At 37.5% G+C, this 461373-nt stretch carries 379 protein-coding genes, 5 tRNA genes and 3 pseudogenes (1 of these 387 only partly in view); 207 read left to right on the top strand and 180 right to left on the bottom strand.

Translation table 11 applies throughout. The annotated features are described in order from the left end of the window. The 7 genes and pseudogenes from rhaT to DU508_RS12300 form a co-directional block, all read right to left on the bottom strand. Window positions 1–131: the beginning of an L-rhamnose/proton symporter RhaT gene (rhaT, locus tag DU508_RS12325; RefSeq protein ID WP_115403106.1), read on the bottom strand. 964 nt of this gene lie to the left of the window's left edge; 131 of the gene's 1095 nt are visible here — the first part of the coding sequence; the start codon lies at window positions 129–131; its stop codon lies off the left edge, out of view. 70 nt (window positions 132–201) lie between these two features. After that, the gene (locus tag DU508_RS12320; protein WP_115403105.1) at window positions 202–3231 is read right to left on the bottom strand and encodes a glycosyl hydrolase; all 3030 of its coding nucleotides are present in this window, start codon (window positions 3229–3231) and stop codon (window positions 202–204) included. Window positions 3232–3257: 26 nt separating this feature from the next. Then, complete coding sequence (locus DU508_RS24105) at window positions 3258–3617, bottom strand: alpha-L-rhamnosidase C-terminal domain-containing protein (RefSeq protein WP_262511025.1); 360 nt, start codon at window positions 3615–3617, stop codon at window positions 3258–3260. Continuing rightward, a pseudogene (locus DU508_RS24100) lies at window positions 3615–5990 on the bottom strand (family 78 glycoside hydrolase catalytic domain); the annotation flags it as partial. The pseudogene DU508_RS24100 and the gene DU508_RS24105, both read right to left, overlap by 3 nt. A gap of 473 nt (window positions 5991–6463) precedes the next feature. Next, complete coding sequence (locus DU508_RS12310) at window positions 6464–6931, bottom strand: pyrophosphohydrolase domain-containing protein (protein WP_115403104.1); 468 nt, start codon at window positions 6929–6931, stop codon at window positions 6464–6466. 114 nt (window positions 6932–7045) lie between these two features. Continuing rightward, window positions 7046–7765, bottom strand: coding sequence for a LytR/AlgR family response regulator transcription factor (locus DU508_RS12305; RefSeq protein ID WP_115403103.1), 720 nt, complete (start codon window positions 7763–7765; stop codon window positions 7046–7048). A gap of 45 nt (window positions 7766–7810) precedes the next feature. Further along, complete coding sequence (locus tag DU508_RS12300) at window positions 7811–8821, bottom strand: sensor histidine kinase (RefSeq protein WP_115403102.1); 1011 nt, start codon at window positions 8819–8821, stop codon at window positions 7811–7813. Window positions 8822–9027: 206 nt separating this feature from the next. Between DU508_RS12300 and DU508_RS12295 the strand changes: the two genes are divergently transcribed. After that, window positions 9028–11439 (top strand): outer membrane beta-barrel family protein, encoded by a 2412-nt coding sequence (locus DU508_RS12295; RefSeq protein ID WP_115403101.1) that lies wholly within the window; start codon window positions 9028–9030, stop codon window positions 11437–11439. Window positions 11440–11988: 549 nt separating this feature from the next. Here the strand turns inward: DU508_RS12295 and DU508_RS12290 are convergent. Beyond that, window positions 11989–12471, bottom strand: coding sequence for a GNAT family N-acetyltransferase (locus tag DU508_RS12290; protein ID WP_115403100.1), 483 nt, complete (start codon window positions 12469–12471; stop codon window positions 11989–11991). Between the two features lie 98 nt (window positions 12472–12569). Between DU508_RS12290 and DU508_RS12285 the strand changes: the two genes are divergently transcribed. Both DU508_RS12285 and DU508_RS12280 read left to right on the top strand, forming a co-directional pair. Further along, on the top strand, window positions 12570–12974 hold the full coding sequence (locus tag DU508_RS12285; RefSeq protein WP_115403099.1) for a prolipoprotein diacylglyceryl transferase: 405 nt from the start codon (window positions 12570–12572) through the stop codon (window positions 12972–12974). Window positions 12975–13038: 64 nt separating this feature from the next. Then, window positions 13039–13641, top strand: coding sequence for a hypothetical protein (locus DU508_RS12280; RefSeq protein WP_115403345.1), 603 nt, complete (start codon window positions 13039–13041; stop codon window positions 13639–13641). Between the two features lie 182 nt (window positions 13642–13823). Here DU508_RS12280 and DU508_RS12275 read toward each other — a convergent pair whose 3' ends face one another. Next, a complete protein-coding gene (locus DU508_RS12275; protein WP_115403098.1) occupies window positions 13824–15413 on the bottom strand; it encodes a S41 family peptidase in 1590 nt (529 codons plus the stop codon). Window positions 15414–15920: 507 nt separating this feature from the next. On the opposite strand from DU508_RS12275, the gene DU508_RS12270 reads away from it, so the two are divergent. Further along, window positions 15921–16367, top strand: coding sequence for an SRPBCC family protein (locus tag DU508_RS12270; protein WP_115403097.1), 447 nt, complete (start codon window positions 15921–15923; stop codon window positions 16365–16367). A gap of 133 nt (window positions 16368–16500) precedes the next feature. Here DU508_RS12270 and DU508_RS12265 read toward each other — a convergent pair whose 3' ends face one another. The 3 genes from DU508_RS12265 to DU508_RS12255 all read right to left on the bottom strand — a co-directional run bounded on the left by DU508_RS12265 (window position 16501) and on the right by DU508_RS12255 (window position 18860). After that, complete coding sequence (locus tag DU508_RS12265) at window positions 16501–17235, bottom strand: LytR/AlgR family response regulator transcription factor (protein ID WP_115403344.1); 735 nt, start codon at window positions 17233–17235, stop codon at window positions 16501–16503. Further along, the gene (locus tag DU508_RS24095) at window positions 17213–18373 is read right to left on the bottom strand and encodes a sensor histidine kinase (RefSeq protein WP_233509503.1); all 1161 of its coding nucleotides are present in this window, start codon (window positions 18371–18373) and stop codon (window positions 17213–17215) included. Before DU508_RS24095 ends, DU508_RS12265 begins: the two co-directional genes overlap by 23 nt. A gap of 414 nt (window positions 18374–18787) precedes the next feature. After that, window positions 18788–18860: transfer RNA gene (locus DU508_RS12255), tRNA-Phe, on the bottom strand. A gap of 501 nt (window positions 18861–19361) precedes the next feature. Here DU508_RS12255 and DU508_RS12250 point away from each other — a divergent pair. The 12 genes from DU508_RS12250 (at window position 19362) to DU508_RS12195 (ending at window position 34946) form a co-directional block, all read left to right on the top strand. Then, entirely contained in the window at window positions 19362–20147 is a 786-nt protein-coding gene (locus DU508_RS12250) for an alpha/beta hydrolase (protein ID WP_115403096.1), read from the top strand. 127 nt (window positions 20148–20274) lie between these two features. Next, window positions 20275–20958 carry a hydrolase gene (locus DU508_RS12245; RefSeq protein WP_115403095.1) on the top strand — a complete coding sequence of 228 codons (684 nt, stop codon included), beginning with the start codon at window positions 20275–20277 and terminating at the stop codon, window positions 20956–20958. A gap of 94 nt (window positions 20959–21052) precedes the next feature. Next, complete coding sequence (locus DU508_RS12240) at window positions 21053–22864, top strand: amidohydrolase (RefSeq protein WP_115403094.1); 1812 nt, start codon at window positions 21053–21055, stop codon at window positions 22862–22864. 3 nt (window positions 22865–22867) lie between these two features. Continuing rightward, complete coding sequence (locus DU508_RS12235; protein ID WP_115403093.1) at window positions 22868–23299, top strand: DoxX family protein; 432 nt, start codon at window positions 22868–22870, stop codon at window positions 23297–23299. Window positions 23300–23304: 5 nt separating this feature from the next. Next, on the top strand, window positions 23305–24675 hold the full coding sequence (locus tag DU508_RS12230; protein ID WP_115403092.1) for an alginate export family protein: 1371 nt from the start codon (window positions 23305–23307) through the stop codon (window positions 24673–24675). 40 nt (window positions 24676–24715) lie between these two features. Further along, window positions 24716–25795: an alpha/beta hydrolase gene (locus DU508_RS12225; protein ID WP_115403091.1), complete on the top strand. Its 1080-nt coding sequence runs from the start codon at window positions 24716–24718 to the stop codon at window positions 25793–25795. 109 nt (window positions 25796–25904) lie between these two features. Further along, window positions 25905–27302 (top strand): TolC family protein, encoded by a 1398-nt coding sequence (locus DU508_RS12220; RefSeq protein WP_115403090.1) that lies wholly within the window; start codon window positions 25905–25907, stop codon window positions 27300–27302. 2 nt (window positions 27303–27304) lie between these two features. Continuing rightward, window positions 27305–28270 carry an HlyD family secretion protein gene (locus DU508_RS12215; protein WP_115403089.1) on the top strand — a complete coding sequence of 322 codons (966 nt, stop codon included), beginning with the start codon at window positions 27305–27307 and terminating at the stop codon, window positions 28268–28270. A 10-nt stretch (window positions 28271–28280) separates the two neighbouring features. Further along, a complete protein-coding gene (locus DU508_RS12210) occupies window positions 28281–29471 on the top strand; it encodes an ABC transporter permease (protein WP_115403088.1) in 1191 nt (396 codons plus the stop codon). A gap of 9 nt (window positions 29472–29480) precedes the next feature. Further along, window positions 29481–30590, top strand: a complete 1110-nt coding sequence (locus DU508_RS12205) for an ABC transporter permease (protein ID WP_115403087.1) — start codon at window positions 29481–29483, stop codon at window positions 30588–30590. 168 nt (window positions 30591–30758) lie between these two features. Next, window positions 30759–32981, top strand: coding sequence for a histidine kinase dimerization/phosphoacceptor domain -containing protein (locus tag DU508_RS12200; RefSeq protein ID WP_158542164.1), 2223 nt, complete (start codon window positions 30759–30761; stop codon window positions 32979–32981). Between the two features lie 12 nt (window positions 32982–32993). Continuing rightward, window positions 32994–34946, top strand: coding sequence for a sigma 54-interacting response regulator (locus tag DU508_RS12195; RefSeq protein WP_115403085.1), 1953 nt, complete (start codon window positions 32994–32996; stop codon window positions 34944–34946). Between the two features lie 90 nt (window positions 34947–35036). Here DU508_RS12195 and DU508_RS12190 read toward each other — a convergent pair whose 3' ends face one another. From DU508_RS12190 to DU508_RS12175, 4 genes are all read right to left on the bottom strand, one after another. Beyond that, window positions 35037–36044, bottom strand: a complete 1008-nt coding sequence (locus DU508_RS12190) for a catalase family protein (RefSeq protein ID WP_115403084.1) — start codon at window positions 36042–36044, stop codon at window positions 35037–35039. A gap of 18 nt (window positions 36045–36062) precedes the next feature. Beyond that, the gene (locus tag DU508_RS12185) at window positions 36063–36830 is read right to left on the bottom strand and encodes an SDR family NAD(P)-dependent oxidoreductase (protein WP_115403083.1); all 768 of its coding nucleotides are present in this window, start codon (window positions 36828–36830) and stop codon (window positions 36063–36065) included. 170 nt (window positions 36831–37000) lie between these two features. Then, on the bottom strand, window positions 37001–37660 hold the full coding sequence (locus DU508_RS12180) for a hydrolase (RefSeq protein ID WP_115403082.1): 660 nt from the start codon (window positions 37658–37660) through the stop codon (window positions 37001–37003). A gap of 495 nt (window positions 37661–38155) precedes the next feature. Then, window positions 38156–38228: transfer RNA gene (locus tag DU508_RS12175), tRNA-Phe, on the bottom strand. A 229-nt stretch (window positions 38229–38457) separates the two neighbouring features. Here DU508_RS12175 and DU508_RS12170 point away from each other — a divergent pair. After that, a complete protein-coding gene (locus DU508_RS12170; RefSeq protein ID WP_115403081.1) occupies window positions 38458–39753 on the top strand; it encodes a (Fe-S)-binding protein in 1296 nt (431 codons plus the stop codon). Window positions 39754–39837: 84 nt separating this feature from the next. Then, window positions 39838–40626 carry a (Fe-S)-binding protein gene (locus tag DU508_RS12165; RefSeq protein ID WP_115403080.1) on the top strand — a complete coding sequence of 263 codons (789 nt, stop codon included), beginning with the start codon at window positions 39838–39840 and terminating at the stop codon, window positions 40624–40626. Between the two features lie 76 nt (window positions 40627–40702). Here the strand turns inward: DU508_RS12165 and DU508_RS12160 are convergent, their stop codons facing one another. Beyond that, window positions 40703–41179 carry a hypothetical protein gene (locus DU508_RS12160; RefSeq protein ID WP_115403079.1) on the bottom strand — a complete coding sequence of 159 codons (477 nt, stop codon included), beginning with the start codon at window positions 41177–41179 and terminating at the stop codon, window positions 40703–40705. Window positions 41180–41229: 50 nt separating this feature from the next. On the opposite strand from DU508_RS12160, the gene DU508_RS12155 reads away from it, so the two are divergent. Both DU508_RS12155 and DU508_RS12150 read left to right on the top strand, forming a co-directional pair. Beyond that, a complete protein-coding gene (locus tag DU508_RS12155; RefSeq protein WP_115403078.1) occupies window positions 41230–41709 on the top strand; it encodes an ABC transporter ATPase in 480 nt (159 codons plus the stop codon). Between the two features lie 527 nt (window positions 41710–42236). Next, a complete protein-coding gene (locus tag DU508_RS12150) occupies window positions 42237–44654 on the top strand; it encodes an AsmA family protein (protein ID WP_158542163.1) in 2418 nt (805 codons plus the stop codon). A 192-nt stretch (window positions 44655–44846) separates the two neighbouring features. Here DU508_RS12150 and DU508_RS12145 read toward each other — a convergent pair whose 3' ends face one another. Together DU508_RS12145 and mtgA are read right to left on the bottom strand one after the other, a co-directional pair. Further along, the gene (locus DU508_RS12145) at window positions 44847–45620 is read right to left on the bottom strand and encodes a carbonic anhydrase family protein (protein WP_115403076.1); all 774 of its coding nucleotides are present in this window, start codon (window positions 45618–45620) and stop codon (window positions 44847–44849) included. A gap of 261 nt (window positions 45621–45881) precedes the next feature. Then, window positions 45882–46604 carry a monofunctional biosynthetic peptidoglycan transglycosylase gene (gene mtgA / locus DU508_RS12140; RefSeq protein ID WP_115403075.1) on the bottom strand — a complete coding sequence of 241 codons (723 nt, stop codon included), beginning with the start codon at window positions 46602–46604 and terminating at the stop codon, window positions 45882–45884. 64 nt (window positions 46605–46668) lie between these two features. Here mtgA and DU508_RS12135 point away from each other — a divergent pair, with 64 nt between their 5' ends. Both DU508_RS12135 and DU508_RS12130 read left to right on the top strand, forming a co-directional pair. Next, window positions 46669–47373 (top strand): hypothetical protein, encoded by a 705-nt coding sequence (locus tag DU508_RS12135; RefSeq protein WP_147273627.1) that lies wholly within the window; start codon window positions 46669–46671, stop codon window positions 47371–47373. A gap of 62 nt (window positions 47374–47435) precedes the next feature. Beyond that, window positions 47436–48140 carry an SDR family oxidoreductase gene (locus DU508_RS12130; protein WP_115403073.1) on the top strand — a complete coding sequence of 235 codons (705 nt, stop codon included), beginning with the start codon at window positions 47436–47438 and terminating at the stop codon, window positions 48138–48140. A gap of 62 nt (window positions 48141–48202) precedes the next feature. On the opposite strand, the gene rplI is transcribed toward DU508_RS12130, so the two are convergent. The 4 genes from rplI to DU508_RS12110 all read right to left on the bottom strand — a co-directional run bounded on the left by rplI (window position 48203) and on the right by DU508_RS12110 (window position 50092). Continuing rightward, on the bottom strand, window positions 48203–48646 hold the full coding sequence (rplI, locus tag DU508_RS12125; RefSeq protein WP_115403072.1) for a 50S ribosomal protein L9: 444 nt from the start codon (window positions 48644–48646) through the stop codon (window positions 48203–48205). Between the two features lie 13 nt (window positions 48647–48659). After that, entirely contained in the window at window positions 48660–48923 is a 264-nt protein-coding gene (rpsR, locus tag DU508_RS12120; protein WP_010599582.1) for a 30S ribosomal protein S18, read from the bottom strand. Then, a complete protein-coding gene (gene rpsF / locus DU508_RS12115; protein ID WP_115403071.1) occupies window positions 48923–49279 on the bottom strand; it encodes a 30S ribosomal protein S6 in 357 nt (118 codons plus the stop codon). Before rpsF ends, rpsR begins: the two co-directional genes overlap by 1 nt. 219 nt (window positions 49280–49498) lie before the next feature. Beyond that, window positions 49499–50092, bottom strand: a complete 594-nt coding sequence (locus DU508_RS12110; protein ID WP_115403070.1) for a hypothetical protein — start codon at window positions 50090–50092, stop codon at window positions 49499–49501. Between the two features lie 176 nt (window positions 50093–50268). Between DU508_RS12110 and DU508_RS12105 the strand changes: the two genes are divergently transcribed. Continuing rightward, complete coding sequence (locus DU508_RS12105) at window positions 50269–51141, top strand: AraC family transcriptional regulator (RefSeq protein ID WP_115403069.1); 873 nt, start codon at window positions 50269–50271, stop codon at window positions 51139–51141. A 106-nt stretch (window positions 51142–51247) separates the two neighbouring features. Next, on the top strand, window positions 51248–53083 hold the full coding sequence (locus tag DU508_RS12100) for a DNA polymerase III subunit gamma/tau (protein ID WP_115403068.1): 1836 nt from the start codon (window positions 51248–51250) through the stop codon (window positions 53081–53083). Between the two features lie 80 nt (window positions 53084–53163). Here the strand turns inward: DU508_RS12100 and DU508_RS12095 are convergent, their stop codons facing one another. Both DU508_RS12095 and DU508_RS12090 read right to left on the bottom strand, forming a co-directional pair. Further along, complete coding sequence (locus DU508_RS12095; protein ID WP_115403067.1) at window positions 53164–53571, bottom strand: hypothetical protein; 408 nt, start codon at window positions 53569–53571, stop codon at window positions 53164–53166. 319 nt (window positions 53572–53890) lie between these two features. After that, complete coding sequence (locus DU508_RS12090; protein ID WP_115403066.1) at window positions 53891–56110, bottom strand: NADP-dependent isocitrate dehydrogenase; 2220 nt, start codon at window positions 56108–56110, stop codon at window positions 53891–53893. A gap of 287 nt (window positions 56111–56397) precedes the next feature. On the opposite strand from DU508_RS12090, the gene DU508_RS12085 reads away from it, so the two are divergent. Both DU508_RS12085 and DU508_RS12080 read left to right on the top strand, forming a co-directional pair. After that, window positions 56398–57717: a PQQ-dependent sugar dehydrogenase gene (locus tag DU508_RS12085; RefSeq protein WP_115403065.1), complete on the top strand. Its 1320-nt coding sequence runs from the start codon at window positions 56398–56400 to the stop codon at window positions 57715–57717. Window positions 57718–57791: 74 nt separating this feature from the next. Then, window positions 57792–59843 carry a TonB-dependent receptor gene (locus tag DU508_RS12080; RefSeq protein ID WP_115403064.1) on the top strand — a complete coding sequence of 684 codons (2052 nt, stop codon included), beginning with the start codon at window positions 57792–57794 and terminating at the stop codon, window positions 59841–59843. Window positions 59844–59900: 57 nt separating this feature from the next. Here DU508_RS12080 and DU508_RS12075 read toward each other — a convergent pair whose 3' ends face one another. Next, a complete protein-coding gene (locus tag DU508_RS12075; protein WP_115403063.1) occupies window positions 59901–60245 on the bottom strand; it encodes a single-stranded DNA-binding protein in 345 nt (114 codons plus the stop codon). A 237-nt stretch (window positions 60246–60482) separates the two neighbouring features. Here DU508_RS12075 and DU508_RS12070 point away from each other — a divergent pair, with 237 nt between their 5' ends. The 3 genes from DU508_RS12070 to tnpA all read left to right on the top strand — a co-directional run bounded on the left by DU508_RS12070 (window position 60483) and on the right by tnpA (window position 62696). Continuing rightward, on the top strand, window positions 60483–60848 hold the full coding sequence (locus tag DU508_RS12070; RefSeq protein ID WP_115403062.1) for a hypothetical protein: 366 nt from the start codon (window positions 60483–60485) through the stop codon (window positions 60846–60848). Window positions 60849–61093: 245 nt separating this feature from the next. Then, window positions 61094–61558, top strand: coding sequence for a glycosyl-4,4'-diaponeurosporenoate acyltransferase CrtO family protein (locus DU508_RS12065; RefSeq protein WP_115403061.1), 465 nt, complete (start codon window positions 61094–61096; stop codon window positions 61556–61558). A gap of 685 nt (window positions 61559–62243) precedes the next feature. Continuing rightward, window positions 62244–62696, top strand: coding sequence for an IS200/IS605 family transposase (gene tnpA / locus DU508_RS12060; RefSeq protein ID WP_115403060.1), 453 nt, complete (start codon window positions 62244–62246; stop codon window positions 62694–62696). A gap of 1811 nt (window positions 62697–64507) precedes the next feature. Here tnpA and DU508_RS12045 read toward each other — a convergent pair. From DU508_RS12045 to DU508_RS12035, 3 genes are read right to left on the bottom strand one after another with little or no spacing between them, the layout of a single operon-like run. Further along, entirely contained in the window at window positions 64508–65374 is an 867-nt protein-coding gene (locus tag DU508_RS12045; protein WP_115403057.1) for an alpha/beta fold hydrolase, read from the bottom strand. Window positions 65375–65378: 4 nt separating this feature from the next. Then, window positions 65379–65876 carry an SRPBCC family protein gene (locus tag DU508_RS12040; RefSeq protein ID WP_115403056.1) on the bottom strand — a complete coding sequence of 166 codons (498 nt, stop codon included), beginning with the start codon at window positions 65874–65876 and terminating at the stop codon, window positions 65379–65381. After that, window positions 65873–66193: an ArsR/SmtB family transcription factor gene (locus tag DU508_RS12035; protein WP_115403055.1), complete on the bottom strand. Its 321-nt coding sequence runs from the start codon at window positions 66191–66193 to the stop codon at window positions 65873–65875. Before DU508_RS12035 ends, DU508_RS12040 begins: the two co-directional genes overlap by 4 nt. A 302-nt stretch (window positions 66194–66495) precedes the next feature. Here DU508_RS12035 and DU508_RS12030 point away from each other — a divergent pair, with 302 nt between their 5' ends. The 11 genes from DU508_RS12030 (at window position 66496) to DU508_RS11985 (ending at window position 74177) form a co-directional block, all read left to right on the top strand. Further along, window positions 66496–67299: an SDR family oxidoreductase gene (locus DU508_RS12030; protein ID WP_115403054.1), complete on the top strand. Its 804-nt coding sequence runs from the start codon at window positions 66496–66498 to the stop codon at window positions 67297–67299. Between the two features lie 71 nt (window positions 67300–67370). Continuing rightward, the gene (locus DU508_RS12025; protein ID WP_115403053.1) at window positions 67371–68282 is read left to right on the top strand and encodes a helix-turn-helix domain-containing protein; all 912 of its coding nucleotides are present in this window, start codon (window positions 67371–67373) and stop codon (window positions 68280–68282) included. Window positions 68283–68313: 31 nt separating this feature from the next. Next, window positions 68314–68724 carry a DUF6597 domain-containing transcriptional factor gene (locus tag DU508_RS24090; protein ID WP_233509502.1) on the top strand — a complete coding sequence of 137 codons (411 nt, stop codon included), beginning with the start codon at window positions 68314–68316 and terminating at the stop codon, window positions 68722–68724. Further along, window positions 68709–69071: a helix-turn-helix domain-containing protein gene (locus DU508_RS24085; protein ID WP_233509501.1), complete on the top strand. Its 363-nt coding sequence runs from the start codon at window positions 68709–68711 to the stop codon at window positions 69069–69071. Before DU508_RS24090 ends, DU508_RS24085 begins: the two co-directional genes overlap by 16 nt. Before the next feature lie 30 nt (window positions 69072–69101). Continuing rightward, window positions 69102–70355, top strand: a complete 1254-nt coding sequence (locus DU508_RS12015; protein WP_115403052.1) for an FAD-dependent oxidoreductase — start codon at window positions 69102–69104, stop codon at window positions 70353–70355. 133 nt (window positions 70356–70488) lie between these two features. Then, window positions 70489–71484, top strand: coding sequence for an SDR family NAD(P)-dependent oxidoreductase (locus tag DU508_RS12010; RefSeq protein ID WP_115403051.1), 996 nt, complete (start codon window positions 70489–70491; stop codon window positions 71482–71484). Window positions 71485–71766: 282 nt separating this feature from the next. Further along, entirely contained in the window at window positions 71767–72120 is a 354-nt protein-coding gene (locus DU508_RS12005; RefSeq protein ID WP_115403050.1) for a DoxX family protein, read from the top strand. Between the two features lie 167 nt (window positions 72121–72287). Beyond that, the gene (locus tag DU508_RS12000; RefSeq protein WP_115403049.1) at window positions 72288–72878 is read left to right on the top strand and encodes a TetR/AcrR family transcriptional regulator; all 591 of its coding nucleotides are present in this window, start codon (window positions 72288–72290) and stop codon (window positions 72876–72878) included. A 74-nt stretch (window positions 72879–72952) separates the two neighbouring features. After that, window positions 72953–73390, top strand: coding sequence for a DUF6010 family protein (locus DU508_RS11995; RefSeq protein ID WP_115403048.1), 438 nt, complete (start codon window positions 72953–72955; stop codon window positions 73388–73390). 2 nt (window positions 73391–73392) lie between these two features. Further along, entirely contained in the window at window positions 73393–73857 is a 465-nt protein-coding gene (locus tag DU508_RS11990; protein ID WP_115403047.1) for a hypothetical protein, read from the top strand. Window positions 73858–73859: 2 nt separating this feature from the next. After that, window positions 73860–74177, top strand: coding sequence for a DUF3817 domain-containing protein (locus DU508_RS11985; protein ID WP_115403046.1), 318 nt, complete (start codon window positions 73860–73862; stop codon window positions 74175–74177). A 153-nt stretch (window positions 74178–74330) separates the two neighbouring features. On the opposite strand, the gene DU508_RS11980 is transcribed toward DU508_RS11985, so the two are convergent. Next, window positions 74331–75020: an ArsR/SmtB family transcription factor gene (locus tag DU508_RS11980; protein ID WP_115403045.1), complete on the bottom strand. Its 690-nt coding sequence runs from the start codon at window positions 75018–75020 to the stop codon at window positions 74331–74333. 68 nt (window positions 75021–75088) lie between these two features. Here DU508_RS11980 and DU508_RS11975 point away from each other — a divergent pair, with 68 nt between their 5' ends. From DU508_RS11975 to DU508_RS11900, 17 genes and pseudogenes are all read left to right on the top strand, one after another. After that, window positions 75089–75484 carry an amino acid-binding ACT domain-containing protein gene (locus DU508_RS11975; protein WP_115403044.1) on the top strand — a complete coding sequence of 132 codons (396 nt, stop codon included), beginning with the start codon at window positions 75089–75091 and terminating at the stop codon, window positions 75482–75484. 18 nt (window positions 75485–75502) lie between these two features. Continuing rightward, window positions 75503–75976 (top strand): OsmC family protein, encoded by a 474-nt coding sequence (locus DU508_RS11970; RefSeq protein WP_115403043.1) that lies wholly within the window; start codon window positions 75503–75505, stop codon window positions 75974–75976. Window positions 75977–76275: 299 nt separating this feature from the next. Beyond that, a complete protein-coding gene (locus DU508_RS11965) occupies window positions 76276–76833 on the top strand; it encodes a DUF6886 family protein (protein WP_115403042.1) in 558 nt (185 codons plus the stop codon). A 397-nt stretch (window positions 76834–77230) separates the two neighbouring features. Continuing rightward, the gene (locus tag DU508_RS11960; RefSeq protein WP_115403041.1) at window positions 77231–78337 is read left to right on the top strand and encodes a Fic family protein; all 1107 of its coding nucleotides are present in this window, start codon (window positions 77231–77233) and stop codon (window positions 78335–78337) included. Between the two features lie 56 nt (window positions 78338–78393). Continuing rightward, complete coding sequence (locus DU508_RS11955) at window positions 78394–79080, top strand: class I SAM-dependent methyltransferase (RefSeq protein WP_158542162.1); 687 nt, start codon at window positions 78394–78396, stop codon at window positions 79078–79080. Between the two features lie 273 nt (window positions 79081–79353). After that, window positions 79354–80097, top strand: a complete 744-nt coding sequence (locus tag DU508_RS11950) for an ankyrin repeat domain-containing protein (protein ID WP_115403342.1) — start codon at window positions 79354–79356, stop codon at window positions 80095–80097. 273 nt (window positions 80098–80370) lie between these two features. Further along, window positions 80371–81411 (top strand): NAD(P)-dependent alcohol dehydrogenase, encoded by a 1041-nt coding sequence (locus tag DU508_RS11945; RefSeq protein ID WP_115403341.1) that lies wholly within the window; start codon window positions 80371–80373, stop codon window positions 81409–81411. A gap of 56 nt (window positions 81412–81467) precedes the next feature. Next, complete coding sequence (locus DU508_RS11940; RefSeq protein ID WP_115403039.1) at window positions 81468–82385, top strand: helix-turn-helix domain-containing protein; 918 nt, start codon at window positions 81468–81470, stop codon at window positions 82383–82385. Between the two features lie 319 nt (window positions 82386–82704). Next, a complete protein-coding gene (locus DU508_RS11935) occupies window positions 82705–83478 on the top strand; it encodes an isocitrate lyase/PEP mutase family protein (RefSeq protein ID WP_115403038.1) in 774 nt (257 codons plus the stop codon). Next, a pseudogene (locus DU508_RS24080) lies at window positions 83469–83617 on the top strand (Ada metal-binding domain-containing protein); the annotation flags it as partial. The gene DU508_RS11935 and the pseudogene DU508_RS24080, both read left to right, overlap by 10 nt. A gap of 129 nt (window positions 83618–83746) precedes the next feature. After that, a complete protein-coding gene (locus DU508_RS11930; protein WP_233509547.1) occupies window positions 83747–84541 on the top strand; it encodes a methylated-DNA--[protein]-cysteine S-methyltransferase in 795 nt (264 codons plus the stop codon). A gap of 145 nt (window positions 84542–84686) precedes the next feature. Continuing rightward, on the top strand, window positions 84687–85496 hold the full coding sequence (locus DU508_RS11925; protein ID WP_115403037.1) for a helix-turn-helix domain-containing protein: 810 nt from the start codon (window positions 84687–84689) through the stop codon (window positions 85494–85496). Between the two features lie 126 nt (window positions 85497–85622). Then, a complete protein-coding gene (locus DU508_RS11920; protein WP_115403036.1) occupies window positions 85623–86189 on the top strand; it encodes a DUF4256 domain-containing protein in 567 nt (188 codons plus the stop codon). A gap of 162 nt (window positions 86190–86351) precedes the next feature. Further along, window positions 86352–86729, top strand: a complete 378-nt coding sequence (locus DU508_RS11915) for an iron chaperone (protein WP_115403035.1) — start codon at window positions 86352–86354, stop codon at window positions 86727–86729. An 80-nt stretch (window positions 86730–86809) separates the two neighbouring features. After that, window positions 86810–87667, top strand: a complete 858-nt coding sequence (locus DU508_RS11910) for a bifunctional helix-turn-helix domain-containing protein/methylated-DNA--[protein]-cysteine S-methyltransferase (protein WP_115403034.1) — start codon at window positions 86810–86812, stop codon at window positions 87665–87667. A gap of 44 nt (window positions 87668–87711) precedes the next feature. Continuing rightward, window positions 87712–87960, top strand: coding sequence for an Ada metal-binding domain-containing protein (locus DU508_RS11905; protein WP_115403033.1), 249 nt, complete (start codon window positions 87712–87714; stop codon window positions 87958–87960). Next, entirely contained in the window at window positions 87936–88544 is a 609-nt protein-coding gene (locus tag DU508_RS11900) for an alpha-ketoglutarate-dependent dioxygenase AlkB family protein (protein WP_115403032.1), read from the top strand. Before DU508_RS11905 ends, DU508_RS11900 begins: the two co-directional genes overlap by 25 nt. A 27-nt stretch (window positions 88545–88571) precedes the next feature. Here DU508_RS11900 and DU508_RS11895 read toward each other — a convergent pair whose 3' ends face one another. Beyond that, entirely contained in the window at window positions 88572–89363 is a 792-nt protein-coding gene (locus DU508_RS11895) for a hypothetical protein (RefSeq protein WP_115403031.1), read from the bottom strand. A gap of 286 nt (window positions 89364–89649) precedes the next feature. On the opposite strand from DU508_RS11895, the gene DU508_RS11890 reads away from it, so the two are divergent. From DU508_RS11890 to DU508_RS11880, 3 genes are all read left to right on the top strand, one after another. Next, a complete protein-coding gene (locus tag DU508_RS11890) occupies window positions 89650–90042 on the top strand; it encodes a response regulator transcription factor (protein ID WP_115403340.1) in 393 nt (130 codons plus the stop codon). A gap of 240 nt (window positions 90043–90282) precedes the next feature. Further along, window positions 90283–90825 carry a DUF4199 domain-containing protein gene (locus DU508_RS11885; protein WP_115403030.1) on the top strand — a complete coding sequence of 181 codons (543 nt, stop codon included), beginning with the start codon at window positions 90283–90285 and terminating at the stop codon, window positions 90823–90825. An 896-nt stretch (window positions 90826–91721) separates the two neighbouring features. After that, window positions 91722–92249 carry a DinB family protein gene (locus DU508_RS11880; RefSeq protein WP_115403029.1) on the top strand — a complete coding sequence of 176 codons (528 nt, stop codon included), beginning with the start codon at window positions 91722–91724 and terminating at the stop codon, window positions 92247–92249. 197 nt (window positions 92250–92446) lie between these two features. Here the strand turns inward: DU508_RS11880 and DU508_RS11875 are convergent, their stop codons facing one another. From DU508_RS11875 to DU508_RS11855, 4 genes are all read right to left on the bottom strand, one after another. Continuing rightward, window positions 92447–92959 (bottom strand): hypothetical protein, encoded by a 513-nt coding sequence (locus DU508_RS11875; RefSeq protein ID WP_147273626.1) that lies wholly within the window; start codon window positions 92957–92959, stop codon window positions 92447–92449. Between the two features lie 371 nt (window positions 92960–93330). Next, the gene (locus DU508_RS11865) at window positions 93331–93633 is read right to left on the bottom strand and encodes a hypothetical protein (protein ID WP_147273625.1); all 303 of its coding nucleotides are present in this window, start codon (window positions 93631–93633) and stop codon (window positions 93331–93333) included. A 34-nt stretch (window positions 93634–93667) separates the two neighbouring features. Next, window positions 93668–94192 carry a hypothetical protein gene (locus DU508_RS11860; RefSeq protein ID WP_115403025.1) on the bottom strand — a complete coding sequence of 175 codons (525 nt, stop codon included), beginning with the start codon at window positions 94190–94192 and terminating at the stop codon, window positions 93668–93670. A gap of 318 nt (window positions 94193–94510) precedes the next feature. Beyond that, the gene (locus DU508_RS11855; RefSeq protein WP_115403024.1) at window positions 94511–94870 is read right to left on the bottom strand and encodes a hypothetical protein; all 360 of its coding nucleotides are present in this window, start codon (window positions 94868–94870) and stop codon (window positions 94511–94513) included. A gap of 299 nt (window positions 94871–95169) precedes the next feature. Here DU508_RS11855 and DU508_RS11850 point away from each other — a divergent pair, with 299 nt between their 5' ends. Continuing rightward, window positions 95170–95568 carry an META domain-containing protein gene (locus tag DU508_RS11850; protein WP_147273624.1) on the top strand — a complete coding sequence of 133 codons (399 nt, stop codon included), beginning with the start codon at window positions 95170–95172 and terminating at the stop codon, window positions 95566–95568. A 73-nt stretch (window positions 95569–95641) separates the two neighbouring features. Next, window positions 95642–96568, top strand: coding sequence for a YihY/virulence factor BrkB family protein (locus tag DU508_RS11845; RefSeq protein ID WP_115403022.1), 927 nt, complete (start codon window positions 95642–95644; stop codon window positions 96566–96568). 103 nt (window positions 96569–96671) lie between these two features. Here DU508_RS11845 and DU508_RS11840 read toward each other — a convergent pair whose 3' ends face one another. Beyond that, on the bottom strand, window positions 96672–97262 hold the full coding sequence (locus tag DU508_RS11840; protein WP_115403021.1) for a porin family protein: 591 nt from the start codon (window positions 97260–97262) through the stop codon (window positions 96672–96674). Between the two features lie 22 nt (window positions 97263–97284). Beyond that, on the bottom strand, window positions 97285–97581 hold the full coding sequence (locus DU508_RS11835; RefSeq protein ID WP_115403020.1) for a hypothetical protein: 297 nt from the start codon (window positions 97579–97581) through the stop codon (window positions 97285–97287). Between the two features lie 263 nt (window positions 97582–97844). Here DU508_RS11835 and DU508_RS11830 point away from each other — a divergent pair, with 263 nt between their 5' ends. Beyond that, window positions 97845–98996 carry a tetratricopeptide repeat protein gene (locus DU508_RS11830; protein WP_115403019.1) on the top strand — a complete coding sequence of 384 codons (1152 nt, stop codon included), beginning with the start codon at window positions 97845–97847 and terminating at the stop codon, window positions 98994–98996. On the opposite strand, the gene DU508_RS11825 is transcribed toward DU508_RS11830, so the two are convergent. The 5 genes from DU508_RS11825 to DU508_RS11805 all read right to left on the bottom strand — a co-directional run bounded on the left by DU508_RS11825 (window position 98989) and on the right by DU508_RS11805 (window position 105588). Continuing rightward, window positions 98989–99450, bottom strand: coding sequence for a DUF4268 domain-containing protein (locus DU508_RS11825; RefSeq protein ID WP_115403018.1), 462 nt, complete (start codon window positions 99448–99450; stop codon window positions 98989–98991). The genes DU508_RS11830 and DU508_RS11825 overlap by 8 nt on opposite strands. A gap of 62 nt (window positions 99451–99512) precedes the next feature. Beyond that, window positions 99513–102164: a glycoside hydrolase family 78 protein gene (locus tag DU508_RS11820; protein WP_115403017.1), complete on the bottom strand. Its 2652-nt coding sequence runs from the start codon at window positions 102162–102164 to the stop codon at window positions 99513–99515. Window positions 102165–102375: 211 nt separating this feature from the next. Continuing rightward, a complete protein-coding gene (locus DU508_RS11815) occupies window positions 102376–102963 on the bottom strand; it encodes a riboflavin synthase (RefSeq protein WP_115403016.1) in 588 nt (195 codons plus the stop codon). Between the two features lie 60 nt (window positions 102964–103023). Then, window positions 103024–104538: an acetyl-CoA carboxylase biotin carboxylase subunit gene (gene accC / locus DU508_RS11810; protein ID WP_115403015.1), complete on the bottom strand. Its 1515-nt coding sequence runs from the start codon at window positions 104536–104538 to the stop codon at window positions 103024–103026. A gap of 27 nt (window positions 104539–104565) precedes the next feature. Continuing rightward, entirely contained in the window at window positions 104566–105588 is a 1023-nt protein-coding gene (locus DU508_RS11805) for a threonine aldolase family protein (protein WP_115403014.1), read from the bottom strand. Window positions 105589–105806: 218 nt separating this feature from the next. On the opposite strand from DU508_RS11805, the gene DU508_RS11800 reads away from it, so the two are divergent. Continuing rightward, window positions 105807–106667 (top strand): N-acetylglucosamine kinase, encoded by an 861-nt coding sequence (locus DU508_RS11800; protein WP_115403013.1) that lies wholly within the window; start codon window positions 105807–105809, stop codon window positions 106665–106667. A gap of 173 nt (window positions 106668–106840) precedes the next feature. Here DU508_RS11800 and DU508_RS11795 read toward each other — a convergent pair whose 3' ends face one another. Then, the gene (locus tag DU508_RS11795; protein WP_056851726.1) at window positions 106841–107530 is read right to left on the bottom strand and encodes an NUDIX hydrolase; all 690 of its coding nucleotides are present in this window, start codon (window positions 107528–107530) and stop codon (window positions 106841–106843) included. A 109-nt stretch (window positions 107531–107639) separates the two neighbouring features. Here DU508_RS11795 and pfkA point away from each other — a divergent pair, with 109 nt between their 5' ends. From pfkA to DU508_RS11775, 4 genes are all read left to right on the top strand, one after another. Then, a complete protein-coding gene (gene pfkA, locus DU508_RS11790; RefSeq protein WP_115403012.1) occupies window positions 107640–108626 on the top strand; it encodes a 6-phosphofructokinase in 987 nt (328 codons plus the stop codon). A 1-nt stretch (window position 108627) separates the two neighbouring features. Continuing rightward, on the top strand, window positions 108628–109470 hold the full coding sequence (locus DU508_RS11785; RefSeq protein WP_115403011.1) for a hypothetical protein: 843 nt from the start codon (window positions 108628–108630) through the stop codon (window positions 109468–109470). Window positions 109471–109477: 7 nt separating this feature from the next. Then, window positions 109478–110479, top strand: a complete 1002-nt coding sequence (gap, locus tag DU508_RS11780) for a type I glyceraldehyde-3-phosphate dehydrogenase (protein WP_115403010.1) — start codon at window positions 109478–109480, stop codon at window positions 110477–110479. A gap of 846 nt (window positions 110480–111325) precedes the next feature. Continuing rightward, the gene (locus tag DU508_RS11775) at window positions 111326–112015 is read left to right on the top strand and encodes a DUF2490 domain-containing protein (RefSeq protein WP_115403009.1); all 690 of its coding nucleotides are present in this window, start codon (window positions 111326–111328) and stop codon (window positions 112013–112015) included. Window positions 112016–112440: 425 nt separating this feature from the next. Here the strand turns inward: DU508_RS11775 and DU508_RS11770 are convergent, their stop codons facing one another. Together DU508_RS11770 and DU508_RS11765 are read right to left on the bottom strand one after the other, a co-directional pair. Continuing rightward, complete coding sequence (locus DU508_RS11770) at window positions 112441–113061, bottom strand: Crp/Fnr family transcriptional regulator (RefSeq protein WP_147273623.1); 621 nt, start codon at window positions 113059–113061, stop codon at window positions 112441–112443. 82 nt (window positions 113062–113143) lie between these two features. Continuing rightward, window positions 113144–113461 (bottom strand): hypothetical protein, encoded by a 318-nt coding sequence (locus tag DU508_RS11765; RefSeq protein WP_115403007.1) that lies wholly within the window; start codon window positions 113459–113461, stop codon window positions 113144–113146. 475 nt (window positions 113462–113936) lie between these two features. Between DU508_RS11765 and DU508_RS24320 the strand changes: the two genes are divergently transcribed. Beyond that, window positions 113937–114296: a DUF6660 family protein gene (locus tag DU508_RS24320; RefSeq protein ID WP_394341372.1), complete on the top strand. Its 360-nt coding sequence runs from the start codon at window positions 113937–113939 to the stop codon at window positions 114294–114296. A 63-nt stretch (window positions 114297–114359) separates the two neighbouring features. Then, on the top strand, window positions 114360–116549 hold the full coding sequence (locus tag DU508_RS11755) for a TonB-dependent receptor (RefSeq protein WP_115403005.1): 2190 nt from the start codon (window positions 114360–114362) through the stop codon (window positions 116547–116549). Window positions 116550–116893: 344 nt separating this feature from the next. Here the strand turns inward: DU508_RS11755 and glgB are convergent, their stop codons facing one another. The 3 genes from glgB to DU508_RS11740 all read right to left on the bottom strand — a co-directional run bounded on the left by glgB (window position 116894) and on the right by DU508_RS11740 (window position 124466). Beyond that, window positions 116894–118855, bottom strand: coding sequence for a 1,4-alpha-glucan branching protein GlgB (glgB, locus tag DU508_RS11750; RefSeq protein ID WP_199562699.1), 1962 nt, complete (start codon window positions 118853–118855; stop codon window positions 116894–116896). Between the two features lie 61 nt (window positions 118856–118916). Further along, on the bottom strand, window positions 118917–121379 hold the full coding sequence (locus DU508_RS11745; RefSeq protein WP_115403003.1) for a glycoside hydrolase family 31 protein: 2463 nt from the start codon (window positions 121377–121379) through the stop codon (window positions 118917–118919). A gap of 159 nt (window positions 121380–121538) precedes the next feature. Beyond that, window positions 121539–124466, bottom strand: a complete 2928-nt coding sequence (locus tag DU508_RS11740; protein ID WP_115403002.1) for a TonB-dependent receptor — start codon at window positions 124464–124466, stop codon at window positions 121539–121541. A 195-nt stretch (window positions 124467–124661) separates the two neighbouring features. Here DU508_RS11740 and DU508_RS11735 point away from each other — a divergent pair, with 195 nt between their 5' ends. The 3 genes from DU508_RS11735 to DU508_RS11725 are packed head-to-tail and all read left to right on the top strand — an operon-like array spanning window position 124662 to window position 128460. Beyond that, on the top strand, window positions 124662–127091 hold the full coding sequence (locus DU508_RS11735) for a penicillin acylase family protein (RefSeq protein WP_115403001.1): 2430 nt from the start codon (window positions 124662–124664) through the stop codon (window positions 127089–127091). Window positions 127092–127097: 6 nt separating this feature from the next. Then, window positions 127098–127457: a hypothetical protein gene (locus DU508_RS11730; RefSeq protein WP_115403000.1), complete on the top strand. Its 360-nt coding sequence runs from the start codon at window positions 127098–127100 to the stop codon at window positions 127455–127457. A gap of 19 nt (window positions 127458–127476) precedes the next feature. Further along, complete coding sequence (locus DU508_RS11725) at window positions 127477–128460, top strand: LuxE/PaaK family acyltransferase (RefSeq protein ID WP_115402999.1); 984 nt, start codon at window positions 127477–127479, stop codon at window positions 128458–128460. 1 nt (window position 128461) lies between these two features. Here the strand turns inward: DU508_RS11725 and DU508_RS11720 are convergent, their stop codons facing one another. The 4 genes from DU508_RS11720 to DU508_RS11705 all read right to left on the bottom strand — a co-directional run bounded on the left by DU508_RS11720 (window position 128462) and on the right by DU508_RS11705 (window position 132140). Further along, on the bottom strand, window positions 128462–128914 hold the full coding sequence (locus DU508_RS11720) for an RES family NAD+ phosphorylase (protein ID WP_115402998.1): 453 nt from the start codon (window positions 128912–128914) through the stop codon (window positions 128462–128464). Beyond that, window positions 128915–129388 (bottom strand): type II RES/Xre toxin-antitoxin system antitoxin, encoded by a 474-nt coding sequence (gene parS, locus DU508_RS11715; protein WP_115402997.1) that lies wholly within the window; start codon window positions 129386–129388, stop codon window positions 128915–128917. 111 nt (window positions 129389–129499) lie between these two features. After that, entirely contained in the window at window positions 129500–130786 is a 1287-nt protein-coding gene (gene tyrS / locus DU508_RS11710) for a tyrosine--tRNA ligase (RefSeq protein ID WP_115402996.1), read from the bottom strand. A gap of 61 nt (window positions 130787–130847) precedes the next feature. Further along, complete coding sequence (locus DU508_RS11705; protein WP_115402995.1) at window positions 130848–132140, bottom strand: patatin-like phospholipase family protein; 1293 nt, start codon at window positions 132138–132140, stop codon at window positions 130848–130850. A 120-nt stretch (window positions 132141–132260) separates the two neighbouring features. On the opposite strand from DU508_RS11705, the gene DU508_RS11700 reads away from it, so the two are divergent. From DU508_RS11700 to DU508_RS11665, 7 genes are all read left to right on the top strand, one after another. After that, complete coding sequence (locus tag DU508_RS11700) at window positions 132261–132935, top strand: ACP phosphodiesterase (protein WP_115403339.1); 675 nt, start codon at window positions 132261–132263, stop codon at window positions 132933–132935. Between the two features lie 438 nt (window positions 132936–133373). Then, complete coding sequence (locus DU508_RS11690; protein WP_115402993.1) at window positions 133374–134285, top strand: NAD(P)H-binding protein; 912 nt, start codon at window positions 133374–133376, stop codon at window positions 134283–134285. An 11-nt stretch (window positions 134286–134296) separates the two neighbouring features. Next, entirely contained in the window at window positions 134297–135085 is a 789-nt protein-coding gene (locus DU508_RS11685; protein ID WP_115402992.1) for an SDR family oxidoreductase, read from the top strand. A 21-nt stretch (window positions 135086–135106) separates the two neighbouring features. After that, window positions 135107–136009: a helix-turn-helix domain-containing protein gene (locus DU508_RS11680; RefSeq protein ID WP_115402991.1), complete on the top strand. Its 903-nt coding sequence runs from the start codon at window positions 135107–135109 to the stop codon at window positions 136007–136009. Between the two features lie 298 nt (window positions 136010–136307). Next, window positions 136308–138323, top strand: coding sequence for an NAD-dependent DNA ligase LigA (gene ligA, locus DU508_RS11675; protein ID WP_115402990.1), 2016 nt, complete (start codon window positions 136308–136310; stop codon window positions 138321–138323). A 124-nt stretch (window positions 138324–138447) separates the two neighbouring features. Then, on the top strand, window positions 138448–139335 hold the full coding sequence (dapA, locus tag DU508_RS11670; protein ID WP_115402989.1) for a 4-hydroxy-tetrahydrodipicolinate synthase: 888 nt from the start codon (window positions 138448–138450) through the stop codon (window positions 139333–139335). 170 nt (window positions 139336–139505) lie between these two features. Next, the gene (locus tag DU508_RS11665; protein ID WP_115402988.1) at window positions 139506–140165 is read left to right on the top strand and encodes a hypothetical protein; all 660 of its coding nucleotides are present in this window, start codon (window positions 139506–139508) and stop codon (window positions 140163–140165) included. 569 nt (window positions 140166–140734) lie between these two features. Here DU508_RS11665 and DU508_RS11660 read toward each other — a convergent pair. The 23 genes from DU508_RS11660 to DU508_RS11550 all read right to left on the bottom strand — a co-directional run bounded on the left by DU508_RS11660 (window position 140735) and on the right by DU508_RS11550 (window position 167778). Beyond that, a complete protein-coding gene (locus DU508_RS11660; RefSeq protein WP_090982499.1) occupies window positions 140735–140911 on the bottom strand; it encodes a histone H1 in 177 nt (58 codons plus the stop codon). Window positions 140912–141171: 260 nt separating this feature from the next. After that, window positions 141172–142413, bottom strand: a complete 1242-nt coding sequence (locus tag DU508_RS11655; protein ID WP_115402987.1) for an aminotransferase class I/II-fold pyridoxal phosphate-dependent enzyme — start codon at window positions 142411–142413, stop codon at window positions 141172–141174. A 166-nt stretch (window positions 142414–142579) separates the two neighbouring features. Then, complete coding sequence (ftsZ, locus tag DU508_RS11650; RefSeq protein ID WP_115403338.1) at window positions 142580–144205, bottom strand: cell division protein FtsZ; 1626 nt, start codon at window positions 144203–144205, stop codon at window positions 142580–142582. A gap of 131 nt (window positions 144206–144336) precedes the next feature. Beyond that, window positions 144337–145695, bottom strand: coding sequence for a cell division protein FtsA (ftsA, locus tag DU508_RS11645; RefSeq protein WP_115402986.1), 1359 nt, complete (start codon window positions 145693–145695; stop codon window positions 144337–144339). 5 nt (window positions 145696–145700) lie between these two features. Next, window positions 145701–146882, bottom strand: coding sequence for a cell division protein FtsQ (locus DU508_RS11640; protein ID WP_115402985.1), 1182 nt, complete (start codon window positions 146880–146882; stop codon window positions 145701–145703). After that, the gene (gene murC / locus DU508_RS11635) at window positions 146875–148230 is read right to left on the bottom strand and encodes a UDP-N-acetylmuramate--L-alanine ligase (RefSeq protein WP_115402984.1); all 1356 of its coding nucleotides are present in this window, start codon (window positions 148228–148230) and stop codon (window positions 146875–146877) included. Before murC ends, DU508_RS11640 begins: the two co-directional genes overlap by 8 nt. A 134-nt stretch (window positions 148231–148364) precedes the next feature. Further along, window positions 148365–149471, bottom strand: a complete 1107-nt coding sequence (murG, locus tag DU508_RS11630) for an undecaprenyldiphospho-muramoylpentapeptide beta-N-acetylglucosaminyltransferase (protein ID WP_115402983.1) — start codon at window positions 149469–149471, stop codon at window positions 148365–148367. Window positions 149472–149553: 82 nt separating this feature from the next. Further along, a complete protein-coding gene (locus DU508_RS11625; RefSeq protein WP_115402982.1) occupies window positions 149554–149967 on the bottom strand; it encodes a GxxExxY protein in 414 nt (137 codons plus the stop codon). Window positions 149968–150010: 43 nt separating this feature from the next. After that, window positions 150011–151204: an FtsW/RodA/SpoVE family cell cycle protein gene (locus DU508_RS11620; protein ID WP_199562698.1), complete on the bottom strand. Its 1194-nt coding sequence runs from the start codon at window positions 151202–151204 to the stop codon at window positions 150011–150013. 16 nt (window positions 151205–151220) lie between these two features. After that, on the bottom strand, window positions 151221–152612 hold the full coding sequence (gene murD / locus DU508_RS11615; RefSeq protein ID WP_394341371.1) for a UDP-N-acetylmuramoyl-L-alanine--D-glutamate ligase: 1392 nt from the start codon (window positions 152610–152612) through the stop codon (window positions 151221–151223). Between the two features lie 185 nt (window positions 152613–152797). Continuing rightward, window positions 152798–154045 carry a phospho-N-acetylmuramoyl-pentapeptide-transferase gene (gene mraY / locus DU508_RS11610; protein ID WP_115402980.1) on the bottom strand — a complete coding sequence of 416 codons (1248 nt, stop codon included), beginning with the start codon at window positions 154043–154045 and terminating at the stop codon, window positions 152798–152800. Next, window positions 154045–155502, bottom strand: coding sequence for a UDP-N-acetylmuramoyl-L-alanyl-D-glutamate--2,6-diaminopimelate ligase (locus DU508_RS11605; RefSeq protein ID WP_115402979.1), 1458 nt, complete (start codon window positions 155500–155502; stop codon window positions 154045–154047). Before DU508_RS11605 ends, mraY begins: the two co-directional genes overlap by 1 nt. 88 nt (window positions 155503–155590) lie before the next feature. Then, window positions 155591–157693, bottom strand: coding sequence for a penicillin-binding protein (locus DU508_RS11600; RefSeq protein WP_115402978.1), 2103 nt, complete (start codon window positions 157691–157693; stop codon window positions 155591–155593). Further along, a complete protein-coding gene (locus DU508_RS11595; RefSeq protein WP_115402977.1) occupies window positions 157683–158105 on the bottom strand; it encodes an FtsL-like putative cell division protein in 423 nt (140 codons plus the stop codon). Before DU508_RS11595 ends, DU508_RS11600 begins: the two co-directional genes overlap by 11 nt. Then, window positions 158102–159007, bottom strand: a complete 906-nt coding sequence (gene rsmH / locus DU508_RS11590) for a 16S rRNA (cytosine(1402)-N(4))-methyltransferase RsmH (protein ID WP_115402976.1) — start codon at window positions 159005–159007, stop codon at window positions 158102–158104. Before rsmH ends, DU508_RS11595 begins: the two co-directional genes overlap by 4 nt. After that, window positions 158997–159464, bottom strand: coding sequence for a division/cell wall cluster transcriptional repressor MraZ (gene mraZ, locus DU508_RS11585; RefSeq protein WP_115402975.1), 468 nt, complete (start codon window positions 159462–159464; stop codon window positions 158997–158999). The genes rsmH and mraZ overlap by 11 nt, the downstream gene beginning before the upstream one ends. A 260-nt stretch (window positions 159465–159724) precedes the next feature. Further along, window positions 159725–160762: a Fic family protein gene (locus DU508_RS11580; RefSeq protein ID WP_115402974.1), complete on the bottom strand. Its 1038-nt coding sequence runs from the start codon at window positions 160760–160762 to the stop codon at window positions 159725–159727. A 156-nt stretch (window positions 160763–160918) separates the two neighbouring features. Further along, a complete protein-coding gene (locus DU508_RS11575) occupies window positions 160919–162112 on the bottom strand; it encodes a phosphoglycerate kinase (RefSeq protein ID WP_115402973.1) in 1194 nt (397 codons plus the stop codon). Between the two features lie 6 nt (window positions 162113–162118). Continuing rightward, the gene (locus DU508_RS11570; protein ID WP_115402972.1) at window positions 162119–162550 is read right to left on the bottom strand and encodes a GNAT family N-acetyltransferase; all 432 of its coding nucleotides are present in this window, start codon (window positions 162548–162550) and stop codon (window positions 162119–162121) included. A gap of 403 nt (window positions 162551–162953) precedes the next feature. Continuing rightward, on the bottom strand, window positions 162954–163958 hold the full coding sequence (gene gap, locus DU508_RS11565) for a type I glyceraldehyde-3-phosphate dehydrogenase (RefSeq protein ID WP_199562697.1): 1005 nt from the start codon (window positions 163956–163958) through the stop codon (window positions 162954–162956). An 85-nt stretch (window positions 163959–164043) separates the two neighbouring features. Then, complete coding sequence (locus DU508_RS11560; RefSeq protein WP_233509499.1) at window positions 164044–165120, bottom strand: MraY family glycosyltransferase; 1077 nt, start codon at window positions 165118–165120, stop codon at window positions 164044–164046. A 1439-nt stretch (window positions 165121–166559) separates the two neighbouring features. Continuing rightward, window positions 166560–167300: a glycosyltransferase family 2 protein gene (locus tag DU508_RS11555; protein ID WP_115402970.1), complete on the bottom strand. Its 741-nt coding sequence runs from the start codon at window positions 167298–167300 to the stop codon at window positions 166560–166562. Between the two features lies 1 nt (window position 167301). Continuing rightward, a complete protein-coding gene (locus DU508_RS11550) occupies window positions 167302–167778 on the bottom strand; it encodes a hypothetical protein (protein WP_115402969.1) in 477 nt (158 codons plus the stop codon). Window positions 167779–168428: 650 nt separating this feature from the next. On the opposite strand from DU508_RS11550, the gene DU508_RS11545 reads away from it, so the two are divergent. Further along, window positions 168429–169157 (top strand): hypothetical protein, encoded by a 729-nt coding sequence (locus DU508_RS11545; protein WP_115402968.1) that lies wholly within the window; start codon window positions 168429–168431, stop codon window positions 169155–169157. 311 nt (window positions 169158–169468) lie between these two features. Here DU508_RS11545 and DU508_RS11540 read toward each other — a convergent pair whose 3' ends face one another. The 3 genes from DU508_RS11540 to DU508_RS23725 all read right to left on the bottom strand — a co-directional run bounded on the left by DU508_RS11540 (window position 169469) and on the right by DU508_RS23725 (window position 172239). Next, window positions 169469–169966 carry a hypothetical protein gene (locus DU508_RS11540; protein ID WP_115402967.1) on the bottom strand — a complete coding sequence of 166 codons (498 nt, stop codon included), beginning with the start codon at window positions 169964–169966 and terminating at the stop codon, window positions 169469–169471. An 804-nt stretch (window positions 169967–170770) separates the two neighbouring features. Beyond that, window positions 170771–171184, bottom strand: coding sequence for a hypothetical protein (locus tag DU508_RS11535; RefSeq protein WP_115402966.1), 414 nt, complete (start codon window positions 171182–171184; stop codon window positions 170771–170773). Between the two features lie 626 nt (window positions 171185–171810). After that, complete coding sequence (locus DU508_RS23725) at window positions 171811–172239, bottom strand: hypothetical protein (RefSeq protein ID WP_147273622.1); 429 nt, start codon at window positions 172237–172239, stop codon at window positions 171811–171813. 534 nt (window positions 172240–172773) lie between these two features. Here DU508_RS23725 and DU508_RS11530 point away from each other — a divergent pair. The 32 genes from DU508_RS11530 (at window position 172774) to DU508_RS11365 (ending at window position 213608) form a co-directional block, all read left to right on the top strand. Beyond that, window positions 172774–173598 carry a polysaccharide biosynthesis/export family protein gene (locus tag DU508_RS11530; protein WP_115402965.1) on the top strand — a complete coding sequence of 275 codons (825 nt, stop codon included), beginning with the start codon at window positions 172774–172776 and terminating at the stop codon, window positions 173596–173598. Window positions 173599–174603: 1005 nt separating this feature from the next. Beyond that, window positions 174604–177003 carry a GumC family protein gene (locus tag DU508_RS11520; RefSeq protein ID WP_158542161.1) on the top strand — a complete coding sequence of 800 codons (2400 nt, stop codon included), beginning with the start codon at window positions 174604–174606 and terminating at the stop codon, window positions 177001–177003. A gap of 1459 nt (window positions 177004–178462) precedes the next feature. Further along, window positions 178463–178966: a UpxY family transcription antiterminator gene (locus tag DU508_RS11515; protein WP_115402962.1), complete on the top strand. Its 504-nt coding sequence runs from the start codon at window positions 178463–178465 to the stop codon at window positions 178964–178966. Between the two features lie 1520 nt (window positions 178967–180486). Then, complete coding sequence (gene asnB / locus DU508_RS11510; protein ID WP_115402961.1) at window positions 180487–182289, top strand: asparagine synthase (glutamine-hydrolyzing); 1803 nt, start codon at window positions 180487–180489, stop codon at window positions 182287–182289. Window positions 182290–182388: 99 nt separating this feature from the next. Next, entirely contained in the window at window positions 182389–183513 is a 1125-nt protein-coding gene (locus DU508_RS11505; RefSeq protein WP_115402960.1) for a glycosyltransferase family 4 protein, read from the top strand. Further along, window positions 183506–184366, top strand: coding sequence for an ABC transporter permease (locus DU508_RS11500; protein ID WP_115402959.1), 861 nt, complete (start codon window positions 183506–183508; stop codon window positions 184364–184366). Before DU508_RS11505 ends, DU508_RS11500 begins: the two co-directional genes overlap by 8 nt. Window positions 184367–184481: 115 nt before the next feature. Beyond that, the gene (locus DU508_RS11495) at window positions 184482–184841 is read left to right on the top strand and encodes a four helix bundle protein (RefSeq protein WP_115402958.1); all 360 of its coding nucleotides are present in this window, start codon (window positions 184482–184484) and stop codon (window positions 184839–184841) included. A 324-nt stretch (window positions 184842–185165) separates the two neighbouring features. Continuing rightward, on the top strand, window positions 185166–186428 hold the full coding sequence (locus DU508_RS11490; protein WP_115402957.1) for an ABC transporter ATP-binding protein: 1263 nt from the start codon (window positions 185166–185168) through the stop codon (window positions 186426–186428). Continuing rightward, window positions 186425–187162 (top strand): DUF268 domain-containing protein, encoded by a 738-nt coding sequence (locus DU508_RS11485; RefSeq protein WP_115402956.1) that lies wholly within the window; start codon window positions 186425–186427, stop codon window positions 187160–187162. Before DU508_RS11490 ends, DU508_RS11485 begins: the two co-directional genes overlap by 4 nt. Beyond that, entirely contained in the window at window positions 187162–188019 is an 858-nt protein-coding gene (locus DU508_RS11480; protein ID WP_147273621.1) for an alpha-1,2-fucosyltransferase, read from the top strand. Before DU508_RS11485 ends, DU508_RS11480 begins: the two co-directional genes overlap by 1 nt. After that, a complete protein-coding gene (locus tag DU508_RS11475) occupies window positions 188004–189002 on the top strand; it encodes a glycosyltransferase (protein ID WP_115402954.1) in 999 nt (332 codons plus the stop codon). The genes DU508_RS11480 and DU508_RS11475 overlap by 16 nt, the downstream gene beginning before the upstream one ends. Next, the gene (locus tag DU508_RS11470) at window positions 188999–190135 is read left to right on the top strand and encodes a glycosyltransferase (protein ID WP_115402953.1); all 1137 of its coding nucleotides are present in this window, start codon (window positions 188999–189001) and stop codon (window positions 190133–190135) included. The genes DU508_RS11475 and DU508_RS11470 overlap by 4 nt, the downstream gene beginning before the upstream one ends. After that, a complete protein-coding gene (locus DU508_RS11465; RefSeq protein ID WP_115402952.1) occupies window positions 190128–191141 on the top strand; it encodes a glycosyltransferase family A protein in 1014 nt (337 codons plus the stop codon). The genes DU508_RS11470 and DU508_RS11465 overlap by 8 nt, the downstream gene beginning before the upstream one ends. After that, window positions 191116–192300, top strand: a complete 1185-nt coding sequence (locus DU508_RS11460; protein ID WP_115402951.1) for a glycosyltransferase — start codon at window positions 191116–191118, stop codon at window positions 192298–192300. Before DU508_RS11465 ends, DU508_RS11460 begins: the two co-directional genes overlap by 26 nt. Then, window positions 192290–193351, top strand: a complete 1062-nt coding sequence (locus tag DU508_RS11455) for an acyltransferase family protein (protein ID WP_115402950.1) — start codon at window positions 192290–192292, stop codon at window positions 193349–193351. Before DU508_RS11460 ends, DU508_RS11455 begins: the two co-directional genes overlap by 11 nt. Beyond that, on the top strand, window positions 193341–195476 hold the full coding sequence (locus tag DU508_RS11450; RefSeq protein ID WP_115402949.1) for an NAD-dependent epimerase/dehydratase family protein: 2136 nt from the start codon (window positions 193341–193343) through the stop codon (window positions 195474–195476). The genes DU508_RS11455 and DU508_RS11450 overlap by 11 nt, the downstream gene beginning before the upstream one ends. After that, window positions 195469–196401: a glycosyltransferase family 2 protein gene (locus DU508_RS11445; protein WP_115402948.1), complete on the top strand. Its 933-nt coding sequence runs from the start codon at window positions 195469–195471 to the stop codon at window positions 196399–196401. The genes DU508_RS11450 and DU508_RS11445 overlap by 8 nt, the downstream gene beginning before the upstream one ends. Then, entirely contained in the window at window positions 196398–197555 is a 1158-nt protein-coding gene (locus DU508_RS11440) for a glycosyltransferase (protein ID WP_115402947.1), read from the top strand. Before DU508_RS11445 ends, DU508_RS11440 begins: the two co-directional genes overlap by 4 nt. Window positions 197556–197590: 35 nt before the next feature. Then, the gene (locus DU508_RS11435; protein ID WP_147273620.1) at window positions 197591–198331 is read left to right on the top strand and encodes a hypothetical protein; all 741 of its coding nucleotides are present in this window, start codon (window positions 197591–197593) and stop codon (window positions 198329–198331) included. 247 nt (window positions 198332–198578) lie between these two features. Next, window positions 198579–199517, top strand: coding sequence for a DUF6625 family protein (locus tag DU508_RS11430; protein WP_115402945.1), 939 nt, complete (start codon window positions 198579–198581; stop codon window positions 199515–199517). 123 nt (window positions 199518–199640) lie between these two features. Continuing rightward, complete coding sequence (locus DU508_RS11425; protein WP_115402944.1) at window positions 199641–200852, top strand: glycosyltransferase family protein; 1212 nt, start codon at window positions 199641–199643, stop codon at window positions 200850–200852. Further along, on the top strand, window positions 200801–202120 hold the full coding sequence (locus DU508_RS11420; RefSeq protein ID WP_147273619.1) for a glycosyltransferase family 4 protein: 1320 nt from the start codon (window positions 200801–200803) through the stop codon (window positions 202118–202120). The genes DU508_RS11425 and DU508_RS11420 overlap by 52 nt, the downstream gene beginning before the upstream one ends. Beyond that, a complete protein-coding gene (locus DU508_RS11415) occupies window positions 202113–203387 on the top strand; it encodes a glycosyltransferase (RefSeq protein ID WP_115402942.1) in 1275 nt (424 codons plus the stop codon). Before DU508_RS11420 ends, DU508_RS11415 begins: the two co-directional genes overlap by 8 nt. Next, complete coding sequence (locus DU508_RS11410; RefSeq protein WP_115402941.1) at window positions 203384–204271, top strand: FkbM family methyltransferase; 888 nt, start codon at window positions 203384–203386, stop codon at window positions 204269–204271. The genes DU508_RS11415 and DU508_RS11410 overlap by 4 nt, the downstream gene beginning before the upstream one ends. Then, entirely contained in the window at window positions 204272–205447 is a 1176-nt protein-coding gene (locus DU508_RS11405; protein ID WP_115402940.1) for a glycosyltransferase family 4 protein, read from the top strand. It abuts the gene before it with no gap. After that, window positions 205434–206849 (top strand): exosortase Y-associated Wzy-like protein, encoded by a 1416-nt coding sequence (locus DU508_RS11400; protein WP_115402939.1) that lies wholly within the window; start codon window positions 205434–205436, stop codon window positions 206847–206849. The genes DU508_RS11405 and DU508_RS11400 overlap by 14 nt, the downstream gene beginning before the upstream one ends. A gap of 79 nt (window positions 206850–206928) precedes the next feature. Beyond that, on the top strand, window positions 206929–208233 hold the full coding sequence (locus DU508_RS11395; RefSeq protein ID WP_115402938.1) for an XrtY-associated glycosyltransferase XYAG1: 1305 nt from the start codon (window positions 206929–206931) through the stop codon (window positions 208231–208233). Between the two features lie 887 nt (window positions 208234–209120). After that, window positions 209121–209456 (top strand): glycosyltransferase, encoded by a 336-nt coding sequence (locus tag DU508_RS11390; protein WP_115402937.1) that lies wholly within the window; start codon window positions 209121–209123, stop codon window positions 209454–209456. Between the two features lie 31 nt (window positions 209457–209487). Beyond that, complete coding sequence (locus DU508_RS11385) at window positions 209488–210342, top strand: glycosyltransferase family 2 protein (protein ID WP_115402936.1); 855 nt, start codon at window positions 209488–209490, stop codon at window positions 210340–210342. Between the two features lie 110 nt (window positions 210343–210452). Continuing rightward, window positions 210453–211034: an exosortase Y gene (gene xrtY / locus DU508_RS11380; protein ID WP_115402935.1), complete on the top strand. Its 582-nt coding sequence runs from the start codon at window positions 210453–210455 to the stop codon at window positions 211032–211034. Window positions 211035–211082: 48 nt separating this feature from the next. Then, on the top strand, window positions 211083–211631 hold the full coding sequence (locus DU508_RS11375) for a WcaF family extracellular polysaccharide biosynthesis acetyltransferase (RefSeq protein ID WP_115402934.1): 549 nt from the start codon (window positions 211083–211085) through the stop codon (window positions 211629–211631). Window positions 211632–212324: 693 nt separating this feature from the next. Beyond that, on the top strand, window positions 212325–213608 hold the full coding sequence (locus DU508_RS11365; protein WP_115402932.1) for a glycoside hydrolase family 2 TIM barrel-domain containing protein: 1284 nt from the start codon (window positions 212325–212327) through the stop codon (window positions 213606–213608). A gap of 507 nt (window positions 213609–214115) precedes the next feature. Here DU508_RS11365 and katG read toward each other — a convergent pair. Then, window positions 214116–216401 (bottom strand): catalase/peroxidase HPI, encoded by a 2286-nt coding sequence (katG, locus tag DU508_RS11360; RefSeq protein WP_115402931.1) that lies wholly within the window; start codon window positions 216399–216401, stop codon window positions 214116–214118. Window positions 216402–216624: 223 nt separating this feature from the next. Between katG and DU508_RS11355 the strand changes: the two genes are divergently transcribed. Beyond that, window positions 216625–217059, top strand: coding sequence for a DoxX family membrane protein (locus DU508_RS11355; RefSeq protein ID WP_115402930.1), 435 nt, complete (start codon window positions 216625–216627; stop codon window positions 217057–217059). A 163-nt stretch (window positions 217060–217222) separates the two neighbouring features. Next, window positions 217223–217310, top strand: a tRNA-Ser gene (locus DU508_RS11350). Window positions 217311–217811: 501 nt separating this feature from the next. Here DU508_RS11350 and DU508_RS11345 read toward each other — a convergent pair. After that, on the bottom strand, window positions 217812–218846 hold the full coding sequence (locus DU508_RS11345) for a hypothetical protein (RefSeq protein WP_115402929.1): 1035 nt from the start codon (window positions 218844–218846) through the stop codon (window positions 217812–217814). A gap of 1489 nt (window positions 218847–220335) precedes the next feature. Here DU508_RS11345 and DU508_RS11335 point away from each other — a divergent pair. Then, complete coding sequence (locus DU508_RS11335) at window positions 220336–220887, top strand: dihydrofolate reductase family protein (protein WP_115403335.1); 552 nt, start codon at window positions 220336–220338, stop codon at window positions 220885–220887. 187 nt (window positions 220888–221074) lie between these two features. Here DU508_RS11335 and DU508_RS11330 read toward each other — a convergent pair whose 3' ends face one another. Both DU508_RS11330 and DU508_RS11325 read right to left on the bottom strand, forming a co-directional pair. Continuing rightward, window positions 221075–222106, bottom strand: coding sequence for a hypothetical protein (locus DU508_RS11330; protein WP_147273618.1), 1032 nt, complete (start codon window positions 222104–222106; stop codon window positions 221075–221077). Between the two features lie 20 nt (window positions 222107–222126). Then, the gene (locus DU508_RS11325) at window positions 222127–222576 is read right to left on the bottom strand and encodes a nuclear transport factor 2 family protein (RefSeq protein WP_147273617.1); all 450 of its coding nucleotides are present in this window, start codon (window positions 222574–222576) and stop codon (window positions 222127–222129) included. Window positions 222577–223004: 428 nt separating this feature from the next. Between DU508_RS11325 and DU508_RS11320 the strand changes: the two genes are divergently transcribed. The 7 genes from DU508_RS11320 (at window position 223005) to DU508_RS11290 (ending at window position 231489) form a co-directional block, all read left to right on the top strand. Then, window positions 223005–223694, top strand: coding sequence for a TolC family protein (locus tag DU508_RS11320; RefSeq protein WP_115402926.1), 690 nt, complete (start codon window positions 223005–223007; stop codon window positions 223692–223694). A gap of 6 nt (window positions 223695–223700) precedes the next feature. Next, complete coding sequence (locus tag DU508_RS11315) at window positions 223701–225851, top strand: exopolysaccharide transport family protein (RefSeq protein WP_115402925.1); 2151 nt, start codon at window positions 223701–223703, stop codon at window positions 225849–225851. A gap of 15 nt (window positions 225852–225866) precedes the next feature. Next, window positions 225867–227324, top strand: a complete 1458-nt coding sequence (locus DU508_RS11310; protein WP_115402924.1) for an O-antigen ligase family protein — start codon at window positions 225867–225869, stop codon at window positions 227322–227324. After that, a complete protein-coding gene (locus DU508_RS11305) occupies window positions 227308–228510 on the top strand; it encodes a glycosyltransferase (protein WP_115402923.1) in 1203 nt (400 codons plus the stop codon). The genes DU508_RS11310 and DU508_RS11305 overlap by 17 nt, the downstream gene beginning before the upstream one ends. 96 nt (window positions 228511–228606) lie before the next feature. Continuing rightward, entirely contained in the window at window positions 228607–229116 is a 510-nt protein-coding gene (locus tag DU508_RS11300; RefSeq protein WP_115402922.1) for an acyltransferase family protein, read from the top strand. Window positions 229117–229121: 5 nt separating this feature from the next. Further along, window positions 229122–230324, top strand: coding sequence for a glycosyltransferase (locus DU508_RS11295; protein WP_115402921.1), 1203 nt, complete (start codon window positions 229122–229124; stop codon window positions 230322–230324). 250 nt (window positions 230325–230574) lie between these two features. Beyond that, on the top strand, window positions 230575–231489 hold the full coding sequence (locus DU508_RS11290; RefSeq protein ID WP_115403334.1) for a glycosyltransferase family 2 protein: 915 nt from the start codon (window positions 230575–230577) through the stop codon (window positions 231487–231489). A 2-nt stretch (window positions 231490–231491) separates the two neighbouring features. On the opposite strand, the gene DU508_RS11285 is transcribed toward DU508_RS11290, so the two are convergent. Further along, window positions 231492–232241 carry a glycosyltransferase family 2 protein gene (locus tag DU508_RS11285; RefSeq protein WP_158542160.1) on the bottom strand — a complete coding sequence of 250 codons (750 nt, stop codon included), beginning with the start codon at window positions 232239–232241 and terminating at the stop codon, window positions 231492–231494. 112 nt (window positions 232242–232353) lie between these two features. On the opposite strand from DU508_RS11285, the gene DU508_RS11280 reads away from it, so the two are divergent. After that, entirely contained in the window at window positions 232354–233880 is a 1527-nt protein-coding gene (locus DU508_RS11280; protein WP_115402919.1) for a lipopolysaccharide biosynthesis protein, read from the top strand. Further along, window positions 233877–234608 carry a glycosyltransferase family 32 protein gene (locus DU508_RS11275; RefSeq protein ID WP_115402918.1) on the top strand — a complete coding sequence of 244 codons (732 nt, stop codon included), beginning with the start codon at window positions 233877–233879 and terminating at the stop codon, window positions 234606–234608. The genes DU508_RS11280 and DU508_RS11275 overlap by 4 nt, the downstream gene beginning before the upstream one ends. A 25-nt stretch (window positions 234609–234633) precedes the next feature. On the opposite strand, the gene DU508_RS11270 is transcribed toward DU508_RS11275, so the two are convergent. After that, a complete protein-coding gene (locus tag DU508_RS11270; RefSeq protein WP_115402917.1) occupies window positions 234634–236925 on the bottom strand; it encodes an ATP-binding protein in 2292 nt (763 codons plus the stop codon). A gap of 622 nt (window positions 236926–237547) precedes the next feature. Here DU508_RS11270 and DU508_RS11265 point away from each other — a divergent pair. From DU508_RS11265 to DU508_RS11255, 3 genes are all read left to right on the top strand, one after another. Then, window positions 237548–237952: a response regulator transcription factor gene (locus tag DU508_RS11265; protein WP_115402916.1), complete on the top strand. Its 405-nt coding sequence runs from the start codon at window positions 237548–237550 to the stop codon at window positions 237950–237952. After that, window positions 237952–239154 (top strand): sugar transferase, encoded by a 1203-nt coding sequence (locus DU508_RS24250; protein WP_199562696.1) that lies wholly within the window; start codon window positions 237952–237954, stop codon window positions 239152–239154. Before DU508_RS11265 ends, DU508_RS24250 begins: the two co-directional genes overlap by 1 nt. Window positions 239155–239434: 280 nt before the next feature. Then, window positions 239435–243778: a PAS domain S-box protein gene (locus DU508_RS11255; protein ID WP_115402915.1), complete on the top strand. Its 4344-nt coding sequence runs from the start codon at window positions 239435–239437 to the stop codon at window positions 243776–243778. A gap of 79 nt (window positions 243779–243857) precedes the next feature. Here the strand turns inward: DU508_RS11255 and DU508_RS11250 are convergent, their stop codons facing one another. Continuing rightward, complete coding sequence (locus DU508_RS11250; protein WP_115402914.1) at window positions 243858–244652, bottom strand: SDR family oxidoreductase; 795 nt, start codon at window positions 244650–244652, stop codon at window positions 243858–243860. 83 nt (window positions 244653–244735) lie between these two features. Here DU508_RS11250 and DU508_RS11245 point away from each other — a divergent pair, with 83 nt between their 5' ends. The 3 genes from DU508_RS11245 (at window position 244736) to DU508_RS11235 (ending at window position 247144) form a co-directional block, all read left to right on the top strand. Further along, window positions 244736–245089 (top strand): winged helix-turn-helix transcriptional regulator, encoded by a 354-nt coding sequence (locus DU508_RS11245; protein ID WP_115402913.1) that lies wholly within the window; start codon window positions 244736–244738, stop codon window positions 245087–245089. A 225-nt stretch (window positions 245090–245314) separates the two neighbouring features. Next, complete coding sequence (locus DU508_RS11240; RefSeq protein ID WP_233509498.1) at window positions 245315–246211, top strand: SDR family oxidoreductase; 897 nt, start codon at window positions 245315–245317, stop codon at window positions 246209–246211. Window positions 246212–246223: 12 nt separating this feature from the next. Further along, entirely contained in the window at window positions 246224–247144 is a 921-nt protein-coding gene (locus DU508_RS11235) for a helix-turn-helix domain-containing protein (protein ID WP_115402912.1), read from the top strand. Window positions 247145–247439: 295 nt separating this feature from the next. Here the strand turns inward: DU508_RS11235 and DU508_RS11230 are convergent, their stop codons facing one another. The 6 genes from DU508_RS11230 to DU508_RS23820 form a co-directional block, all read right to left on the bottom strand. Beyond that, on the bottom strand, window positions 247440–247724 hold the full coding sequence (locus tag DU508_RS11230) for a putative HlyD family type I secretion protein (RefSeq protein ID WP_115402911.1): 285 nt from the start codon (window positions 247722–247724) through the stop codon (window positions 247440–247442). Window positions 247725–247861: 137 nt separating this feature from the next. Continuing rightward, complete coding sequence (locus DU508_RS11225) at window positions 247862–248626, bottom strand: hypothetical protein (protein ID WP_147273616.1); 765 nt, start codon at window positions 248624–248626, stop codon at window positions 247862–247864. Between the two features lie 388 nt (window positions 248627–249014). Next, window positions 249015–250268 (bottom strand): TlpA family protein disulfide reductase, encoded by a 1254-nt coding sequence (locus DU508_RS11220; RefSeq protein ID WP_158542159.1) that lies wholly within the window; start codon window positions 250266–250268, stop codon window positions 249015–249017. A 154-nt stretch (window positions 250269–250422) separates the two neighbouring features. Beyond that, window positions 250423–250677: a hypothetical protein gene (locus tag DU508_RS11215; protein WP_115402908.1), complete on the bottom strand. Its 255-nt coding sequence runs from the start codon at window positions 250675–250677 to the stop codon at window positions 250423–250425. A gap of 139 nt (window positions 250678–250816) precedes the next feature. Continuing rightward, window positions 250817–251992, bottom strand: a complete 1176-nt coding sequence (locus DU508_RS11210; protein WP_115402907.1) for a TlpA family protein disulfide reductase — start codon at window positions 251990–251992, stop codon at window positions 250817–250819. A gap of 107 nt (window positions 251993–252099) precedes the next feature. Further along, window positions 252100–252249, bottom strand: coding sequence for a hypothetical protein (locus DU508_RS23820; RefSeq protein WP_158542158.1), 150 nt, complete (start codon window positions 252247–252249; stop codon window positions 252100–252102). A 513-nt stretch (window positions 252250–252762) separates the two neighbouring features. Here DU508_RS23820 and DU508_RS11200 point away from each other — a divergent pair. The 4 genes from DU508_RS11200 (at window position 252763) to DU508_RS11185 (ending at window position 258562) form a co-directional block, all read left to right on the top strand. Then, window positions 252763–253479 carry a LytR/AlgR family response regulator transcription factor gene (locus DU508_RS11200; RefSeq protein ID WP_115402905.1) on the top strand — a complete coding sequence of 239 codons (717 nt, stop codon included), beginning with the start codon at window positions 252763–252765 and terminating at the stop codon, window positions 253477–253479. Window positions 253480–253719: 240 nt separating this feature from the next. Further along, window positions 253720–254823 (top strand): sensor histidine kinase, encoded by a 1104-nt coding sequence (locus tag DU508_RS11195; protein WP_115402904.1) that lies wholly within the window; start codon window positions 253720–253722, stop codon window positions 254821–254823. Between the two features lie 150 nt (window positions 254824–254973). After that, the gene (locus DU508_RS11190) at window positions 254974–257376 is read left to right on the top strand and encodes a TonB-dependent receptor (RefSeq protein ID WP_115402903.1); all 2403 of its coding nucleotides are present in this window, start codon (window positions 254974–254976) and stop codon (window positions 257374–257376) included. A 184-nt stretch (window positions 257377–257560) separates the two neighbouring features. Then, complete coding sequence (locus DU508_RS11185) at window positions 257561–258562, top strand: FAD:protein FMN transferase (RefSeq protein ID WP_199562695.1); 1002 nt, start codon at window positions 257561–257563, stop codon at window positions 258560–258562. Window positions 258563–259809: 1247 nt separating this feature from the next. On the opposite strand, the gene DU508_RS11180 is transcribed toward DU508_RS11185, so the two are convergent. From DU508_RS11180 to DU508_RS11160, 5 genes are all read right to left on the bottom strand, one after another. Further along, window positions 259810–261999: a PepSY domain-containing protein gene (locus DU508_RS11180; RefSeq protein WP_115402901.1), complete on the bottom strand. Its 2190-nt coding sequence runs from the start codon at window positions 261997–261999 to the stop codon at window positions 259810–259812. A 192-nt stretch (window positions 262000–262191) separates the two neighbouring features. Beyond that, the gene (locus DU508_RS11175; protein ID WP_115402900.1) at window positions 262192–262677 is read right to left on the bottom strand and encodes a DUF2271 domain-containing protein; all 486 of its coding nucleotides are present in this window, start codon (window positions 262675–262677) and stop codon (window positions 262192–262194) included. A gap of 4 nt (window positions 262678–262681) precedes the next feature. Then, window positions 262682–264154 (bottom strand): ankyrin repeat domain-containing protein, encoded by a 1473-nt coding sequence (locus tag DU508_RS11170; RefSeq protein ID WP_115402899.1) that lies wholly within the window; start codon window positions 264152–264154, stop codon window positions 262682–262684. A gap of 186 nt (window positions 264155–264340) precedes the next feature. Then, window positions 264341–265855 carry a SusD/RagB family nutrient-binding outer membrane lipoprotein gene (locus tag DU508_RS11165; protein ID WP_115402898.1) on the bottom strand — a complete coding sequence of 505 codons (1515 nt, stop codon included), beginning with the start codon at window positions 265853–265855 and terminating at the stop codon, window positions 264341–264343. A gap of 11 nt (window positions 265856–265866) precedes the next feature. Further along, window positions 265867–268893 (bottom strand): SusC/RagA family TonB-linked outer membrane protein, encoded by a 3027-nt coding sequence (locus tag DU508_RS11160; RefSeq protein WP_115402897.1) that lies wholly within the window; start codon window positions 268891–268893, stop codon window positions 265867–265869. Window positions 268894–269012: 119 nt separating this feature from the next. Here DU508_RS11160 and DU508_RS11155 point away from each other — a divergent pair, with 119 nt between their 5' ends. Next, window positions 269013–269963, top strand: coding sequence for a helix-turn-helix domain-containing protein (locus DU508_RS11155; protein ID WP_115402896.1), 951 nt, complete (start codon window positions 269013–269015; stop codon window positions 269961–269963). Between the two features lie 262 nt (window positions 269964–270225). Here DU508_RS11155 and DU508_RS11145 read toward each other — a convergent pair whose 3' ends face one another. Then, on the bottom strand, window positions 270226–270924 hold the full coding sequence (locus DU508_RS11145; protein WP_233509496.1) for an arylesterase: 699 nt from the start codon (window positions 270922–270924) through the stop codon (window positions 270226–270228). Between the two features lie 83 nt (window positions 270925–271007). Here DU508_RS11145 and DU508_RS11140 point away from each other — a divergent pair, with 83 nt between their 5' ends. After that, on the top strand, window positions 271008–271697 hold the full coding sequence (locus DU508_RS11140; RefSeq protein ID WP_115402895.1) for an ABC transporter ATP-binding protein: 690 nt from the start codon (window positions 271008–271010) through the stop codon (window positions 271695–271697). Then, window positions 271690–274224, top strand: coding sequence for an ABC transporter permease (locus DU508_RS11135; protein ID WP_115403329.1), 2535 nt, complete (start codon window positions 271690–271692; stop codon window positions 274222–274224). Before DU508_RS11140 ends, DU508_RS11135 begins: the two co-directional genes overlap by 8 nt. Before the next feature lie 1447 nt (window positions 274225–275671). Here DU508_RS11135 and surE read toward each other — a convergent pair. After that, a complete protein-coding gene (surE, locus tag DU508_RS11130) occupies window positions 275672–276412 on the bottom strand; it encodes a 5'/3'-nucleotidase SurE (protein WP_115402894.1) in 741 nt (246 codons plus the stop codon). A gap of 67 nt (window positions 276413–276479) precedes the next feature. On the opposite strand from surE, the gene DU508_RS11125 reads away from it, so the two are divergent. The 5 genes from DU508_RS11125 to DU508_RS11105 are packed head-to-tail and all read left to right on the top strand — an operon-like array spanning window position 276480 to window position 280110. Further along, window positions 276480–277400, top strand: a complete 921-nt coding sequence (locus DU508_RS11125; protein ID WP_115402893.1) for a diacylglycerol/lipid kinase family protein — start codon at window positions 276480–276482, stop codon at window positions 277398–277400. Window positions 277401–277446: 46 nt separating this feature from the next. Continuing rightward, window positions 277447–277953, top strand: coding sequence for a DUF6922 domain-containing protein (locus DU508_RS11120; protein ID WP_115402892.1), 507 nt, complete (start codon window positions 277447–277449; stop codon window positions 277951–277953). After that, the gene (locus DU508_RS11115; protein WP_115402891.1) at window positions 277953–278597 is read left to right on the top strand and encodes a nucleotidyl transferase AbiEii/AbiGii toxin family protein; all 645 of its coding nucleotides are present in this window, start codon (window positions 277953–277955) and stop codon (window positions 278595–278597) included. The genes DU508_RS11120 and DU508_RS11115 overlap by 1 nt, the downstream gene beginning before the upstream one ends. After that, a complete protein-coding gene (locus DU508_RS11110) occupies window positions 278587–278793 on the top strand; it encodes a hypothetical protein (RefSeq protein WP_233509495.1) in 207 nt (68 codons plus the stop codon). Before DU508_RS11115 ends, DU508_RS11110 begins: the two co-directional genes overlap by 11 nt. Window positions 278794–278820: 27 nt before the next feature. Then, window positions 278821–280110 (top strand): gluconate:H+ symporter, encoded by a 1290-nt coding sequence (locus DU508_RS11105; RefSeq protein WP_115402890.1) that lies wholly within the window; start codon window positions 278821–278823, stop codon window positions 280108–280110. An 83-nt stretch (window positions 280111–280193) separates the two neighbouring features. Here the strand turns inward: DU508_RS11105 and DU508_RS11100 are convergent, their stop codons facing one another. From DU508_RS11100 to DU508_RS11090, 3 genes are all read right to left on the bottom strand, one after another. Next, complete coding sequence (locus DU508_RS11100) at window positions 280194–282641, bottom strand: TonB-dependent receptor (RefSeq protein ID WP_115402889.1); 2448 nt, start codon at window positions 282639–282641, stop codon at window positions 280194–280196. 23 nt (window positions 282642–282664) lie between these two features. After that, a complete protein-coding gene (locus tag DU508_RS11095; RefSeq protein ID WP_115402888.1) occupies window positions 282665–284587 on the bottom strand; it encodes a M56 family metallopeptidase in 1923 nt (640 codons plus the stop codon). A gap of 113 nt (window positions 284588–284700) precedes the next feature. Beyond that, window positions 284701–285096 carry a BlaI/MecI/CopY family transcriptional regulator gene (locus tag DU508_RS11090; RefSeq protein ID WP_115402887.1) on the bottom strand — a complete coding sequence of 132 codons (396 nt, stop codon included), beginning with the start codon at window positions 285094–285096 and terminating at the stop codon, window positions 284701–284703. A gap of 517 nt (window positions 285097–285613) precedes the next feature. On the opposite strand from DU508_RS11090, the gene DU508_RS23815 reads away from it, so the two are divergent. Both DU508_RS23815 and DU508_RS11085 read left to right on the top strand, forming a co-directional pair. Then, window positions 285614–285775: a hypothetical protein gene (locus tag DU508_RS23815; protein WP_158542157.1), complete on the top strand. Its 162-nt coding sequence runs from the start codon at window positions 285614–285616 to the stop codon at window positions 285773–285775. Window positions 285776–285862: 87 nt separating this feature from the next. Further along, complete coding sequence (locus tag DU508_RS11085; protein WP_115402886.1) at window positions 285863–287272, top strand: tetratricopeptide repeat protein; 1410 nt, start codon at window positions 285863–285865, stop codon at window positions 287270–287272. Here the strand turns inward: DU508_RS11085 and DU508_RS11080 are convergent, their stop codons facing one another. After that, on the bottom strand, window positions 287273–288115 hold the full coding sequence (locus DU508_RS11080; protein ID WP_115402885.1) for an NAD(P)-dependent oxidoreductase: 843 nt from the start codon (window positions 288113–288115) through the stop codon (window positions 287273–287275). A gap of 176 nt (window positions 288116–288291) precedes the next feature. Between DU508_RS11080 and DU508_RS11075 the strand changes: the two genes are divergently transcribed. Then, a complete protein-coding gene (locus tag DU508_RS11075; protein ID WP_199562694.1) occupies window positions 288292–289389 on the top strand; it encodes a DNA alkylation repair protein in 1098 nt (365 codons plus the stop codon). On the opposite strand, the gene DU508_RS11070 is transcribed toward DU508_RS11075, so the two are convergent. The 3 genes from DU508_RS11070 to DU508_RS11060 form a co-directional block, all read right to left on the bottom strand. Then, on the bottom strand, window positions 289386–289841 hold the full coding sequence (locus DU508_RS11070; protein ID WP_115402883.1) for an NUDIX domain-containing protein: 456 nt from the start codon (window positions 289839–289841) through the stop codon (window positions 289386–289388). The two genes, DU508_RS11075 and DU508_RS11070, sit on opposite strands and share 4 nt — an antisense overlap. 75 nt (window positions 289842–289916) lie before the next feature. Beyond that, a complete protein-coding gene (locus tag DU508_RS11065) occupies window positions 289917–290108 on the bottom strand; it encodes a hypothetical protein (RefSeq protein ID WP_115402882.1) in 192 nt (63 codons plus the stop codon). 214 nt (window positions 290109–290322) lie between these two features. Continuing rightward, on the bottom strand, window positions 290323–291480 hold the full coding sequence (locus DU508_RS11060; RefSeq protein ID WP_115402881.1) for a zinc-dependent alcohol dehydrogenase: 1158 nt from the start codon (window positions 291478–291480) through the stop codon (window positions 290323–290325). Window positions 291481–291641: 161 nt separating this feature from the next. Here DU508_RS11060 and DU508_RS11055 point away from each other — a divergent pair, with 161 nt between their 5' ends. The 3 genes from DU508_RS11055 (at window position 291642) to DU508_RS11045 (ending at window position 294914) form a co-directional block, all read left to right on the top strand. Then, window positions 291642–291944, top strand: coding sequence for a hypothetical protein (locus DU508_RS11055; RefSeq protein WP_147273615.1), 303 nt, complete (start codon window positions 291642–291644; stop codon window positions 291942–291944). 576 nt (window positions 291945–292520) lie between these two features. Then, window positions 292521–294068: an FAD-dependent oxidoreductase gene (locus tag DU508_RS11050; protein WP_115402879.1), complete on the top strand. Its 1548-nt coding sequence runs from the start codon at window positions 292521–292523 to the stop codon at window positions 294066–294068. A gap of 45 nt (window positions 294069–294113) precedes the next feature. After that, on the top strand, window positions 294114–294914 hold the full coding sequence (locus tag DU508_RS11045; protein ID WP_115402878.1) for an SDR family NAD(P)-dependent oxidoreductase: 801 nt from the start codon (window positions 294114–294116) through the stop codon (window positions 294912–294914). Window positions 294915–295455: 541 nt separating this feature from the next. Here DU508_RS11045 and DU508_RS11040 read toward each other — a convergent pair. The 9 genes from DU508_RS11040 to DU508_RS23720 all read right to left on the bottom strand — a co-directional run bounded on the left by DU508_RS11040 (window position 295456) and on the right by DU508_RS23720 (window position 317470). Then, window positions 295456–297426, bottom strand: a complete 1971-nt coding sequence (locus DU508_RS11040; RefSeq protein WP_115403327.1) for an OmpA family protein — start codon at window positions 297424–297426, stop codon at window positions 295456–295458. A gap of 36 nt (window positions 297427–297462) precedes the next feature. Next, a complete protein-coding gene (locus tag DU508_RS11035) occupies window positions 297463–298431 on the bottom strand; it encodes a PorP/SprF family type IX secretion system membrane protein (protein WP_115402877.1) in 969 nt (322 codons plus the stop codon). 203 nt (window positions 298432–298634) lie between these two features. After that, window positions 298635–299927: a gliding motility-associated C-terminal domain-containing protein gene (locus DU508_RS11030; RefSeq protein ID WP_115402876.1), complete on the bottom strand. Its 1293-nt coding sequence runs from the start codon at window positions 299925–299927 to the stop codon at window positions 298635–298637. Between the two features lie 344 nt (window positions 299928–300271). After that, complete coding sequence (locus DU508_RS11025; protein ID WP_115402875.1) at window positions 300272–301204, bottom strand: hypothetical protein; 933 nt, start codon at window positions 301202–301204, stop codon at window positions 300272–300274. After that, window positions 301194–302045 carry a complement C1q domain-containing protein gene (locus DU508_RS11020; RefSeq protein WP_115402874.1) on the bottom strand — a complete coding sequence of 284 codons (852 nt, stop codon included), beginning with the start codon at window positions 302043–302045 and terminating at the stop codon, window positions 301194–301196. The genes DU508_RS11025 and DU508_RS11020 overlap by 11 nt, the downstream gene beginning before the upstream one ends. Window positions 302046–302056: 11 nt before the next feature. Beyond that, the gene (locus tag DU508_RS11015) at window positions 302057–302953 is read right to left on the bottom strand and encodes a hypothetical protein (protein WP_115402873.1); all 897 of its coding nucleotides are present in this window, start codon (window positions 302951–302953) and stop codon (window positions 302057–302059) included. 39 nt (window positions 302954–302992) lie between these two features. Then, entirely contained in the window at window positions 302993–307159 is a 4167-nt protein-coding gene (locus DU508_RS11010) for a hypothetical protein (protein ID WP_115402872.1), read from the bottom strand. Window positions 307160–307621: 462 nt separating this feature from the next. Beyond that, on the bottom strand, window positions 307622–307915 hold the full coding sequence (locus DU508_RS11005) for a GIY-YIG nuclease family protein (protein WP_115402871.1): 294 nt from the start codon (window positions 307913–307915) through the stop codon (window positions 307622–307624). Between the two features lie 864 nt (window positions 307916–308779). Next, window positions 308780–317470 carry a hypothetical protein gene (locus tag DU508_RS23720; protein ID WP_147273614.1) on the bottom strand — a complete coding sequence of 2897 codons (8691 nt, stop codon included), beginning with the start codon at window positions 317468–317470 and terminating at the stop codon, window positions 308780–308782. A gap of 548 nt (window positions 317471–318018) precedes the next feature. On the opposite strand from DU508_RS23720, the gene DU508_RS10985 reads away from it, so the two are divergent. Further along, the gene (locus DU508_RS10985) at window positions 318019–318417 is read left to right on the top strand and encodes a response regulator (protein ID WP_158542156.1); all 399 of its coding nucleotides are present in this window, start codon (window positions 318019–318021) and stop codon (window positions 318415–318417) included. A gap of 781 nt (window positions 318418–319198) precedes the next feature. Here the strand turns inward: DU508_RS10985 and DU508_RS10980 are convergent. The 10 genes from DU508_RS10980 to DU508_RS10920 form a co-directional block, all read right to left on the bottom strand. Next, window positions 319199–319390, bottom strand: a complete 192-nt coding sequence (locus DU508_RS10980) for a hypothetical protein (RefSeq protein ID WP_115402869.1) — start codon at window positions 319388–319390, stop codon at window positions 319199–319201. Window positions 319391–319482: 92 nt separating this feature from the next. Next, complete coding sequence (locus DU508_RS10975) at window positions 319483–321567, bottom strand: glycoside hydrolase domain-containing protein (protein ID WP_115402868.1); 2085 nt, start codon at window positions 321565–321567, stop codon at window positions 319483–319485. Between the two features lie 1477 nt (window positions 321568–323044). Beyond that, complete coding sequence (locus DU508_RS10970) at window positions 323045–323563, bottom strand: DUF2911 domain-containing protein (RefSeq protein ID WP_115402867.1); 519 nt, start codon at window positions 323561–323563, stop codon at window positions 323045–323047. 31 nt (window positions 323564–323594) lie between these two features. Then, a complete protein-coding gene (locus tag DU508_RS10965) occupies window positions 323595–325286 on the bottom strand; it encodes a sodium:solute symporter (protein WP_115402866.1) in 1692 nt (563 codons plus the stop codon). A gap of 223 nt (window positions 325287–325509) precedes the next feature. Next, window positions 325510–325839, bottom strand: coding sequence for a putative toxin-antitoxin system toxin component, PIN family (locus DU508_RS10960; RefSeq protein WP_115402865.1), 330 nt, complete (start codon window positions 325837–325839; stop codon window positions 325510–325512). 278 nt (window positions 325840–326117) lie between these two features. Then, window positions 326118–328586 (bottom strand): PIG-L family deacetylase, encoded by a 2469-nt coding sequence (locus DU508_RS10950; RefSeq protein ID WP_115402863.1) that lies wholly within the window; start codon window positions 328584–328586, stop codon window positions 326118–326120. Between the two features lie 1263 nt (window positions 328587–329849). Continuing rightward, the gene (locus tag DU508_RS10935) at window positions 329850–330326 is read right to left on the bottom strand and encodes an acyl-CoA thioesterase (protein ID WP_115402860.1); all 477 of its coding nucleotides are present in this window, start codon (window positions 330324–330326) and stop codon (window positions 329850–329852) included. A gap of 1141 nt (window positions 330327–331467) precedes the next feature. Further along, on the bottom strand, window positions 331468–333600 hold the full coding sequence (locus DU508_RS10930) for a glycoside hydrolase family 97 protein (protein ID WP_115402859.1): 2133 nt from the start codon (window positions 333598–333600) through the stop codon (window positions 331468–331470). Between the two features lie 265 nt (window positions 333601–333865). After that, a complete protein-coding gene (locus tag DU508_RS10925; RefSeq protein ID WP_115402858.1) occupies window positions 333866–335119 on the bottom strand; it encodes a DUF2130 domain-containing protein in 1254 nt (417 codons plus the stop codon). An 84-nt stretch (window positions 335120–335203) separates the two neighbouring features. Then, window positions 335204–335584, bottom strand: coding sequence for an OsmC family protein (locus DU508_RS10920; protein WP_115402857.1), 381 nt, complete (start codon window positions 335582–335584; stop codon window positions 335204–335206). Between the two features lie 114 nt (window positions 335585–335698). Between DU508_RS10920 and DU508_RS10915 the strand changes: the two genes are divergently transcribed. The 4 genes from DU508_RS10915 to DU508_RS10900 all read left to right on the top strand — a co-directional run bounded on the left by DU508_RS10915 (window position 335699) and on the right by DU508_RS10900 (window position 337783). Beyond that, on the top strand, window positions 335699–336064 hold the full coding sequence (locus tag DU508_RS10915) for a YtxH domain-containing protein (protein WP_115402856.1): 366 nt from the start codon (window positions 335699–335701) through the stop codon (window positions 336062–336064). Between the two features lie 52 nt (window positions 336065–336116). Continuing rightward, window positions 336117–336869 carry a YdcF family protein gene (locus DU508_RS10910; protein WP_115402855.1) on the top strand — a complete coding sequence of 251 codons (753 nt, stop codon included), beginning with the start codon at window positions 336117–336119 and terminating at the stop codon, window positions 336867–336869. Window positions 336870–337043: 174 nt separating this feature from the next. Continuing rightward, window positions 337044–337346, top strand: a complete 303-nt coding sequence (locus tag DU508_RS10905; protein WP_115402854.1) for a type II toxin-antitoxin system HigB family toxin — start codon at window positions 337044–337046, stop codon at window positions 337344–337346. A 71-nt stretch (window positions 337347–337417) separates the two neighbouring features. Next, the gene (locus DU508_RS10900; protein ID WP_115403326.1) at window positions 337418–337783 is read left to right on the top strand and encodes a helix-turn-helix domain-containing protein; all 366 of its coding nucleotides are present in this window, start codon (window positions 337418–337420) and stop codon (window positions 337781–337783) included. Window positions 337784–337818: 35 nt separating this feature from the next. Here the strand turns inward: DU508_RS10900 and obgE are convergent, their stop codons facing one another. The 5 genes from obgE to DU508_RS10875 all read right to left on the bottom strand — a co-directional run bounded on the left by obgE (window position 337819) and on the right by DU508_RS10875 (window position 341550). After that, entirely contained in the window at window positions 337819–338814 is a 996-nt protein-coding gene (obgE, locus tag DU508_RS10895) for a GTPase ObgE (protein WP_115402853.1), read from the bottom strand. A gap of 74 nt (window positions 338815–338888) precedes the next feature. Beyond that, a complete protein-coding gene (locus DU508_RS10890; RefSeq protein WP_115402852.1) occupies window positions 338889–339458 on the bottom strand; it encodes an adenylate kinase in 570 nt (189 codons plus the stop codon). 363 nt (window positions 339459–339821) lie between these two features. Then, window positions 339822–339895 (bottom strand) — tRNA-Arg (locus DU508_RS10885). Between the two features lie 98 nt (window positions 339896–339993). Then, on the bottom strand, window positions 339994–340458 hold the full coding sequence (locus tag DU508_RS10880) for a redoxin domain-containing protein (protein ID WP_115402851.1): 465 nt from the start codon (window positions 340456–340458) through the stop codon (window positions 339994–339996). A 183-nt stretch (window positions 340459–340641) separates the two neighbouring features. Continuing rightward, a complete protein-coding gene (locus tag DU508_RS10875) occupies window positions 340642–341550 on the bottom strand; it encodes an SDR family oxidoreductase (protein ID WP_115402850.1) in 909 nt (302 codons plus the stop codon). 161 nt (window positions 341551–341711) lie between these two features. Between DU508_RS10875 and atpD the strand changes: the two genes are divergently transcribed. The 18 genes from atpD to DU508_RS10780 all read left to right on the top strand — a co-directional run bounded on the left by atpD (window position 341712) and on the right by DU508_RS10780 (window position 363014). After that, window positions 341712–343214, top strand: coding sequence for a F0F1 ATP synthase subunit beta (gene atpD, locus DU508_RS10870; RefSeq protein WP_115402849.1), 1503 nt, complete (start codon window positions 341712–341714; stop codon window positions 343212–343214). Between the two features lie 87 nt (window positions 343215–343301). After that, window positions 343302–343547, top strand: a complete 246-nt coding sequence (gene atpC / locus DU508_RS10865) for an ATP synthase F1 subunit epsilon (RefSeq protein WP_115402848.1) — start codon at window positions 343302–343304, stop codon at window positions 343545–343547. A gap of 1008 nt (window positions 343548–344555) precedes the next feature. Continuing rightward, complete coding sequence (gene ilvE, locus DU508_RS10855; RefSeq protein WP_115402846.1) at window positions 344556–345446, top strand: branched-chain-amino-acid transaminase; 891 nt, start codon at window positions 344556–344558, stop codon at window positions 345444–345446. Between the two features lie 99 nt (window positions 345447–345545). Next, a complete protein-coding gene (gene ilvD / locus DU508_RS10850) occupies window positions 345546–347228 on the top strand; it encodes a dihydroxy-acid dehydratase (protein WP_115402845.1) in 1683 nt (560 codons plus the stop codon). A 171-nt stretch (window positions 347229–347399) separates the two neighbouring features. Beyond that, the gene (locus tag DU508_RS10845) at window positions 347400–347969 is read left to right on the top strand and encodes an ORF6N domain-containing protein (protein ID WP_115402844.1); all 570 of its coding nucleotides are present in this window, start codon (window positions 347400–347402) and stop codon (window positions 347967–347969) included. A gap of 21 nt (window positions 347970–347990) precedes the next feature. Next, window positions 347991–349742, top strand: a complete 1752-nt coding sequence (gene ilvB, locus DU508_RS10840; RefSeq protein ID WP_115402843.1) for a biosynthetic-type acetolactate synthase large subunit — start codon at window positions 347991–347993, stop codon at window positions 349740–349742. A gap of 53 nt (window positions 349743–349795) precedes the next feature. After that, window positions 349796–350434, top strand: coding sequence for an acetolactate synthase small subunit (gene ilvN / locus DU508_RS10835; protein ID WP_115402842.1), 639 nt, complete (start codon window positions 349796–349798; stop codon window positions 350432–350434). Between the two features lie 101 nt (window positions 350435–350535). Continuing rightward, window positions 350536–351006, top strand: coding sequence for a DinB family protein (locus DU508_RS10830; protein WP_233509494.1), 471 nt, complete (start codon window positions 350536–350538; stop codon window positions 351004–351006). Window positions 351007–351347: 341 nt separating this feature from the next. After that, window positions 351348–352829, top strand: coding sequence for a ketol-acid reductoisomerase (ilvC, locus tag DU508_RS10825; RefSeq protein WP_115402840.1), 1482 nt, complete (start codon window positions 351348–351350; stop codon window positions 352827–352829). An 88-nt stretch (window positions 352830–352917) separates the two neighbouring features. Beyond that, window positions 352918–354330, top strand: coding sequence for a 3-isopropylmalate dehydratase large subunit (leuC, locus tag DU508_RS10820; RefSeq protein ID WP_115402839.1), 1413 nt, complete (start codon window positions 352918–352920; stop codon window positions 354328–354330). Between the two features lie 697 nt (window positions 354331–355027). Further along, window positions 355028–355474: an antibiotic biosynthesis monooxygenase family protein gene (locus DU508_RS10815; protein ID WP_115402838.1), complete on the top strand. Its 447-nt coding sequence runs from the start codon at window positions 355028–355030 to the stop codon at window positions 355472–355474. Between the two features lie 13 nt (window positions 355475–355487). Beyond that, complete coding sequence (locus DU508_RS10810) at window positions 355488–356252, top strand: class I SAM-dependent methyltransferase (RefSeq protein WP_115402837.1); 765 nt, start codon at window positions 355488–355490, stop codon at window positions 356250–356252. A gap of 69 nt (window positions 356253–356321) precedes the next feature. After that, window positions 356322–356903, top strand: a complete 582-nt coding sequence (leuD, locus tag DU508_RS10805) for a 3-isopropylmalate dehydratase small subunit (protein WP_115402836.1) — start codon at window positions 356322–356324, stop codon at window positions 356901–356903. A gap of 239 nt (window positions 356904–357142) precedes the next feature. Continuing rightward, window positions 357143–358645 (top strand): ATP-binding cassette domain-containing protein, encoded by a 1503-nt coding sequence (locus DU508_RS10800; RefSeq protein WP_115402835.1) that lies wholly within the window; start codon window positions 357143–357145, stop codon window positions 358643–358645. A gap of 44 nt (window positions 358646–358689) precedes the next feature. Next, entirely contained in the window at window positions 358690–359781 is a 1092-nt protein-coding gene (gene leuB, locus DU508_RS10795) for a 3-isopropylmalate dehydrogenase (protein ID WP_115402834.1), read from the top strand. Between the two features lie 11 nt (window positions 359782–359792). Further along, window positions 359793–360953, top strand: coding sequence for a 2-isopropylmalate synthase (locus DU508_RS10790; protein ID WP_115402833.1), 1161 nt, complete (start codon window positions 359793–359795; stop codon window positions 360951–360953). Between the two features lie 318 nt (window positions 360954–361271). Beyond that, on the top strand, window positions 361272–362522 hold the full coding sequence (ilvA, locus tag DU508_RS10785; protein ID WP_115402832.1) for a threonine ammonia-lyase IlvA: 1251 nt from the start codon (window positions 361272–361274) through the stop codon (window positions 362520–362522). Window positions 362523–362666: 144 nt separating this feature from the next. Continuing rightward, window positions 362667–363014 (top strand): cupin domain-containing protein, encoded by a 348-nt coding sequence (locus DU508_RS10780; RefSeq protein WP_115402831.1) that lies wholly within the window; start codon window positions 362667–362669, stop codon window positions 363012–363014. 309 nt (window positions 363015–363323) lie between these two features. Here the strand turns inward: DU508_RS10780 and DU508_RS10775 are convergent, their stop codons facing one another. After that, window positions 363324–363884, bottom strand: coding sequence for a DUF4230 domain-containing protein (locus tag DU508_RS10775; RefSeq protein WP_115402830.1), 561 nt, complete (start codon window positions 363882–363884; stop codon window positions 363324–363326). Window positions 363885–364019: 135 nt separating this feature from the next. Between DU508_RS10775 and DU508_RS10770 the strand changes: the two genes are divergently transcribed. Continuing rightward, window positions 364020–364424, top strand: a complete 405-nt coding sequence (locus DU508_RS10770) for a hypothetical protein (RefSeq protein WP_115402829.1) — start codon at window positions 364020–364022, stop codon at window positions 364422–364424. Between the two features lie 59 nt (window positions 364425–364483). Here DU508_RS10770 and DU508_RS10765 read toward each other — a convergent pair whose 3' ends face one another. From DU508_RS10765 to hemA, 17 genes are all read right to left on the bottom strand, one after another. Further along, window positions 364484–365692, bottom strand: coding sequence for an ATP-binding protein (locus tag DU508_RS10765; RefSeq protein WP_115402828.1), 1209 nt, complete (start codon window positions 365690–365692; stop codon window positions 364484–364486). Between the two features lie 92 nt (window positions 365693–365784). Next, window positions 365785–366777, bottom strand: coding sequence for an ABC transporter ATP-binding protein (locus DU508_RS10760; protein WP_115402827.1), 993 nt, complete (start codon window positions 366775–366777; stop codon window positions 365785–365787). A 185-nt stretch (window positions 366778–366962) separates the two neighbouring features. Next, entirely contained in the window at window positions 366963–367772 is an 810-nt protein-coding gene (locus tag DU508_RS10755) for an outer membrane beta-barrel protein (RefSeq protein ID WP_115403325.1), read from the bottom strand. 94 nt (window positions 367773–367866) lie between these two features. Next, window positions 367867–368604: a hypothetical protein gene (locus tag DU508_RS10750; protein ID WP_115402826.1), complete on the bottom strand. Its 738-nt coding sequence runs from the start codon at window positions 368602–368604 to the stop codon at window positions 367867–367869. After that, complete coding sequence (locus DU508_RS10745) at window positions 368585–369154, bottom strand: RNA polymerase sigma factor (protein WP_115402825.1); 570 nt, start codon at window positions 369152–369154, stop codon at window positions 368585–368587. The genes DU508_RS10750 and DU508_RS10745 overlap by 20 nt, the downstream gene beginning before the upstream one ends. A 1309-nt stretch (window positions 369155–370463) precedes the next feature. After that, window positions 370464–371621 (bottom strand): hypothetical protein, encoded by a 1158-nt coding sequence (locus tag DU508_RS10740; protein WP_115402824.1) that lies wholly within the window; start codon window positions 371619–371621, stop codon window positions 370464–370466. Window positions 371622–371786: 165 nt separating this feature from the next. After that, window positions 371787–372341 carry a CopD family protein gene (locus tag DU508_RS10735; protein WP_115402823.1) on the bottom strand — a complete coding sequence of 185 codons (555 nt, stop codon included), beginning with the start codon at window positions 372339–372341 and terminating at the stop codon, window positions 371787–371789. Then, a complete protein-coding gene (locus DU508_RS10730; protein ID WP_115402822.1) occupies window positions 372338–373081 on the bottom strand; it encodes a hypothetical protein in 744 nt (247 codons plus the stop codon). The genes DU508_RS10735 and DU508_RS10730 overlap by 4 nt, the downstream gene beginning before the upstream one ends. A gap of 2 nt (window positions 373082–373083) precedes the next feature. Continuing rightward, window positions 373084–373317, bottom strand: a complete 234-nt coding sequence (locus DU508_RS10725; RefSeq protein ID WP_115402821.1) for a hypothetical protein — start codon at window positions 373315–373317, stop codon at window positions 373084–373086. 85 nt (window positions 373318–373402) lie between these two features. After that, window positions 373403–374428 carry a uroporphyrinogen decarboxylase gene (hemE, locus tag DU508_RS10720; protein WP_115402820.1) on the bottom strand — a complete coding sequence of 342 codons (1026 nt, stop codon included), beginning with the start codon at window positions 374426–374428 and terminating at the stop codon, window positions 373403–373405. Between the two features lie 220 nt (window positions 374429–374648). After that, complete coding sequence (locus DU508_RS10715; RefSeq protein WP_115402819.1) at window positions 374649–375164, bottom strand: hypothetical protein; 516 nt, start codon at window positions 375162–375164, stop codon at window positions 374649–374651. Then, window positions 375164–375868 (bottom strand): response regulator transcription factor, encoded by a 705-nt coding sequence (locus DU508_RS10710; RefSeq protein WP_025146905.1) that lies wholly within the window; start codon window positions 375866–375868, stop codon window positions 375164–375166. Before DU508_RS10710 ends, DU508_RS10715 begins: the two co-directional genes overlap by 1 nt. An 8-nt stretch (window positions 375869–375876) precedes the next feature. Then, on the bottom strand, window positions 375877–376743 hold the full coding sequence (locus DU508_RS10705; protein ID WP_115402818.1) for a sensor histidine kinase: 867 nt from the start codon (window positions 376741–376743) through the stop codon (window positions 375877–375879). Window positions 376744–377099: 356 nt separating this feature from the next. Then, window positions 377100–378470 (bottom strand): glutamate-1-semialdehyde 2,1-aminomutase, encoded by a 1371-nt coding sequence (gene hemL, locus DU508_RS10700; protein ID WP_199562693.1) that lies wholly within the window; start codon window positions 378468–378470, stop codon window positions 377100–377102. Window positions 378471–378632: 162 nt separating this feature from the next. After that, window positions 378633–379601 (bottom strand): porphobilinogen synthase, encoded by a 969-nt coding sequence (gene hemB / locus DU508_RS10695; RefSeq protein WP_115402817.1) that lies wholly within the window; start codon window positions 379599–379601, stop codon window positions 378633–378635. Window positions 379602–379846: 245 nt separating this feature from the next. Continuing rightward, window positions 379847–381427: a hydroxymethylbilane synthase gene (gene hemC / locus DU508_RS10690; protein ID WP_199562692.1), complete on the bottom strand. Its 1581-nt coding sequence runs from the start codon at window positions 381425–381427 to the stop codon at window positions 379847–379849. A gap of 533 nt (window positions 381428–381960) precedes the next feature. Then, window positions 381961–383187 carry a glutamyl-tRNA reductase gene (gene hemA, locus DU508_RS10685; RefSeq protein ID WP_115402816.1) on the bottom strand — a complete coding sequence of 409 codons (1227 nt, stop codon included), beginning with the start codon at window positions 383185–383187 and terminating at the stop codon, window positions 381961–381963. A 104-nt stretch (window positions 383188–383291) separates the two neighbouring features. Between hemA and DU508_RS10680 the strand changes: the two genes are divergently transcribed. Beyond that, complete coding sequence (locus DU508_RS10680; protein ID WP_115402815.1) at window positions 383292–383687, top strand: DoxX family protein; 396 nt, start codon at window positions 383292–383294, stop codon at window positions 383685–383687. A 105-nt stretch (window positions 383688–383792) separates the two neighbouring features. Continuing rightward, window positions 383793–384620, top strand: a complete 828-nt coding sequence (locus DU508_RS10675) for an alpha/beta hydrolase family protein (protein ID WP_115402814.1) — start codon at window positions 383793–383795, stop codon at window positions 384618–384620. A 216-nt stretch (window positions 384621–384836) separates the two neighbouring features. Here DU508_RS10675 and DU508_RS24200 read toward each other — a convergent pair whose 3' ends face one another. From DU508_RS24200 to ispG, 3 genes are all read right to left on the bottom strand, one after another. Beyond that, window positions 384837–385124 (bottom strand): mechanosensitive ion channel, encoded by a 288-nt coding sequence (locus DU508_RS24200; RefSeq protein ID WP_115402813.1) that lies wholly within the window; start codon window positions 385122–385124, stop codon window positions 384837–384839. Window positions 385125–385201: 77 nt separating this feature from the next. Beyond that, on the bottom strand, window positions 385202–386110 hold the full coding sequence (locus DU508_RS24195; protein WP_115402812.1) for a mechanosensitive ion channel family protein: 909 nt from the start codon (window positions 386108–386110) through the stop codon (window positions 385202–385204). A 140-nt stretch (window positions 386111–386250) separates the two neighbouring features. After that, window positions 386251–388272 (bottom strand): (E)-4-hydroxy-3-methylbut-2-enyl-diphosphate synthase, encoded by a 2022-nt coding sequence (gene ispG, locus DU508_RS10660; RefSeq protein ID WP_115402811.1) that lies wholly within the window; start codon window positions 388270–388272, stop codon window positions 386251–386253. A gap of 156 nt (window positions 388273–388428) precedes the next feature. On the opposite strand from ispG, the gene DU508_RS10655 reads away from it, so the two are divergent. Continuing rightward, on the top strand, window positions 388429–389625 hold the full coding sequence (locus DU508_RS10655; RefSeq protein ID WP_115402810.1) for an ATP-binding protein: 1197 nt from the start codon (window positions 388429–388431) through the stop codon (window positions 389623–389625). Between the two features lie 25 nt (window positions 389626–389650). Here the strand turns inward: DU508_RS10655 and DU508_RS10650 are convergent, their stop codons facing one another. From DU508_RS10650 to DU508_RS10635, 4 genes are all read right to left on the bottom strand, one after another. Then, a complete protein-coding gene (locus tag DU508_RS10650) occupies window positions 389651–390259 on the bottom strand; it encodes an RDD family protein (RefSeq protein ID WP_115402809.1) in 609 nt (202 codons plus the stop codon). A gap of 129 nt (window positions 390260–390388) precedes the next feature. Next, on the bottom strand, window positions 390389–391360 hold the full coding sequence (locus DU508_RS10645; RefSeq protein ID WP_115402808.1) for a LiaF transmembrane domain-containing protein: 972 nt from the start codon (window positions 391358–391360) through the stop codon (window positions 390389–390391). A 4-nt stretch (window positions 391361–391364) separates the two neighbouring features. Continuing rightward, window positions 391365–392045 (bottom strand): PspC domain-containing protein, encoded by a 681-nt coding sequence (locus DU508_RS10640; protein ID WP_158542155.1) that lies wholly within the window; start codon window positions 392043–392045, stop codon window positions 391365–391367. 19 nt (window positions 392046–392064) lie between these two features. Then, complete coding sequence (locus tag DU508_RS10635; protein WP_115402806.1) at window positions 392065–392754, bottom strand: SDR family oxidoreductase; 690 nt, start codon at window positions 392752–392754, stop codon at window positions 392065–392067. Between the two features lie 145 nt (window positions 392755–392899). Here DU508_RS10635 and DU508_RS10630 point away from each other — a divergent pair, with 145 nt between their 5' ends. The 6 genes from DU508_RS10630 to msrA all read left to right on the top strand — a co-directional run bounded on the left by DU508_RS10630 (window position 392900) and on the right by msrA (window position 398847). Further along, complete coding sequence (locus DU508_RS10630) at window positions 392900–393634, top strand: MlaE family ABC transporter permease (protein WP_115402805.1); 735 nt, start codon at window positions 392900–392902, stop codon at window positions 393632–393634. Next, the gene (locus DU508_RS10625; protein WP_115402804.1) at window positions 393634–394386 is read left to right on the top strand and encodes an ABC transporter ATP-binding protein; all 753 of its coding nucleotides are present in this window, start codon (window positions 393634–393636) and stop codon (window positions 394384–394386) included. The genes DU508_RS10630 and DU508_RS10625 overlap by 1 nt, the downstream gene beginning before the upstream one ends. A gap of 307 nt (window positions 394387–394693) precedes the next feature. Further along, window positions 394694–395575 carry a class I SAM-dependent methyltransferase gene (locus DU508_RS10620; RefSeq protein WP_115402803.1) on the top strand — a complete coding sequence of 294 codons (882 nt, stop codon included), beginning with the start codon at window positions 394694–394696 and terminating at the stop codon, window positions 395573–395575. A gap of 101 nt (window positions 395576–395676) precedes the next feature. Next, a complete protein-coding gene (locus DU508_RS10615; protein WP_115402802.1) occupies window positions 395677–396726 on the top strand; it encodes a hypothetical protein in 1050 nt (349 codons plus the stop codon). A 65-nt stretch (window positions 396727–396791) separates the two neighbouring features. Further along, entirely contained in the window at window positions 396792–398207 is a 1416-nt protein-coding gene (locus tag DU508_RS10610; RefSeq protein WP_115402801.1) for a hypothetical protein, read from the top strand. Between the two features lie 97 nt (window positions 398208–398304). Next, window positions 398305–398847, top strand: coding sequence for a peptide-methionine (S)-S-oxide reductase MsrA (msrA, locus tag DU508_RS10605; RefSeq protein ID WP_115402800.1), 543 nt, complete (start codon window positions 398305–398307; stop codon window positions 398845–398847). Here the strand turns inward: msrA and DU508_RS10600 are convergent, their stop codons facing one another. The 7 genes from DU508_RS10600 to DU508_RS10565 all read right to left on the bottom strand — a co-directional run bounded on the left by DU508_RS10600 (window position 398848) and on the right by DU508_RS10565 (window position 406728). Then, on the bottom strand, window positions 398848–399936 hold the full coding sequence (locus DU508_RS10600; protein ID WP_115402799.1) for an acyl-CoA dehydrogenase family protein: 1089 nt from the start codon (window positions 399934–399936) through the stop codon (window positions 398848–398850). It lies immediately after the preceding gene. A 48-nt stretch (window positions 399937–399984) separates the two neighbouring features. Next, window positions 399985–400605 carry a nicotinamide riboside transporter PnuC gene (gene pnuC / locus DU508_RS10595; protein WP_115402798.1) on the bottom strand — a complete coding sequence of 207 codons (621 nt, stop codon included), beginning with the start codon at window positions 400603–400605 and terminating at the stop codon, window positions 399985–399987. A gap of 601 nt (window positions 400606–401206) precedes the next feature. After that, entirely contained in the window at window positions 401207–401980 is a 774-nt protein-coding gene (locus DU508_RS10585) for an SDR family NAD(P)-dependent oxidoreductase (RefSeq protein WP_115403322.1), read from the bottom strand. Window positions 401981–402046: 66 nt separating this feature from the next. After that, the gene (locus DU508_RS10580; RefSeq protein ID WP_158542154.1) at window positions 402047–402622 is read right to left on the bottom strand and encodes a TetR/AcrR family transcriptional regulator; all 576 of its coding nucleotides are present in this window, start codon (window positions 402620–402622) and stop codon (window positions 402047–402049) included. Window positions 402623–402662: 40 nt separating this feature from the next. After that, window positions 402663–402947 (bottom strand): RteC domain-containing protein, encoded by a 285-nt coding sequence (locus DU508_RS24065; protein ID WP_317047847.1) that lies wholly within the window; start codon window positions 402945–402947, stop codon window positions 402663–402665. Between the two features lie 230 nt (window positions 402948–403177). Continuing rightward, window positions 403178–406057: a DNA gyrase/topoisomerase IV subunit A gene (locus DU508_RS10570; RefSeq protein ID WP_115402795.1), complete on the bottom strand. Its 2880-nt coding sequence runs from the start codon at window positions 406055–406057 to the stop codon at window positions 403178–403180. A gap of 176 nt (window positions 406058–406233) precedes the next feature. Beyond that, window positions 406234–406728: a cytidine deaminase gene (locus DU508_RS10565; protein WP_115402794.1), complete on the bottom strand. Its 495-nt coding sequence runs from the start codon at window positions 406726–406728 to the stop codon at window positions 406234–406236. A 108-nt stretch (window positions 406729–406836) separates the two neighbouring features. Between DU508_RS10565 and DU508_RS10560 the strand changes: the two genes are divergently transcribed. The 3 genes from DU508_RS10560 to DU508_RS10550 are packed head-to-tail and all read left to right on the top strand — an operon-like array spanning window position 406837 to window position 415176. Next, window positions 406837–411870: a translocation/assembly module TamB domain-containing protein gene (locus DU508_RS10560; RefSeq protein WP_233509492.1), complete on the top strand. Its 5034-nt coding sequence runs from the start codon at window positions 406837–406839 to the stop codon at window positions 411868–411870. Beyond that, window positions 411854–414145 carry a translocation and assembly module lipoprotein TamL gene (gene tamL, locus DU508_RS10555; protein WP_115402793.1) on the top strand — a complete coding sequence of 764 codons (2292 nt, stop codon included), beginning with the start codon at window positions 411854–411856 and terminating at the stop codon, window positions 414143–414145. Before DU508_RS10560 ends, tamL begins: the two co-directional genes overlap by 17 nt. A gap of 8 nt (window positions 414146–414153) precedes the next feature. Next, window positions 414154–415176, top strand: coding sequence for a YihY/virulence factor BrkB family protein (locus DU508_RS10550; RefSeq protein WP_115402792.1), 1023 nt, complete (start codon window positions 414154–414156; stop codon window positions 415174–415176). Between the two features lie 306 nt (window positions 415177–415482). Here the strand turns inward: DU508_RS10550 and DU508_RS10545 are convergent, their stop codons facing one another. Then, on the bottom strand, window positions 415483–417351 hold the full coding sequence (locus DU508_RS10545; RefSeq protein ID WP_115402791.1) for a DNA topoisomerase IV subunit B: 1869 nt from the start codon (window positions 417349–417351) through the stop codon (window positions 415483–415485). Window positions 417352–417695: 344 nt separating this feature from the next. Between DU508_RS10545 and DU508_RS10540 the strand changes: the two genes are divergently transcribed. The 3 genes from DU508_RS10540 to DU508_RS10530 all read left to right on the top strand — a co-directional run bounded on the left by DU508_RS10540 (window position 417696) and on the right by DU508_RS10530 (window position 421330). Continuing rightward, window positions 417696–419036, top strand: coding sequence for an APC family permease (locus DU508_RS10540; RefSeq protein ID WP_115402790.1), 1341 nt, complete (start codon window positions 417696–417698; stop codon window positions 419034–419036). 129 nt (window positions 419037–419165) lie between these two features. Next, entirely contained in the window at window positions 419166–419786 is a 621-nt protein-coding gene (locus DU508_RS10535; protein WP_115402789.1) for a hypothetical protein, read from the top strand. 248 nt (window positions 419787–420034) lie between these two features. Further along, the gene (locus tag DU508_RS10530) at window positions 420035–421330 is read left to right on the top strand and encodes a DEAD/DEAH box helicase (RefSeq protein ID WP_115402788.1); all 1296 of its coding nucleotides are present in this window, start codon (window positions 420035–420037) and stop codon (window positions 421328–421330) included. A gap of 212 nt (window positions 421331–421542) precedes the next feature. On the opposite strand, the gene leuS is transcribed toward DU508_RS10530, so the two are convergent. Together leuS and DU508_RS10520 are read right to left on the bottom strand one after the other, a co-directional pair. Next, window positions 421543–424371, bottom strand: coding sequence for a leucine--tRNA ligase (gene leuS / locus DU508_RS10525; RefSeq protein WP_115402787.1), 2829 nt, complete (start codon window positions 424369–424371; stop codon window positions 421543–421545). Window positions 424372–424535: 164 nt separating this feature from the next. Further along, a complete protein-coding gene (locus DU508_RS10520) occupies window positions 424536–424958 on the bottom strand; it encodes a hypothetical protein (protein ID WP_147273613.1) in 423 nt (140 codons plus the stop codon). Window positions 424959–425145: 187 nt separating this feature from the next. Here DU508_RS10520 and DU508_RS10515 point away from each other — a divergent pair, with 187 nt between their 5' ends. From DU508_RS10515 to DU508_RS24055, 12 genes and pseudogenes are all read left to right on the top strand, one after another. After that, complete coding sequence (locus tag DU508_RS10515) at window positions 425146–426024, top strand: cell division protein FtsX (protein WP_115402785.1); 879 nt, start codon at window positions 425146–425148, stop codon at window positions 426022–426024. Beyond that, the gene (locus DU508_RS10510) at window positions 426024–426251 is read left to right on the top strand and encodes a DUF3098 domain-containing protein (protein WP_115402784.1); all 228 of its coding nucleotides are present in this window, start codon (window positions 426024–426026) and stop codon (window positions 426249–426251) included. Before DU508_RS10515 ends, DU508_RS10510 begins: the two co-directional genes overlap by 1 nt. 38 nt (window positions 426252–426289) lie before the next feature. Then, window positions 426290–426493 carry a type II toxin-antitoxin system VapB family antitoxin gene (gene vapB, locus DU508_RS10505; protein WP_115402783.1) on the top strand — a complete coding sequence of 68 codons (204 nt, stop codon included), beginning with the start codon at window positions 426290–426292 and terminating at the stop codon, window positions 426491–426493. Continuing rightward, window positions 426493–426879, top strand: a complete 387-nt coding sequence (locus DU508_RS10500) for a type II toxin-antitoxin system VapC family toxin (RefSeq protein WP_115402782.1) — start codon at window positions 426493–426495, stop codon at window positions 426877–426879. Before vapB ends, DU508_RS10500 begins: the two co-directional genes overlap by 1 nt. Window positions 426880–426894: 15 nt before the next feature. Continuing rightward, window positions 426895–427689, top strand: coding sequence for an undecaprenyl-diphosphate phosphatase (locus tag DU508_RS10495; RefSeq protein WP_115402781.1), 795 nt, complete (start codon window positions 426895–426897; stop codon window positions 427687–427689). 27 nt (window positions 427690–427716) lie between these two features. Further along, a complete protein-coding gene (gene truB / locus DU508_RS10490) occupies window positions 427717–428445 on the top strand; it encodes a tRNA pseudouridine(55) synthase TruB (protein ID WP_115402780.1) in 729 nt (242 codons plus the stop codon). Then, on the top strand, window positions 428442–429302 hold the full coding sequence (locus DU508_RS10485; RefSeq protein WP_115402779.1) for a YitT family protein: 861 nt from the start codon (window positions 428442–428444) through the stop codon (window positions 429300–429302). The genes truB and DU508_RS10485 overlap by 4 nt, the downstream gene beginning before the upstream one ends. 12 nt (window positions 429303–429314) lie before the next feature. Beyond that, window positions 429315–430343 (top strand): bifunctional riboflavin kinase/FAD synthetase, encoded by a 1029-nt coding sequence (locus tag DU508_RS10480; protein WP_115402778.1) that lies wholly within the window; start codon window positions 429315–429317, stop codon window positions 430341–430343. A 496-nt stretch (window positions 430344–430839) separates the two neighbouring features. Beyond that, window positions 430840–433053 (top strand): cation:proton antiporter domain-containing protein, encoded by a 2214-nt coding sequence (locus DU508_RS10470; protein ID WP_115402776.1) that lies wholly within the window; start codon window positions 430840–430842, stop codon window positions 433051–433053. 172 nt (window positions 433054–433225) lie between these two features. Next, complete coding sequence (locus DU508_RS10465) at window positions 433226–434263, top strand: DUF2157 domain-containing protein (RefSeq protein ID WP_115402775.1); 1038 nt, start codon at window positions 433226–433228, stop codon at window positions 434261–434263. A 47-nt stretch (window positions 434264–434310) separates the two neighbouring features. Next, on the top strand, window positions 434311–434712 hold the full coding sequence (locus DU508_RS24060) for a DUF1016 N-terminal domain-containing protein (protein WP_233509491.1): 402 nt from the start codon (window positions 434311–434313) through the stop codon (window positions 434710–434712). Further along, window positions 434709–435325: pseudogene (locus DU508_RS24055) on the top strand (PDDEXK nuclease domain-containing protein). Before DU508_RS24060 ends, DU508_RS24055 begins: the two are co-directional and overlap by 4 nt. Before the next feature lie 1027 nt (window positions 435326–436352). On the opposite strand, the gene DU508_RS10455 reads toward DU508_RS24055, so the two are convergent. Both DU508_RS10455 and uvrA read right to left on the bottom strand, forming a co-directional pair. Then, window positions 436353–437006, bottom strand: coding sequence for a LysE family transporter (locus tag DU508_RS10455; protein WP_115402774.1), 654 nt, complete (start codon window positions 437004–437006; stop codon window positions 436353–436355). An 8-nt stretch (window positions 437007–437014) separates the two neighbouring features. Beyond that, window positions 437015–439828, bottom strand: coding sequence for an excinuclease ABC subunit UvrA (gene uvrA / locus DU508_RS10450; RefSeq protein ID WP_115402773.1), 2814 nt, complete (start codon window positions 439826–439828; stop codon window positions 437015–437017). A gap of 261 nt (window positions 439829–440089) precedes the next feature. Here uvrA and DU508_RS10445 point away from each other — a divergent pair, with 261 nt between their 5' ends. The 5 genes from DU508_RS10445 to recA all read left to right on the top strand — a co-directional run bounded on the left by DU508_RS10445 (window position 440090) and on the right by recA (window position 444585). Then, the gene (locus tag DU508_RS10445; protein ID WP_115402772.1) at window positions 440090–440674 is read left to right on the top strand and encodes an RNA polymerase sigma factor; all 585 of its coding nucleotides are present in this window, start codon (window positions 440090–440092) and stop codon (window positions 440672–440674) included. Window positions 440675–440762: 88 nt separating this feature from the next. Continuing rightward, on the top strand, window positions 440763–440957 hold the full coding sequence (locus DU508_RS10440; protein ID WP_115402771.1) for a hypothetical protein: 195 nt from the start codon (window positions 440763–440765) through the stop codon (window positions 440955–440957). Between the two features lie 182 nt (window positions 440958–441139). Beyond that, on the top strand, window positions 441140–442327 hold the full coding sequence (locus DU508_RS10435; RefSeq protein WP_115402770.1) for an MFS transporter: 1188 nt from the start codon (window positions 441140–441142) through the stop codon (window positions 442325–442327). Between the two features lie 444 nt (window positions 442328–442771). Continuing rightward, a complete protein-coding gene (gene nth, locus DU508_RS10430; RefSeq protein ID WP_115402769.1) occupies window positions 442772–443437 on the top strand; it encodes an endonuclease III in 666 nt (221 codons plus the stop codon). A gap of 134 nt (window positions 443438–443571) precedes the next feature. After that, a complete protein-coding gene (gene recA / locus DU508_RS10425) occupies window positions 443572–444585 on the top strand; it encodes a recombinase RecA (protein WP_115402768.1) in 1014 nt (337 codons plus the stop codon). A gap of 78 nt (window positions 444586–444663) precedes the next feature. Here the strand turns inward: recA and DU508_RS10420 are convergent, their stop codons facing one another. Together DU508_RS10420 and tsaD are read right to left on the bottom strand one after the other, a co-directional pair. After that, window positions 444664–444861 carry a hypothetical protein gene (locus tag DU508_RS10420; protein WP_115402767.1) on the bottom strand — a complete coding sequence of 66 codons (198 nt, stop codon included), beginning with the start codon at window positions 444859–444861 and terminating at the stop codon, window positions 444664–444666. A gap of 285 nt (window positions 444862–445146) precedes the next feature. Further along, window positions 445147–446148: a tRNA (adenosine(37)-N6)-threonylcarbamoyltransferase complex transferase subunit TsaD gene (gene tsaD, locus DU508_RS10415; RefSeq protein ID WP_115402766.1), complete on the bottom strand. Its 1002-nt coding sequence runs from the start codon at window positions 446146–446148 to the stop codon at window positions 445147–445149. A 117-nt stretch (window positions 446149–446265) separates the two neighbouring features. On the opposite strand from tsaD, the gene DU508_RS10410 reads away from it, so the two are divergent. After that, window positions 446266–450660, top strand: coding sequence for a translocation/assembly module TamB domain-containing protein (locus DU508_RS10410; protein ID WP_233509488.1), 4395 nt, complete (start codon window positions 446266–446268; stop codon window positions 450658–450660). A 238-nt stretch (window positions 450661–450898) separates the two neighbouring features. Here the strand turns inward: DU508_RS10410 and DU508_RS10405 are convergent, their stop codons facing one another. The 3 genes from DU508_RS10405 to DU508_RS10395 form a co-directional block, all read right to left on the bottom strand. Next, on the bottom strand, window positions 450899–452110 hold the full coding sequence (locus tag DU508_RS10405; protein WP_115402764.1) for a bifunctional 3,4-dihydroxy-2-butanone-4-phosphate synthase/GTP cyclohydrolase II: 1212 nt from the start codon (window positions 452108–452110) through the stop codon (window positions 450899–450901). Window positions 452111–452250: 140 nt separating this feature from the next. After that, a complete protein-coding gene (locus tag DU508_RS10400; protein ID WP_115402763.1) occupies window positions 452251–453675 on the bottom strand; it encodes an LptF/LptG family permease in 1425 nt (474 codons plus the stop codon). Window positions 453676–453704: 29 nt separating this feature from the next. Continuing rightward, a complete protein-coding gene (locus DU508_RS10395; protein WP_115402762.1) occupies window positions 453705–454085 on the bottom strand; it encodes an START-like domain-containing protein in 381 nt (126 codons plus the stop codon). A gap of 135 nt (window positions 454086–454220) precedes the next feature. Between DU508_RS10395 and DU508_RS10390 the strand changes: the two genes are divergently transcribed. Next, window positions 454221–454294: transfer RNA gene (locus DU508_RS10390), tRNA-Met, on the top strand. Here DU508_RS10390 and DU508_RS24315 read toward each other — a convergent pair. The 9 genes from DU508_RS24315 to DU508_RS10340 form a co-directional block, all read right to left on the bottom strand. Continuing rightward, complete coding sequence (locus tag DU508_RS24315; RefSeq protein WP_394341373.1) at window positions 454254–455867, bottom strand: recombinase family protein; 1614 nt, start codon at window positions 455865–455867, stop codon at window positions 454254–454256. The two genes, DU508_RS10390 and DU508_RS24315, sit on opposite strands and share 41 nt — an antisense overlap. 52 nt (window positions 455868–455919) lie before the next feature. Then, window positions 455920–456102 carry a hypothetical protein gene (locus DU508_RS10380; RefSeq protein WP_147273612.1) on the bottom strand — a complete coding sequence of 61 codons (183 nt, stop codon included), beginning with the start codon at window positions 456100–456102 and terminating at the stop codon, window positions 455920–455922. A gap of 184 nt (window positions 456103–456286) precedes the next feature. Then, entirely contained in the window at window positions 456287–456961 is a 675-nt protein-coding gene (locus tag DU508_RS10375; protein WP_056095002.1) for a hypothetical protein, read from the bottom strand. Further along, window positions 456958–457782, bottom strand: a complete 825-nt coding sequence (locus DU508_RS10370; RefSeq protein ID WP_056095006.1) for a DNA adenine methylase — start codon at window positions 457780–457782, stop codon at window positions 456958–456960. The genes DU508_RS10375 and DU508_RS10370 overlap by 4 nt, the downstream gene beginning before the upstream one ends. Before the next feature lie 5 nt (window positions 457783–457787). Next, entirely contained in the window at window positions 457788–457988 is a 201-nt protein-coding gene (locus DU508_RS10365; protein ID WP_056095008.1) for a hypothetical protein, read from the bottom strand. A gap of 23 nt (window positions 457989–458011) precedes the next feature. After that, complete coding sequence (locus DU508_RS10360) at window positions 458012–458875, bottom strand: hypothetical protein (RefSeq protein ID WP_056095011.1); 864 nt, start codon at window positions 458873–458875, stop codon at window positions 458012–458014. Between the two features lie 20 nt (window positions 458876–458895). Beyond that, entirely contained in the window at window positions 458896–459213 is a 318-nt protein-coding gene (locus DU508_RS10355; RefSeq protein ID WP_056095014.1) for a hypothetical protein, read from the bottom strand. A gap of 463 nt (window positions 459214–459676) precedes the next feature. After that, a complete protein-coding gene (locus DU508_RS10345) occupies window positions 459677–460477 on the bottom strand; it encodes a DUF4099 domain-containing protein (protein WP_056095020.1) in 801 nt (266 codons plus the stop codon). Between the two features lie 9 nt (window positions 460478–460486). Beyond that, entirely contained in the window at window positions 460487–461260 is a 774-nt protein-coding gene (locus DU508_RS10340; protein ID WP_262511024.1) for a zincin-like metallopeptidase domain-containing protein, read from the bottom strand. Window positions 461261–461373 lie beyond the last annotated feature (113 nt).

Here is a 461373-nt window from a genome sequence, read left to right as displayed (position 1 = left end):
CAGGAGAAAATACCGCCAACTATCCAGTAGCTTTCCCAGGCCCAGCCTTTTACCTTTTTGTATGGAATATAAAAACTACCTGACGCGAACCCGCCGATAAAGTGAAAAATAACGCCTAAAAATGCCTGCATGCTCTGATTTTAATATTTGGTTGGTCTAAAATAGAAAATGCTTAAGGCTTAACTGTTATGAACTGTTATGTTAGTCGCTTAAAATTTGCACGGGTCCCAGTAAACCTGAAGGCAGCAATGGATCTGTTTTTTTAAACACGATATTGGTATTGGTTAAGCGCTGCTCTTTAGGTAGCGCTGCATCGCCGATAAGCCTGTTGGGCCACTGATTGATCACTTCGATTTCCAAAATATTCTCTCCGGATTTTAAATAATCACCGATTTTTACCCGCCAGGGACTTGTCCATATTGTACCTAAATTTTTACCGTTTAAACTGACTGATGCGATGTTTTTTACTATGCCTAAATCAAGAAAAACTGTTTTTCCGGTAGTTGGCCAATCATTCACAAATGTTTTATGATAGACTGCTTTTCCTGAATAAAATCTGATTCCATCTTCCGCATGTTTGCTCCAATCTGTAAGCTCATTGAACATGACAACCTTTGGCCCTCCCCATTTTGGATCGAAATTCACTTCCCATTCACCATTTAACTCTTTTTTATTTGATAAGGTTGGAAACAAGGGTTTGCGGACGACAGTTTTAACAGATTGGCTTTGAGGAAAAATAATGAAATAAGATTGAAACTTCGCGAACTGAAGGTCAATTGAAACCCGGTTCCCGATTTTGTTAAAAGGGACTTCCCTGATCATTTCGCCGGTTACGGCATCCCAAAGTTGTGGCTGTTTATTTACGCTGAAAGTACAGGTTGAACTGACCTCAAGATCCAATCGATTTGTGATAAAATAGATATCTTCATTAGCGGTTTTTCTGTGAATAAAATCGATGAAATTATTTTCTCCGGTATATTCGAAGTCTGGCAATACTTTATCATTCAAAAGCACATTCCGAACGGTTTCGCCATAAAAAACCCGTCCGGCCCCATAATGATTTAGTTTGATCGATTTGCCGTTAACTTTACCCCAAATGGCATCAGCTTTGCTTTTTACAAGTTGATCGCTTGCCGGATAATTGGTTAAACCTGGTGTTTTTGTTGGTTTGATACCGATAACCGTTGCTCCGGCTTTAATCAACTGCTCAAGTTTTAAAATCACTTTTTCAGGCATTCTCTTATCATCAGGAAGAACAAGTACACGATAACACATTCCATCGGGAAGCATGATCAATTTATCCTTTACCGATAGGCGGGTTAATAAAACCTCTTCATTGCAAACATCATAATCATAGCCTTTTCCTAAACCTGGTGGTACATGTTTTGGCAACACGATATTTGGAGCAGCATCTCCGTTATAAAAAAGCACATCAGCAACAAATTTTCCCGCTCTCAATAAATACTGACAACGCGAAATGTAAGTTAAAAAGGCTGATGATTTTTCCCACCAGGTTACATTTGGATTAAAATGGGTGCCAGCACCATATTCATAACCCGGCAAACCATCTTCTGGTCTTGAGGCGGTAGTGGTATGAATAACCACCCGATTGATTCCTTCGCAAAAAGCCCGGTCAAGTGCCTGTTTTAAATTATCGGGGGCATCTTTCCAATGCCTGAATGAGGTAAAAGCTTCGGCAGATGCAGTTGAACGCCCGTAAATATGCGAAGCCGAAGCAACCATTTTCGTAACCTTGTTTTGTCCGTATTCCAACCTTGAAACCCCATAAGGCTGATCATCATCTAAATTACCTGGTTCATCGTGCTTTGGTCCTAACCAGAACTCGCCCATTGGATTATCGCTTCTGCCCAGGTTTTTCAAAGCATCCATACACATGGTTCCGGAGCGACTTGGACCTGCGGATTCATTTTGAACTTTTAAACCATTTTCATGGCACAATTCTGCAAACCGTTTATAATGACCATTGGCCATGCAGTCGGCAACAGTTTTTCTATAATCATGTAAAAACCGATCAGAAATTTCGGCGCTGCCAATAATGAAACCAGCAAGAACAGGGAAATAAGGCTCCGGATCATATCCACAAAAAGCCTTAAATTTTTCTATAATTTTTGGCGTCCAGTTTGGGAAACCATCTTCAAAACTATCATCGCAAAAATATTTTAAGGCTTTTGAATTTGCTTTAGCAGCTTCGTCAAGTAATACCTTCCCCAAATTTTCAAATTGAATTTCAACGCCCTGATGATCGAGCCAATCAATTGACAAACCATCTGCTTCTGGCTGTGCAATCATGAGCCGTGAGCCCGTCATTCTATGACCAGTGCGCACAATTGTCCAGTCTCCAGCCGGAACTTCCCAAACCAAAGTTCCATCGGCTTGAATTTTATTGGCGAGATTGATCACGGTTTTAACAGCGATTGGTTTGTCATTCGGTTGATTTTCCCAGGGGAACAAGGTTGGCCCCATCACATCATTTGCTTTCGCAAAATTGCTGGCATCTTTTCGGTTTGTTTTGGCCGAAAAAACAGCTTGTCTTGCACCAGATATTTTTGCAGCATTGCCATTTGGATTTAAAATGGCCACTATCGATGTATCTTTATAATCAAGTTCATCTAATGGTAAATCAATATAATCTTTATAACCTGGAGGATTGAAAACATGATCGTACCCATCTCTACCTCCTGGTAAAGGCAGTTTTCCGGAGAAAGTTTGTGGTCCTTTTAAATTTAATGTGGATTGAAGAAACCACCTTCCCGAATTTTCAGGTTTGATCCACGGACCACCCATACACCAGCCTGAGCTTAAGTTAACGCCAACCTCGATGCCCAATCTATCTGCCTCTTTTAAAGCATGGCGACAAAGTGCTTTCCATTCTTTTGATAAAAATTTTTCGCCTTGCGGATACGGAACTCCACCTAAACCACCCGCAGAATTAACCAGCAACACATTTCCTATTCCTTTATCCCTGAATTCTTCCAGATCTCTGGTAATGCCTTCTTTATTGATCAATCCATTAAACCACCACCAATAACCCCCTGCCCGGGTTTCGTTTGGGGGAGAAAGAAATGCACTTTCAAGCAAACTTAAAGTGGCGGCAGAATCATCAGGATCATAATTCAATAACTGAGCAGCCCTACCTGAATTAAGAACAGCAATATTTACGGCTATTAAACTGCTTAACTGAATAAATTTACGTCTGTTGATTGCGTTCATCTGGGATGTGAGCTAATTAAATCTGCTTATTTTGTTAAAGTATATTCGAAATGATATTTTCCGGAGCCAACTTCAAAAACCTTATTTTTGGAATTTTCGGGGCGTTTTTTAAGATAAGTCAATTGGTCTGTATCTTTACCGCTTTCAGTAATTTTGGCATTTGCTGAAGATGGCAATATCACAATCGCCGTGGTATTGGGTGGAACGGTCACATCTAAAATAAACTTACCGCTTTCGATTTTCCAACCGGATTGAACTTGGCCATACAAACTTTCAAACTTTGCCGAAGCTTGTGTGAAATTTCCTCCTGGTTGCGGCGCAATAACCATTTTTTTATAACCGGGATTCTCAATATCGCTTCTTATTCCGGCTACGGTTTTATACATCCAATCGCCAATGGCACCATAAGCATAATGATTAAATGAATTCATGGAAGTAGCCTGAAAACTTCCATCGGGTTTAATACCGTCCCAACGTTCCCAAATAGTAGTTGCTCCTTTTTTAACGGGATAAAGCCATGATGGATAAGTATCCTGAAGCAGTAATTTGTAAGCCACATCATTGTAGCCAAAACGGGTTAATACATGGCATAAATAAGGGGTACCTAAAAAACCTGTGGTTAAGTGATTTTTGTATGATGCAACATTTTCTGCAAGTCTTGCCGCAGCCTGAGTTCTTAAATCTTCAGGCAACATATCGAAATTAAGCGCCAATACATAGGCCGTTTGTGAACTCGAAACCAATCGGCCGGAAGGTGTTACATATTCACGCATAAAAGCATTTTTGATATCTTTCAGTAATGCCTGATATGCTTTTGCCTCTTCATCTTTTCACCGTGCTTTGGCAGCATCGATTACATTTTGAGTGGAGGCTGCGTAAAAAATCTGAGCAATCAAAAACTTATCAGTCAGTGCGGCTTTTCCATCGCGATCATCGGCCATGGTATAAAAAAGCCAATCGCCATAATGCGGGCCGCTGTTCCATAAATTATCCTTGCTAATACTTTTGATATAACCCACCCAGGCTTTCATACTGTTGTATTGCCTTGCCAGTAGATCCTTATCGCCATAAGCCTGATAATAATTGTAGGGGATAATGGTGGCTACGTCTCCCCAACCGGCAGAACCTGCGTTTGTTTTACTTCTGCAATCAGGAATAACCACCGGAACATTTCCATTTTCATGCTGATCTACCGATAAATCGAGAAGCCATTTGGAAAAAAATCCCGCTACATCCATATTAAAGGCTGCAGTATTAAAAAACACCTGAGCATCGCCGGTCCAGCCTAAGCGCTCATCTCTTTGAGGGCAATCTGTCGGAACATCCAGAAAATTTCCTTTTTGCCCCCATTGAATATTGCTTTGCAACTGGTTTACCAAAGCGTTTGAAGAACTAAACTCACCGGTAGGTTTCATATCAGAATAAATCGCTATGGCTGTGAGGTTGCGCTGATCTAAAGGTCTTTTATAGCCACTGATTTTTACATACCTGAAACCCTGAAAAGTAAAATGCGGCTCAACAACATCTTCTTTAGCGCCGGTTAAAACATATTTATTTTCTTGTTTAGCTGCACGAAGATTATCGGTATAAAAATTTCCCTGCTGATCAAGTACCTCTGCGTGGTTTACTGTAATGGTATCTCCTTTTGCACCATGTAAGCTCAATTTTACCCAGCCAACCAGATTCTGACCAAAATCGGCCACTGTTTCTCCTTTTGGGGTTTTGAACACTTTTATCGGGGCAATGTTTTCATGTTTAGTAACTGCAGGACCCACCGGGGCAACCAGATTATCTTTATTATAACCCGCAACTTTAACGGCTTTCCAGGAAGCGGATTTCAAATCAGTGGAAGCTTTGACCAATTGTGCATCGAAGGTTTCACCGTTATAGATATCGGATTTTTTGATTGGTCCATCAAATGAGACTTTCCATGTACCATCAGAATTGATCATTGCAACCGAGCCATCAGTGTAAGTCGCTTCCAGTTGATAAAGCAGCCCAACTTCCTTTCCATAGGTATTTCTTTTGTTGTTAAATTCTAAATTTCCCCTATACCAGCCATCGCCCACCGTTACAAAAGTTTCATTGTTTCCTGTTTTTAAAAGTGGCGTAACATCATAAGTTTGATATTGCAGCCGCTTGTGATAGCTGGTCCATCCTGGTGTGAAATATTGATCGCCCACACGCTTTCCGTTAAGCATGGCTTCGTATAAACCATGTGAGGTAATGTAAAGCCTTGCCGATTTTATGGTTTTAGTCAATTCAAACTGCCTGGCAAATATGGGTGCAGGGCAAACTTTCCCATCAGTTGTTGTGGCACTTTCAATCCAGACAGCAGCCCAATTTGAAGGATTAAGCATTCCTGTTTCGAAAAACTGAACAGCGCTCCATGCTGATGTGTTTTTATTTTTGTCAGTTACCTTAACTTGCCAGAAATACCTTTGTTTGGCCATTAATTTTGGTCCGCGATAAATCACATGCACTGATTGATCACTTTCTACCTTACCTGTATTCCAGATTAGGTTTTTACCACTGATCAGATCATTTTCGGTATGTGCTACCCGAATTTCATAACTCTTCTGCATCGTTTGCTTAACATCCGAATTAATTTTCCAACCAAACCGGATAGAAGAGGTATCTATCCCGATAGGATTTGACTTATAATTTAAAGTTAAGCCCGACAAGTTGATGTTTTGGGCAAAGGCAAAAATTGCAACAAATTGAAATAAGAAAAACAGGGCGTTCTTTTTCTGGCTCATAAAACGTATTCCGTTAAAAAAATCTTTAATTAAACATTAAAAACTAACATTGCACAAGGCTTTCGCCTGATAAAAATGATAGTTTGACATATTTGGTTAACTAAAGGTAACACACTGGCTGATAAAATCTGTCATGTAGTGTCATGTATCTGAAATTTTATACAATGTTATAAAACAAAATTAAACTCAATATTAAATAAAATTAAAGATATTGATTTATGTTCGGTAAAAGTTTGAATGATCACAACACTAAGTAGGTCAGCTAACTTTCATTTAGTGCTGATGTAGTCACATCAACTGCATATGTAAGTAAGCGATGTTGAGCATGTAAATGCTAAATTATATCAAAAAGCAATTTTGAATGCCAGATTGGATTGCTTTAGATACTTTAAAAGAAAGAAGATTCTTAAGAAAACGCTGCTGAGATCCTATAATCGAAACGATACAGCATCTCAGCAATATGATATGGCTGATTATACCAAATGAGATTTTAAATCAGCAGGAGAATAATTGATTGATTTTAAGGTTTTGTCATCCGCTTTTCTGAAAACTAAAAACAGCTCATCAACCTCTTTATAATATGATTCAGTTTGGTCTTTATCGAAGTAATATTTGATGGTTAATTCTGCTTCCTCAACCGTTTTACAAGCTTTGCTCATGTTTGAACGATGAACCTCATCAAATAAAGTTTTGAACTTTCCACCCAAACCAAACTCATGAATGGCACCTGCCAAAACATACTGTAAATCGCAAAGTGCATCTGCTACTTCCACCAGGTCGTCATTTTCAACCGCTTCCTGTAACTCTTTTAGTTCTTCTGCCAGGAGTGCAATTCTAAGGTTTGCCCTTTGTTTTGAAGGTATAACAGGAGATTCTAAAATTGGATGTTTGAATGTGGTGTGAAACTCAGCAACCTGGTTTAGTGAATTGGTTTCTTGCATGATTTTGTTTGATTATTATTACCCGCAAACTTAAAAAAATCGAATTAAATTATCATGAGAATTTATAAACACTAATAAAACTGTAATTATTCAGTCATCAATTTAACAGTTAATTTATTTTCTGTCTCGCACCACTTTGAAAAATTCCTCTTTATAAGTTTCGCCAATCGGGATCGATTGATCGTTGATGTAAACGGTGTTGCCATCAATCATTTTAATTTTTTCTAACGAAATGATGTACGATTTATGGATGCGATAAAATGGTGGCTTTGGCAAGTCCACTTCAAGTTCACGCAATGCCTGATAAGTGATGATTCTTTGTGATGAAGTATAAACTGAAACATAGTTTTTCAATCCTTCAATGTAAAGAATATCATCATAATTAACCTTAATAAATTTGTTTTTTGTATCGCCTTTAATAAAAATAAAATCATTGCCTGTCGCAACCACTGGGCTATTAACCACTTCATATTGTGCCGGAGAAATGACTTGTTGTGCTTTAATCGCCGCCTTGTAAAAGCGTTCATAAGAAATGGGTTTAAGCAAATAATCCACCACATCTAAATCAAAACCCTCTAAAGCATATTCCGGATAAGCAGTGGTTAAAATAACCTTGCATTTTCCCCCAACAATTTTCAAAAACTGAATGCCGGTTAATTCCGGCATCTGAATATCCAAAAAAACAAGGTCTACTTTTCCTTCCTGCACTATATTTAATGCCTCAAATGCATTTGTTGTAGTACCCACCAGTTCAAGAAATGGTGTTTTATTTATAAATGTGGCAATAATATCTGATGCGTAGGACTCATCATCAACGGCTAAACAGCGGATCATAACTTGTGATTAATAGTTTCAATTAAAATAAAGAAATTTTTCTGGCTAATTAATATTCAAAACCAGGGTTGTTTTATAAGTATTGCCATTGTTTGAGATCAATAATTCATGCTGATCAGGATAAATCAAATCCAATCTCCTGTGAATGTTCACTAAACCCACACCGCTTGCGTGGTCTTTTTGCGCACGACTGATTTTATTGCTCACTTCAAAGCTCAGGCGATTTCCAACTACTCTCAATTTAATTCTGATAGGATATTTTTCATCATTTATCACACCATGTTTGAAAGCATTTTCAACAAATGGAATCAAAACCAGGGCCGCTATTTTTTGCTCTGCCACACCTTCTGTAGTAAAATCAACATAAAAATGAGGTTCAAAACGCATTTTAAAAAGTTCGATATAACTTTGCAAATATTCAACCTCTTTCGATAGAATTACTTTTCCGTCAGGACTTTCATTCAAAGTGTACCGCATCAGATCGGATAACTTTAAAACGGCATTAGCCAACTGATCGGAAACCGGAATAGCCAGTGAATACACATAATTTAAAGTATTATACAAAAAGTGTGGATTGATTTGCGACTTCAGGAAAGCCAGTTCAGATTTTACCACCTCATCTTTCAGCTTTCTGTTCGCAATTTCGGTTTTGAAATTCTGCTCAACGCCATATACGGCTGCAGCAATTACAATATAAGAAATTCCATAGTAGATATTATCTGTGATATAATAGGAAATAGTAGTACCATCAAAATAATTATGGAAACCAAACCATTTTAAGTAAAGTACTTCTTCAATTAAGTAGCGTAAAAAAATAAATGCTGCGAGTGCGAAAATGATGCCTCCTATTAATTGTGGTATTTTTGCTCTCTTCAAAAACCTTGGATAAACCCATAAATAGCAGATGTAAAACTGTACAATCTGAATGAGCATCATCGAAAAATCAAATGCGGCATCAGTAAAAGAAACACCTTTTAAAATATAACCACTATAACGGTAGCCAATAAAAATTACCCAGCAAAGAATATGTATAGAAATGACTTTTACTTTTTTCATGCAATAAAACTAAATAAAGCTTTTCAATGGCTCAATCTTCTTATTCCAAACCTAGTAAAAATTATCCCAACACCCATTTTTTAAGGATGAACACTTTTGGCGATAAAAATTCCTGTTGGGATAATATTTTGAAGGTTTGGTATCAATTAATTTTTGGATGCACGCAACGTTTGCACTTTTGGATTGTCATTTAAGCACCTAACATTATGAACAGACTTTTTAAATTATCCAGCTCTTTCTTCGCGATTGCTTTCTCTTTTCAGGTAAATGCGCAAACTGTAAAAGTTAGCGGCACAATAACCGACCAAAACAAAAAATCTTTGGATTATGCATCGGTAGCTTTAATCAGATTGCCAGATTCTGTTTCATTTGGACTGCAATCAACCAATAAAGATGGTGTTTATGAATTTCAATCGGTTAAACCAGGACAATATCTGATCAAAGCCTTAATGGTGGGATACAGGAAAAATCAATCTGCTGCTTTCGCAATTACCGATAAACCATTTCAGGTGCCGGCAATTTTATTACAGGATCAGACAACTGATTTGAAAGAGGTAAATATAATTTCTAAACTTCCCGTAATCGATCAGAAAGCAGATCGTACCATTGTAAATGTTGAGCAAATGAACACTGCCGGCGACAATGCTTTGGAGGTAATAAGCCGTGCACCTGGCATTAGGTTAGATAAAGATGATAACATCATTTTAAAAGGGAAAAGCGGCGTAAATGTAATGATTGATGGTAAAATGAGTTACATGAGCGGTGCCGAATTAACTACTTATTTAAAATCTTTGCCAGGTTCTGTTTTGAGTAAAATCGAATTAATATCTAATCCACCTGCTTCATTTGATGCCGCTGGTACAGCTGGTTTCATTAACATTAAACTGAAACGAAATAAATTACAAGGCACAAACGGCAATGCTAATCTGGGTGGCGGTTATGGACGATATGAAAAGGTATATGGCGGCATCAATCTTAATTACAATGTTGGCAAGTTAAGCAGTTATGTTCGTTTAAATGCCGGACATTATAATTCTTACAACCGTTTAACGCTCAACCGAACCATTGGCAACGAACAGTTTGATCAGTTAAATTACTGGCATCCCATTACCAATAGCCTAAATTATTCTGCCGGTGCAGATTATTTTGTCAACGATAAACATACTGTTGGTTTTATGTTTAAAGGATTTAGTTCGCCGAGCCAAACCAATGTTAACAGCAGTTCCCCCAATTACGATAGGTTAGGTGTTAAACAAGGTTCAGTTGATATGTTTAACCCACAAGATAATAGCTCTGGTAACCATGCACTCAATTTCAACTATCGTTTTAAAATAGATACCGCAGGCAGAGAACTTGGGTTTGATGCCGATTATGTCAACTATAAAAATGATAAGACAGAAAGTTTTGTCAATACTTATCTGGATGGGAACGACAACCTGAAAGACCAGCCTGTATTTTTAAGAAACAACGGAATGGGGCAAATTTCCATTTACGCGCTTAAAATGGATTATATTCATCCATTTACCAAGACATTAAAATTAGAGGCTGGCTGGAAAAGCAGCTGGATAAAATCGCAAAGCGATGTCCGTTTCGATTCGCTAAAAACCGCTGGCTGGATCAATGATGCCAAAAGGACAAATGCTTTTAATTACAATGAAAACATTAATGCCGGATACATTTCGCTTAACCAAACTTTAAAAAATTTCGACTTTAAAGCGGGTGTTCGCGTTGAGCAAACTTTAGGCGACGGATTTTCTTCCGGAACAAGCACTGTCATCGATAGAAAGTATTGGAAACTTTTCCCAAATGTTTCAGCCCTGTACAAAATTGATAAAAACAATCAATTAACAGCATCTTACCGTAAAAGTATCAACAGGCCATCATATAGCAGCTTAAATCCTTTTGCCTTTTACTCCGATCCGTACACAGCAATTCAGGGTAATCCACTTTTGCAACCCTCTTACGCAAACAGCTTTGAATTAAATTACAACCTGAAAAACTTCAGATTGTTAACGGTTAGTTATTCAACCAGAAATGGCTCCCAATCGAACGTAATTTACCAGAATGATATCACAAAAGAAAGCATCAGCCGACCAGAAAACCTGAACAGGGAAACCGGTTTATATTTAGCTTCAGGAAGCCCGTTTGATGTGGTTAAATGGTGGAACAACAACACAGAAATTTCAGTATCTTACAACAAAACCAGTTCTCCGGTTCAGGGTTCTGGCTATAATGCATCCAAATGGAGCTGGGGAATTAGTAGTGATAATACCTTCACATTACCTAAAGATTATTCTTTGAATTTGTATGGCTATTACGAGGCACCATCAATCTCCGGCTTGTATCGCAATTTAGAGAATTATGCAATCAGCATTGGGGCCAAGAAAACATTTTGGAAAAAGAATGCGACCATCTCTGCAAGAATGAATGATGTTTTTGCCACTGGAAAATTCAGAGCTGTGTTAGCCTACAACAATATTAACACCTACTGGCAAAACGAATGGGAAAACAGAAAGGTTTCTGTTAACCTGACCTACAAATTCGGGAATATGAAAATTAAAACCGCCCGAAGCCGAAGGACAGGAACTGGCGATGAAGAGCGAAGAGTGGGGAATTAGTTTAAACTGGTTTAATTGGTTAATTGTTTTAATTGGTTAATTGAGCGAAGGCAGTTAACCGATTCTTCAATTCAAACCATTAGCCAGTAACGTCCAGTTGAACCAAGACGATTAACCGATTCTTCAATTCAAACAATTAACCAGTAACGTCCAGTTGAACCAAGACGATTAACCGATTCTTCAATTCAAACCATTAACCAGTAACGTCCAGTTGAACCAAGACGATTAACCGATTCTTCAATTCAAACAATTAACCAGTAACGTCCAGTTGAACCAAGACGATTAACCGATTCTTCAATTCAAACAATTAACCAGTAACGTCCAGTTGAACCAAGACGATTAACCGATTCTTCAATTCAAACCATTAACCAGTAACGTCCAGTTGAACCAAGACGATTAACCGATTCTTCAATTCAAATAATTAACCAGTAACGTCCAGTTGAACCAAGACGATTAACCGATTCTTCAATTCAAACAATTAACCAGTAACGTCCAGTTGAACCAAGACGATTAACCGATTCTTCAATTCAAACAATTAACCCTAAGGCATCAAAGCACCAACAACATCCAAACATTACAAGCAAAGTGACCAGAGTTGCCAAGAGGTGCCGATAATCTGGTAAAACCAGTTTTTTCGTACATTGAAATGGCAGTAGTCAGTTCAGGGAACGATTCCAGATAAATTTCATTGTAGCCAAAATGCTGAGCAGATTCTATGCTTTTTTGCATTAATGTTTTGCCAACACCTTTTCCTCTTGCTGAAGCAGCTGTATAAAGCTTTACCAATTCCACACAACCTTCAGGCAAACCAGCGGTAGGGTAAATCCCACACCCCCCGATTAATTGACCATCTTCTTCTGCAACCCAGTAAACAGATTGTTCGGCCTTAAAAACACCAGATAAATGATCAGTTGTAGGATCAGTATAAACGGTGCCTGGTTTATCAATTTTAAATTCTCTTAATATGGATCTGATTACTTCAGCAAGCTCCTGATCGTCTCGCTCTTCTATTTGTCGGTATGTGATGGCCATGATGATTTTTTCTCAAAGTTAAAGATCGGCAGACAACCATTGAAGAAAATTCAAACAAAATAGTGTTTGATTTTATTTAATAAAGAAAAGATCATGCCATGGAAAACGAAAAAGATAAAAAAACAGTAGAAAACACAAATGAACAGCCTAAGCCAACAGATGATGTTCAATTGGAAATAGAAACGGTTGTTCCTTCGGCGCACCAGGCAGAAATTACGCCTGGCAAACCCGAAAGCGACGAAGCCGAAAGTAAAGAAACACCTGCTGACGAGAAAAAAACCGAAGAACCCAAAGCGGATCAGGAAGATCAGAAACCTTCAGCAACAACTGAAAGTGAAGCAAAAAATGAAGAAAAGACAGAAACTGCGAATGAAAATGCAGCAGAAACTCAAACTGCGGGGACCGATGATGGTACTGAAGGCGACGAATCAGAAAACGATAAAACTGAAGATGATCCTGATGATAAACGCAACGACATTGAAACAATAACACCAAGTGCTTAAAGCTAATTTTTGTTAAACTGACACGCCACTGAAATAGTTTTACTAATTTGGCGTTATGATTAACATGAAAAACATACTATTGCTCTGCCTGTTTACCATAAGCTTTTTTAGCTGTGGAATTAACAGACAGGCTCAACAAATAAAAGCACTTGAAGACTGTACTTATAAAATCACGAGTGTTCAGCAGGTTTCCATCGCAGGAACAGATGTAAAAAAACTGATCGATCAACAAGATTTTAACCTGACCAGTTTACCTGGCGTTGCACTTGGATTGTTAAGGAAAGACATTCCGTTAAGGGCAAACCTTAATCTGGAAATTACAAATCCATCAGCTAATCTGGCAGCTATAAACCAGTTTGAATATAAAATATTGGTTAATAACACTGACCTGACCGAAGGAATTGTAAATCAAAATGTAAGCATTGCACAAGGTCAAACCGTTACTGTACCTGTTCAACTGACCAGCAATATCTACGGACTGGTTTCCAATGGAAATGTTTTTAATGATATTGTTAAAGCAGCACAAAAAGGGTCTTCCTCAAAGGATGAGAAATTAGGTTTGTTAACCATTAAAATCAAGCCGACTTTTATGTTGGGGAATACACCAGTGAAATATCCGGGTTACATCACGATAAATAAAGATATCAGCAGTAAAATACTATTGTAATAGGTGTAGTTCACGTATACACCTATGCACTTCACTGCGTTTAGAATGACAATTATTTTTTCCTTAACTAATGACATTGGGTTCCCACCTGTGTAGGAATGACGGCAACAAGCATGACCAGATTTTTTTGTACGCAAGATAGGTTTACGTAATTGAGGAGTTTTTAACTCCTCTCCATCTACCTAGAATTTCTTACCAGGAACCATAATCATTCCCTTTATCCCATTTTGGTCCAGGCTTTCAGTTACGGCTTTGATTTCTGTTGAAGATAACTTGTCTGGCATTGTGGTCGATGTGGCGCTTAAACTAGCTGTTTTCGCTCCGGTAGTAATAAAACTTCCGTTTTTAGCATACAATAATGCATAAGCCAATAACGTTTCGGTTTCATCGCCCCAGGCTTTTGTTAAATCTTCATAAGCTTCTTTATCAACAGTTAAACCTGAATAATAGCCCCCAACACCCAGTTGATTTTTGGTTTCAAATTCTGGCACGTATAAATCCAGCTTGTCAATTCTGATCGGGAAAAAACCAACAGGCTTGCCATAAGTGGTTGCTCCTATTAATTTAACGTCCATTACCGGTTTTAAGCTGTTTATAGTTAATTCACTGGCAGAAGCGGTAGACCCGCTCACGATAAAATAAATCCTGCTTAGCGCCAAAGATCCCGATTTTGCAAATTTCTCAATATTATCAGCTGACGTAGCCGAATAATTCAAATCTGCATAAGTGACGTATTTCCCATTAACGCCTGCTGTGAAGTTTTGTAAATTTCCACCGGCATCAAGCAACGGTTGATGCACTAAAACTGATGCCTTCCTTTGAGCTGTAGTAAGTCCTTGCAAATAACCATTATAATAAGTAGTGTACATGGTATTACCATTTTGCGCTATTGGAGCGGCGAGATTTATGATCTCAGTAGCCGTTGAAACATATCCGCCGCCATTATAGCGAAGATCAACAATCAACTCGGTTACGCCTTGACTGGTAAAATTTGAAAAAACTGTTTTTAAAGCTGCAGACACATTATTCGTGAAGCTATTAAATACCAAATAACCAACTTTTTTACCACCAACAGTATAAACATTAGTAAACAGGATCGGGTTAACCGTATAATTCGTACTATGAACCACAACACTCTTAGTAACGCCGTTTAAATCAACAAAACTTAAGCTAACTGATGAATTGGTGCCAAAAATAGCTTCGTTTAAAAAGTTAACGGTACTACTGCTATACGATAAGTTTGTTCTGCCATTTATACTCGTAATCCTGCAACCTCTGGTTAATCCCTGCTCACTGGCTGGCGAATTCGGATAAACGTATTTAATCCTCAAATCGGAAGTGGTATTATACATCACTGAGAAACCATAATCATTAGCAGTTCCATTAACATCAGCTTTCAGGGTAGCTACTTTTCCGGTTGTAGTCACATAATCTATAAAAGAATATTTTGGCTCTGAGTATCCGCTTACGTATTCATAAGGTTTTCCGGTTGATGGATCTGACGAATATTGTGTTAAAGCATACAATTCGCTTTCATTGGAGCTATAAGAACGTGGCTTGAAAGCATCATAAGTTGGAAGTGAGGTATTCCAATAGTAAAGCTCTTTGGTATACAGAAAAATAGAATCCTTTGTTAATTCATCTCTGGAGGCAGTGATTGTTGGATTTGTTATTGGTTCTTCCGGGGTAGCTGTATCTTTTTTGCAGGAAGTTATAAGGCCGATGTTAAAAAGCATTACAACTAATAAGTAGCAAAAATTTTTGTTTTTCATGTGTGTTAATTTAGCAGGATTATATCTGATATACGTTTTATTTAACTAAACAGTTGTTAAAATGCATAACTTTTTCTTTATCAACAACTAAAAATAAGTTAAAATATTGTGCAGGGGAAATGATGTATCGTTGAATGAGGAAAATTTACCGATTAAAAATACTTTAATAGTGAAATAACATGAATGTTTATTTCTCACTTTAATGATTTACAACATTTTTCAATTGAGATTGTTTTTTTTAGAATACGAATTGACACATTTGAAGTTAAACATATAGTACAAATACACCCTTAAAATGTCGCTTTTGCACCGTTTGTTTAGTTTACGATTTTTTCATATTTGATTAATGAACATCGTGATGAGCATAAGCAATAAAGTAAAGAATTTAGGAAGATGGCGGATATAATATATGTACAAACAAACATACTGATTGTTCAATTGTTTAGAAAAAGATAATCCTTTGAGTAAGCAGTAAATAGAAAACTTTTAATTATAAATTCAAAAATTATGGACACAATTGAATTCAAAACGGAAATTAACGCAACACCTGAAAAGGTATGGGATGTACTTTTTGGAGTGGATACTTACCCAAAATGGACGTCAGTTTTTGCAGAAGGCTCTACAGTGGAAACCGATTGGAAAAAAGGTAGCAGGGCAATATTTTCAGATGGAAAAGGCGATGGAATGGTAGCGAGAATCGAAGAGAATATTCCAAATAAATACATGTCGATAAAACATTTGGGAGAGATAAAGGACGGTAAAGAAGATTTGAAAGATTGGGAAAATGCTTTGGAAAACTATACGCTTGAAGAGAAAGATGGCAAGACAACACTTAAAATAGATATGGGAATTATCGATGATTGGCGGGATTACTTTGAAAAAACATGGCCAAAAGCTTTAGATAAGGTTAAGGAACTGGCTGAAGATTCAGAAAAATTTCATGTCGAAACATAAAAACAAAAAGCCTACATATTATGAACTGCCCCAAAAGTTAAACACTGTTTAAGAGCAGTTTATAAGAAAAAACAGGCGTCGTGCAGCTGAATTCAAATTAGATATTATCAAGAAGCAGTTCGAGGAGCCCCAGTTAGCTACTTGTCGATGTTAATATATTTATTACCTGGTGCCTGTAAAGCTTGCCAATTGGTATATGTTTTTCTTGTATTTCGATCTCGTCCTGGGTATAAGTATCAATCTTGTTAAGCGCAACAAGAAAAGATCTGTGAACTCTCAAAAAAAAGTTTACCGGCAACATGGCTTCTAAAGATGCCATAGTGTATTTGGTAATTACCGTGCCTTTGGCAGTATGGATTTTGATGTAATCTTTTAAACTTTCCACATAGAAAATATCGTTTAGAAAAACCTTCACCATTTTCCTTTCAGCCCGGAAATAAAGGAACGCATGATCAGCCGTTTCCACCGGAAGCATCACCGGTTGGATTACAGGTGATAGCTCCTGATCCGGCAGCGCTTTCATAACAGCTTTTAAGAACCGGTCAAAACGGATAGGCTTGATCAGGTAGTCGGCAACATCCAGTTCGAAAGCCTGAACAGCATATTGCTCAAAGGCCGTTGTCAGTACGATCTTTGGCGGCTGTATCAATGTGCCGATCATATCTATCCCGGTAATTTGTGGCATTTGGATATCGAGGAACAACAAATCGATTTGCTGCTGTTTCAATGCCGCAAGGGCCTGGATGGCATTGCCACATTCACCAACCAGATTAAGCATCGGTATTTGAGCGATGTAACGCCGGAGCACTTCCCTTGCAGGCGGCTCATCATCAACGATCAGGCAATTATATTTTTTCACTCGCTCCATTGTATACAGGTTTAAGCACATCAGGATGTGCAGCTATCAAAGTGATCTTCAAATTTACGATATACATTTCTTCCTCATCATTGATCGTCAGTTCATGCTCATCAGGATAAAGAAGTTCCAGACGTTTGCGCACATTCGCTATCCCTATACCAGGAGTTATATTCGTGACGGAGGGCTTGCCATTAATAAGTTTCATCGCCAGTTCATTATCCTTTACTGTTACGTTTAGGCTGATCCAGGGATTTTCCGTCATCTGGCTGGCACCATGTTTAAAGGCGTTTTCTATGAAGGGTAATAGCATCAGCGGTGCAATCAGGTAGTTTGTTGCTCCTGGTAATTGTACGGCAATCTCCAGCCCGTGGTCATAACGGGTAGTTTCTAAAGCCAGATAATCGCTGATCATTTTCAGTTCCTTATCGAGCGCTACCAAGGGTTTATTACAATCATAAAGGATGTAACGTAACAACTGCGAAAGCCCCATGATCATTCCAGAAGCCTTTTCAGAAACATCCTGCGTAAACGAATAAATATTATTCAGCGTATTGAACAAAAAATGCGGATGCAGCTGTGCTTTTAACATTTGCAGTTCCGCATTAACCTTTTCTTTTTCGAGCAATAATGCGGCCTCTTGTTTTTCATAGAAACACTTCATCAGTTTGATGGCCGCGGCTACGCCTCCAACCGTGATGCTCCCCCGCAAGCCAGCCAACATAGCCACGCCGAACTGAATATAAAAAGCAGGATGAGACTCACTTGCAACGAGCGGGGATATTTTATCTGCATTGCGGTGACGGATATAATCGATCACGGTCATTGATAATGCTGCCGACAGGGCAGCGGTTAAAAAGATCAATACCACTGCGCTTATGGTTGCCAGAACATATTTTCCGGGTAACACCAGTTTAGGGATAACGAGATACATGAGCGTATAAGCTAAAAAAAGGCTGGGTATCATGTACATCGAAGTTTCTGGCGAGGTGATGATCAGGCGATGCAGGAAAGGCTGCTGTTGCAATGCAGGTGAAGGTGAAAAAGAATACAGCAAGAGTTGAAACAAAAACCAGAGCAGCCAAAAAATCAAATGCCGTGATATACGCCATCCAGGTTTATTGGAATAAATAAAAGGTAATTGCTGCATGAATATCCTGATCTAAAGCTAAGATACATATCGAAAATTAAAGCAGATGATGAATATCCAATTATTCGACCAACGCAGCCAGGCTGTCTATTAAATCATTTTGTCGACGATGAAATAACCTGATAAACGAAAAGGCACTGTATGTTTTAAATAGTTAACGCTTCCAAATCTTTATCCCACAGAAAGTCTTTGATCACTTTTTAAAAAATCATACTAAAAACAACTAACAACCAATGCACCATTTTTTTCCAAAATCATGATTGTTAATTTGTTGCGAAGTTTCAAGCATCTAAGTCACCAAAGTGCAGGTTTCCAGTCACATACGCTCTTACAAACCAGACAGAAATTCTAAAAAAAACGCTATAAATCATAGACTTATAGCGTTTTTGAATTCGTTATTATAAATTGGATTTGTGGTGCCACCTGGATTCGAACCAGGGACACAAGGATTTTCAGTCCTTTGCTCTACCGACTGAGCTATGGCACCATCCGTTTGGGAATGCAAATGTAGTATTCTTTTTTCCAAATGCAAGAACCCTTTTAAAATATTTTTTCAATCAAATGAAAAACTCAACCATCAAAAAAGCCCGTCATTTCTGACAGGCTTTTGGAAGTGGTGCCACCTGCAAACCTACAGGTTTAGAACAATTAAAATTCACAACCATCATGATCCTCTGTGTTACTGCCGGAAAGCGTATACAGGCTAGCTGCACTTAACAATCGGATTAAATCAAATCTTTTAAGTAAAAAGTTATAATGTTTTAAGTTTTTACTATCAGTTAATCTTACAGGTAAATATACACTCCTGCCCTTTTAATTTCTTCAATTCTTTTCAGCTTAATTTCGTTGAAAAATCAAGAATCAACGAAATATAGTTGATTTTTTACACTTAAAAAACCACAAAACTCTAATTATCAATATGTTAAAAAACAGGCACTTATTTTGAAATACGGCGTCTGCACCCCAAACATCTAAAAAAGAAAGTAAAATGAAAAACGACAGATCAAAGACTATTATATTTATCACGGGTGCTTTTGTAGGAAACAATTCCTGGACAAACTGGAAACAGTATTTTGAAGATAAGGGGTACACGGTCTTTGTTCCGGCATGGCCATTCAAAGATGATTCTCCAGAAATCCTTCGTAACAGACATCCAGATGCCGATATAGCCTCCTTACGGCTTACACAACTGGTGGAACATTATGCCACCATAGCCGCTCAACTTACTGAAGAGCCTATATTAATCGGACATTCACTGGGAGGACTCATAGTACAGCTATTGTTACAAAAACAAATAGGAGTTGCGGGAGTAGCAATACATTCAGTACCACCACAAGGAGTAATCTCTTTTGAGTGGTCATTTATCAAGTCGGTATTTAATCCGCTTGGCTTCTTTACTTCAGCAAAAAAAACATACCTGATGTCTTTTCCCGAATGGCAATATGCCTTTACCAATGGTATGCCTCATGAAGAACAATTAACTTCTTATGATGAGTATGTTGTTCCGGAATCTAAACTGGTACTGCGTGATGGACTTACCAGCGCAGCGAAAATTGACTTTAAAAAACCACATGCCCCACTCTTAATATTATCAGGAAGCATAGATCATATTATGCCGGCATCCCTTAACTACTCAAACTACAGAAAATACAAGCATAAGGGCTCTGTGACAGACTATATGGAATTTGAAGGCAGCAATCATTTTGTTCTTGGCCAACCTACATGGAGAAATGAAGCAGAATTTACGGCTCGCTGGCTCGAAGAAAATTCATAATGGACTAATGTCTATTTACTTGTCTGATTTTATAAGCCATAGATATTGCAATTTGACACGATAAATGTTGAAGTGATATCTGTTAAGAAAAATAATAAACCAATCTTAATCCCTAATCTAAACTATTATGAAAATTTCATTCCTAACAACTGTACTTCTGATCGCATCGTTTTCAGGTTTTTCGCAGAAACCGGGTTCCACATTGTTAAATCCCACTAACCATGCGCTGGTGCTTATTGATTATGAAGGGCAAATGGCCTTTGCAACAGGCAGCATCCCTATCGATCAGCTAAGAAACAACACAGCCCTGGTAGCCGGAGCTTCTAAAATTTTTAACGTACCCACCATTGTTACAACAGTGGCAGAAAAATCTTTCAGTGGTCCGGTATTCCCTGAAATCCAATCTCTGTTCCCTTCTTCAACCTACATAGACCGAACCTCAATGAATACCTGGGAAGATATAAACGCCCATAAAGCCATTACCGGCAAAGGCAAAAAAAAGCTTGTGCTCGGAGGTTTATGGACAAGTGTTTGCATTGTAGGGCCAGCACTTTCTGCATTAGGTGAAGGTTATGAGGTATATGTAATTACGGATGCGTGTGGGGATGTATCCAAAGAGGCTCACGAAATGGCTGTTACCCGTATGGTTCAGGCAGGTGCGCGTCCTCTAACATCATTGCAATACCTATTGGAACTACAACGCGATTGGGCACGTGAGGAAACTTATCAGGCGGTTACAGACCTTGCCGTTAAACATGCTGGTGGTTATGGAATCGGGATACACTACTCAAGGGAAATGGTCAAGCACTAAATTGCAGCCACTTGAACTTCAGTTACGTTAAAAGGTAATGATATAAAATCAAAGCCTTTAAGTTTATAACCACGTTACCATTAAGCCTTTGAACATGAAAACCAAACTATACCTGTTCTCTTTATTTATTTGGCTAACAACAGAAGCTTCAGCTCAAACCAGAGGCATTTCTTCCCTTATTGTATACAATGCCAAGATTCATACGCTCGATAATAACAATACAATTACCGAAGCCATGGCTGTGGCTAATGGAAAAATTATCAGTACCGGCAAAAGTGCAGATATCCTTAAGTTTAAAACCAAGAACACCATTATAATCGATGCTAAAGGCAAAGTTATTGTACCAGGATTGTTTGACTCGCACATGCATATTATTCGTGGCGGAAGGTTTTTTAATACTGAGCTTCGATGGGATGGTGTGCGCTCTTTAAAGAGCGCACTTGCCATGCTGAAAGAACAGGCACAAAGAACCCCGGAAGGGCAATGGGTGCGTGTTATAGGTGGATGGAATGCCTTCCAATTTGAAGAAAAAAGACTTCCAACACTTGAAGAAATAAACAATGCCACCGGAAACACCCCCGCTTTTGTACTGCACCTTTATGGACATGCTTATCTCAACAAAGCTGGCATTAAGGCTTTAAAGATGGATATTAATACACCAAATCCTAATGGAGGACTTATAGAAAAAGATATTCATGGCAATCCAACTGGGATGTTGGTTGCTGAACCCAACGCCTTTATCCTGTACTCCACACTATCTAAACTTCCCGAACTCAATCCTGAAGAAAAAATAAATTCAACTAAACTATTTATGGCTGAAATGAATAGACTAGGTGTTACTGCCATTATGGATGCGGGCGGTGGTTTCCAGAACTTTCCTGAGGATTATGGCGTAACAAGCAAACTTTGCGAAAGCAGCGAACTTACCATACGCATGCCCTATTATCTTTTTGCCCAAAAAGCCAATAGTGAACTTAACGACTATACAAAATGGATAAGTTCGGTGGAAATTGGCGATGGTTGTAACGGTCCTTCTGATGGTACTGCAGAATTTGCAAAAATGCCAAAAACAGAATACCATGTACAAGGTGGTGGTGAAAATCTTGTAATGAGTGCAGGCGACTTTGAAAATTTTGACCAGCCTAGGCCAGATCTTAGCCCTGTAATGGAAAGCCAGTTGGCACCAGTACTTTCTCTACTGGTAAAAAACAGATGGCCGTTCAGGATACATGCCACATACAATGAGAGCATCTCACGTTTTCTTAATGTAATAGAAGATATAAACAGGAAAACACCCCTCAATGGCTTATTATGGTTCTTTGACCATGCCGAAACCGTTTCTACTGAAAACCTGCAAAGGATAAAAGCCCTTAATGGCGGTATTGCCATTCAACATAGAATGGCATATCAGGGAGAGGCTTTTGTAAAACGCTATGGCAAAATTGCAGCAGCCAATACTGTTCCGCTTAAAAAAATAATGGAAATGGGCATAAAAGTAGGCATGGGTACTGATGGTACGCGTGTAGCCAGTTATAATCCATGGGTAGGCCTGTACTGGCTCACCACGGGTAAAACACTTGGCGGACTGAAATATATGGCAGATGAAAATATTGCAGACCGTACTACTGCCCTAAAACTATTTACTCAGGGCAGCGCACAACTAATCAGCCTTGAAAAAGACAGGGGCATACTTAAAAAGAATTACCTTGCTGATTTCATCATCCTTTCAGATGATTACTTCACCACTGCTGAAGATAATATACTGAACATAGAATCAAAGCTTACAGTAGTGAATGGAAAGGTGGTATATGCTGATAATGATTTCCGTTTGTTTGCAGCGCCACAGCCTAAAGCAATGCCTGAATGGAGTCCGATAAATTACTATGGTGGTTACCAAAAAAACTAAACCATGAAAAAGTTAATTCAACAATTATTAAGCTCCGACCTGAAATCGCCGCTATACAACTTTGCAATACTATTCTTCAGAATTGCCATAGCCACTGAACTTATTTTGGTGCATGGGCTCAAAAAGATAGGTATAGGGGTTTCTGTTGCAGAAGTGATCCCGAATCCCCTTGGGCTCCCTGAAGCTCTTAATAATTTTATTGCCATTACTGCTAATGTTTACTTACCAGTTCTTGTAATAATTGGCTTGTTTACAAGACCAGCAGCCTTACCCGCCCTGGCAATAACAGCCACAGGTTATTTTATAGTACACGGACATGATTCTTTAGCAGAACGCGATATTCCTTTTATGTTCAGCGTATCGTTACTAATGATTGTACTGTTGGGTGGAGGCAAATATTCTTTAGATAACCATTTGAGTAAAAAATTAAGCTAGCGATCATGAAAAAAACACTCATACTATTTCTTATTCCGGTATCCGGCATAACAGTATGGGCACAACAGCAGCCTGATTTCAGGCCGTTAAGGTATAACGATGACTTCAGCTATTTAAGAAATGATTCTGCAAGGAACAGCTATGAAAAAATAAAGTACATAGCAATTGGCAAATCGGAAAATTATTTTGCTTCTGTTGGAGGCGAAGCAAGATGGCAATATATCAGGACAATCAATAACAAATGGGGCAATGAATCTGATGCTTCAGGTGGATACTTACTTTCGAGATATCTGTTTCATACAGATATTCATCTGGGTCTGTTCAGCGTTTTCGGGCAGTTTCAGAGCAGTCTTGCCCACGGTATGCCAGCCCCTAGCCCTATAGACGAAAACACGGCCGATATTCATCAGGTATTTCTTAATATCAGTTTGATCAACAGTGAAAGTATAAGGTTTTACACACGCATCGGAAGACAGGAAATTCTATATGGCTCGCAAAGGTTGATTGGGGTTAGAGAAGGGCCAAACAGCAGGCATGCCGTGGATGGATTCAGAGTAGTGCTTGAAAAAAAAGATTTTCAGGCCGATATATTTTACACACACCCCGTTGCCAATGTTCCTGGTAGTTTTAACGATAAATTCAACGATAACGCCAGGTTGTGGGGAGGCTATACTGTAATAAATGACATCAAAGTTCTTAATCATGTTGACGTTTACTACCTGGGAATCTGGAAAAGTAAAACCATTCTGGACAACGTATCAGGTAAGGAATTAAGGCATACGGTCGGCTTTAGGATATGGAAAAATAAAACCAGCTGGAAATATGATGTAGAAGCAGCATATCAGCTCGGTAAACTTGGGAAAAATACGATCAGTGCATGGACAATATCGGGCAACGTGAATTACAGGTTTGAGAATATAAAGTCAACTCCTGTTGTGGGCCTTAAAACTGAGATCATCTCCGGAGATAAAAACCCTCATGACAGCAAAACAGAAACCTTTAACCCTCTATATCCCCGGGGAGCTTATTTTGGACTTGTAGCCCTTATTGGTCCGGCTAACCTTTACGACTTCCATCCATCGATAGAATTAGCACTGACAAAGAATCTTAATCTTGGAATTGACTATGATATATTCTGGCGATGGAGCAAAAATGACGGACTTTATGCACCAAATATGCAGCTCTTATATTCTGGTGTCGGAATTAACGGAACCTTTATCGGTACGCAGCTTGGGGTCGGTTTAGCATATAACCCCATCCCCTATCTTTCATTTACACTTGAAGGTGCGTGGTTCAATGCAGGCACCTTTATTAAAGAAGCAGGCAGAGGCAAAGATTATTTTTATACGGCACTTACAGCAACATTTAAATTCTAAAAAACACATGCAATCATTATCAATTTAAACCTATTATATCATGAAGACAAAAAAAACATTAAACGTACCTGCAGGACTTTTAGTCCTGTCGCTAGTGGTTTCGTGCAGCGATAAACCTGGACAACCAACAAATTCTGGCAATGATACCATACAGGTTCAGGATTATGCGACCGATCCGCACATCAATAAAGGTGTAAAGGATTTTCTAACAGCACTGAACACAAGCGGCGGAAAACCGATAGAAAGCATGTCTAAAGAAGATGCCCGTAATGTACTCATTGGTGCACAGGCAGGTGCAAAAGTCGACCTTTCAGGCATTGAAGAGTCTGAGAAAACCATTACCACAGACGGCTTTACCATAAAACTGAACATTGTACGTCCAAAAGGGAACAGCGGGAAACTTCCTGTGTTTATATTCATTCATGGCGGAGGATGGATATTGGGCGATTATCCTACCCACAAACGAATGGTTCGCGATTTAGTAATAAGAACAGGGTATGCAGGCATATTTGTAAACTATACACCATCACCCGAAGCACATTACCCCGTTGCCATAAACGAGATTTATGCTGCTACAAAATGGGTTGCTGAACATGGTAATGAGATTAATGTAGATGGAAAAAAGCTCGGTATTGTTGGCAACAGTGTCGGTGGGAACATGGCAACTGTAACTTCCCTCATGGCCAAAGATAAAAAAGGTCCGGAAATTAAAGTACAAATACTTTTATGGCCGGTAACAGATGCCGGTTTTAATACTGAATCATATGCCAGATATGGTAAAGACCGTTTTCTGACCACACCATTAATGAAATGGATGTTTGACCAATATACTACTGATGAGAAACAACGCAAGGAAATATATGTTTCTCCGCTTCAGGCTACGGCAGCGCAATTGAAAGGCCTTCCCGCAACTCTTATCATAACAGCTGAGAATGACATACTTCGTGATGAAGGCGAAGCTTATGGACGAAAACTTGACGAAGCTGGTGTGAATGTAACAACTGTACGTTACAATGGTGTTATACATGATTTTGGACTGCTCAATGCTTTGGCAACTGACCCGGCAACCATAAGAATGTTCGACCAGTCTGCAGAAGAGCTTAAAAAACACCTCAGATAGTTAGTTATGGCCAGTTACTATAAAATTAGCTGCAAAAGGCCTGGATAAACAAAAAAACAGAGAATCGAAGCTTTTAAAGGAAATATTCCATCAACAAATTCTTGTTATCATGACCCATATTACGAAAATAGCGACAAAAATAGGAATGTTCCTGGCGCTAATGCCGTTACCAGGCAGAGCACAATCCAATGCTCCGGGTTTAGCAGAACTGATTGAAAGTGCCATTAAAAAAGATTATGCTCTTGCAAACAAACAACTGGATATAGAAACCACCAGTATTGATGCAAAAAAACTAAAGGAAGCTCACTTGCCCAGAATAGATATTTCGGGGAAAGGCGCTTATACTACTTCATCTTTTAATGTAAACAGTCATGAACTAATAGTTCCCCTGCTTAATATAAACATTCAGCAGGGCAGTAATCGTTTTACGTCATCATCATATCTTGTAAATACTCAAATCGCTACAGGTGCATTGCTTTATTCTGGTGGAAGAATTCCGAATTTAAGGAAAGCATTAAGTCAGAAAATAACAGCAGAAAAAGCGCTGCTGGAGAAAGATCGTCAGGAGATAATCAGCGAAATCATGATCGCATATGATCAGCTGGCTTTGCTAAAGCAGATACGCGTAGTACTGGATGAAAGCGAAAAACGCCTCAGCGCAAACAGAAAAACATCTGATAAGGCATTTGGCTATGGATTAATTACTAAATATGAGCATCAAAAAATTGAAGTGGCCCAGGCACAACTGAATTCCCGCATACAAGAATATGAAGGAAAGCGCAGCTTAGTACTCTACCAATTACATCTTTTAACAGACATGGATTTGGCCAGCCTCGCCCTTATAAATAATAGCCTTACAGTTCTGAAAGTTAGTGAAAACAACGCTACAGTGGAGAACAGATCCGAAATCAAGGCGCTTCAAGCGGTAATTACTGCCAATGAATTTAATATAAAGGCCGAAAAAAGCTGGTTTCTCCCCAAAGTTCAGGCAGGCGCATCGCTAGGCTATATTGGTTTTTTAAATGGTAACTTAAAAAGCCGCGAGCCTGTGATACAGGGTGGCAATAAACTTTCTTCTGATTTGCCAAACTTGAACATTCTACCAGTTTTTACAGTAGGCATCGGAGCAAAATGGGATTTATTTGATGGAATGGCAGGAAAACGTGATGTGCAAAAGGCAAAAATAGAACTGTATAAAGCTCAAAATGAGAAAAAAGAAGTAACCGAAAAGCTGGAACTTAACCTTTACAAATCATGGACTGACTATAATACAGCAAATGCGCAGATTGAGGTTAAAGAAAAACAAAGGGAAATATCTAAAAACGCATTAACTCAGGCAACTAAAGAATACCAGACAGGGTTGATTAAATCCTTACAGCTTATAGATGCCGAAAATGACCTTCAAAATGCCTCCTTAGAGCATATACAGGCAATTTACATGCAACGAAGAACAGCCGTTAATCTGCTCAAAGCAACTGGAAATTTAACCATTCAATCTATTAAATAATCATGAAGAAAACACCACACTTAGAGATTATTTTACCTGTGCTGCTATTGCTGGTATTATCCTCCTGCCGCAAAAAAAATGAAACTATAAATGGCAAATTAAAGCGTGAAACCATTTCGTTCACATCAAAAGTTACCGGAAGAATTCTGAAATTATATGTTGAAGAAGGGCAATCTGTAAAACCCGGAGACACGCTTGCCATGCTTGATGTACCAGAAGTAAGTGCAAAGATAACCCAGGCACGTGGAGCTGTAAAAGCCACTGAAGCTCAGCATCTCTTAGCTAATAACGGTTTTACAGAAAATGAACTGAAACAGCTAAAAGCAAAATATAGCACCGCACGGCAACAGTTTGATTTTGCCAATAAATCGTACGCGAGGGCAAACGCAATGTTTGCAGATAGCCTGTTATCGCCGCAGGCCCATGATGAATCTTTTTCTAAATTTCAAAGCGCCAGGGCGCAACTTGAGGCGGTAACTGCCGAACTCAACGAGGCAAAAAAAGGCACACGCTTTGAAAGGAAAATAGCTGCGCTCGGCCAGCAGGAACAGGCAGGTGGAGTTTTAAAAGAAGCTGAAATTGCTTTTTCCGAACGGTATATTATTGCCACAAATTTTATGGCTGTAGAAACCATTACAGCCCGTGAAGGTGAGCTTGCAGTGGCGGGCTATCCGCTTTTTAATGGTTATCTGCCTGGCACCACCTGGTTCAGGTTTACCATTCCGGAAAGCCGAATAGCGCCTTACACAAAAGGAAAGTTAATAACGGTAAGTGTTCCCTATGCCAGACAAAATTTTGAAGGAAAAATACTTACCATCAAACAAATGCCCAGATATGCAGATATAACCACTGCTTATCCTGATTATGAAATTGATGATGCTGTATATGAAATTAAGGTGGCGCCAAAAGATGGTAAGCGGGCCGAAACACTTTTATATAATGCAACCGTATTATTAAATAATCTTTAATTACCTGAACATGCATAACTTTTGGCTATTAATCCGGCGGGAATTCAGCTTGTTTTGGAGCAACAAAATATTTGTATTCGCTTTTATTGCAATGCCATCTATTGTTGCTTTTATGCTAGGTTCTGTATATCAACAGGGAAGGATAAGACATCAGCCCGTGCTCATCATCGATAAAGACAACTCGCCTATGAGTGCAAAATTATGCGAAATACTTTCTGAACATAATAGCCTTCACGTTTTGGATAAACAGTATGAAACCGTTAATATCCATCGGGCAATGTTGAATAGCCGGGCAGTTGCCGTGATAGTAGTGCCCGATAATTTTGAAGCCGATCTGCTCATCCAAAAGCATCCGGAGATTAACTGTTACCTGAACATGTCCAACACCTTAACAGCTGGTGCTGTTGGTAACGCAGTTGCTACCGCCGTTAAAACACTGAATGCCGGAATATTGATAAATACATTGCAAAAAAAAGGCATTCAGGCTTCATTAGCCATGCAGCAACAGGAAGCCTTTGGAACCAACGTTTTTCTGCAATACAACCGTACTGGAAATTACCTGCTTTATCTTTGGCCAGGCCTCATATTCTCGGTTTTACAACAATTGCTTTTACTGGCATTAGCAGTGAGTTTTTCGCAAGAGTATAGCAGTAATAATTTTAATAAAGCCGGATTGCTGGGAATCAGCAAATCTGCAGGCAAGCTGATTTTTATCAAGATGGTTCCGTACTGTATTCTTGCATTTTTTACTGTATTAAATTACTACCTGATCAGCATTTATTATAAAATTGTACCTCCTCAGCACCCTTTAGTTTTGTTGATTGGAGTTTTCCTGATGATTATAAGTACCAGCCTCTTAGGTATTTTCTACAGCATTATAAACCCGATGCCACTAAAAGCCTCGCAAATGCTCATGTCGGTCGCATCGCCCGCATTTACCATTTCTGGCTTTACCTGGCCAACAGAGCAAATGCCCGTTATCATCAGATGGGTAAGCGAAGCCATCCCACTTATTCCGTTTCTTAAAATAATGCGCCTGGTATTTGTTCAGGGTGCCGCTTTTGCCGATGCATTACCACATCTGCTTCATCTGCTTGCACTTATTCTGGTTTTTTATCTACTCTCCCTTTTCCTTCTTAAGATAAAGATCAATAAAGCCATTATCCAGGAAACCATGCCCAACAGTGCCACATTGACTTAACCTCCTGCTATGAAAGATTTGCTTTTTTTATTTAAACGTGAATTCCTTCTTTTTTTTGGAAATAAGATCATGGTTGTGCTCTATATAGGTGGCCCTATCCTGTACGGGATTCTTTTTGGTATTGTATTCAGCAAAGGAAAGCTGACTGAACTTCCTATAGTAGTTATCGACAAAGACAGCTCTCCCACAAGCAATAGGCTTATTGATATGCTTAACGATAACGAATTGCTAAAAGTTAGCGCCGTGAAAAGTGAAAATGTAGCTATGAAAAAAACATTTATGAGTGGAAAAACCTATGCTGTTATTTCTATTCCTGAAGATTTTGAAGCCAGGATCATGCTAAAAACACGCCCTGAAATAAGCGTTTATATTAACAATTCTAATTTATTGGCTTCAGGATATGCACAACGTGGTATCCTTGCAGTTACGGGAACGCTTAATGCTGTACTAACGGCTACATCTGGCAGGCAACCAGAAGCTTTTCACCTTAACACTTTTCGCCTGTATAATCCGGCATCAAATTACCTCATGTTTGTGTGGCCATCTTATCTTGCTATTATATTGCAATCGGTTATCATGGTGGTTATAGCATTAAGCTTTGCAGCAGAATTTGAAAATGGAACCTTTAAAGAATTAACCTTTAAAAGCAAATCGGTGCTTATGCTTATTACCGGAAAGGTCATTCCATACTGGACGATGGCAATTGGGTTACTTTGCATTTTAGGAATTTATTTTTATTTCTTTAAGCTACAATTGCCAGAACATTTAGGACAGGCTCTTCTAGTAACAGCTCTGTTTATAGCAACAATAAGTTTTCAGGGAATAATAGCCGGTACCTTGTTTAAATCACAGTTAAAATCCATCCAGTTTTTGATGGTTTTGTCGCTGCCTTCTTACATATCCTCGGGTTTTAGCTGGCCGTACGAAAGTTATGGATGGGCAGCCCAAACATTTGGAGCACTTTTTCCTATTATGCCATTTGTAAATGGTTTTCGCATCCTTTTCATAGAACACGGCAATATCAACCATATTACAAACTATGTAACAATGCAGCTGATACAGCTAATAGTATATTTTTTAATCGCCACTGTTTTAATCCGCTATAAAAAAGCGCACTGATTTAATAATATGCGGTTGAAATTTCACACAATAATGAATTAAGTTTAAAATACGAATAGAGGTTTTTAAAAAAATTATAATAAACACGGTATATCGCAATAAAATTAATAATTTTATTTGTCCTGGATAGGCTGTTTTTTTATCGCAATGTTAAATCACGAGCCTGAAATGAAAAGATTTATCAATCAAATTTTTATGCTTTTAATCTTATTTCCTGCTCTGGTCATGGCGCAGGATAAGGAGGAATTCTTGCATCTTTTAAAGAATCAGCCTGAAGGCATAAACAGGGTAGCCACTCTCCAGCGGCTTGCGGCATATTATATATTCAAGCCAAAAGAAGAATCAGCAGATTTGAACCTTGCAGCCTCGTATTTAAAGGAATCGCTGGAAATAAGCAGGAGTCTTAATCACAGTAAAGGTATTGGTGGTGCCTATATCCTATTTTATCAATTATATCGTGAAAAAGGGCAAGCGGCAAAATCGATGCAATTTGCAGAAGCTGCCTTCAAAACTTTTTCGGATGCTAAACTTTATGAACTGCAGGGAGATGCCTATTTAGCAGTATGCAAGAATTTATGGAATTCAGACAAGGAGATAAACCTTAAACTTGAGCTGCTCAGTAAAGCGATTCAGGTTTTTGAAAAAACCAGTGCGAGACAAAAAATAGCCGATACCTACCGTTCGCTTGGGGATCAGCTTTATTATTCGAGCGAGTTCGGGAGAGCCTTATCGTCACTGGAGAAATCTTTGCAACTTTATAAGGACATTGATGTCAAAGAAGTTGAAGGCGTTTATTCTATGATAAGTAATGTGAATAATGCACTGGGTAATATTGACGAAGGAGTTAAATATGCCTTGCTGGCCATTAAAACTGCTGAACTTACCGGAGATAAAAACAGGCAGATGGGTGTTTTATATACCAGGGCAGGCGTACAGTATATTCACATGAATGATTATACCCGAGCGCACGAAAAATTGAAAAAAGGGCTTAGATTCGCAGAGCAATATATGGACACACTGGTTATTTATCAGGCAACCAATAGTATCGTAAAGCTTCTTGTATTACAAAAAAAATATAATCAGGCATTAAAAACACTCAACATTCTTTTTAGGAATTATGATACATACGATTTCCATATCAAATTGTCTACAAAATGCAACTACATAGATATATACCTTAAAAAAGGCAGCTATGTGCTCGCTTCCAGATATTGTGATGAAATACTTAACGAAGCGAAGAAACGCAATGCCAATATCAGTACAATGCAGGATATTTATCAGTATTGCATGCTTGTTGCCTACGCAGAAAAAAATTATGAAAAAGCACAATATTATCTTGACAAGGCTAAAGATGAAAGCATGAATTTTACCTTAGTAGACAAAAAGAACCAATATTTATGGCAATATTCGCTTGACTCTGTGCATGGTAATTTTTTAAGTGCCATTAAAAACCTGCTGGCCTATCAAAAAATAAATGATTCCCTTTATAATTTAAAAAAAAGCAAGCAGATTTCAGAGCTTGAAATAAAATATGAAACAGATCAGAAAGAGCAGAATATAATGTTCCTGTCGAAAGAGCGCAATCTTGAAAAACAAAAATCTCAACAGGCAAAAAAAATCAGAAACATCGCCTTTGGTGGAGCAGGTTTGATACTGATTATTGCCGCACTTCTTTATATGGCCTACCAGAGCAAAATTAACATGAATAAAACATTGAGGCATAAACAGGCAGAGATAACAGATAAAAATAACAGCTTGAGCCATTTGCTTAATGAGAAAGAATGGCTGCTTAAGGAAATTCATCACCGTGTTAAGAACAACCTGCAGATGGTAATGAGCCTGCTTAACAGCCAGTCGGCCTATTTAAAAGACAAACAGGCAAAATCGGCTATCAAAGACAGTCAACGCAGGATACATTCCATGTCATTGATACATAAAAAACTTTATCAATCCGACAATCTTGCGGCCATACCTATGTCTTCTTATATCCATGAGTTTGTTGGTTACCTTAAAGATAGTTTTAATGCCGGACATATCAATTTTAAAATAACGGTTAACGAAATTAATTTTGAAGTTACACAGGCTGTACCTGTCGGTTTAATACTTAATGAAGCCGTAACCAACTCCATTAAGTATGCTTTTACCAATAAAAAGGAGTGTATAGTTAATATTTCACTTCTGGAAGAAAACAACATCTGTAAACTGGTTATCAGGGATAATGGAAAGGGTATTCCTGAGGATTTTGAAACTGGAAACTCCAATACTTTAGGAATGAGACTTATGCAGGGCTTAAGTGGAGATTTAAAAGGTAAACTGGAAATATTTAATGATAACGGAGCGGTTATAAAGATCAATTTTGCCCGCAATATCAATTGCAGGCCAATATTATAAATCAACTTAGGCATGAATGAGAAAATACTTATCGTTGAAGATCAATTTGTAGAAGCACATGACCTGCAATTAATGTTAGAAAAAGAGGGTTATGAAGTTTGTGGCCTGGCACGGGATGTCCCTTCTGCAATTGCATTATTAGAAAAGGAGAAGCCTACACTTGTTCTTGTTGATATTTTTTTAAGCGGCCCTGCTACTGGTATTGATCTTGCCCACAGGTTGCGCGAGGAAGGCATAGCATTTATTTATACTTCAGCAAACTCTAATATGGAGGTGCTCGAGGCTGCAAAAAAAACAGTGCCGTATGGATTTCTTGTTAAGCCGTATAGGGAAAAAGATCTTCTGGTAACCCTTGAAATTGCACGTTACCATCATGAACATAGATTTGAAGCTGGCGTAAAAAAAGAACATCAATTTAAAAAACAGCTCGAAACACTGTTTCTTTCTCAAGATTCGGTGGAGGGGAAAATGTTAGAAATTACAAAAGCGTTGCAGGGTCACATTGCATTTGATTTCATCTACACCGGATTTGCTGATGAAGTGGAAGATATGAAACAGGACCTTGGATTCCTCAGGATCAGTTTTGATGAATACCAAACCATAAGGCTTGGGGAGCTAAAGGTAATTACCAATCTAGGGAATATTGAATTGCTTACCTTAAGAAGGGCTAATATTCAAAGTGAGGAAATAACTTATTTTGGCGAAGATGATTTCAAAACATTATTGCAGAAGCCATCTTTGCATGGACTTTTTGCTAAGATATTCAACATAAAATCTCATTTGCTCATGCCTGTTGTACTTCAGGACGGTCGTTTATATAATTTCTATTTTTACAGCCGGTCTTCCGATATCTATGATACTTCTCATGTATTCCTGGCGAGCCGCCTGGCACAGTCTCTGGCTCCTGTAATTACAAAGATCAGCAGAGGTAAGGCAAACAGACCACAATTTCCTGCCGGACCAAAACCAGAACACAAGAACGATGCTAAGATAGCTGACACCGTTTATGGCTTTGAAGGTATAATCGGTAAAAGCCATCTTTTACTTAGTGTGTTTGATCATATCTCTCAGGTGGCTCCGGCTGACGCTTCAGTGCTGGTACTTGGAGAAAGCGGTACAGGAAAGGAGCGGATTGCTGACTGCATACATCGCCTGTCTCCAAGGAAAGACCAACCGCTGATAAAGATAAACTGTGCTACCTTACCGGCTAACCTGATAGAATCCGAATTGTTCGGACATGAGAGAGGTTCCTTTACCGGGGCCACAGAAAGAAGAATAGGTAAATTTGAGATGGCAAATAAGGGAACACTTTTCTTAGATGAGATTGGAGAAATGCACCCCGAGCTGCAAGGAAAGCTTCTTAGAGTACTGCAGGAAAAGGAAGTAGAGCGCATTGGCGGCAAAACACCTATAAAAGTGGATGTAAGAATCATAGCTGCAACCAATCGCAATCTCGAAAAAGAGGTGGGAGAAGGGCGTTTTCGTCTTGACCTTTATTACAGGCTAAATATTTTCCCTATACAACTCCCTGCCCTTCGCGACAGGTTGGAAGATTTGCCGGTTCTCATTGATCATTTTATCGCCATTTACAACAGAAAATCGAACAAACGCATTGTGGGTGTAAGCGCAAAAGTCCTTAAACAATTTATGGCCTACAAGTGGCCCGGCAACATTCGGGAATTGGAAAATGTTATTGAAAGAGGTGTGATCCTGGCAAGGGAAAATACAATAAATGAAGTTATCATGCCTAATTTTGGCACAATGCAAAACGATATGCAAAATATGTATGCGGTAACCAAGTCTATTGAAGAAAATGAAAGGAGCCATATTGTTGCTGTACTCAAAAAATGCAATGGCAAAATCTGGGGTTTTGGCGGTGCAGCAGAGCAGCTGAATGTTCCACCTACCACCCTTAACTCTAAGATGAAAAAGCTAGGCATCCGTAAGCATGACTATAAGGAATAAAAAACCATAGCATTAGGTAATAATTGCTTCCCTATACATCTTCATACCTTTGTTGATTGCATATACAACTATATGTCCTTAATTGATAAATCAGCGTATTGTATCGTATGTTTCACAGTCTGGTTCTAAAGGATATTCCTCATTCATCCTGTTTCTAAAAAAAGCCAAACGTTTATAAATATGCATTCGTGCTTTATTAAGCCCTCCAAAAGGCTGATGGGCCAATAAGGAATTGGCTGGTGAAAATGCCAGAACTTCAGCAAGATCTTTTCTCTGTTCCGTAAGAATATCCTGTTTGGGTATTGTAATTGTGGCAATTTTTATAAAAGGAGAATGCAACTCCTTCCATTCAATTCCGGCATTTTCTAAAGGTGTATCCTTTTCATTTTTGAAAAATTGAATTAAAAAATCAAATGACGCTTCGTGTTCCCTTAAATGAGCTGCATTATTTGCAAGCAGATAATCGTCATCTGGCTCAACTGGAAAAGTACTCATATGTTCAGATGTTGGAATAATGGTATATTTAATCAGAGAGTCTTCCAACTGATATGGAGTGGTACTCCAATATCGAATATCAAATGAACTGGTATGATTTGCTTTACCTTTTTTGATTTCTGTAAGTACCTTTTTATTCCCAGTGAGTATTAGCCTGGCAACAAATAGAAGAGGGTGCCATTTTATCGAGTAGTAAACCGCATCATGGAAAAGTTTTACTGTACCGAAGGGCATTGTAGGGTTGCTCATTAAAATGAAATCCTGTGTATGTTTTTCCGCTGTATCTACACGTTCACCCTGTACATCCAGCAACTTTATTGCAAATCCTCTAAAATCCTTCTCTTTATCAGATTTGATTCTTCCGCTTGAATTGGAAAGCCTGATCAGGCAATTATATTTTTTAGGAGCGCTGAATATTCCTTTGGCCACATCATCCGGTAAATTTTCAGCTATTGAAAAAACCGCCTTAACCAAACCAAGATCTTTTGGATGCGCATCCCTTTTAATTATCCCCCCAGCATAATCCCTGACCATCTTTTGTTCCAGAATGGCTGTCATTCTTTCGATGAGTTTTTGCTCTTTTTCCATTTTATCCTGATCCATCGGAATATCTTTTATAATCTATTTATGATCCAGGTCTTCTGCCTCTTTTCGGTAAATCTCCATTGCAGACATATATTTTTCATAATCATTACCTTTTAGTTGAAAAAGCTGATCAACAAACTTATGAGTAGAGATCATGAACCTTTCCTCTGCAATTGCAGAAATTACCTGATCAACCACTTCTTCAACCTCAATACCATATTTTAGTAAGCTTGGGCTACCAGCAGTCATGGGTGTTCTTACTCCTGCCGGGCAAAGTACACTAACCTTTATTCCTCTGCTTTTATATGTGAGTGCCAACCATTCTGCCAAGCCAACAGCAGCATGTTTGGTGGCAGTATAGGTAACGGCGTTAAACTCGCAGAGCAGTCCTGCAGCAGACGCGGTATTAAGTAAATAACCTTCACCGCGTTGCAACATGCCCGGTAGAACATACTTTGCTGCAAAAACATGAGCCAGCACGTTAATGGCATAAATTTGCTCCCATTTTTCTGTAATGGTGTCAATATCCGAAGGATAAGCAATGCCAGCATTTGAGATAAACATATCCACCCTTCCGAACCGTTCGATTGTCTGATCAATAAGGTGTTTAATATCGGCCTCAATGCTTACATCTGTTGTCATCGAAACAGCGCCAATGGCTTCAGCTTGCGTACGAACGGCTTTATCATTCAAATCGGAAAGAACCACCACCGCACCTTCCGCTATAAATCTCTTTCCAAGAGCAAGGCCTATTCCACTCGCTCCACCAGTAATAATGATAATTTTATCTTTGAAGTTCCTCATAATTTAAGTGCTTTAAATCTATTAAGTGCTGTACTGAACAGGGTGTTAAATGCTTGATCGGCATTATGATCATTTCCTGAAATTTTGACAAATCCTGTTTTCAAATTTTCATAAAGCTTAAGCTTAATTAAGCCCTATCAGTGAGTACGATTAGAGCTTTAATATTTAACTTATTCTGATGGTATTGGAGTATTCAGTAATTGCTGCTCCCAAAGGAAACTGGTACCCACATTACCGTAATGGTTTATGATGATATCAGCAAGAGGTATAGCGGTTTCAGCGCGGGCCCAGTCTCTCTGCAGCTCCGCAGAGAATATGCCCCATGTAATAGGTGATACCCCTGCCTGGATCATACGATGAATGGCCATTGTATGTGCCTCAACACTTACCCCACCAGAAGCATCTGTAACAGCATAAACTTCGTAACCTTCACCTGCGGCCTGTATCGCTGGCATGGCAACGCATATTTCTGTCCACAATCCGGCAATAACGACCTTTTTCCTGCCCGTTGCTTTTACCCATTCAACAGCACGTTCGTCTTCCCATGTGTTGATAAACGTTCTGTTAAGCGGTTTTTGCTCCGGAAACACATCCTGAAGTTGCTTAAGAATAAGCCCACCATTTTCTTCAATTACAGTAGTTAAAAGTGTAGGAACATTAAACAGCTTTGCAGTTTTAGCAAGCCCTACCACATTGTTTATTATCGTCACAGAATCATGACTGTGTAAGCCTGCAAATTGATATGGTTGGTGGTCAATCAATATTAATACGCAGTTTTGGGGTGTTAGCAGTGCGTCCAGACCTGCTTTTGAAGTGTCAAATGTTGCCATAATAGTTGTTTTTTAGATTGAATTTTAAGACTTGATTTAATGATATGGTTACTTCACAGACAAAAAAACTTGTTTAAGCATTTGTAATTTGCCTGGTCTACCCACTTTATTGATTTGTACTATGGGTATGACTTTTTTCCAACCATTTTTTTGTTGTATTCCAAATGCATTATACCAAACCGAATGCCATCGATATAAATCATTAAAAATCAATAAGTTGCAATTTAAACACAATAAAAAAAAACAGCTGAATATCGTTGATTGCCGGATTTCAACGAAATTAAGTTGAAAGAAAATATTTGATATTATTCAATATATATTCACATGTTTTTGAAGGACAATCGAGAAGATTCTCCGTTGATTTTTATAAAATATTCCCAGGCAATTTCGGAGAGTTGATCAAAATTGATCAAAAGGTTTTTAAATGAAATCTATTTACTAAAAAAATATGATGGGAATCAAAAAAGCCCGTCATTTCTGACAGGCTTTTGGAAGTGGTGCCACCTGGATTCGAACCAGGGACACAAGGATTTTCAGTCCTTTGCTCTACCGACTGAGCTATGGCACCATCCGTTTGGGATTGCAAATGTAGCGTTCTTTTTTCAAATGCAAAATTTTTTTTCCATTATTTCAGCGGAGCTCTGATTATCAATTAATTAATTTTTTTAATTGTTGTCAATGTAAGCTTAATCTTGCTTAGAATGAATACAAACAAGAAATTTTCTTATTTTTTTTATGCATGCATAGTAATTTATTTAGATTAATATCATATTTTAGCATAAACAATCTAATATTGCATGGTGGCTCAGATCCTATTTCTAGTAATAACACTTGCAGCAATTGCGCTGTTTACGGCTAATTTGCGTAAAATCATCCGCAATATCCGCTTAGGAAAATCAGCTGATCGCACAGATCAGCCTCAAAAAAGATTAATGACAATGCTTCGGGTAGCTTTTGGGCAATCAAAAATGGTTGTTCGCCCAATACCTGCATTTCTTCACTTTTTTGTTTATATCGGTTTTGTGATCATCAATATTGAAGTATTGGAAATCATGATTGACGGACTTTTTGGTACGCATAGAATATTCCACGGTTTAGGAGGGCTTTACAATTTTCTGATCGGTTCTTTCGAAATCCTTGCGTTAACTGTTTGGGTTTCTTGTGCAATTTTCCTGATCAGAAGAAATGTATTGAAGTTAAAACGCTTCAGAGGTGTTGAAATGACCAGTTGGCCCAAATCTGATGCAAACTACATTCTGATAACAGAAATATTGTTAATGACTGCATTCTTACTTATGAATGCTGCAGATGCAAAACTGCAATTGTTAGGTTCGAGTCACTATACCAATGCCGGGGCTTTTCCTGTTAGTCAATATTTAATGAATATATTACCTTCAGCAGAAAGCACATTAATAGCGATTGAACGTGGCTGCTGGTGGTTTCACATCATCGGTATTTTGGCTTTCCTCAATTACCTGCCCTATTCAAAACATTTCCATATTTTATTTGCCTTCCCAAATACTTATTTTTCTAATTTGGAGCCAAAAGGCGAGTTTACCAATATGGCTTCGGTTACAAATGAGGTAAAAGCAATGCTCGATCCTTCTTTTGTGCCGGCAGAAACTGAGCCCGGAAAATTCGGAGCAAAAGATGCCACCGATTTGAGTTGGGTAAATCTGATGAATGCCTATACCTGCACCGAATGTGGCCGTTGTACATCTGTTTGCCCGGCAAATATTACCGGAAAATTATTATCGCCGCGAAAGATTATGATGGATACCCGGGATCGCATTACTGAAATCGGAAAAAACATCGATAAAAACGGTGCGGAATATCAGGATGGAAAATCTTTATTGGATGATTACATTACCAGAGAAGAAATTTGGGCATGTACCACCTGTAATGCTTGCGTTGAAGCTTGCCCGGTAAACATCGATCCTTTACAAATTATTACCGAATTACGCCGTTTCGCAGTGATGGAAGAATCTCAGGCACCAGCGAGTATTAATGCCATGATGGGCAATATTGAAAATAATCAGGCACCGTGGAAATATTCTCCTGCTGACCGCTTTAATTGGGCTGAAGGAAGTTAGCAGCAATCAATATTCAGTTTTCAAACTGGAAATTAATTTAATTAAACAGTTAACCGATTACAGTTAACCTTTTACTATACAAAAATGGAATTTAAAGTACCTACAATGGCCGAGCTAATGGCCGCAGGTGAAGAGCCGGAAATATTATTTTGGGTTGGATGTGCCGGAAGTTACGATGAAAGAGCACAAAAAATTACCCGTGACATTTGCAAGATCTTACATCATGTAGGTATAAAATATGCTGTTTTAGGAACAGAGGAAAGTTGCACCGGAGATCCGGCTAAAAGGGCAGGAAATGAGTTTCTTTTCCAGATGCAGGCCATGACCAATATAGAAGTGCTGAATGCTTACAACATTAAGAAAATTGTTACGGGTTGCCCGCACTGCTTTAACACCATAAAAAACGAATATCCTGGTTTGGGCGGAACTTACGAAGTTATCCATCATACCCAACTCATTCAGGATTTAATCAATGAGGGTAAACTTAAGGCAGAAGGTGGAGAAAGCTTCAAAGGGAAGAAGATCACTTATCATGATCCTTGTTATTTAGGCCGCGGAAACGGAATTTATGAAGCACCAAGAAAAGCACTGGAAGTTTTAGATGCGCAACTGGTGGAAATGAAGCGTTGCAAAAGCAATGGTTTGTGTTGCGGTGCGGGTGGCGCGCAAATGTTTAAAGAACCTGAAAAAGGAAAGAAAGATATCAATGTTGAACGTATTGATGAAGCTTTGGAAACCAATCCGCAATTTATTGCAGCAGGTTGCCCTTTCTGCATGACTATGCTTAGTGATGGCATAAAATTAAAAGATAAAGAACAGGAAATAAAGGTTTTAGATATTGCAGAGATTACTGCAAGAGCAAATGGCCTTTAAGTTCCGGAGAAATAAGACTGATAATAATGGTTTTAATTAAGACCTTTTTATCATCATTTTCACAAATCATTCGCAGTTATGGTGTTTGTGGCAATTTGAGAATCCTTTCTAAATGATCACGAATCTGGTTTAAATCTTCTGCTTCGATGTTTTTTAGTGGGATGATTACTTGTGTGGCCATAGAGTCCACATCTCCTCCTTTATCTTTATAAGTTTGAACAATTACATCATCTCCTTTGGTTCTTAAATACAATTTGCCCGATGAAGTGTTGCCGTAATAATCCATATCCTTAAATTTAGCCAAGTTAAATGCAAAATATTCTGTTTTCCCATTGTTAAAATATCTTTTATAACGGCAGAAACCATTGTTAGTAATATTCAGTTCGTAACGCTTGATCTGGTTACTTTCCTGACTAAAATCATAATGTTCCGTAAGTGATTTCTGCAGATACTCCACATATTGCTCCAAAGATTCGGGATCCGAAAAAGCGCATAACAATATGCTCAAAGCCGATATCAGTGATATTTTCAAGCCGATTGTAAACTTTTTCATGAGGGCAACGTTTTAAACACACCAAATTAATTAAAATACTAAATTTGTATATGAGTTTTTCTCCACAATCAAGAGTTTGGATCTACCAAAGCAACCGAAAGTTCACTTCACAGGAAGAAAGCGAAATTTTAAACAAGTTAGCTTCCTTTACCAATCAATGGAAGGCACATGGAAATGAATTACTTGCAAAAGCCGAAATCAGATATGGTTTTTTTATTATTCTAACTGTTGATGAAACACAGGCAAATGTGACCGGATGCTCGATAGATAGTTCTGTAAGACTAATCAAAGAAATTGAGCAAGAATACAATGTTGATTTATTTAACCGTTTCAATATGGCCTATAAGGTTGATAATGATGTAGTAGTAAACAATAAAGAAGATTTCGAGACTTTGATCAACATTAAAAAGATAAACCCGGAAACCATTGTGTTTAATAATATGGTTCAAAATTTGGCAGAATTAGAAACCAAATGGGAAGTACCATTTAAAAATAGCTGGCATTCTACCGTATTCGCACATTTATTGTAAAAGGAAGTAAGACACAAATGAAATGCCAACATAAATATTCAACTAGGTCTCGGCAAAAGGGCAGCCAAAGCTTATAGGTAACAGATTCTTCGTGCCACATAATGACAAAACCCGTTTACTAATTTGTTGTCGTCATTCCCACGCAGGTGGGAATCTTAATGCTTTCGCTATTGAAAATAACAATTTACAGGTGATGAAACAGAAACTTTAATACCACACTGATCGCTTTAAAAACAAAGTCAGTGGTAAACCAGGTGCAATGCCCGTAGGCTGGAGATTTACTTCGTAGCTGCTTCGCGGTCTTCACTGCCCTCAGAATGACAGGCATATTCAGGCCCTGCCATTCTGAGGGCAGTGAATAATGCTTAAACGATGAAACGCAGACTTTAATATAAAAATTAAGACCAGCTTAATTTTTCCTAATTCCTGAATGTCTGATTTGCGTTAAATGAACGCTTGTTAATTTAACTTAACTTCAAACAATTATAGTCTAAAAAACATTATATTGGTTAAATCAAATAATGTTTATGAAACGCTGGCTCAAAATAACTTTAAGGATCCTATCAGTTTTAATCATCTTAGTCATACTGACCTGGCTTGCCGGTGCATTCTACATTAGTCGCAATAAGAAAGAAGTGCTAAGCTCCATATTGGCACAATTAAACAAAAACTTAAATGGCCAAATCACAGCCACGAGCATGGAACCGACACTTTTAAAAAGTTTCCCGGGAGTTTCTGTATCGCTAAATGGTGTTTTATTAAGAGATAGCCTATGGTCAAAGCATAAACACGATTTACTTAAGGCTCAGGATATTGATGTTTCTTTAAACGTACTTTCTTTAATAGTGGGAAATGTCAACATCAATCAAATTGCTATTAATGATGCTTCCATCTATATCTACACTGATTCAACCGGATACAGTAATACGAGCATATTCAAAAGTAAACCAGCTGAAGAGAAACAATCTTCTAACAAAACATCAGCTCTTGAAATAAAGAAAATTGATTTCAACAAGGTAAATCTGGTACTGGATAATCAAAAAAGATTTAAGCTCTTCAATTTCAACATTGATCAGATTCAGGGTAGAATGCAATACCCTGATAGCGGTTGGACTGGAAAAATCAAATTAAAAACGCAGGTTAACAGCTTCGCCTTCAACACAAAAAAAGGAAGCTTTTTAAAAGATAAATCACTGGAAGGAACATTATCTGCCCATTATAGCAGAAAACTTGACGCGGTAATTCTTGATCCGGAAATTTTAAAAATCGGTGGACATCCATTTAAAATAGGTGCAAAAATAGATTTGGATAAATCGGCATTTGCCATTAGCATAGCTGTTGATAAAATCTTATTTAGAAATGTTGCTTTACTGCTTTCGCCAAACATTTCATCAAAGTTATTAAAATTTGGTATAGAGAAACCGATCGATATCAGAGGAAATATCATTGATGATGGCTCGGGAAAATATGGCGATCCATTGATCAAAGTCGGAATTACAGTTCGCGACAATGTGGTTTCAATTCCATCAGGCAAGCTGACGGCAGCAAATTTCGACGGTTCATTTACCAATCAGGATACCGTTGGTGGAATCATCGGCGATGAAAACTCATCAATCAAGTTTCATAGGCTTACAGCAAAATACTTTAATGCGCCAATCAAGGTTGACACCTTTACTGTTAATAATTTGTCGAGGCCAATAGCTACCGGATTGGTTACTTCACAGTTTCCATTATCCAATCTTAACAACTCCCTTGGTACGCAAGATTTCGTGTTTAAACAAGGTACTGCAGATTTAAGACTCTACTGCAAGGCAGATATTGACAATTTTCGCTTTACAAAGCCTGTTGTTTCCGGAAAAATTAAGATCGCCAATGCAGATATTCTTTATGTGCCACGAAAGTTGCATCTGGTTAAAAGCGCCCTTGATATCAATTTCGATCAAAATGACCTTTCTATCCAAAACGGACATTTTCAACTGGGCAAAAGTGAGTTAAATGTGAGTTGCAGCATTGCCAATTTCGCCAATCTTTATTATACTGATCCTGATAAGATTTTGGTAAATCTTAAAATGCATAGTCCCCAACTCTATTTGAATGAGTTTTTGCCTTTTTTAGGTCCAAGAAATACAAAAAAGAAAGCATCATCCGGCAATTCCATGAAAACGGCATCAAAGGAATTAAGCAATGTGCTGGAGGTTTCTAAAATGAACATTAAACTTACAGTGGGTAAAGCCATTTATGATAAGTTTTTAGCTAAAAATCTAAACGCTGATATTTCCCTTCGTGGAGAAGGGATTTACCTGAACAAAATCAGCGTGGAACATGCCGGGGGAACGCTTGCTTTAGATGGAAATATCATCCAGCAACCTGCTTCAAATCTTTTTAAAATCAACTCGAAAATTAGCCATGTGAGCGTGAAAGATTTCTTTTATTCTTTTGATAATTTCGGACAGGAAACCATTACCAATAAAAATTTAAAAGGTTATCTTTCTTCTTTAGTTAATATCTCGGGAAGAATATCTCATGCCGGGAAAATTTTACCACGGTCAATAAACGGGAAGGTTATTTTTAACCTCAACAACGCCGCTCTGGTCAATTTCGAGCCTATGGTTAAGGTGGGCAAATTTGCTTTTGCCAATAGAAATTTATCCAATGTTGAAATTAAAAACCTCGATGGAACATTAAATATCCGTGGCGATAAGGTAGAAATTAGTCCGATGCAGGTAAATTCCAGTGCATTGAATTTTAACGTAAAAGGAATCTACGCTTTAGGACCGGGAACAGATGTTGCCATGGATATTCCATTAAGAAACCCAAAAGGCGATGAAAATCTGACAAGTAAAGAAAAACGTGAAGCCAGAATGCGGGGTATCGTATTGCACTTAAAAGCAATTGATGATGAGAAAGGTGGAATAAAGATCAGATGGAATAAGGATCATGATTAAGTCCTAAGTCAGATTCTGAGCATACATGCGCTTAAGAACGGACTTATTACTTACGATTAATGGCACAAGACTTTCAGCTTTGTTCAAAGCACGAGGTGTTGAGGAAACTTTCCTTCTAACAAAAGCTGGCGACACTCCCTTCTTGCTTTAAAGCACTGACTATTAACCTAAGATCATACTATTAAAATTATTTTAAAGAAAAGTAACTTTTCCCGAATCCATTGCATATACGGCGCCCTGTATCAGAATTTCTTTATTTTTTTCCATTTCGGCCAGGGTTGGGCTTTTCTTACGAATATTTTCGACAATCATTTTCACATTCTCGATGCATACAGCGTGTAAGAATGCATCATTTTTTGATGTTCTTTCTCCGTCAAATTTGGTTGTTGTTACTGCTGGCTTAATCTTACTCAGAAGTGTGGTAATATTACCAAGTTTAACATCATCAATAGCCGATTTAATCGCACCACAATGTTCATGTCCAAGAATCAAGATCACTTTTGCTCCCGACACCTTGCATCCATACTCCATACTTCCCAACTGATCATCATTTATCACATTTCCAGCAACCCTTCCCACAAATATATCTCCGATTCCGCGATGAAAAACGTCCTCAACAGGAATACGTGAGTCAATACATGATAAAACTACCGCCTTGGGGTATTGTCCTAAAGCGGCTTGGCGAACCCTTTCAGAATTATTCCTAACCGTAAGGCGGTCTTCCACAAAGTCGATATTTCCTTCTTTCAATAACTCCAGCACATCGGCAGGTTTAAGTGCATCCTGCTGTACTTTGGTTAAAACCTTATTTTCCAACACATCATTACTGTCAATTTCAACCGTTTCATGTACAGAAGTGCTATCGGTTGACGCTGCAACTTGCTCCTTTGAAGTATTATTGCCGCAAGAAAACAAAAATGCCGACAACATCAGTATGCATAGGAAATTAGTCGTGATTCTTTTCATACAAAGCATTTTTTAGGTAAACAAATAAACCATAAGTATTAACGGATGAGCAACTTACGCTATTTGCCATGGAAACAATCACATAGAAAACCTTATTTCCATAACAAATAAACGGTTATAACAGGATCGGATCTCATCTACATGTTTCCTGGAATCAAATTTTAATAAAACGACAAGAATTTGTGATTTAAATTAATGAAAAAAGCAGAGTATTCCTAGAAGGAGTTTAAAAAAACAAGCGTGAGCCAATGGCTATTTTAATTAAAAATCCAACGGTCCCAATCTGTTCATATTTTTTAATATCAAATATTGTCGGTGTCTGATATATGGCGTTGCATTTTTCGGGGTCCATCTTCTTGGATTCGGAAAACAAGAAGCGATTAATGCGGCTTGCCTTTTGGTAAGTTTAGTGCAAGATTTGCCATAATATTCCTGAGCTGCGGCTTCTGCTCCGTAAATGCCATCACCCATTTCGATCACGTTGAGATAAACTTCTAAAATCCGTTCCTTGCTCCAGAATAGTTCGATTAATAAAGTAAAATAAGCTTCAAAACCTTTTCTAATCCAGGATCTTCCTGGCCATAAAAAAACATTTTTGGCTGTTTGTTGAGATATTGTACTTCCTCCCTTAATTTTTTTACCTTTTGCATTACTGGCGAAAGCTTTTTCAATGGCCTTCATATCAAAACCAATGTGTTTTAAAAAGAGCTGATCTTCAGCAGATACGGCTGCTCTTTTCATATTGTCTGACATATCTGCAAATTTAACCCACTTTTTCTCCGTTTTAAATGGTTTGCCATCTGCCTTGCGCTCAATGTTTCGCAGCACCATTAATAAAGTAATTGGCGGATTTATGAAACGCAGCGCAATTACCCATATAACAGATACCAGTAAAAAGTAGATAAATACTTTTGTGGCGATATTGGTTATTCTTTTTAAAAAGGATTGCTTTGTTTTTGACTTGGTGGAACGGGATTTGGCCATGGGGCAAAGGTAAGAAAAAAGGATATCCATGTTAAATACGTAGTGATTTTCATATATTCGGCTTATGATGAAATGGATTTCACTATTTGTTATTTTGAACCTTTTATCGTGTATTAACCCTAAAAGGTCAGAAGAATCAATAAAAACGAATTTTAATAACAAGCATTCATCTGAACTTCCGTTAAAGAAAATAGATACAACTTATAGTCCCATAATTGTTAAGATTAATTCAACTGACAGTATAATTTTAAGGAGAATATATTTTGATCACAATAATCTGAATCTTTATCACTACGTCTTTACTAAAAATGGAATTCAAATCCATGTTGATAGAGAGCATGACTTTGTTGAAAACAGCAAGTACAACAAAGTCATCAAAAGCGGATCGAGTATGTTTTTGTTTCTGGAAAATAACGGGGCTCCAAATTTCAACCAGATTTCGGCTTATGTCATCTCAAAAGATAAAGCTAATTTCATAAAAGATGTTGTTTACAATGATGAAAGCCAAGGCGGTGGCCCTAAGCCATTTTCGGATATTGATCACGACGGTTATCTGGAATTTGGAGGATTTGATATAAATGAAGTACATCCAAGTCCAGATTCAATGTATTATCATCCATCCGAGTTCTATGAGATTCGGAATGGGGAAATTCTATTTGATAGCCTTTTAACTAAAAAATCGGATATTAAAATGAATGGAATTTATAAAAAGAACCCATTAAACAATGATGGCAGCTGTTGTTTAGTAATAAAGAAACCTAAAAGGTAAATATCCCATTAAAACTTAAACATATTTGCTTCTTAATCGTTAAACTTCAAAAGTAAAATATCATGAACACAAAAGTTGCCCTGGTTACAGGAGGAAGTAAAGGAATTGGTTTCGGCATTGCCGAATCACTTTTAAAAAATGGCTATAAAGTAGCCATCACCAGTAGAACAATAGCTAGCGCAAATCAAGCTGCATCCAAATTGGTAGCATTTGGCGATGTATTGGCAATTGAAGCCGATGTAAAAAATTTTGAATCGCAACGAGGTGCCGTCAATTTGCTCATCGAAAAATGGGGACAATTGGATGTGCTTATCGCCAATGCAGGTATCGGTCATTTTGCACCTATCGATGAAATGGATATCGAATTATGGCAAGAAACCATTGATACCAATCTTACCGGTGTATTTTATAGCATCAAGGCAAGTGTGGAAGAAATCAAAAAAACCAAAGGAAATATTTTTACCATTTCAAGTTTAGCTGGGGCAAACTTTTTTGCTGGCGGCTCTGCCTATAACGCAAGTAAGTTTGGCTTAACAGGCTTCACGCAATCTGTAATGCTTGATTTAAGAAAATATGGAGTAAAAGTAAGTACAATCATGCCTGGCTCTGTAGCCAGTCATTTTAACGATCATAATCCTGATACCGAAAATGATGCCTGGAAAATCCAGCCAGAAGACATGGGAAAACTAATTGTAGATTTGTTAGCCATGCCGGCAAGAACATTACCCAGTAAAGTTGAGATCAGGCCAACAACACCGAAAGGGTAAAAAAAAGAAGTCAGGTTTTAAAAACCTGACTTCTTTTTTTTAAATGAAATTTTAAAAAGTGCTTATTCAGCAACTACTTCAAAAGGAAGCTGAACTTTTACTTCTTTGTGTAAGTTTAAGTTAGCGATATATTCGCCAACAAATTTAGGTTCAGTTTCGAAAGTAATACGACGACGATCTACATCAAAACCTTGCGCTTTTAATGCTTCAGCGATTTGGATGGTATTAACCGCTCCAAAGATTTTTCCGCTTTCGCCAGCTTTAGCACCGATAGAAAGTTTAACATCAGTTAAACGTTCAGCAATACCTTCAGCATCTTTTTTAATTTTATCTTGTTTAAACGCAGCTTGCTTTAAATTTTCTGCTAAAACTTTTTTAGCAGAAGCAGTAGCCAAAGCGCCAAATCCTTGAGGGATTAAATAGTTACGACCATAACCTGGTTTTACTGTAACTACATCATCTTTCTCACCAAGGCCTTTAATATCTTGTTTTAAAATAATTTCCATATCTCTGAGCCTCCTATTTTAATTGATCTGCAACGAATGGTAACAAACCGATGTGACGGGCACGTTTAACTGCCTGAGCCACTTTACGTTGGAATTTTAACGAAGTACCAGTTAAACGGCGTGGTAATAATTTACCTTGATCGTTAATAAATTTCAACAAGAAGTTTGCATCCTTGTAATCGATGTATTTAATTCCGTTTTTCTTGAAACGGCAATATTTTTTACGGTTATCCTCTACTTTAGGGGCAGTTACGTATTGAATTTGTTCTCTTGCCATTACGCTGCAACCTCCTTAGTTTTTTTGTTAAAAGCACCACTACGCTTTTTCTCATTGTAAGCAACAGCGTGTTTATCTAAACGGATAGTTAAGAAACGTAACACACGCTCATCGCGTTTTAATTCAAGCTCTAATTTTGCGATCAAATCACCTGAAGATTTATATTCAGTTAAGTTGAAGAACCCGTTTGATTTTTTCTCAATCGGATACGCTAATTTTCTCAAACCCCAATTATCTTCCTGGATAATTTCGGCACCGTTATCAGTAAGAATGGCTTTGAATTTAGCTAATGCCTCTTTCGCTGCGTCTTCAGATAACAATGGGGTTAGAACGATAACAGTTTCGTACTGATTCATTGTTATAAATTATGTTTTTAATTTTTTAATCCCGAGGTATATTACGGGGATGCAAAAGTAACAATATATTTCTTAAAATCAAATGATTAATTAGAAAAAGGAGAAAGCGGAAAGACTATAATATAAAAGACCAAAGCGGAAAGACCTAAGACCATAACATAAACAAAAAAGGAGATCACTTTTTTAGAGCATCTCCTTTTATTTGATTTATTTTTAAAATTAGCGGGTTTCGATTGTTTTGGTAAACGATTCATTATTATACTTTACCACAAAAGTTAATGAATCGCCATCTGCTTTACTGATGTTAAACTTTTTGATCAATTTAGATCTGTCTTTAAAAACCTCAGAGTAAAGCTCATCATTACGCTCATTGAAAACAGTTACCTCAATAGGTGTTTTTTCTTTTACCTCGAAATCTAAAGTAACCAAATCTTTGTCTTTTGTAATAACAGGTTTATATACTGCAAAGATTTTTGCATCAGAAATTAAAGCTTTTTCATTCGAAATCTTAACCGCATATTGCGCTAATGTAGATCCTGACTCAACTTTTATAGTGTAAGTACCATCAGGTAATGCGTTTAAATCATATGTTTTGGTTAATCCGGCAGAACCAACAAATTTTTGTTCAAATAACAAATCTTTATTATCAGAGAAAATGGAAAAATTAAACTCTTTGTTATCATTCATCAAAAAACTAATTGTTTTCTGCTTTTCGTTTTTCGCTTTTAACGAAAACTCATTATCATTTGCCTGAGCGGCCGAAATTGTCAATGATATTGCAGCGATTAAACCGATTTTAAAGAACTTTTTCATAACTAAATCAATTAATGGGTTAACAATTATTTTATACTGCTAAATTACCACATCAAAACACACTGAAATTACGCTATATTCACTGATATATATGGAAAATTAACCCAATTATCAGTAATTTTATAAGCAATTAGCAATCGAGCATATTTATACTTTAAATTTTCAGCATAATGCCCATGAAAAATTTAAAACCAAGCTTTGAAGTTGTGGAGCCATCCTTCGGGAGTTCGTTTTACTATTCTAAATATATAGCGAACGAAAATAACATGGCACATTTGTGGCATTACCATCCGGAAATAGAAATGGTATTTGTAAACGGCGGAACTGGAAAAAGGCAGATTGGCAGCCATATTTCCTATTACACGGATGGAGATTTGATCTTAATTGGCAGCAATTTGCCTCACTGCGGCTTTACCGATACCAACACAGGCAATAAAAATGAAACAGTAATTCAAATGAAGGCTGATTTTTTAGGCCAGGAATTTTTAAATCTTCAAGAAAATAAATGGATAAAAGAATTGTTTAGCAAAGCCAAGGGTGGTATCGCTTTTGGAGAGAAAACCAAAAAAGCGGTTGGTCCAAGCATTGAGGAAATGGCCGATCAACCCCCATTTAAAAAACTTTTAATGTTACTGGCCGTTTTGAAAGAGCTGGAATCATCTAAAGATTTCACGATATTAAATGCTTCTGGTTTCTCTATGCAAATGCAGGTTCAGGATAATGATCGAATCAATATGATTTTCAATTATGTAAAGGATCATTTTCAGGAGCAGATCAGTTTAGAGGATATCGCTGAAATGTCAAGCATGACTGTTCCCTCCTTCTGCAGGTATTTTAAAAAAATAACCAAAAAAACATTTACCCGGTTCGTTAACGAATACAGAGTTGTTCATGCCTCGAAACTTTTAGCAGAAAAACATATAAGCATCACAGCAATCTCACTGGAAAGTGGCTTTAACAATTTCAGCCACTTTAATAAGATTTTCCATGAGTTTACCGGAAAAAGTGCTTCTGAATATAGAAATGAGTTAAAGTTGATTATAAAGTGACCTATTACAATGCAGCCAGACTTACTAGATTTAGGCAATCTTCCAACTTTTCAACATTCCAACTTTTCCATCTTTCAACATGTAAATTTTTCCTATTTTCGTGCCGATGGAAAATTTTATTGTTTCTGCCCGTAAATATCGCCCTGCCACGTTTGAAACCGTAGTTGGACAACAGCATATTACAGGCACTTTAAAAAATGCCATCAAAAACAATCAGCTTGCCCAGGCATTTTTATTTTGCGGTCCACGTGGCGTTGGTAAAACCACCTGTGCGCGTATTCTTGCAAAAACCATTAACTGTACAAATCCTACAGCCGAAATGGAAGCGTGCGGACAATGCGATAATTGCCAGTCGTTTCAAAACGGGCATTCTTTTAATGTTCATGAATTGGATGCGGCATCAAACAACTCGGTTGATGATATCCGGAGCTTAATTGAGCAGGTTCGCATCCCACCTCAAGCTGGTAAATACAAAATTTATATTATTGATGAGGTTCACATGTTATCTCAAAGTGCATTCAATGCATTTTTGAAAACACTGGAGGAACCACCATCTTATGCTATTTTTATTTTAGCCACAACAGAGAAACATAAAATCCTGCCAACCATTTTATCCCGTTGTCAGATTTTTGATTTCAACCGCATTCAGGTAGAAGATATCTCGAGTCACTTGGCTACTATTGCGCAACGGGAAAACATCGCTTTTGAATCGGATGGACTGCATATCATTGCTCAAAAGGCAGATGGTGGTTTACGTGATGCACTTTCGATGTTCGATCAAATTGCGAGTTATGCAAATAAGAACATCACTTATAAAGCCGTAATTGATAATTTAAATATTTTAGATTACGATTATTTCTTTAAGCTTACTTCTTTTCTTACCGCAGCAGAAGTAAGCCAAACCTTATTATTATTTGATGAGATTTTAAATAATGGTTTCGATGGAAATAACTTCATTAATGGTTTAGCTACCCACTTCCGTAATTTATTGGTAGGGAAAGATGCAGCAACCATTAAACTTTTAGAAGTTAGTGAGAACATTAAACAGAAATATTTAGATCAATGCAGACAAACAGAACTTTCATTCCTGCTTACTGCCCTGAATTTAGCCAACACTTGCGATTTAAATTACAAAAACTCTAAAAATCAGCGCTTACAAGTAGAACTGGCATTGATTAAAATGTGTCATATTCGATCGGTCGTTCATTTAGCGCAGCAACCTTTAAGCACAAGTAATACAGCAACTGATCAAGATCAGGATAAAAAAAAAACTAGTTTAAGTAAGGTTGAAGACGAAAAACCAAAGATTGAGCAATCTTCAGTCATTGAGCCGGTACCTCAAAAAAACACTTCTGTAACCGAACAGCAACCGGTTATTCCGACAAGCATTTCTTTGGAAGAAAAACCTAAGGAAACACCAAAAGTTGCGGCTATTCCTTCGGCCACTTCCATCAGCATTAATATTCCAAAGGCAAATCCAGCCAGCACGTTAATTCCATCTTTAAATGATTTGGAACGGGTTGCCAATGGCGAAGATGATGGCAAACCTAAAACCGTTACAGGTGAAGCCCGCGAACCCTTTAGTTATGACAGGTTATTAGAAGTTTGGAATAAATATGTACAAATTCTAAAAGCGGCTGATAAGATTAATCTTTTTACCATCCTAAATAATTTTGCACCCATACTTTTAAGTCCGGTTTTAATAGAAATTTCTGTAGAAAGTAAAACCCAGGAACAATTTGTACAACAGGAATCTGTAGAGTTGATGAACTTTTTGAGAAATGAACTGCAAAATTTTGCCATTGATATCACATTCAAACAAGTTGAACGTAAATTGGAAAACAGGCTTTACGGTAATCGCGAAAAATATGAATATCTTGTTAATAAAAATCCGAAACTGGAAGATCTTCGCAGAAGATTTAATTTAGACATTAATCCCTGATCAGTTTTCAGTTAGCAATTTTCAGTTCCCAAACTGCAACTAATAATCAGTTTTTAGTTTTTCCAACTGAAAACTGCTAACTATTTCAACGGCGTATCATTAATAGGATACCCCTCTTCATCCAGATCATCACGATTATCTTCCGGGGTTCTGGCTAAAAACTCATCCTCAGGATTCAATCGCACACTTTCCCCATTATCTACATGCATCCCTAACTCTTCAAGGTTATCTTCTGCAACTTCTTCATTTCTGGCATATTCATCTCCAACGTAAGGATTAGCTTCATCATAAGTCGAATCATCATCACGAGCCCCCGCCGCAACGGTCTCGTATCCCATCGGGTGATCATAATCTTTATCCGTACCTTTTACATCAAGTTCATAACTCTGCTTATTCTCATCATAAGCAAGGTTTTCCTTATTGATTTCACTGTTTTCAGTTGTACTATGTATTTTATCCTGCGATCCTTTGTTCTCGTTATTTGCCATGATATTAGTCTTCTTAATTTATAAAGCTATAACAAGTTGGGCGCAATATGGTTTTATTTTTGAGCGGCAAAAAAAATAGCTGAAAGAATAATTTCACAGATCGTCTTCTGCATAACATTCTCCGATTTACATTGGTAATATTCATGGCGATCTCCTTCCTGAACATGAACATTCGCAATAACGAATGTTTTAAATGACAACCGTTTTGAAACATCCAACAGCATATTATTATTATTATTATTAATAGCGCATACTCAATTAGACAAAAAAAGCGCTCTGATTTTCATCAGAACGCTTTTCTCTATTAATCATCTTTAGCTTATAAACCTGCCAAAGCTGAATTTAAAGTTTCACTCGGACGCATTGCTTTACCTGCCAGTTCATCGTTCGGGTGGTAATATCCACCAATATTTTGTGGTTTACCCTGAGCTCCGATTAACTCCTCATTAATCTTCGATTCATTTTCTGTTAAAGCTTTTGCAAGCGATGTAAATCTAGCCTGAAGTTCAGCATCTTTTGATTGTGCAGCTAACGCCTCTGCCCAGTACAAAGCTAAATAAAAGTGCGAACCACGGTTATCTATCGTTCCCAATTTTCTACCCGGAGACTTGTCTGTTGCCAGGAATTTAGCATTTGCTTCGTCCAAAGCATCAGCTAAAACCTGGGCTTTAGCATTATTTTGCGTTTGAGATAAATGTTCTAATGAAGCTTGAAGCGCTAAAAATTCTCCCAGCGAATCCCAACGTAAATAACCTTCTTCAATAAATTGTTCGATGTGTTTAGGTGCAGAACCACCAGCACCGGTTTCGAATAAACCACCACCATTCATTAAAGGAACAATGGATAACATTTTTGCAGAAGTTCCTAATTCTAAAATCGGGAATAGATCCGTTAAATAATCACGTAATACGTTACCCGTTACTGAAATGGTATCTTCTCCCCTGCGAATACGTTCCAAAGTAAATTTAGTAGCCTCAATTGGGGCGAGAATGCGGATATCCAAACCGGTTGTGTCGTGGTCTTTTAAATACTTATTTACTTTGGCGATGATTTCTCTATCGTGCGCTCTGTTTTCATCTAACCAGAAAACAGCAGGAGTTTCTGATAAACGGGCTCTGTTCACTGCCAGTTTAACCCAATCCTGAATTGGAGCATCCTTAGTTTGGCACATGCGGAAGATATCGCCAGTAGAAACTTTTTGATCGAAGAAAACCTTGCCATCAGCATCGGTAACGCGAATTATCCCGTTGGCAGCAGCCTGGAAAGTTTTATCGTGAGAGCCATATTCTTCAGCTTTTTGAGCCATTAAACCTACGTTTGGAACTGATCCCATGGTGGTTACATCAAAAGCGCCGTTTACTTTACAATCTTCAATTGTTGCAGTGTAAACACCAGCATAACAACGATCGGGAATTAAAGCGATTGTGTCTTGTGGTTTACCCTCTTTATTCCACATTTGCCCTGAAGTACGGATCATTGCTGGCATAGAAGCATCAACAATCACATCACTTGGAACATGAAGATTCGTGATTCCTTTATCAGAATTTACCATGGCTAAAGCCGGGCCATTTTCAATTGCTGCGGCAATTGCAGCCTCAATTTCTGCTTGTTCAGGGCGGCCAGCAATTTTAGCAAAAACATCACCTAAACCATTTCTGGTATCGATGTTAAGCGATTTGAAAAGATCAGCGTATTTGGTAAACACATCAGCAAAGTAAACTTCAACAATGGCTCCGAAAATAATCGGGTCAGAAACTTTCATCATTGTTGCTTTTAAGTGAGCCGATAATAAAACACCTGCTGCTTTAGCTTCTGTTATTTCTTTTGCCACAAATGATTTTAATGCCGATAAACTTAATGCAGAGCTATCAATCACTTCTCCGGCTTTTAAAGGAGCCAAGCCTTTCAATTCCGTTACTGTACCATCTTCAGCAACAAATTCAATTTTGAATTGAGCAGCATCTTCAACCGTTACCGATTTCTCTGAACCGTAAAAATCGCCTTCAGTCATGCTCGCTACTTTAGTTTTTGAATCTGCAGCCCACTTACCCATAGAATGCGGGTTTTGTTTTGCATAGTTTTTTACCGCTTTTGGTGCTCTGCGGTCGGAGTTCCCTTCACGTAAAACAGGATTCACTGCCGAACCTAAAACTTTAGCATATTTAGCTTTAATCGCTTTTTCTTCATCAGTTTGAGCATTATCCGGATAGTTTGGAAGGGCAAATCCCTGAGATTGTAACTCAGTGATCGCATCAACCAATTGTGGAATTGATGCCGATATATTTGGTAATTTAATGATGTTAGCCTCTGGAGTGGTTGCCAATGCACCAAGTTCAGCTAAAGCATCGCCAATTTTTTGATCGTCATTTAAATACTCAGGAAAGTTTGCCAAAATTCTTCCCGCTAAAGAAATATCTCTGGTTTCTACATCAATACCTGCTGATGCAGTAAAAGCTTGTACGATAGGTAAAAGTGAGTAAGTTGCCAGCATTGGCGCTTCATCGGTTTTGGTGTAGATAATTTTTGATGTATTTGACATATTATATTGATTTTGCTTTATAAGATTAATTATGAAGTCGATTTATGTTCTTAAACCGACCGTTTAAAATCGCCTAAAGATAAAATAATCGAATGAATTAAGGAACATCGTAACGTTATTTATGGTTTTATAAAATCAATAAGTGATTGATTCTTCAATAAAATAATGGAACAACCAAAGTGTTATTTGGCATCACACCAAACTTCCTTTGTTTAATCCAAACATCTGTAACTGTTTTCTGTTATATTTTTCGTGAAACTAATCCTATTTCTCAAAAACATTAAACTATGAAAAATCAGATTCTATACACTACCTTATTTTCAGCTTCGGTTTTATTTGGTTGCCAATCAAAATCAACCTCAGAGGAGCAAGGCGATTCTACCTCGGTGGCAACAGAAACAGAGCAGGTAAATTTGCCAGCTCCCGATACCACTGCTTCAAAAAACAAGTTTAGTAAAGTTATTGGCTGGCCAGAAAATAAAGTGCCTACCGCTCCCGAAGGTTTTGTGGTAACAAAGTTTGCTTCGAATATTAAAAGTCCACGAAACATGTTTATTGCACCCAATGGCGATGTTTTAATTGTTTTGAGTAATTCTGAACGGAGCACTGTAGAAAAAGTGGCAAATGCCGTAACAGGAAAGGCAAAATCGGAAGTAACCGGAGCAAGTGCAAACACGGTTTTACTGTATCGGGATGCTAATAATGATGGAATTCCTGAAATTAAAACCACTTTCCTCTCAGGACTTAACCAGCCTTATGGAGTAACGATTATTGGAAATTCATTCTATGTAGCCAATACGGATGGCATTTGGCAATATCCCTATAAAACCGGCGATACTAAAATCACAGCACAAGGAAAGAAAATCTTAAGTCTGCCAGCAGGCGGCTATAATAATCATTGGACCAGAAACTTAATCACCAATGCCGATAAAAGTAAAATTTATGTAACGGTAGGTTCGGGAAGTAATGTTGCAGAACATGGAATTGAAAATGAAGTAAGAAGAGCAAATATTTTAGAGATCAATCCGGATGGTACGGGCGAAAAAATTTATGCGAGCGGTTTACGAAATCCGGTTGGAGTAGATTGGGCGCCTGGCACAAATATGCTTTGGACAGCGGTTAATGAGCGTGATGAACTCGGTGACGATTTAGTTCCCGATTATATTACCAGCGTTAAACCAGGTGCATTTTACGGATGGCCTTACTCCTATTTCGGGCAGCATGAAGACCCGAGGTTAAAAGGCAAAAATCCTGAATTGGTTAAAAAAGCTATCGTACCAGATGTTCCTGTTGGCGCTCACACCGCTTCATTAGGGCTCGCTTTTTATAAAGCCACGAAATTCCCTTCTAAGTATCATGGCGGGGCTTTTGTTGGCCAACATGGTTCTTGGAACCGTTCGGCATTATCAGGTTATAAAGTAATTTTTGTACCTTTTAAAGATGGAAAACCAACAGGTAAACCGGAAGATTTTTTAACCGGATTTATTGCAAATGCTGATAAAGCGGAAGTTTATGGCAGACCTGTAGGCGTAACCTTAACTCCAGATGGAGCTTTACTTGTTGCTGACGATGTAAGCGGTGTAGTTTGGAGAGTTGCAACAAAATAGTTTTAATCTTTACTAATTCGCAGATATAATCTAATTTTATCTGCGAATTAGTAATCTCTTAAACCAATAACATATTGAAATCAACATTTACTTTCCTTTTTCTTTTGCTTTACATGGTTGGTTTTACACAAGTGATCAAACCAGACACCGTTAAAAAGCTGGATGAAGTGGTGATCAAAGGATATTATAACCCTCAACCACTGTTGCGATCTGTTTCTGCCGTAAGTTTAATAGATAGTAATCAAATTAGAAATCAGCAGAACAATTCATTAGTAAGCACATTTAATACCGTTACAGGAGTAAGAATGGAAGAACGTTCTCCTGGCAGTTACCGTCTTTCCATGCGTGGGAGCTTATTACGTTCTCCCTTTGGCATCCGGAATATTAAAATTTATATTGATGATCTTCCTTTAACGGATGCCGGCGGAAATACTTATCTGAATGCGATTGATCCTACAGCCATTCAATCGATCGAGATATACAAGGGTCCGGAAGCCAATATTTTCGGGGCAAATACCGGTGGTGCCGTTTTAATAAATTCTCCTGAATTAAATCAAAATAAGATTGAAGGATCAATAACCGCCGGATCATTCGGTCTCTTCCATCAAACGGCAAACATCCGGCGCAGGTTTAAAAATTATAGTTTCAGCGTGATGGAGGGGTATCAGAGAAGCGATGGCTACCGGCAAAACAGTGCCATGGAAAGGAAGTACTTTCAAACTGCACACCAGTGGGATTATAGCGCAAAGGGAAATCTCAAACTTTTTGCTTTTTACAGTGACCTGAATTATAAAACACCTGGCGGACTGACGTTAATGCAGCTGGAACAAGATCCTCAATCAGCAAGGCCCGCTACCCCCACCATTCCCGGAGCGGTAACCCAGCAAGCCGGGATTTATAATAAAACCACTTTCGCAGGTTTATCTAACACTTATCAATTTAACAACAATTTCAAACATGTCATAGCACTTTTCACTTCATATACCGATTTTAAAAACCCATTTATTACCAATTACGAAAAACGTTATGAAAGTACACTCGGATTGAGAACCTTTATAGAATATGCACAATTGACCAACCAGTTTAAATTAAATGCACAAGTGGGTTTGGAAAGCGCCGGAACAAAAACACAGGTTAAAAACTTTAATAATAATGCAGGTCAACCAGCAGCAATGCAAGCAGCAGATTGGCTAAAGGCAAATCAGGATTTCGCTTTTGCAAGAATTAACTTTGATTTGAACCAAAAACTTTTAGTTGAGCTGGCATCAAGCCTGAACTTCTTTAACTATAAGTATGAAAGCTTTTTCCCTGTAGCAGTTGCCGCTCAACAGCGAAAATTCAGTAAACAATTAATGCCAAAAATCGCTGCATCTTACCTGATCATTCCTACTCTTTCATTAAGGGCATCGGTTAGCAAAGGTTATTCCCCTCCTACCATCGCAGAAGTAAGGTCTTCAGATAACAACATCAACAATGATCTTCAGGCAGAATTGGGGTGGAATTACGAAACGGGCTTAAGATTTAACACGAAGAATAATCGCTTCTATGCAAGTGCAAATATTTTCCAATATCAGTTAAAAGATGCGATTGTGAGAAGATTGAATGCAAATGATGCGGAATACTTCATCAATGCGGGCGGCACAAAGCAAAGAGGCATTGAACTGGAAACATCAATCTGGATCATCAGAAACCATGCTTCATTAATCAGCGGAATTCAATTTAGAAGTAATTATACCTATAATCATTTCCGTTTTAATGATTTTGAGAGTGGGAACGCAGTTTTTAGCGGAAACAGGTTAACAGGTGTGCCAGCAAATGTTTTATTAAGCAATATACTTTTTGAGTTTAGAAAGGAGATTTATTTCTTTGCACAACATAATTATACTTCAGCCATTCCATTGAATGACGCAAATACGGCATTTGCCAGAAGATATCATTTACTGGAGCTTAAAACAGGAATCCGTGATCTCAAAATCAATACAGTCAAATTCGAAATTTCATTGGGTGTGAACAACCTGCTGAACGAGAAATACAGCCTCGGAAATGATTTAAATGCTGTTGGTAATAGATATTACAACCCTGCAGCCGGAATAAATTTTTATTCGGGAATAGCAGTTAAATTATAGAGAAACTGAAATGCCAGGTAAGAAAGTTTTATCTGGCATTTTAATTACAGTGTTATGCTAATTGGATAACTCTATTTCTTTAATCACTAAATCGGTTACTATAATTTCAGTTGTAAACCGTTTCGAGCCATCTTTTGCTTCATAGCTACCCGTATTTAACCTTCCTTCAACAGTAATTCGGGTTCCTTTTTTGATTTGCGCTACAGCCAGCTCTGCTTTGGCATTCCAGAAAATTAGATTAAACCAATGCGTTTTCTTTACATCTTCGCCTGCGGAGTTTTTGTAAAATTCATTTACGGCTAAATTTACTTTTGCCAATTTCTGATTTCCTGGTAAAGTTTTAAATTCAGCATCTGCTCCGGCACATCCGCTTAATACTACTTTGTTAATTGCACTTTCCATAATCTTTAAATTTAAGTTTCCAAATGTTTAACGAACAATAGTCACCACGACTACCGACAGAACAAATGTGCAAACGAAAATCAAACTTTATCGTAACTTAATCATTTATAGTCGTTTATAAGCGTTTAAAATGGATAATAAGTTGAATGCGGCAAATTAACCGCATTTATTTTTGGAATAAAAAGAAATTAATTACTACTTTTAAAACATCATCCCATAATAAAACAAACTATTATTATGGAACGCTTATGCTTAGATTGCGGTAAACCGGTAAAAGGTAGAGCCGACAAAAAATTCTGCGACGATGGTTGCAGGAACAATTACAATAACCACTTAAAAAGTGGAGATTCTTCAGTAATCAATAAAATCAATCTGATTTTAAAAAAAAACAGGACTATTTTAGCCAATTTAAATCCAAATGGCAAAGTAAAAGTATTGAAGAAAAAAATGCTTACCGCCGGGTTCAATTTTGACTATCATACCCACACCTATCAAACCCAAAATGGAAAAACATATCGTTTTTGCTATGAATATGGCTTGCTTGACTTAAGTGATGAAGAAATTTTGCTGGTTAAAAGAGACGAAAGATTGTGGCTGGTGTAAAATGAATTCGTTTTTAAATGTTGATATATTTAAAATTAGGCGTGGAAGGGATTATTTTGCACAGAAATTCTGTTGTTGACAGCCATTATAACTAACCCCATTAACAAAATGTTAGCTACAATTTTGACAAACAGACTAAAATGGCTTAATTAGACAAAACTGTTAAAACTGATTGATTTGGAGTGATCAATCGTATAAACAAAATGGCAGTAAAATAATAACCGAAAATAAACAGAAGGTTAAAAATGACTTATAAATATTTATCATTCAGTATTGCAATAACATTCATTTCTTTTATTGTTGGAATGGCTATTAATGCGATTCTGAAAAAAACAGAAGTTTACAACAATGAATTATCCAACTTAAATTTTGTAAAAAGTGAAAAGTTGAACGAATGGATCGGGGTTGATGTTGTTAAATGGATTGTGAAAAATACGCCTTTTAAATACTTCAATCAGAAACTTAAACTGAGAAATAAAATTGAAAAGTCTGACTTACTTAACCTGCGTAAGGAAATGACAAGTTCTGAAATTGACCATTTAATAGGATTTGCGTTTGTAACAATTTTTGCCTTAGTGAAATTTTATAAAGCTGAATTGTTTTTTGGTTTTACAATTATGATAGTAAATATATTGATGAATTTATATCCATCTTTATTGCAGCAGCAGAATAAAAGACGAATTGATAAATTGATCAAAAAATGCAGCTAACATTGGTTTAACCACACAAAAACACAAATGGACCACAAAAAATTAACAGCACTAACTGATGAAGAATTGTTACAAGAACAAAAAAACTAAAACGAACAAAATTATTTACGGATTTCTTATTGTTTTTTAATAGGAGTTTCGATATTCAGTGCAATAAAAAATGGACTCGGGTTTTTCCATTGTTTTTTGTCTTTTTATTAGTTAATAGTCAGAAAAACAATAAAGAATTAGAAAATGAGTTGAAATCCCGAAAGTTAAAAAAAATGATGGTGGAGAAACTTTACAAAACCGAAGACATTACTTGATTCACGAAATTGAACACGTTTTACATTTTGAGCATGGAATTTTATATGCGATAAGAGACTTATCACAAATTCAGGACAAAACTTGAAAGATAGAAAAAGGTTTAAGGGTGTCTGGGAACTTCTAAATGTTGGATCTTTTGAAAAGCAAACGATTGGACACTTCAAAAATTAGCAGGAATATAAAAGCAAATTATAGCGACAAAGTTGGCAATTAATAAACAACGAAAGTAAAACCGTTAGGAGGGATTTGCATCTGGGCGGTGTTAGAAGATTAAATACAAGCCAACTTTGTTTAAAAAACAGGCGATTATAACAACAAAATCCAGAAGGAATGACAAGATTTTAGAATAATGAAAACAAAACCCTGAAAAGATAGAATAATGACAGCTACATTTTCACAGATTTACATCCAGTATGTTTTTGCAGTAAAAGGCAGGCGAAATCTATTGCAGAAACCCTGGAGGGATGAGGTTTTCAAATATATTTCAGGCATTATAAAGGCAAAAGGTCAGAAACCGATTATTGTAAATGGTGTTGCAGACCACATTCACGTATTTGTAGGATTGAAACCATCATTAAGCATCGCTGATTTGGTACGGGACATTAAAAATAATTCATCAAAATTCATCAATGAACAAAATTGGGTACAAGGAAAATTCTCCTGGCAGGAAGGCTATGGTGCATTTTCGTATGCCCATTCACAAATAGAAAGCGTATATCAATACGTTTTAAATCAGGAAGAGCACCACCGCAAAAAAACATTTAAGGACGAATATTTGGATTTTCTTCAAAAATTTGAAATCGAATACGATGAAAAATACTTGTTCGATTGACTGAATTAATAATGTCACCCCTTCGGGGTTTATTGTAGGTCACATAAATTTTGCTATAATCATTTCAGCCCTTAGGGCTTTGTAAATCCAAGAGATAAACAAAATCCCGAAGGGATGACAAGACTATAGCCATGTAAAACGATAAAATAAATTTGTGATATAATCTTCAGTCCTTAAAGCTTTGTGATTCCAAGAGATAAACAAATCCCGAAGGAATGACAAGACTATAGCAATGTAAAACTATAAGATAAATTTGTGATATAATCTTCAGTCCTTAAAGCTTTGTGATTCCAAGAGATAAACAAAATCCCAAAGGGATGACAAGACTATAGCAATGTAAAACGATAAAATAAATTTGTGATATAATCTTCAGTCCTTAAAGCTTTGTGATTCCAAGAGATAAACAAATCCCGAAGGAATGACAAGACTATAGCAATGTAAAACTATAAGATAAATTTGTGATATAATCTTCAGTCCTTAAAGCTTTGTGATTCCAAGAGATAAACAAATCCCGAAGGAATGACAAGATTTAGCCATGTAAATAATAAACCCAACCCCGAAGGGGTGGAATAATAATGACAGCCACATTTTCAAAAACCAACAATACCATCCTTTCAGGGTTTATTATAGCAGATGACACAATTTGTGCTATGATCATTTCAGCCATTAGGGCTTTGTAATTCCAAGAGATAAACAAATCCCGAAGGGATGACAGGATTATAGCCATGTAAAACAATGAACCCAACCCCGAAGGGGGTGGAATAATAATGGCAGCCACATTTTCAAAAACCAACAATACCGTCCTTCAGCATTTGTTACAGCGGGTAACATAAATTTGTGATATATCATTTCAACCCTTAGGACTTTGACAAAAACCAAGGAACAAACAAAATCCCGAAGGGATGACAAGATTATAGCCATGTAAATAATAAACCCAACCCTGAAGGGGTGGAATAATAATGACAGCCACATTTTCAAAAACCAACAAGACCATCCTTCAGCATTTGTTACAGCGGATCACATAAATTTGTGCTATGATCATTTCAGCCGTTAGGGCTTTGTAATTCCAAGAGATAAACAAAATCCCTAAGGGATGACAGGATTATAGCCATGTAAAACAATGAACCCAACCCCGAAGGGGGTGGAATAATAATGGCAGCCACATTTTCAAAAACACAAGACCATCCTTTCAGCATTTGTTACAGCGGATCACATAAATTTGTGCTATGATCATTTCAACCCTTAGGACTTTGACAAAAACCAAGGAACAAACAAAATCTCGAAGGGATGACAAGATTATAGCCATGTAAATAATAAACCCAACCCTGAAGGGGTAGAATAATAATGACAGCCTCATTTTCAAAAACCAACAAGACCATCCTTCAGCATTTGTTACAGCGGATCACATAAATTTTGATATAATCATTTCAGCCGTTAGAGCTTTGTAATTCCAAGAGATAAACAAAATCCCGAAGGGATGACAGGATTATAGCCATGTAAAACAATGAACCCAACCCCGAAGGGGTGGAATAATAATGACAGCCACATTTTCAAAAACCAACAAGACCATCCTTCAGCATTTGTTACAGCGGATCACATAAATTTTGATATAATCATTTCAGCCGTTAGGGCTTTGACAAAACCAAGGAACAAACAAAATCCCGAAGGGATGACAAAATTATAGCAGATACAAATTTGTGCTGGTGTAAAATAAATTGATTTTTAAATGTTAATAACGGGTCTGTATTGAAATTTAGGCGTGGAAGGGATTATTTTGCACAGAAATTCTGTTGTTGACAGCTATTATTACGCTACCTTAAAAAACCATCAAGATAATTTAATATTGCTTTCGTTTGCATCATAAGGCTCACATGTCCCTGCGAAGGAACAATAGCCAAATGCGATTTTGGCATCGTTCCCAAATCAGCAGATATACCACCTCCAAGTAGTTGGTAAGTTTTCATCAACTCAATTTTATCTAACCCGTCATTGTCACCCGAAAGGAGCAATACGGGCATAGTCATTTTCGCAATATTAGAATCACCGCAGTCAAACGATACCCCTGCAAAATCAATCATCTGCTGTATGAACTTTCTCCACTTCGTTTTGTCTGGTGCTATCGAATCGTATGCTGCTTTCAATGGCGTGTTATCAAAAAAATCAGGTTTAAAATCTTTAAACGCACCGTTTACTGCTGGTAGCCAACCACTGGTTTTATAAGTAGAGGAAATAATCACTAATTTTCTTACCCGTTTAGGGCTTTGTATTGCCAATTGGTAAGCTACTGAGCCACCCATACTAAATCCTGCAACATCAGCACTGTCAACTTTTAAATAATTCATTACACCTTCCACATCACTTGCAAGGTTAACTATATCTAATTTTCTCTCTGAAAAAGGTGAGTGTCCATGTCCCTGGAATTCAATCGCAATTACTTTTCTTGTTTTTGCCAATTCAGGTATTAATTGCCCCCAATTCATGTTAATGGTATAAAAAGCACCATGTAGTAAAACGATGGGTTTACCCTGTCCATATACTTCGTAATAAACTTTAATACCATTAACAGGTGCATAACTACTGGCGGTAGGTTTATTTGGTTGCCCGTTAGATTGAAATACTGTAAAGAAAAGTAAAACAAGTATTAATATAGGTTTAGGCTCATTAAATACTCTTTTCATTGTATTATTTTTTAAAAGTGGTTAATAATTCGTTTAGTTCGTTTAAGGTCATTGTGAAACCTTCTTTGAAGCCCATTTCAATCATTTTTTCCATACGTTCAAGCGATTCATTGTAAATGGTAATACTTACTTTGGTTATTCCATTTTGTTCAGTGAAACTCAAATCCCAGTTTGAACCTGGTAAATGGGGGGTTTCGTCTTTATCTGCAAAAACGCTTAAAAATTTGAAATTGGTTTTTGGGCTTAAGGAAGTATAGTCTTGAATTTGCCAACCACTTTCATATCCTTCCGGGCTAACCATTGCATAAAATCTCCTTCCACCCTCTTTGAAATTCATAAACTTTGTTTTTGAAGTATAAGGTTTAGGCGCCCACCATTGGTCAAGAATTTCTGGTTTAGTGAATGCATCCCAAACAAGTGAAAGTTCAGCATCAAATTCTCTTGTTATGAATACCGATTGGGTTGATTTGTCAACCGTAAAGTCAAATTGTAAATTGTTCATTTTTTATTTTTTTTAATAGTTGATAATAAATTGTCTAATTGATTGAATCGGGTTTCCCAAATTTTTCGGAATTGCTCTATCCATTTATCTATTTCTTTCATTTTGTCAATTTCAAGAGAGTAATAAATCTCTCTTCCTTTTTGTTCCTGTTTTACAAGTTCGCATTCTGTTAAAATGCGTAAATGTTTTGACACAGCTTGTCGTGTTGTATTGAAGTTTTCAGCAATGGCATTGGGTGTCATTGCCTGTAATGCAATTAAGGTAATAATGGTTCGTCTTGTTGGGTCTGCAACTGCTTGAAAAATGTCTCGTCTCATTTATGTATTTATTTGTGAAACTAATTGGTTGCAAATATTTGCGAAACCTTTCGGTTTCGCAAATTTATTTTTAATATAAGGAAGTTTGAAGTTGTAGAGTATCGTTGCAGCATGACCGGGGTATCTGGGAACTTCTGAATCTTGGGCCATTTGAAAAAGCAAACGATCGGATACTTCAAAAATAACAGGAATAGTAAAATCAGATCAGCGATTCAATTTGGACACAACAAACCGCAATTTGGAAACACATAGGTTTTGCACTTGATTGAACTTTGTAGAGTAAAATTTAATCAACAGAAAAAATGCAGAAAACAATTTTCATTACAGGTGCTTCAACAGGTTTAGGAAAAGCAACTGTTAAATTATTTCAAAATAAAGGTTGGAACGTAATCGCTACCATGCGAAATCCCGAAAAGGAAACCGAGCTCCCAAAATTGGAAAATGTTACGCTTTTGCCCCTTGATGTTACCAATCCACAACAAATCAAAGAAACCGTTGCTAAAGCCATTTCTTTACACGATATTGATGTAGTGTTTAACAATGCAGGTTACGGACTAATGGGAGCAATGGAATCACTTAGCGACGAGCAAATCGTAAAACAAATCAACACCAATCTTCTAGGCGTTTTACGTGTCACAAAAGCATTCATTCCTTATTTTAGAGAAAAAAACAAGGGCTTGTTTATTAGTACTACTTCAATGGGTGGACTTTTTGGCTTCCCCTTAGGTTCAATTTATCACGCAACGAAATTCGCTTTGGAAGGTTGGAGTGAAAGCCTTTCGCACGAATTAGCATTGTTTAATATCAACGTCAAAACCATTGCACCTGGAGGAATTGTAACTGATTTTGCCAGCAGGTCACTTGATACAGGTGCACATCCTGAATATCAGGAAATAGAAAACAAAATGTTTGGTGGTTTTGATGAAATGATGAAATCAGCTTCAACCGCAGACCAAATTGCAGCAGTGGTTTATGAAGCATCAACCGATGGTAAAGACCAGGTGCGTTATGTAGCAGGTGCAGATGCAAAAGCATTATATGCTAGACATTTGGAAATTGGCAACGAAGCATTCAGGAAAGAATTGAATAAGCAGATTTTAGGATAAATATTCTTCAAAAAACAATTAAAAAGAGATAGCCGCCTTTTTAGGCAGCTGTCTTTTGTAAATTTACAAAAATGAATAGCATCAATTCCATATCCGAATTCCATAAATTGCTGTCTCTACCCGAGCCATTGCATCCATTAGTCAGCGTAGTTCACGTTGCAGATATGCGGCTTTCAGAAAATGAGATCTGGAAAAAGTTTATAGTAAACTTTTACAGCGTATCTTTTAAAAAAGACATCCGTGCCAAAATGAAATATGGTCAGCAATATTACGACTACGATAAGGGCGTGATGAGTTTTATCGCACCTAAGCAAATCCAGTCAATTGAAGCGTCAGAGATTGACATCCTGAATCAGGAATGTGGAATGGGTTACGTGTTGATGTTCCATCCCGCTTTTTTAGGCAAACACCCGCTTGCTGCTGCTATAAAAAACTACGGCTTCTTTTCTTATGCTGTTAATGAGGCGCTGCATCTTTCGGAGCGGGAAGAGAAAAACATTATAGATGTTTATCAGAAAATTGAACAGGAATATCAGTACATTGATCGCCATACCCAGGATATTATCCTCTCTCAAATCGATTTATTGTTGAATTACAGTAATCGTTTTTACGAAAGACAATTCATCACGCGAAAAGTAGTGAACAACGACTTGTTAACCAAAATGGAACAACTGTTAAGCGAATATTTTGACCATGAAGAACCCCTGAAGACTGGACTACCAACAGTTGAGTTTCTATCAACCCAACTCAATGTGACACCACATTATTTAAGCGATATGTTACGTTCACTTACCGGGCAAAATGCCCAGCAACATATCCACGAAAAGTTGATCGAAAAAGCAAAAGAATACCTTACCGTAAGCAATTTATCAGTTGCTGAAATCGCCTATCAACTGGGATTTGAATATCCACAGTCGTTCAATAAATTGTTTAAGAAAAAAACAGAGATGTCACCTTTAGCATTCAGACAAGAATTCAATTGATAAAAATCTTCAACACGATTTAATTTGAGATATGCCAACAGCCGACATTGAATGGAAAACAATTAAACCACCAGAGCCATTAACAAACTTTGTGAAAAGTTTTTGGATGCTTGCCAACCATTCAGATCAAAACCATCATATTGTGATTCTTCCGGATGGCAGGTTTGATATTATCTTTTCCTGGTCTGAAAAAACACCATTTAGAGCAACATTAAAAGGCCTGGATATTGAACCTGAACAAACAACAATTCCACCTGATACCATTTTTTTTGCCGTCAGTTTTAAATTGCTTGCAATAGAATATTTACTGGATGAAAAAGTGAACTCGCTACTCAATGAGGGGATTCGTTTACCAACAGATTTTTGGGGCATCACAAGGGATGACTTAACTGATTTTGATGCGTTTTGTAAAAAGGTTCTGCAAAAATGCTTACGCTCATAAAGCCCAATATTGATAGCAGAAAACAAAAATTATTTGACCTCATTTACGAGTTCAATGGCACTCAATCAGTAAGTGAATTAGCCGAAAAGGTATTTTGGAGCAGTAGACAAATCAATCGATATTTTAATCAACAGTTCGGCATCTCATTAAAAGCATATTGCAATATTCTTCGTTTTAAATCATCATTGCATCATATAAAAAATGGTAAACTATTTCCTGAGCTTAATTATTCTGACCAGGCACATTTTATAAAAGAGGTTAAAAAAATGACAGGCGTTACGCCTAAAGAACTTGCCAGGAATGAAAACGACCGATTTATACTATTATCTGCCCTGCCTCAAAAGTAATTTTGCATCGTAATTAAAATTTTCATTACGATGATACAACATAAGAAAATAGCCATTATTGGAGGCGGCCCGGGTGGATTAACTCTTGCAAGGCTTTTACAACTCAAAGGCTTAAGTGTTAAGGTTTACGAAAGAGACCTCAACAAAGAGGTGAGAATTCAGGGTGGTGCTTTAGATTTGCATACCGATTCAGGTTTGGCGGCACTTGAAAAAGCAGGTTTAATGGACGAATTTAAATCAAATTTCAGACCTGGTGCAGAATTAATGAGGGTAACCGATCATCAGGCAAAAATATATGCTGATCAGCATGCTGAAGAAAATCACTATGATTTCGGAGACAAAAATTACAGACCTGAAATAGATAGAGGGCCGTTGAGAGATATCTTACTGAATTCGTTAGAACCTGGCACCGTTGTTTGGAACAGCCATATTCTTTCCATTGAACAAATGGAAAACAAGTGGAAGATATTTTTTGAAAACGGCAATACAATTGTGGCTGACATTGTGATTGGCGCAGATGGTGCCAACTCCAAAATCAGGCCATTCGTAACCAATATTCAACCTTTTTGGACAGGATTAACCATGATAGAAGGCTCAATCAAAAACTCCGAAAAAACAGCACCAAATATTCATCAATTGTTAAAGGGTGGAAAAATATTTGCCTATGGAAATGAAAAAACCATACTGGTCAGTTCAAAAGGCGATGGCAGTTTAGGCTTTGCAACAAGCCATAAATCAACCGAGTTCTGGTATAAAGAAAGTGGCATAAATTTTAAAGACAATAAGCAGGTTTTGGCCTGGTTTAAAAAAGAATATGCAGATTGGAGCCCCATTTGGCTTGAACTGTTTGAAGATGAAAACACTGTTTTCATTCCAAGACCCCAATACTGCATGCCATTAAATCAAAAATGGAAAGCAAATGAAAACATTACACTAATAGGCGATGCTGCGCATTGGATGCCCCCTTTTGCCGGAGAAGGTGTGAATATGGCTATGCTGGACGCATTGCAATTAAGTGAAGCATTAACCAATCCTGCGCTTTCAAATACACAAAAAGCAATAGAAACGTATGAGAAGAAAATGTTCAGACGCTTTGAAAAAATCGGGCAGATGACCTTATTCAACACCGAATGGATGCACCAGCCAAATGCTTTAAACGATATGCTTTCTATGTTCGGCAAAAACAAATTGAAGCAGGGACTATTTCTTTTAAGATATATGTTCAATGTAACGGTCATTCCCTTTACCAGAAAATATTTAGGGCTTGCACCACATAAAATATGAATTGCTTTTGTGCTGTTGATTATTACTTAAAAACATCAGACGTTTAAACAAAGCATATTCGGACGTTTAAACAAAGTCAGTAAAAAATATCCCATTTACATTTGTCTCAATAAAAACAATTAAAATTAAAACAATGGGACAAAACAATTATCAGGGTGCATTGCAGAAACCGATAGGTTCCGGATTTAATGCCAAATCAACAGCAAGTGATGTCATAAAAGGCATTGATCTTACCGGAAAAATCGCCATCGTAACGGGTGGTAATACGGGCATCGGACTGGAAACCACCAAAACGCTTGCTGCCGCAGGAGCGACAGTAATCGTTCCGGCAAGAGATATTGAAAAAGCAAAGAAAAATCTACGGGACATCATTAATGTGGAATTGGAAGCGATGGATTTAATGAATCCTGACTCTATTGATGCTTTTACAGAAAAATTCCTGGCATCTGGCAGACCGCTTCATTTGCTCATCAATAATGCAGGCATTATGTGGGTTCCACTTCGCAGAGACAGCCGCGGCTTTGAATCACAATTAGCTACGAATTACCTTGCACAGTTTCAACTCACAACAAGACTTTGGACTGCTTTGAAAAAAGCTAATGGTGCAAGAGTAATAAACGTATCTTCTCAAGGGCACCAATTCGCACCTTTTCATTTTGACGATCCTAATTTTTTACATCGGGAATACGAAACATTGCAAGCATACGGACAGTCGAAAACAGCCAGCAACTTATTTGCTCTTGAGCTAAACAATCGTGCTAAAGCATTTAATGTAAGTGCGTATTCACTGCATCCAGGCGCTATAAACGGAACTGAATTAGGCAGAGAAGCCTCTTTAGAATTGTTTCAGCAAATGGGCTTTTGCGATTCTGAAGGTAATCTTTTACCAGAAGTAGCTGCATCACTGAAAACAATTCCACAAGGTGCTGCCACTACCGTATGGTGTGCCACCAGCCCAATGCTCAAAACCATCGGCGGGGTATATTGCGAAGACGCAGACATTGCTGAGTTAGCGCCGGATGCTGCAACATCGGGTGGTGTAAAATTATATTCATTAGATGAAGCCAATGCAAAGCGATTGTGGTCGCTGAGCGAAGAAATGACAGGCAGATCATTCAATATTGATTAAGACTTCTGATTTGCATTTTTGCCAACGTACTGTCGTCAGGCGCTGAACCTGTCGAAGCCCAGCCGAACAAAGTGTAATCGGGTTGGGCTATCCGCTACAATCTTTTGTTCCGTTGCTCACAACATTACATCGCTCCCTATTTGGGCATCTACTGCTGTTTATTTGAACAGGATAAAAGGTAAATTGGCAAGAGAAAAATAATAAACTGTATTTAATAACAAATGTTATCGGCTGCCGAATAACCTCAAAGTAGTTTTGCATTGTATTTAACAGCAATGTAAAATGAAATATCAAAAAATAATTTATTGGATAGCAACAGGTTTGTTTTCTATTTGGATGTTGACCAATGCTTTTGCTTATTTAACTTCCGAGGAAGCAAAACGGATTTGTATGCATTTTGGCTTTCCCGATTATTTCAGGATTGAACTCGCTATTGCTAAAATTTCAGGAACTACAATTTTATTGCTTCCGATGATAAAAGGCAGGCTGAAAGAATGGGCTTATGCAGGATTTGTAATTACTGTTATTTCGGGTTTCATTGCCCACCTTTCATCGAGCAATTCTCTTCTCTCATCTTCCTCGGCAATAATTGCGTTGGCAATTTTATTAACCTCTTATTTACTTATCACAATTTAAAAAAATAACAAATAATGAATGCAGCAGTATTTATCAACGAGGCGAAATGCTATTTTGTTCTAATCCGGATAAGTAAACGGACAACCTTATCCCTAAACTGACAGACCGAAACTTTTAGAAGTCCGACATTTTTTTGTTCCTTTGCAAAAATACTAAGTGGTATCTTTATGAAAAAGGCAGAGGCAACACGGCTGACAATTCTACAAAAAGCATTTGAACTGATTTACGTTAAGGGCTATCAGACAACAAGCATAGACGACATTATTGCCACAACACAAGTAACAAAAGGTGCGTTTTATTACCATTTCAAGACTAAAGACGAAATGGGTCTTGCCATTATCAGCGAAATCCTGAAACCGACACTTACAAACAGCTTTATTCAGCCGTTACAAAACGAACAAAATCCGTTAGACGCTATTTACAACTTAATGCACAGCCTTTTAATAGAAAACGAGTTTTTAAAAGTTGAATACGGTTGTCCTGCTTCAAATTTTACACAGGAAATGACACCCTGGAACGCTGACTTTAACAACGCTTTGAACCAACTAACCCAACAATGGACAAAGGCAATGACCACCACCATTGAAAAAGGAAAGAAAAACGGATTTATCCGTAAAGACGTAAATGCAAAACAGGTAACAATGTTTATAATGTCGGGGTATTGGGGAATACGCAATTTTGGAAAATTAGAAAACAGTAAAAAGGTCTATCTAACTTATTTAAAGGAACTTAAAAACTATCTAAGTAGTCTGAAATAATTTTTTCATCAAAAACATACTAGTTAGTATGTTTTTATTTTATCTTTGCCACCGAAATAGAAAAAGTAAGAAATATGGATATTCATAATCATGTTGTTCCCGACTTTACAATGAATGTCGCATTAGCTGCGGTGGTTATTGCCTTTGCGTTCATCACAATGATGTCGTTAGTAAAAGAGCCAAACAGACAAAAAATAAATGCACTATTAATTGCAGGTGCAGGAGGTGTTTATTGGAGAGGCGGTTTAGGCATTTGGGAATTTGTTTTTGGTTCTCTAATGCTATTTGTTGCTTTCAAAGGATTGAAACATTATTATTTCATAGGTATTGGTTTGCTACTGCATACAGGTTGGGATCTATTACATCATTTATACGGAAATCCAATCGTGTATCTTGAACCTTCATCGTCAGCAGGTTGTGCGGTATGTGACCCAATTCTTGCACTTTGGTTTTTCTTTGGTGCACCTACAATTTGGAATGTATTTAAAAAACAAAAAAAAATTACAACGTAGGTATGTATTCAACACTTTTATCATTGCACTCATTGGTTCGTTGGTTTGTATTAGCATTTTTGGTGTATTCCATTTACCGAGCATTTATTGGTTACAACCAAAACAAAACTTTTTCGAAAACTGACAATGCTTTTAGACACTGGACTGCAACCGTTGCACACATCCAGTTAATGATCGGAATAATACTTTACACACAAAGTCCGGTTGTAAAATATTTTTGGACGGACACTAAATCCGCTTTGCAAAATTTAGACTTAACGTTTTACGGTTTAATACATATTTTCTTAATGCTGACGGCTATTGTTGTATTGACAATCGGTTCTGCATTGGCAAAACGAAAACCAACGGACAAAGAGAAATTTAAGACGATGTTAGTTTGGTTTTCCATTGCCCTAATCGTCATTTTTATTGCAATTCCCTGGACATTTTCACCATTATCAAGCAGACCTAGTTTCAGAACATTTTAATTATGAAAAAGTATTTCACAACAACAATCGGACGTTTACGACTATTCGCTTTTTTAGAGGGCATTTCATTACTTGTTTTGGTTTTTATAGCCGTTCCATTGAAATATAACTTTGGTAATCCTTCAATGTCAAAATCTCTTGGACCAATTCACGGTGCATTGTTCCTATTATTTGTTTTCAACGCTTTGCGTGTGGGTGTTGAACAACAATGGAAATTCAAAGAAACAACCTGGAAGGTTCTGGTTGCCTGTTTCATTCCGTTCGGGACATTTTATATTGATTACAAAATTCTTCGCAACATACCAACAGACGAAGATTAATCGACAGAAAAGGGCAGCAGATAACACAAGGGCTTGGCATTATGGCGGGCGAAGTGCTTCGTATGAAACTTATTGCTAAATTTGAAATTGGTGCTTCGTATCAACGGCAGTGCTATAATGCCGCTACTACGCCAAGCCCCAAACCCTTAGCGGTCATTGTATAGCGACACCCAACAATTCATAAAGTTCCTGACGGCCTTTACTAGTTATGACTAACTCTCTTGAAAATTCAACTTTTTTAAACCACTTTCTTTGAAGCATTTTTTTTAAAAACTCTGCACCAAGCTGACCAGCTAAGTGTGGGCGACGTTCAGACCAATCAAGGCATTGACGAGTTATAGGACGACGATTATTGATAAAATCCTCTTTTAATATATTTAATAATAAAAACCATTCCCAACCCTTTTCAGATACTAAATAAATGTTCTTTGATTTTAATAAGTAGCCTTTTGTTTCCAGGGTTTCAACTATTTTAACACCAACAAATCCTGCTAAATGGTCGTAACAAGTTCTACAATATTTTACACCATTATTTTTGGGTTCTTTCTTTACACTTTCAGTAATACTATTTTTTGCAAGATTAGCCAACCCTTCAACGGCATAAGCAACTTCGGAATTTGAAAATGAATAATATCGATGTCGTCCTTGAATTTCAACTTTAACTATCGCTGCTTCAAGCAATTTTGATAAATGATTACTTGCAGAAGTAGGCGAAGTATCTGCAACAATAGATAACTCACTTGCAGTGTATGCTCTGCCATCAAGTAAACCCCAAAGCATTCTTGCTCTTGTAGGCTCACACAATAATGCGGAAATTGAAACAAACTTATCTTCTACATTCATAATTCAATCTTAAATGAAATGTAAAAGTGATAATTGTATTTCCTTTGCACAAACAAAAACATAAAAAAATGCAAGACATAGAAATTTTATTAGAGAACAAGCCAGGCACATTGGCTTTGATGGGTGAAACATTAGGGAAAAATAAAATTAGCCTTGAAGGTGGTGGAGTATTTCAAAATGGCGATATTTCAATTGCTCATTTTTTAGTAGAACAAGGAGAAAGAGCAAAAGAAGAATTAGCAAAAGTTGAAATTAAAGTTGTAAAAATAAACGATGTGATAATTCAAAAACTTCGTCAAGATGTTCCAGGTCAGTTAGGAATGTTTTGCAGAAGAATGGCAGACGCTAACGTAAATATTTTGACACAATACAGTGACCATTCAAATCAATTAATTGTAGTAGTTGACAATTATGAAAAAGGCAAACAAGTGTCTGAGGCATGGATAAATGAATGGTGGAGCTAAAAACTAAAAAAATAAATTATGAGCAAACAACACAATTATAAACTGATAGTAAAATGGACAGGGAACAATGGAACAGGGACTTCAAATTATGCGGCATTTGAAAGGAGTCATTCTATTCTTATTGACAACAAGGTTGAAATACTTGGCTCTTCTGACCCAGCATTTCGTGGCGATAAAACTAAACATAATCCAGAAGACCTTTTGTTAGCTTCTGTTTCATCTTGCCATATGCTGTGGTATTTACATTTATGTACAGTTGCAGGCGTTATCGTAACAGACTACATTGACAATGCAACAAGTATAATGATTGAAACTTCAAATGGAGGTGGGAAATTTACAGAGATAACCTTACATCCAACAGTTACTGTTGCAAACAGTTCAATGACAGAAAAAGCAAATGAACTTCACAAGAAAGCAAATGAATTGTGTTTTGTTGCGAACTCATTAAATTTTCCTGTGTGCCATAAGCCTACTTGCATAACAAAAAGCTGACCGAAAAGAACAATGACCGCTAACAGCGGTTTGGCAATATGGCGGCTGAAGTGCTCCTATGAAATATTTTTGCAAGGCTTAACATTAGGAATTTTATTGTCATTTTTGGACTAATTGAATTTCAGACAATTAGAAATGTGAACGGACAAACAAGTGGACTTGGTGTTTGGTTTCTACGATTGACATTGAGACTAATTTTTATACCGCTGACATACTTTGCGGTAAAATCATTTAAGACAACGCACTGAAACCTTAAACTGATTGACAAAGAAAGCAACAGAAAACTGTAATTACAGACGATGATTGAGAACCTGACAAATTCTTTCAGATTGTATCATGTGAGCGAAAACCCATCAATAAAAAGATTTGAGCCGAGACCATCGCCATCACATTACGAAAGCATTACCAGTGAGGTAGTTTTTGCTATCACAGACAAACTTTTACACAACTACCTTGTGCCAAGGGACTGTCCAAGGGTAACTTTTTATTCTAAGCATGATACTTCGCAACACGACAAGGAAGTTTTTTTAAGCAAAAACTCTTCGAGCTATGTTGTTGCGGTTGAAAACAAATGGCGTGAGGTTATTCAACAGACAACTCTTTATTGTTACGAATTTCCTACTGACAATTTTGCTTTGTTAGACAAAGGTGCCGGTTACTACATTTCTTATAAGACAGTTACACCAATTTCTATTCGTCCTGTTTATGATATACTTAACGAGTTACTTAAAAGAGGTGTTGAACTTCGTTTCTTGCCTACACTTTTACCTTTAGCTCAGGAAATTTCTAAATCAACTTTACAATTTTCTCTTATTGGATGCGTAATGCGACACCAACAACAAACGAAAGTGACTTGATTGCATAACAAAGAAACATAACTATGCTTATAAATTCCTTAGAATAAACTTTCTGTAAACACCTTACTGCCCATCTTCGGACGGACAGTAAGGCAGCCACTAACAACGGTTTGGCACAACCGGGGTTGGGTGCTTCGCAGAAACTTTTGTGCAAGGTAAAAGTTCAGTTCTCCGAATGAGGTTTAGTGCTAATAATTCCCGCTATCGCACCCCCCGAAACGTTAGCTGCAAGCCTGGGTGCATATCCACCAAGCCGACGCTCGACAAACCGCAAGACAGAGCAAACTTAACACAGCAGTTTGGCAAAAGGTAACTGACGTTCTTGCGGTAAAAAACTAAAATAAACACCGCAAATTTGCGGTAAAAAATCAATATATTTGTCGCATAATTAGAAGAAATGGGAAAATACATCCATGAACATAAAAATTGGACAGATTTTACCTGGGATGATAAGGCCATCAATGCCCTATTTGGTAAGGTTCGGCTAATGCAAGGCAAAATCATTGGTCAAATGAATGCTTTGGGCTTTTCTGCAAAAGAAGAAGCTACACTTACTGCCCTAACTTTGGATGTGGTAAAATCTTCGGAAATTGAGGGAGAATTACTCAACTACCACCAGGTGCGTTCGTCCATAGCAAGGCGTTTGGGAATAAATACCGCAGGACTTGTGCCAAGCAGCCGTCATATAGAAGGCATAGTAGAAATGATGCTCGATGCTACCCAACATTACAATTTACCTTTAACAAAAAAACGCTTATTTGGTTGGCACGCAGCACTTTTTCCCACAGGATACAGCGGGCCTTATGAAATAGAAGTGGGCAGATACCGTACAGGCGAAATGCAAGTAGTTTCAGGTGCAATGGGTAAAGAAAAAGTACATTATGAAGCTGTAAAACCCGAACTCGTAAAAACAGAAATGGACAAGTTTCTGGATTGGTTTAACAAAGACAATGGCCTTGACCCTGTTTTAAAAGCTGCCATAGCACACTTTTGGTTTATCATTATCCACCCTTTTGATGATGGAAACGGTCGGATTGGTCGTGCTATAACTGATATGTTGCTTGCTCATGCGGAAGGTAGCGGCGAACGTTTTTACAGTATGTCGAGCCAAATTTTAGTAGAACGCAAACAATATTACGAAATATTGCAAAAAGTGCAGTACAGTACAGGTGACATTACCGAATGGCTTGAATGGTTTTTACATTGCCTGAAAAACGCAATGCTTGCCACTGAAAACACCACGCAAAGAATATTGCATAAAGCTGAATTTTGGAAATTACACGAACACATACTCATTAACGAACGTCAACGTTTAATGCTCAATAAAATTTTTGAAGGTTTTGAAGGCAAACTGCAAACCTCAAAATGGGCAAAAATTACTAAAACCTCTACCGACACTGCCTTACGGGATATAAAAGACTTAGTAAAAAAAGGTATTTTGCAACAAACAAACGATGGAGGAAGAAACGTTAATTACGAATTAGCAGACTTTAAATTAGAATAACCACTGGCTATAACAGCGGTTTTCATCAGGCAGGCTGGCGTGCAATAACAAACTTTTTGTCGAAAAAGCTATCCATCGCAAACCTGAAATCCGGTAGCAAACAGCTTAAAACAACATTAACAACAAACAAAATGATTAAAGAGAAAATAATTTCTGCGTATGAATTAATGGCTGATAAGTATAACGAACTTATTGACCACAAACCTCATAACGCATATTATGACAGACCAAACACACTTCAATTGTTACCGGATGTGAATGGAAAAATAATTCTTGATGCCGCTTGTGGGCCTGGGAAATATGCTGAGATTTTAATTGATAAAGGAGCGATTGTTAAAGGTTTTGACATAAGTCCTAAAATGGTTGAATTAGCAATTCTTAGAAACCATAAAAAAGGGGAGTTTTTTGTTCATGATTTGTCTACCAGTTTTTCTATGATAGAAGATCATTCGTGCGACATAGTGCTTTGTGCATTGGCACTGCATTATATTGAAGACTGGACATTTACTATCAAAGAATTTCATAGAGTTTTAAAAAACAAAGGAATACTTGTAATATCAATTGAGCATCCATTTTATGACTACAATTTTTTCAAATCCAAAGAATACTTTAAAGTCGAAAATGTAAAGTGCACCTGGAAAGGTTTCGGACAACCAGTTGAAGTAAATAGTTTTAGAAGACCACTAAGCGAGTGCATAACCCCATTAACAGACAATGGTTTTTACATTGACAAAATTAGTTGAACCTAAACCAACAATAGAATTTGAACAGTTAGACCCAAAACATTTTAAAGAACTAAATCAATTCCCTGCATTTATGTGTATCAGGGCTGTTAAAAGAGATGGTTGAACATGACAAAAGCCGAACCACTAATAAGCGTTTAGCTGCATTGCTGCTCTCTGGTTGCTTCAGGCTGGTTGATGTGTAAAGCCGATGCTTTGTGCTCTGAAACCTGTCACTTCTTAAAGTCAGAAACCGTTAATGTTAATTTGTTAGAAAACATCAAAACTAATTATATGGATTATTTGCAAAAAATTATAGTTGAAATTGAAGTTCACTCGGCGGATGGAATAAGGGAATGTTTTGAAAATGGAGTAAGTCCTAATGATTACTTTAAGGGTAGGCCGCTGATTTATGAACTCATTACAGAATATTCACGGGGTCCGAAATTCAGGGAATGTTTCAAAGTTTTCGTGGATTATGGTTTAAAATTCGATGATAAAATATTGTTAGCTGTTTTTTTAGATGATGCTGTTTCGCTGGATGCTTTATTAAGTAAGAATAAGGAGGCAGTAAAAAATAAATACACGTTCGACTGTACTTTTACTCCTTTATATGAGGCATCATTACTTCATATTTGTGCTGAATACAATCATCTTGCATGTGCCAGAATATTAGTAAAACATGGCATTGATATAAACGTCAAGGCCGGGATTGACGAAAACGGCTTTGGCGGACAAACACCAGTTTTTCATACCGTAAATCAAAACTCAAACAAATGCATCGACGTGATGAACTATCTTATTTCAGAGTCGGCAGATTTAACCCTTACCGTCAAAGGATTCATTTGGGGTAAAGGTTATGAGTGGGAAACATTTATTCCATCTGTCAATCCAATCAGCTATGCAATGATGGGGTTGCTTCCTCAATTCCAAAGAACAGAAAAATTAATTTATGAGGTAGTTGCTGTTCTCCTTGAAGCTGCTTACGGCATTGACTATAAACCATCAAACCTGCCTAATAAATATTTAAACAGTTAATACAACAATACGATCGGGCATTGCTAAAAAGCGGATTAACATAATTCCATTAAGCAATCCTGCTGAAAATCCCCACATTCGGCAATTCTACTGCTTTAGCGGCAAACTTTACGCCCAACATGTGCGCACTACTTCACAGAGGCAGTTAATGGCAATTTAACAGATTTTAAATCCTTCGATTAAAAAGGCACTTTTTGGATACAACATTCAGAGATATGGATACGGTACTGAAAAGTAAATTGACGACTTTTAGATCATAAAAACTAAATGACCATGATACAGACCAAAGGATATGCAGCACAAAGTGCAGAAAGCAATTTAGAGCCCTGGAATTTTGAGCGCAGGGAAATCGGTGCACACGATATACAAATCAGTATTTCCTATTGTGGCGTCTGCCATACTGATATACACCTGACAAGAAACGAATGGTTTCCCGGGATTTTTCCGATGGTACCAGGACATGAAATTGTTGGAAAAATAGCAAAAGTTGGAAACCACGTAAAAAAATTTAAAGTTGGAGATTTGGCCGGTGTAGGTGTGATCGTTGATTCGTGCCGTGAGTGTGAAGATTGCAGAAACGGCCAGGAACAATTTTGCAACGTGAGTCCGGTACAAACATATAATAACCTGGGTAAAGACGGGAAGCCTGTATACGGAGGCTATTCGGACAATATTGTAGTGAACGAAGATTTTGCACACCACATTTCCGAAAAATTAAATCTTGCCGCAGTTGCACCGTTACTTTGTGCAGGCATCACCACTTACTCGCCATTGCGCAGATGGAAAGTTGGCAAAGGTCATAAACTCGCAATAGTAGGCTTGGGCGGTTTAGGACATATGGGCGTGAAATTTGGTGTGGCTTTTGGTGCAGAAGTGACTGTATTCAGTACTTCGCCCAACAAAGAAGAAGCTGCCAGAACTTTAGGAGCACATCATTTCATTGTATCGAAAGATGAAGCACAGATGAAAGCAGCATCGCGGTCATTCGACTTTATTCTGGATACTGTTGCCAACGACCACGACATTAATCCATATATGAATACATTAAAAACCAATGGCATTTACATCAATATAGGTATGCCTGCCAAACCATGGGAAATTTCATCATTTACTTTGGCAACAGGCAATAAAGTAATAGCAGGTTCAGGAGCAGGCGGCTTACCCGAAACACAGGAAATGCTTAATTTTTGTGCAGAACACAATATCGTTTCTGATATAGAACTGATTGATATAAAAGATATTCATACCGCTTTTAACAGAATGGAAAAAGGCGATGTACGTTATCGTTTTGTGATTGATATGGCAACTTTGTAAAATGATAAGAGAACTTAAAATTCCATCTTTTGTTTTAAGTGTAAATTTGTAGCGATATGAAAAAGCAGAACGCACCATACATCATCAATTCTATTTCAGAACAACATCGTTTCCTGGGTTTGCCCAAACCCAAACACCCGATGATTAGTGTTTTTAGCCTGGAAAGCATTTCTAATAAGGAGCTTAACTTATTAGAACACTTTATACTGAATTTCTATTGTATTGCCATTAAGAAAAATTTCGCAGGGAAAATAAAATACGGGCAACATTATTATGATTATGACGAGGGTATAATGTCCTTTATTTCTCCGAATCAATTATTATCCCATATACAAACGGATGATGTACCCGCTGCAGGAATATGCCTGGTGTTTCATCCCGATTTTTTGATGGGTTACGATTTGGCTAAAAAGATTAAAAACTATGGCTTCTTTTCATACGAATTAACTGAAGCCCTCCATCTTTCAGAACAGGAAGAAACAATAGTAGAAAATATTCTGAGAAATATTGAAACCGAGTATCAATCTAACATTGATAACTTTAGCCAGGATGTGATTATTGCTCAAATAGAACTATTGCTACAATACAGCAACCGCTTTTACAACCGTCAGTTTATTACCCGAAAACCTGCTAACGAAGAAATTTTAATTCGTTTAGAAAATCTTTTAAACAATTATTTCAACGATGAAAAAATGTTGGTTTCGGGCTTACCACCAGTACAACAAATAGCTGAACAACTGAATGTTTCAGCGAATTACCTGAGCGATATGTTACGCAGTATTACCGGACAAACCACGCAGCAACATATTCATAGTAAACTCATCGAAAAAGCAAAAGAGTTGCTTACCACAACCAGTTTATCCGTTAGCGAAATTGCATATCAATTAGGCTTTGAATATCCGCAATCGTTCAATAAATTGTTTAAGAAGAAAACCAATTTAACCCCCATAGAATTTAAGCAATCATTTAATTAAAAAACTAAATGGCATAAAGTATTCATGCAAAATTTTCTTGCAATTAACAATGCCTACGATGCAAAGCTACTTGGAGAAATGGCATAAAGACATGGTTCTTGCATTTTCTTCCCGGCAATGGCAATAAACCAGACTTACTCAAAGACATTGCTGAAAGATTAATTTCTGGAGCGACATTGTAATTCCTGATACAACGGACGACAAAGAAGTTATATTGGGTATCATTTAACCAAAAACGATAACACATAAAAAATACTTGTTAATTTTTCGGTTGTAGCGAAAACACACCAATGAATAATTTTGTCAAAAAATTAAGGATATGACAGATTATTTAAAGTTCAAAGAATTGCATTACCAATCGAAACCATTGCTTTTGGGTAATGCCTGGAATATACAAAGTGCCAGGGTTTTTGAAAAGTCAGGATTCCAGGCCATTGGAACATCAAGTGCAGCTATTGCACATACATTAGGTTATGAAGATGGGCAGCAGATGCCCTTTGCAGATTTATTATTTATTGTAGAGAAAATTAAAAGAAATACACATTTACCGCTTACGGTAGATATAGAGTTCGGGTATGGAAAAACACCAAATGAAGTAGCCAACAACATTGAAAAACTATATCAATTAGGTGTGGCAGGAATTAACATAGAAGATTCCTGTTTTGAAAATTCCGAAAGAAAATTAAAACCTGAAAACATTTTTTTTCACTTTCTTAAAGAAATCATCGAAGAATTACATAGTAGAAATATTCAAATCTTTATCAATGTACGGTGCGATGCGTTTCTGCTGCAATTGCCAAATGCTTTAAAGGAAACACTCAATCGGATTGAACTATATCAACAACTCAGCATAGACGGAATTTTTATACCTTGCATTACCTCAATCAAAGAGATGAAACAGATGGTTTCAAAAACAAAATTGCCGCTGAATGTAATGTGCATGCCTGAACTTCCGGGCTTTGAAACACTCTCTGAATTGGGTATAAAACGAATCAGTATGGGTAATTTTTTGAATGATTTTTCCTATCGGGCTCTGGAAACTGTTTCAGAAAAGATAATAACAGACCAATCATTTCATACATTATGGAACTAACAAAAGAAATAATGTATAAAGCAATTGTCGAAAAAGATACATCGTTTGAAGGTATATTTTTCACAGCTGTTAAAACCACAGGGATTTCTGCCGCCCTGCTTGTACGACACGAAAACCTAAAATTGAAAATGTTGAATTTTTTACCACCACAAAAGAATGCATTTTACAGGGCTACAGGCCTTGTAAGGTTTGTAATCCTTTAAAAACGCTCAATCAAACACCAGAAGAAATCCAGCAGATTCTTCATGAGCTCAATGAAAATCTTTCAATGAAATTAAAAGATTATGATTTGAAGCAAAGAGGTATTGAACCCAGCCAGATTAGGCGATGGTTTGTGAAAAACCACGGTATCACATTTCATGCCTATCAAAGAATGTTCAGGATAAATGCTGCTTTTAAGAAAATTCAGGACGGCGAAAGCATTACACATACGGCCTATGAAATGGGATTTGAATCGTTGAGTGGTTTTGGAGAGTCATTCAAAAATATTTTTGGTGTATCTCCAAAAATGGGCAAATCACAAACCATCATTTTCCTCAAAAGAATCGAAACACCACTCGGAACAATGATTGCATGTGCCACAAATCAAGGTATTTGTCTTTTGGAGTTTACCGATAGGAAAATGCTTGAAACAGAATTAAAAACCATTTCCAAATTATTCAATGCTGTAATTATCCAGGGAAATAGTTCTCATTTTGAGCAGTTGGAAAAGGAGTTGAAAGAATATTTTGATGGACAAAGAACCGTTTTTACCGTGCCTTTAAATACTCCTGGAACAGCATTCCAGAATAAAGTGTGGACAGCTTTGCAGGTAATACCTTACGGAAAAACCAGATCCTATAAACAACAGGCAGAACATATAAATAGTCCAGCAAGCGTAAGAGCAGTAGCCGGTGCTAATGGAATGAACAGAATCTCTATTTTAATTCCATGCCACAGAGTAATTGGCTCGAACGGAAGCTTAACAGGTTACGGAGGCGGACTTTGGCGAAAAAAATATTTACTGGAATTAGAACAAAAAGTTTATAATGAAAAGACTGAATTAAAAGCCATTCCCAAATAATTTTGACCGATATGAAAATATTACAATAACGTGAGTTGACAGCGATTTTCGCATCAAACGGAAGACAGATCCGTAAAAAAGTTTTTCATTAAATTTGATTGTTGGCTTTGCACTTGCCAAAAACACTAAACCGCCACATCTAACAATGGAATATCAGGCAAAATATATAACAGACGATATTAAGCTTTCCTGCTACGAGGATAAGTTTTTCAAATCTGATGTTATGTTTGATCATCACATGCTGATTTGGTTCATCTCGGGCGAAACAAAAATTGTGCAGGCAGATGCCACCTATTTCTTTAAAAAAGGCGATATTTTTTTAATCCCAAGAAATCAACTGGCAACGATTATTAATTATCCCAAAGATGGGCAACCACATAAAACAGTTGTGATGCACCTGTCTACAACGAGGCTAAGGAATTTTTACGCAAACCTGAACGTGAAACCAAAAGCTTTGGAGTTACAAAAAATTTATTCCTTCAATAATCATCCTTTGCTCGAAAGCTGTTTGGCTTCATTGATTCCTTATTTCGAAATGAAAGAACTTCCCGAAGATATTGCATCCTTGAAAATTACAGAAGCCGTCAGTATCCTCAGAACAATCGATAAAGAAACAGACAATGTTCTGGCAAATTTTGAAGAACCCGGGAAAATTGATTTAGCCAGCTATATGGAAAAGAACTTTATGTTCAATTTGCCTTTGGAAAAATTCAGCTTTCTGACCGGTCGTAGCCTGACTACTTTTAAACGTGATTTTAGCAAGGCATTCAGCACAACACCTCAAAGGTGGCTTACACAAAAGCGTTTGGAGTTGGCACATTATCATTTCATCGAAAAGAAAAAGAAACCAATTGATGTTTGCTATGAGGTGGGTTTTGAGAATTTATCTCATTTCTCTTACGCCTTTAAAAAGCAATTTGGTTATACGCCCACATCATTGATTAATGGAAAATAACACAGATCTACCTCTGTCGACACAGAGGCTTAGCATGGTTTTATCTTTGAATCAGATGAAAAAATAAATTACTTACCTTTAAATGATGAGTTTAAAACAAATATTGATTACCAGGAATACAAAAGCATGAGCACCAATAAAAAAGAGTTATTTTCCGGGCAAAGTGAAGAACTGCTGAATATATTAAAAAACCGTTTTGAAAAAAATATGAAACGTCATGAAGGATTTGAATGGACTGAAATAAAGGCAAAACTCGATATTAATCCTGAAAAATTATGGTCGTTGAATGAAATGGAAATATCTGGAGGAGAACCAGATGTTGTAGCTTATGATAAAGAAAAAGCCGAATATATTTTTATTGATTGTTCAGAAGAAAGTCCGAAAGGCCGCAGAAGTTTTTGTTATGATCGCGAGGCATTAGAATCAAGGAAAGTGCACAAGCCACAAAATAATGCGGTTGATGTGGCTACAGCAATGGGCATTGAACTTTTAACCGAAGAACAATACCGGGAATTGCAAAATCTTGGCAATTTTGACACAAAAACATCAAGTTGGATTGTAACACCTGCTGAGATCAGAAAACTCGGTGGTGCGATTTTTTGTGATCGCAGATACAACACTGTCTTCACATATCACAATGGTGCAGAATCTTATTATGGAGCAAGAGGATTTCGTGGCGCATTAAGGGTTTAACCGGAAAGATGTTTCCATTATTCCATATCGAGAACTCATCTTAATTATTAACCTTATTACCAGATATTACACTTATTGTCTGATATAGCACTTAAAATTGCCGTTATTGCACCTTCAGATATTTCTGCCGTTAAGCTAATTTCAATTTTAAATTAAGCAACAATGGATAGTATTAAAACTGATGTAGAAATTTATATAGCCGGATTTCCCAAAGAAACACGGCAGCAATTACAATTATTAAGGCAAACGATACAGAAAGCAGCACCAGATGCAACTGAAAAAATAAGTTACGGTATCCCAACATTTGATTTAAAGGGAAACCTGGTTCATTATGCCGGGTATAAAAACCACATCGGCTTTTACCCGGGCGCCGACGGAATTGAAGCTTTTAAACAAGAATTATCAGCATACAAAGGTGCAAAAGGATCTGTGCAGTTTCCAATCAATCAGCCTCTACCTTTGGATTTGGTTACAAAAATCACTGAATTTCGAATCATCCAAAACTTGAATAAGGCGAAACTCAAATCGAAGAAAAAATAAAGTCAAAACATCAAACATAGCAAGTATCGGGTGGGAAAAAGTTTATTTCGAACCTACTTTTGTGTACTATTATAACAATGATGAAAACACAAGATGAAGTAAACTTTAATAGAATTGCAGATGCAATAAACTATATACAGGCAAATTTTAAAAACCAGCCAGGTTTAGAGGAAATTGCAGATAAGGTAAATTTAAGTCCATTTCATTTTCAACGTTTGTTTAGTGAATGGGCAGGAACAACACCAAAACGTTTTCTACAATATATCAGCATTGGTTATGCCAAGAAGTTACTTAAAGAAAACGATGCCAGCCTATTTACTACTGCTTTAGAAACCGGCTTATCGGGAACGAGCAGGCTTCATGATTTATTTATCAGCATTGAAGGGATGACACCCGGAGAGTACAAAAATGGCGGAGAAAATCTGAGCATCGACTATAGTTTTACCCAAAGCCCTTTCGGAAAAATCATTGTTGCTTCTACAAAGAAAGGAATCTGCCATATTTCTTTCTATAAAGACGAAATCATCGCTTTGGAAAATTTGCAACATATTTTTCCTTTTGCTACCTATAAACATGCTGCAAATGTTGAACATCAAAAAGCGCTGAATATTTTTAATAATGACTGGAATGAACTCAACCAAATCAAACTTCATTTAAAAGGAAGTGATTTTCAGTTAAAAGTTTGGGAGGCATTATTAAAAATCCCGATGGGAAAACTATCAACTTATGGTTCTATTGCCGGGCACATCAAAATGCCGGGTGCATCACGGGCCGTGGGTACCGCCATCGGCAAAAATCCTGTTGCATTTTTAATACCCTGCCATCGTGTGATCCAATCCAGTGGTGTTTTAGGCGGCTATCATTGGGGTACAGACCGCAAAACAGCTATTATTGGTTGGGAAGCATCAAAAGTAGAATTAACTGCCGGAATTGGTTAACCACATTATACTTTTTTACTCACCTGATTCAAAATTCTAAATCAATGATCAAACACCAGGAAATATCTTCTGCAGATCTTAGAGGAAAAATAAAAAACAAAGAGATTTGTTTCGGAGGAAACGCGAGATTAATGATATACGGAAAGCTTGATTGCAAATCGGGCAAAAGAACGAAACCTGAAAACCGCATTTTTTTTGAAACAGAAAACGAGGCCAGGTCTGCTGGATTTAGGCCTTGCGGAAACTGTTTGAACGTAAAATATAAACAATGGATTTATTTAACAACGCAATAAATGTTAACCAGAACCTGCTGCCCTATGGCGGAACAGTAAATTATTATGGGAAATTGTTTTCGCCAAAAAATGCTGACTACTATTTTAATGTGCTGTTAAACACCATAGAATGGAAAAGTGATGAGGCATTTATAATGGGCAAACATATTATTACCAAACGAAAAGTTGCCTGGTACGGTAATGATGCTTATTCTTACACCTATTCAAACACAACCAAATATGCCTTGCCATGGACTGACGAATTGCTCGAACTGAAAAAAATTGCCGAACAAAAAACAGGCACAACCTTTAATTCCTGCCTGTTAAATTTATACCATAATGGTGATGAAGGAATGGCCTACCACAGTGACGATGAAAAAACTTTAGGTAAAAATTCTGCCATAGCCTCCATGAGTTTTGGCGCCGAACGGAGATTTCTATTTAAGCACAAACAAACTAAAGAAACCATTACCACCTTTTTGGAACATGGAAGTTTGTTAGTGATGAAAGATGATACGCAAACCAATTGGCTGCATCGCCTGCCGCCAACTAAAAAAGTAACAAAGGCCAGGATTAATCTAACCTTTAGAAAAATGGTTGTTTAAGCTTTCTTAAACAACCATTTAAAACATCTAGTGCTTAAATTCTTTTATATCCACAATCCTGTCGTCATCAGGATTTTCTTTTAAAAATGAAGTACCACGGGCATTTTTAAACCAACTATAATTTTGTTGGATTTCTCTTACCATCGTTCCTGAACGTAATACCTTAGCTGGTACAGGCAATTCAGCAGTTTCGCCTGTAAGATAATTTACCTGATATAAAGAACTATCGCCAGAAAAAACAAGCGTTGTCCTATCGCCAGAATTTAAAATAAAATTGCCTTGAATAAGCTCATTTGCGTTTTTCCTTTTTACAGGATATACTTTTCCACGAACAGTTGAAATAACAAAATCGTTATTGATCAAAATACTGGTGCGCGTGATTTCTTCCAATCCTTTTGCAAAATCTTTGTCGCCTTTTCCATCGGATGGTTTGATCAAAGCAACTGCATCGGGTTGACCATTTTTAAGTGAAATAATGTAAAATGGAGAGATTTTGCCAGCACCATCTGCTATTTGTACCAAAACCGCCGTTTTTTGGGAGTTGATGAATCTTGCTTCCTGAAATTTCCTGGCCAATGGCTTTGAACCATCCTGTATATAAATTGCGGTATCTTTAAATTTAACAGAAAAGCCGCCAGAACTATCCGGATTTTCAGAGTAAACATCTTCAATAGAGATTACCTTATCTTTGGTTTTAGGAAATTCGTTGAAATCATCCTGATCAGTAATAACTCTTGAGGTTAATGTTTTTTCTAATTTCCCTTGTTTGCAGGCTAATAATGTAATGGAGAGGAACAGGGCTAATAACGTAGTTTTCATAAAAAAAGAATAGCTTTAATTTTTTGGCTAATTTATCTCTTTATTGCTTTCCAATTAAAAAATAAGCAAGAAAAATTATTGATTAACAGAAAAAATACACCGTTTACATTTAATATCTTACCATAAGTTTTTAAAACCAGGCAGATAAAGCAGCAACAATTTTCTAACTGAAGTAGTTTTTTTATTTTTGATGAAACACTAATTTTTAAAGATCATTTTGAACTTTTTACATAAAAACAAAAGCCTGATACTGTATGGGATTTCTTTAGCCCTGATTCTTTTTTTAATGAAGTGGTTAGAGCTGCGTTTAATCATTATTAACCATTCGTTCGAAGTTTATGCTGGTTTTATAGCATTGATATTTACTGGCTTGGGCATTTGGTTGGCCCTAAAGCTAACTAAACCCAAAACTATTTTAGTTGAAAAGGAAGTTTACCCCGATCTTTCAAAAAACTTTGTTGTAAATGAAGATGAATTAGCCAAGCTCAATATCAGTAAAAGGGAATTAGAAGTTTTAGAATTAATGGCCAGCGGCTTAAGTAATCAGGAAATTGCCAACACACTATTTGTATCTCTCAATACTGTTAAAACTCATATTGCAAAGCTTTTTGAAAAACTTGAAGTAAAACGACGAACGCAGGCAGTAGAAACATCGAAAAGGCTTAAAATCATTCCATAATCGATAATACTTAAGTGTGAAATGGAGAGTTTTAGTTAAAATCGCCCAAAAGTATGAGCCAAAAGAAAAAACTTCCTTTCATCTTCGTGGTATAAAAAAATAAACAGATGAAACCATCATGATTTTTCAAACCACACAGTGGTATGAATAAACCGAGCTTGCGAGTTCTTGAACACATAATTAACAAACACTTATGAAAAATCTGATAGCTTCATCACAATTAAAAACAAATTTATAAGGATGAAAAAAATTGTACTTGTATTCGGATTAATTGCAGGCTTAATTGTAACTGCATTAATGGTATTATCCATTGCGAAATGTTATAATAACAGAGATTTTGAAAGTAGCATGTTTCTGGGCTATGCGGCCATGCTGCTGGCTTTCTCTTTTATTTTTGTAGGTATAAAAAACTACAGAGATAAATATAATAATGGAGCAATTACTTTTGGAAAGGGTTTTAAAATCGGACTTCTAATCAGCCTGATCGCATCAACCATGTATGTTGTAGTTTGGTTAATCGATTATTACCTGTTCATTCCTGACTTTATGGATCGATACGCCGAACACGTATTATTACAAGCTAAAAAAGATGGAGCGACAGCTGCAGAGCTGACTGCAAAAACACAGCAAATGGCAGAATATAAAGAGATGTATAAAAACCCGATTCTGGTAATCCTATTTACTTATGCCGAAATTCTTCCAATCGGTTTATTGATTACCATTATCAGCGCTTTAATTTTAAAAAGGAAGACCAATCATCTCTCTTCCATTCAAACTGCTTAACTTAAAGTAGCAACAAAACAATTCAGTAGTAAACCAGTTAGAATCCCCGTAGGTCAGGGGTTCTCGTGCCTATCAATGACGTGTTTTGTAATTCACTTTTATTTAAATTCTTAAAGAAATAATATCCCGCAGATTTAAGAAAATTACGCAGACTTTATTTTTATCTGCGTAATCAGCGACATCTGCGGGAAATACCTGAATAATCCCCAAACAATGGAACACAAACTTTAATAAACACCACACTACTGCCCTACAAAAACAATTCAGCAGTAAACCAGTTAGAATCCCCGTAGGTCAGGGGTTCTTTGTGCCTATCAATGACGTATTTTGTAATTCACTGTTAATCATAATTTTAATTTAAATTCTTAAAGAAATAATATCCCGCAGATTTAAGAAAATTACGCAGACTTTATTTTTATCTGCGTAATCAGCGGCATCTGCGGGAAAATACCCGAACAATCCCCCAGGCGATGAAATACAAAAATTAATAAACAGAACTACTCCGTTACAAAAACAATTCAGCAATAAACCAGGCACAATGCCCGTAGGTCAGGGGTTTACTTCGTAGCTGCTTCGCGATCTTCACTAGGTTCAGAAGGACAATTATTTTTTGTTTTTTTCTTAGCTTAATGAGATTGGGCTCCCACCTGCTTCAGAATGAGAACAACAAGCACGGCCTGAAAAATATTTGTGTCTTTATCGTCCTCAATTCAATATTTGCTTTATGGTTTACCCACCGCACCATTCCCCACTCGATGGGGAATCTTAATACATTTTTCAATTATGCAAATCCTGGCTATAAAGATAAATATCATTTATAAAAACCAAATGGCTAAAACTTTTATTATATAAATCACCATTGTAATTGATTAAGTCATAAACTTTAATAAAATGATATGTTGGTAAAACTATTATTGGGTGAGTTTCTTCGCGAGGCAGAAAGCACCCGAAAACTGCTCCATTCAATCCCTCAAAATATTTTGAATTTCAAACCATCGACCACTTCGTGGACCACTGGTCAGTTAGCTTGGCACATCGCTGAAATTTACAACTGGTACCCTTACACAGTTCATGGCAATGTTTTTAATATGGATGAATACGAAGATGTGGAACGGGACTATACTGATATTGAAAAGATTAAAGCCAGATTTGAAGAAAACTTCAAAAAAGCAAAACAAAGCCTGGAAACGGCAACAGATGAGCAAATGTCAGACTTATGGAAAATGACTGTTGGAGAAAAAACGGTACTACCGGAAACACCGCGGATTCAAGTGATCAGAGGTTTTTTAATGAACCATATTTACCATCACAGAGGAGAAATGATTATATATCTCCGTATAAACGGCTGCAAAGTTCCAGGTCTTTACGGACCCACTTACGAAGATGAGCAGGCGATGCAGGCTGAAGCTAAACCTACTGAATGATATTTTTTATTGAAACTGAACTAAACCATATGGCTTTTGTTGGGTTGCAAAGCTGCTGAGTCTGTGACTGTTTTTAAACCATATTCGCCCATCAACCATGCATTTGGTTTAAAGATTTTTTGAGTGATGTTATTACCATGAAAGAAGTTCTGCCCATTGAAATGTTTCGGCAATATTACTCGCCTAAATTAGGTTTACTATTTTATCTTTTTAAAATCAAATACTATAAAGCCTATCTCATTTCCTTCATAACCAATAATATGTAAAATTTCATCACTATCTTTCTGGATTTTATAACCTATAAGAGTAGAATCTGTTTTTAAATGCTCAAGCTGAATATTATTTATATATTTATTATTATATTCTTTAAAGCTTGTAAAAGTCCATCTTCCCATTTTTAGGTTAAATGTATTAGGATATGGAATTGAAATCTTTCTATTTAAATAGAACTTTCCTCTGTAATATTTAGCTTCTGGAATACTTGTGAAATTTAGAGAATCACTCGTAATATTAAGCATTACTGAATCGGTCATTTTCAAGTTCAGCTTTTCGGCCTGGTACTTATTCGGGCTAAAAGCATAAGTGCCTAAAATCTGTTTATAGCTCATAGAGTCTGTGACTGTTTTTAAACCATATTCGCCATCAACCGTGCATTTGGTTAAGAAAGTGCAGGCAAGTATAGTTACTCCATAAATAATTTCTTTTTTCATCCTTATAATTTTCTTTAGAGGTAATGAAGCGATCAGGTTATTCATCCCAATACGTGGTCTGTAAAACCATAACAGTTTCATCATGGTTATTTAAGTTATATTATTTTACCATGAAATAGATTCTGCCCATTGAAATGTTTCGGCAACATTACCACCTAAATTAGGTTTGCTATTTTATTTTTTTAAAGTTAAATATCATAAAACCCTCTTCGGTAACTTCATAGCCAACAATATGTAAAATGTCATTATCATCTTTCTGTACTTGATAACTTACGCTAACTGAATCTGTTTTTGGATGCCTCAGTTCAATATTATTTGAAAATTTTTTATTGTATTTTGCACTAAAAAATTTCCACTTTCCTGTATATAGGTTAAATGTATTCGGGTATGGGATTGAAATCTTTCTGTTCAGATAAATTCCCATCATAGAATGTAATTTCCTTAATGTCTCTGGTTCGCAAAGAGTCTTCGGTAACATTAAGCATTACAGTATCGGTCATTTTCAAGTTCAGTTTTCTAGCCTGGTACTTATCAGGTGTAAAGGTATAAGTGCCTAAAATCTGTTTATAGCTCATAGAGTCTGTAACTCGTTCAAAATTATATCCATCATCGATAAAAGTGCATCTTGTTAAACTGATGCATATAAAAATTGCATAAATAATTTCTCTTTTCATAACAAACATTTTAAATTTTTACCGGGTTAAATTTTTACCACGATAGTATTTCTGCCCATTGAAATGTTTCGGCAACATTACCGCCCAAATTTAGTCCCGTACCTCTTGCTTTATTGGGGATTATCCCAACATTACCTCCCTGTGCCTTTATAAAACGGGTGCCCGATTCCCAGCCGGTAACATTATCAGAGCGAAACATAACATTTGCTGAATTTCCTGTTTTTGAGATAACTGTAGTAATTGATATAAACGAGCCTAAAAATATTTTAGCCACATTCTGTTCTGCTATAGTACCATAAAATTCGTTAACATCGTAACTGTAAGGTTCTGATTTAACCGTACCTACATTAGAAAATCCGCTTACTAAATCAGATTTTGTATTGTTTCTTAAAGCAATAACCGAGCTTAAGTTGTTAAAAGCATTAACCGATGGGTTATTAATGCCATTACCTGTAATTATATTTGCATCATCGCTAATTTGTATATGCGGTTGTGCATTTACCATTGGAAAGGTTCCCAGTTCAAAAAGCCAGGCCTGAAATAAGTCCTTCCATACCATGGTTTGGGGGTTCAAGTTAGTTACCGTATTAGCTTCCTCCGCAACGGATTTATTAAATAAGTATTTGCAGAGGGCAATAATGATGGATACCTATTGGTTACCAAAGAGGCTGCCTATCCAGCCAAAGTACTTTCATTTTTAAATTTTAATAAGTAAAAATCCCTAACCTTATTATCTTCTATTCCTGTACAAGAACTGAATCTCCCTTTAAATTCCATTCGTACAGTTTACCTTTCAATTTGGCATTATTATCAAACTTTATATTCTTTTCATCTGGAACAAAATTAAGTAAAAATGAATTTAGACCTTCTTTGCCTTCTATAAAAAAGAGCTCGGGTGGATGATTTCATAGTAATTTAAGTTCTGATTATTGATTACGGAACCGTTATCATTATTTAACAAACTGGTTTTATCTATATTTGAAACAGGTACACGGACAATTTTTTTGCCATCAATTATTCTTTGCTTTGCCTTACTCCAATCCGGAGATAAGAGTTTTGCTGCCGGAGTTTTCTGAAACCAGGTGTTAATGGTCTCCGGTTTAATTAGTGCCGTGTTTTGTAGCCTGAGAGAAGATTTGGGGAAAGATTGATCTTTACGACAAGTTGTGATTGAGAATAGACAAAATACAACTAGGCAGGCAATAAACATGCCTTTAGAAAGCATAATTTTTTTCATGAGTTAATTTAGATTAGTAATTTATTAGTAGTAAGCGTAATAGCAAACATAATTAAATAATTTAATAAAACATACATGTGATAAAAATATATTCTGACAGAAAAATCATGCCGTTGGGCTAGGATTAAAAAAAATCCAGGCAACAGTTTTTGAGAACCAAGTAAGCAGAATCGTTTTAGTGGTTAAACAGAATTCAAAAAAACTAAATAATTTCATGGTCTTAACAGGAATTGAGTTGCTTGTTTACAAAACATTTCTTGGATTAATTTTTGATAAAGAAATCAAAAATTAATAAAACCATGAAAAATTTACTAATCTGCGGACTTATTGTATGTTTATTCAGTTCGTGCCTGGAAAAAATCGATCAAAAAAAGCTGGCAAATACAAAGTGGGAATTAACAGAACTACCTGGTTTAACATTACCGGCATCGGCAAAGGCAACGCTCAATTTCGGTGATAGCTTAAGAATCAGTGGTAAGTCTTTTTGTAACAGCTACGGTGGACAGGCTGAAATTGTGGATAATAAGATCATATTAAAAAATATATTTGGCACCAAAATGTTTTGTCAGGAAACAAATGCTGCAGAAAGTGCTTATTTGCAAGCATTAAATCAGGTTAATGGAGCTAAGATCAAAAATAATGAACTTCATCTGTTAAATGGCAATCAGAAATTAGTCGTTTTTAGAAAAATCGATTAAATAACATTTACATAGACAAAGAGCCCGGGATAAACTATTTTCAGTAATTTCGGGCTTTTAGTTTTACCAAAGGATGCCATTAAAGATCAAAGAAAATTTGAAGTTTTTTTTCTCTACAGGGAGAAATGCATTCATCCTGTTTCAAAAAAATGATCCCTTACGCCTGGCCGGGGCAACAGCTTTTTTTACCAATTTTGCGCTCCCTCCCATCCTGATCATCTTAATCAGACTGTTTGGAATGTTTACCGACAGAAGGATGCTGGTTACCAATTTATTTGAGCGTTTAGCTACTATTCTTGATGATGACAGCATCAAACAAATCAGACTGACACTAAGAAACATCCGCGGAATAGATCAGGCCTGGTACATTACTTTATTCAGCTTTGTGTTTTTCTTGTTTGTAGCCACTACCCTCTTCAACGTGATCAAAAATTCATTAGAGCAAATCTGGAACATTGGCCACAAGGATAAAAAAGGGATTCTGAATACTTTAAAATCCAGAGCAATTTCTGTGACCATCATCTTACTTGCAGGCATCCTGTTTTTTATTGGTTTGCTGGCAGATAGTGTTCAGGCTTTTATAGGTTCCTATTTAAAAACCAGTTCCCCTTCATTTGGATTGATATTAACCTCAATCATTAACCAATTGGTATTTGTGGTTATTGTAACCACCTGGTTCACGGTGCTGTTCAGATATTTAACCAATGGCAGACCAACCTGGAAAGCAGCGATATCAGGCGGATTACTAACAGGCTGCTTATTTACCGCAGGGAAATATATTTTAAGGATTTTATTGCCTTTAAGTAACATCAGCAATATTTATGGATCTGCCGGTTCCATTATTGTTATTATGCTGTTTGTGTTTTACTCCTCGCTTATCTTTTACTTTGGGGCATCTTATATTAAAGCATTGAGTATAGGAAGAGAAACACCAATCGTTCCAACTAATGGATCGTTTGCTTATGAACTCACAGAAATTGACTTTGAAAAAACGGATTAAATAAAAAGAGACTGTTCAAAAAGTTTCGTTCAATGGTTCCGGTTTTCACAGGAAAACGAATTGACTTTTTAAACAGCCTCTTTGCTGTTATTATATTTGAGGATTATAAAATTCTATACCCCAATCCTACCGTAAACAAATTCAACTTCGTTCCAGGGTAACCTGATTTGTTGATTTTTGATAAACCTAATTCATATCGGGCATCAAAACTAAGTTTTTTCAAATCAAGACCTGCTCCGAATTGCCAGGCCAAAGCCTGGTTTTTAAAATCTGCCCTGAACACATTACCAGCTGCCTGCCCAAAACTTTGGTTTTCATCCAATATTAAAGAAAACATAGGCCCTGTGTTTATGCGAAGACCAATACCTGCGGCGCCAAATTTGGTACCAATCAATAAAGGGACATCCAAACTGGTAAAACTCACTTTATTTACCTCTCCTGTTGCATCACTAACCAAATCTGCTTTTTTGCCCGATAGGTAAAGTTCTGGCTGGAAATGAATGCCTGCGGCCCCAATCCTAGCCCACAAACCACCATAAAATCCTGCCCGGTTATTACTACTGAAGGTATTCTCTGAATCAAATTTAGAGAAATTTGCTCCGGCCTTTAAACCCAGTTGAAAGGAAGGTAGAATTTGTGCGCTTGCGAAAAAGCATGCAAACAGGCATGCTATGGTAAATGATAAAGATTTCATAATACAGATTGATTTTAGTTTATTAGCTTGTAGCGTTATTGATGGCCTCTTGTTCTTTTAAGGCTTCAACATTGTTTTTATCGCCAAAATTTTGTGTTTTGCTTGCAAAATAGTCTAAAATTCCGACAATTGTATCTAAGTTATCGGCCAATCTTTGGTGAATATCTGGTAAATCTTTCTCTAACCTGCCATCACCTAACTCAATATTATCAACTTCGATCTTTCCAATTTTCTGAATAAGTGCCTGTTGTGAATTTTGTAAATCCCCAAGCTCACGCACTATCTTTTCCATTAATTCAAACTTTTTTAAAGTATTCATAGCTCTTATTTTTAAATTTTAAACTGTTCGTAAATAATAAACCCACACACATTCAATTTGTTTTATTTCAAATAGTATTTGGAATTCTTAAAAACAACTAATAATTTAGTTTAAAATTATTCCGATATGAAACCGTCATGATTTTCAAAAATTACACAGTGGAATGAATAAACCGAGTTTGCGAGTTCTTAAACACAAAAGCGTTATAAACACAGGTAAAAAATCATGACAGCTTCATCACCATTGAAAACAATTATATACGGATGAAAAAGTTTAATTTAACCCTTGCATTATTATGGATCGGTATCGGTTCTTTCGCACAATCAGTAGATGTTGACAAGGAAAAATTATTTGAGCTTTACCAAACTCAGCGATATGCAGAGGCCGGCGAGTATTTAAAGGCTGCCTATGGGGAAGAAATCACTGATTTAAAAACACTTAATCAGATCGGTTATTGTTTTTTAATGGCAGGAAACAATGTTGAGGCAGAAAAATTCTATACCCGGGCTTACAATTTACAACCCAGGAGCCTGCCCATACTTTTTAGTTTAGGAAGTATAAGCACAAAAAGGGGAAACACCGAAAAGGCAAAACTATATTACGGGGAAATTGTGAAGTTGGACAGCAATAATTTCAGCGTATACAAGCTATTGGCGAATTTATATTCTGCTGCAAAAGATTCACTGAAACTGGTATATCTGTTAAAAGCCAATCAATTAAATCCAACTGAGGGTGATATCGCCGGCGACTTGGCAGAAGTACATGCCGTTTATCAGAATTATGAAAAAGCCTATCAGGTGTTGGACATTGCAATAAAGGCTGATAGCGAGAATTTCGTGTTACAAAGAGCTAAACTTCCCATAGCCAACCAATTAAAAAAGTACAATGAAGTAATCGTTTCAGGAGAAATGTTGCTTAAAAACGGTACAGATGCGGCTGTGATAAAGGATGTTGCAAAAGCTTGTTACTACACAAAAAAATATGATAAGGCAATTGGTTTATTCAGCATATTGGAAAAACTTGGTATGCAAAATGAAAACACATTATATTTCACAAGTTTGAGTTACCTCTACTTAAAAAATTACAAAATGGCATCGGTATATGCCAGAAAAACCATTGACGAAGCCATTTCGCCAAATACATCAAGTTATTATGCTTTGCTTGGATTAAGTTATGAAGAGAACAATCAATATACGCTTGCAAATTCTGCTTACAAAAAAGGACTTCAGTTTAAAGTAACTCCTACGCTTTACTATCGCCTTGCGATATTACACGACACTAAATTACAGCAAATCAAAAACGCACTTAATTACTATCAACTTTATTTACAGAGTAAACCTAATGCAAAAGATGATGGAGAAGAGATTAAGTTTGTGCAGGCCAGGGTTGAACAACTTCGCTTACCAGCTAAATAAGATCTTCGAAAACGGGTTTTACCTGATCCCAAAATTCATCGAGGGCGATGATGCGTGGCTTAAAGAACGATATTAAATCTGGCCAATGCTGTTGATTGAAAACACTCACACCATTTAAACCTGCTGAGATCTGACTGATTGTTTTACCATAATCATCAGTATAATCTTTTGTCCAATCCCATTCTTCGTTTAGCATATTGGTAAACAGAAGTTTAAACTCTTCAAACTGCTCGAATATCAAGTGTCTGATGTCAGCATCTGTATGAGTTAATTGTATAGAAATAACAGCTTGTTTGTTGGTTACATCCATTTTAAAAAAAATGTTTTTTACTCCGGTTTTATAATTAACCCAATGAACGGTTGATCCACCCGCAGATGGAACAGGTTTCATATATTGCCCAAAGCTGATCCAAAACTGCTGACGTAATCTTGCTGCCTCTTCTTTACTGTACATTAATAAGTTTTTCTTAAATCATACCACTAATCGCCTTTACAGCTGGCTGCAATATTAAAGTATTAATATTTGTATTCAAAATGATAGCTGCCAGAACCAATTTTCTCTTTCCTGTCTGTTCTGGGCAGCAAAACTGTAGCGGTTGAATTTGGTGGAACAGAAACATCAAGTTTAAAAACCCCATCCAGCAATGTCCATGACGATTTGATCTTTCCATAAACGGTTTCCAGTTCGCCAGATGCACTTGTTAGTTTTCCTCCGGGTTTTGGCGAGATCAGGATCTCCTTATAGCCTGGTTTTTCAGCAATGGGATTAATACCAGCGATATTTTTATACATCCAATCGCCAATTGCGCCGTAAGCATAATGATTAAAGGAATTCATATCTGGTGTTTGGAAAGAGCCATCTTGTTTTATGCCATCCCAACGTTCCCAAATAGTTGTTGCACCCATTTTAACAGGATATAACCAGGATGGATAACTTTCCTGCATCAACAGATCATAGGCAACATCATCATAACCAAATCTACTCAATACATGGCATAAATAGGGCGTGCCAAGAAAACCTGTAGTGAGGTGATTTCCATAATCTCTGATGTTTTGAACGAGCCTTTCGGCCGCCTGGTTTCTGTTTGCTTCTGGTAACATGTCGAATTGTAATGCCAATACGTAGGCTGTTTGTGTATTTGATGTGAGCTTTCCATTTGCAGTCATATTTTCTTTCACAAAAGCCTCTTTGATTCTTTTTAACAGCGTTTCATATTTTTCTACATCTTCGCTTTTACCTAAAACCTTTGCAGCATTGATCAGTAATTGTGTGGAGTGCGCATAAAACGTTTGGGCAATCATATACTTGTCGGTAACAGCCGCTCTGCCGTCATTATCATCATTGGGGCGATAAAACAACCAATCTCCAAAATGAGATCCGCTATTCCACAAATCATTTTTCGCAACTGATGAGATATAATCGACCCACTTTTTCATGCTGGCGTACTGTGTTGATAAAATGCCTTTATCGCCGTAAGCCACATACATATCCCATGGAATAATAGTAGCTACATCGGCCCAGCCTGCAGAACCTGCATCTCTTGGCGAAAGTACATTTGGAACAACGAAAGGAACGCTACCGTTCTCCAGCTGATCTGCCGAAACATCTTTCATCCATTTGGTAAAAAAGCCCGCCACATTCATATTGTAAGCTGCTGTTGTAGCAAAAGCCTGTGCATCTCCTGTCCAGCCTAATCTTTCATCTCTTTGCGGACAATCAGTAGGCACATCAACAAAATTCCCTTTTTGCCCCCATTGAATATTATGCTGTAACTGATTGAGCAATGGACTTGAGCTTTTGAAGCTACCTGTTGGTTGCATATCTGAATAAAGGGCAACTGCCGTAAGTGCATCTGCAGTCAATTCCCCCGGATACCCTTCAACCTTTACATACCTGAATCCTTGAAAGGTAAAATGCGGCTCAAATATCTGAGTTGCATTATCTTTAAGTATATACTGGTTTGCTTGTCTGGCAGAACGTAGATTGGTAGTATAAAAATTACCAGCTTTATCCAGCACTTCAGCATGGGTTAACGTGATTTTTGTTCCGGCAGTACCTTTAGCTTTAAGCATTACCCATCCAACTAAATTCTGCCCAAAATCTACCACTGTTTCTCCAAGTGGTGTTTTAAAAATCTTTAATGGTTTAAACTCTTCATGCCTGGTAACAGGTGGTCCGCTCATTCCAACTAATTTCTCATTTCCTTTTGGTAATATTCTTGCCGCTTTCCAGTCGTCATTTTCTTTATAGCCAGTATTATCCCATCCCACTGATTCTTTTCTGGCATCATAAGTTTCCCCGTCATAAATATTTGATGAAAGAATGGGACCATTGGTACTTTTCCAGGTATCATCGGTTACAAAAATTTCTGTGCTACCATCAGTATAAGTTACTTCCAGCTGGAAAAGAAGTGCCCTGGTATCTCCATAAAATTGCTTTTGAGCAGCGAAACCAATTCGTCCTTTGTACCACCCATCACCAAGAGAAACACCTATAACGTTTAATCCTTTTTTTAATGATTTGGTCAAATCATATACCTGATATTGAAGATGATTTTTATAACTCGTCCAGCCTGGTGCAAAATAATGGTTGCTGATTCGCTCGCCGTTAAGGCGAGCCTCATAAAGTCCTTTGGCAGTGATATAAGCCATCGCTACACTTATTTTCTTTTGTACATTGATTTCTTTTCTAAACATCGGACTGACCGATGAGGTATCTTTTCCTTCAACTGCAATCCAATGAGCAATCCAGTCCTTTTGGTCCAATCCTGTTTGGAAAAATTGTACTGCTGACCAACTTGAAGTGTTCCCATGATTATCTTTTACCCTAACCTGCCAATAATACTTTGTTTTGGATTCGAGATCCGGACCATTGTAGGGAATGAGCACTGATTGATCACTGTTATTTTTAACTGTCCAAACCTGGTTTTTTTCTATGGATAAGCCTTTTCCCACTCTGATCTCATAACTGCTTTGCATGGTATTTTTAGCTTCAGAATTAATTTTCCAGCTAAATCCCGGATGCGATTGATCAATACTAAAAGGATTTACTAAATGATCAACGGTTAAATCTTTAACAGTAATTTTTTGAGAAAATCCGCTAGAATGAATGAAAAAAAACAGCAAAAAGATAAAAATAACTCGGGCAGGAAAAGATAGCTGGTTCATATCGGTTAATATTTGGCTTTGATGCTACTATTATGAGAAATATTCAACAGTTAACTGTTATGCACTGTTATGAAAAATTAAGATTTAGCTTAACCTGATTATTAGCGAATTGCTTTTTAGCCATATAGGTATGTGCAGCTCTAATCGATATATTTCTATATGGCTTAATTTAATTGTTAGCGCAAATATTCGTTTTTAGCTATTATATAACTTATCTGTTTCCCATTAAACGGGCAACATATTTACCAATAATATCAAATTCCAGGTTTACGGTATCTCCAACATGCACTTCTTGTAAGTTGGTGTGTTCAAAAGTATATGGAATGATAAAAACGGAAAACTCATCTATCTGTGAATTCACAACGGTTAAACTAATGCCATTTACACATGCAGAGCCTTTTTCTACGGTTACATTCCCGGCAGAGGAGTCATATTTAAAGCGGTATTCCCAACTTCCATCCAACTCCTCTCTTTTAATGCAAACGGCTGTTTGATCTACATGGCCCTGAACAATGTGCCCATCTAAACGGGCATTCATTTGCATGCAACGTTCTAAATTAATTTTACTGCCAATTTTAAGGTTTCCCAAATTGGTTTTCTTTAAAGTTTCATCTATTGCAGTTACTGTATGTGTGTTATCATTCAATGCCACCACCGTAAGGCAAACACCATTGTGTGCCACACTTTGATCTATTTTTAACTCATGGCTGATAGTCGATGAAATGGTAAAATGAATATTAGTATGATCGTTTTGAATGGCAGTTACTTCGCCAAGGTTTTCTATAATTCCGGTAAACATTTCTATTGATTTTGGAAAGGGAGAGAATCATCTGATTTTGCAAATCCCTTTCGCTGTTATTTAGTATTTTAATCTGTTTTTTCTCCAATCGGAAATTTTTGTAACGCTCTTTTCAACCGCATTCACATTTCCGTTCCTGTTAAAAAGCCTCATTGTAATTATGGCGGCAATCATGGCTTCTGTTTCATCACTGCTCTTTAAACGTTGCGGATTAAAATATTTTCCAACAAAATGAGTATCAAAGTGACCGGTTTTAAAGGCTTCATGCTGCATTACAAATTTACCAAAACTTAATGTTGTTTCAATCCCGGTAATATCATATTCTTCAATAGCCCTGATCATTCTTGCAATGGCTTCCTCCCTATCTTTTCCATAGGTGATTAATTTCGCAATCATCGGATCATAGTAAATCGGGATCTCCATGCCCTGTTCAAAACCATCATCAACCCTTACACCATTTCCTTTTGGGGTTTTGTAAGTTTGTAAGGTTCCTATATCAGGCAGAAAATTATTATTAGGATCTTCGGCATAAACCCTCAGTTCTATCGCATGTCCATTAATTTTTAAATCATCCTGTGTGAAACTGAGTTTTTCTCCAGACGCCACTTTAATCTGCTCTTTAACCAAATCGATCCCAGTGATCAACTCTGTAACGGGATGTTCAACCTGTAATCGGGTATTCATCTCCAGAAAAAAGAAATCGAGATTTTCATCGAGAATGAATTCTACCGTGCCAGCTCCCGTATAATTAACCGAACGTGCTACATCTACTGCGCATTTACCCATTTCCCTTCTGATTTCTGGAGTAAGTACAGCCGATGGCGCTTCTTCCACTACTTTTTGATGACGGCGCTGAACAGAACATTCACGCTCAAAAAGATGAACAATGTTTCCATAATGATCACCGAGCACCTGAATCTCAATATGCCTCGGAGAAGTAACATAACGTTCGATAAAAACTGATCCATCTCCAAACGCAGAGGTAGCCTCACTAACCGCCAACTGCATTTGTTCTTCAAAATCTTCAACGTGCTCTACTATTCTCATTCCTTTACCGCCGCCTCCGGCAGCAGCTTTGATCAAGATGGGGAACCCCACTTCAACGGCTCTTAATTTTGCCTCGTTAACATCAGTTATAGCCTCCTCAGTTCCAGGAACCATCGGAATATTATATTTCAAAGCCGCAGCTTTTGCCGATAATTTGTTGCCCATTATTTCCATGGCCGTTGGAGATGGCCCAATCAAAATCAAACCTGCATCGGCAACCTGTTGTGCAAAACCTGCATTTTCTGACAGGAAACCATAGCCAGGGTGAATAGCTGTTGCACCAGTATCTATACAGGCTTGAATGATCTTTTTACCAACCAGATAACTTTGGTTTGATGGTCCCAAACCGATGTAAACAGCCTCATCTGCATAACGTACATGAAGTGCATCACGATCTGCTTCAGAAAAAACCGCTACAGTTTTAATGCCCATTTCTTTAGCCGAGCGCATGATACGTAAAGCAATTTCACCACGGTTAGCAACAAGGATTTTTGAAATTGACGTAATAAGTTTTGGGTTTTTAGACATTGGCCATGTACTTAAGATTAACCTTTATTACAAATGTAAAATTATTTCGATAGCCTCATCAATCATTGATGGATTAAGATCAAGATGCGTAACCAATCTAATGGTACTCGCGCTGGTAGTATTACAATGTAAACCTTTTTCCTTTAGCTGATCTACAATCTTTTGCGCCGAGCCATTTGCTACTTCAAATACGACAATGTTGGTTTCAACAGGCATAATGGATTGGACATAACTGGTTTTGGCCAGTGCAATGGCTAAAGCTTTAGCATGTTCATGATCATCTTTTAATCTTTCAACGTGATGATCGAGTGCATAAATCCCGGCAGCAGCTAAAAACCCGGCCTGACGCATTCCACCACCAAAAGCCTTTCTGATTTTTCTGGCTTTCTTTATCATGTTGTTGGTTCCCAACAAAACGGAACCCACCGGAGCTCCTAAACCTTTTGATAAACAAATGGAAATTCCATCGAAATACTTACCATACGCACTTGCTTTATCACCCGTGGCCACAAGCGCATTGAAAATACGGGCACCATCTAAATGCAGTTTCAAACCTTTAATGTTACAAAGGTGATGAATAGGAGCAATTTGATCCAGCGTATAACATTTCCCTCCACCTTTATTTACAGTATTCTCTAAAACAACTAAACTGGAATTTGGGTAATGAATATTATCTTCATTGATTTCCGGCTCTATTAACTCAGGGGTCAGTATGCCACGCTCGCCATATAACAAACGAACAGATGCAGCTGAATGATAAGCAATGCCGCCAATCTCATAGCGATACACATGGGCGGTTTGATCACAAATCACTTCATCCATGGGTTGGGTAAAACATTTAATGGCAATTTGATTAGTCATCGTACCAGATGGGCAAAACAAACCAGCCTCCATATTAAACATTGATGCCAGCTTATTTTCCAGAGATGTGACAGTTTCATCTTCTCCAAAAACATCATCCCCTACCTTTGCACTCATCATGGCATCTAACATACCGGCGGTTGGCCTGGTAACTGTGTCACTTCTGAAGTCTAAAAATTTGCTGTTCATTTTGATAAAAATTGTAAAATATTTTTGACGTTAAAAAAAAGACCAATGCCTTTTCTGGTATAATTTTAAGGTTTTTAGCCCATTAAACACTGTATATAGTGTATTTTTTACACACTTAATTTTTCACAACAACAAATTGTTAAAAAATTATTTAAAAAAAAGATACAAAATATAAGAGTTTTTATACTTTTATCGTGCTAAAACCAAAAATAAATAAAATGATAGTAATTGCAGACGGTGGATCTACCAAAACAAATTGGTGTTTGATCAACGAGGCCGGCAGAAAAATTTACTTTAACACCGAAGGTTACAATCCATATTTTTCGAAAGGAGATTACATTGTAAAGTCTTTGAATGAAACTCTTCCAGACCACTTGGAGAGAGAAAAATTGACAGCAGTTTACTATTATGGTGCTGGATGTTCCACTCCGGCAAACGTAAAAATTGTGGCCGATGCCATGAAACAGGTTTTTACCAGTGCTGAAATTTTTGTTGGGCATGATCTCCTTGCCTCTTGCAGGGCACTTCTTGGGAACGAACCAGGATTTGCTGCTATTTTAGGCACGGGAACCAATTCATGCCTGTACGATGGAACAGACATTACGCTGAACATCGACTCATTGGGTTACTTTTTAGGTGATGAAGGAAGTGGATCTTACATTGGTAAACGCATCCTGAGCGATTACATGAAAGGCTACATGCCAAAAGGCTTACGTGAGGCATTTTATGATAATTATGCCTTAACAAACGAAGATATTTTTGATAATATCTATAACAAGCCCCTGCCGAACCGTTTCTGTGCAAGCTTTAGTAAATTCCTGTATGATTTTAAAGATAATTATGAGGATTATACATTCAGTACAATTGATTATGCATTTACAGCCTTCTTTGAAGCGTTGGTTATCCACTATCCAAATTATAAAGACCACAAATTAAACTGTGTAGGTTCTGTAGGTTACAGTTTCCGCGACATATTAAGTATTGTTGCCGATCGTTATGAAATGGGCGTTGGTAAGATTATCCGCTCGCCTATAGATGATTTGGTGCACTACCACCTGGAACTGGCACCGAAAGGATAATTCAGTTAACAGTTTTCAGTTCGCAGTTTGAAGTATTAAACTTCTTTAGGAAAACTTATAAAAAAACCGGTTTGAAATTCAACCCGGTTTTTTTTATAACAGATACATCTCTTTAGTCTTTGTTCTGTGCTTCATGCTCTTTGCTTCAAGCCCTTTGGTCTTTGCTCTTTCAGCTAAAATGAGATCTCTTTACCAAAAAGTTTGGCATATTTTCTTTTATCAAAGCGATATAAGGTCGCGGCACGGTAAGAAACACCTTTCTGCTTTTCATCAAGTTCCTTTAACACACCAAAGCTTACAATTTTCTTTCTGAAATTTCTTTTATCGAGTTTTTTACCCAGAACCAACTCGTAAACGTGTTGCAATTGCGTTAAGGTAAATTTTTCTGGCAAAAGTTCAAAAGCAATTGGTTGATGCTTAATTCTGCGCTTAATTTTCTCCAGGCCTTTATCATAAATTTTTTGGTGATCAAAGGCCAGCTTGGGTAAATCGGTTATAGGTAACCAGTTTGCTCTTTTAGCATAGGTACTGATCGGACGAAGTTCTTTATCTCCTCCCAAACGAATCAAAGCATAATAAGCTAGTGTAATAACCCTACCCTGAGGGTGCCGGTTGGGATCACCAAAAGCATAATATTGCTCCATGTAAATACCACGCAAGCCAGTAAGTTCATATAAAATCCGGGAGGCAGATTGATCTAAACTTTCATCGGCACCTACAATGTTACCGGGCAGCGCCCACCAATCTTTAAACGGTTCTTCATTCCTTTCAATAAGCAGGATTTTTAGTTCCTTACCATCAAATCCAAACAAAACGCAATCTATTGAGAATACTGAATCTAAATGAGGTAAAATTTGTTCCAAGGTAAAATTTAGTTATTTTAAGCAGATAAAGGTATGACTTTCAATATTAAGTAAAAAAAATAAAAAAAATTACTTAGTGTAAAAATTACACACTATATTCGTATCATAGATGAAGCCAAATATTAAAAATATAGCTGTACTTACCTCTGGTGGAGATGCCCCGGGAATGAATGCCGCAATCAGAGCTGTTGTTCGTACTGGAATATACCATGGCATTAATATGTTTGGTGTAATGCAAGGTTACCAGGGTTTAATCACAGATAACATAAAACCAATGGATGCCCGATCTGTAAGTAATATTTTACATTTGGGCGGAACGATTTTAAAAACCGCACGCTGTTTAGAGTTTAAAACAGATGAGGGACAGGAAATTGCCTTTAAAAACTTAAAGAAAAACGACATTGATGGATTAGTGGTAATTGGTGGCGATGGAACATTCACTGGCGCCAAACGCTTTTCTGAAAACTTCGGTGTGAAAGTAATTGGTATTCCCGGAACCATTGATAATGACTTAGTGGGTTCGGATTTTACCTTAGGTTACGACACCGCCATTAATACCGTAATAGAAGCCATAGATAAAATCAGGGATACTGCAGATGCGCATGACAGGTTATTCTTTATAGAAGTTATGGGACGGGATTCTGGATGTATTGCACTGAGAAGTTCAATTGCAAGTGGTGCAGAGGCCGTTTTACTTCCAGAAAAGGAAACCAGCGTGGTGGAATTGATTAATAAGCTCGCCCTGGGCGCCGCAACTAAAAAATCATCCAGCATTGTGATTGTTGCTGAAGGCCATAAACAAGGTGGTGCTTATGATATTGCTAAAAAGGTAAAGGAAACCTTTTATCATTATGATACCAAGGTAACAATACTTGGTCACTTGCAACGCGGCGGTAGTCCGAGCAGTTTTGACAGGATTTTAGGCAGCAGATTAGGTTTTGCAGCAGTAAACGCATTAATTGCCGGCGAAACCGAACAAATGGTTGGCTTAAAAGGGAACGAAATCAAACTGACCAGCATTGCAGAAGCTCTGACATCTCATAGCTTTAAGCTGGAGCCTGATTTATTGGAAATGACCGAAGTTTTATCCATTTAGCATGATAGCGGTTGTTTATAGCGGATCGAGGACAGCATTTTGGAAATTAACTCAAAATGGACAAGTTGTTGCACATTGTAATACAACAGGCATCAACCCTACATTTGTTGATCCAAAAACCATTTTGCAGATTCTTAACAAGAAAATAGTTCTGGTTAACAATGCTGAAAATATAAAGAAAATTTATTTCTTTGCAGCCGGAGCCTCATCACCTGACCGTAAAGAGGAATTAGCGAACACCCTGTCTTCATTTTTCAGATACAGCAAAGTTTTCGTTGAAAATGATTTATTCGGTGCTGCAAAGGCTGCCTGTTATGATCAGCCAGGAATAGTTGGAATGTTGGGCAGTGGCTCACATTGTGCTTATTTTGATGGAAAAAGACCAGTAAAAAACAACTTCGGATTAGGTTATATCCTTGGTGATGAGGGATCTTCAAATTATTTTGGGAAAGTGCTGTTAAAAGATTTTTTAAGCCAAAAATTACCAAAAGATCTGGAGGCCAAATTTGTAAGAAACTATAATCTGGACCGCCCTCAAATATTGGAGAGAATTTATAATAAGCCGCAGGCAAATGTTTTTTTAACTTCTTTCTTTGATTTTTTTACACAAAACATTGAACATGAATACATCATTAAATTAATTGATGATGGATTTGAGAAATATTTTCAAACCTATATTATACCGATGGTAAATAAATATGGCGACGACGATATTCATTTTGTTGGTAAAGTTGCAGCAGAACTGGAAGATCGCTTACAACTCGCCGCAGAGCGACATAAACTTAAAATTAAAACCATTATTAAAGAACCAATACTTAATTTATTAAAACATTACACTAATTAACAAAACAATGAGCAAAATTGGAATAAACGGCTTTGGCCGTATCGGCAGACTGGTTTTCAGAGCTGCACTAAAAAGAGGATTAGATATTGTAGCAATTAACGATTTAATCGAGCCAGATTATATGGCTTATATGTTAAAATATGATACCATTCATGGCAAATTTGATGGCACAATTGAAGTTGTTGACGGTAATTTAGTTGTAAATGGTAAAACTATTCGTGTAACTGCAGAAAGAAATCCTGCTGATTTGAAATGGGATGCTGTAGGCGTTGAGGTGGTGATTGAATCTACTGGTTTATTTTTAACCCGTGCTGATGCTGAAAAACACATTGCTGCAGGTGCTAAAAAAGTGGTTTTCTCTGCTCCGGCTAAAGATAGCGATATCCCAACTTACGTAATGGGCGTTAATCACCATAAATTAACAGCAGATCAAACTATAGTTTCCAATGCATCCTGTACAACAAACTGTTTGGCACCAATCGCTAAAGTATTAAATGATAACTTTGGAATTGTTGAAGGCTTAATGAGCACAATCCATGCGGTAACAGCTACTCAGAAAACAGTAGATGGTCCTTCTGCAAAAGATTGGAGAGGTGGCCGTGGTGGTTTCTCTAACATCATTCCATCATCAACAGGTGCTGCTAAAGCAGTAGGCATGGTTCTTCCTGAATTAAAAGGAAAATTAACAGGCATGTCTTTCCGTGTTCCTGTTGCTGATGTATCTGTAGTTGATTTAACTGCCCGCTTAGAAAAACCAGCTACTTATGAGCAAATCAAAGCTGCCATGAAAGCTGCTTCTGAAGGAGAATTAAAAGGCGTATTAGCTTATACTGAAGACGAAGTGGTATCATCTGACTTTATTGGCGATGACCACGCTTCTATTTTTGATGCAAAAGCAGGTATTTCTTTAAACGATAATTTTGTTAAAGTTGTTTCCTGGTATGATAATGAGTGGGGTTATTCTTCAGCTTTAGCTAAATTTGTAGAATATTACGGCAATTTAAAATAAAACAAGGCCGTTAGCCATTATAATAAATTAAAAGGCGGGAGATGTAAAACATTTTCCGCCTTTTTCATGCAAAAAACTTTTTCACTAATAAATGCAAAAAATAAATTAGTCAAAAAATACACTTTACTTAAAATAATTGATCGAAAACCTAAAAGAAATAATAAAAAATTAAAATAAATCAATCAAAATTAATCAGGACCTGTTTTTTAATTAAAAAATTGATACCAATTGGATATACAGTATCGCATTTTGACAATATTTAACAATTACTTAACATATTTTCAGACTATATTTGCAAATCATTCGTTTTAAAAATCAAAACCCTTATAAAAGCATTTGCAAATAAAAAATGACAAAAAAAATACTTAAAAAAATCTTAGTGTATTTTTTACACTATCATTTTTTTTACTATATTTGTAGTGTAATAAACGGAACGATGTTTGTTAACATTAAAAAAGAAAAAACATTCTCTTAAAAAACCAAGGTTTTTGGTAGAGAATTAAAGACAAAGCCTGGCTCATAACAGGTTTATATTTGGTTAGAAAAAAGAGATACGTCTGGATGGAGTATCTCTTTTCTTTTTTATAGCCTATTTGCACTGTTTATCAGCAAGTTAGGATCTAAATTCAGGATGAGTAGTGATTAATCAATTAATTGAACTTTCTTTTTTAGAATTGAGATTTAAGTATTGGTATATATACACCGATTGATAGGGGCAACTGATTATTCTTTAGGATAAAATTTGAGATATGTAATTATTACGATGAGCGTTCAAATGAAAATGCCATATGATAAAACATTTGCAGGTTGGGCTTTGTCTAACTGGAAGAATCTTGAACAGAGAACATGAAAAATCCTATCGTACTGGTACTTCTTCTAATGATTACCTTAAGGTCTTACAGCCAAACTGAAGATACGGGTTGGATCTTTCTTTCGCATGCACAGAAACTATCTGATAAATTCGATCTCCGTGCAGATCTGCAGGCGCGCTCTTCTCACAAACTTGATTATCTTTCAGCACTATTGCTTCGAAGTGCGTTGAGTTACAATTTAACTGAAAAAAATTCTGTTGCAATAGGCTACGCTTTCTTTGGTCAATGGGATGAGAAGGACGGAGAAAAACTTTACTCGCCTGAACATAGAATCTATCAGCAATATCTCTATTCCTTTAAAGCAGGGAAAAACGAGCTCAATGTGCGGTTTCGCTTAGAGCAGCGTTTCGTCAGGGAAGAGGACGATATAAACTTTTCGCAACGTGCAAGGGCATTTTTGAGTAGCCAGATCCCTATAAGTGCCAATAGTGATTTTACAAAGGGGATGTATGCCGGCCTTCAAAACGAGATTTTTCTCACTATTCAGAACAAAGAAAAGGTTAATGGCAGCATTTTTGACCAAAACAGATCTTTTGCTTCAGTTGGATATAGATGGAGCAAAAAGATAGATACTGAGTTTGGTTACATGTACTGGATTCAAAAAGAAAAGGACATGAGTGTCAGAAGAAATGTTTGGCAATTGATGATAACCACAAATCTCTAATGCCATAATATTGAATTCTTTTAAAATATCATTTCCCAAAATCAGCGCCGAACTGCCCGTTCATTTCTTAAAAGTTTTAACTTTTGTAAAACTATTTACCATATAAATTAAGAACAGGGTTAATTACAACTTTTGAATAAATTAGCTTACCAGCCCAGAGAGAAAAGAATAAAGTAAAAATTCTTATGGTTTAATAAAAGCAAAGCCCTCTTTTTACAGAAGGCTTTGTTTGTTTTAATAAAATCGTCCCGTGATTTAATTCTAACTTTTCAAAAATAACATTACTTTTCTGTTATTACAGTTACTTTTTCATTATGTAACCCTATTTGTGAACTCTTCTCAAAAAATGTAAACTTTCGTGTATTTTGTCAATACCAGTGCAATAACAGCGACAATTATCAAAGATTAAAATTAGTTGATTCTAATTAACCGACATTTACACTATTTCTTAAAGAAAATTTAGATCTGATCCTGCTTAAAGTTTCCAGTCTTATCCCTAAATAACTCGCTACGCAGCGTAGCGGTACCTTATTAATATCAAAAGCGTTTAGTGCCAACAATTTTTCATATCTTCTCTCTGCTGAAGGTATTCTGGCTAAAATCGATCGTTCTGATGCGGCGTGATATTGAAGCGCAAGAATTTTACGGCCAATCACATTGGTTTCAGGATGGATGTGGTATAATTTATTGATCAATGCACGGGATATCACAACTAGCTCCGTATCCTCCAAGGTTTGTAAATATTCAATTGATGAACTTTTTTGATCTAATGGATGCTGTATAGCACCAATAAATTCATTCCCCATGCTGATCCAGGTGGTAATTTCCTTGTTATCATCCTTTATAAACCCCCTAACCATTCCCTTTATCACAAAAAACACAGCGGCATTATGATCTATCGGAGAAATTATATATTTATTTTTCGGGACTAAAACAGGTATCGCATTTGCAGTGATTTCCATAATAAAACCAGCCGAGATAGGATGCAGGCTACTAAAATAGTTGATTACTTTATTAATTAGTACAGACTTTTGAGTTTGGAGCATTGAAATAACATTAACAGATTATTCCAGAAGTTAATCAGGAAGAAAAAATAAAATTATAGGTTCTGAAAGAAAGGCTATGAAACTATTCGCTTAGTTTGATGTGTTTGCCGGCAATTTGATTAAGCCAGGTGAACAGTTTAATTTTGGTTTCATCATAAAGTGAAATAGAATTCCAGATCTCAACAAAAGTACATTCTAAAATGTGTTTAGCTCTTGTATCTTCCTTTACAGTTCTTAAGATGTTTCCATAAAGGGCGGCGGAATACTGCTTATATAATGACTTAAATGCAATTTCATCTTGTGTTCTTAAGCCATTCAGGAAAATTTCATGATCAGAAACCCAAACCTTAAGGCTTGAATCTGTTTTGTGATCACTTGAATGATGAATTGGTGCTTGCATTTTTTACCCGGTAGTAGATGCTTAACATTACCATGCATATTTTGTTTAATCAGGCAAGGAACATTCAAACAACCCATTGGAATACAGCAGAAAAAGGAGATTAAAATCAACATTTAGAATCTTCTGATTTGATTAGCAAAATAACATAGTATAGTGAACATCATTTGAAAATTGGCACGTATATCTAATTTTCGCGTAAACTTTTGTGCATACGAAAAATCAACTGGAGTTATCGCCAACCCGACCGTAATAAATGATAAAAAAGACCTTTTCAATTTGTTTGGATAAGCAATATTTTACTTAATTTTTCACTTACGAAAAAAAAGCATGCCCGGTTTTTCAATTTGTTTAATTTTTTTCTCTTTCTTACCCGTAACACAAATCCCACGGAAATTAACAAATTCGTTTCAAAAACCTGGTAATTTATTTTAAAATGATTCATGTTAATCTGACAAAATCTTATCATTAATTAAGTATGATTTGTACATTTGCTGAGCGAATGAAATTTTTGATTTATTTACTTAGTCTCTGCATTTTATCTTTGTCTTGCATTACCTGCGAGGATATTGCTGAATTGGAAAATAGTCAGATCAGAATTTCTTCCGTAACAATAGAAAAATCCAATCATGCTGTTGATCAGGATAATTGCACACCATTGTGCACCTGCAATTGCTGTGGTCAGCCATTGGTGGTCAATCTCTCCAATTCGTCCTTCATATTTCTGAACAGGTTGATTTCCAATAAGCAGTTGACGCGTTATGATAATCAGTTTGTATCGGATTATAGCAAAAACATCTGGCAACCGCCAAAATTGAATAGTGTTTTTATCGAATAACCGATTTTAAATGAGGATCAATTTAACATTGATCGATCTGTACAATATTCATTAATCAATAAAATGCGAAAAATAATTTTATTACTATGCACCACCATGTGCATGGTAAGTGCCTACGCACAAAACACCTTCAAAATAATAGTAAAAGACAAGGAAAGTAAAGCCATTTTGAGTGATGTGACCATCCTAATCAAAAACACTAATTTAATTGCTAAAACCGGCGCTGATGGTATAGCAACCCTTAGTAATATTCCCAACGGAAACCAGACACTCCTGATCAGAAATGTCGGTTTTGAAGAACAAAAAATAATGTTGAGCTTCCCCTTAAACCAGAATGAACCATTTGAGGTTTTAATGAATCTGGCTGAAGATGAGCTTGAAGAAGTGATTGTTTCTTCTACAAGAACCAGCAGAAGCATACAAAACACCCCAACGAGGGTTGAAACCATTGAACTGGAAGAAATTGATGAGAAAAGCAATATGCGCCCGGCAAACGTATCAATGATCTTGCATGAAAGTACAGGAATTGCCGTGCAACAAACCTCGGCAACCAGTGCCAATGCGAGCATTAGAATACAAGGTCTTGATGGACGATACACCCAGCTTTTGAAGGATGGTTATGCAAGTTTCGGGAATTTTGCGAGCGGTTTGAGCATTCTCGAAATTCCACCGCTGGATTTAGCACAAGTCGAAATTATAAAAGGCCCATCATCAACATTGTACGGTGCCGGAGCCATTGCAGGTGTGGTTAATTTTATCTCAAGAACGCCAAAAGAAAAAGCAGATTTTAACCTGATATTGAATCAATCCAATGTTGGTCAAACCAATATCGGGGCTTTCAGTATGCAACGTAATCAGAAGTTAGGCTATAGCCTGTTGGCTCTTGTAAATTTCCAAAAACCATACGATGTAGATAAAGATGATTTTACGGAGCTTCCAAAGACGACAGATTTTACGATTCATCCTAAATTGTTCATTTATCCTGATGATAAAACATCAATCATTATTGGTAATGCATTTACCAAAAGCGACCGTACCGGTGGCGACATTTTCGTAGTCAGGGATAAAGCTGATGCCAACCACCGTTATTTTGAAACCAACACAAGTATTAGAAATACTTCTACAGTTGATTTCAGCTATAAAACAGCAGAGCGGGATTTGTTAAAAGTAAAAACCAGCTTTAATTACTTCAAACGAGGAATATCAATTCCTGATTACGGTTTTAATGGGGTCAACTATAATTCCTATACTGATATGAGTTATTTGAAAAACCTCAAAAATCAAAGTCTGATTTTCGGAGCAAACATTGTTTTTGATAAGTTTTCGGAAAGTGATCAACAACCTGCACTAAAAAAGGATTTTACCACTAAAACTGCAGGGGTTTATGCGCAGCACACTTGGGACATTTCTGAAAAATTTAAACTTGAAAGTGGTTTAAGAGCAGATTTTGTGAATTATTTTAATGCTTACTACCGCAATGATGAAGCTTTTTTATTACCAAGAATATCAGCGCTTTATAAATTTGATGATCACTGGAGCTCAAGAATTGGCGGAGGCCTGGGTTATAAAACCCCTACCCTTTTTACCGAGCAAACAGAAACCTTCCAATATCAAAACTTACTTCCATTGGAAAATGTGAAGGCAGAAAAAAGTTATGGAGGTACTGCAGATGTGAATTATAAAACGAGTATAAGTGATGATTGGATGATCAGTTTCAATCAAATGTTTTTTTATACCCGGATCAATAATTCAACCATCTTGCTACAATCACCTACCGGAGATTTTTATTTTGGAAACACCGCACAACCCGTAAGAAGCATGGGTTTCGAAACTAACGCCAGATTAATTTTTCATGAATATTTCAAGCTTTTTGCGGGATATACCTTTACAGATGCAAAGGCTGATTATTTACCTGTGATTCAAGCCATCAGGTTATTGCCGAAAAGCAAATTAAATCTGGCTTTGCTTTATGAAAAGGAAAGAAATTTCAAGATTGGGCTGGAGGGTTATTTTACAGATAAGCAGTATTTATACAATAATCAGCAAACCAATGCATTCTGGGAGTTTGGGTTTATGGCTGAAAAAGTTTTTGGAAGGATATCAATATTCATCAATGCAGAAAACTTTACCGATACCAGGCAAAGCAGGTACAAAAGTGTAGTTAACGGATCGCACCTTAACCCAAATTTTGATGATATTTGGACACATACTGAAGGCCGTACCTTTAATGGCGGACTAAAATTAAAACTGTAAACTTCTTATTTGTAAAATATAAAAAGTATATCTGTATCTTTTATAAAGTTACTAACTCTACCAGGCATCATATTTATCAGAGTTAGTAACTTTTAAAATAAATTAGCCGCATTTCAAAATCAACCACTTTAGATATCTTAGAAAACCTAAGATAATAACATAAACTTTGACGCTCTTAAATGTTTTAGGTAGTAAAAATTCAAATCGTAAGATGTGACAGTACGAACTTTAAAATAAATAGTTGCGAGTATAAACAGTTATTGTATCTTTGCAACCGCTCTGGAAGCTTCCACTCCAGAGCTTAAGAAAGCCTTTCAGCAATGAAAGGCTTTTCTTATTTCACGTTACTTGCTCTTAAATACCACTACCGCTAGCGGTGGCAGCGTAATATCTACCGAGTATTGTTGCCCATTACAACCTTCTTTCACCGGAATAATATCTCCTCTGTTATTGATACCACTTCCGTAGTAAATAATATCGTCTGTATTAAATATCTCCTTCCATTTGGTTTTGAAAGGAACGCCAATTCTATAATGCTCCCTTACAACAGGTGTAAAATTCAAAACAATAATCAAAGTATCTTTTGCTTTTGGCCCTTTCCGCATGAAGGCAAAAACCGATTCGTTTGCATTATCGGCATCTAACCATTCGAACCCCTCGTAACTAAAATTGAAATGATATAACGCAGGTTCTTTACGATATAAAAAGTTCAAAGCCTTAACTGTTTCCTGCATGCCTTTATGAGGCGCATACTGAAGCAAGTGCCAATCTAATGATTGAGTAAAATTCCATTCGTTGGTATCACCGAATTCATTTCCCATAAACAAGAGCTTGGCCCCCGGATGGGTAAACATATAACCGTAAAGTGCCCGTAAATTAGCAAACTTCTGCCATTCATCACCAGGCATTTTATAAAGCATTGGCGACTTTCCATGTACCACCTCATCATGTGAAAACGGCAACATAAAGTTTTCAGTAAAGGCATAAGTCATACTAAAACTTAATTGGTTATGATGGTGTTTTCTACCCAATGTATCTACTTTGAAATATTTTAATGTATCATTCATCCAGCCCATCATCCATTTCATACCAAAGCCCAAACCACCTGCATAAACAGGATGAGTTACTCCGGGATAAGTACTGCTTTCTTCTGCGATGGTTTGAACGCCATCGAAATTTCCATAAATGGCTACATTCAAATCTTGCAAAAACCGGATTGCTCCTAAATTTTCTGCCCCTCCATGTTCATTGGTCGCGGCATCTCCGTCTTTTCTGGAAAAATTAAAATATAACATAGAGGCTACAGCATCAACCCGCAAACCATCTGCATGGTATTGATCCAGCCAGAATATCGCGTTACTGATCAAAAAAGAACGCACCTCATTCCGGTCGTAATTGAATATATACGATTTCCAATCAGGGTGAAAGCCTTTGCGCATATCTGCATGTTCATATAAATGTGTTCCGTCGAACTCGTAAAGTCCATGCCTGTCTCCTGGAAAATGTGAAGGTACCCAATCTAAAATAACTGCAATATTCGCTTTGTGAAGTTCATCAATCAGATACATTAAATCTTGAGGAGAACCATAGCGGGAACTTGCACCAAAATAACCCGTGATCTGGTATCCCCAACTCGGAAAATACGGAAACTCCATTACAGGCATCAGCTCCACATGCGTAAAGCCCATTTCTTTTACATAGGGAACGAGCCGGCCGGCAACTTCTCTGGCATTTAAAACACGTTCAGGATTATCGGGATCGCGTTCCCAGGAACCTAAATGCAATTCGTAAACCGAAATTGGCTGATCAAGTGCATTTATTTTGGCCCTTTTGGCAAGCCATGATTTATCTTTCCAGGTATAATCAGTATCCCATACAATAGATGCCGTTTGTGGTGGGTGCTCCCATCTTCGGGCATAAGGATCGCCCTTTAAATGCTCAGATTCATCAAAACCTTTAATAAAATATTTATAAACTTCACCTTTTGAGAGATTAGGAATGAACCCTTCCCAGATGCCCGATTTGTCCCAGCGTTTGTTTAGTGCATGCGAGTCCCGGTTCCAATCATTGAAGTCTCCGGAAACACTCACTTTTATGGCATTTGGTGCCCAAACGGCAAAATAAGTTCCTTTGGTTTTGGCTACTGTGGTAAGATGTGAGCCTAACTTTTCATAGAGCCTGAAATGCTTTCCTACCAGGAAAAGATCAATATCATAATCGGTAAACAAACTATGCACCCAAACAGATTTGCTGGTATCAATCTTGGTTAAAGCTGTCTTTTTTTCGGAAACTTTTTTTGCTGGCATAATCATTTTGGCTAGATATGTTTAGCCCCAAACGCTAAACAACATTTGGGGCTTAAAAGATTTAGAGACTTAAAATCTGTATCTCTGAAAAGTTTTTAAGGCATTTAAAGTGTAAAATACTTTTATCGTCTGTGTAAAAATCTGTCACTTCTTTATTATCAACAATAATCTTTTTAACCTGGAGTTTCACACCCATTACATGACAAGCATAGAACTCATAATTAGGGGTATATAAACCTTCAATTCTTTGATTAACTTTTAATAGTTGATGATCTGCTTTTACGGTGAATTTTTTCTCTAAGTAAATATCTTGCTCAAACGCGAAAGTATCTCCATGATCTTCATACATATATGAGTTTACTTCATAATCGCTGTGGTAAATGTTCAAGGCCACTTCAGTGATCGATTTTTCATCTACATACTGCATAACCGGATATTCAGGAATCACAGATCCAGCCCTGACAAACATAGGCATGCTGTCTATTTTTGCCTCAACGGTATATTCATTTCCACCTTCCAGCACTTCATTTGTCCAGAAATTATACCAGGTTCCTTTCGGAAGATAAACCTTTCTTGAAATTGCTCCTTGCTCCAGAACCGGGCATATCAATAATTTATCGCCATAACAAAATTCATCCTGACGGAAACTATTGCTGATATTTTCTTGTTCAAGCATCACTAAAGGCCTTAAAATTGGGAAACCATAGCGGTGGTGTTCCCAAAAAACAGAATATAAATAAGGCATGAGGCGATATCTCAACTCAATGAACTTGCGATTGATATCTTCAAAAAATTCGCCAAAACTCCAGGGCTCACGTTCGGCAGTATCACCAGCAGAGTGTGCTCTCATAAAAGGCGAAAAAGTACCCAACTGAATCCAACGGGTAAACAACTCTCCATCAGGTTCGCCACTAAAACCACCAATGTCTGTTCCGCAGAATGGAACGCCTGAAACTGACAAACGCTGACATTGAATGTTTCCAATTTTTAAGTGTTCCCAGGTGGCGATGTTATCACCTGTCCAAACGCTGGCATAACGTTGCATACCAGAATAACCTGCCCTTGTAATGGTAAACGGACGTTTATTACGCATGAGTTTTTTTAAACCTTCGTAGGTTGAACGAACCATTTGCATTCCATAAACATTGTGTGCCTTGCGATGAGATCCGCGATGTCCGTCATAATTGTGACGAACATCGTTAGGAAATGTTCCTGAACCAAAAACAGCAGGTTCATTCATATCGTTCCAGAAACCGGCAACGCCCATATCAACCAATTCTTCATATAACTTACCCCACCATTTTCTAACTTTTGGATTGGTAAAATCAGGGAACTGACAACGACCAGGCCATACATGCCCTTCCATAAAGTAATCATCACTTCTCCTGCAGAAATATTTGTTTTCTTTACCCTCTTTGAAAACCCAGTAGTCGTCATCTACTTTAATCCCCGGATCAATCATAACAACGGTTTTAAAACCATCATCAGAAAGTTCTTTGATCATCCTCCGTGGATCAGGAAAATATTTTTTGTTCCAGGTAAAACAGCGATAGCCATCCATGTAATCGATATCCAGATAAATGGCATCACAAGGAATTTTTCTATCCCTGAATTGCTTGGCAATATCTTTAACCTTGGTTTCCGGATAGTAACTCCAACGACATTGCTGATAACCTAACGTCCATTTTGGTGGCATTGGATGCGTACCCGTTAAGCTTGCGTAACGTTTAACCACATCCATAATATGAGGCCCATGAATGTAATAATACTGCAACTCACCACCATCTGCCCAAAAACTGGTTTTACTTACATCTTCTCCTCCAAAATCGAAATAAGATTTAAATGTATTATCAAAGAAAATACCGTAAGCAGCTTGATTGTGCAGGCCGATATAAAAAGGAATGGTTCTATAAAGCGGGTCTTGATTCCAGCCAAAAGAGTAGGCATCGGTATTCCAGTTTTCAAAACGGCGACCACGTAAGTTGAAATTGCCTGATTTATCTCCTAAACCAAAGAAATTTTCTTCGGGATGACACTTTTTTGTCGCATAAATATAATATCCCCCAAAATCCACATTCTCTTCCCAGTGCATGGAGTTGGCTTCATCAACCATCACCAAATTGGTTATATTATCGGAAAATGAGACGTGAAAATTTTCTTTTTCAATTTTGCAGGTAACCGAATGTGTGGATACGGTATAATGATCTTCATGTTCCTGCATTTTGAATACAGATACTTTTTGGTCAACTTCGGGCACAGCATAAGAAAAATCATCTAAGAAAACCCCATGCGGGGCAAGGCGAACGCGAATAATCTCATCACTTACCACACGTATTTCCACCCTGGCATCTCCATCAGAGAAATAAAAGCGGTTACCTTCTTTTTTTACTTTTTTTACAGAGCCAAGGTATTGTTTAACAATTGGTTTTACCGATATATCTACTGGGTTATTTAAATGCTGTATTTCTTGTTCCTTTTCAATCAAATCACTTACCTCGTTCGGCATGTCGTTTTGTTCTTCCATCCTTATTTATTCAAAAATTTCTAATTATAAGCTCTTAAACTGGGATGTGCTTAAGAAAGTACTATAATACAAATATTTTATAAAAGGGATGTAGTAAATCATAAAAAAAGCCCTCCTTAATTTTATCAGGGAGGGCTTTCACTATGCATATTTAAATGGTTAAGGATTAAAAGAGAATGCTAAATAATAGATAGCACCCGCAGCCGGGTTACCATATGAAGTAATGTAATATTTATTCATCACGTTTGATCCACCCAGTTTAACCGAAGATTTTACCGAAGGAATTTTCAAGCTAACCTGAGCATCCAAAGAGCTGTATGCCGGAACTTCGCCTGAAGCAAATGATGAATTCCAGTAGAATTTATCTTGCCAGCGGTAAGAGATATTGAAACCGAAGTTTTTGATGATTTCTTTATTGCCAAAGCCAAGATTGAAACGAACTTTTGGCGTGTTAAAATCATTGATATAGTTTACAGGAAGATCTCCAATCTGGTTGTATGAAACGTTACCACTAAAGCTATAGTTATCAACAAGATAATCCAAGCCTAAAGCAGCACCATACGAAGTGACCTCTCCTTCTGCATTTACAGGAACACCAAATTTAACAAAAGTAGGATTAGCAAGCGTACCAACATTTTGATAAACATCTACAGCAGTAATGAAATCTTTGTAGGTGTTATAATAGCCGTAAGCATCAATAAGTAAATTAGGCAATATTAATCCTTTATAACCCAACTCGTAAGATTGAACGCTTTCCGGACGAACACCTTTGGCATCAAATGTATATTGTTGTAATAACGCTGGGTTTGGGGTACCGGTGGCAGCTGCAGATGCCAGGAAAGCACGGTAACTCACATCAGTATAGGCTTTATTCCCATCCAAATTGTATTTACCAAACATGATTTCCGGTAAACCACCAATTAAACGCTGAGATCCACCGCCTACAGAAAGGTCAATATATTGGTTTTGAGTAGTTGGGTTACGATAACCGGTTTGATAAGATGCCCTGATGTTGTTGTTTTTGGCCACTGTAAAAACTCCAGTGATACGAGGTGTGAAACGACCTTCAAAGTTCATGCTTTTATCGTATCTGCCGGCAAAAGTAAACTTAACCTTATCGTTGAACATTTTTTTACCAATTTGTGCAAATGCCCCGTATTCATTAATATCAATCGATTCATTTAAATCATTGAAAATGGTTCCTGCAGAATTCAAATCGTAAAGACGGTAAGAAGCGCCCACCTGAAACTCTACCGCATTATTCAGTGCATTGGTAAAATTATACATTCCTTCATAATGATATAAATTGGTTTTATCATCAAATTTGGCACCGTAAACACTTTGTGCAGGATTTGCCGCATTGATTGAGGTGGCACTGATCGTTGTGTTCATAATCGTTTGCTTGGCAGTTTCAAACTGTGGGCTGCCTGGTTCAAAGCGTCCCTGATTGGCAACTCCCCTTGCAAACGCATGTGCGGCAACATCATTTTGTCCTGCTGCCCTTGCGCCCACATAGTTACCAATATATTGCGGGAACCAGGTTGTTGAAGGTTTAGAAACTTCATTGATATAACTACCTAAAATAGATGAGATATAAGAATCACCCGAACGTTCTTGAGTAGTATAGCCTTTTAATGAAAAATCCTGTCCTTTTAATTCCAGTTTATATTGGCCGATATTAAAATTACGAAGTGAATAACGATCAGAACCTGTATAAACGGAGGTACCTGTTCCCCAGTTTGCCTGTGCCACTGCTTGAATAGTATTGGTAATATTATAATAAACAGCTCCTGAAGCTTTAAGTGATTTAGTATCATAATCAACTAAGTTAACTTCATTGTAACCTGTTCTCGATACATTTTGATCCGGAATCAAGTTGGCTTTTAAACCTACATAAAAAGGAAAATAATTTTGAACTGCTGGTCTGAGTTCAGCTGGCAAACTTGCTAAAAATCCTGCTTGCTGTGCTGCATTTGGAATTGCAGCGCCAAAAGTGGCATCCAGCGCGTTTTTAATATTCGGACCTCCTGCTGCAATAATGCCTGCAATGGTTTGATTTTGAACACTTAACGCCACATTTCTCATATTTTGGCTCACTTCATCGCCATAAACATTGATTCCGTCATAATTCGTGTCGCTATTGCGATCTCCGGCTTTTGCGGTTCTGGAAACACGATCAAAGTTTGAATAATTATTTCCAAACCAATCTTTAGCCTGTAAAAATGAAAATGCAGCCTTTACACCAAATTTATTGTTCCATGATTTGGCTAAACGAACATCCAATTGATTAAATGGCTGAACGCTGGAATTATCGTCGTTCACATGATTCACGCCAGTTTTATATTGAAAACTTGCGCCCTGATATTTGAACGGATCTTTAGAAGTCATCAACAAAGTTCCATTAATACCACCTGCACCGTATAATGCAGATGAGGCTCCCGGTAAAAGTTCAACATTATCAATATCAAGTTCAGTGATACCAACAATGTTACCTACTGAAAAATTCAAACCCGGCGCCTGATTATCCATTCCATCAATATATTGATTAAAACGGGTGTTACCATTTGAATTGAAACCACGGGTGTTAATGGATTTAAAAGTTAAACTTTGCATACTGCTTTCCACACCTTTCATGTTGTTTAAGGCATCGTAAAAAGATGGTGCAGCGATTTCGCGAATAGAGGCAGCACTCATTCTTTCGATGGAAACCGGTGATTCTAAAATACGTTCTGGCGTTCTTGATGCCGAAACAACTACATCCCCACCCAGCACAACGGCTGTTTCCATTTCAATATTAATACCAGACGTGTTAGCCGTTACCTGCCTCTCTACTGTTCCATAGCCAACGTATGATGCAACGAGTGTAAACGGAACTTTAGCAGTAGTGGTAAATGAGAAACTACCATCGCCTGATGATGCTGTACCACCAGTTTGGCCTTTAATGGTTACGCTCACACCTGCCAGTCCTTCTTTTGATTGTCTATCCTTAACGGTTCCGCTAACCGTTATATTCTGTGCCTGTGCCGCAATATTAATTGCGCACATAAAAAATAACACATAGAAGATTTGTGTAAAAATTCTGCTCATAAATGATTGTTAAATTTGGTTGTCTGTATTATTAGTTAACATAAACTTAAATGCTTTTTTTGAATTAAACAAATTATGTTTGCATAATAATTTCAATTTATAATTTTGATTGATATTCAGTTTGTTGTATTTTCATTTATCTTAAATCATCATTTTTGCTTTATATTAGTAACCTGAGATTTTCAGCTAACCATTATGAATAAAATTAAAGCGCTTTTCTGTATCATAATCCCTATAGCCTTAGCTTTCTTATTTAATACTAAACTGGGCAGTACGCCCCCGCTTTTGAAATTTTTAAACCCTTTTATGGGTTTTTGGCAAAATGCAGAGAATAATCATTTCATTTTTAACCACAAGACAAAGATTAAAGGAGCGATAGATAAAATCGAAATTGTTTTCGATGACAAAATGATTCCACATATTTTCGCCATGAATGATCATGACCTGTATCTGGCTCAGGGTTATGTTACCGCCATGCATCGTCTTTGGCAAATGGACTTTCAAACCCGTTTTGCTGCCGGAAGAATCAGCGAAGTGGTTGGCGACAAAGCGATTGAGGTAGACCGCTATCAACGTAGAATGGGCATGGTTTATGGTGCCGAAAATTCTTTAAAAGGAATGATGGCCGATCCAAAAGCAAAGGAAATGATTTTGGCCTATACCGAGGGAATAAATGCGTATATTAAAGGCCTTTCTCATGCAAAATACCCTTTGGAATATAAAATACTGGATTTTAAACCAGAAAACTGGACACCGGTAAAATGTGCGCTCTTATTAAAACAGATGTCGGCTGTTTTGGCCATGGGCTCTGATGAATTCTATATGACCAATATTCTTAAAAAGTTTGGACCTGAAATCACTAAAGATCTTTTTCCCGACTATCCATTTAGAGAAGATCCTATTATTCCCGTAGGAACCAAATGGGATTTCTCGCCATTGCCAACGCCAAAAACTCCTGAAAGTTTTACCGAGGCTTTAACAGGCGAAGTGCGTACAAAAGAAAAAGTAGAAGGAATTGGAAGTAATAACTGGGCTTTATCTGGTACAAAAACAGCATCTGGTTTTCCCATTTTAGCTAACGACCCGCATCTCGATTTAACATTACCATCTATTTGGTATCAAATTCAATTACATGCACCGGGCGTTAATACTTATGGTGTTTCACTACCTGGCGCACCGGGCGTTATCATTGGTTTCAATCAAAAAATTGCCTGGGGTGTAACCAATGTTGCGGCCGATGTTTTAGATTTTTATCAGATCAAATTCAAAGATTCTGCTCACAACGAATATTGGTACAACAACAAATGGAACAAAACCACTAAACGCCTGGAAACAATAAAAATTCGCGGTGGAAAAGATGAAATTGATACCGTTTATTATACCCATCACGGTCCTGTTGTTTATTTTCAAAAACCCAAATATGGAAGGGCCGACAATGTACCTGTTGGTGATGCCTTAAGATGGATTGCTCACGATCAGTCGAATGAATTAATGACTTTTTATTATTTAAATCGTGGTAAAAATTATAATGATTACCGTAAAGCATTAACTTTTTACACTGCTCCCGCTCAAAATTTTGTTTTCGCCAGCGTTGATAATGATATTGCGATCACTCCGAATGGCAAATTTCCATTGAAATGGAAAGACCAGGGTAAATTTATTTTGGATGGAACTGATCCTGCATACGATTGGCAAGGCTGGATTCCAGCGGCCCAGAACCCAACAGTTAAAAACCCTCCTCGTGGTTTTGTGAGTTCAGCAAACCAATCTTCTACTGATTCCACTTATCCTTACTACATCAATTGGGAATTTGCACCTTATGAAAGGGGAAAAAGAATTAATGATCGATTAGCCGCAATGAACAAAGCCACTATGGATAGCATCAGGCTAATGCAGACCGATAATTACAGCATTTTAGCACAGAACCTGGTTCCTGCGATATTACCTTTGTTAAATACCGAAAATCTTAATGCTACACAAAAAGAAGCCCTAAGTTATGTAACCAAATGGAACAAGCGCTACGATGCAGATGAAATAGCGGCAAGTGTTTTCGAAATCTGGACCAAGCGTTTATCATTCAATATCTGGAACGATGAATTTGTGGTAAAAGGAATTCCAATGCGATATCCTTCCAGAGATCGTACAGTAGAAATGATATTAAAAGAACCAAACGCAAAATGGTACGATAATGTGAACACCAGCCAAAAAGAATCGCTTGCAGATTTGGTAAATGAAGCTTTCAAGTACAGCTGTGACAGCCTGGAACGCAGATTCGGACCAATTAATAAAGACTGGAGATGGTCAAACGTAAAGCAAACCAATGTACCGCATTTAGCAAAAATACCAGGTTTTGGTTCTAAAATATTGCAAATTGGTGGTGCAAAAAGCACAATTAATGCCATAAGTGAAACCAATGGACCTTCATGGAGAATGGTAATTGAACTTGGAAAAACACCCAAAGGACATGGTGTTTATCCTGGCGGACAATCAGGCAATCCTGGCAGTAAATTTTATGATAACATGGTCGATACTTGGGCAAATGGTCAATTATATGATTTATTTTACATGCAAGCGCCTGATGATAAATCCGGAAAAATAATCTCTCGTTTAAAAATTTCTAAATAGCATACAATGGTTTTCATCGTCATATTAATAATTTGTTTTTTACTGCAAATGATTGCGCCTTGGTGGGTAATTATTGTGATATCTTTTGCTACTTGCGGCATTATTGGTAAAACAGCCAAAATCGCCTTTTGGCAATCATTCTTTGCCATATTTTTATTATGGATTGGTTATGCATTATTTAAAAGTTTACCCAACGACAATTTGCTTGCTGGTAGAGTTGCGGTAATGACAGGGATAAAACTTTGGTGGACATTGTTATTGGTTACCGGAATATTAAGTGGCTTAGTGGCTGGAATTAGCGGCTATTGTGGCTATCAGTTCAGAACAGCTATGCTGACTAAAAAAACTGACGAGAAAATAGCATAATGCTTTGTACTTTTGCAGGGTGAGTCTGAAAACTAAAGATATATTTTCTATAACCAACACCGATGAGTTTAATGCTCATGCATTGGAGATTTTTAAATTACAGGCTAAGAACTGCCAGGTTTACTGCGAATATATTCATCATTTAAAAATTGATGTGGATCAGATCAATGATTTTCATCAGATTCCATTTCTGCCGATTGTTTTTTTTAAAACCCATCGCATACTTAGTAACGACAAACCTGTAGAAATCACTTTTAGTAGCTCGGGCACTACTGGTATGGTTCAAAGCAGCCATCACGTAACTGATGTTAAATTGTATGAGCAAAGCTATCTTCAGGCTTTTGATCAGTTTTATGGCCCGGTTTCAAACTATTGTTTTTTGGCCTTACTCCCTTCCTATCAGCAAAGATCAGGCTCATCATTGATTTATATGGTTAATGATTTGATTGAGAAAAGCAAGCATCCACAAAGTGGTTACTTTCTTTATAATCACGATGATCTTTTTCAAACTTTGAATAACCTTAAAGAAAAGAAACAGCCCACCGTTTTAATTGGCGTTACCTATGCCCTACTCGATTTTATTGAACAATATGACATTGATTTTCCTGAGTTGATTGTAATGGAAACAGGCGGGATGAAAGGCAGGCGTAAGGAAATGGTTCGGGAAGAACTTCATGATCAGTTAACAAAAGGTTTTGGCGTATCCGCCATTCATAGTGAATACGGCATGACAGAACTCCTTTCTCAGGCTTATTCTTTAGGCAATGGTATTTTCAATTGCCCTGACTGGATGAAGGTATTGATCAGAGATACCAATGATCCTTTAACTTTGATCCAAAATGGTAAAACAGGAGGAATTAATGTTATAGATCTGGCCAATATCAATTCCTGTTCATTCATTGCCACACAAGATTTAGGTCGAATAAACCCTGATGGTAGTTTTGAAGTTTTAGGCAGGTTTGATCATGCCGATATCAGAGGATGTAATTTACTGGTGCAGTAAGTTAAAACAACCTGTTATCGAAATTAAATGGTTTAACCTCAATGATCTTAATTTTATCTGATAGCGAGTGGTTTACATTCATCAGGTAGTTAAACTCGTCTTCAATTATTGCAGAAGGTACCCGTAGCAGTAAATATTCATTTTTCCTGATAAATTCATCACCAATCTTTTTAAGTGCTAATGATGCAGGGTAAGCTTTCCAATTTTCGGGTAATTGCTTATGGTCATACCGATCAATGCTATCTTCAGGGAGTTCAAATATGGTTAAACACAACTGATTGGCATCATTGATATTGTTCTTATTTGCCAAAACTTCAAGCGCTGCCAATGATCGGTTTTCGGCCATATAATGCATAGAAACGCCAACAGAATTCCAACGGCCACCAAATAACCGGGCACCAGTTCCACTAACATCTTTGGCATGTTTACAATTACTGATCCGGTATAGTATCATTTAACTAAAAACGCCATATTCGATCCTGCCCAATATTTGTAAAACCATATCAAAACCGATGCTGGTATCGAGTAAATTAAGAGGAATTTCATTATTTAAAGCTTGGTTTGGTTGCCTTACCCAGGTGTTAAAAGCCTTCGCACTACCTAAAACTTCTATCCCACGCTCATATAAACGTGCTAACTCTATTGCCCTATCGGCATATTCTGTTTTAACCAATGTAGTTGGTGCATACCTTTGAAGTGTACGCTCAGAAATATGTAAAATACCCGCTATTTCTTCTAATGTTAAAGAAATTTGTTTAGCTAGTGAGGTTAATGATTTCTTTGATATGCCTTTGCGGGCAAGATTTAAAAGATCAAACTCACTAGGGTTAGTATAATGGTTTCCAATTATAGCCATAATGGGCGTTTGAAGAGCGGCCTGATAAGCCACCATTGGTTCTTCAACGATATTTTCTGGTTTTCTTTTCATTGCCCGACAATTATACCCAAATATATACATTTTGTCTGGTATTTAGAATACCTACTGCCAAAAAAAATCTCAATCAATAGATTGAGATTTCCTTATGTTAAATTTACCCTTTTACCCGGCAATTAACAGGAAATAATTTTTCTTGCCTTTCTGCACCACAATAAACTGATCATTGATTAAATTTTCTGCATTAAAAATCTGCGTAGCATCAGTAACTCTTTCTTTATTTACCGAAACACCACCACCTTGAATCAATTTTTTAATTTCTCCCTTCGATGGAAAAACAGCGGCTTTCTCTACTAAAAGTGTAGCTGCATCAACGCCTGTAGCCAGCTCTGATTTTGAAATCTTAAACTGAGGAATGCCCTCAAACATTTCTAAAACCTGTTTCTCAGATAAACTTTTTAAAAATTCCAAAGATCCATTGCCAAATAAAAACTCAGAGGTTTTAACAGCGGTTTCCAATGCTTCTACAGAGTGGGTTTTTATAGTAATATCTTCTGCCAATGCTTTTTGTAAAATACGCAAATGCGGTGCAGCATCATGTTCAGCTTCCAGAGCTTCAATTTCTGCTCTGGTTTTTAGGGTAAATATTCTGATCCACTTCTTCACATCGTCATCAGAGGCGTTTAACCAAAACTGATAATATTTATACGGAGAGGTTTTTTCAGGATCTAACCAAACAGCGCCACTTTCCGTTTTACCGAATTTTGTTCCATCGGCTTTTTTAATCAACTGTGTAGTAATGGCATAAGCTGTTCCTCCATCCTTTCTTCTAATCAACTCTGTTCCGGTAACAATATTCCCCCATTGATCTGATCCGCCCATTTGCACCAAACAATTCTCATTCTTCCATAAATGATAAAAATCATAACCCTGGATCAATTGATAGCAAAATTCAGTAAAAGATAATCCTGAATCACCTTCTAAACGTCTTTTCACACTATCTTTTGCCATCATATAGTTAACAGTGATATGTTTTCCCACATCTCTGATGAATGTGAAAAGATTCATATCCTTAAACCAATCTGCATTATTGACCATCACGGCTCCATTGCCCCCCTCTTCAAACTTTAAGAATTTAGCCAATTGTGCTTTCATTCCCTTAAGATTGTGCTCGATCATTTCTGGTGTTTGCAGATTCCTTTCATCGGATTTCCCTGATGGATCTCCAACCATCCCGGTAGCACCACCAACTAAAGCATAAGGTTTATGACCAGCTTTTTGAAAATGGATCAGCGTCATGATCTGCGTTAAATGACCTACATGTAACGAATCTGCGGTAGGGTCAAAACCAATATAACCAGAGGTCATTCCTTCATTTAACTTTTCCTCAGTATTTGGCATAATATCATGCAGCATGCCACGCCACCTTAACTCTTCAACAAAATTCGTCATTGTACAAACACTTTAATAATTGTGCGTGCAAAGATAAAATTTTAGCTTAGTTTAAAGCAAATTAGTTAGCAACTGTAAACCAGCTTTTAAAATCTGCCTGAGCTGTATCAAAATCGGGGTGGCCGATAAGGCAATTCAGGGAGCTATCACTTCGTATTGCCTGATTTGGAATACCCGAGTTGTTGAGCCAGTTGTCACATAATTTATTGATCAGTGAAACTTCTTTATCCTCTACAGCATCCATATCCATTGCATTTAGCGCCACATACTCATCCTTACTAATACCTGCGGGCAAATCCCAGTGTTTACCGTTTGCGTTACTAACCATCATTGGCCGCAACACCGGATTCATTCTGATGAAATCAACTGGTTTTGCCGGCATGGAAGCATTTAAGATCATGTAAGCTACAAATGCTGCTGTATCAGGTGGGTCATTTAAGATGCTGGTACCCATTTTCTGAATATCTTTGATCAAACCAGGCTCCTCATACTTAGCCTTTAGTTCATTGTACTTAACCGGAATTTCCTCATCATATTGCAATTGTGAAACCGTTCCGGTACCAATAGAAAGTACCTGAATATGTTCGATTTCATATTGTTCACGATTACAAATCGCCTCTGTAACCGCTGTTAAGATCGGGTTATTATTTCCGGTAACTCCGCCATCCCAGTAATATTTAAGTTTGTGATTAACCTTGAACATAGCAGGTTCATTAAAATAATTAACCGGTGCAGTGCTCGAAGCATGAATCGCATCAACCAGGCTTACCAAACAATCTGATGGCGATTGGGTTACAGGCGGCAAGTTTTTCAGTTTCTTTTCAATAACCGATGTTGAGGCTAAACTATCACAATCCGTTCTGAACATTTCTGCTCTGTTGCGGTAATAATCATAACCAATAATTAAAAATTGGGTTTTAATATGGCCATCAACAGCAACGTATTCAGGAACCTGCATTAAATCAAGCCTGGAAATTTTTGGCAAGATCTCTTTTAATGCCTGATGTTTTCTCTTTGTTGCATATTTTGCACCAATTTTAAATATTCTTGCAGCGCTTGACAGTAAGCTTTTCTCAAAGAAACTCAACCTTGAAAAAACCTTGCTTCTTAGCTTTTCATCATCAAAAATTTTTTCTATCTCTGAAAGGCGAAGGTTTTCTGCCATAGCAGCAGCCACCAGGCTACCACCACTATTTGCCGCTACCAGATCAAACTTTGCCAAAACCTCATGACCCGTTGGATCGGGAGCATTAAAGGTTTCTGCGAAAAGTTTACGTAAACATTTTACCTGAATAAGTGCCCAGGAACCGCCTCCATCAAGAGACAGTATCCGATAAGTTTTAGAGTTAGGCATGATTAGATTTTTAAGGTAATTAAATTTATAAATAATTAATTTACAAAACAATACGAATTAAAAAGCTAATATCATATGGTTTCAGTTTTTCAGCAAAAAAGAAAACATTACCTTGCAGGCATGAACTTTTTATCTCATTATTACTTCGATAAATCAAATGCTGATGCCAATGTGGTAATGGGAACCGTATTACCTGATCTGATCAAAAACGCATCAAAAGAAACAAATTTATATCCTCAAAAAAATGAGTTTTTATTTTTAGGAAATGCTAACGAAGAAGGATTACTAACAGGTTGGAAAAGACATCTGGCAGTTGACCTGTTTTTTCATTCCTCTAATTTCTTTTTAGAAAAAACAACAGCACTTAAACATCTGATCAAACCAGTGGTGGAAGGCACCCCTGTTCGGCCTTCATTTTTGGCTCATATAGGTTTGGAGCTTTTATTAGATCATTTACTTATTGAGCATAATCTGGTACAGGTTAATCACTTTTATGAAAAACTTATGGCCGTAAAAAAAGAATCTTTAAATGATTTCCTTGAGCATTGTGGGTTAAAAGATCAGACGGTGTTTTCTAAGTTTCTGGAAAGCTTTATCAGCAGTAAATATTTATTCAGCTACCAAAAGCTAGAAAACATCAGCTATGCTTTAAATAGAATATGCATGCGTTTGTGGCCAGAAACTTTAAGCGAAAAACAACTGGCAGAATTAACTTTTCAACTCGGCTTGTTTAAACAAGTATTGGAAAAAGATTTTATGAATATTTTTGATGAGATAAAATCAAAGCTTTCATAGTTTTTGCATCAGAGGGATCGAAGAATGCATCCAAGTATTTTCACTCATTTTGTATCGATAACCTTTGAGCGCTCAGGCTACGAACAACTGTCCATAACGCAACCTACCTGTCGGGGAATTTTACCTGCTTTTATTAGCTGACTTGAATGTCAAAAATCCATTCTGTATCATCACGAGGCCTGACAGCTCCAAATTTCTTCAATCAACATTCTTCCTTCGACTTCGCATCTTGTTTTCCCGGATCCCCAAGCCGACACAATTAGTCTGACAACTACAGACACCGAACGATAGAACCACAGTCGCCAACAGCAGTTTTCGTACCAAGCTATTGCGGATGATATTATGTTCCAAATCCTCATTTCGGTTACATAATCCCTCAATTCTGTTATTTCTTTTCTTTCCGATGGATGCAACTTTGCATCAACAAAAATCAAGAAAATGAATATTGTATTGACAGGTTCTTTAGGGAACATAGGAAAACCGCTTACACAAGCATTGGTAGAAAAAGGACACGCGGTAACCGTAATCAGCAGTAAAATTGAACGGAAACCTGAAATTGAGGCTTTAGGTGCTATTCCGGCAATAGGAAACATTCAGGATGCCGGTTTTCTATCTGAAACATTCAGAGGTGCTGACGCAGTTTATCTGATGGAGGCTTGGGAGGGTATTGGAAGTATATTCGATAAGGATATTGATTTTTTAGCCGAGTTTAAAAAAATCGCAGAAAACTATAAACAAGCCGTAGAACAGTCAGGCGTAAACCGTATTATACATTTGAGTAGTGTCGGTGCGCATTCAGACAAAGACATGGGTAGTTTGCTCGTGCATTACAATGTTGAAAATATCCTGAAAACACTTCCCGAAACTGCTGCTATCAAGTTTATGCGACCCGTTGGCTTTTTCAGCAATATCTACCGGTGGTTACCAATGATCAAATCGCAGGGAGTGATAACTCAAAGCTACGGCGGCGATAAAAAAGAACCGTGGGTGTCGCCTTTGGATATAGCAGCAACCATTGCAGATGAAATGGAAAAGCCGTTTAATGGCAGAACAGTACATTATCAGGCAAGTGAAGAAGTTTCTCCCAATGAGATCGCGCAAAGTATAGGTAACGCAATTGGTAAGCCAGACTTAAAATGGGAAGTAATTCCAGCCGATAAACTATTAGACCAAATGCTTTCCGCAGGCGTCAACGAATGGATAGCAAACGGAATGGTTGAGATGCAAAAAGCACAGCAAACTGGCAGTTTGTACGAAGATTTCTATCAACACAATCCAACGCTCGGAAAAGTCAAACTGGATGACTTCGCCAGAGAATTTGCTCAAACGTATAATAAACAGAATAAATAAATTTTAAGAAAATGAATTACGAAGTAATCACAAACACCGAAGAAAACAATAATAAAGAAGTGCGTAAAAAAGCATTAATAACAGGAGCCAATAAGGGAATTGGCTTTGCAACAGCAAAACAGCTTTTGCAAAACGGATATTACGTTTTCATCGGAAGCCGCAACCCAGACAATGGGAAGGCTGCCGTAGACCAATTGAAAAGTGAGGGTTTTGAAAATGTAGAAGCCATACTGTTAGATGTGACAGACACTGCTTCAGTAGAAGCTGCACGCAAGGAAATCGGCAGTAAAACGACTGTACTCGATGTACTTATTAATAATGCCGGCATCAATGGCGGCTTTCCACAGGCAGCATTGGAAGCAAGTGCCGATGCTTTTCAGCAGGTAATGGATACCAATTTGTATGGAGTGGTAAGGGTAACGCAGGCGTTCATTGATTTATTAAGCAAATCAGAACAGCCAAGAATTGTCAATGTATCATCAAGCGGATGTTCACTTACCTTACATTGCGACCCCAGCTGGAAATATTATACACACAAAGCCGCCCTATATCCAGCTTCAAAAGCAGCAATGAATATGTACACCATTAATCTGGCTTATGAGTTGAGAGATACGCCTTTTAGAGTAAATGCGGTATGTCCCGGATTTGTAGCTACAGATTTCAATGGACACAGAGGAACCGGAACCGTTCAGGAGGGTGGTATACGTATTGCTAAATATGCAATGATTGGAGAAAACGGACCAACGGGCAAATTCATCAGTGAAGAATATAATCCTGAAACCGGAGAAACCCCGTGGTAATAAATTCAGTAATTTAGTGGGATGAAAAATAAACCGCATAATTTTCAGTCTTTATCAGATTTCCATCGGATGTTTGGGGTATCAAAACCTGTACATCCTTTGGTAAGTTTTATCCGCCTTGAAGATATGAAAATGCCTTCCGAAGAATTAGCCGATCAATTGGTTTTAGACTTCTACAAGATTGCCTACAAAGACAGTCTAGGAAAGGCAAAATACGGACAGCATTATTATGATTTTGGAGAGGGCGGTTTAGTGTTCACTTCACCCGGTCAATTGTTTCAGAAACCAGGCAATAGTACCCATAAAGGATATATTTTGCTTGTTCATCCTGATTTCTTATTATCTTATCCCTTAGCGAAAAAAATAACGCAATATGGTTTCTTTTCATACAATACCAATGAAGCGTTACATTTATCTGAAAAGGAAAAAGAAACCATTTTCTCCGTTTTTAAGATAATCGAGGAAGAATTAAACAGCAGGATAGACGATTTCAGCCAGGATGTTATCATTTCGCAAATCGAGCTGCTATTGAACTACAGCATCAGATTTTACAAACGTCAATTCATCACACGCAAAACGATTGGCAACAGTTTATTGCAACAGTTTGAAGACCTTTTGGAAGATTATTTCAATAATGAAAAAACATTGGACAATGGGATTCCAACTGTACAACATCTGGCTGAACAACTTAATTTATCAGCCACCTATTTAAGTGATATGTTACGTTCTCTGACAGGGCAGAATACGCAACAGCACATCCACAACAAACTGATTGAGCAAGCAAAAAAAATACTGTCAACCTCTGATTTGTCTGTAGCTGAAATAGCATACCTGTTAGGATTTGAGCATCCGCAGTCATTTAGCCGATTGTTTAAGACTAAAACCAATCTCTCCCCCTTAGCATTTAGACAGTCTTTTAATTAGAGAAGCAGGAAGAACCAGATAAGATTAGGGTTTTAAAAGATGGTGAATTCAAGAATCTCTTCACATATCTTTCCATCCATTTCTAAAGTTTTCAGTACCCTTATTTCCATTGTACCTATTCTTTCTCATTAACACTTACATCAAAACCTTCCTTTGGTATCCTTGCGTAAAACTACTCTTTATAAGCCGTTTTAGCTTTTTTAACATTTTTATTGAAAAAGAATGATTTTTTATCTGTCTTTGGATGGTAAGCAATCTTTTGTTTTTCAAAACACTAAAATCAATTTATATTTGCCATATGTCGCTATTTGCAATAAAAGAAGAAATGGATGCGTTGGTTGCAGAACTCAACCAGCATAATTATAATTATTATGTACTGGCCATGCCAACCATTGGCGATTATGAGTTTGACAAAAAGCTAAAACACCTTGCAGAATTGGAAAAAGCAAATCCAGATTTTGCAGATCCAAACTCCCCAACTCAACGTGTCGGCGGAGACATTACCAAAAACTTTGCTACGGTGCTCCACAAATACCCCATGTTATCATTGGGCAACACCTATAATGAGCAGGATCTTCGTGATTTTGACGAAAGGATCAGAAAAGCAATTGGCGATAATTTCGAGTATGTTTGTGAATTAAAGTTCGATGGATTATCAATTAGTTTAACCTACGAAAGTGGCAAACTTGTAAGGGCAGTAACCCGTGGAGATGGCACAAAAGGCGATGATGTGACTAATAATGTAAAAACCATTCATACCATTCCTCATCAGATAAAAACAGGTAACGTTCCTGAACATTTCGAAATCCGTGGAGAGATTTTCATGCATAAAGCTGCCTTTTTAAGGTTAAATGCCGCCCGTGAAGAATTAGGTGAGATTCCCTATGCAAACCCAAGGAATTTCGCATCCGGAACAATAAAAATGCAGGATAGTAAAGAAGTGGCCAAACGACCTTTAGACGGATTTATATATTTTCTGTACACAGATAAAAACGAATTCAAAAATCACTGGGAAAGCTTGCAGGCTGTTAAGGATTGGGGATTTCATGTTTGCCAACATAACAAATTGGTCACAAACATAAATGAGGTGCTCGATTTTATTCACTATTGGGAAGAGGAACGTTTCAAACTGAGTTATGATATTGATGGAATTGTAATTAAAGTAAACAGCTATGCACAACAGCAGGAATTGGGTTTTACAGCCAAGTCTCCCCGTTGGGCGATATCATATAAATATAAAGCAGCAGAGGTAGAAACTGTTTTAGAAAAAGTTACCTATCAGGTTGGACGAACAGGTGCAGTTACACCTGTTGCAAACTTAAAACCTGTATTACTGGCAGGAACAACTGTAAAACGGGCGACCCTTCATAATGCAAATGAAATCGAAAGATTAGACCTCCACGAAGGTGATACCGTATTTGTAGAAAAAGGTGGAGAGATTATTCCAAAAATCATTAAAGTAAATTTAAGTAAACGTTTGGCGGGCTCAAGTAAAGTACATTATTTGCATAATTGCCCCGAATGTGGAACTGAACTGATTAGAAAAGAAAGTGAAGCGGTTCACTACTGCCCGAATGATGAAGGTTGCCCTCCACAAATTGTTGGAAAAATACAGCATTTTATTTCCCGCAAAGCAATGAACATTGACGGCCTGGGAAACGAAACAATCGAAACTTTTTATAAGCATGGGTTAGTGAATCATATTAGCGATTTGTACACTTTATATCAGAAAGCAGATCAGCTTAAAAGCTTAGATCGGTTTGGTGAACGATCTATCGAAAACATGCTCACTGGAATAGAAAGATCAAAAGAAATGCCTTTTGAAAAAGTACTTTTTGGATTAGGCATCCGTTATGTTGGAGAAACTGTTGCAAAAAAATTAGCTGCTGGTGTGAAAAATATTGATATACTGGCCAAGGCATCAATTGACGATTTAATTGCTATTGACGAAATCGGGCAGCGCATAGCCGAGAGTATTGTTGAATACTTTGCAAAAAAAGAGCATTTAGAACAGATAGAATTATTAAAATCAGCAGGTTTACGCTTTGAAATTGAAGAAAAGTTAATTGAACTGGCAAGTGATCAACTTATTGGAAAAACATTCGTAATTTCGGGCGTTTTTGAAAACTACAGTCGCGATGAGCTGAAAGATATGATTGAGGCAAATGGCGGAAAGATGTTGAGTGGAATTTCAGGCAAATTAAACTATTTGGTTGCCGGTGATAATATGGGACCTTCAAAACTGGAAAAGGCCACTAAATTAAATGTTCCAATCATCAGCGATGAAGAACTTTTGAAAATGATAAACGAATAGTTTATTACCACAAAAGACATTAAAGACGGAATAAGACGTGTTATAAATACAATTTATAACTATTAAAAAAATACCTTGGCATCGTTTACGGCTCCGAGGTAAATAAAAAACAACAATTTATATAATGAACAAATTTCAGGGTACTGGTGTAGCATTGGTTACACCTTTCAACACAGATGGATCTGTTGATTATAACGGTTTAAAAAACCTGATTAATCATTTGATCGACGGAGGGATAGATTACCTCGTTTCTTTAGGCACAACCGGCGAAACCGCTACAATGACTAAGGACGAGAAGAAGAAGGTGTGGGCTTATACTGCTGAAATCAATGATAACAGATTACCATTAGTTGCGGGAATTGGCGGAAACAATACGCTCGCCGTTGCTGAAGACATTAAAGCTTTTGATACCACAGGCTATAGTGCAATTTTATCTGTAAGCCCTTATTATAACAAACCAACACAGGAAGGTATTTATCAGCATTATAAATATTTAGCTGAAATTTCACCTTTGGATTTGATTTTGTACAATGTTCCAGGTCGTACCATGAGCAACATGAGCCCGGAAACGACCTGTAGGTTGGCATATGATTTTAAAAACATCATCGCCACCAAAGAGGCATCTGGCAGTTTCGATCAGTTCAATCAAATTATAAGAGATAAACCTGAGGATTTCCTCTTGATCTCTGGAGATGATCCGATTACCTTGCCGATGATTGCCCTAGGCGCATCAGGCATTATTTCAGTTGTTGGTAACGCATTGCCAAAACAATTCTCTGATATGATAAGACAATGCTTAACCGGGGATTTTAAAGCTGCTACACCAGCGCATTTAAGTTTGGTGGAATTTACCCGTTTAGCTTTTGCAGAAGGTAATCCGGCAGGAATAAAAGCAGCCTTAAAACATTTAGGTGTATGTGGGGATACAGTCAGATTACCTCTGGTTAAAGCCTCAGATGCTTTGACAAATGCAATTGTTAAGGAAATAGAAAAAATAAGTACAGTAGCTTAAACAGAGGATTGATTTAATTCAAAGAAGTCAAGTTTTAAAAACTTGACTTCTTTTTTTATAGCCCTACATGAATATGTTTTAATTTATATCAGTTGACTGTGTAGATTGATATTCAACAAGTTAATTTTTTTAAAACTTGGCTTATTTATAAAAATTGGTTAGATTCATTTATGCCAATTAATAACAAATATATTCAAGACTTTGTTGAAGATGAGTTTATGCATATCATTTGCAAATCTGTTACCGGTTCGCTATTATTTAAAAATGATGCTAATAGATCTTACTTTCTTAAAAAATATGCAGAATACAGTTTTGGTTATCTGGAAACGTATTGTTACATATTACTTTCAAATCATGTACATTTTCTGGTAAAATGCGTGAACGAACGATCTCTCACTGCCCGTTTGAAATTACTCCCACAGGAGCATTTGAAAACACATCAAAAGAAATATGTGAATAAAGAATTAACCTTTAGCGAGGCTTTAGAATTCCAAATGAAAGACTTTTTTATATCTTATGCCATGGCTTTCAACAAAGAGAATAAAAGATCTGGTTCATTATTCATTAATCCCTTCAGAAGAATTAGAATAACTGATGATGCTCATTTACAGCAAAATATAATATACATTCATGCAAACGGTATTAAACATGGCGTATGTAAGCAGCTAACAGATTTTAAATGGTCATCTTACCAACCTCTTTTATCTGATCAAGCAACCAAATTAAAGAGAAATGAAGTAATGGAATATTTCGGAAGCAAAAATAATTTTATAGAGATGCATCAAACACAGACCCAATATTTTTATCAGAATGCTTTAGAGTCCGATTAGATTTATTACCAAAATGCAAAAATGCCTTCTGAAAAATATTTTTAGGATGTATAAAAAACACAATATTTTATCAAAAGCACTCTGAATCTGATTAGATTTATTACCAAAGAAGTCAAGTTTTAAAAACTTGACTTCTTTCAATACAGAAATACCTTCTTAAAATCTTTTTAAAATGTATAAAAACACAATATTTATCAAGAGCACTTTGGATCCGGTTAGATTTATCACCAAATAAGTCAAGTTTTAAAAACTTGACTTATTTCAATACAAAAATACCTTCTTAAAATCTTTTTAAAATGTATAAAAACACAATATTTATCAAAAGCACTTTGGATCTGATTAGATTCATTACCAAAGAAGTCAAGTTTTAAAAACTTGACTTCTTTCAATACAAAAAACCTTTTGAAAATATTTTAAGATGTATAAAAACACAATATTTTATCAAAAGCACTTTGGATCTAATTAGATTCATTACCAAAGAAGTCAAGTTTTAAAAACTTGACTTCTTTGCAAAAATGCCTTCTGAAAAATCAGAAGGCATTTTTATTGATAAATATCTTTATAATCGCTTAAGCTTTGTTTTTCGTTTCCTGAACTTCTAAACGGATAGCCTGAGCTAAATTTTTCAAATCCTGCATACCCTTGCGCACACGAGTTCCAGCAGCACTGTTCCCTTTGTTATAAAACTTGTCTGCATCAGCTTCCAAAGCCGCAACTAAACTTTTTACTTCTTCAAATTTTTTCATTTTCTTAGTACTCCTATTATTTTAAAGGTTTGAGTTATAATTAACTAACTCTAATTTAGAATGTTTGTTGTAATAAAAAAATTTTTAATTAAATAAAAAAACGCCTTTAAAGCCGTTTTTTTCCACATTTAAGCGGTTTATAAACATTTATTATCAACAAATTACAAATAAAATACTGATAAGCAATGTATTACAAAAATAAAGCACAAAAAAAAGCCCTTTAAAGCAATTTAAAGGCTATAAGCAATATTTTATTTTAATTAAGCTATAGCAAACTGATTTTCTTTATAATAACCATTTTCCAGCTTTTCTGCCACTTCACTAAAAGCATCCAATGTACGTTGCACATCTTCTAAAGTATGAACAGCTGTTGGAATTAAACGCAGTTCAATCATTCCTTTTGGAATTACAGGATATACCACGATCGAACAGAAAATGCTGTAGTTTTCACGTAGATCGAAAGTAATTGCAGTTGCATCAGAAAGCTCACCTTTTAAGAAAACCGGAGTAACCACTGAATCTGTCACTCCTAAATCAAATCCACGTTCACGCAAACCTTTTTGTAAAGCGGTTGCTATTTCCCATAGTTTATCTTTCAACTCTGGTTTGCTTTTTAATAATTCCAAACGTTTTAACAAACCAATTACCATTGGCATTGGCAAAGCTTTGGCAAAAGTTTGTGAACGCATGTTGTATCTTAAGAAATTGGTGATTTCTTCTGTTGAAGCTACAAAAGCGCCGATGCCTGCCATGGATTTTGCAAAAGTACCGAAGTAAACATCAATTCCATCGATGCAATCCTGTGCTTCATGTGTTCCGGCACCGGTTTTACCCATTGTACCAAAACCATGTGCATCATCAACTAAAATACGGAAGTTGAAGTCTTTTTTAAGTTCAACCAGTTCCTTTAGTTTACCCTGCGCACCACTCATTCCGAAAACACCTTCAGTAATCAATAAAATGCCACCACCAGATTCATTTGTTAATTTAGTGGCACGTTCTAATTGTTTACGTGCACTTTCGATATCATTGTGTTTATACACAAAACGTTTTCCCATGTGTAAACGCAACCCATCAATAATACAAGCGTGAGATTCTGCATCGTAAACGATCACATCATTTCTATCAACCAAAGTATCAATGATGGAAACCATACCCTGGTAGCCATAGTTTAATAAAAACGCATCAGGTTTGCCCACAAAAGCTGCAAGTTCCTGTTCTAATTGCTCATGATATTTTGAATTACCACTCATCATACGTGCACCCATTGGGTACGCCATGCCGAATTGAGCAGCAGCTTCCTGGTCTGCTTTTCTAACTTCCGGATGATTGGCTAAACCTAAATAATTATTTAAACTCCAAACCAAATGCTCTTTTCCTTTGAATTGCATGTGTGGCGCAATTTCTCCCTCTAATTTTGGAAATGAGAAATACCCATGAGACCATTTCTGGTGTTGACCAAGTGGCCCCATGTGCTTTGCTATCTTATCAAATATATCCAATGTATTATGTGTTTTTATAATAAAAATTTTGCGAATTTAAGCTTTATTCGTCTTAAAATCAACCAGATTAATATTTTACATGTCAATTAAGATTTTTCACGATCTAATTTTATGCCAAAAAAGCCCCGGCTTTAAATCGGGGCTTTAAAATTATACTTGGTTTGATTTAATCAACGTTATCGTGTAAAAATGAATTGTTAGGCCTGATCTCTGTTCCTCCGTCCTGATCATTACTTAAAGTGAAACGACTTACCTGTGATTCAGAAGAATGTTGGACCTGTTGCAGTTGCATTTGTTTACGTTTGTAAGCAGGTTCATTTTCCAGTTCCTGTAAACCATTGGTTGTGCGCAATTTCATACTCAAATCTTTCAAACGTAAAATACGTTCTTTTGATTTTTTGAGTTGCTCTTCCATTGATTCATCATTCTTGTCGTCATCTAAACCAGCAACGGGCATTTCCACCACTGGTTCAGGCTCAGGTGCAACCTCTGCAACTGGTGTTTCGAAAACAAAATTGGTTTCAGCTAATTTAACTTCAAACTCAAATCCGGTTTCTTTAGGTTCTTCTACCTGCGGTTCTTCCTCTATCAAAGTATGGCGAACTACATTGTTTTCAGGTTCCTGAACTTTTTGTGGTTCAGGCTTACTGAACATTCCACCAAACAAATCAACCTGAGAAGGTTCTTCTTTAGCTTTCAAAACCGGCTCGTATGACGGAGCCGCTTTAGGCTGAATAAAAGAGTTTACCGGTTCAACGGGACGAACCAAAGGCGCCTCTTCAGGCGTTAACAATGATATTTTCTTTTTATTTTTTTCTTCGTTTACGCGTTCTTCTGAGGTTTGGAAACCTGTAGCAATAATAGTTACAGATAATTTATCACTTAATGACTCATCTGTACAGTTACCCCAAATTAAATCGGCAGATAAGCCTGCTTTTTCCTGAATGTAATCTGTAATGATGGAAACCTCATCCATTGTTACCTCACGAAGACCAGAGCTGATGTTTAACAAGATATAACGGGCACCTTCAATCTCATTGTCTTTTAATAATGGAGAGGCCAAAGCGCCTTCAACCGCTTGTAATGCACGATCATCGCCTTCAGCAGAATGGCTACCCATGATAGCCACACCGCTATCTTTCATTACTGTGCGCACATCTTTAAAATCCACGTTGATATAACCCGGAACAGTAATGATTTCTGCGATACCTTTTGCAGCGGTGGTTAAAATATCATCAGCCTGACCAAATGCAGAACCCAGCGTTAAGTTTCCGAAGATTTCACGCAGCCTGTCATTAGAGATTACTAAATAAGAATCCACATATTTCTTCAGTTCTTCCATGCCTTCATCGGCCTGCAGTCTACGTCTTTTTCCTTCGAAAGAAAATGGAGTCGTGATAATGGCAACAGTTAAAATGTCGAGTTCTTTAGCAGCTTTGGCAATAATCGGAGATGCACCAGTTCCTGTACCACCACCCATTCCTGCAGTAATGAACAACATTTTAGTCGTACTACCTAACATGGCTTTAATATCATCGATATTCTCTATGGCCGAGTTTTTACCCACCTCAGGAATAGAGCCAGCCCCCATGCCTTCGGTTAAACTAGCACCTAATTGCACCTTGTTAGGGATAGGGCTAGATTCCAAAGCCTGGGCATCTGTATTACAAATAATAAAATCCACACCAGTAATACCTGACAGGTACATATGGTTCACCGCGTTGCCGCCACCGCCTCCAACACCAATTACTTTGATGATTGAAGACTTATCTTTTAACATTTCGAACTGCATATCTTTATGAATCAGTTGTTTAAAAATTTTTAAATTCTGTTCATTACTCAACGTAATATTAACACTTTTTCAACAGACGTTTTCCACAAGTGTTAAGAATGTGGAAAACTCATGTTTTGTTGAAAAATACCTTAGCTTTTCAGGTAATCTTCGTCACTTACATTCATATCATCCTGAATGAAAGTTCTTGTTTTGGCAAGTAATTTATCGAAAAGACCCGGTCCGCGCTTCTCCTTTTCTTTAGCCGTTTTTGGTTTCTCCACAAAAACACCTGGTTGTTTCATTTCTTCCATCAGTTCTTCTGCTTTTTGAATACCTTTAATTAACAAACCAACACTGGTTGCGTACATGGGGCTTTTCAAATCGTCGTAAATCGCTTTCGGCATATCTTCATACTTAGACAAATGTTCGTTTGGATAACCAATGCGGCAATCTAAACCAGTTACATATTCCACAGCCTGAGAAAGGTGTTTCAACAGTGCACCACCACCTGTGATCACGATACCACCGATTAATTTTTTCTCATAACCTGATGACTTTATTTCATAATAAACATGCTCAATGATTTCTTCCATCCGAGCCTGAATTACGTAAGCCAGATTTTTAACAGAGATTTCTTTTGGTTCACGACCACGAAGCCCCGGAACACAGATGATTTCATTCTCTTTATTTTCTTCAGCCAATGCAGAACCAAAACGTGTTTTTAATAATTCAGCCTGATTACGCATAACAGAGCAGCCTTCTCTGATGTCTTCCGTAACACTATTACCACCAAATGGAATTACAGCCGTATGGCGAATAATACCCTCATGGAAAATGGCGATATCTGTGGTACCACCACCAATATCCACTAATGCAATGCCGGCTTCTTTTTCTTCCTCGCTCAACACCGATTCAGAAGATGCCAATGGCTCAAGAATGAGATCCTGAGTTTGCAAACCTGCATTGTTTACACATTTGATGATGTTCTTAACCGCCGTAACCTGACCAGAAATGATATGGAAATTCGCCTCAAGACGTACTCCTGCCATACCAATTGGGTCTTTAATACCTGGTTCATTATCGATGGTAAACTCTTGTGGCAATACATGAATGATTTCCTCTCCCGGAGGCATCACCAGTTTAAACATATCATCAATCAACTTATCGATATCTTTTTTACCAATTTCGTTGTTTAATTCTCTTCTTGTTAAAATTCCTCTGTGCTGTAAGCTCTTGATGTGCTGACCAGCAATACCCACATTTACCACCTGTATCTCTACATTGGATTGGCCGCTTGCTACTTCAACGGCCTGAGCAATGCCCTGTACGGTTTTTTGAATGTTAGAAACCACTCCTCGTGTCACACCCGCTGATTCTGCCTTGCCTATTCCTAAAATTTCTATCTTACCGTGTTGGGTTCTCCGACCAACGATAACACATATTTTTGTAGTACCGATATCCAATCCTACTACAATGGGCGACTGACTGGTAAATTTTGCCTTGTCCATATTCGTTAATTTTGTTGAGTTTTATATTGTTTTTCTAGGGCTCTGATTTCTTTTTCTCTCTCTAATTTCAGCTCTGCTGCAGATTTCACAGGTTTCTTTAAATCTGTCGCAGGCTTCGTTGCTGGTTCTTTTTTATCTACTGGTTTTGTTTCCTGAGGCCTGGCTGCAACGGTGGTTACGGTTTTCTTCACTTCTGTTTGAGCAGGTTCTGTTTTTTTAGATTCTGCTTTTTGTGGCTCAACCTTTTTGGGTTCCTCCTTTTTAGGTTCAACCCTCTTTGCTGTAACAGCAGCTGTTTGCTCTCCTGTTACCTGTCCAATCACATCTCTGATCAATGAATCGGAAACTTTTTGCTGTATTCTCAAACTATCAGTCGGAGAAATTGTTTTTCGTTTTCTGGCAATTTCAGTTGAATCTCTTTTTTCGCAAACAATTTGATTGGTATACTTAATATTGATTGTTCTGTAAGTTTCCCATCCCACCAAAGGCATTGCTTTTTTGTAGAACAACAACAGATTGGTCATCTTCTTTTCCAATGAATCTGCATTGCCCAGAATGATGCGTTGATTACCAACTCTGGGAATGAGCTCAATATCATTTTTCTGATCAACCACAATCTGTTCGATTTGGGAATCCCACAGGGTATCCTTTTTAATATATAATGCTGTTTTATAAAGATCGTGTGCCAACCTGGTATGCAAAGTATCAACGCGACTTCCAAAAACCTCTGTGATATTACCAGTTGCTACCAATACATTGGCTGTGAAGTTTGATGAAATCGGCATTTTCAATCCATCATTGTCAATATAGAAATCCTGTCCGCTATTATTTAATATTCTAACCACAGGTTGTCTTTGCTTTACTTCAATATTCAATACACCATCCATATCCACATATACTTTTGCAAACGCGATGTATGGATTGGATTGAAGTTTTTTCTCAATTTGATGAATGTTGATTTGTTCCAGATTCCGTCCAAGAAGCATACCCTGATCCTCGCGAAGTATAGCATCAATTTCTTCTCTTTCAATGAAATTATCAGCTCCAGGTATCAATATTTTAACATCACTACATTTAACTGTTTGCTTTTTAACATTGATGAAACTTAACAGCACCACCACTCCTGCCAGGCTGATCAGCCAGGCAAAGCCAGTAAAAATTGCGCTCCAGTTTATCCGTTTAAGCATTGTTCAATATATTTTTAATCGGCTCGATAATGGTATCAATATCTCCCGCTCCAACTGTTAAAATTAACTCAGGTTTTGTGTCCTTAACATGCTGAACCACAAAATCTTTTCCACATATTTTTTTATTCTCTAAAGTGATTTTATCCAGTAAAAACTGTGAATTTACCCCTTCCAAAGGCAATTCTCTGGCAGGATAAATTTCCAGCAACAGCATTTCATCAGCAGTGCTTAAAACTTTTGCGAACTCATCAGCAAAATCACGGGTACGCGTAAATAAATGCGGCTGGAAGATCACTGTTAACTTTTTATCAGGATATAATTGTCTAACGGCATCAAAACAAGCTTTTAATTCTTCAGGATGATGAGCATAATCATCAATATAAATCTGATTATCATTATTTACGATATACTCAAAACGGCGTTTTACACCTTTGAAGTTGGCCACAGCTTCTTTGATCTTTTCGGCATCAATGCCTAATTTCAAAGCAATGGCAATAGCAACTGTTGTATTTTCGACATTATGCTTGCCAGGCAGCATTAAACTGATATCCTTAATTTCAGTTGAATCATCGCTGTAATCAAAAACAAATTTCGATCCTTCAACCCGCAGGTTTTCAGCTTTAGCTGTTGCGGTAGAACTTGCCGCATAACTGATTCCGTCAGATAGAGACAGACCTTCATGTACGTACAGCGTACCATTTTCTTTTAACTGACCAGCGTATAAACGGAATGACTCTTCTAAATGACTTTTGTCTCCGTAAATGTCTAAATGATCGGCATCCATTGAGGTTACCACAGCGATATCCGAATGCAGTGTTAAGAAAGAGCGATCATATTCATCGGCTTCTACCACCACAACATCGTTTTGACCGAAAAGAACATTGCTGTTGTAATTGCTGGTTATCCCCCCTAAAAACGCTGTACAATCGTAGCCTGTATCTTTTAAAATATGCGCTACGATTGATGAAGTAGTGGTTTTACCGTGGGTGCCGGCAATTCCGATACAGAACATTCCCTGGCTAATGATGCCTAAAACCTCAGAACGCTTTTTAAGACTGAATCCTTTATCCTTAAAGTGATTTAAGATTTTTAAATCTTTTGGAATGGCTGGTGTATACACTACCAGAGTATCGTCATGATGATCCAGAAATGCACAAGGTAATGCAGCAGATTCATCTAAATAAGTAATCAAAATCCCTTCTTGTTCCAATGTTTCAGTAAGCTTGGTTCTGGTTTTATCATAACCACAAACCACCTGACCGCGTTTGGCAAAATAACGTGCAAGCGCACTCATGCCGATACCACCGATACCAACAAAAAACACCCTATTTATTTTACCTAATTCCATTTTATTTTAAGCTAAAGCAGAAAGACTAAAGACCAAAAACTTTTCTTTCCACTATCATTTATTTTTTCGCTATAAGAATGCTTTGAACCTTGCAATGACGTTTTGCCTTTGCTCTGGTCTTTCAGCCTTAGTCTTTAAGCTTTTATCAGTTTCAACACTTCACCAGCGATAATTTCATCTGCTTTCGGCAATGCCATTCTTCCCAAATTTTCAGATAACTTTTCTCTCTGATCTTTATTATTTAATAGAGCCAGTGCTTCTTTAACCAGCGTGTCTTCTGCAGACCGATCGTTGATTAACACTGCGGCCCCGTTTTTTACCAGTGCCATTGCATTTTTCGTTTGATGATCTTCAGCAACATTAGGTGACGGAACTAATATTACTGGCTTCTTGATCAGACAAAGCTCAGCTATTGTTCCTGCTCCTGCTCTACTGATAATCACATCAGCAGCGGCATAGGCTAAATCCATCTTGTTTAAAAACTCCAGAATCCGGATATTAGGGTGGTAATCCAATCCTAATCTTTCGATAATTCCTTTATAATAATATTTGCCTGTTTGCCAGACTACCTGCACATCCTGAGCCAGGATTTCTGGTAAATGTTTCTCAATTGCTTTATTTAAAGTTCCTGCACCGAGGCTTCCTCCTGTAACCATAATGGTTTTCTTTAAAGGATCGAGCTTTAAAAGCTCTGCTCCTGCATGGTGTTTTCCTTTAATATCTATTACTTCTTTACGAACGGGATTACCTGTTTTCAAAATTCGGTCAGCAGGGAAGAATTGTTCCATCCCATCAAAGGCTACGCAAATTTTCGATGCTTTTTTCCCCAGCCATTTGTTGGTTATCCCTGCGTAGGAATTTTGTTCCTGGATCAGGTAAGGAATACCTTTCAATGATGCAGCGTATAACAGCGGCCCGGAAGCATATCCACCTACACCAACCACTGCATCTGGTTTAAAATCATTAATGATCTGCACGGCTTTACGAACACTTCCGATAACCTTAAATGGCAATGCCAGGTTTTTAATGATCGAACCTCGTTGCATTCCACTGATGTTCAAACCTATGATCTTATATCCGGCTGCAGGAACTTTTTCCATTTCCATACGACCATTTGCACCCACAAATAAAATTTCACAAGCGGGCACCAAACGCTTAAGCGCATTGGCTATGGCCACGGCGGGAAAAATATGCCCGCCGGTGCCACCACCTGATATGATAATTTTTGGGGAATTATTCATTTTTAAATTATATGTTTTTATTATTAACTATTTCACCACAAAAGAAACAATAGTGAACAAAAGTTAATTTTCATTTTTATTCTTATTCTGGTAAAATCCTATACAAATCGTTTACGTAAGTTCTTTGTCCTTCTGTATATAAATTCACTGTATTAAAGTTGTATATAATTCCCTTAGGGGAACCTAATAATTTCATATAGGTAATAATTTGAGCCTCATGAATGGGCATCAATTTATCAACAGACTTTAATTCAATCGTTAATACATTTTCGACAAATAAATCACACCTCAAATTTGTATCTATAGCTATTCCTTTATAATTAACAGGAACCAGCATTTCAGTTTCAAAAGAAATCCCTCTAAGCAAAAGCTCGTGTTTCATACACCTATGGTAAGTACTTTCCAACAATCCAGCACCTAAAGCCTTATGCACTTCAATGGCAGCCCCATTAACCTGATAAGTTAAATCCTTTAGATATGTTTTACTCGTAATCATTATAACTATTGTGCTCTTTTGTTTCTTTTGTGCTTGCAAATAATTATCCAAATGCCGGAATCTCTCCAACAATTACTTTATTTTTTACTTTATCTTTTTCCTCTTTACTAACTACACCAGCATTTTCCTCCACATCTCGGCTTACACTCAAAATAATCCCAAAAGCCACACTGGTAAAAATCATTGATGTACCACCCATACTTACCAAAGGGAGTGGAACTCCTGTTACAGGCCCCAAACCTACAGCAACTGCCATGTTTGCAAAAGCCTGAATGGTCAGACTGAAACTCAGTCCGGCGGCGAGTAAAGCTCCAAATGCCTTGGGGGCTCTGGTCACTATTTTTATACATCGGTATAAAAGCACCAGGTAAAGTATCATGATTACAATTCCTCCCACAGTTCCCCATTCTTCAATAATAATGGCGAAAATAAAATCGGAATATGGGTGTGGCAGGAAATTGCGCTGGGTACTGTTACCTGGCCCTTTACCAAAAACACCACCAGTAGCCAGTGCAATTTTTGCCTGATCTGCCTGGAAAGTTTTATCTGAATGCTGCATCTCCGGATGCATGAACGTATTGATACGAGACATGTAGGTTTTTCGTCTTGGCCCCAAGAAGAAAACAAACAACAAGAGTACAAAGCCACCCGCACAAACAATAGCAATTTGTTTTATACTGATACGACCGATGATCAAAAGCAAAATACTTACTCCGAATAACATCAAGGCCGTAGATAAATTGGCCAATGCAATTAATACAAAGACTACACAAACAGACCCCATAATCGGGATGAATGATTCTCTTACATTTTTAATGTTCTCTTGTTTTTTGGTCAGCATTCTTGCCAAAAACGTAATTAAAGCGAGTTTTGCCAAATCTGATGTTTGAAAAGTCAAGCCGATTACAGGGATTTTAACCCACCTTGAGGCATCGTTTAAATTTGTACCAAAAATTAACGTATACACCAGTAAGGGTATGGTCACGATCATCAATATTTTGGAAATACCGGCGTAATACCTGTAATCGAGCAAATGGGCAATGTAAATCATTCCAATTCCCATGAGCACAAAAATCAAGTGTTTGGTTAACAGCAACTTTTCTACCGCCTCACCCTTTTTATACGCTAAAGTTCCTGTTGCACTGTACACAGCCATTACAGATATAAGCGAAAGCAGGATGATGATCAACCAGATCCATCTATCGCCTTTTGTTTTATTAAGTAGTGCTTGCAACATATATTAAGCCTCCTATTTATAATTCTCTAACTGCCGCTTTAAATTGATTTCCGCGATCTTCATAACTTTTAAACAGATCAAAACTTGCACATGCCGGAGAAAGTAAAACAGCATCTCCACGTTTTGCCAGATGAAAAGCAATTTGTGCAGCTTCTTCGGCTGAAAAAGTATTCACAATCACATCCACATCATCTTCGAAGGCATCATGAATGCGTTTATTGTCTTTGCCCAAACAAACAATTGCCTTCACTTTACTTTTTACCAAATCTTTGAGCATACTATAATCATTGCCCTTATCAACTCCTCCCATAATCAATACCACATCAGTGGTCATGCTTTCCAGGGCGTACCAGGTAGAGTTCACATTTGTTGCCTTGCTATCATTGATGAAATCAATTCCTGAAATTTTGGCCACATGCTCCAACCTGTGCTCAATATTCTTGAAATTGCCCATGCTCTCGCGAATGGTATCATTTCTTAACTCTAAAACCTTTGCTACAATGCCCGAAGCCATAGAGTTGTAAATGTTGTGCTTGCCTTGTAAGGCTAAATCTGAAATAGACATGGTTAGTTCTTTATTTGGTTCTGTAAGGATGTGTATTGTTTCTGCTTTTAAGTATGCACCTGTTTCAACTTCTTTTACAATTGAAAAAGCGTACGTTTTGGCCAATGGCTTGATATGCATTAATGCTTTGATACTTTCTTCATCATCTGCACAATAAATGAAAACATCATTTTGAGTTTGATTTTGAATGATGCGCATTTTTGAGGCAGCATAATTCTCCAACTTATAATCGTACCGATCTAAATGATCTGGTGTAATATTCAATAAAACAGCAATATCTGCCCTGAACCTGAACATATCATCCAGCATAAAACTGGAAATCTCAAGCACATAATACTCAAAATCTTCAGTTGCTACCTGGGCTGCAAAACTCTGGCCGATATTACCTGCCAAGCCTACATTTAAACCAGCATTTTTCAATATATGGTAGGTTAGCAAGCTTGTTGTGGATTTACCGTTGGATCCTGTTATGCAAATTACTTTAGCATTGGTATAGCGTTTGGCAAACTCTATCTCTGAAACCACCGAAATGCCTTTTTCCACCAGTTTTTTTATAATTGGTGCCGTTGATGGAATGCCCGGGCTTTTGATCACTTCATTTGCATTTAATATCAGTTCTTCAGTATGTTTTTCTGATTCGAACGGAATGGATAATTTCTCTAAGGCCGCCTTATACTTATCGGTAATTACACCATAATCAGAAACGAAAACATCAAACCCTTTTAATTGCGCAAGTTTGGCCGCACCAATGCCACTTTCGCCAGCACCTAAAATAACAACACGGCTCCGCCCTGCCATTGCCGACTGAGTATTGCTTTGCGATATGTTGTGATCTGTGCTCATTTATTTTTTACTTACCACCTAGGACATCTTGGATCATCTTGTTTTTTTTACCACCTGAGGTGCTCCTTGGTTGTTTTTATTTTTCTTTTTACTACCCAAGACACCTGAGCATCTTAGTTTTATTTTTTTTGGATGTTGATTTACCTTAAACCCTAACCTTTAAACCCTAAACCTTTTACCTTGTATTATCTCAATTTCAATGTCACTATTGTCATGATTGCCAGCATGATGCCGATAATCCAGAAACGGGTAACAATTTTAGCTTCGTGATAACCTTTCTTTTGATAATGATGATGCAATGGCGACATTAAAAATATTCTCCTTCCTTCCCCAAACCGTTTCTTGGTGTACTTGAAGTATGAAACCTGGGTAATTACCGAAACCAGCTCCACCAGGAATATCCCGCAAAGCACCGGAATCAAAAGTTCCTTACGAATCATTAAGGCGAACGATGCGATGATCCCCCCGATGGCCAAACTTCCGGTATCACCCATAAAAACCTGGGCCGGATAAGAATTATACCATAGAAAACCTACACATGACCCTACAAAAGCACCTGCAAAAATCATCAGCTCTGCAGAGTTGGGGATGTACATGATGTTAAGGTAATCGGCCATGATCGTGTTACCTGAAACGTAAGCCAAAATCCCGAGGGTAATCCCTATTACCGCCGATGTGCCCGTGGCCAGACCATCGATACCATCAGTGATGTTGGCTCCATTAGATACCGCTGTAATGATAAAAACAGTAAATGCCAGAAATACTAAAAATGCATATTTCTGATAATCGCCACCTAAAAATTTAAAAACCTTGGCATAGTCAAACTCATTGTTCTTATAAAAAGGCATATTGGTTTTGGTTGACTTTACATCTTGTGTATAATAAAATGTTTCTCCCTTTTGGCGTAACACCATTGGGGCAGTGGAAGTACTTTTTACATCGTCCTGAACCGTTTCTCTTACCACAATATTTGGATGAAAATACATGGTGCAACCAACAATCAGCCCCAAACCAACCTGACCAACTACTTTAAAGCGACCTGCCAGTCCTTCTTTATTTTTCTTAAATACCTTGATATAATCATCCAGAAAACCAATCGCACCCATCCATACGGTAGTGATGATCATTAAAATCACATATACATTTGAGATATTGGCAAATAGTAAAGTCGGGATCAAAATACCCATCAAAATAATGATACCTCCCATTGTTGGCGTACCTTGCTTTTGCATTTGCCCTTCCAGACCTAAATTTCTAACCGTTTCACCAACTTGTTTTTTATGTAAATAATCAATCAGCCTCCGCCCATAAACGGTGGTGATGATCAAGGAAAGAATGATAGAAATTGAAGCACGAAAGGTAATGTACTGGAACAACCTTAATCCAGGAATATCATAATGCTTATGCAGGTATTCAAATAATAGATATAACATTAGCTGTTCGGGTTTAGTTGTTCAATTAAAATTTCCTTATCATCAAAATGATTCCTCACTCCATTAATCTCCTGGTACTTTTCATGTCCTTTACCTGCCACTAAAATGATATCTCCGCTTTGTGCTAAATGGCAAGCTGTTCTTATAGCCTCTCTTCTATCCAAAATGGATAATGTTTTACGTTTATTTGTTGGCGATACGCCTGTTTCCATATCATTGATAATGGCTTGCGGATCTTCGGTTCTTGGATTATCAGATGTCAGGATTACTTTGTCGCTCCAATCGCAGGCTACCTGAGCCATCACTGGCCTTTTGGTTTTATCGCGATCGCCACCGCAACCAATCACTGTAATAACCTGTTCAGTTCCTTTCCGAATGTTTGCAATGGTGCTCAACACATTTTGAACCGCATCGGGAGTATGTGCATAATCAACAATACCAATGATGTTATCCGGAGATGTGATATAATCAAAACGACCTTCGGCACCTGTTAACAAACTTAATAGTGTTAAAACCTTTAATTTATCTTGTTCTAAAAGAATAGCCGTTCCGTAAACCGCTAAAAGATTATAAGCATTGAAAGACCCTACGAGTTTGAAATAAACATCTTCATGGTCAATATCCAGATGCAAACCGCTAAACTGGTTTTCAATGATTTTAGCTTTAAAATCTGCCAGTTGCTTTAATGCATAGGTTTTTTTATATGCTTTGGTGTTTTGCAACATCACCATACCGTTTTTATCATCGATATTGGTCAGTGCAAAAGCCGATTTTGGCAATACATCAAAGAATGCTTTTTTAGCTTTCAAATAACTATCAAAAGTTTTATGAAAATCCAAATGATCATGGGTAATGTTTGAGAAAACACCTCCCGAGAAATTCAATCCTTCAATGCGATGCTGGGAAACGGCGTGTGAACTTACTTCCATAAAACAATAATCGCAACCAGCATCAACCATATCTCTCAATAATTGATTTAATACAATTGGATCTGGCGTGGTGTGCGTTGCAGGAACAACGGTGTCATTAATGTAATTTTCAACAGTTGAAAGTAGCCCTGTTTTATACCCTAAACCTTTAAATAATTTAAATAGAATAGTGGCAATGGTGGTTTTTCCGTTTGTTCCGGTAATGCCGATAAGTTTTAAATCTGCTGATGGATTACCAAAGTAATTGCCAGCCATAATTCCCAGGGCAACAGAAGAGTTTTCTACTTTGATATAAGTTACCGTGAAATCATGCACTTCCGGCAAATTTTCACAAATGATCACAGTTGCTCCCTGCGCAATGGTTTGTTCAATAAACTGATGTCCATCAGCCAGCGTTCCAACTACAGCAAAGAAAACATCATCTTTTCCTACTTTACGGGAATCGAAACTTAAGGCATTGATTTCCCTATCGGTTTTACCAACCAATTCTTTAATCGTGATGCCGTAAAGTAAATCCTGTAATTGCATTTTTTATCATTAAGTGTGAGGATCAAGTATCAAGACTTCTCCTCTACATTTTTATCTCCGGACTCCTGACCTCAGACTCCGGACTTTTTTAATTCAATTCTATTTGTACGCCTAATCCTTTACCCACTTTTGTACCAGCAGCAATAGATTGGCTTGTCACTTTTCCCGATCCTATAACTTTCGTTTTCAAACCCGCATTACCTAAAAGATAAAGTGCATCTTTCAAACCCATGCCCGAAACGTTCGGCATTATACCCTTGCGTTCGGTATTTTCCTGAAAAACCTCTCCGGCACTGGTATCCACTATATTATAGTATTCAGATTTTGAGGCAAAAAGTGGCTTAAAGCCAAAAGCCCTGTATACTTTTTGAGTGGCTTTGCTTTGCCCCGCTTTTGTTGGCGGGTTACCAGTATTGCCGACCAAACGCGTTGGCACATCGTTGTACATCTGCATGTCGCTGGCATAAATCCGGTCGGCAACTGCTCTGAAAACAGGGCCAGAAACCAATGCACCATAATAGGCTCCTTTTGGATCGTTGATTACCACAATCATGGAGTATTTTGGTTTATCTGCAGGAAAATAACCCACAAAAGATGCCTGATATTGTTTATTTGCTTTATAACCCTTGTTTGCATCAGCCACCTGAGCGGTACCCGTTTTACCGGCAATTTTATAAAGTGGATTATAAACGATTTGCTTTCCACTCCCTTCAGTCACAACACCTTCAAGCATTTTTTTGATTTTACTCAGCGTTTCATCCGAACAGATTTTTTCGTTGATTACCCTGGCTTTAAACTGCTCTATTGGATTTCCCAATCTTCTGATTTCTTTTACAAAAATCGGCGCCACGTATTTGCCATTATTTGCTACAGCATTATATAACGAAAGCATTTTCAAAGGCGTAAGCTGCATTTCATATCCATAAGCCATTTGCGGCAAAGTCATGTTCTTGTTCCAGCTTTTGTTTGTTTTTGGGTTTTTAACCACCGGCATTGCCTCGCCTGGTATTTGAAGTCCCATTTTCTCATTCAAGTGCCAGTCATATAAATGATCGGTAAACCTTTTCGGATTATCCTTGTAATGCGTATTAATTAATTTCGCAATGGCTGCATTGGAAGATTCTTCAAAAGCCCGCTTAACCGTTACCGTGGTAACAACAGGATGGGAATCGGTAATTAATTTTCCCGGAATCTGGTAATAACCCGTTGCAATCATTGTATTGGTATCCACCAGTTTATCTTCCAGCAAAGCCATGTATGAGGCGAGCTTAAATGTCGATCCAGGATCCTGATTACCCGCAATTGCATAGTTGAACTTCTCTTTGTAAACACCTTCTTCTACCTTAGAAAAATTTGCCACCGCACGAATCTCGCCCGTAGCAACCTCCATTAAAATTACGGTACCATGGTCTGCCTTACTTGCGATCAACTGCTTCTCAAGTGCACTTTGCGCCAAATCCTGCATATTGATATCTATGGTGGAAATGATATCAGCGCCATCTTTCGGCGCCACTTCTGCTTCTTCGTTAACCGGAATATAAACCCCGCCAGCGATCCGCTGCATCAACCTTTTTCCGGTTTCTCCATTGATATATTCTTTATATGCTCCTTCCAGACCAACCCCGTTGGCAACATTTTCATTTTTATAACCAATGGTCCGGGCTGCTAAAGCCTGAAAAGGGAGAATACGTTTATTTTGCTGAACAGCAATTAAACCTCCGCTGTATTTACCTACATTATAGAGCGGAAAGGTTCTGATCGTTTTTAAATCAGCATAGCCAACTTTTCTGTGAATAAGCAGGTAACGGGCACTATCCTGACGGCCTTTACGCAAGTAACGGGAATACTCTTTTGCTGTTTTATCTTTAAAAATCTGCGCCAGTTTATAGCCGAGAGAATCTACTTTTTCATTAAAAATCTTATCATCGGTTATCCCACCGGCGAACATATCCATCCGAAGTTCATACTCAGGAACGGACGTGGCCAGCAAACTGCCGTCATTTGAATAAATATTTCCACGCGTGGCCTCTACGTTCACGTACCGTGTTGAAAGACTATCAGCCATAGCCTTCCATTTTTTGCCCTGTACAAACTGCACGTGACTGAGGCGAAAAAATACCGCCAAAGCAAAAAGCACAATTAAGCCAAATGCCAGATATACACGAAGCAAGATGTTTGCTCTAATATTCATCGCTTTTAACAATTATTTTTTTTGGTGGTTCAATTAATTCTTTTATTCCCAGGGTATCAACCTTTTTGGCCACTTCTGTCAGCTTGCTCTTGAACATCAGATCAGCCTTTAAAGATTTATACTCCCATCTTAACTCTTTAACCTGCTTATTCAATTCATCAATCCGGCGCACGTTATTTACAGCAAAATGGCTGTTAGCAATATAAACCATGCCCAACAAAGCCAAAAAACACAAATAAGGCAATGCATCTGTGGCCGCCTCCTTTGATACCAATCCATCATTAAAAAGCTTACTAATGAATGAATTGCTATCCATTTTATCTTCAGCCGTTTTCGGCTTTTTTGGCGCAGCTTTTAATTCTGGCTCAGGTCCGATTTCCTCTTCTTCTATTTCCTCCCTAAACCTGTTCATATTTTTTCTGCAATTCTTAGTTTCGCACTACGAGCCCTGTTGTTTTGCGCAATCTCTTCTTCAGTGGCCATGATTGCTTTACGGGTAATCACGTTGAAGGGTTTTTGCTGATTTCCAAAGAAATCCTTTTCAACCTCTCCCTGAAACTTACCCTTAGCCATAAAGTTTTTAACCGGACGATCTTCCAATGAATGGTAAGACATCACTACCAAATGCCCACCCGGCTTTAAAACATCGGCTGCCTGCTGTAAAAAATCTTCAAGCACCTGTATTTCAGCATTTACCTCAATACGCAAAGCCTGAAAAACCTGGGCTAAATATTTATTTTCTTTTCCCTTTGGGATGTATTCGCCGATCGCCGATTTTAAGCTATCAATATCAGTAAAAGGCTTATCCAGGCGAGAGGTAACAATGGCACGAGCCAAAGATTTTGCATTTTTAACCTCACCATAAATACCAAAAATCTTATGCAACTTATCTTCTGAATAGGTATTCAAAACCTGAGCCGCTGTAAGATCGCGATGCTGATCCATACGCATATCCAACCCGGCATTATGACGAATGGAGAAACCACGTTGTGGAACATCAAACTGATGAGACGACACACCAAGATCGGCCAGGATGCCATCCACCTGCCTAAATCCCTTCAAACGAAGATTATTTTTAAGAAAACCGAAATTTTGATCAATAAAGATCAGGCGATCATCAGCAGGAATATTCGCCTGTGCATCAGGATCCTGATCGAATGCAATCAAGGTTCCGCTTGGCCCAAGACGCTTCAGGATTTCTTTTGAATGACCACCGCCACCAAAAGTCACATCCACATAAACACCATCAGGCTTGATGTTCAACCCATCAATGCAAGGCTGAAGCATTACCGGAACATGGTAATTATTCGCCATCTGCACCTCCTTTCTTTCCACCCATTACTTTTTGAGCAAGATTTGCAAAGTTGGCAGGAACATCATCAAAAATATCTTCGTATGATTTTTTATCCCAAACCTCAATGCGATCTAATTGACAAGCCAAAACCAGATCACTGCCAATGCCCGCATATTCTGCCAACGACTTAGGCAATAGTACCCGACCGGCAGCATCAAGCGAAAGCTCAGTTGCGCCACGCGTAAAAGCTCTGACAAAAGCACGGTTTTCCTGATCATAGATATTTAGTTTGGCAAGATCAGCTACTACAGCATCCCAAACATTTTTTGGATAGATCACGAGATTTTTCTCGAAACCACGGTTGATGATGAGCCCATCATTCTCTGCATCAGGCAATTGTTTCTTAAGCGCAGCAGGTACCATAAGGCGTCCCTTTGCGTCAAGTTTACAATCAAATTCTCCTAAAAGTTGGGTCATAGTGGTATCTACACTTTTTATCTAGTGTAAAAGTAAAGAGTTCTACCACTTTTTACCACTTTTTACCACAAAAAAGTTTTCCACATCCTTTTTGTTACATTTTAGCATCAAAAAAATGAGAAAAATTAAACTTTACCATAAGCTCTACAAGCTTAACTACTGATTATGAACCTATTCTATTAAATTGAAGTTAAGTGTCACGGTTGCCCAGTTTTTTTATTATTCCTTTAACAAAGGGCAAAGTTCCAAGCTTATCAGATCTAAAAATATGTTTTTACTGCAAACTCAAACTGGTCGATAAATATCTTTTTAAAAGCACTGATATTATTAAGCTCATAAAATACAAGCATAGCCTCTTTATACGCTATGGAGTCCACAGTTCTAAAAGATATTGGACAATACCCTGAAGCAATTAATATGGCATTCGCAACGATTCTGGCGGTACGTTTATTACCATCCGCAAATGGTTGAATATAGGAAAGAAGTACAAGTGTTAACAGTGATTTTTCTAACGGACTTTCCTTTTCATTTATCAATGTACACATCTCCGTTAATGCCTCACGGATTTGATATTCATTATCCAACGGAACATAGTTCGTACCAGTAATTCCTACTTTGTTATGACGAATGCTACGTTCCACGTCAAGATCACGGATCAATATGGTATGAATATCTTCGATTCCCCTGATACTTAGCGGAAAAACGTAGTCTTTGTGTTCGATGATAAAATTTAATGCCTCTTTATGATTCAATAACATTACTGCATCATCTTTAGGTTTTCCTGAAGCAGTCTGTTTTTCTTTAAGCAATCTTTCCGTTTCCAAAAGCGAATAAGTATTACCCTCAATTTGAGATGATTTCCAGCTTAGATCTATTGCTAACCGTTCCATCTCTTTATCATAAACAGTACCAGATAATTTTGCAATATTATCTAAGAACTTAAGATGCAATAAATCTAATTTTTCTCGCTCTTTGATTGTGAAAATGGTGGCTTTGGCAAGCACGTCTTTAATCAGCGAGAAATCAAAAGTATCTTTTATAAGCCTTTCATCCTGCTCCCTTTGGAAATAATCCTGGGTATTCACTTCGTAAAGCAGATTGTATTCAGGACTGATATCATACCTTGTCCCCTTAAGCTTCCCTTGTGATACAACAAGTTTTTCGGATATAAGTTCAGTTAAAAGTCGTTTTAAAGTAGAATAGCCTATTATTCCTCCCAAACCTTTATGAATATCGTTGGAAGAACGTAGCGGGTTTTGTTTTATATAGTTAATAACCTGTATTTGAATTGGCGTCATTTTATGGCTCTTTAAAAAAGTAAATATAGCTCTAATTTAAACAAAACAGAGCTATAAATTCAAACCGCCTGAGCTATATATTCCAAGTCAAAAAATTCCTGCAAAAAAATAGCTTCATATCTGTTATGAAGCTATTGATCTGCTAAAGAATCAAAATCAGTCGTTAATCGCTTTCACACCAGGTAATTCTTTACCTTCCATATATTCAAGTAAAGCGCCGCCACCAGTTGATACGTAGCTTACTTGATCTTCCATTCCAAATTTAGCAATCGCTGCTGCAGAATCGCCACCGCCGATTAAAGAGAAAGCGCCGTTATCTTTTGTGGCTGCTACCACGGCATCAGCTACAGCTTTGGTTCCCACCTGAAAACTTTCCATTTCAAAAACACCCATTGGACCATTCCATAATAATGTTTTAGAATTTTTGATGATGTCCTGAAACAAGGCTACTGATTTTGGACCGATATCCAGTCCCATCCAATCTGCCGGAATCTGACCTGAATCCACATCTTTTTTATCGGCATCGTTCGCAAATTTATCTGCAATCACAGTATCAACCGGAAGCACCAGATTGACACCTTTTGCTTTTGCTTTTTTAATCAGTTCCAATGAAAGTTCCTGCTTATCTGCCTCCAAAAGAGAGGTTCCTATTTCTCCGCCCTGAGCTTTGGCAAAGGTATATGCCATACCGCCACCAATGATCAGATTATCTACTTTCTCTAACAATTTTTCGATCAGAAGAATTTTATCAGACACTTTTGCTCCACCCATAATAGCGGTAAAAGGACGTTCTGCATGATTGAGGATTTTCTCTGCATTTTCTACTTCAGAAGCCATTAAGTAGCCGAAATATTTCGCATCAGGGAAAAACTGAGCAATAATAGAGGTGGAGGCATGTGCACGGTGTGCGGTTCCGAATGCATCATTCACATATACATTACCAAGCTTTGATAATTTTTCAGCAAAGGCAACATCTCCTTTTTCCTCCTCCTTGTAAAAACGAAGATTTTCAAGCAATAAAACCTCGCCTGGAAAAAGATTTTTAGCTTGCTTAACCGCACTTTCTCCAATGCAATCATCAGCAAATTTCACTTCCAGATCCAACATTCTGGATAGGTCGCCTAAAATATGTTTTAACGAATACTTATCTGTCGGGCCATCTTTTGGTCTGCCGAGGTGCGACATTAAGATCACTGATCCGCCATCATTTAAGATCTTTGTAATTGTAGGCAATGCGGCACGCATTCTTTTATCATCCGTGATTTTAAAATCATCATCCAAAGGCACGTTAAAATCTACCCTAACTAGTGCTTTTTTATCTTTAAAATCAAGCTGGTCAATTGTTTTCATGTTTTATTATTTTAGTTTTAGTCTCATTTCGTAATGGAAGCCGATCCCGGGAATATCAAATTCGGGCGATTCATTTATAAAACCAATTTTCTTATAAAATGTTGCCGCACCCGACCGGGCATTGCACCATAAATAATCCGTTTTATATTCTTTTAAATATTCTATTGCAAAATTAATCAATGCCGCTCCATAACCTCTTCCTTCAAAATAGGGATGTGTGGCCATACCCCGCAACTGATAACCTTCGCCATCATCAGGGAAAAAATCGTTTCTCATAAAACTTGCTATTGACCTGATTTCTCCATCTTCAACGAAGCCCATATGAAAAGTATCGTAAGCTTTATCACCATCAAAAACACATTCTTCGAGTGGTTTGCCATTTCTCAAAACCAAACTTCTTAAGGGTAGAACTTCTTCCGGAAGAATAAATTTAACCATAGTTTTATTATTAAGGGATGTTTATCAGGTATCCGGGCACTTGGAAAGGATGCTGCGCAAACGTTTGCAAAGTTAACAAAGCATTTGAAACCGTATTAAAAATGGAGAATGAATTTTGAAAAATTTGAAGACTCGTTGTTTAAATCGGAGAAATTATTACATCGGTTGGTAAGACACCAACCGATAAGCCCGACGGCGGTGGCATGATTCGCCACAGGAAAAATGATGTGCTATTTCGTTTCGTGAGGACACGAAACCGAGGCGCTTGTTCTATCGGTTGGTGTCCTTACCAACCGATAAAAAAAATGATGTGCTAAACATGGATGATAATTTGTTCCGAACAGCTATGGTAGGCCATCAACCATGGAAATGACGGATCTTTGAACACACATTCCATCCTGATTTATTCAGAAACGGAATTTTTCAGTTTACTGATTTTTTTAACCACATCAATCAATCTGCTGCTATAACCAAATTCATTATCGTACCATCCGACCACCTTAACCAGATCACCTACAATAGAAGTAAGTAAGGAATCGAACGTGCAGGAATGTGGGTTATCGATAATATCAACCGAAACGATTGGATCTTCTGTATATTGCAAAATCCCTTTCAATTCATTTTCTGAGGCGAATTTAAAAGCGGCATTGATCTCTGCGATGGTCGTTTTCTTCTTTAAAAGACAAGTAAAATCGGTAAGGGATCCGTTTAAAACCGGTACTCTTATTCCTGCACCACCTAAACGACCATCCAATTCAGGAAAGATATGTGTTATTGCCTTTGCTGCACCCGTTGTGGTCGGAATAATGGATGATGAAGCGGCTCTTGCTCTGCGTAAATCTTTATGGTTTGCATCATGAAGATTTTGGTCGCCCGTCATAGAATGAATGGTTGTGATATACCCTTCTTCCACTCCCCAGTTATCATTCAAAATCTTGATCATTGGCGCTATATTATTAGTGGTACAGCTTGCATTGGAGAGAATGTTACTGGTCAAATCAATTTTATCATCATTTACCCCTAATACTACCATTGGAATATCATCAGCAGCCGGGGCAGATATCAGCACCTGGCTTGCTCCGGCAGTAATATGTTTTTCGGCAGCAAAACTGGTCAGATTTCTCCCTGTACAATCAATTACTATATCTACTCTTAATGCCGACCAGGGTAATTCGTCAGCCTCTTTAATCGCAAAAACAGGAATTGCCTGTTTTCCTACGACCAAAGCATCTGGTTGAGCAGCAACCTCTCCGGCATAAACACCGTGAACGCTGTCATATTTGAACAAATGCGCCATTGTTTTGGCATCAGTCAAATCATTTATTGCTACAACATCAAAGCCTTCGGCCAATGCCAAACGCAAAAAGGTTCTTCCTATTCTACCGAAACCATTAATTGCCAGTCTCATTATTTTAAAATTTAAAGCGCAAAATTAGTTTTTATTTTGACATTAAAGTTCAGGAGCTGAGATACTGGAAATTATTTACAAAAATCTAGTTTGATTTTTTTACCAGGCGCCAGGTAATGATGGAGTTATAAATCACACAAATGAATATCAAGAGAAAAATTAAAAGAAAATTTCCGAGATGCTGAAGAAGCACGGTAAGGGCAACAATCCCGAAGTTAAGAATCATGGTTAACCAAACAATCTGGTTGGGTTTAAGGCCTAAACGCTGTAAACGGTGGTGGATGTGATCGCGATCACCGAGAAAAGGCGATTTACGTTTGATGATACGAATGCAAAAAACCCTTAAAGAATCAAAAATAGGCACAATCAATATGGCTACCGCAATTGCCGGCGCAGAATAAAATGTAGGGCGATTATTTCCTGTAAATTTATTTACTTCGATAAATTTTATCGCCAATGTTGCAGTGGTTAAACCAATAATTAAGGCTCCTGTATCACCCATAAAGATTTTGGCCGGAAACCAGTTGTATTTTAAAAAACCAGCAATAGCTCCTGCCAAAGCAAATGCGATAAAAGCATAGGGTATCTGGTTAGCCATACCGAATGAGATTCCGAAACACAGGCTCGCCAATATTCCGATTGCTCCTGCCAGTCCGTCTATTCCATCAATAAGATTAAATGCATTGTTTAAAAATATGATCAGGACGATTGAAAATGTACCGCCCCATAAGAGATTCATATCGCCAATATTTAAAACGCCATATAAACTGCTTAATCTAAAACCCCCAAAGAAGACTAATATCACAGCAACAGCTAATTGAAGAATAAATTTTGTATTGGTGTTTGTGCCATGAACATCATCCTTTAAACCCAATGCAGCAAGTATGATGCACGAAACAATCAAATAATTGGCTTCTTTGAAATTAATTAAGGCAGAGAAAAGCAAAATGCTAATGGTAAAACTCCCTACAATTGCCAAACCACCCAAACGCGAAATGTTACGTTTATGATTTTTTCTATGCAAATCATTTTTATCGAATAATTTGTATTTGAGAGAGGTAAATATAATGGAAGGAATACTGAGCAGCACCATGCCAAATGCAAGCACGGCAATGGCACAATAAAAAATTATTGGGCTTGAACTAATGGTATCTCTGAACAAAACGGGAACGGTTTGATGCAAAGATAGTTATTGAAATCAGTTTCATACCAAGGTTTTTGACAGTTTAACATGACATTAATCAAACGTGGGATAAAAAAACCTCTCCCCCCGCCCTCTCCTTGAAGAGAGGGGGCTGATTTACGGAACAAATAAAAACTTATCCTCCTAACTGCTCATTCAGGAGATAATCGTGGGAGCAATATTTTTCAGACCATGCTTGCCGCGATCATTCAACCTCTCCCACCAACCGCTCCCTGAAGAGAGGGAGCTGATTTACGAAAGAAATAAAAACCTCTTCTTCTAACGGCTCATTCAAGAGACAATCATGGCACACAATGTTTTTCAGGCCATGCTCGCTGCCATCATTCAACCGCTCCCACCAACCGCTCCCTGAAGAGAGGGGGCTGATTTACGGAACAAATAAAAACTTCTTCTTCTAACTGCTCATTCAAGAGATAATCATGGCACACAATGTTTTTCAGGCTATGCTCGCTGCCATCATTCAACCGCTCCCACCAACCGCTCCCTGAAGAGAGGGAGCTGATTTACGAAAGAAATAAAAACCTCTTCTTCTAACGGCTCATTCAAGAGACAATCATGGCACACAATGTTTTTCAGGCCATGCTCGCTGCCATCATTCAACCGCTCCCATCAACCGCTCCCTGAAAAGAGGGGGCTGATTTACGGAACAAACAAACCTCTTCTTCTAACTGCTCATTCAAGAGATAATCATGGCACACAATGTTTTTCAGGCCATGCTTGCCACGATCATTCAACCGCTCCCACCAACCGCTCCCTGAAGAGAGGGGGCTGATTTACGGAACAAACAAACCTCCTCTCCTAACGGCTCATTCAAGAGATAATCATGGCACACAATGTTTTTCAGGCCATGCTTGCCACGATCATTCAACCGCTCCCACCGCCCGCTCCTTGAAGAGAGGGGGCTGATTTACGGAACAAACAAACCTCCTCTCCTAACGGCTCATTCAAGAGATAATCACGGCACACAATGTTTTTCAGGCCATGCTCGCTGCCATCATTCAACCGCTCCCACCAACCGCTCCTTGAAGAGAGGGAGCTGATTTACGAAAGAAATAAAAACCTCTTCTTCTAGTTGCTCATTCAGGAGACAATCGTGGGGGCAATATTTTCAGAACATGCTCGCTGCCATCATTCAACCTCTCCCACCAACCGCTCCCTGAAGAGAGGGAGCTGATTTACGAAAGAAATAAAAACCTCTTCTTCTAACTGCTCATTCAGGAGATAATCATGGGAGCAATATTTTCAGGCCATGCTCGCTGCCATCATTCAACCGCTCCCACCAACCGCTCCCTGAAGAGAGGGAGCTGATTTACGAACGAAATTAGACCTCTTCTTCTAGTTGCTCATTCAAGAGAGGGGACTGTTTATCATAATAAGTGAACAAGGAAATCTTTGGTTTAAAACTGACTTAACTTGTTCAGCTTCTTTTTTAACAATACCAGGAGTGGGTTAGGAACATTATTTCTTTTTAATGCCCTATAATCGTTCTTTAACGCATTCAGCAAACTCGATAAGCCTTTATTGCTCACTCCACCTGTTCGCATATTAACCATTAAAACCGGCAGATAAAGTGCCTTTAATCTGTGCGTATGAAAATACCTTAAAATGAGGTCATAATCAGCTGTAGTTCCCATATCCAATGCATAATTTCCATAAGATTCAAATAAGTTCTTTTTGAGGTATAAAGTTGGGTGAGCAGGCATCCAACCCTTTTCTATATCATTATGGTTGGCCTGATGGGATCTCCATTCCCGAACAATCTTACTGTTTACCGGCCTAATGTAATTCAGATCTCCATAAACGCCCTGTATTTGGGGATTATTAATAAAAGCCGCAGCCACTCTTTCTATCACATCATTTTTAGCCAACATATCATCGGCATTCAGAATCCCAACAATTTCTCCGGATGCCAGGTTGATCCCTTTATTTATCGCATCATATAATCCTTTGTCTCTTTCGGAAATGAGGTGCCTGATATATTTCTTATACCCTTCAGCTATAGTTAGCGTTCGATCAGTGGAACCACCATCTACCAGGATGTATTCAATATCAGCGTAAGACTGGCTTATTACAGATTCTATGCAATCTTTAATATAAGTTTCGCCATTATAAACTACGGTAATAATTGAAATTTTCATCCTAGGGAACTGACAGCTTTTTTCTCAATTGCAAAAAGGCAACGCTTGCGGCAAAGATAAATAATAGCGGGATATAATTGTCGATTGGGCAATTAACAGGATGTATACTGGCATATACGCCATTTTTATATATCCTTGTTCCCACAGTAATGCCATCTGGCATTAAATGATATTGATAAACCGTACAACTGGGGCCGATGTCGAGGATGCATCCATAAGTGGCAGAACCGTCTGTACGATACCCACCTTCTGCTCCACTCATATCTATCACACCAGTTGTTATCCATTCAGTGGGGCTTCCTAATCCGTATGGCGTATAATAGAGTATTTCACTCATTCCTCTTCTGACATGGCAGCCATACGTTTGTGCGTTTAAGCCTGACGATACAGTTTGCAGCAGCAAATAGCATGAAACAAACTTAAAATTTTGGGATAAAAAGGATATAATGGGCGGGATGATTAAACACAACTTTTTCATAAGCTATTGAGTTAATCATTTATTGAATGTAGGAAATATTTATGGATTCCAAGAATCTGTTTAATAAATTCATTAAATGGATTGACTTTGAATGGTTTTCTCTGTTTATAGCAATAGCGGGAAGCGGTTTGTCTCTGCTTTGTGATAATCTGTTTGCTGTATAAGTTTTTGGAGCGGCTTATTGCCGCCGGGGCTTGTCCTTTTTCCTTGATGAAAAGGTAGCCAAAACCCTAGGCTTACCCCCTCCCCAACCCTCCCCTTAAAGGGAGGGAGCTATTTATTGATGTCAAAGCTTTTAGAGTGGAGAAAAATCGGGCGTTCGCGCTGCCTTGGACAGTGGTACATTAACGTTTACCGTCATTGCGAGGAGGAGCGACGAAGCAATCTGTTAGTCATCGTAAACCCAATTGCAGCAATGGAAAGATACGCAAACGCAGAAGTTTATTACCTGAATCTTTCATTACAGAACCAATTTATTGGTTACAACACCGCTATGAATCCAGGGTAAGTCCACGTTTTTATAGAAATATGTGGAGTTTTGGTTGTTTTGTTCTATCTTTAACAGGAGGATGGGGTAAAGTAATCTACCCTGATCCCTAATTGAATATCCAATCATCCCACAGTTTATTGTTTATCTATAATTTAATGTTATGGCAATATTTGATGGGAAAAATTTAAAAGGTTCAATTGGGAACCTGGTTTTTAGTCAGCATGGTAAAATAACGATTGTAAAATCGAAACCTGGTGTCGGCGGTGTACGGCAAACGGAAGCAACCAAGAAAAGTGCATCCATCTTTGGAAAATACATTAGTCCTTTTGCGAAGCAAATCCGCATGGCTTTCAGCTCCTTACATCAAGGGTTTTATGATGGTGCGATGATAAACAGAATGAACTCTGCTATTTCTACCATTGTTTACCAGCATATCCAAACAGATAACAATTTCAGCTTTAACCAAAACAGCTTTAAAAGACTGGAAGGTTTTGATTTTAATCTCGGTTCGCCGCTTGACAAAAGCTTGCTGCTAACTCCCATAGTAAATTATCATGAGGATGGGATTGAGGTAAGTTTGCCGTCTTTCTCCATCTCTAAAAATATTAGATTCCCCAGGAACACCACCTTATGCACCTTACAAGTTAACGTTGCTTTATTTAACATGAAGCAGAGGAGCACCTTCTGTTATCCTATTGAAAGTATCCTCATTGAACGTTATGCCAATGTATTTGATGGAATTAGCTTAACCTATGATTTTCCGGAAGGAAACCTGGCCATCATCGGTGTTGCATTACTTTTTTCTGAAAGTAAGTCCCGAATACAGCATAGCCCAAATGGTAAATTATTTCACCCCGCGGGGATTGTATCAACAGGGTTTAGGGTTTAGGGTTTAGGGTTTAGGGTTTAGGGTTTAGGGTTTAGGGTTTAGGGTTTAGGGTTTAGGGTTTAGGGTTTAGGGTTTAGGGTAAATGAATTACAAAAGAAATGGTTTTAAATTTTATTTCTTTTTCTGATGATGAACAAACCAAAAAAATACCCGTCTTACAAAATAGATGTTATACGATAAAGGAATTCTAGTAAAACAAAAATAGAAGAGTCATAGCGAGACGCTACGACTAGAATGAGTCAGGAATTCTAGAAACACTAAAAATAGAAGAGTCATAGCGAGACGCTATGACTAGAGTGAGGAATTAATGCTCAATTCGAAATGAGCGTTATGGCAAAACGATCCTTTCTTACACAAATAAATCCTGCAACGCCAGTCAATAAGACTAAAAAAGGTATGTAATCATCAAGTGGAAGAGAAGTTACGCAGGTTATTGTAAAATCTTGAAGTGTACCATTTCTGCTTGGGTAGTTAGGTGCAATCTTTACTCCACCCGATGTTGGATAAGAATTGTAGGTGGATGAAGACATAACAAAACACAAATCTCCGTTCCTATCAGGGCCTCCATTGCCGTACCTATTTACGGGTACTGTATTACAGCTTTCACTCCCAGAATAATTTATAGGGTAATTTGCTCCACTATCATTGTAAACTCTTTTGTTCCCTGAAAACGAACCGTCAGTAGTTCGTATCATACCAAGATAACTCACATAAAAAGTATTATTTACTAAACATCCCTGAGTTGAAAAAGCATATTCTGAAAACAAAAACAAAAGAACTATGGGACCAAAAACTTTAAAAACTTTCATAAAATTGAAAATGTAATTATCAAAAAAAATTCAAATAGTATTATAAATACTACAATTTCGGACAAAGATTGCAAAACATTATGAACACTTACAAGGCTTTAAAAGCAGTAGTTTTTATTTGACAAAAGAAAAACGGATCCGACTGATTTATAAATCCAGAAAGAATAAAAATAAATTGCTGAAAATCAGCATATTAATTAAACAAGAAGAGGTTTTCGGCTGAAACAAATTGATTTTGAGTTGTCTATATTCGTTGACAAATATCATGAACAAAATGAATAGTGTATGCTCAGAATTTTCAAATTGAGGTAAATGACTGAGGAATGATACTTACCTGGATGATTATATTTAATTCAATTTTCAATGTCAGTTTACGTTATCAATGAAAATACTTTCATCATAATCAAAACATACCCAACTAGCCCCAAGCCACTCTTAATTAACTCTTTACACAAGCTTTATTGGCTTAAAAACGCATATAGTTTACACTAAATAGCCGAGATCACAGAGATGTGAACTTTTTGATAAAAATCGATTCTGACTATGTACAATCATTGACAACCATCGTGAACAAGATGAACAAGGGCACCGTCAATTCAAAAAAGATAGATGGCTAGAGAAGTATCCTTGTCAGATGATTATTGGTAAAAAGTGTTCAAATTCAATTATCCAAGTGTCTGTTTACATTTGTATTTTTCATGGTCGGTGAGCCACCGACTATGGGGTAGGATAGGGTTATTTAAACATTTATAAACAAGTTGCATTATCCACATCACGTAAAAAACACCAAATATCAGGACACAACTAAATTGCTAAATTACGTTTCCGAATAAACACAAAACCCAAGCCTCCAAAACCCAATAGAAAGTAAGGAATGTAATCATCTATGGAGCATCTAACCCAACTATAGCTACTATAAAGACCTGGGTAAGGGTCAAAAATCCCTGAAGTAATCCTACAGCGTCTAGCACCCAGAATTGGCAATGTTAAAGTTGTTATCTCTCTGGCATTATAAGTTGTCTGGTCATTTGGGGCGCAGGGCAAAGTATTTACTATTGTGGCATTATTAAAAGTAATATCAATAATACCAAATTCGTTTCCTCTATATAGAACAGAACCTATCATACATCCAGTCTCTGCTTTCGCAGAATAACAAAACATATATAACAATAAAAAACCTAAATGTTTTAAATTATTAAAAGTTACAATTTTTTTCATATTTATCGGGAACATTTATCTAAACAAAACAATGCTCCAATCAAGTTTTGTAAGCATAAGTAATCTTTTAAAAGCTCTTTTCTGAATTATGATCTAAAAAGGCTTTCAGATAAAAAGTCATATGGCACAAAAGTATTGATAAAACTACAACACATATAATATCGCATGACATTTATCAAACAAAATAAATTAGTATAGCATATAATAAAATTTACATAATTTGTAATGGTTACTTTACAGACATCGATAAAATATGTCTGTTATTAAGAAGGAAATGTTTATCTTAAGCGGAAGAAATATTCGATTGTAACTTCATAAAAAGTTTAACAACCTTATCTTTTGAAGATTATTATGTAAACCGAAAGCTATATGTAAGCAGAACAAAAGGTGTTTTATTTCTTCATCCAATCAACGAAGGCTTGTTATTTAAGACATAAAATTTTAACAGAAAAAGCATCTATTTAATTATTGTATTTTTTTCTTTTTATCCTAGTGTGCGTGTCTGTTCCGTAAGGGAAAAGTTTCAATACCCTTTAGGATATCTTTACCAATTCCATCAAGAGGTAATAAATTAGGAATTCGGCAATGCCTACAATTAAGTAATACATTCAAAAGTTTTAAAGGTATTATTGATCAGATTGAACCAGAGATATTTTTCTGTTGCGCACAATGAAGAAGCCTAAGCTACCTGTAGTGAGGAAAAGCAAGGGAATGTAATCATCAAGAGGAATGGGACAATAAGTTATGTAGTTTACTAAATAACCTCCCAACGCATTATAAGGAGGGAGTGCCCCATGACGACAAGAATTGAATGGGCCTACTGATACAAACTCCTTGTAATAATTCCCGCATTGCGAGAGTGGTGGTGTAATAAGCGCACCACTTATAGAGGTAGCCAGACTATTATATCTACCTGAGCCTACTGGTGACTCGGTTGTATAAACTATGGTAGCAATTCCAGGTGTAGATGATATGGCACATCCGGTTTCAGCCCTGGTATTTTTAAAGATCAACAAAAGAAATAAAAGGGCTGTAGATGAACTTAACTTTCGCATATAACATATAATATAAGGTGGTAAAAGCGGTAAGTTTGATATTGATAACTAAGTGCAATTATTTTAAAAGGGAAATCAATTAAACTTATAATCTTAACAGGAAAACCTGAACTACCTAAATGGCTTGTCTTATTTAAACTAAAAGCAAGTCAGGCACCAAAAAGCAAATAATTCATAAACTGGCTTTTAAAAGCATTCCAAGCTGCTTTATGATCATTGGTAATGAATTTATATTGTGGAATTGTTAATAGAGCGGGTATTATTTTCCCCAAAAAGCCTCACAAACAATCATATCGACAATACTTATTGAGTATTTTTAGTTGTATTGAATTTTATAGCAGAGATGACCCCGTGTTATATACAGTATTTTCAATACAAGGGGAATAAGTGTTCTATGAACTGAATATGTGGTTTAATGATAATCGATTTAGGCTGATACATCAACATGGGTTTGGAGAGATCATTTCTTTTAAACATTTTTAATCTTATTTTTGTACAATACCCTTATCCTATATATTTTTAGGAAAACTAATTATGCAAGAGCCTCATTATTTCAAATACCTGTTATTACCATTTTTCTGTCTGTTGTTATTCGCATCTTGCTCAGTACGTAAGGAAAGGACTTTATTCAATGCCCCTTCAGATATCGTTACCGACACCATTAAACAAGTGTATGTGGTCAATGATCAGGGCATTAGTGATGCCTATTATAAAATCAGGATTAATGATCAGCTAGCTATCCGCAATGTTCAGAATTTCGAATTCGGTGCAACGGCAAGCACAAATGCCAATACCAGTACTACTGCAAATCAGAATAGTGCCACTGGAAGCATCAATAACGTACTTTCTTATCCGGTAGAACCAGATGGGATGGTTAACCTCCCGGCCATTGGCAAAGTAGAGGTGGTAGGACTAAGCAGAAGGGAGGCCGCTTTGAAAATCCAGGAACTATATAAAAACAAGCTCCTAAAAGATCCTATTATCGAATTATCGGTGGTAAATTTAAAGGTCACCCTGCTTGGCGAATTTAGCAGGCAAGGCAATTTTTTACTGGAACGGGATAACACGACATTAATTGATATTATAGGTGAAGCGGGTGGGATTACCAAAACTGCCGATCCAAAAACTTTAAAAATTATTCGTGGCGACCGGGCCAATCCTGAACTGATTTACGTCAATTTAAATGATATCAATAGCTTAGCCAGTAAAAAGCTTGTGCTCCAAAATCATGATATCATCGTGCTTCAACCCACCAAAAGTGCTGCCACCAGTGATAAATTGCAAAGTTTGAATAATATTTTGCAGCCGCTATTAGTAGTGGTAAACTTAGCAGTGCTGATATTTACAGTTACGAGGTAATTTGTTGGTTCATTAGTTCATTGGTTCATTGGTTCATTGGTTCATTGGTTCATTGGTTCATTAGGGGAAACAATCCGTTCAGACAATTTTGTATAAGATTGATAGAAGTTTTCTCCTTCCATCATTTCCCAGGCCGATAAATGCGTAACGGGGATTTGCTGGTGCGCCATGAGGGAAACTCCACCCTTGTTTTAAGGAGGGGGAAACCTTAAATCTTTCGCTGTTATGGCAATGGCATTGAGGGCGGATTCAATAACCAGTGGTTCTTTACTAACCCTTTACCTTAAAGAGCAAAGATACCGATTGATGGATAGGGGTAATTTGTACATTTCCAATCACTTTTGTTTGCATCGACAGAGATAACCTCTCCCCCCGCCCTCTCCTTGAAGAGAGGGAGCTATTTATGGAGGAAAGGAGCTTTTACGTTTGCTCCTTCCATCATTTCCCAGGCCGATAAATGCGTAACGGGGATTTACTGTTGCGCCATGAGGGAAACTCCCCTCCTTGTTTTAAGGAGGGGGTGTGATGGGGAGTGCGTTGGAGGGGTGGTTTTATTGGTGTTCCCTCCCATTATTGTCATTGCCAGGAGGAACGACAAAGCAATCTGTTTTACCAATGTATTTGGAGCTTCCTCGCCGCCAGAAGGGCTCCTACCTTTTTCTTGATAAAAAGGTAGCCAAAACCCAAGGCTTGCCCCCTCCTCAACCTCCCCTTAAAGGGAGGGGAGCTATTTATTGATGTCAAAGCTGCGGCGATGACGTTGAGGCCGGATTTGACAACCAGTTCTTTACTAAACCCTTTCCCTTAAGGGGAAAGGTGCCGATAGGCAGAATGGATTATAAGACTGTGCAAGTCTAGCCTGGCCGTGTTCTTAACGCACATTATTGACATTCATCATCAAAAGCATATAAACATTTCGTATAAAAATAATTTCTTTTGAAAAATTGAGTTTATCTTTATAAGCTTAATTTGATTTGTCCTAAACATTCTAAAAAACGATATACATTGACAGAGTTAGTGCAAGAGAAAAAGGCTGTTAGCCAAAGTATTGATTTCTATAAAATTTTCAGGGTATTCTTAAGCCGATGGTATTGGGTGGCCGGAACCGTTGCAGTTGCGCTATGCGGTGCCTGGCTTTACCTATGGTACACTCCGCCCATTTATCAAACTGGTGCATCTCTGAAACTTGAAGAAAGCAACCCTACATTGGGCACGGGTGGACAAATGCCGATGCAGAATTATAACTATACTGATAAAATACAGGCAGAAAGCTTTACCATTCGCAGCAATGAGGTTATTGCCAATGCGGTTAAAACGTTAGATTACAAAGTAAGTTATTTTTTGAAAGGCCGTGTGCGCACTACTGAACTTTATCCCAACGTGCCCTTTGTTATCGAAATCATTAAGCAGGATAGCGTCAACTTCGATCGTTCATTATATGCTGTCAAGGCCGTTGACGACCAGCATTTTGAGATTTCTGTTGCTGAAAATGAACATCAGAAGTCGACTTATCAATATGGGCAGTTGATCGACATGGGCAATATGACATTTCGAATTAAAGATAAAATCCCGGGAAATAGTGTCTACCAATTTAAATTTAACAGCAAGGAAGATTTTATCGGACGTGCAATGGGTGGGTTGAATATTGGAGAGGCGGCTCGTTTTACCAATGTGATGAGTTTGAGTCAAACCGACGGAAATACGGTTTTCGCAGCTGATATCCTCAATGCCATCATGAAGGAATACGTGAAGTATGATGTGATTCAAAGAAGAAGATCGGCACGACAAACGGTTGATTTTATTGATAATCAATTGGGTTTCATTAATACCGAAGCGGGAAAATCGGGCAGCACGCTAGCCAATTACAAAACGCAGAATAAAATGATTGACCTGGGTTCTTCCACCTCCATGACGGTTGGCAAACTTGCTGATTTTGAAAGACAAAAGACTGAGCTCAACATTAAATTATTAGGCATCAAGCAGCTGGAAGATCAGGTAAACAACAATCGCAGCAAAGTTGAAATTGGTGTGGATTTAGAAGGAGACCTGAGCAGTGGTTTGGGTGCTTTAGTCACTCAATTGAATACGCTTTTAGCCAACAGAGAAGCAAAACTCAATCAATTCACACCAGAATCACAACCCGTAAAGCAGATTGAACAACAAATTGCCAATGTAAAATCGAGCATTCGGAACAGCATCCAGGGCATGCGAAACAATAATGAACAAACCATTCGCTATATCGACAGTCAAATTGCCGGTGTTAACCAAAACTTAAGCACCATACCGGTAAAGGAGCAAAATTTTGTGAAATTGCAAACCAACTTTGAAGTGAACAATAAGGTTCGGTCTTACTTATCAGAGAAAAAACTGGAAGCCGAAATGAATGCGGCAGCCATTGTTCCCGGAGCATCTATTGTGAATCCTGCCTATCCGTCCTATTATGCCATTTCTCCAAATGACAACAAAGCATACAGTACTGCATTAATGTTGGGTTTGGCTTCGGGTTTTGGATTGATTTTACTTGTACGTTTCCTGAATCCTTATATTTATGATAAAGAAACCGTAGAAGGCTTAACCAATACACCTATTATCGGTGTGATTCGTAAATTTCCGGATTATATTGATCAGGACAGCAGACAGGCCCTTTCTTTGTCTAAACCGAAGTCTGTATTTGCTGAGTTCGTTCGATCTGTGAGAACCAATCTCAGCTTCCTGGCAAGTCATAAAGAAAGTAAAATTATTTGTATTACTTCAGAAATTTCCGGTGAGGGGAAATCTTTTGTGACCATCAATCTGGCCAGTACCTTAGCATTGATTGAGAAAAGGGTAATACTCATCGCAGCCGATTTAAGAAAATCTAAATTGCACTGGGCCTTTGGAAGCGACAATAAAAGAGGATTAAGTTCATTGCTTTCCGGCCAGGCGACGCTTGAACAAGTGATAACGCACGATGAAGTGCATCATATTGATTTTATCCCTTCAGGGCCCATACCACCAAATCCTTCTGAATTGCTTCATACAGCGGCCATGAAAGATTTATTAAAAAAGCTGGAGGAAGATTATGACTATGTATTGGTAGATACCGCACCTGTCGGATTGGTTTCAGATGCCATCCCATTAATCCGGTCTTCTGATGTTAATTTATTTGTCATTCGATCGGGCGTATCGCAGCATAGAGCTGCCAATATCCCTGAACGTTTATCAAGAGAGTATGGTTTAAGTAATTTGGCCATTATTTTAAATGCCTTTGGGGATGATGCCCTTTATTCGAATTACTACACCACTGATTACTCTCGTGGAGGCGGCAACAGCACTTATTACTATTCTGATTATAGTGGTTATTCGGGATCTGGATATTATGATGATGAGAATAGGAAGTGGTGGATGTTTTGGAAGAAGAAATAAGTGTTTTTTTTCCTCTCTCTCATTATCGTTATGAGGAGAAATAATGAAGCAATCTGTTTTGACAATGATTCTGGAGCTTCCTCGCCGCCGGAAGGGCTCTTACTTTTTTCTTGATAAAAAGGTAACCAAACCCCAAGACTTACCCCCTCCCCACTTTTGTTTGCATCGACAGAGATAACCTCTCCCCCCGCCCTCTCCTTGAAGAGAGGGAGCTACTTATAGAGGAAAGGAGCTTTTACGTTTTCTCCTTCCATCATTTCCCAGGCCGATAAATGTGTATCAGGGATTTAATGATGCGCCATGAGGGGAACTCCCCTCCTTGTTTTAAGGAGGGGGTGTGATGGGTAGTGTGTTGGAGGGGTGGTTTTTATTGGCGTTCTCTCCCATTATCGTCATTGCGAGGAGGAACGACAAAGCAATCTGTTTTGACAATGATTCTGGAGATTCCTCGCCGCCGGAAGGGCTCCTACCTTTTTCTTGATAAAAAGGTAGCCAAAATCCAAGATTTATCCCCTCCCCACTTTTGTTTGCATCGACAGAGATAACCTCTCCCCCCGCCCTCTCCTTGAAGAGAGGGAGCTACTTATGGAGGAAAGGAGCTTTTACGTTTTCATTCCATCATTTCCTGAGCCGACAAATGTGTATCGGGGATTTAATGATGCGCCATGAGGGAAACTCCCCTCCTTGTTTTAAGGAGGGGGTGTGATGGGTAGTGTGTTGGAGAGGTGGTTTTTATTGGCGTTCTCTCCCATTATCGTCATTGCGAGGAGGAACGACAAAGCAATCTGTTTTGACAATGATTCTGGAGATTCCTCGCCGCCGGAAGGGCTTCTACCTTTTTCTTGATAAAAAGGTAGCCAAAATCCAAGACTTACCCCCTCCCCACTTTTGTTTGCATCGACAGAGATAACCTCTCCCCCGCCCTCTCCTTGAAGAGAGGGAGCTACTTATGGAGGAAAGGAGCTTTTACGTTTTCTCCTTCCATCATTTCCCAGGCCGATAAATGTGTATCGGGGGTTTAATGATGCGCCATGAGGGAAACTCCCTGTTTTAAGGAGGGGGTGTGATGGGGAGTGTGTTGGAGGGGGTGGTTTTTTTTGGTGTTCTCTCCTATTATCGTCATTGTGAGGAGGAACGACGAAGCAATTTGCCATCCCCGTGGCAGCATTGAAGATCGCTTCACTCTCCACACATTAAGCGTACTCATACCTTACAATCTCAACATTTTTGACATTTCGCAACAACAAACTCCAAAAATAAATGATATCAACAGTGAAATTAATTAGTTTTGGTTTTGCATTGCACCAAATAACTCTTAACTGCTTATTAAAATAACAATCACTTTAATGATTGCCCATTCCCGTTGGTTAACTTTTCTGCATCACATCAATAAATTGAGTTTCAAAAGCTCATTAAAAAAACACCGCTATTCTTTCATAAAAATCCCGAGTTTTGTATCATGATTGATCACGAATATCGTTGGTATCCGGTTTATACCCGTTCAAGAGCAGAGAAAAAAGCATTCGATGAATTAATCAGAAAAGGAATTACGACTTATCTTCCTTTGCGCAAAACACTTAAACAGTGGAGTGACAGGAAGAAAATTATTGAAGAACCACTCCTAAAATCTTATCTGTTTGTGTATATTTCGGCCAAAGAGTATGCGGAGGTTTTAATGACAAATGGCATTGCCAGGTTTCTTTATTTTTCAGGGAAAATAGCTGCCATGCCCGATCAGCAAATTGAACAATTAAAGTTATTATTAGCTACAGATGAAGAACTGGAAGTGTTCGATTATGATATCAAACCTGGCGAAAAAGTCATAATTAAAGCAGGTCCATTTAAAGATATGGTAGCAGAAATGGTGTCCATACATAATAAACAGCGTATTATTTTGCGTTTAGATAATGTCGGGTATTCAATTAATATTAATACTTCGATGGCTTTTGTAGAGCCGATATAGGAATGGGTTTTGGGATTGTTGGAGTCTTAGCCAGACGGGCGTCTTTCTTTTTGACAACAAAAAGAAACAAAAACTGCCGGCTGAAAATTTTTATTCGGAAGTCAGTGGTTTGGCAGAGACATTGCCTCCCTAAAAATTTGTTAGGCCGGTGGAGAGTGAAACGGAGAATCAGTGGGAAGGCCTGACAGGGCGCAGGTCAGGATCAACAGGTGATCTTTGAAATAGGTTTACCTTAGGGTTAGAGGGATTGTTGGAGTCTTGGCCAGACAGGCCTTTTGCTTTTGAGAGACCAAAAGCAACAAAAGTCTCCGGCTGAAAATTTTTATTCGGAAGTCAGTGGTTTGGCAGAGACATTGCCTCCCTAAAAATTTGTTAGGCCGGTAAAGAGTGAAACGGAGAATCAGTGGGAAGGTCTGACAGGGCGCAGGTCAGGATTACAGGTGATCTTTGAAATAGGTTTACCTTAGGGTTAGAGGGATTGTTGGAGTCTTGGCCAGGCGGGCCTTTTGCTTTTGAGAGACCAAAAGCAACAAAAGTCTCCGGCTGAAAATTTTTATTCGGAAGTCAGCGGTTTGGCCCGGACATTGCCTCCCTAAAAATTTGTTAGGCCGGTAAAGAGTGAAACGAAGATTCAGTGGGAAGGCCTGACAGGGCGCAGATGTGAAACTGCATATAGCAGGTAGATAAAACAAGGGCGTGACATTGCCGCGAAAAATATGGTTTACGAGCCTTTCCCTTTAAGGGGAAAGGTGCCGATAGGCGGATAGGGGTTAATGAACTGAAAATGTTTTTTATTTGGAAGTCAGCGGTTTGGCCGGGACATTGCCTCCCTAAAAATTTGTTAGGCCGGTGGAGAGCGAAACGGAGAATCAGTGGGAAGGCCTGACAGGGCGCAGGTCAGGATCAACAGGTGATCTTTGAAATAGGTTTACCTTAGGGTTAGAGGGATTGTTGGAGTCTTGGCCAGACGGGCATTTTGCTTTTGAGAGACCAAAAGCAACAAAAGTCTCCGGCTGAAAATTTTTATTCGGAAGTCAGTGGTTTGGCCAGGACATTGCCTCCCTAAAAATTTGTTAGGCCGGTGGAGAGTGAAACGAAGATTCAGTGGGAAGGCCTGACAGGGCGCAGATGTGAAACTGCAAATAGCCGGTAGATAAAACCAGGGCGTGACATTGCCGCGAAAAATATGGTTTACGAGCCTTTCCCTTTAAGGGGAAAGGTGCCGATAGGCGGATAGGGGTTAATGAACTGAAAATGTTTTTTATTTGGAAGTCAGTGCTTTGGCCCGGACATTGCCTCCCTAAAAATTTGTTAGGCCGGTGGAGAGTGAAACGGAGAATCAGTGGAAAGGCCTGACAGGGCGCAGATGTAAAACTGGATCGAGATTAAACAAGAGTGTTGATGCTTTGACAAGCTCAACATGAATGAATCAGAACAAATAATCAGTTCATTTTTTTAAGAAAATGTGACTGAGGGGGCGAAGCTGTGTTCGGTCGTAAGTATCAATAAAAATTTAGTGTATGTGCCGCATTGCCGGAATAATTGATAAAAGCCAGAATTCAGCAGTACTTCAAAATGAAGTTCAAGCGATGTGTGATCTCATGGCGCATGGTGGTCCTGATGGAGAAGGTTTTTATATTGATATAGAAAATGGCATTGCATTTGGCCACCGCAGATTAGCTCTGATAGATCTCTCTCCTACCGGGCATCAACCTATGTTTTACCATGAAAACAAACTGGTCATTACCTTTAATGGTGAAATTTATAACTTTCAGGAATTAAAAGCAGAATTGCTGGCCAGCGGACATCACTTTCAAACCAATAGTGATACAGAAATTATCCTGGCTTGTTACCATGCCTATGGTACAGCAGGTTTTAGCAAACTCAACGGCATGTTTGCATTTGCCTTGCATGATAAAGACAAACAATTAACTTATCTGGTTAGAGACCAGGCAGGAATTAAACCTTTGTATTATGCTGCCGATGACAATAAATTAACATTTTCTTCGGAGATTCGTGCCTTTAAAGGCACGGCTTATCATTTTAATGAAGATCCTGACTGGAAGATTTATTTTTTAGCATTTGGTCATATCCCCGAACCCTATACCACCCTCGAAGCGGTAAAAATGCTTCCGAAAGCCCATTATCTTCAATGGAATCATGCCACAAATCTATTTGAGATTAAAAACTTCACTGCTGAAGTTAATTCAATGGAGATAAATGATCAACAGCGTGCTGTGAATCACATTCAAAAAACATTAAGAAGTGCAACCAAAAGGCATTTAATAGCTGATGCGCCCATTGGTTTATTTCTCAGCGGTGGTATTGACAGCAGCATTCTATGTTTACTTTCGCAAGAGTGCTTATCGGAAAAAAATGAGCAATCCCAACTTAACACCTTATCCATCAACTTTGATGAAGAGAAGTTTTCCGAAAAATCATTTCAGGATTTAATCAGTGCCAAAATAAATGGAAAACACGCTGAATATAAAATTGACAAGGAAATTTTCAATGCTAATTTCCCAAAAGCACTTCATTCAATGGATCAACCCAGTGCAGATGGGATAAATTCATGGTTCATTAATTATTTTGCTAAGGAAAATAACCTAAAAGCTGTATTATCCGGCATCGGGGCCGATGAGCTTTTTGGTGGGTATCCTTCATTCAAGCGGATGGCCATGGTTAAAAAACTAAGCAAATTGCCTGGTTTCGTGTTAAGAACGGGAATTAAATTTAATAAACCGGCTTTAAAAAGATCCTATTACCTCAGCTATAAAAACACGGTTGGAAAATATCTTTTTTTACGGGGAATATTTACGCCTGATGAAATTGCTGCATTGCTGGAATGTTCCATTTCAAAAGTTGACGAAGTTTTAACGACTGCACAAATCAACAATATTCCAAATGACCTTAATCCTGAAGAACAAGCCAGTTGGTTAGAGTATAATCTCTACATGCAAAATCAATTGTTAAAGGATACTGATAACATGAGCATGCAGCATGGGATTGAAGTAAGGGTGCCATTCTTAGATCAAGAGTTTGTACAAGCCGTTAAAAACATTGCACCTGGAATAAAATTCGAAAAATCGCTGCCAAAATCTTTACTGATCAAAGCTTTTATAAATATTTTACCGAAAGAAATCTGGGATCGACATAAGATGGGTTTTATTTTTCCTTTTCAACATTGGCTAAAAGAAAACGAATCATTTTTGAAGGGCCTTGAGCAAAATGATTATTCCAGGCAATTGGTTAGATCTTTTAAGAAAGGAGATTTACATTGGAGCAAAATATTGGCGTTGCATCAGATATGGGGGAAGGGTTAGGTGTTTAGGTGGGAAGTCGTTTAGTTGGGGAGTTGTTTAATTACCAAAGCACATTTGATTTAGAATTTTTCCACAGCTTAACCTTAAACAAGAAAATTATTGGATAGCAAAAAGATTTTGTTGCTTAGTTTACATACCTTCAGCTTAACGGGTGGAATAGAAAAAGTTTGTCGCTCGGTAACCAAAATACTGTCTGACTGGTCTGTTACACTTAAAAACACACCAGCAGTGATGAGTATGTATGACGAAAAACCGGATACCAGATATACTGCAAATACAAATTTCAAAGGTTTTAATGGCAGGAAATGGAGTTTTCTTTTACATGCCATAAAAGCAGGATTAAACGCAGACATTATCATTTTAAGTCATATTAATCTTTTGTCAGTGGCCTGGATCATTAAAAAACTGAAGCCTCAAAAAAGGATTATTCTGTTTGCCCATGGAATTGAAATATGGGGCAAATTAAGTCCATGGAAAACCAGTTTCATAAAAAACAATGTAGAGATATGGGCTGTAAGCCGATATACTGCAGATCAGATCATGATCCGCCATCATATCCCTAAAACACAAGTCAGCATTCTTAATAATTGCCTGGATCCCTTTTTTGATCCCCCAGCAGCGTTTAAAAAACCCAAAACGCTATTAGAAAAGTACCATCTGCCTTCAACAAGTAAGGTCCTTTTTACGTTAACCAGATTATCGCATAGCGAACAATATAAAGGCTACGACCAGGTTTTGGCAACATTAAAAGATTTACCTAAAGATGTTTACTATATTTTGTCAGGTAAAGCTGATGCCATTGAAACAAAAAGAATTACAGACTTAATTGCAGCAAATCACTTAACAGGAAGGGTACTGCTTACTGGTTTTCTCCCGGAAGAGGATGTTATCGATCATTTTCTTTTGGCTGATGTATTTGTAATGCCAAGTAAAGGCGAGGGATTTGGAATTGCATTTATTGAGGCGGCAGCATGCGGGTGTAACGTAATCGCAGGGAATCAGGATGGCAGCAGTGATGCGCTTTTGGATGGAGATCTCGGAACATTGGTTCATCCTGAACGTATAGCAGAAATTAAATCTGCCATATTAAGCCGCCTGGAACCTGCAAATTCTAATCAACATGCGATTCAACAAAAGTGTCTGGATACTTTTGGCTTTCAACGTTATCAGGAAAACATATTGAAGTTGCTTAACCTTTCCTCAATCCCATCCATTAATGGTTAATAAAGAAGAATATAACTGGACAATCGAAGCAAAAGCATCGCTGTTTGACCTGAAGTTGAATGAGCTTTGGGCATACCGTGATCTTTTATGGCTTTTGGTTCGCCGTGACTTCGTGTCGTTTTACAAACAAACCATTTTGGGGCCGCTCTGGTTTTTTATCCAGCCGCTATTCACCACCATCATCTTTACCTTTATTTTTGGTAATCTTGCCGGAATATCAACCGATGGCCTGCCAAAGCCACTATTTTACATGGCGGGCATTACTGCATGGAATTATTTCGCAGATTGCCTGACCAAGACATCTACCGTATTTAAAGATAATGCAAACATATTTGGAAAAGTGTATTTTCCCAGGCTCATTATGCCTTTAAGTATCGTGGTTAGCAACCTGGTACGCTTTGGCGTTCAAATGCTGTTGTTCATCTTCATGATGGCTTATTATTATTTTGTAGTTGATGCACACTTTGCCGTTACCTGGGCTATCGGCCTTTTTCCTGTTATTGTCATCTTAATGGCCCTATTGGGTCTGGGCACCGGGATGATTATTTCTGCCATGACAACCAAATACCGTGATCTTGCCTTTTTAGTGACTTTTGGCGTGCAGCTTTTAATGTATGCCACCACAGTGATCTATCCCCTATCTGAAGCTTTTAACAAATATCCCGCTTATGCCTGGATTATTGAGTATAACCCCATGACGCCCATTATTGAAACTTTCAGGTATGGATTTTTAGGCGAAGGAAGTTTTAGCTGGGGAAGTTTAGGTTACGCAACCGGAGTAACACTGGTATTATTGATTTTCGGAATTGTGATTTTTAACAAGGTGGAACGGAATTTTGTGGATACTGTTTAGGGTTGGAGGGTTAGGAGTTGGAGGGTTTAGGGGTTAGAGGGTTAGAAAGCATGGAGCAAAAGTTATATATTTATACCAATCATCCTTTATTTACTTAAAAAATTAAATAAAGATTATGCATACCTACTCATTTGAAAAGTTAGAAGTTTGGCAATTGTCGAGGGCATTTAGAAAAGACATTTACCTTTTAACCACAAAATTTCCTAAAGAAGAAACTTTTGGATTAATAAGTCAAATTAAAAGAGCTGTCAGCAGTATCGGTGCCTGTTTAGCCGAAGGTTCAGGTAAAATTACTTCGAAAGACAAAGCGCATTATACGAACATGGCTTATACTACTACTTTGGAAACGCTAAATCATTTAATTGCAGCCCTGGATTTAGATTACATAACTGAAGAAGATTATTTGAAATCACGATCGAAAATAGAAAACATAACTACTAAATTGAGTGGCTTGCGAAAAGCACAACTGACTTAATTGGGTTAAAGTTGAGGGGTTAGGGTTGAATGGTTAGGGGGGTAGTGCTGCGTACACTTAATTGGTTAGGGTTGAGTGGTTAGAGGATTAGTGCTGCGTGAACTTAATAAGGTTAGAACTGAGTGGTTAGAGGGTTAGAATTCAAAGGGCTTAATAGATTCTATAATAAAACAACTAATTTCAATGTATGAATTTATAACTGATTTGAAAATTATCATGAGCTATAGCTTCTAAACTAAATACTAATCTTTAATCCCTAAACACTCATCTCTTAAACCTCAAGCCACACTAAACCCTGCCCTCTAAACACTTAACTTAAATCACTTGGCAAATATTGCAATAAAAGTAGAAAACCTCTCCAAAGCCTACCAATTAGGCCAGATTGGAACCGGTACGATCAGTCGTGATCTGGAACGCTGGTATGCAAGAATCCGCGGAAAGGAAGATCCTTTCTTACGCATTGGCGAGACCAATGACCGCAGCGTTAGGGGCACCAGTGATGTGGTGTGGAGCTTAAAAGACATTAACTTTGAAATTGAGCAAGGCGATGCGGTGGGCATTATTGGCCGGAATGGTGCAGGAAAGAGCACTTTGCTGAAAATTTTAAGCAAGGTTACCGCCCCTACTACTGGTAAAATATCAGGTAAAGGCCGAATTGCAAGTTTATTGGAAGTCGGTACAGGGTTCCATCCAGAATTGAGCGGTAGAGAAAACATTTTTTTAAACGGTGCCATTTTGGGCATGCGTAAAAAGGAAATTCAACGCAAGCTGGAAGAAATAGTTGATTTTGCCGGTATAGAACGTTATTTGGATACGCCTGTTAAGCGTTATTCTTCTGGGATGTATGTTCGCTTGGCTTTTGCGGTAGCTGCACACTTAGAGAGTGAAATTTTAATTGTGGATGAGGTACTGGCTGTTGGGGATGCGGAATTTCAGAAAAAGTGTTTAGGCAAAATGGGAGAAGTGAGTAAAGGTGAGGGAAGAACGGTGTTGTTTGTGAGCCATAATATGGAATCAATCAAAAAATTATGCAACAAAGGATTATTGTTAAACAAGGGCCAATTAATCAAGAATGATAGTATCAATTATATCATAGAGGAATATATTAATCTTAGTACAAATACTGCAAGCATTAGATTTGCGAAATCAGAAAACCGTGAAGCTAATATATTAAAAGTGGAATTGAGAAATCTTGACGATGAGGCAAAATCCGAAATTAGCGTCTATCAAAAATGGAAAATCTATGTACAATTTGAACTCACAACTGCCATAGAAGATTTTGTTTGTGCAATAGGTGTTAGTAACATGTTAGGTGCACCATTGAAAACCACTTGGCACGAACCTTTGAACTTGCAAGTTGGAACTTACGCTGCTGAATTTATTGAAGATAAAACAACTTTTGCTATAGGTCTTTACGGCATTGCTGTTGGTTTATCTCAGAAAAATACAACCTTACATTATATAGAAAGCGCTATTAACTTTGAGATTGTTTATGGAAACGAAAAAGTAAATAATAATGTTCTCAGGTTTACTACAGATACTGGTGCTATTCTTGATCAAATGATATCTTCAGTTTATAAATTATGATAAAGAGGCTTTTCAGAAAATTAATCAAAAAATCTAACCATAAAAATGAGTCATTAAAAAGATTTGAAGAACAATTTGATCTTTTCAAAAAATCAGATATTAATCAGAAATTGAAAGTAGAAAAGGAAGATATTTATCCATGTCTCCATGACAATACTGAAACTACAGGCTTTGATGCCCATTATATCTATCACCCTGCTTGGGCAGCTAGAATTATACGTGAAATTAATCCGAGCAAACATATTGACATTTCTTCTACCCTTCATTTTTGTTCGATATTATCTGCTTTTATACCCACAGAATTTTATGATTACCGGCCTGCTAAATTAAATCTTAGTAACTTGGTTTCTGGTGAAGCAGATCTAACCAATTTATTTTTCGAAACTAGCAGCATTGATACTATCTCATGCATGCATACCGTTGAACACATCGGATTAGGAAGATATGGCGACCCAATAGATCCAGATGGAGATATTAAAGCAATCGATGAGTTGATAAGAGTTGTTAAACCAGGCGGATCTATTTTGTTTGTTACTCCTGTAGGAAATCCAAAAATCATGTTTAATGCACATCGTATATATGACCCACACATGATTACCAATCTCTTTAAAAATTGTGAGTTAAAACAATTTTCTTTGGTTACAGACCAAAATGAGTTTATAGTAAATTCTGATTTAGCAGATGGACTTTCACAAAATTATGGCTGTGGTTGTTTTTGGTTTATAAAAAACTGATGGTTATAGTTAAATTAATGGGTGGTCTAGGTAACCAAATGTTTCAATATGCAGTTGCTCGTAAACTCTCTAAAAATAAAAATGTTTATTTAGACTTAAATTTCCTTAAACAAAACAACAAATCTGATGATTTCTTTACTGCTCGAAGTTATGATTTAAATATATTTAGTAATCTGAGATCATCCATTTTACCTTCATTTATTTCAAAAATAATCTGTAGTAATAGCAAGATTACACGGCTTTTAAAATGGTTTCTACCAAAAAAAACATCAAAATTCACTTATTTAGATGATACAAATATTGAAACTAAAAGCACGATTGAAACAAACTTGTATTTAAATGGATATTTCCAAAACCCCTTACTGTTTGATGAAATAAGAGATTTACTATTAAAAGAATTCACTTTTCCCAAATTATCTAAAGCTGTTGACCAGAATAAAAATTTAATCAAAAAATCAACGAATACTGTGAGTATCCATATTAGACGGGGAGATTACCTGAAAGCAAATATCAATAGTTTTCATGGCTTATTACCAATAGAATATTATAAAAATGCAACTGAACTTTTAAATGCTAAATTAATTGATGCTACTTACTTTATTTTCTCAGACGATCCCAAATGGTGCGAAACAAATTTTTCCTTTATTGAGAAAAAGTATATCGTTTCTGGCAATAATCAAGCTTGGGTGGATATGTACTTAATGTCACAATGCGAACATCATATTGTTGCAAATAGCAGCTTCAGTTGGTGGGGAGCATGGCTAAATCAAAATATTGATAAAATAGTAATTGCACCAAAAAAATGGTTTAATTCTGAAGAAACAAATATTATCCCTAAGGAATGGATCAGCCTTTAGTTTCTGTAATAATGCCAGCTTACAATGCTGAAAAACACATTGCTGAAGCTATTCAAAGTATACTTAATCAAACTTATCAGAACTGGGAGCTACTTATTTTGGATGATGGCTCAACAGATCAGACGTTAACTATTGCAAGAAAATTTGCTAATAAAAAAATTAGTGTTTTTGCCGAAGGCAATAAAGGACAATCTGCCCAACTCAATAAAGGCATTTATTTGGCAAAAGGTAAATATATAGCCATAGCACATGCTGATGATATTAACCATAAAGAAAGGTTACAATTACAGTCTGAGTTTTTAGAAAAACATTCAGAAATTGGAATTTGTGGTAGTGCAATTGAAGCTTTCAGTATCAATTCAAATCTCAAAAAAATAATCACTTATCCTAGTAATGCTGATATATGTTATAGTAGTTTATATTATAGCAATCCCTTGGCACACCCTACGGTTATACTTAGGAAACAAATTTTAGTGGACTTTAACCAAAAATATAATGAAAGTCTGGTGGCAGCGGAAGATTATGAGCTATGGATCAGACTTTCAAAATTCACTAAAATAAGTAATCTAGATAAAGTGCTAGTTCATTATCGCTTACATGACCAACAAACAAGTGAAATCAAAAAGAATGATGAAGAAAAAACTGTAATTCAATCAAGAGCAATATTGGTTAATCAACTCTGTGAAAATGTAGATAAAAATCAAGCGTCAATGATATTTAATTTTTTCTATAGCCCAAAAAATTTAACTACTCATCAGCATTGGCAAGCTTTAACCCTTGGCATCCTTTTAATTTCAAGACAAGTTTATATGTCATCCAACAACGCACAAAAATTCTTAATTGATGTTTTCGAGAAAAATTTGAGAAGTATTCATTTCTTAGGAAGAATCAGGCATCTAATATATACGCCATTATTAATTCAGAATTTTGGAATAAGTTGTTTTTATTCAACAACTAAGAATTTATTCTTCAAAAAATCGTGAAGAAATTGGTCTTTTTTACTTTATTAAGAACAAGATCATGGGGTGGTAGCGAGAACTTATGGTTCAGAACAGCTTGCCTAGCCCTACAAAATGGCCAAGAAGTGCTTGTAATAACAGAACAAGATGACCATGAAAATTATGGATTGTTAAGAGCGCTTGGTGCTGATATTTTTATATTGGAAACATTTCTTGTCAAAAAATTAGAGCGGTTAAAACAACTTTTGGATAATTCATTTGCTAAAGGAAAATTTTTAACCCTTTTAGAGAAAAGGGTTAGGCTCTTTAATCCAGATTTAATAATCGTCAACCAACCAGGGTGTTTTGACTTATTATTTAACGAAACTATAAGTAAATTCATTGCCAATACAGAATTTAAATATATCGTCTGTTCACATTCATACATTCAAAAAAATGTGCTGAATAATATACAGGTAAAAGTAATGGCTAATCTATTAAAAGAGGCTTCAAAATGCTTTTTTGTTGCCCAAAAACAGGCACATACCATTCTAAAGCAATTAAAGATCAATTTAACTAATATTGAATACTTATACAATCCTCTTAATTTAAAATCAACAGATTATATACCCTACCCTAAAACGGAAACAATTTATTTTGCCATGGTAGGAAGCCTAGATATAGACTGGAAAGGCCAGGATATAGTTATCAATATCCTTTCCAAGCTAGAATGGATGAAAAGAAATTGGTATCTCAATATTTTTGGGGATGGACCAGATCTAATCATGCTTAAAGAACTGATAGAAAAGCATAATCTGCAAGACAAAATTAAATTAAAAGGCCAAAATAAAGACATCAGAAAAATTTGGGAACATCATCATATCTTATTAATGCCATCAAGAGTTGATGCAGCCCCATCTGTTTTACTCGAAGCAATGGCATGCGGAAGAACAGCTATTTGTACAAATATTGGCTTTGTTGAAGACTGGATTGAGGATAACATTAATGGCTTTATTGCACAAAATAATAACATAGATGTTTTTGCTGAAATGCTAAACGATGCTTGGCATAAAAAAGCTAGTTGGGAAAATATGGGATTTTTAGCACATGAGAAAGTTACTGATTATTTTCCTGAGAAGCCTGAGCAGTTCTTTTTAGATCGTCTAAATAATGAATAACCCTGGAATTTCTGTAATTATTTGCACTTATAATGGCCTAAATAAGCTATTATCAACAATTAGCCATTTGATTAATCAAAAAAATTTAATTGGTATTGACTGGGAAATTTTAATTATTGATAATGCAAGTACCGATGGTACTTTTAACTGGTTAACTGAGTTAATTGATAAAAATAATTATCAAAACCTAATTAAATTACACCAACAACCTATACCTGGAAAGCTTGCTGCATTAAAAATGGGTGTATATAAAGCTAATTTCGACTACCTACTCATCTGTGATGATGATAACTGGTTAGATGAGAATTATTTACATCGAGTCTATCAGATTTTTAAAAACGAACCTAAAATAGGCGTTATTGGAGGCAATGGGCAACCTGCAACTCAGGAAGTACCTAAATGGATTAAACCTTATTTGCATAATTATGCTGCAGCACCACAATGGTCAAAATCTGCAGATATAACTAACCAGATAGGGAGTGTTTATGGTGCAGGCATGGGTATTAGAAAGAGAATTTATGCTAATGTTTTTTCTGATGATTGGATTTTAAACCTATCTGCTTTTAGAGAAAAGAATAACTTAATGAGTGGAGAAGATACTGAAATTTGTTATATAGCAAGGTTTTTAGGATATAGCATATATTATGATGAAGACTTAACGTTTAAGCATACTATACCGATTGATAAATTAAACCCTGAATATTACCTAAGACTTGTACATCTATTTGGTTTTGGCCATTCAGTATTAATCCCTTATCAAGAGATTTTTTATGATAACTTGATAACAAATCAAAACAAATTCCCACAAAATATAATCGTAGAATTATATAGATTGATAAGGTATGATATTTCAGCTTTTTTATTAAATAAAAACTTAGAAAATAGGCGTAAATTAACATACAGATGGGGCTTTATAAAAGGATTAATATTAAATTTCAATAAAATTCTTAAGCTGAAAAAATTTTTAAAATCAAAAGAAAATGCCAGTCCTTCATCTCATATCTAATTTAGATAATAGTGGCGGAACTATTGCCGCATTAAATTTGCATAAAGCTTTAATTAACGTTGGTTATGATAGCGCTGTACTTTCGACCAATAAGCTTGCTGGTGTATTATATGGAAATGGGTATAGAAAATTTGGCGGCATCAGTGGTAGAATTCAACAAGCATTTTTAAAATTAGAAAATCTGCTTGCTCAACCTGGTTTTATAAACCCTGTTGACAAATGGCTGGTTAAAAATGAATTGGAAAAATACAACGGAATAATACATATTCATGTTACCCATGTTGCGCAAACCTCTTTTAAATTAATCAATTGGTTAGCAAAAGATAAAAAAGTATTTTGGACATTACATGATCTTTGGCCTTTAACTGCCAAGTGCATCCATCCAACATATTGCAATAAATGGCAAAAAGGATGTTATAATTGCCCTAAATTAGAAGAATATCCTAAATTAAATTGGGACAATACTCCAAATCTTTATAAGCATAAATGGAACTTCATAATAAATAATCAAATTCATTTTATAGCACCGTCTAATTGGATAAATGAGCTCACTTCAGAAAAAATAATAAAAAATGGAAGTAAGATTTCAACCATTTATCATGGAATTGACAATGCTATCTTTAAACCTAGAAATCTTGTCGAATCCAGAAAAATCTTTGATCTACCAATAAAAGCTAATGTTATATTTTTTCCACAAGGCAGATGGGACGATAAGAAAAAGGGAATTGAATGGTATGAAAAAATAAAACAAGCACTTATTTATTCTGATTTGAAAGAACAATTTATTTTATTGAGACTAGGTCAAGTGTCCCAAATCAATAAATTTAATCATAATTTGTCCGAAATTATTTTACCATTAACTACTTTTCCCGAAGTAATGGCCAGCTACTACCAGTGTGCAAATGTAAGTGTAACATTAAGTGAGACAGAAACCTTTGGATTATGTGTAGCTGAAAGTCTCTCATGCAATATACCAGTAATTGGCCGGGATGCACCTGGTGTTCGAGAACTGATTAACAATGGTTTATTGAAAAATAATGTAGATGAATTGATTGAATTAATTAAAGTTAAAAAATGGGAGATGACAGATCAGCAAAATGAGAATAACTTTTCAGAAGTAATCTGGGCGAAAAAACACATCGATTTATATGAAGCCTAATTATACAATCGACCAACTGTATAATCCTAAAAGTAATTCTATTGGTTTTTTAAGGTTAATTCTGGCTTTAATGGTTATAATGCAGCATAGTTTCGTATTAAACAACGAGTTAGAGCCATTAACAAGTATAGGCTTTTTGAGTTCAGGTGCCATTGGGGTACATAGTTTTTTTATTTTGAGTGGTTTTTTAATTTCAAGCAGTTGGATTAACAATCCAAACTTTATAAACTTTTCGTTACGAAGAATACTAAGAATATTCCCAGCATTCTGGGTTTGTTTAATCGTAGTTGCTTTTATATTTGTTCCAATTACTTTAATTTTAAACAAAACATCATCGATTGACTTTGACCTCATTAAATCTCAATGTACCTATTTGTTATATAACCTGTCCTTAATTATAAATCAGCCTGATATTTTAAACTTAACACATGGATTAGCTGAAAGATCATTAAATGGATCCCTTTGGACATTATCATGGGAATTTTTATTTTATGTTCTTCTAGCAATTGTAGGTTTTTTTGGTCTATTGAGCAAAAGAAAAATATGGATAACTCTTTTAATTATTATCTGCATTATTACATATTGGTTTAGTGATTGTAAATGTACAATTTTCTTAAAATTATATGTTTCTGAAAACGTGGCGATTTTGCCTTATATGTTTGGTGTTGGTGTGTTATGCGCTATTTATAAAAAACATATTCCACATTCACATTTATTATTTTGTTTAAGTGTTATTGCATGGCTTCTGGATATTAAGTATAATGAACATCTACCTTTACACCCATTTTTTCTTTCATACATATTAATGTGGCTAATGATTAATCTGCCTATAAAATCATTTGAAAAACATGGTGATTATTCATACGGTATATATATTTATCATTTCCCCATCATTCAAATTATTCTTTTAACAACAGGAGTTGTTATCCCATCATATTTATTGTTTTTTGTTGTGTTAATTCCAACTTTTTTAATGGCTTACCTAAGTTGGAAATATGTTGAAGAGCCTTCATTATCTTTAAAAAGATACTTTAAAAAAAATGGAAAGTAAGCAAAAATATCTCATAATTGGTGGAGGAGCAGTAGTAAGAGAATACTATATTCCAGCCCTATCTTATCTTAAAATATTAGATGCCGTTACAGTTATTGAACCCGACTCTAAATCGGCAGCATTATTGCGTCAAGCTAAAATAAATGTTATTGAAGAAAAATTTGAGAAGTATTTTTATCAAAATGATATTAACTATGATTTTGCAATTATTACACTCCCAAATCATTTGCACGAACTAGCTATTAAAATATGCCTGAAAAACAATATAACAGTTCTATGTGAGAAGCCGTTAAGTTTGAGTATGGAATCTTGTAATAGGATTATCGACTATCAAAACCATTCAGACAAGAAAGTATATACGGGAATGGTAAGACGCTTTATGCCATCCTTTATGGCAATGTATAATAATCTTCATCTAGTTGGCAATGTTAAGGAGGTTATTGTAGAAGATGGGAATCCATTTGCTTGGGTTGCCGACAGCTATGCATTCTTTGATCCAAGAAATGGTGGTGTACTTGCCGATATGGGTGTGCATTACCTTGATTTATTATACAAATTATTTGGCTCAATAGAAGCATTCACTTATGAAGATGATGCTGAAGGCGGAGTTGAAGCCAATTGCACATATCAACTGAAAACCCAAAATGATATTCCGATAGTACTAAAATTATCTAGAACAACCAAATTGAAGAATAAATTTGAAATAATAGGTTCAAGAGGCAAGCTTTGGATAGAGAAAGATAAATTTGACACATGTTACTTTTCATCAGTTAAGGAGAGTATCCATGAAATCAGAATTAAAAATGCCTTTAATGATCCTAAGTTAAATTACACCTTTGAAGCATGTTTTGTACAACAATTAACCTCTTTTTTTAACCAAGATAAAAGTCTGGTTAATTTAGAAGATGCTACAGCAGTAGTAAAGTTAATTGAAGATGCTTATCAAAAAAAATCTTCTAAGTCATCTGTAATTAATAAAGATCAACCTTCTTATTTTATTACCGGCGGTACTGGCTTTATTGGTACTGCATTAATTGAACGTTTATGGAATAACGGGATTAGGAATATCAAAGCACCAGTAAGAAGTTATAAAAATTGTGCTCCAATAGCTCGTCTAAAAATTGAGTTGCCAAGATTAGATTTGTTAGATTATGATGCTGTTAAGCAAAGTATAAAAGGTTGGCAATATGTAATTCATCTTGCTTATGCTGCAGATGGAGCAAATGCTTATGAAATGAATGTAACTGCTACACAAAACGTAATAAAAGCAGCATGCGAGCAGGGTGCCGAAGCAGTTGTGGTATTAAGTACGATGAATGTTTATGGTCTTCCAAATGGCGAAGTAACCGAAAATACTAGTCAAAAACCAGCTGGTGGAGCATATGGTAAAACAAAAAAAATAATGCAGGAATGGGTACTAAATTTTGCAAAATCGCAAAGTAAAACCAGAATTGTAGTTTTAAATCCAACATGTGTATATGGCCCCAATGGCAAAACCTATACTACCCTACCAATTACGTTGGCTAAACACAATCGTTTTTGCTGGGTTGACGAAGGTAAAGGTCTGGCCAATATTGTATATATTGAAAACCTACTTGACGCTATAATGCAGGCATTACTTGTTAAGAACGCTCATGCACAAAATTTTATAATAACTGATGGAACATTAACGTGGAAAGAATTTCTAAGTCCATTTTTGGGTAAAAAAAAAGAACAAATTATATCATTAAAAAAAGAAGATTTGTTAAATGGAAGTTTTAATGAAAAATCGAATCTTAAACAAATTAAAAATTATCTATTAAGCAACTTTGAATTCGTATCGCTAATTAATGCACACCCTTATTTGGGCAGCTTTAAAAAAGTATTATTTTCTAGATTACCTCAATTTAGAAATAAATTAGCTAATCAACGACAAGTTGTATGGGATGTAGCAAGTGCAGATAATTTAAGTTCAGCACAAGAAGAAAAGTTTAATCCACCAATCTGGCTTAATGAACTCTTTGGTTTCAACTCTAGTCAATTTTCTGCTGCAAAAGCAAAAGAAATTTTAAGATGGACTCCAGCAATTGATATTGCTACAGGAATTAAACAAACAAAGAAATGGTTAGAGTCAAATCATGAATAAAATAGTTTCAGTAATTATCCCAGCCTATAATGCTTCAAAAACTATTGAACAAACCTTAGTTTCAGTATTCGAACAAACTTATGAAGATATTGAAATTATCGTTGTTAACGATGGTTCTATAGATCAAACTTTAGAAATATTAGAAAAATACACCAACAAAATTAACATGATTAGTACTTCAAATAAAGGAGTTAGTCATGCACGAAATCTGGGACTTTTACACGCTAAAGGTTTTTACATACAGTATCTAGATTCAGACGATTTATTGATGCCAGATAAACTGAGTGTTCAAGTTAACGCATTAAATACCAGTAATGCCGATGTCGCTTATGGAGATTGGCAAAAATTCATACAAAATTCTACTGAAATAAAGTTACTGGAAAAAATAGAACGACAAATTAGTGGAGATATTGAAATCGCTCTATTTACAGATTTTTGGTGTCCACCCGCAGCTTTATTATATACAAAAAAAATAACCGATCAATTAAGCTGGAATGAAAATTTACCAGTCATTCAGGATGCTAGGTATTTATTAGATTCTGCTCTTGCAAAAGGAAAATTTATATATACACCTGGCATTATGGCCAGATATAGAACTGCTCAGGAAAAATCTTTGTCCCAAAAAAGTGAAGCAGCATTCGTTCGAGATTGTTTTGAAAATGCAAAAGAAGTATATCAGATCTGGGCAGCAACGACAAAGTTCGATCAGGCAAAAAAATCTGCAGTAATTGGTGTTTTAAGATATTGTATAAATAGGTTCAGTGTTTTTGATCATCAATTAGCTAATAAGGCAATTGATTTATTATTGCATATAGCGCCTAAATATATTCCTGAACAAAGAAGCTTATTAAGAAGTTTAAGTAAAATTTTTGGTTATAGAAACGCAGAAAAGATTGCAGGTCTAAAACGTCATCTCATTAAATGAAAGTTTGTTTAGTTTCTGAATATTTCTATCCGCATGGGAAAGGTGGGACTGAAAAATATGTTTACCAGCTTGCCAAAGAATTAATGCGACAAGATAATGAGGTTTGTGTTATTACGGTTAGTGAAGAAGAAAATTCAGATTATTTTTATAAAGGAATTATTGTAAAAACTGTATTAATCGAATCGAATTATTCAAAAGCTATAATCTCTGGTCGACAGGGTTCTCCAAACATTAAAAGGTTTGAAAACATCCTAATTTACGAAAAACCAGAAATCGTACATTTTCATACTTTAACCCCTAGTTTTAATTTTTTTCATTTCGAAATTGCAAAATCGCTAAGCTCTACAATTTATTTTACAGCTCATATACCGGGAATAACTTGCATTCATGGTGATTTAATGCTATTTGGCAAAAAAGCGTGCGATGGAAAAATCATTGAACATAGGTGCCTTGCTTGTTACATCAACAAGAAAAAAATCCATAAAGAAATGGCTAGTCTGATGGCAAGTTTGATACTCCAAGCCAATTATCCAACAGCTTTGGCGAATGTAGTTAAACAAAAGCAAAAAGATGTAATCCGCTTAAACGAGCTTTGCGATGTAATTTACATTTTCACAGAATGGCAAAAAGAAATATTTATCAAGAATGGGATTGACCTTTCAAAACTGGTAATGACCCAACAGATGGAAGTTGTCGACCCCAAAAGTCAAAGTATTAAATCTACACCAAAAGAACCAGGAAAAATAAAATTAGGGTTTATAGGGAGGATTAGCCATGAAAAGGGTTTACATATTTTAATTAATGCTTTTAAAGCTGTTAATAACCCCAACTTAGAATTACATATTGCCGGAATTATTGCAGACAAACAAGACTCTTATTTTCAGCAACTAATAACTAAAAAACACTCAAATATTTATTGGAACTATAATTTATCACAACAAGAAGTGGAAGCATTTTATGATACTATTGATGTTATTTGTATTCCTTCCATATGGTACGAAACAGGGCCATTTGTTTTATATGAGGCCTTTAAAAAACACCTGCCAGTAATTGCCAATGACTTAGGAGATATGAGAATATGGGCAAATAAAGGATATGACTTAAGATTATATCAAGATAAAAAAGAATTGATAGACATGCTAAGTCAATATTAATGAGCATTCCGATAATTATATCTACCTATAACAAAATGGAGAAGTTTATCGATCCATCAGTGACATTAATGGATATCACTTGGAAAAACCATGGGAAAATCTATGTAATTAGTGATAATAAAAGTTTCGCAAAAACAGATAAGTGTGAAAAAATATATAGATATGATGCCAATCTCTCTTGGATGGATTTATTGCACCAGGGTTTGCTTGATTTTAAAAAGGATTTTAAAAATTCTAACATTGTATATTTTATGTTGGAAGACTTAACCCCTCTAAAACACATTGATTTGGAACGATTACAATTAATTGAAGATGCTTTCATAGATTTAGATTGGAGTTTTTTATATTTCCCTCATTATGAAAATGAATTCTTTTTTAACATTACTCACAAGAATCAATTATTTTCAGAAACTTCAGATGATTGGCTATTTTATTCACAGATCGGAGTCGGGCTTTTTAAATTGGATTACTTAATAGAACTATGTAAATTGGGATTAAGTAATAAGTTAAAATCTCCATGGGAATTTGAGTATATTAAAACCTCAACTAAGCACTACATATCTAGTTATAAATGGCCAACCGTAAGAGATGGCTATTCCATACAAAATCATGTCAATTTACAAGCAATTAGGTATATTGATAAAAAAGGGATTCTTTTATGGAGAATGCTTTTCAAGACATACTTAAATCAAATTCCAAATAGGATTTATAGACATTTTTTTCGTTCTAAGATGAAAAGTCTAATTATGAATTTTAAAAATATGCTAAACAAGTGAAGTCAGAATTAAACAAGGTACATTTTGTGCGAGCCATTGCTGCTGTTGGAGTATGTATATTCCATCTGCTTCTTGGAGAAAAACCAGCTATAAAATGGTCCAAAGCAATTATCTATAATATAAAGTCTAAATCTACTCTATAGCAGTCAAAAGTTTAATGCCCATTGATATAAAATAAAAAATATATTTCAATTCGAAATAAACTAATACTTACTATTTGCTTTTATTCCCCAATCATTTAATTAGTATGATTAATAAAAAGATGATATTAATACTGCCATATTTTGGAAGTTGGCCTAAATACCTTGATTTATATCTTAAAGGTTGCAGTAATAACAAATGGTTGACCGTTTTATTTATAACCAATTGCAAAACTCCTCGAAATTACCCTCCAAATGTTAAATTTATAAAAAAAGAGTTGCATGAAATTTCTAGCTTAATCTCAGAAAGATTAAATATTCCTAACTATGAATTATCATCTTCTTATAAGCTCTGTGATTTTAAACCAACATATGGGCATCTATTTAATGAGCATATAAAAAATTATGATTATTGGGGCTTCGGAGATATAGATTTAATATATGGGTCACTAGATTCTTTTTACTTTCCAAAAATCGATAAGGATTATGATGTGATATCAGCAAGAGAAGAAATCGTTTCAGGTTCACTTACCTTTATTAAAAACAATATTTACAATAATTTGCTATTTAAAAAATTAGAAAATTTTGATCTGTTGATTAAAAGTGAAGCCTATGAAGGAATTGATGAAACAAGCCATGTTGAAGATATGTGGCAAGGCTTAAATAAATTGGAGTTACCAAAATCATCTTTTACTTACTTGGTAGCACATGAGAATAATTTAGAAAATATAAAAGCATCCTTTGAAACCATTATTTGTGAAAATTTACTAAACCATGAATTGATCAAGTTTAAAGATGGGAACTTATGCTATCAAAAAAAGAACATTGCATATTTTCATTATGTAATGAATAAAAGAAAACCATATTTTACCTACCCATCATGGAAGCAAATACCTAATGAATTCTATATTACAAATACTGGCTTTTATAAAAAATTTTATGTAAAAGAACTATATGGTCCAATTAAAATGATGATAACAAACATGGTTTATTACTTAAAAAGAAGTCCTTCCTACATTTTAAGAAAAATCAAAGGAAATAAATAAAATCGCTATGACAACTGTAATTATATGCCGCAAGATAAAAAGGCGCTGTTTAAAACCATTTAGCGCTGCTAATGACATTATATATAAGTTCTGGTAATAATTTAACATAAAAAGTAGCTAAAAATGAGGATTAAAACAATTGGATTAGTTACAATAAGTCATTTAAGCTCTAATCCAAGACTTGTTAAAGAAGCTCGAGCGTTATTAGATTCAGGTTATCAAGTCCATATTATTTGTTCTCAAAATCTAAAATTTTTATCTGAATTTGATATTCAAATTTTTAGATCTTTATCAGGAGCTAAGATTCATGTTATAAATTTCGAAACAAGTAACATAAAAGGAATAATTAATAGATCCCTCTCGTCTTTTCGTTTAAAAATTTCAAGCATATTAAAAATAGCATTACCTGATATGAGATGGTTGGAGTTTAGTAGGATGCTCCCAGAAATGAGAAGAATGCTAAAAAGTGTAAAAGCAGATTTGTTTATAGGTCATACCATAGGCGCTTTACCAGCCATAGCATGGGCTGCTAAGTTTCATCAATCAAAATATGCCTTTGACGCCGAAGATTTTCATAGGGGAGAAAGCAATGAGATATTTTTTCAAAAAAAAATTGAAAATCTTGAAAATTATTTTCTTCCAGATTCTGTCTATATCAGTACCGCTAGCCCCTTAATTACTCAGGCCTATAAACAGCTTTACCCAAATAAAACAATATTCACTATTAACAATGTTTTTCCATTCGATGAGAAATATCGACTTGGGAATGTCCATCATTCAATAAAAATTGTCTGGTTTTCTCAAACATTGGGTCTAAATAGGGGCTTACAAAGTTTTTTTAAACATCTAGACCATCTAAATACTTTAAATTTTGAGTTTCACTTAAGAGGTTCCCATTCTGATAAAACCAAAGAAATATTACTAAGTTTAATTGATAAAAAATGGCATGCACAAATACATTTTTATCAACAATGCGATCCCATCAGCTTACAAAAATGGTTGTATAATTTTGATGTTGGGTTAGCATTGGAACAAAATGAACCCATAAATAGAAATATTTGCATTACCAATAAGCTCTTTCAGTATTTAAATGCTGGGTTAGCTATACTAGCTACTAATACTGCAGGCCAGCAATGGGTAATGGATCAAATTCCAGATACAGGTAAGCTCATTACACAAAGTGATCCCAAAGTAAGGGAAGTCTTGAATCAATGGGCTAAAAATCCAGAATCGTTGACATATGCAAAAAAAGCTTCACTATATGCAGCAAAAACTAAATTCAATTGGAATATAGAACAGACAAAGTTATTGAGAAAAATTTCAGATCTAAAATGATAAAGGATGAACAAAACTTGAAATCAGCAGTATTACATTCCTTTCCTGGTATTGGAAAATTTACCAGTGAAACCATTAAAGCTTATGATGAAGCAGGTTGGTTAGCTCAAATGTTTACAACTATAATTATTCATGAAAATAGCAAGTGGGTTAAAATTATTCGTTTACTTGCTCCAAAAATTATTTATAAGTTTAAAAATCGAAATTTTAGCGAAATTTCTTCAAAAAAAATTAAACTGTACCCTTATAAAGAAATAATCAGATTATTTGCAGTTCGCTATTTATCTTTAACAACTACAGATAAAATATGGGAATGGGCAGAACTTAGTTTTGATAAATGGGTAGCAAGCAAATTAAGTAAAAAAATAAAGATTATTCATTCATATGAACATGCTGCAATGTATACCTTTGAAAGAGCAAAAAAGTTGGGGATTTTTAGAATTTTAGAACAAACCAGTAGACATTATGGAGCTGTTAATACATTAATTGATCAACAATTTGAAAAATATCCTAATCTAAGATCTGCATATATAAAAAGGTTAACAGGTAGGCATTTATTAAGACGAAATGCTAGAAAGAAGAAAGAACATGATTTAGCAGACTTAATTATATGTAATTCATCCTTTACCAAAGGAACATTAGTTGATGGCAATGTAGATGAAAGAAAAATCATTATTGTTCCCCTAGCATTTCCTAAACCAGCTGTTCAAATCAACTATCCAAATGTTATACCTAAGATACATTTCTTATATGCCGGATCATTAAGTGTAAATAAGGGCACCCACCTTTTAATTGAAATATGGAATAATCATTTTTCAGATAATGCCGATTTATTGTTAACACTTGTTGGCAAAAATCTCCTACCAGACCTACTTACCGCAAATCTACCAAGTAATGTAAAATTAATCGATTTTGTGCATCAATCTGAATTGAATAAACTATATGACCAAGCAAATGTTTTTGTTTTCCCGACCTTAGCAGATGGCTTTGGAATGGTAATTACTGAAGCAATGGCAAGGGGATTACCAGTGATTGCAAGTAGGAATTCTGCAGGTCCTGATCTAATTAAGCATGGACATGATGGCTTATTAATTAATGCTGGAGACGATCAGGATTTATTAGATAAAATAAATTGGTGCATAGCTAATAAAGATCAATTAAAAAAAATGAGTACTAATGCCCATAACAAAGCTAAATCCTGGCAGTGGGAGAACTATAGAGAAAAATTGATTGAAAAAATTGCTTTAAAGCTTAATATTGATGCGTAAGTTGCTTATTATTTCTCCTTACTTCCCTCCATCCAATGCTGCAGATATGCAGAGGATCAGAACAAGTTTACCGTATTTTGAAAAATTTGGCTGGGCTGCAGAAGTTGTTTGTGTAAATCCGAAATTTTCTGATCTGACCAAAGATAAATTGTTGTTACACTCTGTCCCCAAAAATATTAAAATACATCTAGTTAATGCTTTCTCTAAAAAAATAACGAGCAAATTTGGGTTAGGTAGCATTGCTATTCGATCATTGTTATTTTATAAAAATTACGTTGATAGATTATTAAAAAAAGAAAAATTTGATCTAATCTATTTTTCTACCACTCAATTTCCAATTTGCATCTTAGGAAAGCATTGGAAAGAAAAATTTAACATCCCTTACGTAATCGATATGCAAGATCCCTGGCATAGCAATTATTATCAAAATAAACCTAAAAATGAAAGACCAAAAAAATATTGGTTCTCTTATCGTTTAAATAAATATTTGGAACCTATCGCCCTAAAAAGCGTCGATGGTTTAATTAGTGTTACCAAACATTATGTTGACGATTTGTTTCAAAGATATCCCATCATAAAGAATGTACCTTTTGCAATTGTTCCATTTGGAGTAAATGAAACTGATTTTAAAATCGCAGATCAATATATTCAAAATCAGGTTATCGATTTAAAGGATCATAAAATAAATATTATTTATACTGGCGCGGTAGGTGATATCATGAAGGAAAGCATTTCTTTTCTATGTAAAACTTTGGCTTATTTAAGACAAGAGCAAATTCACTTATATAAAAAACTACATTTCTATTTTATAGGCACGAGTTACGCCCCAGATAATGAGGGGAAAGCTACTGTATTACCGATAGCAAAAAACCATAAAGTTGAAGATTGTGTTACAGAAAGAGTTACTAGAATTGGATATTTTGATTCTTTATATTTATTAAAAAAAGCAAATGCGTTAATGATATTAGGCTCTGATGAAACATCATATAATCCATCTAAAATATATACTTATATCTCAGCAAGTAAACCATTAATTAGCATATTTAAACTTGATAGCCCAGCGGTAAGTGCAATAGAAAATTCTGGTGCTGGAAGTGTGATAAAATATACGGAAAATGGTGCTATGCAAAAATTAATATCTGCCTTTGAGCAAATTATAGATCATATTCCTCAAGTTATAAACCGTAACTCTAATCACTTAAAATCTTATAGTGCAGAAAAGTTGACCAAAAAACAATGTGAATTATTTAATCAGGTTATTAAATGAATGCCATTAAAAGGACATTCGGTTTTATACACGAACACCCTTTAGCAAAAAGGCATTTATTAAGGGCATATTTTAAATTTATAAGCTGGCAAATTAGAAGTAGGTTAACTAGTGGTTTTCAAAAAGTAAAATTTATAAACGGCATCCATTTCTTTGCAAAAAGTGGCTTAACTGGCATTACAGGTAATATCTACACTGGCCTTCACGAGTTTAACGACATGGGTTTTTTATTACACTTTTTAAGAAATGAAGATACATTTTTTGATGTAGGAGCAAATGTAGGCGCTTATACTTTATTAGCTTCGGGAGTTTGTCGTTCTAAAACCATTTCTTTTGAACCAGTCCCAACTACATACCATATCCTGAAGAAAAACATCAATCTGAACAAACTTAATGATTTAGTAACCATTGAGAACAAGGGAGTCGGTAGTGAAGAGGGAAATCTCCGGTTTACAGCTGAAGAAGATACCACAAACCATGTAATTCTGGAAGATCAGGAGCACCAAAATTCGATTTTAGTCCCTATCGTTTTTTTAGATAATTATTATCCGGCAAACAATCCAGCTTTGATTAAAATAGATGTGGAAGGATTCGAAACAGCAGTGTTAAAAGGTGCTGATCAAATCTTAAATGATAAAGCATTAAAAGCGATCATTATTGAACTGAATGGGAGTGGTGGCAGATATGGATATGATGATAATCAGATCCATGCAAAACTTTTAAGCCATGGTTTTAAACCTTATGAGTACCACCCCATAGAAAGAAAAATTGAGGAACTTGATACATTTGGCACACACAACACTATTTATATCAGAGATTTGGCGTATGTAGTTTACCGGTTAAAAAGTGCAGTTCCGTTTACAATTTTTAATCAGTCTGTTTAATTGAAAAAGCTTGCCATCATTTCTACCCATCCTATTCAATACTATATTCCCTTATACCAGCAATTGGCCAAAAATTGTGATCTGAAAGTATTTTACACCTGGGGAGAAAAGGGAGCTGAAGCAAAATATGACCCCGATTTTAAGCAGCACATTGAATGGGATATTCCCTTATTAGTTGGCTATAATTATGAGTTTTTAAACAATACCGCTAAGGATCCTGGTTCACATCATTTTAATGGTATTATCAATCCAGCATTAATCAGCAGCATTAAAAATTTCGATCCAGCTGCCATCCTGATCTACGGCTGGGCTTATCAAAGTCATTTATCCGCCCTGCGTTATTTTAAAGGTAAAATACCGATCTGGTTTAGGGGCGATTCAACACTAATTGATGAGCAAAAAGGATTAAAACAGCTTTTACGTAGCTTGTTTCTAAAATGGGTCTACCGGCATGTAGATAAAGCATTTTACGTAGGAACCGCGAACAAGGCCTATTTTGAAAAGTCTGGTCTAAAACCACAGCAACTCATTTTTGCTCCACATGCAATAGATAATGATCGCTTTGCAGCAGATCGGAGAATAGAAAGCAATACTTTAAGAGAACAATTAAATATAAAAACTGATGATGTTCTTATTTTATTTGCTGGAAAACTAGAATCTAAGAAAAATCCAGAGTTGTTATTAGCCGCTTTTCGAAAATTAAATTTAGAAAATGTTCACTTATTGTTTGTAGGAAACGGTAAGTTAGAGGATGCTCTGAAATCTAAAGTTAAAAAAGATGCTTCGACTAAGCTCAGCATGACACACGTGCATTTTATGGATTTTCAGAACCAAAGCCTGATGCCGGCGGTGTATCAGGCTTGTGATTTATTTTGTCTACCCTCTAAGGGGCCAGGCGAAACATGGGGTTTAGCCGTAAACGAGGCCATGGCCTGTGGAAAAGCAGTATTGGTGTCAAATAAAGTAGGCTGTGCTCCTGATCTTGTTAAAGCCGGGGTAAATGGCGAAGTTTTCGTGGCCAATAATTTTTCTGATTTAAAAAGTAAGCTACAAAATCTGTTAAAAGATAAAGCCAGATTAACCACGATGGGCATAGAAAGTAAAAAAATGATTCAGCATTGGTCTTTCGAAATACAAGTTAAACAAATTATAAATTTGCTGAATGAGACCAACTAAACCTATTTATTATCTGCTGCTGTATTTCCCGTTTTTACTGGCCTGGGCATTTCAATCGTTACCTCATACTTCTTATCTCATTGCCTGGTTAGGTTCTTTCTTAATTTTTCTGGTTTGTTATAAAGGCATCATTAAAAAACTGCCTGATGACCTGCCCGTGATTGAGCAGCTCTTAAGGCCTGTTTTTTTCCTGCATATCATATTTGCCGGCTATATGGCCTGTACTTCAATTTTTTACTATCTCAATGCACTGGGTTATGAATATTTAACCTATGTTGGAAATCGAAATCCGTTTATGGGAGATATCTACGAATCCATCGCCCAGTGCCAGCGCTATTATGTACTGGGGCATGCGGCATTGGTGCATGGAATATTAAATGCGATGAAATATCCACAGGAAAAACGTTATCAACTCTACGCTCCCTCCATGAGTAATCTCCTGCTCGGCATTTCCTTTTTCTGTTTACCATTGAGCTATTTTTTTTCCAGAGTTGGAGCCTTAAGTCAGTTTAGCGTTCAGTTAAGTGGATTAAGTTTTGTTGCTGGTGCCATTGCATTGGCTTTTGCCATCAGGGAACATAAAAGGGTAAACCTATGGGCTGCAGGCGGATTATTTACTTTAAATATGATTAGTGCCCTAAGCTCTGGTTTTAAAGAACCCATTATTATTTGCGTACTCCTGTTGGGTGTATTTCTTTTACCCGTTTATGGTAAAAAAATCCTGCCTGTATTCGGTTCATTATTACTGTTACTATTCTTTGTACTCCCCACATTTATCGGTAATTTCAGGAAAATAGTTTCAGAGGGTGGTGATTCAATTACCGCCCGTGATAAAAGTATTGACCGGATTATTAACAATGAAAATCTGGCAGAGGATTTAAGAGAGGATAACTGGGCCTTTTTAACAGGCAGGTTATCAGAAATTGACATGTTTATCAGATATACACAATCTACACCAAGGTTTATTCCCTACTATAAAACCACCATACTTCAAGACGGTATTAAAACCATTGTACCTCGTTTTTTCTGGCCAGGCAAGCCAGATGTGGAACAAATGATTATGAGTCGCGTGTACGCTGCTGGTGTGGTAGATCGTTTATCCATCGTATCGGCAAAACCAGCTTATATTGTAGATTGTTACCTTTCTTATGGCGCAATCGGGATCTGGATGGGTTTGTTTTTATACGGGTATGTTGCGCAAAAAATATCGCAACTGGCAGAGCGTTTATTTGGCAGTTATTTTATGGGGACTGCTGTGATGTTTGCCGGACTATTTCAGATTTTATGGCGAGGAAACAGTTTCGAGTTTTTGATCAATGCTGTTTTCTGGAGCCTGGTTACCATGTTTATTTTTTATCTGATTTTTAAGGCCCGGGGGATTTTATTTAGAATTGAGGGGTAGTTTAGTTGGAGAGTTGGTAAGTTGGTAAATTGGGGAGTTGGTTAGGGGTTTTTAGGTATAGAATGAAAATTATATCATATTGAAAATTATTCACATTACTGCTTCTTACAAGCCAGCATACATTTACGGTGGACCTATACAATCTGTAGGGAAGTTGTGTGAGGCGCTTATAGAAGGTGGGGGTTGGGAAGGTGGTGAGTTGGGGAATTTTGACTATGCTCAGGATAACATTGCTCCGGATGACCATTTTGAAAAAAATGAAATTGAAGTTTTAACGACCACAGCCAATGGCAATAAAGAGCTTGATGTTGAAGTTGGAAAAAGTGTTTTAGTTAATGGAGTTCCTGTTACTTATTTTAAGCGCTGGACCAAAGATCACAGTCATTTTTCACCTGGGTTATTGCAGGGATTACGAAGAGAGATCCTTCGACAAGCGCAGGATGACAGACAACCAAACTCCAAACCCCAAACTCCAAACTCCGAACTCATTATTCACATCCACGCCTGGTGGAATCTGGTTTCTGTTTTGAGTTGTCTGGTTGCTAAATGGTATCAAATTCCTGTGGTTTTATCTCCAAGGGGAATGCTTACTTCTTATACGCAACACAATCGAAATTCCTTTTCAAAAAAGCTTATCCATAAACTGATAGGAAAAAAATTACTACAATACTGCCACATACATGCCACCAGCGAACAGGAAAAAAAAGATATTCTGGAGATTGTTCAGCCTCAAAGCATTACTGTGATTCCGAATCTGATCAATATTCAGGTACCAGGCATCAAGAAGAAGCGAAGAGTGGAGCGCGGAGAGCGACATGCGGCAATCGTAGAAGATAAAGAGAAATTGTTTAAATTAATCTTCCTGTCCAGAATTGAAGAAAAAAAAGGGCTGGAATTACTATTTGACGCTTTATCTACACTCGTAATACCATGGAGCTTAACCATTGCGGGTGCAGGTAAGGAAAGCTACATGGAGAGTCTAAAGCTTAAAGTCCAAGGCCTAAAGCTTAGTGAACACATCCATTGGATTGGACAGGTTTCGGATCAGGATAAATTCAGGTTAATGGCTGAACATGATTTGCTTGTGCTTACCTCTTATAATGAGAATTTCGCCAACGTGATCATTGAAAGTTTAAGCGTGGGTACACCCGTTTTGGTTTCTGAACATGTTGGATTGGCAGATTATGTTGAAGAGAATGATCTGGGATGGATTTGTGCGTTGGCCATTGAAGATATTCGTTTCAGAATTTTAAACGCTTTTGAAGATTTAGAGAAAAGAAAAATAATCAGGAACACTGCTCCGATTATTATCGACAAAGATTTTAGTGATGAGGTGTTGGTAATGCGGTATTTGGAGTTGTATGATCGTGTGAGTTGTAAATAGGGAGTTTGAAACCTCTCCCCCCGCCCTCTCCTTGAAGAGAGGGAGCTACTTATCGAGGAAAGGAGTTTTTGGTGCTTTTTCATACCTTGAGAAGATTAACAAGGATTTATTATGTTGGCAACATCCTGCGTAACATTCACTTACAGACCCTTTCCCTTAAAGGGGAAAGGTGCCGACAGGCGGATAGGGGTAACTTATAAATTTTCAAGCAGTTGTTTACATTGATTGGAATAAACTCTCCCCCCCGCCCTCTCCTTGAAGAGAGGGAGCTACTATCGAGGAAAGGAGTTTTTAGCGCTTTTTCATACCTTGAGAAGATTAACAAGGATTTATTATTTTGGCACATCATGCGTAACATTCACTTACAGACCATTCCCTTTAAAGGGGAAAGATGCCAACAGGCGGATAGGGGTAACTTATAAATTTTCAAGCAGTTGTTTACATTGATTGGAATAAACTCTCCCCCCCGCCCTCTCCTTGAAGAGAGGGGGCTATTTATCGAGGGAAGGAGTTTTTAGCGCTTTTTCATGCCTTGGGAAGATTAACAAGGATTTATTATTTTGGCAACATCCTGCGTAACATCCACTCACAGACCATTTCCCTTAAAGGGGAAAGATGCCAACAGGCGGATAGGGGTAACTTATAAATTTTCAAGCAGTTGTTTACATTGATTGGAATAACCTCTCCCCCCGCCCTCTCCTTGAAGAGAGGGGGCTATTTATCGAGGAAAGGAGTTTTTAGCGCTTTTTCATACCTTGAGAAGATTAACAAGGATTTATTATTTTGGCAACATCCTGCGTAACATCCACTCACAGACCATTTCCCTTAAAGGGGAAAGATGCCAACAGGCGGATAAGAAGAGACAATAAATATGGGACAACTATATAATGAATAAAAACTTTAGCTTCATCATCCTCACATTTAATGAAGAGATTCATCTGCCCCGGCTACTGGAGTCGATAAAAGGCTTAAGTGCTAAAACTTATGTTTTAGATAGTGGAAGCACTGATGACACTGTAAAAATTGCAGCAAGCTATGGTGCTGAAGTGAAAACCAATCCCTTTGTCAATCATCCTAAACAATGGGATCATGCATTGAGAAATTTTAATGTTGATACTCCATGGACGATTGGATTGGATGCTGATCAACTTGTAACACCTGAACTATTTAAAATACTCAACGAATTTGATGATGAAAAGTACGTTGATGTTAGTGGAGGATAAGAAGAGACAATAAATATGGGACAACTATATAATGAATAAAAACTTTAGCTTCATCATCCTCACATTTAATGAAGAGATTCATCTGCCCCGGCTACTGGAGTCGATAAAAGGCTTAAGTGCTAAAACTTATGTTTTAGATAGTGGAAGCACTGATGACACTGTAAAAATTGCAGCAAGCTATGGTGCTGAAGTGAAAACCAATCCCTTTGTCAATCATCCTAAACAATGGGATCATGCATTGAGAAATTTTAATGTTGATACTCCATGGACGATTGGATTGGATGCTGATCAACTTGTAACACCTGAACTATTTAAAATACTCAACGAATTTGATGATGAAAAGTACGTTGATGTTAGTGGAATTTACTTTAATCGTAGAAATTATTTTCAGGGACATTGGATTAGGTATGGTGGTTATTACCCATTTTATCTTTTGAAAATGTTCAGAACTGGCAATGGCTACTCTGATTTAAATGAAAATATGGATCATCGGTTTATCGTAACCGGCAAAACAACTATCTGGAAAAAAGGATACCTCATCGAAGAAAACTTAAAAGAAAACAATATCGATTTCTGGTTCAAAAAACATGAACGTTACAGTGACCTGATTGCCGAAGAAGAGATGGAAAGAGTAAAAGGAGTAAGATATCAAAGTACAAAACCACGGTTGTTCGGAGAACCAAATGAAAGAAAAGCCTGGTTTAAAAACTTGTGGTGGAAACTGCCTCTTGGATTACGTCCCTATCTATATTTTAGCTATCGCATGATTTTTCAATTGGGTGTATTTGATGGCAAAACCGGAAGACGCTTCCATTATCTGCAGGGTTTATGGTTTAGAAAATTGGTTGATCAAAAAATTAAGGAACTGAGAAGGGTTAGGGATTAATTTATCAACCAATCCCCACCAATATCCTTCCATCTAAAAAACATTTTCACGCCCAAATACCTATCTCTACATATTACTGAAAAAGCATAACTTTAAACACTCCTTTAAACATGAACGAAATCACTCCCCAAGAAGCCAAGAAACAAGCAGATCGAAAAGCCATTAAATTTGTTATCGCTCTATTTATACTTTATATACTTTTTAGTCAGGGCAATTTGTTCATGAACAGTGTGATGAGCCCTGGTTCCCGTTACTACAATGCTTTTATTGCCGACCATTTCAATTATATCCAGGGACTGAAAACGGCACTGATCAAGCCTGCGGTTTGGATCATTAAATTATTTGGCTTTTATGCCATTCATAATGAAATGGATGTGATGGTGGTCAATGGCCCCTACTTACGCATTAATTACTCTTGTCTTGGACTGGGTGTAATGAGTTTTTTAGCAGCCTTTGTGCTGGCTTTTCCTGCCCCCTGGAAATCTACTTTTAAAATGCTGGCCATTGGATTGATTACGATTTATCTCTTAAATATTGCCAGAATTGCAGGATTAGGATTGTTGTTTGGCTTCTTTCAAAGTCAGAGAAATTATTTTGAATATCATCATGAGATTTTTAATGTTCTGGTTTATATCTGCATTTTTATAATCTTATATTTTTGGATCAGGAAAAACACCAAAAGTAAGAAATAATTAACCATACGGATTTTAGATTGACCAGATAGATCCAAAGAAGACTAAGTGAACAAAACACAATTACATAAAAACTTCAATACCGGCGATTTTAAGATCGGAGCCTCTAAGCTGAAACAGTTTCTTTGGTATTTTACAGATGTGCTTTTTTTTAAAAGCCGTATGATTCCATTTAGTGCAGTTTTGGTTTTAATATTAAGATTATTTGGTGCTAAAATTGGCAAACAAACCAGGCTTAAACCTGGCATTCATATCAAATACCCATGGAAACTGATGATTGGAGATTTTAGCTGGCTGGCGGATTGCTATATCGAAAATCTCGATTGGGTAAGGATTGGCGCGAATTGTTGCATCTCACAACAAGCGATGTTAATGACCGGTAACCATAATTATAAAAACCCGGGGTTTGATTTGATCACTAAGCCAATCATTCTAGAAGAAGGCGTATGGGTGGGTGCTGCTGCCCAGGTAGGTCCTGGTGTGAAGCTAATGTCGCATGCTGTATTAACGATGGGAAGTGTAGCGGTTAATGATTTGGCCTCATACAGTATTTATCAGGGGAATCCGGCAGTGAAGATCAGGGACCGTGTTTTGTAAAAAGACGTACCCTACTAGCTGAGGCCGATCAGTCATTTATGTCAATAGCAGGGATAGCTGTTTGGTACCTGAAACCAAATTCTGCGCATTATAAAATTGGCATGAAGCATAAAAAAGCTCGCTTTGATGCTGTAAATGTGATTTCATCGGAGGTCGCGTAGTTAGTGATGCCCAGCCGGACCTGTTGTAAGTATTCTCGTTTTTGCTGCTCCCACACCTTGACCACTCGCCTTTCCTCATCATAATAGTATAGTTAACCATCCATATGCAAAACAAAGTCAGCGGTAAAGCAAGTACAATGCCTGTAAGTCAGGGATTTACTTCGTAGCTGCTTCGCGGTCTTCACTGCGTTCAGAATGACAATTATTTTTTGTTTTCTCCTTAACTTAATGACATTGGCCCAGAACCAGGTCTTGCCGGCCGTTAGCAGTCGCCTGATTCTCTTACTATGATTCTTGCTCTTGTGTTGTTCGGGATCCCGTTTTAATCCAAACATTGTCTTCTAAAATTAAAACCGTTGTAATAAATTAGGCTCAGACATACTTTCAACCAGAAACAATAACGGTTTTGTATCAAATACTTCTTTACGCTGCCGCAGAACATCCTAATGTGTACAACCTGCATGTAACAAATTAGTTAAATGGACAAATAATAAAACAACATTGGTAATTTACAGATCAAGTTTTATAAAAAATGAACCAAATATTTAAAACCTGTCTTGCCCTGCTTGCATTTGTACTACCTTTAAATTTTGTGCTGGCCCAGCAGATCCTAAAACCCGTTAAAGTTGAAATCCGTAAAACCGCGAATGGTTATGAACTTTTAAGATCAGGGAAATCCTACTTCATAAAAGGTGCTGGCGGAACTTATAACATGGAAAAGCTGAAAGCTTCGGGTGGAAATTCGGTTCGCACCTGGAACAGCAATAACGGGGATGAGGTTTTAAACCGTGCGGATAAACTTGGGCTGACCGTTACCATGGGTTTAAATGTAGCCAGGGAGCGACACGGCTTCAATTATGATGATTCTGTTGCAGTAAAGAAGCAACTTGAACGCTTGCGCACGGAAGTCCGTAAATATAAAAATCATCCGGCTTTACTGGCCTGGGGAATTGGAAATGAGTTAAATCTTGATTATAAAAATCCTAAGGTTTGGGATGCGGTAAATGAGATTGCAAAAATGATCCACCAGGAAGACGGAAACCATCCGGCGACAACGATGCTTGCCGGCGTAAACAAGGGCGTGATAAATTTTATTAAAACGAAATGCCCGGAGCTGGATTTACTCTCTGTACAGGTCTATGGCGAGCTTGCAAAAGTTCCAGAGATGTTGACCGCGGCCGGATGGAGTGCCGCCTATATGGTTACCGAATGGGGGCCGACTGGTCATTGGGAGTGCCCAAAAACCCCTTGGGGCGCCCCTATTGAAGAAAGCAGCAGCGAAAAAGCGGCCGTTTATCGATCAAGGTATGAAGCTTCTATTTTAAAAGACGAAAACTGCCTGGGATCTTATGTATTTCTCTGGGGACAAAAACAGGAACGTACACCAACCTGGTATGGGCTCTTCACGGAGGCAGGTGAGGATTCCGAAGTTGTAGATGTAATGGAATATGAGTGGAGTGGAAAATGGCCAGCCAATAAAGCGCCTCACCTTAACGCCATTCACTTAGACGGCAAAAAGGCATTGGATTTTATTTATTTATCCCCAACTAAAACTTATCCGGTATTTCTTTCTGTTTCAGATCCGGACGGCGATCAACTGGAAACCAGATGGGAGATCTTACCCGAAGCAACCGATCTTGGTCAGGGTGGAGATAAAGAAACCAGGCCGCAGGCGATAAAGGGTCTGATTAAGACATCACCGGATAAAGTGGATTTAACAGCCCCAGAAAAACCCGGTGCTTACCGTTTATTTGTTTATGTAGCTGACGGAAAAAACAATGTCGCGACCGCTAACATTCCATTTTATGTGAGATAATCTGAAATGCCGTCAGAACCTTGCGTTATAAAAAAACATAGAACTAACTTTCCCAAACCTACTTTATATAAAAAAATAGAAGTACGCGTTCCTGTATTGTTTGTTGGTTTTTACGCTATGGATTTTGGCTTTATGCCTGCGGGGGGCTGATGATCAGCTTGTAGCCCCTGCCCTCCTGAGAGAAATTTGCCTGACGTTGAAACTAAGGAAGTTGAAGTTGGGGAGTCTCTTGCATCTTATCAGCGCATGAGCCATTCCTGTTTTTTCAGGCTTTGGGTTCAGATCCAATCTTTTTTAGCTATCGAAAAATGAATTGTTTTGCCGTTAGGACCATATCCACTTACTTACAGGATATCAAATTTACGGAATTGTTAGCCAACCCATTTAGACATGGTTTATAAAGATGGAAAAGAATGAGGCCATTCTCTGACAATATGCTGCAAAAAAGCTATTTGACATCTATGGGCTCTCATTCTTCTCCATTTATATTACCGAATTTAAAACTTTTTAAACATAAGGCAGATCAAACCGATCTAAATTCATTACCTTATGCCATGTCTTAATGAAGTCTTCAACAAACTTGCCTCTTGCATCTGCACTCGCATAAACTTCTGCTACAGCTCTGAGTTCTGAATTTGAACCAAATACCAGGTCAGCACGGGTTGCTGTCCATTTTGGCTGGCCACTGGAACGATCACTGCCGATATAAATTTCCTTGTCATCTGAAAGCGCCTTCCATGAGGTGTTCATATCCAGCAGGTTTACAAAGAAATCATTTGTAAGCTGACCGGGTCTATGCGTGAAAACGCCATTTTTTGAACCATCAAAATTAGCATCCAAAGCCCGAAGTCCTCCAATCAATACTGTAAGTTCCGGAGCAGACAATGTAAGCAGATGCGCTTTATCTATCAGCAATGCTTCTGTGGAGACAGGAGATTTTGATTTCCTGTAATTGCGGAAACCATCGGCCTCAGGCTCCAGATAACCAAAAGATTCTACGTCTGTTTGTTCCTGTGAAGCATCCATACGCCCGGCAGAAAAAGGAACAGTGATTGCATGCCCGGCATCTCTGGCAGCTTTTTCAACTGCCGCAGCACCTGCAAGCACAATTAAATCTGCCAATGAAATCTGTTTTCCTTCTGCTTGAAATCCATTAAATTCTTTCTGAATACTTTCCAACACGCCCAGCACTTTTTGCAACTGCGATGGGTTATTTACTTTCCAATCTTTTTGAGGTGCCAAACGAATACGGGCACCGTTAGCACCCCCACGTTTATCAGAACCTCGGAAAGTAGAAGCTGAAGCCCAGGCAGTGGAAACCAGTTCGGCCACACTCAATCCTGATTCCAGTACTCTGGATTTTAATGTGGCGATGTCTGTTTCATCTACCAATACATGGTTAACTGCCGGAATCGGATCTTGCCAAAGCAACTCTTCCTGCGGTACATCAGGACCTAGATATCGTGACAATGGTCCCATATCACGATGTGTTAATTTATACCAGGCTCTTGCAAAGGCATCAGCAAACTGATCCGGATGCTCTAAAAAACGTCTTGATATTTTTTCATAAGCCGGATCAAATCTCAAAGAAAGATCGGTGGTTAGCATGGTTGGCAAGTGTTTTTTTGAACTGTCAAATGCATCAGGGATAATGGCTTCTGCATTTTTAGCTCTCCATTGGTGCGCCCCACCAGGACTTTTAGATAATTCCCATTCAAAACCAAACAGATTTTCGAAGAAATTATTGCTCCATTGTGTAGGGGTTGTTGTCCAGGTGACTTCAAGCCCGCTGGTAATGGTATCAGCTCCTTTACCAGAGCCATAGCTATTGTTCCACCCAAACCCCTGGCTTTCAATATCAGCTGCTTCAGGTTCTTTTCCAACATGATCTGACGAGGCAGCACCATGCGTTTTTCCAAAAGTATGCCCACCGGCGATCAAAGCAACGGTTTCTTCATCATTCATCGCCATGCGACCAAAAGTATCGCGAATATCTTTTGCAGCAGCAATGGGATCCGGATTGCCGTCTGGCCCTTCAGGATTCACATAAATTAATCCCATCTGTACTGCAGCAAGCGGTTTTTCGAGGTTACGGGAGTGAATATCGCCATCTGCATCATCATCACTTACCAGTACACCATGTTCCTTATCCACTACGCCTTCCGATCCATGACCGTAGCGAATATCGCCTCCTAACCATGTGGTTTCAGAACCCCAATAAACAGACTCATCTGCTTCCCAAACATCCTCGCGTCCACCGGCAAAACCAAAGGTTTTAAAACCCATTGATTCTAAAGCGATATTTCCGGTCAGGATCATCAAATCGGCCCATGAAATGTTGCGTCCGTATTTTTGCTTGATCGGCCAGAGCAGCCTCCTTGCCTTATCCAGACTCACATTGTCCGGCCAGCTGTTTAGCGGTGCAAAACGTTGCAAACCTGCTCCGGCTCCTCCGCGGCCATCACCAACACGATAAGTTCCTGCACTGTGCCAGGCCATCCGTATAAATAAACCACCATAATGACCAAAGTCTGCAGGCCACCAATCCTGTGAATCGGTCATTAACGCATGAAGATCGTTTTTTACCGCTTCCAGATCAAGGCTTTTAAAGGCTTCTGCATAATTAAAATCCTTATCCATTGGATTTGACAAAGATGAGTGCTGGCGTAAGATCCCAAGCTTTAACTGGTTTGGCCACCAATCTTGATTTCTGGTACCACCGCCACCAACATTATTGTTCATACTGCCGTTATGAAACGGGCATTTGCTAATGTCATTCGATTTATTTTCCATATTTATTTTTTAAGGTTAAATACTCGTGTTTATACTGATTTTACTGAAGTTAAATTTAAGAGTTTTGTGCATATAAGCACAATCACTTAAATCTATATCAGGATAGTTAAAGTCTATATAAGTTGTGGAACTGATATTTTTTAAGATAGGCTACAGGATTTTTGATCAATATTGTTTCACTGGGTTATTTTCCGTAAATTGAATCAACCAAAATATAAAAATCATGAACCTGCTCAGGAAAATTCAAAACTGGGGTGATCGTCATCACCCTAAATGGATAGATTATTTCAGAATCGTACTTGGCTTAATCCTGGTATGGAAAGGCATCAGTTTTTACACCAATATGAATGCTTTTAGCCATTTGATGCGTGGTGCAGTGTTGGGCACTGCCATAAGCATCAGCTTAATGGCGCATCTCATTATAGTCATTCACATTATTGGTGGAATTGCCATTACGCTTGGTACCCATACCAGATTGTTTTGTCTGCTCAATCTTCCAATCTTGATTGGTGCTGTTTTCTTTGTTAATATATCAGCGGGGATTTTTAAACCCTATTCCGAGTTCTGGTTTTCTTCATTGGTGTTAACGGGACTTGTCTGTTTCATTATTGAAGGAAATGGAATATTATCTGTGGAAAGAGAAGAAGCAATCTCCTGAAAAGCTTATATCCGATTTAAAACTTATACTTCGACTAAGGATTTATGCCAGAGGTTAAAAAAAAATACCCGCTAACTAAATGATTAGCAATCTGTAATATTTTAATTTCAATATTAAAGCAGAAATCATTTGCAGATTAGCGCCAAGTTCGTACTTTTGCGGCGGAGAGCTGGCAGAGTGGTCGAATGCGGCAGTCTTGAAAACTGTTGACTGTAACAGGTCCGGGGGTTCGAATCCCTCGCTCTCCGCCAGAGATTCTGTTAGAACACTTAAGGCCTGTAATTAAATTGCAGGCTTTTTTGTGTTACATTCAATTTGATTTATATAAATGTTCTGTACGGATAAGATATTCATTAAAAAACCTGAAAAGAGATGATGGGCTAATTAATATTCCTTTATTTTTGGTCGACTATACAGAGAAATTACTTGCACTTATTTAGAGAATTTATGACCGGCTTTTTATGCTCATAGATATTTTATTATCCTTAAAAGCTTTCGCAAGTGTTCTAACGACTTCGGATCCCTCGCTCTCCACAGCCCAAATTAAGAGGCTGTATTATTATGATACACCCTCTTTTTATTATGCATTTCAATTTTATGAGGTGCAAAAAGGGTTACAAATATGCTATTAGAACCCACACCTAACGGCATATTGCTATAATCCATTAGAGAAAACCTTTGACAGAAAGCAACATAGGATCTTAGGCCAACGCCAGTGATAAAATTATTTTTTCCATTTTGATGGGTAAAGTTTATTTTTTTTTGATCAATTTAGTCAATTGCTCAATCTGCTTTTTCAGTTCAACAATTTGAACTTGCTGCTGACTTTGATTATCTAATTGCTGCTTTAATTGATTTATTTGATTTTGCTGTGATTGAATCATGTTGTCTTTAATTTTATCTTTGTTATCTTTATCAATCAAATACAGCGTCAATTCCTCAATCTTTTTAAGTAGTAAAGCGTTAGATTCACCTAAATTGATCCCATTCTTTTCCACCTCGGCGGCAGAAGGTACATCGGGTAAATGTTGATTAGTTTTAATATAAGAAGCAACTTCGGAAAGTGACCGCAGTTGATAGGTAGATTTGAAAACGTAGTCAGGCCAGTTAGCATGAAGTTTAACTTTGATTTCTTCCGCTATTATGTTGCCCTTCACTGCCAGCTTATAGCCTTGAGGGTCGGTTGTGCCTATAGCTACGTTACCATTTCCAGTAATTCGCATTTTTTCCAAAGTTGGCAAGGAGCCGTCATTAGCCGAACCGTTATGACCAACATTGAATGACATATATTCATTACCCCAAGCACCGCCATTGAAACCAGCTACAATATCTGATGTTCTACGGGGGCTATTATCGGGTGTACCTTGAAAAGTAGAAAAAAAAGAAACCAGACTACGCTCACCCTGTGCTGAACCGGGTACAGAAAGGCCAAGGGTCGACATATCTGAACCTTTAATACCAAGCTTGAATCCTAAATTTGTTGCTCCGATATTAACATCGCCCAACCCAAAATAATAATTACTGGCGTAAAAACCTAATGGCGTATAAGCACTATTTACATCATTTATACAAACAATACCGGCTGCCCCAGTATAAGCTGAATTAACGTGCTGAGCAAATTGAATATGTTGATTAGTTGCTAATTTTACATCAAAGGCTGTCAACGGATTATTGGTACCAATGCCTACCAAATCACTGGTAGTTGTTTTACCTGAACCGGATGTAAATTGTCCATAAGAAACATTAGTTATAGCCACTAATGCGAGTGATAGGATTATTTTCTTCATTGTGATAGATGTATTTTATTTTTTTGTATCAATTTAGTTAACTGATTAACCTGCTTTTTTAATTGATCTATTTGATTTTGTTGCTGACTTTGATAGCTATTTGCTTATTTAAATTATCTATTTGAGCTTGCTGAATTTGGAGTTGCCAGCTCGGATTACTTACGTGCTTATTTTTTCCATCAAATACGACACTAATTCCATTCTTTTCTACTTCTGACGGGAGGTAAATGTTAATTGATTTTAATATAATTGGCTACTTCTGAAAGTATTGCGGCAATGGCATAACTATCCCAGCTATGTTATTGGACTCTTTCTGGAATCACGGATTAAGTTGTTCATTGTGATAGGTTAAAATGTCTAGTGTTATAAAATTATATATTGTTTTGAATATCACAAATAAATATTAAAACATATTTTTTATAAATACTAAAACCATCAGGATTCGCTGTATACTGCCGGTGGCCCTTAACATTTATCACAATGAAAGTTAAATAGCCAATCATTTAGCTCAATAAAGTAGATACAATTGCTACAATTATATTTTACAAAATCGTAGACTGTGCCATGCTCAACATATTCTTGCCATTAAAGCAAATAAACCATATACCTGAATCAGCGACTAAATTTATCAATGTTTTAATTGCATTGATAATGAATAAACTACTTATATCTGATTTAGAACTATTTGTAATCAACAAAGTGGTCGAGAAAGATTGAGACCAACTATCCCAAAGTATATCGTCATGAGCTAAATGGTGCAATAGATTTATAAGCCAAGTTGAAAGTCCGAAATACAGAGTAAAATATAATTTGAATCATCTTAATAAATTGGCACAAGTTTTTAAGTGTGCTATTAAAGATTTTTTGCCAAATCCTTATCTCGAAACTTCTTATCATATTCCATATTAAGGTGTAAGAGGTTGTCTTAAAAGTGAGGCAGCTTTTTTATTCAAGGGATTTTTCGATAATTTAAAGGCGTGGGAGGAAAAGTAGCCTTTAAGGAAAAAACCCTGACCAATTGATACTACTACCATATAAACTGGACGAGCTGGTACCGAAAAGTTTAGATGAGTTCTTGTTAAATTACTATCAGTTCTCGATAATTTATTGCATTTAAGCGTTTCATGCGCTTGGATTATTTAGCATTTCAGTGACCGTTTCCTTAGTCAGATTATTCTGAAGCACATCACTTTGCTCACCTACCCCGCTAATAATCTTTAAACCAAACACAAACCTGACCGCCTTCAAGTCATAATTTGAACATGACTATCTTTCGATTATAAACTGCAATAGTTTTATATCAAATACTTTTTTTATGATACCTCAGAATATTCTCAATCAGATTATCCGGCATAAAGCCTAAATATAGCAGACAAGGATGCAGGGCTAAAAGATGCTTAAACACCCCTTTTTTTGTCGCGGTTCGCCATCTTCATATTCAATGCCATCTCCTATTTTTGAGTATACCTTTAAAAATAAAAACTTCAGAATGAGAACAGTGACATTCGGTATCAATATTAGCATAGATGGCTATTGCGATCACACTATTTTTAATCCTGGCAAGGAGCTTCATGATTATTTCACAAGAATGATGGACGACGTAGACTTACTCTTTTTTGGTCGTGTCATGTATCAACTCATGTTTCCCTATTGGAGCGATGTTGCAAAAAACCAATCTGGCACAGCAGATGAAAACAGATTTGCCGAAAGACTTACTTCTATTGATAAAGTTGTTGTTTCGCGATCATTGGACAGCGCAGAGGAAAATACAAGGATTGTCCACAGCAACCCTGCAGAAGAACTACTGAAACTGAAACAGCAGCCCGGCAAAAAAATTTTAGCAGACAGCATAAGTCTGCTTCCTGAATTGATAGCAGCAGGCCTTATTAATGAATTTCATTTAGTTGTTCATCCGGTGATCGTGGGGAAAGGAAGGCGATTGCTGGATGCCGGCAGCCTTCAGGAAGAACTTAATTTAAAGCTTATTGATACCATAATTTTCAAATCCGGATGTATAGCGCATCATTATTTAAAGCTGTGATAAAAAAACTTAGGGACGACAGAAGCGACCTTTCAAAGGAAATACCTTCAGGTTAAGTAACCACCCCGTACATCTCTTTGTTGCCCAAACGCCACAAGACGGCAGTCTTGCAGCAGTAGGTTAAAAAAGCTGTAGAATCATTCGCACAGTCTTTTTAATTTCAACAGTTGTACACCCTGATTTCTCACTATTTGTATGTAAACTCGTAAGTTCTTATTGCACCACTGGCAGCCCCGATTTCGGGAGTGTAGGTGGTCTTTACATCAATTCTTGTCGGATAACCCTGGGCGTTATAGGCGTAGCCGAAATCGGTCTGTTCTGCCAGGTAATATGCATTTTTGGTGGTGCTCCAGAATTCTGTTTTCATTTGCGTTGGATTGTTGATACAAAAAGCCTGCGCATACTGATCGTTATAATTTTGCGGATAAGATGCCCAGCGATAACCCTTAACGGCAGAAAAAGGCGAACGCTTGTCGTCGTAACCAGTTACCGTCGTCCGGACGCCTACCATCCAATGTTTATCCACAAGCGACATGAACTCTATTTTTTTTAGATTCTTTTTATCGTCATAGGTATAGTAGACCTCCCGGTCCGAATCAACTGCTGTTACCTCCTTCACAACCTGGAAGTCTGAATTATAGCTGAAATTCCATTCGATGACAGGGGGTTTAGTTATTTGATTGTTCAGCAGATTGCGGATCGCAGTCTGGATCGAAACCGTGGCTGGTGATAGCTTTGGCTCATAAATACTCATAGTCCCTGGTCCCGCAATAGAATAATCATAGAGGGTTGTGGTTTCAAAATTTGTGGCAAAAAGTTTGAGTTCAACTTTGCCGCCATCAACATTGCGGAAATTTTTACCTTCTTCTCCAAATTTAACAAGAAAATTGTCTTTGTCATATTCATACTTCCACACTGGTCCCCCACCTCCAACGGGCCCTTCGTAAAATCTCATGGTTGCGGGGCGGAGCAAGTCTGTAGCAACAACGCCACCACCGCCAGACGGGTTATTTTTCCTGCAACTTGTTAAAGCTAAGACCGTAATGATCAACAGCGGAAAAGTTCCGGGTTGAATGAATGTTTTCATAAGACTACGCCACTCTCCACCTTGCCTGGCACCATGATGCGCCAACTGCTTTTCCCTTTGAGCCAGACGTTGTTGTAGCAGGCGGACAATTGTCTTTGCGGCATTATCCATCATCTTTTCTATTACTTTCATGAGATATTATAAGTTTTAGGTTATTTACTATTTACCGGGAACATTTTTTCATCCACCTCAGTGCCTTGTCCAGCCACGCGACACCAGCCATTGGTACTTTTATGGTAAACTTCCAAACGGCGTACTTTGATGTTGATATCCTGCCCGCCCACGATCAGTTTTACATCGATCAAAAAGTTGACCACGGCCACAGAACCCTCATAAATTCGGATAAACTCATTGCCCGGAACAGGTTGAACGGATTTGAATACGAGCTTTTCTTTTTTCTGTACTTCCACCCATTCCTGATGGGAAAAGGAGATATCGCCCTTTGGCCCTACAGCAATGAAATCATCACAGTCAATCAGGCTGCCTGTTTTTTGGTGCCGAAGGAGTTCCCTTATCTCTTGCCGTTCTTTCGGATAACTGGTGGTATCCACCTGGGCAAATACGGTGCAGGTTCCGGCAATCAGTAAAATGAGAGTGAACATCTTTTTCATGGTATTTTTTTTCTCAAAATTAATGGCGGCGACCATACTTCTTTTGGAAAATAGCCCAATGGATACCGGTTGAAAACATACAGTGCTTTTTTGTCTATTAAATCATTTCATCGTCGACGAAATAATTTAATAGACAGCTTATTAGCTTTGATCAAATAATTGATATTCATCATCTGTTTTAATTTCCGATATTTCTACGCATTATAAATGATTACTTAAATGTCAGCCATACAAATTGCCCTATATCAAATGGTTTACCATTTCGACAAGTAAATTCAGTATGAGTCACTTATCTATTCCTATTAGTTGTTTACCGCACATAAAAAAAAATCATATTGTTTACCGAAAAAAAATTCTAATTGGTTAGATTTGAAAATTGTATCTACCAATATTTTTACTTTTCAAAACGAAGAGGTTCAATGCCAAAACTAATGACCAGAATTGCCGTATTTTTTATTATTCTTTTCTTTTCCATAAAGGACACTAACGCACAGGAGAGCTTTATTGGAAATATTAATTATCAATTATTGGAAAAGTACATAGAACTGGCCAAGCAAAATTATCCGAAAAGGAAAATGTACAAAGCCAGCGAATTGAGTGCAAAAGCCAAAATCGGAGTTGCAAGAGCTACTTATCTTGATGCCTTTACCGCATCTTACAACTATAGCCCGAACAACGCGTCCAAAATCACCGGTGCAAATACCTATATATTCAATGGCCTCCAGCTTGGCGTTTTTTTTAACTTAGGGATATTATTCAGAACCCCTGCGTATGTTAGGCAAGCAAAAGAGGAACATAATGAAAAGGTTTACCAGGCGCAGGAGTATGATATATTACTGGCCTCTGAGGTTAAGCAAACCTATTATGAATATTTACGGGAAGCGGCTGATCTTAAAGTGAAAGCCCAAACGTATATAGATAATAAAGCGGCAAGTGATGGGCTCAGATATAAATTTGAGAAAGGTGAGGTTACCCTTGATCAATATACTAAGGCAAAAACCCTAACCTCCTACGCCAATTCAGAAAGATTATTGGCAGAACTCAATTTGCTAAAAGCAAAAGACTCTCTGGAAGCATTGATTGGCGAGGTATTAGAAAACGTGAAATAAGCAGGCATGAATATTCAAGAATTTTTAAATCTAATTAAAAAATACAGGTGGATGATTATTGCCGTCCCAGCCTTCACATGTATAATAACTGTTTTCTTTGTTAAAAACCTTCCCAAAGAGTATAAATCTGAAGCAAAGATTTCTACTGGTCTCTTGGATCCATCCCGGCAGGTGGCACCGGATATGCAAAGTTATTCTGGTCCCGATATAATAATAAAACTCAACCAGCAGTTTACCACAATTATTGATATCATGAGGATGCCTAAAAACATAAGCCTTCTTTCTTATCGATTAATATTACACGACCTAAAAAATCCACAATCTCCTTTCAAACCTTTAAGTACCGATCTAAAAAACCTTACTCCATCTCAAAAACAGGAGGCAATCAAGTCATTTGAGAGTCGGCTGAACAACAGACAAGCATTAACACCTCTTGATAATGGCAAGCTAATGCTTTATGACCTTGTCATGTCAATGGGCTATGATCAAAAAAGCCTTAACAAAAAGCTGAATATCACACATGAGCAGAATAGCGATTTTATTTCCGTAGAATTCATATCTCAGAATACCTTGCTTTCCGTTTTTGTGGTAAATACCCTCTCAAGTGATTTTATCAACAATTATAGTTTAGATCAGATTGGTAATAAAAACACTTCCATACTTGTATTGGATTCCCTCTTACAAAAAAAGGAAGCTGTTATGAATGAGAGGATTCAGCAATTGAAAGACTACAAAATTAAAAACGGTGTATTAAACCTGGACAAACAGTCGCAAATCATTTATCAGCAAATCACAGATAATGAGAACAAAAAAAGCCAGGCTTTGATTGACCAGCAGGCTTCTCTAGCTGCATTAAAAAATGTAAATGATAAGTTAAACAACCGATATAATGACAAATATCTTGGGGCTGAAGTCTTAGTGGACAATCAGGAAATAATCAATTTAAAAAACCAAATCCAAACCGCAGAGAATATTTACCTGGATGGCGGATATAAAATCACCGATAAAAAGAAAGTTGACTCTTTGCAACTTTTACTCAGTGCAAAATTGGTAAAGTCAAATGATAATTATGTAAGCGACCCACTCATTGCCAAACAGACTTTAGTTCAAAATCGTATTTCCATAGGGATAGATTTAGAAAAAACAACAGCCGGTATTAAAGACATAGACAATGAACTGGCTAAATTAAATGCAAAATTTGCCGGAATGGTTCCTTTTGATGCAGGGGTACAAAACTATGAACGTAATGCCGATGTAGCTACCAGAGAATATCTTGAGATATTAAGTCGCTATAACCAAACAAACCTGGATAAAAATATTGGGTTAAGACTACAATTGGTACAAGAGGGCATACCCACCGTTCCGGAATCATCAAAAAAACCATTTTATATTGCATTGAGTGTTATTGCCAGTTTGGCCATTTGTTTCTTTCTGCTGTTTATTATGTATTTTTTAGATCATTCTATTAATAATGAGAAAGAATTAAAAGATAAAACAAAAGGTAAAGTAATAGGTAAATTAAATTACATCAAACCCAGAAACAGAGATGTTGTTAAAATCTGGCAAAATGAAGATGTAGATAAAGATGTCTTTGTTTTTAAGAACCAGATTCGTGTTTTGCGATTTGAAATCGAAAGTCTGCTCACATTAAAAAACCAAAAAGTTTTAGGATTCACAAGCTTAAATTCATCAAAATCGGACGTATTCACACTTATCAGTTTAACCTATTCGTTTGCATCGATGGGTAAAAGCATTTTATTGATTGGCGATCAAAATATGGCAGCAGAGATGGAAAAGTTGAAAATTACCACAAATCAGTCTATGAGGGATGTTCTGGCAGGTTTGAAAATCATCGAGGATAAGTTCATTACTTTTTTAAACAATGATTTAGATGGAAAATCTTTGCTAGAAATTGGAGATAAGGAAGGTATTGCTCAGATCTTTGGTGCCTTTAGCGCGCAGTTTGATTTAATTCTTATACAACTTGATCCATTAAACAGTTTGTCTGATGTAAAGGAATGGATCTTTTTCACAGACCGATATATCGCTTTATTTATGGCCGGCGACTCCATCGAAGGTCAGGAACAGGAAAAAATTGCCCTGCTAAATCAAGATGAAAAGTTTGCCGGATGGATCATGAGTGAAGTCAAAGGGTAGTAAGTACGCAAGCCGATGCTTAAAAAATTAAACACCTATATCGTTGACAATAAAAAAAAGGTAATTCTTTTTTTAATAGCTACGTGTCTCTCGGTTATTGTTGCAGGGTCTGTTAATAAATTTGGGTTTTGGATACCTTTGGGCGTGCTGGGAGCGGTTGGCCTGGGTACATTTTTAGTGGCTGTTTTTAAAAATCCCAAATTAGCTTTTTGGGTATATTTTGGATATTGTTTCGTTTTGGGATTTCTGGTTAAAACTTTTCTCAACATTCCAGTCGGATTGGCACTCGATGCCATATTACTGCTTACATGGTGCAGTATTTTGGTGAACATGAACAAGTTTAATTGGCAAAGTGTAAAAAACGAACATGTTTTACTTTCGGTAATATGGTTTGTCATTAGTGTTTTACAGGTGCTTAATCCATACGGAAGTAGCTTAACAGGCTGGTTTAACGAGCTCAGATTTACTGCCTTGAACTGGCTGCTCATTGCCCCGCTTGTTTTTTTGCTGTTCAACAAAATGGCCGATTTAAACCGTTTTATAGCTTCTGTTTTGTTTTTTTCCTGTGTGGCTACTGTTTACGGTGTAAAGCAGTTTTATTTGGGCATAAGTGGTGGTGAGCAGCAATGGTTAAATGCAGGGAATGATTATACACATATAATTAACGGAACACTTAGGGTATTCTCTATGTATTCCGATGCCGGACAATTTGGGGCATCGCAAGCTATTATTGCCGTTATTGCCCTGGTTTTGGCTATGGGACCTTTTAGTTTTGGCAAAAGAATAATTTTTGGCTTGGTAGCATTGATTTGCCTTTATGGAATGGCCCTGTCGGGCACAAGGGGGGCTTTATTCGCCCTGGTGTCGGGATTGTTTTTCGCCTTATTGCTAAGCAAAAACTTTAAGATACTTATTCTTGGAGTCGCCATTGCCCTAAGTGGTTTGGGCGTGTTAAAATACACCAAGATTGGTGATGAAATTTTTCAGGTAAGACGGTTGCGTAGTGCCCTCGATCCTAAAGATGCATCCTTTAACGTAAGATTGGAGAATCAGAAAAAATTGAAGTCTTTACTGAAGGACGAACCTTTTGGTGCAGGTTTGGGCATGAGCGGTATAAACGGTATCACTTATAATGCCGATAAGCCAATAGCCAACATACCGCCCGATAGCTACTGGGTAAAAGTTTGGGTGATGTATGGTATAGTGGGGCTGTTTATCTGGATGGCCATTAACTGCTACATTATTGGTAAATGCAGCGGTATTGTATGGAAACTGAAGGAACCTAAACTGAGAACAAAGATGATTGCCCTAACCTCGGGAACGGCGGGCTGTTTTTTATGCAGTTATGGAAATGAGATAATGAACGGTACGCCATCATACTTAATTCTGTTCATGTCATGGTCGTTTGTATTTATTGCCCCTTGGTTAGACAGCCAGCCCAAACAAATTGAAGCAAATGGAGATGATTTATAGTATAATAGATATATTGTTTTGGATATTGGGCGGTTATCTCTTGTTCAATTGCAGTTACTTGTCCTTTTTTGCCATTTGCGGATTGTTTTCCTTGCCCAAATCAAAGAAAGAAGCCACTAATTATCGAAAAATAGCCATATTATTTCCTACTTATCAAGAGAATGTAGTCATTATAAATAGTGTAAAGACTGCTTTACAGCACCAATATCATGGCGATTTTGAGATCATTGTCATTGCAGACGGTTTACAGCCCGAAACCATTGCTGTTTTAAAGGATTTAGGCACAAAAGTAATCGAGGTATTTTTTGACAAGAGTACCAAGGGCAAAGCCATGCAGTTTGCCATGAATCAGTTGGTTGATGAGGGTTTTGATATTGCCGTGGTTTTAGATGTAGATAATGTAATGGGCGATGATTGTTTGCTCTATATCAACAATGCATTTGAACGAGGCAAGAAAGTTCTGCAAACGCATCGTACCGCTAAAAATATGGATAGCAGTTTTGCCTTTTTAGATGCCTGTAATGAGGAGGTAAATAATCATATCTATAGAAAGGGGCAAGCAGTTTTAGGGTTGTCTGCAGCATTAATTGGCTCTGGAATGGCATTTGATTTTAATTATTTACGAAATCTGTTAAATAATATAGGGGATACGGTTGGCGAAGACAAACAGCTTGATTTTATGATTGCCGAGAGAAGGGTGGCTGTTACCTACTTACATGATGTATATGTGTATGATGAAAAAGTAGCGAATGCAAAGGTGTTTACCAAACAGCGTACACGGTGGATTGCATCGCAGGTAGAGTTTATGAAAAAATATGCGCTGATAGGATTTGTTCAGTTATTTAAGGGAAACTTAGAATTTTTCAATAAAACATTGCAAACCTTTTTGATGCCCAGAATACTTTTGCTAGGCCTCCTTTTTGTAATGGTTTTGCAAGCATTTTTTAATCCCGTTGGGCCACCTATTTTATTTTGGTTTGGCTTATTGTTCACGCTTTGTTTAACGTTGTTAATTGCTATTCCGAGAAAGTTTTATGCAAATAAACAACTTTACAAAGCCTTGTTTCAAATACCCAGAGCAATGATAGGAATGGTTATTGCACTTTTTAGCATTGGTAAAGCTAAAAAATCATTTATGGTAACCCATCATAGCGTTAAACCAATTGATAACGATATAAAAGAATAATAGTATGCCTTTAGAGATGATGATGGTTTCAGCTTTGGTTTTTGGTATATTGGGATTTGTTCGTGGGTATAATGTTCATAAAAGAAATAAAAAATAATGTTTAGGTTTAGTGAAATACCAAATCGTTTAAGCAGAATAACCACTGCGGGGAAATTAATTGAAGAGATTGATGGTCTGCATTTTATGGCCATCATACCCGTACTTGCAGCCGTCCTTGTGATGGTTTATGGTTACCGTTGGGATTTTGAGCTGCCTTCGCGTCTTTTATTTGCAACAAGTTTATTTGTATTTTTATATACCGCTTTCAAAAGCATTTTATTTAATAGGTTGATCAGAAACCGATGGATCACATCCATTGGTGGTATGTGTTACACCATTTACTTAATACATCTTCCTATTTCCGAATTTTTAATCAAAATCACTAAAAACATCACAATACCAGGTGGTTATGAAACAAATTTATTTCTACAACTATTAATTTTCATTCCAATTACATTAGTTATTAGTGGTATTTTTTTCTTACTTATAGAGAAACCCTGTATGGATAAATATTGGCCAAGAAAGCTTGCACAAAGATTAAAAAGAACTAATCCCAACAATTTGTAACCATAATGCCTATCATAGAAAACAGAGACATCGTAGTCGTTGGCCAGCAACCTTGGGATACCCCCATTGGAAGTAACTGCAAGGATTTGGCAATGGAATTTAGCAAGCATAATCGGGTATTGTACATCAATTCGCCTTTAGACCGCAGAACAAAATTCCAACAGCGAGATACCGAAAGCGTAAAAAAACGTATCCGGGTACTGGAGGGCGAGCAAGATGGCCTGGAAGAAATTGCCCCTAATCTTTGGGCATATTACCCTGATGTGGTGTTGGAATCCATTAATTTTATTAAGTGGACCCCGATATTTCGTTGGCTCAATAAAGTCAACAATAAAAGGTTCGCCATATCTATTAAAAAGGCAATCAGCAGGCTCGATTTTCAAAACATCATCTTATTTAACGATAGTGATATGTTTAGAAGCTACCATTTAAAGGAACTTTTAAACCCTCGTATAAGTGTATATTATTCCAGGGATAATATGATTGCCACACCTTATTGGGGACATCATGGTAGACATCTGGAGCCCGAATTGATTAAAAAAAGTGATCTGTGTGTGGCAAATTCAATATACCTGGCTAACTATTGTAAGAAATATAATCCAAATTCTTTCTATGTTGGACAAGGTTGTGATTTCGAGCTGTTTAAAAATGATGATAGTGTTCAAATTCCAGAAGATGTTGCTGATATTCAAAGGCCGATATTAGGTTTTGTTGGCGCATTATTGTCCATAAGGTTAGATGAAAATATTCTGCTGCATCTTGCAGAGCAGAGACCAGATTGGAGCATTGTTTTGGTTGGCCCGGAAGATGACGAATTTAGGGCAAGTAAACTTCATCAATTAAAGAATGTATATTTCCTGGGGGCCAAAAAGCCGGCTACCCTGGCGGCATATATTAAGGGATTTGATGTCTGTTTAAATCCGCAGGCGCTTAATCCCTTAACTATTGGCAATTATCCCAGAAAAATAGATGAATATTTAGCCATGGGCAAACCTGTTTTAGCAACTAAAACCGAAGCCATTGGCATTTTTAAAGATTATATCTACATTGCCGAAACCAGGGAAGATTACGTAACATTAGCAGAAAAAGCATTGACCGGGTATAATGAAGCCTTAGCCAATAAGCGGATTGCCTTTGCACAAACACATACCTGGGAAAAAAACGTGGAAGAGATTTATAGGGCAATAGCGCAAATAGAGAAAACATAATATTTAACTAATTTGTCATTCTTTAGGATTCCCGCAGATGCCACTGATTTATGCAGAACAAATAAAATTTGCGTAATCTTTAAATCTGCAGGGTATTTCTTTAAAAATTTAAGTTAAATCATGATTAATAATAAATTACAAAAATACAACAATGGTTGCATAGCGAAGACCGTGGAGCAGCTACGAAGTAAATATTTCCCTTTTTAATAGATTCCACCTATCGTTGGAATCACAGAAAATTCAGAGCTTAATGGCATTAACCTCAATCATTACCGTCAATTTTCATCAGACCGATGTCACTATAGATTTATTGAAATCGATAGCTAAATCGTACCTGCCATCGCAGGTGGAGGTAATTGTAGTAGATAATGGTACCATAAAAAATATGGAACTGATTTTCCGACCTCATTTTGGTAATATCAAATACATCCAATCTAAAGAAAATACAGGTTTTGCAGGAGGCAATAATCTAGGCATTAGGCAAGCTAAGGGCGATTATATCTTCTTGCTGAACAACGATACCGAAATACCTGCAGGTTGTATAGAAACCATGATTGCAGAAATGGAAAGGAATGAAAAAATTGGCCTTTTATCGCCATTGTTGTTGTATTTTGACCAAAAGGATTTGGTGCAGTATGCGGGTTATACTCCGCTCAATTACCTAACGGGACGAAATGCCTGTTTAGGGCAGTTTGAAAAAAACATTGGGCAATATGCTGATAAAAGCTACCCAACCGGATTTTGTCATGGAGCGGCTGTCATGTGTCGTAAAACGGATTTGTTAAAAGCGGGTTTAATGGACGAAACCTATTTTCTTTATTATGAAGAGCTGGATTGGTGCGAGAAATTTAAACGCATAGGCAAGCAAATCTGGTTTACGGGCAAAACTTATGTTTACCACAAAGAGTCTATCAGTGTAGGTAAGGCTAGCCCCATTAAAACCTATTTCAATGTGCGCAACCGTATGCTGTTTATCAGAAAGAATACGGGTTGGGTAAACACCATCTTATTTTCTATTTACTATACCTTTATTGCCTGTCCGAAGGCTATTTTGAAACTGTTGTTCAGTAAACAATTCGCTCTGGCAAAATGGGCTTTTAAAGGTTTAATTTGGAATTATACACATGGGAAGAAGAGTAGGGAGTTGGGGTTTAGGGTAAGGTAAACTTACTTCAGCCTTTTCCAAACCGTTGCTACCACGTACTTGCTAAACAAATACATAGACCTCAACACGCCTATCTTTTCATTTTCCCTTAAAATTTTCCAGGTGTAGCCAATCGCTTTTAATTTGTTGGAAGAGACAGAACCACTTCTAATTCTATATAAAACCAATGGCTCGTTAATGCCATGGCCACCTTCGCTTTTTTTAAATAAATCGAGCCAAAATATCCAATCCTCGTGTCCAGCTTTTTTAAATTTTAAATCTCCAATGGCACTTCGCAAAGTCATGGAAGTAGAAAATATAATCATATTGTGAGATAACAAGTTTTTATAACTCACACTAAAAGGAACCGGGATTTGTCTGGAAATTACCGCTCCCTCCTCATTGATTCTCTTATAGGAACAGAAAGTCATGGTTAAAAGTTGTTCTTCCATGTATGCGATCTGGCGGCTCAGTTTGTTTTCCATCCAAACATCATCACTATCCAGAAATGCGATGTACTTTCCTCTGGCTTCAAGCATCCCAATATTTCTTGCATTTGAAACGCCTTCATTTTTCAGCAAAGAGATCAGCTTTATATTCCTGTATCTACTGGTAAACTCTTCTACGATTTTACAGGTATCATCATTGGATTTGTCATCCACTACAATCAATTCCCAGTTCTTGTAATCTTGTACAATCACTGAATTTAGAGTTGCCCTAACAAAATCTGATGAATTATAACAAGGTGTAATGATCGATACGAGTGGCTCCAATTTAATTTATTTTAAAAATTTTATTGTGAGAACTAAAATAGAAAATTATCACAAACCTTTTAAGCTTCTAGATAAATTAAATTAAAACCACTACTTTAGTGAGACTGTTTATATGGATAGAAGGCGTTTCGTAGTTAATCTGGTTTCCAATCTTCTTAGTGCCCTCTCCGGCGTAGGAATTTCCTTTTTTTTAACCCCCTATATTGTGGAACATTTGGGTAAAGAGGCCTATGGATTTTTTCCTCTATCAAATAATTTCATCATGTATGCAGGCATTATAACGACCGCTTTGAACTCCATGTCGAGCAGGTATATTACCATAAGCCTGGAAAAGAAAGAAATCAAAGAGGTAAATACTTATTTCAATTCAATATTATTTGGAAATTTTTTTATTTCAATCGGGTTTATACTGGTAAGCGCATTGTTCTGTTATTTCATCAGCAGTATTCTTGATATCCCAACCAACCTATTTTATGATGTCAGGTTATTGTTCATCTTCATATTTATCAGTTTGATCATTAATGTTTCGTCTGCAGTTTTTTCTGTAACCGCATTTGCTTTCAACAGATTCGATAAACTAGCCTATATTAATATTATATCCAATACGATAAAACTTGGTGCAATTATTTTGCTGTTTTATTTTTTTACCCCTAAAATCTATTTCCTGGGACTGGTAACAGCCGCAATATCAATCTATACGCTTATTGCAAACTACAGGCTCACAAAAAAGCTTTTCCCGGAAATAGTAATAGATTGGTCTTTCTTCTCTAAAAGCACACTGTCTCTGGTTGTTGGCTCTGGAATCTGGAACTCTATCATGGCCTTATCCAATGTAATCAACACACAATTAGATCTATTGATTGCTAATCATTTTTTTGGCGCATCGGGTATGGGTTTTTTGTCTCTTACAAAATTTATTCCTAATGCAATCTATATCCTACTCGGCATAATTGTGCCTGTATTTTTACCAGAAATGTTAAAGGCATATGCCCGAAATGATATGGAAAAACTTAAAAAAACTTTAGATCTTTCATTTAAAGCAATATTCCTTGTGGTATTAGTACCATTAGCGGTGTTTTTTGTTTATGGTGAAGAGTTTTTCCATTTATGGTTACCAACCCAAGACGCAAAGGCACTGCATATTCTTTCTATTCTTACTTTAATTCCCTTTATAGTACATGGAACGGTTGAAACTGTTTATCATGTTTTTGTGATCACAAATAAATTAAAAATGGCCTCGGCATGGGGAATCTTTATCTCTGTTTTGAATTTCATATTGGTTATAACACTTTGCCTGAAGAGCAGTTTAGGCGTATATGCCATTCCTGTGGCCGCCCTGATCAGTGGTGTATTTAGTCACCTAACCTTTACTCCTTTTTATGCTTCTTACTGCTTGCAGGAAAGCAGGTGGTATTTTTTCATAAAAATCATCAAAGGTCTTGCGGGTTTTATGCTACTTCTTTTGGTTGCCTATGGTTGGAAAAGATTGGATTTTTTTGTGATAGATTCCTGGATCACATTTATCACCAACAGTTTTATAATCGGATTCATATTATTGGCACTGTCTTTATTCATCAAGTTTGATCGTGCAGATCTGTACAAGGGATATAAAAGGATACAAAAGAAAGTGACGCTATGATACCTAAAATAATACATTACTGCTGGTTTGGGAGAGGGGAAATGCCGGATATGGTTTTAAAGTGCCTGGCCTCATGGAATCGATACCTGCCAGAATACGAAATTTTGGTTTGGAACGAAGAAAATTTCGATATCAATATGTACCCATACGCTTTGGAAGCATATAATGAACGTAAATTTGCATTTGTTGCCGATGTATGCCGATTATATGCCCTTAAGGCGATGGGGGGTATTTACCTTGATACAGATGTAGAGTTTTTAAAACCATTGGATAAAAACATTCTCCAGAATGTTGCTTTTGCCGGATTTGAAGGTAATCTTTTACTCTCATCGGCAATACTGGGCAGCACTAGGGATGGCCTTTGGATTAATGATTTACTTTCCTATTATAACAACCGGAGTTTTTATTTAGAAAACGGGGAATTAGATCTAAAACCAAATACGGAGAGTATCACTGCATTTATGAAAGAAAAAAGATCGCTCAAAATAAACAATACTTTCCAGACATTTGAGAACTACTGCACTATTTACCCGAGTGATTATTTTAGCCCAAAAAGCTGGAAAACACTCAAAATAAATATTACCAAAAATACATATAGCATACACCATTTCGCTGCTTCCTGGCTTCATAATTCTGATTATAGCCGTATTGGTAAACTAGCCAACTTATTACTTGGGAAAAGAATTTCTGATTTTTTATCTAAAAAATACAGAGATCTGCTACGCTGATTATTAATAATAATTTAATCCATTTTTATACTTTGTTCCTTTCCATGATCTCCAATTTGAGTTCCTTTATAACCTGATTAAGTGTGGAATCAACTTCAGCAATCATTAAAAGTAATTCCTCATTACTTCCATTTTCGTCGCTAAGCGTTTCAATAGATCTTATCGTACGCTGGATAGACATAATACCGAGATGATCAATAGTTGATTTAAGTTTATGTGCTATTTTCGAGACTTGAGGAAGATCATTTTGCTGTATAGAAGAATTGAGATCAGTTAATGCAACCGGCATTTGTTCGCAAAACAGCTCAATCATTTTGGTGACAAAATCTTCCCTCCCTTTACTTATTAAGCGAAGACCATCTAAATTATATAGTGGTAAATTTAACTCCGGAACCTTGATGGGATCAGCTTTCCTCTTCATCCAACTATCTAACACGCTAACCAGCAGTTCTTCATTTATAGGCTTGGTGATATAGTCATCCATGCCTGCACCAATACACTTCTCTCTTTCCCCAAGAATGGCAGAAGCAGTGAGTGCAATGATGATTCCCTCGTACCCCCGTTCTCTTAGCATTCTCGTTGTATCATATCCATTAAGTACAGGCATTTGAATATCCATAAGAATGATATCGTAACCCTCTTCACTAACCATCTGCAACGCTATTTCTCCATTTTCAGCGATTATTACCTGCGCACCGTAGCTGAGCAGGATTGTGCTGGCAACCAGTCTGTTCATCTCATTATCATCAACGATAAGGATTTTCCTGCCCAAAAATAAATCTTCGTTATGAATCGTTTTTGTTTCATTGGGAAGGTCAGTACTCAATCCTTTCTTGAAATCGACTACAAAAGAAATCTCTGATCCCTCACCTTTTTTACTTTTCACTTTGAAATGCCCGCCCATTTGACTTACCAGTTTTTGTGAGATACTCATTCCCAGCCCCGTTCCGCCATATTTACGTGATACAGATTCGTATTCCTGACTAAAGTTGTCGAACAGACGATCGACAAACTCAGGATCCATTCCAATTCCTGTATCCTTAACCAAAATCTCAATTTCCTGACTATCTTCATGGTCTTGTAAAACGGTAGCAGTTAAAAACACCGATCCCTTCTCAGTGAATTTGATTGCGTTACTCATCAGGTTTAATACCACCTGGTTAATTCTGTAAGGATCCCCCATCAACACATTTGAGATATTTATGTCCATAGGAGGAATATAACCGATTTCTAATCCTTTTTTTTGGGCTTTATGCATAATTACCTGCATTACATCGGTAAGCACCATAGAAAGGTTAAAACCAATGTACTCCAGTTTTAGCATCCCTGCATCAATTTTTGAGAGATCCAAGATGTCGTTAATAATTACCAAGAGGTTTTTTGAAGCCGTTTGAATAGTCTGAACGTAGTAATCCTGTTCAGTATTCAGGGTAGTTTTAGAAAGTTGATTGGACATGCTCATGATTGCATTCATTGGCGTTCTAATTTCATGACTCATATTTGCCAAGAACATTTCCTTAACATTTGCCATTCTTTCTGCATCCATTTTTGCCATGATAAGCTTCTGCTCAACACTTCTGTACTGACTTATATCAAGGCAAATGATTACCCAGCCATGATTCTCATTTCTATTATTATAATTTATTGAACGACTTGCCAGCCACAATTTTTGATCACCATTTGCATCCAGAAATTCAATTTCATTTAATTCCGAAACAAGATCGTTTGTTGAAACTGGTAAATGTTGAGTAGAGAAAAATTCATTTGCAAACAATTGACCGGGAATTTTACCTTTTATATAAGTCAGGTCGTATCCAGACATCGTACAAAAGATATCATTGGCATAAATTATTTCTCCGTTTATGTCCATTTCCAGAAGGCCAAAGCCCATTTTTTTGATAATATTGTCAAAATCATGGCGCTCTGATAAAGAGGGGGCGTCAGGTTTATGATCAATGGCGTCTAAGCCAGCATCAGTATTGGCCGTCATTATCCATTGACTGTCTTTTTCCCGATATTTTTCCCCTGCGAAAAAATATAATTCATGGGAACCCATGCTTTCCAACTTTCCTGTAACTGATCCATTTAACGTTTTCAGGCTAATATTTATGGTCTTGCCGAACGTATGCTGATCAATATCGTTCCTGAGATCCAAACTTTCAAAATGATCGAAAAATTTATTTCCTGTACAATCTCCACAAATATTTTTAAGTAAATCACTCATTTGTCGGATACACATATCTGTATCTAACAATATAAAGTAAGGGAAAAGCCTGTTCAATTGAATGACTTCGAACGATAAAAAATTGGTGCCCATGAACTTAGATGATTATATATGCCTAAATCTACAAAATTACCCCTTTAATTAGAATTTTAATAGTAACAAGTATAATAAAATAGATAAATTCCCGCCTATTACAAATACATTAACTGTATGCAGGAGATTATTGGCCATTGGAATTGGGTTTATCCTTAGGAAAGTTTTAATTGTAATGATTACTTCTTCTTCATCTCCCCTATTGCATCACAGACTGTTTACGGGCTCACTCTGTAGGTGGCAACCTGCTTTGCCGAATGAGATAATATAGACCGGCATGTTAGAGTTTACTCCTTTGATCTTGTTTGTACAGTTCTTCTATGCCTTCCAGGCATAAAATAATTTCAGAAATAAGTTTTAGCGATATGTACATTAATGTCAGCATTAAACTACATCACTCCTAAAAGGAATAATTCACAAACTAGCTTGTTTTTTTTTTATAATTGTATATCAATTGATATTAAAATAACTAAGACCCAAAATGCATTTCTGTATATTTACTCAGTTTGTAATCCAGGTAATAAATATAGAAGATCAGGTTGTATCTGGCTGGTTTAATCACTATTTTCTCACTTAGATTTTCAAAGAATTTTCCATACATGCGCTACAATACGTTTTCCCGATGAGCAAAAAACACAGTCCCAAAACACACATACTCCTTGTTGAGGATGATGAATTTATGCAAGCAATACTTGACGAGATTCTGCACGTAAACTATCGCATAGATATAAGACCAGACGGATTAAGTGCATTAGCCTTTTTACAAAGTGGAAATATTCCAGATCTGATTATTTCGGATCTGAACACACCAAACATGAATGGGCTGGAATTAATTGAGCAGATCAAAATTAGTGATTTCTTCGGCTCACTTCCGATAATGATCCTATCGGGTGAGGAAAGCTCGTCTAAACGTATTAAGTGCCTGGATGCAGGTGCTGATGATTTTGTAGTTAAACCATTTAACCCGGCAGAGCTTGAGGCAAGAATAAAAATGGTATTGAGACGTGCTGGAAAAAGTACTTCGTAATGGAAAATGTGGATACAATAGATAAAAAAAACACTCAAATAATTGCCCTGGTAGGCTTTAACGAGGATTTTTTGCGCACTTTTTTTGACAGTTGCGACTTTGAAGGCAGAACGTTGGCTTATTTTGAGAACGGGATGAAGCTTGTACAAGATTGGACGGAGAAAAAGCTGGAAATCATAGCTGTTATTTCTTACAGCGAAATATTATCCAATGGGGGGCTTTCGTTGATTGAAACCCTCAAAAATCGGGAAATGCCACGTACACCATTCTTTTTAGTTGTAAAATACTTCAATTCAAATTTAAGGATATTAGCGCTTACGGCTGGGATCTCTGACGTATTCAGACTACCGTTACAAAAAAAGCGTATAGAAAAACGTGTGATTTTTTTTATACGACATTGGAATCCACTAACTAGGGAACTACCAATTGGTACCAGGCAGGTTTACCATATCGGATTCGCCAAGCGCATGTTCGATATTTTTTTTGCAGGCGCTGCACTGATCTTACTATTTCCCTTGCTCGCATTGGTGGCATTTTCGATATGGGTAGAGTCTAAAGGGCCAGTATTTTACTATTCTCTAAGAACAGGAACAGGATTCAAAGTATTCAGATTTTACAAGTTCAGATCAATGTACGTCAATGCTGATCAGAAAGTTAAAGACCTGATGCATCTTAATCAATATAATATCGATCAGAAAAAAGATCAAGTTAGTCAGGTAGGTCCGGTGCTTTGTGATACTTGCATTCAAACGGGAAAATGTCAATACCCGATCTATGCGGACGGGGCCCAGTGGTGTGAAAAAGACGACATTTATGTCAATTCATTAAAAAATGGATCTGCTTTTTTCAAAATAGCTAACGATCCAAGAATAACTAAAGTTGGCAATTTTATCAGAAACACCAGTATTGACGAATTGCCCCAACTTTGGAACGTAATTAAGGGAGATATGAGCATTGTTGGAAATCGGCCATTACCCATCTATGAAGCTGAGAAACTTACCACTGATAAATATGTTCTCAGGTTCGCAGCGCCGGCTGGATTAACGGGTTTATGGCAAGTTGAAAAAAGAGGTAAGGGAAAAATGAGTGAAGAAGAACGTTTAACTTTGGATAATACCTATGCAAAGAACCAAAGTTTCATCAATGACATCAAACTTATATTTAGGACAATTCCAGCGCTTTTTCAAAAAGAGAGCGTATAATAAAGCGTTGATGAGCATACAGCTAAAACTAAATTTAACACTCAGCTGTTAAATTAGTGTTTAACCTCAAAAAATTCTTCAAAATATTATAACCCAACCAGAAAAGGTTCAAGACAGATTATTCTAACTATTTTTGTCGATATTTAATAATTAATTGCGGTACGAGGAAGCTGTTGGAAACATAAGTATTTATAGAATCTTTGAAAATGGTTGCTTCGGAACACAGAAGATTCTTGTAATATACAGGCTTATATTTGCTAACTGTTCAAAATAGATTGAAATGCAAGAAAATGAATCAGCTCATCTGGGGGCACTTTATAGCTATGAAATCATAGACTCTGATCAGGAGCGTGATTTTGATAGACTCACAGAAATCGCTTCCTTAATTTGTGAGTGCAAAATATCACTGATTTCCTTTGTAGACGAGAACAAAATCTGGTATAAATCGGCTAAAGGGCTTGATATAGAACAATTGCCAAAAAAATCTACATTATGTGATTATGCCACTCGAACCAAGGAGATTTTCATAGTGGAAGATACCCTGGCAGACGAACGTTTTAAGAATGACCCTTTGGTAGTAAGCGGAGTAGCAGCCAGATTTTACGCCGGTTACCCTTTAATAGATTCCAATGGATTTACTTTAGGAACCTTATGCGTATTGGATAGAACACCAAAAAAACTAACCCCAGTACAGCAAAAACTTCTTTCGTTAGTAGCTGAAGAAGTCATTTCAATCATTATAGACCGTAGAAAAAAGCACGAATACAAAAACTTCAGTTTACTGATCAATAACTCAGAAGACCTTATCTGTATTTTAGGCGAAGATTGGAGCTTCAAGATGGTAAACCCATGTTTCACTAAACGATTGGGATGGAGTAAGAAAGAGCTAAAGCGCAAAACCATCTTTGATATTGTTCCAAGTGAAGGGCTGGAAGAAGCAAAAACGGTATGGGATAATCTGAAAAACAGCCTGCTGGATGAGAATCCTGTTCATCAAATATCCATAAAGGGAGGTGGATATAGAATGATTGAGTGGACCGCTACAACTGAAAAAACGGATGGAAACATGTTTGCAATCGGAAGGGATGTTACGGCTGATCTTGAGAAAAACCAGGCGCTAAAGGTAAGCGAGCAGAAGTTAAAAGCATTTTTCGAAAGTTCACAAGGATTGATGTGCACGCATGATATTCATGGAAACTTAATCTCCCTGAATCCGGCGGGAGCAAAAACACTCGGCTACTCCAAGTCGGAATTGCTTGATAAAAGCCTTTTTGACATTGTTCCGGCAGAAAGGCATGAAAACTTGCGCCAATATCTCATTGATATATTAGAGAATGGTTACTCTAAAGGCCATATGATTACCAGACACAAATCCGGAGAGAAAAGGTTATGGCTATACTCAAACATATTGCAGTGGGATCTCGACGGCGATCCTTACATTGTTGGCAATGCAGTAGATATCACAGATCAGAAAAAATTAGAAAATGATCTTATCCACACCAAGAATTTGTTAGAGGAAACCAGCAGCCTATCAAAAATAGGTGGATGGGAGCTTAATTTATTTGATCAGAAACTGTTCTGGTCTAGAGTTACCCGTGAAATCTACGGTGTTCCAGAAGGATTTATTCCTACGAAAGAAAATGCAGTCGAGTTTTACAAACCCGGAGAAAGCAGAGAAAAGATTGTGCAGGCAATGGAGGATTGCCTTAATACTGGTAAGGATTGGGATCTGGAACTCGAGATCACGGATTTTAACGGAAGGGATATCTGGGTACGAACTAAAGGAAATGCAGAATTGGCAAAAAACACACCAACTCGTGTTTATGGTACCATTCAGAATATTGATGAGCAAAAACGTGCACAATTAGAGGTTATAGAATCCAAAAAACTACTGGATGATGTGCTTTCAGCAGCTACGGGAGTGAGCATTATTGCCACCGATTTAGAAGGAATAATAACCGTGTTCAACAAGGGCTCTGAGCAGCTACTTGGATATGCTGCCGAAGAAATAATCGGGAAGCACAGCCCGGTAATATTTCACGATCAAAAGGAAGTTACAGAACTTTGCAATGATTTCAATTCTGCTGATGGCTTAGAAGTTTCGGGATTTGGTTTTTACAAACAATGTGCAGATCGCCCTGAAAAAGAAAGAATATTTACCTTTATCACTAAATTTGGCAAACGGGTAAGGGTATCGTTATCCATCACTTCAATAAGAGATAGCAAGGGTGAGATAATTGGCTATCTGGGAATCTCGATCGACATCACCCAAAAGGAAACAATTGAAAAAGAACTTGCCATAGAAAAAGCATTACTGATTGCTTTCATCGAAAACGCACCAGCATCTGTAGCAATGATAGATAAAGACATGCGTTTTCTGATGGCAAGCAGAACCTGGATAAAAGATTATACACAGATAAAGGGGAGCATTAAGGGATTATCATATTACGATGTTTTCCCAAATTTATCTGAAGAACGGAAAGCTGTTCACAAAGCGGTATTAAAAGGGCAGGTTGTTAAAAAAGATGAAGATGTATATGTTGATGTAAATACCAAAACCACTCATCATATTGCATGGGAAATGAGACCATGGTATAGACCAGATAATTCCATAGGTGGCATGATGATCTTTACACACAATATTTCAGCGAGTGTTAAGCATCGTGAAGAGTTAACTGTGGCCAGATTACGGGCCGATCTCGCCAACTCAGCGAAGTCTGAATTTCTTGCAAATATGAGCCATGAAATCAGAACACCATTAAATGGTGTTATTGGCTTCACTGATCTTGTATTAAAAACACAGCTGAATAATACACAACAGCAATATCTGAAAATCGTAAATCAGTCTGCCAATGCACTGTTAAACATTATAAACGATATTTTGGATTTCTCAAAAATTGAGGCTGGTAAATTTGAGCTTGACATAGAAAGGTGTGATCTTTATGAGATTGCCTGGCAGGCTAGTGACATTACCAACTATCAAATTCAGACAAAGAACTTAGAAATGTTGTTAAATGTCCCTCCGGATCTTCCAAGATTTATATGGACTGACGCCCTCCGGTTAAAACAGGTATTGATTAATCTTTTAGGAAACGCAGCGAAATTTACAGCTAAGGGAGAGATAGAACTTAAAATACAAGCCCTAAAAAAAAGTAAAAACCACCACTTACTCCGATTCAGTGTTCGCGATACCGGTATCGGAATTGCTAAAGGAGTGCAGGCTAAAATTTTTGATGCATTTGCTCAGGAGGATTCTTCAACCACAAAAAAATATGGTGGAACAGGATTAGGCCTGGCGATATCGAACAAACTATTAAAGATGATGGATAGCCGCCTCCACCTGGAAAGTTCTTTAGGTGAGGGAAGCGTTTTTTACTTTGACTTAAATCTGCGCTCTGAACAAGGTGACCCTATAGAATGGATAGGAATAGAAATCATAAATAAAGTTCTGATTGTAGACGATAATGACAATAACAGGAAAATATTAGGTGATATGCTTTCACTAAAAAACATTCAGTCTGACCATGCCAGAAATGGGTTTGAAGCACTCCAGTTTTTAGCGGAAGGGCGGACGTACGACGCTATATTAATGGATTACCACATGCAGTACATGGATGGTCTGGAAACCGCAGCAAAAATTAGAGAAAATTTTATGGCTGGCGATGAAAAGCTTCCCGTAATCCTTTTACATAGCTCATCAGATGATGGAAAAATTATCAAGGCCTGCCATGAGCTTGAGATTGATAACCGGTTGCTCAAACCCATCAAAATGAACGAGCTTTACCTTGCTTTGACCAGAATAAAAACCAAGGATACATTTTCCAGTCCACCTCAACCACTTTCACAGACAATTTCAAGCGATCAGCGGGAGTTCAGATTTTTGATTGTTGAAGATAACGAAGTAAATAGATTCCTAACCCGTTCGTTTATCGAGAAAATCTTGCCACAAAGTGTAATACTGGAAGCAGAAAACGGCGTTATAGGGGTTGAAATATTCCAAAAGGAATCTTTTGACGCCATTTTCATGGATATACAGATGCCAGAAATGAATGGATATGAATGCTCTACTAAAATCAGATCAATCGAAAAAGGGAAAAGAACTCCGATTATCGCTTTGACCGCGGCGAATGTAATGGGGGAAAGAGAGAAAAGCATTGCTGCAGGCATGGATGATTTTATTACCAAACCAGTTTTGGAAGAGAATATCGAGGCCATATTAAACAAGTGGTTATTTAAGTCTGAAAAGCCGGAATTACCTAAACAGGCTATCGCAGATGACCAAAATCCGAATCATTTTAATAGTGAAAAACTAGAATCCTATTTTGAAAAAAACCCAGTAAAACTGAAGAAAATTATTGGCATTACTGTTAATCAACTTAACCAGGCCCTTAGTCAATTAAATAAAAAAATACAGCCTAAGGATTCTCAGATGGTGGTTTATTTATCACATAAGTTGTATGGCATGTCTGCGTCTGCCGGTCTTATAAATTTGGCAGAGATTTGTAGAAGAATACAGGAAACTGATGCTTCAGACCATATTGCATTCAAAAAAGGGGCTGAAGAATTGCGAAGGGAAATAAAAATTCTCATTCCAATATTGGAAAAACATGTTCAAGGAAAATGATTTTCTATGGCATAACATAGAATTGGAAGTTAACAAAACATATTTTTACTGATGAACAAAGATCAGTTATAGAAAAATATCAGGATTTTTGTATGGTCAAATAGGTTTTAGTGATTTCTTTTCTAAATTCCTCTGCACCTATTTCCAGACGTCTTGCATATGTTGTTTTTGCACTTTCACCGGCAAGATAACGAAGCTGATCTTTACCATCGGTAGCAGCATCGTAGATAATTTCTGCAACCTGTTCTGCTGTATTAGTAAATTTAAATCCCCCTAACATTTTTTGCATCGCATCGTCATACACCGGATGAGATACCAATTCAGAAGAACGGGTAAGAAAATCGGACTGGGTTCCACTCGGCGAAATTGTTTTAACACCAATATTAAAAGGTGCCAGCTCAATAGATAAACTTTCGCTCCAGCCTTCCAGTGCCCATTTCGTAGCATGATATACGTGGCTAAAAGGATATGCTACTAATCCTGCTATGGATGTAACATTGACGAATAAACCGTTTTTCTTCTCTCTGAAATACGGAATAAATGCCTGTGTAACACGCATTGTTCCCAAAAGATTAGTGTTGATCTGACTTGTAATTTGTTCATCACTGAAAGCCTCCATTGCACCAAACAATGCATATCCTGCATTATTCAAGACGACATCTATATTAATCAATGAAATCGCACTTTCAACAGTTAACTTTATTTGCTCAGGGTCAGTAACATCCAATGGTAAAATGGTTAGATTACTAAGCAGCGATAGTTCCTTTTCCGGGCTACGCATCGTGGCAATTACATGCCAACCGCGAGAATGAAATAATTTTGCGGCTGACTTCCCTATGCCTGATGAAGCGCCTGTTATGAAAATCGTTTTCATATAAACAATGTTTAGTGTTACACTGCAAACATAAAACGAAAAAAGTATATTTTTGATACTTGTATACAAAAGGATACTTAATTATGGCTACAAACGAAAAAAGATTCAAGGAAAAAATACAAGCTGTACAGGATACGATGTTCGTGCTTGGAGGCAAATGGAAATTGGCAATTGTTCTTTCTATTTATGAAGGCAATAAACGGTTTAATGATATTGCAATGGCGATTCCTAATATTACAAACAGGGTATTATCTAAAGAACTGAAGCATCTGGAGGAAAATTTACTGGTTAGCAGAACAATAGTGAGTGATTCCCCTGTCAAAATTGAGTATGATGTAACAGACTATTGCTATAGCATTGGCCAAATTATAAAGCCCATGGAACAATGGGGAAAAAATCATAAAAAGAAGCTAATAAATGAAATGAGAACATCATAACCTGATCAACTGAAATGCCATGATCTTTTATGTCAGGAACCTTAACATTCATTAGGTCAAAAAAAAAGAATGATTCCGATTTTGGCTAAATCAAAGCCTGATTCGGTTAAATATTATTAGTTATCGTTAGTGACCTTTGCATGGTTCGTCAGTGGTACAATGGTAGAATTCCCAAAAGGATCAAATCAATTACCAGATGGAAGTGTTGACATCTAAATATTATAAATGATGAGAATTTTTGTTACAGGAGCCACCGGATTTGTAGGCTCCGCAGTGGTGGAAGAGTTGATCCGCGCAGGACACCAGGTGGTTGGCCTTGCCAGAAATGAGCAGGCAAAAAAAACACTTCAGTCTTTAGGCGCAGAAGTACATGATGGTGACCTTGAGGATTTAAAAAGTTTAACAGCAGGAGCAAGATCTGCAGATGCCGTTATCCATACAGGATTCATCCATGATTTTTCAAGATTCAAGGAGGTTTGTGAAATTGATCGCAAGGCCATTGAAGCATTGGGAAATGCACTGGCCGGCACCAATCGCCCCTTGATCGTCACTTCAGGAACGCTTGTAGTGGGCTCCAGACAGGTGGTAACGGAGAATATCTTTCCAGATTATGAACATTCCCTGAACCCAAGGGCGGCATCAGAGCAGGCAGTTGACAGACTTGCTGAAAAGGGAATCAATGTATCGGTCGTACGCCTTTCACCCTCAGTACATGGTAATGGCGATCGCCACGGCTTTATTCCCATGCTGATAGATCTGGCCAAAAAGAGTGGGGTATCTGCCTATGTAGACCAGGGAGAGAACAGATGGACGGCCGTACACCGCCTGGACGCAGCCGTACTATTCCAGCTCGCACTTCAAAACACCATTCCCGGAATGCGTTTCCATGGTGTGGCAGAGGAATCCATTACACTAAAGTCTATAGCGGAAGCGATCGGATCAAAGCTTGGATTGCCCGTGGTTTCCAAATCAGGTAAAGAAGCATCTGAGCACTTTACCTGGTTCGAACACTTCGCAGGCATTGATGGTCCTGCCTCGGCTGCCAGTACCAGAGCGCAATTGAACTGGCATCCAAGTCATCCAACCCTGATGCAGGATTTGCAGGGAAATGTATATTTTTGATATCTTACCTCAATGGAGAGTTTACATAGATATCATTTTAAAACTATTTCAGAATACCACAAACTGGCTGGTCTGCCCAAACCAGGGCACCCGCTGGTTAGCGTGGTGAATATGCAAGACGTCAAAATGCCCATGGCCAATGGTCAGGTAAGCATGATCTACGACTTCTATTCCATCGCGCTGAAAAGAGTGCCCGATGCCAGGATCAGGTATGGTCAGCAGATCAGCGATTTTGATGATGGTGTGCTCTTCTTCATGGCTCCCGGTCAGGTATTCACAGTAGAAATTGCTGAGAACAGGGAACACCGGCCTACGGGATGGATGATCCTCTTTCATGCCGATTTACTGTGGGGAACACACCTGGCGAAGACGATAAAACAATACGACTTCTTTGACTACTCCCTATATGAAGCACTTCACGTATCGGATGCAGAGGAAAATACGCTCAATGCCATCACTACACAGCTTAAAATTGAAGCAAATACCAATATTGATGGTTTTACCCAGCAGATAATCATTGCACAACTCGAATTGTTACTCAGTTATTCAGAGCGATTTTATCAGCGGCAGTTCATTACCAGAAAGGTGGTCAGCCACGAGATCTTAAATCGATTGGAAGATCTGATTGGCCAATATTTTCAGAATGGCGATCTGGCAAATAAAGGTCTGCCTACCGTAAACTATATCGCAGAAAAGCTAAATATTTCCGCAGGCTACCTTACCGGCATGCTCAAATCGCTCATTGGGCAGAGCACTCAACAGTACCTCCACGGAAAGCTTATAGCGCTGGCAAAGGAAAAACTCTCTACAACCAGTCTATCGGTCAGCGAGATCTCTTATGAGCTTGGCTTTGAACATCTGCAGTCCTTTAGCAGATTGTTTAAGAGCAAGACAAGTCTTTCTCCAAAGGAGTTCAGGGAGTCTTTCAATTAATTAAGCATTTCCAAAAGGAGCGGCGAACCTGGTTTGATCTTTATCAAGTTTATCCATCCTCTTTAATTAACTTTCCCGCCTTCATTTGAGTGAGATAACATGGAGTAAAAGCTTTATACACACTTACTATTATGTAATTTTATGACTGTCAAAAAAGGCTAAACGAAATAAGTTTTCCAATGTAATGACTTTTTGACACCAATTAAGTATCAACATTCTGAACACCTAAGCAGCAAGCTAATATTCCTTTCCGAATGTCATCGCTTCCAACAGTAAATACATCTGGCGCAGAAGTTTACCTTATATTTATCACTTTAATTATATTTCTAAAAAACCTTTGTAAAAGGGAACTTTCTTCAGTAATGATCTCTGCATCTGCTTGCATTCCATTTTTCAACACGACTTTCCTGCCCGGATCCTTATTCTCAAAATGTTCAAAACCAACCTTGGCCACAAACACACTGTCGCGATAGGCCACATCAGATATATAAGTCAACCGACCCGTAATCATTCCATATTGCTCATAAGGATAACTTCTTAATTTTACCAAAGTACGTTCGCCAACATGTATCTTGCCCATGTTGTATTGTGGTATCTGAATTTCTCCAAAAAAACTGGTGTTTCCCGGATTGACTACAAAAACCTACAGTGTTAATGAGCACATATCATTTTTAGTTTTCTCCCCAGCGCTTCCTCTTATTAAGAAATCTTAACATATTAATCTGTTATTATTTTTTGCCACAATTCTTTGCCTTCTTCAGAATTTTTCAACTGTTCAGATAGCACTTTATAGAAATATTTAACATTCAAATTAGATACACCTCCAAATGGCAATTTTTTCTTATTGACGACAACCAACGCCTTGAGCAATTTCAACGATATTGGCGAATCTGTGTGCTGCTCAAAAAACTCCTCATATTTATTTGCTTTAATGGCCAGGTTCATGTGATCAATATCCCTATTAAAAGCTCCGCCATTAACAGCCGCTTCCCGTATGTTAGTTATAATAATGATCTCCAAATCCTCGATGGCGATTGACGTTGAACTATAAATGCCCATTTTCCGTTCTTCAAATACCTCTGCATACGTTCTTAGAGAATCTTTACCCAGAAATTTACCCGGTATTATTACTGCGTTATTTATGGAAGTAGTTATTCGAATTTCCATATCTTCCAGGGCAATTCGTCTACTATCTATATTATTGTTTTTTAATTTAGCAGAAAAATATTCAAATGTTTTTAAAGAATCAGATGCCAAAATAATATTAGCTAACTCTAGTTCTTTATTTCTCTTAACATTGAATGAAAATTCATCTGAAATGATAGGACTTACAGTCAAACTTTTATTTTCCAAATTGACTAAATAAACAAACTTCATTTCGCTTGTATTATCAGTCTTTCCAATTATTGTACAATCTGAAACTTGCGCATGCAGGCTTCGGATTGATAAAAAGAGTATTATTAAAATCCCATTTATTTTCATTACGTCATTTGTTCATAGGCATCCCAACACATGCCTTGACCTACCTCGCTTAGAACCGCATCAGCATCAGCATTTCCTGTGGATGGTAAATTGTCCACTTGATTTAAACAATAGTTTAAAGTAGTTCTTTGTCCATCACGCCACCTATGATTTGTTTCATCTCAGCCTTGCTGAGTAAGCTTACTTGTTTCATTTTTTTAAGTTTAACTTTGTTTATTCAAAAATTTGTTGTCCTTCGCAAGGTTAAATAAGCGATACCGATGTACGTCGGTACTCGTTCTAGGGGCTTTTCGTTTGTAATCGTGAGCCCCTTTTTGTACAAAATTCAATGAAGTATTTTTAATACAAAAACAATTCTTCAGTCCCTTTACTTAGCTGTTTCAACAAACTAATTGACATACTTCAATATTTTCTCATCAAAACTTTTATCCGAAGGTTTTACAAAATCATCATTGATCAACATTCCCTTTTGATCAAAAAGCATATACTTAGGTATGATCACAATTCCATAATAATTGCTAATGGCTTTATTCGATTTCTCTATAACTCTATATTGATCTCCTGTAATTTTTAACCGTGCCGAAAGATTTTTCCATTCCATACTCTTAACATCCTTATCAAGGGCAATACTTATAAAAACAATGTTCTTATTTAAGAATTTCTTTTTTGTGATTTCAAGGTAGAGCATTTCTTCTATACAGGGGATACACCAAGTAGCCCAGAAATCGAACATAATTATTTTCCCCTTATGTTTCTTAAAAACATCATCCAATGTTACCACAGCGTTATTGATGGTAAACAATTTAATAATCGATCTATCAAATGTTTTTTGATTAGGTATTATAGCTTTTGCATATTCTTGATCCTGAAAATTGGAATCGGGCAAGTTATTCTTGAACAGCTCATAACTTTTTAAATACAAGGCCGAACTTTTCTCAGGAAAATTATGCAATAAATTAAAGGCAATACCACATTTATATCTTTTCTCAGTGTTTAATTTTATAATTTCTATTAATGATGTATATATATTATCAGTAACCTTGTTTTTTATTTGTGAATAATGAATCAGAGAATAAATCGCCGAAGCTAAGGCCGGGCTGTTGGTTTCTGTTTTCTGTAGTAAAAGTTTTTCTAGTTTTTTAGTTAGACTATCTATATATGTTGTATGATCAGTATAATTTAATCTCGTTAACCTTTCAATATAAAAATTATTTACTATCTCTTTCCATAAGGACACAGTATGCCCGTCAATCTTTTCAAGCAGCTGGAGTGAGTCGATAATCTGAAAATTTCGATAAAGTATATGCTCATTGCCGTCATACAGGTCAGCAAAATTACCATTCTTATTATTGCTGAACATAGAGTTATCAATATCCAAAAAATTGCTAACAAACAGGTAGGGCTTATGATCTAAATCTATTAGCTCAAAATTTTCTAATTTAAGGTTCAGTACAGTGCCCTTTTCAGCATAGAACATATAAAAATACGCTTTATCTTTTGCCAAATCCATAAGGCTGTACCTAAATTCCAATATCTTATCAGCAACAATTTTCCTGCTGATCACGGTATCGTATTGTGAGGTGTTTTTAAACACTAAAACATTCTCAACCAGATAATCATCAAAATATCTTAACCTCATCATATTTTTTGGGTTGAGGTGTACGTTAATAACAATCTCGGGCACCATATTTTTAGCTTCCGCCAAGAAGCTCCATAACAATAAAAAGTATGTTAAATATTTCTTCATCTGTATTTTCAAAAACCAGCCTAAATATTAGGCTGGTTGAATATGACAATTAAACTCCAAAACCATCATGTGCACAGTCGTAACGGCATGATGCCACTTGTCCGCTAGTTATCCAGCCTACACATAAGTTGTTTGCCCAACTGCTACCATTATCTGTTGGCGCTACATAATCGCCAGTTCCTACTTGTCCATTGGCATAAGTTACGCTAATCACACATAAGTCTCCACCACTACCATCTGGGTTTACCAACCCTCCCATTACATTTTTCATCTCAGCCTTGCTGAGTAAGCTTACTTGTTTCATTTTTTTTAAGTTTAACTTTGTTTATTCAAAATTTTGTTGTCCTTTCACGCAAGGTCAACTTAAGCGATACCGATGTACGTCGGTCATCCCTCTTCTCTACAAAACCTTATAAAGACAAGAGGTTGGGTATAAAAAGTTCCTATTTAGAAAATAGTTCCTGAAGCTTTTCTGTTAATTCATTACTTCGTAAGTTTGTGCCAACAATTACTCCTTTAATATCCACTAAATAATTAGTGGGTATACTTACAATTTTTAATTCCTTGGCAAGACCACTTATATCTCCTCCATTGAAAAGGTTAGTAAACCGTTTCATATCATCATCTTTAATGGCTTTAATCCATTTTTCTTTATCTTTTTGATCGTCTATTGAAATCGTAATGATGCTAAAACCTTGCTTTTTAAAACGTTCATACATTTTTATTAAATTGGGTGTTTCATTGCGGCATGGTACACACCATGTGGCCCAAAAATCAATAAGCGTATATTTACTTAAAGCAGCAACAGATTCAACTTGTTGTTCCTTATCATTCTTTAATTTGAAAACCGGCATTACCATACCTTTAGTGTAAGAAGGATTATCCATTGCTTCCTCTGCTTTGATTTTATCTTCTAGGTCCTTTTTCAATCCCATGCCATATTTACTGTTTTTTAGTCTTTCGGTAAATCCTTCAAAAATATCACTTACCACATCTCCACGAATTTGCTGTTCATATATTACCGGCGCAAAATTAGATAGTGCAACCTCAGAATCTGGATTTTCCTGACAGAGTTTAATCATGTTATACACCGTATTTAAAAAAAGTTGTTTTGCGCTCCTTACCTTAAGTTCTTCTTTTTCTTCACTGGATTTTGTATAGGAATCGATAACCTGATAAATGCTGTCTCTTTTATTCCTGTAAACAGCATAATTTTTCATAAACTTGTTCTGGAGTTCATTTTCATTGCTACCGGAAATCGTAAAAATCTTTTGATCACCATCATATATGATATCTATCTTCTTAGCCAATATGGCTGTACAATGATAGTGTTGTCTGTTTGAAAGTTTCCTTGGGTTTATTGGTTCTTCTTCATTACTCAATAGTATTATTATTAATGGGATCTGACCAAACTTTGAATAATTGACGTGTTTTCCATTAATGGAGAAACCGTAATTTATAATATTTGCTTTAGCAATGATTTTATAATCATTATCAAAACAATACGCATATTTAAAGCTTTGTTTACCTTTTATAAAACCTTCGACCATGAAACTTCTTTCCTCGCCTTTGGTAAAAAAGGCGAGAATCAGTAAAATACCTGTAAAAATTATCTTCATAAATATTTATATTTATCAGTAAGGCGGTCAGTATTAACCGCCTTTTTTTAGAGTTAGCAATTGCCGCTCATACTACAACAGGTATCAATTTTGTCATCATTAGCTTTTTAATCATGAGCTCTTGAATCCCAGCCGGCCATACATACATTATATCGGCAATTGGTCAGTTCATTACCTGTTTGTCCTTGACAAACATCAGCCACACCTCCTGTAATTTTTTTCATCTCAGCTCTGCTGAGTAAATTACCTTGTTTCATCTTTTTAAGTTTAACTTTGTTTATTCAAAATTTTGTTGTCTTTTCACACAAAGTCAATTTAAGCGATACCGATGTACGTCGGTACTCGTTTTGGGTGCTTTTCGTTTGCAAGTGTGATCCCTCTTCTCTACAAAACCTTATAAAGACAAGAGGCTGTGTATAAAAAGTTCCTATTTGGAAAATAGTTCCTGAAGCTAATGCTATATTTATCGTTTTGCTATTTACCTTAACTTTCAGTGCTTTGAGTAATTTTAATAACCACTTGATTTGCATTGGGCCTGCCATTCAAAAAAGACTTCATCATAAAGCGTTTTGTTGTAATCAATTAAATTTATTGATTAATTAAACTCAATGGAAAAAAAAAGCACCAATAGGGATATTATCAGCTTAAATATGCCTATTATATACCTGATTGTTTTTTTTGAGTAAATCGGATTAAAAACATTTTTAGCATAACACACAATTTCTTAAATTACCAAACTAAACACTAACCTCTAAACTTTAACCTCTTATATGTTTAAACTCAAATGTGCTATTGTTGATGATGAAAACTTTGCAATCGAATTACTTGCTGAAAAAATGGCCATTTTACCTGATTTACAACTGGTTAAAACCTTTACGTCACCGTTAAAAGCGCTTGCTGAAATTTCAGAAGCAGATGATATCGATATTTTATTCTTAGATATTGATATGCCTGAACTTACGGGAATAGATTTAGCGGGAAAATTACAGCCGAGGGTTAAATATATTATTTTCATTACCGCATTTGCAAAATATGCATTGGATGCCTTTGGTGTTAAGGCATATGACTACTTGTTAAAGCCTATTGAAAAGTTACGGTTTATAGATACCATACAAAGTATTATTGAAAAAGAGCAAAAAAAAATTAAGTCGAGAACCACCGATTTGATTTTTGTAAAAAGCAATTTGAAAGGTAAATACAACATGGTTAAACGAAGTGAAATTATATTGATTTATATCGATGGACATAAGCTTTTCTTAATCACTCATACCGAAAAGTTTGAGACAACTGAGACATTGAAAAACATACAGGAAAGGCTCGCTCATGACTCCCGGTTTTTGAGGGTACATCAAGCAAATATTATTAATATTGAAAAGATAATCAATATTGAGGGCAACACTATAGAAATGATAAATAGTTATAAAGTACCCGTTAGTGAACGCTATAAACCTGAATTGATGAGGTTGGTTACCAAAGATTTCAAATAGCCCTGGCAAATTAAACCAGAGCTTTGAAAGCGTTATTAAAATGTTTGAATAATAGAGGTGGTAATCGTTGTATTATTTGTAGTTGGATCTGTTGTCTCATTCTGTTTTAAGTGGCTTCTATTTGACTTAAAAACAAATACTGTCTTTTTAGTAAGTTTGGTTAAAGATTTCATAGTTTTTTTGGAAACCTATTAACCTTGTTTAAAAAAAACGACTGGGACGATTAACAACTTACAAACGATGATTGTCAACGCGAAAAAATACGTATATTCTATCTCACGCACGGTTAAGGCTCATTGTTTGGGTTGGCTATTGTTCATTTTATATGACGCAGTATTAGCTGGTGTGATTAAGGGATATTTTGGAACCTTACCAAATTATCTAATCCATTATTCTGTTAATATTACTTTATTCTATTTAACTGCAAATACAATTCTACCCATTGCATTTAAATATCCAGGACAAACTTTCTGGAAACTACCCCTATTAATTTGTTCTACACTTGCGATTTATATAGGTTTCGTTTTTTGTATTGACAGTTTATTAGTTAAATACACTAGTGTACTATCTCAAAAGCAATTGCAGTTTGATAAACTTTTTGTTATTTCTTATGCATGGCGGGGTGCATATTTTATAATTTTCAGTACTGGCTATTACTTTTTTATTCAATATGTTAAAGAACGTGATCAAAAAGAAATTGCCTTGCGGCAACAAAATGAAATGGCCATAGAGCGTGAAATTAATGAGAAAAAACTGGCTCAAGCCAGAAATGCTTTTCTTCTAGCCCAAATAAACCCACATTTTCTTTTCAATACACTTAACTATATATATTATACCACAAAAAGTAATGCCAGTGATGGTGCTGATTCCATTCTATTATTATCAAAAATAATGCGCTATACCGCTGATATTGAAAATGCCAATGACATTGTCGATCTGGAAAAAGAAATAGATTATATTGAAGCATTAATTCAAATCTACCGTTTACGGTTGAAAGAAGGCCTGCAGGTACAGTTTAATTATACCAATGAGGTAAAACATTTAAAAAGTATCCCTTTGCTATTGATAACGATTGTTGAAAATGCTTTTAAACATGCACATATCACAGATCATAATAATCCCGCAATTATAGAAGTTGGTATAGATAAAGAGAACAATTTAGTTGTGATCAGCAAAAACAAGGGCAAAGCGCTACAAGTACCTGCAGGATTAAATTCGGGCCTTTTAAATCTTAGTGATCGTCTGGAATTTGTTTATAATGGAAAAGCATTATTAAATTACCACACAGATCAGGCAGGTTGTTTCAATTTAAAATTATCAGTTCCGAAAATATATCTTATCTGATTTAGAACACTAGATAGATTGATGTTATTTTTTTAAGAGAGTCTAAATATCTTTAACGTTAACAATCCTTATTTAGAATAATTAAAAATAATTTTCTAATCTCATTTTAATTTCTTTCTTTTGCCCCAACTAAGAATTAATCTAAATAAGATGTATAGAAAATTTACCCAGATTTTTAATTTGGCTATGCTTTTCCTTGTCCTAACGGGATCGGCATACGCACAATCGAAAAATGGATCGGTATCCGGATCCATACAAACCAGCGATGGAAATCCCGCTGCATTTGTGAGTGTTGGCCTTAAAAACACAACAAAAACGACACAGAGTGATGAAAAAGGAAACTTTTTGATTAAAAATGTTTCTCCTGGAAATTATGTGTTAAGGGTTTCAGCAATCGGTGTATCATCACAGGAAAAAGAGATTTCTGTAACTGCAGGAGAAACTGCCAGTGTTTCTTTTTCTATTGCAGAGTCTTCTTCTCAACTTGATGAAGTGGCCATTAATGGTTATAAAACGCCAAATACTAAACCTGTAAATCTTGGTAAAATTGCTATTGCACCAAGAGATCTTCCGCAAGCCGTTCAAATTATCGGCACACAAGTAATTACCGATCAACAAGCGAATAGCCTTGGTGATGTAATGAAAAATGTGAACGGTGTGGCTTTAGGTGCTAACCGTGGTGGCGTTGGAGAGAACTTCTACTCAAGAGGTTATAGCCTGGGTTCAAACAATATTTTTAAAAACGGTGCCAGAACGTCAATTGGTGGTAGTCCGGAAGCGAGTACTTTAGAATCTGTTGAGGTTTTGAAAGGTAGTGCTGCATTACTTTATGGTGGTGTTACTGGTGGTGCTGTAGTGAATATGGTTACTAAAAAACCAAAATTTGAATATGGCGGAGAAGTATTGATGAGAACCGGAAGCTATAGCCAGTATAAACCTACTGTTGATCTTTATGGTCCGATCTCAAAAAAACTGGCTTTCAGGGCAATTGGAACTTATGAGAATTCTGGCAGCTTTAGAGACTTTGTTAAATCGAAACGTTTCTACGTTAATCCATCGTTACTATATAAAATAAGCGATCAAACAGAGGTTTTGGTTCAGGGAGATTATTTAAAAAGTGACTACACACCTGATTTCGGTGTGGGCTCTGTAAATAACCAGATTGTTGACTATGGACGTGAAAAGTTCATTAACACCCCATGGGCATATAATAAAACCAATACGGCAACTGCACAAGCCAATGTTACTCACAAATTCAATGAAAACTGGAAGTTAAATATATTGGGATCTTTCCAGGCATATAACCGTAACTACTATGGTTCTGAGCGTATTCAGGCAAATGCTTCTGGTATTGCCTCGCGAAACCTGGCCAGAGCGATCAGTCAGGAATACACGTACAACCAACAAATCAATATTAATGGCAGCTTTAACACCGGACGTATTAAACACACATTGTTGGTTGGGCTTGATGCAGATCAATCAAGGGTAACCAGCAATTCTTTTGCATATGGTAAAACCGCTGCCGGAGCAAATATTACCGCTTTCAATTATGGCAATGTAAACCTTTTCGATCCTTCAACTTATTACGGTTCCGGCATTATGCCTGAAGCATTCGCTATTACCCAAACGCTTGCTCCAATCTACAGGTACGGTGCTTTTGTTCAGGATTTAGTGGAGATTACAGATCAATTTAAAGTTTTGGCAGGTCTACGTTATACTGATCAAAAAAATGCAAGCTCAAGAGCACTAAACTTAGAAACAGGTGTAACAACCCCTGGCGCCACCAAGTTTGATGATGCCTTTTCTCCGAAAGTGGGTTTGATTTATCAACCATTGAAAACCACATCAATGTATGTGAGTTACGCTAATAACTTTATTCCCAATTCAGGCATCGATGTGAACAGCAATGCGCTCCCTCCTTCAATGGTGGATCAGTATGAAGCTGGTGTTAAAAATGATTTCTTCGGTGGTAAACTAACCGCAAACTTAACCTACTATAAAATCATAAACAGTAATATTTCACAGTTTGCCATAATGCCAGATGGTTCTACCAGCTCAATATTTAGAGAGCTTAACGGAGAGACCACCAGTGATGGTTTTGAAGCAGACATCACCGGAAACCTGGCAAAAGGATTAAACTTCTTAATGGGTTACAGCTACAACTATATGCGTTACACCAACACTGCTGATGTAACAGGGATAATTGAGGATGTTCGTTTAGTGGGCACGACTAAAAATACTGCAAACGCAACTTTATTTTATACTTTTCAAAACGGTGCGGTTAAAGGTTTAAAACTTGGTGCTTCTGCTTTTTATACCGGAAAACGCAATGGCGGATGGAATGATGCTAAAAATGCAACAACATTAAGATTAATCCCTTTAAGTGCATTTACCACGCTAGATTTTTCTGCAGGATATACCTGGAAAAAATTCTCACTACTTGCTAAAGTTTCAAACATCACTAATGAATTGAACTATTTCGTTCACGAAAATTATAGTGTAAACCCAATCCCTCCCCGTCAGTTTTTGACAACGCTTTCTTATAAATTTTAATTAAAGCACTATTTTTCAAAGCCCCCAGATAAATTAATTTTATTGGGGGCTTTTTGCTGCAAAACGTATTTGTAGTACGATTTAAGAAAGATTGAAATTATGGTTACATGATGACGGATTGCCTGGTCTTAATCTGCAATAGCTTTCTTAAATTTGAACCAATCAACACTTTAAATCCATTCTCTTGAAAATCAAACTAATTGTCATTCTCCTATTATCTTTCCATGCTTGTTTTGCTCAGGTTTTAAGAAAACGAACCACCCTTTTAATGGGAAGTAAATTCGAAATTACCATTGTTGCTAAAGATGTTCAAACTGCAGTACAAAATATTGATACCGTTATTGCTGAAATCAGCAGAATTGAATTCCTGATATCGGATTGGAAACCTGAAACCCAGATTTCGGAAGTAAACAGAAATGCCGGCATTAAACCTGTGAAAGTTGATAAAGAAGTATTTGACCTGACCAAAAGAGCACTTCATTTATCAAAAATCACTGGTGACGCATTTGATATCAGCTTCGCCGCCATGGACAGGATCTGGAAATTTGATGGCTCCATGACGGAGATGCCCACTGCTGAATCCATCAAAAAATCAGTGGAGAAAGTGGGTTATCAAAACATCATTTTAGATAGTTTGAACTCTACTATTTTCCTCAAATTAAAGGGTATGAAAATTGGTTTTGGTGCCCTCGGAGAAGGTTATGCTGCTGACCGGTGCCGGAATATGATGCTGGCCAAAGGAATTAAGGCTGGAATCGTCAACGGGTCTGGCGACATGAGCACCTGGGGTAAACCTCCCAAAGGTAAAAACTGGACTATTGGCATCACTAATCCATTTCAAAAGGATAGTCTTTTCGCTATCGTACCTTTACGAAACAGTGCCGTGGTAACTTCTGGTAATTATGAAAAATTTGTGGTTTTTAACGGGAAAAGGTATTCGCACATTATTAATCCGGTAACCGGATATCCGGCAACGGGTTTAACCAGTGTCACTGTTTTTGGTCCGGATGCCGAAATGGCGAATGGCTTTAGTACTTCCATAATGGTTTTAGGTAAAGAGGCAGGACTTAAATTCATTAATTTGTTTCCTGCATTTAGCTGCATTATGTTTGCTGATGATGGACAGGTTTATCGGTCGGATAATATTAGTGAGAAAATGGTAAAGAAGTGGAAACGGAATTTGTAGAATTGGATGATCTTAAAACACTCGTCATTGCGAACTGAAGCAGGGGTTTGTGAGGTGGTGTGAAGCAATCTTTCCAATACCGAACATTTGCCAAAGAAAATAGATTGCTTCGTCGTTCCTCCTCGCAATGACGTTGCGGGAGATGAACCACCTCAGACATCTGAGAACACCTTAGCTATCTAATCTGTATTTCTATATGGCAAAGAGCCCCTCGTGATGACGATTTTAATATGATCAGACTTACGAAGTTTCCCTAACCGCACCCAACGAAACTTCGTAAGTCAGCACCAACCTTTTGAAACGCTCGTCATTGCGAACTGAAGCAGGGGTCTGTGAGGTGGTGTGAAGCAATCTTTCCAATACCGAACATTTGCCAAAGAAAATAGATTGCTTCGTCATTCCTCCTCGCAATGACGTTGCGGGAGATGAACCACCTCAGACATCTGAGAACACCTTAGCTATCTAAACCTTGGCTATCTAATTTGTATTTCTATATGGCAAAGAGCCCCTCGTGATGATGATTTTAATATGATCAGACTGACGAAGTTTCCCCAACCGCACCCAACGAAACTTCGTAAGTCAGCACCAACCTTTTGAAACGCTCGTCATTGCGAACTGAAGAAAGGATATGTGAGGTGGCGTGAAGCAATCTTTCCAATACTGAACGTTATGCTACAGCAAAATAGATTGCAACGTCATCCCTCCTCGTAATTGACGTTGCGGGAGATGAACCACTGAGGCATTTAAGAATACCTTAGCTATCTGATCTGTATTTCTATATGGCAAAGAGACCCTCGTGATGATGATTTTAATATGATCAGACTGACGAAGTTTCCCTAACCGCACCCAACGAAACTTCGTAAGTCAGCACCAACCTTTTGAAACGCTCGTCATTGCGAACTGAAGAAAGGATATGTGAGGTGGCGTGAAGCAATCTTTCCAATACTGAACATTTGCCAAAGAAAATAGATTGCTTCGTCGTTCCTCCTCGTAATTGACGATCAGACTGACGAAGTTTCCCTAACCACAAACCCAACGAAACTTCGTAAGTCAGCACTAACCTTTTGAAATGCTCGTCATTGCGAACTGAAGAAAGGATATGTGAGGTGGCGTGAAGCAATCTTTCCAATACTGAACGTATGCTGCAGCAAAATAGATTGCAACGTCGTTTCTCCTCGCATGACGTTGCGGAGATGATCCACCGAAACGACAGGCTATTTCTCATTAAATAAATATCGAGCTCAGGGTTAATAACAATCCATCAAAATCTGTCCTCTTGATTGATAATAGCTGATACTTTTTTGCTGAGATCGCAGGCATAAATCATCCAGCAATTCTATCACATCTTTTTGCATGCCTAACGAACCACACAGCATGATTACTCCACCACTTTTCAATGTTTCGCACACCAAAGGCTCATCCTTCAATAAAAGATCTTTAACGTATTGCTTTTCTCCCTCTCTTGAATAAGCCACGTTCAGTTTGGTTAATTTATTGGTTTCTGTATTAATGGCATTTTGATAAAGTGAAAAAGAATCCTGGTTTCTAAAACCACAATACAGATAAATGTTTTTTCCTCCGCTATGCTCACTGATCATCCCTAAAAATGGTGCAATACCTGTTCCATTCGATACCATGATTACTGTTTTTGCTTTGGCAGGAAAGTGGAAATGTTCATTACGAACAATGGATGCGTTAACAGATTGACCAGCTTCCAGATGGTGTAAAAAGCTGGAACCTAACCCACCCTGATGAAGTTTAACACTTAATTGCACCTCTTTGCCCATCTTACCTATAGAATATAAACGCTCTCTATGATCATTTGCCGGATATACTGCAAGCAGGTCTCCTGAGGTAAATCTTTTTCTTTTTTTAGGTCTTAAACGAATGATGAATGAAGTTTCCGCATGAGCGGATACAGTTTTAGACACGACCTCAAATTGCTGTGTTTTAACGGGCTTCGTTTCTAAAAGCTTGGTAAGCAGCGTTAACTCAATATTTGAATTTTGTGCCCACAAAGTTGCCCAACGGGTAAATTCTTCAGGCGAACGATCGTTTACTGTATGTATTTCGAGCAATGGTTTTGCCCAATCCTCGTGTGACAGGGCATTATTGACCTCATAGCCAAACTTACAAAAGTCTGGATAGGCATGTGAACCGAAAGCCAATACGGCAAAATCAACGGTATTTGGTTGTTTGTATTTTTTTAACAGGGATTTAAATTTTGAGGCATTGGTTGGGGCATCGCCCTGACCATAAGTTGCTGCAAACACCATTAGCTGTTTTGCTTTTGGAAACACCTGATAGCTGTTCATTTCGGCCATGAAAGCTGTTTTTCCATTTTTCAAGAGTTGCTCATAAACGGCATTTGCGAAACGGAAAGTTGTTCCATTTTCAGAACCTACCAAAATAATGAACTCTGCCTGATCGGATTTGTATTTGTTTTTGATGCGGCCGGATCTCCGTTTCCACATGATCACAAAGCCGGAGTAAATAAAAAACAGGATGTTTGCTGAGGCAATGGCCAAAACAATTGCCCAAATCGCGCTCCCCCTTCCCGTGTGCAAATCCATACTTAAGTGATTAAACAAAGTTGCTTTGGAGTAAGTTTGTTCGGTCAGTATATCTCCGGTAATTTGATTTACAGTGATTTCTTTATCATCCAGCTTGAGTGTATAATAATCTTCCACATCTTCAGAGAAAGGGAATTCTATGGCCTGAAGATTATTTAATGAGATCCTTTTGAAAACTTCAAAATCAGCTGTCTTTTTTTCGGGAGAAGTTTTCAGGCCGTCAAAATCTACCTTGTGTGTGATTTTTTGCTCCGCAATGATACCAAATCTTTGTAGTGACAGATATGTTCCACTCAGCGAAATAATGATGATCGGAATCAGCATCAGTCTTCCTAAAACCACATGATAATATTGAGCAAAACCATCCTTTACTATTTTGCCGAAAAACTTTTTTAAACTACGCTGGCGTTGAATAATAAGCACCGTACCTGAAGTGGCAATCAGAAATAAAAGAAAAGCAGTAAGGCCAACAAAAAACCGTCCCGTTTCATGAAGAAAAAGCGAACGGTGCAAAGTAGTTGTCCAACGAAAAAACTCGTTTTCCTTAGCCACCTTTCCCAATGATTTTCCTGTTTTAGGATCGACATAAAAATGACCGGAGTGATCATTCAAATCAGTGCCATTTACTATTACAAACTGATTCGCATCAATGCTAACATCGCTGATATCAATGTAAGCTTTTTTAAGATTAGGGATGAGATTTGCTACAGTAAGCGTGTTGAAATCTTTCGATTTGTAGGGCTGTGTTTTTTCAGTTACCGGTTTAAAGGAAAGGATTATCCCTGTAAGCGAAGCAAGAGTGATAAAAATAAAAGAGGATACAGCCAGCGCAAGATGGCTGTATCTCCATATTGAAATTGTCATTAAATAACGTGAGTTATGAATGTGGAATAATGATTTTTCTTTAAATAATTAGGTTTCAATTATATTTTTCGTCCTGGCCGGACAGGCTTCTTTCTTTTTGAAAAATTTGTTAGGCTGGAACTAAACAGAACAAAGATGCTCTACTTGGCTTAGCCAGTTATAAATCCATATTGTTATTCACGTTAAAAGCCTTTAGTTAGGGCTCAGACGAACGTACCTGATATAACCCGTACCTTCCGTTTTAGCAGCCAAACCTTCAGTGGTTAAAGGAATTTCCAGATCTTTAACATAATATTTATTGTCTTCAACAGCGGTTTCGAAACGTAACTTATACCCTTTGTTTACCTTGGTATCGTCAATATCCAAAATGGTAACACTTCTATCGCCACCTGTAACAGAAGCTCCGGTAATGCCACTGATATTGACAGGTTTCTTTTTATATGCCTTGTGCCATTCTTTTAAATCAGGGTACCATTTTTTATCCGATCCCATTACATAAAGTGTTTTTTCGTAAGTGCCTTTCGCATCAATCAGAGAAACTGCAATGTATGCCCCCTCGCCAACGTAGTTGGTCATTTGCACCATGCATTTATACTTCGTTGTTTTTTGTGCCGATGACAGTGTGGGTATGGATAACACCAGCACAAAAGCCAGACACCATTTATTGATATTGTTCATTATATTATTTCAAAAAGTCGATTGATACTTTGTTTTTCATTAAAAATTCGTTCTCTGTTGCCAGGTCGTAAGGTGTTTCTTTAAAATCAGTGGCCACATCTTTTTTAGCACCAACTGAAATTAGATATTTCATCAATTCAGCGTCTTTTGCAGTCATTGCTGCTTTGTGTAAAGCGGTATAACCTTCTTTGTTTTTCAGGTTAACATCAACGTTGAAATCTGCAACCAGTTTTACCAGTGCCAGATCATTTTTTGCAACCGCTAAATGATATAATGAATTACCATTTGGTTGTACTGCACCGAGGTTATAACCTTTATCTTTTAAAACATTAAGTTTCGCATTAAAATCTTCCATTCCCCTTGGGCTATAAGCCTGGAAAAGGTAATAAGCCAGGTTGTTTCCATCCTTATCTACTGCATTAATATCCGCACCTTTATCCAGCAAAAACTTTACTATTTCTGCCGAATTGCCACGAACCGCCATAGCCAGTGCTGAAACACCTTTGGCATTTGCCTGATTAATGTTTTTTACATTTTTTGACAACAATTCTAACGTTCCTAAATCTCTGTTTGAACCTGCTGCGGCAATAAAAGCAGTATTGCCTTCCTTATCGGGCTGGTTTACATCAACACCTTTAGAGAGGAAATAATTGATCACTTCTTCTTGTTTTGGTTTACGTGCAATGTAAAACAAAGCATTCTCGCCATTGCTGCCCACTGCAGTTGGTTTCAATTTTAAGCCTTCTAAATATTGAAAAACAGCTAAACCATTGGCAGTACCACGCCCACCCTGTGCGGCCATAATCACTGCATTATCATTATACTTTACCCCTTTTGCAATGAGTTTATTCATCAAATCGATATTTCCACTTCTTGCAACGTAGTTGAAAGCTGTATTTCCGGCAGCATCAGTACTGTTCAAACTCAAACCTTTTGATACGAAATAGTTTGTTAAAGCAAAATCCTTATCGTTAGGGATGGCGATTAATAAAGCATTTGCACCATCATGGTTTAAATCTTTTTTTAGGTCAGTGCCTTTTTGAATCAAAAGATCGTATACTTTGGTATCAGTTTGGCCGCCAACCGCAGCAAAGGTTAATGGAGAATAACCATGGCTGTCTTGTATGTTAACTTTTGCTCCGTTTTTTAACAGATATTCCATTACCGGAATATTTCCCTTCGATGCAGCCCAGAAAAGATAGGTTCTGCTATCATGAGTAAGTTTATTTACATCATTCCCTGGTTGAGCCAAAAGGAATAAGATTGATTCCTGCGGTGCACCATTATTAATGGCATATACAGAAGCATCAAATGACATTGCATTAAGTTGCGATGGATTGCTTCCTTTCGCAATCTCAGCTTTAATTGTCGCTAAATCTGTATTTCCTTTCCAGAAAGACTGTTCAAAAAAAATGTTTTTTTGAGCCTGTACAGTAAATGATGCCATTGCAAGAACAGCGAATAGGATTTTTTTCATTTCTAAGCTAATAGTTTTGATTATTTATTCAATGACCGGTTTTTCCAGGCCCAAAGAATTTCGGCTAAGTTAACAAGAATCATTCTAAATAACGCATCAAATATTTTATTTATTTAAATTAGATGATGTTTTATTAAAAATAACAAAACCGCTCATCATATAACGAGCGGTTTTTGATTAAGGCAATTAATTATTCCACCAAACTTTATCTACCGTTACCTGGTCGCCTCCTTGTCTGGAAGCCTCGGCATTGTTGGTTTGTCTTTCTGATTCCGGGTACATTAACCGAAGTGGCCTTGCTGCCGGCGATGGCGCCCCTAAAGAGTTAGGAATGGCAGGTAAACCCAGCCTTCTGTAGTCACTCCAGGCTTCGATACCATTAATGCTATTAAGTGAAAGCCATTTCTGGGTAATGATTGCACTGATTTTATCAGTTGCCTGATCAAAGTCTACAGAAGGCTGAGCATTATAAGCAGCAAAACTGGCTGTGGGAACTTCATTATAGGTAAATGAGGCTTGAATACCCTGCTCATAAAATGTTTTGGCACTTCCGGCAATCCATCCCCTTTGTGCTGCCTCAGCTTGCAAAAACAAACTCTCAAATGAGCCCATTAATACCAAAGGTTGCAAAGCACTTTTTAAAAGACCAGCAGCGGCATTTCCATTTTCCTGCGGGCCCCGAAGTGCAGATGTTGCCGCCCTGTTATATTCAGCACTGGCCGTTGGGTTTCCAAAAAGCACTCCTTTATAATCTCCAGCCACAGCCTGATATATTTTTGCCATGCGTGGATCATTCCGCATTTTATACTGATCAATTAAAAAGCTTGTAGGCCTTAGGTTATCATAAGCTGCTGTTGTTGCCCCCTGAACATTGCGGTAATAGGTTTCCCAGAAAGGATTGATTTTTCCAGCGGTATTTTCATAACCTGGTTTTAAAGTCGCGTTTTGGTTTAACTCTAAATAACCACTTCCTTCTGCCTGTATTTTTTGAATTTCGGCAGCAATATAGGCCTGATTATTGGTTTGGCTTTGGCGAATCAACGCTCTTAATTTGATGGTATTCCCAAATTTTGCCCATAGTTGCTTCGATCCGTTAAAAATAATATCAGCTCTTGCAATGGTTGCATCGGTACCAGCGGCCTTCACTTCATTTATTCCATCCGTAATTAAATTAATCGATTTTTGATAAACTACTTGTCCGCCCTCATAGCGTGGTGTCGGAAATTTTGTTCCCTGCAAAGCATCATCAAAAGGAATGTTGTTGTAAATATCAACCAATCTTAGAAAAGTCCAGCCCTGCATGATTTTTGAAATTCCTGAGTAATAACCTGCTCCCTCTGCCTGGCCTTGTTCTTTAATCAATTGATAATAAAGCAGGTTTTGAAATCCATTTTCCCATATTGGAATTCCATCTCTCTGGTGCCTGATTGATGGGCCATCATAAGTTTTTTCCTTAAAGTATTGATTGATTCCTTCACTATTGGTGCCCCAGTAACCTCCCCAAAAAGAGCCTAATTGATTCAATTGGATAGCCTCTTGATTTACCGTGCTCAAAAGCGCAGCGGGCAATTTCGCACTTAAGGGTAAATTCTGGTTAACCGGATTGTTTGGATCATCGTTTACATCCAAAAATTTCTCACAGGAACTAAAACCAATGCTGATTAGTGCTGCAAATAGATATATGCTTAAATTTCTTTTCATCTTTTTAATCTTTAAAATACCACATTAACATTAAAACCGAATGTTCTGTACGGCGGAACCTGTCTGAAACTGATGTAACCATCAGTATCATTATATAAATATTCCGGATCACCATAAGTGTTGTCCTTGTGCCTGATCAGGAAAAGGTTGTTTGCGATAAAACTTACTCTAGCCTCTTTAATCACATTTTGTTTAGCTAATAATTTTGCCGGCAAATTATAGGTTACGTTAAGTTCACGCATTTTGAAAAAATCAGATTTTGCAGCAGTGTTACTTTGTACAGCACCTTGCGCTTGCCAAAAAGCCTTGTCACCTCTCGACAAAACGGAAGTATTTGGAACAAAAACACCCGGAGAAGTTTCAATCACAGAGTTTGGATAAATAAATGGCTGCCTGTTAAATTCAACGGTAGCCGGATGTGTTCCTGCTGTGTACATTCTTGGCACAATTTCCGAATATAACCAACCTCCCATTCTCCAGTCGAACTGGGCACCTAAGCTTAGGTTTTTATAGGTTACCATGGTATTTAACCCCATTTGATGGGGAGGCACCATTGTACCCAAATGTACAGGATCGGTAGCTACAACAGGGTTTCCATTGGAAGCATTGATGATCACATTTCCATCCGGATCCCTTTTGTAATCGCTAACCTGCAAACTCGGGTAGGCCTGACCAATATTGGCATACGATTGACGGAAAATGTTGAATGATTCCAAACCTTCAAAAAGCTCTTTAACCTGATTATTGATATAAGTATAGTTAAAGCCCAAATTCCACTTAAAGTTCGCATTGCGGATAATATCTCCGTTTAAATTTAACTCAACCACACTATTGGTTAACCTTCCTGCATTTACTCTTGCACTTGCGTAACCTGTGGCACGAGATGTGGTGGCATTAAAAATTTGTCCTTTCGAATCGGAGAAAACGTAAGCACCTTCAAAGTTTAAACGGTTATTGAACAATCCCAATTGAATACCCGCCTCGTAGGAGGTTACAAATTCGGGCTCAATATCAGGATTTGGGAAGGTTGACCCGGGTAAAAAACCTACCAGGTTACCAAATGGAAAACCATTGGCCTGGCTATAAGGATTATTTAATGAATAAGGATTAAGTGTATTGTTTCCTGTTTTGTTATATGAGGCATAAATCTTACCGAAGGAAAGCTGTTTGCTGTTTTTTAGAGATGAAATGGCTTCAGAGAAAACGAATGAAGTACTTACTCCCGGATAAAAATATGAACGGTTTTCCTTGCTTAGCGTTGAAACCCAGTCATTTCTCCCGGTAAGGGTTAAGAACAGATAATTATTGTAGCCTGCAGTAAACTCTCCGTATGTGGCCAATGAACGAAATTTGGTAATGGCACTTCTCCCAGCCAGCTGACCCAACGCACTTCCCTGATTAAAAAGATCAGAGAATAAAAGATTTGCAGAACTCAGATTATGCGCTTTGGTATAATCGCTTCTTAAGTTTTGACCTAATAATAAACGTGTTGTAAATTTCCCAAAATCTTTATTGAAGTTTAAAATCAAATCGCTGTTGACTTTTCTGAAATTATCAGATCCATCATTGACTGAACCATTAACATTTCTTTGACCGATGCCTTCAAATTTCCCCACGGTGCTCCTGGTTTCAGCAATAGTTGAGTAATAACCGAAACGGTACAGTGCTTTAAACCAAGGCGTAAACTGATAATCCAGTTCAATTTTTCCATTTAAGGTTTGTTGCCTGGTATCATCACGATAGTTGTCGATCTGGAAATAAGGATTTTTTTGCTGATCGGTAAAGAAATGGGCGGGATTGGCTGTAGAATTTTTATCCTGCCAGTTCCTCATCGTGGTAAAATCGAAATTCGCTGGTAATTGATAAGCGGTAATCCACGGACCATCTGGCGTGGTATTTTTATTAAAAAGCACGTAATTTACATTATAAGAAGTATTCAGCTTACCGAATTTCCTCGTCCCGTTAAACCTCGCTCCTGTTCTTCTACTTTCATCTTCAGGAATAATTCCTTTAATAGTTACATCCTGAACAGACAGAAAATATGTTGATTTATCATCACCTCCCGAAAACGACAAATCATTCTGCATGTTTAATCCCGTATCAAAAAGATCGAGGCGATTGTCTTTAGTTGGGGCAGCGTATAATGCTTGTGGCTGGCTACCATCAGGCAACACAGATCCAAAGTTTTTCATGGTACCATCAAATGCTGGCCCCCAACTTTCATACTGTGTGGCCACATAAGCCCCATTTACGCCCTGGCCAAAAGTATTTTGAGCTGGCGGCAACATCATCACTTTTGAGAAAGTGGTTGTGTTGGAGAAAGTAACCCTGCCTCTTCCTTTTGCGCCCTGCTTAGTGGTGATCATGATTGCACCATTCACACCTTCAGAGCCATATAAGGCTGCAGCATTAGCACCTTTCAAAACCGTGATTTCTTCAATATCATTTGGGTTGATACGACCTATTGTTGGCACAGGAACACCATCCAGCACATAAATAGGCTCATTTTTTGTACGGTTTAAAGATCTAGAGCCCCTCATCACAATCTGAATTTGCGGATCTACCTTACTATCATACATATTAACCCGCAAACCTGAAACTTTACTCGTTAATCCTGTTAAGGGATTAATCGTTTTTCCCTGATTAAGATAGTCGTCTTTAATTGTTTGAGTACTTGTGCCCAATTCCCTTGCCGATCGTTTAATACCCAATGCTCCTGTAACCACCAATTCTGCCAGTTGGTTTTCTTCGTTTTCCAATATTACACGAATATTATTGCTCGAACTTGTTAAAAGAATGGTTTGTCTTTTATATCCAACATAGGCTACCGATAATTTATCTCCACTGTTTGCAGCGATAGAAAATTCACCGTCCTTATCGGTGTAAACGCTTTCATTTTTTCCTGCAACAAACACGCTCGCGCCGGCAAGTGGTTTCTGCTCGGCATCGATCACTTTCCCTTTAATGGTCATTTTCTGTGCTTGTGCGAATAAGGAAAGCGTAATGGCACAGAAAAACATAAGTAAGTTTTTCTTCATAAATTTAAAATGCTAATGATTTTGTTACTGCGTTATTTATATATAGTCTAAATAAATAGTAATTTTGGAGCAAAAGTATCATTATCAATAACCTCAAAATACCCGATAAAGGAAATTTTATGCGCTCAAACGGAAATATTGCAGATAGCACAATCAATTTTATGCCTGTTCACAGAATGAGCAGCGATTCAAAAAGTTTAGAATTAAATATTGATGGTGCGCTGTTAAGAAAAGTACATATCAAGGCTGAGGGTTTTTACATGTATAGCATTAAGGTTGTTCCTGAAGAATTCTACATGTTTGTCAGCAATTCTGCAGTAACGAAAGTTGATGGCAAAAATCATAAGATTTTGCTACTGCCCGGGCAATATTTTATTCTAAGTGAAAGTGAGGAGACCAGTTATCGTTTTTTCATCAATCATACAGAACAAAACGACGATATTTTTTTTATCCGTTTAAATAGGGAAAAATTCAAAACTTTTACCGAATCCATCGCATTGAACAAACAAATGTCAATGGATGTGAACATGGTCAACATCTTAAGCAGTATGTTTGATTGCAGCTACGAAAACGAAATAAAATCTGCTTTTTTACAAGCCAAAATCATTGAATTGCTTTGTTCAATTGAACATCAGATTAATGAGCTGAATAAAAACATCGAAACATTTGAGGTTCCTGCGCATATGATTGAACCAATCAAACTGGCTAGAGAAATCATGATCAGTAATTTAAAAGAGCCATTATCGCTGGCGGGCTTAGCCAGACAAGCGGGGACGAATGAAAACTATTTAAAAAAGTATTTCAAACTCATTTTTGGCCAAACTGTTTTTGGTTTCCTGAACGATTATAAAATGCAGATGGCAAAAAAAATGCTCACAAAGGATAAAATGCCAATCAGCCAGGTAGCGGCAGATTTAGGCTATAAAAATTCTTCGAATTTTAGCGCTAACTTTTTTAAATATTATGGTTTTTTACCAAAAAAATTCAAGGCTGGCAAACTATATCTGCTGTTTATTTTAGAAGATTTGATTGTTGCTTTTGAAGAATTGGTGTTGGCAATAGTTTGCTGAATCCTTTTAAATTGTGTTTTAAAGGCTCTAGTTTTCCCGGGCCATGAAATGGAGTTCTTTTTAATCTCTTTTAATAATTCTCTGATTTTTTTTCTCCGATTCTTCATCATTATCCATCCAATATTCAAAATCCTTCCAGGCCTCGTTTGTAAATATGATGGTTTATGCTTCAACGCTCGTCACATCTTTCAATAAAAATCTTTCCACCTTCTTTCAAGCTTTCTAATCGTTTACGATTAGCTTCTCAAAGCAATTCTTTATATCATAACAACGGCTTCAACACCGCCCAAACATTCTCTGCTAAAATCTTATCCCCTTCAGCTGTTGGATGGATACCATCATCCTGATTTAATCTTGGAATCCCTCCAACCTTATCCAGTAAAAATGGAATCAAAACCATATTATTTTTTTTGGCTAAATCAGGGAAGATATTTTTAAAGTCTGAAGCATATTTAGCGCCCATATTTGGTGGAACCTGCATTCCTGCCAATACAAATTTTACATCAGGGTATTTTGTTTTTACCCGGTCAATGATATCCTGCAGGTTTTTAATGGTTTGTTTTACAGGTAAACCACGCAGCCCGTCATTTGCTCCGAGTTCCAATACAAAAATATCTACAGGCTGTTTTAGCAGCCAGTCAATCCTTCCTTTACCACCTGCTGATGTTTCTCCGCTTAAACCTCCGTTAATTACATTATAGGGCAGGTTGAGCGAATCTATTCTATTTTGAATCAAAGCCGGGTAAGCTTCAGTAGGGTCAAGACCATAACCTGCAGTTAAACTGGTTCCAAAAAAGAGAATATTTTTCTTTTGACCGGTATTGGTTGATGTTCTTTCGTCAGCTGAATCTAAAGTTTTCTCCTCATTGTTGTCACTTTGTTTGTTTCCACATGCAGCAAACATCAAAGCCAAAACAAATAGCCCCATAAATCGTTTTCGTAACATAATATCTAATTCCATCTCTAATTAAAAACCATTATCTTAACAGGCAAAGCCATGTTATGTTTGGCAAAATCCATATACAAACCCTTTAATTCAAAAATTTGGAAAGTATCTTAAACATTCGAAATGTAAGCAAAATTTACCAAAGTGCCGGAAGAGAACTTACGGTTCTTGACCAGATTAATTTCTCTATTGAAGCTGGTTCTACGGTTGCCATAACTGGTCCTTCAGGAAGTGGGAAAACAACTTTATTAGGTTTATGTGCGGGCTTGGATCGCGCAAGCAGTGGCACTGTTGAACTGAAAGGAATCGCGCTCGAAAAATTGAATGAAGATGAACGTGCAGCCGTGCGCAATCAATATGTGGGATTTATTTTTCAAAACTTCCAACTTTTACCTACACTTACCGCACTGGAAAATGTGATGGTTCCCCTCGAACTGAGAGGCGCTAAAAACATTAAAGCGCAGGCAATGGAGTTATTGGAAAAAGTAGGCTTAGCAGATCGGTCGCATCATTATCCCGTACAACTCTCAGGAGGCGAACAACAAAGAGTTTCTCTGGCAAGGGCTTTTTCTAACCAACCCGCTATTCTTTTTGCCGATGAACCCACCGGAAATCTTGATGCAGAAACCAGTGAGAAAGTAATTAAGCTTCTTTTCGACCTGAATAAAGATGCCGGAACAACCTTGGTTATTGTAACCCACGATTTAGAACTCGCTGCCCGAACAACCAGAACAATAAAAATTAAAGGCGGCATTATTATATCAGATGAAAATCCAAGTTATGCCTAATACCAGCCTAAAGCAAAGCATCAAATTTTCATGGCTATTTAAAATGGCATGGCGAGACAGCAGAAAGAACCGATCGAGACTTTTGCTTTTCATCTCTTCCATTGTTTTGGGTATTGCAGCCTTAGTGGCTGTATATTCCTTTAAAGATAACCTGCAACGGGATATTGATGCTCAGGCTAAAGAACTCACCGGTGCCGATTTGGTTTTAGACAGCAGAAAAGGTGTGAGCAAGGCGATGCAAAAAATGCTCGATAGCCTGGGCGATGAGCGGTCGCAGGAAAAAACCTTTGCCTCGATGATTTATTTTCAAAGCGATGGTGGAAGCCGGCTGGTACAGATGAAAGCTTTGGAAGGAAAATATCCTTACTACGGATCGATAGAAACCACTCCTGTAGCCGCAGCCGATCACTTTCAGGAAGACAGAAACGCTTTGGTTGACCAAACCCTGATGTTACAGTTTAATGCAAAGGTTGGCGATTCGGTTAAGGTTGGCGATTTGAATTTTAAAATATCAGGCGCTTTAAATAAGGCACCTGGGCAAAATGGAATAGCGGCAAGTGTGGCACCCATTGTTTACATTCCTTTAAAGTATCTTGCTCAAACAAACCTGATTAAAACAGGAAGCAGAATCAATAATAAATTCTATTTCCGTTATGATGATCCATCTGGTGTTGATGAATGGGTAAGAAAAAACGAACCTAAGCTCGAAAAAGAAGGCTTTGACGCTGATACGGTTGAATCCAGAAAGGAACAAACCGGAAGATCTTTTAAAGATGTAAACCGCTTTTTGGCCTTATCGGGTTTTATCGCTTTACTGCTGGGTTGTGTAGGTGTAGGTAGTGCCATCCATGTTTACATTCAGGAAAAATTAAGCGCCATCGCTACCTTACGCTGCCTGGGGTTAAAATCCCGGCATGCCTTTTTTATCTACCTGATTCAAATATTTTTCATCGGACTGATTGCAGCTATACTCGGGGCAATTCTCGGAACCGGGATTCAATTCTTATTACCACTGGTTTTAAAGGATTTCCTTCCCGTGGAAATCACCATGCAGGTTTCATGGCCTGCGGTTGGACAAGGGATTTTATTGGGTTTAATTATTTCCATCTTATTTGCATTGCCCTCACTCTTATCGGTAAGAAAAATTTCCCCGTTAAATGCGATTCGCATTTCCTTTGAAAAAACAGGAGGTAAAAGAGATCTTTTAACCTGGATCGTTTATCTTTTAATGGCGGCGTTTATAGTTGGATTTACACATTTGCAAATGAAAACCTGGGCGCAAACCTTAGCTTTTGCCATTAGCATTGGTGTAGCTTTTGTCCTGTTGATTATTCTTTCCAAACTGCTGATGTTTTTGGTTAAAACACTGCTACCAAAATCTTCCAGTTACTTATGGCGACAAGGATTTGCCAATCTTTACCGCCCAAACAATCAAACCCTCATGTTAACGGTCTCGATTGGGTTATCAACGGCATTTATTTGTACATTATTTTTTGTTCAGGGCATTTTGATGAGCAGGGTAACGCTTTCATCAGGAAGCAATCAACCAAACATGGTTATGTTTGATATCCAGAACACTCAAAAAGAAAGAATAGATAGCTTAACAAAGTCATTTAATTTACCGTTAATGAATCAGGTTCCGGTAATTACCATGCGCATTGAGGAAATAAACGGCAAAAAAGCAAGTGCAGATACCAACAATCGCAGGGCGTATCGAAATGAGATCCGGGCAACTTATCAGGATACACTAACAGCTGCAGAAAAAATTGTTGATGGCAAATGGATTGGAAAGATAAAACCCAACGAAAAAGTTTATATCTCTTTGGATCAGCGTTATGCGCAACAAATCAATGTCGGCCTGAATGATAAAATCCTCTTTAATGTTCAGGGAATGATGATCCCTACTGTTGTTGGTAGTTTGAGGGAAGTTAACTGGAGTAGAATGCAGACTAATTTTAGGGTAGTCTTCCCTGCAGGGGTTTTGGAAGAAGCACCACAATTTCATGTTTTAATGACCCGGGTTCCAACAAGCGAATTATCGGCAAAATTTCAGGGCGAAGTAGTTAAAAATTTCCCGAATGTATCAGTAATTGATTTAGATCTTATACTGAAACTATTGGATGAATTGTTGGATAAAATCGGTTTCGTTATCCAGTTTATGGCAGGGTTTAGCATGGTAACAGGATGGATAGTATTAATATCGGCAGTATTGACCAGCAAAAACCAAAGGATAAAAGAAAGTATTTTACTCAGAACAATAGGTGCCAGCAGAAAACAAATTCTGGCCATTAATGCCATTGAATATTTCTTTTTAGGGGCCTTTGCTGCTGGTGCAGGATTAATTCTCGCTCTTGGTGGAAGCTGGGCGCTGGCTAAATTCAGCTTCGATGCAGCCTTTGTACCGCCATTTTTACCTACAACAGGGCTTTTCGTGTCTGTGGTCTTAATTGTGGTTATTACCGGCGTTTTGAGTACAAGAAGTATTTTAAACCAGCCACCGTTGAAAATTTTAAGAACTGAAGGGTAATTGGTTCATTAGTTCATTGGCTCATTAGGTAAGTAGTAGTTCAATTTAACTCATGACCATACCTCAAGTGGTTCATCTCCACAACGTTATTGTAAGGAGAAACGACAAAGCAACCTATTTTGTTGTAGCAATCGTTTAGTATTAGAAAGATTGCTTTCACGCCACCTCACATATCCTTTCTTCAGTTCGCAATGACGGGCGTTTCAAAAGGTTGGTGCTGACTTACGAAGTTTCGTTAGGTTTGCGGTTAGGGAAACTTCGTCAGTCTAATCGTCATTGCGAAGAGAAACGACGAAGCAATCCATTCTGCTACATTATCATTGAAGCATAAAACAGATTGCTTCACAAAAATGATGAGGGCTACTATGCGTTCTATGGCAATATAACGAAATCAATAAATGGTCTGTGAGACACAAACCATGGGGTATAGATATAGGTTATATAGCTAAGGTGTTCTCAGATGTCTGAGGTGGTTCACTCCAGCAACGTCATTACGAATAGGAACAACGAAGCAATCCATTTTGCTACATTATCATTGAAGTATAAAACAGATTGCTTCACGCCACCTCACGTATTCTTTCTTCAGTTCGCAATGACGGGCGTTTCAAAAGGTTGGTGCTGACTTACGAAGTTTCGTTAGGTTTGCGGTTAGGGAAACTTCGTAAGTCTAATCGTCATTCCAAGGAGAAACGACAAAGCAATCCATCCTGCTACATTATCATTGAAGCATAAAACAGATTGCTTCACAAAAATGATGAGGGCTACTATGCGTTCTATGGCAATATAACGAAAATCAACAAATGGTCTGTGAGACACAAACCATGGGGTATAGATATAGGCCACATAGCTAAGGTGTTCTCAGATGTCTGAGGTGGTTCATTACCAGCAACGTCATTACGAATAGGAACGACGAAGCAATCCATCCTGCTACATTATCATTGAAGCATAAAACAGATTGCTTCACGCCACCTCACATATCCTTTCTTCAGTTCGCAATGACGAGCGTTTCAAAAGGTTGGTGCTGACTTACGAAGTTTCGCTGGGGTTGCGGTTTGGAGCAACTTCGTCAGTCTAATCGTCATTACGAATAGGAACGACGAAGCAATCCATTTTGCTACATTATCATTGAAGCATAAACAGATTGCTTCACAAAAATGATGAGGGCTACTATGCGTTCTATGGCAATATAACGAAAATCAATAAATGGTCTGTGAGACACAAACCATGGGGTATAGATATAGGCCATATAGCTAAGGTGTTCTCAGATGTCTGAGGTGGTTCATTACCAGCAACGTCATTACGAGGAGGAACGACGAAGCAATCCATCCTGCTACATTATCATTGAAGCATAAAATAGATTGCTTCACGCCACCTCACATATCCTTTCTTCAGTTCGCAATGACGAGCGTATGGATTAAGCTTTCTCTTACAGATTGCTTCACTTCAGCTACTGATTAACCTCAATCACATCGAGTTTTCCTGTTAGCTCAATTTCATTCGTTAAATCTAACCTCAACGGCGTGATGGAAACAAAATCATTTTCCACTGCCCATCTGTCTGTATTTTCTTCCGCAGGCTCGAGTGGTGTTACTGTAATCCAAAAATGTTTCCTGCCCATTGGATCTTCTCCCGGAACAACATGTCCATCATATAATCTAACCGATTGCCTTGTCCATTTAATGTCTTTCGGCTCTGGCGGAAAGTTCACATTGTACAATCCAAGCTCATCGTTTTCCAGCAAAACCTGAAGGCTCTGCTCCACAAAAGGGGCCAGACCTTCAAAATCCGGCTCTGTTTTACCAACAGGAGTACTGAGCGCAATTCCTTTTACCCCTAAAAGTACCGATTGCTTTGCCGCAGCAAGGGTGCCAGAATGCCACATGGAATTACCCAGATTTGGCCCCATGTTAATGCCGGACAATACCACATTTGTATCTGGAAACATGTGTAAACCCAAAGCTACACAATCTGCAGGTGTACCATTCACGCGAAAAGCATCAACATTTTCAAATGTTATTGGCGAAGTTTTAATTGATAATGGTCTGGAATGGGTAATGGCATGCCCCATTGATGATTGCTCCACATCAGGTGCTACAATTCTAACCGTTCCAAAACGTAATGCAATTTTAGCTAATGCTGCGATTCCCGGACTATAGATACCATCGTCGTTTGTGATGAGAATATTCATAATTAAATAATTTAAAATTAAACGCTATAGTTAAAACCTAACTGGTGGTGATATTGTTCAAACCAATATGAAAAAAGCTGATAAACTGGTTCGATTGATCCACAATCCAAGTGCAGGAGAGGGAAAATATTCTAAACCCGAAATCGTAAAAATCATGAAGTCTCATGGCTATGAATGTTCCTATGTATCATCAGAAAAGAAATCCTTGAAGGATATTGCACCTGAAACCCAGTTTATTGCCATTGCTGGTGGCGATGGAACAATCCGTAAAACGATCATGAATTTATTGAGCAAAAAGCTGAAGTTTAAAAGACCAATCGCTTTATTGCCTTTTGGCACTGCCAATAACATCGCTACTTCATTGGGAATTAATGAAGATGTAAGCAAAAATGTTTCAACCTGGGATAATTATAAGCTTCGCAATTTTGATGTCGGCCAGATAATCGGACTGGATAAAGCCGCTTACTTTATTGAAGCGGTAGGTTTTGGATTATTCCCAAAATTGATCGAAACCCTTGAAAAGAAAGATACCAGCAATATAGAAACTGCTGAAGATGAATTTGAGCTTGCTCTGTCGGAATTGCTGAAGATCACACAAACATATTCAGCCATTTCCTGCACCGTTGAAATTGATAATCAGATTATCGAAGAAGATTGCCTGATGGTAGAGGTAATGAACATTTCCAGACTTGGTCCGAATTTAAAACTCAGCGAAAAGGCTGATCCGGGAGATGGCTTCTTTGATGTTATAATCATTCCCGTAGAAAAGAGAATTGTAATGGAAAAATACATCCAGGATATAGCTCAGGGTAAAAAAGTTACCTTTCCCATTAAACCCATTCATGCAAAAACACTGAATGTCACCTGGAAAGGATCAGATATTCATATTGATGATGAAATCAGAAATGAGGAGAAGGGAATCAGCTTGGAAATATCATTATTGCATAGCCTTTTAGAGGTAATTGTAAATAAAGATGATTTAAACTAATCTTTATTTCATATACAAATATAAACAAATTTGTTTACATTTGTATATGAAATCTACTTTAAAAAAATATAGAGGTATTCATCCTGGAGTAGTTTTGGAGAGAGAACTAAAAAAAAGAAAATTGAAAAAGAGATCTTTTGCACTTTCTTTACAAGAATATCCTCAAATTATTAATGACATTACTAAAGCTAAAAGGGGATTAACAACTGCTTTATCCATCAAAATAGATAAAGTTTTAGGTCTTGAAGAAGGTACAATGCTAATTCTTCAAGCTTATTATGACATTAAAAAAGAAAAAGAAAAAAAATCGTTGTTAGATCGACCTGATTTCAATATCATAAGAAAAATTCTTTTCTGGGACACAGACATCAATAAAATTGATTGGAATGAACAATACGAAGCTGTTATTAAGCGGGTGTTTGAAAGAGGAAACATTGATGAAAAAATGGAATTATTGAGATTTTACGGAAAGGACAAAATTCTGGAAATTACCGGCAGCGCTGAAATCGAAAACAATCAACCAATTATATTGCCTCATTTAAGTTCAAACTAATGTATTGGAATACGGTAAACCAACTTTTGAAAGATAGTTTGATCAAGTTGATGAAAGCTCCAGAATTGATAGATTTCAGATTGGTTGGAGGTACTGCTCTTAGTCTATATCTTGGACATAGATTATCCATTGACATAGACTTATTTACCAACGCGTCTTATGGCTCAATTGATTTTAACGAGATTGAGCATTATCTTAAAAAAAACTACGATTACGTACAAGGGGATTTTGGTGGAAATCCTGGAATGGGAAAGTCTTATTTAGTGGGATCTGATAATAATCATGTTTTTAAGTTGGATATTTACTATTCGATGGATCTGTTTTTTCAAAACCCTGTTCATAATGAAGAAATAAGAATGGCCACAATTGAAGAAATTATTGCAATGAAAGTGGATGTGATTCAAAGAGGTGGGAGAAAGAAAGATTTTTGGGATCTACACGAATTACTGAATAATTATTCAGTTGAACAGATGATCAGCCTTCATGAACAAAGATTTGAATGGACACACGATCGAGATGCCATAATAAAAAATTTCAATGATTTCAATAAAGCAGACCTCGATTTTGATCCTGTTTGCCTCAAAGGTAAAGAATGGATTTTCATAAAAGAAGATTTTGACGAGGCTTTAAAAAATGTTCAATAACATTATTTTGATTATGATCAGATTAAACAATGATACACCAAACGATGTGCTTCAAGACGTTAAAATTGGCGATATGGTTACAGATACTTTCAGCAAAACAGGTTTGGTGGAAACCATCGAGATCAATGATGATGGCTTGTATAGAATTTATGAGTTTCATCTGGTTACAGGGCGAACAATCACAATAAAAAAGTAAATAGCAATGCCATTTCTTTATTAAACCATGTCACTACTCATTCTCCTTTTAGGTATTTTATTGCTTTTCATTTTGATCCTGAAAAAGATCAATCCTATGATCGCTTTGTTGACAGTGGCCATTCTTACCGGGTTATTTTTAGGCATGCCTGCCACCAAAGTAATGAGCTCTGTTGGAAATGGAATTGGCAGTACCTTAGGGAGCATGGTTATGGTTCTTGCTTTGGGCGCCATGATGGGAAAACTGATTGAAGATAGTGGTTCTGCCAGAAAAATTGTTTTTATTCTTATTAAAGCCTTTGGCAAAAACAATATTCAATGGGCAGTATTGTTGACCGGGTTGCTGGTTGGTATTCCGCTTTTTTACAATGCAGGTTTTGTGGTTTTAATTCCGCTGATCTTTGCCATTGCTGCAGCCACCGGACTTTCTAAATTGTATATCGGGATTCCGATGGCCGCAGCGCTATCGGTTACACATGGGTTTTTGCCGCCTCATCCCGGCCCGGTGGCTTTAGCTGGAATTTTCCATGCAGATATTGGCAAAACTCTTATTTATGGACTGATTTTAAGCCTGCCAATAGCCACAATAGCAGGCGTATATTTCCCCAGGATGATTATTAAACGCAATCAACCCCATATTCAAGAACTTATTATTGAGGAAGGAAATGATCTTCCTTCTGCGGGCAGAAGTTTTATTACGGCCATGCTGCCTGTATTTTTGATTATCGCCGGAACGGTTGGAAGCAGTATTAACATTGATTATCTCGGTAAATCGATATTCATTTTTCTCGCCGATCCAACAGCAGCCTTGCTACTCTCGGTTATCATTACCTTGCTGGTTCAAAAAACCTCCATCGAAAAAGCAATGGAATCCTGTACGGAAGGCGTAAAAAGTATTGCCATGATTGTTCTGATCATTGCTGCCGGAGGCGCTTTTAAGCAGATTTTAATTGATAGCGGAATGGGCGAAACCGTAAAGCAATTAACCGGCGGTTTGAATCTTTCTCCTTTGCTTTTAGCCTGGTTAATTACCGCCGCACTCCGCGTAACATTGGGTTCGGCAACCGTTGCTGCGCTTACCGCATCAGGCATGGTTTTGCCTTTAATCGGTCCTGGCGCACCACCTGAGCTAATGGTTTTATCAGTTGGTGCCGGGAGCTTAATGTTTTCTCATGTTAACGATACCGGTTTCTGGATGTTCAAAGAATATTTCAATCTCAGTTTAAAAGAAACCTTCAAAACCTGGACAATGATGGAAAGCATTGTTTCTATCCTTGGCCTGGTTGGTGTGCTGGTATTGAACCAACTCATCAGCTAATCTTAGCGCATAAAAACAACTAGCAATACAGAGAACCATTACCTCAAACAAAAGTGATCAATGTCAATCTTGAGATGCTGATTTTAGTTCTTTACTCTGTTTTTTTCCGCATCTGCACCAGAAGAATCATGTTTGGACGGAGTAGAAAAAGCCTTCCCGAAACGATAGCTATAACTGATAATCACTGTTCTCGAATCGTTGCGATTTCGCCAATTGGCCTCTGTATTTGCCAGATTGTTGATTACACCATTAAAAATCCGGTCACGAAAAATATCATTTGCCGAGAGTTTAAGTGTGCTTTTTGCCGATAACTTTTTCTGAACTGCTGCTCCAAATTCATGTACAGAGCCGAGTAGAAACTGCACATTGGAAAACTTGCTTTGATAGCGCATATTCACTTCTGCATTCCAGGTATCACTAATCTTAATTTGCAGATTAGGATTAAATCGCAAATAACTCCCATTGGTTACCAAATAGCCAGTGTAAAAATCTGTCTTTGATAAGGTTCTGGCAAACTCGGCATAAGCGTTCAGTTTTAGCCACTTCGTTAAATCTATTTCTGCATTTACTGAAACATTGGCAACAGTGGTTTTGCCCACATTTGCGGGCCTGCTGTAATATGTTCCATTTAAAATTTCGATGGTTTCATTCACATCATCTTTAACCCAGCTGTAACCAAATGTGGTTGTAATTTTGTTTTTAAAAGTATGCGATAGTTCTATACTTTGTGTAAAAGATGGTTTTAAAAATGGATTGCCCACATAGTAGGTAAATTTATCCAAAGGAGAAAAAAACGGATTTAAGTCCTGATAATATGGGCGGTCAATCCTTCTTCCATAATTTAAACCGAGTTGATGGTTTCCTGCGGTGTCCAGTTTATAAGTAAAATATACTGTTGGGAACAAACTATTATAAGTTCGTTTAAAACTAGAGTCAGGTTTTATCAGATTTCCCAATTGATGTCCGTTTGAAACCGTATTTTCAAATCGCAAACCAGCCTGTATTGAAAATCGCTTTCCTTCACGGGAAACATTGAGGTAAGCAGCATTAATATTTTCCTGATAAAGGAAATGATTGCTTTTTTCATAATCTATGCTGGTTTTATCATTCGCAATGATACGATAATCGGCCGTGTTATCAGTAGTGGTATAGGCCGTTTTGGCGCCAGCATCAATTTTCCAGTTGTTTTTTAAAGGATGCGAATAATCAAGCTTTGCAGTATAGATATCGATATTTGATGGAAGATTTCCTGTAAGAATATCCTGCGATTTCAATACCTGATCGGCAAAATAACTGTAATTGTAGTAAGCCTGATCAGTTTGATTTCTGTAGGCCAGATAGTCGGCATCAAAAGTGATTTCCCTGCCGGTTTGATTAAACTTGTGGCGATAGTTTAGATTTACTCCACCATTTTGATATTTGATGTTATCAATATTTTCTGCTCTGATAACCGAATCAAGTTGCATTGAAGCATTTGATAAGTTACTGGTATTGTTATTTACCTGAGATGAAATTCTGTTCATACCGGTAAGCACAACCCCGAATGTTGTTTTTTCAGAAACATAGTAATCCATTCCTGTTTTTAAGTTAAAGGTATTGCCATGCCTGCGGAAATAAGAATTTTGATTAAAGTAATATTTGGCAGTACCATCATCATTCTTGTATTTCCGGTTCAAATCCAAATCGGTAAAACTGTTGTTGAGATTATAACTGAACAACCCAAAAACATTGATCTTATCTTTTCGATAATTGAAGTTGAAACTATTATTTGACCGGCTAAGTTCTCCCTGATTTAAGCTTAAATTAACACCTCCGTTAAAGCCTGCAATTTTTGTTTTTTTCGTTTTAATGTTGATTATGCCTGCGTTTCCTGCTGCATCATATTTGGCCGGAGGGTTGGTCATCAGTTCAATCTGATCTAAAGAGGAAGATGGTAGTGAACGCAGATAATTTTCCAGATCTGCTCCTGAAAGGTAGGTGGGTTTATCATCAATAAAAATACTTACTCCATTTTTGCCCTTTAATGAGATTGCACCATTTTGATCAACATTTACGCCTGGCGATTTACTCAACACATCCAAAGCAGTGGTTCCGGCATTGGAGATCAAAGCATCAACATTCACAATGGTCCTGTCAATCTTCCTTTCCACAAATGCTTTTTGAGCGGTAATATTAACCTCCTTTAAATGAGTAGAGGTTGATTTCAATTTGATGTCTGCAAGATTGATTTCGGGATGTGTTGCATCCAAAGTAAGCGTATCCGTTTGATACACCGGATACCCTACTACCGAAATCTTGATCACATATTTTCCAAAAGCTAAGTTATCAAAACTGAACAATCCATCCTGTTCTGTAAAGGCGGTTTTCATCAATATTGAATCTTTTACAATGGCCACAGTGGCATATTCTATATTCTTATTTTCACTATCCAGCACCCTCCCCCAAATTTTGGCTGTTGACTGGGGCGTTTGAGCAAAAGTAAAGGCAATATTTATCCAGATGGCTAAAAAAGCCATGATTTTCAGTTTCATGATGTGATTTTTAAAAGGGCGGGCTAGTTGGATTTAGTCGTTTGATTTTCGATAAGAAAGTTATACATTAATGAATGATCTTCATTTGTTAAATATTTCTCTTTGTATTTTTTCTGGATAGCCTGACTTTGTTTTACTCCGTTTACAATCAGGTCGTTTTTATTGAGCTTATATGATAATTCCTTTGTATTGGCTATAATGCCGTCTTTCAGCAATTCATTATTGATATCATTAAAATCATCATGTCCTTTGCCATTGGTTACACTTTTTGTAGTAACAACACGCTCTACTCCTGTTTTGATTACACTTGTCGTTTTTCCAACCCGTGCCGGAGGTGTAGGTGGAGTTGAAGGTATGGCTGATTTTGCTGGATTGGCATAAGGAGTTGGTGGTGTAGGTGGAACTGCTGCCGCTCTGGCTCTTGCGGGTCTAGGTGGTCTTGGCGCTCTTGGTGTTCTATTTCCTTTGCTATTTTCTGCTGCCCACTTTTTATCTTCTTCAGCCCATTTTGCATCTTCCTCTGCCCATTTCGCATCCTCTTTAGCCCACTTTTCTTGCTCTTTCGCATATTTTGCCTCATCAGCAGCATATTTTTTTTCAGCTTCTTTATATTTTTTTTCGTTTTCAGCATACTTTTTTGCTTCTTCTGTATACCTCAAATCTTCTTTTGCCTTTTGTTTTTCTGCCTGGTCCTGGCCTTTCTCTTTAGCTGTTATAACTTTGTTTTTCTCTGCAGCTTTCTTTTCAGCAAGTTTAATTTTTTGTTCAATTTCACTTTCCAGTTGAGCTGCAGATTTATGAGCAACTTCTTTTTCTTTCTTTATTACTTTTTTTGCCGTATCCTGCATCGCTACAATTGATGATGCTATAGCTTTTTTGTTAATAGTTGCTGCATTGCCTACGCTTTTAAATGCTGCTGTACATATCACAGTGGATACCAATGCGATTGTTAATATTGTTTTTTCCATTTTGTTTAAAGTTGAATTGGTGTTAAATAACATCCTGCTCGCTCTATGCAGCAGGCTACCTTTTTTGCCTGTAATGCCCATTGCGTAAGCAGGTGCACTCTGCTTAAACTCCTGACAAAAAATTAAGGCTTTAACATAGTTTTTACGATCGTTAACACAAGCAATGGCCAAATCATCACAACAGTGTTCACGCTCTGTTTTTATAAGTTGCGATACCCAAAGTACCGCCGGATTGAAGAAGAATACAATTTCAATAAAGCTTTGCAACAGATTTACCAGATAATCTCTACGCTTGATATGGGCAAGTTCATGAGATAAAATTGCCTCTACTTCAGCAGTTGATAAGCCATTCAATAATCCTAACGGAATTAATATTAAAGGCTTAAGGTGGCCAACAACCATAGGTACTTTAGCTATTCCTGATTGCATCATTTTAACCTGTTGATTAACTCCAAGTTTTGCTGAAAGTGTTTCTAAATGCTCATCCCACTTTTTGCCAGCGGCATAAGTTTGATTGTTTCTTAAATGATAAATGCCATTTAATCCGACCAATAACTGAATACTTTTGCCGCAAATAATCAAAAACCAGATGAACACAATTTGGTAAGCATGTGAATTCCAAATGCTCAAAAGCTTATTTAAAACCGAGTACGTATTAAATCGAACATCTGATATGATTGACTGCTGGGCTTGAATTTTTGAAAGATCTGTCCCGATTTCGCTCGCAGGCTTTATTTGAGCAATTGCCGGTTGCGTTTCAAGAGCAAAATAAAATGTAAAAGCAATTGCAACAACAAACAATAACAAGCAAATTGTTAACAGGTTATACCTAACTTTTGCACTGGTTTTACGGGTAGCAAACATTACAATGGCACATAAAACAGCCAGTGCAACACCAAGCCATAAAGAATGAAAAAGAGTGGTTCCTAAGGCATTTAGCCAGTTTTCGGGTAAAAAATGAATGAATTTAAATTCCATTATCGTGGTTCTTTAGATTTTTTAGATCTCAATTATTTCATCCGTATAAGATTTGTTTTCAATGGTAATGAAGCTATCATGATTTTATTCATTTCATTGTGAGTTTTGAAAAATCATGATGGTTTCATGCTATCCAATAGCCTCTTAATCTCTTCGATTTCTTCTTTTGAAGTTTTTTCATTGCCTAAAAGTTGCATCATTAATTGTGATGCCGAACCTTTATAAAGCGTATTCACAAAACGATCCAACAACTGAACTTTTGTTTTCTCTTCAGCTTCAACCGGAATATAAATGTGTTTCATTTGGCTTTCATCACGTTTTAAAATTCCTTTTTCGGTTAAAATCTGCATTTGCTTTAGGGTTGATGTATAGTTCACTTCCCTGTTCTCATTCAATTTATCGTTTACAAATCTTACCGTAGATGGGCCAAATTCCCAAAGCACCTGCAAAATTTCGAGTTCAGCTTTGGTTGGTTCTGGCAAATTATGATCAGTTTGATTATTCTTCATACCCAAAGGTACGATGTTTTTCGTACGATGCAAATATTACCGTATGTTTTTTTTTATTTTCTTCTGAATACATCTAATGCTTTAAGATTCCTATCCAGTGGGGAATGACAAAACCTCAGAAGGACAAAACCCGAATATACCTGTCATTCTGAACGCAGTGAAGAATCTCCAAGCGATGGAACACAAACTTTAATACAGCACTGCACCTCTTAAAAAACAAGCCAGTAATAAACCAGGTACAATGTCTATAGCTCAGGGATTTACTTCGTAGCTGCTTCGCGGTCTTCACTGCGTTCAGAAGAATAATTATTTTTTGTTTTCTCCACAACGTTTCTCCAGAATCCGAACGATAGTCATACATCAAACCGTCTTTCTATTAATACATGCTTTTTGTTATATTCTTACTTAATTTTAAGTAAGAAAAAATGGCTGTTTTATTTTCATAAAACTTTGTTTATCAAATGTTTATGTGTAGTTTTAAATAAACTAAATAATCATCCAATTTAAACTAAAAGCCATGAGTACACCTAAAAATGAGTTTGACAAAAACACCTCAATGGGATTTGCAAGTGACGAAGCCAGCTTCGATAAAAACACTTCCATGGGACGAAATGAGGAACAATCATTAAATGCTCAAGATGATGTTCAATCTGATGATGCAGAACCACAGGATAGCTAATAAAAAGCTTTAAAGATTTTTTTCTTATGTTATTTTCACTTCTGCAAACATCAAGCTCAGCCTGATGTTTGCAGAAGCTTTTAAACTATGCAAAACCATCAGCTTAAAGGGATTATCAGCATTTACTTATGTATCGCTTTCATTGCGACTTCTTTTGCACAAGAACAGACGATTCCTCAATTAAAATCTCAGCTTAATCTCCATTCAAACGATACCTTAGGCGTAGAAATATTCAGGCAGCTTAGCTTGCAAATCCAATCTACAAGGCCAGACAGCGCATTGATGTTTGCTCAACACGGACTTGATTTAGCCAGAAAGCTTCAGTTTAAGAAAGGCGAGGCTGATTGCATGAACCGGCTTGGCGTTGTTTTATGGAAAAATGGCAAATACGATCGGGCACTTTCGGTATTATTGGGTTCGTTAAAAATCAGAGAAGAAATTAAAGATCGCTTAGGTATTTTAAAAAGCAACAGCGATATCGGGATTATTTATTCAGATCAAAAAGATAATGAAAAAGTACTTTCCTATCATTTTAAAGCAAAAGCTGTTGCAGAAGAATTGAAGGAAAAGCGACGTCTTGGGATAATCTTATCCAACATCGGCAACTGCTATATCAAACTTGACAAGGTAGACTCTGCCTTGAATTATGAAATGCAGGCTTATGCCATACAGCAGAGCATGAAAGATATGAGCACCCTACCCAATACTTTATCTATTTTAGGAGATATTCACTACAAAATGGGGCATGATGCGCTGGCACTAGACTATTACAAGGTTAGCGTAAATTTAGCTGCAAAAAACAATGACCATAGCGGCCTTTCCGATACTTACAATAGTATTGCTAAATTGTATAAGCAAAAACAGGTTATTGATTCGAGCATATACTATGCAGTTAAAGCCTTAAATTCGGCTAACTCTGCCATGTATCCTGAAGGGATTTATAGTGCCAGTAATTTATTAACTGAAATTTATCAGGGAAAAAACGACCGTTTGGAATTACGCTATTTAAAGAAGGCCACAGCAGCCAAAGATAGTATGTTCAATGCAGAGAAAGTGAAACAAATACAAACACTGAGTTTTAACGAGGCTATTCGTCAGGAAGAAATTGCGGCAGAAAAGCACCGTGAAGAAGAGAACAGAATCATCAATCTTCAAATGATCAGCATTGCGATATTCATTCCCATCTTCTTTCTAATTGTCCTGGCACTTAATAAAAGTCGTACCCATCGAAAAGTGATCGAATTTATGAGCGTGCTCTCTCTGCTGTTTGTTTTCGAATTCATTGCCTTGTTCATCCATCCCTTTGTGCAACGTGTCAGCAATCATTTACCATTACTTGAGTTGGCCATATTGGTTGCTTTTGCATCAGTCCTGGTTCCACTGCACCATAAAATGACAAACTGGATGCGGGAGAAACTAGCTCATCCGCATTCAGCACCAGTAAAAGCCAAAGCAAAAATTAGCCGCCGCACCAAGGCAATCCCTGCAAAAACATAATTACTTCAATGCCTTAATTATTGCAATTAAATCTTCTTCTCCATATTCGCTTTCAGCATTTTCAAAAGTTTGCAGGGCAGTTTTAGCCAGCGGCGATGAAATCCCTTCATCCTTTGCTAATTTTAAATCTTTTACAATGTGTTTTAAAGCAAATGCGGCTTTATAATTCTGGTTAAGAATGGCATCGCCCTTTATTTTGGTATACACATTTCCAATTGCGGCATTATTGATCAGGTTGAGCAAATCTTCCGTTTTAATCCCGTTTTGGTTTGCAAAAAGAACCGTTTCCGCTAAACCTTGCGTATATAATGCCAATAGAGAATTAATCGCCAGTTTTGCAGTATTACCAGCACCGGTATCTCCAACATGAATGGTTAGTTTGCCCAGATGATCCAAAATCGGTTGGACTTTTTCATAAACCAGGCGCTTGCCTCCAACCATAATTACCAGCTGGCCAGTTTCAGCTTGTTTCACGCTTCCGGATACGGGTGCATCAAGATAATCATTTCCATTCAGCCTACACTTTTGGCTCATTTCTTTTGAAATGGACGGCGAAACAGTACTCATATTGATGATGATTTTACCTGATGTTTGCGCAGCTAACAAGCCATCATCTCCCGCAAAAATTTGTTTTATAGCCTCATCATCTGATACCATGATGATGATCACATCGTTTTTGTCAATGAGTGCTTTCGGTGTTTCTGCGGTTAAAGCTCCCATTTTCGTTAGTTCAGCCTCTTTAGCTTTGCTTCTGTTGTAAACAGTAACCTGATAACCCGCATTTATTAATTGTTCTGCCATTGGGATACCCATATTGCCCAGGCCGATCCATCCTATATTCATGATTGTTTTTTTAAATGATTAACAAATTTGCCAAAGAAAAGCCTTAAAATTCAATAAATTTCATTTTGAAAAAATTTTCTGACCGTAGTAAGAGGGCAACTAACCGGTTGTTTAAAACATTAAAACAATCTGAAAGTACCAAAGCTTAAATTTGCGCTGTAAAAAACACCTTGATCATGCTTCTTAAAGATTTATATTCTCCCGCTTTTTATGACAGATTGACCAGTGCCTTATTGGTTACTGTTCCTGATTTCAATCCCTCTAAATTCATTAAAAAGATTTATGATGCTGATTTTGAATCGAAGGAGCTTAAAGAACGAATGAAACATACTTCTTTTGTATTGAATCACTTTTTGCCTAATGATTACCCTCAAGCGGTATCCATGATTAAAAAAACGATCGGGCAATTGAGAATTGAGGGAATTGGAGAAGATGGTTTGGCCTATATGTTTTTGCCGGATTACCTGGAAACTTACGGAATTGATCATTTTGATGAATCTGTTGAGGCGCTTGAATTTGTTACGCAATTTGTAAGTTGTGAATTTGCGGTACGTCCTTTTATTTTAAAATACGGAGCCAGGATGATCAATGAAATGCAGAAATGGTCACTACATGAAAGTCATAAAGTAAGAAGGTTGGCAAGCGAAGGTAGTCGTCCACGTTTGCCGTGGGCAATGGCCATTCCTTTTTTGAAAAAAGATCCTTCTTTGATTTTGCCCATATTAAACAATCTGAAACATGATCCATCTGAATATGTGCGACGGAGTGTGGCCAATAGCCTGAATGATATTGCAAAAGATCATCCACATGTGGTAGTAGATATTGCTAAAAGCTGGTCGGGCATTAGCCGCGATACTGATGCAATTATTAAACATGGTAGCAGAACCTTGTTAAAACAAGGCCATGGAGATATTTTAAAACATTATGGACTGGATGACACAGGAATTTTATTAAGTGATTTTAAAATCTTAACACCGACAGTAAAAATTGGCGATAGCCTGGAATTTTCATTTACAATTAAGAACCAAAATGAAATCAGCAAAACAATAAGATTGGAATATGCTATTTATTACAAAAAGCAAAACGGACAAAACACAAAAAAAGTCTTTAAAATTTCAGAACGGGTTTATGCCGCCGGTGCAACCGTAAACGTTTTGCGGAAACAAAAATTTGTGTTAATTACTACACGCAGATTTCATTCGGGTAACCATCAAATTTCAATGATCGTTAACGGAGTGGAGAAAGAGATTTTTAACTTTGAACTCATCATTTAACCAATTATCGAAATCAACTCATCGAGTAAGGGAATCTGCCTGTCTTTGATTGCCTTTACTGCATCCTCATAGTTAAACCAATTTCCTTTATCTATTTCTACAAAACTTTGCTTTTTGCCGGATTTTGGGGGCCATTCCATTTCGAAGGTGTTACTTATTAGCTTTTCAGGATCTAAATCGCCTTCAACAGCCCAACATAAAACTTTCTTTCCTCCTTTTTGAACAATGGGATGCAATGCTATAAAATTCCCATCAATCCGGGTTCCCACCTCTTCTTCAAACTCTCTGATCGCTGCATGAAGTGGTTCTTCCTGCTCATCGAATTCTCCTTTAGGCACAGACCAAACGCCAACATCCTTTTTAATAAAAAAAGGTCCTCCAGGATGAACCAGAAAAAATTCCAATCTAGCCTCTCTCCTTCTAAAAAGCAATAAGCCTGCACTCTGTCTCATGACTGCAAGTTAACTGTTTCCTCGCAAAAAACTTTCTTTTTAAGATGATTGATCTCTTTGAAGCTTATTACCAGATCAATATTTTCTAACAGTATCTTCCGGATTAACCCTTGGTTGTGCAGCCACTGAATCTGCTGATGACTTTTTCGTGGTGTCTTCCATATCTTTCTGATAATTTCCTTTAGCTTTATCACTTGGATTCTGACAGGCAGTAATAATGGAGACAATGAAGGCTGCAATAATAAATAATGTATGTACCGTTTTCATAACTTTAATAGTTGGTTACTTATACAATCATGAACTTAAGCTGATTGTTTGAGCTTGTTTTAAATTATACCCCGAAAGCCTATCCGTGTCAAATCGATTGAAACGCAGTGATGTGAAGAAATCTGATTAACAATCATTTTATTAAATGAGTTCCCTACACCACTGCGTTTCGCTCGAAAAGACTTTCTTTCTTTTATGAGAACCTGGAAACCTATCAAGGCTTTAATACAACCTTCACACAATCCTCTTGTTTCTCATCAAAAATCTTGTAGCCATGCGCTGCATCTTCTAATGGTAAAGTGTGGCTGATAATATCATCCAGCACCACTTTTCCATCATTAACCAAACCGATCAGAGTATCGATATAATTAAGTACCGGAGCTTGTCCCTGCTTGATGGTAATGCCCTTATCGAAGATGCGAAAAAGCGGGAAGTTATCATAAGGCGATCCGTACACACCAACAATTGATACCGTTCCCATTCTTCTCACTGCTTCAAAGCACATATCCAGTACTTTCATTGATCCTTTCTCGAAATTTAGGGTAGCCTTTACTTTGTCCATTAAGGTTCGTTCAGGTTCAAAGCCACAGGCCTCTACACAAACATCAGCCCCTCTTCCACCGGTCATTTCGCGGATGGCTTCCACTACATCAACCTCATGCGGATTAAGCGTATCTACATTATTAACTGCTCTGGCTTTTTCCAACCTGTAATTTAGTGGGTCTATTGCAATAACCCTGCTCGCTCCGTTAATCCATGCTGCCTTTTGCGCCATGAGCCCTACCGGACCTGAACCAAAAATGGCAACGACCTCTCCACCTTTAAGTTGCGCCCAATCAATGGCCGACCATCCCGTAGGAAAAATATCAGTAAGAAAAAGTGCTTGTTCGTCACTTAAGTGCTCGGGTACAATTCTTGGGCTAATATCAGCGTAGGGCACACGTACATATTGTGCCTGACCACCTGAATACCCTCCATAAAGATCAGTATAGCCAAACAATGCACCTCCCTTTTGACTCATCAAATCTCCATTTGGACCGTAATTTTTGTAATTGGAGTTTTCGCAGGCAGGTGAAGCTTCATGGGTACAGAAAAAACATTCGCCACAGGCAATGGGAAAGGGCACCACCACGCGATCACCTCTCTTAAGATTGGTAATGGCCGAGCCGACTTCTTCTACAATGCCCATAAATTCATGTCCCATTATCAAAGGATCTTTTTGCGGAACTGCCCCACTCAGGATATGCAGATCGGAGCCGCATATCGCTGTTGAAGTAACTTTTAGAATAACATCTCGTGGATCCAGGATTTCCGGATCCGGCACATTGTCTACCCGGATGTCGCCAGGTTTGTGGAATACTGCTGCTTTCATAGAAAATAATTTAAGTATAGTAATGTTCCATATTAGTTAGCTCGGAACAGTTAATACTTCAACAGGAAAAAATTAACAATAGTTTAGCTAAATTTCAGATCGCCCAAACAACAGTGTTTTCTTTCACAAAATAATGTGCAACAAAACCAATTGATCATTTTATGGGTTTTAGGAGCATGACTTCATTTAATGTACACATCGATCATAATGGCGACAACCTTACTTTGACCATTATCCCAAAAGAAGATTATTTTAAGATTGTTTATTTTGGTGGCATCCTTGGTGCCTTACGAAAACAAGGTACAGACTGGATATTAATGGAGGAAAGTGAGATCGATCCTGGCGAGCTTGCTCCTTTTGATTATAAGCTAACTCCCGATGGAGTTCACATTTCCCTGGATAGTCACGAAATCAATCAAATTTCCGAACAGATTGAACATTACCTGGAAAGTAACCCGGATTAATTTAGTAAGATAAGATTTTAAACCTCCATACATGAACGGTCGTCATTCTGAACTTGTTTCAGAACCTCAATAGCATGGACACCAAACAAGAAAGATGCTGAATCAAGTTCAGCAGGACGAGACGGTTAAGCATGATGCTTTAAACATCCATACATGAACGGTCGTCATTCTGAACTTGTTTCAGAACCTCAATGGCATGAGCACCTAACAGGAAAGATGCTGAATCAAGTTCAGCAAGACGAGATGGTTAAGCATGTGCTTTAAACCTCCATACACGAACTGCCGTCATGCTGAACTGTTTCAGAACCTTATTGGCATGAGCACTAAACAGGAAAGATGCTGAAATGAATCCAGCATGACGTGGTGGTTAGGCATGAGCTTAAAAAACCATACCTGAACGATCGTCATCCTGAACTTGTTTCAGAACCTTATTGGCATGAGCACCAAACAGGAAAGATGCTCAATCAAGTTCAGCAAGATGAGACGACTAAAAGGCCAGCTGTATAAGCTGATTTGAAAAATTCAGGAAACCTTTGTTCAAAATAAAGGTTTTTAAGAAAAGACTCAAGATCAGATATGAAAGATAACGCAGATAAAATTTCACAAAGGGATGGAACCCACTCCAGCCTCTGGCAATCAACAGGCGTAAAAATTTCTCATTCCAATAATGCTGCAAATGATGCATTATATGATACACTTATCATTGGTGGCGGAATCACAGGAATTACCACGGCGCTTTTGCTGCAAAAACAAGGGCAAAATTGTATTATAGCAGAAGCCCACACTTTGGGTTTCGGAACTACAGGCGGAACCACAGCTCACTTAAATACTTTTTTGGATGCAACTTACCCCGAAATAGACAGCGATTTTGGAAAAGAGGCTTCAGCACAAATGGCGAAGGCATCAAAAGACATGATCTCTTTTATCCAAAAAAACATTGAGGAGTTAAGTATTGATGCTGACTTCAAATATCTTGATGCCTACCTTTTCTCCCAAAATGAAAAGGAAACCAAAGAACTTCGGTCAATTTTGAATGCTGCGCAGGAAGCAGGTGTAGCCGTAACTGAGGCTGCTGAAAACGGAACGTCGATTTCATTTGATTATTCTCTTCGATTTAGTAATCAGGCACAATTTCATCCATTAAAATACATTCGGGGTTTGGCCCGGGCCTTTGAGAATATTGGCGGGAGAATCTTAGAAAACACTTTTATACACAACATTGAATTTAAAAACGAAATCCATCATGCGAAATATGGAGAAAAAATAATCAGAGCGAAAAATGTTGTTTATGCAACGCATGTTCCACCAGGTGTAAATATTCTATCTCTCCGAAATGCGCCTTACAGAAGCTACGTTCTGGCTGTAACGTTAAAAGACGATCATTATCCTGATTGTTTGATCTATGATATGCAGGAACCCTATCATTATCTGCGTACTCACGAAATTAACGGCAAGAAATATCTGATCATTGGAGGCGCCGATCATAAAACCGGTCACGATGATCCTATACAAGCATTTGACACCCTTGAGCAGTATGCGAAAACACACTTTCAAATAAATGCAGTTGACTATCGATGGTCTTCACAATATTATGTTCCCGTGGATGGATTGCCGTATGTAGGACAACTCCCGGGAGGGGCTGAACGAACTTTCGTTGCAACAGGTTTTAATGGAAATGGAATGATATTAGGCAGTTTGTCTGCAACAATTATTAGTGACTTAATCTTTGGAAAAGAAAACCAATATGCCAAACTCTTAAGTCCTTCCAGATTAAAACCCCTTGCCGGATTCAATGAATTTATCAAGGAAAATGCCGATGTAGCATATCACTTCCTCGCCGATCGAATAGGAACAGCGCACATTAAAGATATTACTGATTTAAATTCAGGCGAGGGAAAAGTTGTGGAATATAATGGCGAAAAACTTGCGGTTTACAAGGACGATAAAGGAAAAGTTACGGCTCTTAGTCCGGTTTGTACTCATGCAGGATGTATCGTAAACTGGAATCCTGAAGAGAAAAGCTGGGACTGTCCGTGCCATGGTGGAAGATTTTCAACAAGCGGAACAGTCATTACCGGACCACCCCGAAAGAACCTCGAGGAAATCCCAATCAAGCATCTATAACCCTAAACAGGCAATGCCTATCATGTCAAACTAAAATCAATTACTATGAAAAACCAAAAACATTATGCGCTAATTACCGGCGCAACCAGTGGCATCGGATACGAACTGGCCAAGCTTTTCGCCAATGACAAATTTAATCTCATTATTGTAGCAAGAGATGAGGCCAAGCTGGCAAGTGTTGCCAACACTTTAAAAGCGGCAGACATTGAAGTTATCACAATAGCTAAAGATCTTTTCGATCCCAATGCGGCATTTGAACTCTTTGAAGAAGTTCAAAGAAGAGGGCTACAGGTCGATGTATTGGTTAATGACGCTGGCCAGGGCGTATATGGAAAATTCATTGAAACCGATCTCAATAGAGAACTTGATATCATTCAGCTGAACATTGCCTCGCTGGTTGCGTTAACAAAATTATTTGTCAGGGAAATGGTAGGCCGGAAAAGTGGAAAAATACTCAACCTGGCTTCTGTTGCCGGAAAAGCGCCAGGGCCCTACCAAGCGGTATATCATGGAACCAAGGCTTTCGTTCATTCTTTTAATGAAGCGGTAAGGACAGAAATAAAAGATACCGGCGTCAGTCTGACATCTCTTTTACCAGGCGCTACTGATACTGACTTCTTCCGTAAAGCAGATATGCTGGATTCAAAGGTGGTACAGGATGGTGAGCTGGCCGATCCGGCAGATGTGGCTAAAGATGGCTACGAAGCTTTGATGAAAGGAAAAGATATGGTGGTATCCGGATTCAAAAACAAGGTTCAGGTTGCCATTGGAAACCTGACACCAGATCACATACAAGCAGCACAAATGGAAAAGATACAAGAACCTGCAGATAAGGCAAAGGAATAACATTTGTTCTTTTGATAAAAAAAGATGATAACCGTCCTTGTGAAGAGGAACGATGAAGTAACCCGTTTTGCTACCGTAATTGCATTGGAAAGATTGTTTCACTCCAACACATGCATCCTTTCTTCCGTTCGCAATGACCGGCTTTTTAAACTTTCGAAGTTCTCCCAAACCATTTCCCTTTGAAACTTCGCAAGTTGAGCTTCAGGCTGACTTACGAAGTTTTGCCGGGTTGCAGGCCGGGGAAACTTCGTAAGTCTGGTCGTGGTAATCATCATCGTAAGTAGGAACAACCAAACAATCAAGCGTTCAAACTTAAACCTGACATTTGAAACCATTAGCATTTGACTGCCATATAGAGATACAGGTCATATAGCTGAGGTGCTCTTAAATGTCTCAGGTGGTCCAACTCCTTAATCGCCATACGAGGAGAAACGACGAAGTAATCTGTTTTGCTACGTAATTGCATTGGAAAGATTGCTTCACTCCAACACACGCATCCTTTCTTCCGTTCGCGATGACGAGCGTTTATCTTATTGCATAATCACTGCTTAACAATCTTAAACTCAGTTCTTCTGTTGAGCTGATGATCTGCCTCTGAGCATTTCACACCGTTTGAACACTTGTTCAACAACTCACGTTCTCCATAACCTTTAGCTGTGATTCTGTTTTTATTAATGCCTCTGTCAATAATATATTGTACAGCTGAATTAGCCCTGCTTTGTGAGAGCCACTGGTTATATTGATCATTACCACGGCTATCCGTATGCGAGCCTAACTCAATCCATATAGTCGGGTTGTCTTTCATGATCTTGACTAATTTATCCAGTTCGATTGCAGCATCAGCCCTGATGTTCGACTTATCGAAATCATAATAAATATTTTCCAGTCTGATCGCTTTGTTGAGTTCAATCTGCTCGAGATAAAGATCTTTCTTAAGTTCTGTTGAAGTAGTGAGGTTTTTTGTACTGAGATTTGTAAGATCTGAACGAAAATCGGTTTTTTCTCCCGTTAAAGTATAATCAGATTCTTTTTCCAGATTAAACCCAAATTTGCCCTCATCATCTGTTTGAACCCTCAAAAAACCACCCTCATTTTTCTTTAGCGATATAATCACGTTGCTTAATGGCAGATTTGTTTTCTTGTCATAAGCAATACCGTTTAATCTAAATGCAAGTATTTGTTGTTGAACAAAGCTATATATATCATCATCACCAAATCCATCAACTCTATTAGAAGATAAATAACCCATATTTTTCGCGCTAAAATTAAGGGCGAAATCATCTTGTGGTGAATTTATCGGGTAACCTAAGTTTTCAGGCACACTGATTTTTCCATGAATAAATGTTGATTTGAAGATATCCAATCCACCCATTCCTACCCGTCCATCACTGCTAAAGTAAAAGTCATTATTAACATCAAATGCCGGACTTCTTTCATTCCCGGGGGTGTTGATTTCCTTTAAATTTATTGCTATTCCCCATTCTCCGGCATCTGTTTTCTGAACCACATAGAGATCAGAACCTCCCATTCCGCCTGGCATATTAGAGGCAAAATAAAGGCTGTTTCCATCTGCTGTTAAATAAGGATCTCCAACAGAGTATTCATTAACATTGTTATATTTAAAAGCCGTGGGTTTATTCCATTTTCCATCTGTACCTTTTTTACTACTGTATATCTCCACATTAATTGTAGCCAGTTTACCTTTCACACTTTTAACCTTTTCATATTCCAAATGCTTTTGAATTCTGGTAAGGGTAAAGTAAACTTCATTTCCATCAGCTGAGAAACTTGCAGGGCCTACATGATAATCTGTGCCAGCTTCAATAGGGAATAATTTCACACTATCAGTAGCTGAACCAATATATAATTTAAGATAGCTGTTCCCTGTCCATCCATATACTTTCTTACTTGGTGCCTTTGCACCATCAAACTTTAAAAAGGGCCGTGACCCATTCTGTTTATCTTCATCAATTGCACCTCTATCAGAAGCAAACACGATTTCATTATTGTACCTTACCGCTCCCCAATCTGATTTTGGGCTATTTAAGGTTTTTTCATTGTTAATGATAAAAGGCCTGGGATTACGCATCCATTTTTGAGCAGAATCACATGATAAAAGCCAAATGCTTTTTTGACTCGCGGTAACTGAATTATTTAGCTCAGCATATTTTTGGTATTGTGTTTTAGCCTCTGCGTATTTGGAATTGCTCTGAAGTGCTTGTGCATAATGTAATGTATTTTCAACTTTACTATTGGGCATGGCACATGCTATAGCATACCAGCTTTCTGCTTGTTTATAATTATTTTGATTTTTATAACATTCAGCTAATCTTTCGGCGGCATGTAAAGTTGCCTTTTTTTTATAGGCTTGTTCATATAAATCAATGGCCTTATTATAATTGTAAAGATCAAATTGTTTATCGGCCTCAGTTAAAACGTATTGTGCCATTACATTTGGTTGCCAACCAACCAACATGCCTAAACACAATGTTATCTTATATATTTTCTTCATTCTTATTCTTCTTAGATCCGTTATATTTTCCATTTTTTAAAAATATCTAGGCGTAAACATTCTGGTATTTCTTCTATTAAAGAAATAGCCGATTGAGATCTCATGTGTTCCACTGCTATAACCCTGCAACGGCCCAATTGAAAAATCGTATGCATAACCAATGCGAAAGTTTTCTGTTGGAAAAAGTTGCAGAGCTGCAACCGCAGAATTCAATTTGCTAAGACTCTTTTGAAGATAACTTTTATTATAAAGCTTTACACCTGTACGATAGGAACCTCCTATCCAAACCTTCTCTGAAATGATCATAAAGGCATTCAGATCGAGGCTGGTAGGCCCACCCCTATCATCTTTCAATAAAAATGATGGCTTGATCAAAATGTCCTGCGATAGAGGAATCAGTGTCCCGGCTGTGAGGTAATAGTGTGTTTTTGGTTGAGCGATAAATGCGTATCGATCGATATTAATATATTGTGAAACCAGGTTATCAGCACTAAAGCCTGCATAAAAGCGATCGTTCGAAAAATAAATTCCTGCTCTTGCATCAGGTACAATGGTGCTCTGCATGCCAACTGGCTGATAAATTTCAAAATCATTGGGATTTAACAAAGCTCCATCAATACCTAGCTGAACGGCGCCCACTCCTAATCCGAAAGCCAATCTGGATGTACCATCAGCATTCATTGGAATACGATAGGAATAATTTCCATAAACAGATTCATTGCGTTGCGCGCCTAAGCGATCACTGGATATTTGAAGAGCCAAACCAACATTGCCATCGTTCGCTATTGCATCTACTGCTGCCGACATGGTTTTAGGCGAACCTTCAATGCCCGTCCACTGTGTACGGTAGAAAGCACTAACATTCAGTTGTTCACGATAACCCGCATAAGCAGGGTTAATATAAATACCATTAAACATGTACTGACTAAACTGCGCATCCTGCTGACTGAAAGTAAATTTCGAAAAGGAAGTCAGAAACGTAAGTATAATTAATATTTTTTTCATCCGTATAAATTTGTTTTTAATTGTGATGAAGCGATCATGATTTATTTTCCACTTTACTATTATTCGTTTGAGTTATTTTTTTTATCAACTCTCATGAGCCCTAACGAGGTTTTTAAAATCATTGACGGTTTCATCGTAATATGATTTGCAGAAGAGTAACACAATCAGATGAATTACCCATACTGTTTACAATACCTTATCAGTTATCTTTTAAATGCCCTTATTAATGTGATATAACCTTTAAACACTTGCCATGGCGCACTAGCATTTTCCTTAACCCTCAATAAATAATAATAAGTGCCTTCGTTTAGCCCTTTACCTGTCCAGTTATTTTGATAGTTTACAGCTTTATAAACTTCGTTGCCCCAACGATTCACAATTACTAAATCGTTCTCTGCAAAAAGATTAAGACCTCTGATTTCAAATACATCATTGCTTCCATCACCATTAGGGGTAAATAAATTGGGTATGAACAGATCTGTTCCGTTAATTGAATGCTTGGTAAACCATGCTCCATTTGCAGCTAAATCGGCAACTATAGCCACATTGGTTCTGGTGTGTACGCCAAGAGATGGATTTGTACTTGTTGCGATATCCCATTTGTCATTTCCAAGATATTGTGCAATTAATGCTGTTGCATCTTTAAACCTGGCGCCATTGGTATTTTGATTGTGCTGTAAGGTAATAGTGGTTTGTACCGGTACAGTTGCATAAATATGCCACGTACGGTCAATTCCCTGTAGTTTTGTAATGCCAGTAGTGTTAGCTGCATTATAATCCTGCACGCTAACATACATTCTAGATGCAGACGCCGGCGATAATGTTGCAGGAGTATAATCACCTGCGGCGATGCCTACCGGAAACACAAATGGTGTACTATTGGCAAAATCTTTAACCATATGGCCAGCAATGCTGTTTCCTGTAACCACCATTCGTAAAGGACTGTAATTACTGATTTTACCTGCCGCATTGAAGGTTAAGTTATATCCATTTAAAATGATGTTGGCGCCATTTGTTGCTAAATCCAAAGTTCCACCTATGTTTAATGTTGCAGCTTGTACACCACCTGGATTGGTCGTTGCAAAACCAGGATCGGTTACATCGGCCAGAGTTATATTATTACGATTGCGGTGTTCGATAATTAAATTAATGAATGCACCATTATTTCCATCTATTCGGGTTGGACCCGCCGGCATATCGATGTAAAAAGGATTATCACCTGGATTATAAATAATAATTTTACCGCTTCCACTAAAGATTGCACCGGGTGCAATCCAAATATTTTTACTATAAATCTCCAATGTTCCATCAATGGTCCAATTAGCATCAGGGCCAAAATAACTTCCCTCCGAAAAACGCATTTCCGTAGTTCCTGTGGCGATGGTTACTGTCGAATTGTCAACCGTCATACTTCCCGCTCCCGTTTGGGCATATAGCCTTAGCGCAGGAAATAACAGCAGCACCAACAGTATCAGATTTAGTATATGTTTTTTCATTTAATCGTTCTTTTTATCCTCAGTTCCCGTAAAAATTATCTCAAAAGCACAAAAGCAAGCGTGAGAAAAATGCAGTTATCAATTGCATTAACCTTATCCAAAATGATTTGCGCAAACCTCAAGGATCATTAAGGTTATTATATCAAATTTGATCAGCCATTTTGTTGGCTATACTTCAAATAAAAGAGGGCGAGGTTTTCAGAAAACCTCAATTAAGCGATTTACAATCATCCCTAAAAGTATTCGCCCCTCTTTTGTTTTTAAATGCTGTTCAAATGTTTTATATCAATCATATTTTTTGGATTAAATATTTTCATTTACCTCCGACAATATTTACAATATTCCTATTGCTCTACAATGGTTAAAACATTATAACCTCCAGAGACATCAAACAGTCTCATGTCTGTACCAAAAGAAACACTAACCCATGAAAACGGTCTTAATTTATCACCCTGGTTTAAATAAACACTTACCGTGCAAGCCGAACCTACCTTTACTACATTTGTTGGACCGCTCCCTGTATCTGATGGATATCCATTGTTTGTTTTTACCCTTTGTGTAATGGTACCACCAGGATTTCTTACTTCCCAAATAGCTTCTGTTTGATTATTGCCACCTGTATTCACATTATTATCGGCCAATGCAAACGTAAAAGTGGCGAAATACACACCTGCTCTTGGTGCAATGAACTCGCCTGTTGCAGGATCGAAATTATTAGTTGGCGTACCGGAATCCGAATCCAGTTTTTCTGTCCAATGGGTTAAATAGGCCGATGAACGCGGAGGCATTCCTGTTGTATATGCACCTATTGCAACGGCTCCTGTTTCAAACACGTAAGTATTTTGTGTAGTCTTCTCGGCCATTACCACAATACGGGGCTTGCCAAAAGGAAAAAAACCAAGCCAGTTGGTACCATCAGAATATTCCATGTATCCCTTGACGCCAATAGCTGGATTTGGATTATAACGCAAAGCCCCTGCTCCTGCTTCTGAGGCTGTCTGGTCGGTCATTCCTACCGCAAAAGAGCCATTGGTGCCGCTACGTAAATCAATCGCCGTTATAGGATTTGCAACCAAAACCCCTAATTTGCCCGTATTATCTATTACCACATTCCCTCCGGTTGTTACGATACTGGAGTTGTTGGCGGGATTTAATGTGCCAATACCTGTTTGGGCCACGGCGTGCGTGAATGAAAAAACCGCGATTATAAAAGCGCCAGCTAACCATTGTATTTTTTTTGCTCTTGTGCTCATCACTACCCGTTTTTTATAATTCATAAATACTGATGCTATTATCTGTACCGTTGTTGGCTGTACTTGTGTTCCTGTTTCCACCCAGATTATGCCACACCCTAAAACGTATGGTATTGCCTTGTACCAGATTAAAAATGGCATTACAATTGCCTGCAACGCTGTTAGATAGACTTCTGCTTTGGTATGCCGGATAAGAGTTTACATTTTTAAACGTTCCAATATTATTAGTACCGGTATTATTACTTTCAATAATGGTTTCGATACGGGTGTTGTTAGGGATAACTGCTGAGGCTAACGTAACGTTGAATGATACGATATAAAAACCATCTCGTGGTGCGGTAAAAATACCGGTAGCATTATCAAAATTGTTTTGTGCATCGGTTATTTCAGACCAAGAAGTTATGTATTGATCAGTGCTCGTTTGAGCAACGGCCTGCACTGCACTTTTATTAGCCAAAACAAGCGCTTTTGCTGGTGCATTTAATGGCAAAGAGATCCAGCTTGTACCATCAGAATAATATAATAATCCATCAGCAGCATTATATCGTATAGCACCACCACCTGCCTGAGCAGGGGTTTGTGTATTCGTACCCACTCCTATAATTCCTTTTTGGTCGGCAGAACGTAAATCTACCCTGGTGGTTGGGTTTATTACGCCTACACCAAGCTGTCCGGTTGTGGTAACCATTACATCGTTAACCGCCTGGGCTGCTGTTGGCAAGCCAGTGGCCGCATTATCTTTAGCTCCGTCAATACGTAATGCAGTTTGTGGGTTTTTAGTGCCTACACCTGTTTGGGCGTAACCCTTGTAAAAAGGATACAAAATAAAAAGGCAAATGAGAATATAAATATTTTTTTTATACATGGCGGCTCTTACTAATGTTCTATAATGGTTAGATTGTTAAAACCTGCATCTGGATTTGCCGGGTCAGCAGCATTAGTGGTAACCCTAAGATTGACTGAACTTGCAGAAATATTTTGATACAATCTGGGCACTACGGTTGCACCTTCAGCTAAAGTAAGTGTAATGGTTGATGAGCCACCGGCTTGTGTATTTCTGGTGGCGATAGCTCCACCATCATTGGTTGTGCCGGTCATTGATTTACCAAATGTTTTATAACCACGTGCCAAAATAGTGCTTGTGGTCATATTGTAAAACTGGGTTTCAACTCTTGAACCATCAATAACAGGAACCCCAACAAAATTAAAGGTTAGCAAAAAAGTATAAGTACCGGCGCGTGGTGCGGTAAAAACCCCGGTTGTGGGATCAAAACTGTCAGACATATCCCTTACCTCTTGCCAATTGCTGATAATAGTTCCAGAACCACCACTTGGTATTGATGAAGTGACAATTTTTCGCGCAACCACAACTGCTTTTTGAGGCGCTAAGTAAATTTTATTCCAGCTTGTTCCATCCGACACCTGAATTTTTGGTCCCACCGATACATTCACTACATCATATCTTACGGCTCCTGCTGCGGCAGCACTGGCGGTCATAGTGGTTGTGCCTATACCAATTGCATTCTGCGTGCCTGCCGAACGAATATCAAGTTTTACCTTTGGAGCAAGGACACCGACACCTACAAAACCGTCGTTGGTAACAATCACATCATTGGCGACCTGACTTGCTGTTGGCACTCCTGTTACCGGATTGTCCTTAGCTCCGTCAATGTGCAGTTTTCCTTGTGGATTCCTGGTGCCTACACCCGTTTGAGCATAGGTTACACCAGTGAACATTGATAGAATTAAATATGTGAATAATTGTTTTTTCATTGTCTTTCTCCATTAGTTCTCCCGCGTATGGCAGAGATATTACTTTTTCTCCAACAACAAGCGCTCTAAACGCTCCAAACGTGTTTTCATATCCTGAATTTCGGCTTGTTGTTTTTCGATTAAATTTTGTTGTTCGATAGTATGCAGATACAATTCCTCTATTTTTTCTAACGATTGGACAGAAAGTTTTGTAATATCAAATGAATAGCCTGTTGCTGTTTTATTCACATCGCTGATTGGAGTTACCCCTGGCAGATGCTTGTGCTTTTTGATAAAAGCATTTACTTCTGCCAGTGATTTGAAGGTATAGTTCTGATCAATTTTAGAGCTGCCATCAAAGTATTTCTCAAACACATAATCTGCGTAAACGCTTGTTGTTGTATAAAATGCACCTGTTGTTGACACATCTCCGGCTACGTGAAACTTTGGTGTAATGGTTGCTGCTCCTGCTGAAAAAGAAGGGATGGTTGATGCTCCAACGGCCACACTTCCCGTTTGGTAAATGTTTTGTGCATTAGTGGTTGCTTTTGTTGTGCCGCCCTGCACTTGCCAGGGCTCTAATGATGATGCCACACTTGCTGCATCTACTGTTTTTAAGACACCGTTTACATCGGCAACCACTATTTTATCAGTTACAACACCTGTTTGTAAACCCTCCAAACGAAGCGGATCTGAAGCCACATCAGCTTTAATATGTACTTTACCAGTTGGTGTTGCCGTACCTATACCTATCTTGCCTAGTTCTGTTGCTGATACTGCCGGTATCATTGCAAACAATGCATCTCTGGTTCCGTTATCCCAATTTTCAAATATTAATTTATTTTTTGTATTCAGGTTGCTATGATTATCTGCATCTGCAACTATTTTCCATGCCTTATTTCCGTTACCTGCACCGGTAATACCAGTATTGCCATTTCTTTTTGAAAAAAGAATAATGGCAGATTGCCCGTTTGCAGCTGTTCCATCCTGAGATAAGGAAAGATAAGCACCATTGTTAACCAAATTGTTACCAACCTCTAAAGTATAATTTGGATTGGTAAAGCCTATTCCTACCTTGCCGTTTTGATATATGTTTTGTGTATTGGCAGTTGCTGCTGTACCAGTGGCAACATTAAACCAAGGTTCTGGTGCTAAAGCAGATACATCTGTCCAGGCCAGTTGTGCAACTGTACCTCCTGGAGTGGCCAGCACCTGATTGGCCGTACCGTTGCTTCTTGGGAAAACATAATTTCCTTCAGATGATCCGTCAGTAGCTTTTTGAAACTCAAATGTTACCCCTGCCAGTTTATCAATCGTAATATTGGTTCCTTCGGCTGCTTGTTTTTTATGAGAAAGGGTAACATGATTATCTGAGCCATCACTACGTCCCCATATTGATGCAGAAATATTTCCAGCTGCATTGTTAGCTACAAAGCCCGCAGTACCTCCGGTGGGGCTACTATATGCGGCGATGTTTCCACCTGCAGTTCCATTATTTGACTGTAAGCTTGCCATTCCGGGGCGTAACATTGTTGTACTTGCCTCCGTGGCAGAAAGTATATCAGTATTATTAGTCAGATAAGAAACATTCATTGGCATACCTAAGCCAGGAAGGTTGGTGATGATCCCGCTATGTAAACCTCCGCCTGCTGCGTAATTTGCTTTAAAATCGCCTGCTACTTCCAATTGGTAGTCGCTGGTGTTTTTGTTAATGGCCACTTTACCCATCTGGTAAACGTTATCAGTATTAGCAGTGGCTTTATTGGTGGTACCTTGAATTTGTAAAGGTTCTATTGCTATTGTTGCAGCGGCTACTGTTTTTAATATACCAGTATTATCGGCTACCACCACTTTATCGGTAGTGGCATTGCCTGTATAAGCAGCAGAATTAATATTTCTTATTTTTAAACCTCCATATCCGGCTGTTGCCGTACCTCCCAAATCCAATAATTCGGTTGGTTTTGCGGCGGCTTCCGTACCCGCAACATTTATTGCCGTTCTGCCATTTTTAAGAATGGTTAGCGCATTGCTGCGGGAACTTTCAGAAAAACCACTACCAATTTGGAACAAACCATCCTCGGGTTGGGTTTCAGCAGCATCTCCGGTTGTTATGGCATTCCATTTACCGATTACTGTTTCACTGTTTGACGGGGCAATAGTCTTCCATCCTGATGCCGTGGATACATTTCCTCTTGCGGTACTCAAATAACCCAGAGCAGTAGAAATGCCTCCAGAGGCGGTATTACCAGAGCCTAAAGCGATTGAGGTTAGCCCGGAAACAATATTCTGGTACCCCATAGCCACTGAAGTGCCATCATCGCCTGAAGTAACTGTGTTGCCTGTGCCGAAAGCGGCTGAATTGGTACCAGAAACCCTGTTATTGGTGCCGGCGGCAAAGGAGTTGGTTCCTAAAATGGTAATATCACTTACCTCGTTGGCATGTGGTGTACCGAATCTTGCGGCCCCCCTTACATCCAATCGTGCAATGGGAGATTGAGCAGACTGGCCGATACCCACAAAACCTCTGTTTAAATTCTCCGAATTGCCACCCAAAATGGTCAATGCATTGGCCCGGGCAAAAGATCCTACTCCCATACCAACCTGTAATAAGGCCGTGCTGTTTGAAGTAATGGAATTGTATCTTCCTAATACTGTTTCATTTGTTCCCGAAGCGGTATTAAAACTTCCGAAAACGGCAGCATTTGATCCGGAAGCGGTATTCGTATATCCAAATGCCGCAGCATTTCCTCCGGAAGCAGTGTTCGTATAGCCAAAAACTGCAGTATTTCCTCCGGAAGCGATGTTTAGACGTCCAAAAGCTACTGAATTTGTGCCTGCCGTTCCTGTATGTTCGACTCCACCACGTACTGCTCCGGCTACATCCAGCATTATGCCTGCCAATGCTTCGCTTTTGCCTATTGCCACCGAACCTGTCTGGAAGATATTCTGGGTATTGGTTGTAGCTTTATCTGTTGTTCCCTGCACCTGCCAAGGCTCTATTGTTAAAGCAGATTGATTAATCGTTTTTAAAATACCTGTATTATCGGCAACGACTACTTTATCTGTTGCTGCACCAGTTTGTAAACCAGCAATAGCTAATGTATTAGCTGCATCCGTAGTTATAATTGTAGCTCTGTTCAATCCCCCCCCTAGTTCTATTTCGGAAGTGGTAATGTTTTTTGTTAAACCATTATTTGCAGCAACAATGGCAACCGGCGCATCTTGCCAAGATAAAACCGCAGGCACCATATTAGAATAAACCGCACCATTAGTTGTTAGTACCTGACCTGGTTGGCCATTATTTAATGGAAACACAAAATTTGCTTGTTTGGTTACATCAACTCCATCATTATAGGTGTAAGTAAAACCTTTAAGTGCATCCAAATTAATTGTGGTTGTTTTATTATTCTGTTTATTTTGCCTTAAAGTTATGCCTGTAACTGTGGAACCATCCATTTGTGTATAAGAACTATTGGCATCGGTTAACGTATTCTGACTTAATAGATTAAAATATGCGGCATTAGGTAATGAAGCATTATTTAAGTTAAGAGCTGTGTGTAAATTATCCTTTCGAGTGTACTGTGTTATGTAGCCATCAGCTATGTTTATCGCTTCTACTACCGGAGAAGAAGCAGCTGGAATTACATCTGCATTATGGATTGGCACATTATACAACATTATACCCCTATCGGTAGAACCAGAAAAATACTGTGTATCAAAACCTCTAAATCTACCAGAAGGAGACGCTGTAGCGCTAGCAGCCCTAAAGTTTCCATTAACATATAGCTTTTTATTGTTAAATAGGTTATTAGCTGAGGTTGTTCCAATAGCTACATTCCCTTCCTGATAAATGTTTTGAGTATTTAAAGTTGCTTTATTGTTTGTTAACCTTACATTCCAAGGTTCTTGATAATCAGCTGGAGTAGTCAATCTTATCCATTTTACATCAGCGGCACTCCAATAGTAATAACCAGGAATTACGTCTCCGGTAGTTGCCGTATTAAAAACCGTTAATGCATCTGCCGGAGCGGTCACAGGTGCTGCAACGGTGGTGCTGGTTAGCGCGACGCGTGGCATTAAAATGCCTTTGTCATTGGCTTCCAGTTCAAGCAAAGCTGATGCTTCTTTAATGGTTGGATTAGCACCTATTTTCTGACCTGTGGTTTGAGCGTTTGCACCAAAGCCTAAACCTAAGCAAAGCATAACAAAAGCAATATTGTTTTTCATATTATGTTTCTTATTTATCTGTTTCTTATCATTTGTAGAAACCTTTATAGGTTACTTTCAATTGTCTTTTTATTCTTGTGTCACTGGTATTCTTTAATTTCCATTATTCCCATGGAACTTAATTCTTCTTCCTCACTTGGCAATTACTGTTGATCAGATCGTCATTGCGAGACCCGATCCTTTCATCGGGGCGAAGCAATCTGTCTGTGTGGTGGGGGTTACCATTTATCCCCTTGCCTGCAACCGCTCATGTCCCTCACACCAACAGATTGCTTCGTGCCTCGCAATGACGAACGTGTTAGGGCTTTCGTCATCTACCCCCCTTGCCTGCAACCGCTCATATCCTCACACTAGCAGATTGCTTCACGCCAACACTTTTGGCCCTGGCTTCCGTTCGCAATGACGGATTGGCGTACCCTTGCGAGGATTGTTAACAAGCTTGTAATGTGTCTCGCAAGGAAGCTATTCCAAAATTTCATATAAATCATCCCATCCTGGGTTGAGTTGTTGTATTAGCTTTAGTTTTGCCAAACGATTACCTCCTTTTATTCTTTTTTCCTCAGCTATGGCTTCTTCTATATTTGAGTAAAACATGTAATAAACCAGTTTATAACATTTATATTTTGAGGTAAAACTTTTTGCATACACCTTGTTTTTATGTTCCCAAACCCTTCTTATTATATCAGATGTTACACCTGTGTATAAAACAGAGTTGAAATCATTAGTCATAATATAAATACAGCCACCTCTTTCCATTTTTTATGCTTTAGTCGTTATTGAGAGACTTTTTCAACCGTGGCAATCTGCCAGTGTGTTGGGCTTATTATTGTTGTCCCACCCTTGCCTTCTCTCTCATCCTGCCCACCAGCAGATTGCTTCGTACCTCGCAATGACGAACGTGTTAGTACCGCTTTGTCATTCCACCCCCCTTGCCTGCCACCGCTCATATCCTCACACCAGCAGATTGCTTCACGCCAACACTTTTGACCCCGGCTTCCGTTCGCAATGACGGATTGGCGTACCTCGCAATGACGGCTGATCAGATCGTCATTGCGAAGCCCGATCCTTTCATCGGGGCGAAGCAATCTGCCTGTGTGCTGGGGGGCTTACCATTTATCCCCTTGCCTGCAACTGCTCATATCCCTCACACCAGCAGATTGCTTCGTACCTCGCAATGACGAACGTGTTAGGGCTTTCGTCATTCTACCCTCTCTTTGCCTGCAACCGCTCATATCCTCACACCAGCAGATTGCTTCACGCCAACGCTTTTGACCCTGGCTTCCGTTCGCAATGACGGATTGGCGTACCTCGCAATGACGGTTGATCAGATCGTCATTGCGAAGCCCGATCCTTTCATCGGGGCGAAGCAATCTGCCTGTGTGCTGGGGGCTTATTATTGTTGTCCCACCCTTGCCTTCTCCCTCATCCTACCCACTAGCAGATTGCTTCGTACCTCGCAATGACGAACGTGTTAGTACCGCTTCGCCCTCTATTATTTCCCCTTGCCTGCCACCACTCATTATCCCTCACACCAGCAGATTGCTTCACGCCAACGCTTTTGACCCTGGCTTCCGTTCGCAATGACTGATCGGCTGGCGGCTTGGCATTGCCTAAACCCTATTAATCTATCTTATACCAATCAGTTCCATCACTTTGAATACGGATAGTAGTATTAATGTTTAATGTGGTAAAACTGGTGGTTTCAGATATTTTAATTGGTGCACTGAAAGTTAAAATATTTGAAGTTTCATCTGTTTTACGGATGATTAAAATACGACCCTTATTTGCACTTGCTGCAGGCAAGGTTAAAGTAAAACCTGATCCTGTTGCATTTGCCAGAATGGTATAATCTGTTTCTAAAGTGGTATAGTTGGCTGTGATTTTGATAATATTCGTTACACTGGTATTTATGGCAGGTATCGTTTTCAATACCCCATCTGAATTGACCACAACCACTTTGTCTGTAGCAATATTTCCACCTTGAGCAGGCAATGTTACAAACTGTGCATTCCCGTTTACCTGGAGCATCTCTCCCGCTGCCCTGGTTTCAAAATTGCTAAACCCGATGCCTGTTTTTGCACCTTTCAGGATGGTAAAAGCATCGCGTCTGTTATAGGCATCAATCCCATTTCCGATATTGAATAACCTGTCCCCCACTGCAAGAGGGTCATATGCGCTTTCTGATGAAAAAATCGGCACATATTCCGTACTATAGGCTCCTCCCACCCATTCGAAAGGTGAATGTGCGGTATTCAGCTCTCCACCGGAAACCGCAGAACCAAACCCTAAAGCACGATTTTGAGCTCCCCCGGAAACTGAAGCATAATATCCAGAGACGTCATTATTCCCTCCTCCGGAAACCACGGCGGAGTATCCTGAAGCTGTATTGCCACTTCCCCCGGAAACCACGGCGTAATGTCCTGAAGCGGTATTACTTGCTCCCCCTGAAATGGTGGATACCAGTCCTGAAGCGGTATTGGCCCCTCCACCGGAAACTGTAGAAGCAGTTCCTGAAGCTTTATTTTCCGTTCCACCAGAAACCACGGCCAGGAGGTGTGAAGCTTCATTAAATGTTCCCCCGGAAATGGTGGACCCACGTCCTGAAGCGGTATTGGCCCCTCCACCGGAAACTGTAGAAGCAGTTCCTGAAGCCGTATTGGGATGAGGCGTGCCCTCAATAATGCCACCACCCAATGCGATAGCCTCTTCTCCACTGGCTACACTGTTCCTTACAGAAAGCCCGGTGCCATTGCTGTTCAGCTTCCAGTGGATGTTATAATCTTTGCTGGTTCCGCTTTCATCGGTATAGGTAAATGTGCCTGCCTCTAAATCCTGGGTTATTTTGGTCAGGGTTTCTTCAGGGAGATCTGGTGTCAAATCGGCAACAGGTATTGTTTTTAAAACTCCATCGGCAGTTGCAACCACTACTTTATCTGTAGCAATATTTCCTGCATATTCAGTCGAGTTGATATTTCTTATTCTTAAACCTCCATTTCCTGCTGTTGCTGTACCGCCTAAATCCAAAAGTTCAGTTGGCTTTGCTGCAGCTTCCGTACCTGTAACACCAATTGCTGTGTGGCTATTTTTAAGTATGGTTAGCGCATTACCATTCAGTCCTCCAACCTGCAATAATGCATCAGTTGCAACCCCACTACTTGCAGTACCGGTTTTTATAGCACTCCCTATACCCAAAACTGTTTCATTTTGTGAAGCTGCATAAGTTTCGCTTCCGGCCGCTATTGAATACTCACCTGCAGCAATATTATAATTTCCTAAAGCAGTAGAACCAGTACCCGAAGCAACTCCTCCGATTCCAAAAGCAGTGGAATAAGATGCATTAGCTTCTGTTTGTGAGCCAAATGCAGTTGAAGCATACGCTGTTGATTTAGTACCCATACCAAAAGCTGTGGAAAAGATACCGGATGCAAGTGGGCCTGTTGTTGTATATAAGAAGTCTGGGCCACCCCAAGCCATCGAATATGAACCGGTAGAAGCAGCACTACCAAAGGAAGCTGAATATCCACCACTGGCAACTGTTCCTTGCCCTACACTAATTGAATTAATGCCTACTGGTGCTGTTAAATTTGGCGCACCACCTCTAATAGAACCTCGAACATCAAGGTTTGCGATTGGATTGGCAGTTGAAAAGTTACCTATACCTACATTTGCGTTCTGATAGATGTTTTGGGTGTTATTGGTTGCTTTTGTTGTTGTGCTTTCTACCTGCCAAGGTTCTATGGCTAAAGCAGATTGATCAACTGATTTTAAAACACCAGTTGTTGGATCGGCCACAACAATTTTGTCTGTATCGACACCCATTTCTAATCCAGCTACTGCCAGGGTATTGGCCGCATCAGCAATAATAGTTGTTGGTGTAATTAATTCACCACCTAATTGAATGTTACTACCTGTTTTAGTTAAGCCATTGTTTGCGGTAATTAAACTATTTACTACATAAGCATCTCCTACAACTCCGGTTCCTGTAATATTAATATCAGTACCCGCAGTTGTAATTCCACCTTGTCCATCATCACCTTTCTCGCCCTTGTCTCCTTTATCGCCTGTCAGACCGATCGGACCTTGAGGACCAACCGCGCCCTCATCGCCTTTATCGCCTTTATCACCGGTCAAACCGATTGGACCTTGTGGACCAACTGCGCCTTCATCGCCTTTCTCGCCTTTATCGCCTGTCAGACCAATCGGGCCTTGAGGACCAACTGCGCCCTCATCGCCTTTTTCTCCTTTGTCTCCTGTCAGACCAATCGGGCCTTGTGGACCCACTGCACCTTCATCACCTTTATCTCCTTTGTCTCCCTTATCTCCGGTCAAACCAATTGGACCTTGTGGACCAACAGCACCCTCATCGCCTTTATCGCCCTTATCTCCGGTCAGACCGATCGGACCTTGAGGACCAATAGCACCCTCATCACCCTTCTCGCCTTTATCGCTCTTGTCTCCTGTCAAACCAATTGGACCTTGTGGACCAACTGCGCCTTCATCACCTTTCTCGCCTTTGTCTCCCTTATCTCCGGTCAAACCAATTGGACCTTGTGGACCAACTGCGCCTTCATCACCTTTCTCGCCTTTGTCTCCTTTATTACCGGTCAAACCGATTGGACCTTGTGGGCCAACTACGCCCTCATCTCCTTTTTCTCCTTTATCGCCCTTGTCGCCTGTCAGACCGATCGGACCCTGCGGACCAACCGCGCCTTCATCACCTTTTTCTCCTTTATCGCCCTTCTCGCCAGTCAGGCCAATTGGACCTTGTGGACCAACTGCGCCTTCATCGCCTTTATCGCCTGTCAGACCAATCGGACCTTGAGGACCAACCGCGCCTTCATCACCTTTTTCTCCTTTCTCTCCCTTGTCTCCAGTCAAACCGATCGGACCTTGTGGACCAACTGCACCTTCATCGCCTTTTTCTCCTTTATCGCCTGTTAGACCAATCGGACCTTGTGGACCAACTGCGCCTTCATCACCTTTCTCGCCCTTATCTCCTGTCAAACCAATCGGACCTTGTGGACCAACTGCGCCTTCATCACCTTTCTCGCCCTTATCTCCTGTCAAACCAATTGGACCCTGTGGACCAACAGCACCCTCATCGCCTTTCTCGCCTTTATCTCCTGTCAGACCGATCGGACCTTGAGGACCAATAGCACCTTCATCACCCTTCTCGCCTTTATCGCCCTTATCTCCTGTCAAACCAATTGGACCCTGTGGACCAATAGCACCCTCATCACCCTTCTCGCCTTTATCTCCTGTCAGACCAATCGGGCCTTGTGGACCAACTGCGCCTTCATCACCTTTCTCGCCTTTATCTCCCTTATCTCCTGTCAGACCGATCGGACCTTGAGGACCAATAGCACCCTCATCACCCTTCTCGCCTTTATCGCCCTTGTCTCCTGTCAAACCAATTGGACCTTGTGGACCAACAGCACCCTCATCGCCTTTATCGCCCTTGTCTCCTGTCAAACCAATTGGACCTTGAGGACCAACTGCGCCTTCATCACCTTTTTCTCCTTTATCTCCCTTATCGCCAGTCAAACCGATCGGACCCTGCGGACCAACGGCACCTTCATCACCTTTTTCTCCTTTATCGCCCTTGTCGCCTGTCAGACCAATCGGACCTTGAGGACCAACTGCGCCTTCATCGCCCTTCTCGCCAGTCAATCCGATTGGACCTTGTGGACCTACCGCGCCTTCATCACCTTTCTCTCCCTTGTCTCCTTTATCACCGGTCAAACCGATTGGACCTTGAGGACCCACTGCACCTTCATCACCCTTATCGCCTTTATCGCCCTTGTCACCTGTCAGACCAATTGGGCCTTGAGGACCTATCGCGCCTTCATCGCCCTTCTCGCCTTTATCTCCCTTATCTCCTGTCAAACCGATTGGACCCTGTGGACCAACAGCACCTTCATCGCCTTTATCGCCCTTGTCACCTTTATCACCGGTCAAACCGATTGGACCTTGTGGACCAACTGCGCCCTCATCGCCTTTTTCTCCTTTATCGCCAGTCAATCCGATTGGACCTTGTGGACCTACCGCGCCTTCATCACCTTTCTCTCCCTTGTCTCCTTTATCACCGGTCAAACCGATTGGACCTTGTGGACCAACAGCACCCTCATCGCCTTTTTCTCCTTTATCGCCTGTCAGACCAATCGGGCCTTGTGGACCCACTGCACCTTCATCACCCTTATCACCCTTATCGCCTTTATCGCCCTTGTCGCCAGTCAATCCGATTGGGCCTTGAGGACCTATCGCGCCTTCATCGCCCTTCTCGCCTTTATCTCCCTTATCTCCTGTCAAACCGATTGGACCCTGTGGACCAACAGCACCTTCATCACCTTTTTCTCCTTTGTCTCCTTTATCGCCTGTCAAACCGATCGGACCTTGTGGACCTACCGCACCTTCATCACCTTTCTCTCCCTTGTCTCCTTTATCGCCGGTCAGACCAATTGGACCTTGAGGACCAACAGCACCTTCATCGCCCTTCTCGCCTTTATCTCCCTTGTCGCCTTTATCTCCTGTCAAACCGATCAGACCCTGAGGACCTACCGCTCCTTCATCACCTTTCTCGCCCTTGTCTCCCTTATCTCCTGTCAGACCAATTGGACCCTGCGGCCCCACTGCGCCTTCATCACCTTTCTCTCCTTTATCGCCCTTCTCTCCTTTATCGCCCTTGTCTCCTTTATCACCGGTCAAACCGATTGGACCTTGTGAACCAACTGCGCCTTCATCACCTTTCTCGCCTTTATCTCCCTTGTCGCCCTTATCTCCTGTCAAACCGATCAGACCCTGAGGACCTACCGCGCCTTCATCGCCCTTCTCGCCTTTTTCTCCTTTGTCTCCCTTATCGCCTGTCAGACCAATCGGACCCTGTGGACCGACTGCGCCCTCATCGCCTTTCTCTCCTTTATCGCCCTTGTCGCCAGTCAGGCCAATTGGGCCTTGTGGACCCACTGCACCTTCATCACCTTTGTCTCCTTTATTACCCTTATCTCCTGTCAGACCGATCGGACCTTGTGGACCAACAGCACCCTCATCGCCTTTCTCGCCCTTGTCGCCAGTCAATCCGATTGGGCCTTGAGGACCTATCGCGCCTTCATCGCCCTTCTCACCTTTATCTCCCTTATCTCCTGTCAAACCGATTGGACCCTGTGGACCAACAGCGCCTTCATCACCTTTCTCGCCTTTGTCTCCTTTATCGCCTGTCAGACCAATTGGGCCTTGAGGACCAACTGCGCCTTCATTACCTTTTTCTCCTTTGTCTCCTTTATCGCCTGTCAAACCGATCGGACCTTGTGGACCAACAGCACCTTCATCGCCTTTCTCTCCTTTATCGCCCTTATCTCCTGTCAGACCAATTGGACCTTGAGGACCAACAGCACCTCCATCGCCTTTCTCGCCCTTATCGCCAGTCAGACCAATTGGGCCTTGAGGACCAACTGCGCCCTCATCGCCTTTTTCTCCTTTATCGCCCTTGTCTCCTTTATCACCGGTCAAACCGATTGGACCTTGTGAACCAACTGCGCCCTCATCACCTTTCTCGCCTTTATCGCCCTTATCGCCAGTCAGACCGATTGGACCTTGTGGACCTACCGCACCTTCATCACCTTTCTCTCCCTTGTCTCCTTTATCGCCGGTCAGACCAATTGGGCCTTGAGGACCTACCGCGCCTTCATCGCCCTTCTCGCCTTTATCGCCTTTGTCTCCCTTGTCACCTGTCAGACCAATTGGACCTTGGGGACCAACGGCACCTTCATCGCCCTTCTCGCCTTTATCTCCCTTGTCGCCTGTCAGACCAATTGGACCCTGTGGACCAACAGCACCTTCATCGCCTTTTTCTCCTTTATCACCGGTCAGTCCGATTAGGCCCTGTGGACCAACCGCGCCTTCATCGCCTTTGTCTCCCTTGTCGCCCTTATCTCCTGTCAAACCGATTGGGCCTTTTATGTTGCCCGTAACTGTCCAGCCTGTGCCATTATAAGTATAAGTATCGCCTGTTGTAGTGTTAATATAAGTATCCCCTGTATTACCCGTTCCATTCATCGGATTGCCAGCCCCACTCATTACAGATTTGCCATCTGCTCCGTTGGTACCATTAGTTCCTGCAACACCAACTTCTCCTTTATCGCCCTTGTCGCCTTTATCGCCTTTCGGACCGTTAATGTTCGTCCAGGTGTTCGTGCTCGGGTTGTAAACCCAGGTGCCACTGTCGTTCGTAACGATCGTCACGCCGGCTCCAGGACCGCCTGATGTGCCGGGCGTGCCAGGTGCACCGGTCTTCCCAGGCTGCGCCTCCACCCCAACAACACCCGCTTCGCCCTTGTCCCCTTTATCTCCTTTCGGACCGTTGATGTTCGTCCAGGTGTTCGTGCCCGGGTTGTAAACCCAGGTGCCGCTGTCGTTCGTAACGATCGTCACGCCGGCTCCAGGACCGCCTGATGTGCCGGGCGTGCCAGGTGCACCGGTCTTTCCAGGCTGTGCCTCCACCCCAACAACGCCCGCTTCGCCTTTATCGCCTTTCGGACCGTTGATGTTCGTCCAGGTGTTCGTGCCCGGGTTGTAAACCCAGGTGCCACTGTCATTGGTAATGATCGTCACACCGGCTCCAGGACCGCCTGGTGTGCCGGGCGTGCCAGGTGCACCGGTCTTCCCAGGCTGCGCCTCCACCCCAACAACGCCCGCTTCGCCCTTCTCGCCTTTATCTCCTTTCGGACCGTTGATGTTCGTCCAGGTGTTCGTGCCCGGGTTGTAAACCCAGGTGCCGCTGTCGTTCGTAACGATCGTCACGCCGGCTCCAGGACCGCCTGGTGTGCCGGGCGTGCCAGGTGCACCGGTCTTCCCAGGCTGTGCCTCCACCCCAACAACACCCGCTTCGCCCTTCTCGCCTTTATCGCCTTTCGGACCGTTGATGTTCGTCCAGGTGTTCGTGCCAGGGTTGTAAACCCAGGTGCCACTGTCGTTCGTAACGATCGTCACACCGGCTCCAGTACCGCCTGGTGTACCGGGCGTGCCAGGTGCACCGGTCTTTCCAGGCTGTGCCTCCACCCCAACAACGCCCGCTTCGCCCTTCTCGCCTTTCGGACCGTTGATGTTCGTCCAGGTGTTCGTGCCTGGGTTGTAAACCCAGGTGCCGCTGTCATTGGTAACGATCGTCACACCGGCTCCAGGACCGCCTGATGTGCCGGGCGTGCCAGGTGCACCGGTCTTTCCAGGCTGTGCCTCCACCCCAACAACGCCCGCTTCGCCCTTCTCGCCTTTATCGCCTTTCGGACCGTTGATGTTCGTCCAGGTGTTCGTGCCAGGGTTGTAAACCCAGGTGCCACTGTCGTTCGTAACGATTGTCACACCGGCTCCAGGACCGCCTGATGTGCCGGGCGTGCCAGGTGCACCGGTCTTCCCAGGTTGCGCCTCCACCCCAACAACGCCCGCTTCGCCCTTCTCGCCTTTATCTCCTTTCGGACCGTTGATGTTCGTCCAGGTGTTCGTGGTCGGATTGTAAACCCAGGTGCCGCTGTCGTTCGTAACGATCGTCACGCCAGCTCCAGGACCGCCTGATGTGCCGGGCGTGCCAGGTGCACCGGTCTTTCCAGGTTGCGCCTCCAACCCAACAACGCCCGCTTCGCCTTTATCGCCTTTATCTCCTTTATCTCCTTTCGGACCGTTGATGTTCGTCCAGGTGTTCGTGCCAGGGTTGTAAACCCAGGTGCCGCTGTCGTTCGTAACGATCGTCACGCCGGCTCCAGGACCGCCTGATGTGCCGGGCGTGCCAGGTGCACCGGTCTTCCCAGGCTGCGCCTCCACCCCAACAACACCCGCTTCGCCTTTATCTCCTTTCGGACCGTTGATGTTCGTCCAGGTGTTCGTGCCAGGGTTGTAAACCCAGGTGCCGCTGTCGTTCGTAACGATCGTCACACCGGCTCCAGGACCGCCTGATGTGCCGGGCGTGCCAGGTGCACCGGTCTTTCCAGGTTGATTTTCTACCAGAATCGAGTTATTACTTCTTACAAATACCCATTTAGTGCCATCATTATAATAAATACCAGGCACTACATCATTTTGCGTTGCGGTATTATAAACCATCATACCCGCTATGTGAGCACTAAGTGGCGCTGCATTGGTAGTTCGTATTAAGCTAACACGTGTATGTAGTAAACCTTTATTGCTACTCTCTAACTCTAATAACGCATCTTTATTAGGCAAATTCCCATTGGTAACCGTACCATCTTTTACTTTTTGCTGAGCAAAAGAAACTGAAAAGCTTAAGAGAAGTGCTGTTAAGCTGAAAAGTAAATGTTTATTCATTTAGTTTTAATTAAAATTTTATCGAGAATCAACCTGGTAATTAATCTGTTATAAGCTGCAGCTGTTTGCAAATGAAATTGAGCACCAGAAAGAAGTTTGAACAATTTAACATCAGATTGTATTTTTATGCATACAGCTTTTCGCTGTATTTATCCAAATACTGAACCAAAGAAATAATAATGCAGTACACTGCTATTGAAGCGATTAAGAAAAATATTGCAAGAATTTTCGGGGAATTATTTACCCAAATTGTAGAAGTGAGCAGCCCATTTTCTACATCTTATTCCCCAATAAATTATAATAAATTGGCATTCCGTTGTAAATAAAAACTGGTTTATCTAAACTAACAGAGGAGGTTATTTTAAATAAAAAAAGGTAAACGCAAACCAGTGAAAAATAATTCTATACGCAATTAATAAACATTTGTTAGAAACTTAGTGGTAGCCATATTATATCAGATAATCTCCAGATTTTTTTATTTCTGTTTTAGGCCTAAAACGATTGGCAATAGGTTTGTCAATATATGTTTTCATCCTAAAATGATATTCATGCAAGAAGTAATACTCATCATCAGCGATAACATTGCGTTGATCGATGCTATTGAAGCAATACTTACAGACGAAGGTTATCTCATATTTAATGGAGTGCAAGAGAACATCATATTGTATTTTGAAGAAAATTTGCCTCAACTTGTTCTTTTAGATATTGATTTGAAATGTGAAGACGGCAACGTAGTGTATAAAAGAATAAAAGATTCAAATTTATCAAATATACCCCTGATCGTTTTCTACAATAAACTACCTTGCTTTACCATCAGCAAAACAGACCTAATTATTGAAAAGCCCTTTGATCTCATGAAATTCCTGATTGCTGTAAATGATCTTGTAAATAGTTCTTATCTATCCCCTGGTAATGACATGCCTGAAAGACGAGCTGGTTTGATTTGAAAATATATTTTGGATACAAACAAGATGCTTTTGCCTTAGAGTGAAGCAAACGTTCTAGTATTGTAATGATACGATAGTGAAAATAAATTGCTTCATCGTTCTTTGTTGAAATAGCGGTTGTTTAATCGGACTGACGAAGTTTTTTTCAACCCCGCTACCCGATAAAACTTCCGTATGTCAGTATGCGCTTCAACTTGCGAGGTTCAAAGACCAAAGGGCCTTACAGAGCTTCGACAATTTCAAACGCTCATCATTGCCTGAAGAAAGGCTTTTGCGTTGGAGTGAAGCAATCTTTCCGATGTAATTACGATAGCAAAGCAGATTGCTTCGTCGTACCTCCTCGCAATGACGATTAAGGGGAAAAACCATCTGAGACATATAAGAACATCTTAGCCATCTGGCTATATTTCCAATTCGTGAATATGTTCATACCATTAAAGGTTCTGAAACAAGTTCAGAATGACGACCGTTCGTTTATGTGTTTTAAGCATTTGGCTCAATCAGCTCTCCCTACTGAACTTCTTTTCAACGTCTTTTCCTGGCGTTCATACCATTAAGGTTCTGAAACAAATTCAGAATGACGACCATTCATGCATGGTGTTTTAGACCTATGGCTTAAACACCCCGCCCTACCGAACTTGATTTTACAAGGGGGAGTTAGTGTTTTCAATGGTTTTGTAGCTACTTTGTGGTCAGCATCTCTTTTCTTAAGTCATAGGATAAAGATCCTGAAACAAATTCAAAGATGACGGCTGTTCATATATAGTACTTTAGACCTAATTTAAAGCAATCCGTATAAGCCATGCGCATAATTTCTTAAAGATGCGGAAACTGTTTTCATCTTATCTGGCGATGGTCCTTTAACCTTGTAGGCTTCGGGATGTAATTCTAGTGGTTGATTTTCAATTTCTGGTTGAGTATTCTTATTGCTTAATGTAGCATTTTGTTCTTCGCTTAATTTCAAAGGGGCCATGTCGTATCGTTTTATATATGCAAAACATGGTTTCCAGCAATTTGTTTTTCAGAAAATGCCAAAAAAATTAAGATTTTTATTGATCCAATTTTTTATTCTTCTATACTTGAAATCCAGTTTTCAGTGTCAGAAATCTTAATTGGAACTGAAGATGAGATTATTTTTAATATTCCACCATTATTGATCTCATTTTGCGTAATGTAATTTTTTTTAAATGGCTTTCCATTTAAGGTTACCGATTTGATATATTTATTTTTAAGGCTAAAATTCTCCGTTTCAATTTTAAAAGTTTTTCCTTTGGGCAGATTATAAGTTACTGATGAAAACAAGGGAACATTGAGGTAGTAAACCGGCCAGCCCACACAAGCAGGCGAAAAGCCACTGGCAGCAAAAACATACCAGGCGCTCATTGCGCCTGCATCATCATCCATGGTACGTAAATATGCCTGTGGTTGATTGCGATAAATTTTTCCAATATAACTTCCAATTCCCCTGCTGTTATCATTGAAATAATTTTGAATCACAGTATCAGCTGCTAACTGGCGCATCCAGTATTGGGATTTATAGCCCTGTCTGGTCACGTTGTACATCACAGGAACCTGTAAATCGGGCTCATTGGCATGATTGTACAAATCCCGCTCAAAAAATTCATCCAGCTTTGCCAGGTAGGCTTCCTCTCCGCCATCCAGTTCAATCAATCCTTTAAAATCATAGGGAACGAACCATCTGTATTGCCAAATCGTTCCCTGATATAAACCACGAGCCTGCATTTGATCTACATCACGTTTGCTTATATCCTTAAAATCCTTGTTCCAATATTTTTTGTACTCAAGGGTTTTATCTTTATAATAATCGGCTTTCTCCCTGTTCTCTAGTATTTTGAAGATTTCAGATAAAGCCCAGTTGTCGTAGCTAGATTCAAGGGCTTTATCGGGAGATTTATAATCCAAACCTTTGATCTCCTTTTCCAATGAATCGGTAATTTTGCTAAAATCAACGGGATAGCCTTTGCGATAAGCATCTAACAATACTACAATGGCATGCTCGGTACGTACCGTATTAGATGGTTCTTTTTGTGTGGCATAATCTTTCTTTCCTGAGCGATAAAGATCTGCGATTGAAGTAATCATTCCTGTATAACGATCTGGTACTATTAAGGAGAGCAATGGCAATTGGGTGCGATAGTTATCCCAAATTGCCCAACCATTATAGCGAACTTCGCTATCTTTCTGCAACTCTCCTTTTGTGTTACGGTATTGTCCGTCATTTTCTGAAATTACGTAAGGGGATTGCATGGTACGATACAATAATGAATAAAATAATTTTGCACTTTCCCTATTTCCGGTTACAGTGATTTTAGAGAGATTGGTATTCCAGTCGGTATTACTTTGCGCTTTAATTTCTTCAATGTTTTTTCTGTTAACGGATAACCTTGCCGCATCAGCGCTTACTGAAGAAAGTGCTACGTTAATTTCTGCATTGGTTTCATTGATGTTTAACCTGGCAATCAACTTATGGTCAGATAAGCTTACCCAATTTGCATTTCCTTTTATCTCCAGATGATAATAAATGCGGTACTTACCCGCTCCACAAGTTGTTTTGGATTCAATCCAGCCTGAAATTGTGTTACCGTTTACAACATGTTCCTCAGTAACAAAAGCGCCATTAAAAGCATAACCTAAATCCAGATAAATTCCTTTTTCTCCTTTCGGTAGTTGATAAACATGTTTGCCTGCATTTTTTAGAACAGCAAAAGCGGCTTTAATTTTATTTTCAAAACCTACCTCATAATAGCCAGGAGTGGCTTTTTCTGATATTTTGATTAATTGAGATTTCAGGGGGTCATTGCCTAAAAAGGGCTTGATAAAAATATTACCTCCAGAACCCTGACAGCCCACCCCTTCGAAGCGGTTATGCGTAAAACCTTCGAATTTCTTGGCCAGGTATTCATAACCGGTATGCGTTTTAGGGTAAGTTTGTGGCCCTATGCTCAACATGCTGAATGGATAGGATGCTGCCGGTGACATCTGGCCATGATCGCCTGAAGAGCCTAAGAAAACATTAACTAAATCGACTGGTTTTTGATTTCCAACAGGAGATGTTATCGTTTTTTGTTGTGCTAAAACGTTTAACTGAAAAAATGATAACAGGGCTATTATTTTAAAGGTAAGTTTCATTACGAGGTTTTAAAATCAAGCTAAAATAACATTTAAACATGAATTTGAAGTATTTTGGAAGAAGGAAATATCTATTGTTTGCATTATCTTGCTTTAAGATTCCCGCCTGCGTGGGAAGGATGTAAAGGATGGAACCCAAATATATTGTCATCCTTGAATGACAACTTTTTGGTTGGTACTTGTCCTCTCTGAATGTAGTGAAGAGTGACAGGTAATGAAATACTAATGTAAACAGCCTCGGTTCGTGTCCTCACGAAACGAATAAAGGTTCGTGAGGACACGAAACCATGGCCTTATGGTTTGGAGATTCTTTGTTGCTCAACCATTGATGTATTTATGATTCACTGTTAATCGTGATTTTAATTTAAGTTTTAAAGAAAGAATATCCCCGCAGATTTAAGAAATCACGCAGATTTTATTTTTTATCTGCGTAATCCGCGGCATCTGCGGGAAATACCTGAAAAATCTCAACATCATTTATATTGATTCCTCTATCGGTTGTGTCTCGCCAAATGAAGGCATTAAAAAAAGCCAGTAAACTCCTTTAATTTCGTTTGGTGGGACACCAACCGATAGATAAAATATCCCCACAGATTTAAGAAAATCATGCAGATTTTATTTTTTATCTGCGTAATCCGCGGCATCTACGGGAAAATACCTAAAAATCTCAACATCATTTATATTGATTCCTCTATCGGTTGTGTCTCGCCAAATGAAGACATTTAAAAAAGCGAGTAAACTCCTTTAATTTCGTTTGGTGGGACACCAAACAATAGGTAAAATATCTCCGCAGATTTAAGAAAATCACGCAGATTTTATTTTTTATCTGCGTAATCCGCGGCATCTGCAGGAAAATACCTGAAAACCTCAACATCATTTATATTGATTCCTCTATCGGTTGTATACCCCCAACCGAAGACATTTAAAAAAGCGAGTAAACTCCTTTAATTTCGTTTGGTGGGACACCAAACAATAGGTAAAATATCTCCGCAGATTTAAGAAAATCACGCAGATTTTATTTTTTATCTGCGTAATCCGCGGCATCTGCGGCATCTGCGGGAAAATACCTAAAAATCTCAACATCATTTATATTGATTCCTCTATCGGTTGTATACCCCCAACCGAAGACATTTAAAAAAGCGAGTAAACTCCTTTAATTTCGTTTGGTGGGACACCGTTATCTTTCAAAATGACAACGACCGTGCTTAAATAATGACATGGGATTCCCGCGATAGCCTCGTTCCTCCTTGCAATGAAGGCCGATCCAAAAAGCTTAACATAATGACATTGGGTTCACACCTGTGTTGGAAGGACGGCAATAAGCATGGCCTGAAAAATATTTGTGTCTACACGATAGGCCTACACAGGAAAACGAATGGGTGTGCTTTCATTATATCGGTTTTATTACGCCGATTGATAAGGTAAATAAAAAGCCATTCCGAAAAATCGAAATGGCTTTTGAAATGATATTTATTTTTTATTTAATAGATACGGGAACAGAAATCTTATCCCAATCTAAGGAGAAACCTGTTTTGGTAATCTTGTAAACCAAACGTTCCTGAGTTGCTTTTAATGGTTTCGTTTTAACATCAACACGTAAGGCATCTTTAGCTTCTTCGTATTTATAAGCTCCCCATTGTGTTGGCTCCTTATTGAAAATCGCTGTCCAGATTCCACTTTCTTTAGGGATCAGGAAGAAACTGTATTTTCCTGCAGGGAGTGCTTTACCTTCCACTGTGATATCTTTATCCGTTTCAAATGTGGTAGCTTCATTTGCACCAGCACGCCAAACTTTATCCCAGGCCTCTAAACCGCCCCAAATTTTGCGTCCTTTTACTGCAGGGCTACTGTAGTTAATGGTAATTGTTGCTCCTTTAACTTTTCCCGTCGCTGTTGCAGCAGGACTTGGTTTTGGTTGAGCATCCTGTGCCATCGCACCTGCTGAGATCGTTATTGCCGTAAAAAGCAAGGCGATAGATTTAATCATCGTTTTCATAGTATTATTATTTGTTTTGTTGTATTCTGTTCTACGAATTTAAAGCTTTAGGCTGATAAAACAATAAGCCTAAATACGAAAATAGTATTACCGCCACTGCTCCAATCACATTCAACCAAAGAAATGACACAATATCGAAACTATAAACGGCAACAACGGTTATTTCTGATAAAATAGCCGAAATAAATACCAACATCCCATCTATCCTTTTAAAATAAAATGCGGTTAGAAAAATACCCAGAATCGGCCCGTAAAAAAGTGATCCCAAAACATTAACTGCCTCGATTAACGATCCCATTTGCGTTGCAAACATTGCAACTGCTATGGAGAATATTCCCCATGCAAGTGTATGAAAGCGGCTGTATTTTAGTTCGGTTGCATCATCCATTTTCTTTTTGATAAAAATTAAATGCATATCTTTTAATGAACAGGCAGCCAATGAATTTAATGCTGCAGAAATGGAGCCCCAGCTGGCCAGAAAAATCACTGCAAATAATAATCCGATCATCCCCGCGGGCAAAGTATTTTTAACAAAGTACAAGAAAATGTAATTCGTATCTGTTTTTTCAGCATTAAAGTTTGAGTTATTGATAGCCTCCTCAACCCTGGTATGCAAATTTTTAACATCCTTTTGTGTTTCTTTAAAGTTTGCAATGGAAGTATTCAGTTCAGGCGAATTACTTTCTTTTTGAACAAGGATGGCTTTTGATTGGGCGTTGAATTTTTCTTCCAATATTTTGTGTTCTCCTTCGAAAACCGCAGCTTGTTGTGGCTGCGTTTCTTTTAAATACTGATAAGAGCGCTCATTAAAATAAATCGGAGCTGGTTTTAATGAAAAGAAAGCGAACAACAATGCTCCGATTAAAAGAATGGCGAACTGCATTGGAATTTTAACCAATCCATTTAACAGCAATCCCATTTTTGCATTGGTATTATCTTTTGCCGTGATGTACCGGCCTACCTGACTCTGATCGGTTCCAAAGTAAGAAAGTGCGAGAAAAAATCCTCCTATTAATCCGCTCCAGATATTATATTTATCTTTCCAATCGAACGTTGTGGTAATTACATTTAGCTTTCCTGATTTCCCTGCGAGGTAAAGCGCATCACTGAAACCCACGCCATTGGGCATGTTTTGAACTAATAAATATCCTGCAAAACCCATCGTTCCTAAAATGATCAGAAACTGAAGTTTTTGTGTATGTGCAATGGCTTTTGCTCCGCCAACATAAGTATAAATTAAAAGAATTCCTCCTGTTAAAACATTAGTGAGGTAGATATTCCAGTTTAAAACACTGGATAAAATGATACTTGGTGCATATATACTGATCCCGGTTGACAAGCCACGGGAAAACAGAAAAAGCAGGGACGTTAAAACCCTGGTTTTTTTATCGAACCGTTGTTCAAGATATTCATAAGCGGTATAAACATTTAAACGTTGAAATATCGGAATGAATGTAATACAAATCACAATCATTGCCAATGGCAAGCCAAAGTAATATTGAACAAAACGCATTCCATCGGTGTAGGCTTGTCCTGGTGCGGAGAGGAAGGTAATGGCGCTCGCCTGAGTAGCCATAATGCCCAACAGCACAATATACCAGGGCATTTGATTGTCGGCCTTTAAATAAGATGCATTACTTTTTTGGCCGCGACCAATGAAAACGCCGTAAGCCACAACCGCCAGTAAGGTAAAAATAAGTACAAACCAATCGATGTTACTCATGCCCAAAACTTAGTAAAAAGATAATAGAATACTACTTGAAACACCAATGCCAGCGTTAATAGAATGTACCAGATGTTCCAGTTTTTGAGCTGATTTTTCATTATATCAATATATTCAAATTATTTATTTAAGATTTTCATCAACTCATCTTCCATAAATATTGAAATTGTAGTGATTTTGGTTTTACCTATATTATTAAGCGTTAACAGATCCTTGTCTCCCGTCAACAGAAATCTACATTTCCATCCACAGAAAGGGAGAGCAAAAAATTATCTTTTTCATCACGACAGATATTTATCCTTGTTTTTACTTCAACAAATTCTGCGTATTCATCAATAGTTTCCAGAAGTTCTTCTAAATCCTCTTGAATAAAGTATTGCCTAAGCTTTGGACGTTTAACAACCTCCAGAAATTCATCTAACAATTCTTGGCTAAAGATTAATATGGTTTTTTTTGAAAAGATAATTTTATCGAGTTTAGAAAAGTCTTGGGTAATTAAAAAACTAATCCAAAGATTGGTATCGATAATTATTCTATTTCTCTGATTTTGCATAACGCTTAGATCGTACCAGCTCCACCTCCTTTGTTATTTCTTCCATCGTAGGTATTGAATTGGATTTAGACCTTAATTTTTTCAATATATCAGCGAAGCCATTTTTGGAAGTATCTTGAATTGCAATTAGATTCAGATCCGCTAAATCTTTTAAAAGCTTGGCAGCTTTAGGGTTCAATATGTCTATTCGCATGGTGTCCATATTTCAAATTTAACTAAAAGATTTTTATAACCCTATAAAGTTTAGCAGTTTAAACCAAGTAAAAACTTTATTTCATTTACTTACCTATCGATATAAAGTTAAAAAACAATCTTGCTGCGCCAACATTGCCAGCAGGTAATTGCCTAAAAAATGCCAGTGATGTATAGATGAAATTGCCCTTACCGTACTTTGCATATAAAGTTGAACCCTTCAGGGATTCTTCACCTGTATCATTCATTTCAAATAATGGTTCATATTTTTCATCCCATTTATCAGGAAAATAAGCACCGCGTTCCTGTACCCAGCCATTAAAATCTTCAGCAGTAATTTTATTCGGATAGTTCAATAGCTTATGATTTGGATTTAAGAATTTTACCGAAGCATTTTCTTCGGTAACCCTTTTTCCGCTGATGCTAAAAGGATAAACACCAAAATCCTGCAAGGCCATATCCTGAGTGGTGTTATATTGCATTATCATTGTTCCTCCGTTTTCAACATAACCCTTTAACGCCGTTTGCCAGTTCTTGATTCTTTTCTCCGTGTTAATTACCCTTACACCAGTTACAATGGCATCATAAGTGGCCAATTTGACTGGATTTAAAATATCAGATTCGTTTAGTATATCAACCTGTAATCCTCCCTGACGTAAAAATTCAGGAATTAAATCTCCTGCACCCTGGATGTAACCAATCCTTTTAGCGGTCACTTTTATATTCCCCTTTAATAACCAGCTTGCTGCAGGAACAAAGTATTGCAATGAAGGTAAGTGTGGGTATTGAATCAGTATTTGTCCTTTGGTTAACTCATCATTCTCTGAAGTGAATACAGCCTCCAGCTTATTTTGGCTGGCTTTAATTTTTGCTAAATCTTCGGCAGGAATAAGAAAATCTTTAATGGTAATTGTGTTTTCTGGAAGATTGATTCCTGTAAAAGTTTTGATGATGGTATTTCCTATTTTGAAACTTACCTTGCCATAATTGATATATTTATTGGCCTTTAACCGAAGTGTAACCTTTAAATCTTCCTTTTCTCTTGCAAAATAAACGGGTTCAGCAAAGCTTAGATCCAAGGCTGGAACAATTCTTAACTGCTCCACTACATCTCCTTTAACGGGATCTAATTTTTTGTAAGATAATGGCAATTTAACCTCAAACTTTTCAATTCCTATTTTTAATGATAATGAAACATTCAAAGCAGCTTCGGTTTCTGCCGCTCCAATTAACGTATCATTCGCTACACTAAAAGTTGCGGCATTTTTAACAGGTTTTTCTAACCAGTAAGGTTCGGTCAAAGGTGCATTGGCGGGGATTTGAATTTTGCGTTCTATTGTAATCAGTGAGTCTGCGGAGAGCTTCCTGTTTAAATTATCAGTTAAATTAATCCAGTTTACCCTTTCTAATATTACCGGACTTGAAGATCTCGCAATAACGTTTAAGCGAAAATTATAACTGCCACCAGCAATAGCTTCAGCCTGGTTTGTTACCACTTCCCCCATAAATCCGGTACAGCTTAAAATGATATGATCAATTGCTTCAAGCTTATCTCTTCTCAGGTTTACATCCGGTAGTTCAGCAATTCTTTTTCGCAGCATCAGTAATCCATGCAAACTCTTGTCAAGACGATTATAGTCGAATGATAATAAAATGATATCAATCAGTTCATCAATATCTCCAATTCCTTTATCTGACCAGTTCATTGGTATTTTATCGAAAAGGGATTCTTTTGCCGGTGTTCCTAAAACATGAGTAAAGTATTCAGTCCTGATCCCCGCTATGGATTGCGTTCCGGCTCCCTGGCTTTTATGTAAACTTCTGCTTAAGCCTGCAAGTTCCCCATAGCCCATACCTAATTGGGCATTATATTGCCCAACATTAATCTTGAGTTGATTTTCTGCGGTGGTATTTGTAGATCCAAAACGAAAAGTATTCCACAACATTCTTTTCGGTTGCCAGATACCTGCATATTTCAATTGATTTGGGAACATGTTTTTATCACCCGCAGCCTTGAATGCTTTTTCTGCAATTACTGCTGATGCTGAATGTTGACCATGGCCTGCAGCTGAAGTTGGCGGAAACCGACAGATGATCACATCTGGTCTGAATTTTCTGATTACCCAAACCACATCGGCCGTAATGCTGTCTGCATCCCATTGCTTAAATGTATCATCTGTATTTTTAGAAAAGCCAAAATCAATTGCCCTTGTGAAAAATTGCTGGGCACCATCAAGTTTTCGGGCCTCCAAAAGCTCATGTGTTCTGATTAAACCTAAAGCAGCGCTTTGTTCGGTACCTAAAAGATTTTGCCCGCCATCACCTCTTGTAATTGATAAATATGCTGTTTCTACATTCTGATCATTAACTAACCAGGATAATAATCCTGTATTTTCATCATCAGGATGTGCTGCGAGATAAAGCACTTTAGGGATATGTTTTAAGGTTTTTAATTCCCGATAAATTTCTGATGATTTTGCTGGTCTTATTTGCTGTGCGGAACAGAAAACCGCAAAAAAACCAAGGATGAATATAATGGTTAGTCTTTTAAACATAGAATTTGTTTTGTGAAGCAAATATGCTTAAAATGGTTTTATTTCAGGTGATTGGAAACGAAAAAGGTACAAACAAAGTAATTGACTAAAGTTTAGTTTAATTTTAATCCCTATAGGGTTACGCAGATTTTTGCAGAGAATGGTTATTTAACCACCTGAGATATCTAAGAACACCTCAGCTATATGATCTATATCTCTATATGGCAATCAAATGCTTATTCCTACGCACGATGATAATTAAGAGAGACCAAACGTCCTGAGACATTTAAGAACACCTCGACTATATCTCTATATGACAGTCAAATGCTTGTTCCTACGCACGATGACGATTATCACGATCAGACTTACGAAGTTTTACCAGTCCACAACCCAGCGAAACTTCGTAAGTCAGCTTGAAGCTCAACTTGCGAAGCTTCAAAGGGAAATCGCTTGGGAGAACTTCGAAAGTTTAAAAAGCCTATTGCTGAAGAAGGGATGAGTGTGTTGGAGTGAAGCAATCTTTCCAATGCAATTACGATAGCAAAACAGATTGCTTTGTCGTTCCTTCCCGCAATGACGATTAAGAGGGGCCAAACGTCCTGAGACATTTAAGAACACCTCAGCTATATCTATATGGCAGTCAAAGCTTGTTCCTGCTTACGATGACGATTATCACGATCAGACTTACGAAGTTTTACCAGTCCACAACCCAGCGAAACTTCGTAAGTCAGCTTGAAGCTCAACTTGCGAAGTTTCAAAGGGAAATCGCTTGGGAGAACTTCGAAAGTTTAAAAAGCCTATTGCTGAAGAAGGGATGAGTGTGTTGGAGTGAAGCAATCTTTCCAATGCAATTACGATAGCAAAACAGATTGCTTTGTCGTTCCTTCCCGCAATGACGATTAAGAGAGGCCAAACATCCTGAGACATTTAAGAACTCCTCAGCTATATCTATATGACAGTCAAAGCTTGTTCCTGCTTACGATGACGATTATCACGATCAGACTTACGAAGTTTTACCAGTCCACAACCCAGCGAAACTTCGTAAGTCAGCCGTCCTCTATTAATATAGGATTACAATTTTTCAGTATCAGACATATTGTAAACGTATTTCAGTATAGGATATACAACTATTAGTACAGATTGAACTCAGATTTAGGTAGGGGTTTAGTCGGGTAGAATTGTCACAAGTCCGAACCAACTCCGAACCAAATGCGTCTTAAGCCCCTATCGAAGGTTAGAATATCATCATCTTGCATGGTCTTCATTACCAGCCTTCAATTGTGATTAAACGATATAAGGTTCCATCTCTTTATCAATGCTCTTACGCAATTCCATTAGTTTAATGGCATAACCATGCATGGCAATTTCCTTCTCTGTTTTAGGTTTAAATGCAGGGATTGGTTTCGGCTGACCATCATCATCAACAGCTACAAAAACAATGATGCAATGGGTGTTTTTCACAAATTCAGCCTGACCAACGGGCTTGGAAAAAGCATCAACAGCAATATGCATACTTGTTTTGCCGGTATAAATAATCCGGGCATCCATTTTAACCAAATGGCCGATATGCACCGGGTGGAAGAACCGTATTCCTCCTACGTAAACCGTTACACAATAAGATTGGCTCCATTGTAGGGCACAAGCGAAAGCAGCCTGATCAATCCATTTCATCATCATTCCACCATGAACCTTCCCGCCATAGTTTACATCAGATGGCTCGCTTAAAAACTGAAGTTCGATGTGTTTTTTTGTTCTGGCCATATTTGTTGGTTTATCCACGCAGATTAAAATGATTTACGCAAATAATTTGCTGACAGCAATATGCGAAAATTATTTTTTATACAATAATATCAACCTGGTTTAGACTAACCCTTGCAATGTATTCGCAGGCCTCAGACTGGATTTATTTCATGGGCTTATACGAATAAGATGCTAATTGCCAATAGCTATAAGATATTTAATACTGTAACTACTTGCAAAATGAATTTACTTCGTAGCTTTCCGCTTTGCTACAGGTCAGTATGACGAATGCTTAGGCTTATTTAGTAAATAAAAAAGTCGTAGCGAGACGCTACGACTAGAATTAGGAATACGCACAAATCTATATACCTATCTCCACACGATAGCCTCGCGCAGGGATAATAATGTTCCAAACATAAGAATTAATTTTTCGGTTTTGCGGCAATCTGTTTAATCTGCGGGACAACTCTTTTAAAAAATAATGTTGTAGTGAGCGTAAAATAAAAAAGTCGTAGCGAGACACTACGACTAGAGTAAAGAGACACTACGACTAGAATTAGCTGGTTAACCACGTAGTTGCGTTAAAATTCCCGTTTTCACAGGAATGACGCACAAATCTATATACCTATCTCCACACGACAGGCTCGCGCAGGGATAATAATGTTCCAAACATAAGAATTAACTTTTCGGTTTCTGCGGCAATCTGTTTAATCTGCGGGACAACTCTTTTAAAAAATAATGTTGTAGTGAGCGTAAAATAAAAAAGTCGTAGCGAGACGCTACGACTAGAGTAAAGAGACCTATGACTAGAATTAGACGCTAAGACTAGAATTAGCTGGTTAACCACGTATATTACATTAAGATTCTCGTTTTTTACAGGAATGACGCACAAATCTATATAACTATCTCCACACGATAGCCTCGCGCAGGGATAATAATGTTCCAAACATAAGAATTAACTTTTCGGTTTCTGCGGCAATCTGTTTAATCTGCGGGACAACTCTTTTAAAAAATAATGTTGTAGTGAGCGTAAAATAAAAAAGTCGTAGCGAGACGCTACGACTAGAATAAAGACGCTAAGACTAGAATTAGACGCTACGGCTAATTAAACCTTGTGTTCTTTGCGAAAAACTTTGCGTCCTTTGCGGTTAAACTTGTAAGATTATTTCGCCATGATGCTTATTGCATAGCCACCTCCCGGCGCACAATACTGAGTTAATTTCGTTTTATTAGTTACCTCCATCTTGCGAATGGTATATGCTTTAGGATTGGTTTCATAATGCGCATCCTTTGCATCAGCATAAATAGTGGCGATATATTTTTTACCTGGGTCCAAAAAGCTGAAGTTGATTTTTGAAGTACGGGCAATCTCATCATTGGTACGGCCAACGAACCAATTGTTTTTACCCTTAGCTTTACGGGCAAAAGTAATGTAATCACCAGGTTCTGCCTCTAAAACTTTAGTATCATCCCAATCCACTGCAACATCTTTTATAAACTGAAAAGCATCCATATATTTATTGTAAGTTTCAGGTAAATCTGCTGCCATTTGCAACGGGCTGTACATGGTTACATAAAGTGCCAGCTGACGAGCTAAAGTACTATGAACAAAAGAGTTATTTTCAGGATTATAAACACTCACTTTTGTTTCGAAAATACCGGGCGTATAATCCATTGGGCCACCGATTAAACGGGTAAAAGGCAGAATAGTGGTATGATCGGCATTATTACCTCCAAATGCTTCGTATTCAGTTCCACGGGCCGATTCATTTCCAATTAAATTCGGATAAGTACGGGCCAATCCTGTTGGTCGAACAGCCTCATGTGCATTAACCATGATTTTATATTCAGCCGCTTTTTCTATTGAATATAAATAATGATTATTTAACCACTGCCCGTAGTGATGTTCTCCCCGGGGGATCATATTTCCAACATATCCACTTTTTACGGCATCGTACCCATTTTCTTTCATGAATTTGTAAGCTGTATCTAAATGCCTTTCATAATTTCGAACCGAAGAAGAAGTTTCGTGGTGCATGATCATTTTAATGCCTTTACTTGCTGCATAACGATGAATTTCCTTCACATCAAAATCGGGATATGGTGTTACGAAATCGAAAACATAATCTTTTGTTTTGCCAAACCAATCTTCCCAACCTTCGTTCCATCCTTCAACCAAAACAGCATCCAAGCCATTTTTAGCAGCAAAATCAATGTACTCTTTCACATGAGCGGTATTGGCCGCGTGTTTCCCATTAGGTTTTGTTTTTGAATAATCGGTTACCCCCAATTGAACGCTGGTTAAATCATTGTATGCCCAGGTACTTTTGCCGGTAATCATTTCCCACCAAACGCCAACATACTTAGTCGGTTTAATCCATGATACATCTTTGAATTTTGTAGGTTCATTTAAGTTATAAGTTAGTTTTGAAGTCAAAATATCACCAGCTTTATCACTCACAATAATGGTTCTCCATGGCGATAAACAAGGGGCTTGCAGATAACCTTTATCACCAATCGCGTCTGGTGTTAACCATGACTCTAAAATCATGTTTTTATCATCCAGATTTAGCGACATCAGAGAATAGTTGATCAGGGCTGCCTCGTGAATGTTGATATATAAACCATCCTTGCTTTTCATCATTAAAGGTGTTTGTAAACCAGTTGGTGAAAAGGTGGTTTGCGAGGCATTCGGCGTAACGGCATCCTTCATTTTTCCACGAACTTCAGATAAATTTGAAGTTACTGTACTGTATTCCTGTGTATCATAATCACCTGGTAACCAAAATGCCTTATGATCGCCCGCTAATGCAAACTGAGTTTTTTCTTCTTTAATGACGAAATAATCTAAATTTTTCTGCTCTGGAAATTCATATCTAAAGCCTAGTCCATCGTTAAATAAACGTAAGCGGACAATGATAAAACGATTGGTTTCTTTTTGGGTTAGGGTTACCGCTAATTCATTGTAATGATTCACAATTTCTTTTACTTCGCCCCAAACCGGTTTCCAGGTTTCATTGAAAGTACTGATTTTGCTATCAGTAATACTGAAACCATCCGTTAAAGATTTACCTTCTTTAAGTTCTAAACCTAACTTGCTGGTTTTGATCACCTCTTTGCCTTTATATTTTAAGCTATAGGTGGGTACTCCACCAGCGGTTAAAGAAAAATTTGCAGTCAAATTCGCATCCGGCGATTTTAATTCTTGTGCAAGAGCTGTTTCTGCAAAAAGACAACAACAAGCTAAGGCTAAAAATTTAAGGAGATTAAGGGATTTGTTTAAGTTCTTATTCACTTTTATATATTTATTTATAATTCTTTTATTTATTGACCACAGATCTTTATTTTGTCGTAGCGAGGCGCTACGACTAGCTAAGGGATTTATTTAAGTTCTTATTCACAGTATATAATTTATTTATAATTCTTTTATTTGTTGACCACAGATTTTTATCTGTCGTAGCGAGACGCTACGACTAGCTAAGGTAAATTCAGGTAACGGCCTTTCATAGTTGGTGTCGATACGATTTACTGGCGTTCATCCTGTCCATCTGTGGGTAATTTTACTCCAAAAGTAATTGCTCATCATCCTCATCAGTTAAACTTAACTGAATGCTGTCGCTTCCTGCAATGCCTTCAATAGAACCCCGGATATGAGTTGCATTTAATAACACTTTTTCCAGTTGTTTTTCACGTGCTTTCCATAAACGCTCCATTGCATCCCGTTCCCGTTGGATTGATAATTTCATACTCATAAAGCCTTCACGAATCGCTTTCCATTGTTCAGAAAACTCCGCTCCTGTCAGGTAATCATAAAGCATGTGCATTTTATCGCCCCGGTTTTCTTGTGATTTCATGGCGCTTGATAAACGTAAAATTCCATCGCGTAAAACATAGGCGACCGCATTTACCTCTTCAAAAGAGCAAATCCAAACACCGTCTCTTTGCCCAAAACAATCCATCCCTTTTGGATAGCATTGACTTACAATTACGGCAACATCAACACCCATGCTGCGCATGTCTTTTTTTAGTTTTTCAATCCAATCGCCGCCGAAATCTTTGGTTCGTTTACTTTCGTAGATGATTTTACCACATTCCTGCCCAAATTGATTGCGTACCACCTGAACACAATCGGCTCCACGAACGCCTTTTCCGACCTCTTCAATCAAATCAAAAGGAAAGTTGCTTCGTAACAGTTCCTCTAAAATCAATTCCTGAACTTCGCCCTGCAATTGCATGCTGCCTTGTTCAGCTTTACGTTTCATTTCTTCGGCCAGTTTTTTCTGATCGTCAAGCTGTTTTTCGAGTTCTTTTAATCTTAATTGATGCTCCGTGTCTTTAATGCTGTTTTTTTCGGCTTCTTGCTTTCGGATTTGCTCCACCAACTCATTGCGTTGCTCCTGCATTTTACGTTGAAAAGCCAATTCCATTTCCTCTTCCTTAACCTTCAAACTTTGCTCACGACGTAAAAACTCCAGTTCCTTTTCTCTGGCCAGCTTTAGTTTCTCTTCATTTTCTTTGGCCGTACCCTCAAGCATCTGGAGCTTGGTTTCGAAATCTGCTGCAATGCTCTTCCGTAAATTTCCTTCCAGATCATCTTTTAGTTTGGTTTTTTCTTCAACCAATTTAGCATCAAAAGCTTTTTGTTGTTGTTGCTTTTCGCTTTCCAACAAAGCCAGTTTGCGTTGAAATTCTTCATCTTTTTGCCTGGTAAAAGACATCATCTTCTCTCGCAACTCTTTCTTATAATCTTCGGCCATGGCTTCTTCCATTGGAAAAACATGAGCACAGTTTGGGCATTTAATTTCGGTAGCCATAAATAATTTTACTTCTGAAAATAGAAGTCACACAAAGATAATTAAAGCTTTTCAGGATTATGAAACGAGTTTTGCACCATTTGGTTATAACACTTTTGATCTTACCTCGTGTCCGACGGTTAAAATCTTGCCTACAGGACATTTAGATGCTATTTCTTCTAACCTGATCTTTTGTTCTTTCGTTAATTGCCCGGTACATATTATCTTTTCAAAGAATATGGTTTCGCCATTTTCAGTATCAATATTTACTTCTACCTCGATTTTATCAACGGACCATTCTTTTCTGTCTGCATACATCCTCAGTGTAATGGCCACACATGATGCAAGAGAAGCCATTAATAAACCTTTTGGTGCAAATCCCTTGTGGGTTCCGCCTAATTCAATCGGCTCATCTACTACGATATCATGAGCACCATTTGTTACAGAACAAGCATAATGCTCCTTGTTTATTGTTGCTTTTACCATCTATTTTTTCTATTTTAAATATTAAACCTACAAATATTATGCTTTATTACCAGTTGATTTAGATTTCCTGAAACATTATAACCCAGCAATTGTTCCTTTTAAAAACGCATAGTTATGAAATATAGAAAGTTAATCGGAAAATGTTTAGCGCATAAATCAAACAATAATACTCAAATAGCGCTGGCTTTAGTAGCAGGTTTAGCTGTGGGTGCAATAATTAGTGTATTGTTTGCACCAGATAGCGGATCAGGAACGCGAGGTAAAATTGCAAACAAGGCAAAAAATTTACGGTATGGTTTTCAGGATAAATATAATCTTCTAAAAGAAAAAGTTTTTGGAGTAGAGGCAATCGAAAATGACATTGTTGAGCATGAAGTTCCTCATTTCAAGCATAAAGTTACCAAAAAACGAAAATCTGACATTAAGGAAATATTAGAAGATGCACATCAGAATGATCAGGTGCAGGAAGGACAAGGGTAGAATTTATAATAGAATGAAATTAAAATATTAGTTTTAGGGATAATTTTCATTAATGAGTTTTATCCTTTCTAAAATTTTAATTTTTTTACTTAAACCTATTGTTTGGGTTTTAATCACAATGGCTTTTTCTATACGGGCCAAAAGTGAGCGGAAAAGAAAAAAGTTTCTGTTCATTTCTTTAGGATTATTAGTAATCTTTTCTAATCCTTTTGTGTGTAGTTGCTTTTTTAACCTTTATGAACCTCGGGGTATTTTAAAAAAGAAATACGATGTTGGGATATTACTAGGAGGCTTTTCCAAGCCCGGACCTGAAAACAGGTTAGAAATTACTGAATCAGGAGATAGATTGGCACAAACAATTTTACTTTATAAAACGGGAGTAATAAAAAAGATATTAATTAGTGGTGGAAGTGGAAAGATTATTGGGACGGAGCCCATTGAGGCTGATTTGGCTGCTGATTATTTAAAATGCATGGGCATTCCTGATTCGTCTATAATTATGGAGAATAAAAGCAGAAATACGATTGAAAATGCTAAGTTGAGCTTAGGCATTCTAAATAAAATGGAACATAATCCCACTGTTGTAGTCATTACAAGTGCATGGCATATACCACGCAGTAAAGTAATATTCAATCACATATTTGAACAAAAGCCTGATTTTTACCCTACAAACTATCTTGGGAACCATAATTTTAATATTTCAGATTTCATTGTACCTGATGCCAATGCACTTAGTCATTGGGAAATTCTATTAAAAGAATGGGTTGGTTATATTGTGGATAGTATTCGAGTTAAAGGGTTTTGAGATTATTAACTTGGTATTATTATCAACTCAAACCGTTATCTTAAAAGAATGAAACAAAACTCTGATGTTACGCAAAAATACCAAATTAAGATCATTACTTGTTTTTATGAAATTCTAAAAAAAATTTAGATAGTCTAAAAAAATTATCTAAATTTGAATAAATATTAAAACGGGATGGTTGTAATCAGTTATTCTATAATAAGAGATTTTATTATCAAACATGCGGATGCAGAAGACGCTTTAAATAACTGGTATAGATTAGTTACTCAAACACAAGCAGATTGGAGTAGTTTCCACGAAATAAAACAAATGTTTAATTCAGTAGACGCAATTGGTAACGACCGTTATGTTTTTAATATTAGAGGAAATAACTATAGATTGATAGCATTGATTTTCTTCAATATACGAACTGTATATATCAGATTTGTTGGCACACATGCTGAGTATGACAAACTAAAAAACAGCAATCTGATATAATAAACATCTTAGGCTAACTGCGGAGAATCGGTTAGTTAAATATTTAAAATATCTATTTATCTATGGGACTGATGAATGCAATAAAAAAAGAAGCCAACTACAATACGGTAATGGCCAAAATTGATAGCCTGATGGCTAAAGGAAGTGAAAACGTTTCACAAGAAGAATTAGCTGAAATTCGTCATCTTGCATTGTTAGCACAAGCATATGAGCAAGAAAAACATGAAATACGGCCTCCGTCAACGCTTGCAGGCATAATAGAGATGCGCATGTATGAGTTAAAACTGAAACAAAAAGACCTTGCAAAAAAACTGCGTGTAAGTAACGCGAAACTTTCGTTAATTATGAATGGGAAACAAAAACCCGATGTGCAATTTCTAAAATCTGTTCATTCCGAATTAAATGTTGATGCAGAATTTTTGCTTTCACATGCTTAAATTTTCTATCCGTTTAGAATTAGTTATAAACCAAACTATCCTTCTATTGCTCTCCAAAGCAAATCTTTTAACTCTAAGAGATTTTTTTGTGCTACCGATGAAATGAATATTGACGGTATACTGGGCAGATCCTGTTTCATTTCTTCCATCAATTCATCATCCAGCATATCCGACTTGGTAATTGCTAAAACATGTGGTTTTTGCATTAACTCAGGATTGTATGATTGAAGTTCTTTTTTCAGAATTTCATATTCTTCTTTAATTGTTCTGCTGGTATCGGCCGGAACCATAAACAACAAAACAGAGTTACGCTCAATGTGGCGCAAAAAACGATAACCTAAACCTTTTCCTTTTGATGCCCCTTCAATAATCCCCGGAATATCTGCCATTACAAAGGATTTTCCACCTCTATAACTTACAATACCCAAATTCGGAACTATTGTAGTGAATGGATAATCGGCAATTTCCGGCTTGGCTGCAGAAACCACAGAAAGCAAGGTAGATTTGCCGGCATTGGGGAAACCAACCAAACCTACATCAGCTAAAACTTTAAGCTCAAGAATGTTCCAAACCTCTTTACCTGGCTCGCCAGGTTGTGCAAAGCGGGGTGTTTGCTGAACTGCATTTTTGAAGTGAGCATTACCCAAACCACCACGACCACCAGCTGTTAAAATTTTGGTTTCGCCATCCTTGGTAATCTCAAAAAGCACTTCGCCAGTTTCAGCATCTTTAGCAATGGTACCTAGCGGAACCTCTAGAATTTCATCCTTACCTTGCTTGCCAAATTTATGAGAGCTGCCGCCCGCTCCACCATCTTCAGCAATAATGTGTTTACGGTACTTAAGATGTAACAATGTCCAGATGTGAACGCTTCCCTTAACAATAATGTGGCCGCCACGACCGCCATCACCACCATCAGGACCGCCCATGGAGGTTAAAATATCGCGGTGTAAGTGCGCCGAACCTGCTCCGCCCTTACCCGAACGGCAACAAATTTTTACATAATCTACGAAATTAGAACCCTGAGACATATTATTTATCTTTAAAATAAAAAATGGCGGAAAAAATTGAAATCCTTTCCGCCATTTACTAAAAATTTAATTATTTAGAACTGATCAATTACAGCGCAAAGATCATTATAAACTTTTTCTATTTCACCAATTCCGTTTACTTTCTTCAACTTTCCCTGCTCTTCGTAATAAGGCAATACATGGATTGTTTTTTCAAAGTATTCCGAAATACGTTTTTTCAACTTTTCTGCATCATCATCCGGACGACCACTCACTTTATGTCGTTCAGCAATGCGTTTTGTTAATTCTTCCTGATCAACATCTAAAGCGATTACGCCGGCAATTTTACTGCCTTTACGCTCTAAAAATAAATCAAGTTCTTTTGCCTGAGGAACCGTGCGAGGGAAACCATCAAATACGAATCCTTTTGCATCAGGGTTTTTATCCACTTCTTCTTCAAGCATGGCAATTGTAATCGCATCCGGTACTAATTCTCCATCAGCTAACAATTGGCTAACTTTTTTTCCTAACTCTGTTTCTCCTTTAACGTGTGCTCTAAAAAGATCGCCTGTTGAAACATGTACCAACTGATATTTTTCTATCAGCTTTTCAGATTGGGTGCCTTTACCCGCCCCTGGGGGGCCAAAGAGGACTAAATTAAGCATTAACGTGGTTTAGGTTGTCTTTAAAATTAAAAAAAGCCTTATCCTATGGCTCTACAAAAAATGAAAGTCATACTCATTAACAAAGCACTGCCTTTCAAGGCTGCAAATATATAATTATTAATTTAGATGCTATTTATAATCGGAAATTTATTTAAAAAGCGAGGCAGTTTAAAACTCATCTAAACTATTTCACAAAGAATCTTATGCTTTGGTTATCATTTACAGAATATTCCCCAATTAAATAAAGGAGCTGACCAAATAATCAAACATTTTTTCAATTAAAAGAGCAAAAATTGATCTTAAATAAATGATTATAAACAAAAAAAGAGGATTTCGATGAATGAAATCCTCTTTTTTATCCTGTGCACTCGTAGGGATTCGAACCCCAAACCTTCTCATCCGTAGTGAGATGCTCTATCCAGTTGAGCTACGAATGCGTTTCCGTATCGTTAACGGACTGCAAAGGTATAATTTGAGATTTTAATTTCCAATTAAATTTAAAAAAATCTTAGTATTTTATTTTGCGACCAGATAACTAAGCGTTCAGCGATTCATTAATTGCTTTAAAATCAGGCAATTCTTTAGCATCTTCCAAAACCTCAGCGTATAAAACTTTCCCTTCTTCATCGATCACAAAAGCTGCTCTTTTAGAAACACCTTTTAATCCAAATACAAATTCATCATAAAAAGCATCATAAGCTTTTGATACTTCTTTGTTAAAATCTGACAATAAAGGGAACTGATAGTTTTGAACTTCCTTAAATTTAGCTAAAGCAAAGGGAGAATCAACTGAGATTCCTAAAACCTGGGCATTGATTCCCTCATAGTAACTAAAATTATCTCTCATTGTGCATAATTGTTCTGTGCAAGTACCGGTAAAGGCCATTGGAAAGAAATGGATAACCACTTTTTTGCCGCTAAAAGCTGATAGAGAAATTTCCGTTAAATCAGAACTGTATAATTTAAAATCCGGGGCTTGATCGCCAATTTGTAGTGACATATTTTTTATTTTATTTAAGATTGTTTAGTTGTTAAGCTGTTAAGTCGTTTAGTTGTCAGGAGGATCATGTACCAAATACCTCAACCATTTTAATCCGTTCAATAGTTCATTAGTTCAATTGCTCATTAACTAACCCTTTCATTAGTATGTTTTGCCCAATGAACCAATAACCAATGAACCAAATTATCCTTTCTCTTTGATTTGCCGATCTACAATCCTTAACCCCTCTTCAAAACCATGTGGATTATAGCCTAAATCCTTCATTGCCTTATCTAATACAAAGCCAGTTCGTACTGGTCGCTTTGCAGTTTGATTTAAACTTTCAGAACTAATCTCAGATATCATTGATTGATCCAATGCCCAATAATCGGCAACTTTTCGCACTAAATCTGCAATACTCATGTAATCTTTACCAGAAATATGATAAATTCCCCGTGCATTTTTTTCAACAGATAGCAAACAGGCCTCCGCCAAATCTTCAGCAAGTGTTGGTGTGCGCCATTGATCGTTTACTACATTTATAGGTAAAGCATTTTCTAAAGCCCCTTTGGCCCAGAGCACAATATTACTTCTACTCATATCATTTGTGATGCCGTAAACCAATATTGTTCTAAGAATGGCCCAATTTGCATCAGCATTTTTGATCAACTCTTCAGCAAGAACTTTAGATTTCCCATAATAGCTGACCGGGTTAACAGCATCTTCTTCTCTATATGGTCCGTCAGCACCATCAAATACGAAATCGGTGCTTAAGTGAATAAGTTGTATATCTTTTTCTTCGCAAAGTGACACTAAAGTTTGAACTGCATCAACATTGAGCTCATGACAAAGAGTTTTATTGGCTTCGCAAGTATCAACGTTAGTCATCGCAGCAGTATGAATAATGGCATCTGGTTTATATTCTTCAATAACAGCCCTAACTTGCCCGGGGTTTAAGATATCCATTTCAGCATATTCGTAACCATCTTTTACGGGATAACGATTGGATCCTTTTGATGTAGCAATGAGTTTTAGTCTTTTCTCGGCCAGGACCTTTTCGGTTATTTTTTGTCCTAAAAGCCCGTTGCTGCCTGTTGTTAAAATGGTTTTCATATATTGATTTTATGGCTCTAAATTATCTATTAAAACCATGTTGAAAAAATTTATAATATATATTTAAAATTCAGCAAGAATAACTTAACTTTGCCAACCGAATTGGAGCCCCTATAAACAGCTTTAATTCATTGATTGTAATAAATTTACTCACAACAGATATGCCTAACTTAGGAAAAATAGCACAAATTATCGGCCCAGTGGTTGACGTTAGCTTTGCTGATGATGCCCATCTACCTAAAATTTTTGATGCGTTAGAGATAACGAAAGAAAATGGACAAAAAATTGTTTTAGAGGTTCAACAACACTTAGGTGAAGATCGCGTTCGTGCAATCTCAATGGACTCTACAGATGGTTTGGTTCGTGGAATGGATGTAGTTGATACTGGTGCAGCGATTAAAATGCCAGTTGGCGACCAGATTAAAGGTCGTTTATTTAATGTGGTTGGTGATGCGATTGACGGTATCAACACAGTTGATAAAACCGATGGTCGTCCTATTCACGCAACTCCTCCTAAGTTTGAAGATTTATCAACTGAAACTGAAGTACTTTTCACAGGTATTAAAGTGATCGATTTATTAGAGCCTTATGCAAAAGGTGGTAAAATTGGTTTGTTCGGTGGTGCTGGTGTTGGTAAAACCGTATTAATCATGGAGTTGGTAAACAACATCGCTAAAGCTTATGCTGGTTTATCAGTGTTCGCGGGTGTTGGTGAGCGTACCCGTGAGGGTAACGATTTACTTCGTGAGTTTATCGAATCAGGTGTAATCAACTATGGTGATGAATTCTTACACTCAATGGAAAAAGGTGGTTGGGATTTAAAATCAGTTGACACAGAGAAATTAAAAGAGTCTAAAGCAACATTGGTTTTCGGTCAAATGAACGAGCCTCCTGGTGCACGTGCTCGTGTGGCTTTATCAGGATTAACCGTTGCAGAATATTTCCGTGATGGCGAAGGCGAAGGTGCTGGAAAAGACATCCTTTTCTTCGTTGATAACATTTTCCGTTTTACTCAGGCAGGTTCTGAGGTATCGGCTTTATTAGGCCGTATGCCATCTGCAGTAGGTTACCAACCAACGTTGGCAACTGAAATGGGTTTAATGCAAGAGCGTATTACTTCAACTAAACGTGGTTCAATTACATCAGTACAAGCGGTATATGTACCAGCAGATGATTTAACTGACCCTGCACCGGCAACAACATTTGCCCACTTAGATGCAACTACAGTACTTTCGCGTAAAATTGCTGAGTTAGGTATTTACCCTGCAGTAGATCCATTGGATTCTACTTCACGTATCCTTTCTCCTGCTGTTTTAGGTGATGAGCACTATAACACGGCACAACGTGTTAAAGAAACTTTACAACGTTATAAAGAATTACAGGATATCATCGCGATTTTAGGTATGGACGAATTATCTGAAGAAGATAAATTAGTGGTATCAAGAGCTCGTCGTGTTCAACGTTTCTTATCTCAACCTTTCCACGTAGCAGAACAATTTACAGGTTTAAAAGGTGTGTTGGTTGATATTAAAGATACCATCAAAGGTTTCAACATGATCATGGATGGTGAAGTTGATGAGTATCCTGAAGCTGCATTTAACTTAGTTGGTAGCATCGAAGATGCAATCGAAAAAGGTAAAAAATTATTAGCAGAAGCGAACTAGTATCGAGATTTCAGGATCAGGTATCAAGACTAGAAACCCTATCTTGATACTTGATACCAGATACTTGATACTCAAATCTAAAAAAGAATGACTTTAGAAATATTAACTCCAGATAAAAAAGTTTACGAAGGTGATGTAACAGCCGTTACTGTTCCTGGTACTTTAGGTTCTTTTCAGATTTTAAAAGACCACGCCCCGATCATCTCAACTTTAGAAGATGGAGAAGTTATTATAAAAGCAAACAAAGCTGATGAGCAACGCTTCTTTATTAAAGGTGGTGTAGTTGAAGCTATCCACAATAAAATTGTTGTTTTAGCAGAAGGTATTGCTTAATTGAAATTCGTCATGCTGAAATAAATTCAGCATCTCAAAAGAAAAGCCTTTTCGATTTTTTCGGAAAGGCTTTTTTTATAAAAAATACTTACATACTTACCATTAGTAACGCAACATAAAAACATAGAATAGTATTTTCTAAAATGCCTTTGGAAATTCAAACTATTGGAGGTGGAAAGTTAAGAATGATCAGTAATTCATAAAAACATCCAAGCCCTAACTATCCTTCCATTTTAATAAATTAGAAAAGTAATCTTAAGATTCTGCTAAATTCTGGCATGGCTTACAAGATGATTTCGATATTGAAAAAGAGTTAAATGAAAAGCAAAAAGAATTCGATAACATCATTATTTCCGATAGGATCATAACCGTTTAAAATTCTTTCTATTAAGTTTTAAAAAAGCTGTTTTGTTGCTATCGTATTTGCATAAATTTCAAAATTTAATCAGCACAAAACCAATTTTAGGAAGAAAAATAGAAATTTTATAATGCAAGCATAATAAACATACCGTATACCGTTTTGATATTTGGTCTACAACCATCGGCATTAAATCACTAATTCAGCCTCCATTAAGAATAATATTTTGTTATGTTGTCTATATTAGAAATATTATTCTTATTTCACTTTTTTTTTATTTCTCTTGCATATTAATGAACCAAAAACTAAATTGGTATTTATAAAGAATCAGGAAATAATGGCTATTCAAAACAATACTTTTTCAAACAATGCTACTACAATTGCAGCTGGAAATGTTGTGTTGTTACCTGTCATTATTCTGAACCTACTACTCCTAAATATTTTACTTGGAAAGAAAACGGGCAGCTTTTAAATAGATTTAAAAAACTAAATATACCTAAAGCGTCCCGATACAAACGGGACGCTTTTTTTAAATAACAAAACACAGTATTATGAACCATCCATGATTAAAAAGCCGAAACAACAAGTGGAATGCTTATTTAATCATGGTAAGCTCCATCTGACTGATGAAAAAACAATGAAATAAACAGATGAAATACTATAATTCTAATACGATTATTTACCTTGATGGACGGTTTGAAAAAGCTGTAGATAGCAGCACAGATCTTTATGGTCAGTCGCTACACTACGGATATGCAGCGTTTGAAGGCATCAGGGCCTATAAAACCCATAACGGAAACCGCATTTTTAAGGCTGCCGCTCACTTTGACCGTTTGGAACGTTCATGCCAGCTGGCAAATATTCCTTTCCCTTGGGATAAAGAGGAACTCATCAAAGAAACCTATAAGCTGCTTACTTTAAATAAATTGAAAGATGCCTATATCCGTCCATTGGTTTTTTGCCACCCAAATATGAAGTTAAATGGCCCTAGTGGAGTTTCCATTTTAATTTGTGCATGGGATTGGGATGCTTACTCTGGCAACAAACTGCTAAAATTAACCATTTCAGATTACGAAAGACCGAATCCAAAATCCACTCCGATGGAAGCAAAGTTGAGTGGAAACTACGTAAACTCAATTCTGGCTACTACCGCAGCAAACATTAAAGGTTACGATGAGGCTTTGCTTTTAGATATGCATGGATTTGTTGCTGAAGCATCGGGTGCTAATATTTTCATAGAGAAAGATGGTAAACTTTATACACCATCTTTAGGAAACATTTTACCTGGAATCACCAGGGCAACGGTAAAAGAGCTTTGTGCAGTTTTAGATATCGAATGCATTGAAAAGAAATTAACAGTTGAGGATTTGAGAAAAGCAGACAGCGCCTTTTTATGCGGAACAGCCACAGAAATTGCAGGGATTGCCTCAATAGATGATATTGTTTTCCGTACACTTTGGAGAGAATCTATCGGTTACACCATACAACGTGCCTACAAAAACCTCGTGCTTGAAAAAGTAAATTATGAGGTAATTATATAGGTTAACTATTGAATGGTTTAAGCTGTTTAATTGACAGGTTTGCTATTCTAACAATTAACCGATTAACCACTTTTACGATTAACCAACCATATAATATAAATGAACGAAATCAATAAATACAGTAAAACATTTACACAAGATCCAACACAACCTGCGGCGCAGGCCATGCTTTACGGCATCGGTTTAACCGATGCAGATATGGCAAAAGCACAGGTGGGTATTGCAAGCATGGGTTACGATGGTAACACCTGCAATATGCACCTTAACGACCTTGCAAAAGACGTTAAAGCGGGAGTCTGGAAAAATGATTTAGTGGGTTTGGTTTTTAACACCATCGGGGTAAGTGATGGCATGAGCAATGGCACCGATGGAATGCGTTACTCTTTGGTAAGCCGTGATGTGATTGCAGATAGTATCGAAACCATTTGCGGTGGCCAGTATTATGATGGGATAATTGCCATTCCTGGTTGCGATAAAAATATGCCTGGTGCAATTATGGCAATGGCCCGTTTAGATCGCCCTTCGATTATGGTTTATGGTGGCACCATTGCTCCCGGACACTATAAAGGTGAAGAATTAAATATCGTTTCTGCTTTTGAAGCTTTAGGCCAAAAAATCTGCGGCAACCTTTCAGAAGAAGATTACCAGGGGATTATTAAACATACTTGTCCTGGTGCGGGCGCATGCGGTGGTATGTACACTGCCAATACCATGGCTGCTGCGATTGAAGCGTTGGGCATGAGTTTGCCTTATTCTTCTTCAAACCCAGCGGTTAGTGAAGAGAAAAAACAGGAGTGTTTGGATGCTGGAAAATACATCAGAATTTTACTGGAAAAAGATATTAAACCATCAGATATCATGACCAGAAAGGCATTTGAAAATGCTATTCGTGCCATTATTATTTTAGGTGGAAGTACAAATGCGGTGTTACATTTTATTGCAATTGGTAAAGCAATTGGTGTAGAAGTAACTCAGGATGATTTTCAGCGCATGAGCGATGAAACCCCTGTTTTGGCCGATTTCAAACCTAGCGGAAAATACTTAATGCAGGATTTACATCAATATGGTGGTATCCCGGCAGTGTTAAAATATTTATTAAATGAAGGTTTATTACATGGCGATTGCCTTACTGTAACCGGAAAAACCTTAGCCGAAAATCTGGCTGATGTGAAATCGGTTATGGATTACGATCAAAAAATCATTCAAAAAATCAGTGAGCCAATTAAAGCAACTGGTCACTTACAGATTCTCTACGGAAACCTGGCCGAAAAAGGCTCAGTTGCAAAAATTTCCGGGAAAGAGGGAGAAAAATTTGAAGGTCCAGCCCGTGTATTTGATGGCGAACATGATCTGATTGCTGGTATTTCCAGTGGAAGAGTTCAACCAGGAGATGTAATTGTGATTAAAAATGCTGGCCCGGTTGGTGCTCCGGGAATGCCCGAGATGTTGAAACCTACTTCAGCAATTATTGGTGCTGGTTTGGGTAAGTCAGTCGCTCTGATCACTGATGGCCGTTTCTCTGGTGGTACACACGGTTTTGTGGTTGGCCACATTACACCAGAATCTTACAAAGGTGGCCTAATTGGTTTGGTTGAAGATGAAGATCCGATTTTAATCGATGCAGTAAATAACATTATTAGCCTACAGGTAAGCGAAGAGGTTATCGCAGAGCGAAGAAAAAACTATGTACAACCAGCCTTGAAGGTAACAAAAGGTGTGTTGTATAAATATGCTAAAACAGTTTCAGATGCAGCAAGTGGCTGTGTAACTGATGAATATTAAATTTGAAGTCCTTAGGCCTCGGTTCGTGTCTTCACGAAATGAAATATTGGTCGTAAGACACAAACCAGGGCAAAGGTAATTCGTAGGGATACGAACCATGATTTTGGAATATAAATGAAATATTAAATTGAAGTCATCCCGACAATAAATTAATATTAAAATGAAAAAGATATGCAAATTATTAAAAGCATTCAAAGTAGAATTTACACAATAAGGGATGAAAGAGTTATGTTAGATTTCGATTTGGCATCACTTTATGAAGTTGAAACAAAAGCATTGAATCAAGCCGTGAAACGAAACATAAAGCGTTTTCCAGAAGATTTTATGTTTCAGTTAACTCCAGATGAATGGCTAAATGTTTCTATACAAAATGAAAAAATCAATTCTTCATTAGCTGGAAACATGAACCGGTCACAAATTGTGACCGGTTCGCAAAAACATAGAGGTAATTTACCTTACGCATTTACCGAACAAGGTGTAGCCATGCTGAGTGGTGTTTTGAAAAGTGACAAGGCAATTAACATGAACATTGCCATTATGAGAGCATTTGTTGACGTTCGGAAAATTTTGCTAAAGCAGAGCAACATTAGCGAACAGCTAATAGAAATTAAAGAACGGATAGGCGAACATGATGTTCAGCTAAATGAGCTTTATGATGCAATGGAAAATTTAATAGACGAGAAAATTGCACAATTGAAGTGGAAAGACAGAGAAAGAATTGGGTTTAAAATTAAAGAATAATAGAACCGCAAAAACATAATTATGGAAACTGCACAAGATACACTACAACAAACCGAGGCGAAAGCAGAAACCTCAAAAACCTTATTCAAAGGAACAGGCTCGCAGGTTTTGTTGAATGGATTAATTGAGGAAGGCGTAACCACCATTTTCGGTTATCCAGGCGGCGCAATCATGCCGATTTATGATGCACTTTACGATTACGCAGATAAATTACAGCATATTTTAGTCCGTCATGAGCAAGGTGGTATCCATGCTGCTCAGGGATTTGCCAGAGCAAGCGGCGAAGTAGGTGTGGTGTTCGCAACCAGCGGACCAGGTGCAACAAACTTAGTTACAGGTTTGGCCGATGCTCAAATCGATAGCACTCCTCTTGTTTGCATCACGGGACAAGTTTTTGCGCATTTATTAGGAACTGATGCCTTCCAGGAGACAGATGTAATCAACATTACTACGCCTGTTACCAAATGGAATTATCAGGTTACAGACGCAAAAGAAATCCCTGAAGTTTTGGCAAAAGCTTTTTACATTGCTAAAAGCGGCAGGCCAGGACCAGTTTTAATTGATATTACCAAAAATGCACAGTTACAGGTTGAGGAATTCCCCGAATATGTAAAGTGCAATCATATCCGCTCTTACCGTCCGAAACCAAAAGTTCGGGTTGAATATATTGAGCAGGCAGCAGCATTAATCAATACTGCTAAAAAACCATTCGTACTATTTGGTCAGGGTGTTATTTTAGGTACCGCAGAAGAAGAATTTAAAGCTTTCATCGAAAAAAGTGGTATTCCAGCCGCCTGGACCATCATGGGTGAAGGAGCCATACCAACTTCGCACCCATTAAATGTTGGCATGTTGGGCATGCATGGCAACTATGGCCCAAATGTTCTCACTAACGAGGCTGATGTAATCATCGCAATTGGAATGCGTTTCGATGACCGTGTAACAGGTCGTTTAGATAAATATGCAAAACAGGCCAAAATTGTTCATTTGGATATTGATCCCGCCGAAATTGATAAAAATGTTAAAGCTGAGGTTGGTGTTTGGGGCGATTGTAAGGAAACTTTGCCACTGTTAACCAATTTGGTAAATGAACGTAAACACGAAGACTGGTTAGCTAAGTTCAGAGATTATAACCAACAGGAAATCGATCAGGTTATTACGCCAGAACTTTATCCTGAAGGTGATGAAATGACAATGGGCGAAGTATTGCGTAACATCAACGAAATTTGTGGCGGAGATGCGGTAATTGTAACGGATGTTGGTCAACACCAAATGGTAGCTTGCCGTTATGCGAAGTTCAACAACACGCGTAGCAATATTACCTCTGGCGGATTAGGTACAATGGGTTTTGGTTTACCAGCAGCAATCGGAGCAAAGTATGGCGCACCAAACAAAACTGTTATTGCCATTATTGGCGATGGGGGTTTCCAGATGACGCCACAAGAATTGGGGACGATTATGCAATTTGGTGCTGCAGTGAAAATCTTGATTTTGAACAACCGCTTTTTAGGAATGGTTCGTCAATGGCAACAGTTATTCCACGATAAACGCTATTCGTTTGTGAACATCACCAGTCCTGATTTTGTGGCTTTAGCTAAAGCGTATTACATTGAGGCAGATAAAGTTGATGAGCGTGCAAACTTAAGAACAGCTTTAGAAACCATGATTAACCATGAAGGTTCTTATCTGCTGGAAGTTATGGTAGGCAGAGAAAATAACGTTTTCCCAATGGTTCCGCAGGGAATGAGCGTAAGTGAAATTAGACTGAAATAAGGCGGAAGGATAGCAAAGGACTAAAGCAAAAAGCATTGCCAAAAGAAATTATCATGAGTACTGAAAATAAAATAGAACATAAAATAGATAAAGCCGATTTAGATGGAAAGCAGGAATATACCATTACGGTTTATGCTGAAAATCGCATTGGTTTATTAAACAGGATTGCGATTATTTTCTCTAAAAGGAAAATCAATATCGAAAGTTTAAATACTTCTCCATCTGAGATTGATGGCATACACCGTTTCAATATCGTGATTACAGAAAGTTATGAAGTGGTTAGAAAGCTTGCCCGCCAGATTGAAAAGCAAATTGAAGTATTGAAAGTTTATTTCAACACCAACGAGGAAATTATCTGGCAGGAATTGGCTTTGTACAAAGTTTCTACTGATGAAATTGCCGAAAAAGTAACAGTAGAGCGTTTGTTGAGACAATACGGAGCCAGTGCCGTAGTGATTCGTAAAGATTATACGGTTTTTGCAGTTACTGGCCATAGAGAAGAAACTGATGCTTTGGTAAAAGCCCTTGAACCTTATGAACTGATTGAATTTGTTCGTTCGGCAAGAGTTGCCATTATTAAAGACAGTGCTGGTTTTCACGAAAAGCTGAAAGAATTTGAGGCTTTTGAACCCGGAGAAGAGCTGATTGAAAATGAGTTTTTGGATAAGGGCGAGAAGATTTTTACGATGTAATATAAAGGTAGAGGGCAAAAAGGTTGAAGGTATAAGGCAAGCATAATGCTTAGCGACCTTTGCGAAAAAGCTTTGTGCTCTTTGCGGTTAAATAAAAAATAATGAATCAGGTATTTGAATTTATAATCAACTCACGCAAGGCATTTATTCAGCTAATTGATGGTTTAACCATCGAACAATTGAATAAAATTCCTGATGGTTACAACAACAACATCATCTGGAACTTTGGCCATATCGTAGTGAGCACACAAACACTTTGTTATGTGCGCACCGGGATTTTAGCTGATGCCAGTTCAGTAAAGTATAATGAGTTTTATAGAAAAGATACTAAACCGACTTACACAGTAACGGAAGAAGAAGTAGCAGAATTGAAAGCTATAGCATTAGAAAGTATTGAAAAGATAAAAGTGGATTATGCTAATGGAGTTTTTTCAAACATTACTCCCTTTGCAACTTCAACTTATGGCGTTGAAATGAATAGCGTGGAAGAAATATTGATCACAACCATTGGACATGACAACCTTCATTTTGGTTATTCATGGGCGTTGAAGAAAGGTTTAGAAAAGGTTTAGGGTTTAGGGTAAACACACCGAACCTGAGTAAAATAAACCCGATTGAAGTGGAAATACTTTTTGGATGATTTGCGGGAAAGATTGCTTCGTTGTTCCTCCTCGCAATGACGGAAATGGAGCGAATGACATAATGCAAAAAGATTGAAATGAAAAGCGGGACTAAATGAACCGAAAAGCACTGAACCTGCTTTTCATAATTAGACCACAAAAAATGTTTCGTAAGGACACGAACCATAGCAATAAATAATAAAAATCGGTGGAATCACTTCATTAGTGTAATTAACCGAAGGAAAAAATGAAATATAAAATTGATAACCTAAATAATATTAACCAATAAAACGATGTCAAATTATTTTAACACATTACCTCTTAGAGAAAAATTAAACCAATTGGGTGTTTGCGATTTCATGGACAGTTCAGAATTTCTGGACGGTGTTAGTGCTTTGAAAGGCAAAAAACTGGTCATTGTAGGTTGTGGCGCACAAGGCTTAAACCAGGGTTTAAATTTAAGAGATAGTGGTTTAGATGTAAGCTACACTTTACGCAAGGAAGCAATTGAAGGCAAACGCGATTCGTGGAAAAATGCTACGGAAAACAACTTCAAAGTAGGCACTTACGAAGAATTAATCCCGACTGCTGATGTGGTTATTAACCTTACGCCAGATAAACAACACACTGCTGTTGTAAACGCAATTATGCCTTTAATGAAAGAAGGCGCTACTTTATTGTACTCACACGGTTTCAATATTGTGGAAGAAGGCATGCAGATCCGTAAAGATTTAACGGTTATCATGGTGGCACCAAAATGCCCTGGTAGCGAAGTTAGAGCGGAATATGTTCGCGGTTTTGGTGTGCCAACTTTAATTGCTGTACACCCTGAAAATGATCCTCAAGGTAAGGGATTAGCACAGGCTAAAGCATATTGCGTGGGTACTGGCGGTCACAGAGCGGGTGTGTTAAAATCATCTTTCGTAGCCGAAGTGAAATCTGATTTAATGGGCGAACAAACTATCCTTTGCGGATTGTTGCAAACAGGTTCTATTCTATCTTTCGACAAGATGGTAGAAAAAGGAATTGACGCGGGTTACGCATCTAAACTGGTTCAATATGGTGTTGAAGTAATTACTGAAGCTTTAAAGCAAGGTGGAATTACTGCAATGATGGATAGATTGAGCAATGTTGCCAAAATCAAAGCTTTTGAAATTTCAGAAGAATTGAAAGCTATCATGCGCCCGTTATTCCAGAAACACCAGGATGATATTATGAGTGGCGAATTTAGCCGCACCATGATGGAAGATTGGGCCAATGGCGATAAAAACTTATTGAAATGGAGAGCTGAAACAGGCGAAACTGCTTTCGAAAAAACACCTGCTGGCGATGTTAAAATCGGCGAACAAGAATATTTTGACAACTACCTTTTAATGGTTGCTTTCGTTCGTGCCGGTGTTGAATTGGCTTTCGAAACGATGGTTCAGGCGGGGATCAAGCCTGAATCTGCTTATTACGAATCATTACACGAAACACCACTGATTGCGAATACCATTGCCCGTAAAAAATTGTTCGAAATGAACCGTGTAATTTCTGATACTGCTGAATATGGGTGTTATTTATTTGATCAGGCTTGCAAACCGTTACTAGCTGATTTCATGAAAAAAGTAGATACTGATTTGGTGGGTAAAAACTTTAACGAAGGTAAAGATGGTGCGGTTGATAACAGAAAATTAATTGATGTTAACGAAGCAATCCGTTCTCATCAGGTAGAACAAATTGGGGCTACTTTGCGTAAGGCAATGACCGCAATGAAAGCAATTAAAACTGCATAACCCCCAACCCCCTAAAAGGGGCTTTTGGATATGGGTTAAAATATAATTATAAACTTTAAATTCCCCCTTTAGGGGGTTAGGGGGCAAAATGTCAAAAACATTAGTAGAAAAAATTTGGGACGCACACGTTGTAAAAAGTGAAGAAGGGTTTCCTGATATTTTATACATTGATACACACTTAATACACGAGGTAACTTCTCCGCAGGCTTTTGATGGTTTACGCAAAAGAGGCTTGCCTGTTTTTCGTCCAAACCAAACGGTGGCTACTGCCGACCATAACGTACCAACTTTAAACCAATTATTGCCAATTAAAGAAGAGCTATCTCGTTACCAGGTGGATATGCTGACTAAAAATTGTGCGGAATTTGGGATTGAACTTTATGGTTTAGGACATCCGTTTCAGGGCATTGTTCACGTGATTGGTCCTGAATTGGGTATTACCTTACCAGGAAAAACAATGGTTTGTGGCGATAGTCACACCTCTACGCACGGTGCTTTCGGGGCGATTGCCTTCGGTATCGGAACATCACAGGTGGAGCAGGTTTTTGCCACGCAATGTTTATTGCAATCGAAACCTAAAACCATGAAAATCGAAGTAAACGGAACACTTGGAAAAGGCGTTGGTGCGAAAGACATTATCCTGTATATTATTTCTCAAATTTCTGCCGCTGGTGGCACAGGTTATTTCATTGAATATGCAGGTTCGGCAATTGAGGCTTTAAGTATGGAGGCTCGTATGACGATTTGTAACATGAGTATAGAAATGGGTGCAAGAGGTGGTTTAATTGCACCAGATCAAACCACTTTCGATTACATAAAAGGAAGAGAATTTGCGCCAGCTGGCGAAGAGTGGGATAAAGCTTTAGCTTACTGGAAAACTTTATACAGCGATGCTGATGCAAAATTCGATAGTGTTTTAACTTTCGATGCGGCAGCAATTGCGCCAATGATTACCTATGGTACCAACCCTGGAATGGGAATGGGTATTAAGGAACACATCCCAGCAACCGATGCTCAACCTGAGAAAGAAAAACTTTCTTATCAAAAGGCTTTGGATTACATGGGTTTTGATGATGATGCATCGTTAATTGGCAAACCAGTTGATTATGTTTTCATTGGAAGTTGTACCAACTCCCGTATCGAAGATTTGCGAGAGGTTGCAGATTTCGTAAAAGATAAACGCAAGGCAGATAACGTAACGGTTTGGATTGTTCCAGGGTCGAAGCAAGTTGAACAACAAGCTAAAAACGAAGGTTTGGATAAAATTTTCGAGGCTGCTGGTTTTCAATTACGTGAACCTGGGTGCAGTGCTTGCTTAGGAATGAATGAAGATAAAATTCCTGCTGGCAAATACTGTGTTTCTACATCTAACAGAAATTTTGAGGGCAGACAGGGACAAAATGCACGTACATTATTGGCGAGTCCCTTAACTGCCGCAGCAGCTGCTGTAACAGGTAAGATTACGGATGTGAGGGAAATGCTAGAGAAGGTTGAAGGTTAAAGGTTGAAGTTTAAGGTTTTTGCAAAATGCCTAACCTACTCGTCATTGCGAGGTACGAAGCAATCTTATTAGTAAGATCAGAGGCAAGATTACGGATGTGAAGGAAATGATTGAAAAGGTTAAAGGTTGAAGGTAAAAGGTTTAATGTTTTTGCAAAATGCCTAACCCACTCGTCGTTGCGAGGTACGAAGCAATCTTATTAGTAAGATCAGAGGCAAGATTACGGATGTGAAGGAAATGCTTGAAAAGGTTGAAGGTTGAAGGTCGAAAGGCTGAAGGTTTTTGCAAAATGCCTAACCCATTCGTCATTGCGAGGCACGAAGCAATCTTATTAGTAAGATCAGAGGTAAGATTACGGATGTGAAGGAAATGCTTGAAAAGGTTAAAGGTTGAAGGTAAAAGGTTTGAGGTTTTTGCAAAATGCCTAACCCACTCGTCATTGCGAGGTACGAAGCAATCTTATTAGTAAGATCAGAGGCAAGATACGGATGTGAAGGAAATGCTTGAAAAGGTTAAAGGTTGAAGGTCGAAAGGCTGAAGGTTTTTGCAAAATGCCTAACCCACTCGTCATTGCGGAGGTACGAAGCAATCTTATTAGTAAGATCAGAGGCAAGATTACGGATGTGAAGGAAATGATTGAAAAGGTTAAAAGGCGGAGGGTTTAAAGTAAAGGCAAATTGTAAAAGTGTGAGCATTAATGAGCGTAGACGATAAAACAGAAAGTCCCTTTAGAGGTCTGGAGTTAAACGATAGAAAGTCAAAGTCCCCTTTAGGGGATTTAGGGGTTTTAGAAGTTGCGATATTAAATGTAAAAGCTGGTTTATCAGTTGAGTTTGAGAAAGCGTTTATGGAGGCACAAAAAATCATTTCTTCAATGGATGGTTACATTTCTCATCAACTGAAAAAGTGTATTGAAGAATCTGATAAATATATCCTACTTGTAAACTGGGAAACATTGGAGGCACATACAGAAGGTTTCAGAGGTTCGGTGGAATACCAGAATTGGAAAAAGTTATTACACCATTTTTATGAGCCTTTTCCAATGGTTGAACATTATTTAGAGGTTAAGACTAAAGCTGAAAGACCAAAGCGAAAAGAAATAAATAATATATTCTTAGATGAGCTTAGCTGTCTAAGGTGGTAAAAAATAAAAAGTTATGCCAGAAATAGTTTGGGATGCAACATTATACGACAAACAACATCATTTCGTATCTGATTACGGAGCGGATGTTTTGCAATGGTTAGCGCCGAAAGCCGATGAACATATTTTAGATGTGGGTTGCGGAACTGGTCAGCTGGCTGCACAAATCGCTGAAAGTGGTGCAATAGTTTTAGGAACCGATGCATCAGCAGATATGGTAAACAATGCGAAAGCCGCGTATCCAAATCTAAATTTCGAAGTGGTTGATGGAACCAAGCTACCTTACCATGAAAGCTTCGATGCAATTTTCAGCAATGCTACTTTTCACTGGATTGAAAACCAGAATGCTTTGGTTGACGGCTTATTCAAAAGCTTGAAACCTGGCGGAAGATTAGTAGCAGAATTTGGTGGTAAGGGAAATGTTAAAAGTATAACTGATGCAATCGCAAATGCTGCCGAGCAACTTGGTTTGACAGATCAAGTGGTTAACAACTTTTGGTTCTTTCCATCCGTTAGTGTTTATACCACATTACTGGAATCGAAGGGTTTTGAAGTGGAACAAGCCTGGCTATTCGACCGACCAACAAAGTTAGTTGGCGAAGAAGGTATGTATGTTTGGATTAACCAATTTGCGCAGCACGCATTTAAAAACCTGAATAAAGAACAAGCTGAATCCATCAAGAATTTAGCCATTGAAATACTGAAACCCAATTATTTCATCAATGGAGAATGGATTGCAGATTACAGAAGACTGAGGATAAAAGCTTGGAAGAAAGCTTAAAGATAAAAGCATAAAGACTAAAGCGAAACAAGTCTTGATACTTGATACTCGCTACTTGATACTATTACAATGAAAAAATTCACAACATTAACATCGGCAGTAGTGCCTTTAAACATAGAGAACATTGATACCGATCAGATTATTCCTGCAAGGTTTTTAAAAGCGACTACCCGTGAAGGTTTTGGCGAAAACTTGTTCCGCGACTGGCGATACAATGGGGATAATACACCAAAGCCAGAATTCGTGATGAATAATCCAACCTACAATGGTCAGGTTTTGGTTGCAGGTAAAAATTTCGGCTGTGGAAGTAGCAGGGAACATGCGGCTTGGGCCATTCAGGATGCTGGATTTGATGTGGTAATCAGCAGTTTCTTTGCAGATATTTTTAAAGGGAATGCCCTGAATAATGGTTTATTGCCTATTCAGGTTAGTGAAGATTTCCTGGCTCAAATTTTCAGGGCCGTTGACAATAATGCCAAATCTCCTCTTGAAGTTGATTTAGAAAACCAAACGGTAACCATTGTTGAAACTGGTGCACAGGAATCTTTCGAAATTAATCCTTACAAAAAATCATGTTTAATTAATGGCTATGATGATATCGATTTCATCCTGGCCCAAAAAGAGTTGATTGAAGAATTTGAGAAGAGGTAGAAGGCAGAGGGTCGAAAGGTAGAAGGAGCTAAAAGGCTAAAGCTTAAAGATTAAGCTAACACACTCGTCATTGCGAGGTACGAAGCAACCCTACAACTATCGCTAGGTTACTTCAACCCATCGCTTTAAGATTGCTTCGTACCTCGCAATGACGACCGTAAAAAGCAACGCTCAGAAATATACAACACCGAATCCAACTTAGATGCACTAAGGTTTCTAAGTGATAAAACAAGAAAAAAATGCAACCAGTAGTCCAAATAGTTAATTTAAACTTGAAGTATCAGCAAAAAGCGGTGCTAAAGGATTTGAATTGGACAATCAATTATGGCGAAAACTGGGTATTGAGCGGAACCAGTGGAAGTGGAAAAACTTCTTTGGCAAAAATAATAGCGGGGATGCAAAGTGCAATTGGCGATGTAAAAATCAACTTCCATACCGATAGTCATTTACCTGCAGAAGTTTTGTTTGTTGAAAGCTGGTATCAGTTTAAAAACTTAGAGGGTGTTGCAAATTTCTATTATCAGCAGCGTTATACCAGTCAGCAGGCAAAAGATACGCTAACCGTTCACGCTGAATTGGTTGGTTACGGCAAAGAAAACGGACTTCATTTTGATAGCGTTGAACCGATTTTAGCCGCATTAAACTTTTCTTCTTTTGCAAGCTCACAATTGATTGAATTATCCAGCGGAGAACACAAAAAACTACAATTGGTTAAAGCCTTATGGTTAAAACCTCAATTGTTAATCATCGATCAACCTTACACAGGTTTAGATGCAGCATCGCGAAAAAACTTAAATATCCTGTTGGATAAAATTGCCGCAGAAGGTGTTCAGTTAATTTTAATCTGCAACGATTCAGAATTGCCATCTTGCATCAATCGCTTTGCAGAAATAAAAGATGGTCAGTTAAGGGAAGTCAATTCAATTGAAAACGCACCATCCGTTACGGAGAAACATTCAAAGGAAATCCCTGATTTCTTAAAAGACTCGCCTGTTTATTCTTCTCAAAACATTGTCAAAATGGTTGATGTAAATATCAGCTATGGCGAAAAGCAGGTTTTGAAAAACATCAGTTGGGAAGTTAAGGCAGGCGAAAAATGGTTATTGCAAGGGCACAATGGTTCTGGCAAATCAACTTTGTTAAGTTTGATCAATGGCGACCACCCGCAATCTTACGCTAATGAACTTTACCTGTTCGGTAACAGGCGTGGAAGTGGTGAAAGCATTTGGGATATTAAACAGCACATCGGGTTAATCTCTCCGGAGTTTCACTGGTATTTCGATGCTACTGCAACGGTTTGGCAAAGTATTGCTTCTGGCTTTTATGATACGGTTGGTTTATTTCAGCAACTGCCTTATTCAAAGAGTGCACAAGTTGATGAGCTGGTAGAATATTTCGGATTAACGGAAAGCAAAAACGAACTATTGAGTGCACTCCCATTAGGGAAACAACGATTGGTTTTGCTGGCAAGAACCATTATTAAAAATCCAGAATTATTGATTCTGGATGAACCATGCCAGGGCCTGGACCAACAGCAAACACAACATTTTAACCAATTGGTTGATGAATTGTGCAACAATGGAATGACCTTAATTTATGTTGGCCATTTTGAATCGCAGCTGCCAACCTGCATAGAAAAGAGAATATTATTAGAAAAAGGCGAAGTAAAAGTCGTTGAAAGTTTAAACACTAAAACTCGTCATTGCGAGATACGAAGCAATCTTTTGCACAGTACGATCTAAATGAGATTGCTTCATATCTCGCAATGACGGCAATATATAATACAATGAAGAAGAACATTTTAGTAATACCCGGAGATGGTATCGGACCCGAAGTAACAACCTGGGGAAAAGCATCATTAGAAAAAATTGCCGAAATTTTCGGACATGAATTTGTATTCGATGAGGCTTTAATGGGACATGCGGCCATCGAAGTTACAGGAGAACCACTGCCAGATGAAACTTTAGAAAAAGCGAGAAAAAGCGATGCAATCCTCTTCGGTGCAATCGGTCATGCCAAATACGACAATGACCCAAGTTTGAAAGTTAGGCCTGAGCAAGGTTTATTGAAAATTCGTAAGGAACTTGGTTTATTTGCAAACCTCCGCCCAATATTATTATTTGATGAACTTCTTCAGGCATCAAGCATCAAACCCGAAATTTTAAGAGGAACAGATATTTTATTCTTCCGCGAGTTAACGGGCGATGTATACTTCGGCGAAAAAAACCGTTCGGAAGATAGAAACACGGCATCTGATTTAATGATTTACCATCGTTATGAGGTAGAGCGCATTGCACATAAAGCCTATCAGGCGGCACAACAACGTAGCAAAAGATTGTGTTCAGTAGATAAAGCCAATGTTTTAGAAAGTTCGCGTTTATGGCGTGAAACCGTTCAGGAAATTGCAAAACAATATCCTGATGTAGAAACAGAGCACATGTTTATCGATAATGCGGCCATGCAGTTAATTAAAAACCCAAAGAAATTTGATGTGGTTTTGACTGCTAATTTATTTGGCGATATTCTTACTGATGAAGCCTCGCAAATTGCTGGCTCAATGGGTATGCTGGCATCGGCATCTGTTGGCGAAAGTACAGGTTTCTTTGAACCCATTCATGGTTCGGCGCACGATATTGCGGGCAAGGACTTAGCTAATCCATTGGCCTCCATCCTATCGGCAGCGTTGATGCTTGAAATTGGTTTCGGCTTAAAAGATGAGGCTAAATTATTGGTTGATACCATTGATGAAGTTTTAAAAGATGGTTTCAGAACGCATGATATAGCTGACCAAAACACTAACCGGTTTAAAGTTTTGGGTACCGCCGAAATGGGCAAATTGGTATTGAAATTCTTATCACAAAAATTAATCACTTCCTAAACCTTAAGATTATGATTCACGACCCAAACAAAGTTTATATTTTCGACACGACATTACGTGATGGCGAGCAGGTTCCAGGCTGCCAGTTAGATACAAACCAAAAAGTAGAAATCGCTAAATCACTTGAACTTTTAGGTGTTGATGTGATTGAGGCTGGTTTCCCGGTATCCAGTCCTGGTGATTTTAACAGTGTAATTGAATTATCAAAAGCAGTGAGCAATCCGATTATTTGTGCTTTAACCCGTGCAAATAAAAACGACATTGATGTTGCTGCCGATGCCTTGCGTTATGCAAAACGACCGCGTATTCATACCGGAATTGGTTCTTCTGATTTTCACATCAAACATAAATTTAACAGTACCCGCGAGGAGATTTTAGAACGTGCTGTTGAAGCTGTAAAATATTCGAAAAAATTTGTTGAGGATGTTGAGTTTTATGCCGAAGATGCAGGTAGAGCAGACATTGAATTTTTAGCGAAAATGGTGGAAGCTGTAATTGCTGCAGGTGCAACTGTTGTGAATATTCCGGATACAAATGGTTATTGCTTGCCAGACCAATATGGTTCGAAAATTCTTTACTTAAAAGAAAATGTAAAGAATATCGACAAGGCTATTATCTCTGTACATTGCCACAACGATTTAGGCCTGGCTACAGCGAACTCTATTGCTGGTTTACAAAATGGTGCCCGCCAGGTAGAATGTACCATTAACGGCATTGGCGAACGTGCTGGGAACACCTCAATGGAAGAAGTCGTCATGATTTTGAAAACGCACAAAATTTTGGGCTTGAACACTCAAATTGATGCGACCCGTTTTTATGAAATGAGCCACATGGTGAGAAATCAAATGAATATGCCTGTTCAACCCAATAAAGCAATTGTTGGTGGCAACGCATTTTCGCATAGTTCTGGTATTCATCAGGATGGTTTCTTAAAAAACCGTGAAAATTATGAGATTATTAAACCAGAAGATGTTGGTTTCCCTGATGCAACAATTGTATTAACAGCCAGAAGTGGCCGCCATGCACTGAAACATCACTTAGACCGTTTAGGCCATAAATTAGAAAAAGAACATTTAGATATTGTTTACAAACAGTTTTTAGTTTTAGCAGACAGCAAACAAGGAATAAATGATACTGATTTGAATCAATTGGTTGCTTTGCACCTGGCTTAAGAAACAAGCCGTCATTGCGAGGTACGAAGCAATCTTTCTATGGGGATTGCTTCGTACCTCGCAATGACGAATCATATCTAAACCTGATAGCAGTGGAAATACTTTTTGCTTGCAGCGACCTTGAATAATCTGTCGTGCTGAGGTACGAAGCATCTGCAACCGATGAAACAGATGCTTCGTACCTCAGCATGACAGAATTTTTAAAAAAGATTGAAACGAATAGCAGGACTGCAATAACCTAAAAGCATAGGAACCTGCTTTTCAAAAAAATAAAGCGATAGTTAAGTCTTGATATAATCGCAACTTGATATTAAAAAAATGAATACGATAACACCGAACACATTGGATTTTAACGCTGCATCGCAACGACTTAAAGGCGTGGTAAAACGTACACCTTTAGAGTTTAATGCCGGACTTTCTTCTTATTACAATGCAAATATTTATTTAAAAAGAGAGGATTTGCAGATTGTACGCTCTTATAAGTTACGTGGTGCGTTCAACAAAATCAGTTCGTTGCCGCAAGATGCTTTAATAAATGGTGTGGTTTGCGCAAGTGCCGGAAATCATGCTCAGGGCGTGGCCTATTCATGCAAAAAATTAGGGATCAAGGGCGTAATTTTTATGCCGGAAATTACACCTAAACAAAAGGTTAAACAAACTTATATGTTTGGTGGCGATAATGTGGAAGTGATTTTGGTTGGCGATACTTTCGATGACTGTTTAAAAGAAGCCCTGGCTTACAGCTCTGAAAAATCAGCCACATTTATCCCTCCTTTCGATGATGAGAAAGTTATTGAGGGGCAAGCTACTGTTGGTGTAGAGGTTTTTGAAGACCTGCCTGATTTGGATATGGTTGTGATGCCGGTAGGTGGCGGTGGTTTAGCCTCGGGCGTGAGTGCATACATGAAAACGGTTAAACCTGATGTAAAATTAGTTGGCGTTGAACCTTTGGGTGCCCCATCAATGGTTACGGCTATGGAACACGGTGGGCCTTACACTTTAGATGAAATTGATCGTTTTGTGGACGGTGCTGCCGTTAAAAGAATCGGTCATATTACCTACGAATATTGTAAAGAATTGCTGGATCAGATGCACCTGATCCCGGAGGGAAAAATCTGTACCACAATATTAAAACTCTATAATGAAGATGCAATTGTAGTAGAACCAGCAGGTGCTTTATCAGTAGCTGCTTTAGATCAGTTGAAAGACCAGATTGTAGGTAAAACCATCGTTTGTATAGTAAGTGGAGGCAATAATGATATTGAGCGGATGCAGGAAATTAAAGAGAAATCTTTGCTTTTTGAAGGCTTGAAACATTATTTCATTGTTCGTTTTCCACAAAGGCCAGGCGCTTTAAAACTGTTTGTGAACGAGGTTTTAGGTCCGCAGGATGATATTACCCGTTTCGAATTTATTAAAAAAACAAACCGTGAAAATGGTCCTGCTTTGGTTGGGATTGAACTTTCCAATAAAAACGATTATGCAAGTTTATTGCAACGCATGAAAGACTTTAAATTCGAGATCATTGAGTTGAACCAGGATCAGACTTTGTTTGAGTATTTGGTATAGGTTCTCTTAACCGCAAAGGGCGCTAAGTTTTTCGCCAAGAACGCACAGAAAGAATTAATAAATTCGTCATGCTGAATTTATTTCAGCATCTTAAACAATAAAGACCCTGAAATAAATTCTGGGTGACGCAAAAGGATAACAAAAATGAATTTCAAAGACTTAACAAACAAAACATTAATAGCCGATAAGGATCTGGATTGGGAAGATTTAGGCAGTGGTGTTAAGCGCAAAATCATGGCTTATGATGATAACCTGATGTTGGTTAAGGTAGCGTTTGAAAAAGGTGCAATTGGGGCCATTCATCATCACCCACATTTACAAATGAGTTATGTTGCCAAAGGAAGCTTTGAAGTTTCCATGGGCGATGATAAAAAAATCCTTAATGAGGGCGATGTTTTTTTTGCACCATCAAATGTATTTCATGGTGTGGTTTGTTTAGAAGCCGGATTATTAATCGATATTTTTAATCCTCATCGTGAGGATTTCCTTTAGTTCAACTTACAAAATTTTGAAAAGACTAATGGATGGAGAAATTTCGTTTAGATAAGACTTACGAAGTTTCCCTTTCACGAACCTATTTAACGTGAGTTCGAGATACGTTCAACATCATGATAATGTCACCCTTTCAGGGTTTTGTAACTATTTATTGATCAATCGCCTAGCATAATCCCGCCACTTCGTGTTGTTTTAAATCTGAAGGACTGATATGATAATAGAAAATTGATGAATTTAACGATCTTAACCTCGAAGAGGTGTCATTATCTCTTATCCCGAACTCGTTATTTAAACTTCATAAGTCGACTACTCAAAAGTAAACCGTACATTCTTATATCCCAATCCTTCGATAATTGGTTTCAGAACATTTGCTGCATTGGTTTTGGTTTGAGCTAGTATATCAGATTTTTTTACTTCTGCACTTACCTGTTTTTCTGCGGCTTTGTAAGCCTCATCAACCAGGTTCGCTTCACGGAAGAAAGCCATTTTGGTATCGTAAACTCTTGAGCTTTTATGGTCAATTTTTACATAGCAAATTTCCGGCTGTGGCAAATTTACTACAGCTGTATCGGCATCAATCTCAAGATCATCACGGGTAATTTTTGTGAGGTCTATGCAACCCACGGCTTCAGCTTTTACAATGAGTAAAACACTGGCCTCGGGCAGGAAATCAGTTTTGTTTTTATGCTCCAATACATCACTAATTTGATAGCGAACCAGCTCCAGTTTGCCAATGGCTTCAATTTTCTCAACCAAAAGCTGATGCTTACTTTCAACTGAGGTATTGATGCTGAACTTTTTGGAGATAAAAAAGTAGGCAGCTATAAGTAAAATTAACCAAGGTAATACTCTAAAAAATATTCTCATTTTAAGATATTTTAATTCAATTTTTAATGTTGTACTGAAATGATTAAACAATTATTAATCCAGATTGTATTCTTCAGAATTTTTGGCAGTTGTTTTGTATTAGAATTTAATACACACAAATAAACACTAATCAACATGAAAAAGCTAACTATTTTAATGCTTTGCATCGCCACGCTAGGCTTGGTATCTTGCAAAAAGGAAACCATTATTACTCCTAATAATTTAACCATTATTAAATACATCAATCCTTCTGACTGGAAGGCAAGCACCGATGGTTTTACACTTTCAGCTGCTTTACCTGATAACAATATCGATATAAGAACCTTCGAAAATGATGGCATTTTAGTCTACATCTCAAGAGGAGATAATAACGTTTACGAACAATTACCTTTTACTTATGATACTCAAGCATTTAGTTATGCAGTTAGTGAGGGTAGAATAGATATAGATTTGCAAAGCTCAGATTTTCAGCATGCAATACCTGATAGACCAACCACCAGAACAAGGGTTAAGATTGTACTAATAGAATCTTATCGATAAAAACATTAAAACTCTAAAAAACGACTAATGTTCACTTGAACGTGGTCGTTTTTTATATCTTATTGTTCCCACATCAAGAAATCACGAATATAAACATGCTGAATTCCCCGATAAGTATTTCCATTAAATTGGGTATTGGTAATTACATATTTAGGATAATTATTTGCAATTTGAAGCAGGTTTTCGAATTCGCGTTTAATCGTTGCTTCATCATCCAATTTTAAAGCTATCTGTATATAAATAAACTCATTGTTACGCTCAGCAATAAAATCTATTTCTTTGGTATTCATTGTGCCAACTTTTATTTTGTAACCTAAATATAAGAGATGATTATATACTACATTTTCAAGCAATTTTCCTAAATCCTGTGGCTTATATCCAATAATGGCATTTCTGATACCAGTATTTTCAAAATAGAATTTACTACCTGTTTCAAAAATTCTTTTCCCAATAATATCATACCTATCTACCTCATGTATGACGTATGCGTTTACTAAATATTTGGTATAGGTTTGTATTTGATTCGGTGCTATTTTTGTTTGTTGAGATTTAAGAAAATCACTTATTTTTTTTGCAGAAAACAGACTTCCAATATTATCTGCCAGGAAAAGAACAAGTTTCTCTAAGAAATTACTATTTCTTAAATTATATCTTGAAACAACATCCCTGAATAAAATAGTGGTATAAATGCTATTAAGGTATTCAAAGGCCTGTTCATTTAAAGCAAGGTTGATAAGATAAGGCAAGCCACCATATTTAAAATAGTGATCCATATTTTTATCATTATTATCCAATTTATGAAACTGCAAAAATTCTGAATACGACAAGCTGTAAATGGTAAACTCAACATATCTTCCACTTAAATAAGTCGCCAATTCACCAGATAGCATTTTTGCATTACTACCAGTAATATAGATGTCGTTATTTTGATCGAGTAAAAACGATCTTAATGCTTTTTCAAAATCGACTATATCCTGTATTTCATCAATAAAAATATAATTAAGAGCATTAGGTTTTATTTTTGAAATAATGTAATCATTCAGATCGGTTGCATTTTTAATAAAGTCGAACTGTAAATCTTCTTTATTCATGTAAATGATGTTTGAATCTTTATCCTGTTCAAGGATATAGTTAATAAGCTGAAAAACCAAATAACTTTTACCTACCCTACGTTGCCCAGTAAGCACTTTAATCAAGTTTTTACGTATAAAGGGCTGTATTTTAAAAATGTATTTATTCCGTTTTAAAATATTCGCAGGTATGTTCATGTTGTAATTATACTTATAATTATATCAAATATTATAATAAATTATAATTATACTTATAATTTATAGTAAAACGATCAATGATACCATCACAACTAAAACTCTAAAAAACGACTAATGTTCACTTGAACGTGGTCGTTTTTTTTATGCTCTCCGCGGTTTAGTTGTATTGCCCGAACACTAACGCCATTTCTCTCCAAAAGCAGCTCATCGTAAAACCCCTTATAGTAAACATCTCTAACCTCAAATCTTCTACTGCTCCAATTGCTACTAATTTCGGCCCATTCCGGATAAAATACAACATTTGCAGCAAAAGTTTTTAAACCCAGTTTTTCTGCATCGCCACGTGATAAAACCACCGCATTACCTAAAATTTGGGCAGTATAAATATGTTTGGGGCGTTGATAAATTTCAGTGGGTTTACCTGTTTGCAAAAGTTCTCCATTTCTCAAAATCAATAATTGATCGGCTAAAAACAAACCATCTGCCGGATCATGGGAGACTAAAATTACGGTAACGCCAACCTCTGCTGCTACACGCTTGATATCGGCTCTTAATTGGTTCTTAAGTAAGGCATCAACCTGACTGAATGGTTCATCTAACAGTAAAACTTTAGTATCAGAAACCATTGCTTTCGCAATAGCTACCCGTTGCTGTTCTCCACCACTTAATTCAATGATCTTTTTATGCTGTAGCGGAAGAATCCTCAAATGTTTCATGATCGCTAAAGTCTTTTCGGCCTTGGTTTTTAAATCGGTATTGGAGAGTTGCGAGGCTATGTTATCGTAAACCTTAGCATAAATGTTCAGTGAAAAATCCTGGGTAACCATTTTCATCTGCTTGTGGCCGGGGATTAATTGTTCATCAGGACCTTTAACTCTTTGTTCTTCAAAAAAGACCTCGCCTTCATCAGTTTTCAACAAACCATAAATAGATTTAAGTAAAGTAGATTTACCGCTTCCACTCTCTCCAATAATGGCCACAACATCCCCTCTTTTAATATCGAAACTGATATTTTTGATGCCCCCAGCTTGCTCAGCCTGATATTGCTTCGTTAAATTTTTTACGCTAATAATAATATCGCTCACGAGTTAAAGATAAAGTTAAAAGCAGAAAGACGAAAGCTTAAAGTAAAATGTTTCACATGTGTGTTTCGTAAGATAATTTACACGTGTTAAAATTATAACCAAAAGGAGTATTAATAGATATAAAATAAAATTCCTGCTCCGCCTAACCGAAACAGGAATTGATTCTATTGATGTGTTAATGTATTTTAATTTAAACCGAAGGTTACTCCAAAACTCATATTCTTTAAGCCAGCTTGTGCAGGAGTAGCAAACATATCATTGAAATAATATTTAGTAAACAAACCTAATCCTCCATATCCAAACCTGAATGAACCTCCGTAGCGAACTGATTGAAAATGGTAATTATCATATTGTTTTTGTTTGCCAAATTCGTCGCTAATTTGTTTAACCTTTCCACCTAGCAGAAAACTAACCTCAGGACCTAAAATAAAGTAGAATCTTTTGCCCCTATCATTTTCTTTCGTACGCAATTCGAAGTTCAAAGGAATGTGTACATAACTACTTGAGAAACGATTTTTCGAGAATTCAATATTCTCCGGAAGGGCAGTTAAAGTTGGTAAGTTTTTTTGGATCGTAACATCTTTTCGCAACCTTATTAATGTCCAGTCGAAACCTCCAGCTACATAAACTTTAAAATTTGAATTGAAGCGGTAGCCGAACTGTAAAACATCAAATGAAAATGTACTGGTTTTACCTCCTTTATAATCTAAAAAATCATTAGTTGGAGATAAGTTAAAGCTACCGTTATCGATTAATCTTGTGAAACCTAAATCAACTCTGGTAAAAGTGATCCCACCTACGAAACGACCTTTTTTTGCATTTTGAGTAGAGTCGTTTTTGGTAATCAGGCTACCACCACCTATTGTGAGTGTGTATTTGCTTTTCTTTTTGATAACCGTATCCTTAACTACTGTATCTTGTTGTGCAAAAGCACCTGGAGCCATAACACCGGCAAGTCCGCTTACCAAAAGTGTTGTAAAAATTAGACGTTTCATATCGTGTGTGTTTGTTAAAAAGTGTTCATTAGTCATTTGTTCATTAGGAGCAAATTGTCTATTCAATCTGCAATCCAATAACCATTAATCTGGTTTATTTTTTGTTTCTTTTCCCAAATTTAAATGGGCCTATGTTAATAGATGAAATTGAAGAGTCATCATCATCCGTACGGAACTGGATAAATTTATCTTTTCTCTTATCCACTTTGTTAACGATTAAGTTTACCACATCGCCAACATTGCGAATTCCTTTATTTTGGTCAGTATCATTTTCCACTTCTGCTTTTGAAGTTTCAACCATTGCAATTACCGTTTCCTGCTTTGGCTGTAAAATTGCCGCCTCAATTTTCGATTTAATGTCTTGTTTTGGCTCTTCTACCATCGCAATGATTGTTTCCTGTTTTTGCATTTCAGGGGCAGTAACTATTTTATGATTTTCTAGAGGTTTAACATCTTCTTTAACCTTATTTTTAACTAAAGCATTAACAGGTTTCGTGGCAGCTGGTAAAATTGGCATTGCCTTTTCTACTGGTTGTGGAGCAGAGATTGCCGCCGAATCTGGCTGCTCAGCTGGATTAACCTTATCGATTGCTTTATTTGCCAAACGCCTGCCAGAATCAGTAATATTCTGCTGTTGATAAATTAAAATACCAACGGTAGCGATTAGCAAAACTGCAGCTGCAGCCAACCAGTAAATCGGTATAATCCTTTTTTTCTTTGGCTCAATTTCGCTTTCTATGCTACTCCATAAATCTCTTGATGGCGTTATTTCGGCATCTTCAAAAGTATTTTTAAATAATTGATCAAAATCTTTATCCCGTATAGGTTGCATAACCAAAGCCCTCCATTTTTATAATTTCTTCTTTTAAAATTGCCCTCGCTCTTGATAATTGAGATTTGCTTGCTCCTTCCGAAATACCAAGTGTTTCTCCAATTTCCTTGTGCGAATAACCCTCAATTACGTACATATTAAAAACCATCCGGTAGCCATCTGCTAATTTTTGTATCACACTCATTAAATCCTGCATGCCCAATCGGCTAAAATCAAATCCTGTTGATGGTTGCTCGTAAGCCTCGTCAATTTCTACCACATTTAAGCTGCGTAAATTTTTACGGTAACTTTCAATTGCGGTATTTACCATCACTCTCCTGATCCAGCCCTCAAAAGAGCCATCGCCTCTGTAATCTTTAATCTTTTGGAAAACCTTGATGTAGCCCATTTGCAATACATCTTCAGCTTCCATTCTATCTTTGGCATATCGCATACAAACGGCGAGCATTTTCGATGCGGTTTGCTTGTAAAGCATTTCCTGCATCTTCCGGTCGCCAGCTTTGCAGCCTTCCATCAAATCATCTATTGTATAGCTTCGGGTCAATTTCATTGTGTGTTTGTATATAGAAGATGGCAGATTACAAACATTGGTTGCATGAGGATAAGAAAAAAGTTAAATAAAAGTTAAAATTTATTATTAATAACTGATTATCAATAAGATAAATTCATATAAAAATTTAAAGAAAGATATAGTTTTTTGATTTGGAAAGCAATGTCTGAAACTTTTTTGAGGTGTTAATCCTGCTATTCGCTGCAATCTTTAAACTCCTGTCATGCTGAGGGATAATTTATTTTGCTTCGCAGCTACTTCGTGGTCATAAAAATCAATAAATGATGTTGAGATTATTCAGCTATTGCCCGCAGATGCCGCTGATTACGCAGATAAAAATAAAATCTGCGGAATCTTCTTAAATCTGCGGGATATTCTTTCTCTAAAACTTAAGTTAACGTGAACTTGAGGTTTAATGCGCCAGTGCGAGGCACGAAACACCTGCGAAGCAAACTTGAATACCTCTGGAAATATAAACTAACAATAAAAAATCCTACACTGTCGCTGGTTATATAACAAACGCTTTAAGATTGCTTCGTGCCTAGCAATGACGACAGTTTTACATGATTTAGCAACTAAATATTTTACCTATCGGTTGGTGTCCCACCAAACGAAATTGAAGGAGTTTACTCGCTTTTTTAAATGTTTTCGTTTGGGGGACACCAACCGGTAGAGGAATCAACATAAATGATGTTGAGATTATTCAGGTATTTCCCGCAGATGCCGCTGATTACGCAGATAAAAATAAAGTCTGAGGAATCTTCTTAAATCTGCGGAATATTCTTTCTTTAAAAACTTAAGTTAACGTGAACTTGAGGTTTAATGCGCCAGTGCGAGGCACGAAACACCTGCGAAGCAAACTTGAATACCTTTGGAAATATAAACTAACAATGAAAAATCCTACACTGTCGCTGGTTATATAACAAACGCTTTAAGATTGCTTCGTGCCTAGCAATGACGACAGTTTTACATGATTTAGCAACTAAATATTTTACCTATCGGTTGGTGTCCCACCAAACGAAATTGAAGGAGTTTACTCGCTTTTTTAAATGTCTTCGTTTGGGGGACACCAACCGGTAGAGGAATCAACATAAATGATGTTGAGATTATTCAGGTATTTCCCGCAGATGCCGCTGATTACGCAGATAAAAATAAAGTCTGCGGAATCTTCTTAAATCTGCGGAATATTCTTTCTTTAAAAACTTAAGTTAAATCATGATTAACAATTATATTGCACAAATACGTTAATGGTAGGCATAGCCACATTTTGTTACAGACCCACACAATAGTTCCTAAAAATCAAACTGCTTTAATCTTGTTGCTTCTTAACCTTAAACAATTTAAAATCCTGCTTATAAGTGAGGAAAAACGAATGATTAAACTGAAGCTGCTTATCAGTATGATCCAAATCAATATGTGGTTCAAAACGAACATCAAGATATAGATGTGGAATCAGTTCTTTTTGGTAAGCATAACGCAGAGAAACAATATTTCTATGGCTTTGCGTTAAACCCTGACTATATAAATTATCAGAAACCGATTCATATAGAGGCATTCCTTTAATTGAAATGAAATTATTTCCTTTCCAGTAAGAGGCAACTAAGCTTCCCCATTTGCTCTCTACACCAGCATTTGACCATAAACCAAAACCGCCTTCATAAGCTCTTCTTTTGTCGGGAGAAAAATCCTTATAAACCGCCAGGTAATTATCTGTATAAACCTGTTTAATATTGCCATTAATCTCTTTGTGCAATTTCAACCCTGTAGCACCATTAAAAACCGTACTGATCGGAATTTCTTTCAACATATCAATTTGTCCGCCTTGATGGAAGGCTAAAAACTGAGCGGGAACACTCAGTTTCCATTCATTAGTTTTCAGTAAAAATGTTTCAGTTGATAAGCCTCCAGTGATTTCTTCTTTGGCTCGTTCGCCTTTATAAATCATTTTCTGCCAGGCAATCCAGGCATCTAGCTTAAATTTCTCACGCTCCACCAATAACTGCGTTCCGTATTCAATGGGTGTAGTAATTACCCTTTCAAAGTTGTAAAGCGGTTCAATATAGTTATGATGGATGTTCCCTTCTAAACTTCCAAAAATTAAGGTTAAGTTTCTTTTATGGTATTTTAAGTTGAATAAGGGTTTTGCATCAGTAATTCCATTCCGGCCGAAATCCTTTCTGATAAATGCACCGGCAGTAATGGCTAAATTCGGATGAGCATAATAAACGATTTGCGGTTGCAGCTGCGTTCCATACAAGGTATAACCATCATGGAAATCGTTGGTGTACTCGTAATTACGAACGTAATTGAAATTATAAAAATTGAAATGAACTTCATTCGTTAAACTGCTATCGGGACGAATTCTGTTTTCAAAAGCAGACTGGTTAAATTGTGCTGACGCGAGGTAAGAAATAAATAGAAAAAATATAAATAGTAAGGTCTTTTTCAAACCTGTTGTTTTAAACATGAGCCTGGATTTTATCGCTCAAATTTAGGATAGTTTTTGGTTTATTTAACCGCAAAGAACGCGAAGTTTACGCAAAGAAAACAAAGACTATATTTAAACAAAGTCAATCTTATACAACACACGCTCTTAGCTTTTGCCTTAGTCTATGGTTTTTCAGCTTTAACCTTATTTTCTCAACCGATAATTCTTATATAGCTTAACGGCAATCATAATTGCCATTGCAATGCTCATGATACCGATCAAACCATAAATCCAGTTAATGGCACTTTTAAGAATGACCACAAAAACTATGGCTATCATAAAAATGGTGGCCAGTTCCCGCCACAGCCTCAACTGAAAACTGCTCAACTTAAATTGATTGTTTCTTAGTTGCTTAACAATATTCTGGCATATGAAATGATAAACCAGTAATCCAATCACAAAACCAAGCTTAACCAGCATCCAGTCCATTTGCAAAAGCATTGGATGTAAAGTAAGCATCGATGCACCTGCCAGAACAGAAATGATCATGGCAGGCGTGGCAATGATTTTCCATAGTGTAGCCTCCATTTTAATAAATTGTTTTTGGAGAATGCTTCTTTCTGGCTCAGGCTTATCGTTTGCCTCAGTATGGTAAATAAAAAGACTTAAAATATAGAATAAACCTGCCATCCAACTAATCACAAATACGATATGTACTGCAAGGAAATAATAATAATATGGCTGTAAGCTTTCTATCATTTAATTTTATTTAAAATGTACGTATCAATCCAGTTGGGGATATTTAAAAATTCCAGATTTAAAACACCATTTTTGATATTTCCCACATAGTTATGTTTAGTTCCAGAATTATCCCAAAGATAAGTTTCATCAACTTCTTTCAACATATCTATAAGTAAATCCATTGTAAGAAAATATCGTTTTTCTATCTTATCTTCATCAACAAAATGTCCGCCCTTTTTTACTCTATCTTTTACTCGTTCTAAGTTCATTATTGGCGTTTCAGTTCCAATGAAATACAGATAAACCTTATAATTATTTTGATGAGCAAACTCAATAAGTTTTAATTTTGATGGATGCGAAAACACCGTTTCGAAAGAGAATGATTTTTTATCGTTAATCAATTTATGGCGAATGAAATCGGCTATTATTGCGAAGTGATAAGAGTTATAATCGAAATAATCATGATCAGTTTTTACAATAACATTTTCTTTTACAACTAAATTCCAACTTTTATTGTTAAAACTGGCTTTTGCGTACAATCCACTTGCAGAATAAAAATTTTCAAATTCAGCTTGCGAACAAACAATATCAAAATCAGAGAGATTTAGAAAATTGTTTTTCTTAAAATCTGATTCTAAAATATCTGCATTTACAAAAAGTCTGGTCGAAAAATATATAGGCTTAATGGAATTATAAAGCGTTGTTTTGCCAGAACCGTTCGGCCCTGCGAAAATTCTAAGCTTAGGCTTAACAGCCATTATTAAAAAAGCTTTATTTTTCTTTCTGAAACTCTTTTTTTAGTAAAGCTTCCAGATGAAATTTTTACTGTTTCTCCACTATTAAAAGTTCTGTAAACGCCATCAGCTTTTACCTCAGTTCTACCTAAGTCCATTGCATCAACTACACGTAGAACATCATCCATAGTTTTATTTATGGCATTAATTACCTGTTTAATTGGCAATTTATCTTCGTCTTGTAATGATTTAACTGTCATAAATATTTATATAAATGCACTTGTAGAAATCAAATATAACGATTTACGCCCGCTGTTCAAAGTTTCCATTATGAGGATTCAGAGGTTAATACCTAAACTCCTTTACCACTTCAATTGCATATTTAACATGATCAAAAGGAATATCAGGCATAATACCATGACCTAAATTGAAGATAAATCCTTCTGTTCCACGCATGCGTTCAAATAATTTATGAATTTGTGCTTTAATAACCGTTTTATCTGCGTATAAAATATGTGGATCTAAATTTCCCTGAACAGCAATACCAGCAGGCAATGCATTTTTAATGTTCAATAAATCAGCATTCCAGTCTACAGAAATCACATCTGGTTTAGCTTCGGCCATAATTGGCGCAAAAACCGAACTTCCTTTACAGAAAGAAATGACAGGAATATCTTTTCTATTGAGGTTTGCAATGATTTCCTGAATGTAACGATGAGAAAACTCCTGATAATCATTCCATGAAAGTGCTAGTGCCCAACTATCAAAAATCTGAATGGCATTAACCCCTGCGGCAATCTGCAGATTCAAATAATCTGCCGTTACCTTAGCAATTTTTGCTAAAAGTTGATGTGCCAATTCTGGTTGATTGTGCAACATCAATTTCGTGAGCTTAAAATCTTTTGAAGAACCACCTTCAACTAAATAACTCATTACTGTAAAAGGTGCCCCAGCGAAACCAATCAAAGGAATATTTCCGTTTAACCTTTGCTGAATCACTTTAATGGCATCTGCAACGTACTGTAACTCGCTCAAACAATCAACATTTAAGTTTTCTACATCTTGTGCGTTGCGAACAGGATTTGCAAACTTAGGGCCAACGCCCTGGGTAAAACTCAAATCCCCACCCATTGCTTCACCAGTAACTAAAATATCTGAGAATAAAATCGCCGCATCAATACCCAACAAATCAACAGGCAGCATAGTTACATCAGCAGCAATTTCGGGAGTTTTGCACATCTCTAAAAAAGAGTATTTGTTTTTAATTTCCCAATATTGCGGCATAAAGCGACCAGCCTGGCGCATCATCCATACGGGTGGACGTTCTGTTTTTTTTGAAAATGCGGCGTCTAAAAATAAATTATTCTTCATGTTTTGTATTTGGTATCGCACAGTCGTCACCCTGAATTCATTTCAGGGTCTAACTAAAGGAAGATGCTGAAATAAATTACTTCGTAGCTTTTCGCTACGCACAGTTCAGCATGACGAGTGTTTAAAAATTTTAATTGCGCAAAGGTATGAATAAAAAAAAAACGAAGTACCTTTTTATTCCTAAACCGGTGCTTCGTTATTCAAAATGACAATATTAATATTATAATTTGCTTATTTCTTTCTCAATCTTAACAATGATATCTTTTGAGCGTGATGATTCTGCAAGTTCCTTTGCCAGTTTAACATATGCTTCCGCCCGTTCCTTATCCTTTTTCCGTAAAGCGAGATTGGCCAGATGTATCAACACATACGATTTTTCATTCTTGCCACCAACGGTAAAACGACTTGCCAGTTGAAAATGGTATTCAGCTTTATCGTAATCTTCCTCTTTCAAGGCCATATTACCTTGCATAAACTCATAATAACCTCTGCGGCTTTTTGATAATCTTGCAGGGTTTGGAACTTCAGCCAACATGGATTTAGCTTTTCCAAACTCATTGTTTTTAAAATACCTGGAAGCCATTAAAACCGAGCTATGCTTAAAATGGCTCCACACCACAAAGGCAAATAAAAAGGCAGCTAAAGCAGCCAGCTGATATTGTTCATAGTAAACACAAACAACTGTTGCCAGCACAAAAACGGCCATTAAAGCATACCTGCCCTTGTTATTGTACATTAATGACTATCAGTAAATTTATAACCCACACCACGAATAGAGTGAAAATAAACTGGATTTTTTTGGTCTGGTTCAAAATATTTACGGAACGTTAAGATAAAGTTATCAATTGTTCTTGTTGATGGATAAACATCATAGTTCCAAACGGTTTCCAAAATCTGCTCACGGGAAACCGCATCGTTTTTACGCTCAATTAAAAGCTTTAACAACATGGTTTCTTTCTTGGTTAGCGGAGTAATGGTACCATCATCATGTTTCAATTCAAAAGAGTTAAAATAGATGGTTTTATCACCGATTTTATAAGAATTTAATTCTTTTAAATCATCAGATTTTAAACTGCGTTTTACCAAAATACCAACACGAAGAATTAATTCCTCTAAGTTGAATGGTTTAACCAAATAATCATCAGCTCCTTTTTTCAAGCCTAAAACACGATCTTCTGAAGTGTTTTTTGCAGTTAAAAACATAATAGGAACTTCTGCATTTTCCAAACGAATGGTTTCACAAACCTGAAAACCATCCATTTCTGGTAGCATAACATCTAAAATGATTAGATTAAAGCGTTCTTCTTTAAATATTTTAAGAGCGGTTTTGCCGTCTTTAACAGCATGAACTTTATAGCCTTCAAGTTCGAGGTTTAATTTGATAGCATCTAACAAGTGATCCTCGTCCTCTACCAATAGAATTCTTAATTTTTGTGACATAATTGAGATTAACTAAATGTTACTTCAAAAATACTTCCATGAGGCAAATTGTCTTTTACTGTAATATCAGCATCATGGTATTGTAAAACCTCCTTCACAATAAACAAGCCTAAACCTGTTCCCTTCGCTTTTCTGACATTCTCATTACCAACGCGGTAAAACTTATCAAATATCAACATTTTTTCGGCATCTGAAATACCTGGTCCTTTATCAATCACACTTAACTGAATATGCCCATCAACCTTATTTAAAAGCACATTTATCTCATCGCATGGGTTAGAATACTTTACAGCATTTTCAATCAAATTTGTTACTACTGACGATAAGGCAAATTTGTCACCCATTAACTGCAAATTTGGCTGAATTTTAGCATTTATAATCTGCTCGCAACCACAAGAGTGAACCTGTAACCGATCAGTGATTTTATAAACCAATTCCGAAAAATTAAATTCCTCCTTCGGAAACGTATATGAACGGTTTTCAATTTTAGTTGCAAGCAGCATATTTTCTACCAAATCATCCAAACGCTCAATATCCTTTAACGAATTATTTAGCAGAGCAGTTTGCCTCACTTTGTCTAAATCTCTTTTAACAATGGTTTGAATAGAAAGTTTTATGGCCGCCAAAGGCGATTTCAGCTCATGCGTAATCGACATCAGGAAATTTTGTTGTTGTTCTCTCAGTTTATCTTCACGCTTTAACGATTGATGAAGGAAGTATCCGCCAATACAAAGCAAAAACAGAAATACTGAACCTTCGCCCATAATCATCGTCATGCGGCTTGGCTGCAAACGTACCACTAAAGTTCCCCATGAAATAAGTTGTATTAATGCATATAGCAGTAATGCGTAAAATATGATAATAGATTTCTTCATACTCGGGATTTTATGATTTAAGGATTTTAAAATTTATCCCTTAATCACTAAATTATATTATTTTGAAAAGCAAATCCTGTTCATTTTGGTTATTTCAGTCCCGCTTTTCGTTCCAATCTTTTTTAGGCACTGTCATTCTCCCAAAGTCGTCATTGCGAGAAGGAACGACGTGGCAATCTTTTTCGTAAGAGTAAAAAAGTATTTCCACTTCAATCGGGTTTAGAAAACCTGGGGCTGTGCAAGAAATTAAAAACCACCCCCAGCCCCTCCTCGAAAATAAGGAGGGGAGTTGCCCCTCAAAGTTTCATAACCATTATCGCCATTGCTTTGTGTCTTACAATGGCGACTTTCAAAAATTACTTCTTAAACACTAAATCCAACGCCTCAAAAATTGCTCTCTTTGCTTTTTCCAATTCAATTTTCGTATGTGCTGAAGATACGAAACCAACTTCATATCCCGATGGACCTAAATAAATTCCTCTATTCAGCAATTCACGGTGCATGATTTTGAATTTCTCCATGCTGCCCGCATCAATATCATCAGCCGATTGAATTTTATCTTTGTCGGTAAATGCAAACCAGAAAATAGAGCCGATGGTAAATACTTTAAATTTATAATTCCTGGCAGTTGCAAAACGCTGAATACTGGCCACAAATTCCTGTGCCTTTGCATTCAGGTCTTTATAAAAACCCGATTTATTCAGTTCAGTTAAAGTTGCAATGCCTGCAGCCATCGCCACAGGATTTCCTGATAAAGTACCTGCCTGATATACCCCTCCATCAGGAGAAATATGAGCCATAATTTCAGCAGATGCGCCATACATACCAACAGGCAAACCACCACCAATAATTTTTCCGTAAGTTACAATATCTGGTGTAATGTCATAATGAGCAGCAGCACCCTCAAACCCAACTCTAAAACCAGTAATTACCTCATCAAAAATCAATAACGAACCATGGTCAGTGCAGATTTTGCGCAGAAACTTGATATATTCTTCATCCTGTATAATCAAACCGTTATTGGCAGGGATACCTTCAATAATTACCGCAGCAATTTGATCTTTAAACTGGGTAAAGGCCTGTTCAATAGCTGTTTTGTCATTTAGTGGAATCACTATCGTTTCTTCAGCAAAAGATTTTGGAACACCTGCCGATGAAGTTTCTCCGAAAGTGACCAAACCCGAACCTGCCTTTACCAGAAGAGAATCGCTATGGCCATGATAACAGCCCTCAAATTTCAAAATTTTGTCTCTGCCGGTAAAACCTCTTGCCAAACGAATTGCAGACATAACCGCTTCTGTTCCCGAACTGGTAAAACGAATTTTCTCAACAAAACGATTATTTTTGATAATCAGCTCTGCCAATTCATTTTCCAAAGCAGTAGGCGCACCAAAACTCATTCCGTTCTGCATTACTTCGGTTACTTTCTCACGAATTTTAGGATGGTTGTGACCTAAAATCAAAGGGCCCCAACTTCCACAGAAATCAATAAACTGATTTCCATCGGCATCCCAGATATAGCAACCATCGCCTTTTTCAATAAAAAGCGGCGTACCATAAACCGATTTAAAAGCCCTGACAGGCGAATTTACACCACCAGGAAAATAAGTTTTCGATTTCTCGTATAGTTCCGCAGATTTTGTTCTTGAAATGTCTGGTTTACTTCCAGTATTCACTGGAATATCGGCCTCGTTGCCTGAAAACATTTTCTTTAATGAATCTAACATTTTTTTAAGGTTGAAGGTGTAAGGTTGAAGGGAGAAAGCTTGGGCGCAAAAACCCATAACATTTAACCATCAATTTTCACCTCATATTAAGGCTGAAAGCTGGAAAGTTGAGGGTTTAAGGCGTGCAAATTTCAGCTTTTAAACCCTCTGCCTTCCACCTTTTTAAAGCCAATCGTTATTTAAAATATCTTTAATGTGGTAAGTGGTAATAATGCTTGCTCCTGCTCTTGCAAAAGCGTGCATGGTTTCCATCACTACTTTTTGTTCGTCAATCCAGCCTCGTTCTGCGGCAGCTTTAACCATCGAGTATTCGCCCGATACATTATAAACGGCAATTGGCAAATTGGTATCTTGTTTCAAACGCTGAATAATATCCAGATAAGCTAAACCAGGTTTTACCATCAACACATCTGCACCCTCCTGTTCATCTAATTGTGCCTCACGCATGGCCTCAAGCGGGTTCCTGAAATCCATTTGGTAGGCTTTTCTATCGCCTTTGCTTGGCGCACAATCAGCAGCTTCTCTAAATGGACCATAATAAGCTGATGCAAATTTTGTGGCATGGCTCATAATGGCCGCATTTACAAAACCATTTTTATCCAACAAATTACGCATGGCTTCAATACGTCCATCCATCATATCCGATGGCGCAAACATATCGGCACCAGCCTCTGCATGTGTTAATGCCATTTTAGTAATTACATCTACCGTTTTATCATTTTGAACGTAATCGTTCTCCATGATTCCACAATGCCCGTGAGTGGTATATGAACAAACACAAACATCGGTAATTACATATAAATCTTCGCCAAATTGCTTTTTCAATTCACGAACCGCTGTTGGAACCAAAGAATGGTCGTGGTAAGCAGATTTTGCATCTGCAGATTTCTCATCACCGACGCCAAAAAGCATGATTTTGTTCAAACCTTTATTTAATCCAGCCTCTACATCTTTTATTAAAGCATCAATTGAATAATGGTTTACACCTGGCATTGCATCAATAGCATGGGTAACGCTCGTTCCTGGTACCACAAAATATGGGTACACAAACATATCTTTCGATAGTCGGGTTTCGGCTACCATCTCTCTAACCAATGGGTTCTTCCTTAATCTTCGCGGACGATGTAACATATTCTTTGTATCAAGTATTTAGTATCAAGTATCAAGACTTGAATATTGTATTATTTTTCGAGCAGTTAGTTTTTTTTTGCGGTCGTCATTGCGAGGTACGAAGCAATCCTGATGCATTTGCAATAAAAACCTTCGTAGTAAGATTGCTTCGTACCTCGCAATGACGAAGTGGCTATTCTTTTCGCTTTAAGCTTGGTTTTTTGAATTTCCAAATCCTCAACCTTAAACCTTTAAACCCTCAACCTTTATTTTATCTCGATCCCGAAAACGGCCTCGGCTAATCCGATCTCATCAGGCGAATAGGGCAAAGTATAACTCACGCCCATTTCATCAAATTTTTTGCCCGTAGAATTACCTATTGCAATTACCTGTTGACCTGGTTCTAATAAATTATCGGCAAAATATGCATCTACGTTGGATGGGCTGGTAAAAATCAATACATCAGCATAGCTTTGACCAATATTTTCTTCGGTTACCGTTTCATAAATAGGTAAATCAATTATCTTAGCATCCTCTGGTAAAGATTTTTGAATCGTTTGCAAAGAATCCTGTGCTCTTGGAAACAATATGTTTTTACCTGAAACCAATTGGGCAAAATCATCTGCAACTTCTGTAATATCACCACTGGTGCCAACAAAATTGGCAAAATGGCCAAATTTACGAAGTGCATCTTCTGAACCTCTTCCCACCACACCAAATTGTGTTTTCTTCGGCAATTGAGGCTTTAAATTGAAGAAATACTCCACACTGTTTCTGCTACTGAAGAAAATCCAATCTATATTTTTTAAAATGAACTGATCCAAAACAGTTACTATAGGCAGTGTACGAATTAATGAACGCCCTTCTATTTCTATATTATTACTTTCAAGCGCCTTACGGAAATAACTGTGTTCACCAATTTCACGGGAAATAAAAACCTTTGCAGGTTTTTTTCTTTCTTTATCAAACTTAGCAACAATTTTTTCAGCCAAACCATCTGTGGTTTCCGAACGTAAGAATAAGCGCTCAGGAAAATCATCGGCAGTTTCCGCCTTTGATGTCCATACTTCGAATTTTCCATCAGCCTTTTTGCAGTAACAGCCCAAAGGCATGTGGCAGCCGCCCTCAAAAAGATTTAAAACCTTGCGTTCTACACCAACCTCTTCAGCTGTTGCAGGGTTGTGTAGTTGCTGAAGGGCATCAAAAAGTTCTGTGTCATTTTCCCTGATCTGAATGGCCAAAGCACCTTGAGCGGGTGCAGGCACAAATTCAGTCGGCTCCAACTCTTCTACGTGAAATTCACTTACATCTAAACCTAAACGCTTGATTCCGGCTTTAGCCAGCATAATCGCATCATAATCTTCATCTCTCAATTTCTGAATACGGGTTGGAACATTTCCGCGTAAATCTTCAATTTCCAAATCAGAACGTAAACCCAAAAGCTGGGCTTTTCTTCTGTTTGATGAGGTACCAACCATTGCACCTTTTTTTAATGAAAGTTTTTGCGAAACATCAACACAGTCTTTCAAAATTAAAAGATATTCTGTTGCTTCCTCGCGTGGTGGAATAGCTGCGATGGTTAAACCAGCAGGATGTGTTGTAGGTAAATCTTTAAGGCAGTGAACAGCCAAATCGATTGTTCCACCCAAAAGCTCTTCTTCCAGTTCTTTGGTAAAAAAGCCTTTTCCTTCTAACTTATCCAATCTTAAATTCAGGATTTTATCACCTTGTGTTTTGATGATTTTAATTTCTGCTTCTATTCCAATTGCTGCCAATTCATCTTTAATATGATTGGCCTGCCATAAAGCCAGGTCGCTACCGCGTGTTCCGATGGTTAATTTCTTCACTATAAAGGTTAAATGAATTGCAAATTTAGTTAAATAGTGCTGAAACAATAAATATGTTTAAAAATGAGACAGTCAGGTTACAGAGCGGATAGATTTTCTCGGGTTAGAACCAAATGGTCGTCCTTGATCTGTGGCTAAGCAATTGGTAGAAAGTAAGTTTAATCTTTTGGAAAGGGATTTGGATTTGAATCGCTGAACCCAGGTGCTCTAAACCCGATTGGAGTGAAAATACTTTTTGTTACAACAACCCTGAATAATCTTGTCATGCTGAGGAACGAAGCATCTGCAACCGATGAAACAGATGCTTCGTTCCTCAGCATGACAGAAGTTACAAAAAGATTGAAACGAAAAGCGGGGCTGAAATAACCGAAAAGCACTGAAACCTGCTTTTCATATTCAGACTACGCTCAGCAAGCTTAAAAATATTTCGTGATGACACAAATCATGGCAATAGAAAATATAAAATCCTGAAATAATTAATGCTCCAAAGCTTTAAGATTGCTTCGTACCTCGCAATGACGAAAACTTACAACCTAAGATTCTTTAACCAGAATTTCTTTAGCCATAATCATTGGAACGCTGATGCATTTTTTCTCCATGTAATTCATTACACGTTCTAAAACTTCTCGCGATGCTTCATCCATCTGACTGATTTCATCTGCAAACACTCCATTTAAAGCTGTGTTTTTGATTTCCTTGATTTTGCGGGGAACATCCTGCATGGCCAGCTCAATGCGGCGTTGCTTTAAAACCGTGAAAAATTCAGTGATGTTATTACTGATAATTTCTTCAGCATGAACAAGTTCATTGTAACGTTCCTGAATATTTTTGCGGGCAACCTCTTTAAGCGATTCTACTTCGATATAATGAACAGGATTGTTATGAATAACTGCTGGATTAACATCATTAGGAATGGCCAGATCCACAATCACCTTTTTGCCAGTATCGCCATTAAGCAATTTTGAATAAAGCTCTTCGGTAATAATATGGTTTGTTGAACCTGTACAAGTAATGATCACATCAAAGCCTTCCTTAAAATTTTCGAGTGCGCTTAAATGATAGGCTTTGCCGTTCAATTCTTCGGCAAGAGATTCTGCCTTAGAAAGCGTGCGGTTAAAAATTGAGAAATTGGAATATTTATGTTTGTTTAAATATTTTGCGATATTTTGGTTGGTTTCACCAGCACCAATGATTAAAATGCGTGAATTACCGCACATATTTAATTCTTTAAGCTTGCGGTAAGCCAATGAAACCACTGAAACAGGATTTTTGGAAATGTTGGTATGGGTATAAACTTCTTTAGCCGTTTTAATTACCCTATCCATAATCATGCGCATGTAATCACCTGTAAAACCAGCATCACGACAGTTTTCGTAAGCTTTACGGATTTGAGCCAGGATTTCCTTTTCTCCAACAACCAGGCTTTCTAAAGAACAAGAAGTTCTTAAAAGGTGATTAAAAGCTTCTTCGTTTTCGTAAACAGTAACATTATCAAGAAAACGCTCCATGAACTCTGCGGGCAAACCCATATCTAAAACAGAGAGGAATTTGGTAATAAATTCTTTATCGGTTTTTTCTTTGGTAAGAAAAACAAACTCTACCCGGTTGCAGGTTCCGATATAGAAAATTTCGCTAACAGGAAGCTCCGTTTGAATATTCTTCAACCTGCTGTCTAAACTCTGGTCACAAATAACTAATTTCCCTAAAGATTTCAGGTCGATGTGGTGATGCGTAAAAGCTATTACTTTTAAATATTCCAAGTGTTTCCGTTATTAACTATTATCGGGATACAAAAGTAACACGGCGAATGCATGTGACTGTCATTAACCTGTAATTTACATCAATTTAGAACGGTTTTAAATAAATGCAAAACACTGACAATCCATCTTTAAGTTATAAAATATTTCTTTGGATTTATGCACTATTTTATGTTCTGGCAGGGTGTAATCATTTTGTTTCCACTAAAGTATATTACGCCATCATGCCCGGATGGTTGCCTGCTCATGAATTTTTAATTTACCTTTCTGGTGCATTTGAAATCATTTTAGGGATTTTATTGATTTTTTCAAAAACCAGAAAGTTAGCATCGCTGTTAATTATTTTGATGCTTATTGCATTTATACCCGTTCACGTTTACATGGTTGAAATTGCACCTTTTATACTGGGTAAAATATATATAACACCTTTTATTGCCTGGATGCGATTGCCTTTCCAATTGTTATTTATTGGCTGGGCCTGGTATTATTACAATAGAAGTTGAGAAATCAAATTAATTTCTCAACCGAATCCTTGGAATTTAAGCAGATAATCTTTTGTAAAAATCTGTGACTATTTCTTTAAATCTATAAAGTAAAACTTAAAAACTATGATTACACAAAGCGAATTCAGCCTGATTGGTTCAGATGGAAAATTAATTATTGGCGACATTACTTTTGATGACAAAAACCCAAAAACGCCTATTGTACTTTTTGTTCACGGCTTTAAGGGCTTTAAAGATTGGGGAGCACATCATTTAGTGGCCAGGTATTTTGCAAGTAATGGCTACCGTTACATTAAGTTTAATTTATCGCACAGTGGCGTTCCTGCCGATAACCCCAAAGATGTGACCGATATGGAAACTTTTGCAAGTAATACAGTTTCAAAAGAATTATTTGATGTGAATGCTGTACTCGATTTTATAGAGAAAGCGTATGGCAAGGAAACTGAAGTGAACTTAATTGGTCATAGCCGTGGGGGTGGTTTGGCAATTATTGAAGCTGCCAACGATTTAAGGATTAACAAACTGATTACCTGGAGTGCTGTTTCTGCATTCAACGGCTTATGGAAAAAAGAGCAGGAAGCAGAATGGAAAAAAACTGGAAAAATTTATGTGACCAATGCCAGAACCAAAGAAGAGATGCCTTTAAATGCAACACTACTGGAAGATTTAGAAGAACATGCTGATACTTTAAACATTATTGAAGCGGCCAAGCGCATTAATATTCCCTGGTTAATTGTACAAGGAGATGATGATGTAAATGTTCCTTTTCAAAATGCTCAGCAACTGGCAGATGCCAATCCTAACAGCAGATTAGTTAAAATTGAGGGTGCAAACCATGTTTATGGTGCGTCGCATCCCTATGAAAATGAAACTTTGCCGCCACTTTTGTTTAAGGTTTGCGAAAAATGTTTAACTTTTTTGGGAGAGGAATAACAAATGCTAGCATTCTGATTATTTGAATTTAGATAAGATTATTTCATTTACTTTCATTAAGTTTTAGATCAAGGCTGTCGTCGTCACCCTGAATTTATTTCAGGGTCTATAGTAGCAGGAAAGATGCTGAAATAAATTTACTTCGTAGCTTTCCGCTTCGCTACAGGTCAGCATGACGACAGCCTAGGTCAGCTGTCCAGAAGATCTTAACTCCCCCTAATCATTCCCCCTACCAACAAACCCTCTCATATCACTTCCACTTGGGCTCTGAAAAATTTCCAAATCAAAATACGGAACCGCAGCGAGTAAATGATCGAAAATATCAGCTGCCACTTCTTCAAATTTCTTTAAACCCTTCTCTTTTGAAAACACATAAATCTCTATTGGAAGTCCGTTTTCAGTAGCTTGTAACTGGCGTACCATAAAAGTTAGATCGGTATTGATGTAAGGATTGCTCTCCAGGTATTTCTCTGCATAAACCCTGAAGGTACCAATATTGGTCATGTGGCGACCATTAACCAAATTATTAGGATTTACTGTATTTTCTGCATTATACTGCTCAATTTTGGTTTGTGTTTCTTTTAGTAATCCTTTAAAAAATCAATACTTTTCAACCGATTAATTAAATCTTCATCACAAAATTTAATACTGGAAATTTTAATATTAATGTGGCGTTTGATTCTTCGTCCCTCACTCTCCTCCATGGCCCGCCAGTTTTTAAATGATTCACTAACAATTGCATAACTCGGCACAATGGTTACTGTTTTATCCCAGTTTCTAACCTTAATAGTGGTTAAATTGATTTCGGTCACTTCTCCATCAGCACCATATTTTTCTACTGTGATCCAATCTCCAACACGAACCAGATCAATGGCACTCATTTGTACTGAAGCCACAAAACCTAAAATCGGATCGCGGAAGACTAAAATCAACACAGCTGTTACTGCACCAAAACCGCCGAAAACATATAGCGGCGATTCGCCCAAAATAATGGAGAGAATCAATACAAATCCAACAATGTAAAAAACAATTTTTGCAACCTGCTTATAACTTCTGATGGGTTTGTCTGCATATTTTTTAGAGGTTTCCATAATGGATACCAATGCATTAAGAAATGCATTTATTGCAAACATCACCGCTAAAACCATATAGATTTTAGCAACAATCAAAGCATAAAATCTCCAGTTTTTAAAATCTATAAAAACGTAAGGAACAGCATTGTAAATAATGTAAGCACCAAAAATTAAAGCAAAGGCCCTGAAAACCCTAAACTCGAAGAGTGCTTTTTGCCAATCGGATTTAGTTTTGGCACTTTTTACAACACCAATGAAAATCTGGCGGGTAATAAATATGGTAATAAACAGGAATAGTGTTACGCCAATAAGCCCAATAAAAAAGTAAGAATAAATTAATTCACTACCTGAAAAGCCTTTACCGATAAGCCAGTTTCTAAGTTCATTAAATATAGATTGAAATTCAGGGATATTCATTAAGGCAATTTAAGCTTTCCTGGTTAGTTTATTAATAGCTGTAGCAATATTATGTTGATATAAAAACACTTCTTCAACAGGCTCAGAATGAAAATGCACCTACTAATAAGATTGCTTCGTGCCTCGCAATGATGATAACGCTAAACTTTTTCTACCCAATTCCCATCATCTTTAATGATATCAATCAATTCATCCAATGCGTATGCAGTAGTTACATTTTTCTTTACCACTTCCTTTCCACGGTACAATGTAATCTTATCAGGGCCGGTTCCAACATAACCGTAATCGGCATCGGCCATTTCACCAGGCCCATTTACAATACAACCCATAATACCGATTTTGATCCCTTTTAAATGATCAGTTCTTGAACGGATTAATTGTGTGGTTTCCTGTAAATCGAAAAGTGTTCTTCCACAACTCGGACAAGAAATATATTCCGTTTTACTGATTCTGGTACGGGTAGCCTGCAAAACACCGAAACTGGTTGAGTTTATTAAACCCAGGTTTAAGCCAGCTGCATCAATCCAAACGCCATCTCCAAAACCATCAGTTAGCAAAGCGCCCAAATCAGTCGCAGCATATAGCATTAAATGATCAGCATCTAAATCTTTATAAGTTCTTTTGATGATTACCGGAATTTGAATGTTTTTCTCTTGCAAAGCCACAAAGAATGCTCTTTGTTCTGCCATTTCGTGCTCGGCTGATGTTTCCAGGATAAGGACAACATTGTTAAATTGTTGAATTATTGAATTGGTTGATTGGTTAATCGCTAAATAGGTCAACTGTTTAGCATCAATCTGAACGAAATTTAATAGTTCATCCTTAATTTCAGTCTTATTGAATTCTTCAAAAGAAAATAGCGGATGACAGTTATTTTTATCTTTTAAGCCCAACCATGTATGATAATTGTAAATCTGTTTCAGATTTCCAGGAAAAGAAAACGACGGTAAGTTATCGCCTAAATAAGCTAAATCACAAGCTTGGTCGGCCAGATTATATTTATCTAAACCAGCGCTATAATGGTATCCAACAGAACTTAAGAAATAAGGATCTTTCAGGTTTTCTTTAGAAACATCAATCATTACAACTGGATGATGATGCCCACCGATGTGCTGAACAGGTTGAGTTATGCGTCTGGAATAGGAATAGGGAGAATAAGTCCGGAGTCCGGAGTCCGGAGTCCGAAGATTTATCGATTCAAATTCATTTGCATTTTCAGACTTCTGACTTCCGACTCCGGACTTCTGACTCCTCAAAACATATCGATCGGCTAAAGCTTTTGCAACTGGTGCTTCAAATTCAGGATCTTCTGTTAAAGAAACACGAATGGTATCACCCAACCCGTCTTCCAATAAAGTACCAATTCCCACGGCCGATTTAATACGCCCGTCTTCTCCATCGCCAGCTTCAGTTACTCCTAAATGTAAAGGATAATTCATCCCTTCTTTCGCCATGGTTTCTACCAATAAACGATAGGCCTGAACCATGACCTGTGTATTACTTGCTTTCATGGAGATAACCAGATTGTAATAATTCTGATCTTCACACATGCGAATAAATTCCATTGCCGATTCTACCATTCCCCTTGGCGTGTCACCATAGTGACTCATGATCCTGTCGGACAGTGAACCGTGATTGGTGCCAATACGCATGGCTGTACCATATTCTTTGCAGATTTTTACCAACGGAATAAACTTCTTGTAAATTCTGTCCAGTTCTGCGTTATAAGCATCCTGCGTATATTCGATATTTTCAAATTTCTTCTTATCAGCGTAATTTCCTGGATTTACACGAACCTTTTCTACAATCCTGGCAGCCATTTCAGCGGCATTCGGAGTAAAATGAATATCAGCAATGAGGGGAACATGATATCCACGAAAGCGCAGTTCTTTCTTAATATTGGCCAGATTTTCAGCTTCCTTAATGCTTGGTGCAGTAATACGAACATATTCGCAACCTGATTCTACCATGCGGATGGTTTGCTCAACTGTTCCTATGGTATCCATGGTATCAGTGGTTGTCATGGATTGGATTCGAATTGGATTATGCCCGCCTAAAGCGATATCTCCAATATTAACCTCGCGGGTTAAATACCTCGAATATTGCGTTAAACTATTGCAATATCCTCCACTTAAATCATGCTTTACCAATATATTTTCCATGCGATTGCAAAGATAAGGATTGTTGGAATGTTTTAATGTTAAATTCTTAAAGGAGTATATAAAAGGATTATTCTGATCTTAGAATATAGCAAAAATAGGTAAAATTGCTATAAATTTATAGCAATTTTACCTATTTTTGCTAATACAATACATCAAATGGAAAATATTCAAATAAAATCTAATTTGGTTGTACAACAACAATCAACGGATATTGTAAGGCCTTTAATCAAAAAAATTGATTGGAACGATAGGTTAATTGGTATTTTAGGCGCCCGAGGCACCGGAAAAACGACCTTGATGTTGCAGCGAATAAAACTGGAATATGGATTAAGCAGTAATGCCTTATACATTACTATGGATGATATATACTTTACTGTCCATAGCTTGATCGATTTCGCAGTAGAATTTAGGCAAAATGGTGGCAAAATACTTTTTATAGATGAAGTGCATAAATATCCGGACTGGGCAAAAGAAATTAAAAACATTTACGATTTTTATAAAGATTTAAAAATTGTATTTACTGGCTCATCTATTATTGATATTTCACGTCAAAATGCCGATTTAAGCCGCCGGGCTGTTCAATATGAATTAACAGGCTTATCTTATCGCGAATTTTTAAATTTTAGAGGTGTTATAAATTTAGGTGCTATTTCACTTGCAGATATACTAAATAACCATGTAGAAATTGCAAACAGCATTATTGGCAATTTTAAACCTTTACAATATTTTAATGATTACCTTAAACATGGCTATTATCCATTTTTTATCGAAAATATAAACACTTATCATTTACGTTTAGAAAAAGTAGTAAGGCTTATTATAGAAGAAGACTTACAATTTATAGCAGGTTTTAACCCTCATCATTCCCGAAAAATATACCAACTGATGTATATTTTATCGACCAATGTTCCATTTAAACCCAACATCACTAATCTAAGCGAAAAAACAGGCATCAACAGGAATATGATTATAGAATATCTACATTACTTAGACAATGCAAGATTAATCAATTCGCTTACTGCTGCCGGAAAAAGCATTAGTACGTTACAAAAACCCGATAAAATATTTTTAGAGAACACCAATTTATTATTTGCTATAAGCCCAAACAACACTGATAAGGGAGCGTTGCGTGAAGCATTCTTTATGAATCAATTAAAAAATGTCGGTCATTCAATAAATCTTCCCTTAAGAGGCGATTTTTTTGTTGATGATCAACTTACTTTTGAAATTGGCGGAAAAGGGAAGTCAAAAAAACAATTAAACGGTATTGAAAACTCTTTTTTTGCCATGGATGATATGGAAGCCGGAATTGACAATAAAATACCGCTTTGGATGTTTGGGCTACTCTATTAGTTTTTGAACATGCTTATATCATTCATCAAATCAACCGATCCTTTATGACCAATGTATCTGCTGCGATATCATGCCAGCACTGGTTTTTCTTATTGAGGAAACTATATAAATAACCAAAAAAAACAGGTATCACAGATAAGATTTTCGAGAGATTTCTTGCCAAGGATCTGCCGAAAGAAATTCGTGTACCTTCTAAATCGGTTACTTTAATATTTAACAACTTTTTCCCAATGGTTGCCTGCGCTGCTGATGCTTCGGCGAAACTGCCATAAATCAGTTTAAAAATAAAGACGGATGGAAAAGGAATAAGGTAAGCCATTATCCGCTGATCTTTTCCTTCAATAAAAATGAAACTCAGTAAAATGACGATGCTGTAAATGGCAAAAATCAAGAAATGATCTATTACTGATGCCAGCAAGCGCTGATCAAAAGCAGCAAAATACTGTGGCGCTGTTTTTTGATATTTAAAACCCAAAAGCTCACGCAGTTCGGAAATTGCGTGAGCTTCTTTATAATCGTCCATTCCGGGTTTACGGATGAATGTATTGGGTTTAATATTTAAATCCTTAAGATCGGCCAGGCTATATGGACCTTGTGGTTTGCCATTGATTACAACTGTGTACTCAGGATTCATGGGATGCTAGGATTTTAAGATCATTTTTTAAAGGCTATTAAGATTCATAAGATGTTAGGATTTTAAGATCAGTTTTTAAACGCCCGACTAGTAAACCTTCTACCTTCCGCCTTTAAGCCCTCTACCTTATTAGTACCGGCTTACCTCAAAGTTACTCAATCCACCATCTAAATTGATAAAGATTTTTTTAGATGATGTTTTATAGTTGGAAGTTTCATAAACGCCATCACTTAATTTCTCAAACCCTTCAAAATCTTTGGCAGACAAACCAGTTTTAGTTTTAATTCTGCACCCCGAGTTTGATGGAACCTTGATTTTAACATCGGCAACACCAGATTTCACGATCACATCGGTAATAGGCAGCAAGTCACCAAATTTGATATCCAAAGCAGCTGCACCACCATCAAACCGAAAAGTGCGAACTTTATAATCAGCAAAATCAAAGTTTGCCTCGCCGGCACCAAGTTTCATTAAAATATCCCAGTTTGCAGCTTTATTTAGTTTGAAATCTACATTATTTCCATTATCACCAAATTTCCATTTGCTTTTTCTGTCGTTCATACTAAATGTAAGTATGGTAGCAGAATCGGTAATTAATTTTTTCAAAGAAAAATTACCGTGTCTTTTCTTTACTTCAGCATTGATCAACTCAGAAGTTTCTCCATCTAAATTAAATGAAATTCCTCCACCAGATATATTCAAAACCGTTTTTTTTGCATTTTCAGCTTCAACAAATGGTTCTGCTAATCTTAAATTATTAAAGGCTGTATCCTGATCATCATTGTCATTATCATTATTGTCAATGTTAATATCAATGTCTTTTTTGAATTTATGCCCCCACCAGTTGCTCCTGTCTGGCACCTGTTGGCCTTTATAAAAAAGGAAGCCCAAAGCCACAACCAGCACAGCAATGGAAACCATGCTACCTGTTTGAGAATTATTTCTGTTAAACAAAATATTTACACCGGCAATAATCAGAAATATTGGCCAAAAGCTCCAAACATTTCTCCAGTAAAAATTAATTATTCCAAAGTTTTCTAATAGAAGTACACCACCTATAAAAAGCAGTAAAATACCCCAAATTAATCTATCTAATTTCATGTTGTTATGCTTGAGGGTTAGTTGATGTTGAATTGTTATCTTCTGTTGGTTTCTCTTCTACAATGATTGCATCAGAAAAATCAGCAGCTTTTTTTTGCTCATCCTGAGCTTGCTGGTTTTGAAATGCGGCCCATTCATTTTTTCTTTTTGATTTAGCAATAATACTGATTCCCAGTGCGATGAAAATTAAAGGCCACATGAATTTAAAAAGATTTCTGATGGTAAACCAATGTGGAATGAAATCCAATTCGTGCATTAAAAAGAAACACCCTATTACCAATAAAAGCAAACCTGCAATGGTTCTGCCCGCATCATTAGGTTTATTAAAATTGGTTTGAGTTTCAAATGGTTTTTTTTCTGTTTCATCAATTGGCTGAGTCCAGTTCGTGTTACCTGAACTTGCAGGGCCAGTAAACGGATCAGCTGTTCCGAATGGCGGAGTGTTTGGATTATTTTTATTGAAATAATCGTTAAATTTTGAGAATCTAGCCGCCGGATCGTTGTTTACCGGAACGATGATCCACATAATAATATAGGCAATTAAGCCGGCACCAGCCATAAAAATGGTTGATAATGCAAACAATAATCTGATTATGGTAACCTCTACCTGCATGTAATCTGCAAGTCCAGAAGCTACACCTGCAATCATCTTATCGTGTTCGTTTCTAAAAAGCTTCTTTTCCATAACGCTGTTCATTTTGTGTTTAAAAATCGAGCGGAGTAATTAAAACCTCATCAACATTTACCCCTTTACTTAAGTTTAAAATGGTATACAAAGTTTCAGCTATATCTTCGGGCTGTACAAATTTTTCATCGGGAATTGTTGTTCCCTCCCATGATGATGTTTTCGTTGAGCCCGGCAAAAAAGCAGTTACTTTAACGTTGTGTGGTGCTAACTCTTGCCGCAATACATGATTAAGACTTAGCATCGCTGTTTTTGTTACACTATAACTGCCGGCATTTTTTACAGGCCCTTTGCTGGCCACCGAACAGATGTTAAATATGTGCCCTTGTTTCTCTGAACGCATTTTTTTTCCAAAAAACTTACTGATGTAATAACTTGCATTTACATTCAAATCCTGTTGTTTTTCAAATATTTCATCATCCTCATCCAATAAACTTCCAGGCAAAAATGTTCCGACATTGTTTACCAAAACATTAACAAATCCGAATGCCGATTCTGCATGATCAAGAAATTGATAAACTTCCTGTTTAACTGAACAATCCATTGCGTAAATCAAAACTGTTCTACCGGTCATGAACAATTCATCACGCAGTTTCTCCAATTCTTTTATACCTCTTGCCGCGAGCAATAAATCATAACCTTCCTGCCAAAGTTTAATTGCAATTGCTCTTCCAATTCCTTTTGTTGCACCAGTTATTACAGCTTTCATTTTTTATGGATTAGTTTTTGTTAACAAAAAACCATATTTATATTCAAAACCACGAATATTTTTGCAATTATCAAAGAGCGACAACTTTTTTATCGTTTCTTTGTAGTATTATAAATGATCATTTAAATTAAGCAATACATACGGAATGAATTTTACCAATTTCGGCAGATACATCCTGCTACTCAAGTCTGTATTCAGAAGGCCGGAAAAACTGAAAATATACCTTAAAGAAATCGCCAAGCAGATGGATTATGTCGGTGTTGGCTCTTTAGGGCTTATTGCCATTATCTCTACTTTTATTGGTGCGGTAATGACCTTACAAATTGCTTTCCAGTTGGTTAGTGATTTCATCCCCAAAACAATTATTGGCTCTGTTAACCGGGATTCAAGCATATTGGAGTTAAGCCCAACTATTAGTGCTATTGTTTTGGCAGGTAAAATTGGATCGGCCATTTCATCAGAAATTGGATCGATGCGTGTTACTGAACAAATTGACGCTTTAGAAATCATGGGCATCAATGCTCCGGGTTACCTTATTCTTCCTAAAATTATTTCGGGCATTACGATGGTACCAATGTTGGTTATCATTTCTATGTTCTTAAGTATTTCTGGCGGTTATATCGGTGGTTCTATTTCAGGAGCTGTTACCCCAGCTGAATACATTCAAGGGATTACAACTGATTTTAACCCATATACCATTACTGTAGCATTGGTAAAGGCATTTGTATTTGGTTTTATCATTACATCAGTTCCGGCATACGAAGGTTTTTATGTTCGCGGAGGCGCTTTGGAAGTTTCGCAGGCGAGCACAAGAGCGGTTGTAATTAGCTGTATATCTATTTTAGCTTGTGATTATATCGTAACCCAATTATTATTGTAATGATAGAGATTAAAGACATATATAAATCATTCTCTGGAAACGATGTTTTACAAGGTATTTCGGGAAAATTTGAAGAAGGAGTTACTAATTTAATTATTGGTGGTTCAGGTTCAGGTAAAACCACATTGCTGAAATGCATGGTGGGGCTGCATCAACCAGATTCGGGATCAGTGCTGTATGATGGACGCGACTTTACGCCAATGTCGTACGAACAACGCATTGAGGTTCGTAAAGAAATTGGAATGCTTTTTCAAGGTTCAGCGCTGTTTGATAGTATGACCGTGGAAGAAAACATTATGTTTCCACTAAATATGTTTACCGATCAAACCAGAAAAGAAAAGCTGGAAAGAGTGGATTTTTGTTTAGAGCGTGTTAATCTCGCAGGAAAAAACAAATTATTCCCGGCGGAACTATCCGGAGGAATGAAAAAACGTGTAGGTATTGCCCGGGCTATCTCCATGAATCCGAAATATCTTTTTTGTGATGAACCCAACTCAGGTTTAGATCCAAAAACATCTATCGTTATTGATGAATTGATCCAGGAAATTACGGAAGAGTACAAAACAACAACCATTGTAGTAACACACGATATGAACTCGGTAATGGGAATTGGAGATTATATCTTATTCCTGCACGAAGGGAAAAAATTCTGGGAAGGAAGTAATAAAGAAATTGCACATACCGATATTAAAGAGCTTAACGACTTTGTTTTTGCCAGCCGCTTTATGAAAGCTGCAAAAGATAAGTTTTAAAAATTTCTTATATTTGATTAGGACTACAGCAACAAAAAATATCATTGATAAATTGGAAACCTTACCAGAAAACATGGTAAATGAGGTTGAAAATTTTATCGATTTTTTTGAAAGCTAAATTCTAAAGAAACGAAGAGGTAAAAATAGCTAAAGAGCCTAAAAGTTTATACGGTGCGCAAAGGGCACAATATTTTATATCTCTGATGATTTTAATGAGCCCTTGGACTTCAATTAAAAAACATTATCAAACAACTATCGCATTAAGATTGCTTCGTGCCTCGCAATGACGAATTTTTTATTATAATACATGATACAATTACTTGCCCCAACCCATTGGAAAGATTATGAACTGATTGATTGCGGGGATTTTGAAAAACTGGAACGTTTTGGAAATGTAATCTTAATTCGGCCTGAACCACAGGCTGTTTGGAAGAAAACACTATCAGAGCAGGAATGGAAAAAAACGGCTAACATTACCTTCAGGGGCCGCTCCGCAACTTCCGGAGAGTGGGTAAAAAAAAATCAGTCCATTCCAGATCGCTGGCATGTAGCATATAAAAACAATGAAGTGGCTATTAAGCTGCGTTTAGGATTAACCTCTTTTAAACATGTTGGCGTTTTTCCTGAGCAAGCTGTAAACTGGGATTTTATCTCTTCATCAATAAAAAAATTTAAAACACCTCAGCCAAAAGTTTTAAATCTATTCGCCTATACTGGCGCTGCTTCTTTAATTGCGAATGCTGCCGGCGCAGAAACAACACACGTAGATTCCATTAAACAAGTGGTTACCTGGGCCAATGAAAACCAAGAATTATCAGGATTAAAAGATACCCGTTGGATGGTTGAAGATGCCTTGAAATTTGTTAAAAAAGAACTTAAGAGAGGAAAAAAATACAACGGGATCATTCTGGATCCACCAGCTTACGGCCATGGGCCAAATGGAGAGAAATGGAAATTAGAAGACCATATTCAGAAAATGATGCAGGATGTTGTTCAGTTACTGGATGAAAAAGAACATTTTTTAATCTTAAATACTTATTCTTTGGGATTTTCTTCCGTTATTGTAGAAAATTTAATTCGCACATCATTCCCTGGCGTTAAAAATTTAGAAACCGGAGAACTGTATTTACAAGCCACGGCAGGTGTTAAATTACCGTTAGGTGTTTTTGGCAAATTCTGTAATGTGTAAATGTTAATTACTTTATTTTAAACTATCCGATTTCCATCCTACTTTCAATGTAAACAGATTCGGAAAAACTGTCTTAACTTTAATAATCTATAATAATATTTATGAAATTTCCTCAATTAGCGGGCACACTAATACTTGGTTTTGCCGCAATCAGTTTGTTTGCCAACTGTAACTCAGATGGTAAAAGTAGCAACAGTATTGGCAAAATCTTTTCTTCTGATACCACCAATAAAAAAACAGATTCAACAGTGAATGTAATGAAACCTGTTGACCCAAAACTATATGATTCTTTAACGAAGAAACTGGCCAACGGTGATACAACTGGCAGATGGCCTGTTAAAAAACAACCATATCCTTTAGCTGGCGCTATTTTACCTTTTAAACGTATAGTTGTTTATTATGGTAATCTGCACTCAAAAAAAATGGGCGCTTTAGGTGAATATGCACCGAAAGAAATGTGGCAGCGTTTGAATGCCGAAGTGAAGCACTGGGAAAAAGTAGATCCATCAACACCTGTTCAACCAGGTTTACACTATATTGCAGCAGTGGCAAGCGGAACACCGGGAAAAGATGGAAAATATATTAATCGGATGGGCAACAAACAAATTGACTCCGTATTGAAAATAGCCAAAATGCAACCAAACACCATTGTCTTTTTAGATTTGCAGGTGGCATTAAGTACCATTAAAGCTGAATTGCCTCATATTGAAAAATACCTTGAACTACCCTACGTGCATTTAGGAATTGATCCGGAATTTTCTATGAAAGACGGTTCATTACCAGGCAAAAGAATTGGTACGTATGATGCTACTGATATTAATTATGTAACTGGGTATTTGGCCGATATGGTTAAGAAATATAATTTGCCTCCAAAGGTTTTTGTATTACATCGTTTTACGAAAAAAATGGTTACCAACTCACAAAACATCAAATTACGCCCTGAAGTACAGGTAGTAATGCATATGGATGGATGGGGTGAACCAGAATTGAAAAAAGGAACCTATAGACACTTCATTCAAAGTGAGCCAGTTCAGTTCACAGGTTTCAAACTGTTTTACAAAAACGATTTGAAGAAAGCACCTAACCGTTTAATGACTCCGGAAGAGTTAATGAAACTTACACCGAAACCGATTTACGTTCAATATCAATAATATACAAGGCCCGTGATTTTAATCATGGGCTTCTTTTTGCATCCTTATCATAAATTTCTGCTCCAATGAAACCCATTCTTGCTTTTCTCGTTACCTTGCTTCTTTCCTATACAGGCTTTGCTCAGGAATTAAAAACTTCTAAATCTTTAAAATCGACTTTGGAACAATCCGCTCGATCCAATAAACCTGTATTGCTCATTATTAATACGCCTGATAGACCAAAAACAAATAATCCAACTGCTGCACAGGCTATAAGCAGTTTTAAATCAGCTCTTGAAGATGAAGAGGTCATCAAAAAAATCAATAATATTTCAATAGTATATCAAACTACACTGCTGGATACAAGTGTTAGATCTATTATAAGGCAAGCAAACATCAAAGCTTTTCCAGCTTATGTTTTTCTTCGATCAGATAAAGAAGTTTTTTTTAGTGACTTTGGAAATTCAAATGATAAAGCCAAGTATTTATTGATGATTGATAAAGCGATGTTAGCGTATAAAGAAAAATCAATTTCCATGTTGGAAAAAGAATATGAGGCCGATAAAACAAACACTGTTTTATTAAAGAAATTAATTGACGCCCGTAAAAAAGTTGGTATAACCAATAATGCAGATCTTATTGAACAGTATGCCAGCAATTTAAAAATCGGAGATTTCAACAATTATCAGAATGTGTTGTATATTTTAGAAGCTGGACCTTACGCAGACGGTACTGCATACAAACTAGCTTATACCAACAGAAAAATAACCGATAGTTTATATAAAACAGAACCATTGCAAAAGAGAATAGCAATTAATAATGCTATTATATCAAATACCATGCTGGCTGCAGCAAAAAATAAAAATTCTGCAAAAGCATATGCAGGAGCGAATTTCGCCCGATCAACATGGTCTGGAGATTACAGGGCAGGTGATAAGGCTTACAACAATCAAATGCTTTGGTATTATAGTACAATTAAGGATACAGCAACATACTTAAAAACAGCCAGTTATTTTTATGATAACCATTATATGAATATTAGTGCAGATAGCATTAAGAAAATGGAGAATCGAAACCGTCAGGCCAATATAAAAAGTCCATTTCCCCAAACTGCTGAAAAGAAAATAGTATCGAAAGAAAAGATGGATAGCCTGATGAAGCTTCCTGGAGCTAGAAAAGTAACACAGGAAATAGTAGCTGTTACATCTTCTTCATCGGTTAATTATGCAAATGAACTTAATAACGCAGCCTGGAAATTCTATGAAATTGGCACCAAAAACATTAATTATTTAAGTAAGGCGATGATTTGGAGTAGAAGATCTATTGAATTAAATCCAATATCAGGATATTATGATACTTTAGCTCATATTCTCTATCGCATGGGCTATTATGATGAAGCGGTTAAAACACAAGAAAAAGCGATTCAAAAAGCTCAGGAAGAAAAAAATCCAACAACTAATTTTGAATCTGAATTAAAGAAGATAAAAACAAGGTCTTTATAAGCAATAACCAATAATTAGTTGCCTTTAAGCTCATTAAATCAATTTATAATTGGAATCTCTAAATCTATAATGGCATGGTTTTCGTAATATTAGCTATATGCAAACAGCAACATTTGGAGGCGGGTGCTTTTGGTGCACTGAAGCGGTGTTTCAAACTTTAAAAGGGGTGGCAAAAGTTATTTCAGGTTACATGGGAGGTACGTTGAAGCACCCTACCTATATGGAAATATCTAATGGAGACACAGGGCACGCAGAAGTTATTCGAATTGAATTTGATGAAACCATAGTTTCTTATAGCGATTTATTATTGGTTTTCTTTAAAACGCATAATCCAACCACTTTGAATAAACAAGGAAACGATGTTGGATCACAATATCGTTCTGTAATCTTTTATGAAAATGATGATCAAAAGCGGCAGGCAGCGCAAATGATTGATGAACTTACCCAACAACATGTTTTTGATGAGCCTGTTACAACTGAAATTGTTCAGGTTTCCGATTTTTATGAGGCTGAGGATTACCATCAGAATTATTTCAATAAAAACCAGGGCAAACCCTATTGTGCATTTGTAATTCAGCCAAAATTGAACAAATTTTCTGCAAACTTTAGTGAAAAGATCAAACCAGAACTTTTAGCATAACTAGCTTTCAAAAGTAAGTAAAGCGTGTTGACTTGCTGTATGAATATCTCGCCAAACCCGATTGATCTCGCTTTCTTTTTTTGCCGCTTCAAGTCCGCAATAGGGGAATAAGGTGTCGGTAGCGTTACGACAAGAATGTGCCAGCTTTCTGCTCAATAAGCTCACTTTAGTCAATATTTCTGCGCTTGCTGCTCCATTGGAAATGAGCTCCTGCCAGGATTGATCAAAAGCTTTGTAAAACTCAACCCGTAATTCCCGAATCTCTTTCTTGCAGCGATCGAGTTCTCCGGTAAAAAACTCAATTTGATTTTCTGAATATCTTTTTAAGCCAGATCTGGAAAAGAATGAATCTTCAACCAGTTTGATAAAATGATTCGCCATCCCGAGGCTGTTCACAGCTAATGTAGTTTCGGCCAGCTGCAAAAACGGATAATCAAAACCTTCATCAGCTACTTTAATATCGTTATTAATTTTAAAAGTTCGGTTACCCGGCACTTCTAAATTTTTTACCTCAAAGGCATGGCTTCCTGTTGCAATTAAGCCAAAATAAGACCAGCCAGCCAAAATTTCCACTTCATCTTTTTTCAGGATAAAAGATTTGACCTCAGGATTTCCATCTTCATCTAAAATGTCGGTTCCATCTTCATTTTTGAGTATGCAATTGGCCGTAAATATAGTGGCATGTAAAGCCCCGCTGGCATATTTCCAATGCCCGTTAATGAGGTAGCCTTTATTGGTTTCTACGGCTGTTCCACCAATTGCCCCACTCCCTGCAAAACAGACTTCACGATCAGCAAATACTTCTTTGGCAAGTTCAGGATTCAAAAAACCAGCAAACCAGGCTGCTCCAGCGCAAAGTGTTATGGTCCAGCCCAAGCTTCCATCGGCTTCAGCCAAATCTTCTTCAAGCCTTAATATTTCAGGAAGTTTTTTACCTGCACCACCATAAACCTCAGGTACAAAAAGTTTAAACCAATTCTCCTGATAGGCAACTTCTAAAACTTCCGGATGTAGTTTGCCCATTTCCTCAGAAATTGCCGCAAACTTCTTTACCTTTTCCTGCCAGGTTTGTGTTAATGTATTTTGCATTTGTTGTGTTTTTTTGCCGCAGATTCACAGATTAAATTTGCAACAACGTTAAGCTGTTTGTAGTTTCCGTTTTCCAATAATTTTCTTCCATTCAATAAAACCAAAAATGGCAACAATGAATAAAAAAGTTGTTAAGCATCCCATTAAAGGAAGTTTCTTATGGAATAATAATGGAATGGCTACAATATTGGAAATATTTAGAAAGATCCAATTCTCGATTTTGCGTTTAGCCAAAAGCCACATTCCCGCCCAGGCCGTTGAAGAAACAAAGGCATCAAAAACCGGAACGTCAGAATCAGTATGATTTTTCAAGGCAAAATAGAGTATTCCAAAGCCCAAAACTGAAATTAAAACAGCAACTGTAAGTTCTTTATTTGTACTCCATGACACTTGATTTTCCCCTTCCACTTTCCGCTTTTTCCAAATGATCCAGCCATAAATACTCATAACGAGGTAATAAATGCTCAATAACATTTCTGCATATAATTTCACATTCAACAATAAAAACATCGAGAGAATAATCGAAATTATCCCGGTAGGATATAACCAGATATTGTTTTTTTTAGCTAATAAAACTTCCGATACGCCGAAGCCAACAGCTAACCATTCAATTATCGAAGTGTTTAAAATCTGCTCTTGAAAAAGCCTGAACCAATCTTGAAAATTCATTTACAATACTTTTGCCTTTCGGCCAATAAAAAATAATTTAAAACTGCTTTCAGGGCGAAACAGCATTGTAAATTCAACCTCTTCCCTACGTCGGCATTATCCGAATCAGGTGCATTTAAAGTTTAAGGTTTAGCGTTTAGAGGTTTAGGCTCGCAATATGCATAACCTTCTACCTTCTGCCTTTTAACCTTCTACCTTAAAATGGGTATAATCTCAGCCTATTGATTGCAAAACAGAAATTGCAAAATCAAAAAAGCACCCCTTTGAGTAAGGCAAATATAGTTTTTAAATTGAAGATTTAGATTTTTTGTTTCATTTTGTAATCCTGAGGATATTTTTTTTAAAAAAGATTAATATAGCCCAAAGCGGCTAATGAACAACATGAGATTGACTTTTTCAAGAATATTAAGCCAAAAAATTTAGGGAAACTTATTTACTACAAAAGTATTCCGCATTGAAACAACCTGTCCTGTGAGCAATAGCAAAATACATTAACACAGATGTTCAAAACCACAATTGCTTTACAGCTTCTTTAAATTTGTTTTTGATGATTTAATTTGGCTAATTCTTGAATAATTGTTCAAGAATTAGCCAAAAAAAATTATAATCTTGCTCCACCTGTTGCATCAATATCCTGACCGGTAATCCAATGGGCTTCCGGAGAGACGATTAACGCTACTGCATCGGCGATATCTTCAGGAGTGCCAATTTTACCGAAAACAGATTGGCTTTTTGCAAAAGCGGCTGCCTGTTCATCCTGTAACCAATCTTTGCTCATATCTGTTAATGTATAGCCCGGAACAACTGTGTTTACCGTAATATTACGTGTACCGAAATATGGCGCTAAGGATCGGCTCATATTTCCTAAAGCAGCTTTAGATGCGGCATAAATTACATGATTAGGTGCTGCCAAACGGGTGGCAAAACCTGTTGTGATGTTCACAATTCTCCCTTCGTTACGGAACAATTTATCCAAATTCTGGATAAGGAAAAATGGAGATTTGAAATTGACATCCATAATGCTTTCGTAGTCTTCATCCGTTGTGTTTTCCAACGATAAAGCCGAAGCAATTCCCGCATTATTGACCAAAATATCCAATCCCGTATTTTCCACATTGGCTTTCAGGGCATTTCCATACTCCAATGCAATTTTATCGGCTGCCTTTTTGCCTTCCTTTAAATCTGCCTGAATGAGAACGCCATCACTTCCCAAGCTTCTTATTTTGTTCAACACCGCTTGGGCAGCCTCTTGATTACTACCGTAGTGTATACCAATAAACGCAACCCCTTCTTGTGCTAATTTGGTTACAATTGCCGCTCCCATTCCGCGGCTTCCGCCTGTTACCAGAGCGTTTTTTCCTTTTAATTTTGACATTTTTGTATGTATTAAATAATTATAAAAATATTCTTGAACAATCATTCAAGAAATGGTTAAAAAAAATCAGCTTGTTATCATTATGAATAGATTATCTACTATTTTTTCAATTCGTTTTTTATCTTTAAACAGAATAAAATTTTGACCAAGACCGGAAATTGTGGCACTGATGAGCTGCGCCAAAGCTGAGGCATCCAAATCCTGACGAACAAGATGATCATGCTGCGCACGGATGATTAATTGCTCATAATTTTGAAACGCTTTATTCGCAGAAGATTTTAGCACCCCGCAAATGTCTGCATCTGCCGCACCCATTTCAAGAGATGCTTTTGCCGATAAACAAGCGTTTTCTGTCAGGCCGCCTGCTTCAACAACTCCTTGAATATATGATTTCAAAATTATTAATGAATTTTTATTGCCCGATTTTTCTGGATTAAAATCCTGCACGGGTTGAAGATAGTTTTTTAGGCAAAGCAAAAACAGGTTATGCTTGCTCCCAAAAGTATTGTAAATACTTCCGGGGTTTAATCCAGTTGCCCGTACTAAATCCTGCATTGAAGTAGCTTGATAGCCCTTTTTCCAAAACACATCCTGTGCTCTGGAAACAATATCTGTTTCATCGAATTCTATGCTTCTTGCCATTTTGATACAAAGATATAATTTTTGAATGAACATTCAAGAATTATATTATTTTTTTGATTATTTGAACAACTTGCTGATGGAACTGTCTGCCGTATTGTAATGTGCAAAAGTATCTGTCAAAATACCTTTTGAGTTTTCTCAATTCATCATTAAGATATTTCTTAATAGGTTTTGCACTGTAAGGCTTTTTGGTTTCGATTTTATAAATGCCATTGTAGTAAATGAGCTTGGAAACAATGGTGGGTTCCTGATGTTTTAAAAAATAGATTTCCTCTTTGATACTCTTAAATCCTCTATTTAGAATATATTCCTTTAATTCAGACAAGCATTTGAGAATGAGGGATAATTTATTGGTTAATAATGGTTTTAACTTAATTTTAAAGAAAGAAATATCTGGCAGATTTAAGAAAATTACGCAGACTTTATTTTTATCTGCGTAATCAGTGGTATCTGCGGGAAATACCTAAAGAATCTCAATGTTATTTATTGATTTTATGAAAAAAATTATCCCTAAGAATGACAGTAAGTTCAATGAAAGACAATAAATCCTAAACTTTAAAATAATCCCAGTTGTCCTTTATCATCAATGTCAATATCATCCGGATTGGTAATTTCGAAGTCGATTTTCTTTACAGGTTTTTCCTCGGTTTTAGGTTTTTCCACTTCTTTGGCCTCTTCTTCTTTTATTACCTCAGGCTTTTGATCAGTTTTTGTTTTTTCAACTAAAACTGCTTTTTTTTCAGCAATGGGTTTCTTAACTTTTGCTACTGGTTCTGCTTTAACAGCTGATTCGACCTTAAGATTGGGAACCTCTTCAACAGGTTGTTCCCCTATTATGGATTCAATGTTTTCAGCAACAACTTCATCCGAATTTTCAGCTTCGTTTGGATTTTCATCTTCTCCACCTTCTTCCTTCTCATTTGTTTCTTCCGCTTCAATTTCAGGCTCCTCCAAAACTACCTTCTGCACATCATGAGGAGATAAACGGTTACCATTTGCTTTCAAGCCCTTCACGTCAATCAGTTCAGCTAAACTCAAATCCAATGTTTCAGGGATTTGAGTTTTACCTTTTAAAACATCAACAATGATTTTTGCCCCAGGATTTGCGGTTAAAAACAACAATCTTGATTTAGGTTCTTCGCTAATAAAAATCGTTTTCTTACCTATTGACTGTAATTCAAAAACAAATCGTTTAATGAAATAATTCTGTGCCTTGCCATCAAAATGAACTGCTGCAAACACCTTTTCAGGAGCAAATTTTTGAATTAAAATCAAGCCATCATCAAAATGGTTGCTCAAATCAAAAGAACTCAGTTCATAATAACCATCTTTATGAACCTGCAGAATCCGGTCATCTCCATCAAACTCACCAAGATACTTTCCTCTGCCATCAACATTCAGGCGTTTCAGCAAATCATCATACCAGATTTTAAGGCCAGATAAAGTTGAAACACCTTTACTTTTCAATACGATTTTCTTAACGGGGTATTTAGAAACAATGTTTCCCTGCGAACCACGACCTTTAATTGCCACTTCTGCAAAGTCCAAATCGAACTGTAGCTTGCGTAATTTAGAATGCGGTTTCAAAGCCACATTTACAATTTCAGCTTCACCGTTCGGGTTGGCCGTGAAATATAGAACCTTTGAACCTTTTGATCCCTTGGTTAAGTCGTATTCCTTATCGCGGGTAACACCTACAACGGCGAAACGTTTAATATAAGCTGTACCACTCGATCCATCTTTGTAAATCATGTTATAAATGGTACGCTCATCGTTTTTCTTGAATACCTGCGCATGAATGATTCCCTTTCCAACAAAAGTCTTATCAGCCACTTTGGTAATAATACATTTTCCATCTTCACGGAAAACGATCACTTCATCAATATCCGAGCAATCGGCAATGAACTCATCTTTACGCAAACCTGTTCCAATGAAACCATCTTCACGGTTCATGTATAACTTAACGTTTGCTAATGCCACTTTAGATGCCTCTACTCTATCGAATAAGCGAATCTCTGTTTTACGTTCCTTGCCTTTTGAATATTTGTCTTTTAATTTCTGAAACCAGGCAATCGCATAATCAGTAAGATGTTTTAAATGATTTTTAACCACTTTTATTTCATCTTCCAGATTTTTCATTTGCTCATCGGCCTTTTTCACATCAAAACGAGTGATGCTACTCATTGGTTTATCGATTAGCTTTTTAAAATCTTCAGGTAATATTTCACGATAAAGTGATGGTTTAAAAGGTTCAAACAATAAATGTAAAACCTCTACAACAGTATCAAAATTTGCTGAGTTTTCGTATTCAGGATTTTTATACATTCCCTCCTGAATAAATATCTTCAAAAGTGAGCTGAAGAAAATTTTCTCCTGCAATTCATGCAAGCGAATTTCAAGTTCTTTTTTTAATAAGCTTTTAGTGTGTTTTGTATTTTCAATCAGGATATCGTTCACACTTAAAAAATGTGGTTTATCATCCTGAATGATACAAGTATTTGGAGAAATGGAAACTTCGCAGGCGGTAAAAGCGTAAAGTGCATCAATAGTTACATCAGGCGAAATACCTGGTGCCAGATGCACAATAATTTCTACATTCGCAGCGGTACTATCTTCAATTTTTTTGATTTTGATCTTGCCCTTATCATTCGCGGCTAAAATGCTGTCGATAACAGAGCTTGTTGTTGTGCTGTAAGGAACTTCGGTAATGACCAAAGTTTTCTTGTCCTTTTCAGTAATTTTAGCACGAACGCGAATTTTCCCGCCGCGTTGTCCTTCATTGTAATTCGAAAAATCGGCCATACCGCCTGTAAAGAAATCGGGCAGGATGTTCGGACGAACGCCTTTCAATGCTTCTATTGACGCATCAAGTAGTTCGATAAAATTATGAGGCATTACCTTTGTGGCCAAACCAACTGCAATACCTTCTGCTCCCTGAGCCAGTAACAAAGGGAATTTAACAGGCAAAGTAATCGGTTCGTTGTTACGGCCATCATAACTTAGCTGCCATTCTGTAGTATCAGGATTAAAAACAACCTCATTGGCAAATTTCGATAAACGGGCTTCGATATAACGGGGTGCAGCAGCACTATCACCGGTAATTGGATCGCCCCAGTTGCCCTGCATATCAATCAGCAAATCTTTCTGGCCGATTTGCACCATTGCATCACCAATGGAAGCATCACCATGCGGGTGGTACTTCATGGTATTTCCAATAACGTTAGCGGCTTTATTGAAACGTCCATCGTCCATTTCCTTAAGAGAATGCATAATGCGTCGCTGAACAGGCTTCAATCCATCGTGAATATGAGGAACGGCACGATCCAGAATTACATAAGACGCGTAATCGAGGAACCAGTTTTCGTATAAACCGTTAATTGGTGTTATGGTATGTTTATGCTCTTCGTTTACGTTTTGGTCTAATTCTTCACTCATCTATTTACAAAAATTGGCAGCCGTAAATATAATAAAAATGATTTCACAGAATGAATACAGGTTATTCACATTTCTCAATGAAATTTTGATTTTAAAAGCGAGGTTCGCCAGGTTTTGGTCGTTGTTCCCGTGAAAAAACCCTTAAATACATAAACCGAAGATCAAATGCTCTGCTATTAAGCTTTCGCTCCCAATCTATCCTCTACAAAAGAAAACGGCAATAAACTTTGTACACTTGGCACTTTCAAAATCTCTCCGTTTAAGCAATAAAAAATCACTTCAATCGGGCTGAACTGCTTACGTTCAAATTCGGCCATAACCTGTAAACACCCTCCACAGGAAGTAATTGGTTTCAAAATTTCGAAATTATCGGTTTGGGCGGTAATGGCCATACTTTCTATAACAGCATTTGGATAAGATGCCCCGATTGAGAAAAGTGCTACACGCTCGGCACACAATCCTGATGGATATGCGAGATTTTCCTGATTGCTTCCTAAAATGGTTTCTCCTGATGCAAGACGAACAGCTGTCCCAACCCTGAACTTTGAATAAGGAGAGTAAGAACCAGATAATGCCTGCTCAGAAAGTTTGCAAAGTGCACTGTCTTTTTCAGCCAATTCATGTATCCCTGCATACTGTTCAAAGCTTATATTTAAATTTAATAATTTCATTTTTAATTGATTACGAAACCGTTAATGTTAAATTTTTATAACGGGCGAACAATTTAAGTTATTTTTTGTATTAATTATAAAATCTGTCATTAAAATTATTTTAATGGCATGCTTTTAGCTTTTAACAACCACCAAACATTATCGGCTTTGAATAAATACGTACGTAAAAGTTTAAAAATTTTACTTTGGGTTATCGCCTCAATTATCATTTTAGTTGTTGGTATAGCACTTTCACTAAACATCCCTGCGGTACAAAATTTTGTAAAGGGAAAGGCTATTAATTACCTTAAAACGAAAACCAAGACAGAAGTAAGCTTGGAAAGCATTAAAATTGCATTGCCAAAAGATGTGGTTTTAAACAAGTTTTATATTGAAGACTTAAAAGGCGACACTTTATTATATGCCGAAAAATTAGCGGTTGACATTAGCCTGTTTAAACTCCTAAAAAATACAGTTGAAATTAACAATATTGAACTGAAAAACATACGCGCAAATGTTAAGCGCATCACCCCTGATACTACTTTCAATTTTTCTTTTTTAGTTGATGCATTTATGAGCGATCAAAAGAAACCCGAAGAAAAAGTAGATCAGGATACAACCTCTACTCTTAAATTTTCTGTTGATAAGGTTTCATTTGAAGATATTGGCCTTACTTATCGTGATGATGTTGCAGGAAATGATGTGAAATTATATCTCGGTGCATTTAAAACTAAAATCAAAGATTTCGATTTAGCCAATCAACATTATGTTATCCGTGATTTAAATTTAACAAATACCTCCTTAAGATATCTGCAACAAAAACCATTAACTCAACTTGTTCAACACATCACCAGCAGTGTAGATAGCAGCCAGAAAGAACAAGGGAAATTGCCATTGATAGAAGTTGAGAATTTTGCTTTCAACAATGTGAAAGTGAATTATGATGATCAGATATCAACCACTAAAGCAGTTGCTGATGTAAATGAACTCGGCTTGGTTAATTTAAAGGTTGACCTGACCAACAGCAAATACACGGTTGATGATGCTAAGCTTAATAAATCAAACATCCTTTTTGCGTTTAAGCCAGCGCCGAGCAATGATTTAAAGAAAGTTAAAGATACCGTTGTTCCGGAAAAATCTACATTGGGTTTAATCATTAAGAATATCAGTTTAGCTGACAATAATGTTCAGTTTGATAATTTGGGTGCTAAACCTGCTCCAAAAGGAATGGATTTTAATCATTTAAAAATAAGTGGATTAAACTTTGGCGCCAGTGATGTAAACTACAGTGCAGATGGAATTAAGGCAAACGTTAAAAACGGATCACTTAAGGAGAAAAGTGGTTTTGCCTTAAGTGAATTAAAAGGAAATGCAGTTTACAACGATAAGCAAATTAAATTGAGCAACTTCGTTTTAAAAACGCCAAATACTACCATTGAAAATGCCACAGAGTTGAATTTTACTTCTATGGATGATTTAACCAAGCATCCGGAAAGGGTAAAACTGGCTTTGAGTTTCAAAAATACAACAATTGGTTTAAGAGATGCCGGTTTTTTTAGCGATGCCATTCCTGCAAACTATCGCAATGAGAAGATCAAAATAAATGCTGATGTAAATGGTTATTTAAATAACCTGAACATTCCCCGTTTACAAATCAGCGGACTAAAAAACACTCAAATAGACATTAGCGGAACAGCTAAGGGTTTGCCCGATATCAACAAAACCTATCTTAATTTAGATATTAAAAAACTCTATGTAACCAAGGGCGATATTTTGGTTGCAGTGCCAAGAAAATCGCTGCCACCGAGTATTGAATTACCAAATGTAGTGAATGCCAAAGGTAAATTCACTGGTTCAATGACAGATTTCAACACTAATATGAATATCCAAACGGATATGGGTGGTGCAATTTTAACTGCGGCAATGAAAGGTCCGAAGGGTAGAGAAAGTTATAAGGCAAATGTTAGTTTAAACAACTTTAATGTCGGACGCTTATTAAAAATGCAGCCACAGTTAGGAAGAGTTTCTGTTAAGGCCGATGTTGCCGGAACTGGTTTAGACCCTAAGAAAATCAATGCCAAATTCAATGCAAAAGTTTTAAGCGCCTACTACAATAAATACACATATCGCAATTTAAATCTATCCGGAACCTATGCTAATCAAAATGTAGCGATAAAAAGTAGCATGCCAGACAGTAATGCAAACTTCGCTTTGGATGCTAGGGTAAATCTGGCTGGCAAATACCCTGCTGTAAAAGCTGATTTAAATCTAAAACAGATTAATCTGCAGGCATTGAATTTTAGTCCGACAGTTTTGAGTGCAGCGGGCATGATTAAAGTTGATTTGCCTACTGCAGATGCTGATTACTTAAACGGAACAGTTGATGTTACGGGTTTACAAGTGGTAAAAGATCAACAAAGAATTAATGTGGATACCATTTCGATACGGGCAAAATCTACAGCTACTGAGAATGAACTTACATTGAGATCAGAGATCTTATCTGCAAAAATTGATGGTAAATACCAACTAACAAAAGTGAGCAACGCAATTATTAATGAAATCAATAAATATTATGCTTTTGGTGAGGTAACAAAAATCCCTGAACAACGAATGAGATTCTTCGTTCAAATTTATGATTCTAAGCTCCTGAAAAATTTTGTACCAGAATTAACTGTTTTCAAGCAATCGCAGTTTTACGGCTTGATTGATACCGAGAAAGATAGCCTTCAAATCAAAGGAAATTTCCCACAGGTGGTGTATGGCGATTTTAAAGTTGATACCACCATTTTAAACATTAATAATGATAATGATAAACTGGCTTATTCATTAACAGTAAAAACTTTACAAAGCCCATCAATAGCGCTTTTCAATACTGAGGTGAGCGGAGATGCAGCGAACAATAATTTGGGTTTAAATATTTTCCTTCGCGACAGGCAATTAAGAAATAAATATGTAATTGGTGGTAATTTTCAATCAATCAATAAGGATTTTAAATTTAGTTTAGATCCGCAAAAGCTATTGCTTGATTATCAAAAATGGGTGGTTTCGCAAGATAATTACATTCAGTTTGGTCAGTCAGGAATCCTCGTAAATCAATTTGCGATCAGCAATAGCGGCCAATCTTTATCTATCAACAGCAACCCTACTCAGCCAAATGCTCCGTTGAATGTTGAGTTTAAAGATTTTCAATTAGAAACTTTAACCAAATTTGCCGAAACTGATACTACGCTTATTGGTGGTCGTTTAAATGGAACAGCAAACGTGAAAGACCTTGCTTCCACTCCAAAATTCGAGGCAAATTTAACGATTGATCAGTTGCGCTATCAAAAAGATCAATTGGGAACATTACGTGTAGCGGTTAACAATAACACACAAAATGCTTTTGAAGTAAATGTGGCATTGACAGGTGTTCATGAATTGCGTGTAAATGGTTTTTATTATACCGCTCCTCAAAGTGCATTGGATTTAACTGTTAACATCGATAAAATTGAGATGAAAAACATCGAGAGCTTATCTCAGGGGCAATTAAAAAATGGCACCGGAACGTTAACAGGGGCACTTAGTGTTAAAGGAGCATTAACAGCCCCAAAAATTTTAGGTGATTTAACGTTCAATAACGCGGGGATCAATGTGGCTTATGTAAACTCTTATTTCCGATTACCGAATGAGAAAATATCTTTTACAGATGAGGGAATTGGTTTTAACAATTTTACCCTGATTGATTCTCTAAATCAAAAAGCAACCATTAACGGAAAAGTTTACACCACCGATTTCAAAAATTATCGTTTCGGCCTCGATATCCGCATGAATAATTTTAGAGCTATAAATTCTACCGCAGCAGATAATGAAATGATTTACGGAACGGTTTTCTTAACCAGTGATATCAAGGTACGTGGAGATTTGAATCAGCCAGATGTAAACATGAACCTTAGCGTAAACAAGGGAACCAAGTTTTTCTTTGCCTTACCTGCAAATGATCCATCAATAATAGATCAGGACGGAATTGTTCAGTTTATTGATGCTGATGCTCCGCCATTTAACGGACAAAAAGCTTTAAAAGTAGATAGTGTGAGCAAATCACCAGTTAAAGGATTAAATCTTGTGGCCGCAATAACCATCGATCCTGAAGCAGAGTTAAACGTCGTTGTAGATCCTTCAAACGGAGATGCATTAAACATAAAAGGTGATGCAAATTTAAACGCAACCATGGACCCAAGTGGCAAAATCAGCTTAACAGGTCGTTATGAAGTAGTAGACGGCTCTTATAATCTATCAGTCGGACCACTGGGTAAAAAAGAATTCAGAATTGTTAAAGGAAGTACCATAATCTGGACAGGCGAACCTACCTCTGCAAATGTAAACCTGACTGCAATGTATGAGGTTAACGCAGCTCCTATTGATTTATTGAATCAACCAGACCTTTATGAGGCCAAAACGAAATTACCTTTTCAGGTATATTTAATGATGAAAGGCGAATTGATGAAACCTATCATTTCCTTTAGAATAGATTTACCTGAAAATGAACGGAATGCTTTAGGTGGTCAGGTTTATACCAAATTGATTAATGTAAACCGCGATGAAAATGAACTAAATAAACAGGTTTTTGCATTGTTGGCATTGAATCGTTTCATTGCAAACAATCCATTCCAGAGTTTAGCTGGTGGTGGTGGCGGTGTTTCTACCCTTGCACGTTCCAGCGTAAGTAAATTATTAACCGAACAATTGAATAATTTAACATCAGATTTGATCCAGGGTGTGGAGCTAAATTTCGGTGTAAATTCATCTGAAGATTATTCAACAGGATCACTGCAGCAAAAAACAGATCTCGAGGTGGGCTTATCTAAAAAATTATTGAATGATAGATTAACGGTAACTGTTGGAAGTTCATTTGCTTTGGAAGGGCCACAAGCACCTGGCGAAAAATCAACAGACATTGCCGGAAATGTTAACGTCGAATATGCCTTATCTGCCGATGGAAGATATCGTTTAAGAGCTTACAGACGCAATCAGAACGACGTTATTGTACAAGGGCAAATTATTGAAACGGGTTTAGGATTTACGTTGGTTGTAGATTACAATAAATTCAAAGAAATATTCCAAAAGAAACGAATTAGAAGAACAAGAAACATTGAACAGAAAGCACAAGATGAGACAACTAACTAGACCTTTTTTATTTTTATTGGCCTGTTTAGTTTATGCGGGCTGCAGCAGTACAAAATCCTTAAAACCCGGACAGATTTTATACACAGGAGCAGAAGTAAAGATCAATCCTGATTCATCAGGAAGAATTGATGATCAAAAGCAGGTTAAGACTGATTTGGAAAGCAAAACCAGACCACGCCCTAATAAGTCATTTTTGGGTATTAAATATAAACTAGCCATTTACAATTTGGCCGGCGAACCCACAAAACCAAAAGGTTTTAGAAATTGGCTAAGAAGACAAGGCGAGCCACCAGTTCTTTTAAGTGAAGTAAAATTAAAATACAATAATGATGTTTTAACCAGTTACTTACTTAGTGAGGGATATTTACAAGCTGTGGTTACCGGAGATACTGTTGTTAAAGGAAAAAAAGGAAAGGCGATTTATACCGCAAACACCGGAGTCAGATATAAAATCAATCAGGTTAATTTCCCGCCAGATTCTGGTGCTTTAACCAAAATCATTAACGCTAATAAAGATAAAACCTTATTAAAAGTTGGTGATTATTATGATCTGGATGTTTATAAGAACGAAAGAATCAGAATAGACAATGATTTAAAGGAAAACGGATATTTCTACTTCAGTCCCGATCATCTGATCATGCAGGTAGACAGTACCATTGGTAAAAATCTGGTTAACGTTACGGTAAAAGTTAAAGATATTGCTCCCGATGCTGCCTTAAAGCCTTACACGATCAAAAACATTAATATATTTCCAAATTATTCACTAAGAAGAGATACTGCACTCCGGAATTTAAAGCCTTTGCAATACAACGACTTTAACATTTACGATGATAGAAACACATTCAAACCCAGGTTATTTGACAGGTTGGTTTTTTTCCAAAAAGGTGAGGCCTATAATCGCAGAGATCATAACCTATCGTTAAACAGAATGGTTAATATTGGTGCCTTTCAAGATGTTAGGGCAGAATTCTTGCCAGTGGATAGTTTCAAAAACAATCAATTGGATTTAAACATTTACCTGACCCCATTAAAGAAAAACTCACTCACATTTTCTGTTACCGGAACGAGTAAATCGAACAATTTTGTTGGTTCAGAGGTTAAAGTAACCCAAACCACCAGAAACCTTTTCAGAGGTGCAGAACAATTGGATGTAAGTGTTAGCGGGGGTTTTGAAACACAAACCAGAGGAACAGCATTGGGTAGAAATTCGCTTTCTTTAACTGCCGAAGGTAAATTAACCTTTCCTAGATTTATAGTTCCTTTTTATAAACCTAACAGCACAACCGCCTTTATTCCAAAAACCATTGCGTCACTTTCTTATCAAATGTTAAATCGTGGTTCAGAATATACGTTGCATGCTTTTAAAGGAGAGTTTGGTTATAATTTCAAAGAAAATCAGTATAAAGAACACAACTTAAATCCAATATCTGTTAGTTATATCTCTACAAGTTTCCCTTCGGATACGACTAGAGACAGACTATATACAGAAAATCCATTACTGAGAACCACATTGGAAAATCAATTCATCATTGGAAGTAACTACAACTTTACTTATACCAATCAGATGGAAACGAATCGCCGCAACAATACCTATTTTTTTGGAGGAATTGAAACCGGAGGAAATGTATGGGGTGCCTTTATACCGAAAAATGACCAGGGGCAAAAAACACTTTTCAATGTTCCGCTAACTCAGTTTATAAGATTAGAAGCCGATTTAAGAGATTATTATAAAATTAAAAGAAATCTGACCTGGGCTAACAGACTAAATATTGGATATGGCTATGCATATGGCAACAGCCCATCGTTACCATTTGTAAGACAATTCTTTGCCGGAGGTAGTAATGATATCCGGGCATTTCCGGCAAGAACTTTGGGCCCTGGAACCTATAAGGTACCGGATGATGCAGTTTTTGCTGATCAGGGAGGCGATATTAAATTAATGCTTAATTCTGAGCTTCGGTTTAAACTGGTAAGCATTTTATATGGCGCATTGTTTGTTGATGCTGGAAATATTTGGTTAAGAAAAGAGGATCCGCTAAGACCTGGCTCTGAATTTAAATTTAAAAATACCTTTAATGAATTAGCTGTTGGTACCGGAGCGGGTTTAAGAGTAGATGCCACTATCTTTGTAATTCGTTTAGATGTAGCATTTCCAGTTCGTAAACCTTATTTGCCCGAAGGACAACGTTGGGTGTTTGACGACATTGCATTCGGAAATAAAGATTGGCGAAGACAAAATTTAATATTTAATATTGGTATAGGATATCCATTTTAATTTTTCGAATGAAGATAATCACCAAGATAAAACAGTTTTTTATTGCGTTATATCACCTTTTTATTGCAGCGGGTAAAGGTTTTGCTGAAGATAGAATCACAAAACTTAGTGCTTCTTTAGCATACTATACTATTTTTTCACTTACCCCTTTGATTATAATTGTTCTATCGGCAGCTACATTATTTTTTGGCGACAAAATGAATAATGATACACGCAATAGATTTTTTGCGCAAATTACCGACATGGTTGGCCAGGATGCTGCAGCACAACTTCAAGGTTTTGTTGAGCATGCCAATAAAACAGGACAATCAACAATAGGTTTAATCATTGGTATTGCTACACTCGTTGTTGGTTCCACCGCAATTTTTATCGAAATTCAGGATAGCATCAATATGATCTGGAAAGTAAAAGCCATCCCCAAAAAAGGTTGGCTTAAAATGCTTACCAACAGGTTACTTTCTTTTTCGTTAATTGTATCGATGGGTTTTCTTCTATTGGTATCGCTTGTTATTAATAGTATTGTGGTTGGGTTGGGCGATAAATTAACCAGCTTCCTTTCAAGAAGTAACATCGATGATGTTATTCCTGTTGCCGATAATACCATGACCTTGCTGATCTATATTTTAAATAATGTAATTACTTTAGCAGCAGTTACTGCCGTTTTTACCGTTATTTTTAAAGTACTACCTGATGTAATTATCAAATGGAAATCGGCCATAATAGGTGCTTTATTTACCGCTTTACTCTTTAGTTTAGGTAAATATCTTATCGGAGTTTATATAGAAAAAGGAAATCCGGGTTCTGCCTTTGGTGCCGCCAGTTCAATTATTGTGATTTTACTCTGGATTTACTACACCGCAATCATACTTTATTTTGGCGCAGAATTTACACAAGCTTATGCAGAAAAATACGATGGTGGTATTTCACCGAGTAAATATGCAGTTCATACTAAAATCACAATTGTAGAGAAAAAAGTTGACGTTTTACCACCTCAACATCCGGAAGATACTGTTGATGCGCCAACAAATTAGTCTTTAGTCTTTAGTCTTTAGTCTTTAGTCTTTAGTCTTTAGTATCAATTTGAACAAGAGGCAGATGTTTTATTTAGCTGATAAGTTTTAATACTTTCTCTCGTTACAAAATTGACTGTAAAATCATTTTGGACCTGAACAATTTTATTCACAGATTTTAGCATTGTATCTTTGAAAAGTTAACGAACAAACCGGCTGTTATTCCGAAAACAATCAAAATTAAAATACTACAATTAGATCTTTAATTGCTGAGTTCTAATCGGTTTCAAATTCGCTGATTTAATTTCCCGATTCATCAACGCTGATTTATGCTACATCATCAATAATTTTAGGTTCTTCTGTCACTTCGTCTTTTTCAATACGCAGGTTTCTGATGATGTGTTGTTGCCGATCGGGAGTATTTTTCCCCATATAATATTCAAGCAAACTTTTAATGGTTTGATCCTTCAAAATAACAGGGTCAAGCCTGATATCCTTACCAATAAACAAACCAAATTCATCAGGAGAAATTTCTCCTAACCCCTTAAAACGAGTAATTTCAGGCTTATTACCTAATTTTTCGATTGCGTTCCGGCGCTCTTCATCACTATAACAATAAATGGTTTCTTTTTTATTCCGAACCCTAAAAAGTGGTGTTTGTAAAATATAAACATGCCCTGCCTTTACCAAATCAGGGAAAAACTGCAGAAAGAAAGTCATCATCAACAACCTGATGTGCATACCATCCACATCGGCATCTGTAGCGATAACAATGTTGTTGTAATGCAAACCATCCAAGCCATCTTCAATGTTTAAAGCATGCTGCAATAAATTAAATTCTTCATTTTCATAAACCACCTTTTTTGTTAGCTCATAACAGTTAAGCGGTTTACCCTTCAAACTGAAAACTGCCTGGGTGTCAACATCACGCGATTTTGTGATTGAACCTGATGCTGAATCTCCTTCAGTAATAAACAAGGTTGTTTCATAACGTTTCTCATGTGTGGAATTGAAATGAACTTTACAATCGCGAAGTTTTTTATTGTGCAATGACGCTTTTTTGGCCCGGTCATTAGCCAGTTTCTTGATGCCCGCAATATCTTTACGCTCTCTTTCCGATTGGTTAATTCGCTTTAAAAGGGCATCGGCAACATCAGGATTTTTATGCAGGTAATCATCCAGTTCTTTTTTAACAAAATCATTAATGAATGTTGCAACAGACGGGCCTTCAGGTCCCATGTTTTGAGATCCCAATTTAGTTTTCGTTTGTGATTCGAAAACCGGCTCCTGTACACGAACAGAAATTGCTGCAATGATTGATGAACGCACATCTGATGCATCAAATTCTTTTTTAAAAAACTCGCGAACAGTTTTTACCACCGCAGCCCTGAAAGCTGCCTGGTGCGTTCCGCCTTGTGTGGTATGTTGCCCGTTCACGAAAGAATGATAATCTTCGCCATATTGCTGGCCGTGCGTCATTGCAATTTCAATATCGTTACCCACCATGTGAATAATCGGATAACGAATTTCCTCAGGCTTATTAAACTTAGAAAGTAAATCATAAAGACCTCTTTCAGAAAAATACTTTTGGTTGTTGAAATTTACAGTTAACCCGGTATTCAGAAATACATAATTCCAAACCATGCTTTCAACAAAATCAGGAATATAATGGTAATTTCTAAAAATAGTTTCATCAGGATAAAAAGTAATTGCCGTACCGTTTCGCTGCGTAGTATCAATTACCGGTTGCTCATTTACAATTTCTCCTTTAGAAAATTCTACTTTCTTTGTTTTACCATCTCTGTAAGATTGCACAATAAAACTGGTTGACAAAGCATTTACCGCTTTGGTACCTACGCCATTTAAACCGACCGATTTTTGAAAAGCATTACTATCGTATTTACCGCCGGTATTAATTTTGCTTACACAATCTATAACTTTTCCCAAAGGAATTCCACGACCATAATCTCTCACGTTTACCTTTTGCTCAGAAACTGTAATTTCAATGGTTTTTCCAGTTCCCATCACAAATTCATCAATAGAATTATCTACAATTTCCTTTAACAAAACATAAATTCCATCATCTTGTGCAGAACCATCACCAAGCTTACCGATATACATACCGGGGCGTAGTCTGATGTGTTCTTTCCAGTCTAATGAGCGAATACTGTCGTCGTTATAAATTACTTCTGCCATAAGTGTTCTTTATATTTTCATGTTAATTGAACTTTACTTTTATAAAAAGTAGCTATACCGAGGGATTTGCAGAGCAAGCCTTAAGGTTCAACATGACAATTTTTAGGATAATTGCTATCGGGAATTTGATTTTTGTTGGTTGGCTTTTCAAATCGCTGATAGCAAAAATTATTATACAATAATAAGATTTATTCTTTGATGCTTGCAAATAAAATATCAACAATAAATGCATGAAAAATATAGGGAGTAAAATCGTTGATGGGGCATGTTATTAATTACTTTTACATCATCTTACATTTACTCAATCATTCGTATCTTCAACCCTTAATCTAACACCGTATTTAATGCAACCTAAAAAACAGCTTTCGCTCTTTGATTTATCCATGATTGTGGTGAGTTTGGTAATAGGTATGGGTATTTTTCGCACGCCAGTTAATGTAGCGGCTAAAGCGCAAATTCCTGAATTATTTTATCTGGCCTGGTTTATCGGGGGAATTGTAGCCTTTTGCGGGGCGCTAACTTATGCAGAAATTGGATCACGCTTTCCTGTAACCGGTGGATATTATAAAATTTTCTCAGCAGCATATCATCCATCAATTGCTTTCGCTATTAATTGTATCGTAATTATTTCCAGTGCGGCATCTGTAGCTGCAATTTCTATTATCGGTGCAGAATACTTAGGAAAAATTGTTTTGCCGGAGGAAATGCAAACTGATTTTTATCGTGTCGCAATAGCCATAACCACGATTCTAATTTTTTATTTCATTAATCTTCTCGGATTAAAAGCCAGTGCAAAAACGCAAAATATATTAACCATCATCAAAATCGGATTGATCTTATTGCTCATTTGTGCCATCTTTTTTGGTTCACAACCCGAAACCATCAAACCCATTTTTAAAGCAGCGGATGGTGCCTTGCCAACCTGGTCTGATTATGGCAAAGCTTTAGGATTATGCTTAATTGCGGTTTCTTTCTCCTATGCAGGATACGCACAAACCATCAACTTTGGTGGAGAAGTTAAAGAAGCCAAAAAAGTAATTCCCCGTTCAATCATTATTGGTTTAACCATTATTGTGATTTTATATTTGGCTATAAATTATGTTTACGTAAAGGTTATCGGATTTGAAGAATTAAAAACAGCAGAAAGTATAGCGGCAATTCTGGCCTCAAAAATATTTGGTCCTGCGGGCTTTAATATGCTCTCTGTAATTATTTTTATCTCGGTTATGGGCTATGTAAATGTGAATTTACTGAGTAACCCAAGGGCTATGTTTGCCATGGGCGAAGAAGGTGCTTTACCCAAAATTTTCAGCAAAATGAGCAAGAAAACTGAAGTGATAACAGTAAGTTTAACTGTTTTTACCTTGATTGCTGTTGTGATTATTTTTTACGCCAAAACTTTCGATAAGATTCTAAATTACACCATTTTTTTAGAGAGCATCAGCATGGCCAGTTCAGCGGCAACAATTTTTGTTTTAAGAAAACGTACTGCTCATCTTGATCAAAAGACAATTTATACTGTTCCTTTATATCCTGTATTGCCTCTTATTTTTATTGCGGCATACACATTTGTGGCTTTCAGCATTTATGCTGATGACCCAAATGCAGCATTGAATGGGCTGTATATTTTTATTGGATTTTTAGCGATCTATTTTATTGCGAGATGGTTAAAGAAAAATAGTTAAAAATATTATTTGGGATTGTATTGCCAATCAACATGATAGTTTCAAAGAAGATAAATATGTTTAAACGCTACCGATTGACATTGCTACCAGGGATTTATATATTTGAGTTAATCAAATGCTCAGAATAACATGAATGAAATTTTAAAACAGAAGACCTTAAATTTTAACAGGAATACGTTTATAATAACAGAAATTGGTCTCGAAGTAAAACGGAAAAACCTATTTAGTTCAACAGAATATTTAGTGGCCTATGAAGATCTCGGAGTTCGCGTATTCAAAAGCAATAAAGGAGTATTTGGTTTTTTGATTTCATCAGGCATCCTGGTAATGCTTTCAATATTGCTTTATATTTTGAAAAAAGATGGAGAAGATATTGAAGACTCAGCCAGTCTGTTTTATTTAGGGTTAGCAGCTATTTGTTTCATCGTATTTATTTTAACGTACAAACGAAGTTTCAACTTAGTAAAGCCAGGAAATGTAAATGCAATTGAATTTTTGTATAATAATCCTAACAAAACAGAGCTTGATGCATTTATTGAAACGCTTATATCAACAAGAAATGGCTTTCTCTCTGAAAAATATGGAACATTAAGGTCATCTTTTTCTTATAATGATAATTATCGAAATATTCTTTGGCTATTAAATAATGATGTGATTAATAAAGCAGAATATGATAAACGTATTGATAAACTTAATGCTGAAATGAATAGGAAAGCTCAAAAAATAGGATTTGATTTCGGAATTAATTAACTGGTATTTGATTACCCTTCATATCCTCTCTTCTCTAAAATGCTACTTGTTCTATTAAAAAGGTAGATCAAGCTAAGCTTTACGGAAACAATTTAATCATTCAACGATAAAAACAATTTATTTCCGTATCTTTGCCCGCGAAGCAGGAATAAGGGCTTTGTCATTCTGAATGACAATATTCTCTCCGCAAGTTAGTCCTTCAACAATTGATTGTTCTAGCTTCTTCGATAAATATTATAAAAAGATACATGTTATTCAAAGAATTAAACCTCATTGAGCCAATTTTGAAGGCCCTTGAGACTGAAGGTTATACACAACCTACCCCAATACAGGAGCAATCCATCCCAACAATATTAAAAGGAAAAGATTTATTAGGTTGCGCACAAACCGGTACCGGAAAAACGGCTGCTTTTGCCATTCCAATGTTGCAATTATTGCACGAAAAACACCTTAACACTAAGGTAACAAAAAACATTAAGGCTTTGGTTTTAACGCCAACGCGCGAACTTGCCATTCAAATTGAAGAAAGTTTTAAAGCTTATGGCCGCCATTTAAACTTACGTCATCTCGTGATTTTTGGTGGTGTAAATCAGCACTCACAAGTAGAGGCTTTGAGAAAAGGCATCGATATTCTGGTTGCTACACCTGGCCGTTTATTAGATTTGATGAACCAGGGTTTTATCAGCTTGAACACGATAGAACTTTTTGTTTTGGATGAAGCCGACCGTATGTTAGACATGGGTTTTATTCACGATGTGAAAAGAGTGGTGGCTAAATTACCTGCAAAACGCCAGACTTTATTTTTCTCGGCAACGATGCCCGATGAGATCCAGAAGTTGGCCAATACCATTTTATCCAGCCCAACTAAGGTTGAGGTTACACCGGTTTCTTCAACTGCCGAAACCATTAATCAATCTATTTATTTTGTTGATAAACCAGATAAAAAAAAGTTATTAATTCACTTACTGGAAGATAAAGCAATTGAAACGGCCCTGGTTTTTACGCGTACCAAGCATGGTGCAGACCGGATTGTTAAAGATTTAGCTCATGCCGGAATTAAAGCCGCAGCCATTCATGGAAATAAATCGCAAAATGCCAGACAAAGAGCATTAACTGATTTTAAAGATAGAAAAATCCGTGTTTTAGTGGCAACTGATATTGCCGCCCGTGGTATTGATATTGATCAGTTATCACATGTTTTCAACTACGAATTACCAAACATTCCTGAATCTTACGTTCACAGGATCGGTCGTACAGGACGTGCAGGAGCAAATGGTATAGCCATTTCATTCTGCGATGCAGAAGAAAATGAATACTTATTGGATATCCAAAAGTTAATTAAAATCACTTTGCCTATTGTTGATAACCATCCTTATCCGTTAAGCTGGGAAAGCATGCTGGCCAAAAACCAGGTTAAACGTAAGCCTCAAACGCCTTCGAAAGGTGGTGGCAAGAAAAACGGCGATGGTAATATGAGTGGAAAACCACGCAATGCCAGTAACAACAGGCGATTTGGCGGAAACAGAAAAAAAGCGAAAGCTTAAGAAGGTTTATGATAGAAGGTTTAAGGTCGGAAACCTAGCCCCAAAACACATTAAATAAAATCTGGGATTCGATTTTTATTACCATCAATATATTATTACAAATGCACAAAAAAGAGCCCCGAGTTGAAAAAATCAATTCGGGGCTCTTCGTTATTTATTAAGCAAAAGAACGGAAAAACCTTTTACCTTAAACCTTCCGCCTTCTACCTTTATTAAACAACCACATTAATAATCTTTCCTTTTACGAAAATGATTTTCTTAGGTGCTTTATCATCTAAAAATTTCTGGAATTGTTCATTCGCCAATAAAATGGTTTCCACTTCAGGTTGTGCTAAAGTTAAACTCAGGTTTAAGTTCATCTTCATTTTACCGTTGATTGAAACCGGATAAGCAAACTCATCCTCAACTAAATGCTCAGGATTAAAAGTTGGGAAAGCAGCGTAAGATAAGCTACCAGCCTCATTGCCCAACTGAACCCAAAGTTCTTCGCAGATGTGTGGTGCATAAGGCGATAAAATAACCACCATATCCTGCAAAATACTTCGCTTGTTACATTTCAAATCCGTTAACTCATTAACAGCAATCATGAAACTCGAAACTGAAGTATTGAAAGAGAAACGCTCAATATCATCCTGAACTTTTTTGATGATTTTATGCAGGGCTTTCAATTCTGCTTTAGTTGGTTCTGCATCTGAAACAGTAAATTCCCAAGCCTCATTGTGGAATAACCTCCAGAACTTACGTAAGAATTTAAATACGCCTTCAATACCGTTTGTATTCCAGGGTTTGCTTTGCTCTAACGGCCCCAAAAACATCTCGTACATCCGCAAAGTGTCTGCACCGTAACGTTCAATCAAATCATCGGGATTAACCACGTTGAATTTCGATTTCGACATTTTTTCCACTTCAACACCGCAGACGTATTTTCCACCTTCAAGAATAAATTCTGCATGGGCATATTCTTCCCGCCAGGCTTTAAATTTATTTAAATCTAAAGTGTCGTTCTCAACAATGTTAACATCAACATGTAATGCAGTAGTATTGTATTCTTTCCTTAATCCAGCTGAAACATAGGTATTTGTCGGCTTACCTTGCTCATCATTAATCCGGTAAACAAAATTACTTCTACCCTGAATCATCCCTTGATTAATCAGTTTTTTGAAAGGTTCCTCTTCTTTGGCATAACCTAAATCTTTCAAAAATTTGTTCCAGAAACGGCTATACAATAAGTGACCTGTTGCGTGCTCAGAACCCCCGATATACAAATCGACATCCTTCCAATAATCAATAGCTTCTTTTGATGCGAAGTCAGCATTATTGTTGGCATCCATATAACGGTACCAATACCAGCTGCTTCCGGCCCAACCTGGCATGGTGCTTAATTCATACTCGTATTTGCCATCATATTTCCAATCTTCAGCACGACCTAAAGGAGGCTCGCCGGTTTCAGTAGGAAGATATTTGTCAATTTCAGGAAGAATTAACGGCAGTTCTTCTTCTTTCAATAAATAAGGTAAGCCATCTTTGAAATAAACCGGAATAGGTTCACCCCAATAACGCTGGCGGCCAAAAATCGCATCGCGCTGACGGAAATTAACTTTAGCTTTTCCAACGCCTTTTTCTTCAAGCCAGTTATTTAAAAAATCAACTGCTTCTTTATAGGTCAATCCATTGATAAAACCAGAATTTATATATTTTCCTTCTTTGGTTGGATCGGCCTGTTCATCGATATTTTGTTGTGCATCCAAAATCTGGATGATTGGCAAATTGAAATGTGTAGCAAATAACCAATCGCGTTGGTCACCACTTGGAACGCCCATAACCGCACCCGTTCCGTAACCAGCAAGTACGTAATCAGCAATCCATAATTGCACGCGTTCGCCACTAACCGGATTAATCACATAAGTTCCTGTAAATGCACCCGAAACTGTTTTGGTATCTGCCATACGATCCAATTCAGATTTCTTTTTAGTTTGAGCAATATAATTTTCAACATCTTGCTTTTGCGCTGGTGTGGTCAATTCAGCTACCCATTCATGCTCTGGTGCCAATACTAAATAAGAAACCCCAAAAATGGTATCTACCCGGGTGGTAAATACTTCTATATATTTTTCAGTTTTCAGGTTTGAGTTTTCAGTTTCTTCAACTGCCAACTGTGAATTGTCAACTGCAAACTTCACTGATGCACCAACACTTTTACCAATCCAGTTTCGCTGCATTTCCTTAATTGGTTCAGGCCAGTCGATGGTATCCAGCCCCTGCAAAAGGCGATCAGCATAAGCGGTAATCCGCATGCTCCATTGCATCATTTTCTTTTGTTCAACCGGATGTCCGCCACGCTCAGAGAAACCATCTTTTACTTCATCATTTGCCAAAACCGTTCCCAGTGCAGGGCACCAGTTCACAGTACTTTCTTTAAGATAAGTTAATCGATATTTCAATAACTCCTCTTGCCTTTCTTCATCACTAAAGGTTGCCCAGTCGCTTGGCAAAAATGATTTCACATCATCATCGCAAACTGCTTTTACATCTGCTGTGCCTGATGCGTTGAATTTTTCAATCAGAGTGGTAATATCTTCCGCCCTATCGTTTTCAATGTTATACCAAGAATTGAACAACTGCATAAAAATCCATTGTGTCCATTTATAGTAAGATGATTCACTGGTACGAACTTCGCGGCTCCAATCGAATGAAAAACCAATTTGATCTAACTGACGACGATAAGTCGCAATATTTGCCTCCGTGGTAATTGCCGGATGCTGACCTGTTTGTATGGCATATTGTTCTGCTGGCAATCCGAATGAATCGTAACCCATTGGATGCAAAACGTTAAAGCCTTTAAGGCGTTTATATCGTGAAAAAATATCTGATGCAATGTAACCCAGTGGATGACCAACATGTAAACCTGCTCCTGATGGATAAGGAAACATATCCAACACATAATATTTTGGTTTTTCAGAATTAGGCTCGGCTTTAAATGTTTGATTATCGGCCCAAAACTTCTGCCACTTTTTTTCTATTTCTTTGAATTGGTAATCCATTGCAAGTTTTAAATTTTTAAAGGGGCGAAATTACGGAAATTAAGGGGCTTAGTAAAACATAATTTTTGTTAATAACACTCATTAAATAAGTTATGAAGTAATAAAAAAATGCGCCATTGATATAAAAACCAATGGCGCAAGCAAATAATCGGGGGATTAGAATCTTATCTTGTTAAATAATAAACCTTAACCACGTTGGTTTTATCAAGTTTAGCAGTAAATTGAAATTGTTTCTCTGTCAAACTGTTCACAGTACAATAAAAATCACCTTCAGAAAAAGACATATTAAATGCTTCTCCTGTACTGATGTAAGTGCCGATAGATCGGTCTCCTTTTATATTCAATTCCACCTGGTCGTCATTGTTAGATTTAAAGTCCATATAATCGCCACTTAGTCCGGTTATGGTGCCGTTAACTTTTTTGGGATCTCCGGCTAAATCTGCAACTGTATAACCAGACACTTCTATTTTGCTGATGTTCCATTTACCCATCATACGGGCTTTTAAAGATGTTTCGTCCTTTTTGCAGGAGAATAACATTGTCGTGACTACAACGAGCAGACTTAGGAATGTAATTTGTCTTTTCATAGTGATTAATTGTTTTAGGTTCTTTTAATAACGCCGTTTGAGCAAATTTCGTACCGTAGTTTTAAAGAAACTATATTAATTTAAAAATATTGATTAGAAACTAATTTTCTGGAAATGCCGTTTATGATGATTATATTGGTGTTTATCAGGTATAATTTATATTTTCGCAAAAACAAAATCAAATTACATGGAAGAATTCGAAGTAAGTGATGCATCTAAGAAAACCAAAACCGTATATATTTCTACTATTATTAGTATTGCATTGGTTTTATTGATGTTAGGACTACTTGGGTTGGTACTTGTACACGCCAAAAACCTGTCAAACTACGTTAAAGAAAACATTGTTTTGAATATCATAGTTGATGAAGGTGCTAAGGAAACCGATGTTCTGGCATTCCAAAAGGAGTTGAACCAAAATCCGGCTGTAAAACAAACTCAATATGTGAATAAAGAGCTTGCAGCAAGAAACTTAACACAAGATTTGGGCGAAGACTTTGTCAACTTCTTAGGCTATAATCCATTAACTTCTACCTTCGATGTATATTTAAAAGCAGAATATGCAAACAATAAAAGCATTGATGAATTAAAAGCTTCGATTTCCAAAAACCCGGTTGTGAAAGAAGTGGTTTACCAGAGTTCGTTAATTGATATGGTAAATAAAAACATTAACACCATCGGATTGATTATACTGGCATTTGCTGCACTACTTCTTGTAATTGCCATAGCACTGATTAACAACACGATACGCTTAGCAATTTACTCGCAAAGATTTTTAATTAAAAGTATGCAGTTAGTTGGTGCAACGAAAAATTTTATCAGACGTCCTTTCTTATTATTTGCAGCATTGCATGGCTTAATTGCAGCTTTCATTGCAATTATCATTTTGCTTGCTACATTAATTTATGCCCGTAAAGAAGTGCCTGAAATTATCATTCTGAACAATTACAAAGAATTTGGGTTCGTATTTGTTGGTTTAATCATTATAGGAATTTTTATTACAGGCATTAGTACCTGGTTTGCGGTAAGCAGATATTTACGTTTAAAATCTTATCATCTTTACAGATAATGGCAGAAAAAAAAACAAGTCCGATTGTTAAGGACGTTAAAAGCGAATTGGTTTTTACCAAAAAAAACTATCAGTTGTTATTAATCAGCATAGCTATTGTAGCAGTTGGTTTTATTTTAATGATGGGCACAACCGGCGACATTTACGATTTTAGAAGAACTTTACTTGCACCGCTTGTGGTTCTTTTTGGTTTTGCCTTTGGAATTTACGCCATCCTAAAAAAATAATTTTGCTATACTTATAGCATTTTTTTTAACTTTAGAATATGGCAACAACAAATTTGCAAATTGAGATAAATTCACTTCCTATGAATCTTAGGCAAGAAGTAGCAGATTTTGTTGAATTCTTCAAAACAAAAAATAAAAATAAGCCCAAACTAAAATCACGCGAATTTGGTTACGCTAAAGGCAAAATTAAACTATCGGATGATTTTGATAAACCTTTAGAAATGTTTGCAGATTATATTTAATGGCTTTTTTATTGGATACACATGCTTTTTTATGGTTTGTCGCTGGAGATGAACAATTACCTGCTTCTGTTAAAAAAAAACTTTCTGATATTAATGAGCCTTGTTTCTTAAACATTGCTTTCCTTTGGGAAATAGCAATAAAAAAACAAATAGGGAAACCTGAATTAAACATTGGTTTCAATGAACTATTTCGTTTTGCTGAAAGAAATCAAATTGAAATCATCTCTATTAATGAAGCGCACCTTTCTGCTTTATTAAATCTCACTTTCATTAATACCAACCCTTTTGATAGAATTATCATATCACGAGCCATTGCAGAAGATTTAGTATTACCATCAAGAGATAAAAAATTAAAAAATTATAACTTAAAATTAATGTGGGAATAAACCCATTACTAACACATGAACTTTTTTGAAGCCATTATCCTTGCAATTGTTGAAGGACTAACAGAGTTTTTACCTGTATCGAGCACAGGTCACATGATCATTGCATCATCTTTCATGGGCATCGCAAGCGAACCTTTCGTTAAGCTGTTTACCATTGCAATTCAATTGGGAGCAATCCTTTCGGTTGTGGTATTGTATTTCAAAAGATTTTTCAAATCCATAAATTTCTACATTAAACTTTTGGTTGCCTTTATTCCGGCAGCGGTTTTCGGACTCTTGCTGAGCAAAAAGATCGATGAACTTTTAGAAAACCCTATGGCTGTTGGCATTTCACTCTTAGCAGGTGGTGTGATCCTGTTGTTTGTTGACAAATGGTTTAACAGACCAACTATTGATGAAGAAGAACAAGTAACTTATTTAACGGCTTTAAAGATTGGTTTTTTTCAGTGTATTGCCATGATTCCTGGGGTATCACGCTCAGGAGCAACAATTGTTGGTGGTATGAGCCAGAAGTTGAGCAGAAAAGTAGCCGCAGAATTTTCATTCTTTTTAGCTGTACCAACCATGTTTGCCGCAACTGCAAAAAAACTTTTCGATTTTTATAAAGAAGGTAATATCATAACATCCGAGCAAACCAATATTTTAATCGTTGGAAACGTGGTAGCTTTCATTGTTGCTTTATTAGCGATAAAAAGCTTTATCGGATACTTAAACAAACACGGTTTCAAAATATTTGGCTGGTATAGAATTGTTGCCGGATTGATTATCATTATCATGTTATTGACAGGGCACAACTTACAAATTATTTAATCTGTATCTTTGCGCAAAAAAAGATTTGTGAGTACAGAAAATTCAAAGTTTAAAGATTTTAATTTTGCAGAAGGCGAACTGCTGTTGATTAATAAACCATACAAATGGACTTCATTTGATGTGGTTGGCAAAATTCGTAATTCTTTAAAACCGTTAAAACTAAAGGTTGGCCACGCAGGTACTTTAGATCCTTTAGCAACGGGTTTATTAATTATTTGCACCGGAAAATTAACCAAACAAATAGATACTTTCCAGGCAGAAGAAAAAGAATATACCGGCACCATGATTCTGGGTGCCACTACTCCATCTTTCGATATGGAAACCGAAGTTGATGAAACTTTCGACTTCAGTAAAATTACAGAGGAGGAGATTTATGCTGCCTGCAAACCATTCACTGGCGATATAGAACAATATCCGCCAGCACATTCGGCAGTAAAAGTTAATGGAGAGCGCTTATATGTGAAAGCCAGATTAGGAGAGGAAGTAGAATTGAGGAAACGTTTTGTGAGTGTTCCAGAATTTGAAATTACCCGAATTGCCTTACCCGAAATTGATTTCAGGATTGTTTGCAGCAAAGGAACCTATATCCGCTCCCTGATTTCTGATTTTGGGAAACAGCTTAATAATGGCGCCTATCTTTCAAAACTTACCCGTACCCGAAGCGGGAACTTTTTGCTTTCCAATTCGTTTGAGGTTTTAGAACTCGTTAATTATATTCGTAGTAAGAAAGAAGAAGCTAAAACTGAACCGATATGAACAGCACCAGAAACAGAAACATTCGATTTGTAAAAGAATTTTTCTTAATAATTGCTGGTGTTACCTCGGCTTGTTTTGGTTTAAAAAGCTTTTTAATGCCCAATGAATTTATTGATGGTGGCGTTACAGGGATTTCGCTTTTGGTAAGTACGTTAACCAAATGGAATCTATCTTATTTAATAGCCATTATTAACATTCCCTTCGTAATTTTAGGTTACAAACAAATAGGCAAAGGTTTTGCCGTTAAAACGGCCATTGCCATTGCAACGCTGGCCATAGCATTAACAATTGTTCCTTTTCAGCCCATCACACACGATAAACTCTTAATCGCATTTTTCGGTGGCTTATTTCTTGGCGGTGGCATTGGTTTAGCCATGAGAGGAGGATGTGTTATCGATGGAACGGAAGTTTTAGCTCTTTATATCAGTAAAAACAGCGTACTCACTGTAGGCAATATCATTTTAATATTAAACATCATCATATTTGCATTTGCAGCCCATTTCCTGAATATAGAAACTGCTTTATATGCAATCCTAACTTACTTGTCAGCATCCAGCACCATTGATTTCATTGTAAACGGATTGGAACAATATACCGGAGTTACCATTATTTCCGAACACCAGGAAGAAATTAAAGGCTTTATCATCAATGAAATGAAACGTGGTGTTACCATTTATAAAGGCGAAGGTGGTTATGGTGAAAAAAATGATCTCGATATTATTTTTACAGTAGTAACCAAGTTAGAAGTGAGCAAATTACAATCTGCAATAAGACAGATTGATAACGACGCTTTCGTGATACAGCAACAAATTGCCGATTTAAAAGGTGGTGTAGTTAAGCGCCATTCTTTACATTAATTTTTCCATCCCTTGAAAATATATCATAATCTTTCTGATTTTAAAAAATTAAATAACGCAATTGTAACGATTGGTACATTTGATGGTGTACATTTCGGACACCAGAAAATAATCAAACAATTGGTAGAAAAGGCTAAAACAGCTCATGGCGAAAGTGTGATTTTAACTTTCTTCCCGCACCCGCGGATGATTATTGACCCGGAAAACCAGGAGTTAAAAATGATCAATACCATTAATGAAAAAGCCGAAATATTGAAGCGTTTAGGTGTTGATCATTTAATCATTACACCCTTTACCAGAGATTTTTCCAATCAAAGTCCGGAGGATTATATCAAAAATACTTTGGTAGATAATATTGGAACCAAACACATTATTATTGGTTACGACCACCGTTTTGGAAAAGATCGTTCAGGAAATTTAGCAGATTTAAAAGCTGCGGGCTTACATTTCGGCTTTACTGTGGAGGAAATTGCAGAACAGGATATTCACGATGTAGCCGTTAGCTCTACCAAAATCCGTCAGGCGCTTTTAGCAGGTGACGTGAGTTTGGCAGCCGATTACCTTGGTTATCCATTTTCAATTTTTGGAAGAGTAATTAAAGGCGATAAAATTGGAAGAACCATTGGTTTTCCGACAGCAAATATTTTTGTAGAGGAAACATACAAACTAATTCCAGGTGACGGTATTTATGCGGTTACAGTAGAAATGAATTTTAAGTCAGAAGTCATAAGTCCGATGACCGATGATAAAATTTCAGACAGTATTATCAGCTTTACCTCAAAACTTCCGGCTTCCGACTTCCAGCTCCGGGCTTTTAAAGGCATGGCTTATATCGGTCAGCGACCAACCATAAATGGAATGACCAGAAACATTGAAGTTAATATTTTTGATTTTAACGAGGAGATTTATGGGCAGGACATTAAAATGAATTTCCTTAAATTTTTACGTCACGATGTTAAATTTACAGGTTTGGAGGCCTTAACCATTCAACTACAAAAAGATAAAGAAGCTACCTTGGCTTACTTTGAATCAGTATCATAGTTATTAAGCAAATTTGTTTTCAAAAAAGCCTTGAATTCGCTATATTAGCGGCAATGAGGCTTTTTTACATAATTTTCTTCCTCTTCACATCTTTTGGTTTTGCGAGCGCTGCATCGCAGGAAAGGCAAAGCTATACCCAAAACAAAACCTCAAAAAATAGTTTTATTTCAAGCAAAAAGCAATATAAGATTTGCAAAGAATATGGCCTTGATCATGAAAGTTTTCAAAACGATTTCATCAATAATTCAACCGCCAAATTTTCTACCTCTTTTATTCTGCTTAACTGCTTTGTATTCCTATTTTTAGGAAACAAAAAAATAGCTGTTAAGGTTATTTTCAAAAAATTAAAATATAACTATTGGTGCCTGTTTAAAATGCTCTACCCGAAACATGTTTTTTGGTAAGTAATTTGATTTAACCGCAGTGATGCGGATTCACTTAATTGAGCACGAATGATGCTTCAAAAATTATTTTACTTCATTACTCATTTTAATAGATGCATTTACCAGATTTAATTGCCGATTTAGGATTAATTCTTGCCGCCGCAGGAATAACCACGCTTATATTTAAAAAAATAAAACAACCTTTAGTTTTAGGTTATATCCTGGCTGGCCTTATGGTTGGCCCTCATTTAGATTTTTTTCCATCAGTTACAGACACCAAAAGCATAAACATTTGGGGAGAAATCGGTGTAATATTTCTTTTATTCAGTTTGGGGTTAGAATTCAGTTTCAAAAAGCTGGTCAAAGTTGGCGGATCAGCCTCAATTACAGCCGTTGTTGAAGTTGTTTTCATGCTTTTGATTGGTTTTGCCGCAGGAAAACTAATGGGTTGGAAAACCATGGATAGCGTATTTCTTGGAGGTATTTTGTCAGTCTCTTCCACTACCATCATTATCAGGGCTTTTGAGGAACTCGGGGTTAAGCATAAAAAATTCGCAGGGCTAGTGTTTGGCGTACTGATTGTTGAAGATCTGGTAGCCATCTTACTACTTGTTTTACTATCAACATTGGCAGTAAGCCAACAATTTGCTGGCAGTGAAATGCTAATTTCTATTTTAAAACTTGCGTTTTTCCTCGTCTTATGGTTTCTGGGCGGAATATTTCTGATTCCAACTTTCTTAAAAGCGACCAGAAAATTGATGAATGATGAAACCATGCTGGTTGTTTCATTAGCACTTTGTTTAATCATGGTTTTACTTGCCGTTAAAGTAGGCTTCTCTCCTGCCCTTGGCGCTTTTATCATGGGATCTATTCTGGCAGAAACAACTCAGGCAGAGAAAATTGAGCATTTAACAAAATCAGTAAAAGATTTATTTGCGGCGGTATTCTTCGTTTCCGTGGGAATGTTAATTGACCCTAAAATCTTGCTGGATTATGGCTTGCCGATTGTGATCGTAACTTTAGCAACTATTATTGGCAAATTACTCAGCACATCGCTTGGTGCCTTATTATCTGGTCAGCCATTAAAAACCTCGGTACAGGCAGGAATGAGTCTGGCGCAGATCGGGGAGTTTTCTTTCATTATCGCAACTTTAGGTTTAACCCTTAAAGTAACCAGCGATTTCTTGTATCCCATTGCAGTTGCTGCATCAGCAATTACTACTTTTACAACGCCATACTTAATTAAATTATCTGAACCTTTCTATAATTTCCTAACCAGAATTTTTCCTAAAAAATGGTTAAGCGGTATAGAGAGATACAGTTCAAGTACCGCAGGAATAACAACTTTAAGCGATTGGAAAATTTTGTTACGTAGTTACGCTTTTAATACGATCATCCATTCGGTTATCATTATCGCAGTGATCTTTCTAGCCTCACGCTACGTACAGCCGTTTATTGCAAAAAACGTTGTAAACGGGATAAATTCCACCATCATCAGCTTAATTGTTTCCTTCATTTTAATGGCGCCATTTTTATGGGCATTATCCATCAGAAGAATACAAAAAACAGCTTATTCTCATTTGTGGCTGAATAAAAAATACACCAGAGGCCCATTAATTGCAATTGAAATTTTCAGGATTGCACTTGGTATATTTTTCGTAGGATTTTTGATGTATGAGTTTTTCGATACCTGGATTGCTGCCGGAATAGCATTAACCTTAATTGTTCTGGTTATGGTTATTTTTTCCCGTAAACTTCAGGCATTTTACAATAAACTGGAAAAACGTTTCATGTTGAACCTGAATGCCAGGGAAAATCAAAAACCGGATATTTTGCCCTGGGATACCCACTTAACAGAGATTAAGGTTTCACCAGAATCTGATGTTGTGGGCAAAACGCTGGCAGAATTGATGATCAGAGAAAAATATGGCGTAAATATTGCCTTAATTGAACGGGGAAGGAATAATATTCCAACACCTGGAAGAGATGAGCGGCTTTACCCTAATGATAAATTACTTTTAATTGGAGCCGATGATCAGCTTGCATCAGTAAAAGCACTTTTAGAAGTAGATGCGCCGCAAACAGAACAGGAGAAAGGTTTCCCGGATAAGGAAATGACCTTGCAGAAAGTGGTGGTTAATACCGAATCGCCGGTGTATGGTTTGAGTATCCGGAATGCTGGTATAAGGGAAAAGGCGCAAGCATTAATCGTTGGGATTGAGCGTGGTTCTGATCGGATTTTAAATCCGTCATCCGATTTTGTTTTCGATAAAGGCGATGTTATTTGGATTGTGGGGAATAATAAAAAAATTAAGGAGGTCATTTAAAGTTGGGAGTCTTTAGTCAGTAGTTCGGAGTCTTGGCACAAATTAACTACCAACTAAAGAAGACTAATCTCTATGCAAAGATTGATTTAACTTCTGTTTGAGGTGTTTATCATCCCACTTCGGTCTCCTGACTTCGGACTAAAAAACATATCTTCGTGTATAACCTGGGCCTATGAAAGTTGATAGAGAAAAGAGTGAATTTCTGGATGAAGTGATTGAGCAATGGCAAAGTGATGGTTTAATTACCGAGGAAACAGGTATAAAACTTCGCAAAAGCTATGAAGCAAAAAATTTCGATTGGCTACGATTGGCCCAATATGCTTTTTGGGTAGCACTGGCTTGTGGTTTTATTGCTTTGGGTTCTCTCATAATAGACAATTCCATCCTTAATTATTTGAAACGGGTTTATGATACCCCAAATATTGTTATCGCCATTGTTTCGGGTGGCCTGGCAGCATGGCTTTATCTATTAGGTTTTCGAAGGAAGAAAAAAATGGCCCACCTGAAATTTAGTAACGAGGCTATCGTATTTTCAGCCATTTTACTTACCGCAAATGCCATTGCTTATTTTGGAAAAGCATTGGATAATGGTTCAGGAAACTTTTCTATCTTAATCTTAATATCGGTTTTTATTTATGGTGCTTTGGGCTATCTCTTCAACTCCAGATTAATATGGATTTTCGCACTGATTTCACTAGGGGCATGGTTTGGAACCGAAACGGGATATCTTAGCCGTTGGAATTATTATTTCCTGGGAATGAATTATCCATTACGATTTGTGGTTTTTGGAGCAGTTTTAACCGCAGCATCTTTCATCATGAAAGCCTTACCCAAAACACAGCACTTTTTTCAGGTAACCTACATTGCAGGAATGGTTTATTTATTTGTATCGTTATGGGCCCTATCGGTTTTTGGTAACTTCGCAAGTTTGGAAGAATGGTATTCGGTCAGGCAGTTAAGCTTGTTTTATTGGGCATTAATTTCGGCCGCCATTTGTGTGGCCAGCACTTTATTTGGATTAAAATATCATGATGATATCGCAAGAGAATTCGGCATTACCTTTCTGTTTATAAATCTTTACACCCGCTACTTTGAGTATTTTTGGGATAGTTGGCATAAGGCATTATTTTTTTCGGTATTGGCCGCATCGTTCTGGTTAATCGGTAGAAAAGCAGAGAAGATCTGGAATGTTGAGTTTTTAAAGCGATAGATAACTTACGAAGTCTCAATCTAATTAAGAAATTTGACCGTATTAAGATGGAAGTTAACAATCAACATTTATACAGCAAGGTTATTGATTTGCTTAACCAAGCCAAACAGAGTGTAGCACAAACCATTAACAATACAATGGCGATGGCATACTTTGAAATAGGCAAAATGATAGTAGAAGAAGAACAGAAGGGCAAAGAAAAATCAGAGTATGGTAAACAAGTTTTAAAAGAACTTTCAAAAAGATTAGTTACTGAATTTGGTAAAGGATTTTCTGAAACGAATTTGAAACAAATGAGGTTTTTCTACCTTACTTATTCAATTCGTCAGACAGTGTCTGACGAATTCGTAAAAGAACAGACACTGTATGCACAATTCAAACTTACATGGTCACACTATCTTAAATTAATGAGGATAATTGATATAAATGAACGTAATTTTACGAAATAGAGGCTATAAAAAATAATTGGAGCCTACGTGAACTACAACGTCAATACGATTCTGCATTATATACACGCCTTGTAGTAAGCAGAGATAAGGAAGAAGTTCTATCGTTTGGACAAAAGGGACAGATAATTGAAAAGAATAAAGATTTAATAAAAGACCCCTGCATTTTAGAATTTTTAGGTTTACCAGAAAAAAGTTTTTATTCAGAAAGCGATTTAGAGCAAAAACTAATAGATAAATTAGAGCATTTTTTATTAGAGTTAGGCAATGGCTTTACTTTTGTAGCACGCCAAAAAAGAATAACCTTTGAAGAACGACACTTCAAAATAGATTTAGTTTCTATAACCGCATTTTGAGGTGTTTTGTATTGGTCGATTTGAAGATTGGTGAATTGAAACATCAAGATATTGGTCAAATGCAGATGTATGTAAATTATTTCGATAGAGAGGTAAAGTTAGAAGATGAGAACAAAACCATTGGTATCATTCTCTGTCAGGATAAAAGCGAATCTGTGGTAAAATACACGTTACCTCAAAACAATGAACAAATTTTTGCAAGTAAATACCTTACGGTCTTACCAAGTGAAAAAGATCTTATCAAAATCATTGAGAATTAGTTATTTGAAATAACAGACTGACGAAGTTTCCCACTATCACATTGCGCCCTAAACTTCGTGAGTCAGGAAACTTGCGAAGTCTTAAAGGCCAGGAGCAGCGCATGACTTCGACAGTTTTTTGAAATAACAGACTGACGAAGTTTCCCACCATCACGTTGCGCTCTAAACTTCTTGAGTCAGGAAACTTGCGAAATCTTAAAGGCCAGGAGCAGCGTATGACTTCGACAGTTTTTTAAAGGTAACAGGCTGACGAAGTTTCCCGCCATCACATTGCGCTCTAAACTTCGTGAGTCAGGAAACTAGCGAAGTCTTAAAGGCCAGGAGCAGCGCATGACTTCGACAGTTTTTTAAAGGTACAGACTGACGAAGTTTCCCACCATCACATTGCTCTCTAAACTTCGTGAGTCAGGAAACTTGCGAAGTCTTAAAGGCCAGGAGCAGCGCATGACTTCGACAGTTTTTTAAAGGTAACAGGCTGACGAAGTTTCCCACCATCACATTGCGCTCTAAACTTCGTGAGTCAGGAAACTTGCGAAGTCTTAAAGGCCACGAGCAGCGCATGACTTCGACAGTTTTTAAAGGTAACAGGCTGACGAAGTTTCCCACTATCACATTGCTCTCTAAACTTCGTAAGTCAGGAAACTTGCGAAGTCTTAAAGGCCAGGAGCAGCGCGTGACTTCGACAGTTTTTTAAAGGTACAGACTGACGAAATTTCCCACTATCACGTTGCGCTCTAAACTTCTTGAGTCAGGAAACTTGCGAAGTCTTAAAGGCCAGGAGCAGCGCGTGACTTCGACAGTTTTTTAAAGGTACAGACTAACGAAATTTCCCACTATCACGTTGCGCTCTAAACTTCTTGAGTCAGGAAACTAGCGAAGTCTTAAAGGCCACGAGCAGCGCGTGACTTCGACAGTTTGAGATTTTCGTCATTGCGAACTGAAGAAAAGGCTTTGCGTTGGCGTGAAGCAATCTTTCTAAATATTGCAATTGATTACGGCAGCAAAATAGCTTGCTTTGAATTATACTTTACAATAAAATCACCAATTGTTTTATGATTAGATAAGCCGCTAAAACATATAAAAATATTGCGATTGATTTATTGATAATTAAGCTGCTCAAAGCAAATTTTTCCTGAATAAAGGTGGCGAAATGGGCATATAGGTATAAAGCCAACGCAGAGCCAAACCCAGAGCCCAGACTGAAAATAACAAGGGAGAGATAATCCGTTTCAATCCACTCATGTAAGATGACATAATTACCAAAAAAAAGCCAGAATGGGATTTGAACAGGGTTCAACACTCCTAATATCAATCCATAAAGCACGCTTCCGCTACGCTTATCTTCTTTCGTATTACTTGTTTTAGGTACTTTTTTACGGTTTGCCCAGGTGATTGTTCCCATGGTAATAAACATGAGAATCATAAAGCAATCTACCAAAGTCCCTAATTTTACTTCGCTTACGGCCTCATTGGGATTGATATCGCTCATTGCCCAACGGGCGAAACGCATCATACCGAAGGTAAAAAAAACTTCTACACACGAAAAAGACAAAATGAAATACCAAACCTGGCGCATCCCTTTATTGATCGCGAGCTGCGCCACCGTAAGATTAATATTGCCTGGAGGTATATACCCCATGGCGTTGAGTATAATGCCTATGAAAAACGTTAAAAAAAGCATTGCCGAAATTATGGATTTAAATTTAAATGCGATGCTAAATATTTTCCGGTATAAGAACTTTTCTCTTTTACCAAATCTTCGGGCACCCCTTCAAAAACTACCTGACCGCCACCATCACCACCTTCCGGACCAATATCAATAACCCAATCGGCGCATTTGATCATGTCCATATTGTGTTCAATAACCAAAATCGTGTTTCCCTGCTCAATTAATGTATTAAGTGCTTTTAATAATTTTTTGATATCGTGAAAGTGCAAACCAGTTGTAGGTTCATCGAAAATGAATAAAGTTTTGCTGGCATTATTTCCTTTAATTAAGAAAGAAGCTAGTTTTATACGCTGAGCCTCTCCTCCCGATAAAGTATTTGATGATTGTCCTAAATGCACATAACCTAAACCTACATCAACTAATGGATTTAATTTGTTAAGAATTTTTGGCTCATCTTTAAAGAAACCGACAGCTTCATCAATGGTCATATCTAAAATTTCAGAAACATTCTTTTCTTTATAGGTCACATCTAAAACCTGCTGCTTAAAGCGCTTACCACCGCAAGCTTCGCAAGGAAGATAAATATCTGCCATGAATTGCATCTCAATTTTAACTTCTCCCTCACCCTGGCAAACATCGCAACGACCACCTTCTACGTTAAAAGAAAATGCTGCCGGTTTTAATCCTGCGGCCTTAGCCGAAGCCAGGCCAGAAAACAGCGCACGGATATCATCCCAGGCTTTTACATAAGTTACCGGATTGGAGCGACTTGAACGACCTATCGGGTTTTGATCTACCATTTCTACAGCGCTGATCAAATCATAGTTTCCGAAGATACCATCGTATGCACCGGTTTGTTCGCCGGCATAGTTTCCAATCGCTTTTTGTAATGCAGGGTACAAAATCTTTTTAACCAAACTGGTTTTTCCTGAACCTGAAACGCCACTTACTGCCGTGAACACACCTAGCGGAAATTTAACGTCAACATTTTTGAGGTTATTTTCACGGGCACCTTTAATTAAAATGTGATCTTTCCATTTTCGGCGCTGCTCAGGAATGGCAATTTTTTCTTCTCCCGAAAGATAACGGCCGGTTAAACTCTTCTTATCTTTCAGAATTTCCTCATAATTACCACTGAAAACCAGGTTTCCACCATGCGTTCCTGCTTCGGGGCCAATATCAATAATATGATCGGCAGCACGCATCATTTCTTCTTCATGCTCTACCACCAACACCGTATTACCCACATTTCTTAATGAAATTAAAACTTCAATCAACTTGTTGGTATCACGGGGATGCAAACCAATACTAGGTTCATCCAATACATAAATAGACCCCACCAGGCTACTTCCTAACGAGGTAGCTAAATTAATTCTTTGTGATTCACCGCCTGATAAAGTATTTGATAGCCGGTTTAAAGTCAGATAACCTAAACCAACATTATTTAAATAGAGAAAACGGTTATCAATCTCTGCCAGTAAACGCTTGGCCACTTTAGCATCAGTAGCATTTAATTTCAACTCATTAAAGAAGACGAGTGCTTTTGATAATGGCATTAACACCACATCGATAATCGATTTCTCAGCAATTTTAACATATGATGCATCTTTACGTAAACGTGATCCTTTACACTCAGGGCAGGTGGTTTTTCCGCGATAACGGGACAACATTACCCGATATTGAATTTTATAGGTTTGCTCTTCCAACTCTTTAAAGAAAGCATCCAGACCGGAGAAATACTGGTTGCCAGTCCAAAGTAATTGCTGTTCTTTTTCTGATAGCTGGCTATAAGGGCGATGAATCGGGAAATCGAATTTAGAAGAGGCCTTAATGAAATTTTGCAACCAAACACTCATCTTCTCCCCTCTCCAGGGTGCAATGGCATTATCGTAAACACTTTTGCTTTTATCAGGGATAACCAAATCTTCATCAATACCAATCACATTCCCATAACCTTCGCATCGCTTACAGGCTCCATAAGGGTTGTTAAAAGAGAAAAAGTTTGGTGTTGGTTCTTCGAACTTCATCCCGTCCAGTTCAAAACGATCGCTAAAGTGCCTGGTTTTACCTTCAGCTTCTACATAGCAATCGCCTTTACCTTCAAAAAATGCAGTTTGGGCAGAATCTGCCAACCGACTTAACGTTTCCTCTTCATGATTGGTTACAATACGATCAATCAGAATTTGAACGGTTTTATCGTCTGTCAGTTCTGCATCTTTAAAATCAGCATCATCCAAAACCGATTCAATTTTTAAAATTTTATTTTCAATCAGAACCCTTAAAAATCCTTTTTGCAACAAAATGGCTAATTCTTCTTTAATTGTACGATTATTATGCGGGTAAAGCGGACAGAAAATAGTTACTGTAGTATCTTCGGGCATTGCATTCACATAATCTACCACCGAACTCACAGAGTCCTTTTTAACTTCCTTACCCGAAACCGGAGAAATCGTTTTTCCTATTCTGGAGAAAAGTAATTTTAAATAATCGTAAATTTCAGTAGAAGTACCAACTGTAGAACGCGGGTTTGAAGTGATAACTTTTTGTTCGATGGCAATTGCAGGTGCAATGCCCTTAATGTAATCTACATCAGGTTTATTCATTCTACCCATAAACTGGCGGGCATAAGATGATAAACTTTCTACATAGCGGCGTTGTCCTTCGGCATATAAAGTATCAAATGCCAGAGAAGATTTCCCCGAACCCGACATACCCGTTACCACGACTAATTTATTCTTTGGAATAGCAACATCTATATTTTTTAAATTGTGCACACGAGCACCTTTTATAATAATATTTCTATGCGGATCTTTTTCGGCTTCTTTTTTGCTCATGTATTATTAAGGATTTAAAACATAACCCATTTAGGAAACGTTGGGTTTTTAAAAACATACAAAAATAGGGTACTGAGACGGTTAATTTATTTTTTAACATTTTATTTTTTGTTTTTTGATAAAAAAATAACTTTCTTTGAATATTAACAAGCTCAGAACCAAACTAACAACATTCAAAAACATAGGAGAGAAGCTATAGAAATTAAAACATCTACAAATTAATTTTTAGCAAATAGTACGGGATTTAGTGTAGGTAAACCTATGAATTTACAATCATATAATGATCAGGACCTGGTAAAGTTATACATTGCCGGGGACGAGAATGGATTGCAGGAACTTTTAAGAAGACATAAAAGTAAAATTTATACTTCTATCTACTTATTGGTGAAAGACCAATATCTGGCGGAAGATATTTTTCAAGACGCTTTCATAAAAGTAATTAACACATTGCGATCAGGGCGATATAACGAGGAAGGCAAGTTCTTACCTTGGGTAATGCGTATTGCACATAATTTAGTTATTGATTATTTCAGAAAAGAAAAAAGAACGCCAATAATTACGAGTTCTGATGGAATGGATGTATTCAATATGCTACACTTTTATGACGAAAGCGCAGAAGAAAAAATACTTCGCGAACAAACTCATAAAGATTTAAAGGCAATGATTCATTTATTGCCTGATGAGCAAAAAGAAGTGCTTTTAATGCGCCACTATGCCGACCTTAGTTTTAAAGAAATAGCCGATTTAACCGATGTAAGCATTAATACTGCGCTCGGAAGGATGCGTTATGCACTAAGCAATTTGCGCAAAATGCTTAAAACAAAGGAGATGACCTACAAAGGGTAATAAAAAAATTACATAAAATGTTTTAGCGTCTGAAATAAAGCATCTGAACTATCGTTAAGTTTATAAAACTTATCACATCCAGTTGCTTATGACAAAAACTTCTACATCAAAAACAAATGTAAATTTACCTACCCAAAGTATGTTTCAGCCTAAAACTGATATTGAATCTGACACAGAGATCAGCTTATTTTATGAACAAATCAAAAGTAAGCTTGATGGACTCGCTAAAAATCCACAAGATGAAACCATCAACAAGATTTTAGCGTACAGCAGATCAAAGTAAATTTTACACGAGCCAAAAGGCTGCCTCAATGAGGCAGCTTTTTTTATGGAAAACTATTAATGGTACAATGCCATTGGTAGTTTTCTTCCCCAATTCATTATAATTAAATGGCTTAAATTTTACACTTCCTAAGTTTTTAAAGTCTTATCTTTACATAGTGTAACTTTAACACTAAGTATACCATGAATAAGCACTTACTCCCACTTACTTTAGGCGGATTAGGCATTGGAATAACAGAATTTGTTATGATGGGCCTGCTTCCGGATATTGCAAAAGATTTAGCAGTGACCATCCCTCAAGCGGGGCATCTTATTTCAGCCTATGCTTTGGGTGTAGTAATTGGTGCACCTCTTTTGATTATGATTGCGGGCAAATATCCACCAAAAAAGATATTAATTGCACTCATGGTCATGTTTACAGCATTTAATGCTTTTTCTGCCTTCGCTCCTACCTTCAATACCTTATTTATAGCCAGATTACTTTCTGGTTTACCCCATGGTGCATTTTTCGGTGTAGGTTCAGTAGTGGCCAGCCGCATTGCAGAGAAAGGCAAAGCAGCCCAGGCGGTATCTTTAATGTTTATGGGTTTAACCATTGCCAATATACTGGGTGTTCCGCTGGGCACTTTCATAGGTCATCATTTTTCATGGCGAATATCTTTTGCGGTAGTGGTATTTGTAGGGCTTGTTACGCTGTTAAGCTTAAAGTTTTGGCTTCCAGCTTTAGCCGCAGCTAAAAACCGTGATCTGAAATCTGAGCTTAGTTTCTTCAAAAAAAGAGATGCGTGGATTATCATTTTTATGATCTCAATAGGTACTGGTGGTTTATTTACCTGGTATAGTTATATCGCTCCATTAATGACAGAAGTAGCGGGTTTTTCTTCAGATGCCGTGACGTATATTTTGATGCTTGCCGGTTTCGGAATGATGGTAGGGAATTACATCGGAGGATTGCTGGCTGATAAATTTTCTCCTGCAAAAGCTTCTGCTGCACTACTGCTAACAATGGTGGTTACCTTAACTATTGTCCATTTTGTTTCTTTTAGTCAGCCACTGGCCCTGATCATGACCTTTATAACAGGCGCCGTTTCTTTTTCGTTGGCTGCTCCAATCCAGATGTTAATGATTCAATCGGCAAAAGGTTCAGAGATGCTGGCAGCATCCGCAAGCCAGGCAAGTTTTAACATCGGGAATGCCTTAGGTGCTTTCTTTGGTGGGCTTCCATTGGTTTATGGCTTTGACTATACCTCTCCTGCATATGTAGGGGCAGCCATGGCTTTGGTTGGTGCATTTTTCGCGATTTGGCTAATCAAGGGCAATGCAGCAAAAGAAATTCAGGCTGCGAAGGAAAAATATGCAGTGCTACATTAAAGGGATTTGCTAATGCAAACCATACTTAAAAAAGATGGGTATAAATTTTTTGTACAACATTCATTATAAGCCATTAATTACAGCTTATAAATCCTTCCCTTAGTCAGATTTATTAACCTCAAATCCATATTGAGTCCACATATAGTCCACGTTTTAGCGCTAAAATGTGGATTAACTCCTGATTTTCTGCAAACTCACATTTGACAGGTATAGAAGATGCCTTCAATCGGCCTACCTGAAATATAGTATATAAAAAGACTTAAAATGCCTTACTATCTATTTTATTGCTTTTGATCAGATAAAGGAACCTTTTGTTAATCATTGAATAAAAAAGTTAATCTTCCTGGCCAGAAAGATTAAAGGCCCTACCGATAAAACAAATTATTGAATCAATAATTTTGATAACATTTGAAATCGCAGGTTATAATCTAGTTATATTTGCCCATGCTTAAAAAAGAACGTTATAAACTTTTTGTAGAACACTTTTCAGCAAAACAACCCAATGCTGAAACGGAATTACATTACAATAATCCTTACCAGCTTTTGGTTGCCGTAATTCTTTCGGCCCAATGCACCGATAAAAGGGTTAACATGGTTACACCTGCACTTTTTCAACGTTTTCCTAATGCCAAAGCATTGGCAGAAGCTACGCCTGATGTGGTTTTCGATTATATCCGCAGCATTAGCTACCCCAATAATAAAGCTAAACATTTAGTGGGTATGGCGAATATTTTATTAAATGAGTTTCATGATGTTGTTCCTTCAGATATTGATGACCTGCAAAAAATGCCAGGCGTTGGTCGTAAAACTGCAAACGTTATTGCTTCGGTGATTTACAATGCCCCTGCAATGGCGGTAGACACTCATGTGTTTCGTGTAGCCAACCGTTTAGGATTGACTAATAGAAAAACACCTTTAGCTGTAGAAAAAGATTTAGTAAAAAACTTGCCGGAGCACGACATTCATATTGCACATCACTGGTTGATACTGCACGGAAGATATGTTTGTTTGGCCAGAAACCCAAAATGTGATGTTTGTGAAATCACCTATATGTGCAGGTATTTTGAACGACTAACCGCTAAGAACGAACGAGAAAAAAAAGAAGCTTAAATTATTTTACAAATTACTATTGACATTAGCTAAAAAACTTTTAACTTAGCTAAATATTTTAGTAAATAGTTATAAACATTACAAGCATATTAGCCGACAATTCAATTATATTTACCGCAACAAATTAAATAAAAATGGCAAGCGCAAATCCTGATAAATTAAAAGCATTACAATTAACATTAGATAAGTTAGAAAAATCATACGGCAAGGGTACGATTATGAAACTTGGCGATACCGCTATTGAACCTATAGATTTTATCTCTACGGGATCAATCAGTTTAGATATTGCATTGGGTATTGGTGGTATTCCGAAAGGAAGAGTGATCGAAATTTATGGACCCGAATCTTCTGGTAAAACTACTCTAGCCACCCATATTATTGCTGAGGCACAGAAAAAAGGGGGCATTGCCGCATTTATAGATGCAGAGCATGCTTTCGATCAATTCTACGCAAAAAAATTAGGCGTTGACACCGACAATCTTTTGATTTCACAACCAGATAATGGCGAACAAGCCTTAGAAATTGCCGATAACTTAATTCGTTCCGGCGCTATCGATGTCATTGTAATTGACTCTGTTGCGGCATTGGTGCCGAAAAGTGAAATTGAAGGTGAAATGGGCGATAGTAAAATGGGGTTGCATGCCCGTTTGATGAGTCAGGCGCTGCGTAAATTAACCGGAACAATTTCTAAAACCGGATGTTGCTGTATTTTTATCAACCAATTGCGTGATAAAATTGGCGTTATGTTCGGAAATCCTGAAACGACAACCGGTGGTAACGCATTGAAATTTTATGCCTCGGTTCGTTTAGATATTCGCCGTATTTCTCAGATTAAAGATTCTGATGAAGTTTCCGGAAATCGTGTAAAAGTTAAAATCGTTAAAAACAAAGTTGCGCCACCTTTCCGTATTGCAGAATTTGATGTAATGTTTGGGGAAGGTATTTCAAAGAACGGCGAGATTATCGACTTAGGTGTTGACTTTGGAATCATTAAAAAAGCCGGTTCATGGTTCTCATATGGAGATACCAAACTTGGTCAAGGTAGAGATGCTGTTAAACAACTTTTAAGTGATAACCCTGAATTGGCAGAAGAACTTGAAACCAAAATTAAAGCTGAAGTTACCGGAGAGCACTTAGCGGAAAAATAGTTCAGTTCAAATTTATTCCATAAAGAAATGCCTTGCAAATGAAAATCTGCAAGGCATTTTTAATTGAATCAGTTGCGATTAGCCCTGACTAAAAATCGCATTGAAATCTTTAGTTACATATACAATCACTAAAAGTGCAGCAATTACCAGAGCGCCTAAAATAATCACGCCCCAACTTCCATTCAGTTTGTTTTTATCTTTTCTAATTAAATAATATAAAAGGCCAATAAGCGGTACCGCACAAACAATCCAAAATATTAATGATGCTCCAGTCATAAATTCAGTTTTCAGTTAGCCGTTTTCAGTTAATGATAACGGACAATTATTATTTAATTCTTATTGATAAATGATCCCGTAAATAGCTAAACCCGGTATTAAATAACTCTATGCAAGACAAATTGCTTCGATTTGTAACACAAAGCCACCTTTCTTCAGTTCGCAACCACGTCTCTTTATCCCATCATTTCGGGGAGAAACATCGAAGCAACCTGCACAATAATAACCCGAACTAAGGTTAATACTCTACTATAAATAATCACTACATCTACGTGATCATCTTTTCTAAAATTCCATTCTGGCCATTGGCGAAACCTCTTGTCCCACAAAATCTTTGACCAAAAATTTCTGATAGCCAGCAATAGCGATCATTCCTGCATTATCTGTACAATATTGAAATGCCGGAATGTAAACATTCCATCCTAATTCATCAGCAGTTTGTTGCAAACCGTTTCTCAAACCAGAATTGGCTGATACTCCTCCTGCAATTGCGATTTCTTTTATATTGAATTGTTTAGCCGCTTTCTTAAGTTTATTCAACAAAATCTGAACAATGCTGTGTTGAACAGAAGCACAAATATCATCTAAATTTTCTGAAATAAAATCAGGATTTTCCTTTTCCTGTTTTCTGATAAAATATAGAATAGAAGTTTTAAACCCACTGAAGCTAAAATTAAGGTCAGCAATTTGTGGTTCTGCAAATTTATAGGAATTAGGATTTCCGTTTTTTGCATGGCGGTCAATTAGCGGACCGCCCGGATAAGGGAGTTGCAAAATCTTAGCCGTTTTATCAAATGCCTCACCAGCTGCATCATCAAGGGTTTCGCCAACAATTTCCATATCAAAATAATCTTTTACCAGTACGATTTGCGTGTGCCCACCCGAAACTGTCAGACACAAAAATGGAAAACGCGGCTTAGGCTCATCAATAAAATGTGCTAATATATGTGCATGCATGTGATTGACAGAAATTAGCGGTATATTTAATGCCAATGCGAATGATTTCGCAAAGGAAACACCTACTAATAATGAGCCTAAAAGACCTGGACCTTGTGTAAAAGCAACGGCATTGATGTCCTGTTTTGTAATCTCTGCATTTTTTAAAGCCTGCTCAACGGCAGGCACAATATTTTGTTGATGTACTCTAGATGCCAGTTCAGGAATTACGCCACCATAATTTTCATGAATTGTTTGGTTTGCAATAACATTGGCCGTAATTTTGCCGTTGTTACATATGGCGACTGAAGTATCATCGCAAGAGGACTCGATAGCAAGTATAACAGACAAATTATTTAATTTTTAAGCTGCAAAATTATTAAAAAACTATTTAAAATACTCCTTTGGGTAATTGCATCAATAATCTTGCTGCTTGCGCTTATTATTTTTTCGTTACAGTTTAAGGCTGTGCAAACTTACTTTGCCCAAAAAGCAGCAGCATATTTATCTAAAGAGCTACAAACCACTATATCCATTAAGAGTCTTTACATCAAGCCTTTCAAATCTATTGTATTTGAAGATTTTCTTGTTCTCGATCTTCAAAAAGACACTTTATTGAGCACGCCTCAATTTATGATTGATATTAATCAGTTATCAATTGATAAAAGGATAATTGATATTAATACCGTTCAAATTAATAACGGACAGTTTTTCCTAAAGGATTTCAAAGATAAGTCTTCTAATCTCGATTTTATTATAAACTATTTTGATTCTGGTAAACCTACTGTAAAGAAACCGAAAAGTAAGCCATATGACATTAATATGGGCAGAATAATTCTGAATAAGTTTGCCTTCAGATATAAAAACTACGCCGCAAAAGATACTGTTCAGGGAAAGACTGTAAACTTCGACAATGTTGATGTAAAAGCACTGAGCGGAATTTTTGAAGGGCTGGACACCAAGAACCACTTGATAAAAACCAACATCAAAAACCTCACGCTAAGAGAGAAAAGCGGTTTTTATCTTAAAAATCTTACTGCTGAAACCACAATAGACAGTAATGCAATTGAATTAAAGAACCTGCTTCTGGTCACCAATCAAAGTCGGCTCACGAATTACTATCAAATGAAGTTTAACAGCTATAAAGACTTCAATCATTATGTTGATAATGTTCGGATGAAGGCCAACTTTAAAAATAGTCATCTTACTTCCAGAGATGTTGCTTTTTTTGCTCCCGAACTCAGTACGATGAAGCTTGATCTAGATATTGATGGTCAAATTACAGGTCTGGTAAATAATCTGAAGGCGAAAAAACTCTCTATTCGTTCAGGAAAAGCGACACACATCAAAGGCGATTTTATCATTAAAGGTCTTCCAAACTGGAGTGAAACCTTTATGGATTTGAAAATCGAAATGGCCGGAACAAATAAAAAAGATTTAGATGAAGTTTTAGCGGGCATTACCGGCAGTAAAAAGGCAATTGTTCCAACGATTGTAAATAAATTTGGCAACATTAATTTCAATGGAAGTTTTACCGGCTTCCAGAATGATTTTATTGCATACGGTGAGTTTAAAACTAAGCTTGGCCGACTGGTTTCTGATGTAAACATGAAAATCGATAAGAATGATGTTCCATCTTACACCGGAAATCTGAAAACATACGATTTCAACATCGGCAATCTTTTAGATGAAAAAAGTCTGGGGAGAATAAGCTCATCATTATATGTTAAGGGTAGAGGCACGGAACTTAAAAGCTTATCTGAAAAAATAAACGGCGATATTAAATATATTGATTTCAACAACTACAGGTACAGAAATGTAAAAATTGATGGAACTTTTAATAAAAAATATTTTGATGGAAAACTAAGCATTGATGATAAGAACGTTAAGTTGATATTTGATGGTGGCGTAAATCTTAATCCAAAACTTCCGGTATTTAATTTTAATGCAACCATTACGAAAGCCAAATTAAGGGCTTTAAAATTACTTAACGATTCGTTAATGGTTGACGCCAAATTCAGCACCAATTTTTCTGGTACGAATCTGAACAATATTGAAGGAAAACTGTTGATACAAGAGATCAGATTACAAAACCCTAAAGGAATTTATACTGTAGATTCAGTACAATTAATTGCCAATGGAACTGGTGTTGATCGAAATCTGGATATCAGATCAGATATTTTAGATGCCAGTATTCAAGGCGAATATGACCTCAATTCAATAGCCTCTTATTACAAGGCCATTGCAAAAACTTACGTACCATCGCTTCATGCAGATATTATAAAATACAATAATCAAATATTTAAGTTTAACCTGAAAGTTAAAAAATTTGAACCACTTGCTCAACTCATTTCTCCTGGTTTAGAAATGGATGAGGGCGCCTCACTGACAGGCAATTTTGATTCAAGAAATAATACTGCAACCTTGAATGGTTTTGTAAAAACGCTTAAATATAAAGGTGTTGTGGTTAACAATATTATTCTTGATGAAAATACAACAAAAGAACAGCTTCAATTAATTATTACCTCAGATCGTGTTCAGCTCAATGATAGTTTGTTTATTAAGGATGTAAATATTTCTAATATACTTCGAAATGACAGCCTTTCTTTCAACGTCAAAATGTCTAATTCTGATGAAGATAATCAACTGGATTTGAATGGACTGGTTGAATTTACCAAGAATGAAGATACCACCGCAAGGTTAAGTATACTACCGTCAATTCTGAAAATAAACAACGAAGATTGGAGAATCCAGGAAAAAGTTCGTATTGTGCTTAATAACGGAAAAACCCTGATTAGCAATTTCGACTTAACCAATGGTGTACAACAAATGACGATTGACGGGTTAATTTCTGAAGATCCAAAAGATTTGTTGACTGTTGGGTTTAAAGATTTTAACCTCAAAACACTTAATCCGTTTACAAAGGGTTTTGGTGTTAAATTAAGTGGAAATGTGAATGGCAACACCAGTCTTTATGGAATTTTAAAAGCGCCAAAAGTTAATGACGACCTTAAAATTGATTCATTGAATTTTAATGATATCTACATTGGAACACTTACTGATACCTCTTCATTTAACAATGCAACCAATAAGATTAATGTCTTTACCAGAATCACAACTGAAAATGCTGAAACCTTTAAGTTAACCGGCGATCTTGATTTAAAAGAAAAACTGATTGACTTGAATGTAAAAATGAATGATAGTAAGTTAACTATACTTGAACCATTTGTTAAACAACTTGTATCAAACTTAAAAGGCGATATCTCTGCTGATTTAACTGTAAAAGGGCCATTAGACAAACCTCAAATCAATGGGAATTTGGCCTTTAACAAAGGCGAGTTAATGGTAAATTACCTTAAAACAACTTACGTAATCACTGATCAGGTTAACGTTGAAAACAGTGTGATCACCTTGTCAGATTTCAAACTTAATGACCTGGAAGGCCATCAGGCGGTAGCAAACGGAAAAGTTGATTTAAACAACTTAGATGATCCGACTTTAGAAGATGTTACTTTAAACGCCAATAATTTTATGGCATTAAACACAACTTCAAAAGACAATTCAGTTTATTATGGAAAGGCTTATGGTACAGGTGTATTTAAATTTGATGGCCCTACGAGCAAAATGAGGATTGATATTAAAGCTAAAACCGAAAAGGGTACTGTTTTCAACCTTCCGCTTAACAGTTCAGAAACCGTTTCAGATAAAGATTTTATTAATTTTATCAGCAGAGATTCCAGTAAGGTGGTCAAGAAAATTACCAATTTTGATGGCCTGACCCTGACATTTAAACTTACCATCGATCCTAATACAACGGCAAATATTTATACCACATTAGGTAATTTGAGTGGAAAAGGAAATGCCGAGTTGAATCTAAATATTAACAGCCTGGGTGATTTCGAGATGTCTGGCGATTATATTATTGAAACGGGTAGCTTTGACTTTACTGCTCAGGAAGTCATCAACAAAAAATTTGAAATCAGACAAGGCGGAACCATTCGCTGGACAGGCAATCCTACAGCGGCACAAATTAACCTTAAAGCGGTTTATGCGCTAAGGGCTAATTTAAATGAGTTATTTAAAGCCGCCAACAGAGATGCGAGTAGCAATGCCAACCAGCGCGTAAATACTGAAGTTGAAATGGGTTTAACGGGCTTATTATTGCAACCTGATATTAAACTGGATATCTTTTTCCCTGCCCAACCTGCAATCAAAGAAGAGCTTCAAACCTATTTCAGCGATCAGAACAACCTGAATTTACAGGCATTTAGTTTAATTATCAGAAGGAGTTTTGCACCAGGAAATGGTGGTGAATCAATCGGTAACCAATTAAGTTCAACAGCAACCAGTACAGCAACCGAATTGGTTTTCAATCAATTCAACAATGTACTTTCGTCACTAAATCTAAACTTTGTCGACCTTAACGTTCGTTCGTTAAGTGAGGCCAGCGCGTCAGTTAAACTATTTAATGATCGTTTAATCATCAATGCAGGTATAGTTGACAGAAACAGCCTGAATGACTTTACCATTATCGATTTTAACAGAAGTAATGTTGGCGGCGAGGTAGAAGGCTTGTTTCTGATTAAAAAAGATGGAAGTTTGTTAGGCAAGGTTGCCAATAAACCACCAACTATTCAGAGTATATTCTCAAATCCAGGTATCGATCAAAATAAGAACGTGACTTCGTTTGGATTGGTGTATACCCAACAGTTTGATACATTCAGAGAATTTATTCAAAAAATTTCCGGGTCGTATCGTAGAAACTTAAAGAGAAAACAAGGCGAAGCGCCTGTAAAAACCAATAAATCCATTAACAGGGAAGCGATTATCAATCAAAGTAAGAATAACGGACCAAGAAAGTAATGCTCAGTTAACAGTATTCAGTTGGCAGTATTCAGTTGGCAGTATTCAGTTGACAGTATTCAGTTGACAGTATTCAGTTGACAGTATTCAGTTGACAGTATTCAGTTGGCAGTATTCAGTTGGCAGTATTCAGTTGGCAGTATTCAGTTGGCAGTGTTCAGTTTGCAGGAAATTTCAGGCAAAAAAAATTGGCAATTTTTAGTGTTGTTAACTGAAAATTGCCAATTGTAAATTGGGTTTATCCTTTCATAATAGAATGGCCCATTTTATCTCTTTTGGTTTTTAAATAACGTTCATTATGAATGTTACTTTCTATTTCAATCGGAATGTTTTCAACCACTTCTAATCCATAGCCAATTAATCCAGCTCTTTTAGTAGGGTTATTACTCATCAGGCGCATTTTAGTCACACCTTCTGATCTTAAGATCTGAGCGCCAACGCCATAATCACGTTCATCGCCTTTAAAGCCTAACTTAATATTTGCTTCTACTGTATCGAAACCGGCATCTTGTAAATTATAAGAACGTAATTTATTAATGAGTCCGATTCCGCGACCTTCCTGATTCATATACACCACTATTCCTTTGCCTTCTTTTTGAATCATTTCCAGTGCTTTATGCAATTGAGGGCCGCAATCACAACGGCAGGAACCAAAAATATCACCCGTTACGCAAGAACTGTGAACACGGGCAAGAATCGGTTCGTCTTCTGCCCATTTACCTTTCGATATGGCCAGGTGAGTGGCATTATTATCCAATTGGGTGTAAGCAGTCATTTTAAAATCGCCCCATGCCGTAGGCAGGTCGATGCTTACCTCCTGTTTGATCAGGCTATCAATATTTAAACGATAGGCAATTAAATCTTCAATGGAAATAATTTTTAACTGGTGTTGTTCTGCAATTTTAAATAAATCAGGGAGTCTGGCCATTTCGCCATCCTCTTTAAGAATTTCAACTAACACACCTGCTGGTTTTAATCCGGCCAAACGAGCCAGATCTACGGCTGCTTCAGTATGACCAGCGCGACGAATCACCCCACCATCTTTAGCTATTAAAGGGAAAATATGTCCTGGTCTTCCCAACTCTTCAGGATTGGTTTTGGGATTTACCAGCGCCAACATGGTTTTAGAGCGATCGCTTGCAGAAATTCCGGTTGTACAGCCATGTCCAACAAGATCTACTGAAACTGTGAAATTTGTTTCGTAGGCTGCTGTATTTTTTCCAACCATTAAATTCAGGTTTAATTCCTTGCAACGCTCTTCAGTTAAGGGGGCGCAGATTAAACCACGTCCGTAAGTTGCCATAAAATTTATAACCTCTGGCGTTGCGTTTTCTGCAGCAGTTAAAAAATCGCCTTCGTTTTCTCTATTCTCGTCATCAACAACGATAATAACTTTGCCTGCTTTAATATCAGCTATTGCCTCTTCAATGGTGTTTAATTTTGTTCGCATTTGTTTAAAAGCATAATTGTAATTCGTTTTATGAAAATCTTTGAATTAATATTCACAAAACTTTTTGCTGTTACAAAGGTACAATCTAAATAAGCAATATGATTAATAAAATATCATATAGAAGTAAATGATATCGCTGCTTACTTTTGTTTTATCCGGAGGATTTTATTAAAAAACTGTTTATAATAATTAACATCAAACAAGGCTGAATCTACCGTTGCCTTATAGGTAAGAAAGGCTGCCAGCGGCGATAAAACAATAACGGCTATCCACATGGCAAATATTGGATTAAGCGAGCCTTCCCTGGCTGATTTTTCTGCTACAGTTGTGATGATATGATAAACGAGGAAAAATGATATGGCAGTAACAACCGGCAATCCCATGCCCCCTTTTCTGATAATCGCACCAAGTGGCGCACCAATAAAAAACAGGAGGATACATGATACTGCAAGTGTAAATTTTCGTTGATATTCTACCCGGGTAAAGATGATTTCGCCAACCAAATCGGTATGATGTGGAACTCCATTTGCCAGATTCTGAATAATTCCAGAAACGACATTGGAGGCATTTTCAACAGCGATTTTTCTGGAGCCATTGGGAATAGCACCCAGTGTTAAATCTCCAATCCTTTTAGGCTCTGTCTTAATTTTCGAATATCCTTTGGTTACATTAAATTGCTTAAAGTTGTTCGCGATCACTCTTTCAGCGCCCATATTAAATGTATCAAGCTGTTTAATCAATGAATCTCTTTTCTTGGTGATTCCCCTTAAATTAAGCATTGGCGTGCTATTGCCAAATGCATTAGGGTCTGTTCTGTTCATCTCGAAAGAAGAAAGATCAAATTTAGGCTCCGTTTCTTTAAATCTGCTTCTGTATAGAATTTGCCTCGGATTATAGGTTCCGCTATTATTGGCCTGTTCCTCGTATTGTACACCATCCTTTAATTTCAATACGAGGAATTTTCCATCAGATGTTTTATTCATCTCACCTTCTTTGGCTATTATTACCTTAGGTATACCATTGGTTCCTTTATGATCGTAGATCATAATGCCATGCAGTTTTCCGTCATCATCCTTGGCATCAACCCGAATAGAGTAATTCGGGATACTATTATTGAAAACCCCTGGTTTTATGAGAAAAGCAAGTTTTTTATTCCTGACATCGTAAAGCAAAGAGCCAAATTTTAAATTTGCTTTTGGCAGCATATAATTGGAGAACAAAAACGATCCGATGGTGAGCATGATAATCACAACGAATAAGGGCCTCATTGCTTTTTGAAGAGAAATTCCAGCTGATTTTATAGCAACCAGTTCATAGTTCTCACCAAGCGTTCCGAAAGTCATGATAGAGGAAAGCAGTACAGAAAGAGGCAAGGCCATTGAAACGTTTGCTGCCGAGGCATAGTACATGAGTTCCAGAATGGTATACCATTCGAAACCTTTTCCTATTAAATCATCAATCCACTTAAATAGAAAAAACATCAAAAGAATAAACATCACCACAAAGAATGTGGCAAGGAAAGGCTTGATGAATGCTTTTATTAAAAGGAGATGTATTTTTTTCACCCTACAAAGGTAAGCAATACAGGGATAAACTATGCACCTAAAACGCTAATCAAATAGTCAATTTGGTTATCCCAAATTAATTTTTTTTCAGCTAACAGATCATCAGTAGTAAAATCGGTAATAGAAAGCGCAACATCATTTGTTAATTCGTCTTGTACAATTTCCATTTCGAAATAACATTGAGGCTCATCATCAAGCCATTTAAACTTAACTAATTTATTCTCTTTTATTGATACAAGCTTAGCTTTTTGCTGCTCATCATCCCAGGTAAATGTATAAACCTGGTCGCGAAAATTGACATCATCAGCAAACCATTGCGATAAACCATTTGGCTCACTTATAAAGCTATATAAAATTCGTGGTGACGATTTAACCTCGTACTCAAGCGTAAATTTTTTCTTTTCTGCCATGTTAATTCATTACCAGAATAAATCCGGACTATTTTTTTTATTTTATTTTTCTAAAGAAAGGTAATTTATTCTATATTTGCAACTCCAAAAAATAACCACCTAAATATTTGATAATATAAGCAAATATTTTTACTCGGCGGGGTAGCTCAGATGGTTAGAGCGCAGGATTCATAACCCTGAGGTCGGCAGTTCGATCCTGCTCCCCGCTACCGAATCGGCAAAAGAGGCATAATCCAGAGATAATTCTGGTATGCCTCTTTTCTTTTTACTGATAAGTTGCTGAAAATGAGCAATATACAAAAAGACTAAATTTATCTCACTGGTTCGAACTTTATCGTTTTTCTTATCGTAACTCATACCACTAGGGAACAGTAATGCTTGCAGTTGTTGCTTGGTGTGATAGTCCCCAGAAAGCCAGTTTAAAGGTAGCTGAGTGGCATATTCTATAGCCAACCTAACGCATTTTAAAAGGTTCGAACTTTTATTAGACAGGATGAGCAAATTCCGCTCAATTTCTCTTTTTTCGTCCGAATATTTCTCATGGTACTTTGTGTAAAGTTCCTGACTTATATCTTCTTCAATATATCTTTCCTCTAATCGCTCCACCTTCTTCTTCACTTCTCTGTGGCTGTTCTCCAACTCTAAAAGATCCGCTTGCTTATTTTGAGTCAACTGGTTAAATGTTGCAGCAACCTGCTCAACCAATAGTTCTATATATTCCTTGGCAATGTCAATTTTAAAGAAATCAAGTATGTCTGCAAATCTGGAATTAAGAGAATCAGCATTTTTGTTATTACAGCAAGCTTTGGTTTTGCATTTATAATAATGTATATTCTTTTTGCGTGCGAGGTAGCCACTCAACGGCTTCCCGCATTCGGCACATACCATAAAGCGCTTCAAAGGAATGTGCACATTTTCTTCATTTAGTGAAAAACCATGGGGAATCTTATCTAGCATACCGTTAACCTTTAAGAAAAGTTCCCTGCTAATTAATTTCTCGTGATTGCCCACAACCACTTGTCCCTCCAACATATTGTGCACCATCAAGCCACAATAGAATGGATTTCTAAAGATTTCTGAGATACGCTGATGAATCAATTTTAGTCCTTTAGCCGCCAACCTATCGCGAATTACCTCATTTGACACATTTTCATAAGCTTTCCATTCAAAGGCCTGACGAATGAGCCTTCCCTTCCCATTTATAACAATCTGCCTTTTGTTCTTCGATCTGTCAATCTCAAATCCTAAAGGAGGATTAGTCGGCCAATCACCACGCAGTAACATCTCTTTTATACCAGCACTACATTTTTGCTTTCTCAATTGATTGTCAAACTCGCCAAACAGGAACAACAACTTTTGTTGCATCTGACCCGAAGCACTCGAGGTATCAATAGGTTGTGTTACGGAAATTATTTCTATACCTAAGCGCCTCAATTCTCCGCTAAGCCAGATTGAGTTGTCATTTCTTGAAAACCTCTCCAGACTATACACTAAGATAGAAGATATTTTTCCTTTGAATTTTTTCACGAAAGAAAGCATGGCGGTAAATTGCTTTCTCTCATCGTTCTCAGCGCTTTCGTAGGTTCCCCCAAACTGAGCGGCAATATTAAACCCAAATTTCTCTGCGTATAGCATACATGCCTTCAATTGGGTTCCCAGGCTTAAATTATCAGCCTGTTCTTTACTACTAACCCTTGTATAGATAACGCATTCCAAGCTTTTGGAAACTTTTTTATTTTGTTTCCCTTTTGCAAATGAGTCGAAAAAAAAGATGTCTGACATAAATAATACTTCTTTTTATTACACTATAAGATACTAATAATCAATTAATTTATCAAGTTTTTTGATCCTTTTTTTCACTTGCATTAAAAATGATTATAGACATTTTTTTGATAGTAAGGATCACATCCTTAGCCTGCTGCTCGGTAAAATGTGAAAACATTTGCTTTGAAAGCACCTCTTCGATCGTTAGATCATGCTGGCGCACAATAGTTTCTATATTTAAATCAAACTCCATATCCATGACGTTTATTTTGAGTAACAAATATTTTTCGAACGGTATTCTGAAGAATAACAGGATTGGATAATCACATTTAATTACGCTCCTGTTAGAAATAGATGCAAATAGGCATAACCTGGGGTGCATCTATCATTAATGTACTCGCATTTTGAGATGAGCACATGAGTCTCCTGTTAATAATTTATCTTTGCAAATCTGAATGATCTATTGCCAAAGATTCAATTACGCCATCGCGGATTACCTCAAATCCCGCTACACTATCTGTATTGTATATCGCGACTGTTTTTGGTGGCCAAAGTTTCGGGTCGTTTGTTTTATCCCAGTCAATCCCAATGCCTGATGGATAATAATCCCAGTTTTCCCAGGCTCTCTCTTTAATTAAAAGTCCGTCGTAACCCAGTACCCTTGTAAGATATTCATTACGGTTACCTTCCCAGTCCATCCCATAGCAGAGCAGATCAGCAACCTTGTAAAAATCAGAGAGCTGGTCATCGTGCCGGTGATTTAGGTATCGCTCGGAAACTCCTGCGCACAGCAAAATACTCCGGACGCGAGATGCGTCCAGAGCTTTGTCAGCATCCAAAATGCTGGCATCCTTGCTGAGTGTTATCTTATAGATTTTGGCATATCCAAGATTATCAAACCCCGATTCACCTTTCAATCTTGACTTCTGGAGTACGAGATGGCTAAAAAGGCAGGCGGCGTCCTCACTTATTGAAGTATAAAATGCATTTCCGAGAGTGAGAGCGTTCCAGCCAACTCCTTTACCGGACTGGATGTTTATTTTCCCACCGTCCAGTCCAAGCGAACCATGATAAAGTGCCAGCAATTCTGGGTTTATTTCCTTTACTTTCAAACTCCAAATTCCGTCTTTAGGTCTATCGGGTAGTTAGCTGTTAGCACCTCCGTCTTGCTTTTCTGCTTTCCTCCTTTTGCATTAACGGAAACCTGTTGCTTTACCGACCATTGATGCCAGCCATGTTCTTTGGCATATTTTTCCAATATTGGAGATGGGTAGGAAGAGAGCAAAAACTTGCCTTTTATTCCGGCCAGTAAAAAAAGAAGGGCTTCAAAATCCCCTTCAGAATAACCGTCATAGTGACCACAGTCAGAGTTGTAGTAGGGCGGATCACAGTAAAAGAAACTATCTGCGGTATCGCGGCTTGCGATGATGTAAAGCGCATCTGCGCATTCTATCTGGCAGTTCTGGAGCCTGATAGCCATTTCTTCAACAAATCCTTCTTTCTTGGAATTTATTTTTTTTGTTGTGGTATTACCTGATTTATCATATCCCCAACTGCTGTCAAGCTGCGAAGAAAAGCTCTGTGATGAAGTCAACCAGACTGCCCATGCCCTTTTTACCTCCGAAAACATATCCGGATTGTTATAGATCACCGAAGCCTTTCTGTGCAGATCCCTGGAATGAAGAGAGATCCTGATCTCCTTTTCTAGTGAAGTAAAATCCTCCTTCGCTACCCTATAAAAATTCATCAGTTCTTTATTGGTATCATTAATTACCTCAACCTTTGATTGTTCTTTAGCAAAGAATACCGCCGCGCCACCAATAAAAGGCTCACAATAAAGCACATGCGGCGGAATTACCGAAACAATGCGCCTGGCTAATTTTTGCTTACCCCCATAATAGCTTATGGGGGTTCTTAATTTTAGTTTGGTCATAAATTCTAATACAAGTCGTCAATGCTTAAATCAACTTTTTCACCCTCAATCATTACCGACACCCTGCACTTGATATCGGGCGTAGCCATACTTTCTACCTGAAAGCGCTTGCCGTTTAAGTTATATAGCAGGTGATCTTCCTTAAGATCAAGGGTAACCCATCCGCTTGCGCGGATGCGGTCTATCTTAGCTAAAAGCTTTCTCATTTTTTCTTTGCTGTTACAAAAGATTATCTTCCTATTTCCTCGCTTTGGGAGGTATCACCATCCCGCTGGTTTTCCCATGGAAACCGCTCTTCTGTATTGCTGGCATCGATTTCGCTTTTTTGGGAAGTTCTTTGCTCAGCCGAGGCCGTGCTTTCTTTTTGCTCTTCTTTTTTAGGAAAGATTTCATCCTGGCGGATAATGGCCATGTTCTTATCATAAACATCAAGTCCCTTAAACTGGGGATTCGCGGTTACCATTACAGCAACGGCTTTCTTACCCACCATCATCTCGGCCGGTGCCAGATGGCCACTTCTCAGCATTTTCATCATACCATCCTTTCCAAGTTCAGTAAGACCCTTGAACGGATATTTGTCTATGGCATCAGATAGCTCAAACTTGAATTCGGGGTAGAATTTTTTCAGGGGATGATTCCCGTAGGCATCCTGAACATCAAGGTTGAGCTTAAACCAAACCTTTTTCTTTTCCGAACCCTCACTGTTTTCCAATTTGGTGTAAACATCTCGTTCAAGTGAGTTCCCAGAGAGTAGTTTATAGGCCTGTAGCACCGTAATCCGGTTGTCCCTTTCCAGATCAAAGATTTGTCTGATAGGCAAGGCACTTCCGGCCTTATTCAGAGTTACCTCATAATCGTTCAGAAAATACATATCGCTCTGCTTGGAGCGGTTGAAATTCAGCATGAACCTGACCTGATCGGAACCAATTGCAGGATTCTTTTTGGCGTTGGCAGATGTGTAGCTTTGCGTAACTCCGAGGGTAAAAGCAGGGAGTTCCCTGGAAATTGCTGATTCAAGAACATCGTTAAGTTTTGTTCCAAAGCCCAGATAATCCAGGCTCTTTTTTAGATAATCCAAATTTTGTTCATTCATAAGAATATATTATTAATTAATCAAAATAGGCTAAGCTGTCGCTCAGGCTGGGGAGGGCTATAGCCATTTTCCCGGGCGAGGTGTTCGCCAAGGGAGATTGCCAGTTCCTCGATGGACGCATATCCGCAATCCTTTAAAAAAGCAGAAAAGAGAAAATGTGACCGGTAGCCGGTACCGGATATAATATTGGAATCTGAGCGAAACTCCAGGTGTACAACGGTTGGCTCTTTTTCATCATTTCTTTTGCTGGGCCAGTTGTACACATAATTGACATTGACATCGAATCCAAATACCCGGATATCGAGACTTATATCCTGTTTGAAAATTTCTGGAATCATGGGAATGGATTTTACCGGATTTGCAAAGGCCTTAGATTAGTCCTAAATCCGGTGATCTTACAAAACCTATTAAGTGAAAAGAGTGATTCCGCACATGAAAATTCGCATGACTTAAAAGTGAAAATCACATGATGGGATAAAACCAGAAAAGTTGCGTCAAATCCTTTCAGCCATAGCGAAATCTTACAGGTTAATACGATTGCAGGCAGATCATCTCCGAATACAGTCACGAATTTCGCATTGGGGAATACCAAGCTGATGCGTATTATACCTTCCGGAAGAGCAAGAAAACCAAACGTTGCCAGCGCGGCATCCCGAAATTTGACTGAGGTAGCATCCGACAGAACTTTTAGACAATCCCTTTTTTCATAAAAAAGATAAACGGTACGGATACATATCTCTGGCAGCCCGTAAGGAATCAGGTATGCGAAACCATCGCACATAACCCATTCTCTGTCCATATTTATCTGGATATGCCATGACTATAGCCGCGGCTATACTCGTTTTTGAACTCATCGAGTTCTCTCTGCTGCAACATCTCGTCTGAAATTGCGCCATCGTTTTTTTTCAATTCCAGGAATGCTGATTCAAAGCCTAGTGAAAAGGGAGTCTGATGAATACTTGAATCCATTATGGGAGCGAGATCTTTTAATAAAAAACCCGCGGCTTTACCGTCTTTCAAAAAAGTTAAGATAAGTGCTGTACGGCTGGCTACGATCCCCTTGGGCTCACTGGCCCTATGTTGAATCATCGTCCCATCGATTAGCTGCACAATGCGTCCTAGGGCAAAATCCTTACTTTTCTTTACATCTAGTTTCTCTCCGTTGATCTGAAATGGAACCTCTACCCCTTTTGGATCATAGGAAATGAACTCCCTGGTTTCACTATCATATTCAAATACGATAGTCCTATTCGTGCCATCAGGAAAATTAATGGGTTTTGCAATATTCTTAACCTCTCCTGCGACCAGCGCATCAGCTTCAACATCCAATAAATCCGGAGACAGTTTCGGCTCCTTGTAAATAGGATGCAATTTTATCTCGTGGAGACTATCTTCATCCAGGTTTAAGGATAGCTTAGCATCCAGGCTATCAATAGCAAAAGCCTCGCTGACCAGATTCTTTAGGTTCACTAAAGAAGTTCTCCTGCCCGAAAGAAGTGCAGCAATGTCTGTGTCGTCCAATAAGTACCTGGTCCCGTCGTATAGCCCTAGCCTGGATAGCTCTGCAACGGGCAGGGCCTCCTCGATAATTATATTTTTCATAAATTCGTTTTATCTGTTTAAATCAAGATGTGATTGGTTCACAGCTTCGCCAATCTGGTTAGTGTGCTTATCATTTTGAAACTCAGCACCCATTTCGCGTTTGAGATATAAAAGCGCTGCGTAGAGTTTATCTTCCCGGCCCAATGTAAATGCATTGCCGTTCAGGCTTTCATGCATCTTCAGCCTTCCCTGTTTTAAATGGCCTAGAACCTCATAGACCGATCCGTTATATGGAATCTTATCTCCCGTGGTGAGATACCCAGAAGCTTTTCCGGGAGCAGGCTGCATCGCATTCAGGGAAACCTTTTCATTGGTAATCTCCTGCTTTCTTTCTATATCCATGATATAGCCAAGAATACGCTCGGCATCCATGGAAGCAGAAAAGATCTCAAAAGGATTGTTCTCCAGAATCGATATCCAGCTTTCCACATAGGCATAATGCTGTCCCGGGTCATGGCCTATACCAAGTTCCTGTCCAATAAGCATCGAAGCGATTTCTGCCCTGAGCTCCTCCCTGGCATAGCTCGCATCCCCAAAGCCTTTACCCATGTCTCGGTTCAACCGGTCTGGATGCCCCGTCCAGTGTCCCAGTTCGTGGAGCAGTGTAGCATAATATTTGTGGCTTTCAGAAAACCAGTCCTTGTAGGGAAGCGTAATAGCATCCCTTTTTGGGTCATAAAAGGCATTTGCGGAATATTGGTGAAAAATTACTGCGCCTGAGGAGGCAATGAGATTCTCTGCCCGCTCAACCGGTGCCCACTTGGTGCCTGGTGGAGTTGCTATCTTTGAGTAGAGACATTTATGGAGCAGATTTGAAATGTAATTTTAAATTTGGCATATATGAAACACAGAGTATTTGACGATGAGTTCAAAAAGATGGCAGTAGAGCTGTCCAG

It is taken from the genome of Pedobacter chinensis (assembly GCF_003339865.1).
Lineage (GTDB): Bacteria > Bacteroidota > Bacteroidia > Sphingobacteriales > Sphingobacteriaceae > Pedobacter > Pedobacter chinensis.
Note: the sequence above shows the minus strand (reverse complement) of the source record. Positions and strands in the feature narration are given on the sequence as shown.

Bases quoted from the DNA above. Each gene is read 5' to 3' on its own strand.
- DU508_RS12320 (WP_115403105.1), bottom strand. From the start codon at position 3,231: ATGAACGCAATCAACAGACGTAAATTTATTCAGTTAAGCAGTTTAATA.
- DU508_RS24105 (WP_262511025.1), bottom strand. From the start codon at position 3,617: ATGTATAAAACCGTAGCCGGAATAAGAAGCGATATTGAGAATCCCGGT.
- DU508_RS12310 (WP_115403104.1), bottom strand. From the start codon at position 6,931: ATGCAAGAAACCAATTCACTAAACCAGGTTGCTGAGTTTCACACCACA.
- DU508_RS12305 (WP_115403103.1), bottom strand. From the start codon at position 7,765: ATGATCCGCTGTTTAGCCGTTGATGATGAGTCCTACGCATCAGATATT.
- DU508_RS12300 (WP_115403102.1), bottom strand. From the start codon at position 8,821: ATGAAAAAAGTAAAAGTCATTTCTATACATATTCTTTGCTGGGTAATT.
- DU508_RS12295 (WP_115403101.1), top strand. From the start codon at position 9,028: ATGAACAGACTTTTTAAATTATCCAGCTCTTTCTTCGCGATTGCTTTC.
- DU508_RS12290 (WP_115403100.1), bottom strand. From the start codon at position 12,471: ATGGCCATCACATACCGACAAATAGAAGAGCGAGACGATCAGGAGCTT.
- DU508_RS12285 (WP_115403099.1), top strand. From the start codon at position 12,570: ATGGAAAACGAAAAAGATAAAAAAACAGTAGAAAACACAAATGAACAG.
- DU508_RS12280 (WP_115403345.1), top strand. From the start codon at position 13,039: ATGAAAAACATACTATTGCTCTGCCTGTTTACCATAAGCTTTTTTAGC.
- DU508_RS12275 (WP_115403098.1), bottom strand. From the start codon at position 15,413: ATGAAAAACAAAAATTTTTGCTACTTATTAGTTGTAATGCTTTTTAAC.
- DU508_RS12270 (WP_115403097.1), top strand. From the start codon at position 15,921: ATGGACACAATTGAATTCAAAACGGAAATTAACGCAACACCTGAAAAG.
- DU508_RS12265 (WP_115403344.1), bottom strand. From the start codon at position 17,235: ATGGAGCGAGTGAAAAAATATAATTGCCTGATCGTTGATGATGAGCCG.
- DU508_RS24095 (WP_233509503.1), bottom strand. From the start codon at position 18,373: ATGCAGCAATTACCTTTTATTTATTCCAATAAACCTGGATGGCGTATA.
- DU508_RS12250 (WP_115403096.1), top strand. From the start codon at position 19,362: ATGAAAAACGACAGATCAAAGACTATTATATTTATCACGGGTGCTTTT.
- DU508_RS12245 (WP_115403095.1), top strand. From the start codon at position 20,275: ATGAAAATTTCATTCCTAACAACTGTACTTCTGATCGCATCGTTTTCA.
- DU508_RS12240 (WP_115403094.1), top strand. From the start codon at position 21,053: ATGAAAACCAAACTATACCTGTTCTCTTTATTTATTTGGCTAACAACA.
- DU508_RS12235 (WP_115403093.1), top strand. From the start codon at position 22,868: ATGAAAAAGTTAATTCAACAATTATTAAGCTCCGACCTGAAATCGCCG.
- DU508_RS12230 (WP_115403092.1), top strand. From the start codon at position 23,305: ATGAAAAAAACACTCATACTATTTCTTATTCCGGTATCCGGCATAACA.
- DU508_RS12225 (WP_115403091.1), top strand. From the start codon at position 24,716: ATGAAGACAAAAAAAACATTAAACGTACCTGCAGGACTTTTAGTCCTG.
- DU508_RS12220 (WP_115403090.1), top strand. From the start codon at position 25,905: ATGACCCATATTACGAAAATAGCGACAAAAATAGGAATGTTCCTGGCG.
- DU508_RS12215 (WP_115403089.1), top strand. From the start codon at position 27,305: ATGAAGAAAACACCACACTTAGAGATTATTTTACCTGTGCTGCTATTG.
- DU508_RS12210 (WP_115403088.1), top strand. From the start codon at position 28,281: ATGCATAACTTTTGGCTATTAATCCGGCGGGAATTCAGCTTGTTTTGG.
- DU508_RS12205 (WP_115403087.1), top strand. From the start codon at position 29,481: ATGAAAGATTTGCTTTTTTTATTTAAACGTGAATTCCTTCTTTTTTTT.
- DU508_RS12200 (WP_158542164.1), top strand. From the start codon at position 30,759: ATGAAAAGATTTATCAATCAAATTTTTATGCTTTTAATCTTATTTCCT.
- DU508_RS12195 (WP_115403085.1), top strand. From the start codon at position 32,994: ATGAATGAGAAAATACTTATCGTTGAAGATCAATTTGTAGAAGCACAT.
- DU508_RS12190 (WP_115403084.1), bottom strand. From the start codon at position 36,044: ATGGATCAGGATAAAATGGAAAAAGAGCAAAAACTCATCGAAAGAATG.
- DU508_RS12185 (WP_115403083.1), bottom strand. From the start codon at position 36,830: ATGAGGAACTTCAAAGATAAAATTATCATTATTACTGGTGGAGCGAGT.
- DU508_RS12180 (WP_115403082.1), bottom strand. From the start codon at position 37,660: ATGGCAACATTTGACACTTCAAAAGCAGGTCTGGACGCACTGCTAACA.
- DU508_RS12170 (WP_115403081.1), top strand. From the start codon at position 38,458: ATGGTGGCTCAGATCCTATTTCTAGTAATAACACTTGCAGCAATTGCG.
- DU508_RS12165 (WP_115403080.1), top strand. From the start codon at position 39,838: ATGGAATTTAAAGTACCTACAATGGCCGAGCTAATGGCCGCAGGTGAA.
- DU508_RS12160 (WP_115403079.1), bottom strand. From the start codon at position 41,179: ATGAAAAAGTTTACAATCGGCTTGAAAATATCACTGATATCGGCTTTG.
- DU508_RS12155 (WP_115403078.1), top strand. From the start codon at position 41,230: ATGAGTTTTTCTCCACAATCAAGAGTTTGGATCTACCAAAGCAACCGA.
- DU508_RS12150 (WP_158542163.1), top strand. From the start codon at position 42,237: ATGAAACGCTGGCTCAAAATAACTTTAAGGATCCTATCAGTTTTAATC.
- DU508_RS12145 (WP_115403076.1), bottom strand. From the start codon at position 45,620: ATGAAAAGAATCACGACTAATTTCCTATGCATACTGATGTTGTCGGCA.
- mtgA (WP_115403075.1), bottom strand. From the start codon at position 46,604: ATGGCCAAATCCCGTTCCACCAAGTCAAAAACAAAGCAATCCTTTTTA.
- DU508_RS12135 (WP_147273627.1), top strand. From the start codon at position 46,669: ATGATGAAATGGATTTCACTATTTGTTATTTTGAACCTTTTATCGTGT.
- DU508_RS12130 (WP_115403073.1), top strand. From the start codon at position 47,436: ATGAACACAAAAGTTGCCCTGGTTACAGGAGGAAGTAAAGGAATTGGT.
- rplI (WP_115403072.1), bottom strand. From the start codon at position 48,646: ATGGAAATTATTTTAAAACAAGATATTAAAGGCCTTGGTGAGAAAGAT.
- rpsR (WP_010599582.1), bottom strand. From the start codon at position 48,923: ATGGCAAGAGAACAAATTCAATACGTAACTGCCCCTAAAGTAGAGGAT.
- rpsF (WP_115403071.1), bottom strand. From the start codon at position 49,279: ATGAATCAGTACGAAACTGTTATCGTTCTAACCCCATTGTTATCTGAA.
- DU508_RS12110 (WP_115403070.1), bottom strand. From the start codon at position 50,092: ATGAAAAAGTTCTTTAAAATCGGTTTAATCGCTGCAATATCATTGACA.
- DU508_RS12105 (WP_115403069.1), top strand. From the start codon at position 50,269: ATGAAAAATTTAAAACCAAGCTTTGAAGTTGTGGAGCCATCCTTCGGG.
- DU508_RS12100 (WP_115403068.1), top strand. From the start codon at position 51,248: ATGGAAAATTTTATTGTTTCTGCCCGTAAATATCGCCCTGCCACGTTT.
- DU508_RS12095 (WP_115403067.1), bottom strand. From the start codon at position 53,571: ATGGCAAATAACGAGAACAAAGGATCGCAGGATAAAATACATAGTACA.
- DU508_RS12090 (WP_115403066.1), bottom strand. From the start codon at position 56,110: ATGTCAAATACATCAAAAATTATCTACACCAAAACCGATGAAGCGCCA.
- DU508_RS12085 (WP_115403065.1), top strand. From the start codon at position 56,398: ATGAAAAATCAGATTCTATACACTACCTTATTTTCAGCTTCGGTTTTA.
- DU508_RS12075 (WP_115403063.1), bottom strand. From the start codon at position 60,245: ATGGAAAGTGCAATTAACAAAGTAGTATTAAGCGGATGTGCCGGAGCA.
- DU508_RS12070 (WP_115403062.1), top strand. From the start codon at position 60,483: ATGGAACGCTTATGCTTAGATTGCGGTAAACCGGTAAAAGGTAGAGCC.
- DU508_RS12065 (WP_115403061.1), top strand. From the start codon at position 61,094: ATGACTTATAAATATTTATCATTCAGTATTGCAATAACATTCATTTCT.
- tnpA (WP_115403060.1), top strand. From the start codon at position 62,244: ATGACAGCTACATTTTCACAGATTTACATCCAGTATGTTTTTGCAGTA.
- DU508_RS12045 (WP_115403057.1), bottom strand. From the start codon at position 65,374: ATGAAAAGAGTATTTAATGAGCCTAAACCTATATTAATACTTGTTTTA.
- DU508_RS12040 (WP_115403056.1), bottom strand. From the start codon at position 65,876: ATGAACAATTTACAATTTGACTTTACGGTTGACAAATCAACCCAATCG.
- DU508_RS12035 (WP_115403055.1), bottom strand. From the start codon at position 66,193: ATGAGACGAGACATTTTTCAAGCAGTTGCAGACCCAACAAGACGAACC.
- DU508_RS12030 (WP_115403054.1), top strand. From the start codon at position 66,496: ATGCAGAAAACAATTTTCATTACAGGTGCTTCAACAGGTTTAGGAAAA.
- DU508_RS12025 (WP_115403053.1), top strand. From the start codon at position 67,371: ATGAATAGCATCAATTCCATATCCGAATTCCATAAATTGCTGTCTCTA.
- DU508_RS24090 (WP_233509502.1), top strand. From the start codon at position 68,314: ATGCCAACAGCCGACATTGAATGGAAAACAATTAAACCACCAGAGCCA.
- DU508_RS24085 (WP_233509501.1), top strand. From the start codon at position 68,709: ATGCTTACGCTCATAAAGCCCAATATTGATAGCAGAAAACAAAAATTA.
- DU508_RS12015 (WP_115403052.1), top strand. From the start codon at position 69,102: ATGATACAACATAAGAAAATAGCCATTATTGGAGGCGGCCCGGGTGGA.
- DU508_RS12010 (WP_115403051.1), top strand. From the start codon at position 70,489: ATGGGACAAAACAATTATCAGGGTGCATTGCAGAAACCGATAGGTTCC.
- DU508_RS12005 (WP_115403050.1), top strand. From the start codon at position 71,767: ATGAAATATCAAAAAATAATTTATTGGATAGCAACAGGTTTGTTTTCT.
- DU508_RS12000 (WP_115403049.1), top strand. From the start codon at position 72,288: ATGAAAAAGGCAGAGGCAACACGGCTGACAATTCTACAAAAAGCATTT.
- DU508_RS11995 (WP_115403048.1), top strand. From the start codon at position 72,953: ATGGATATTCATAATCATGTTGTTCCCGACTTTACAATGAATGTCGCA.
- DU508_RS11990 (WP_115403047.1), top strand. From the start codon at position 73,393: ATGTATTCAACACTTTTATCATTGCACTCATTGGTTCGTTGGTTTGTA.
- DU508_RS11985 (WP_115403046.1), top strand. From the start codon at position 73,860: ATGAAAAAGTATTTCACAACAACAATCGGACGTTTACGACTATTCGCT.
- DU508_RS11980 (WP_115403045.1), bottom strand. From the start codon at position 75,020: ATGAATGTAGAAGATAAGTTTGTTTCAATTTCCGCATTATTGTGTGAG.
- DU508_RS11975 (WP_115403044.1), top strand. From the start codon at position 75,089: ATGCAAGACATAGAAATTTTATTAGAGAACAAGCCAGGCACATTGGCT.
- DU508_RS11970 (WP_115403043.1), top strand. From the start codon at position 75,503: ATGAGCAAACAACACAATTATAAACTGATAGTAAAATGGACAGGGAAC.
- DU508_RS11965 (WP_115403042.1), top strand. From the start codon at position 76,276: ATGATTGAGAACCTGACAAATTCTTTCAGATTGTATCATGTGAGCGAA.
- DU508_RS11960 (WP_115403041.1), top strand. From the start codon at position 77,231: ATGGGAAAATACATCCATGAACATAAAAATTGGACAGATTTTACCTGG.
- DU508_RS11950 (WP_115403342.1), top strand. From the start codon at position 79,354: ATGGATTATTTGCAAAAAATTATAGTTGAAATTGAAGTTCACTCGGCG.
- DU508_RS11945 (WP_115403341.1), top strand. From the start codon at position 80,371: ATGATACAGACCAAAGGATATGCAGCACAAAGTGCAGAAAGCAATTTA.
- DU508_RS11940 (WP_115403039.1), top strand. From the start codon at position 81,468: ATGAAAAAGCAGAACGCACCATACATCATCAATTCTATTTCAGAACAA.
- DU508_RS11935 (WP_115403038.1), top strand. From the start codon at position 82,705: ATGACAGATTATTTAAAGTTCAAAGAATTGCATTACCAATCGAAACCA.
- DU508_RS11930 (WP_233509547.1), top strand. From the start codon at position 83,747: ATGAAATTAAAAGATTATGATTTGAAGCAAAGAGGTATTGAACCCAGC.
- DU508_RS11925 (WP_115403037.1), top strand. From the start codon at position 84,687: ATGGAATATCAGGCAAAATATATAACAGACGATATTAAGCTTTCCTGC.
- DU508_RS11920 (WP_115403036.1), top strand. From the start codon at position 85,623: ATGAGCACCAATAAAAAAGAGTTATTTTCCGGGCAAAGTGAAGAACTG.
- DU508_RS11915 (WP_115403035.1), top strand. From the start codon at position 86,352: ATGGATAGTATTAAAACTGATGTAGAAATTTATATAGCCGGATTTCCC.
- DU508_RS11910 (WP_115403034.1), top strand. From the start codon at position 86,810: ATGAAAACACAAGATGAAGTAAACTTTAATAGAATTGCAGATGCAATA.
- DU508_RS11905 (WP_115403033.1), top strand. From the start codon at position 87,712: ATGATCAAACACCAGGAAATATCTTCTGCAGATCTTAGAGGAAAAATA.
- DU508_RS11900 (WP_115403032.1), top strand. From the start codon at position 87,936: ATGGATTTATTTAACAACGCAATAAATGTTAACCAGAACCTGCTGCCC.
- DU508_RS11895 (WP_115403031.1), bottom strand. From the start codon at position 89,363: ATGAAAACTACGTTATTAGCCCTGTTCCTCTCCATTACATTATTAGCC.
- DU508_RS11890 (WP_115403340.1), top strand. From the start codon at position 89,650: ATGAAGTGGTTAGAGCTGCGTTTAATCATTATTAACCATTCGTTCGAA.
- DU508_RS11885 (WP_115403030.1), top strand. From the start codon at position 90,283: ATGAAAAAAATTGTACTTGTATTCGGATTAATTGCAGGCTTAATTGTA.
- DU508_RS11880 (WP_115403029.1), top strand. From the start codon at position 91,722: ATGTTGGTAAAACTATTATTGGGTGAGTTTCTTCGCGAGGCAGAAAGC.
- DU508_RS11875 (WP_147273626.1), bottom strand. From the start codon at position 92,959: ATGAAAAAAGAAATTATTTATGGAGTAACTATACTTGCCTGCACTTTC.
- DU508_RS11865 (WP_147273625.1), bottom strand. From the start codon at position 93,633: ATGAAAAGAGAAATTATTTATGCAATTTTTATATGCATCAGTTTAACA.
- DU508_RS11860 (WP_115403025.1), bottom strand. From the start codon at position 94,192: ATGGTATGGAAGGACTTATTTCAGGCCTGGCTTTTTGAACTGGGAACC.
- DU508_RS11855 (WP_115403024.1), bottom strand. From the start codon at position 94,870: ATGAAAAAAATTATGCTTTCTAAAGGCATGTTTATTGCCTGCCTAGTT.
- DU508_RS11850 (WP_147273624.1), top strand. From the start codon at position 95,170: ATGAAAAATTTACTAATCTGCGGACTTATTGTATGTTTATTCAGTTCG.
- DU508_RS11845 (WP_115403022.1), top strand. From the start codon at position 95,642: ATGCCATTAAAGATCAAAGAAAATTTGAAGTTTTTTTTCTCTACAGGG.
- DU508_RS11840 (WP_115403021.1), bottom strand. From the start codon at position 97,262: ATGAAATCTTTATCATTTACCATAGCATGCCTGTTTGCATGCTTTTTC.
- DU508_RS11835 (WP_115403020.1), bottom strand. From the start codon at position 97,581: ATGAATACTTTAAAAAAGTTTGAATTAATGGAAAAGATAGTGCGTGAG.
- DU508_RS11830 (WP_115403019.1), top strand. From the start codon at position 97,845: ATGAAAAAGTTTAATTTAACCCTTGCATTATTATGGATCGGTATCGGT.
- DU508_RS11825 (WP_115403018.1), bottom strand. From the start codon at position 99,450: ATGTACAGTAAAGAAGAGGCAGCAAGATTACGTCAGCAGTTTTGGATC.
- DU508_RS11820 (WP_115403017.1), bottom strand. From the start codon at position 102,164: ATGAACCAGCTATCTTTTCCTGCCCGAGTTATTTTTATCTTTTTGCTG.
- DU508_RS11815 (WP_115403016.1), bottom strand. From the start codon at position 102,963: ATGTTTACCGGAATTATAGAAAACCTTGGCGAAGTAACTGCCATTCAA.
- accC (WP_115403015.1), bottom strand. From the start codon at position 104,538: ATGTCTAAAAACCCAAAACTTATTACGTCAATTTCAAAAATCCTTGTT.
- DU508_RS11805 (WP_115403014.1), bottom strand. From the start codon at position 105,588: ATGAACAGCAAATTTTTAGACTTCAGAAGTGACACAGTTACCAGGCCA.
- DU508_RS11800 (WP_115403013.1), top strand. From the start codon at position 105,807: ATGATAGTAATTGCAGACGGTGGATCTACCAAAACAAATTGGTGTTTG.
- pfkA (WP_115403012.1), top strand. From the start codon at position 107,640: ATGAAGCCAAATATTAAAAATATAGCTGTACTTACCTCTGGTGGAGAT.
- DU508_RS11785 (WP_115403011.1), top strand. From the start codon at position 108,628: ATGATAGCGGTTGTTTATAGCGGATCGAGGACAGCATTTTGGAAATTA.
- gap (WP_115403010.1), top strand. From the start codon at position 109,478: ATGAGCAAAATTGGAATAAACGGCTTTGGCCGTATCGGCAGACTGGTT.
- DU508_RS11775 (WP_115403009.1), top strand. From the start codon at position 111,326: ATGAAAAATCCTATCGTACTGGTACTTCTTCTAATGATTACCTTAAGG.
- DU508_RS11770 (WP_147273623.1), bottom strand. From the start codon at position 113,061: ATGCTCCAAACTCAAAAGTCTGTACTAATTAATAAAGTAATCAACTAT.
- DU508_RS11765 (WP_115403007.1), bottom strand. From the start codon at position 113,461: ATGCAAGCACCAATTCATCATTCAAGTGATCACAAAACAGATTCAAGC.
- DU508_RS24320 (WP_394341372.1), top strand. From the start codon at position 113,937: ATGATTTGTACATTTGCTGAGCGAATGAAATTTTTGATTTATTTACTT.
- DU508_RS11755 (WP_115403005.1), top strand. From the start codon at position 114,360: ATGCGAAAAATAATTTTATTACTATGCACCACCATGTGCATGGTAAGT.
- glgB (WP_199562699.1), bottom strand. From the start codon at position 118,855: ATGCCAGCAAAAAAAGTTTCCGAAAAAAAGACAGCTTTAACCAAGATT.
- DU508_RS11745 (WP_115403003.1), bottom strand. From the start codon at position 121,379: ATGGAAGAACAAAACGACATGCCGAACGAGGTAAGTGATTTGATTGAA.
- DU508_RS11740 (WP_115403002.1), bottom strand. From the start codon at position 124,466: ATGAGCAGAATTTTTACACAAATCTTCTATGTGTTATTTTTTATGTGC.
- DU508_RS11735 (WP_115403001.1), top strand. From the start codon at position 124,662: ATGAATAAAATTAAAGCGCTTTTCTGTATCATAATCCCTATAGCCTTA.
- DU508_RS11730 (WP_115403000.1), top strand. From the start codon at position 127,098: ATGGTTTTCATCGTCATATTAATAATTTGTTTTTTACTGCAAATGATT.
- DU508_RS11720 (WP_115402998.1), bottom strand. From the start codon at position 128,914: ATGATACTATACCGGATCAGTAATTGTAAACATGCCAAAGATGTTAGT.
- parS (WP_115402997.1), bottom strand. From the start codon at position 129,388: ATGAAAAGAAAACCAGAAAATATCGTTGAAGAACCAATGGTGGCTTAT.
- tyrS (WP_115402996.1), bottom strand. From the start codon at position 130,786: ATGACGAATTTTGTTGAAGAGTTAAGGTGGCGTGGCATGCTGCATGAT.
- DU508_RS11705 (WP_115402995.1), bottom strand. From the start codon at position 132,140: ATGCCTAACTCTAAAACTTATCGGATACTGTCTCTTGATGGAGGCGGT.
- DU508_RS11700 (WP_115403339.1), top strand. From the start codon at position 132,261: ATGAACTTTTTATCTCATTATTACTTCGATAAATCAAATGCTGATGCC.
- DU508_RS11690 (WP_115402993.1), top strand. From the start codon at position 133,374: ATGAATATTGTATTGACAGGTTCTTTAGGGAACATAGGAAAACCGCTT.
- DU508_RS11685 (WP_115402992.1), top strand. From the start codon at position 134,297: ATGAATTACGAAGTAATCACAAACACCGAAGAAAACAATAATAAAGAA.
- DU508_RS11680 (WP_115402991.1), top strand. From the start codon at position 135,107: ATGAAAAATAAACCGCATAATTTTCAGTCTTTATCAGATTTCCATCGG.
- ligA (WP_115402990.1), top strand. From the start codon at position 136,308: ATGTCGCTATTTGCAATAAAAGAAGAAATGGATGCGTTGGTTGCAGAA.
- dapA (WP_115402989.1), top strand. From the start codon at position 138,448: ATGAACAAATTTCAGGGTACTGGTGTAGCATTGGTTACACCTTTCAAC.
- DU508_RS11665 (WP_115402988.1), top strand. From the start codon at position 139,506: ATGCCAATTAATAACAAATATATTCAAGACTTTGTTGAAGATGAGTTT.
- DU508_RS11660 (WP_090982499.1), bottom strand. From the start codon at position 140,911: ATGAAAAAATTTGAAGAAGTAAAAAGTTTAGTTGCGGCTTTGGAAGCT.
- ftsZ (WP_115403338.1), bottom strand. From the start codon at position 144,205: ATGCAGTTCGAAATGTTAAAAGATAAGTCTTCAATCATCAAAGTAATT.
- ftsA (WP_115402986.1), bottom strand. From the start codon at position 145,695: ATGGACAAGGCAAAATTTACCAGTCAGTCGCCCATTGTAGTAGGATTG.
- DU508_RS11640 (WP_115402985.1), bottom strand. From the start codon at position 146,882: ATGCTTAAACGGATAAACTGGAGCGCAATTTTTACTGGCTTTGCCTGG.
- murC (WP_115402984.1), bottom strand. From the start codon at position 148,230: ATGGAATTAGGTAAAATAAATAGGGTGTTTTTTGTTGGTATCGGTGGT.
- murG (WP_115402983.1), bottom strand. From the start codon at position 149,471: ATGAATAATTCCCCAAAAATTATCATATCAGGTGGTGGCACCGGCGGG.
- DU508_RS11625 (WP_115402982.1), bottom strand. From the start codon at position 149,967: ATGATTACGAGTAAAACATATCTAAAGGATTTAACTTATCAGGTTAAT.
- DU508_RS11620 (WP_199562698.1), bottom strand. From the start codon at position 151,204: ATGTTGCAAGCACTACTTAATAAAACAAAAGGCGATAGATGGATCTGG.
- murD (WP_394341371.1), bottom strand. From the start codon at position 152,612: ATGAGCACAGATCACAACATATCGCAAAGCAATACTCAGTCGGCAATG.
- mraY (WP_115402980.1), bottom strand. From the start codon at position 154,045: ATGTTATATCTATTATTTGAATACCTGCATAAGCATTATGATATTCCT.
- DU508_RS11605 (WP_115402979.1), bottom strand. From the start codon at position 155,502: ATGCAATTACAGGATTTACTTTACGGCATCACGATTAAAGAATTGGTT.
- DU508_RS11600 (WP_115402978.1), bottom strand. From the start codon at position 157,693: ATGAATATTAGAGCAAACATCTTGCTTCGTGTATATCTGGCATTTGGC.
- DU508_RS11595 (WP_115402977.1), bottom strand. From the start codon at position 158,105: ATGAACAGGTTTAGGGAGGAAATAGAAGAAGAGGAAATCGGACCTGAG.
- rsmH (WP_115402976.1), bottom strand. From the start codon at position 159,007: ATGGCGAATAATTACCATGTTCCGGTAATGCTTCAGCCTTGCATTGAT.
- mraZ (WP_115402975.1), bottom strand. From the start codon at position 159,464: ATGACCCAACTTTTAGGAGAATTTGATTGTAAACTTGACGCAAAGGGA.
- DU508_RS11580 (WP_115402974.1), bottom strand. From the start codon at position 160,762: ATGACGCCAATTCAAATACAGGTTATTAACTATATAAAACAAAACCCG.
- DU508_RS11575 (WP_115402973.1), bottom strand. From the start codon at position 162,112: ATGAAAACAATTGACCAGCTTGATTTTAAAGATAAAAAAGCACTAGTT.
- DU508_RS11570 (WP_115402972.1), bottom strand. From the start codon at position 162,550: ATGGTTAAATTTATTCTTCCGGAAGAAGTTCTACCCTTAAGAAGTTTG.
- gap (WP_199562697.1), bottom strand. From the start codon at position 163,958: ATGAGACTGGCAATTAATGGTTTCGGTAGAATAGGAAGAACCTTTTTG.
- DU508_RS11555 (WP_115402970.1), bottom strand. From the start codon at position 167,300: ATGAAAATTTCAATTATTACCGTAGTTTATAATGGCGAAACTTATATT.
- DU508_RS11550 (WP_115402969.1), bottom strand. From the start codon at position 167,778: ATGAAAAAGTTGTGTTTAATCATCCCGCCCATTATATCCTTTTTATCC.
- DU508_RS11545 (WP_115402968.1), top strand. From the start codon at position 168,429: ATGGCAATATTTGATGGGAAAAATTTAAAAGGTTCAATTGGGAACCTG.
- DU508_RS11540 (WP_115402967.1), bottom strand. From the start codon at position 169,966: ATGAAAGTTTTTAAAGTTTTTGGTCCCATAGTTCTTTTGTTTTTGTTT.
- DU508_RS11535 (WP_115402966.1), bottom strand. From the start codon at position 171,184: ATGAAAAAAATTGTAACTTTTAATAATTTAAAACATTTAGGTTTTTTA.
- DU508_RS23725 (WP_147273622.1), bottom strand. From the start codon at position 172,239: ATGCGAAAGTTAAGTTCATCTACAGCCCTTTTATTTCTTTTGTTGATC.
- DU508_RS11530 (WP_115402965.1), top strand. From the start codon at position 172,774: ATGCAAGAGCCTCATTATTTCAAATACCTGTTATTACCATTTTTCTGT.
- DU508_RS11515 (WP_115402962.1), top strand. From the start codon at position 178,463: ATGATTGATCACGAATATCGTTGGTATCCGGTTTATACCCGTTCAAGA.
- asnB (WP_115402961.1), top strand. From the start codon at position 180,487: ATGTGCCGCATTGCCGGAATAATTGATAAAAGCCAGAATTCAGCAGTA.
- DU508_RS11500 (WP_115402959.1), top strand. From the start codon at position 183,506: ATGGTTAATAAAGAAGAATATAACTGGACAATCGAAGCAAAAGCATCG.
- DU508_RS11495 (WP_115402958.1), top strand. From the start codon at position 184,482: ATGCATACCTACTCATTTGAAAAGTTAGAAGTTTGGCAATTGTCGAGG.
- DU508_RS11485 (WP_115402956.1), top strand. From the start codon at position 186,425: ATGATAAAGAGGCTTTTCAGAAAATTAATCAAAAAATCTAACCATAAA.
- DU508_RS11480 (WP_147273621.1), top strand. From the start codon at position 187,162: ATGGTTATAGTTAAATTAATGGGTGGTCTAGGTAACCAAATGTTTCAA.
- DU508_RS11475 (WP_115402954.1), top strand. From the start codon at position 188,004: ATGGATCAGCCTTTAGTTTCTGTAATAATGCCAGCTTACAATGCTGAA.
- DU508_RS11465 (WP_115402952.1), top strand. From the start codon at position 190,128: ATGAATAACCCTGGAATTTCTGTAATTATTTGCACTTATAATGGCCTA.
- DU508_RS11460 (WP_115402951.1), top strand. From the start codon at position 191,116: ATGCCAGTCCTTCATCTCATATCTAATTTAGATAATAGTGGCGGAACT.
- DU508_RS11455 (WP_115402950.1), top strand. From the start codon at position 192,290: ATGAAGCCTAATTATACAATCGACCAACTGTATAATCCTAAAAGTAAT.
- DU508_RS11450 (WP_115402949.1), top strand. From the start codon at position 193,341: ATGGAAAGTAAGCAAAAATATCTCATAATTGGTGGAGGAGCAGTAGTA.
- DU508_RS11445 (WP_115402948.1), top strand. From the start codon at position 195,469: ATGAATAAAATAGTTTCAGTAATTATCCCAGCCTATAATGCTTCAAAA.
- DU508_RS11440 (WP_115402947.1), top strand. From the start codon at position 196,398: ATGAAAGTTTGTTTAGTTTCTGAATATTTCTATCCGCATGGGAAAGGT.
- DU508_RS11435 (WP_147273620.1), top strand. From the start codon at position 197,591: ATGGAGAAGTTTATCGATCCATCAGTGACATTAATGGATATCACTTGG.
- DU508_RS11430 (WP_115402945.1), top strand. From the start codon at position 198,579: ATGATTAATAAAAAGATGATATTAATACTGCCATATTTTGGAAGTTGG.
- DU508_RS11425 (WP_115402944.1), top strand. From the start codon at position 199,641: ATGAGGATTAAAACAATTGGATTAGTTACAATAAGTCATTTAAGCTCT.
- DU508_RS11415 (WP_115402942.1), top strand. From the start codon at position 202,113: ATGCGTAAGTTGCTTATTATTTCTCCTTACTTCCCTCCATCCAATGCT.
- DU508_RS11410 (WP_115402941.1), top strand. From the start codon at position 203,384: ATGAATGCCATTAAAAGGACATTCGGTTTTATACACGAACACCCTTTA.
- DU508_RS11400 (WP_115402939.1), top strand. From the start codon at position 205,434: ATGAGACCAACTAAACCTATTTATTATCTGCTGCTGTATTTCCCGTTT.
- DU508_RS11390 (WP_115402937.1), top strand. From the start codon at position 209,121: ATGAATAAAAACTTTAGCTTCATCATCCTCACATTTAATGAAGAGATT.
- DU508_RS11385 (WP_115402936.1), top strand. From the start codon at position 209,488: ATGAATAAAAACTTTAGCTTCATCATCCTCACATTTAATGAAGAGATT.
- xrtY (WP_115402935.1), top strand. From the start codon at position 210,453: ATGAACGAAATCACTCCCCAAGAAGCCAAGAAACAAGCAGATCGAAAA.
- DU508_RS11365 (WP_115402932.1), top strand. From the start codon at position 212,325: ATGAACCAAATATTTAAAACCTGTCTTGCCCTGCTTGCATTTGTACTA.
- katG (WP_115402931.1), bottom strand. From the start codon at position 216,401: ATGGAAAATAAATCGAATGACATTAGCAAATGCCCGTTTCATAACGGC.
- DU508_RS11355 (WP_115402930.1), top strand. From the start codon at position 216,625: ATGAACCTGCTCAGGAAAATTCAAAACTGGGGTGATCGTCATCACCCT.
- DU508_RS11345 (WP_115402929.1), bottom strand. From the start codon at position 218,846: ATGAAGAAAATAATCCTATCACTCGCATTAGTGGCTATAACTAATGTT.
- DU508_RS11335 (WP_115403335.1), top strand. From the start codon at position 220,336: ATGAGAACAGTGACATTCGGTATCAATATTAGCATAGATGGCTATTGC.
- DU508_RS11330 (WP_147273618.1), bottom strand. From the start codon at position 222,106: ATGAAAGTAATAGAAAAGATGATGGATAATGCCGCAAAGACAATTGTC.
- DU508_RS11325 (WP_147273617.1), bottom strand. From the start codon at position 222,576: ATGTTCACTCTCATTTTACTGATTGCCGGAACCTGCACCGTATTTGCC.
- DU508_RS11320 (WP_115402926.1), top strand. From the start codon at position 223,005: ATGCCAAAACTAATGACCAGAATTGCCGTATTTTTTATTATTCTTTTC.
- DU508_RS11315 (WP_115402925.1), top strand. From the start codon at position 223,701: ATGAATATTCAAGAATTTTTAAATCTAATTAAAAAATACAGGTGGATG.
- DU508_RS11310 (WP_115402924.1), top strand. From the start codon at position 225,867: ATGCTTAAAAAATTAAACACCTATATCGTTGACAATAAAAAAAAGGTA.
- DU508_RS11305 (WP_115402923.1), top strand. From the start codon at position 227,308: ATGGAGATGATTTATAGTATAATAGATATATTGTTTTGGATATTGGGC.
- DU508_RS11300 (WP_115402922.1), top strand. From the start codon at position 228,607: ATGTTTAGGTTTAGTGAAATACCAAATCGTTTAAGCAGAATAACCACT.
- DU508_RS11295 (WP_115402921.1), top strand. From the start codon at position 229,122: ATGCCTATCATAGAAAACAGAGACATCGTAGTCGTTGGCCAGCAACCT.
- DU508_RS11290 (WP_115403334.1), top strand. From the start codon at position 230,575: ATGGCATTAACCTCAATCATTACCGTCAATTTTCATCAGACCGATGTC.
- DU508_RS11280 (WP_115402919.1), top strand. From the start codon at position 232,354: ATGGATAGAAGGCGTTTCGTAGTTAATCTGGTTTCCAATCTTCTTAGT.
- DU508_RS11275 (WP_115402918.1), top strand. From the start codon at position 233,877: ATGATACCTAAAATAATACATTACTGCTGGTTTGGGAGAGGGGAAATG.
- DU508_RS11270 (WP_115402917.1), bottom strand. From the start codon at position 236,925: ATGGGCACCAATTTTTTATCGTTCGAAGTCATTCAATTGAACAGGCTT.
- DU508_RS11265 (WP_115402916.1), top strand. From the start codon at position 237,548: ATGAGCAAAAAACACAGTCCCAAAACACACATACTCCTTGTTGAGGAT.
- DU508_RS24250 (WP_199562696.1), top strand. From the start codon at position 237,952: ATGGAAAATGTGGATACAATAGATAAAAAAAACACTCAAATAATTGCC.
- DU508_RS11255 (WP_115402915.1), top strand. From the start codon at position 239,435: ATGCAAGAAAATGAATCAGCTCATCTGGGGGCACTTTATAGCTATGAA.
- DU508_RS11250 (WP_115402914.1), bottom strand. From the start codon at position 244,652: ATGAAAACGATTTTCATAACAGGCGCTTCATCAGGCATAGGGAAGTCA.
- DU508_RS11245 (WP_115402913.1), top strand. From the start codon at position 244,736: ATGGCTACAAACGAAAAAAGATTCAAGGAAAAAATACAAGCTGTACAG.
- DU508_RS11240 (WP_233509498.1), top strand. From the start codon at position 245,315: ATGATGAGAATTTTTGTTACAGGAGCCACCGGATTTGTAGGCTCCGCA.
- DU508_RS11235 (WP_115402912.1), top strand. From the start codon at position 246,224: ATGGAGAGTTTACATAGATATCATTTTAAAACTATTTCAGAATACCAC.
- DU508_RS11230 (WP_115402911.1), bottom strand. From the start codon at position 247,724: ATGGGCAAGATACATGTTGGCGAACGTACTTTGGTAAAATTAAGAAGT.
- DU508_RS11225 (WP_147273616.1), bottom strand. From the start codon at position 248,626: ATGAAAATAAATGGGATTTTAATAATACTCTTTTTATCAATCCGAAGC.
- DU508_RS11220 (WP_158542159.1), bottom strand. From the start codon at position 250,268: ATGATGAGGTTAAGATATTTTGATGATTATCTGGTTGAGAATGTTTTA.
- DU508_RS11215 (WP_115402908.1), bottom strand. From the start codon at position 250,677: ATGAAACAAGTAAGCTTACTCAGCAAGGCTGAGATGAAAAATGTAATG.
- DU508_RS11210 (WP_115402907.1), bottom strand. From the start codon at position 251,992: ATGAAGATAATTTTTACAGGTATTTTACTGATTCTCGCCTTTTTTACC.
- DU508_RS23820 (WP_158542158.1), bottom strand. From the start codon at position 252,249: ATGAAACAAGGTAATTTACTCAGCAGAGCTGAGATGAAAAAAATTACA.
- DU508_RS11200 (WP_115402905.1), top strand. From the start codon at position 252,763: ATGTTTAAACTCAAATGTGCTATTGTTGATGATGAAAACTTTGCAATC.
- DU508_RS11195 (WP_115402904.1), top strand. From the start codon at position 253,720: ATGATTGTCAACGCGAAAAAATACGTATATTCTATCTCACGCACGGTT.
- DU508_RS11190 (WP_115402903.1), top strand. From the start codon at position 254,974: ATGTATAGAAAATTTACCCAGATTTTTAATTTGGCTATGCTTTTCCTT.
- DU508_RS11180 (WP_115402901.1), bottom strand. From the start codon at position 261,999: ATGACAATTTCAATATGGAGATACAGCCATCTTGCGCTGGCTGTATCC.
- DU508_RS11175 (WP_115402900.1), bottom strand. From the start codon at position 262,677: ATGAACAATATCAATAAATGGTGTCTGGCTTTTGTGCTGGTGTTATCC.
- DU508_RS11170 (WP_115402899.1), bottom strand. From the start codon at position 264,154: ATGAAAAAAATCCTATTCGCTGTTCTTGCAATGGCATCATTTACTGTA.
- DU508_RS11165 (WP_115402898.1), bottom strand. From the start codon at position 265,855: ATGAAAAGAAATTTAAGCATATATCTATTTGCAGCACTAATCAGCATT.
- DU508_RS11160 (WP_115402897.1), bottom strand. From the start codon at position 268,893: ATGAAGAAAAACTTACTTATGTTTTTCTGTGCCATTACGCTTTCCTTA.
- DU508_RS11155 (WP_115402896.1), top strand. From the start codon at position 269,013: ATGCGCTCAAACGGAAATATTGCAGATAGCACAATCAATTTTATGCCT.
- DU508_RS11145 (WP_233509496.1), bottom strand. From the start codon at position 270,924: ATGGAATTAGATATTATGTTACGAAAACGATTTATGGGGCTATTTGTT.
- DU508_RS11135 (WP_115403329.1), top strand. From the start codon at position 271,690: ATGCCTAATACCAGCCTAAAGCAAAGCATCAAATTTTCATGGCTATTT.
- surE (WP_115402894.1), bottom strand. From the start codon at position 276,412: ATGAATATTCTCATCACAAACGACGATGGTATCTATAGTCCGGGAATC.
- DU508_RS11125 (WP_115402893.1), top strand. From the start codon at position 276,480: ATGAAAAAAGCTGATAAACTGGTTCGATTGATCCACAATCCAAGTGCA.
- DU508_RS11120 (WP_115402892.1), top strand. From the start codon at position 277,447: ATGAAATCTACTTTAAAAAAATATAGAGGTATTCATCCTGGAGTAGTT.
- DU508_RS11115 (WP_115402891.1), top strand. From the start codon at position 277,953: ATGTATTGGAATACGGTAAACCAACTTTTGAAAGATAGTTTGATCAAG.
- DU508_RS11110 (WP_233509495.1), top strand. From the start codon at position 278,587: ATGTTCAATAACATTATTTTGATTATGATCAGATTAAACAATGATACA.
- DU508_RS11105 (WP_115402890.1), top strand. From the start codon at position 278,821: ATGTCACTACTCATTCTCCTTTTAGGTATTTTATTGCTTTTCATTTTG.
- DU508_RS11100 (WP_115402889.1), bottom strand. From the start codon at position 282,641: ATGAAACTGAAAATCATGGCTTTTTTAGCCATCTGGATAAATATTGCC.
- DU508_RS11095 (WP_115402888.1), bottom strand. From the start codon at position 284,587: ATGGAATTTAAATTCATTCATTTTTTACCCGAAAACTGGCTAAATGCC.
- DU508_RS11090 (WP_115402887.1), bottom strand. From the start codon at position 285,096: ATGAAGAATAATCAAACTGATCATAATTTGCCAGAACCAACCAAAGCT.
- DU508_RS23815 (WP_158542157.1), top strand. From the start codon at position 285,614: ATGAGTACACCTAAAAATGAGTTTGACAAAAACACCTCAATGGGATTT.
- DU508_RS11085 (WP_115402886.1), top strand. From the start codon at position 285,863: ATGCAAAACCATCAGCTTAAAGGGATTATCAGCATTTACTTATGTATC.
- DU508_RS11080 (WP_115402885.1), bottom strand. From the start codon at position 288,115: ATGAATATAGGATGGATCGGCCTGGGCAATATGGGTATCCCAATGGCA.
- DU508_RS11075 (WP_199562694.1), top strand. From the start codon at position 288,292: ATGCTTCTTAAAGATTTATATTCTCCCGCTTTTTATGACAGATTGACC.
- DU508_RS11070 (WP_115402883.1), bottom strand. From the start codon at position 289,841: ATGAGACAGAGTGCAGGCTTATTGCTTTTTAGAAGGAGAGAGGCTAGA.
- DU508_RS11065 (WP_115402882.1), bottom strand. From the start codon at position 290,108: ATGAAAACGGTACATACATTATTTATTATTGCAGCCTTCATTGTCTCC.
- DU508_RS11060 (WP_115402881.1), bottom strand. From the start codon at position 291,480: ATGAAAGCAGCAGTATTCCACAAACCTGGCGACATCCGGGTAGACAAT.
- DU508_RS11055 (WP_147273615.1), top strand. From the start codon at position 291,642: ATGGGTTTTAGGAGCATGACTTCATTTAATGTACACATCGATCATAAT.
- DU508_RS11050 (WP_115402879.1), top strand. From the start codon at position 292,521: ATGAAAGATAACGCAGATAAAATTTCACAAAGGGATGGAACCCACTCC.
- DU508_RS11045 (WP_115402878.1), top strand. From the start codon at position 294,114: ATGAAAAACCAAAAACATTATGCGCTAATTACCGGCGCAACCAGTGGC.
- DU508_RS11040 (WP_115403327.1), bottom strand. From the start codon at position 297,426: ATGAAGAAAATATATAAGATAACATTGTGTTTAGGCATGTTGGTTGGT.
- DU508_RS11035 (WP_115402877.1), bottom strand. From the start codon at position 298,431: ATGAAAAAAATATTAATTATACTTACGTTTCTGACTTCCTTTTCGAAA.
- DU508_RS11030 (WP_115402876.1), bottom strand. From the start codon at position 299,927: ATGAAAAAACATATACTAAATCTGATACTGTTGGTGCTGCTGTTATTT.
- DU508_RS11025 (WP_115402875.1), bottom strand. From the start codon at position 301,204: ATGAATTATAAAAAACGGGTAGTGATGAGCACAAGAGCAAAAAAAATA.
- DU508_RS11020 (WP_115402874.1), bottom strand. From the start codon at position 302,045: ATGTATAAAAAAAATATTTATATTCTCATTTGCCTTTTTATTTTGTAT.
- DU508_RS11015 (WP_115402873.1), bottom strand. From the start codon at position 302,953: ATGAAAAAACAATTATTCACATATTTAATTCTATCAATGTTCACTGGT.
- DU508_RS11010 (WP_115402872.1), bottom strand. From the start codon at position 307,159: ATGAAAAACAATATTGCTTTTGTTATGCTTTGCTTAGGTTTAGGCTTT.
- DU508_RS11005 (WP_115402871.1), bottom strand. From the start codon at position 307,915: ATGGAAAGAGGTGGCTGTATTTATATTATGACTAATGATTTCAACTCT.
- DU508_RS23720 (WP_147273614.1), bottom strand. From the start codon at position 317,470: ATGAATAAACATTTACTTTTCAGCTTAACAGCACTTCTCTTAAGCTTT.
- DU508_RS10985 (WP_158542156.1), top strand. From the start codon at position 318,019: ATGCAAGAAGTAATACTCATCATCAGCGATAACATTGCGTTGATCGAT.
- DU508_RS10980 (WP_115402869.1), bottom strand. From the start codon at position 319,390: ATGGCCCCTTTGAAATTAAGCGAAGAACAAAATGCTACATTAAGCAAT.
- DU508_RS10975 (WP_115402868.1), bottom strand. From the start codon at position 321,567: ATGAAACTTACCTTTAAAATAATAGCCCTGTTATCATTTTTTCAGTTA.
- DU508_RS10970 (WP_115402867.1), bottom strand. From the start codon at position 323,563: ATGAAAACGATGATTAAATCTATCGCCTTGCTTTTTACGGCAATAACG.
- DU508_RS10965 (WP_115402866.1), bottom strand. From the start codon at position 325,286: ATGAGTAACATCGATTGGTTTGTACTTATTTTTACCTTACTGGCGGTT.
- DU508_RS10960 (WP_115402865.1), bottom strand. From the start codon at position 325,839: ATGCAAAATCAGAGAAATAGAATAATTATCGATACCAATCTTTGGATT.
- DU508_RS10950 (WP_115402863.1), bottom strand. From the start codon at position 328,586: ATGTTTAAAAGACTAACCATTATATTCATCCTTGGTTTTTTTGCGGTT.
- DU508_RS10935 (WP_115402860.1), bottom strand. From the start codon at position 330,326: ATGGCCAGAACAAAAAAACACATCGAACTTCAGTTTTTAAGCGAGCCA.
- DU508_RS10925 (WP_115402858.1), bottom strand. From the start codon at position 335,119: ATGGCTACCGAAATTAAATGCCCAAACTGTGCTCATGTTTTTCCAATG.
- DU508_RS10920 (WP_115402857.1), bottom strand. From the start codon at position 335,584: ATGGTAAAAGCAACAATAAACAAGGAGCATTATGCTTGTTCTGTAACA.
- DU508_RS10915 (WP_115402856.1), top strand. From the start codon at position 335,699: ATGAAATATAGAAAGTTAATCGGAAAATGTTTAGCGCATAAATCAAAC.
- DU508_RS10910 (WP_115402855.1), top strand. From the start codon at position 336,117: ATGAGTTTTATCCTTTCTAAAATTTTAATTTTTTTACTTAAACCTATT.
- DU508_RS10905 (WP_115402854.1), top strand. From the start codon at position 337,044: ATGGTTGTAATCAGTTATTCTATAATAAGAGATTTTATTATCAAACAT.
- DU508_RS10900 (WP_115403326.1), top strand. From the start codon at position 337,418: ATGAATGCAATAAAAAAAGAAGCCAACTACAATACGGTAATGGCCAAA.
- obgE (WP_115402853.1), bottom strand. From the start codon at position 338,814: ATGTCTCAGGGTTCTAATTTCGTAGATTATGTAAAAATTTGTTGCCGT.
- DU508_RS10890 (WP_115402852.1), bottom strand. From the start codon at position 339,458: ATGCTTAATTTAGTCCTCTTTGGCCCCCCAGGGGCGGGTAAAGGCACC.
- DU508_RS10880 (WP_115402851.1), bottom strand. From the start codon at position 340,458: ATGTCACTACAAATTGGCGATCAAGCCCCGGATTTTAAATTATACAGT.
- DU508_RS10875 (WP_115402850.1), bottom strand. From the start codon at position 341,550: ATGAAAACCATTTTAACAACAGGCAGCAACGGGCTTTTAGGACAAAAA.
- atpD (WP_115402849.1), top strand. From the start codon at position 341,712: ATGCCTAACTTAGGAAAAATAGCACAAATTATCGGCCCAGTGGTTGAC.
- atpC (WP_115402848.1), top strand. From the start codon at position 343,302: ATGACTTTAGAAATATTAACTCCAGATAAAAAAGTTTACGAAGGTGAT.
- ilvE (WP_115402846.1), top strand. From the start codon at position 344,556: ATGAAATACTATAATTCTAATACGATTATTTACCTTGATGGACGGTTT.
- ilvD (WP_115402845.1), top strand. From the start codon at position 345,546: ATGAACGAAATCAATAAATACAGTAAAACATTTACACAAGATCCAACA.
- DU508_RS10845 (WP_115402844.1), top strand. From the start codon at position 347,400: ATGCAAATTATTAAAAGCATTCAAAGTAGAATTTACACAATAAGGGAT.
- ilvB (WP_115402843.1), top strand. From the start codon at position 347,991: ATGGAAACTGCACAAGATACACTACAACAAACCGAGGCGAAAGCAGAA.
- ilvN (WP_115402842.1), top strand. From the start codon at position 349,796: ATGAGTACTGAAAATAAAATAGAACATAAAATAGATAAAGCCGATTTA.
- DU508_RS10830 (WP_233509494.1), top strand. From the start codon at position 350,536: ATGAATCAGGTATTTGAATTTATAATCAACTCACGCAAGGCATTTATT.
- ilvC (WP_115402840.1), top strand. From the start codon at position 351,348: ATGTCAAATTATTTTAACACATTACCTCTTAGAGAAAAATTAAACCAA.
- leuC (WP_115402839.1), top strand. From the start codon at position 352,918: ATGTCAAAAACATTAGTAGAAAAAATTTGGGACGCACACGTTGTAAAA.
- DU508_RS10815 (WP_115402838.1), top strand. From the start codon at position 355,028: ATGAGCGTAGACGATAAAACAGAAAGTCCCTTTAGAGGTCTGGAGTTA.
- DU508_RS10810 (WP_115402837.1), top strand. From the start codon at position 355,488: ATGCCAGAAATAGTTTGGGATGCAACATTATACGACAAACAACATCAT.
- leuD (WP_115402836.1), top strand. From the start codon at position 356,322: ATGAAAAAATTCACAACATTAACATCGGCAGTAGTGCCTTTAAACATA.
- DU508_RS10800 (WP_115402835.1), top strand. From the start codon at position 357,143: ATGCAACCAGTAGTCCAAATAGTTAATTTAAACTTGAAGTATCAGCAA.
- leuB (WP_115402834.1), top strand. From the start codon at position 358,690: ATGAAGAAGAACATTTTAGTAATACCCGGAGATGGTATCGGACCCGAA.
- DU508_RS10790 (WP_115402833.1), top strand. From the start codon at position 359,793: ATGATTCACGACCCAAACAAAGTTTATATTTTCGACACGACATTACGT.
- ilvA (WP_115402832.1), top strand. From the start codon at position 361,272: ATGAATACGATAACACCGAACACATTGGATTTTAACGCTGCATCGCAA.
- DU508_RS10780 (WP_115402831.1), top strand. From the start codon at position 362,667: ATGAATTTCAAAGACTTAACAAACAAAACATTAATAGCCGATAAGGAT.
- DU508_RS10775 (WP_115402830.1), bottom strand. From the start codon at position 363,884: ATGAGAATATTTTTTAGAGTATTACCTTGGTTAATTTTACTTATAGCT.
- DU508_RS10770 (WP_115402829.1), top strand. From the start codon at position 364,020: ATGAAAAAGCTAACTATTTTAATGCTTTGCATCGCCACGCTAGGCTTG.
- DU508_RS10765 (WP_115402828.1), bottom strand. From the start codon at position 365,692: ATGAACATACCTGCGAATATTTTAAAACGGAATAAATACATTTTTAAA.
- DU508_RS10755 (WP_115403325.1), bottom strand. From the start codon at position 367,772: ATGAAACGTCTAATTTTTACAACACTTTTGGTAAGCGGACTTGCCGGT.
- DU508_RS10750 (WP_115402826.1), bottom strand. From the start codon at position 368,604: ATGCAACCTATACGGGATAAAGATTTTGATCAATTATTTAAAAATACT.
- DU508_RS10745 (WP_115402825.1), bottom strand. From the start codon at position 369,154: ATGAAATTGACCCGAAGCTATACAATAGATGATTTGATGGAAGGCTGC.
- DU508_RS10740 (WP_115402824.1), bottom strand. From the start codon at position 371,621: ATGTTTAAAACAACAGGTTTGAAAAAGACCTTACTATTTATATTTTTT.
- DU508_RS10735 (WP_115402823.1), bottom strand. From the start codon at position 372,341: ATGATAGAAAGCTTACAGCCATATTATTATTATTTCCTTGCAGTACAT.
- DU508_RS10730 (WP_115402822.1), bottom strand. From the start codon at position 373,081: ATGGCTGTTAAGCCTAAGCTTAGAATTTTCGCAGGGCCGAACGGTTCT.
- DU508_RS10725 (WP_115402821.1), bottom strand. From the start codon at position 373,317: ATGACAGTTAAATCATTACAAGACGAAGATAAATTGCCAATTAAACAG.
- hemE (WP_115402820.1), bottom strand. From the start codon at position 374,428: ATGAAGAATAATTTATTTTTAGACGCCGCATTTTCAAAAAAAACAGAA.
- DU508_RS10715 (WP_115402819.1), bottom strand. From the start codon at position 375,164: ATGTACAATAACAAGGGCAGGTATGCTTTAATGGCCGTTTTTGTGCTG.
- DU508_RS10710 (WP_025146905.1), bottom strand. From the start codon at position 375,868: ATGTCACAAAAATTAAGAATTCTATTGGTAGAGGACGAGGATCACTTG.
- DU508_RS10705 (WP_115402818.1), bottom strand. From the start codon at position 376,743: ATGAAGAAATCTATTATCATATTTTACGCATTACTGCTATATGCATTA.
- hemL (WP_199562693.1), bottom strand. From the start codon at position 378,470: ATGTTAGATTCATTAAAGAAAATGTTTTCAGGCAACGAGGCCGATATT.
- hemB (WP_115402817.1), bottom strand. From the start codon at position 379,601: ATGTTACATCGTCCGCGAAGATTAAGGAAGAACCCATTGGTTAGAGAG.
- DU508_RS10680 (WP_115402815.1), top strand. From the start codon at position 383,292: ATGCAAAACACTGACAATCCATCTTTAAGTTATAAAATATTTCTTTGG.
- DU508_RS10675 (WP_115402814.1), top strand. From the start codon at position 383,793: ATGATTACACAAAGCGAATTCAGCCTGATTGGTTCAGATGGAAAATTA.
- DU508_RS24200 (WP_115402813.1), bottom strand. From the start codon at position 385,124: ATGACCAATATTGGTACCTTCAGGGTTTATGCAGAGAAATACCTGGAG.
- DU508_RS24195 (WP_115402812.1), bottom strand. From the start codon at position 386,110: ATGAATATCCCTGAATTTCAATCTATATTTAATGAACTTAGAAACTGG.
- ispG (WP_115402811.1), bottom strand. From the start codon at position 388,272: ATGGAAAATATATTGGTAAAGCATGATTTAAGTGGAGGATATTGCAAT.
- DU508_RS10655 (WP_115402810.1), top strand. From the start codon at position 388,429: ATGGAAAATATTCAAATAAAATCTAATTTGGTTGTACAACAACAATCA.
- DU508_RS10650 (WP_115402809.1), bottom strand. From the start codon at position 390,259: ATGAATCCTGAGTACACAGTTGTAATCAATGGCAAACCACAAGGTCCA.
- DU508_RS10645 (WP_115402808.1), bottom strand. From the start codon at position 391,360: ATGAAATTAGATAGATTAATTTGGGGTATTTTACTGCTTTTTATAGGT.
- DU508_RS10640 (WP_158542155.1), bottom strand. From the start codon at position 392,045: ATGGAAAAGAAGCTTTTTAGAAACGAACACGATAAGATGATTGCAGGT.
- DU508_RS10635 (WP_115402806.1), bottom strand. From the start codon at position 392,754: ATGAAAGCTGTAATAACTGGTGCAACAAAAGGAATTGGAAGAGCAATT.
- DU508_RS10630 (WP_115402805.1), top strand. From the start codon at position 392,900: ATGAATTTTACCAATTTCGGCAGATACATCCTGCTACTCAAGTCTGTA.
- DU508_RS10625 (WP_115402804.1), top strand. From the start codon at position 393,634: ATGATAGAGATTAAAGACATATATAAATCATTCTCTGGAAACGATGTT.
- DU508_RS10620 (WP_115402803.1), top strand. From the start codon at position 394,694: ATGATACAATTACTTGCCCCAACCCATTGGAAAGATTATGAACTGATT.
- DU508_RS10615 (WP_115402802.1), top strand. From the start codon at position 395,677: ATGAAATTTCCTCAATTAGCGGGCACACTAATACTTGGTTTTGCCGCA.
- DU508_RS10610 (WP_115402801.1), top strand. From the start codon at position 396,792: ATGAAACCCATTCTTGCTTTTCTCGTTACCTTGCTTCTTTCCTATACA.
- msrA (WP_115402800.1), top strand. From the start codon at position 398,305: ATGCAAACAGCAACATTTGGAGGCGGGTGCTTTTGGTGCACTGAAGCG.
- DU508_RS10600 (WP_115402799.1), bottom strand. From the start codon at position 399,936: ATGCAAAATACATTAACACAAACCTGGCAGGAAAAGGTAAAGAAGTTT.
- pnuC (WP_115402798.1), bottom strand. From the start codon at position 400,605: ATGAATTTTCAAGATTGGTTCAGGCTTTTTCAAGAGCAGATTTTAAAC.
- DU508_RS10585 (WP_115403322.1), bottom strand. From the start codon at position 401,980: ATGTCAAAATTAAAAGGAAAAAACGCTCTGGTAACAGGCGGAAGCCGC.
- DU508_RS10580 (WP_158542154.1), bottom strand. From the start codon at position 402,622: ATGGCAAGAAGCATAGAATTCGATGAAACAGATATTGTTTCCAGAGCA.
- DU508_RS10570 (WP_115402795.1), bottom strand. From the start codon at position 406,057: ATGAGTGAAGAATTAGACCAAAACGTAAACGAAGAGCATAAACATACC.
- DU508_RS10565 (WP_115402794.1), bottom strand. From the start codon at position 406,728: ATGAAATTATTAAATTTAAATATAAGCTTTGAACAGTATGCAGGGATA.
- DU508_RS10560 (WP_233509492.1), top strand. From the start codon at position 406,837: ATGCTTTTAGCTTTTAACAACCACCAAACATTATCGGCTTTGAATAAA.
- tamL (WP_115402793.1), top strand. From the start codon at position 411,854: ATGAGACAACTAACTAGACCTTTTTTATTTTTATTGGCCTGTTTAGTT.
- DU508_RS10550 (WP_115402792.1), top strand. From the start codon at position 414,154: ATGAAGATAATCACCAAGATAAAACAGTTTTTTATTGCGTTATATCAC.
- DU508_RS10545 (WP_115402791.1), bottom strand. From the start codon at position 417,351: ATGGCAGAAGTAATTTATAACGACGACAGTATTCGCTCATTAGACTGG.
- DU508_RS10540 (WP_115402790.1), top strand. From the start codon at position 417,696: ATGCAACCTAAAAAACAGCTTTCGCTCTTTGATTTATCCATGATTGTG.
- DU508_RS10535 (WP_115402789.1), top strand. From the start codon at position 419,166: ATGAATGAAATTTTAAAACAGAAGACCTTAAATTTTAACAGGAATACG.
- DU508_RS10530 (WP_115402788.1), top strand. From the start codon at position 420,035: ATGTTATTCAAAGAATTAAACCTCATTGAGCCAATTTTGAAGGCCCTT.
- leuS (WP_115402787.1), bottom strand. From the start codon at position 424,371: ATGGATTACCAATTCAAAGAAATAGAAAAAAAGTGGCAGAAGTTTTGG.
- DU508_RS10520 (WP_147273613.1), bottom strand. From the start codon at position 424,958: ATGAAAAGACAAATTACATTCCTAAGTCTGCTCGTTGTAGTCACGACA.
- DU508_RS10515 (WP_115402785.1), top strand. From the start codon at position 425,146: ATGGAAGAATTCGAAGTAAGTGATGCATCTAAGAAAACCAAAACCGTA.
- DU508_RS10510 (WP_115402784.1), top strand. From the start codon at position 426,024: ATGGCAGAAAAAAAAACAAGTCCGATTGTTAAGGACGTTAAAAGCGAA.
- vapB (WP_115402783.1), top strand. From the start codon at position 426,290: ATGGCAACAACAAATTTGCAAATTGAGATAAATTCACTTCCTATGAAT.
- DU508_RS10500 (WP_115402782.1), top strand. From the start codon at position 426,493: ATGGCTTTTTTATTGGATACACATGCTTTTTTATGGTTTGTCGCTGGA.
- DU508_RS10495 (WP_115402781.1), top strand. From the start codon at position 426,895: ATGAACTTTTTTGAAGCCATTATCCTTGCAATTGTTGAAGGACTAACA.
- DU508_RS10485 (WP_115402779.1), top strand. From the start codon at position 428,442: ATGAACAGCACCAGAAACAGAAACATTCGATTTGTAAAAGAATTTTTC.
- DU508_RS10470 (WP_115402776.1), top strand. From the start codon at position 430,840: ATGCATTTACCAGATTTAATTGCCGATTTAGGATTAATTCTTGCCGCC.
- DU508_RS10465 (WP_115402775.1), top strand. From the start codon at position 433,226: ATGAAAGTTGATAGAGAAAAGAGTGAATTTCTGGATGAAGTGATTGAG.
- DU508_RS24060 (WP_233509491.1), top strand. From the start codon at position 434,311: ATGGAAGTTAACAATCAACATTTATACAGCAAGGTTATTGATTTGCTT.
- DU508_RS10455 (WP_115402774.1), bottom strand. From the start codon at position 437,006: ATGCTTTTTTTAACGTTTTTCATAGGCATTATACTCAACGCCATGGGG.
- uvrA (WP_115402773.1), bottom strand. From the start codon at position 439,828: ATGAGCAAAAAAGAAGCCGAAAAAGATCCGCATAGAAATATTATTATA.
- DU508_RS10445 (WP_115402772.1), top strand. From the start codon at position 440,090: ATGAATTTACAATCATATAATGATCAGGACCTGGTAAAGTTATACATT.
- DU508_RS10440 (WP_115402771.1), top strand. From the start codon at position 440,763: ATGACAAAAACTTCTACATCAAAAACAAATGTAAATTTACCTACCCAA.
- DU508_RS10435 (WP_115402770.1), top strand. From the start codon at position 441,140: ATGAATAAGCACTTACTCCCACTTACTTTAGGCGGATTAGGCATTGGA.
- nth (WP_115402769.1), top strand. From the start codon at position 442,772: ATGCTTAAAAAAGAACGTTATAAACTTTTTGTAGAACACTTTTCAGCA.
- recA (WP_115402768.1), top strand. From the start codon at position 443,572: ATGGCAAGCGCAAATCCTGATAAATTAAAAGCATTACAATTAACATTA.
- DU508_RS10420 (WP_115402767.1), bottom strand. From the start codon at position 444,861: ATGACTGGAGCATCATTAATATTTTGGATTGTTTGTGCGGTACCGCTT.
- DU508_RS10405 (WP_115402764.1), bottom strand. From the start codon at position 452,110: ATGCGAACAAAATTAAACACCATTGAAGAGGCAATAGCTGATATTAAA.
- DU508_RS10395 (WP_115402762.1), bottom strand. From the start codon at position 454,085: ATGGCAGAAAAGAAAAAATTTACGCTTGAGTACGAGGTTAAATCGTCA.
- DU508_RS24315 (WP_394341373.1), bottom strand. From the start codon at position 455,867: ATGTCAGACATCTTTTTTTTCGACTCATTTGCAAAAGGGAAACAAAAT.
- DU508_RS10380 (WP_147273612.1), bottom strand. From the start codon at position 456,102: ATGGAGTTTGATTTAAATATAGAAACTATTGTGCGCCAGCATGATCTA.
- DU508_RS10370 (WP_056095006.1), bottom strand. From the start codon at position 457,782: ATGACCAAACTAAAATTAAGAACCCCCATAAGCTATTATGGGGGTAAG.
- DU508_RS10365 (WP_056095008.1), bottom strand. From the start codon at position 457,988: ATGAGAAAGCTTTTAGCTAAGATAGACCGCATCCGCGCAAGCGGATGG.
- DU508_RS10360 (WP_056095011.1), bottom strand. From the start codon at position 458,875: ATGAATGAACAAAATTTGGATTATCTAAAAAAGAGCCTGGATTATCTG.
- DU508_RS10355 (WP_056095014.1), bottom strand. From the start codon at position 459,213: ATGATTCCAGAAATTTTCAAACAGGATATAAGTCTCGATATCCGGGTA.
- DU508_RS10345 (WP_056095020.1), bottom strand. From the start codon at position 460,477: ATGAAAAATATAATTATCGAGGAGGCCCTGCCCGTTGCAGAGCTATCC.